Genomic DNA, 461373 nt, shown 5'->3' on the forward strand with positions numbered 1-461373 from the left:
CGAGGCGCGGCGCTTCTTCACCGTCGCCGGCCGCAGCTACCTGCTCCGGCCCCAGGACTGGGCGGACGCGGAAGCGCTCACGGCCGTCCTCACCCCCGGGCCGCGCGGCCCGGGCGCCCCCGAACAGGACGAACTCCAGGTGAAGGAGGCGGCGCCCGCCCCCGGGATGCTCGTCTACGTGGCGCTCGGCAAGGGAGCCGATCCACGGCTGGACCTGCTCCCCGACCCGCCCACCGGCGCCGACGGCCGCTGGCCCGCCCTCGCCTCAGGGGACTGCCGCGACACCCGTAACGTCGACTGGCTGGCCCTCTTCGACGAACCCGGGACACGGCCGTGGCGGGCCACCCTCGACGAGGGCGGGGTCGCGGTCTGGCGGGTGACCGTCGAGGACATCGCCGGCTGTCCATCGGGCGCCGGCTTTCCCGCCCGGGTGGCCGTCGAGGGAGTGGAAGCCGGCACGGGCCCGGAACGGCTGTTCCAGCCGCGGCCCTGGGACGAGCAGGCCGCCCGCGCCGCCAGGGTGACCGGCGACCTGCTGCGCGTCCAACGCCTGGACGACGCCGAACAGCCCCCGAGCGGGGCGCGCTTCGACGAGTTCTGGCAGGTCGGACCGGGCGACACGGTCCCGGTCCGGTCACTGGGCCGCCCCGGCCGCCAGGTGCGTACGGTCGCGGCCACGGCCGGCGCGGGCTTCCCGGTCCTGCTGGAGCGCTCCGGGCTGGTCTTCGAGGAGCAGCTCGTCGTCGGCCTCGCCGTGCGCGTCACGCAGGTCGGTCCGGTGTCCGCGCGGCCCGGCCAGGGCGTGACGCCCCTCGCGGACGCTGAACTGTGCGCCCGCCTCGGGACGACCGCACCCCCGGACACCGCCGTCGAGGGTGTCGTCGTCAAGCTGATACCGCTGCGCGACGACACGGTCGACTCCTACGACGTCTGGCTGCGCGCCCCGGGCGAGGAGCCGCGGCTGTGCGCACTGCCCGCCGCCTCCTTCCGGGCACCCGTCACCGACGTCGGCGCCACCTTCCTCGGCACGCGCACGCAGGACGGCTGGCAGTTCACCCCACGGCAGGTGCGGGGCACCCCGCTGCACCGGGTGCCGAAGGCCGCGGAGACACCCGGGGCGCCGTGGGAGTTCCAGGGGCTCGTCGGCCGTCCGGGCCAGCAGGAATCCGCCCTGTACGCCCGCCGGGACACCGGCGAGATCGTCATGGCCCCGCCCCCGGCCGAACGCCCCCGCCCGCGGATCACCGTACGAGCCGCCCTCGGCACACGCCCCGTCCGGGACCGCGACCTGTCGCTGGTGCTCGCGCGGATCGGCACCGCCCACGCGGTGGGCACCCTGCCCGCCGCCCTGGCCGGCAAGATCGTGGCGGCCGGCAAGGTCCCGATCACCGGGACGCACTTCGAGATCACCTCGGACGGCCCCCACCAGGACGCACCGGCCGACGAGCACCCGATCGGCCTCCACCGGTGCTTCGACATGGGCCCCGGCCCCCGCACCGCCGCGAAGACCGCCCCGAACCGGCCGCGCACCCGCAAGGAGCTCTGGCGCCAGGCCTACGACGACGGGGAACCCGCGACGGAGACGGGCTCCCTCGTGGGCAGGACGCTGGTCGTGGGCGACTGCCGGGTCCCGGTCCGCCGCGACGACGCCCCTTTCGTCCGGGCCGTCCGCTACTCCCGCAACGACGTCAGGGCCCGGATCGTCGTGGCGGACGGCGAACTCGTCGCCTCGACCAGCGAAGTGCCGCCGCTCGACGCCGTGGAGTTCGCCCGCCACCTCTCCGCGAAGCCGGGCCGCGTGTGCGAACTGCCGCGCAGGCTGCACTACGTGGGAACGTTCCGCAGGGGCGGGGAGACCCTGTGGCGCTTCGAGTGGGGGCGGGGCTACACGGTCGCGCTGCGCCGCGACGAACTCACCTGCGACGGGAAACCCTGCGGCGAGGCGTTCCCGCTGTTCCACGGCGACCAGTTGGTGCGCCTGAAGTACCGCGAGGAGGCCGGTTCCGGCCGGGTCACCGTGGACTTCCGGTCGGGGGACATCCAGGTCCAGGCCGGTACCCGGGTCGCGCAGGAGGCACAGGACGTCGGCTTCGTGCACCAGGTCACCGTCTTCGCCGACCCGGCCACCGGCGACGTACACATCAGACGGGTCCGGCTGACACCCCGCTTCGTCCCGCGCGCCGAAGAGCGGTACCAGGACGTGAACATCGCCGCCCACCTCTCCAGGTCCGACCGGGAGAAGGTGCTGCGGCTGCTGGGGGACAGCGCCCAGGCGACGGAACTGTGCGTGCTGGCCCGCTTCGACCACAAGCGGTACTTCGAGAACAACGGCAAGGTACGGACCTTCCACTACGTGGAACCGGAGTTCATCGGGGCGCACGACGCGACAGGACCCGCCAGGAACCGCCTCTTCATGGTCGCCGACGGCATCGCCCGCGACGCCGACGGCACGTATCTCACCCTGAAGCTGCCGGAGTCGGTGCGCCAGCCCGAGGGCACCGAACTGACGGTGCGCGTGTCCCCCAGCGACTTCTCCGTACGGCCCAACCTGCTGCCCCGCCTCCACGACGAGGTCGGCGGCGACGGCCAGGGCGAGGAGTCCGACCCGGCCCTCCGGTACCGGGGAGTCGTCTTCCTCGTCGAGGTCCTGAAGGGCGAGACGCCCGGCGTCTGGCGGGGCAGGCTCACCTCCGCGCCGGCCAGGGACGGGCGGACCCTCGTCAGCGCCGTACGACAGGCAGGGGGCTCGCTCCTAGCGGTGGTCGCCGACGAGCGGGGGCGGACGGTCGAGATCCTGCCCGGCGTCCTCTTCGAACTGCCCCACGAATCCCGGGAGTTCGCGAGCCGACAGGGGAAGGGGGCGCTGGTCAGGCTCTCTCCGCGTGGCGGGCTGGGGCTGTTCGTCGGCCTGGCACAGCGACCGGACCACGACTACCTGGACCCGGACCCGAAGAGGGGTGGCCGTGCCGCGCTCATCGAGGAATCCGCGAGCCGCGGCGACAGCCGTGCCGCGTTCCGGGTCAGAGGGCTGCCCGCGCTGTCCGTCGGCGTGCCCGACGCACTGGCGAGCCGCCTGCGCAGGACGCGGCTTCCGCAGACCGCCGTACTGCTGCGCAGCGGGGGCAAGGCCACGGCCGTACCGCCCGGCTCCCGCGCCCAGGTGCGGGCCGCGCGCGTCGACACGGGGAGCCGGGACAGCGCGGAGGCCGTCCTCAGGCCCCTGCCGCTCGGCGGTGCCAGGGCGCCGGAGGGACCCGTCCCCTGGTCCCGGCTCAGCTTCGCCGACGGCACCGCGGAGGACATCCGCGCACAGTGGGGGAGACGCCGGCCGGACGGGGCGGGCGGCACAGGCGCCGGCGCCGCCGAACGCTGGCGCGCGCCCGTCTTCTTCGACGACGACGGGACCGGTCGCTGGACCCTGCGCTACCGGTCCGAGCGGCTGCTGCGGAACTTCGCCCTGCCCGCGACCACGCTGACCGAGGTCCCGCGACCGCCCGGCCCCACCTGGTACACCGTGGCCGGACCGGCACGGCGCGGAGGGGGCGCCTACGGTCTGTGGCTCGAACTGAGCCCCGGCCGCGTCATCGAGGTCCACGGCCGGCTGGTCACGGGGCCGTCCGGGCACCCGCTGGCCGATCTTTCCTGGGACCGCTTCGGCCCGGGCGACCAGGTACGTCTGGAGGTGGTCCGGGGCGCGCTCGCCGCACCGCGCGGGCTGCGGCTGTCGGACTGGCGCCCGGGCCCCCGCGCCGCCTGGTCGGCCGGCCTGCGCGACAAGGTGTGGCTGCCCGTGCGGCCCGTGCCCGGCAGGAACGGCGTCGAACTGGGCATCGAGCACTTCCGCTGCCGCTACCCCGTCGTCGACCCCACGACCTGCCTCGCGCCCGGCGGCACCCTGCACCCTGCCCTGCCGGGAGCCACGGCGGTCGTCCTGGACAGCGCCACCAACACCCTCTCCGCCGCCCCCGCAACGGGCCCGGCGCCCGGCGACTGCGCCCTGCTCGGCCTCGACCCGCACGGCGACCTCACCCTCCTCGGCCTGCCGCACCGCCGCGTCGAGCTCAGCGCGGCCGAGGAAGGCTGGCCCGGCGGAGCCTGGCTGCGCGAACTGGTCGCCGGGCAGCCGGCGGCGCTGCTGGAACAGCTCGGCTGCCTGCCGGTGACCGTCGAGCAGTGGGACGAGGAGTCCGTCACCGTGTCCCGCCGGCACCAGCCGACCGGGACGCTGCCCGAGCGGGCGACGATGCTGTGCACCGGGCTCGCCGAGACCGGCGGCGACCTCGTGGTGCGCTGCGGGGGAGCACTGCATCTGCTGCCCCTGAGCGAGGTGGTGCCCGGGCTTCCGCGGGAGCTGGCCGCCGAGGCCGCCCGCTTCCTCAGCGGCCGTTCACCTCACGAGGCGCAGGAGGACCGGCCCGGCCGGCGCCTGTGGTGCCAGACGACGTCCCCCGGCGACCGCGGCCGGGCACCCGGCGCCGCTCCCGCCCTCCACGTCCGCCTGCCGCTCGCCCCGCTGTCCCCCCACGCCGACGAACTGCACGCCACACCGCGCGGGGTGCTGGTCGCACCGGACCGGCCCGACGGGCCGCCGCACGGTCTGCTGCTGGAGGCGGAACGCGACCGGCGCTGGCACTGGATGCCCACCGAGCGGGCGTCCTGGCTGCCCGACCCCACGGCCGGGGAGCTGCGCGCCGCCCTCGTCGACGGCGCACGGCCCCTGCGGGTCCGCCGGCTGGCCGACGACACGGTGTCGGTGCTGCACGTACGCGACGTGGAACGCGCGCGTCTCGCCCTGCGGCCGGGCACCCGGCTCCGGGTCGCCCCCGCCGGCGACCGGGAGCGGGCGGCGGGCGACCCGCGGCCGATGGTGGCGCGCGCCCTGCCCACCGGAGTCCTCGTGCAGTTGCGGGCCGCCCGCGAGAAAGGCGTACAGCAGGGACAGCCGCTGTGGTGCGAGGTGGAGCGGCTGGACACCGCGCAGGGCCGGGGCCACGTCGGCGTCGTGCCGGTCGGCAGCCGTCTGCACCGGGTGGACCTCCCTGTGCGCCTGGCCGAGGAGCTGGCCACGGTCGCGGCCGCCAAGCAGGCGGCACTGCTCCAGACCTGCGCCGCCGAGGACGTCGTCGCCGAGGCGTACCGGCTGCCGCGCGAGCCGGAGGCCCCGCTCTCGCCCGACGCACGACAGGCGCTGTGGCGCTGGCTGACCGAGCACGGCACGGCCGCCTACCACCTGACCCCCGACCCCGAGGCACCCGACCTGGATCTGGAGCTGACGGACGTCCTGGCCGTGACCCTCCTGCTGGAGCGGCACGGCCGCAGCAGCCCGCCGCACGCCAGGGGCGCGGTCCTGCTCGCGCACCACCTGGGGCTGCGGGCGACCCGCTCGCTCCACGTGGAGCCGCTGGTCCGGGCCTGGGCCTCGCGCGAACGTCTCCTCACCGACCCCCGCCTGGCGCGCCTGCGGTTCCCGCCCGAGCTGGACGACACCCGGCTGCACGCGGTCCGCTCCTACGGGAACGGGCTGCTGAGCCAGACCGACGGCAGCGGAGACGCCCACTCCGACGCGCCGCTGGCCCGTGCCGCACTCGCGGCGGTGGGTGACCTGCCGCCGGGCGAGGACCTGGCGGCGGGCGCCGACTGGCTCGCCCCGCTGGCCGCGCTTGGCCGGGCCCTGCACCCGCCGCAGGGCGAGGCCACGGCCCAGACCGCACTGGACGCCGGCCAGCGCGACCAGTTGCACACCTCGCTGCGCAACGCCCTGAACGTCCCGATCCCCCTGCTGGCCCACACCGGCACCGTCCCGGCCCCGCAACAAGAACTCGCCCGGCTGATCCTCGCGGAGGACATCACCTGACAGGGCCGACCCCCAACTGACTGAACGGCCACCGCCGTTCACTCGTACCCCTTGCCGAACGCCCGTCCACAGGCGTGGTCGGGGAGAGCGCCGGAAACGGAGTTGTACGTGCTTCAGCAGTCCACGGCCCGCCTCGTGCGCGGTGCCGCACTGGCCGGCAGTCTGGCCCTGCTTCCCTTCGCCACCGCGTGCAGCGGCGGCGGCGAGGACGACCGGGCCAGGAAGAGCACGCCGGCGCCCACCGCGGTGACCGCCGCTCCCGCGGCCGGGGTGGTGGCGCCGGCGAAGGTCGAGGTGATCGCCGGCCTGACGGGCTGCACGGCCAAGATCCGCATCGACGCGGACGAGTTGCGCCAGGGCGTCTGCCACACGGAGGCGGCCGACTACCTCATCACCACCTTCCCCGAGGAGCGGTACAAGGAGACGTGGCTCGAGTCCGCCGGCATCTACGGCGGCAAGTACCTCGTCGGCTCCCGCTGGGTCGTCAGCGCACAGCCGAAGCTGCTGGAGCGGTTCCGCCCCACACTGGGCGGCACCATTCAGCAACTCGGCTGAGATCATCCGCTCATGGACACGGGGACGCAGCAGCAGGACCGGATGATCGTCGTACCACCGGGCCGGGTCGCCCTCTCGGACCGGCGCACGCACCGCAGTTGGACGGTCGAGCTGACGGCCTACCGGCTCGCGGCCCACCCGGTCACCCGGGACCTGTACACACGGGTCACCGGCCGGCCCGCCGACGCCGGGAGAGACCGGCTGCCCGCCGAGGGCGTGTCCTGGTGGGACGCGGTGCACTTCTGCAACGCCCTGTCCCTGCGCGAGGGGTTGACCCCCGTGTACGACGTCCGGGCCGACGGCGAGGACACCGGCGAGGCCGTCACCTGGGACGCCGCGGCGGACGGATACCGGCTGCCGACCGAGGCCGAGTGGGAGCAGGCCTGCCGGGCCGGCACCGACGGACCGCGCTACGGGCCGCTCGACGACATCGCCTGGTACCGGGAGAACTCCGGGGACCGCATCCACGAGGTGGGCGGCCGGCTCCCCAACGCGTGGGGTCTGCACGACATGCTCGGCAACGTGTGGGAGTGGTGCTGGGACCTCTACGACCCCGAGGTCTACGGCACCTACCGGGTCCTGCGCGGCGGCGGCTGGTTCGACGAGCACTGGAGCTGCCGGGCCTCCGTACGGCGCCGCAGCCATCCGACGTTCCGGGTGGACGACGTCGGCTTCCGCCTCGCGCGCACCGCGGACTGACCCCGCAGACCGTCAGGGGCGCGGCCAGGGGCTGCCGCCGATGGCCTCGATGCCGTTGTTGAAGCGCCGCAGATAAGTGGCGAAGGCCGTTCTGTCGTCGTCCGACCAGTCCCGCATCACCTGGTCCAGGACGTCGACGATGCCCTCGCGTTCGGCGTCCAGCAGCCGGGCGCCCTCGTCGGTGATCCGGAACTTGCGGGCCATCCCGCCCTCCGGGTCCGGGATGCGCTCGACGAGGCCCGCGCGCATCGCCGCCGCGGTCTGCCGGTTGAGGGTGGAGGCGTCCAGACCGAAGGCGTCGCTGAGTTCCCCGATCGACATGGGCCCCTGGACCCGGATCCGGCTCAGCAGGATGTAGGAGCTGCGCTCCATGAGGCTGTTCTTGCGGCGCCCGCCCCGCTGGTTCATGAACGTGTGGCGGCTGAGCAGCATCTGCTCGTACTCGACCTCATGCGTCGGCGTCTCCATGGGGCCATCGTGGCACAGCCCTGTGCGCGTCCCACATCATATGCTTGATACATACGACATGTATGATGCATATCCTTCAGTGCTGATCCCCAGAGACAACCGAGGAGTCCACCCATGGACGCCCCCCAGCCCACGGCACGCCCAGGCGCCGTGATCGCCACGCTGGCCTTCGCCGGCACCACCGCGGCGATCATGCAGACCCTGGTCACGCCCCTCATCGCCGAGCTGCCGCGGATCCTGGACACCTCGTCCTCGAACGCGGCCTGGGTGATCACGGTCACCCTGCTGGTGGCGGCCGTGTGCGTGCCGGTCGTCGGCCGTCTCGGCGACCTGCTGGGCAAGCGCCGGATGCTGCTCGCCTGCTCCGTGCCGCTGATCGCCGGCTCGCTGGTGTGCGCGTTCGCCTCCGACGTCGTGACGATGATCGTGGGGCGCGGACTGCAGGGCATGGGGATGGGCATGGTGCCCCTCGGCATCGCGCTGCTGCGCGACGTCGTACCGGCCGAGAAGCTCAGCGGCTCCATCGCGCTGGTCAGCGCCTCCATGGGGATCGGCGGCGCCATCGGCCTGCCGCTGGCCGCCGCCGTCGCCCAGTACGCGAACTGGCGTGTGCTGTTCTGGGGCTCCGCCGCCCTGGCCGTCGTCGTCGCCGTCCTGATCTTCAAGCTCGTCCCGGACGCGCCCGCCCCCGCGAAGGGCCAGCGCTTCGACCTGCCCGGTGCGATCGGCCTCGGCGTCGGTCTGGTCGCGCTGCTCCTCGCGGTCTCCAAGGGCGCCGACTGGGGCTGGGGTTCGGCCACCACGCTCGGCCTGGCCGCCGTCGCCGCCGTGGCGCTGATCGGCTGGGGCGTGTGGGAGACCCGCACCACCGACCCGCTGATCGACCTGCGCACCACGGCCCGCCCCCGGGTGCTCCTCACCAACCTCGCCTCGGTCTTCATCGGCTTCGGCATGTACGCGAGCATGCTGGTGATGCCGCAACTGCTGCAGTTCCCGGAGGCCACCGGCTACGGCCTCGGCCAGTCGATGCTCGCCGCCGGACTGTGGATGGCGCCCGGTGGCCTGACGATGATGATCGTCTCCCCGCTCGGCGGAAAGCTCACCAACGCCCGCGGTCCGAAGTTCACGCTGGCCAGTGGCGCCCTGGTGCTGGCCGCCGGCTACTTCGCCTCCCTCGCCCTGATCGGCTCCGCCTGGGGCGTCATGCTGGTCACGATCATCACCAGCAGCGGCGTCGGCCTCGCCTACGGCGCCATGCCCGCCCTGATCATGAGCTCGGTGCCGCTGACGGAGACCGCCGCCGCCAACGCCTTCAACACCCTCATGCGCTCGCTCGGCACCTCGATCGGCGCCGCCGTCATCGGCGTGATCCTCGCCCAGATGACCACCACCATGGGCGGCCACGCCTTCGCCTCCGAGGACGGCTTCCGCACCGCACTCCTCGTCGGCGGCGTACTGGCCCTGGTCTCCGCGGCCATCGCCGCCGTCATCCCCGCCACCCGCACCGCGCCGCCCGGCGAGGGCGCGAACGACCCGGCCGACCCGGCAGTCGCCCCGGAGCAGGCCAAGGTCTGACCCGCCGCACCGCGGGCGAGGGAGGGGGAGCGGGGTACCGTCGGCCGCGAACTGTGACACATCCCCCCGGGAGTGCCACATTCGTGGAACTGGTACCCGGCTGCCCGTGGATGCGCCGACACCGTCCCACCGGCGAACCCGGGCCCGGCCCCGACCGTCACCGCCGCCCGGTCCACAGAAGCACTTCGCCGCGCTCACGTCAGGTCCAGCAGCCCCCGGCGTACCGCCTCCGACACCGCCGCCGCGCGGTTGTCCGCGCCCAGTTTGCGGTAGACGCGGACGAGGTGGGTCTTGATGGTGGCCTCGCTCAGGAACAGGGCCTCGGCGATGGACCGGTTGCTCAGCCCGTCGGCCAGCAGCCGCACCACCTCCACCTCCCGCCCGCTCAACTCCCGCTCGGCAGCGGGTGCTTGGGCGACCAGTTCGCCCACCACGTCCGCGCCGAGCCCGAGCGCCCCGGCGGCCACGCCGCGCACGGCCCGGAACAGCTCCTGCGGCGGACCCGCCTTCAGGACATAGCCTCGCGCCCCCGCCTCCAGCGCCCGCACGACATCGACCCGCCCCGAGTAACTCGTCAGCATCACCACGGGAATCCCCGGCGCCGCGACGCCCAGTCTGCGCACCGCCTCGATCCCGTCGACCCCGGCCCCGCCGCCGCCCGCGAACCGCAGGTCCATCAGCACCACGTCCGGGACCAGCGCGGCCCCGAGCCGCACGGCCTCCTCCGCGGTGCCCGCCTCGGCGACCACCTCCAGGTCCGGCTCACCCTCCAACAGCGCGCGCAGCCCGGCCCGTACGACGGCGTGGTCGTCCGCGAGCAGCAGACGCAACGGGGCACCGCTCACCCGGCGGCCACCGCACTCGGCGCTCCGGCCGGCCGGGCCGCCACCGAAGCCGCCACCGAAGCCGGAGCCGCTACCGGAGCCGACGACGTCGACGCGGGCACCGTGGCCCGCACGCACGTCCCCCGCCCCGGCGCGCCGCCGACCTCCAGCTCACCGCCGCACTCGCGCAGCCGTGCCCGGGCCGCCGGAATGCCGAGCCCGCGGCCCGGACCCGAAGCGGCGCCGCCCCGGCCCGCGTCGAACCCCGCGCCGTCGTCCCGCACTTCGAGCTCCACCCGGTCGGCGTGCCCGTGCAGGGTGACCAGGACGTTCACCGCGCGGGCGTGTTCGCGCACATTGGCCAGGGTGCTCTGGGCGACCCGGAACAGGGTCGCGGCCGTCCGGCCGTCCAGGGCGGGCCGGGGCGCGCCCAGCGCGCGGAACCGTACCCGGGCCGCCGCCCCCTCCGCCTCCGCCCGGGCGCACAGCAGCCGCAACGCGCCTTCCAGACCGGCCTCGTCCACGGCGGACGGCGTCAGGTCCCGGATGATCCTGCGGGTCTCCGCGAGGTTGGCGTGCAGCCCGTCGGCGACCGCCCGGACCCGGGTCCGCGCCACGCCCGGACGGGCGTCCCAGTCGCGGTCCGCCGCCTGCAACAGCATGACGCCGCCCGCGAGTTCCTGGGCCAGCGTGTCGTGCAGGTCCCGGGCGATCCGGGCCCGTTCCGCCAGCATTCCGGCCTCACGCTGCTGCCGGGCGAGCACGTCCCGGGTGCCCCGCAACTCCTCGACGAGCCGCAGCCGTTCGGCCGCGTCACGTTGCTGGGCGCGGTAGAGGGCCACCGTGCCCCACACCGCCGCCACCGGGATCAGCACGATCTCCGGGTCGAACTCCCCGGCACTGCGGGTGAGTTGACCCGCCAGCACGACGGTGAGCGCGGCCACCGCCACCCCGGCCGCCCGCCGGTCCAGCGCCCGCAGCGCCGCACAGGCCAGCGGCACCGCGCACCACACGTAGGCGGCGGTGAGCGACGCGGGAGCGAGGAGGACGAGAACGGTCCACAGCGCCAGCAGCGCCGCCACCCACACCGGCCGCGCCAGCCGCCCCAGCCGGTCCCCGGCCGCGAGCCCGCCCGCGTACACGAGCGCCAGCAGTCCGCTGACGGCCACGATGTCCCAGCACAGCTCGATCCTCACCTGCACGAGCCGCACGAGACCGGCGCCGACGACGAGGAGGAACGTCAGATGCGAGACATGGGCCAACGCCGACCGGCTCCCGCGGGCGGCCCTCGCAGAGGTGCCGGAGGCACCAGAGGTACGGACGGGAGCGCGGTCGGACACGGCAAATCCCCTTGGACGATGATCCGTTCGAACAGGGCGGCCGAGTCTATCCGTCAGCTGTAGGAGATGTGTGAGGACTGTTCAGGACGGCCGGCGCCGTCCGTCACGCCCCCGGGTGCAGCCCGAGCACACCCGGCGTCGGGTCGCCCTTCGCCTCGCCGAAGTACAGGGCGAACGTCTGCTTCAGACGCTCCACCTCGGCCCGGTCGGCCATGAAGCGGGGGAAGCCGTCGAGGTTCGCGTTCGGGTACTCCCAGATCGGCTTCAGGCCGGACGCGGGCGTGACGTCGGTACGGACCGACCAGCCGTTGAAGGAGTTCTGCTGACTGTCCTTCGACAACTGCCAGTTGAGGTAGAGCTTGGCGGCCGTGGTGTTCGCGGCCTGCTTCAGGATCGCCGCCCGCTGCCCCCATCCCATGAACGGGGCGCTGTCCGGGACGACCCACTTCACCGGTCCCGTGGCGAGCGGCGCCCCGGCGCCGGCGACGCCGATCGCGTACTGCCCGGACTGCACGGCGTCGCCGGGCGAGTTGCTGCCGCGCGCGAACCGGACGTCCTGCGCGGCCAGCCCGGCCACCCAGTCCCAGCCGTAGTGCTTGACGTACAGCGAGTACAGGAACAGGACGGCGTCGTCGTCGTTCGGGTACGACGACGCGATCCGCCCCTTCCACTTCGCGTCGAGCAGGTCCAGCGGGGTGCGCGGCGCGTCCGAACCCACCGCGTCCGGCCCGTACATGAAGCTGAACCCGATCGCCGCGACCGCGACCCACGCGCCCTGCGGGTCCTTGAACGCGTCGTAGACCTTCGAGAACCCGGCGGGCTTGTACGACAGCAGCCGGCCCTGCGCCTTCCAGCGGGTGAAGTCCTGCACGGTCTGCAACTGGACGACGTCGGGGACGAGGGTGCCGGTGGCGAGCTGGTTGTCGACACGGACGTCGTGGTACTTGCTGTAGTCGACGATCAGCGTCAGGTCGACGTCCGGGAAACGCTCGCGCCAGGCGGCCCTGACGCCGTCCTGCTGGGTCGGGGTGTCCCCGCCGGCGTAGACGACGAGCTTGCCCCCTTCCGCGACCGCGGCCCGGTACAGCTCGTCGAGCGACCTGGTCTCCTCGGCGCCGGAACCGGTCCGGCCGGCGGAGGCGGACGCGCCGGACGCGGAGGCGGGGGAGGCGGACGCCGGGGACGTGCCGAGGGCGCCGAGGCCGAGGGCGGCACCCGCCCCGGTCGCGAGGAGACGCCTTCTGCTGGGGAAGCTGGGCATGCTGGGGAGACCTCTCTGGACTCTCAGGGGGGAGTGGGGGGCGACCGGGCGCCACGGTCGGGGCCGAGTCTGCCGGTCCCGGCGGCCGGCCGGTGTCCTCCGGACGGAGCGGATGACGGACGTACGGTGGAATCCCCGTTCAACCGATCGGTTGAACGCCCCCTGCGCGCACCGCCGTTACGGCCGCAACGCCGCTACGGCCGGGCCAGCCGGCGCATCGTCAGCGCGAGGTGCAGCCGCAGCCGGCCCTGAGGCGTGCGCACCGGCCACCCCAGCAGATGCTCGGCGTGGGCCAGCCGGTCCTGGAGCGTGGAGTGGTGGACGTTCGCCTCGGCCGCCGCCGCCCGCAGACTCGGCGTGGCGGTGACGGCGTACAGGGTGGCGAGCAGCCAGGGGGCGTCCGCGGCGGCCGACTCGACCGCCTGGACGTCCGGCGGGGGTTCGGCGCCCGGCACGACGAGGTCGGCCAGCAGCGCGATGCCGCCGAGCTCTTCGGCGTACACGACCCGCGGTCCGGGGTCCTGCGCGGTGCCGTCCGCGGTGAAGCGCAGCGCGGTGCGGGCCGCGGCCCAGGAGTGGTGCAGGTCCGGCACCGGCACGGCGGGCCCGACACCGGCCCGGCCGGCGGGCACCGCCTCCCGGGCGTCCGCGGGCAGCACCCGGGGCCGGCCGCCGGGCGTGGCCAGGGCACGGGCCGGGGCGGCGGGGGCGAGGCCGAGACGGCGGGCCGCGTGGAGCCGGGCCGGTTCGGCGGCCGTGGCGTCGAGGAGGGTCTCGATCAGGGCGGGATCGTCGAGCGGGGCCCGGCCGTGCGTACGGTCGAGGACGAGGCGGGCCGCGCCGGCCGCCCGTTCCAGGATCACGGCGTCCACGACGCTGGGCGCCGCACCGGTGCGTTCCAGCCACAGCGCGGCGGCGCCGTCGGGCGTCAGAGCCGTGGACGGCCAGGCCGGGTCCGGCGGCAGGTCCGTGTCCCGGCGCATGCCGTCGGCCTCCACCCGGATCCGCACCCGCCGGTCGGCGTCGACGAGCCGCGCGGGTACCCCGGCCAGCACCGCCGCACCGCGCACCAGCGCCTCGACCCCGGCCCGCGACTCGGCCAGCCGGTCGAAATAGGCGATGACCCGGACCGCGGCCCCGGCGTCGGGGTCCAGCGCGGTCATCCGCCCGGCCAGCTCTTTCATACGACCATTCTGCGCCACGCGGCCACCGTCGAGGAGACCGCGGCCACGACGGTCGGCCCAAGGGCGGAGCCTTGGGCCGACCGGGCTGACGTGATCGTGCGATGTCGAGCGCCGCTGAGTCGTGGGGCCGCGAGCTGCTGAGCCGCCGCCCGCGGGGGTTACTCGGCGAGCAGCCTGCGCAGCCAGTCCAGGTGGGCCGCGCGGGCCGACCGGGACAGCGCGGTCTGCGGTGCGAAGCCGTCGAAGCCGTGGAAGCCGCCCGGCCAGACGTGCAGCTCGGCCACCCCGCCGGCCTGCCAGATCCGGGAGGCGTAGGCGACGACCTCGTCGCGGAACGTCTCGGCGGAGCCCACGTCGAGGAAGGCCGGGGGCAGCCCGGACAGGTCCTCGGCACGGGCGGGCGCCGCGTAGGGGGAGACGTCCGGGCCGCCGCGCCGCTCGCCGAGCACCGCGGTCCACCCGGTCTCGTTGGCCGTGCGGTCCCATATGCCGAGGCCCGCCATCTGGTGGCTGGAAGGCGTGTCGTTGCGGTCGTCCAGCATCGGGCACATCAGCATCTGGCCGAGCGGCCGCGGCCCCTGCCGGTCGCGCAGCAGCAGGGCGAGGGCGGCGCTCAGGCCGCCGCCGGCGCTGGCACCGGCGAGCACGACCCGCTCCGGGTCCGCGCCGAGCTCCTCGGCGTGCTCCACCGTCCACAGCAGACCGGCGTACACGTCCTCGATCGCCGCCGGATACGGGTGCTCGGGCGCCAGCCGGTACTCCACGGACACCACGATCATGTCCAGTTCCCGCGCCCAGTCGAGGACGGCGTCCACGCCGACCCGGTTGGTGCCGAGGACCATGCCGCCGCCGTGCATGTGGTAGACGACGGGACGCGGCCGGTCGGGGGCCGGCGAGGTGGGCCGGCAGATCAGCAGCGAGATCTCGGGGGCGCCCTCCGGCCCCGGCACCGTCCGCTCCTCGGCCTCGAAGGCGCCGCCCACGGTCAGGTCCAGTTGGGCGAGCAGCGCGATCCCCGGCCCCTGCCGGATGGCCGGGATGTCCTCGAGGCTCAGCCCCGGCTTGACCATCTCCCTGATCAGTTCCAGGGCGGCGTCGAGTTCGGGGTCGAAGGGCGGCGGCACGTGGGTCATGGGTTTCTCCTCATGCGGAACGCGGGACGCGAAACGCGGTTGCGCGGCGGCTCAGGCGGCCCATGATCGGCGCATCGACGGCCCGCCGGAGCACCGCCGTACGGCGGAACCTGCCCGCCATTCGGCGGGTGACGCCCGTCCCGGCGCTCGCATCTTGCCAATACATGACCTTTTGTTCACCTCTGAGGGGTGGAAAAGATCCGGCCACTGCGACAATGATTTTCACCCTCATACAGGCATCAGGAGTACCACCAGTGAACGTCTCGCTCTCCGTCTGGCTGCTGACCGTGGCGGCCTTGTGCGCGCTCGTCGCCGCCGACTTCTTCATCGGACGCAAACCGCACGACGTCTCGGTCAAGGAGGCGGGCACCTGGACGATCGTCTGGGTCGTGCTGGCCTGCCTGTTCGGACTCGGCCTGTTCTTCTACGGTGGCGGAAAGCCGACGGGCGAGTTCTTCGCCGGGTACATCACCGAGAAGTCGCTCAGCGTGGACAACCTCTTCGTGTTCGTCCTGATCATGGGCAAGTTCGCGGTGCCCACGCAGTACCAGCAGCGGGTGCTGATGGTGGGCGTGCTGGTGGCCCTCGTACTGCGCGCGGTGTTCATCGCCGCCGGCGCGGCGATCATCTCGACGTTCTCCTGGGTGTTCTACCTCTTCGGCGCCTTCCTGATCTGGACGGCGTGGAAGCTGATCCAGGACGCCAAGAAGGGCGCGCACGAGGAGGAGTTCGAGGAGAACAAGCTGCTGAAGGCGGTGGAGAAGCGGTTCGGCGTGGCCGACCGCTACCACGGCACGAAGCTGTGGATCGAGCAGAACGGCAAGCGGGTCATGACCCCGATGCTGGTCGTGATGCTCGCGATCGGCTCCACCGACGTACTGTTCGCCCTCGACTCGATCCCCGCCATCTACGGCCTGACCGAGGACCCGTACATCGTGTTCACGGCCAACGCGTTCGCCCTCATGGGCCTTCGGCAGTTGTACTTCCTCATCGGCGGCCTGCTGAAGAAGCTGGTCCACCTCAGCTACGGCCTGTCGATCATCCTCGGCTTCATCGGCGTCAAGCTGCTGCTGCACGCGCTGCACGAGTCCGGGGTGCACGTGCCGCAGATCAGCATCCCGTTCTCGCTCGGCTTCATCGTGCTCGTCCTCGCCGTCACGACCGTCACCAGCCTGCGGGCCTCCAAGCGGCAGGAGGAGACCGCGGCGCGGGACAGCTCCCCGGTGTGACGGCTCGACGGTGCTACGGCTCCGCAGTGCTGCGGGGCTCTACGGTGTGGGCGCCGCGTCCGCGCGCATCAGTACGCAGTCGAACTCGATCACCCGCCCCGTGGCAGCCTCGCGCGTCACGGGGTACATGCCGGTGATTCCGAACCCGGCCGCCTCGTACGTCGCGACGGCCTCGCCCATGCCGGGGCTGCCCTCGTAGAGCCGCAGCACGGCGACCTCGGACTGCATGCCCGTGAACTCCGCGATCCGCTCCCCGGCCCCGGCGAACACCTCCAGGTCATAGCCCTGGGTGTCCATCTTGAGGTAGGGGCGCGGATCGGTGAGGCCGTCCAGCGCCTCGTCCATGACGTCCGCCAGCCGGCGGACCCGGATCTCCTCGGTGTCGGCCTTCGCGAACCGGCTGTAGCGGCCCTTGCCGTAGTCGCTCGCCGGGAGCAGGGAGTTCATCGTCTGCCAGCCGATGTGGATCTCCGCGGTCGTCTCCTCGCGGCCCAGCCCGCACTGCACGACGTGCCAGTCGGGATCGTCCGCGGCGGCCCGCGCCAGCCGGGCGAACGTCTCGGACGTCGGCTCGAAGGAGACGATCCGGCCGCTGTAGCCGAGCCCGCGCAGCCGCTTGGCGTACTGGCCGGTGTTGGCGCCGACGTCGAAGACGCAGTTCACGCCGTAGAGCTCCAGCATCGCGGCCACGTGCTGGGTGCAGAGGTATTCGGCCGCCGCCAGTTGCAGTCTGCGCTCGTCCTGCCGGTCCGGGGAGTCCATGAGGAGCACGGAGCCGGTGTCGCCCAGCCGCACGGCGCGCCCCTGGACGACCTCGTCCCGCGCGCTGTCCCTGGTCCGCCTCAGCACCCAGGTGTCCTTGTCCGCGCGGGTCGCCCGGTAGGGCCCGTCGCGTCGGGAGACCACCGCCGTCCCCGGTCCGAGATCGGTCACCCGGACGCCGATACGGGGCATCAGGTCGAGCAGTCGTCGATAAAGGGTGCGCATCTCCCCACCCCTACCAGATGCGACCCGAAACGGTCTGCACGTCGCACGACATTCGCCCCCGGTCTCCACCTGGCCTCTCACCTTCGAGAGCACCGCGAGGGGGCCGGGAGCAACCGCTCCGGACCCCCTCGCGTGGACTACGGCACTCGGGCGGCCTCAGGCGGCCGCGACCTCGCCCGCGTGGCCGTGCAGGCGCGCCACGACCTCGGTGAGCTGGGCGGCGACCTCGGCGTCGTCGACCGGGTGGGTCTCGGCGAAGCGGGTCAGGGAGCCCGGGATGGAGAGCTTGAGGTCCTCGATGACCTTGCCGCCGGCGATGCCCACGGCCTTGCGGGCCTCGTCCTGCGCCCATACGCCGCCGAACTGGCCGAACGCGGTGCCGACCACGGCGACGGGCTTGCCGCCGAAGGCGCCGGCGCCGTAGGGGCGGGACAGCCAGTCGATGGCGTTCTTCAGGACGGCCGGGATGGTGCCGTTGTACTCGGGGGAGAACAGCAGGAAGGCGTCGGCGGTCTGGGCGGCCGCACGCAGCTTCGCGGCGGCTGCGGGGACGCTGCCCTCGACGTCGACGTCCTCGTTGTAGAAGGGGATCTCGGCCAGGCCCTCGAAGAGGTCGACCTCGGCGCCCTCGGGAGCGACCTTGACGGCCGCCTCGGCGAGCTGGCGGTTGGTCGAACCGGCGCGGAGGCTGCCGACGAGCGCGAGGATGCGGACAGACATGGGTACTCCCAGAGGCTGAAACATTGCCGTAACGGATCCGGACCGAGGTCCGTTTAATGTTCTAGCACCCTAACCGGACCGTGGTCCAGTTTCATTCCCAGTGCTTTACGCTGAGTTCATGTCCGCCGTTCTGCCACCCTGTCCGGAGCCCGAGGAGACCGCCGACAGGCCCGAGTTGCTGCAACTCGGTCCGGTCGGCGAGGAGCCGTGCCTGCGTGCCGACGCGGCCCGCAACCGGGCCAGGCTGCTGGACGCCGCCGCCCGGCTGATCGCCGAGCACGGCGCGGCCGGGGTCACGATGGAGGCGGTGGCGAGTGCCGCGAACGTGGGCAAGGGCACGGTGTTCCGCCGCTTCGGCGACCGCACCGGGCTGCTGACCGCGCTCCTGGACCACTCCGAGAAGCTGTTCCAGGCCGCGTTCCTGAGCGGCCCCGCGCCGCTGGGGCCGGGCGCGGAGCCCGTGGCGCGCCTGAGGGCCTTCGGTATCGCCATGCTGCGGCGCGCCGTCGACGAGCTCGACCTGCAGCTCGCGGCCGAGCCCGGACCGGAGCGCCGCTACTTCGTGCCCCCGCGCCGGGTCCACCACAGCCACCTGGTGCTGCTGCTGCGCCAGGCGGCGCCGGACGCGGACGCCGAACTGCTCGCCCACACGCTGATGGGGTACCTCAGTCCCGTCCTCGTCCACCACCTCACCCGGCAGTGCGGCATGCCGCGGGCGCGACTGGAGACCGGCTGGAGCGAACTGGTCGACCGGGTGACCGGCGGGGTGGCGACCGAAGCGGCGGCTGGGCTCGCGACCGAGGCGGCGGCTGGGGCGGCGACGGGCTGAGCCTGAATTCAGGGCTGAGCCGTGAAGAGCTCGACCACGGCCTGCGGCGCGTCCTCGGCGAACAGCGACACACCGTTGCGGGCGGACTCCGCCGCGGCTGCCGCGCTGCGCGGGAACAGCTTCTCCTCGTAGGCGGCCAGCGCGGCTTCGGGCTCGCCCGGGTGCGCGGCGAGGGCCAGGCCCAGTTCGGCGCCGTCCAGCATCGCGAGGTTGGCGCCCTCGCCCGCGAACGGTGACATCAGGTGGGCGGCGTCGCCCAGCAGCGTGATGCCGGGGACGCGCTCCCAGCGGTGACCGACCGGCAGGGCGTGGACCGGACGCGGCACCAGCGGCCCGTCGGCGTCCGCGATCAGCGCCCGCAGGCTCTTGTCCCAGTCCGCGAAGTGCCCCAGGACGTGACTCTTGGCCGCCTCGGTGCCGGCGGGGTCGACGCCGTCCGCCCAGTCCTCGGGAACCCGGAGAGCGACGTAGACGTGCAGGCTGCCGTCGGGCTCGCGGTGGGCGAGGACGCCCCGGCCGGCGCCGAGCGCGAAGAGGGACCCGCCGCCCACGACCCCGGCGCTCGCCGGATGCCGTACGTCCGCGTCCCGCAGGTCCGCCTCGACGAACGACACGCCCGTGTAGGCGGGCCGGGTGGCGGAGAGCAGCGGGCGGATCCGCGACCAGGCCCCGTCGGCGCCGACCAGCAGGTCCGTGGTGAAGGCGGAGCCGTCCTCGAGGGTCACCTCGTGCCGTCCGTCGCCCAACGCCCGCGCGCCGGTGACCTTGGCGCCCCAGCGGACCGTTCCGTCGGGCAGCGAGCCCAGCAGCAGGGCGCGCAGTGCGCCCCGGTCGACCTCGGGACGCCCGCCGTTCCCGTCGTCGTCCCGCTCGAAACGGACCACCGCGTCCTTGTCGAGGACCCGCGTGGCCTCACCGCCGGGCAGGATCAGCGCCCTGAACTCCTCGTACAGTCCGGCGGCGCGCAACGCCTCCTGGCCTGACTCCTCGTGCAGGTCGAGCATGCCGCCCTGGGCGCGGGCGGTGGGGGAGGCGTCCAGGTCGAAGACGGCCGACTCGACGCCGTGCACGCCTAACACCCGGGCGAGGCTGAGGCCGCCGAGTCCGGCGCCGACGATGGCTATGCGGTGATGCATGAGACTCCTTCGTTCCTACGTGTCTTCGTGTTCGTACCTACGTGTCTTCGTGCGTGTCTTCGTGTCGTCCTGCGTCACTCGGGTACGGGGGTCCGCTCGATGCCGCTGATCAGTGCCTGGAACCCCCAGGCGAGGCGGGCCTCCGGCGGGCCCGAGAGCAGCGGTCCGGTGAGGCCGGCGATGTGCGGGTGGGTCCGTGCCGAGGCCGCGCGCAGTGCGCCGCTGAGGGCGTCCCAGTCCTCCTGGGAGGCCTCGCCGGCGTGCTCGGCGGCCGTCGCGGTGGCGTGCTGGAGCAGCAGGTCCACGCCCCACGCGGCCTGCGCGGGCGCCACCCCGCCCTCGTCGAGCAGCGCCAGCAGGGTTTCGATCAGGTTCAGGTAGTGCGGGCCGCTGGGCCAGGCGGTGAGCGCCGAGCGGGCCAGGTCCGGGTGGTCGAGCAGCATCGCGGTGTACGCGGTGAGCACCCGCTCCAGCCGCTCGCGCCAGCTTCCCCCGGCCGGGGCCGGTCCGATCGTGCCCAGCAGCTCGTCGAGGACGGCCGCGTGCAGCTCCGCCGTGTTGCGGACGTACACGTACAGGGAGGCGGGGCCGGTGTCGAGCTCCTGGGCCAGGCGACGCATGGTCACCTTCCGCAGCCCTTCGGTGCGCAGCACCGCCACGGCGGCGGCCACGATGCCCTCCCTGGTCAGGGCGGGTTTGGCCGGGCGCTCACGGCGGCTGCGCGGGGTGTCGGGTCGTGCTGTCATGTCCCCAAGCTAGCGAACATGTTCGTCACGAACAAGTATGTCGCGAACATGTTCGTTGACGGTTCATCGGATTTGAACGTCCCCCGCCTGTCACGCCGCGCACAGCTTCTGCCAAGATGCCGTACGTCATGGTGCAGATACCGAACACGCCCGCGCCGACGAAGCCGCCGGCGCCGCGCCCCGTGCCCACGAGCGCCGACGTGGCCCGCCTGGCCGGCGTCTCGCGCGCGACCGTCTCCTACGTCCTGAACAACACCAACGCCGTACGCATCAGCGAGCCCACCCGCCGCCGCGTCCACGAGGCCGCCAAGGAACTCGGGTACGTGCCGCACGCGGCCGCCCGCACCCTGCGCGCCGGACACAGCCGCATGGTCCTGATGCCCGCCCTGCCCGTCCCGGCGGGGCCGCTCTACAGCCAGTTCGTGCACGACTTCCAGGGCGCCCTCAGCCGCCTCGACTACACCGTCGTCCAGTACGGCGCGAGCGGACTGCCCGCCGACGACGCCGCCCGCGCGTGGGCCGAGCTGCGGCCGGTCGCCGTGCTGATGCCCGGTCCCGGCCTCGGCCCGGCGGGGGTGGCGGTCCTCAAGCGCTCCGGCGCGCGGGCCGTGGTCACCCTCAGCTCCGAGCGGGTCGAGGGCGCCCACGCGCTGCTTCTGGACCAGACCGGCGTCGGGCGCAGCGCCGCCGGGCACCTGTACGAGCGCGGCCGGCGCCGGATCGGTGCGGTCGTCCCCGAGGAGAGCGGCATGGAGATGTTCGCAGCGCCCCGCCTCGCCGGCTCCCGTGAGGCCGTGCACGGCACCGACGCGACCGTCACCGAGCTGCCGCTCGCCTACACCGAGGAGGCAGCGGCGGCTCTCGCAGCCCGCTGGCGCGGCCTCGGCCTCGACGCCGTGTTCGCCTACAACGACGAGTACGCCATGCTGCTGATGCGCGCCCTGCAGGACGAGGGCTTACGCGTGCCCGAGGAGGTGGCCGTCATCGGCGCCGACGACCTCATGCTCGGCCGCCTGCTGCGGCCCAGACTCAGCACCGTCCGGATCGCGCTGCCCTCCGGCCGCGACCTCGCCTCACTGGTCGACCGCGCGGTCCGCAACCCCGCGGCGGCCCCCGAGTCGCACGAACTCTTCGAAGCCACGGTGGTGCACCGCGACTCCAGCTGACCCGCGCTCTTCCGGTGGCGGGATCTCCAGGTCTCCGAACGTCCAACTTCCCGGATCTCCAGGTCCGTCCCCGTATCGCCAAGTCCCCGACACCAAGTCCCCGAATGTCCAACTCCCGTGCCTGACACGGGACTTCGGCGACAAGTACCCGACGGGACACGGGTTTCGGACGCGGCACATGACTAGGATGTTGCACGCTCAACCAGATGGGGATGTGTTCGGCCATCGGAGCCAGGTCGCCCGGCTGCGCCCGATCACCGCATCCCGCCACGCCGCAGCCGAACCGGCGGCGAAAACACGGGACTTCGGACTTCCGCCGCCCGTGTGAGCCGTCAGTCCCGCGGGTCCACCGATCGGAGAGCCGTCATGCCCTTGCTCGACCCCCAGACCTGGCAGTCCCGCACCCTCTCGGGCCCCCGACACACCGTCACCGAGCCCGCCACCGGCGACGCGCTGGGCACGGTCGTCCTCGCGAGCGGTGCGGACATCGCGCCGGCCGCCGAGGCCGCCCGCGCCGCGCAGGCCGAGTGGGCGCGCCTGCCGCACTTCGTCCGCGCCGGAGTGCTCCGCAAGGCCGGTGACCTGTTCGCCGCGCACGCCGACGAACTGCGCGACTGGATCGTCCGCGAGTCCGGCTCCATCCCCGGCAAGGCCGACTTCGAACTGCACGTCGCCGCCCAGGAGTGCTACGAGGCCGCCGCCCTCGCCTCCCGCCCGGCCGGCCAGATCCTGCCCAGTGAGGCACCCCGGCTCTCCTACACCCGGCGCGTCCCCGTCGGCGTCGTGGGGGTCATCTCGCCGTTCAACGCCCCGCTGATCCTCTCCATCCGCTCCGTCGCCCCCGCCCTCGCGCTCGGCAACGCGGTCGTCCTCAAGCCGGACCCGCGCACGGCGGTGTGCGGCGGCCTGGCGCTGGCCGCGGTCTTCGCGGAGGCGGGCCTGCCCGAGGGCCTGCTGCACGTCCTGCCGGGCGGCGCCGAGACCGGCGCGGCCCTGGTCGCCGACCCGCGCGTGCCGGTGATCTCCTTCACCGGCTCCACCACGGCCGGCCGCGCCGTCGGCGAGGCCGCCGGACGCCACCTCAAGCGCGCCCACCTGGAACTCGGCGGCAACTCCGCCCTGATCGTGCTGGCCGACGCCGACCTGGACGCGGTGATCTCCACGGCCGCCTGGGGCTCCTTCTTCCACCAGGGCCAGATCTGCATGACCACCGGCCGCCACCTGGTGCACGCCTCCCTCTACGAGGAGTACGTCGAGCGGCTCGCGGCGAAGGCCGACGCCCTCGCCGTCGGCGACCCGCACCGCGCGCAGGTCCACCTCGGCCCGCTCATCGACGACGGCCAACTCGCCAAGGTGCACGGCCTGGTGGAGGCCAGCACGGCGGCCGGCGCGAAGCTCGCCGCGGGCGGCACGCACGAGAACCTCTTCTACCGGCCGACGGTCCTCGCGGGCGTCGACGACACCACCCCCGCCTACGCGGAGGAGGTCTTCGGCCCGGTGGCCCCGGTGCGCTCCTTCAGCACGGAGGACGAGGCGGCGGCCCTGGCCGCGCGCAGCTCCTACGGCCTCTCGCTCGGCATCGTCACCCGGGACACCACCCGCGGCCTCGACCTCGCCGAACGCATCCCGACCGGCATCGTCCACATCAACGACCAGACGGTGAACGACGAGGCCGTCGCCCCCTTCGGCGGACTCGCCGCCTCCGGCACCGGCGCCCGCTTCGGCGGCGAGGCCAACCTGGAGGCCTTCACCGACGTGCGCTGGACGACCGTCCGGGGCGACGTCGCACCGTACCCGTTCTAGGACCTACAGGACCTGGAGGACCTGGAGGACCCGTTCCAGGGCTACTCGCTCTTGGCCTGCTCCGCCTCGACCGACTTGCGGACCTCGTCCATGTCCAGCTTGCGCGCCTGTCCGATGACGTCCGTCAGGGCGGCCTCGGGCAGCGCGCCCGGCTGGGCGAACACGGCGACCCGGTCCCGGACGATCATCAGCGTCGGGATCGACTGGATACCGAAGGCCGCGGCCAGCTCCGGCTGCGCCTCGGTGTCCACCTTGCCGAACACCAGGTCGGGGTTGTCCTGCGCCGCCTTCTCGTACACCGGCGCGAACTGACGGCACGGCCCGCACCACGACGCCCAGAAGTCGATCAGGACGAAGTCGTTGTCCGTGACCGTCTGGTCGAAGTTCTCCTTGGTGAGCTCCACGGTGCTGCTCATGACCTGAATCCTTCTTCCCTTGTGGGTTCCCGGTGGGTTGCCGGTGGGTTCCCCGAGCGGGGGCGAACCGTCCGGACAACACGGCGGCCCGGACACGTATTCCGCGCCCCTACCCGTGTGGCCACCCCGCACACCACCCACCAGACTGACCCCATGACGGAAACGGAAAACATCGCGTACGACGTCGTGGTGCTCGGGGCCGGTCCCGTAGGGGAGAACGTCGCCGACCGCACCCGCGCGGCCGGTCTCACCACCGCGGTCGTCGAGAGCGAGCTCGTCGGCGGTGAGTGCTCGTACTGGGCCTGCATGCCCAGCAAGGCCCTGCTGCGCCCGGTCATCGCCCGCGCCGACGCCCGCCGCCTGCCCGGCCTGCGCCAGGCGGTGCAGGGCCCCCTGGACGCGGCGGCGATCTTCGCCCGCCGCAACTGGTACACCGGCGACTGGACGGACGACGGCCAGGTCGACTGGCTCAAGAGCATCGGCGCCGACTTCCACCGTGGCCACGGACGACTGACCGGCCCGCGCACGGTGACCGTGGGGGACCGGGTCCTCACCGCCCGCCACGCCGTGGTCGTCGCCACCGGCACCCGCGCCGTCCTCCCCGACCTGCCGGGCCTCGCCGAGGTGAAGCCCTGGACCAGCAGGGAGGCCACCAGCGCCCAGTCCGTGCCCGGCCGGCTCGTCGTGGTCGGCGGCGGAGTCGTCGCCACCGAGATGGCGACCGCCTTCCAGGCCCTCGGCGCGCAGGTCACCGTCCTCGTCCGCGGCAAGGGCCTGCTCGACCGGATGGAACCGTTCGCGGGCGAACTGGTCGCCGAGGCTCTCACCGAGGCCGGCGCGGACGTCCGCACGGGCACGTCGGTGACGTCGGTGACCCGCTCCGACGGCACCGTCGTGGTCGTCACCGACACCGGCGAGCGCATCGAGGCCGACGAGATCCTCTTCGCCGTCGGCCGCGCCCCGCGCACCGACGACATCGGCCTCGAGACGGTCGACCTGGCCCCCGGCTCCTGGTTCACCGTCGACGACAGCCTGCGCGTCACCGGCACCGACTGGCTGTACGCGGTCGGCGACGTCAACCACCGCGCCCTCCTCACCCACCAGGGCAAGTACCAGGCCCGGATCGCGGGCGCCGCCATCGCAGCCCGCGCCGCCGGCACCCCCCTGACCCGGACCGACCCGTGGAGCGCCCACGCCGCCACGGCCGACCACCAGTCCGTCCCCCAGGTCGTCTTCACCGACCCGGAGGCGGCCGCGGTCGGTCTCTCGCTCGCGGAGGCCGAACAGGCCGGGTACCGGGTACGGGCCGTCGACGTCGACATGTCGTCGGTGTCCGGCGCGGGCCTGTACGCCGAGGGCTACACGGGCCGCGCCCGGATGGTCGTCGACCTGGAGCAGGAGATCCTGCGCGGCGTCACCTTCGTCGGCCCGGGCGTCGGCGAACTGATCCACTCCGCGACCGTCGCCGTCGTAGGCCAGGTCCCGATCGCCCGCCTGTGGCACGCCGTCCCGTCCTACCCGACGATCAGCGAGGTGTGGCTGCGCCTGCTGGAGGCGTTCCGGGACAACTGACCCACGCACGCCGAACACCGAACCGATAACCGATCCACAGCGAACTGCCCTACGGCAGCTCGAAGTCGAGGGCCTCAGCCGCCAGCACCGGCGTCGGCTGCGCCCACCGCTCCAGCGCCGTCCGGCCGGCGGAGAGCGACCGCAGTTCGGCCCGGTCGAGGTAGAGCACGCCGTCGAGATGGTCCGTCTCGTGCTGGACGATACGGGCGGGCCACCCGGCGAACACCTCGTCCAGCGCGCGCCCGTGCTCGTCCTCACCGGTGAGCCGGACCTCGGCGTGCCGGGTCACCACAGCCTGGTAGCCCGGCACGCTCAGACAGCCCTCGAAGAAGGCGGCGGGGGCCGAACCGACCGGCTCGTACGACGGGTTGACCAGGACCCGGAACGGCTGGGGCACCCGGCCGCGGGCCACCCGCACCTCCTCCGGCACCGGCGCCGGATCCTCGATGACGGCGATCCGCAGCTCCACACCGACCTGCGGGGCGGCGAGGCCGACGCCGGGCGCCGCGCGCATGGTGACGCGCAGCGCCTCGACGAACCGGGCCAGCAGCGCGGGGCCGAGCTGGCCGTCGTAGCGCACGGTGCCCGCGCGCAGGACCGGGTCGCCGGCCGTGACGATGGGCAACGGGCCGCCGGGGGCGAGGAGTTCCTCGATCCGGTCGGCAAGGGGCGCGCGGGGACTGGGAGATGCCATCGGGCCAGGATGCCATGACCGGATCATGCGTGACGCAGGTCACTTGAAGTGCCGGGAACTCGGTGACGCCCCCATCCGACTACTGGTGCGTCCCGACTGGAACCCCCCAGCCCCTCCCGCCCGCCGACCCCGGAGAAGCCCGCCGATGTCCACCGCTCCCTCCACCTCCCCCACTCTCGGCTCCGCTCGAGCGGGGGGACCCCCATCGGACGAGGCCCCGCAAGCAGCAGCAGGCCCCGCGCCGAAGTCCCGCGGTCCGTGGGCCCCGCTGCGCCCGCTGGTCCTGCGCCTGCACTTCTACGCCGGTGTGTTCGTGGCGCCGTTCCTGCTGGTCGCGGCCGCCACCGGGTTCCTGTACGCCGGCGCTTTCCAGGCCGAGAAGCTTCTGTACTCGCACGAGCTGACCGTGCCGGTCGGCGACGCCGAGCTGCCGATCTCCGCGCAGGTGGACGCCGCCCGCAAGGCCCACCCCGAAGGCACGGTCTCGGCCGTGCGGCCCGCACCGGAGGACGACGCCACGACCCGGGTGATGCTGTCCGGGGTCAAGGGCGTGGCCGCCCCCCACACCCTGGCCGTGTTCGTCGACCCGTACACCGGCGAGGTGCGCGGCGCGCTGGAGCAGTACGGCTCGACCGGCTCGCTGCCGCTGCGCACCTGGATCGACGAGTTCCACCGCGACCTGCACCTCGGCGAGAACGGCCGCCTCTACAGCGAACTCGCCGCGAGCTGGCTGTGGGTGATCGCGGGCGGCGGCCTCGTGCTGTGGTTCTCCCGCCGCCGCGCGCTGCGCAAGGTGCGCGGCACGAAGGGGCGGCGCCGCACGCTCGGGCTGCACGGCACCGTCGGCGTGTGGGCCGCGGCCGGCTTCATCTTCCTGTCCGCGACCGGCCTGACCTGGTCGACGTACGCGGGCGCCAACATCGACGTGCTGCGCACCTCGCTCGGCCAGTCCACGCCGTCGGTCTCGGCGGCCGTCGGCGGCGGCGAGCACGCCGGTCACGACGCCGCCTCCGGCAGCGGCGGGGACGCCGAACACGGCGTCGGCCTCGACAAGATCCTGGCCGCCGCGCGCGACGAGGGGCTGGGCGACCCGGTCGAGATCGTCCCGCCCGCCGACGCCTCCTCCGCGTACGTCGTCAAGCAGGTGCAGCGGAGCTGGCCCGAGAAGCAGGACGCGGTCGCGGTCGACCCGGCCACCGGGGAGGTCGTCGACGTGCTGCGGTTCGCCGACCACCCGCTGCTCGCCAAGCTGACCCGCTGGGGCATCGACCTGCACACCGGCGTCCTGTTCGGCCTGGTCAACCAGATCGCGCTGATGCTCCTCACGCTCGCCCTGGTCCTGCTCATCGTGTGGGGTTACCGCATGTGGTGGCAGCGCGGCCGGGGCTCCGCTTTCGGGCGGCCGATCCCGCGCGGCGCGTGGGCGCAGGTCCCGCCGTACGTCCTCGTCCCGCTGCTGGCGGCGGTCGCCGTGGTCGGCTACTTCGTCCCGCTCCTCGGCATCCCGCTCGCCGGCTTCCTGGCCGTGGACGTCGTCCTCGGGGAGATCGCACACCGCCGGGAGCAGCGGACGGCCGCCTGAACTCCGGCACGAAGGCCCCGCCATCACCTTCAACGGTGAGAACGTCATCGTCGCCCAGGCGCTGCTCTGGCCGACACGGCCGTAGCGGCCTGGGGAGCAGCGCCCCAGACCGCCGAACCCGTCCGGGACTTCGCCGAGTGGGTTCAGGCCTGGATCAGGTCCCCCGGGCTGCTCGCCGGGGCCGCGGTGGCGGTGGTTCGGCGGCGGGCGATGACTCCGGAGAGCCAGTAGCCGACGATCATCACGGCGATGACGGCGATGGTCTCGCCGGTGCCCCACAGCCAGGTGGAGGTGCTGACCTCCTTGGGGGGCAGCTTGGGCAGTTCGTCCAGCGCGATCGAGGAGTGCTTGGCGACTTCGGCCTGGTAGGCCTGGTTGCGGGCCGAGCCGTGGAGGAAGGGGGCGACGAACAGGAGGGCCATCCCGAGCAGCGTCTCGACGGTGACCACGACCGGGAATTCGCGGACGAGGATGCTGCGCAGGGGGCGCTCGTCGCCGGCGGCACGCAGTGCGTCGACGCGCGGGTGCAGCCAGAACTGGTTGAAGACGCCGAGCAGGAGCAGCGCGCCGAAGATCAGGATCTTCACGCCGAGCACGCGCCCGTACATGGTCGTGAGCAGTTGGGAGGGGCCGTCGACGTGCTCCCAGTACAGGAACAGGCCGGACAGGGCGACAGCCGCGACGCAGCTCATCGCCGCGGCGGAGAAACGGCGTATCGCCGGTGACCAGAACGCGCCTCGATCGGCCGGAGCGACCGCGCCGGGCAGGGTGAGCAGCGCCAGACCCGCGAGTCCGCCGAGCCAGACCGCGCCGCCGAGCAGGTGCAGTATCCACATGAGGGTGTCGAAGATGGTGCGGCCCCAGTCCTCGGGGGCCTCGTCCGGGAACTTGGTGGTGCCGAGCGCGACCGCCCCCGCGGCCGTTCCGAGCGCCAGCAGCCATCTTCGGGCCGGACCGGCCGCCGCTCTTCGGGTGGCGAGGGGAGCGATGAGCGCGACGCCGACCAGTACGAAGGTCACTTCCAGCCCCGTCAGGCGGCCGGCGTTGCTTCCGTCGTACAGCGAGTTCCACGCCGCGCCGAAGTCGTAGCCGCCCTCCTCCGACGCGCCGTGAGCGAGATCGGTGAGCACCGCCGGCACGGCCAGGACCCCTGCCACGAACGCCGCACGGGACAGGCGCACCGTCACCGCGGTGAGCGTGTCCGATCCGATACGACGCGCGGCCGGACCCGCGGACACCAGCGCCAGGGCGGTCAGGCCGAGGAACCCCATGAGCGTCACCCAGGTCGACCAGGTCACGGCGCTGTCCTCGAACGGGCCGAGCGGGGTCGACGGCGCCGCGGCAAGCGAGAAGGCGCCGGACAATTGACTGGGCAGGGGCATGGTAAAACCATCCTTGACGTGCGAACGAATGCGGCGCGTTAGGTTAGGCAGTCCTAAGTCGCCGGGTCAACGAGATCGCCCCGGTCCGCCCGCTCCTCATCTCGCCGACGTACGCCGCCAGTCCTCCGCGACGGGAGGTGTTCGTCACCTCGTCACCGGCCTCGACCTGCGGTTTGATCAAGCGCTCCGCGATTCCCGCAGGACCGGCACTCGCGTCGAGCGCGCAGCGTCATTGACCATTCTTCAGGTAAAACACACCTAAACCTTTACTTGACCGGCCGGGCCTCAGCGCAGGTCAAGCGAGTGCGGGGACTCGACTCCGCCCGGGTCAGCGCACCCTTCCCCGTGGCTTCAGCGGCACGGACGGCAGTTCCGGTGCGCGCAGGGGGATCCCCGTCGTAGCCCTTCACCTCGCCGAAACGGCGGCCCGTCGTCCAGTCCTCACGAGCCTGCGTGATCTCCTCCTGGGACCGGCCGACGAAGTTCCACCACATAGTGAACTTCGTGATTGTTTCCGCAGGTCAGCGACCTCCGGGACGGCTGCCGGTCAGCAGACCGTCAGCATCGGTCGGAGGAGTTGGTTGACCGTGGCACAGGGTTCGTTGCCTAGCTCGGCAGTCGACGGATGAACTCCTGTCCGGCATAGCCGGAGTCCGCCCAGACGATCGTGATCTCCGGGTGCATCAGCCGCAGCCGGAACAGCGCTTCCGGAGTGCGTCGTCCGTCAGCGCGCGGCGGCCGGAGCGCCGCGGTCCACACCGGTCCAGGCCAGCGCGACCGCGCCGTCGAGCAGGGCCCGCTGGGCCGTCCCGCCCACGCAGTACGCGGCGAACTCGTGCTGATGGTTGGTGGCGGGCAGGGAGCCGATGCCGATGTAGGGGTGGATGGCCGGCACCACCTGCGAGACGTTGCCCATGTCGGTGGAGGCACGGTTCATCCGTGCGGCCTGGCCGGGCGGTGCGAACTCCCGCCCCAGGGCGAGGGCGTTCGCACGGTAGTGGCCGAGGGAGGTCTCGTCCGTGCGGAACTCCGCGTAGGGCTTGCTCTCCGGCTCGATCGCCAGGTCGCAGCCGGTGGCGAGGGCCCCCGCCTCGAAGACCCGCATGACGCGTGGCTCCAGCTCGGCCAGTTCGGCGAGCGTCTCGGCCCTGACGTACCAGCGTCCGGTCGACCGTTCCGGAATGGCGTTCGGAGCGTCCCCGGCGTGCGTCACCACCCCGTGCACGCGCACCGACGCGGGCAACTGCTGCCGCAGCAGCCCGATGGCGACCTGGGCCACGGTGAAGGCGTCGGCCGCGTTGATCCCGGTCTCCGGATAGGCGGCGGCGTGCGCGGACTTCCCGGTGTAGGAGATCTTCGAGTGGCTGACCGCGAACGGGCGGGCCTCGGCGACGTCGACCGGCGCCGGGTGCACCATCATCGCGAGGTCGACCCCGGCGAAGGCGCCTCGGTCGAGCAGCTCGATCTTGCCGCCGCCGCCCTCCTCCGCCGGGGTGCCGTAGACCTCCACGGTGAGGCCGGCGTCGTCGGCGACGGCGGCCAGGCCGAGCGCGGCGCCGACGGAGCTCGCCGCGATGAGGTTGTGCCCGCACGCGTGACCGAGGCCGGGCAGCGCGTCGTACTCGGCACACAACGCGATCCGGACGGGCCCGCTGCCGAACCGGGCGAGGAAGGCCGTGTCCAGGCCCAGGTACGACGAGGTGACGTCGAATCCGGCACGGTCCAGCAGTTCCGGCACCGCGGCGGCGGCCCGATGCTCCTCCCAGGCCGTCTCCGGGTCGGCGTGCAGCCGCTCGGAGAGCCCGATCAGTTCCTCGGCATGACGGTCGACCGCCTTCCTGGCGGCCTCTTTCATCGTGCCCATCACAGGTTCCCCGGGACGCCGTACGAAGGAGAGGTGGCGGGATCGAGCCCGCGGCGCACGTAGTCGTCCCGTTGGGGCAGCCAGACGTCGAGGAGATCGCCGAGCCTGTCCACGGGGTCCTCGGCCCAGTCCACCCGCAGGTCGGTCACCCGCCAGCCCACGTCCGCGACGACCGCCATGCCCGCGGAGTACACCGGTCCCTCCTCGCCGCCGGCCGCGACGGCGGCCTTCATCGCGGCGAGCAGCCTCTCCTCCAGCTCGCCCGTGGCAGCGGCGTACGCGTCGAGGAGGACGCCGGGGATGTGCTCGCCGGACAGCATGTTGCCGGCCGCCACCGCACCGTCCGCGGTGGCCGAGGCGTGCGTGCCCAGGGTCTGCGAACCGCTGTGGGCGAACCCGGGCCCGGAGCGGCCCAGCACGGTCAACTGGCGGTAGGCGATGGTCTTCTCGTTCCGCGCCGCGCCGATGACGTCGCCCAGAGCGCGCTGCGCGTCGCCGTGGTCCGCCAGCCCTTCCAGCAGGTGTGTGCCGAGGGTGGGATCGGTGATGTTCTGCGAGGTCGCCGCGCCGGCCCCGGGCCGCAGATGCACGACCCGGGCCGCGACCGCCGGACTCGAGGACGTGGCCGCGACGCCGAACCGCTCGCCGTCGCGGACCACCAGGGAGAACGTCATGCCCGGTCCTCCTCGGGGATCACGGCGACGGCGTCGATCTCGCACAGCCACTCCGGGCGCGCCAGGGCGGACACCACCAGGCCGGTCGAGATCGGGTGGACGCCCTTGGTCCAGCGGCCCACGGTGCGGTACACCGCCTCGCGGTAACGCGGGTCGATCAGGTAGATGGTCAGCTTGACCAGGTGCTCCATCCGGCTGCCCGCCTCTTCGAGCAGCATCTTGATGTTCGCCATGGCCTGCTCCGCCTGGGCCTCGGCGTCGCCGATGCCCACGGACTCGCTGGTACCGAGGTCCTGGCCGATCTGGCCCCGGACGTACACGGTGCCGCCCGCGACGACGGCCTGGCAGAGATCGTTGTCGAGGCTCTGCTCGGGATAGGTGTCGCGGGTGTTGAACGGCCGGATCCGGGTGTGCCCGCCGGCGACGATCGGGGGCTTCACCTCGCGGCCCTCGCTCGTGGAGGTCATCGTCCGCTCCTCAGTTCTTCCGGGTCGCCGACGGGGACGACGGGCTGGTCGGTGGTGCCGTGCGCGAGGTAGCCGCGTTGAGTCGCTATGTGGTCGGCGACGTACCGGGCGTCGTGCCAGACACCCCAGATGAACGTCGACCCGCGACGGGACAGCCAGGGCAGGCCCAGGAAGTAGACACCGGTCTCGGCGGACACCCCGCGGCGCTGGTTCGGCCGGCCCTTCTCGTCGAACGCGTCGACTTCCAGCCAGCTGTAGTCCGCGGCGAAGCCCGTCGCCCAGACGATCGAGGTGACGCCGGCCTCGGCCAGGTCGAGCTCCAGCCGGGGGCTGGTCACGCATTCCGGGGCCGGCCCGAGGACGTGTGCCTCCGGCTCCTCCGGGAGGTCGAGCCCGTTGCGCTCGACGTACGCGTCGGCGGCCCGCAGGAGCCCGAGGTACTTGTCGTCGCCGAGCGCGATGTTCGTGGCGAGGTCCGGCGCGAAGCGCAGTACGCCGTCACTGTGGGAAGCGGTCATGCCGACGAGCTCGATACCCGAGTCGGCCAGAGCGCGGAAGTCCACGGTATGGCCGCCGCGGGCGCCGCTGACCGCGATGGTGACGTGCTCGGCCCCCTGGGCGGGCGCCTGCGCGTCCCAGAGCCCGAGCACACCGAGCCACCAGCAGAAGTCACGTCCGCGGTACTCGCGGGGAGGACGGTCGTGCGGACCGACCGAGAGGAGGACCCGGCGGCCGGACCGGCACAGCTCGTCGGCGATCTGGACACCGGAGGAGCCCGCCCCGACCACGAGGACCGCGCCCTCGGGCAGCTGTTCCGGGTTGCGGTACCCGCTGGAGTGGATCTGCACGGGGACCGCACCGTCGGGGACGACGGGCGGAATCACGGGCCGCTGGAACGGTCCGGTCGCGGCCACGACGTAGCGCGCGTCGATGGAGCCCTCCGACGTCTCGACCCGGAAGCCCGGCCGGCCGGCGTGCCTGCGCACCGAGGTCACCTCGACGCCGCACCGGATCGGAGCACCGATCTTCTCGGCGTACGCGACGAAGTAGTCGGCGACCTGCTCCTTCGAAGCGAAAGCGTCGGGGGCGATGCCGGGGAACTCCATCCCCGGGAACCGGTCGTGCCAGGCGGGCCCGTTCGCGACCAGGGAGTCCCACCGCTCCGAGCGCCAGCGCTCGGCTATGCGGTGTCGCTCCAGGACGATGTGCGGTACGCCGTGGGCTCCCAGGTGCTCGCTCATCGCGACGCCTGCTTGGCCGGCCCCGACGACGACTACTTCGGTCTCTTCACTGGGCATGTCAGCCTCCCCTCAGGCGGCAGCTCATCTCGGTGTCACGTTGACCGTGCTGCCGCACGAGACATCCTCGGGCGCGGGTGAAATTCTGTCGAACAGATGTTTCTGTTATGGGTGATCTGATTTGTAGATGTGCCAGGCGGCAGCCACCGCAAGCACCCTTCGGGCGAGCAGGTAAGCGGGTCAGTCTTCTCGCGAACCGCTCGACACGACGGCCGGGCGGCCTGCCGCACCGTTGGTGGCGGCTGCCGACGAGGTCCGGTTGACGGTGTATCCCGCGACGCCGACGGCCAGCAGCAGGACGACCGAGCCGAGGGTGAACACCTCGAAGGTGGTGCGTGAGACGCCCCAGGTGCCCTGGAAGTCGTAGGAGATGCCGAGGAGGGGCTCCAGCGTGCCCGGGAACAGGGCCACCCAGGAGCCGAGCACGATCCAGGCGTAGACGAGCGCGGCGTACACCTTGAAGCCGGTGGTGCCGAACGGCACTCGGTAGGGACGGTCGACCTGGGGATGGCGCAGGCGCAGGACGAGCAGTGCCGGGACGACCGTGAGGTACGAGAGCAGGAGGGTGGTGATGGCGACGGTGAGGACGACGCCGAAGACGGCTGCGGCGTTGCCGTGGATGAGGGTCATGGAGGCGATCATGAAAACGGTCGCGGTGAGTCCGGAGAGCACGTTCATGCGGACCGGGGTGCTGAGCCGGGGGTGGAAGGCTCCGAGGGAGCGGCTGAAGAAGCCCCCGTCGGCGGCGGCCATGGCCTGCATGCGGTCGCTGACGATCATCCAGGCACTGCCCTGGGTGAGGAGCGCGAAGACGAACATCACGGCGGTGGCCGTCAGGAGCGGTCCGCTCCAACTGCCGTACACGTCGGTGTAGACGAGGTGGGCGGCGTCCATGAAGCCCCCGATGCCCGTGACCTTTCCGGGCGGGGCGGCGGCGAGGATCGCGAGCACCGGCAGCAGGTAGCAGCAGGCGGCGATCAGGGCCGAGACGCCGATGGAGAACGGCACGTCCCGCTGCGGGTCGTGCATCTCGTCGCCGGCCGCGTTCGGGGCCTCGAAGCCGACGTAGGCGAAGAGCAGGACCGGCACGAGAGCGAGGAAGCCGGCTGTGGTGGGGCTGAAGGAGGTCTGGTCGAGGCCGTGGAAGCCGTGCTCGTCGCCGTAGGCGAGGGCGGTGGCGGTGAACAGGGCGATCGCGAGGACCTTCACCGCGGCGCCGGCCGTGGTGATCCACTTTCCGCGGCGCAGCGAGATGACGGCGGTGAGGATGGCGGCCCAGATGAACAACAGCTTGAAGGTGTAGTCGGCGAAGGTGCCGGTGCCGAGGTGGAAGACGAAGCCGTCCCAGGTCTCGGCGGCGATGAAGACGAGGGAGCCGCCGAGCCAGATGGGGTTGGTGACCCAGTAGAAGAGGGTGGTCACGGCTGCCGGGCCCCGGCCGAGGGCGAGCTTCACCCAGACGTACGGGCCGCCTTCCTGGGGGAACGCGGCGCCGGTCTCGGCGAAGACGAGCGCGTACGGGACGAGGAACGCCACCGCGATGAGGGCGATCCAGGTGGCGGCCTGGCCGCCACCGGAGGCGATCTGCCCGATGGTGTCGAAGGAGATCACGGCGGCGACGCCCATCGCCACGATGTCGAAGCGGCGCAGACTGCGCCGCAGGTGCGGCACGGGGGCCGGGGAGGCGGGGACGGACACGAGGGTACCTCCGGGATGTGCTGGGCCGGGGCGGACGTCCTCAGCCGCGGATCTGTCCGGTGGGCGAGGTGCGCTCCAGGACGGAGCGGATGGCGGTGACGGTCTCCTTGGCCTCGGTCTCGGTCATGATCAGGGGCGGGGAGAGGACGAGGCTGTGTTCCGAGTCGCGGACGATGACGCCGGTCTCGCGGCGGATCACGTCGTGCGGCATGCGCGTGGGGTCGAGGGGGAGCGGTTCGCGGGTGCTGCGGTCGGCGACGAGTTCGACGGCGAGCATCATCCCGACGGAGCGGATCTCTCCGACGATGTCCAACTCGCCGAGCTGGGCGTCGAGTTCGCGGTGCAGGTAGGCGCCGATCTCGGTGGCCCGGCCGAGCAGGCCCTCGCGTTCGATGATGTCGAGGTTGGCCAGTGCCACGGCGGCCGCGACCGGGTGGCCGTTGTAGGTGTAGCCCATGGGGAAGCCGTGTTCGCGCAGCAGCTGTTCGGCGACGTGGTCGCCGACGAGGAGCGCGCCGAGCGGGATGTAGCCGGAGGTGATGCCCTTGGCGGTGACGATGATGTCGGGGCGGATGTCGAAGTGCTGGGCGGCGAACCACTCGCCGACCCGGCCGTACGCGGTGACGACCTCGTCGAAGACGAGCAGGATGCCGTGCCGGTCGAGGACCTCGCGCACCCGCGGCCAGTAGTCGGCCGGCGGGACGAGCATGCCGCCGACGCCCATGATGGGTTCACCGATCATCGCGGCGATGTTGGACGGGCCGATCTCGGCGATGCGCTCCTCGAGTTCGCGGATGAGGAAGTCGGTCGGGTCCTGGCCGTCGTAGAGCTCGGTGCGGTACGGCCAGGGCGGGGTCAGGTGGGAGACGTGCGGCATCATCGGCGCGAAGCCCTCGTGGTAGACGGGGAAGCCGGTGGCCGAGCCGCCGCCGTAGCCGATGCCGTGGTACGCCTTGTGACGGGCCAGGATCCAGGTGCGGGAGGCCTCCCCGCGCCGGTGGTGGTAGTAGCGGGCCATCTTGATGGCGGCCTCGTTGCCCTCGGACCCGCCGGAGGTGAAGTAGACGTGGCCGAGGCCCTCGGGGGCGATCTCGGTGAGCCGGGTGGCGAGCTCGATGGCGCGGTCGTTGGAGAACTCCCAGAAGCTGGTGAAGTACTCCAGCTTCCGCATCTGTTCGTGGGCGGCGCGGGCGACTTCCTCGCGGCCGTGGCCGATCTGGGCCAGCCAGAGCCCGCCCGTGGCGTCGAGGTAGCTGCGGCCGTCCGCGTCGGTGAGGCGGCAGCCGGAGCCCTCCGTCATGATGACGCGCTCTTCGGCGCTGCCGGGGAGGTAGGGGTGGATGATGCGGGCCCGGTCGGCGGCGGCCAGTTCGGCGGGGGAGAGGGTGATGCGGCTCATCGGGGGTCCCTTCTCGACGGTTGGTGAGGGATGGTGAGGGATGGTCGTGAGGTGGCGGCTCAGCCGTACGCGATCCAGGTCGTCTTCAGGCCGGTGTACTTGTCGAAGGAGTGCAGGGAGAGGTCGCGGCCGTATCCGGACTGCTTGAAGCCTCCGAACGGGATGACCGGGTCGAGCGCGTCGACGGTGTTGACCGAGACGGTTCCGGCGTGCAGGGCGTCGGCGAGACGGTGGGCACGGGCGAGGTCACGGGTCCACACGGAGGCGGCGAGCCCGTACGGGGAGTCGTTGGCGATGCGTACGGCGTCCGCCTCGTCGGTGAACGGCAGCACGGTCAGGACCGGGCCGAAGAGTTCCTCGCGGGCGAGCGGGGCGTCGGGCGTGAGGCCGGTGAGGACGGTGGGATTCACGTAGGCGCCGTCGAGGTCGGGGCGAGTGCCGCCGCAGACCACGCTCGCGCCGTGGCCGGTGACCGCCGAGGACACCGCGTCGGCCAGGCGTCGGGCCTGCCGCTCGTCGACGACGGGGCCGAGCCGGGTGGCCGGGTCGAGGGGGTCGCCGGGCCGCCACGCGGCGGCGTGCGCGGCGACCCGGGCGGTGAACTCCTCGGCGACAGAGGCCTGGACGAGCAGTCGGGTGTTGGCGGAGCAGACCTGTCCGGCGTTGTAGACGAAGCCCCAGGCGGCGCGCTCGGCGGCGGCCTCCAGGTCGGCGTCGGCGAAGACCAGGTTGGGGCTCTTGCCGCCGCACTCGGGCCACACCTGCTTGAGGTTGGACTCGGCGGCGTACGTGAGGAACAGCTTGCCGACCGCGGTGGAGCCGGTGAAGGCGAGGACGTCGACGTCCGGGTGGCGGCCGAGCGCCTGCCCCGCGCTCTCGCCGAGCCCGGGAACGACGTTGAGCACGCCGTCGGGAATCCCCGCCTCGGCGGCGAGGGCGGCCAGCCGCAGCGCGGACAGCGGCGACTGCTCGGCGGGCTTGAGGACGACGCTGTTGCCGGCCGCCAGCGCGGGTGCGAGCTTCCAGGCCGCCAGGTCGAGCGGGAAGTTCCACGGGACGACGGCGCCGATCACGCCGAGCGGGACGCGGCGCACCAGGGCGAGGTTGCCCGGGGCGGTGGGCGCGACCTCGTCGTACAGCTTGTCGATCGCCTCCGCGTGCCAGGCGAAGCAGGCCGCGGCCGACGGCACGTCGACGGTGAGCCCGTCGGTGATCGGCTTGCCCATGTCCAGGCTGTCGAGCAGGGCGAGGTGCTCGGCGTCGGCCGCGACCAGCTCGGCCAGGCGGAGCAGGCGGCGCTTGCGCTCGGTCGGGGCGAGGCGCGACCAGCGGCCGTCCTCGAACGCCGCACGGGCGGCACGTACCGCGCGGTCGACGTCGGTGGCCTGGCAGGAGGCGACCTCGGCGACCGGCTTGGCGGTGGCCGGGTCGACCGTGGTGAACGTGGCGCCGTCGGCGGCGTGGGTCCACTCGCCGTCGATGTACGCCCTGGTCTCGGGGCGCAGCCGGGCGGCCCTGCGTTGCCAGTCGGAGTGGGTGAGGTCGGTCATGAAGAACGGCTCCTGGGTCGGCCCCAGAGCGGGGCGCCGGTGCGGCCGTCGAGCGGCCGGCCAGAGTTCTTTGAATCGGAATTCAAACTATCTACGGCTGGACTGTCAATGGCTGTGGGCGAGAGAATGTGGATTCATTGACCTGGGAAACGGGGAATTAACACCGTGGCAAGACCGAAGAATCAAGGTGCCCGACGCGAGGCGCTCATCGAGGCGGCGGGCCGGGCGATCACGGAGCGGGGTCTGGCCGGGCTGCGGATCAAGGACATCGCGGCCGAGGCGGGCGTCTCCGTGGGATCGGTCCTGTACTACTACCCGGAGCTCGACGACCTCGTCTTCGAGGTGCACCAGGACGCGGTCGAACGGTACCTGACCGCGCGCCTGTCCCACTCCTCCGCCGACGCCGCCGTCGATCCCGCGGAGCGGCTGCGCAGGGCGATCGAGAGCGGACTGCCCCGCGACAGCGACGACGCCACCCACCGCCTGCTCTACGAACTGCACGGGCTCGCCGACCGCAGCCGGCAACACGCCGCACTGATGTCCTCGCTCTTCGCCCGGGAGGTCGCCCTGTACACGACGATCCTCGAAGTCGGGTGCGCGGAGGGTGCGTTCACGCCGTCCACGCCGGTTGCGGACATAGCCCGCGACCTGGTGATGCTGGAGGACGGCTACGGCCTGCACATCGTCGGCCGTAACCCGGCCGTGGACCACGACACGGCCAGCGACGCCCTGGCCGGCCTCGCCCGGACGCTCACCGGCTGCTCCCGCCTGTGAGCCGCTTCCGCTCGTGCGGGGGCGACGACGGTCACGCCGGTGGGGCGCTGCCCATCGCGGCGAACGTTGCGCAGTGGGCTGTGCCACCACGGCGCGAGCCCGACTTGGATCGGCAGAGCAGGGCTTTTGCTCAATGTGCATCTGTTGATCAGATGTAATCTGGGGGATGTGACAGCACCGGTCGGGTTCACCCTCGTTCAGTTGCGGTACTTCGTCGTCGCGGCGGAGTCCGGTTCCATGACGGCTGCGGCGGAGCGGCTGCACATCGCCCAGTCCGCGGTCTCCACGGCCGTGTCCAACCTGGAGCGCGACCTGCGGGTGCAGCTGTTCATCCGCCGCCGGGCCAAGGGGCTGACCCTGACGTCGGCCGGGGAGCGGATGCTCCACCAGGCGCGGGAACTGCTCGGCCATGCCCGTGAGGTGGCGGAGGAGGCACGCGGCACCGGCGCCTCGCTGACCGGCACGGTGAGCCTGGGATGCTTCATGACGCTGGCCCCGACCCTGCTGCCCCCGCTGTTCACCGTGTGTGCCGAGCGCCACCCGGACCTCGAGATCTCCGTACTGGAAGCCGAGGCCGAGGAACTCGCACGGGCCCTGCGGGACGGGCGGATCGACTTCGCCCTCACCTATGACCTCGGGTTCGACGGCGAGTTCGTCCGTGAGCCCCTCGCCTCCGCCCCGGCGTACGCGATCGTCCCGCCGGACCACCGCCTGGCCGGCCGTGGTGCCGTCGACCTCGCGGAGCTGGCCGACGAACCACTGGTGCTGCTGGACCTGCCGCACAGCCGCGACTACTTCCGTTCCCTTTTCGGTGCCACCGGAACCAGTCCCCACGTGCGCTACCGCACCCGCAGTTACGAGACCGTCCGCTCCCTGGTGGCTCAGGGGCACGGCTACTCGGTGCTCAACCAGCATCCCGCCACCGATCAGACCTACGCGGGCGGCGTGGTGGTCTGTCTGGACCTGTCCGACGACTACCCGTCTCTGGAGGTGGTGCTCGCCCGCCTCGACGGGGTCCGGCAGTCCGCGCGGGCGCGGGCGCTGATGGACGTCGTGCGCGAGGTGGTGGCGGGCAGCGGACACGGCTGATCCCGCGTGCGTCATGGGGTCGTGGGATCAGCCGCCGGCGCGGAGCAGCTCGGCTGCCCGCTCGGCCAGCATCAGGACGGCGACCACCGGGTTGACCGTGGTCAGGGACGGGAACGCCGATGCGTCGGCCACCCGCAGTCCGCTCGTCCCGCGTACCCGCAGCGACGGATCGAGCACCGCCTCATGGTCACCGTCGGCCCCCATCCGTGCCGTGCACGACACGTGGTAGACGGTGTGACTGGTGGCCCGGACCAGTGCGGAGATCTCCTCGTCGGTGACCACCTCAGGCCCCGGGAAGACCTCACGGCCCACCCACCGCGCCATGGGCGCGGTCGCCGCGATCCGGCGCGCGATCCGGATGCCCTCGACCAGCAGACGCTCGTCATGGCCCTCCGGGTCGGTGAAGTTCCGGTAGTCGATCAGGGGTGCTTCGGCAGGGTCGGCGGAGGCCAGCCGGACGGTGCCCCGACTGTGGGGCCGGGCGACGTTCGGCGTCATGGAGATGCTGTGGCGCGGGATGTCGCAGCCCAGCCGCTCGGCGTGGACCGCGTACGTCATCAAGGGGACGTGCATGAGGATCTGCGGCACGACGGCATCCGGATCGACCCGTGCCATGACACTCATGTCCCAGTCGGTGGCCCCGGTCCCGGGGATCGGCTCGGTGGCCTCCCACACGATCAGGCCCTCGGGATGGTCACTGAGATTGCGCCCCACGCCCGGCGAGTCCAGGACGACCGGGATTCCGAGCGCGCGCAGTTCCTCGGCCGGTCCGACGCCCGAGAGCAGGAGCAGTCGCGGGGTGTCGATCGCTCCCGCGCACAGAACGACCTCGTGCCGGGCCCGGACGGTGTGCGTCGAGCCGTCCGCGCGGCGTACCTCCACGCCGTACGCGCGCCGGTCCGGGGTGAACAGGACTCGCGTGACGCGGGTTTCGAGCAGCGTGCTCAGGTTCGGGCGATCGTCCATGACCGGGTGCAGGTAGTCCACGGAGGACGACGACCGCACCCCCGTCTCCGGGTAGTAGCCGATCTCCAGGAATCCCACGCCGTCCGCGTACGGCCGGTCGTTCCACCGCTCTCGAACCGGGATGTCGAGCGCCGTGGCGGCGGCCTTCACGACGTCTGCGAGATAGGGATTCCGATGTTCTTCGGCGACCGGGACGATGTGGGTGAGCAGCCGGTCGTAGTACGGGAACATCGTTGCCGCGTCCCAGCCGACGGCGCCCCGTTCGACCCAGTCGGAGAAGTCGGCGGCCGGCGGCCGTAGCGCGATCATGGTGTTGTGGGTGGAACAGCCGCCCAGGATCCGGGCCCGGGACTGGCGGATGTGCGAGTTGCCGCGCGGCTGGTGCACGCTGCGGTAGTCGAGGTCGTACTCGCCCTCCAGCATCTCGAACCAGCGGCGGATCTGGAGCGCCCGTGGCTCCTCGCGGTCGCTCGGCCCCCATTCGAGGAGGCCGACCGAGACACCCGGGTCCTCACTGAGGCGGGAGGCGATCACCGCACCGGCGGTTCCGCCGCCGACCACCACGTAGTCGAAGACGCTCTGTGCTGCCTCGCTCATGTCAGCCGGCCGTCTCGACGGCGGGTGTGGGGACGGCCGACACCGGCGCGGGGGTGCGGCGGGCGGAACGGCGGGCGAGGAAGTAGTAGGCGGGGCTGACGACGACCAGTCCGACGATCCAGGAGATGTCCACGCCGCCCAGGGCGTCGGCGACCGGACCGGTGTACATCGTGGTGGCCACGAACGGCACCTGGATCGCGGCGCCGAGCAGGTAACACGCCACCGCGACCACGTTGACCCGTCCGTAGATCCCGCCGTCGGCGCGGAAGAACGAGTCCACGTCGTACTTGCCGTGCTGCAGCAGGTAGTAGTCGACCAGGTTGACCGCGGTCCAGGGAACCAGGACGTACATCAGCAGCAGGATGAAGTTCTCGTAGTGTTCGAGGAAGTTGTCCTTGCCCGCGAGGGCCGTCACCAGAGACAGCAGGAACATCACGGTGGCGGTCACCGCACGGGCGACGCGCCCCGGCGACCAGTGCGGTACGAAGGTCTGGCCGACCGTGATGGTGGACAGGACGCCGCAGTAGAGGTTCATCGCGTTCGTGGCGGCGATGCCGACGGAGAAGACGACGACCACCAGAGTGCTCACCGAACCGGTGAGCGTGGTCAGGCCACCGATGACGTCGTCGCCGACCGCGGCGCCGATGACGGCGCCGAGCAGCATGGGCAGGATCGAGCCCAGTGAACAGCCCGCGTAGCTCGCCCAGAAGGCGGGACGGGAACCGGTGTCGGCCGGCATGTAGCGCGAGTAGTCCGACACATAGGGCGCGTAGGCGATCTGCCACAGGGCGCCGGCGGTGACCGTACCGAGGAAACCGGCCACCGTGGCGCTGCCGTGCGAGGAGAAGTCCTGCGGCAGTCCGTGCACGAAGACGACCCACACGAACGCCAGCAGCAGGGCCGCACCGGACAGCCATGTCATCACGCGGGTGTAGGAGTGGATCAGGTCGTGGCCGAAGATCGTCGCGATCACGCTGACGACGCCCACGAGCACGATGCCGCCGTCCACGTCGATGTGTATGTCGAGCGTGGCGAGCGACTGCCCGGCCAGGACCAGGTTCGAGGCGAAGAACCCGATGTACATGAAGATGACGAGCCCGATCACCAGCAGCGACCCGTACGAGCCGAACTGGCCGCGGGTCTGCACCATCTGCGGCACCCCGAGCTGCGGCCCCTGGGCCGAGTGCAGCGCCATGAGCACCGCGCCCAGCAGATTGCCGATGACGATACCGACGGCTGCCAGCCAGAAGGGCAGTCCGTACACGGTGGTGGCCAGTGCGCCGGTCACCACCGTCAGCACCATGATGTTGGAGCCGAACCAGATGGTGAACAGGTCACGGGCCTTGCCGTGCCGCTGATCCAGGGCGATCGGCTGGATGGTCTTGTCCTCGATGCGCTGAGGCGTCTCGGCCTTTGCCATGGGGGCTCTCCGCTCTTCCGTGGCGTGAAGTGCGGTAACTGTTGCCTGGCAGACTTCCTCTGTCCAATGCTCTTTTCTGTGGAAGTTCCTCTGTTTTCTGAATGCTTCGAGGTCAAGGGCGGATGGGTCGCACGGGTAACGCCGACGAAACGGCGAATTGACCCCTTGATGTCGAGATCGGCGGGGGCGTGTCTCACCGGGCTCGGGGCGGAAGTGAGTGGACGCGCGAGCACGAAGATGACTGGGCGGGCGCCGACTCCCGCTGTCGGTGCGCCGCGGTGATCCTGATCTCGGCCACCGTGCCGTCGCCCCGTAGAGTCAGCGGCCCCGGGCCTTCGTGGCGTACGGAGTCAAGACGGCCGAGCGCTGTCTCCCGCCTGTCCGGTCGGCCGACGGCGATCCCCTCGGTGACGGCCATGACGAGCAGGGTCTCGCCCGCGGCGCACACCATCTCCGCCCCCCGTGCGGCGGCGACGGTGACGATCCGCACATGTGCCGTCGCCCGGCCCCTGCGGGTCATCACATTCATATCGCGCACCGCGCCCGCCTCCAGCCGGCAGTCCGTCGCCGCGTCGCCGGAGAAGGCGAAGGGGCTCAACGGTCCGACCGGATGCGGAGTCCCGTCCACGGTCAGCACCATGCCATCGCCCTCGACCAGGGTGATCACGCGGTCGATCCCGGGAAAGGAAGAGAAGGAGCCTCCCGCGTCCACGTCCGCGACACTCACCCGCCAGTCGAAGCCGCCCTCGGGCTCCGCCGGGACCAGGGGCGCTTGCACGGCGCCCGACGCGACCTCCCGGGTCATACCGCCGCCGTTCTTCCACGGCATGCTGCGGTACTCCCTCCAGCGCAGAACATCTCCACCCATCCGACGCCACCTCACTCTTCCGTCGTCCGGCGGACCGCCATCACCGGCGAACCCGGGCCACCGCCACCGGGCCTCTCGGTCGTCGGGTCGTACGAGCGCGCCAGGCACGTGATCATCGAGTCCAGGGCAAGCCTACGTGCCGGCCCCCGAGCGAAACCATTGCCTGACCAGCAGGAATCAAACGATCATGTTCGGCTTAGAGTCGGCTTCCAAGACAGGCTGCGATGCCGGACAAGCCCCCGCCGGGAACTCGCCGGATTCTTCACCAACCCGGGTTGACGAAGCAGGCCCGCATTCGCCACGAACGCAAACACAAGCTGCAGTGGATGCGGTACGGATGATGTCGGCCACCGGCTGGGGGAAGGGATGCCGGTTCGGCTGCGTGGAGAGTGGTGTGGTGTCAGGTGGTCGGGCTGCCTGCGGCCCACACGCTCCACGCCATGTTCCAATCGCTGAGGCCGTTGTCCGAGGCCAGCATGGTCTTGTCCGCGGAGTTCTTGACGACCACGACGTCACCGATCATCGAGTGGTCGAAGAACCACGCGGCGGGCCGGCTGCCGTCGCCGCCGGCCCTGACATCCTTGAGGCCTACGCAGCCGTGGCTGGTGTTGACCTTGCCGAAGACCGAGTCGGCGCCCCAGTAGTTGCCGTGGATGAATGTGCCCGAGTCGGTCAGGCGCATGGCGTGCGGTACGGCCTTGATGTCGTACGAGGGCTTGCCGTCCTTCTCCGTGAGGCCGACGGTCGCACCGTTCATATGGATCTGCCTGAACTTCTCGGAGATCACCATCTGACCGTTGTACGTCGGGTGCTCGGGGCTGCCTGACGAGATCGGGATGGTCTTGATCGTCTTGCCGTCGCGGACGACGGTCATCTGCTTCGTCTTTGCGTCCACGGTGCTGATCTGGCTCCGGCCGATCTTGAACGTGACCGTCTTCTGGATGCCGTGGCGGTTGAGCGTGACGGTGACGGTGGAGCCGGGCTTCCAGTAATTCTCGGGGCGGAAATCCAGGCGGTGGTCGTTGAACCAGTGGCCGACGACCCGCTGTCCGCTGCTGGAGCTGACCTGGATCTCCGACTCCACAGCGGCCTTGTCGCTGATCGCCATGTCGAAGTTGACCGTCACCGGCATGCCCACGCCGACGGTCGAGCCGTCCTGAGGCGAGACGTGCCCGATGAAGTCGTCGGCCGGGGAGACCGTGGTGATTGTCGCGTCACCGGTGGCGGAGCGGCCCTTGGCGTCCTCGGCCTCTGCGGCAATCTGATACTTGGTGGCACGCTCCAGTCGGCCGTTCGGCTTCCAGGAGGTGCCGTCCGCGGACAGAGTGCCCGGGATCTCGGCACCGGTCGCGACGGCGGTCATGGTCACCTTGGCGAGCTTTCCATTACTGACGGTGACACCGACCGGGTCGTTGATCCCGACGTTGTAGGCACCTTGCCCGGGTGTGATCTCTATTCGGGCGTCGGAGGCTTCCTGGGTGCCCGCCTGATTTACCCGCGCCGGCGATTTCGGGTGGTTCCCGGCACCGTTGCCGCTGGCAGCGTTGCTTGTGCCGCCGAGAGCCGTGACCGCGAGTATGCCCCCGAGTGCGCCGGCCGTAGCCATCAGCCCGGTGCGTCGTCTATGGAACGTGATCAAACGCTTCTCCATGCCACTGGTCTTTGCATCCCTGTGCTGATCGCCGAAGGAGTGCAACCAGCTTTGAAACTACTTATAGACACGCCTATGTCCAGAAATGGGTAAATTGTGGCGAAGGCCACGCATTCTTGCTTGCCGATGTGCGACGGCGCGGGCCGGCTGCCCGCCTCCCGTGGTGCCCGCGGGCCAGGGGCCCGCCTGCCCGGCCCCTGGCCGGGTAGGGAGGCGCTGATGTTCAGCTCTGGGTGAGGGTGCGGTGGTCGGCGACGATCCACTCCCTGCCGCCGCCCTCGGGACGCAGAAGATCGCGCATGGCGGGACGCGCCGGGTGGTGGGGTCTTCCCACTCGCCGATGAACTGCACGATGCCCCGGCGGCCGTGGCCGCCTTCGTCGACGACTACAGCGCCCTCGTTCGGCCAGTCGGGCAGCTGGCGGTGGGAGACGGGCCGGTGTCACCTGACCGAACCCGCGTCAGGGTGCCCGTACACGTCGGCCCCGGCAGCGACCCTCCCCCGTGGGGCGTCGCCGGGGCCGACCGCTGCCCAGGCCCCGTACCCTCGGGTGCCCGGGAAGGAAAAGCAGGCTTGTTGTCATCCGGCAAGCGGCCGTAGTGAGCAGGGCCGTCCTTTCGGAGCGGTGCCCGGGTCGGTCGCCGACCCGGGCACCCGGTTCACGCCTCTACTCCATGAACTGGAAGGTCCACGCCTGGCGTTGGTTGCTGACCTCGAGTGGCCTCAGGGCGATGCGGGGCGGGAAGATCCGCAGCAGGCTGAGGTCCAGGGCCAGCTCCCGGCCGTCGACGGGGCCTCCGGGGACGACGACATGGAAGGTGTGCGGCTGCGCGCTCTGGTAGAGCGCCCACTCGCGCGGCTCGGGGTAGCCGACGACCGGCTTGTTCGTCTCCGGGTCACCGTCGAAGGACAGGTAGGTCTCGCTCCTGAGATTGCGGATCGTGCAGTTGCCGTTGCTGAGTACGTCCAGTTGCCATTCCTGCTCGCCGGGGTTGCCGGTGGGCGGCAGCAGCACAACGGGTGTCTTGGGCTCCGACGACCCTCCCTCCATCGTGAGCAGCTGCTCGCCGGGACGGGCGATCATGTAGACGCCGTTCGGTACAGGTGACAAGGCCGACTCCACTTCTGACGTGCGGTGCCCGCGCGGGGTGCCGCCGATTTTCTGGACCGACGCATCCCTTCCCCGTCAACCACGCGACAGAGGTCGGAAAAGCTCTGTGCCACCCTTCAGGAGTACAGCGGTTCGTCCCGGCGTTCGATCAACTCGTCGAAGGTGTTCTCTGGTGCCTTCAGCAGCGTGTCCGGTGGCCGTTGCTCCGCCGATCCCGTTGCGTGACAGGCGGCATGCCGATCCGGTGACTACTACGGTGCCTCTCCAACGCGGAAACGCAGGTCGATAGCTGCCGCTGGGGACACCTATCCCGCGTCGGCACACTCCGTCGGCGTGGTGCAGGGGCGGTGGCCGGTACGCGGACCGGGCTTCGGCCGGACGGCGTGGTTCCCGTGGCTGTTCATGACCGGGCAGGGCGTGGCCTACAGTGCCCACCGGACCGACTCCAACATCGTCGTACTGGTCCTGGGCCGGGGCGCGTTGCGGTCCACGGTTCGGCACCGCCAGCCGGGTGGCCCTGAGGCAGGAGCTGTACCGGTCACGAGGGAAGATGTCGGTTCCGGCAGTGCAGGTGCCACCGAGGCGAACACCGCCTGCCTGATGGCGGGCAAGAACATCACCCTGGACGAGATGGCCTGGCCACGAAAGATCAGATGGCGGATGCACGTCACTCGCCGGAATCGCATCCTTCCGGGTGATGACCCGATCCCGATCATCCGAGAGGACACCCATGTCGCCCAGCCCGTCCCGAGGCACGCGCCGAACCGTCTCCGGTCTCGCCACCGCCCTGCTGGCCCTGGCCGCCCCCCTGGCGGCCCCGGCCCTACCCGCGGCGGCGGCCGCAACCGGGCAGGTCAGTACGGTCACCTACACGGCGGCGGAGCGGGCCGCCGCTCTCTCGTACTGGACGCCCGCGCGCATGAAGCAGGTCAGCCGCGCCGTCGACCTGGGGCCGACCGGTCCGCTCAGCAAGCCCTGGACCGGCAAGGGCATCCCCAGCATCGGCCGGCTCTTCTTCGTCGATTCGAGGGGGCAGGACACCTGGTGCACGGCCAGCGCCGTCACCAGCGGCAACCGCTCAGTGATCATGACCGCGGCTCACTGCGCGCGCCTCGGCTCCTCGCCCGTCAACACCTACGGCGACATCGTCTTCGTCCCCGGCTATGCCAAGGGCAAGGCCCCGTACGGCCGCTACGCCGTCAAGGCGACCGTGACACCGCGCTCCTGGGCCGAGGACACCGTCAACGACATAGCCGCGATGGCCGTGGCCACCCCGGCGAACGGGAAGCGGCTCACCGACGCAGTGGGGGCGCAGAACATCGCCTTCGGCCGTCCGGCCGGTGAACGGGTCACCGCCTTCGGCTATCCGGCGACCACTCCCCAGCGGGGCGAGGAACTGCTGTACTGCGCCGGTACCTCTCGGCTCGCCCCCGAGGGCGAGCAGCGCGTTGCGTGCGACCTCGGCGGCGGCGCGAGCGGCGGTCCCTGGCTCGCCGGCTTCAACTCCGCCACCGGCAAGGGCACCGTGGTGTCGGTCAACAGCCACGGCGCGGGCGACGGCGGCACCCCGATGTACGGACCGACGCTCGGCAAGACCGCGCGGGCCGTCTACGACGCCGCCCAGCGCGGCTGAGCGACAGGGATCGGCCGGCCGGAGCGGCGGGCCGTCCGGGGCCCCGCCGGACGACTTCACCCGGGAAACGGGCACCCGCACCCTCGCCGTCCAGGAAGTCCTCGTCCGCAAGGCATACCGCGGCACCGCGGGCGCAGGACCTTCCCGCCTGCTGCACGACACGCTCCTCGCCGAGCGCGAACGTGGACGACGGAGGAGTTCGGCACTTCGCATGAGGGCGCGGTCGGTGTGCTTCCGGCTGACGGCACCGTTCCGCGCCACGTGTTCTTCGACATGGGCTCCGGTTCGGGCGGGCAGCCGGTCTCGCAGTGGAGCGTCCACGACGGCCAATTCACACACGTACCCCGCGCGGCCGCGCTGCGCGCGGTGCGTTCCTGCGGCTGGACCGGCACAGAGCACCGGCTGGACTGGGACGAGATCGGCGAACAGGAACTGGCCGAGGCGGGCTTGGACGCGGCGGACACATGCATGCAGGACTGGGACGGGCACACCGTGGAGGTGGAGCAGTCGGCCGTTCCGCTGCCGGAGACGTTCACCGCTCTACAGCATCCGAGGGTCCGCGCAACCAGAGATCATCGTTGCAGGGCAGGTGGTGAGATGCTCTCGAACTCCCTGGGCCGGAAGCCCGACTCCGCCCTGGTCAGCGCACCCTTCCCCGTGGCTTCAGCGGCACGGACGGCAGTTCCGGTGCGCGCAGGGGATCTCCGTCGTAGCCCTTCACCTCGCCGAAGCGGCGGCCCGTCATCCAGTCCTCACGAGCCTGCGTGATCTCCTCCTGGGACCGGCCCACGAAGTTCCACCACATGACCAGCTCCTCCTCGAACGGCTCGCCGCCGAGCAGCATCAGGCCCGCGTCGGACTCGGCCCGCAGGGGCAGTTCGGTGCGGCCGCAGCCGAGGTAGAGCATCGAGCCCGGCAGGACGGGCACCCCGTCCACGTGCACCTCGCCCGACATGGACAGCACGCCGTACTCGAAGTCGGGGACGAGCGGCAGCCGGACGTCCGCGCCGCGGGCGAGCGCGAGGTCGGCGCCCACGATCGGGGTGTACGTCGAACCGGGTGACGTCGAGCCGTCGAGGTCGCCGAGGAGCACGGTGGCCGTGAGGCCGGGGGCGGTGACGGTGGGCAGGCCGGCGTGGTGCTCGAACCGGGGGTCGGTGTGGCGGTGGGCGTCCGGCAGGGCCACCCAGAGCTGGGCGCCGTGCAGGTAGCGGGCGTGCGCCCGGGGGCTCTCCTCGGAGTGGCTGATCGCGCGCCCCGAGGTCATCAGCCCGAGTTCCCTGGGCCGGACGGTCTGCAGGCTGCCGGTCGAGTCGCGATGCAGCACCTCGCCCTCGTGCAGCCAGCTCACGGTCTGCAGGCCCATGTGCGGATGCGGCGGGACCTGCATGCCCGGCTCGTCGGCGATGTCGTCGGGGCCGTAGTGGTCGACGAAGGCCCAGGCGCCGATCATGCGCCGGCCGAGGTTCGGCAGCAGCCGGCGTACCTCGGTCGACTCGCCGAGCTTCACATGCCGGGGGCTCAGCAGCTCGCGGACGGGTTCGGCGACGACGAAGCCACGGCCGCCGCACACACTGGGCACGGGCGCGCGGTCAAGGTTGCTCATGCGGCACAACCTAGCGGTCAGGTGCGGAGTCGCGCACAAGGAACCGTGTCGCGTCAGGGCTTGTCCGCCTGTCCCAGGTACGCCGTCCGACGGTGCCGCCTCAGTCGCCTCGGTCGCTCTCAGTCGGTCAGGGTCTCGGCGAGTTCCGTGGTGGCCCGTACGAGTTCGGTGTCCGGCTCGGCGAGGAGCTGGCGCAGGACGTCGCGCTGGGCGTGTACGGCGTCGCGGGCCGCGCGCTCCCATCCCACGTAGTTGTCGGGGTGGTGGAGCAGCTTGGGGTACGCGGCGGCCGTCGTCTCCCACTGTCGGGTGTCGGCGATGCTCTTCAGCAGGCGCAGGATCTCCGCGCGGCAGGTGACCTGGGGGAGCCGGGCGAGTTCCCAGAGGAAGGGCACCGTCGCCGCCGTCGCCTCGTCCACGACGAAGCCGAACTGGCAGATTCTGCGGCGTAGTTGACGGAGTGCGGATTCGGCGGTGTCGGCGTCGCCCCGGGCGACGGTGGTCAGCAGGAACGGGATGGCCGCGGCGGACCCGGTGGAGTCCTTGATCTCGGGCCACGGCACGTGTCCCAGGTCCTCGAGCGGTGCGGTTCCATGCGTGGCAGTCATGTCAGATGTCAGCCGTCGGTCGGGGATCAGGGCTGGGAGCGGGTCGGCAGCATGGCCCAGACGGTCTTGCCCACGGGGGAGCGGCGGGTCCAGCCCCAGTGGTCCGAGAGGGCTTCGATGATGTGCAGTCCGCGGCCGTGCTCCAGGAGACTGTCCTCCGGGCGTGGGTAGACGGGCAGGCCGTCGCTCGGGTCGGTGACGGCGCACACCAGGTGGGAGCGGCGCAGGGTGAGCCGGAGCCGGACGGTGAACTCGCCCGCCGGGCACTGCGGCAGTCCGTGCAGGACCGCGTTGGCGGCCAGTTCCGTGACGACGGTGACCGCGTCGTCGCTGCGGTGGTCCAGGGACCAGCAGTCGAGGGTGTGGTGGGTGAAGTCCCGTGCCTGGGCGAATCCTTCCCGGCTGCCCGTGAGGTACAGGGCGGCGGTTCTGGGCGAGTCACGGACGGAGACGGACTCGTGGCTCCGGAACTGCGCAGGTGATGACACGGGCATCTCCCTCATCTCCCTGAGGCGACGTCAGGACGGGGGGCCGGAAGTGCGGTTGACGGCATGGTTATTATCCACGCTGACGAGGTTCTCGTGCAATTTCACGGGAAATTGCGCGTACGAGCGAGGAGAGTGCAGTGCCGTCAGTGCAGAACGGAGTGCGGGCGAGCTCGTTGGGCGTCCGCTGGATCAAGAGCAGTCACAGCAACGCCGAAGGCAACTGTGTGGAGGTCGCGGCCCTGGAAGGCGGAGGCGTCGCGATGCGCAACTCCCGTGACCCCGACGGGCCGGCGCTGGTCTACACGCCGGCCGAACTGGCCGCGTTCGTGGCCGGTGCGAAGGGCGGGGAGTTCGACCACCTGGCGTGAGACCGCGCGAGGGTCACGTGAAGCTCGCGCGAAGATCGTGTGAGGGTGCGGGATGGACTCGGTGGACGGGTTCATGGGGCGACTCGCCGTACTCGATGGGCCCAATTCCCCTGCCACGTGCGGTCGTAGGGCTTCGGATGCGATACTGAGGTCTGTCGTCTGCCGGTTTGTGGGGAGTCAGGATGTCTGCCGAGTCGTCTCGCATCTCCCGCCTCGAACCGTATCTGAACCGGGCCGAGCCCGCCCCGACCTTGCTGAAACTGCTGGTCGGTGTGCAGTTGGCGGGTATCCGGGAGGACGCCGGCTTCGCCCAGGACCAGGCCGCGCGTGCCATCGGGTTCAGCCCGGCGAAGCTGTCGCGCATCGAGGCGGGCAAGGGGCGCAAGCCGCCCGTCGAGGCGGACGTCCGCGCGCTCCTGTCGCTGTACGAGACCGGTGAGCACGAGGCCGCCGTACTGCTGAAGTTGCTGCAGCAGGCGGGCGAGCCCGGCTGGTGGCAGCGCTACGACAAGCGGCTGATGCCCGAGTGGTTCGACCGGCTGGTCGGTCTGCAGGAGGCGGCCATCGCGATCCGCACCTTCGAGATCCAGTACGTACCGGGCCTGTTCCAGACCTCCGCGTACGCGCGTGCCGTCGTGGAACGCGGGCTGCCGTCGGCGACGCCGCGGGAGGTCGAGCGCCGGGTGGAGCTGCGGACGCGGCGCACCGATCTGCTGCGCCGGCCGGACGCCCCGCGGGTGTGGGCGATTCTCGACGAGTCGGTGCTGCTGCGGGTGCTGGGCAGCCGCGAGGTGATGCGCGAGCAGCTCGCCCACCTCGTGGAGCTGGCCAGGCTGCCCCATGTCACCGTCCAGGTAGTGCCGTTGGACGTCACGCACGCCTCCGCGCCGGCCATACCGGTCACCTACCTGCGCTTCGGCGGCGCCGATCTGCCCGACGTCGTGTATCTCGAGCAGATCAGGAGCGCCACCTTCCTGGAGGACCAGGACGAGACGGAGGAGTACCGCGTGGTCCTGGACCGGCTGGCCGACGAGGCCCTCAACCCGCGTGAGTCACAGGCCCTGTTGGCGTCGATCGCGAAGCAGCGCTACGCCTGACAGGGCCGCGCCGCCTGACAGGGCTGCCCGGCAGGCCTGAGCCTCCCGGTCCTGCCCTAGCCGAGGCGGCCCACGCCGCCGAACTCGATCCATTCCTGGGTGAGTTGGCGGGGCGCGACCTCGGTGTCGGGGCGCCAGGTGGAGACCTCCAGCAGTCCCGGGTCGAGGATCTCCAGGCCCTCGAACAGGGCGGCGACGTCCTGCTCCTGGCGCACCCGGCCCCAGTGGCCCTGGGTGGCCTTGTCCATGAAGTCGGTGACGAACTCCCGGACCGCCGGGTCCTCGCTGACCAGCTGACACATCACCAGATAGCTGCCGGGGGCCAGTCGTTCGGCCACCCGGCGGACCACGGCCTGCGGTCCGTCGGTGTCGCTGTCGGGGATGCAGTGGAAGACCGAGTTGAACAGCACGGCCACCGGCTGCGAGAAGTCGATCAGGCGCTTGGTGTCCTCGTGGGTGAAGATGGCCTCCGTCTCCCGCAGGTCGGCGTGGATGACGGTGGTCCGCTCGTCCTGCTCCAGCAGGGCCCGGCCGTGTACGAGGACCATGGGGTCGTTGTCGACGTAGACGACGCGCGTGCTCGGGTCGATGCGCTGGGCGACCTGGTGGATGTTGTCCTGCGTGGGCAGGCCTGACCCGTGGTCCAGGAACTGCCGGATCCCGTACTCCTGGGTCAGGGTCTTCACGACCCGCTGCAGGAAGCGCCGGTTGTTGAGCGCGAGGGCGCGGGTGCTCGGGACGACCTTGTCGAGTTCCTCGCAGGCCGCGCGGTCGGCGGCGTAGTTGTCCCGGCCGCCCAGGTAGTGGTCGTACATGCGCGCGGCGGTCGGAACCGTGGCATCGATCGACGTGGACAGCTGTTTGCCAGGCTGCATCTCATCCCCCAGTTCCCGCCGTGCCACTGACTGGCGCGGCCGACAACACATCCTAGGGAAACGGCAATTGACGGCACCACCCCCTTGATCGACAGATCCCCTGAAGGTGTCCACGTGTGGAATGGCGAGGCCCGAGCGCTTGGACTGCTGGTCCAATGTCTGGACTAGTGGTCTAATGGCGTTTATGGAATCCCGGGAAACCGAGCGGGACGCGATCCTGCGTGCGCTCACCCCCGTCGTCGACGGGATCGCGGCCACCTTCGGGCCGGTGTGCGAGGCGGTGCTGCACGACTACCGGCGGCCGGAGAAGTCCGTCGTCGCCGTCGCCGGGGCGGTGACCGGGCGGACGGCCGGCGGGGCGATGAGCGAGATCGGCCTACGGGTCCTCGCCCGCGGCGACGACGCCGGCGACGAACTGAACTACCTCACCCGCACCGGCGCCGGAAAGCTCGTGAAGTCGTCCACGATGGTGCTGCGCGACTCCACGGGCGCCGTGTTCGGCGCGCTGTGCGTCAACGTGGACGTCACCGAGGTCGACCGGGTGCAGGGCCTGCTGGCCGCGCTCACCGGGACGGCGGCCGTGCGCACCGACCCGCCCGTGACCACCTTCGGCGACGACATCGACTCCGTCGTCGACGCCCTCCTCGACGCCCATCTGCTGCGCCAGGACCAGACCTGGGCCGGCCTCGACCGGCCGCGCCGCCTGGCGCTCTTCCGCGGCCTGGACGAACACGGGGTGTTCGCCGTACGCCGTGCCATCGAGCAGGTCGCCGCCCGCCTCGGCATCTCCCGCGCCTCCGCCTACAGCTACCTCTCCCAGGCCAGAGCCGCCCACGAGACGGCGGCGAACGGCACCGACGACACCCCCGAGGGAGCACACCCGTGACGACCGAACCCCCGCCGATCACCCTCGACGACGTACGCGACGCCGCCGCCCGGCTCAAGGGCGTCGCGCACCGCACACCCGTGCTGCGCTCGCGGACCCTCGACCGGATCGTCGGCGCCGAAGTCCTCCTGAAGTGCGAGAACTTCCAGCGCGTCGGCGCCTTCAAGTTCCGCGGCGCCTACAACGCGGCCTCCCGGCTGGCCCCCGAACAGCTCGCCCGGGGCATCGCCGCGTACTCCTCCGGCAACCACGCCCAGGCCGTCGCCCTGGCCGCGCGGGAACTCGGCACCACCGCCGTGATCGTCATGCCCGAGGACGCGCCCCGCTCCAAGCGGGCGGCGACAGAGGGCTACGGCGCCGAGATCGTGACGTACGACCGCTACACCGGCGACCGGGTGGCCATCGGCGAGGCGCTCGCCGCCGAGCGGGGCCTGGCACTGATCCCGCCCTACGAGCACCCGCACGTCATGGCGGGCCAGGGCACTGCGGCGCTCGAACTCCTGGAGGAGGCAGGGGAGTTGGACGCCCTGCTCGCGCCGGTCGGGGGCGGCGGGCTGATCGCCGGCAGCGCGACCGCACTCAAGGGGCTGCGGCCGGGCATACGTGTGATCGGCGTCGAACCGGATACCGGGGACGACACCAAGCGGTCGCTGGAGGCGGGCCGGCGGGTCGAGATCCCGGTGCCGCGCACCATCGCCGACGGCCAGGCCGCGCACACGCCCGGGGAGCTGACCTTCTCGGTGAACCGGCGGCTCGTGGACGGGATCGTCCTGGTCTCCGACGACGAGATCCGCGCGGCCATGCGGTTCGCCTTCGAACGTCTGAAGATCGTCGTGGAGCCCAGTGGCGCGACCCCGCTGGCCGCGCTCCTCGCCGGGCGGGCCGGTCGTCTGCCCCGGCGCGTCGGCGTGATCGTCTCCGGCGGCAACATCGACTCCGGCCGCTTCGCCGAGCTGTGCGGCGCCGCCGGCCGACCATGACCGTTCCGCCGATTGGCGGCTGTCGAAGGACGGGCGGACGATGGAGGAAGTGGGGCTCGGCCCCCGACCCGCGACGCCCAGAGCCGCCGGGGAGACCGGCCCCGGCCGTGGTGAGGCGCGGCCGGAAGGAGGGAGCGTCATGATGGAAGTGAAGACGCTCGACAAGCCCGATGAACGGCGCGATTTCCCCCGCGGCCACCTGGAGGCCGTGCACATGACCGGCCTCGACTTCGCCGTCGGGACCTTCGAACCCGGCTGGCGCTGGTCCGAGTCCGTGGCGCCGATCGCGGGAACCGCCAGCTGCCAGGTCCACCACAACGGCTACGTCGTCCAAGGACGCATGCACATCACCATGGACGAAGGCGGCGAGGGCGAACTCGGCCCGGGTGACGTCTTCGTGGTCCCGCCCGGGCACGACGCCTGGGTCGTGGGCGACGAACAGTGCGTGGTGTACGACTTCGCCGGTGCCATGGCCAAGGACTACGCGAAGGCGAAGTAGAAGAAGCAGAAGAAGCAGAGCAGTAGAGAAGCAGAGCCGGGCGGTACGGTTGGAGGCACCGCTAGACCGGGAGCAACCGGCCGACCAGGGCGCCGAGTTGGTGAGCGTTGCGGCATTCGTGCATCGCGACCAGCTCGGCGTACTCGGGTGCGGCCGAGTCGCCGGTCCCCCACTGGGGGCGGGGCTCGGGGTTCAACCAGTGGGTGTGGCGGGCCTGTTCGGCGATCTGCCGCAGCGCGGCCAGGTTCGGGTCGCTCATGTTCGTCCGGGCGTCGCCGAGCACGAAGACCGTGCTGCGCGGGCCGACCGCACCGCCGTAGCGCTGCACGAACTCGCCGAGGGCGACGCCGTAGTCACTGCTGCCGTGGTGGCCCGTCAGCCGCGCCTCGGCCTGGACGCGGGCGCCGAGGCCTTCCGGATCGGCGGCACCGTGCCGGAGCAGTCCCGTCACCTCGTCGATCCGGTTGACGAAGGCGAACACGCGCACCTTGCTGAACTGGTCGTGCAGCGCCTGCACCAGCAGCATCGTGAAGTCGGAGAAGCCGGACACCGAGCCCGACACATCGCACAGCAGCACCAGTTCGGGACGGACCGGGCGCCGGCGGCGCAGCACGGGCCGCATCGGGACACCGCCCGTCGAGAGGGAGCCGCGCAGGGTGCGCCGCAGGTCGATCGTGCCCCGCGAGGCCCGGCGGCGGCGCGCCGCCATCCGGGTGGCGAGCTTGCGGGCCAACGGCTGTACCGTCCGCCGCAGTTCGGCCAGCCGGTCCTGCCCCGCGTACAGGAAGTCGACCCGGTCGGCGGTCGGCGCCACCGCGCGCCGGGCGATCTCGTCCCGCCCCTGCCGCTCCGCCACCCTGCGTCGCGCCTCCCCGGCCACCAGGGCACGGAAGGCCTCGATGCGTCGCCGGATCTCGTCCTCGAGGAGCCGGTCGGCGAACCCGATGTCACCGCCCCGGGCCCGGAGTTCGTCCCGCACCCGTGCCAACAGCGTCTGCGGGCGCAGCCGTTCCAGGGTCTGGTACGACGACCAGCCGTCCGCGCCCGGTGAACTCCCGTACCCGCCCAGCCCGTCGACCGCCTCGATCGCCAGCCTGGACAGCATCGCCTCGTCGTCCGCGGCGAGTGCGGCGGCCAGCCGGTCACGCAGGTCGTCCCGGTCGCCGGGCTCGCCCTGGGGCGCGCCGACGCCGCGCGGGAAATACAGGTCGAAGACGGTGTCGAACACCCGGCGTTGGTCCGTCGAGTGCAGCAGCGTCGCGGCCAGTCCCTCGCGCAGCAGCCCGCGATCCGCGAACCCCAGCGCCGTGGCCGCCTCGGCGGCGTCCACGGTCTCGCCGGTGCCGACGCGGACGCCGTGCGCGCGCAGCGCGGCGACGAAGCCGACCAGACGGTCGGCGACGTCGGCGCTCACACGGCGTCCAGGTCGAGCTTCGCGCCGGCCTTGAGGATGTCGTCCTGGTGCTTGAGGATCACGCCCAGACTGGCCCGGACGACGGCCTCGTCGAGGGTCGTCGCGCCGAGCGCGAGCAGCGTGCGCGCCCAGTCGATGGTCTCGGCGACGGAGGGCGCCTTGCGCAGGTCCATCGCGCGCAGCGCGCCGACCACCCGGACCACCGAATCGGCCAGCGCCCCATCGATGCCCGGCACCTTCAGCCGGACGATCCGCCGCTCCAACTCCTCCTCGGGGAAGCCGATATGGAGGAACAGGCAGCGGCGGCGCAGTGCCTCCGACAGTTCCCGGCTCGCGTTGGAGGTGAGGACGACGAAGGGGCGGCGGGTCGCGGAGACCGTGCCCAGTTCCGGGACGGTGATCTGGAAGTCGCTGAGCACTTCGAGGAGCAGCCCCTCCACCTCGACGTCGGCCTTGTCGGTCTCGTCGATCAGCAGGACGGTCGGCTCGTCGCCCCGGATGGCGGTCAGCAGCGGGCGCGGCAGCAGGAACTCCTCGCTGAAGATGTCCGTGCGGGTCTCGTCCCACGTCTCGTCGCGGCCCGCGCTGATGCGCAGCAACTGCTTGGCGTGGTTCCACTCGTACAGCGCCCGGGACTCGTCCACACCCTCGTAGCACTGCAGCCGCACCAGCCGGGCCCCCGCCACCTCCGCGACCGCCTTGGCGAGCTCCGTCTTGCCGACCCCGGCCGGGCCCTCCACGAGGAGTGGCTTGCCCAGCCGGTCGGCGAGAAAGACGGTCGTGGCGACGGCGGGGGAGGCGAGATACCCGGTCTCCGCGAGCCGGGCGGAGACATCGTCGACGGACGTGAACAACGGGGCCTCCGGGTGGCCGGCGCGGGCGGCGAGCATGATCCGGTCACTATCTAAGCGCTTGTTCACCGGATTTGTCATCGGGGGACGCCAGAGACGACAGGGGCACCGGGTGACCTCAGCCGACCTCAGCCGACGAGGATCACCTCCAGTGTGCGCGGCCCGTGCACCCCCTCCACCCGGTCCAGCTCGATGTCGCTGGTCGCCGACGGACCGGAGATCCATGTCAACGGCCGCCGCGGATCCAGCCGTTCGAGCGCCTGCGGCACAGAGGACACGACCTGGTCGGGGACGCGTACCACGCAGATGTGGTGGTCGGGGACCAGGGTGATCCGGCGACGGCCCTGGTCGGGACCGCCGTCCAGGACGATCGTCCCGGTCTCGGCGACCGCGATCGCGCACGCCGTGACGACGCTGTCGACCCGGTCGAGCTCGTGCGCGGTGCTCTCACCCCGGTCCGGCACGCGCGTGACGTCCGTCTCCGCGAGCCACGACTCCTCCAGGCCGGGCGGCACGAGCACGGTCGCCGCCTTCCGGTCCGCGAGCAACCGGGCGACCATGGACGGCAGTTCACCTGCTCCGCACCGGTGCACGAGCGCCCGGTAGTCCGCCAGGTTCTCCGCCAGCAGCTCCACCGTCTCGGCGACGCTCCGGTCGCCGTGCTCCCGTAGGTAGTCGCGCGCGACGGCCTCCGCGTACGACGGGTCGTCCTGCGGTACGTCGGCCAGCGCGCGCCGCACCCGGCCCAGGATCCGTTCCCTGCTGCTCACTTCGCCCCGCCCTCTCCGATCGTGCCCCGCGTACGCTGCCACCAGTCGCGGAACGGCTCCGCGGGCACGGCCGGCAGATCCCGTGTACCGCTCCACGCCTTGCCCGGACCGGGCAGCGTACGAGGGTGGAAGCGGCGGGTGCGGGACGCCAGCCGCTGGCCGGTGCGCAGGACGCCGGGCCGGCCGAACGCCCAGCGCGCCGCCCGCATCGCGGCCCGCTCGGCGGCATGCCCCTTGGCCGGCTTCAGCACCACCTTGTTGCCCTCCCGCGTCACCGGCCCGCCCTCGACGATCCGTTCCCGCAGGTGCACCAGCACCTCCGGGATGTCGATGGCGACCGGGCAGACCTCGTAGCAGGCGCCGCACAGCGACGAGGCGTACGGGAGTGAGGCGTCGATCTCGCTCTGCGTGCCCCGGAGCTGGGGGCTGAGGATCGCGCCGATCGGCCCCGGGTACACCGAGCCGTAGGCGTGGCCGCCGGCCCGCTCGTACACCGGGCAGACGTTCAGACAGGCCGAGCAGCGGATGCAGCGCAGGGCCTGGCGGCCGACCTCGTCGGCGAGGGTGTCGGTGCGGCCGTTGTCCAGCAGGACGAGGTGGAAGGTCCGCGGACCGTCGCCGTCCGTCGTGCCGGTCCAGGTCGACGTGTACGGGTTCATGCGCTCGGCCGTGGAGGAGCGGGGCAGCGTCTGGAGGAAGACCTCCAGGTCCCGCCAGGTCGGCACGATCTTCTCGATGCCGACGACGGAGATCAGCGTCTCGGGGAGTGTGAGGCACATCCGCCCGTTGCCCTCGGACTCGACGACGACCAGGGTGCCGGTCTCGGCGACCATGAAGTTCGCACCGGAGATCCCGACCCTGGCCCGCAGGAACTTCTCGCGCAGGTGGAGGCGTGCGGCCTCGGCGAGTTCGGCGGGCGTGTCGGTGAGGCCCTCGGGCGCCGGACGCCCCCACTCGCTCATCTCCGCGCGGAAGATGTCCCGGATCTCACCCCGGTTGCGGTGGATGGCGGGGACCAGGATGTGCGACGGCCGGTCGTCGCCCAACTGCACGATGAGCTCGGCGAGATCGGTCTCGTAGGCCCGGATGCCCTCGGCCTCCAGCGCCTCGTTGAGCCCGATCTCCTGCGTGGCCATGGACTTGACCTTGACGACCTCCGACTCGCCGGTCTCCTTGACCAGCCGGGTCACGATCCGGTTCGCCTCGTCCGCGTCGGCGGCCCAGTGGACCGTGCCGCCCGCCGCCGTGACCGACTCCTCCAACTGGACCAGATACCGGTCGAGTTGACGGAGGGTGTGGTCCTTGATCCGCTTGCCGGCCTCCCGCAGCGCCGCCCAGTCGGACAGCTCGGCGACCGCCTTCGCGCGCTTGGCGCGGATGGTGTGCGTGGCGTGCCGCAGATTGCCGCGCAGGGTCGGGTTGCCGACCGCCTCGCGCGCGGCCTCCGGAAACGCCGGCATCCCGACGAACGTCCCGCTCACAGCGCAGGTTCCCCTTCCGTGCCCGCCAGGATCTCCGCGATGTGCACCGGCCGCATACCGGTCTTCAGCCGGGTCATGGTCCCCCCGATGTGCATCAGACAGGAGTTGTCGGCCGCGCACAGCACCTCGGCGCCCGTCGACTCCGCGTTGCGCACCTTGTCGGCGCCCATCGCCGCCGAGACGTCCGGGTTCTTCAGCGCGAAGGTCCCGCCGAAACCGCAGCACTCGTCGGCGCCGGGCAGTTCGACCAGCTCCAGCCCCTTCACCGCCTGCAGCAGCCGCCGGGGCCGCTCCCCGAGCCCGAGACTCCGCAGTCCGTGACACGTGGGGTGGTAGGTCACCGTGTGCGGGTAGTACGCGCCGACGTCCGTCACCCCGAGCACGTCGACCAGGAACTCGGTCAGCTCGTACGTCTTCGGGACCACCGGCGCCAGCGTGGCGGCGAGGGTGTTCCCGCGCCCCTCCGCCCGGGCCCGCTCGCCCATCCGCGGATACAGCTCCCGCACCATCGCCCCGCACGACCCGGAGGGCGTGACGATCGCCTCGTACTCCCCGAAGACATCGGAGAAATGCCGGGCGAGCGGCTCTGCCTCATGGCGGTAGCCGGTGTTGTAGTGGGCCTGCCCGCAGCAGGTCTGGGCCATCGGGAAGTCGACCTCGACGCCCAGCCTGGTCAGGAGTTTCACCACGGCGCGGCCGGTGTCCGGATAGAGCGTGTCGTTGACACAGGTCAGGAACAGTGCGACACGCATCGCGGCTCCTAGCGGTAGGTCATCGAATGAGTCATCGGATGAGTGCAGGGTAGTCCGGCACGGGGACGCGAGGGAGCCCCCGTCTCACAGCGCGGCGAGCCGGGCCTGCGCCGCGCGCCACCGCCCGGTGCCGCCCTGCGGCTCGTAGCGGGTCAGTGGCTGGGTACGGGCGAGCAGCCGGCGCACCGCGGTGAGGTCGCCGGCCGGCCCGTGCGTCCGGGCCTGGACGAGTACGTTGCCCAGTGCGGCAGCCTCCGTCGGACCGGCCACCACCGGCAACCCGCAGGCGTCGGCGGTGAGTTGGCACAGCAGCGCGTTGCGGGTGCCGCCGCCGACGACGTGCACGACGTCGACCGGGTGGTCGGCGAGCCGCTGGGCGTCCTCGATCGCCCGCCGGTGCGCGAGGGCGAGGGAGTCGAGGATGCAGCGCGTGAACTCGGCGGGAGACGCGGGCACCGGCTGCCCGGAGGCACGGCACGCGTCGGCGATCCGCTCCGGCATCCGCCCGGGGGCCAGGAACGCCGCGTCCCCCGCGTCCACGACCGACCGCAGCGCGGGCACGGCGGCCGCCGCCCGCAGTAACCCGCCCAACTCCGGGTCCCCCCAGGCCCGTACGCACTCCTGGAGCAGCCACAGCCCCATGATGTTGCGCAGGTAGCGGACCGTGCCGTCCAGCCCCAGTTCGTTGGTGAAGTTGGCGGCGCGGCTCTCCTCGGTGAGCACGGGCGCGGCCAGTTCCAGTCCGGCCAGGGACCAGGTGCCGGTGCAGATGTACGCGAACCGCTCCCCGGTGGCGGGGACGGCGGCCACGGCCGACGCCGTGTCGTGCGAGCCGACGGCCGTCACCGGCACGGGCCCGGTCAGCCCCGTCTCCGCCAGCACCTCGGCCCGCAGCAGTCCCGCCGGGTCGCCCGGCTGTCGCAGGGGTGCGAACAGGCTCAGGTCGATGCCGAGCCGGGCGGCGACGCCGTGGGACCAGTCGCGGGTGCGGGGATCGATGAGCTGGGTGGTGGAGGCGTTGGTGAGCTCGGTGCCCTGCTCGCCGGTCAGCCAGTACGTCAGCAGGTCGGGGATGAGCAACAGCCGCCGCGCCTGCGCCAGTTGGGTCGAGGAGGCAGCGGCCGTCAACTGGTACAGGGTGTTGAAGGGCGCGTACTGAAGACCCGTCGCCGCGTACAGCTCGGCGGCCGGGACGCTCGCCCACACCTTCTCCGCGACGCCCTCGGTCCGGGCGTCGCGGTAGTGGACGGGGTTGCCGAGCAGGGTCCCGTCGGCGTCCAGCAGGCCGTAGTCCACGGCCCAGCTGTCGATGCCGACGGAGTCCACCCGGCCGGCCGCCCGCAGCCCGTCCAGCACTCCCGCGTACAGGGACAGCACGTCCCAGCGCAGCCCCTCCGGAACCCGGACCGGCCGGTTGGGGAAACGGTGCGCCTCCGTCAGCTCCAGCGAGTCCGGGCCCACCCGGCCGACCATGACGCGCCCGCTGGACGCGCCGAGGTCGACAGCGGCGTACGGCCGCACGGCCGTCACCGGAGGAACGCGGCCGCCACACCCGCGTCGACGGGGACGTGCAGCCCGGTGGTGTGGGTCAACTCCCCACCCGTCAGCGCGAACACGGCGTTGGCGACGTGCTCGGGCAGCACCTCCCGCTTGAGGATGGTCCGTTGCGCGTAGAACTCCCCCAACTTCGCCTCCTCGACCCCGTACACGGCCGCGCGCTGAGCCCCCCACCCCCCGGCGAAGATGCCCGACCCACGCACCACACCGTCCGGGTTCACCCCGTTGACGCGAATCCCGTGCCCACCCAACTCGGCGGCCAGCAGCCGCACTTGATGAGCCTGGTCGGCCTTGGCGGCGGAGTAGGCGATGTTGTCGGGCCCGGCGAAGACGGCGTTCTTCGACGCGATGTAGACGATGTCCCCGCCCAGCTCCTGCGCGATCATCACCCGAGCCGCCTCACGCGAGACGAGGAACGACCCGCGGGCCATGATGTCGTGCTGGAGATCCCAGTCCTTGACCGAAGTCTCCAGCAGCGGCTTGGAGATGGAGATCCCGGCGTTGTTCACGACGAGGTCGACCCCGCCGAAGGCGAGCACGGCGGCCCGGAAGGCACCGGCGATCTGCTCCTCGGACGTCACGTCGACGGTGACGGCGACGGCCTTGTCGGCCCCGCCGAGCTCCTCCGCGACAACGGCGGCGTTCTCACCATCGAGGTCGGCGACGACGACACACGCCCCCTCGGCGACCAGCCGACGTGCGATCGCCTTCCCGATCCCGCTCCCGGCCCCCGTCACCAGGGCCACCCGGGTGGCCAGCGGCTTGGGCTTCGGCATCCGCCGGAGTTTGGCCTCCTCCAGCGCCCAGTACTCGATGCGGAACTTCTCCGACTCCTCGATCGGCGCGTACGAGGACACCGCCTCGGCGCCCCGCATCACGTTGATCGCGTTGACGTAGAACTCACCGGCCACCCGCGCGGTCTGCTTGTCCTTGCCGAAGGAGAACATCCCCACGCCCGGCACCAGCACGATGGCCGGGTCCGCGCCGCGCATCGCGGGGGAGTCGGGCTCGGCGTGCCGCCGGTAGTAGGCGGCGTACTCCGCACGGTAGGCGGCGTGCAGCTCCTTCAGCCGCGCGACGGACTCCTCCAACGGGCCGGTCGGCGGCAGGTCGAGGACCAGCGGCCGCACCTTGGTCCGCAGGAAGTGGTCCGGGCACGACGTACCGAGCGCGGCGAGCCGTGGGTGCTCGGCCCGCGCCAGGAAGTCGAGGACGACGTCGGAGTCGTCGAAGTGCCCGACCTGGGGCCGGTCTTGAGAGGCGAGGGCCCGTACGTACGGCGCGAGCGCGGCGGCCCGCGCCCGCCGCTCGTCCTCGGCCGGCGCCTCGTACCCCTCGATGACGGGACCGAAGGGCTCGGCGCGGCCCCTCTCCGTCAGGAACGCCTCCGCGGCCTCGATGATGTGCAGCGAGTTGCGCTCGCACTCTTCGGAGGTGTCGCCCCAGGCGGTGATCCCGTGCCCGCCGAGGACACACCCGACGGCCTGCGGGTTGGCGGCCTGCACGGCGGCGATGTCCAGCCCGAGCTGGAAGCCCGGCCGCCGCCAGGGCACCCACACCACACGGTCCCCGAAACACTCGGCGGTCAACTTCTCCCCGTCGGCCGCACAGGCGAGCGCGATCCCGGAGTCGGGGTGCAGATGATCCACGTGAGCGGCGTCGACCAGCCCGTGCATGGCGGTGTCGATCGACGGCGCCGCCCCACCCTTCCCGTGCAGGCAGTAGTCGAACGCGGCAACCATCTCGTCCTCGCGCTCGACCCCCGGGTACACCCCCTTGAGCGCGTGCAGCCGATCCAGCCGCAACACGGCGAGCCCGCCCTCGGTGAGTGTCCCGAGGTCCCCACCGGACCCCTTCACCCACATCAGTTCAACGTCCCCACCGGTCACGGGATCGGTGCCAGTGCCTTTGGCGGACGTGTTCCCACCGGCGTAGTTCGTGTTACGGGCATCAGCGCCGAGTCGGTGCGACCGGCCAAGGAGAGCAGCGGCTTCGGGATGGGTGGGCATGGAGATTCCTTACTTCTCGACCGAGGGGGAGCGCGTGTACCTAGGGGCGCGGGGCTGTATCAATGTGCGGCTCCGCCGCGTGGGCGCGACCAGCCACAACGGACCCGCACCCCGCAACGAAGCAGAGCCCGGCAGACGCTCACGCCCCCCAACCGGCCTGCTCCCCACCAACCCGCTCAGCAACGACCTTCTCGGCCCACCCAGACCTCCGGTACGCGGCAATGGGGTCACCCTCCACCCCCATCTCCTCCCGCACCTCGACAAGCAACGGCCGCACATCCGTGTTGTACGCGTCCATCACCACCGCATTCGCCTCCAGCACATCCCCGCAGACCTGAGCAGCAGCCAACGCCGCCCGATCGACGAGCAGCGCCTTCGCCGTCGCCTCCTGCACGTTCATCACGGACCGGATGATCGCCGGAATCTTCGCCTCGATGTTGTGGCACTGGTCGAGCATGAACGCCACCTCGGAGGTGAACCCACCCCCACGCACGACCTCGTACATGATCCGGAACAACTGGAACGGATCGGCCGCGCCCACCATCAGGTCGTCGTCGGCGTAGAAGCGCGAGTTGAAGTCGAAGCCCCCGAGCTTCCCCTCCCGCAGCAGCGTGGCGACGATGAACTCGATGTTCGTCCCGGGCGCGTGGTGCCCGGTGTCGACCACGACCTGCGCCTTCGGCCCCAGCTTCAGACAGTGCGCGTACGCCGTCCCCCAGTCCGGCACGTCCGTCGAGTAGAAGGCGGGCTCGAAGAACTTGTACTCGAGGAGCATCCGCTGCCCGTCCCCCAGCCGCGCGTACACCTCGGAGAGCCCCTCGGCCAGCCGGTCCTGCCGCGCGCGGAGGTCGTCCTGCCCGGGATAGTTCGTCCCGTCCGCGAACCACAGCTTCAGGTCGGCGGAGCCCGTCGCGTCCATGATGTCGACGCAGTCCAGCAGATGATCGAGAGCCTTGCGCCGTACCGCCGCCTCCGGGTGGCAGATGCTGCCCAGCTTGTAGGCGTCGTCCTGGAAGGTGTTGGAGTTGATCGCCCCGAGCTTCACGCCCCGGTTCTCGGCGTGTTTCGCGAGCGCGGAGTAGTCCTCCACCCTGTCCCACGGGATGTGCAGCGCCACGGTCGGGGCCACGCCGGTGAACGCGTGCACCTGCGCCGCGTCGTCCAGTTTCTCCTGCGGGGTGCGCGGCACGCCCTGCTGGGTGAACACCTTGAAGCGGGTCCCCGAGTTCCCGTACGCCCACGACGGCGTCTCGACGGCCTGGGTCTTCAGCGCGGCTTTCACCGCGGCGAGGTCGGTCACTTCGGGCTCCTGTGACATCGGTTGACATCGGTCCGGAAAACCATCCGGAGCAACTGCCGGACAGCTACCGGATGAAACGATTCAGAACGGGAAGCTATGAGGCCGCCGAAGCAGTGTCAACCCCTTCGTCCAGGCCTGTTGTCCGTGACCGCCGCGCGACCTTCGGCTATCGAAAACTTTTCGAGACCGACCCATTGACGTGACATGCCCCGCCTGCCTAACGTCCCGGCAACCCAGTTGAAACCTTTCACGACGTCGTGGCGGCCCCGACGGGCCCCGTTCGTGGACGTCGTCGAGGAGCCACCCATGACCCACCCGTCCGACCCGGGACCGGCCCCGGTGCTGGCGCTGAAGGACGTAGCCAAGTCCTTCGGGGCCGTGCGCGCCCTGCGGGGCGTCTCCCTGGAGCTGTTCCCCGGCGAGGTGCACGCCCTCGCCGGGGAGAACGGCGCGGGCAAGTCGACGCTCATCAAGACCCTCGCGGGCGTGCACCGACCCGACGCCGGCCGGGTGCTGCTCGACGGCGAGCCCGTCGTCTTCCACGGACCCGGCGACGCCCGCGACGCCGGCATCGCCGTGATCTACCAGGAGCCCACGCTCTTCCCCGACCTTTCGATCGCCGAGAACATCTTCATGGGACGCCAACCCCGGCGCACCCTGGGCCGGATCGACCACGAGGCCACCCGCGCCGCCACCGCCGCTCTGATGGAGCGCCTCGGCGTCGACCTCGACCCCGACCGCCCGGCGCGCGGACTGTCCATCGCCGACCAGCAGATCGTCGAGATCGCCAAGGCGCTCTCCTTCGACGCCCGCGTCCTGATCATGGACGAGCCGACCGCCGCCCTCACCGGCAGCGAGGTCGCCCGCCTCTTCGCGGTCGTACGCACCCTGCGCGAACAGGGCGCGGCCGTCCTCTTCATCTCCCACCGGCTGGAGGAGATCTTCCAGATCTGCCAGAGCGTGACGACCCTGCGCGACGGCGCGTTGATCGCCAGCGAGCCGATCGACGGCATGACCGAGGACGACCTGGTCCGCCGGATGGTCGGCCGAGACCTCGACGAGCTCTACCCCAAGCAGGACGTCACCCCTGGCGAAGTCGCCCTCAGCGTCCGCCGGTTGACCCGGGAGGGCGTCTTCACCGACGTCTCCTTCGAGGTCCGGCGCGGCGAGATCGTCGGCCTGGCCGGACTCGTCGGCGCCGGGCGCACGGAGGTGGCCCGGGCGGTGTTCGGCATCGACCGCTGGGACGGCGGCGAGGTCCGCGTCGACGGCCGTCCGCTCACCAACGGCGCCCCCTCCACCGCGATGGCCGCGGGCCTCGCCCTGGTCCCGGAGGACCGGCGCGCCCAGGGCCTGGTGATGGACATGAGCATCGAGCGCAACATCGGCCTGACCGGACTGCGTACGACGGTGAAGGCCGGCCTGATGGACCGCGGCGCCGAGCGCAGCCGCGCCCTCGACTGGGCGGTCAGGCTCCAGGTGAAGTACGCCCGGATCGCCGACACCGTCAACACGCTGTCCGGCGGCAACCAGCAGAAGGTCGTCCTCGCCAAGTGGCTGGCCACGGGGCCCAAGGTGCTCATCGTCGACGAGCCGACCCGTGGCATCGACGTCGGCACCAAGGCCGAAGTGCACCGGCTGCTCGGCGAGTTGGCCGCCGACGGGGTCGCCGTCCTGATGATCTCCTCCGACCTGCCCGAGATCCTCGGCATGGCCGACCGCGTGCTGGTGATGCACGAGGGGCGCCTGACGGCCGAGATCCCCCGCTCCGACGCCACCGAGGAAACCGTGATGGCCGCAGCCACCGGGAGGGCCGCCGCATGACGGTCACCACCTCCCACGAGGCCCCCGTCGCCGAGGCGCCGAAGTCCGGCGGCACCCGGCTGGTCGACCGCGTCTTCAGGATGCGCGAACTCGCCATCCTGGTCGTCCTCCTGGTGATGATCGCCGTCACCCAGGCCGGCAACAGCGAGTTCCTGTCCGAGCAGGGCATCAAGGACCTGCTGTTGAACGCGACGATCCTGGTGCTGGTCGCCACCGGCCAGTCCCTGGTGGTCATCACCCGCAACGTCGACCTGTCGGTCGGCTCCACCCTCGGCATCAGCGCCTTCGCCGCCGGCACGTATCTGCACGGCGGCGGCGACCCGGCGATCGCCATCGCGCTGGCCGCCCTGCTGGGCGTCGGCTGCGGGCTGCTCAACGGCCTGCTCGTCAGCCTCGGCCAGGTGCCCGCCCTGGTCGTCACCCTCGGCACGCTGTACATCATCCGGGGCATCGACTCCATCTGGGTCGGCTCCCGCCAGATCACCGCGGCCGATCTGCCCGCCTCCTTCGTCGACTTCGGATCCGGCGGCCTCTCGGCCGTGCCGTATCTCGCGCTCATCGCGCTCGCCGTGCTGATCGCCACCGCGTACTGCCTCAAGCACTTCGGCAGCGGGCGCGAGCTGTACGCGCTCGGCTCCAACCCGGAGGCCGCCCGCCTCGCCGGCATCCCGGTGCGCAAGCGGATCCTCGCCGCCTACACGTTCTGCGGCGGCCTCGCCGGACTCGCGGGCGCGCTGTACCTGGCCCGGTTCGGCAACGTCGACTCCAGCACGGGCAACGGCTACGAACTCACCGTCGTCAGCGCGGTCGTGGTGGGCGGCGTCGTCTTCACCGGCGGCTCCGGCAGCGTCTACGGGGCGGCCCTCGGCGCGCTGCTCCTCACCTCCGTCAACAGTGTCCTGCCCGCCCTCGGCGTCAGCTCGGTCTGGGTGCTCGCCATCAACGGCGTACTGCTCCTGCTGGCCATCGCGGTCGACCGGGTCGTCGCCGTGCGGGTGACGTCCGCGCTGAAGAAGACGTCGGCGTCCGCAGGGGCGGCCGTAGCGAAGGGGGAGGCTCGTGCCTGAGTCCCTGATCCGAGCGAACCGAGCGAGCCGGGTAAGCCGGGCGATGAGCCGAGTGAACCGGGCGAACCGGGCGGTTCGCTGGGACACCGTCGTCGGTGTCCTCCTGATGGTCCTGCTCCTGCTGTCCTTCTCCTTCGTGGACGGCTTCGGCAACGCCCTCAACCTGTCGTTCCTGATCGGCAACACGCTCCCGATCGCGCTGATCGCCCTGCCGATGACCCTGCTGGTGGTCTCCGGCGAGATCGACCTCTCGGTGGCCTCCACGGCCGGGCTGTCCGGCGCGGTGATGGGCGCGCTGTGGAACCAGGGCATGACGATCGAGACGATCATCCCCGTCTGTCTGCTGCTCGGTGTCGTCTGCGGGCTGGTCAACGGCCTGCTGGTGACCCGGCTCGGGCTGCCGTCCCTCGCCGTCACCATCGGCACCATGGCCGCCTACCGGGGCGTCGCGCAGATCGTGCTCGGCTCCGACGCGGTCACCGACTTCCCCACCCGGTACCTGGACTTCGCGGCCGGCCGCCTCGGGGACACCTTCCTTCCGCAGGCCTTCCTGCCCTTCGTCGTGCTGCTCGCGATCGCGGTGGTCGTGCTGCACGCCACGCCGTTCGGGCGCTCGCTGTTCGCGGTCGGTGCGAGCGAGGAGGCTGCGCGGTTCGCCGGTATCCGGGTCAAGCGACAGAAACTGATCCTGTTCACGGTGACCGGTCTCATGGCCTCGCTCACCGGTGTGTTCTGGGCCCTGCACTACGCCAGCGCTCGCTATGACAACGCCACCGGGCTTGAACTGTCCGTCGTGGCAGCGGTGTTGCTCGGCGGTATCGACTTCGACGGGGGCAAGGGGACGCTCGGTGGTGCGGTTGCCGGTGTCTTCTTGCTCGGGGCGTCGCAGAACGTGATGAGTCTGATGAACGTCTCCGCGCAGTCGCAGATCGTCGTGACCGGTGTGTTGCTGGTTGTTTCCGTGCTGGGGCCTCGGGTCGCGCGTCAGATTGCCGTAACGCGGGCGGCAAGCTCGGCCGGCTAGGCAGTTCGTCGTCTGCGGGTCCGCTGTGGCTGGTCGCGCAGTTCCCGCGCCCCTGAGGAAAGACCTTCACCTCCCCCCTCTCAAGAAGGACCGCCATGCGTAAGTCATCCCTCCGCCGGGCCTCTGTCGCCCTCGTTGCCGTCTGCTCCCTTGCTCTTGCGGCCACCGCGTGTGGTGGCACCACCAAGGAGGATGTGAAGAAGGAGAGCACCGGGTCGGCTGTTTCCTCCGGGAAGGCGGATCCGAATGCCGAACTGAAGAAGGGGCTCACCGTCGGGTTCCTGCCGAAGGCGGTCAACAACCCCTACTTCACCTCCTCCGACAAGGGTGGCGAGGCGGCGCTGAAGGAACTCGGCTCCAGCTACAAGGAGGTCGGGCCGTCCAGTGCCACCGACACCGCCGGGCAGGTCGGTTACGTCAACACGCTCACCCAGCAGCAGGTCGACGCGATCGCCGTGTCCGCGCAGGACCCGGGCGCCCTGTGCACCGCGCTCAAGCAGGCGATGAGCAACAAGATCAAGGTCGTCACCTACGACTCGGACACCAACCCCGGGTGCCGTAACGCGTTCGTCTCGCAGGCGTCCGCCGAGGATCTGGGCCGTACCGAGGTGCAGTTGCTCGCCGAACAGATCGGCTACAAGGGCGAGATCGCGATCCTGTCGGCCGCGCAGACCGCGACGAACCAGAACACCTGGATCGGCTTCATGAAGGACGAGTTGAAGGATCCCCAGTACAAGGACATCAAGCTCGTCAAGGTGGCGTACGGCAACGACGACGCCCAGCAGTCCTTCCAGCAGACCCAGGGCCTGCTTCAGGAGTACCCGAACCTGAAGGGGATCATCTCCCCGACCACGGTCGGCATCAAGGCGGCGGCCCAGTACCTGTCGGGCTCCAAGTACAAGGGCAAGGTCAAGCTGACCGGCCTCGGCACCCCGAACGACATGCGCACCTACGTCAAGAACGGCACCGTCGACGCCTTCGAGCTGTGGGACCCGGCGAAGCTCGGCGCGCTGGCCGCGCAGACGGCGGTGGCGCTGGTCTCGGGCCGGATCACGGGCAAGGAGGGCGAGACCTTCAAGGCCGGCACCACCACGTACACCATCGGCAAGGACGGTGTGATCAGCCTCGGCAAGCCGACCGTGTTCGACGCCAAGAACATCGACCAGTTCAACTTCTAGCGGTTCAACTTTCAGCAGTTCAACTTCTGGCAGTTGAACTTCCAGTATCCGGAGGGTCGTTGATGCAGCGCGTGTGCTTTCTGCTGAAGGTCAGGGCGGACCGTCTCGACGAGTACCGCGAGCGGCACGCCGCCGTGTGGCCGGAGATGCTCCAGGCGCTCTCGGCCACCGGCTGGCACAACTACTCGCTCTTCCTGAGCGAGGACGGCCTGCTGGTCGGCTACCTGGAGACCGAGGACTTCGCGGCCGCCCAGGCGGGGATGACGGCCGCCGACGTCAACGCTCGCTGGCAGGCGGAGATGGCGCCGTTCTTCGAGTCGCTGGACGGCGCCCGCCCCGACGAGGCCATGAAACCTCTTACCGAGGTCTTTCACCTGGCCTGACATACTCCGGTCCTCCCCGGTTCCGTACGACAATGGAGTTCCCCAGATGAGACGACGCACTCTGCTGGCCGGCGCCCTCCTCGGCACCGCCGCGTACCCCGTGCTCGCCACCGGCACCGCCAGCGCCGCCGACCCCGGCCCCTCGGTCACCCGCAAGGGGAGCACCCGCCTCGACGCGCAGGCCCTGTTCTTCGTGTCCTACGACGGCCTGGTCAACAACAACTCGTTCCAGAAGAGCGGCCTGCTGACCTACAAGGGCTACCAGTACGCCGCCTGGTACACCGCCGCCCGCAACGCGGTCGTCGCCCGCCGCGCCCTGGGCGCCACCACCTGGTCCACGGTCACCCTCACGCACCGGCTCAAGGTCAGCGACTCCCACAACGTGATCTCCATGGGCGTCTCCAGGACCGACGGCCGGCTCCACCTCAACATGGACTCGCACAGCGACGGCTTCTTCTACGTGAAGTCGGTTGCCGGACTGCTCGACAACCCGGCGTCCACCTCCTGGACGTCGGCCCGTTTCGGCGCCGTGCAGACCACCCTCGACGGCCTCGCGCTCACCACCCAGTTCACCTACCCGCAGTTCGTCCCCACCCCCGAGGGCAGGCTCCAGCTCAGCTACCGGGTCGGCATATCCGGCAACGGCCGCAACGCCCTCGCGGAGTACGACGGTTCGAAGTGGACCGCGCTCGGCGAGTGGTCCAGCTCCACCGGCACCTACACCAGCGAGCACGGCTCCTCGACCGTCCGCAACATGTACCTGCACGGCATCGACTACGACGTCAAGGGCCGCCTGCACTCCTTCTTCACCTGGCGTGAGCAGAACGGCGCCGTGATGTGCTCCGGCGGCGGCATCAGCAACCACGACACCGGCTACGTCTTCTCCGACGACCGCGGCCGGACCTGGCGCAACAGCGCGGGCGCCGTCGTCGGCACCACGGGCGGCTCCGACAAGGTCGCCGTCACCGACAGCGGGCTCGTCGTGGACGCGCTCAACGCCGACCACTCCCTGATGAACCAGGAGAGCCAGGCCACCGACTCCGCCGGCCTCCCGCACGCGATCATCAGCTACGTCCCCGGCCGCTTCGGCCAGTGCACCACCAACTACGTCAACGACCGCACCGCGGGCGGCCGCGCCTTCCACCTGCGCAAGAACTCCGCCGGGAGCTGGCAGAAGACGGAGATCCCGGTCGTCCTCGGCTCCAGCCAGCGCACCAAGCTCGTCCTGGACAAGTACGACAACGCGTACGCGATCTTCCCCTTCGGCCGGATCGCCGGCGCCTCCAAGGCCTCCGGCCACACGGACTGGACGGTGCTCTTCGACGGCAGCGGCCTCAACGCCTTCGGCGAGGTCGTCATCGACGAGCTGCGCGTCAAGGCGGACAACACGCTGTCGTTCATGTACCAGGAGAAGTCGAGCGGGACGACGCCGTCGGCGCTCCATGTCATCGACTTCGCACTGCCTGCATGACCTTGGCAACGACCTGGGCAGCGACCCGGACGGGGGTGCGGCGGCGTGGCGGTAATGTGAAGACCGTCCCGCCGTGCCCTGTTCACCTGGAGGTTCCCGCCTGATGGTCCAGTCGGTGGGTATCAAGGACGTCGCCCGTGCCGCCGGGGTCTCCGTCGGCACGGTGTCCAACGTCATCAACCGCCCGGACACCGTCGCCACCGAGACCCGGGCGCGCGTCCTCTCGGCGATAGACCGGCTCGGCTACGTCCGCAGCGAGTCCGCCCGCCAGTTGCGCGCGGGGCGCAGCCGGATCATGGGGCTGCTCGTCCTGGACATGGGCAACCCCTTCTTCGTGGACGTCGCCCGTGGCGCCGAGCGGGCCGCCCGGGACGCCGGGCTCGGCGTGATGGTCTGCAACAGCGCCGAGAGCGCCGGCGAGGAGGCCGAGTACCTGTCGCTCTTCGCCGAGCAGCGGGTGCGGGGCGTGCTGCTCACCCCGGCCGACGCGACCGGCCGCAACATCGCCTCCTTCCGCCGGCACGGCATCCCCTTCGTGCTCGTCGACCGGGTCTCCGAGGGCACCACCGAGTGCTCGGTGTCGGTGGACGACGTGGCGGGCGGCGCGCTCGCCGTACGGCACCTCGTCGACGCGGGGCACCGTTCCCTCGCGTACGTCAGCGGCCCGCCCGGCTTCACCCAGGTCCGCGACCGCCGTACCGGCGCCCTGAACGCGCTCGCCGAGGCGGGCCTCGGCCCCCAGCACCTGCGCGAGCTGCCCACCGAACGGCTGGACGTCGCCGCCGGACGGGACGCGGGCGCCCGCCTGCTCGGCCTCGCCGACCGCCCGACCGCCGTGTTCTGCGCCAACGACCTGCTCGCCCTCGGCGTCCTGCAGGCCATGTACGCGGCCGGCGTCGGCGTCCCCGACGACCTCGCCATCGTCGGCTACGACGACATCGAGTTCGCCGCCGCCGCGGCCGTCCCCCTCACCTCCGTGCGCCAGCCCGCCGTCACCATGGGCGCCCTGGCCGCGGAGATGCTGCTCGAGGAGACCGAGGACAGCGACGAGCGGGGAGCGAACGGCGGGCGGCACGAACACCGGCGGGTCGTGCTCCAGCCGGAGCTGGTGGTACGCCGCTCCAGCCTCTCGGCGCGCTGAAGCCGACCGAAAGCAGACCGAAGCGGACCGCGGCGGGCTGATCGCCCGTTCAGCAGGAGTTCATGATCCCCCGCGCTCCGGCACCGCCCGGACATGTGCTGAACTGGGACGCGGTCCGCACACCGATCGCCCCGGGAGTCCCTGTTGTCCGTCAGCTACCGCCAGCCCGGCGTCGTCCTCACCGACCGCCGCTTCACCGTGCCCCTCGACCACACCGACCCGGCCGGGGAGACGATCGGGCTCTACGCCCGCGAGGTCGTCGCGAGCGACAAGGCGGACCAGGACCTGCCCTGGCTGCTCTACCTCCAGGGCGGCCCCGGCTTCGGCGCCAACCGGTTCATCGGCAAGCCGGCCTGGCTCGGCCGCGCGCTGACCGAGTACCGGGTCCTCCTCCTCGACCAGCGCGGCACCGGCCACTCCACCCCGGCCAACCGCCAGACGCTCCCGCTGCGCGGCGGACCCGCCCAACAGGCCGACTACCTCGCGCACTTCCGCGCCGACTCCATCGTCCGCGACTGCGAGCTGGTCCGACCCGAGGTCACCGGCGGCGCCCCCTGGACCGTCCTCGGCCAGAGCTTCGGCGGCTTCTGCACGGTCAGCTACCTCTCCACCGCCCCCGAGGGCCTCGCCGCCGCCCTGATCACCGGCGGTCTGCCCGCCCTCGACGCGCACGCCGACGACGTCTACCGCGCCGCCTACCCGCGTATGGAACGCAAGGTCGCCGCGCACTACGCCCGCTACCCGCAGGACGTCGAACGCGCCCGCCGCATCGCCGACCACCTCCTGAACCACGAGGTGACGCTCCCCGGCGGCTACCGGCTCACCGCCGAGGCCTTCCAGACCGCCGGCATCCTCCTCGGCGGCAGCGAGGGCAGCCACCGCCTGCACCACCTCCTGGAGGAGGCCTTCGTCCCCACCCCGCAGGGCCCGGAACTGTCCGACGCCTTCCAGGAGGAGATCCAAGGCATCCTGTCCTACGCCGGACACCCCCTCTACGCCCTCGTCCACGAGGCCATCTACGGCCAGGACGCCCGCCCCACCGCCTGGGCCGCCGACCGGGTGCGCGCCGAGTTCCCGCAGTTCGACGCCGCGAATACGCTCGCCGGCGACGGACCGCTGCTGCTCACCGGCGAGACGATCCACCCCTGGATGTTCGACGCCGACCCCGCGCTGCGCCCGCTGCGCGAGACCGCCGAACTCCTCGCCGCCCGCACCGACTGGCCGCCGCTGTACGACCCCGCCCGCCTCGCCGCCAACGAGGTCCCGGTCGCCGCCGCGATCTACCACGACGACCTGTACGTCGACACCGCCCACTCCCTGTGCACCGCCCGCGCCGTCCGGGGCCTGCGCACCTGGGTCACCGACGAGTTCGAACACGACGGCGTCCGGGCCGGCGGCCCCCGCGTCCTGGACCGCCTCCTCGCCCTCACCCGCGACGAGGTGTGAGGCTTCCGTCACCGCTTTAGTCTTCAGGCATGACCGAGCCGACGATCCCCCAGCTCCAGCCCATGCCCGAGGACTGGCGGCGGGCCCTGGCCGTCGTGGCGCACCCGGACGACCTCGAGTACGGGTGCTCCGCGGCCGTCGCCGCCTGGACCGACGCCGGCCGCGAGGTCGCCTACGTGCTCGCGACCCGCGGCGAGGCGGGCATCGACACCCTCGCGCCCGCCGAGTGCGGCCCGCTGCGCGAGCGGGAGCAGCGGGCGAGCGCGGCCGTGGTGGGCGTGTCGACGGTCGAGTTCCTCGACCACCGGGACGGCGTCATCGAGTACGGGCTCGCCCTGCGCCGGGACATCGCCGCCGCGATCCGCCGGCACCGGCCCGAACTCGTGATCACCCTCAACCACCGCGACACCTGGGGCGGCGTCGCCTGGAACACCCCCGACCACGTCGCCGTCGGCCGCGCCACCCTCGACGCGGCCGGGGACGCCGGCAACCGCTGGATCTTCCCGGAACTCACCGAGCGGGGCCTGGAGCCCTGGAACGGGGTGCGGTGGGTCGCCGTGGCCGGATCCGCGACGCCCACGCACGCCGTGGACGCGTCGGCGGGACTGGAGCGGGCGGTGGGCTCGCTCCTCGAACACCGCACGTACATCGAGGCGTTGACCGACGAGGTGCCCGAGACGTACGCCCGGGGATTCCTGACCGGCGTCGCGAAGTCCGTGGGCGAGCGGTTCGGCGGCAGGCCGGCCGTGGCGTTCGAACTGTTCGGCCGGTAAGTCCTGCGCCGCAGGTCAGTAGGGTGGACGGCATGCAAGAGACGACGGCGGACCGGACCGTACTGCGCGGCGACTGCGGGAACTGCTTCGGCCTGTGCTGTGTGGCCCTGCCCTTCGCCCGCTCCGCGGACTTCGCGATCGACAAGCCCGCCGGGAAGGCGTGCCCCAACCTGGGCGAGGACCACCGCTGCGGCATCCACACGCGGCTGCGCCGGCAGGGTTTCACCGGCTGCACGGTCTACGACTGCTTCGGCGCCGGGCAGAAGGTCTCACAGGTCACCTTCGGCGGCCGGGACTGGCGTGCGGACGCTTCGGGCGAGCACGCCCGCCGTGTGTTCGCGGTGTTCCCGGTCGTCCGGCAGCTCCACGAACTCCTGTGGTACCTCACCGAGGCGCTCACCCTGCCCGTCGCCCGCCCGCTCCACGCCGACCTGCGCCGGGCTCTGGAGAAGACCGGGGAACTCACCCTGCTGACCCCGGACGAACTGGCCGCGCTCGACGTCCCGGCACACCGCCAGGATGTCAACGTACTGCTCCTGAAGACCAGCGAACTGGCCCGGGCCGGCATCCGCGGGCGCGGGAAGGAGCGCCGGGGCGCCGACCTGATGGGCGCCCGTCTCAAGGGCGCCGACCTGCGCGGCGCGAACCTGCGCGGCGCCTGTCTGATAGCCGCCGACCTCACCGGCGCGGATGTGCGCGGAGCGGACCTGATCGGGGCCGACCTGCGCGACACCGACCTGACGGACGCCGATCTGACCGGCGCGTTCTTCCTGACCCAGCCGCAACTGAACGCGGCCCGGGGGAGCGCGGGCACGAAGCTGCCGGAGTCACTCACCCGCCCCGCGCACTGGACAGCGGGGCTCTGAGGGCGACACCGTCTCGCTCTTTCGTCGAGCGTGGCCATGGTGGTTGGCGCGGGTGGTTGGCGCGACCGAAGATCTCCGATAGGTTAGGCAAGGCTTACCTAAGGAGGTTTTGGGATGGGTGACAGCCAAAGCTGGGCGGCCGTGCCGTCGGCCGCCGAGCGGGCCCGTTCGGTGCTCGCGGCCTCATGGTCCTGCGCGGTGACCGCGGACGGCGGGCGCGAGGAGTTCGTCGGCGCGCACACCGTCGACGACGACGGCCGGGTGATCCTGCGAGTGCCCGAGGACAGCGCCCTGCTGACGGCGGCGATCTGCGCACCGCGCGGCGAGCCGTCCGCCGTGCTGGAGTTCGCGGACGTGGCGCCCGTTCCCGTACGCAGCCGGATCCGCACCCGGCTCTGGCTCGCCGGCTGGTTCGCCCCCGAGGACGACCACCTCGCCTTCCACGCCACCCGGGTCGTGCTGAAACCGCCCACCGGCGCCGTCGTCGTCGACCTCGGCGACTTCGCCGCCGCCGCACCCGACCCGCTCGCCACCGCCGAGGCCCATCTGCTCACGCATCTCGCCGACGCCCACCCCGACGCCGTGGAGCGGCTCACCCGGCTCGTCCAGCACGACAGCCTGCACGGCGCCGTCCGCGTCCAGCCGCTCGCCGTCGACCGGCACGGGCTGACGCTGCGCATCGAGCGTGCCCGCGCCCACGGCGACGTACGCCTGCCGTTCCACGCGCCCGCCGACGACGTCGGCCAGCTCACCGAGCGTATGCACGTCCTGCTCACCCAGGCCGCCGCCTGCCCGCGCGCCCTACAGCGGCAGCGCGCAGACGGCGACGGGTGACGCGAACGGCTCGCCCGCGAGCCGCAGTGCACCGTGCGCGGCGTCCACCCGGAACACGCTGACCGTGCCGGAACGCTGGTTGGCGGCGAACAGCAGGCCGCCGTCCGGTGACAGGGCGATCTGCCGGGGGAAGTCCCCGTCCACGGGCACCGTGCCGAGCAGCCGCAGCCGGGCCCCGCCCGCCTCCACCGCGTAACGCGCGAGACCGTTGTCGCCGCGGTTGGCGAGGAAGGCGTACGCGCCGTCCGGCGTGACCGCCACCTGCGCCGGATAGTTGGTGCCCGCTGCGGAGTCCGCCCCCGAGGACTGCGGCTTCCCGATGGTCAGCCGGCCGCTCGACGGCTCGTACGCGCAGACCGTGACCGAGTCGTCGACCTCGTTCGCGAGGTAGGCGTACCGGCCGCCGGGATGGAACGTCAGGTGGCGCGGACCGGCGCCCGCCCGGGTGTGCGCCTGCGCGACCTCCGTGAGCGTCCCCGCCTTCTCGTCCAGGCGGTAGCTGTACACGGTGTCGGTGCCGAAGTCGACGGCGAGGACATGGCCGCCGTCCGGGGCGGTGATGAACTGGTGGGCGTGCGGCCCCTGTTGACCCTGCCGGGGCGCCGGACGGGTGTGCGTGAGCGAGTCGGTGCGTTCGCCGAGCGCCCCCGAGGCGTCGATCGGGTGCACGGCCACACCGCCCGAGCCGAAGTCGGCGCTGAGCAGCCACCGCCCGCCCGGATGGACCGACAGATGGCAGGTGTGCGCCCCGCCCGTGGCCCGGCTGCCCAGCACCTTCCGGTCGGACAGCCGTACGGCGGTCACGGCACCCGCCTCGCGTTCGTTCGCCGCGTACAGCGTTCGGCCGTCCGGGTGCACCGCGAGGTACGACGGGTCCGGGACGCCGGTGATCGTGCCCCGGCCGGTGATCCGCCCCGAGCCGGGGTCGTACGAGGCGACGCCGATGCCCTTCCCGCCGCCCTCGGCGGAGGTGTAGGTGCCCAGGTAGAGGGGGCGGGGGCGGGGGCGGTCGCGGTCGGGCGGGCTCGGCGAGGCGTCCGGACCGGACTCGGGCGTGGATCCCGGTGAGGACTCCGGCGCGGCGGACTGCGACGGCTGCCGGGGCGGCGCGGCCCGCGGGGATTCCGGGGCCTTCGGTGAGCCGCCGTCGCTGCCGCACCCGGCCAGGGTCGACGCCGCCGCCGCGCCGCCGAGCGCGCCGATCACGCCGACGAAACGGCGCCTGCTCCAGCCGGCACCGCCCGCCGCTTCCGTCCCACTGCCCATGCCCGCACCCCAGGTCGCCGTACACCACCGCCGTGACAGCCACCTTGACCCGGACCGGCCGTCGAACGCAAAAGCGGAACCCGGCGGGCGGCGGTGCGCGGCGGCTACCAGTCGCCGTCCTCCACCGGCTTGCCCGGCGCGTCCTTGAGGTGGTGCACCTGGCCTGGGGCGGGCTGCTGCCACGGGTCCAGGTCGGAGCCGAGCCACTCGCCGACCGGCTGCACGGCGGCCAGGGTGTCGGTGGGGGCGACGTCGTACGCGTCGTCGTCGTAGTAGTCGTACCAGGGCAGCCCGGCCTTGGTGTACGCGGCGCGGTCCACCGGGGACGGCGGGGGCTCCTCGCCGGTGATACGACGCCACTCCGGGGGCGTCACCAGGTGCACGAAGACCCGGGCGGCGGGCTCCCGCGCGTAGTCCGTGAGGGCGCGGACGTCCTGGTAGACCTCCTGCCGCATCGAACCGCCCACCCCCAGCCCCATCGCCGCGGCCGACCGGTTCCGGGGCGCGCTGCCCGGGGCGGGAGCCGCGGCGGCCATCATGGGGGCCGCGCCGGGCGGGGGCGCGGCGCCGTACCCGCCGCCGATCGGCCCCGGCGGCCTCGGGGCCGTACGGCGGCGCTCCGCCTCGCGCCACTCGGCGCGCTTCTCCTCGTTCAGCGGGAACGACTGCAACTGGACCCCGCCCCAGACCTCCTCCCCGGTGACCTGGCCCTCCACGGTCGCGCCCAGGCCCAGCGGCACCGCCACGAACTGGCGCACCGTGCCCCGGCCCGAGTTGATGCCGTCCAGCCAGGGCTGACGCGGCAGTGTGACGTAGTTCTGCGGGTCACGGGAGAGCCGGTCGCTCCACGGCCGGCCGGAGACCGCGCACACCTTGCCCGCCCCGACCTGCAACGCGGCCGGCTCCGTCGAGCCCGCGAAGCTCAGCCACATCGCCTCACGCAGGTACATCGGCAGCAGCACCCCGCCCCGCGCCAGCCACTCGGCGGGCACGGTGCCGGGGTGGTCGGCGACCCGGCGCACCGGGAACACGCCGAGGCCGGGCGGCAGGTCGTGCGTCCCCTTCTCCGGCAGCCGCAGCGTCCGCATGAACCGCACCACCACCCCACCCGGCAGCCTCAGCGTGTCCCCGTCGATCCGTACGGTGGTGTCGGCCATCGGCCCGCTCCCTCGCATCCCGCGCCGGCCCCGTCCCGGCGCTCCCTCAGGGGTAACGCCTGCCGATCCCCGTACGGTTCCGCCACAGCTGCTCCTGAACGCCCAGCCGCTCGCGCAGCCGGGTCAGACGAGGCATGCGTGCGCGCTGTTCCCGTGACACGCGGTCGAGGTCCTCCAGGAGACGGCTGGTGCGGTGCTCCGTGTCGAGCTCGTCGAGGATGCGGTTGACCTCGGTCAGCACCGCGCCGTGCAGGTGCCACTGGCGGGCGTCGTGCTGGAGCTGCTCCGTCAGCAGTTGGGCGAGCTTGTCGCGGGTGGCCGCGGCCTGCCGCAGTTCGGCGGTGAGCCGGGCCTCGGCGGCGTCCGCGTTGAGGCTGACACTCGTCGTGACCAGCACCGCGAAGCTGACCAACGCGTCGGCGATCTCCGACAGCAGCCGCTCCACGGTCTCACCGGTCCCGGGCGGGAACAGCGGCTGCGGCTCGCGCTCCCTGGCGAGGTCGGTGAGGGTCCGGGCGAGCACCCGCAGCACGACCGTGCAGATCTCCAGCGTGTCGAGGCCGGTGCGCAGCACCACCTTGTGCAGCAGCCCCTCGCGCACGCGCGGATTCAACCGCAGGCTGTCCTCGGCCTGCCGCAGGGCCGCGTCCACCTCGACGATGTCGTGGTCCAGCCGGCGCGCCTCGTGCAGCCGGGCGGCCGCCTGCTCGACCGGGGTACGGCCGGCCGCCTCCTCGCCGATGCGCAGCATGAGCTGCCGCAGCCGACGGGCCAGTCCCTCGATCGACGCGCCCGCCTCCTCCACCCACACCGGAGGCGGCAGCAGCAGATTGCAGCCCAGTCCGACGACCGCGCCGATCAGCGTCTCCACCACCCGCGCCCACGCCGTGTCCCCGACGGTGGTGACCCCGAGCACCAGCATGGCGCTGATCGCCACCTCCGGGACGTACTCGTCGACCCGCACCAGATGCCCCACGGCCAGCGAGGCCACGATCAGCAGCGAGAGGCTCCACCAGGTCAGACCCACCAGGAGGCTGAAGGCGATGGCGACGAGAACGCCGGCCACCACCGAGTTCACCCGGCGGATGCCGTTGGTGAGCGTGGCGTACAGGGTGACCTGGACGACCAGCAGCGCGGTCAGCGGCGCCGTGAGCGGCAGCGCCTCGGGGCTGAGGCGCAGCGCGATGACATAGGCGACCGTGGCCGCGGCGGAGGACCGCAAGGCCTGGACGACGACGGGTTCCCGGTAGCGCCGCACCAACCGCACGAGCGGCGCCGCGCGCTCACGTACATCTCGCATCCCCAGTCCACCCTCGTGGTCGTCCCCCCCGGTTGTCCGTACCCGGTGACGGCGGGTCGCCGCGCACGGACGCGTGAGGCTCGGATCATGACACGTCACCGGACCGGACCGGAACAGGCATCGGTATCGTCCTCACCCTGCTCGGCAAGGGGGGTCTTCGAAGGTGAGCGGTGCGCGGGCACGCCGGGTCCCCGGTGGGTGAGCTGCGGAAAGGTGACACTCCCGCACCGAAGTGTCACCTTTCCGTGCGGACCACCCCCCCGGGCACTGGAGTTGCTGGGCAGGCAGGCAGGCAGCGGCCCGGCGCGGTCATGGGCGGAGAGGCGTGCGACCGGACGCTGCCGACGCGGCCACCCACGACGTCCTGATCCACCTTCACCGGGTGACCGCGGGCGACTACCGGGTCCCGGTCGAGACCGACCTACTCCTCGCTGGCCGGCACCGGCGGCCACACCCCCGCCGCCAGTACCCCCAACGCGTAGGCGCGGGCGACCAGTTCCGTGCGGTTGGCCGCGTCCCAGCGGGCGGACAGGCGCCGCAGGTGGTAGGTCACGCCGTCCGTGGTGAGGCCGGTCTCGCGGGCGGCGCGGGCCGTGGTGGCGCCGCCGGCGAGCAGCGCGAGGATCCTTGCCTCGACCGGCGTGACCCGGACCGGGGGAGCCGCCTCCCGGGGCGCGCGTTCGCCGAGGACGCGCAGCATCACCAGCAGCGCGGGAGTCTCCTCGACGCTGTCGCTCACCGGGTCCGCCGTCAGCTCCCCGTACCGCTCCCCGCCGCCGGGCGCCTGCCAGCACACCGACACCTGGTAGCGGGAGCGGTGCCGCAGCCGCAGTGCCTCGGCGATCCGCTTCACCTGGGTCTCCTCCTGCGGCCGGAACAGCTCCAGCACCTCCCGCCCGCGCAGCCGCCCCGGGCTCGTCCCGCACTCGGCGGCCATCGCCGGATTGGCCAGCAGCACGGCGCCGTACACATCGCACACCGCCACCGGTACCGACACCCGGTCGAAGACCATCAGCGCACGGTTGCGCCACACCACGGCGTCCCGCTCCGCCCGCTCACCCATGGACGGGGTGCGCCGCCTGCCGGGCCGGCCGCAGTTCCGCGCCCTCGCCGAGACCAGTGAGGAACTCGTCCAGATCCAGGAACTCCTGCCAGACCGGGCGACCGCCGGCCCGTGACAACTCCGCCACCGCCACCGCCACCGCCACGGGCGGCGGGCGGAGCGCGGGATCCGGGGTCTCGTCCAGGGCGATGGACAGCACGGTCGGGGCGGTGGTCATCCGGCCAGCCTAGTAACCGGCGCGGACGGCCCGGCAACCCGCAGTCGCCCGCCCGGTGAACCGCCGAGGTCGGTCCGGTAGCCACCGCCGGGCGCCCCCGCAACCCCTCACGCACCTTTCCCACTGCACGAACGTGTAGTGCGACGGCACGGCCCCCGCACCCGGGTGGATCACGCTGGATCCCGGTACGTCCGTACGCCCCGTACAGCGAAAGGCAGTTGTCGCGCCATGTCCCCCACCGCGCCGTCCACCCCGGATGTTCTCCCCGTCGGCTCAGAGATCCCCGGCGCCTCCGGGATCCCCGTCGTCGACATCACCGTGACCGGCCCCGGCGGCGCCCCCGTCCAGCAGGCCATGGAGCTGATGCGGGAGCACGGGCCGGTGGTCGTGCGGCGGCTGCACGGGCGGGACACCCTGTTCGTCGCCGACCTGGACCTGGTCGCCGACCTCGCCGACGAGCGGCGGTTCGCCAAGCACGTCGGGCCCGCCCTGGAGAACGTCCGGGAGTTCGCCGCCGACGGCCTGTTCACCGCCTACAACGACGAGCCGAACTGGGCGAAGGCGCACGACATCCTCATGCCGGCCTTCGCGCTCGGCTCGATGCGCGCCTACCACCCCGTGATGCTGAAGGTGGCCCGCCGCCTCATCGGCGCCTGGGACGGCGCGGCCGGCGCCGGGCAGCCGGTGAACGTGCCCGACGACATGACCCGGATGACCCTCGACACCATCGGACTCGCCGGATTCGGCTACGACTTCGGGTCGTTCGAGCGGGACGAGCCGCACCCCTTCGTCGAGTCGATGGTCCGCTGCCTGGAGTGGAGCATGACCCGCCTGGCCCGCATCCCGGGCGGCGACTACACGGCCGCCGACGCCGCCTTCAAGGCCGACGCCGACTATCTCGCCCGGGTCGTCGACGACGTCATCGCCGCCCGCACCTCGGGCGCCGACGACGGTGCCGACAGTGGTGCCAACGCGGACGCGGACGCCGACGACCTCCTCGGGCTGATGCTCACCGCCGAGCACCCCGCCGACGGCACCACCCTCGACACCACCAACATCCGCAACCAGGTCATCACCTTCCTGATCGCGGGCCACGAGACCACCTCCGGCGCCATGTCGTTCGCGCTGCACTACCTCGCCAAGCACCCCACCGCGCTCCAGCTCGTCCAGCGCGAGGTCGACGCGTTGTGGGGCGACACCTCCGACCCCGATCCGACGTACGACGAGGTCGGCCGGCTGACCTACACCCGGCAGGTGCTCAACGAGGCGCTGCGGCTGTGGCCCACGGCCGCCGCGTTCAGCCGGCAGGCGCTCGAGGACACGGTGCTCGGCGGGCGGGTGCCGCTGAAGGCCGGGCAGTCCGTCGTCGTCCTCGCGCCGATGCTGCACCGCCAGCCCGTCTGGGGCGACAACCCCGAACTGTTCGACCCCTCCCGCTTCACGCCCGAAGCCGAGGCGGCCCGTTCCGTGCACGCCTTCAAGCCGTTCGGAACCGGTGAACGCGCCTGTATCGGACGGCAGTTCGCGCTGCACGAGGCGACGATGCTGCTGGCGATGCTCGTCCACCGCTACCGCCCGCACGACCACGCCGACTACCGGCTCGCGGTGAAGGAGACCCTCACCCTCAAGCCCGACGGCCTCACCCTCACGCTCACCCCGCGCACCCCCGCCGACCGGGTCCACCCCCAACTCCCGGGCGTGGCACGGACGGAGACCGCACCGACGGCCGACACCAGTGCCCTCCCCGCCCGGGTCCGCCCCGGGACCTCCGCCCTCTTCCTGCACGGCAGCAACTACGGCACCTGCCGCGAGTTCGCCGCCCAACTCGCCGACGAGGCCGGGGAGATCGGCTGCGAGACGCAGGTCGCGCCCCTGGACGCCTACGCCGGCGGCCTGCCCACCGACCGCCCGGTCGTCATCACCGCCGCCTCCTACAACGGCCGCCCCACCGACGACGCCACCGCCTTCGCCGCCCGGCTGGAGGAGACCCACGACCTCTCCGGGGTCACCTACGCCGTCCTGGGCGTCGGCGACCGCAACTGGGCCGCCACCTACCAGCACGTCCCGACCCGGCTCGACGACCGCCTCGCCGAACTCGGCGCAGCCCGCCTCACCGACCGCACCGCCGCCGACGCCTCCGGCGATCTCCCCGGCGCCGTACGGGAGTTCACCGCCCGCCTGCGCACCGCACTCCTGGAGCGCTACGGCGACCCCGACGCCGCTGCCACCGGGCCCGCCGACGAGCCCACGACCGCCTACCAGGTCCGCACCCTCACCGGCGGCCCGCTGGACGCCCTCGCCGCCCGGCACGGTCTCGTCCCGATGAAGGTCACCGAGGCGTACGACCTCACCGCCCCCGGCTACCGTCGCCGTAAGCGGTTCCTGCGCGTGGCCCTGCCCGAGGGCGTCACCTACCGCACGGCCGACCACCTCACCGTGCTCCCGGCGAACGACCCCGCTCTCGTCGACCGCGCGGCCACGGCCCTCGGCGTCGACCTCGACACCGTCCTGGACATCCGCGCCACCCGCCCGCGCCGCGACGGACTCACCGTCGACCGGCCCATGACGGTACGTCAACTCTTCACACATCACGTCGAGTTGCAGGAGCGTCCGAACGCCGGTCAGCTCGCGGCGCTGGCCGCCGCCAACCCCTGCCCGCCCGAACGCGCGGCCCTCGCCGCCTTCCCTGACGGCGACCCGCGCACCCTCGTCGAGGTGATCGAGGACTTCCCGGCGCTGCGCGGCGCGCTCGACTGGCCGCGACTCCTCGAACTCCTCACCCCGCTGCGCCCCCGCCACTACTCCCTCTCCTCCTCGCCCGCCGTCGACCCCGGCCACGCCGACCTGATGGTCTCCCTGCTGGAGGCGCCCGCCCGGTCGGGCAAGGGCGTCTACCGGGGCACCGGCTCCGGGCACCTCGCCCGGCTCGCGCCGGGCGACACCGTGTACGCCCGCGTCCAGCCCTGCCGCGAGGACTTCCGGATCGACGACCGCGCACCCGTGGTCATGGTGGCGGCCGGCACCGGCCTCGCCCCGTTCCGCGCCGCCGTCGCCGACCGCACGGCCGCCCTCGCCGCCGGCACCGAACTCGCGCCCGCCGTCTGCTACTTCGGCTGCGACGCCCCGGACGCCGACTTCCTGCACGCGGAGGAGCTGCGCGCCGCCGAGACCGCCGGAGCGGTCTCGCTCCGCCCGGTCTTCAGCGCGGCACCCGAGGACGGGATGCGGTTCGTCCAGCACCGCATCGCCGCCGAGGCCGACGAGGTCTGGCGACTGCTGGCCGACGGAGCCCGGGTGTACGTGTGCGGCGACGGCTCGCGGATGGCCCCCGGCGTGCGGGACGCGTTCCGTACCCTGTACCGGGACCGCACGCCCGGTGCCGACGACGCTGCCGCCGAGGCATGGCTCGGTGGTCTGATCGCGGACGGTCGCTACACCGAGGACGTGTACGCGGCCGGCTGACCGAGAAGGCCAGAGGGCCGAGAGGAAGGGGTGGGTGCACGATGACGGACTCCTGGGCGCGGGCCCGGAACGCGTGGGAGGCGGCGGGCATCCCGCCCGACCGCCTGGCCCACCTCGCACCGCTCGGCGGCGGTACGTACAACACCGTCGAGGAGCTCCGCCTCACGGACGGCAGCCGCTACGTAAAGTGGTCGCCCCGCAGCTCGAAGCGGCGCTGGACGAGATCGAGTGAGGCGGGCACCGGCCGCCAGGGCACCCCGCGCGCGGACACCGGCGGCCAGTCCGACCACCCCGTCCCGGACCAGCCGCCCGCCTGAGGAGCCGTAGAAGCAGTAGACCGCCGCTGACCTGCGGAAGTTCGCGGTGGGGCAGCGCGGGGCAGCACGGGGGAGTGACGCGGACTATCCCTGTGCGGGGAACGCGTTCACGCCCGTCAGCTCGGCGGACAGCTCCCACAGCCGCGCCGCCTGCTCCGGGTCCGTCGCCCAGGCCTCGACGCCGGAGCGCTGGTCGCCGTCCGTCGCGGGCTCGGCGATGTCGCAGTCCTCCAGGTAGACGCCGCCCATCCCGGCCAACTGCGGCGACGTCGCCGCCCACACCTGGGTGGCCGCGCCCTGCTCGGGGGTCTTGAAGCCCTCCGGGTTGAGCGGGTTGCCGTCCTCGTCGATCCAGCCGCGCTCCACCATCTCCGGCTTGGGGATATGCCGCTGGAGGGGCGTGAGGATGCCGCCGGGGTGCAGGGCGAAGACGCGTACGCCCCGGTCGCGGGCCAGCTTGTCCAGGTGGACGGCGAACAGCACGTTCGCGGTCTTGGCCTGCCCGTACGCCTCCCACTTGTCGTAGCTCCGCCGCCACTGGACGTCGTCCCAGCGCATCCCCGAGAAGAGGTGGGCCCGCGAGGAGACGGACACGATCCTGGCGCCGCCGGGCTCGATCGCCGGCCACAGCCGGTTGACGAGGGCGAAGTGGCCGAGGTGGTTCGTGGCGAACTGGGCCTCCCAGCCGGGGCCGACCCGGGTCTCCGGGCAGGCCATGATCCCGGCGCTGTCGATGACGAAATCGATGGTCCGGCCGGAGGCGAGGAACCGGTCGGCGAAGGCGCGCACGCTCTCCAGGTCGCCGAGGTCGAGCTCGTCCGTCTCGACGCCGTCGAGACCGGCGAGGTTCTCGCGGGCGGCCTCCGGGCGGCGCGCGGGGACGACGACGTGGGCGCCGGCCGTGGCCAGCGCGCGGGTCGTCTCCAGTCCGAGACCGGAGTACCCGCCGGTGACGAGGGCCAGCTTGCCGGTCAGGTCGATGCCCCGCAGGACCTCGTCGGCGGTGCTCGTGGCGCCGAAGCCCGTGCCGATCTTGTGCTGTGCGGTGAAGCCGCCGGCCGTGTCCGTGTTGGTGCTCTTGTTCTTGTCTGTGCTCGTGTCGCTCTGGTTCATGACGAGAACGCTACGAATTGGAGTGCTCTCGAAGTCAAGTGCGACACCGAGGACCGACCGCCGCTCAGCGGCTCGCCGTGCCTGCCACGCCCGCCGGCACCCGTCCCTCCCGCGTCCAGGCCAGCAGCTCGGCGAGCGGCCAGGTCGTCACGATCCGTTCCGCCGGCACCTCGCACTCCTCGGCCCGCGCGCAGCCCAGGATCTGCCAGTCCAACTGGCCGGGCGCGTGGGCGTCGGTGTCCACCGAGAACAACGCGCCCGCCGCCACGGCCCGGCGCAGCAGCCGGCGCGGCGGGTCGAGCCGCTCGGGCCGGCTGTTGATCTCCACGGCCGTACCGGACTCGGCGCACGCCGCGAACACCTCGTCCGCGTCGAACTCCGACTCCGGCCGCCCCCGCCCGCCCCGCAGCCGCCCGGTGCAGTGGCCGAGGATGTTCGCGTGGGGGTCGCGCACGGCGTTCACCAGGCGGCGCGTCATCGCACGGGACTCCATGCGCAGCTTGGAGTGCACGGACACGACGACCACGTCGAGCCGCTCCAGCAACTCAGGCTCCTGGTCCAGCGACCCGTCGTCGAGGATGTCGCACTCGATGCCGGTCAGCAGCCGGAACGGCGCCCAGGTCGCGTTGAGCTCCTCGACCTCCTCCAGTTGCCGGCGCAGGCGGTCGGGCGACAGCCCGCGGGCGACCGTCAGGCGCGGCGAGTGGTCGGTGAGCACGGTCCACTCGTGGTCGAGCGCGGCGGCCGCCCGGCCCATCTCGTCGATGGGGCTGCCGCCGTCCGACCAGTCGGAGTGGACATGGCAGTCCCCGCGCAGCAGCGCCCGCAGCCGGGACCCCGCGCCGTCGGTGAGCGGCCGTCCGGCCTCGCCCTCCAGTGTCTCCAGATAGGACGGCACCTGCCCGGCGAGCGCCTCGCGCACCACCTGGGCGGTCTTCGGACCGACGCCCTTCAGCGACTCCAGCGTCCCGGCGGCCGCCCGCTGCTCGACCTCCGCCGCGGGCAGCCGCGCCAGTACCCGGGAAGCGGTACGGAAGGCGCGCACCCGGTAGGTCGGCGCCAGGGACCGCTCCAGCAGGAAAGCGATCCGGTCCAGAGCATCGAGGGGATCCATCGCCACCTCCTGGCTCCAGGGTTCCCCACCCGTGCGCGGACCGCACGACGGAGGCGTATGTCGCGTTTTACCCTCTATGTCATGACCGAAATCGCGAGCCTTCGTATCTCCCACCCGCGGATCATGGTGCTCGGAGTGCAGCCGGCCCCGGCGCCGTTCCGCATCGTGGAAATCGACGGCCAAGTGGTCGGGGAGGCGCGGGCCGTCACCGACGTCCTCGAGATCGCCGCCGCGTTCGGCGTCACGGTCCATGACCTGGACGACCCGGACGTCGTGCGCTGGGTGGGCGGGGACAGGTACACCTGGGCGCCGCACTGACGACGGGCCCTGTCCTGTCCCCCGCCCGTCACAGGCGCCGCTCCCGCGCGTGCACCGCGCGGCTGACCCTGCGCCCCAGGAGCAGGTAACCGATCAGGGCGCCCGTGGTGTTGAGGATGACGTCGTCGATGTCGAAGGCGCGCCCGGTCACCAGCGCGCCCTGGGCGAACTCCACCAGCAGCATGACCGCCGCCGTCAGCAGCAGCACCCGCAGCACCCCGCGCGTCCGGGGTGCGACGACCGGCACGAGGATCCCGAAGGGCACGCCGAGCAGCAGGTTCCCGCCGATCTGTTTCACGGCGTCGCGCAGTGCGGGCTGGTCCAGGTAGGCCCGCAGCGAGTCGCCCGGACGCAGGTTGGTGTGCACCAGCGACACGGAGGCGGGCGACGGTTCCAGTGTGAGCCGGGCGAGCACGACGGCGAACGCCACCATGAAGGCGAAGGCGAACAGCATCGCCAGCAGCCGCAGCGGGAACGGCAACGGCCGCCGCTCGGCGCGCGACGACTTCTTCGCGCCGGCACTTTTGTCGCTCTTCGGTTTGGTCGGTGGGGTGGGCTCCTCGGGCTTTGCGGCGCGCGAGCGGAACAGGGTACGTGGACGTAAGGCGGCACGGGCCATGCGGTCCTCCGGGCTTCAACTTCCCTGTGTGGTGAGGAGATCAGGTGCCGTAGGCCACCTTCACCTCCTTGAAGCCGAGGGAGTGCAGCAGCCCCTGGAGCATGCCGGTGGTGTTGGACTCGGCGCGCGCGGTCAGTTCGCTCTCCTTCGCCGCCTCGCCGATGTGCCGGACCGCGAGCTTCTGCACGGCCTGTTCACCGTTGGGGTTGTCCGAGAAGAGGTCGCCGAGGCGGTCGAGGAGACCGCGCTGCTTGGAGACGGCGTAGGAGCGGTCGGGGTCGAGCGCCGGTGTGCCGAGCAGGGCGTGCGGGAGCCGGAGCGTGGCCGAGGTGCGGTCGGCGTTGACCGTCACGTCCTTGTCGCCGACCTTGCCGAGGTCGACGTAGGCGTCCACGGTGCCCGCCCCGACGTACAGGGTGCGGGTGCCGCGGATCGCGTCGGGGAGGTACTTGGCGTCCTTCTCCAGATCCACGACGACCTGGAAGTTGCCGGAGGCTGCGTCGTAGCGGCTCATGTCCTTGATGGACTTGAGCAGGGCTGGGCCCGAGCGGTCGTGGGTCTCGGTGCCGAAGAAGTCACGCAGTCCCGGCAGCAGGCTGAGCCGGATCCCGGCGAACATCACGACGAGCACGACCACGACGGCGGTGAGCACCTTGGCCCAGCCGGGCATCCGCTGGGGGATCCGCTTGGTGGGCTTGTCGGGCTTGATGGAAGTCGTCATGCGGACGGCCCTCCTTCCTGCTGACCGGATGCCCGCCAATACCCTTGTCAGACCGCCTTGTCGGCGACCTGTGACAGGAAGTTCCGCAGCGGTCACGGACGATCACCGGCCCGCCTCCACGCGTTCACGCGGACCCACCTCGTCCAGAACCCCACCCGACGTGCACCTTCACGCTCGCCCGGCGGCTACTGGAACCTGCCGGACGAGGGCGTCGGCCCCGGCCCGCTGGAGCGCCCGCAGGCCACGCAAGGCCGGTTCACCCGGTTGGCCGATCCGTGTCCGACGGGCTCAGGGGGTGCCGGGTGCTCCCGGGACTCCGTGGGTCACGGGGGCTCCGGGGCACTTCTGAAAGTGGGCGAAACGGGCGTGGTCCGTAGCATGAGAGCTCCGCGCCCCCAGCCGGACATGATCAGCGAGGAGCCGATCGTGCGAGACATCTCCGTGTTCAGCGGCAGTGCCCACCCCGAGCTGGCCGCCGAGGTCTGTGCCCACCTCGGCGTCCCCCTGAGCCCCACCCGCCTCAGCAGGTTCGCCAACGACTGCCTGGAGGTCCAGCTCCAGGCGAACTGCCGGGAGCGGGACGTCTTCCTGGTCCAGCCCCTCGTCCGGCCCGTGCAGGAGCACCTCGTCGAGCTGCTGCTGATGTGCGACGCGGCCCGCGGGGCGTCGGCGGGCCGGATCACCGTCGTCATGCCGCACTACTCCTACGCCCGCTCCGACAAGAAGGACGCGCCCCGGATCTCCCTGGGCGGACGCCTGGTCGCCGACCTGATGGCGGCGGCCGGCGTGCACCGCGTCCTCGCGATGACCCTGCACTCGCCCCAGGTGCACGGCTTCTTCTCGATGCCCGTCGACCACCTGCACGCACACCGGGAACTGGCCGCCCACTTCCGCCGCTACGACCTCACCCGCACCACCGTCGTCTCGCCGGACCTCGGCAACGCCAAGGAGGCCGCCGCCTTCGCCCGGATGATCGGCGCCCAGGTGGCGGCGGGCGCCAAGCAGCGGTACGCCGACGACCGGGTCAGCATCAGCGCCGTCATCGGCGAGGTCGCCGGGCGGGACGTGATCGTTCTCGACGACGAGATCGCCAAGGGCAGTACCGTCCTCGAACTCCTCGACCGGCTCAGGGAGTTGGAGCCGCGCTCGATACGCGTGGCGTGCACGCACGGCCTGTTCGCGGCCGGCGCTCTCAAGCGGCTCGACGAGCAGCCCGACGTGCTGGAGATCGTGTGCACCAACACTGTTCCGGTGCCCGTCGAGGAGCACACCGACAAGCTGCGGATCCTGTCCATCGCGCCCGCCCTCGCGGAGGCCGTGCGCCGCATCCACAACGGCGAGTCCGTCAGCGCGCTGTTCGACGGGGCGCGCGGCGAATGGAGTGAAGAGCGGGGAAGGCCGTGATGGAGGGCTGTGATGCAAGGTCGAGAGGGAAGCTCATAACGTGCCGGACGTGGCCTCGGGGCGGGCCAGGGCCGCGTCCAGGGTCGTGGCGGGCGGCAGCAGCCGCGTCAGCCCGGTGGTCCGCAGGATCCGCAGGGTGAGCGGATGGGCGCAGACGAGGTGCAGTCGCCCGCCGTGGCCGAGGACCCGGCCGTGCGCCCGGTACAGCAGCCGCAGCCCGGAGCAGTCGAAAAACTCGATCCGGGTCAGGTCGATCACGATCCGCGGGGCGTGACCGGCGGTCGCGTCGTCGAGGAGCGGGCCGATCTCCGTGGCCGCGACGATGTCGATCTCGCCGCGGAACTCCAGCACCGTGTACCCCCGGTCCTGGCGGACCTGCAGGTGCGGGGTGTCCGCCGTGGGTTTCTGCTGCACGACGTCATCGTCTCCAACCCGCTCCACCGGTCGGGAGCCTCCAACGGCCGGGGAGCACGCAGCAGTTCCCCGCCCGAGCAAGTTACCCCCGATCGAGTGAATTCCAGCATGTTCGATTGACATATGTCTTCGAAATGCAACCCGCGGTGTGCAGAGGGGGCGGCGGGAGCCTACGACAGCGCGTGCCACGCCTTGGAGAGGGCTGTGCGCAACTGCTCCGTCTGGTGTGGAGTGAGCTCCCGCACCATCCGCTGCTCCAGCTCCCGCACCGGCTCGGCATGCCGGTCGAGCAGCTCGCGCCCCTCCTCGGTGAGCAGGATCAGCAGCTCGCGCCTGTTGCGCGGATTGCGCACCCGGCGGATCAGGCCGCGCCGCTCCAGGGTGCGCACCAGGTCGGCGATGGACTGGGCGGTGACGAAGGAGTCCCGGGCCAGCTGCGCTGCCGAGAGGCCGTCGTGCCGCTCCAGTACGGTGAGGGCCGTGTACTGCAGTGCCGTGATCCCGGACGGTTTCACCAGTTCGTCCAGGTGGGATCGCGCGACCAGCTCCACCTGCTTCACCATGTAGAGCAGGGACGGTGGTGTCTTGTGAGACTGAGGTGCCGAAGCTGCTGCCTTGGTTGTGTGGATGCCGGCCATGGGCCCGAGCGTAGACCATTGACAGGAAACCTGTCTGTAATGAGACTGCGAACCAGCAGGAATCCTGTTGGTTTAAATCTTGGCGACGATGCTGAGGAGTGGTGATGACCACGTTCGAGATCGACCCCGGTCGACTGTTCATCGGGGGACAGTGGCGCGAGGCCGCGGACGGAGCGCGGACCGAGGTGGTCGACCCGTCCCGGGGCACGGTCGTCACCACCGTCGCGGAGGCGGGCGCCGCCGACGTGGACGCGGCGGTACAGGCCGCACGGGAGGCCTTCGACTCCGGGCAGTGGTCCGGCCTCAGCGGCCGTGAGCGCGGCAGGGTCCTGCTCCGGGTGGCGGAGCTGATCCGCGCGGAGGCCGACGAGATCGCCCGGCTGGAGAGCCTCGACGTCGGCAAGCCGATCACGCTGGCCCACGCGGTCGACGTCACCAACTCGGCCAACGACTACGAGTACTTCGCCACCCTCGCCTTCAGCCTGGAGGGCGCGAACCGCGACACTCCCATGAACGCGCTCGCCTACACCAGGCGCGGCCCGATCGGTGTGGTCGCCGCGATCACCCCGTTCAACTTCCCGCTGATCCTGGCCGGTTCGAAGATCGCCCCGGCCCTCGCCGCCGGCAACACGGTCGTCCACAAGCCCGCCGACGAGACCCCGCTCAGCGCCCTGTACATGGCGGGACTGTTCCAGCGCGCCGGTGTCCCCGACGGCGTCGTCAACGTCGTCACCGGCGCCGGTGCGGTCGTCGGCGAGGCGCTGCTGCGCCACCCGGGCGTCGACAAGATCGCCTTCACCGGCTCCACCGCGATCGGCCGGCACGCGGCGAGCATCGCGGGCGAGAACCTGAAGCCGGTCACCATGGAGCTCGGCGGCAACGCGGCGCACATCGTCTTCGAGGACGCCGACCTGGAGAAGGCCGTCGGCGCGGTCATCAAGGGCTTCGTCTTCAACTCCGGCCAGTTCTGCATGGGCGGCCCGCGCCTGCTGGTGGCCCGCCCGGTCTACAGCACCCTGCTCAACATCCTCGCCGACGCCGTCCCCGGCGTGCCCATCGGCGACCCGCGCGCCGTGGAGACCGTCGTCGGCCCGATGGCGGGGGAGAAGCACCTGCGCAAGGTCGAGGAGTACGTCGACCTCGCCCGCAAGGAGGGCGCCCGCATCGTCTGCGGCGGCGAGCGCCTCGACCTCGACGGCGGCTACTACTACAAGCCCACCGTCATCGCCGACCTCGCCAACGACTCCCGGGTCGTCCAGGAGGAGATCTTCGGCCCGGTCCTCACGGTCCAGCCCTTCGACACCGAGGACGAGGCCGTCGCCCTGGCCAACTCCACGCCGTATGGCCTGGCTTCGGGTGTCCAGACCGGCAACCTGGCCCGCGCCCACCGCGTCGCCGACCGCCTCCAGGCGGGCATCGTCTGGGTCAACGACTGGGCGATGCTCGATCCCGCCGTCCCCTTCGGCGGCGTCAAGGACTCCGGGTTCGGCCGCGAGTACGGCCCCGAGGCGCTCCACTCGTACACCAAGGTCAAGTCCGTCGTCATCTCGCTCGACTGAGCACGCCGGCAAGCAAGCCTGTGGCAACGCCTGCAGGAACACCTATGGGACCGCCTGTAGGAACACCTGTGGGAACACCTGTAGGAACAAAGGGAGTTCAACCGATGTCCACCACCACACGCGCCGCCGTCGTCGAGTCCGGCGGAGCCCCCTTCACCCTCTCCGACGTCGTCCTCGACGACCCCGCGCCGCACGAGGCGCTGGTCCGTCTGGTGGCGGCCGGGGTGTGTCACACCGACCTCGGCGTGGCGAGCGGCGGACTGCCGTTCCCGCTGCCCGGAGTTCTCGGCCACGAGGGCGCAGGCGTCGTGGAGGCGGTCGGTTCGGCCGTCACCGGGGTCGTCCCCGGCGATCACGTCGTGCTGTCCTTCACCTCCTGCGGCGACTGCCGCAACTGTCAGGGCGGCCACCCCGCCTACTGCGCGACCTGGCTGCCGCTGAACCTCCTCGGCGGCCGTCGCGCCGACGGCACCAGCACCATCAGCCGGGACGGCGAGGACCTCGGCGGCCACTTCTTCGGCCAGTCGTCCTTCGCCGAGCGGGCGTTGGTCGACGAGCGCAGCCTCGTCAAGGTCGACCCGGACGTACCGCTGGCGTCGATAGCCCCGCTGGGCTGCGGAGTCCAGACCGGTGTCGGCGCCGTCTGGAACGTGCTGAAGCCGGAGACCGGCAGCACGATCGTCGTCCTGGGCGCCGGAGCCGTCGGTCTGTCGGCCGTCATGGCGGCCGCGCTCAGCCCGGCCACCACGATCATCGCCGTCGACAGGGTCGCCGAACGCCTCGAACTGGCAAAGGAGTTGGGCGCCACCCACACCGTCGACGCCAGTCAGGCCGCCCTCGGTGACGCCATCGCGGTGATCACCGGCGGGCAGGGCGCCGACGGCATCGTGGAGACCACGGGCAACACGACCGTCCTGCGCCAGGGCGTCGACGCGCTCGCCGCCCGCGGCACCCTCGTCGTCGTGGGCGCACCGCCCTTCGGCAGCGAAGTCGCCCTGGACGTCAACGGGTTGCTGGGCGGCAAGCGGGTCGTCGGCCTCACCCTCGGCGACGTCGAGACGCAGAGTTTCATCCCGGCGCTCGTCAAGCTCGTCAAGGAAGGGCGGCTCCCGCTGGACCGCCTGATCGGCACGTATCCGTTCGCGGACATCGACCAGGCGGTGCGGGACATGAAGGCGGGCAAGACCATCAAGCCCGTTCTGACCTTCTGACGAACCGTCAGCGCTGCCGTCGGGGCCTGCTCTCCGGCGGTCCGGCCGGTGCCGCCGAGCCTGCACACCTCGGGCGGCACCGGCCCACGCCGTTCTCGCCGTGGGCCATGCCCTGACGCTGCAAGTGAGGTCCGGCTCAGCGGCTCGCGTGCAGCGTGACGAGTAACTGCCATACCTGGTCGGCGATTTCACCGGGCGTGCCGTCGAGATCGCCGTGCAGCCAGTCGGCCAGCACCCCGGCGAACGTGGCGGCGACGGCAGAGGCGATCAGGGGTGCGTCCGCCGCTCCGGCCCGCTGCCGCTCGCGCAGGCTGTAGGCCCGCAGGTCCCGGTGCAGCACCCGGCCGAGCGGCCCGCCGCCGCCCGGCGTCAGCAGGGCGCGGTACAGGGCGGTGTGCGGGGTCAGCGAGCCGAAGAACTCCGCCAGCGCGGCCGGCGCCCGCACCGGGTCCGGTCGCCCCGGTCGCCCCTGCCAGGCGTGCAGCGCCTCCACGGCCTCCCGGACGACGTCCGCGCAGGCGTCGACGGCGAGGGCCTCCAGGTCGGGGTAGTGCACGTAGAAGGTGGCCCGGCCCACGCCGGCCCGCCGCACCAGCGCGGCGACGCCGACCTCCTCCAACGGGCGCTCGGCGCACTCCTGGAGCAGCGCGGCGCGCAGCCTCGCCCGGGTGCGGGCCGCCCGCGGGTCCTCGGGCTCGCCGCGCGTCACTGCGCGATCAGGACGGCGGCCAGGGTGAGCGCGCCGGGCAGGGCCTGGGCGAACAGGATCTTGCGGTTCGCCGTGGCCGCGCCGTACACGCCCGCGACGATCACGCAGGACAGGAAGAACACCTGCGCCCGGAACCCGGTCGGGTCGGCCGCGACCAGCCCCCACACCAGGCCGGCCGCGAGGAAGCCGTTGTAGAGCCCCTGGTTGGCGGCCATCGCGGCGGTCCGCTTCGCCATCTCCGCGTCGAGGCCGTGGAAGGACATCCCCTGCTTCTTCTGCCACAGGAACATCTCCATCACCAGGATGTAGAGATGCAGCGCGGCCACGAGCACGACCAGTATGTTCGCCAGGATTTCCATGTTCTCCCTCAACTTCTTGGACGGGTGTCCACTATAGCGGGACACCTGTCCAAGAAGTCCAGTCGCCGTCTCCGGGCCACACTGGAGGTATGACGCCAGTACCCGCACGTACCGTGCAGCAGCGCAAGACCGATACTCTCCGTCGGCTGGAGCAGGACGTCGACGCGTGGGTCGCCACGGCCGCCGAGGACGGTCCGGTTCCCCACCTGGTTCCGCTGTCCTTCGTGTGGGACGGCGCGACCCTGCTCCTGGCCACCCCCGCCACCAGCCCCACCGGCCGCAACCTGCTGGCCACCGGGGTCGCGCGGGTCGGCGTCGGGCCGACGCGGGACGTCGTGATGATCGAGGGGACGGCCGCGGCCGTGCCGCCCGCCGAGCTGCCGGAGGAGGACGCCGAGATCTTCGCGGGCAAGACCGGCTTCGACCCGCGCGAACTGTCCGCGCCCTACCTGTACTTCCGCATCCTGCCGCGCCGGATCCAGGCCTGGCGTGAGGCCGACGAACTCCAGGGGCGGGAGCTGATGCGGGACGGGCAGTGGCTGGTGGCCGACTGAAACCGGGGTATCCGCAAGGTCCGGGGACGGGACGCGCTCGCCCCGGCCGGACCTCGCGGAGGAGAAGACGACATGGCATTGGTGAAAGCAGGCGTCGTGGTGCTCGACTGTGCCGAGCCCGAGAAACTCGCCGAGTTCTACAAGGGGCTGCTGGACGCCGAGGAGATCGACATGAGCGCCAACCGGGTGGAGATCCGGGGCGCCGACGGCACCCGCCTCGCCTTCCGGCGTGACGTGAACGCGACCCCGCCGAGCTGGCCGCGCCCCGAGAACGCGCTCCAGGCCCACCTGGACTTCCTGGTCGACGACCTCGACGAGGTGGAACGCCGGGTCGTGGGCCTGGGCGGCCGTCCCCTGGAGACCAAGGGCGCCCCCGGCCCGCAGGAGGAGCGGGGCTACGCCGACCCGTCCGGCCACTCCTTCACCCTCCGCCGCGAACCCTCAACGGCACCGAAACAGGGCTGAGGCCGAGGCGGGATTCCCAGGGGATCTCTCAGGGAGCTGCTCAGGGCCGTCCGCCCGGCGGAACCTCCTCGTCCGCGCGCACCGCGCCGGGCGGGGTCCCGTCGCCGAACGGCCGGCCGCCGAGTTCCTCGCGGTGGTGCGGGGCGCGCCAGCCGGCCAGGTCCGGGCCGAGGGGGACGATCCGGGTCGGGTTGATGCCGGTGTGCACCCGGTAGTAGTGCCGCTTGATGTGGTCGAAGTCGACCGTGTCACCGAAGCCCGGCGTCTGGAAGAGGTCCCGGACGTACGCCCACAGCACCTGGTTCTCCGTCACCTTCCAGCGGTTGCACTTGAAGTGGCCGTGATAGACGGCGTCGAAGCGCACCAGCGTGGTGAACAGCCGGATGTCCGCCTCGGTGATCGTGTCGCCGACCAGGTACCGCTGCCGGGCCAGCCGGGACGTCAGCAGCTCCAGCCGCCGGAAGACACCCGCACACGCCTCGTCGTACGCGCCCTGCTCGCTTGCGAAACCCGCCCGGTACACCCCGTTGTTGACGTCCTCGTACACCTCGGCCATGACCGTGTCGATCTCGTCGCGCCGCTCGTCCGGGTAGAGGTCGGGGGCGCCGGGGCGGTGCAGGGCCGTCCACTCGGTGGCGAGGTCGAGGGTGAGCCGCTGGTAGTCGTTGGTCACCAGCTCGCCGCTGGGCACGTCCACGACCGCCGGGACGCTGACCCCGCCGGGATGTCCGGCTTCCCGCTTGTCGTACGCCTCGCTGAGATACCGGATGCCGAGGACCGGATCGCGGCCGCCCGGGTCGAGGGTGAAGCGCCAGCTCCGGTCGTCCTGGATCGGGTCGGCGATCGCCATCGACAGCGCGTCCTCCAGCCCCAGGAGCCGCCGGGAGATCACCGCCCGGCTCGCCCAGGGACAGGCCCGGCTGACCACCAGACGGTAGCGGCCGGCCACCGCCGGCCAGCCGTCCCCGCCGTCCGCGGTGATCCGGTCGGTGAAGTGACTCCTGGACCGCTTGAACGCCGTGTGTCCGTACGCGCTGTTGCCGTCGCCCCCGCCGCTCATGGTTCCTCCCGCTGCTCGTGCGCATCCTGCCGCTCCTCATGACCGCGTTCCCAGATTTCGGCGGTCGGCACGGTGTACGGCGCGGTGGGACGCACAAGAAAGCCCCGCCGCGACGGGGGAGCGCGGCGGGGCCTGACTTTCGAGTGCCCGGTGCGCACCCGTTCATGCGCACCCGCGGCAGATTTTTCTACGGGATCCCCGGAGGGGTCTCGTCCGCTCAGTCGCCGGCGTCCGGCTCCACGACGAACACCGGGATCTCCCGGTCCGTCTTCTTCTGGTAGTCGGCGTACGTCGGGAACGCGGCGACCGCGCGCTCCCACCACTCGGCCTTCTCCGCGCCGGTGACCTCCCGGGCCGTCATGTCCTGCTTCCGCGGCCCGTCCTGGAGTTCCACCTGAGGATCGGCCTGGACGTTGTGGTACCAGACCGGATGCTTCGGCGCCCCGCCCAGGGAGGCGACCAGGGCGTACCGTCCGTCGTGTTCGACCCGCATGAGCGGCGTCTTGCGGATCTTCCCGCTCTTCGCGCCCCGGGTCGTCAGCAGGATGACCGGCAGTCCCGTGTCCATCAGCGTCGTCGCCTCGGTGCCGCCGGAGCGCTCGTACCGCTCCACCTGTTCGCGCACCCACTGCGTCGGGCTGGGTTCGTACTCGCCTTCCAAAGGCATGGCATCCGTCCCCTTGTTCCGTGTCGTGTCGCGTCGTGCCGACATGTCTTCACGTCGCCGTGCGTCGCCGTACCGTCCGCTCGTCGGCTCGTGCGTGGCGCGTCCGTCCGGCTCGCATTCTGCTTCAACACCGGTACCCGCGTCATTCATCCGTACCACGGGCACACCTCGCGCGCCTACGTGAGCATCCGTACGGCCAGCACCGTCATCACCGCGCTCGACACGAGCGCCGTCACCAGCCGGCCCCGGCGACCGGTCAGCGCCCGGCCCAGCAGAGCACCGCCCCCGGCGAGCAGCACCTGCCAGCTCGCGGACGCGGCGAAGGCGGCCGTCACGAACACGCCCTGTTCCAGGGGCCGTACGGAATCGGTGGCGCCGGAGCCGAGTACCAGCGCGGCGAAGTAGACCACGGTCGCCGGGTTCAGGAGGGTGATGCCGAGCAGGCTCAGGTAGGCCCGGGCCGGGCTCGGCGGGGGCGGCGCGGAACGGGTGGTGAGCCGGTGGGCGCGGTGCTCGCGGATCGCCGTCGCCGCGCCCCGTGCGGCCAGCGCCAGCAGGACCAGGGCCGAGGCCCAGCGCAGCGGCGTCAGCACCGGCCGCAGCGCGGCGGCGACGGCCGCGCCGCCGACCGCGGCGAGCAGGGCGTAGAGCCCGTCCGCGGTGGCGACGCCGAGCGCGGCGCACCCGCCGGTGCGCAGGGAGGTGCGGGCGGTGAGGGAGACGAGGTAGGTCGCGACCGCGCCGACGGGCACGGCGATGCCGTAGCCCGCGACCAGGCCCGCGACGAGCGCGGCCGTCACGGTCGCGCGGGATCGGGCCTCCGGTTCCGGCCGGGCTGCTGCTGGATCCGCGCCGGAAGGGTGGCGGCGGACGGCGGCGGCAGGTGGGCATCGCGTGGGGACATGGCCGGATCCTGCGGGTGGCGAGCCGCCGTCGGCAACTGGTTTTCCCGTGGTCGGCCCGCGTCTGCCGGCGGCCTCGGAACAGTGCATCGGAGCGAATGATTCCGGCCGGATCGCCCGATTCGTCGATCTGGCCGAACTGCGTGTCGTCCTATAGATGCCCAGGGCATCTAATGAAGATCGGCACGACGCACTCCTCGTCTGTGAGGTCACCCATGACTGACACAACCGGCACGGCAGAGATGACAGTGGCAGAGGCAGGGGCAGAGACGGCGGAGCCGGCGGGCGGGACGGACGCCGCGCACGGCTCGGCCTCCGTCGCCTTCCCGCAGGACCGCACCTGCCCCTACCAGCCGCCCACCGCCTACGACCCCGCGCGCGACTCCCGTCCGCTGGCCCGCGCCACCCTCTACGACGGCCGCACCGCCTGGCTGGTCACCGGGCACGACGTGGCCCGCTCGCTGCTCTCCGACCCCCGCCTGTCGACCGACCGCACCCGCCTCGGCTACCCGGCGACCGCGCCCCGCTTCAAGGCCCTGCTGGACCGCCGGGCCGCGCTGGTCAACGTCGACGACCCCGAACACCACGCCCAGCGCCGCCTGCTGGTCGCGAACTTCACCCTCAAACGCGCCACCGCCATGCGCCCGGCCATCCAGCGGATCGTCGACGAGCGGATCGACGCGATGCTCGCGCAGGGACCGCCCGCGGAGCTCGTGAACGCCTTCGCGCTGCCCGTGCCGTCCACGGTGATCTGCGAACTGCTCGGCGTCCCGTACGCCGACCACGAGTTCTTCGAGGAGCAGTCGCGACGGCTGCTGCGCAGCCGCCTGGCGGAGGACGTACGCGACGCGCGCGACCAACTCGGCGTCTATCTCGGCGAGTTGATCGACCGTAAGCTGGCGGATCCGGCCGGCGACGGCGTCCTCGACGCCCTGGCCGACGTCCAGGTGCGCGAGGGCACGGTGGACCGGGAGGAGGCGATCGCCCTGGCCGTGATCCTGCTGGTCGCCGGCCACGAGACGACCGCCAACATGATCTCCCTCGGCACCTACACCCTGCTCCAGCACCCCGAGCGGCTGGCCGAACTGCGCGCCGACCCGTCGCTGCTGCCGGCGGCCGTCGAGGAACTGATGCGGATGCTGTCCATCGCGGACGGGCTGCTGCGGCAGGCCACCGAGGACATCGAGGTGGCCGGGACGACGATCCGGGCCGGGGAGGGCGTCGTCTTCGCGACCTCGGTCATCAACCGCGACGAGACCGCCTACCCGGCTCCGGACAGCCTCGACTGGCACCGCTCCGCCCGCCACCACGTGGCGTTCGGCTTCGGCATCCACCAGTGCCTCGGCCAGAACCTGGCCCGCGCCGAGCTGGAGATCGCCCTCGGCTCGCTCCTCGAACGGCTCCCGGGCCTGCGCCTCGCCATTCCGGCCGACGAGGTCCGTTTCAAGCCCGGCGACACGATCCAGGGGATGCTGGACCTCCCCGTGACCTGGTAAGAGGCTCCGCCATGCGCATCGACATCGACACCCACGTCTGCATCGGCGCCGGCCAGTGCGCCCTGGCCGCCCCGAGTGTCTTCACCCAGGACGACGACGGCTTCAGCGCCCTCCTGCCCGGCCGGGAGGACGGCGGCGGCGACCCGATGATCCGGGAGGCCGCGCGGGCCTGTCCCGTAGGCGCCATCAAGGTGTCCGAAACAGCGGGCTGACCCCCGTCCCCGCCGTCCCAGGGACACCCGGTTGAGCAGGGTTCCCCGGTGACCGAACAGGACGAACAGCCGCCCTTCCTCTACGTCGTCGTCTGCGCCGCGGACGGGATCCCCCGCCCCCGGCGGTCAGCCGGTGCCGGAGGGACGACACCGCCCACACAGCGGCCGAGCGTCCGTGAACCTCAACCCAACCGGGTTGGAATCCCCCTCTGAAGGAGGCGGAGGATGTCAATACAACCTCCTCTACCGCGAGGAGGAGCGCGAGATGCTGCCCCTGTGCGCGGACCAGGGTGTCGGCGTCCTGCCGTGGAGCCTGCTGGCCCGCGGCCGCCTCACCCGCGACTGGGGCACCGAGACCGGCCGCAGCTCCACGGACGAGTTCGGCAACTCCCTCTATCAGGAGGGTGACCGCGCCGTCATCGAGGCCGTCACCCGCATCGCGGCCGACCGGGGCGTCCCCCGCGCGCAGGTGGCCCTCGCCTGGCTGCTGCACCAGCCCACGGTGACCGCCCCGATCATCGGAGCCGCGAAGCCCCACCACATCGAGGACGCGGTGGCGGCGACCGAACTGGAGCTGACCGACAAGGAGTTGGCGGAACTGGCGCGCCCCTGCGCTCCCCACCCGGTCGCCGGTCACTGAGGCACCCTCAAGGGGCGTGTACGGGCACGGGCGAGGCGGAATGCGGGCGGTATTCACCGTCCCGAAAGTCACCTTGAAAGGGCGGCGCAAGGGGTCGTCAAAAAGGACACCCATACCGTGACCACCCCAGAAGGCGATCCCGGATTGACGTTTCGTCAAAAACTATTCGGGCCCGTACACAAAGCACGAAACCGTGAGATCCCTTGTTCCTCCTGGTCCGGCTGTGCGAAGGTGTGCTTGTCGGCGCACGGACAAAATGTTCCCTTCGTGCGCACGAGACACCTCCCGAAGATGTCAGAGGTGCCGAACCCTGTGCTGGTTGACCCCGCTTCGTGGGCGGGGTCACATACCAGATGGTATGTACTTTATGCCGCACGTCCTCGGAAGGAATGCAGACCGTGAATGACGCAGGCCTGTCGAATTCCCCTTCGGCGCGCCGCTTCGACGCGACGGACGAACAGCTGAGCTCGGAGCTGAAGAAGTGGACGGGTGCGTCCCCCGCGCTGCACCCCGTCGGCGAGCTGCTGGACCGGCACTGGGAGGCCGCGTTCGCCTACGCACGGCTGTGCACCGACGGTGAGCGCGCCGCCGGCATGCTCACCACGGCTGCCTTCACCCGGCTGTTCGGCGAGACCCTGAGGCAGAACGGGCCGACGGCCGCGTGGCGCCCCCACCTGCTGGTCACCGTGCGCCGCGTCGCCGCCGAGTGGGACACCGACGGCCGCCGTGACCTGCTGCATCCCGCACTGCGCCCCGAGGGCGCGGACGCCGAGCGGGCGGGCGCCCTGCTGCTGCCGCCCGCGCACCGGCGCATGCTGTCCCGGGGGTTCCAGCGGCTGCCCGAGTCCGCCCGCTGCCTGCTGTGGCACACCGAGGTCGAGGCCGAGCCGCTGGCCATCCCGGCCGGTCTGCTGGGCCTGGACGAGGAGGGCGCCCGCGTCGAACTGCGCCGGGCCGGTGAGCGGCTGCGCGAGGAGTGCCTCCAGGTGCACCGCGAACTCGCCACCGACGACGAGTGCCACCGCTACCACCGGCTGCTGGACGTCACCTGCCGCCGCGGCGGCGTCGACCTCGACCCCGATCTGCGCCGCCACCTGGAGCAGTGCCGGCACTGCTCCCACACCGCCGACCAACTGCGGCAGTTCGAGGGACTCCTCGGCGCCGCCCTGGCCGAGGGCATCCTCGGCTGGGCCGCCGCGGCCTACGTGGAGGTCAGGGTGGCCGGCGACGACGGCGCCGACCCGGCCACGGAGCAGCTTCCGGCCTATACGGGCGAGGCCTTCACCGACGGGCACCCCGCCACCGAGCCGCCCGGCGCCGGCGGAACCGGCCGCAACCCGCTCGCCGGACTGCGGGCCGGCGCGTTCTCCCGGATCGGGGCGCGGGCCGACGCGCCCTCCCGCCCCGGCTCCGGGCCGGGCGCCGACTCCCGTCCGGGATCGCGCCGTTCGGTCCAGAAGGCGGCCCGCCGTGCCGCCCGCCGCCGTAACCTCACCGCCGCCGTCCTGACCGTGAGCGGGCTGGTGGTCCTGCCGCTCGTGGTGTGGGCCGCCATCGGCTCCGGGGGCGGAGGCCCGGCCGTGAACAACGAGTCGGCGAAGAGCCCGCTGCCCGGGACGGACACGGCGACCTCCGACTCGTCCGTGATCGGCGCCGGCGAGGATGCCCAGGGCATCCTGCGCGGCCGGCTGCACAACGCCGCCTCCGGGCTCTGCATCGCGGTCGTCGGCACCAAGCCCGTCAGCGGCGCCGAGACCGAACTCGCCGCCTGCTCCGCCGTGATCGGCCAGCAGTGGTCGTACGCACCGGACGGGCTGCTGCGCAGTGCCGCCAACGCCGATCTGTGCCTCGACTCCGGCCTCGGCTTCTCGGTCCGGCTGGCCCCCTGCGCGGGCGCCTCCCAGCCCGACCCCAAGAACGTCCGGTACGACTTCACGCTGCAGGGCACGCTCGTCCCGCGCTCGGACCAGAACCTCGCGCTGGCGCCCGCCGCCACCGACGGGTCGGGCGCCCTCGTCCTGAAGAACCGGGTGGACAGCGCCGCGCAGCGCTGGGTGATCGACACCTCGAAGCCCGACGCGCAGATGCAGTTCGTCAACTGGGGCGCAGACAGCACCCCCTCCGACAAACCCGCCCCGGCCGCCGCGCCCAAGGCCGCCAAGCCCTCGGCGTCCGCGTCCGCGCCGAAGCCGTCCGCGACCCCGACGGCCAAGCCGCCGGCGTTCCCCTCGCCGGGCCCGAACAGCACGTCCTGCGCGTACTACTACGGGTACTACTGCTCGCCGGGCAGCCAGCCGAGCCCGCCGCCCGGCGGCTACGGCGGTTACGGGTACGGCGGCACGTACGGGGGTTACGCTCCCGGCTACGCCGCCGGGCAGCCCTGACCGAAGCGGTCAGACGCCGATCACCTGGAGCGAGACCCACAGCGCCACGACGGCCGGGACCAGCGCGGCCGGCACCGAGAGCAGGCCGAGGCGGGTGAACTCCCCGACCTCGACCCGCTCCTCGCGCGCCTGCACCACGCGCCGCCACAGCAGCGTCGCCAGCGATCCGGCGTACGTCAGGTTCGGGCCGATGTTCACGCCGAGCAGCACCGCGAGCACCGCCCCGGTCCCGGCCGGGGCGGCGAGCGGCACCAGGACCAGCACCGCGGGCAGGTTGTTGATCAGGTTCGCCAGGACGGCGGCCAGCGCGGCGACGGCCAGCAGCGCGAGGAGGCCCGAGCCGTCGGGCAGGGCGTGGCGCAGCGCGCCGGCGAGCCCGTTGTCGACCACCGCGCGCACGACGATCCCGAGCGCCAGCACGAACGCCAGGAACCCCGGCGCGGCGGCCCGCACCACGGCCACCGGCGTCACCCGCCGCCGCACCAGCGACCGCCCGGCCATGACCAGCGCGCCCGCGCACGCGGCCCACGCCGGTTCGACGCCGACCGCGGAGGCCACCACGAACCCGGCGAGCGTGCAGGCGACGGTGACCAGCGCGAACAGCGGAAACTCGGGAGCCGGGCCGTCGTCGGGGGTGGGTTCGGCGGCCGGCAGGTCGTCGGCGAAGAAGCGCCGGAACACCAGGTACTCGGCGCCCACCGCGACCACCCAGGGCAGCGCCATCAGCGCGGCGAACCGGCTGAAGCTCAGCCCGCTCGCGGTGAACGCCAGCAGGTTGGTGAGGTTGGAGACCGGCAGCAGCAGCGAGGCCGTGTTCGACAGGTGCGCGCACGCGTAGACATGCGGTTTGGAGCGCACCCCCATCCGGGCGGCGGTGGCGAACACCACCGGCGTCAGCAGCACCACCGTCGCGTCCAGACTGAGCACGGCCGTCACCACCGAGGCCAGCACGAACACCGCGACCAGCAGCCGCCGGGGGCGGCCCGCGGCACGGCGCGCCATCCACGCCCCGCACGCCGTGAACAGTCCCTCGACGTCGCACAGGTGGGCCAGCACCAGCACCGCCGCGAGGAAGCCGACGACCGGCCCGAGCCGCTCGGCCTCCGCCAGCGCGTGCTCCGGCGAGAGCGCCCCGAGGACGACCGCCACGGCCGCGGCCGGCACGGCCACGACCGCCTCCGACCGCCCGGCGGGACGCAGCACGGCCCAGGTGAGAGCGGCGACGAGCAGGACGACGGACAGCGTTTCGGCGAGCGGGGCGTTCAGGGGGGATCTCCGGGAGCGGGGGGAGGGCGAGCGAGGGGAGGTGGCGCCCGCCCGATGAACTGGTCCGGGTGTCCGTCCATGCGACTGGCCCGGGATCCGTTCATGTAAACACGCGTGGGTGAAGCCCCCGCCAAGCGGCCCCGCAGGGCCGGCTCACTCCTCGTCGAACAGGTTCAGCTCCGCCCAGATCGTCTTGCCGTCGGGGGTGTGCCGGCTGCCCCAGCGCTGGGTGAGCTGGGCGACCAGGAGCAGGCCGCGGCCGCCCTCGTCCCAGGTCTTCGCCCGGCGCAGGTGCGGGGCGGTGTGGCTGTTGTCGGACACCTCGCAGATCAGCGTCGCCGCGTCATGGATCAGCCGCAGCCGGATCGGGTCGGAGCCGTACCGGATGGCGTTGGTGACCAGCTCGCTCACCACCAGCTCGGTCGTGAACGACGCGTCGCTCAGCTCCCAGTCGGAGAGCTGCCGCACCACCTGCCTGCGGATCGGCGCCACCAGCGACGGATCGGCGGGGATGTGCCAGGTCGCGACCTGGGCGGCGGACAGGCCCCGGGTGCGCGCCAGCAGCAGGGCAACGTCGTCGGCGGCGCCGCCGGGCGGCAGCAGGGCGTGCAGGATCTGGTCGCAGGCCTCGTCCAGGGAGTCCGCGTGCGCCGCCAGAGCCCGGTTCAGCAGCCGGTGACCGGCGTCCGCGTCCCGCTCGCGGGACTCCATCAGGCCGTCGGTGTAGAAGGCGAGCACACTGCCCTCGGCGAGCTCCAGCTCGGCCGACTCGAACGGCAGCCCGCCCACGCCCAGCGGCGGACCGGCGGGCAGCTCCACCCGGCGGGGCGCGCCGCCCGGCCGCAGCAGCACGGGCTGGGGATGCCCGGCCCGCGCCAGGGTGCAGCGCCGTGACACGGGGTCGTACACCGCGTACAGGCAGGTCGCCCCGACCTCGCCCGGGTTGCCCTCGCCGCCGGCCTCCTCGGACAGCCGGACGACCAGGTCGTCGAGGTGGGTGAGCAGCTCGTCCGGGGCGAGGTCGATGTCGGCGAGGGTGCGCACGGCGGTGCGCAGCCGGCCCATGGTGGCCGAGGCCTGGACGCCGTGCCCGACCACGTCCCCCACGACCATGGCGACCCGCATCCCGGACAGCGGGATCACGTCGAACCAGTCGCCGCCCACCCCGGCGCGGGCGGCCGGCAGATAGCGGGAGGCGGCGTCGACGGCGGCGGTGCGCGGCAGGGTGCGCGGGAGCAGGCTGCGCTGCAGGGCGAGGGCCGTATCGCGCTCGCGGGAGAACCGGCGGGCGTTGTCGATGCAGACGGCGGCCCGGGCGGTGATCTCCTCGGCCAGCAGCACGTCGTCCGGGGCGAACGGCTCGGGACGGCGGAACCGGGTGAGGACGGCGACGCCGAGCGTCACGCCCCGCGCCCGGATCGGCACGGACATCGTGGAGTGGATGCCGATCTCCCGCACCCGCGCGCCGCGTGCCGGGTCCCAGGTGAGCCACGCGTCCAGCCCGCCCCCGTCCACCGAGCCGACGATGGTGCGCCCCGCGACCAGCGAGTCGGCCTGCGGCGACCCGGCCGGGTAGTTCTGCGCCTCCCCGGGCTTGGCCACCGCCTCCGGGTTGCCCGGGTTGACCGAGTGGTGCGCGGCGCGCCGCAGGCTCAGCGGCGGGGCGAACCGGCTCGGGGGATCCCCGCCGTCCTGCGGGTCGAGCAGGTCGACGCTGACGAAGTCGGCGAGCGCGGGCACACAGACCTCCGCCAGCTCCTGGGCGGTGCGGCCGACGTCGAGGGTGGTGCCGATGCGCACACTCGCCTCGTTGACGAGTTGGAGCCGCTCGCGGGCGAGGTAGTTGTCGGTGATGTCGTGCGCGGCCAGGCACACGCCCCGCACCCGGCCGGCGGCGTCGGTGACCGGAGCCATCCTGGCCAGCCAGGCGTGCGCCCGGGCCTCGCCGCCGGTCTGCGCGTACATCTGCACGTCCTGCGGCCGGCCGGTGGTGAGCACGCGCAGCATGTGCTGTTCCAGTTCCGCGCTCTGCGGCCCGCCGCCGATCTCGGGGAGCCGCAGCCCCCGGATCCGCTCCTCGGGCAGGCCGATCACGTCACCCATCGCCTCGTTGACACGGCGCAGCCGCAGGCGTTCGTCGTAGACCGCCACCGCACAGGGCGACTGGATCAGCGCCGCCGTGGCGAGAGCGGCGTCGGGGGAGCCGGGGCATCCGTCGGTCAGCGGGGCTACGACGAGCCAGTGCCCCGGGCTTCCGTTCCGGGACGGAGCACGGTGCGCGAGCAGCCACAGCCGTACCGGACGGCCGTCGCGGTGGCGCAAAGTGACCGTTCCGTGCCAGCGGGGGCCGGTGAACAGGGGCGTTGCGTCAGCGAGCAGGTCGGTGGCGGGCCGGCCCACGACGTCGGCCGGGGACCAGCCGAGGAGGGTCCGGGCGCCCTCGTTCCACCCGACGAGCGTGCCGGTGTCGTCGACCACGGCCCGGGCTGTCGCGGCCTCGTCGAACGGGTACTCCGGGCTCATCTCGGCACTCCATCGCGGGCACTCACAGTGAACGGACGCGTCGCTTCCGTGCCAGCCTAATGCGTCCGGCTCGCGCGCGGACGGGAACCCCCATGGCCCGGAAAGACAGCGTTGTCGCGCCGGGGTCAAGAGGTGGAACCGGCCTAAGTCGTACACCGGGTGCGGAGAGCCCGTGGGGCGGGAGGGCCGGGGGAGGACCCCGTCCGGGCCCTTGACGGGCACGTGTGGCCCGTCATCAGATTCTGTTTGTTAACGATCAGTTGTGAGTACTTCTGGTTCCTGATGAGGGAGAGCCGACCATGACGGTCACTCGCAGATCGATCCTTCTCGCCTCCGCGGCCGCACCGGCCGCCGGAGCGCTCCTCGGCATCCCGGCCGCGCACGCGGCCAGCGCCGCCGCGAGCGCCACCGGCCGCCGTACGGTCGCGCTGCGCGACGGCTGGCGCTTCGCGCTGGTCAACCCGGGCGGCCTCACCGACCCGACCGGGCAGTACGCGGACGCCGCCGCCCCCGGCTACGACGACTCGGCCTGGCGCGAGGTCGCGGTCCCGCACGACTGGAGCATCGAGCAGACCCCCACCACGCAGCACGGCACGACCAGCGGCACCGGCTTCTTCCCCGGCGGCCTGGGCTGGTACCGCCTCGCCTTCACCCTGCCGCCCGCGCACGCCGGCCGGCGGATCTCGGTCGAGTTCGACGGCGTCTACATGGACTCGTACGTCTACTGCAACGGCACCGAGGTCGGCCGCCACCCCTACGGCTACACCGGCTTCGCCTTCGACCTCACCGACCTGCTGCACACCGACGGGACCACCGAGAACGTCATCGCGGTGAAGGTGCAGAACCGGCTGCCCAGCAGCCGCTGGTACTCCGGCAGCGGCATCTACCGCGAGGCCCGCCTGGTCGTCACCGACCCGGTGCACGTGGCCCGCTGGGGCACGTACGTCACCACTCCCGAGATCACCGACGAACGGGCCGTCGTCCGGGTCGCGTCCACCGTGCTGAACGCGTCCGGCGCGGGCGCGGACGTCGAGGTCGTCTCGCGGATCCTCGCCCCGAACGGCCGCACGGTCGCCCGTACGTCCTCCACGGTCGCCGTCGCCGACCGGGCCACGGAGACCCACGAGCTCACCGTGGCCGATCCGCAGCGCTGGGACTTCACGGCCCCGCACCGCTACACCCTGGAGACCGAACTGCGCGTCGGGGGCCGGGTCACCGACGCCTTCCGCACGCCGTTCGGCATCCGCACCTTCCGCTTCGACCCCGACGAGGGCTTTCACCTCAACGGCGTCCACGCCAAGATCAAGGGCGTCGACCTCCACCACGACCTGGGCGCCCTCGGGGCGGCGGTGAGCGTCGACGCGATCCGCCGACAGATGACGATCATGAAGTCGATGGGCGTCAACGCCTTCCGCACCTCCCACAACCCGCCGTCCCCGGAGATGATCGGGGTCTGCGAGGAGCTGGGCATCGTGATGCTGGTGGAGGCCTTCGACTGCTGGAAGACCGGCAAGAGCCGGTACGACTACGGGCGGTTCTTCGACGAGTGGTGCGAGAAGGACGCCACCGAGATGGTGCTCGCGGCCCGCAACTCGCCCGCCGTCCTGCTGTGGTCCATCGGCAACGAGATCACCGACTCCACCGCCACCGCCGGCCTCGCCATGGCGGACCGCATCATCACCGCGATCAGGGCGGTGGACGACACCCGGCCGCTCATCATCGGCTCGGACAAGTACCGCAACCCGCCCGCCAAGGGCTCCGCCGCCGACCTGATGCTCGCCAAGCTGGACGGCCTCGGCCTGAACTACAACACCGCCAAGTCGGTGGACGTCCTGCACGCGACCTACCCGCACCTGTTCCTCTTCGAGTCCGAGTCGTCGTCGGAGACCTCGACCCGCGGCACGTACCAGGAGCCCGAGCACCTCAACACGGGCGAGAACCACACGCCGGGCAGGCGGTCCACCTCGTCCTACGACAACAACCTGTCCTCCTGGACGATGAGCGGCGAGTACGGGCACAAGAAGGACCGCGACCGGAAGTGGTTCGCCGGGCAGTTCCTGTGGTCCGGCATCGACTACATCGGCGAGCCCACGCCGTACAACGTCTTCCCGGTGAAGGCGTCCTTCTTCGGCGCCGTCGACACGGCCGGTTTCCCGAAGGACATGTACCACCTCTTCCGCAGCCAGTGGGTCGACGAGCCGATGGTCCATCTGCTGCCGACGACCTGGAACCACCAGGCGGGCGACACGGTCGAGGTGTGGGCGTACGCCAACGTCGACACGGTGGAGCTGTACCTCAACGGAAAGTCCCTGGGCGTGCGGAGGTTCGACACGAAGAAGACCGTCGACGGCCGCGTCTACCTGGAGACCACCGAGGCCACCGGCGACGACAAGACCTTCACCACCGGCCCCTACCCCGGCAGTTACACCAGCCCCAATGGCAGCGCGGGCAAACTGCACCTGACGTGGAAGGTGCCGTACGCGCCGGGTGAGTTGAAGGCGGTGGCCCGCCGGGGCGGCCGGACGGTCGCCACCGACATCCTGCGCACGGCCGGTCCCGCGCACGCCGTACGTCTCACCGTGGACCGCAAGTCCCTTGCGGCGGACGGGCGTTCACTGGTCTTCGTCACCGCCGACGTGGTCGACGCGCGCGGCACCGTCGTGCCCGACGCCGAGCACCTCATCTCCTTCGAGGTGACCGGCGGCACCCTTGCCGGCCTCGACAACGGGCGCGAGGAGAGCGCCGAGCGCTACCAGGCCAGTACGCGCACCGCCTTCCACGGCAAGGCCCTCGCCATCGTGCGCTCCGGCACCGAGGCGGGCGTTCTCAAGGTGACCGCGCGCGTGGACGGCCTGCGCGAGGGCACGGCGACCGTGCGCACCACGCACGCCCGCTCGGCGGCGACCACCCCGGCCGCCGTTTTCGCCCCCGAGCCCCCGGCGCCCGTGAACTACCCGTGCGCGGACGCCAGTTACTCCGGCCGCCCGGACACCCTGCCCGCCGCCCTGCTGGACGGCGACCCGGCCACCGGCTGGTCCAACGCCTTCGCCAAGGCGGCCACCGCCCTGCTGCCCGCCTTCGGCGGAGCCCGGCCGGGGGACTGGGTGTCGGTGGACTACGGGCGCACCCGGGACTTCGACCGGGCGGAGGTGTCCTTCACGGTCGACGCCACGCACAGCCTGCCCGCGTCCGTCGAGGCCGAGGTCTGGGACGGCGAGCGGTACCTGCCGGTCACCGGGGCGGCCGTCGCCTGGGCCACCGCCTCGGACACGCCGACGGCCCTCACCTTCGACCCCGTCCGCGGCTCCAAGCTGCGGCTGAAGCTGACCAGCGGCGCACCCGGCACGGCCCAAGGGGCGTTCCGCATCACCAGGTTGGAATCCTGACCGGCTGACCGGCTGACCGGCTGACCGGCTGAGCGGTGTGGAGGCTGTGGGTCATGTGGTGCTCGGGCGGTCGGTACCGACCGCCCGAGCACCGCCTCCCGGCAGTGCCTGCCTCTTCCCGGCCGTGCCTCAGCCCGCGTCGGCCGCCTCGAACGTCACCTTCGCCGTGTCCACCGTGCCCGCGCTGCGGCCGGGTGCGCTCTGCCCGGACCAGTACAGGTTGGTGTGGGCTATCACCTGCTCGGGAGCGGGAGCGCCGTACGCGGTGAGGTCCTCCGTGGTGTGCGCGTCGGCGACCAGCGTCACGTCGTACCCCCGCACCAAGGCGCCGTGCAGTGTCGAGCGGATGCACGCGTCGGTCTGCGCCCCCGTGACGAGGACCCGGCCCACCCCGCGCTCGGCGAGCACCGTCTCCAACTCGGTGTTCTCGAAGGAGTCCTGGTAGGTCTTGTGGACGAGGGGCTCGGAGTCGAGGCGGACCAGCTCCGCGACGTACTCCCAGTTCTCGCTGCCGCGTTCCAGGTCGTTGTCGGAGTGCTGCACCCAGATCACCGGCACGTCCTGCGCGCGGGCCGCGTCGATCAGGGTGTCGATGTTCGCGATCACCTCGTCGCGCCGGGGCGCGCCCGCCACCACGCCCTTCTGGACGTCGATGACGAGCAGGGCGGTGCGGTGCCGGTCGGGCAGGGTCGTCATACATGCCTCCTGTGTTGCCGCGGGATCCTGAGAGTCCAGGGACGACCCACACTAGAACCCACCACTGACATTGATACTCGTAGGCGGGTTCCGGTGGTCGTGGCTCTGCCACTGACTGACAACGGCCCCGACGCCGTCTCGCCCCCGTCTCCTCCGGAACTCGACCGCATCTCGTCCATACCGTTGACGGGGTGTCATGACTCCAACAAGCATGTCCTGCGACCCCTCCCTGGGAGCGCTCCCATACGCACCTCGTGGGAAGCGTCCCGCACCTCCCCGAGGAGCCCGGACGTGAAACGACGCAGAACCGCCCTGTTGTCACTCGCGGCCCTGCTGGGCGCAGCGCTCACCGCGCTGCCCGTGCAGCAGGCCGGCGCCGACGAGGTCGAGCAGGTCAGGAACGGCGGCTTCGACGCGACCGCCGACCCGTGGTGGACCAGCAACGTCACCGCCGGTCTCGCCGACGGCCGGCTGTGCGCGGACGTACCGGGCGGCACCGTCAACCGCTGGGACTCCGCCGTCGGCCAGAACGCGATCACCCTGGTGAAGGGGTCGTCGTACCGGTTCTCGTTCAGCGCCTCCTCGGTGCCCGAGGGGCATGTGGTGCGGGCGGTCGTGGGCCTCGGGGTGTCCCCGTACGACACCTGGTACGAGGCGAGCCCGGTGCTGGGCGGGTCGGGTGAGGCGGGCGGGCCGGGGGAGGCTGGGGAGTCGTACTCCTACACGTTCACCTCGCCGGTCGACAGTACTCAGGGGCAGGTCGCCTTCCAGGTCGGCGGGAGTGCCGAGCCGTGGCGGTTCTGCCTGGACGACGTGTCGCTGCTGGGCGGGGTGCCGCCGGAGGTGTACGAGCCGGACACCGGGCCGCGTGTGCGCGTCAACCAGGTCGCCTATCTGCCCGCCGGGCCGAAGAACGCCACGCTGGTCACCGACGCCACCGCGAAGCTGCCCTGGCAGTTGAAGAACGGTGCCGGGGCGACGGTCGCGCACGGCTGGAGCGTGCCGCGCGGCCTCGACGTCTCCTCCGGGCAGCACGTCCACTCCATCGACTTCGGCGCGTACCGCAAGCGCGGCACCGGCTTCACGCTGGTCGCCGACGGCGAGACCAGCCGCCCCTTCGACATAGGCACCGCCGCCTACGACCGGTTGCGCCTGGACGCGGTGAAGTACTACTACACGCAGCGCAGCGGCATCGCGATCCGCGACGACCTGCGCCCCGGCTACGCCAGGGCGGCCGGACATGTCGGCGTGGCCCCCAACCGGGGTGACTCCGCCGTCCCCTGCCGGCCCGGGGTGTGCGACTACACCCTCGACGTCACCGGTGGCTGGTACGACGCCGGCGACCACGGCAAGTACGTCGTCAACGGCGGCATCGCCACCTGGGAGCTGCTGAGCACCTACGAGCGCTCCCTCCACGCCCGCACCGGCGACCCGACCGTGCTCGGCGACGGCACGCTCGCCCTCCCCGAGAGCGGCAACAAGGTGCCGGACGTCCTCGACGAGGCCCGCTGGGAGCTCGACTTCCTGCTGAAGATGCAGGTGCCGGACGGGCAGCCGCTCGCCGGCATGGCCCACCACAAGATCCACGACGCGCAGTGGACGGGCCTGCCGCTGCTGCCGGGCGACGACCCGCAGCAGCGCGAACTGCACCCGCCGACCACCACCGCGACCCTCAACCTGGCCGCGACGGCCGCCCAGGCCGCCCGCCTGTACCGGCCCTACGACAAGGCGTTCGCGGCGAAGGCGCTGACGGCCGCGCGCAGGGCCTGGGCGGCGGCCCTCGCGCATCCGGCCGTGTACGCCGACCCGAACGACGGCAACGGCGGCGGCGCCTACAACGACGACGACGCGACCGACGAGTTCTACTGGGCGGCGGCCGAGCTGTATCTCACCACGGGGGAGAAGCAGTTCGCCGACCACGTCCTCAACTCCCCGGCGCACACGGCCGACCTGTTCGTGCCCAACGGCTTCGACTGGTCCCGCACGGCCGCCGCGGGCCGCCTCGACCTCGCGACCGTCCCGAACAAGCTCCCCGGCCGTGACAAGGTGCGCGGGTCGGTGGTGCGGGGCGCCGACAAGTACCTCGCCACGCTGGCCGCCCAGCCGTACGGCATGCCCTACGCCCCCGACGGCAACCGCTACGACTGGGGCTCCAGCCACCAGGTCCTCAACAACGCCGTGGTCATCGCCACCGCCTACGACCTCACGGGGGCCTCGAAGTACCGTGACGCGGCCGTCCAGAGCATGGACTACGTTCTCGGCCGCAACGCGCTCAACCTCTCGTACGTCACCGGCTACGGCGAGGTCAACTCACATAATCAGCACAGCCGTTGGTACGCGCGCGAGCTCGACCCGAGCCTCCCGGGCCCGCCCGACGGGACCCTCGCGGGCGGCGCGAACTCGAGCATCCAGGACCCCTACGCGCAGGGCAAGCTCCAGGGCTGCGTGGGCCAGTTCTGCTACATCGACGACATCCAGTCCTGGTCGACGAACGAGACCGCGATCAACTGGAACGCGGCCCTGGCCCGGATGGCGTCCTTCGTGGCGGATCAGGGATAGGCCCGGTCGGGTCCGGTCCGGTCGGGAACGTGCACGGGCGGACACCCTCCGGTACCGCGCGGTCATCAGGGTGACCTGGGGATATTTACGAGTAAGTACCCGCGCGGTACCGTGAAGGGCATGCCAGCCCTCAATGTGGAATTCAGCGATCGCGAGCTGGAGGACCTGCGACAGATCGCCAAGGAACGCGGTACGTCGATGAAGGCACTCGTGCGGGAGGCGGCCGCGGCCGACATCGCGCGGCACCGGGCGCTCCAGGAAGGCGCGGCGGCCTTCCGCAGGTTCTTCGCGTCCCACGCCGACGAGTTCGCCGCCGCCTTCCCCGACGACGAACGTTCCGTCCAGGGCGAGGGGCGGGTCGCCTGACCGATGACAGCCGTCATCCACATCGACGTGCCCTGGCTGCTCCAGCGCCACGAAGAGGTGCTGCCCGAGCAGCCCACCATCAACGACTTCTCGGCGCTGGTCGCCGCCGTCGCCCGGCACCGGGTCGACCCGCCCAAGCTCGGCGTGGACTCCGACCCCGCCTGGCGGGCCGCCGCGCTGCTGCACACGCTCACCCTGCTCAAGCCCCTGCCCTCGGCCAACGCCCGCTTCGCCTGCGCGACGGCGGTGTCGTACATGTACACCAGCGGCGTCGGCATGGATCCGCCGTACGGCGCGCTCGTCGACCTCGCCCGGGACCTGATCGACGGCAAGACCGACGTCTACGGCGCGGCGGACCGGCTGCGGTCCTGGCAGATATAGCCGGACACAGGCGGTTGCGGGCGGGTGTGGGGGGAAGTGTTCGGGGCCGCCGGCCGAGGGCGGGAGGAACACGGCCGGCGGCCGTTTCGCGCAGGAGTGCCGCCGTCCTGCGCGGGGCCTCCGAGGAGGTGGCCGGTTCCAGCCAACTACGCGGGCCGGTGCGGCGGGAGCGTGCGCGGCACCCCGCTGCGTGCGCGTGTTTCACACGGGGCGCAAGGGCGTATTTCGACTTTCCTTCAACAACGGGCCGCTTCGGCCACCGCCTTGTTGCGCGCGACTAAGTTGTGCAATGGTGAACTACTTGTGTGGGGGTCATGGCCGGGTCCCCCGCGTTCGTCGGCGGAGGCGAATTCGCGCTCCCTGCCGCACCGGACAGGTACGTACCAAAGGAACTCGCCCAGTGCCCAGCGCTCAGCCTCCTCTTCCGTCCTACCCTCCGCCGGGAGGGGGCCCCGCAGAATCCGACGAGTCCCTCGCCGCCGGGATACGTGGCGGCGCGGACACCGAGGTCGCCCAGTCCACCGCGCTGCTGATCGCCCGGCACTGGCGGCCGGTGCACGAGTACGCGGTCATCTGCCTCGCCTCCTCCGGAAGCGTCGCCTCCATGCTCACCGCGGCCGCCTTCCACCAGGTCCTCGACCGGCTCAAGCTGGGCGAGGCGGGCACCGCGCTGCGGCCCCGGCTCCTGGTGACCGTGCGGGACATGGCCCATCTGTGGTCCTGCGACGAGGAGCTGTCCGGCGTCCTGCCGGTGCTGCGCAAGCCCGCCGGGGCCCGGGGGATGCGGGCCGCGAAGTCCATGACGCCGGAGAACCGGGTGCTGGCGGAACGCTCGTTCCAGGGCCTGCCCGCCGTCGCCCGCTGCATCCTGTGGCACGTGGAGGTGGAGGCCGAGCAGATCGGCGTCGTCGCAGGGCTGCTCGACATGCACGTCGACGACGTGTCCGCCGCCCTCGAACAGTCCCGGGACAAGCTCCGCGAGGGCGTCGTCCGCGCCCACCGGGACCTCGCGCCGAACAAGGACTGCGGTTTCTACAACCGGCTCCTCGACGGCCCCATCCGCCGCGGCGGCGACCTGCTGCCGGACGTGCGCCAGCACCTGGACGCCTGCCGTTACTGCCGCTCCGCCGCCGAACAGCTTGGCCACTTCGAGAGCGGCCTCGGCGTACTCCTCGCCGAGGCGGTGCTCGGCTGGGGCGCCCGCCGCTACCACGACACCCGCCCCGGCCGCACCGGTCAGCAGACCGTACGTCTCAAGGGCTCCGCCCGGCACCGCGGCGGTGGCGGCACGCGCGGGAGGCGCGGCAACCTGCTCTCGCGCATCCCCTCGCCCCGGCGACGGGAGTCCGGGGCGATGCGGTCGCCGCGCGCGCTGTTCACCGGCGTCGGCCTGGCCTCCGCGGGCCTGCTGACCACGCTGCTCGCGGCCGGCATGTGGTCCGACGACGGCGCCAACCCGGCCGCCTCCAGCAGCGGCAGCGTCCCCGGCACCGACTCGCAGGCGGTCACCGCCTCGCCCACGGCCCCGGGCACCGCCCGACTGCCCAGCACGCCCCAGCAGACCAGGCTGCGCAACGCCGCCGCCGACCTGTGCCTGGACGTCCGGGGCGAGGTCAGGGCGGGCGCCTCCGTCGAACTCGCGGACTGCTCGTCCGAGAGCACGCAGCAGTGGTCGTACGGCAACGACGGGGAGGTGCGCAGCGTGGCCCAGCCCGGTCTGTGCGTGGACTCCCACGCGGACGCCGGCGTGGTCATCCTCGGCACGTGCGTGGACGCCGACGACGCGCGGGGCGACGACGTCCGCTACGACCTCACCGTCCAGGGCGAGTTGCTGCCCCGCTGGGACGACACGCTCGCCCTCGCGCCGGCCGGCGAGCAGGCGGGCGCCGACGTCGTCGTCAAGGTCCGCGACCATTCCCCGGCCCAGCGCTGGCTGACCGACGTCGCCAACGCCACCCCCGGCTCCCTCGCGGTCACCGGCACGGACGCACCCCCGTCGGCCCAGCCGGTCGGCCTGCAGGGCGGGACGGCCTGAGCACAGCCCCTCGCGAGGGGCTGCCCGGTGTGGCCGCCCGCGCGGCACCCGTCGGCAGCCCCCGTCAGGGCTGTCCGGCGTCGTCCATCGCCTCGGCCCCTGCTCTATCGGCGTGCTGGACGCCGACGACGGGATGTAATCCCGGTGAGGTGGATCTCGTACGGGAAGTCCGCCCGGTGCTTGGCCATCCGTCCGTGCCGCCTCTCGTCGTCCCGTGGTCGAGCGTGCGTGGCAGGGCGACCATACCGGCGGGCAGGTGTGGGGCCGGAGGGCGAGTCATTCCTCCTCTGCGTCGTGAGCGGACGTGTCCGCCGCCTCCTCCGTGTCCGGGTCCGCGTCCGGTCCCTGGGCCCTCACGCGCTGTACGTGTTCCAGGGAGTCCCGCAGCTCGGTGAGCCAGTCGTCGGTGTGGCGCTGGACCAGGCGGACGCACCAGGCGAGCGCGTCGCTGCGGCTGCGGGCCACGCCCGCGGCGATCAGCGTGTCGAGGACCTGGCGCTCGGGCTGCCGCAGCCGGGTCATGACCGGCGCGGCCACGTGGGTGAACAGGGCGCGCTCCCCGTCGCACACCACACCCCACGACACCTTCCGCCGGAACTCGTGCTCGGCGTCGCGGGCCACGGCCATCCGGGTCTCGCGGGTGCGCTCCCGGAACTCCTGGATCCGGGCGGTGACGGCCGCCTCCCGCTCGGCGGCCGGGGCGTTCTCGGCCAGCCGGGGCGCGGGGACGCGGCCGATCACGGTGATCTCCTCGCGATCGAGGGTCACCTCGGTCAGCTCCTCGAAGAGGTCGTCGGGCAGCCGGCCCGCGAACCAGCCCCTCAGCTTCTCTCTCTGCTCGGTCGTAATCATGTAATCACCATTACTCCGCAGGTGCGTGAACACAAGGGGTCCCGGAGGAGTCCGCCGAGAGCGGAACAGGGAACGGGCGAGGGGCGGGTGAAGGCGGGGTGAGGGCGGGAGCGGAATGTTTCAGGCCTATTAAGGAAGCTATGAAAACCGGTCATCGAACGGGTCGAAGGGATCAAGAAGCGCTTGCTTTCGGCGTTGAAACGTTCGAATTCTGTTACTTCACGCCACTGCTTGAATACGAAAGGTTACTGAAACCTGTGGGGTCGATGTGAAATCCGGCGGCGGACTCGGCAGACTCGCGCTCGCCGCGTTCGGCACCGACCGAGTCGGACCGGCACCCCCCTTATCGAGCGGAAGGATGCACACAATGCGGAACACCGCGCGCTGGGCAGCGACCCTCGGCCTCACGGCCGCCACCGTCTGCGGAACCCTCACCGGGTCCGCGCTCGCCGCCCCGGCCGCAGCGCCCACGTCCCTCTACGCCCCGTCGGCACTCGTGCTGACGTTGGGCCACGGAGACCGCGCCGCGACCGTCGACGTGGCCAGGGCCGTCACCCTGAACTGCGCGCCGACCCCCTCCGGCACCCACCCCGCCGCCGCCCTCGCCTGCGCCGAACTGCGCGCCACCGACGGTGACTTCGAGGCCCTGGCGGGCCCGGGTGGCGCCACGTGCACCAAGCAGTACGACCCGGTGGTCGTCACCGTCGACGGCGTATGGCGGGGCAAGCGCGTCTCCTTCGAGCGCGCCTTCGCCAACGAGTGCGTGAGGAACGCTGCCGCGAGCAGCCTCTTCGCGTTCTGAGACCGGGATCGCGTGGCCCCCGTGGACACCGACAGAGGCTCGTGAAGTGGGGAGAGCGAGCCTCTGACACGGGACCTGCGCGATCCCGCACCCGGAGGCCGGACGGGCGGAGTGGGGCCCCCGGCCGGCCTCCGGGCACACCGCGTTGGAGGAAGCCGACGCTGCCGGTCAGCGTTGCGCGAGGCGCAGGGGGAGCGGCCCCGCAGACGCGTCCTCGTCGGAGAGCCGGGCGACCTCCGCCCACCAGGACGGGCCGTCCTCGAGGCGGCGCAGCATGATGCCCTCGCGGATCGCCCAAGGGCAGACGGTGACCGTGTCCAGCCCGGTCAGCTTCATCGCCGTGTGCCCGATCACCGCGCCGGCCAGGCTCTGCCCGGCGCGCGGCGCGGAGATGCCGGGCAGCCGGGCGCGTTCGGCGGCGGGCAGCGCCGCCAGGGTGTCGACGGCCTCGCGCAGGTCACGGCGGCGCAGGGTGCGGTCCATGAAGGGGCCGTGCCGTCCGGGCGGCGCCCCGCACAGCCGGCCGAGCTGCTGGAAGGTGCGGGAGGTGGCCACCGCCGTACGCGGGCCCTCCCAGCGGATCCGGGCGGCCACGTCCCTGAGCTGGTGGCGGATCCTGCGCCGCGCCGCGCGGACGAGCTCCGGGGGCGGCGGGTCGTGGTCCGCGAAGAAGTCGTGGGTGAGGCGGCCCGCCCCGAGGGGCAGTGAGGCCACGAAGTCCGGCAGCCGGCCCCGGCCGAAGGCCACTTCGAAGGAACCGCCCCCGATGTCCAGCAGGGCGAGCGGTCCCGACCGCCAGCCCATCCAGCGGCGGGCGCCGAGGAACGTCAGCTCGGCCTCCACTTCACCCGGCAGGGTGCACAGCGCGACGCCCGTCCGCGCCCGGACGGTGCGCAGCACCTCGCTCCGGTTGGGGGCGGCGCGCACCACGGCGGTCGCGAACGCCGACGGGCCCGGCGCACCCCACCGGTCCGCGGTCCGGGAGGCCGCGGCGACCGCGCGGACGAGCCGTTCCAGGGCCTCGTCCGGAACGGGGTCACCGGGCCGGACCTGCTCGGACAGCCGCAGCCGCCACTTCTCCGTATGCACCGGTAACGGGACCCCGCCCGCCGCGTCCGCCACCACCAGCCGCACGGTGTTCGACCCCACGTCCAGCACGCTGATTCTCATGGACCGCGAGTACCCGGGCGTAAACCTGGGGGTGCGTCACAGAGGACATGGGGAACCACTCCAGGGACGTGAAGGCATCCGTGCCGCTTCGCGGCGGCCCTGCGGGTCGCGGCCACCCAGATGTGCACCGCCCCGGTGCCGGGGCTGTGGGCGGGCCTCCCCGAGCGGCCGTGAGCCGTGAGCGCTGAGCCCTGAGCCCGAATCCGAACCTGCCTCGTATGTGAAAGGACCTGATCCGCCATGTCGACCGACCCGACCGGCACGTTTCTCGCCCTGGACGACGGCCGCCCCGCCGTCCGCTTCACCCGCGTCTACGGCCATCCGGCCGACCGGGTCTGGCAACTCGTCACCGACCCGGCGGAACTGGTCCACTGGTTCCCGTCCCGCCTCGAGATCGAGCTGCGTCCCGGTGGCACGATCCGGTTCAGCGGTGACCCGAACATGCCCGAGTCGACCGGCCGGGTGCTCGCCGTGGACGCGCTCCGCCACCTGTCCTTCGCGTGGGGCGGCGACGAACTCCGCTTCGACCTGGAAGCGGTCGACGACGACCGCACCCGCTTCACCCTGACCGACGTCCTGGAGGCCACCGACACGGCCGCCCGCAACGCCGCCGGCTGGGAGGTGTGCCTGGCCGCCCTCGACACCAGGGCCGGAGAACACGAGGACGCGGGGCCGGGGGACACCGTGCACTGGGAGACGTACTACCGGGCTTACGTCGAGGCCGGTTTCCCCTCCGGCGCACCCGTCCCCGGCATCGGTACCGGGGACGGCTCCGGAACCGGTTCCGGAGACTAGGCCAACTGCCGCCGCACCAGCTCGTGGAGCCGGCCGCCCGTGTCCGCGAGGAGCTGGGCGGGCGGCCCCTGCTGGGCCACCTTGCCGTTCTCCATCACGACGACCCGGTCCGCGTCCATCACCGTCGACAGGCGGTGCGCGATGACGACCCGGGTGGCGTTGAGCTTGCGGGTGCTCTCGATGACCGTGCGCTGCGTCTCGTTGTCGAGGGCGCTGGTCGCCTCGTCGAAGAACAGGATGCGCGGCCTTCGGATCAGCGCCTGGGCGATCATCAGCCGCTGGCGCTGCCCGCCCGACACCGACCCGCTGCCCGAGACGATCGTGTGCAGGCCCATCGGCATGCGCTTGATGTCCTCCGCGAGCCCCGCCAGCTCGGCGGCCGCCATCGCCTCCTCGGGCGTGTAGGCCCCGGTGCCGCAGATGACGTCCAGCAGGGAGCCGGTGAACGGCTGGGCGTGCTGGAGCACCACCCCGCACTGCCGGCGCACGGCCGACTGGTCGAGGGCCGCCAGATCCTGGCCGTCGTACAGCACACTGCCCGAGACCGGTTTGTCGAAGCCGATGAGGAGCCTCAGGAGCGTCGACTTGCCGCAGCCGCTCGGGCCGACGATCGCCACGAACTCGCCCGGCCGCACCTCGAAGGAGACGTCGTCGAGGACGAGGGGGCCGTCGTCGGAGTAGCGGAAGGACAGGCGGCGGGCTTCGAGCGCGCCGGTCAGCGGGCCCGGGCGGGTGTTCGCCGTGCGGACCTCGGGCGTCGCCTCCAGCACCGGCCGGATCTCCTCGAACAGCGGCAGCGCGGCCACCGCCGACACGAACGCGCCGGTCAGCGAGGTGACCGCGGTGAGCAGCATCGTCATCGACGTGTTGAAGGTGAGGAAGTCCGCCGCCGACAGCGCGCCCCGGGCCGGACCGGCCAGCAGCATGAACATCAGCAGCGAGCACAGCGGCAGGTACACCGAGCCCAGCACCGTGCTGAGGTTCTTGATCCGGCCGAGGCGCTGCTGGAGTTCACGGCTGCGCGCGAACTGCGCCGCCCAGGCCGCGTACGCGTAGTTCTCGGCCGCCGCCACCCGCAGCTTCGGCAGCCCGCGCAGGGTCTGGAACGCCTGGTTGTTGAGCTTGTTGGAGAGCACGACCAGCCGCCGCTGCCAGCGCACCTGCCACAGTCCGAGCGCCAGGAACACCGACGCGATGACGACCAGCATGCCGATCGCCGCCAGCGCCATCGGCACGCTGTACCAGAGCAGCAGCCCCAGATTCATCGCGCCGACGGTGACGGACTGCGCGACCGACGGGCCGAGTCCCGCGAGCAGCCGGCGGATCGCGCTGATGCCCATGGCGGCACTCGCCAGCTCGCCTGTGGAGCGCTCCGCGAAGAACTTCGTCGGCAGGCGCAACAGCCGGTCCCAGACGGCCGGTTGGAGCGTCGCCTCTATCCGGCCCTCCAGGCGCAGGATGGTCATGTTCTGCAGCAGCATGAACGCCGCCGCGACCACGCCGGCGACCATCACGGCCAGACACATCTGCCCGATCAGCCCCTGCTGGGCCTTCGGCACGAACTCGCCGAGCACCTTGCCGGTCGCGATCGGCACCAGCGCCCCGATCACCACCGTCACCAGCCCGCTGAGCAGCAGGTTCGTCAGGTCCCCGCCGGTGCCCCGCATGCTGAACCGCAGCAGGGCGAGCGGGCCCAACCTCCGTTCCGGCAGCGGGCGGTAGAACATGACGGCCCGCGGTTCGAACTCCTCCGCGTTGGCCTTCTCGACCGGTGTCTCCCGCCCGGTCCCGGGATGTACGCAGACGTAACCGCCGCGCCGCCACAGCAGGGCGACCGGCGCCCCGGACAGGGCCCGGTGGCCGACCAGCGGGCCCACGTCGTCACGCCACCAGCGGCCGTCGAGGCGGACGGCCCGGGCGCGCACCCGGGAGGCGAGGGCGACCCGCTCGACCGGGTCCAGCCGGTCGCTGTCGGCGCCCATCTGTGAGGGTTCGGCGAGGGTGATCCCGACGGCCTGGGCGACCAGTTTGCAGGCGGCGAAGGTGGCGTCGGCGTCGGCGGACGTCGTGCGCTGCCCCGACTTCTTGCCGATCGACGCCAGCAGCGTCCGGTCGGCCTGGGCGCGGACCGCCTCACCGGCCTTGATCCCGGCGGCGGTGCGCGTCTCGTGGGTGCGTTCGAGCTGCTCGATCCAGCGGTCAAGCGTGGTCAGCAGCCGGTACTGCTGGTCGACCATGCTCTGCCACACCGCCGGGTCCATCAGCAGGTCGGCGGCCGCCTCCGCGCCGTACAGCGAGCCGTACTGCACACTGCCCGGCGGCACCTGCATCCAGAACACGTCGTCGTCCTCCCCCATGCTCGAATTCGCTCGCACGGGGGCACCCCCATCCTCCGCCGCCCGCTCGGTGGCCATCGGCGCCTGGAACAGGATGGACAGACCACGGCCGACGCCCAGGGCGAGCGCGTACTCAAGGGGGCTCGAAGTCGGCGGCACGTACTGGGGGTTGCCGTACTCGTCGTAGGACCAGGTCTGGGTGCTCGACGGCTGGTGCAGCTCGCGCAGGCCGATGCGGTGCATCACGCAGTCGCGCAACGGGCGTGCGACGAGGGTGTGTTGGGGGCCCGAGACCGGGCCCAGCAGCAGCGCGCCCGCCTCCAGACGGCCCAAGTGGTGCCAGTGGCCCTGCTGTTCGGCGCCCACCGCGAACAGGTCGAGCGCGCCCGCCGCGACCAGCCACAGCACCTGCGGCCCTTCCAGGTCGAGGCGGCTGAAGCCCGCGCAGTCGATCCGCGAGCCCGACTGCCCCAGTGCGGCGAGGACGACGTCGCCCTCGAGTACGGCCGTCATCTCATCGCTCCCTGACCAGCGCCGCGTACGAGCCGCCGCGCGCCACCAGTTCCTCGTGCCGTCCGCGCTCCACGACCGTGCCGTGCTGGAGCACGACGATCTCGTCGCTGTCGCGCACCGTGCTGAGCCGGTGGGCGATCACCACGCACGCGCAGCCGCGCCGGCGCAGGCTGTCCATCACCGTCTGCTCGGTCTCCGCGTCCAGCGCGCTGGTCACCTCGTCTAGCACCAGGATGCTGGGCCGGCGCACCAACGCCCTCGCGATCTCCAGGCGTTGACGCTGCCCGCCGGAGAAGTTGCGGCCGTCCTGCTCGACCCTGCTGTGGATGCCGCCGGGCCGCCGCACGACGACGTCGTACAGCGCCGCGTCCCGCAGTGCGTCGACGACGGCGTCGTCCGGGATCGACGGGTCCCACAGCGCGACGTTGTCGCGGACCGAGCCCTCGAACAGGAACACCTCCTGGTCGACGAAGGAGACCGAGGAGGCCAGCGCCCCGCGCGGAATGTCCTCCAGGCGTTGCCCGTCGATACGGATCGCGCCCTCCCAGGGCGTGTACAGGCCCGAGATCAGCCGGGACACCGTCGACTTGCCGCTGCCCGAGCCGCCGACCAGCGCCACCTGCTGTCCCGGGCCGACGGTCAGGTCGAAGCCGGTCAGCAGCGGCTTGTCCAGCGGGCTGTAGCCGAAGGTGATGTTCTCCAGCTCGACGTGACCCTGCAGCCGGCGCGTGGAGTCGCCGCCGGAGCGGCGGTCGTAGAGCGGATCGGCGCGGAAGTTCTCCACGTCCTTCAGCCGGGCCACGTCCGCCGCGAAGTCCTGGATCCGCCCGGCGACGCCGTTCAGCCGGGTCAGCGGGGCCGTGAACCGGGTGACCAGTGCCTGGAAGGCGACCAGCAGGCCCACCGAGATATGGCCCTCGATCGCCCGCATGCCGCCGATCCACAGGATCAGCGCGCTGTTGAGCGAGGCGAGCGTCGGCGCGACCACACCCAGCCAGGCGCTCGGCACACCCAGCCGCTGCTGCTCCTCCAGCGTGGTGGCGTGCTGCCCCGCCCACTTGCGGAAGTAGCCGTCCTCGCCGCCGGTCGCCTTCATCGTCTCGATCAACTGCAGCCCGGTGTATGCCGTGTTGGTCAGCCGCGCGTTGTCCGCGCGCAGCTTCGCCGTCCGGGTCGCCCGCATCCGGATGACGATCCGCATCGCGACGATGTTGAGCAGGGCCACACCGATGCCGACGTACGTCAACTGCGGGTCGTACGTGTAGAGGAGGACCGCGTAGAGGACGACGACCACCGCGTCCACGCCCGCCGACGCGAGGTCACGGGCGAGGGTCTCGGCGACCGCGTCGTTGGACTGGAGGCGCTGGACGAGGTCGGCCGGGCTGCGCTGCGAGAAGAAGGTCACCGGCAGTCGCAGCAGATGGCGCAGGAAGCGGGCGCTGGAGAGGGTCGAGGAGATGATCCGGCCGTGGTGCAGGTTGGCCTGCTGGAGCCAGGTGAGGGCGACCGTGAGCGCCACGCACGTGCCCATCGACGCGAACAGCACGGTCAGCAGGGAGGTCTGACCGCCGATCAGGAACATGTCGATGTAGGTCCGGCTGAGCGCGGGCACCGCCGCGCCCACCAGCACCAGCAGCAGGCTCGCCAGCACCGCCGCCGGCATGGTGCCCGCGGTGCCGCGCAGCCGGGCGGGCATCGCGCCCAGCACCCCCGGTTTGCGCCCGCCCCGCTCGAAGTCCTCGCCCGGCTCCACCACCAGCACGACACCGGTGAAGCTGCCGTCGAAGTCCTCCATCGGCACGAAACGCCGGCCCTTGCCGGGGTCGTTGACGAACACGCCCCGGCGGCCGAAGCGCCGGCCCAGCCCCTCGTAGACGACGTAGTGGTTGAACTCCCAGAACAGGATCGCGGGGGACTTCACCTGGGCGAGGGCGGCCAGGTCCATCTGCATGCCCTTGGCCGTCAGGCCGTAACCGCGGGCCGCCTTCAGGAGGTTGCTGGCGCGCGAGCCGTCGCGGGAGACACCGCACGCGATGCGCAGCTCCTCCAGCGGGATGTGCCGGCCGTAGTGCCCGAGGACCATCGCGAGCGAGGCGGCCCCGCACTCCACGGCCTCCATCTGGAGCACGGTGGGCGTGCGCACGGTCTTCACCCGGCTCTTGGGGACCGTGCGCCGGGGCGGCGGCGCGGCGGCACGCCGACGGCCGCGGGTCTGCTCGGCGGCGGTCACGGGAGCAGCCAATCGACGGGACGCTGCTCGGCCAGCCGGATCGAGCCCGTGGCCATGGTCATGGAGGCGAGCGCGTACGGCGGCCCGTCGGCGGACGACCACTTGTAGCCGCTCTTCGTCGCCGAGGACGTGTCGAGGCGGACCAGGACCGCCACCGGGCGGCCCTCCTTCGTGAACTGCTCGCCCAACTGGCTGTCGCCGAGGAACGCGGCGATCTGCTGCGCCGACTGGGCCGTACGGTCCACCGACTTCACCTCGCCGCGCAGCACGCCGTACTTCTGGGACGGCACGGTCTGCACGGTCAGGTCGACGGCGGCGCCCGCCGACACGGAGGCCGCGTTCTCCGCCGGGACGTACACGGTGGCGTACAGCGGGTCGTCGGCGTCGGCGACCTTCTCCACGGCGGCGACGTTCGCGCCGGTGGCGATGATCTGCCCGATGGTGGCGGCGAGCGCGGTGATCCGGCCTGCGGCGACCGTGCGCACCACGGCGTCGCCCTCGGCCGTGCGCACCTTCAGCACGGGGGAGCCGGCCGGCAGCCGTTGCCCCTCCTTCGCGAGGACCGCGGTGACCTGGCCCGCGGCGGGGCTCTGCAGGATGTAGCTGCCCTCGCCGTGGGTGAGGACGGCGGGCGCGTTCACCGTGGACGTGACCGAGCCGGTCACCGCCCACACGGACGCCGCCGCCATGACGACCACGGTCACGGACAGCACCAGCCAGCCCTGCGGGCGCGCGAAACGCACCGGCAGGTCGAGTTCCTCCGGTGACTGGAGCTTGGCGAGGGCCTGTTGGCGGAACTGCACGGGACTTCCCTCGGGAGGTTCAGGGCACCGATGAGTCCCGGAGCCGGGTGCCGGCTCCGGGACTCATCGGTGTCACAAGGGCGCGATCAGAGACCGGCGACCAGGTTGGTGACCGGGGCGGTGCTCAGGCCGGTGACACCCTCGACCGTGCCGACGGCCGTGTTGACCAGGCCGGAGACCGGGGCGATGCCGTCCACCAGGCCGGTGACGGTGCCGAGGGCGTTCAGGGACAGACCGCCGGAGACGTTGTCCAGCTCGGCGTCGGAGATCTCGACGGTCTCAACCTGGGGGGTGGAGTTCATGGGGGAACTTCCCTTCACATGGATATCTCAATAAGGGGGAGCGGCCCCTCTGGGGACAGATGACGGCCGCGGCCGCCGGTGCCGCACTCCCGTTTCCGGAAGCGGTTCGGCCCCTGCGGTGCGATGGATCAAAGCAGCTCCGCGGCCGGCGCAGCCAGTCAATCCCCCATCCCACCTGGGAACTTGCGTCACGGGAACGTAAAGCGGTGCAGGTGCGCCCACGCCTTGTCGGCGACTCCTTCACAGCTCGCCCGGGATTCGCTCGGATGAGCGTCCTGCGCCCTCGCGGCGAATCCGACACTCCCGCCCCAATGGCATGGCCGACGCGGACGAGTTGTGCGGAAATCTCGTCCACGGTGACCTGCTTGGGCATTCGATGTGCAGATTCCCTGAAGCCGGGATTCCGCCCTCCGATCTCAACGGATCGTCGCCGACCGACCACGAACGGCTACGGCCAACTGTGGGCGGCTACGAACGGTGTCGATCCGGAATCGTTCGGCGGGCTTCGTCGGTACCGACCGGATCAGGACAACCGAACCGGCCATCGAACGCCGGAACCAAGTCGACTGCCGCCCCGTCGGCGTCGGTCCGTGGGCCCCCCGGGTGTCCGACGGGGCGAACGCGGTGGCGGTGCTCGGGGCCGTCACCCTCGCCCGCCCCGAGAGCCCCTCGCCCTCCCGGGCCAACCCCTGTGACCAGCGGGCACGCGGGATCGCGCGGTCCTCGCCCGGGGTCTCGGCGGCCAGGTCCAGGGCCAGCGGCCAGGGGCGAAGTCGCCGGAAGGGATCTTGTCGGCTTCGGCGGTCGTCATCGCCATATGGGCGGTTGCTCCCCGGTGCTCCCCGGGCGGTGAAGTCGGGGCCAGGTCATGGCCGATTCAGGGTTTAGCAAAGGAAGTTGGCAAACGCGATTGAACGCACCTCGAGACCCCTGCGTACTCATGGCCAACCAGGCGCCGCTGTACGGAGCTGCCGGACCCCGGCAGCCAGACCCCGTCCCCCCAGGAGGTCGAGTTTTTTGAGTCACAAGCGAGTTACGAAGCGCAAGGCCATCATCGCGGCTGGCGGTGTGGCCGCGCTCGGAGCGGCGGCCATCCTGCTTCCCCAGGCCAACGCCTCCCAGGACGGCGGCTCCAACAACGCCGCCACGGTGAAGACCCTGAAGTCGGGCGACGCCTCGGACCTCGCCTCCCAGCTCGCCGAGCTGCTCGGTGACGCCTTCGCCGGTTCGTACTACGACTCCGACGACAAGCAGTTGGTCATCAACGTCGTGAACGTCTCCGGCGACGAGAACAACGTCGTCGTGCAGGCGGAGAAGGCGGGCGCCAAGGTCCGCGAGGTCGAGAACAGCACGGCCGAGCTCGAGGCGGCCGCGAAGACGCTCAAGACCAAGGCGACCATCCCGGGCACCTCCTGGGCCGTCGACCCCAAGACGAACAAGATCCTCGTCACCGCCGACTCCACGGTCACCGGCGCCAAGTGGGACCAGATCGACTCGACGGTGAAGACCCTCGGCTCGGGCATGGCCACGATCAAGAAGTCGGCCGGCACCCTCAAGCCCCTCGTCTCCGGCGGCGACGCGATATTCGGCGGCGACGCGCGCTGCTCCCTCGGCTTCAACGTGACCGCCGGCGACGGCTCCCCGGCCTTCCTGACGGCCGGTCACTGCGGCGTCGCGGCCAAGGAGTGGGCCGACTCCGAGACCGGCCAGCCCATCGCCACGGTCGACCAGGCGACCTTCCCGGGTGACGGCGACTTCGCGCTTGTGAAGTACGACGACCCGAACACGCAGGCGCCCAGCGAGGTCAACACCGGTCAGCAGACCGTCGCGATCTCCCAGGCCGCCGACGCGACGGTCGGCACGCAGGTCTTCCGGATGGGCAGCACCACCGGTCTCAACGACGGTCAGGTTCTCGGCCTCGACGCCACCGTGAACTACCCCGAGGGCACGGTCACGGGCCTCATCCAGACGGACGTCTGCGCCGAGCCCGGCGACAGCGGCGGCTCGCTCTTCACCCAGGACGGCCAGGCGATCGGCCTGACCTCGGGCGGCAGCGGCGACTGCACCGTCGGCGGCGAGACCTTCTTCCAGCCGGTGACCACCGCCCTGGCTGCGGTCGGCGCGACGCTCGGCGACGGCGGCGGTGTCGGCGCCGGTGACGCGGTCGGCGGCGACGAGGCCGGAGCGGGCGACCAGGCGGCGAACGGCGGTCAGGCGGCTGACGGCGGTCAGGCTGCCGATGGCGGCCAGGCGGCCGATGGCGGCCAGGACCAGAACGGCAACGGCGGCGAGGAGCAGGGCGCCAACGCCGGCCAGGGCGAGGCTGTCAACGGTGGCCAGGAGCAGAACCAGAACGGCAACGGCGGCGAGGAGCAGGCTGCCAACGCCGGCCAGGGCGAGGCCGTCAACGGCGGTCAGAACCAGAACGGCAACGGCCAGGAGGACGGCTCGGGGCTGAACGAGTCGCACTGACTCCGCACCGACCGACTCGGCGCTGACTCGCACCGCAGTAAGTGACTGACAGCGCACCACGCACCACGTGAAAGGTCCGACCCTCCGGCGGGGGTCGGACCTTTCACGTGTCCGGCGACGGCGACACCCCGTCAGCCGTCGCCCCCGTCAGCCGTCGTCCCCGCGCGCAGCAACAGCAGCGCCACGTCGTCGATGCGCTCCTCCGCCGCCGCGTAGTGCCCCACCAGCTCGTCGGCCAGCTCCTCCAGCGGCCGGTCCCCGGCCTCGCCGAGCCGTCGCCCCAGGTCCGCGATCGCGTCCTCGATGTCCACTCCCGGCGTCTCGATCAGCCCGTCCGTGTAGAGGGCGAGGACACAGCCGGGGGTGAGCTCGACCTCCGTCGTCGGATACGTCGCCGAGGCGTCGATGCCCAGCAGCGGGCCGCCCGCGAGGTCCAGGACGCGCACCCGGCCGTCCGCCCGGCGCAGCAGCGGCGGGGGATGCCCGGCCCGGGCCATGACCGCCCGCCCGTGGACCGGGTCCAGCCGCAGGTACAGACAGCTGGCGAACAGTTCGGAGCCGAGGTCGATCAGCAGCCGGTTGGTGCTGCGCATGACCTCCGCGGGCTCCTGCCCGACCGTCGTGTACGCGCGGACGGCGGTGCGGATCTGCCCCATCAGCCCGGCCGCGGTCACGTTGTGCCCCTGCACGTCCCCGATCACGGCCGCCGCGAGCGGCGGCGAGGGCACCAGGTCGTAGAAGTCCCCGCCGATCTCCATGCCCCGGGTGGCGGGCAGATAGCGGGCGGTCGCCTCGATGCCGGGCAGCGACGGCAGCGAGGGCGGCAGCAGCGCCGCCTGCAGCCCGTGCGCCAACTGGTGTTTGACGTCGTACAGCAGGGCCCGGTCCAGGGCCTGCGCGATCAGCCCGGCCAGGCTGGTCAGCACCGCGCGCTCGTGCGTGGAGAAGCGTTGGGGTTCGGAGTAGGCCAGCACGCAGGCGCCCACCGGGCGGCCGGAGGCGATGAGCGGCAGATAGGCCCAGGCGCCGAAGCCGTCCGGGGTGGACTGCCGGGCCGGATACAGGTGCTCCAACTGCTGCCGGGAGTCGAAGAACGCCGGGACGCCGTGCGCGACGGCCCGCGCGCCCGGGCTCGGGGCCGACAGCGGCATCCCGTCGAACTGCTCCACGGTGCGCGGGTCGGGATACCCGTGCTGCCCGAGCACGTGCAGCCGGCCGGCCCGCGCACCGAGCAGCACCAGGGCCTGACTGCCCACCGCCGGCGCGATCTCGTCCGCGACCAGCCCCACCACGTCCTGCACGCTCACCGTCTCGGTGAGCGCCCCGGCCAGGCTCAGCGCCTGCGACATGGACACGAGCCGGGTCGGCGCGTCCCCGGCCCGGGCCTCGGACGGGCTCATCTCCGACACCGCCCGGGCCCGGCTGATCCGCACACTGAGGCCCGTGGTGCTCGGATACAGCCGGAACGACAGCCACTCGGCGGGCGGGCGCAGCGCCACGAACGAGGTGGCGTTCTGACTGATCAGCGCGGCCCGGTAGCGCTCCTCGTAGACGGGATCGTTGAGCCACGGCACGGCCGCCCACAGCTGCGAGCCCAGCAGCACGCTCACGGGTACGTCGAGCAGCTCGGACGCGGCGGCGTTGGCGAAGCCCACCCGCCCGCTGAGGTCCAGCGAGCACATCCCGTACGGCAGCCGGGCCACCATCCGGGCCGCCTCCAGCGTGCCGAGCGTGTCGGAGACACCGCCCAGCGGCCCCGTGTCCAGCAGATCGGACTCGGCCCGTACCGAACGGTTCTGCGCGGCGGCCCGCTCCAGCCGCAGCCCGAGCCGCTCGCAGGCCGTCGTCAGCTCCCGGTGCTCCCGGTCGGACAGCTCCGGCGGGTGCGAGCCGGGCCAGGTGACGAAGACCGCGCCGTACACCCGGGACTCGGTCGCCACCGGCAGCGCGGCCAGCGCGAAGGGATACGGCAGGACGACGGCGATCCGCGGATAGCGGCGGGCCATCTCCTCCTCGCCGCCCACCCACACCAGCCGCCGCTCGCGCACCGCCTCGGCGACCGGGATCGGCGCGTTCAGCCCCACCCGCTCCCAGGGCGCCGCGAACGACCGGGGCAGCCCGGCCATCACCGCCATCTCCAGCACCGGACCGTCGGCCGGACGCAGGTAGACGGCACCGGAGTGCGCCCCGACGGCGTCCATCATCGACGTCAGCGCAAGCGAGAGCAGCGGCCGGTCGACCGGCGCCCATGCGGCCGCCGGTGCCTGCCCGGACGTCTGCTCGGGCACGGCGACCACCTCCCAAGGGCGGGTCTACGGATCACCCCGTGGCGCGGGGTTCACCGGCTCGGACTCACCGGCATCGGACTCACCGGCCCATCGGACTCACCGGCCCATCGGGGCGCACCGGTATGGACCGGACGCCGCGGCTCCGGTTCGGGCCGATGGTCAGTGAGTCCGGCCGCGCGAGTCCCAGGCTCCAAATCTGCCCTCTGGCGGCGCGACGCGCACGGCGAGCGGTGCGCCCACCCGAAAGCCGCCGTGTACCCCGTCGGGTCATCCGCCATGCCCCCTCCCCGCCCCCTCGGCCGAAGCGCGCGACGGCGTACGAGCGCCCCGCGTGCGCCCCCGCGCACCCTGATGGCCGGATCTTCGCGCTCAGAAACGGTCCCGGAGCCCAACAATGGGCACGCGCTCAAGACCACGAACCGGCGTACGGCGGGGTGAAGGGACGGCAGTGATCCGGGTACTTCTGGTGCACGACACGTGTCTGGTCAGATCGGTCCTCGCACAGTGGCTGGACCGGGAACCCGACCTGAGAGTGGACGACGTGCCGTGGCGCAGCGCGGCCGGCCGCGTCGGGACGGCGCGTCCGGACGTGTGCGCGGCGGATCTCGACTGCTCCGACACGTACGGCATCCCGCCCCTGGGCGACCTGTGCCCGCGCGGCGGACCGGCATCGCCGCGGCTGCTCGTCCTTGCCGGTGCGAACAGACCGGGTCTGCTGAAACGGGCCCTGGAGGCGGGCGCGCTCGGCTACGTCGACAAGGCCGGCAAGCCGGAACAACTGCTGCACGGCATCCGCAAGGTCGCCCAGGGGGAACGTTTCGTCAGTGAGTCGCTGGGCTTCGGCTTCCTCAAGGCCGCCGAGATGCCGCTGACCCGCCGGGAGCTCAGCGTGTTAACCCTCGCCGCCGAGGGAGCCTCCATCGCGGAGATCGCCGGGAGCCTGCACCTGTCCCACGGGACCGTGCGCAACTACATGGCGGCGATCACCCGCAAGACCGGCGCCCGCAACCGCGTCGACGCCATCCGCATCTCGCAGGGCCAGGGCTGGCTGTGAGCCGTCCCCGGCTTCACAGCCCTCACAGGCTTCACAGCCCTCACAGCCCTCACAGCCCTCACAGGCTTCACCGGCCTCACCGACCGCCCAGGTCTCCCCGGCCGCCCAGCCGCCGACGAGATCGCGATAGAGGGGCGAGCGCCGCACCACGTCGTCGTGCGTCCCGTAGGTCGTGCGGGGCCCGTCCATGACCAGCACCCGGCCGGCGCGCCGGGCCGAGCTGATGCGGTGGGCCACCACGACCAGGGTGCCGCCCGGCCGCGCCGCGAAGGCCCGTTCGGCGCGCGCCTCCGCCTCCGGGTCCAGGTGGCAGGTCGCCTCGTCGAGGAGGGCGAGCGGGGCGGACGACAGGTACGCGCGCGTGAGCGCGATCAACTGGCGCTCACCGGCCGACAGCGCCGCCGGGTCCACCGCCGCCCCGGGTCCGCCCAGCACGTGGAGCAGCGGGGCCAGCCCGACCGCCTCGGCCGCGGCGAGCAGCTCCTCCTCGGGGACGGGGTCCGGCCGCAGGTGCGCGAGGTTCTCGCCGAGGGTGCCGTCGAACACGTACGCCTCCTGCGGGATGAGCACGCGCTGCGCGGCGGCGGCGTCTCCCGGCACCGGCCGGCCGCAGATCCGTATCTCCCCGCGCCCCGGCACCAGCAGTCCGGCGACCAGCCCGGTCAGCGTCGACTTCCCGACCCCGCTCGGGCCCACGACGGCCAGGTGGCCCCCGACGGGCAGGACGAGCGTGAGGTCGTCGACGACGGGCGCGGAGGCGGGACCGTAGGCGAAGGTGAGAGCGGCCAGGGAGAGGGCGGGGGGCGCGGGCCCGAACAGCTCGACCGGCGCGGGGCTTGTCCGTGGTGCCGGTGTCCCGTCCGGGCCGTCGGCCGGAAGGCGCCCTGGCTCGCCCGCGTCACCCTTCTGACCCGCCTCGCCCGCCTCACCCGTGTCGCCCCTCTCGTCCTGCGGCGCAAGTCGTCGTAGGACGACCGCCAGGCGGGAGCCGCTGGTGCCCAGGCCGTGGATGAGGGCGGTCAGGGCCGGGAGGAGGGACTGGGTGACATAGGCGAAGGCGCCGACCAGGGCGCCGGGGGTGACGCCGTGGGCCAGGAGCCAGGGGGCGCCGGCCAGGAGCAGGACCAGCGGCAGGTGGCCGCCCAGCGCGAGGCACGCCACGCGGGCCACGCCCCAGTGGGCCAGCGCGCGGGCCGCCCGCAGCTCGGCGTCGACGAGGACGCCGGTGTCCGCGGCGACCCGGTCCTCCGCGCCGGCCGCCGTGACGTCCCGCAGCCCCGCGCAGACGGCGCCCAGGCTCTCCGCCAGAGCCTCGTCGGCGGCGAGGAACGCCTTCTGCCGTCGCGCCAGCGGACGCAGCGTCACCGCGAACAGGACCACCCCGGCGGCCAGCGGCGGGGCGACGACCAGGAGCAGCGGCGGGGCGAGCGAGCCCAGGCCGACCAGCGCGCCGACGGACGTGAACACGAACGAGCGCGAGACCATCACCAGGCCCGCGAAGGTGTCCCGGGCGATCTCCACCTGCTGGGTGAGCCCGGACAGCGCCCCGCCGTCCGCCTCCCGCACGCCCCGCTCCACCACCCGGGTGGCGAGCCGGTCCCGGAGCGGTTCCACCAGCGCGGCGACCGCCCCGTACACCCGTCCGGTCCCGTACGCCCCCACGAGCACCCCGAGTCCGGCCACCGCGAGCCACCCGAGCCCCACCCCGGCCCGTCCGGCGAGGAACCCGTCGTCCAGCGCCCGCGCCAGGGCGTATCCGAGCAGGAAGCTCTGCCCGGTCTCCAGCACCGACCAGCCCGCGAGCCGCACGAGGACCCACCGGCGGTCCCGCAGATAGCGCACCCCACGCCCCCGAAGCCCGCCCCGCCGACTACTCATACCCTCGCTCCGAAGACCGCTCGGTACTCCGCGATCCGCCACAGCTCCCGGTGCGTCCCCACCGCCCGTACGCGCCCTCCGTCCAGCCAGGCCACGGTGTCGGCGCGGGCGGCTGTCGTGGCGCGGTGGGCGACCAGCAGCCGGGTGCCGGGCGCGGGGCCGCCGAGGACGGCCTCGGTGATCTGGTGTTCCGTCACCGTGTCGAGGCTGGAGGGGGCGTCGTCGAGGACGAGGAGCCGGCCGCCGTGGGCGAACGCGCGGGCCAGACCCAGGCGTTGGGCCTCGCCGCCGGAGTGCGGGGCGTGCGCGCAGGGGGTGGCGTAGCCGTCCGGGAGGCGGCGGACGAAGTCGTCCGCGCGGGCCGTGCGGGCGGCCTCGCGGACCCGGGCGGGGGAGGGACGGAAGGCGGCGGGACCCAGGGCGATCGTGTCCTCGATGGTCGTGCCCAGCAGGGCGGGGCGGTCGAAGGCCTGGGCGATCGCCGCGCGCAGCTCGGCCCGGGAGAGGGCGGGCAGCGGGACGCCGTCCAGCAGCACCTGCCCGGCGTCCGGGTCGGCGAGCCGGCCCGCCAGCGCGGCCAGCAGCGACTTGCCCGCGCCCGAGCGGCCCACCAGGGCCAGCGTCGTCCCGCCCGGTACGACCAGGTCGACGCCGTCCAGCACCGCGCGGTCACCGCGCCGGGCGGTCACGCCGCGCAGCTCCAGCCGGCCCGGGCCGTCGGGCGGGAGACGCCGGTCACCGTGGGCGGGAGCGGGTTCCGTGCGGATCTCGCCCAGGCGGGTGGCCGCCGTCCGGGACCGGACCAGTCCGGAGAGCTGTCCGACCAGCATGCCGACGCCGGTGGCGAGGACCGCGTAGCGCGAGGCGGCGAGGACGTCGCCCGGCGACAGCCGGTGCCGGGTGAGCAGCAGGCCCGCCACGGCGACGACCCCGAGCTGGAGCAGCGGCGCCACCGCGACCGCCTGCGCGGCGGCCCGGCCCTGGACCCGCCACATGCGCAGGCCCGCCCGGGACAGCTCGGGCAGCGGCCGCAGGATTCGCGCCGTGTCACGGTCGGCCGTCCCGGCCGCGCGGATCGTGCGGGCGCCGCCGATCGCCTGGGCGAGTGCGGCGGCGATGCGCCCCTGCGCCCGCTGGTAGTGCGCCACGCACGCCGAGGTGTCCCGGGCGAGGGTACGCAGCAGCACGGTCAGGGCCGGGGCACCGGTCAGCAGGACGACCGCGAGCCACGGGTCGATCAGGGCCAGCGCCACCACCGCGCCGGCCGGTCCGGCGAGCGCGGCCAGGAGCGCGGCGCGGGCGCCCGGCGCCGTGCCGGCCTGGGCGGCGTTGCCGACGACCCGTGCGACGAGGTCGCCGGCGCCGAAGCGGGCCGTGGCCCGTGGTCCGACGGCCAGGACGTGGCCGGTGATCCGGCGGCGCAGAAAGGCGGTGGTCCGGGCGTCGAGGGTGCCGGCGAGCACGGTCTCGCAGGCGTCGAGCAGGGTCAGCAGCAGCACGAGGGCCGCGCAGTACAGCACCCAGCGGGTCGCCGGGGCGTGGGCGAGCAGCAGGTCCAGGGCCCGGCCGAGGGCGGCGGGCAGCAGCAGTCCGGCACCCGTCCCCGCCACGCCCACCAGACACAGGGCCACGCAGCGTGAGCGGCTGTGCCGGGTGGCGGCGCCGAGCAGTTCACCGGTCGTCCGGTCCATCGGCATCCTGCTCCCGCACTTCCTCGGAGAGGCCGGACCCCGGGCGGCCCCGCTCCCCCCTGAGGAGCGGACCGCCCGGAGCGTTCAGCACGGCGTACGCGTCGTCCGTGTCACATGCGACGCGTCGTACGCCTCGTGCTCGTCAGATGCAGACCAGGTGCAGATCAGAGACAGAGCAGAACGCTCGCCGCGCTGATGCAGGAGAGCAGGCTGACGGTGCTGTTGCCGCCGCCGCCCCCGGTGTGCTCGTCGGATTCCATCGTCTGCAGGTCGAGCAGGGCCATGGTGTGTCCTTTCGTCGGTTTTCCGTGTCGTCCCGTGGGGACGGGGTTGCGTCACGACTCCGTCAGTGGTGGCGGAGCCGCGTCATGAGGGCCGCACGTGCGGCGGCGGGAGGAACGGCAGGTGCGCGGTGGCGCCCGTGCCGTCCGGGTCGAGGGCGGCGGCGAGGGCGAGCAGACAGCCCGCCGTGCCGGTGCCGAGGTCCATGGACAGCCGCATCATCTGGTGCCCGGGGAAGGCGAGTTGGCCCTGATAGGGCATAGCGAACCAGCCCAGAGCGGCGATCTGTTCGGCGAGCCGGGCCCGTGTCGCGCCCGGTGCGGTGGTGCGGGCGAGGTGCAGGATCATCCCGGCGCGGCCCTGGAAGAGGCCGGGCTGCGCGTAGAAGCGGGAGGTGGCGGCGGTCAGGATGCCGGCCCTGGCCCGCTCGAACTCCCCTCCGGGGTCCGGGACTTGGGCCAGGTGGTCGTCGAGCACCGCCCCGACCCCCACGCTCCCGTCGCCGAGATACGGCAGGGTCCGCCACCCCTCGTCGACCTCCACCGAACCCCCCTCGCGCTCCACGCAGGCCGCCAGGTCCCGGCGCAGCGCGACCCCCGCCGCCTCCAACAGCCGCCGGTCGCCGCTCTGTTCGTACTGCCTGAGCAGGAACAGCGCGGGCCCGCTCGCACCCCGCAGCAGCCCGGCCCGCCGCCGGGGCGCGTCCGGCACCGGTTCGGCGAGCCGGCGTACGACGATGTCGGCGGCCTCGGCGGCCCGCTCGCGCAGCTCCGGCTCGCCGGTCCTGCGCGCCAGTTCGCCGAGGACGAGCCCCAGTCCGGCCAGGCCCCCGTGCAGGTCGGAGGAGAGGTGCTGCCATCGCTCGCGCAGGATGCCGTCGACCAGGTCCAGCGCCCGCTGCCGGTGCCCCAGCAGGTCCAGGACGTGGGCGACGCCCGCGAGGCCGTCGTACAGTCCGAGCGGGGTGCCCGTCGGGGCCGGGGCGGTGTGGTCGAGGAGCCAGCGCTCGCCCTCGTCGTAGCGCTCGGCGCCGGTCGCCGCCAGCGCGTACAGCACGCCGGCCGCGCCGTGCGCCAGGCCGAGGCCGCCGCCGTCGGAGAACTGGGCGACGTCCCCGGGGAAGAGCCGGTCGTCGCGCTCGGGGCTCGCCGACGCGAGGATCGCCTTGACCATCGAGTCCCGGCTGTGCGGCCAGTCCCCGGGCTCCACCCGGAAGGCGGGCGCCGACGGGACGCGCGGAGCCCGCACCGGCGCGCTGCCGGCGGCGTCGCGGGTGATCTCCGCGACCGCCTCGTCCAGGAACTCCCGCGGCACGTCCGGGAACTGCTGCCCGATCACCTCGGCCAGATGGGCCGCCTTGCCCCGGTCGACCACGAACAGGGTGGTCACGGGCAGGAACAGGGCCAGCCGTAAGCACGCCAGCGCGTAGCGGTCGACGTCGATGCCCCGGCGGTCGGGCGGCGCGAAGAAACCGGGGTGCGCGACGACCTGGCGGCCGTTCTCCTCGGCCGGGGCCGCCGCCTCGAAGTCGATCAGGTACACCGACTCCTCGTCGGGCGCGACCATGATGTTGAAGACATGCAGGTCGTTGAAGACGATCCCGCACGCGTGCACCTTCTCCACCGCCCGCTCCACCGCCCGGTGGACGCGCACCGCCCACGCCGTGTACGCGGCGACGGCCCCCGGGTCGGGGTCGGCGCGGAGCAGCGGGTGCCGTTCGGCGAAGAACGAGTTGAGCGGGCGTCCCGCCACGAAGTCCATGACGAGGAAGCGGTGGTCGCCGAGCATGAACCAGTCGCGCACCTCGGGCACCACCCCGGTCCCCGCCACCGCCTCCAGCGCCCGCTTCTCCCGCTCCAGCCGGGCGATCGCGTCCGCCCCGTCGGAGGCCAGCCCCGCGTGCGGCCGCCCCTCCTTGAGGACCACCTCGCGCCCGTCCCGGGTGTCGGTGCCCGCGTACACCCCGCCGCCGTTGGAGAAGTGCAGCGCCTTCTCGATGCGGTACGGCAGCTCGCCCACGGTCGTCGTGTTGCGGGCCGTGAGGTGCGGCTCCAGGAACGGGGGCAGCGTCACCCACTCCGGGACCTGGAAGGAGGGCGCCCGCCGGTCCGGCACCAGGGTGCCCGTGCCGTCCTGCACCGCCGGCACGAGGGAGCCGCGGTCGTCGACGACGTACCGGCGCGCGAACGCGCCGTGGCGGACGTAGAGCGGGCCGTCGGACCAGCGCAGGTCGGTGAGGATGTAGGGCCCCTCGAAGCCCTCCAGCAGGGCGCCCAGTTCGCGCAGCACCGTGTGCAGGTGCTCGTCGTCGGACGGGTAGACGGTGACGAACTTGCCGCTGGTGTCGCGGCCCGCGTACTTGGTGTTGCGCAGGTGCAGCAGGTGCGGGCCCGGCACGAACTTGAACGGGACGCGGTGCGCGACGCAGTAGTCCCACACGATCGCCGCGATCCGGTCCGCGTTCGCCCGGGTGGCAGAGGCGTGGATCTTCCAGCCCTGGGCCGGACCCGGCGCCGGGGACCCGTCCGCGGCGAGCGGCGTCAGCGTCAGCCAGTCACCGGTCCGCGCCGACTCCCAGCCCTCGGGGACCGGCCGGCGCGCCGTGTCGAACAGCGGCGCGCTCCCGCCCGTGCCCATCCGGTCGGGCGTCTCGTAGAAGTGCGCGTCCGCCAGCGCGTACACCTCGTACCGCTTGTCCATGTGTCCCCCTCCTTGGCCCGGCCAAGAGACTCCCAAGCGGGCGAGGGGCGCGGACAGTCACGCCTGTCACGAGATCACTGTGCGGAACGCACGCGTAAAGACATGTTCGGCCCCTTTCGAGCACCGGCCTGCACGGCCCCTACATGATCTCCATGTGATCTCCATCCACCCCCTCTTCATCCCCTCTTCCATCCCCGAGTGACGCCTGCGCGTCGCCGTCACTTCCCGCGGGCCGTGACCCGTCCGAGCGCCCGGTACATGGCGCGGCGCAGCCCGTGGGCCAGGTGCCGGGCGCCGCCGGGCTGGGGCGCCGGCACCACGAGGACGCCGTCCGGCGCGATGTGCAGGGCGAAGGGCAGCGGGTGGAAGCGCGCCCCGTCCGTGTCCGGGGTGAGGCACACCGTCGTCAGCCAGGTCCGGCCCGCCGGTTCGGTGTCCGGCAGGGCGGCCTCCAGCCGCCCGCCCGGCGACAGCGTCCCGAAGACCTCGCGCAGGTCGCCGGACCTGTCCCCGGTCAGCCGCAGCAGCACGGCGGTGGCCTCGGGCACGTAGAGGGGCAGGACCACGCGGAGGCGGTCCTCGGCGACGGTGACGTCCCCGGCCGACACCCGGCCCAGGCCGAGCCGCTTGCTCGCGTGGCCGACGTCCAGCGCGAGACTCGCGTGCCGGTCGGTCCAGTACGGCAGTACCACCCGGCCGGCGACGACCCCGGCGGGCGGGGCGGGGCGGCCGTGGTGGCGGGGCGCCGGGCCCAGCCGCAGTTCCTTCGTCCAGCCGCCCAGGCCCACCCGGACCCACACGTCCCACAGGCCCTCGCCCGGCGGGCCGCCGCTCACCGCGGTGGCGGGATCCACGGTGGCCGTCGCCCGCAGCACGAGCCGTACCCGGCTGCCGTCGCCGGCCGGCACGGTCTCCCGGACCACCTCCGCCGGCTGGAAGTACTGCGCGGAGCTGGTCCGCTCCCGCAGCAGCAGGTCGGGCACGGTCCGGTCGAACCGGTCCACGGTGTCCGCGCCCAGCCAGCGCACCGCCTCGGCCATGTCCTGCGGCGGCCACCGCGGGGAGCCCCCGGCGGACGGGAACGTCATCGGCCCGCCGTCGTGCGTGAGTTCGGCGGCGAAGGCGATCCGCAGCACGCCGTCCTGCCATACGACGCCCTCCGGGTCGACGGCGAGCCCGACGCCCGCCTCCCACTCGGCGAACGCGACGACGTCGTCGTAACGCCCGTCGGCGACCAGCGCGGCGACGACCCGCTGGGAGGGCTGCAACGGAGCCGCCACCCCCGGCCCGAACCGCTCGACGACGACCCCGTGGATCTCCTCGAAGAGCTCCCTGCGGTAGTCCTCGGGCAGGTCGAGGAAGCGCCGGCCGCGCAGCCGCTCGACCATCTCCACGCGCAGCCAGCGCCGGAACAGCCCGTCGCGCAGCGGCCCCGGCCCGGTGTACCGCTCGACGACGTCGAGGGCCTCCCGGAGGTTCTTGAAGTAACCCGCGGGCTCGAACCGCCGGAAGCTGATGTTCGAGGCGTCGTCCCGCCGGACGTGGTAGTAGCAGACGTAGTCGGAGAGCACCGAGACATTGCCGGCCCGCAGATAGGCCTCGGTGACGAAGACGTGGTCCTCCAGCCGGCGCCGCCCCTCGGGGAAGCGCAGGCCGATGCGGTCCAGGAACGCCCGGCGGACCATCTTGTGCGGGGTGAGGCTGTCGATGAGGGGCGCGTTCGCGACGCCGGCGCGCGGGCGGTTCGCGCGAAACAGCTCCACCGGCACCGCGCGCCCCTTGCCGGCCATCTTGCCCACGACGACGTCCGCGTCGTTCGCGATCCCGTAGGCGTACATCCGCTCCAGCGCTTCGTCGCCGAGGTGGTCGTCGTCGTCGACGAACATGACGTACTCACCGCGGGAGGCGTCGATGCCGACGTTGCGGGGCTTGCCCGCCCAGCCGGAGTTCTCCTGGTGGATGACACGGACCCGGGGGTCCTCGGCGGCGAGCGCGTCCAGGCGGGCCGGGGTGGCGTCGGTGGAGCCGTCGTCGACGAAGATCACCTCGTACGCGTCCGGCGGCATCGACTGCCGCAGCAGCGAGGCGACGCAGTCCTCGATGAAGGGACCGGGGTTGTGGACGGGGACGATGACGCTGACCTTGACCGGCATCGGGCTCCTGGCCCCCTTGCTGGATCTCGCGGGATCGCGCTGGATCTTGCTGGACCGCCGGCCGTGCGCGCGGCGACCGGCACGTGTGGGCCGATGCTAACCCCGCCGTCGACGCCCCACCTGTCCCGGTTCGCCCGAGTCGGTGATTTCGTACGATGACGTCGTGCGCCTCCTGCTGATGTCCGACACCCACCTCCCCAAGCGTGCCAGGGCGCTCCCCGCCCCGCTGCTCGACGAGCTGCCGCACGCGGACGTGGTCATCCACGCCGGGGACTGGGTCGACGCGGCCACCCTCGACCTGCTGGAGAGCCGCAGCCGCCGGCTCGTCGGCGTGTACGGCAACAACGACGGGCCCGGACTGCGCGCCCGCCTGCCCGAGGTGGCGTACGCCGACCTGGGCGGACTGCGGTTCGGTGTCGTCCACGAGACGGGCCCCGCCCAGGGCCGCGAGGCCCGCTGCGCCGCCCGTTTCCCCGACCTGGACGTCCTGGTCTTCGGCCACAGCCACATCCCCTGGGACACCACGGCCCCCGGCGGCCCACGCCTGCTCAACCCGGGCTCCCCGACCGACCGGCGCCGCCAGCCGCACTGCACCTACCTGACCGCCACCGCGTCCGACGGCCGCCTCACGGACGTCGTCCTGCACCGGCTGCCGCCCCGCTGACACGGCGGCGCGTGAGGAGCGCGTGGAGGGGGCCGTGAGGAGGAGGGCAGAGAACCGGGCCGCTTCCGGCCGACACGGTCGGACGCGGCCCGGAACTTGCGAGTGTGCTTTGCCTCAACGGGCCTCCTTCCTTCGTGAGACGAAGGGGAGGACATGCATGCCTGTCCGTTATGGGCGCCTACCCCTCTGGGCGTGTCCCACACCTCCTCACGCGGTGGACTCCCGCTGTCGCTGGTGGATCGCCCCCGCCGTCGCCGTCAGCGGAGCGCCGCTGCCGCCCCACCGCAGCGCGACGATCTCGGCGGCCACCGACACGGCCACCTCCTCGGGCGTACGGGCCCCCAGGTCCAGCCCGACCGGTGAGCGCAGCCGGGCCAGCTCACGGTCGGTGAGCCCGGCCTCGACCAGCCGTGCACGGCGTTCGTCATGGGTACGGCGGCTGCCCATCGCCCCGATGTAGGCGGCCGGCCGGCGCAGCGCCACCTCCAGCAGCGGCACGTCGAACTTCGGGTCGTGGGTCAGCACGCAGATCACGGTGCGCCCGTCGCTGTCCGTGCCGCGCAGGTACCGGTGCGGCCAGTCCACGACCACCTCCACGCCCGGCGGGAACCGCTTCGCCGTGGCGAAGAGCGGGCGGGCGTCGCACACCGTGACCCGGTAGCCGAGGAAGTCGCCGATCCGGGCCACGGCGGCCGCGTAGTCGATCGCGCCGAACACCAGCATGCGCGGCGGCGGCGCGAAGGAGTGCAGGAACACCGGGACGGCGTCCTCGCGCCGCTGCCCGCGCGGCCCGTAGTGCCGTACGCCCGTGACGCCGAGGGCGAGCTCACCGCGCGCGTCGGCGGTGACCGCCGCGTCCAGACCGGCCGTGCCCAGCGTGCCCGAGGTCCGGTCCGGCCAGACCGCGAGGGCCGCCCCGCGCGGCGCCGGGCCGTCGGTGACCGTGGCCACCGTCACCGGCTCGCCCGCGGCGACCGACCGGGCGACCGCCCCGAACGACGGGTCGAGGCCGGGCGTGACCGGGCGCACGAGCACCGTGATCTCGCCGCCGCAGGTCAGGCCGACGGCGAAGGCGTCCTCGGCGCTGTACCCGAAGGTCGCGATCCGGGCCGCCTTGTCGGCCATGACCTCCCGGGCCAGCTCGAACACCGCGCCCTCCACACACCCCCCGGACACACTGCCCACGACCTCGTCGCCGGGGCCCACCGCCATCGCCGCACCCGGGTCACGCGGCGCACTGCGGCTGACGGCGACCACGGTGGCCAGCCCGAACGGCACACCGGCCGCGTACCACCTGTCCAGCACCGGCAGAATCTCGCGCATGTTCGAACGCTAATCCGTTACCGCCCGGCCCGCCCCCGAAGACCCGCTGTCGAGCACCCTGCGCACCGAACCGCGAGGAGTGCCTGTTCAGCGGGACGGGACTGGTGGCCAACTGGTCCGGCAGATAACGAACTTACTCGTGGGTCAGAAGGTATTGACGGTGTCCGGAAAGCATCGGACTGTAGTGCACATGACGAAGATTCGGGCACGTCTGCTCGCTGTCCTGGTGGCCCTTTGCGGCCTCTGTGGCTTCCTGACGGTGGCGGGCTCCCCGACCGCCACCGCAGCCCCCACGCTCCCCGGTTCCCTCTCCTTCGACGGCACGCCGCTCACGGTGTCGCGCGGCCGTTTCGTCGACGGCAACGGCCGCGAGGTCGTGCTGCGCGGCTACAACGTCTCCGGTGAGACCAAACTGGCCGAGAATAAGGGCCTGCCCTTCGCCTCGGTCGCCGACGCCAAGAAGTCGGCGGCGGCCCTGCGCGCCCTCGGCGGCGGCAACTCCGTCCGCTTCCTGCTCTCCTGGGCCTACGCCGAACCGGTGCGCGGCCAGGTCGACACCACCTACCTGGCCGCCGTCACCGACCAGATCCGCGCCTTCCTCGACGCCGGGATCCGGGTCTACCCCGACTTCCACCAGGACCTCTACTCCCGCCACCTGTTCAACACGGGAAGCTGGTACACCGGCGACGGCGCCCCCAAGTGGGCGGTGGACCTGGGCGGTTACCCCAGCGAGTCCTGCGGCATCTGCTTCCTCTGGGGCCAGAACATCACCCAGAACAACGCCGTCAAGGCCGGCCAGTACGACTTCTGGCACAACGCCCACGGCATCCAGGACAACTTCCTCGCCACCGCCCAGCAGACGATGGCCTACGTCAAACAGCACCTGACCGACGAGGAGTTCGCGGGCGTCGTCGGCTTCGACCCCTACAACGAGCCGTACGCCGGCACCTACACCTCCGGTGAGACCAGCCGCACCTGGGAACGCGACCTGCTGTGGCCCTTCTACGTGAAGTTCCGGGCCCGGATGGACGCGGCCGGCTGGCAGGACAAGCCCGCCTTCGTCGAGCCGAACATGTTTTGGAACGGCACCGTCTCCAAGCAGGAGGGCGGCCTCCTCGACGTCGGCGCGCTCGGCTCCCGCTACGTCTTCAACACCCACTTCTACGACCAGAAGGCCATCTCCGGGGTCCTCATGTGGGGCAAGGCCGAGAACGGCCAGTACGTCAGCGACTTCGGCACGGTCCGTGACCGCGCGGCGGCGACCGGGACGGCGGCGATCGTCAGCGAGTTCGGTCACCCGCTGTCCGGCATGGTCTCCGACAAGGCGCCGACCGTCCTGAAGGGGATGTACCAGGCCCTCGACTCCCGCGTGAAGGGCGTCAGTTGGTGGAACACCCCCGCCGCCTCCGGTCCGGTCCTGTCCGGTTCGCAGTGGCAGTGGGACATCTACAACGGCCGTCACCACGAGCTGATGAACGGCAACCCCGACAAGGTGATCACCACCGCCGACGCCTGGAACGACGAGGACCTCTCCGCCGTACGCCTCGACGACAGCGGCACGGTGACACTCCGTCAGACCTCCCGTCTGCTCGACCGGATCTACCCGAGCGCCACCTCCGGCACGACCGTCGCCTTCACCTACGAGGACCGCTCCCGCGACGGCTCCACCACCCTTACCTGGAACCCGGTCCCCAGCTCCCTGCCCAACACGGCCCAGCTCGTCGGCTCCGGCCAGTACTCGCTGCTGGTGTGGCGCTCGAACGGCGGCACGGCACCCACCGAACTGCACCTGCCCGCCTCCTTCCCGACCGCCACCACCACGGTCGTCTCCGACCTCGGCACGGTGTACGGCCCGCCCGCGTACACGACCACCACGAAGATCGCCGCCGCCACCGAACCGGGCGGCACAGGCAGCCGACGCCTCCTGCTCAGCACCACCGACTCGGGCACCCTGCACTACGCCCTGGTCACCAACGGAGCCTTGGCCCCCACCACGGCACTGCTGACCGCGGCCCGCACGGAACTCTCGGCCTGGGTGGCCCAGAAGATGGGGTGACGCCCGCCGCCTGACCCTCCCCTTGCGTCAGGGCCGAGGCTCGACCTCGACGGAAGGGGAGGTGGACGACGTCCTCCGTGAGACAGGCAGCGGCCTTCGCCGGAGTGACCGTGCGCACGACACCCGCTCCGCCCAGGCCGCCGCACGGTACACGGCGGCGGAGGACGGAGCGGGTGTCGTGCTCAAGGCGGCTGAGTCACCGGCTCGTTGAGGGAGCGTCAGCTGCCCGTGCCCGTGCCCGTCCAGTCGGCGGCGACGCGGCCCAGCCGGACCCGCTGCGGGTGGTCGCCCACCGGCACCGACACGACCTTCCGCCCGGTGGCGAAGTCGATCGCCGTGACCTGGTCGGCGCCGCTCTCGGAGATGACGCAGGCCTTGCCGTCGCCGCTGACCGTGGCCCAGTAGGGCTTGGAGGCGGTGACCAGCGGGCCTTCCTGGAGGGTGGCACGGTCGACGACCGTCGCGTAGTCGTCCATCGTGCCCGCGACGCACAGCTTGCTGCCGTCGGGGCTCATCGAAATGCCGTGGTGGCGCGAGTCGTTGACGTACGTGGTGCGGTCGTCACTGGTCGCCGGGTTCTTCGGCAGGGTCTTCGTCCGGGTGATGCGGTCCGTGGCGAGGTCGTACTCGAAGAAGCCGTTGAAGAACGAGACCTGGAAGTACAGCTTGGACTCGTCCGGTGAGAAGACCGCCGGGCGCACCGCGTCCGAGTAGTCCGTGAGGCCGATCGCGTCCAGCCGCTGCCGCATGTCGATGACCTTGACCTGCTGGTACGTGGTCGCGTCGACGACGGTGATGCGCCGGTCGCCCTTCGTGAAGTCCTGCCACGGGGCGTCCTGTGAGGTGTTCACGTCGCCGATCGACATGTTGTAGATGTACTTGCCGTCCTTGGTGAAGATGTTCTCGTGCGGCTTGTCGCCGGTCTTGAACGAGCCCAACTGCCTGCCGGTGCCGATGTCCAGGACGTGCACCGTGTTCGAGATCGACGCGGAGACCGCGACCCGGGTGCCGTCGGGCGAGACGGCCATGTGGTCGGAGCGGTAACCGGACACCGGGAAACGCCAGTTGATGTTCCCGGTGGCCAGGTTGATCGAGACGACGTCGGCGAAGCTGGGCCGGGAGACGACCACCGAGGCACCGTCCGGCGTGGTGTACATGTCGTCGACGAACTGGTCGTGGCCTTCGCCGACACCGTTGCGGATGGCCTGGAAGTAGATCCACTTGATCGGGTTGGCGTTGATCTCCGCCATCCGGGCGTCCTTGTCGGGGATCACGTTGATCCGGCCGACCTTGGCGAAGTCACCGCTGGACCTGATGACGTCCGCGGTGCCCTCCCAGTTGTTGCCGACGAAGAGCACCTCGCGCAGGGCGGCGGCGTTCGAGGCATCCGACACGGAGGCGGAGGCGGCGGTCACGGAAGCGGTGACGGTCAGGACGAGGGCGGCGGCCATGGAGCAAAGGTGCCTGGATCTGAAGGCGGGCATGACTGGTCTCTCCTCTGGGGCGACGGACGTGCGGGACAGGTCGGAGCGGCCCGCTCGAATCTGAACACCGTTGCGTTCAGAATGACTTACTGGAAAGTAAGGAAGGGGAGCCCTTCGCCACAAGAGCCCGTACACGACAAAATCGGCGGCGGGGGAGCACAGTGCGACGAGGGAGGGTCAGTGGCGGGCAGGTTAAGGGCGCCGACCGGCCGGTACGGCGGCAAGACCGCCGAGCAGCGGAAGGCCGAGCGGCGCGGGAGGTTTCTCGACGCGGCGCTGCGGCTGTTCGGGGGCACGCCCGGCTACCGCGGCACCACGGTCGCGTCGCTCAGCGAGGCGGCCGGACTGTCGACCCGCCAGTTCTACGAGGAGTTCCGCACCCTCGAGGACGTCCTGGCGGCGCTGCACCTCCAGGTCAACGACCGGGCCGAGGAGGCGGTCGAGGCCGCCGTCGCCGTCGCCGTCGCGTGGAACCTGCCGCTCGCCGAGCGCGTCACCGCGATCTTCCGCGCCTACGCCGGCGACGTCACGGCCGATCCGTGCCGCATCCGGATCACCTTCGTCGAGATCGTCGGCGTCAGCCCCCGGCTGGAGGAACAGCGCCTGGCCCGCCGCGCCCACTGGGTCGACCTCATCTGCGCCGAGGCGACGTCGGCCGCCGCCCGGGGCGAGGCGGCCCCCCGCGACTACCGCCTCGCGGCGGCGGCCTTCATCGGCAGCGTCAACGGCCTCCTCCACGACTGGAGCGCCGGATGGGTGGACGCGACCCTCGACGAGGTGGTCGACGAACTGGTCCGCCAGTTGCTGGGGATACTCCGCCCACAGGGGTGGCTGCCCGAGGCCGCCTAAGGCCTGCCGTGCACACTCCCGTCGGGCCGGTCGGACGACAGTCGTGCCACCGCCTCCACCACCTGCTCCACCCCGTTCTCCCGGCGCACACCGGCACCCAACTCCCGTGCCCGCTCGCGGTGTTCGGGCTCGCGGGTGGCCTGGACGAGCGCGGCGGTCAGGGTGTCGGCGGTGAGGTGGCGCAGCGGGAGCGATCTCGGGGCCACGCCGAGGTCGACCAGGCGGTCGGCCCAGAACCCCTCGTCGAACTGGATCGGGACCGGCACGGCGGGCACGCCGGCCCGGACACCGGCCGCCGTGGTGCCCGCGCCGCAGTGGTGGACCACCGCCGCCGTCTCCGGGAAGAGCAGCGAGTGCGGTACGTCGTCGACGGTCAGCATGTCGTCACCGTCGGCCGCGAGGCCCGCCCAGCCGCGCTGGATCACCCCGCGCAGCCCCGCCCGCCGCAGGGCCCGCACGATGTCGGCGCTGAGCCGCCGCGGGTCGGGCACCGTCGCGCTGCCCAGCCCGACGAAGACCGGCGGCGCCCCGGCGTCGAGGAACTCCCGTACCGCTGCCGGGAGTCGGGTCTCGCGGTCGTACGGCCACCAGTACCCGGTGACGTCCAGCTCCGCGCGCCAGTCCCGGGGCCTGGGCACCACCAGCGGGCTGAAGCCGTGCAGGACCGGCCAGCCGCGCCGTTCCCGCGCCCGTAGCCCGGCGGCGGGACGGCGTACGGCGGGCAGCCCCAGCCGGGCCCGTACGGTCGGCAGGACGGGGGCGAAGATCTGCTCGAAGGCCACCCCGACACCGTGTCCGGCGAGCCGGTTGCCGACCGCTCCCCACGAACCGCCGCCCAGCAACGGCGGCGCGAACTCCCTTGTGGGGGCGACTGGTTGGAGATAGAGGCCGAGGCTCGGCAGGGACAGGCCCTCGGCGATGGCGTGCCCCAGCGGCGCCACCGAGGCGGACAGCAGCAGGACGTCGCTCGCCTGGGCGGCGGTCAGGAGGTCGTCGGTCATCCGACCGACCAGCGCCCGCGCCATCCGTGCCACCCTCAGCAGCTTGCCCGGCCCGGTGGTGCTGCGGTGCAGCCCCTGTCCCCGCTCGGACTCCAGCTCGGCCCGCGGATCGAGCGGCAACGCGTGGAAGCCCACCCCGGAGCCCGCCACCAGCGGCGCGAACCGCGCATGCGTCACCAGGGTGACCTCGTGTCCCGCGCGCACGAGAGCGGCGCCCAGTCCTGTGAAGGGGGCGACGTCGCCCCGGGATCCCGCCGTCATGATCGCCACTCGCACGACGGACAGTATGGCGGCGCGGAGCCTGTCCGTGGGTGAACGACCGTACGAAAGCGGCCACTTCAGTGCGCGCACCGACGGCGAGCGCGTGCCGCGCGCAGCGCGGCCCGGAGCAGAGCGGCGGACACGCGTCTGCCTGCCGTGAAAGCCGGCGAGGGCAGCCGGGAGGGGGCCGGCCGCGACCGTCCCGCCCGCACCGAGAAGGTCCAGGTCAGCCGGGAGGTGACCCGGACCCCGGCGGTCTGCCTCCCTACTCGTCCCATGCCTGGATCAGGGTCTGATCGACGATCTTGCCGTCCCGCAGGGTGATCATCGACTCGGCGAGTACGCGCACGCCGTCCGTGTACCGGCAGGACTCGCTGTAGGCGGCGCGATCGCCCTGGACGATGCATTCCTCCAGCTTGTGGGTCATGTCCCGGCTGTAGACGTCCTCCAGCATCCGGCCGATCTCGTCCCGGCCGTGCAGGACCTTGGGTTGGCTGGGCTGGGTGTTGTGGTCGATGACGCGCAGTTCCGCGTCGTCGGCGTAGAGCGACAGCAGTGCCGTCGCGGTGTTTCCTTCTACGCCTCTGCGCAGGGTCTCGGTGTCGAATGCGGAGCCTGCCGCGGTGCCCATGGTGACCTCCTCCGAGGGCCGCGGCCGAGGGAAGGTCGGGCCGCCGGGCCCTCACCTTCGAGACTCCTCCGCCACGCCGGGCTCGGCAAGCGCAGCGTGCCCGCTCCGCCTGTCGGATGAACGCCGCCGCCCTACCCGTGTCCGGGAGGCCGTCCGTGGCGTTGCTGAGGGCATGATCTCCACTCGACGCATCGCCGCCATCGCCGCTCTCGCCGCCGGGGTCACGGGCCTCGCGGCACCGATGGCGAGCGCGGCCGAAGCCCCGGCCGCCGGCCGGATCAACCCGATGACCGCGCTGGACTCGCTCGCCGAGAACCAGATTCCGGCGGAGCACCGGGCCGACCTCCCGCCGGTCTCCCGGCAACTGGGCGAGCTCAACAAGGTGAGCCAGCTCGACAAGCTGAACGAGCTGCACCAGGTCACCGACCTCGCCGCCCCCGTCACCGGGCTGCTGCCCGCGATCCAGGGCTGAGCGTCGCACCTCGCCCGTTTCTCCCGTCGTGGGGGCCGTCCGGAGTCCGGACGGCCCCCACACGCGTTCAGCCCTCGCTGCCGGCAGGGGCCGCGTCCAGGAAGTGGAAGCCGGGTCGCGGGTGCATCAGGAAGTCGTGGTGGGAGATGTTCCACGCGTACGCCCCCGCCAGCGAGAACGCCACCCGGTCACCCGCCCGCAGCCCCGGCGCCGGGACCCGCCGGGCGAGCGTGTCCTTGGGCGTGCACAGTTGCCCGGCGAGCGTGACCTCCGCCCCGCGCGCGGCGGGCCGTGGCCACGGGTGCGGCCAGTGCTCCACCGGCAGTACGGCGCACGGCTGGTCGTGCCCCTTCGTCGCCGGGGTCCGCAGGTGGTGCGTACCGCCCCGGACGACCGCGAACTCCTCTCCGTGGCTCTCCTTCACGTCCAGCACCTCGGTGACGTACCAGCCGCAGTACACGGTCAGGGCCCGCCCCGGCTCGATGCGCAGCGTGAGCCCCGGGTGGGCCTCGGCGAGCCGTGCGAGGCCCACCCCGTACGCCGTCCAGTCGAAGCGGCGGTCCGGCGCGGCGTAGTCGACGGTCATGCCGCCGCCCACGTTCACCTCCGCGAGCGGCACCCCGAGTCCGGTGGCCCAGCCCACGATCGCCTCGGCCACCGCGAGTTGCTCCGCGGCTTCCAGCCCGCTCGCCAAGTGGGCGTGCACACCGCGCAGTTCGAGCTGCGGGTACGCCCCGTCGGCCAGCGCGCGGATCATCGCGGCGGCGCGGTCGGGGTCCATGCCGAAGGGCGTCGGACGGCCGCCCATCGCGAGCGAGCTGCCCGCCAACGACCCGCCCGCCACCGGCAGGTTGACGCGCGGCAGCACCGCGACGCGCCGCCCGGAGGCGTGCTCGCGCGCCAGTGCGGCCAGCACGCGCAGCTCCGACTCGCTCTCCACGTGGAAGCGCTCGACGCCCGCTTCGAGGGCATCCGTGATCTCCTGCGGGGTCTTGCCGGGACCGCCGAAGGCGAGCGGCCTGCCCGGCACCGCCTCGGCGACATGGGCGAGTTCACCGCCCGAGGAGACCTCGTAGCCGTCGACGTACGGACGAAGCGCGGCCAGGATCTCCGGTTCGGGGTTGGCCTTGGCCGCGTAGTACAGCTCGACCCGCTCGGGCAACGCGGCCCGGACGGTGCCTGCGTGAGCCCGCAGCGCCGCCAAGTCGTAGACGTACGAGGGGAGTTCGGAGACGGGCAGGGAGAGGGCGAGGTCGTGTACCGCCGGGGTCATCGGGTGGTGCTCCTTGTCGTGTCGCGCAGGACGTCCTCGGCGAGCGGGGACGGCAGCCGTACGTAGCCCGCCTCGCGGTCGGCCTTGCGCTCCCAGCGGGTCAGCAGGTTGGCCTTCGCGGGCAGCGGCACCCCGGCGAGCAGCGCGGCCAGCCGGGGCGGGCAGCCGTACCGGTCCGCGTGGCCCTGGAGGACGGCCCGGACGCGCGCCCACAACTCGGCCTCGATGCGCGGGTGCAGGTCGGCGAGGGCCGCGAGCAGCTCGGCCACGTGGTTGACCAGCAGGCAGTACACCACCCGGTCCCAGCCGCGCTGCGCGTCGTAGGTCATCGGCTCCGCGACCTCGCGCGGCAGCGCGGCGAGGGTGTCCCGGTGGTGCTCGGGGAGCAGCTTGGTGCCCTCCAGGTCGCGGAAGAGGACCTGGGCGGGCATGCCGTCGCCGTCCACGCAGACCAGCACGTTCTGCAGGTGCGGCTCCAGGACCAGGCCGTGGTCGAAGTAGGCGGCCAGGACCGGCGGGACGAGCAGGTCGAGATACGCCGACCACCAGGCGAGCGCCGTGTCCTGGCTGGTGTCGGGCAGCAGGCGGGAGACCTGGGCGGCGCCGGTCGGGTACTCGTCGGCGACGGCGGCGGCCAGCAGGGGAGTGGTGCCGGAGGCGAGCCTGCGGGGCAGTCCCTCGCGGACGATGACGCCGAAGCCCTCCAGCAGGTCGCGGTCCGGTGCGCCGTCCGCGCCGGGCAGGGCGAGGCTGCGGTAGGCGGGCTCGCGCAGCACCGCGCTGCCCGGGAAGCGCTCGGCGAGGTCGGCGAGGGCGGGGGCCAGTGCGCGGGTGAGCGCGACCGCGCCGGACAGCTCGTAAGTGCTGTTCTTGCGCAGGCAGTTGGTGATCCGCACGTTCAGGCTGAACTTGAGGAACGTCTCGCCGTCGTACAGCGTCCGTACGGAGGCGGTGGCCGTGAACGGGCGGCCGCCCGGACCCAGGTCGAGGACGCCACCGCTCTCCAACGCGGCCCGCAGCAAGGGGTGTTCGCGCAGTGTCTCGTACTGCCAGGGGTGTGCGGGCAGGAGCCGGTAGCCGTCCGGGACGTCCGGGCCGAGGTCGTCGAGCGCGGCCGTCGCCCAGGGCTGCGCGCTCTCCTCGGCGACGAGGTCCGCGCGCACGGCCAGGTACCGCAGAGGGAAGGCGGCGCCCACCTCCGGCGCGTACGCCGACCAGGCGCGCGGATTACCGGTGCGGGCCTTGGGGGTGGGGTGGAAGCGGTGCCCGAAGAGCAGGGACTGCTCGGATTCCAGGTAGGCGGACAGGCGGCCCTCGGGCGCGTGACCCTCGCGGGACGCGGCGGCCAGCGTGGTGGTCACCGCCTCGTGGCTGGAGGCGATCTGCTCCAGGAACTCCTCGTTGCGCACCCCCGTGCGCAGCGACAGTTCGTCGTGCACGTACGCGGCCAGGCGCCGCCAGTCCACCTCCGACCAGCCGCCCTCGTCGCCCTGCTCGGCGACCGCCCCGGTGAAGCGGTGCGCGCCGAGCAGTGACGTGCGGCGCAGCGCGACGCGCAGCAGGACCCCTCGGCGGGGCAGCCGCAGCAGGAGGCTCCCGTCGTCGACGACCGTCTGGTGCTCGGGGCCGGACACCTCGCGCAGGAGGCAGTTGAGGAGGGTGTGCGCCACCGCCTCGTCGGCGGAGGGCAGGCCGGCGGGGGCGGCGGTGCTGCCGGGGGAGTCGGTCAGGGAGGGCATCAACGGCTCCAGCGGGTGCGCAGGGTCGGTGCGGTGAGGAGGGTCGCGAGGGCGGTGACGGCGGCGGCGGCGCCGCCGGTCAGCACGGGTGCGGCGGGTCCGAAGCGGGCGCTGCCCGCGGCCGCGGCCACGCCGGCGGCGACCGCGCCGGCCTTGGAGAAGAACTCGATCGAGCCGAACAGTCCGCCGGGCGCCCGGCCCCGGGCGCAGTCGGCGGCCAGCACCGACAGGGACACCAGGCCCAGCGTGAGCCCCGCGCCGAGCAGTAGCCGTACGGCGATCAGCGCGGGCAGCGAGGCGGCGACGCCGTGTCCGGCGAGGCCGAGGGCAACACAGGTGAACCCGAGCACGACCCCGGCCCGGGGCCGGTCCCGGAACGCGGAGTGCACGGCCAGCGCCGACACCAGGTACACCAGGTGCGGCAGCGCGAACAGTACGCCGGACAGGGTCGGAGAGGTTCCCGGCAGCCGGTCGTCGACGAGGGCGATCAGGTAGGGGAAGGAGATGACGGTGGAGAACACGAAGGCGAACTCCAGGACGTACAGGGCCCGCAGGGAGACCGTGGGCGGGGCCTCCGGGGCCGACTGCTCGGTCCGGTGCCGTGCCGCGCGGGCCGGTGCCGGCTCGGGCAGGGCCGCCAGCAGCAGCGCGGCCGTGAGCGGCAGGACGGCGAGCAGGGCGTACTGGCGGTGCGGCGACAGCCAGCCGGACAGCGAGCCGACCAGGATAGGCGCGGCGACCAGCGCCGCCCGGGCGCTGCCCTGCATCAGGGTGAGCGCCCGGGAGAGGGCCGGCCCCCGCAGGGCCGAGCCGAGATAGCCGTTGGACGCGGCGAACGTGCCGCCCAGGATCCCCTGGAGCGTCAGCGCCAGCGTGAACGTGAGCAACGAGTCCGCCCAGCCCGCCAGCAGAAACGACACCGCGAGCCCCAACTGCGCGCGCAGCAGCAGCCGTTTGCGTCCGTAGCGGTCGGCGAGCCGTCCCCACAGCGGGGCGCCGAGCGCACCGAACACGGTCGGCACGATGTACAGCACCCCCGCCCAGCGGGCACCGCGGTCGCCCAACTCCGGGAGGATCTGGGTGAGATACGGCGGCAGGCCCAGCGCCGCGAACGAGGCCACGAAGTAGCAGCCGGCCACCGCGAACACCTGCGGCCGCCCGAACCCCTGCTCCGTCTCCTGCTCCGGCTTTCGCAGCGTCCCGGCGCTCACCGTGAACCCCCGTCGTCCAGCAGGTAGTTGGGGCCGGTGGTGTAGTGCTTGTTGACGTCGGCGGCGCCCGAGCGCTCCTTGGTCAGCAGGGTCCCGGCCGTGACCATCGCCTTCACCGGCAGCCGTGGCGCGTCCAGCACCCGCTCCCGCAGCACCTCGCCCGGCTCGCCGCCCAGCAGTCCGACGGCTTCCGCGAGCCGGTCGCGGACCATGGCCAGCAGCGCGGGCAGCGGGGCGCGGCCGTGGCGCGCGAGAGCGAACGCGGGGGCCGCCGCGCACAGATGGAGGGTGATGGTGGTGAACACGTCGGCGACCGGGCCGAGGCCGGCGGTGAAGGTCCGGGGGTCGTCGAAGCCCCAGGGGTGCCCGGGCAGGACGGACTCCAGCCGGCCGGCGTCGATGCGCGGGCCGTCGTTGTCCTTGAGCAGCAGGCGCGGACCGCCGGACCCGAGGATCAGCGACACGTTCTGCTGGTGCGACTCCAGCGCGACCCCGTAGCCGAACAGGGTGGTCTGCCAGTCGAAGAGCAGCGTCAGACAGGCGTCCAGCAGGGCGAGCGGGTCGCCGTCGTGGAAGCGGTCGGCGAGGTGGTCGATCACCAGCCCGCCGCCGGGCGCCTCGGCGAGCAGCGCGGCCAGCGGGACGACAGCGTTGTCGTCCAGGCCGGCCGGGTAACGGCGGCAGAGCACCGCGAGGAGTTCGTGCCCGGCGTGCGCGTACGTCGTCTCGTCGGCGTGCAGGATCGTGTCCCGGAACCGGGGCTCCCGGTCGATCACCGCCTCCAGCAGCCGCTGGCCCGCCGCCCCGTCCACCAGGGTGCCCGGCTTGATGGACCGCTTGTTGCGCAGGCCCAACGTGGCGGTGGCCAGGGGCAGTTTGAGGTGCAGGGAGGGATCGTCGGCCACCGCGACGGTGCGCATCGACAGGGTGGGGACGACGTCCAGATGAGCCCGCTCGGCGAGGACGGCCCGGCCCTCCAGACCGGCCGCCCGCAGGGCCTCGTCGAGCGGCGCGCCGACCGTCAGGGGGTGCACGGGCAGGGCGAGATGGGTGCCTTGCAGCTCCGGCAGACCGAGCGCCTCGGGCGTGGGCCAGGAGTCCGGGAACCGGCCCGTGACGGCCTCCCGCGGCACGGCCAGCCAGCGCAGCGCGAAACGAGGGTGGAACTCCGGTGCGTAGGACCGCAGTTGCTCTTCCGTGAGCCCCGAGCGACCGCGTGCCGTCGGATAGACGGGGTGGTCGAGACGGGCGGCCAGCGTGTCGAGGGCGACACCGCCGGTGAGCCCGGTCCAGTGCGCAGGGTCGGCGCCGTACCGCGCGGCGAGCCCGCCGAGGACGTCGGCCCGGGTCGCCGCGTGCAGGCGCAGCGTCTCCAGCGTCTGACGGCACTCCTCGGCGAACGCGTCGAAGCCGCCCCGGTCCGCCGGCTCGGCCAGCGCCCGCAACGCGGCGAGCACGGCGACGTACGAGGTCAGCGGGGTGCCGTCGGACTCGCGGACCAGGAGCGGCAGCCGCGCCTCGTACACGCACTGGAAGCCGTCCTCGGCGACCGGGAGCAGCAGGGCGCCGGCGTCGTCCGGCACGGGCAGCCGCAGCCACGCGCCGTCCGGGCGGTGGACGAGCGTGCCGCGGGTGCGCAGGCCGACGACGTCCTCGCGCAGCAGGGCGCTCAGGACCCGGGTGAGCAGCTCCGCCTCGCAGTCGAGGGCCGGGGCGGAGGCGGGTGCGGGGGCCGGGGCCGTCACGGCTTGATCTCCCAGCGCCGGTCCGCCAGGAAGTCCGTCGCGACGCGGTCGACCGTGGCCTGGTCGGTGCCGACGGCGCGCAGGACGCCGAGGTAGTCGCGGTTGGTCTGGTACAGCTCGTGCCGCTCGCCGGTCGGGCGCAGCGGACGATACGTCAAGTGGACGCCCTCGACGGTGAGTTCGGCGGCGTCGGGAGCGGCGGTGAGCGTGCCGGCCCGGTCCGCGCAGGGGTAGTCCAGGCGGGCGGCGCCGTCGCGGCGGGCGCCGAGGTCCGCGGGGAGGGTCTCGCCCAGGTGGACGCGGAGGATGTGCTCGAAGAGCGGGATGTCCAGCAGCCGGGCGAGCAGCAGGTCGCACTGGTCGCCGATGGCCCGGTAGTTGACCTCGATGATCCGGGCCCGGCCCTCGTGCACCACGAACTCGGTGTGGCAGGCCCCGAACCCGACGCCCAGTGCGTCCAGTTGGGCCAGCACCTGGTCGGCGACCGGCTCCGGATGCGCCGGGACGAAGGTGAGGCGCTCCTCGATGAAGTACGGGGGCGGCGACAGTTCGGTGTGGAAGCCGCCCAGGACGTGCCGGGTTTCGCCGTCACCGAGGGTCTCCAGGGTGTACAGCTCGCCGGGGAGGTACTCCTCGACGACCAGGGCGACGCCCGGCCGCCGCTCGAATATCTCCTTGGACCGCGTCACCAGATCCTCCGGCCCGTCCACGAGGACGACGTCCTCGCTGGCCACACCCTCGCGCGGCTTGACGACGCAGGGGTAGGGGGCGTTCTGCGGGGCCACCGACTCGGTGATCTCGGCCGACCACACCGTGTCCACGCCGGTGACGGCGAGGCGGCGGCGCGTCTCGGCCTTGTCCTTGCAGCGCAGGGCGGCCCGCCAGTCCTTGCCGGGCAGGTCGAAGTAGCCGGCGGCCAGCGCGGCCTGGGTCTGGAGGTGGTCGCTGTTGGTGAAGACGCCGTCCGGGCGGTGATGCGCGGAGATCCGCGAGACGACGGCGCGGAAGTCGCGTACGTCGCACTCCAGGACATCGATGTCCGGGTAGGTGCGGCGGTGCGCCTCGGGCTGGTCGGTGAGGACGGTCACGTCCAGGCCCAGGCGGGCGGCGGCGGGCAGGAAACCCTCGGTGACGGAGTCGGTCGGGTTGAGGGCGAGCAGGTACAGGCGCATGACTGTGCGACAACTTCCGCTAGCGGGTGGGGGGCGGGGGCGGACCGCCGCGGATCCGTTCATCCGCGGAAACGATCCGCCCTGGAAGACGGCGGCCGTTACTTCGCCGGGAGCGGCACGCCCGCGGCCTTCGCCACGTCCTTGAGCATCTCCCCGGCGGCCTGGACGCCGATGCCGGACATCCACGTCTCGTCCGGCACCTCGAAGACCTTGCCGTTCTTCACCGCCGGCAGGTCCTTCCACACCGGGTTGGAGACGACCTGCTTCTTCTGGGTCTTGTCCTCGGCGTCGGCGGAGGTCACGAAGATCAGGTCGGCGTCGGCCTGGTCGATCTGCTCGGGGCTGACGTCCTTCATGGTGACCGTGGGGTCGGTGGAGACCTGTGTGGCGGGACGCTTCAGGCCGATGTCGTTCAGGACGACACCGCTGTAGGAGTTGGTCTGGTACAGCCGCGTCGGACCGGCGATGAAGCGGACCACGGACGCGGTCGGCATGGCGTTGCCGTCCTTCGCCTTGATGGCCGCACCGAGCGCCTTGGCCTGCGTCTCGTACGCCGTGACCTTGGCCGCGGCCTCCTTCTCCAGGCCCAGCGCCTCGGCGTGGACCTTCAGGTTGTCCTTCCAGACACCGCCGGTGGTCTCGGTGAAGACGGTCGGCGCGATGGCGCTGAGCTTGTCGTAGACCTTCTCGTGCCGGACCTTGGAGGACAGGATCAGGTCGGGCTTCAGCGAGGCGATCTTCTCCAGGTTGGGCTCCAGGAGCGGGCCGACGTCCTCCGTCCCGCTCAACTCGCCCTTCAGGTACGTCGGGAAGCCGCCCCCGGTCTTGAAGTGCGGGGCGACCGCGCCCACCGGGTCGATGCCGAGCAGGGTGACGTCGTCCAGCTCGCCGGTGTCGAGGACGACGACCCGCTTCGGCTGGGCGGGGATCTTCACGTCGCCCATCGCGGTCTTCACGGTGCGCGGGAAACCGGCGGCGGCGGAGGCGGCGGCCGGCTCGGCGTCGGCCTTCTTGCCGGAGGAGTCGTCACCGCAGGCGGCGAGCAGGGTCGTACCGAGGACGACGGCGAGCGGTACGGCCACCAGACGGCCGATTCCGCGCAGGGGAGAGCGCTTGAACATGAAGGTCTTTCTCCTTGGGCCCCGGGGACCGGGGCGTGGGTTCACGCGGAAGCGGCGGAATGCCGTACCGCGCTGCTCTTCGGGACGACCAGCGGGGTGCCGGTCTCCGGGTCGGGGACGACCCGGCAGTCCACCTCGAACACGGACCTGACCAGCTCCGCGTCGAGAACGTCGGCGGGCGGGCCGGCGGCGGCGAGACGGCCGTCCTTGAGGACCACCATGTGGTCCGCGTAGCGGGCGGCCTGGCCGAGGTCGTGCAGCACCATGACGACGGTGCGGCCGGACTCGGCGTGCAGGGCGGCGACCAGGTCGAGGACGTCGAGCTGATGGCGCAGGTCCAGGAAGGTGGTCGGCTCGTCGAGCAGCAGCAGCTCGGTGTCCTGGGCCAACGCCAGCGCGATCCAGGCGCGTTGACGCTGGCCACCGGAGAGCCGGTCCACCGGCTGGTCGCGCAGCGGCGCGGTGCCGGTGCGCTCCAGGGCCTCGTCCACGGCCCGTTGGTCGGCGGCCGACCAGGGGCTCAGCAGCCGCTGGTGCGGGTAGCGGCCGAGCCGGACGAGCGCCTCGACCGTGATCGCCTCCGGCGTGACCGGCTGCTGCGGCAGCAGGCCCATACGGCGGGCCAGCGTGCGGGCGGACATGCCGTGGATGTCCGCGCCGTCCAGCGTGACCGTGCCGGCGGCGGGCGCGAGGAGCCGGCTCAGACCCCTCAACAGGGTGGACTTCCCACAGGCGTTGGGGCCGACGATGGCGGTCACCGCGCCGCCGGGCAGCGTCAGGTCGAGCCCGTCGACGACGAGCCGGTCGCCGTAGCGCAGGTCGAGGCCCCGCGTGGTGAGTTGGTTGTGGGTCATCCGTGACTCCTTTGGACGGGCGAGCTCTGACGCAGCATCAGCACCAGGAGCCAGGGCGCGCCGAGCGTGGCGGTGACCGCGCCGACCGGGAGGCCCTCGACCGGCAGCAGGTGCTGGACCACCAGGTCGGAGGCGAGGAGCAGCACCGCGCCGGTGAGACCGGCCAGCGCCAGGGAGACGGCCGTCGGCGGCCCGGTGAGGAACCGCACGACGTGCGGCACGGCGAGCGCCACGAACGTCACCGGCCCCGCGAGCGCCGCGGCCAGCGAGGCCAGGACGACCGCGACGACCAGGAGCCGGAGCCGGGCGGTGGAGGTGCGCAGCCCGAGGGCGCCCGCCGAGTCGTCCCCGAGGTCCAGGACGGCCAGACCCCGGTGCAGGACGAACGCGGCGGCCAGCGCGAGCAGCATCGCGGCGCCCGCTCCCCACACCTCCGTCCAGGTCCGCCCGTACACCGAACCGGTCGTCCACTGCAGGGCGGAGCCGGCGAGTTCGGCGGGGAAGCGCACGATCATCAGGTTCACGGCGGCGGCCAGCGCGGCCTGCACCGCGAGTCCGGTCAGCACCAGCCGGGTGACCGCGAGCCCGGAGCGCCAGCCGAACACCCCGAGCAGCAGCGCGGCGAGCAGGCCGCCGGACAGCGCCCCGAGCGGGATCAGCGTCTGAGTGGCGCCCGCGGCGATCAGCGCCACCGCGCCCAGCGACGCCCCGCCGGTCACGCCCATCACGTCGGGCGAGGCCAGCGGGTTGCGGAACAGCCGTTGCAGGACGCACCCGGCCACCCCCAGCCCGGCCCCGGCGACCATGGCCGCCACCGCACGCGGCGCGCGGAACTGCTGGACCACCAGCACGTCCCCCGAGTCCCCGAGCCCGACCAGCGCGCGCAGCGCCGTCCCGGCCGGGATGCTCATCTCACCCGTCGTCAGGGAGACGGTGAGCAGCGCGCACAGGGCGGCGAGGCCGACCACCGCGAACAGCAGGACCCGGCGGCGGACGCGGCCCCGGGCGGTGGCCGCCTTGGGGACGGAGAGAAGCGACGCGGCGGTCATCGGGCCACCTTCCGGGCGAGCAGCGCCAGCAGCGGGGCGCCGAGGAACGCGGTCACGATGCCGACCTCCAGTTCGGACGGCCGGATCACCAGCCGGCCCAGGATGTCGGCCGACAGGAGCAGCAGCGGTCCCGCGATCAGACAGCCGGGCACCAGCAGCCGGTGGTCGCCGCCGAGCAGGGGCCGTACGAGGTGGGGGGCGGCCAGTCCGATGAAGGCGACCGGTCCGGCCACGGCGACCGCCGAACCGGCGAGCAGGACGACCGCGATGCCGCCCGCCAGCCGGATCCGGGTCACCGGCACGCCGAGCGCCTGCGCCGAATCGTCCCCCAGGGCAAGGGTGTTGAGCGCGGGGGAGACGGCCAGGGCGAGGAGCAGCCCGAGGACGAGGGTCGGCAGCACCGGCCACAGCACGTCGAGGGGACGCTCCGCGAGGGACCCGGCGAGCCAGAACCGCGCCTCGTCCAGCGTGCGCTGGTTGAGCAGCATCACCGCCGACGTCCAGGAGAACAGCACGAGTTGGAGCACGGTGCCGCCGAGAGCCAGGCGTACGGGGTCGATGTCCCCGGCGCGCCGGGAGAGCGCCTGCGCGAAGAGGGCGGCGACCGCGGCGCCGGCGAAGGCGAACCACACGTACTCGACGGGGCTGTCGAGCTTCAGCGCGTAGATCGCGACCACGACCGCGAAGCCGGCGCCCGCGTTGATCCCGAGCGTGGTGGGGGAGGCGAGCGGGTTGCGCGTGACGCCCTGGGCGACGGCCCCGGCGACGCCCAGCGCGGCGCCCACGGCGAGTCCGATGACCGTCCGCGGCAGCCGCAGGCCGGTCACCACGAGCGCCTCTCTCCCGTGGGCGTCGCCGAACAACGCGCCGGCCACGGTGGACAGGGGCACCGAACGGGCGCCGAGCGCGAGGCTCAACGCGGTGCACAGCACCAGGGCACCGATGCCGGTGAGGAAGAGGGAGACGTGCCGCAGGGCACGGGAGGGCACACCCGTGGGCAGCGCGTCCTGTCGGGTCGCAGTCACAAGGCGTGAGCTTAGGTTAGGCTTGGTTTAGTTTTCAACCGGCTGTGCGGCGCATGTGATCTTCGCATCAAAAGGGTCGCGATGCGGAAACGCGTGTGATCATTTCCGTGAAACCGTCGACTAAGGTAAGCCTTACTTGATCTCTTCGTAGGGGAGTGCCGATGCCCGTGACCCTGGAGACCCGTGCCCTCGGTGACGTGTACCGGCGGCTGACCGGCCTCTGCGACGTCCTGGACGTCGACGTGACGGACAGCAGGGCAGGCGTCACCGCCCTGGATCTGACGAAGGACCAGAAGACCCTGGACGCCTTCGTCGACGCCGAGGCCGACCGCATCCGCGACCGCCACGGCGTCGCCGTACCCCGGCATGTGGCCGCCTCGCGCGCCCTGCACGACTACGCCTGGTCCGTCGCCCTGCTGACCAGCGGGCCCTGGTACCTGGAGCGCACGGTGCCCCGGATCCGGCTCGAGGACATCGGGCTCGACCTCGGCTCGGGCGCCTGCACGATCACGCCCCGCACGGACCTCGCGTGCCTGGCCGGGGCACCGCAGGCCGGTCGGCCCGGGGTCCGCACGGTCCCGGACGAGGAGGCGCTGCGCGCGGAGTTGAGGTCCGCCGTCGCCGACCACATGGCCCCCCTCCTGGCCGCGCTCGGCCCGGTCGCGCGGCGCGGGTCGCGCGCCCTGTGGGGCATGGTGGGCGACGACCTCGTCTCCGGCCTGTGGTATCTGGGCCGGGTCCTCGGCGGCGAGGAGGAAGGGATGCGCGCGGCCACCGACGTGCTCCCGGACGGCCTGTCGCCGTACCCGGCGGGCGCAGGCTTCCGGCTCCTCACGGACGAACACGGCCGACGGCACCCCACGCGCACCCGCACCGGCTGCTGCATGTTCTACGCCGTCAAGCCGGCGGAATCCTGCCTGACCTGCCCCCGCACGGCCGACGCCGAACGCCTGCGACGGCTCGCCTAGCACCTGCCCCGGTCATGCGCACCTGCGGACCCCGACCCGCCGGTTCACTCGACCGTCGCGAGGAACTGGGTCGCCGCCAGCTCCGCGTAGAGCGGGTCGCCCGCCACGAGCTCACGGTGCGTACCCACCGCGCGGACCCGGCCCGCGTCCATGACGACGATCCGGTCGGCCATCGTGACCGTCGACAACCGGTGCGCGACGACGAGGACGGTGGTCGTGCGGGCGACGTCCGCGACGGTGTCGCGCAGCGCCGCCTCGTTCACCGCGTCCAGTTGGGAGGTCGCCTCGTCGAGCAGGAGGAGGCGCGGACGACGCAGCAGGGCGCGGGCGATGGCCACGCGCTGCCGCTCACCGCCGGACAGTTTCGTACCCCGGTGTCCGACCAGCGTGTCCAGCCCCTGCGGCAGCCGTTCGACCAGACCGTCGAGGCGGGTCGTCTTGAGCACGCGCCGCACCGCGCTGTCGTCCGCGTCCGCGTTCCCCAGCAGCAGGTTGTCGTGCAGTGAGCCCGACAGCACGGGCGCGTCCTGCTCCACGTAGCCGATGGAGGACCGCAGATGGGACAGCTCCCAGTCGTCGAGGTCGCGGCCGTCCAGGGTGATCGTGCCGGACTCCGGGTCGTAGAACCGCTCGATCAGCGAGAACACCGTGGTCTTGCCCGCGCCCGACGGTCCGACGAACGCGGTCATGCCCCGGGCCGGCACGGCGAACGTCACCCCGTGGTGGACGTACGGCAGATCGTCGGCGTACCGGAAACGGACGTCGGTGAAGGCGAGCGAGGCCGGTTCGGAGGCGGGGGAGGGCAGCGGTGCGGGACGGGACGCCGGCTCGGCGGGCAGGTGCAGGGCCTCCTGGATGCGGCTCAGGGCGGCGGAACCCGTCTGGTACTGGGTGATCGCGCCGACGACCTGCTGGATCGGCGACATCAGATAGAAGACGTACAGCAGGAACGCCACCAGCGTGCCGACCTCGATCGCGCCCGTCGCGACCCGCGCCCCGCCCACCGCGAGGACGGTGATGAAGGCGGTCTGCATCGCCAGACCGGCCGTGTTGCCCGCGACCGCCGCCCACTTGGCGGCGCTCACGCTCTGCCGCCAGGACTCCTCGGCCGCCGTGTGCAGCGTCGTCTCCTCACGGTGCTCGGCGCCCGACGCCTTCACCGTGCGCAGCGCGCCCAGCACCCTCTCCAGCGAGGCCCCCATCACCCCGACCGCGTCCTGCGCGCGCCGGCTCGCCCGGTTGATGCGCGGCACGATCACCCCGAGGACGGTCCCCGCGCACAGGATCACGGCCAGCGTGACCCCCAGCAGCACCGGGTCCACCAAGCCCATCATCACGATCGTGGCGACGAGCGTCAGACCGCCGGTGCCGAGGCCCACCAGCGAGTCGGTGGTCACCTCGCGCAGCAGCGTCGTGTCGGAGGTGATGCGGGCCATCAGGTCACCGGGCTCGCTGCGGTCCACGGCCGGGATCCGCAGCCGCAGCAGATACGAGGACAGCGCCCGGCGGGCACCGAGCACCACCGACTCCGCCGTACGCCGCAGCACGTACGAACCCAGCGCGCCCAGCGCCGAGTTGGCGACGACCAGAGCCGTCAACGCCAGCAACGCGCCGGTTATCGCCCGGTCGTGGCCCAGGTCGTCGATCAACCCCCGTGCCACCAGCGGCAGAAGCAGCCCGGTCGCGCCGGTGACGAGCGAGAGCGCCGCACCCGCCAGCAGGGCCCGGCGGTGCGGCCGCACGTAGTCGAGCAACAGCCGCCACGGGGGCCGGCCGCCGGCTGTCTCTGCGATGGTCACGGGGCTCCTCGGGGGTGGGGCGGTCGGCGAATGTAACAGAACGGTGGATTCCGTTACATTCGGTGACCGGGAGTCGGAGCCCTCAGGCTACTTCGCCGGCCCGTTCGGCGATCGGCGGTACGGAGGGTGCGAATGAGGAGAAAACGGGGGAGACGGTGTGGGGTTCTCCGAGGTGAGCGTGCGCTCCGGCCGGCCGCCGACAAGTGATCTCCTGCCCTTACTGATCAGTTGCGATTAGGGTCGAGGGGGACGGGGGAGTCGCAGAGGAAGGGTGAAACACCATGCCGCAGGAAGTACGCGGTGTCATCGCACCGGGCAAGGACGAGCCGGTACGGGTCGAGACGATCGTGATCCCCGACCCCGGCCCCGGAGAAGCCGTGGTGCAGATCCAGGCCTGCGGGGTCTGTCACACCGACCTGCACTACAAGCAGGGCGGCATCAACGACGACTTCCCGTTCCTGCTCGGCCACGAGGCGGCGGGCGTGGTGGAGTCGGTGGGCGAGGGCGTCACGGACGTCGCGCCCGGCGACTTCGTCATCCTGAACTGGCGCGCGGTGTGCGGGCAGTGCCGGGCCTGTCTGCGGGGCAAGCCCTGGTACTGCTTCGACACGCACAACGCCAAGCAGAAGATGACGCTCGCCTCGACCGGCCAGGAGCTCTCCCCGGCTCTCGGCATCGGCGCGTTCGCCGAGAAGACGCTGGTGGCGGCCGGGCAGTGCACGAAGGTCGACGCGTCCGTGTCGGCGGCCGTGGCCGGGCTGCTGGGCTGTGGCGTGATGGCGGGCATCGGCGCCGCGATCAACACCGGCAACGTCGGCCGCGGCGACACGGTCGCCGTCATCGGCTGCGGCGGGGTCGGCGACGCGGCGATCGCGGGGTCGAACCTGGCGGGCGCGGCGAAGATCATCGCCGTGGACATCGACGACAGCAAGCTGGCCACGGCCCGGAAGATGGGCGCCACGCACACCGTCAACTCCCGCGAGACCGACGCGGTCGAGGCGATCCGTGAGCTGACCGGCGGCTTCGGCGCCGACGTCGTCATCGAGGCGGTCGGCCGCCCGGAGACCTACCGGCAGGCGTTCTACGCCCGCGACCTCGCCGGCACGGTCGTCCTGGTCGGCGTACCGACCCCGGAGATGAAGCTCGAACTGCCCCTCCTGGACGTCTTCGGACGCGGCGGGTCCCTGAAGTCGTCCTGGTACGGCGACTGCCTGCCCTCCCGCGACTTCCCCATGCTGATCGACCTGCACGTGCAGGGCCGCCTGGACCTCGGCGCGTTCGTGACCGAGACCATCCAACTCGACGAGATCGAGAAGGCGTTCGAGCGGATGCACCACGGAGACGTGCTGCGTTCGGTGGTGGTGCTGTGATGACCGCGCGCATCGAACACCTCGTCACCTCCGGTCAGTTCAGCCTCGACGGCGGCACCTGGGACGTCGACAACAACGTGTGGATCGTCGGCGACGACCACGAGGCCGTCGTCATCGACGCCGCGCACGACGCCGACGCCATCCTCGCCGCCGTGGGCGACCGCAGACTGACGGCCATCGTCTGCACCCACGCCCACAACGACCACGTCTCCGCAGCGCCGGCCCTCGCCGACGCGACCGGCGCGAAAATCTGGCTGCACCCGGACGACCTGCCGTTGTGGAAGCTCACCCACCCGGGCCGCGAACCCGACGCCCACCTGGCCGACGGGCAGGTCATCGAGGTCGCCGGCACCGACCTGACCGTCCTGCACACCCCCGGGCACGCGCCCGGCGCGGTCTGCCTGTACGACCCCGGGCTCGGCGTGCTCTTCACCGGCGACACCCTTTTCCACGGCGGCCCCGGCGCCACCGGCCGCTCCTACTCCCACTTCCCGACGATCATCACGTCCATCAAGGACCGGCTGCTCGCCCTCCCGCCCGAGACGAAGGTGCTGACCGGCCACGGCGACGCGACGACCATCGGCGCGGAGGCACCCCACCTGGAGGAATGGATCGCCCGCGGCCACTGACCGGACCCGGGAACCCGGGACGCCCGCCGAAAACGCGGGCACCCCGGCGGAGCGGCTGCGCCCGGCCGGGTGAGAGCCGCCGAAAGGCGACAGGAGATGTCCGGCTTTCCGGGGACCCTCGTAGCGACACCACTCGCACGAGGCAGGGAGGCCGGACATGTCAGGGCCGCTGGAGGACAAGGTCGCACTGGTCGCAGGGGCGACCCGGGGCGCGGGGCGCGGGATCGCCGTGGAGCTGGGGGCGGCCGGCGCCACCGTCTACGTGACGGGACGCACCACCCGCGACCGGCGCTCCGAGTACGACCGACCCGAGACGATCGAGGACACCGCCGACCTGGTCACCGAGGCGGGCGGTCACGGCATCGCCGTCCCCACCGACCACCTCGACCCCGCGCAGGTCCGCGCCCTCGTCGACCGCATCGCCGGCGAACACGGTCGCCTCGACATCCTGGTCAACGACATCTGGGGCGGCGAGAAGCTCTTCGAGTGGGACGCCACGGTCTGGGAGCACGACCTCGACAACGGTCTGCGGATGCTCCGGCTCGGCGTCGAGACCCATGCCGTCACCAGCCACCACGCCCTCCCGCTGCTCCTGCGCAACCCGGGCGGCCTGGTCGTCGAGATGACCGACGGGACCGCCGAGTACAACCGCGACACCTACCGCGTGAACTTCTTCTACGACCTCGCCAAGGCGTCCGTCCTGCGCATGGCCTTCGCCCTCGGCCACGAACTCGGCCCGCGCGGCGCCACCGCCGTCGCGCTCACCCCCGGCTGGCTGCGCTCGGAGCTGATGCTCGACCAGTTCGGGGTACGCGAGGACAACTGGCGCGACGCCCTCGTCCGCGTCCCCCACTTCGCCATCTCCGAGACACCCCGCTACGTCGGCCGCGCCGTCGCCGCCCTCGCCGCCGACCCCGACGTCGCCCGCCACAACGGACGGTCCCTCTCCAGCGGCGGCCTCGCCCCGGTGTACGGCTTCACCGACCTCGACGGCAGCCGCCCGGACGCCTGGCGCTACCTCGTCGAGGTCCAGGACGCGGGAAAGCCGGCGGACACGACGGGCTACCGCTGAGCGAGGGCTCCTCAACACGCCTATAAGGCCAGCCCTGTTGACACGGTAGAGACGGCAGGCACGGTAGAGGGACTTAACGACACCTGAAGCTGTTTTCGCTTGTCCTGCCCGGCGGCCGTCGGGCAGCCCACCCCCAGCCCGGCCGCACCGCCGCCGCGCGCCTGGCCCGCTGCCAGAAGCAGATGGCCCGCCGCCGCACCCCGAAGGGCAAGGGGGCCACCAAGGGATACCGGCGCGCGGCGGCCCAGGCCGCGAAGATCCACAGAAGATCGCCCGGCAACGCCAGGACACCGCCGGCAAGTGGGCCAAGACCGTCGTCCGCGTCTTCGACCAGCTCGCGGTGGAGGACTTCCGCCCCACGTTCCCGGCGAAGTCCACGATGGCCCGCAAGGCCGCGGACGCCGCGGTCGGCGCGACCAGGACCGCGCTGACCGAGATGGCCCGCAAGCACGGCCGCATCGTGCACCTCGTGCACCCGGCCCACACCACGATGGACTGTTCCGGGTGCGGAGCGAGAACCAAGCACGCACGGCCCCTTTCCGAACGAACCTACGCGTGCACCGCGTGCGGAACGGTGTCCCCCGGAGACATGAACTCCGCCCGCGTGATGCTCGTCCGGGCTGGTCTCAACCCGGCTGGCGCTGATGGCGGAAGACCTCTGGAAGCGCCGTTTTCCCGAGGCAGCCTGAGCCAGGAATCCCCTCCCTTCTTCAGGGAGGGGAGGATGTCAGTGTTTCGTCACAGGTTGGGCGGGACTACAACCAGGACCCCCGTACAGCGGTCAAGGTTGACGAGATCGCCGTAATCGTGCCAGGGAGAGGGCAGCAGTCATGGGGGACATACGCAGACGAGGGGCCGTCGTGCTCGGGGTCACCGGCCTTGTCGCGCCGCTGACACTCGCGTTGGGCGCGGCGCCGGCGCAGGCCGCGAGCTGTACGACGCAGGCCGGGCCGTACCAGAAGCAGGTGGAGAAGTTCCTCGGCCGGCCCGTCGACGGCAGGCAGTCGACCGCCGACTGCAAGGCCGTCCAGGCCTTCCAGAACAAGCACGGCATCACGCCGAACATCGGCTACGCCGGGCCTGTCACCTGGGGTGTGATGGACCTCATGAACAAGCAGAAGGCGGTGGGCAACAAGCCCAACAAGGCCGGCGCCTGCCCGACCAACAAGGGCCGCATCGCCTGCGTCAACCTCACCCTCCAGCTCAGCTGGATCCAGGACGGCAGCAGGCTCGTCTACGGGCCCGTCCCGGTCCGCACCGGCCGTGACGGGTACGAGACCCGCACCGGTCTGAAGAAGATCTACTGGCGGCACATCAACCACGTCTCGACGATCTACAACGTGCCCATGCCCTACAGCCAGTTCTTCGACGGCGGCCAGGCCTTCCACTCGGTCGGTCTCAGCATGTGGAACCCGCCGGGTTCGCACGGCTGCGTCAACATGACCTCCACGACCGCCAAGAAGTACTGGTCGCTGCTGAAGAACGGCGACGACGTCTTCGTCTACGGCCGCAAGCCGGGCACCTGACGGCACCCGTCCAGTGGGGGCCACGGAGGGATGAACCGGGCCATGGGGTTGACAGATCGACGTGATCAGTAACACGTCTGATATGTCCGGTTCGTTCGTGATGACTCACGTGGCCTTCACCTGGGACGCCGTAAGATTCACACCATGTCCACCACTGTTGAATCCCTCTCCGAGCGATCAGCCGCGGAGGTCAACGAGGAGATCCGGGCCCTGTGGCTCCGGTCGGGCGGGACACTGAGTGTCGAGCAGCGCGAGGAATATCGGCGGCTCGTCCTGGAGTGGGCCGCCGCGCCCCAGCCGGTCGAAGCGGCCTGACGGCTCCCGAGACCGCCGAACCTCCCCTACCGAAGCGGGCACCCTGACCGGGTGCCCTTTTCGCTGTCCTGAGCTTGCTGTCCGCTGCCCGCTGTCCGGGGCCCGCTGCCCGGGGGCGGGTCCTAGCCCCACGTCGCCGAGTAGTGCCGCTGGTAGGCCTTGCGGTCCTGTTCGGCGCGGATGTACCGGGCCGCGACGAAGGCGACCATGCTGCCCGCGATGACCAGCAGACCGGGGCCGATGTTCCGGGGGTCGGTGAGCCGGGAGGCGAGCGTCACACCGGCGCCGGTGCCCGTCACCGGGGTGGTCGAGCCCGGCCCGGCAGCGCCCGGGGAGAGCGCCGCCTGGCCCGAGGAGGCGGTCGGCTGGGGGGCGTTGGACGCCGTGGGATCGGTGCCCTGCTTGTTGGCGTCGGACGGCGCGGCCACGATCAGCGTCACGCCGAGCTGGGCCAGCGCCTTCGTCACCGGCTGGAAGAACGTCGTACCGCCCGTCTTGCAGTCGCCGCTGCCGCCCGAGGTGACACCGAGGGCGACGCCCTCGGAGAACATCGGGCCGCCGCTGTCGCCGGGCTCGGCGCACACGGTCGTCTCGATGAGCCCGCCGACCGTGCCCTCCGGGTAGTTCACCGTCGCGTCCAGGCCGGTGACCTCGCCGTCGCGCAGGCCGGTGGTGCTGCCGCTGCGGAACACCCGCTGGCCGACGGCCGCGTCACCCGTGCCGGTGATCCGCACCCCGTTGCCGTTGCCGATCGCCACCACGTCGGCGCCGGTGCCCGCCTTGCCGCTCGTGTACTGCACCAGCGAGAAGTCACTGCCGGGGAAGTTGGAGTTGACCGTCTGGCCGATCTGCTGCTTGGCCTGGTTGTCCGCGAACCAGGTAGACCCGGTGGGCCCGCAGTGCCCGGCGGTGAGGATGAAGTCGTTCGATCCGTTGGTCACGTTGAAGCCGGCCGAACAGCGTCCGCTCGTCGACAGGATCGGCTGCGCGCCGTTGACCCGGGTGGTGAACTTCCCGGTGGTGCGCTCCATGCGCACGAAGCTGCCGATGCCGGTGGCGGTCTTCGTCAACTGCGACCAGTCGGAGGCCGACACGGTGCTGTCCGCCTGCACGACCACCTGGTTCGTCCGGTAGTCCATCACCCATGCCGTGCCGGGCACCGTGGGCGCCGAACGCAGCGTCGCCGCAGCCGACTTGAGCTCGTTCATGCTGTGCGAGACGACCTTCGCCTCGGCGCCCGCCGACCGGACGGCGTCGGCCGTCTGCGCGTCGGTGACCGCCACGACCGGGTGTCCGTCCGCGTTGAGCCAGGTGCCCGCCGTGCGCGCGGTGCCGAGCTTCGCGACGAGAGCCGTCCCCGGATTGGTGACGACGTTCTTCGCCGTACTGCGTGGCCCCGCCGACGTGGCAGGTGGTTCGCTCGCCATGGCCGCCTGCGTGACCATGACCCCTCCCAGGAGGAGTCCGCCGACGGCCGCCAGCCGCGTCACTCGCCGGACGGTCCGTCGTCGTACGTGCCTCATGCATGGCTCCCGAAACCCGAACGCGCGGCCTCAACACCGCGGGGCCCTCCGGTCATCGAGCGCCCTCACCGTCCATACGTGCCGCGGCCCGGCAGCGTTCAGCCCGGAAGTGATCACATCTGGCGGAGAGTCCGGCCCGGCGCGGTCGAGTTGTCGCGTTCGCATGATCCCAGGTCACGCCACGGCCCCCTATCTTGTGCCCCATGACGCGCATCCCGCACGAGACGCCCCGCGAACCGAACCCCTTGCAGGCCCTCACCCTCGACCTGCTCCGCCGCCGTACGAGCATGAAATGGCGTACCCACCCGGCCGACGTGCTGCCGCTGTGGGTCGCGGAGATGGACGTACCCCTCGCCGAGCCGGTCGTCCGCGCGGTGACGGACGCCCTCGCGCTCGGCGACACCGGCTATCCGGCCGGTACGGCCTACGCCGAGGCGCTGGCCGGGTTCGCCGCCGAACGGTGGGGGTGGGACGGGCTCGCCGTCGAGCGGACGGCGATCGTGCCCGACGTGATGCTGGGCGTCGTCGAGATGCTGAAGCTGGTGACCGGGCCCGGTGACGCGGTGGTCGTCAACCCGCCCGTGTACCCGCCGTTCTTCCTGTTCGTCGAGCACATGGACCGGCGGATCGTCGAGGCGCCGCTCGACGCCGGCGGACGGCTCGACCTCGACGTGCTGGAGGAGGCGTACCGGCGGGCGGTCGCGGGAGGCGGGCGCGCGGCGCACCTGCTGTGCAGCCCGCACAACCCCACCGGCACCGTGCACACGGCCCAGGAGCTGTCGGCGGTCGCCGCGCTCGCCGGGCGGTACGGCGTCCGGGTGGTCGCCGACGAGATCCACGCCCCGCTCGCCGCCCCCGGCGTCGACTTCGTGCCCTACCTCGCCGTCCCCGGCGCGGAGAGCGGCCTGTCGCTCATGTCGGCGTCCAAGGCGTGGAACCTGGCCGGGCTCAAGGCGGCCCTGGCCGTCGCGGGTCCTGCGGCAGGCGCGGACCTGGCCCTGTTGCCCGAGGAGGTGAGCCACGGGCCGAGTCACGTCGGCGTCCTCGCCCACACCGCCGCCCTGCGCGAGGGCACGGTCTGGCTGGACGCCCTGCTGGCCGGCCTGGACGACAACCGGCGCCTGCTCGCCGCCCTCCTGGCCGAGCATCTCCCCGGCGTCGGGTACCGGCCGGGCGAGGCGACCTACCTCGCCTGGCTCGACTGCCGGGCGCTGGGCCTCGGTGACGATCCGGCCTCGGTCTTCCTGGAGCGCGGCCGGGTGGCCCTCAGCTCCGGGCCGGACTTCGGCACGGGCGGCTCCGGGCACGTCCGTCTGAATCTGGCCACCTCGCCGGAGATCCTCACCGAGGGCGTACGACGGATGGCGGCGGCCATGTCTTGACATGGGGTGGAGACGATTCGTAGCTTGGGCGCTTCGATTTAGATTCGTGAAACATGTTCATGGATGTGACTGGAGGTGGTGGTCGGGGTATGAGCGCCGACACCCGTATCCGCGAACTGATCGTCACGCCCATCGTGTTCTCCGACCCGCCGCTGCTCAACTCCAACGGCGTCCACGAGCCGCTCGCCCTGCGCGTGATTCTCCAACTCGTGCTGGAGGACGGCACGGTGGGGCTCGGTGAGTCGACGGGCGGCGCGGTGCGGCTGGAACGACTTGAGACCGCCGCGCGGACCGTCGTAGGACTCGACGTCTTCGACGCCACCGCCGTCTCCGCCGCGATCGACGCGGCCCTGCTGCCGACCGTGCCCGGCTCCCACGAGCGCGGCTGGACCGTCTCGGCCGTCGAGGTCGCCTGCCTGGACGCCCAGGGCAAGCTGCTGGAGCGGCCCGTCTGCGACCTGCTCGGCGGGCGGGTGCGCGACTCCGTTCCGTACGCCGCCTAAGTCTTCTACAAGTGGGCCGAACACCCCGCCCTCGACGGCCGCCCGGCCATCGGCGACGACTGGCCCGAGGCCCTCGACCCGGCCGGGATCGTCGAGCAGGCCCGGCTGATGCAGGAGCGGTACGGGTTCCGCTCGTTCAAGCTCAAGGGCGGCGTCTTCCCGCCGGACGACGAGATCGCCGCGATCAGGGCGCTCGCGGAGGCCTTCCCCGGCCAGCCCCTGCGACTGGACCCCAACACGGCGTGGTCGGTGCGTACGTCGACGTACGTGGCCCGTCAACTCGACGGCGTACTCGAGTACCTGGAGGACCCGACCGCGACCGTCGAGGGCATGGCGGCGGTCGCGAAGGAGTCGCCGCTGCCGCTGGCCACCAACATGTGCGTGGTCGCCTGGGAGCACCTGAGGCCGGCGATCGGGCAGCAGGCGATCCAGGTGCTCCTCACCGACCACCACTACTGGGGCGGACTGCGCCGCACCCGTGAACTGGCCGCCGTCTGCGAGGCGTTCGGGATCGCCCTGTCCATGCACTCCAACTCGCACCTGGGCATCAGCCTCGCCGCCATGACCCATGTCGCCGCGGCCATCCCGAACCTCGACCACTCCTGCGACACGCACTACCCGTGGAACAGCGCCGACGACGTGATCGTCCCCGGCGTCCTGGAGGTGACGGACGGCGCGGTGAAGGTGCCGACCGGGCCGGGCCTCGGAGTCGAGCTGGACCACGACGCCCTCGACCGGCTGCACCGCCGCTACCTCGACTCGGGCATGCGCCGCCGCGACGACACCGGGTACATGCGGCGGATCCAGCCCGACTACGAGCTGCGGCTCCCGAGGTGGTGACCCGCGCGGCTGCCTACACTGCGGGCATGGATGACGCGGGTATGGACGACGCGGGTTTGGGTGACAAGGCGGTCGATCGGCTGGCGGCGGGCAAGTACCTGCTGATCACCAGCTATCGGAAGAACGGAACCGGGGTCGCCACCCCTGTGTGGGTGGTGCGCGACGGGGCCGCGCTCGGGGTCTGGTCGGCCGTCGAGTCGTGGAAGGTGAAGCGGATCCGGGCCCGCGGCGACGTCCTCGTCGGCCCCTGCGACGTGCGGGGCAGGCCGACGGGCGAGCAGATCCCGGCCACTGCCGAGATCTGCGACGCCGAGACCACCGCCCGCTACCGCACGCTGCTCGCCCGCAAGTACGGCATCGCCGGCCGCCTCAGCCTGCTCGGCAGCCGGCTGAGGCGGGGCCTGGACGGGACCGTCGGGATCCGCATCACCCTCTGAGGCCTCTGAGTACGCGGAAGGGGGGCATGGACCGTGTGGTCCATGCCCCCCTTCCTGTCCTGCGTGCTACGGCGCGTCCAGGACCGTCCCCGTCAGGATCGGCTGGTCCGGTAGCGGCTCGGCGTGGTCGTCGGTCAGCGCGAGGCGTATCGACTCGGTCGGCTCCGTCACCTGGTCCGGCACCGTCGGCACGGTGAAGTCGATGCCGGTGGTGCCGGCCGGCACGTTCATCCAGACCCACAGGCCGGCCTGGGACAGCGGGCGCTCCGGGTCGGGCACCTCACGGGCGGAGTCCATCAGCCATTGCGGGTCCACGTCCTTGGTGGACAGTTCGGCGCCCTCGGTGACCGGGAGCACCAGGACCGGCTGCCAGAAGTCCACGTCGGCGGACTCGGACAGGGAGATCCGCCAGCTCAGCGCCCCGCCCTCGGTCACGCGGTCGGTGACGGGGGTCAGCGTGATCTTCGGCGCGGGGTCGTCGTTCTGCGCCGTGACGCCGCCCTTGTAGGAGCCGACGACCGCGCCGCGCACAGCCTTCACGAGGACGTTCTGCTCCTCGTCGTAGCCGAAGCGGGTGTCGCCCTTCACGTCGATCGGTACGTCGATCGGGGTGCGGCCGGGCCGGACCGGGACGACCTTCTCCGTGGCGTCGCCGGTCTCCGGGTCGACGACGTAGAAGCGGGCTGTGCCCTTGCCGCGGCCGGACACCTGGACGGGGACGTGGTAGGTGCGGGTGCCGGAGTCGCCCTCCTTGACCGTGATCCGGCCGATGTCGACGCGCGGCAGCGCCGCCGCCCGCACCGCCGGCGTGCCGGGGGCCCAGCCCCAGGCGTCCATGACCCATGCCTGCCCGGACCCCGAACGCGGGGTCAGTTCAAGGGACTTGACGTGCTTGAGGTCGAGCCGGGCGTGGGTGGCGGCGGTCAGCGGGACCCGCAGTTCGCGGGCCCAGTAGGAGGCGGTGCGCTTGGAGCCCGGCAGCCCGTCGACGGTGACCCGGCCGAGCTTGGCGCGGCGGCCGGCGGAGTCGGTGACGGACACGTCCAGCTTGGTGCCGGTGGTGTTCGGCGGTACGAACACGCGCAGTGCCAGGCTCTGGGCGCCGGAGAGGGAGACGGGAGCGGTGGAGGTGATCTTCGCCGGGGCGCCCGGCGCGGACCAGTTCAGCGCGACCGCGCTCTTGCCGGAGTCCTTCTCCAGGTCCCACCAGCCGAAGTGCGGGGACCTTCCCTCGGCGGTGTCGGCCAGACACGCCTTGGCCGGGTCGGGGTCCGCCCAGCACACCCGGCCGCCGGTCACCCGCACTCCGCCGTCGGGCAGGAAACCGCCCGTGCGACGGGCGCCGACCGCATGCGCGAGGACGCGGGCAGGGTCGGCGGAGGGAGCACGCCGTCCGGTGCCGTCGAGCAGCGGGCGCACCCGGTCGTCGCCGCCCACGAACAGCCGGGCCGCGGCGGCGATGTAGGTGGCGCCGGCCTGGTGCTGCTGGTCGGCGGTCAGCCGGGTCGCCGTGCCCACGGAGCACACCGGGTCGGGATGCTCCGGCTCCTCGGAGAAGTCGTCGAAGGAGGGCGCCACGGACTTGCCCGGCGTCCACTCGGTGTTGAAGAAGTTGTGGTTGGCGCCGACCACGTAGACCGCGCTGTGCAGGGCGCTGCCGTTGCTGATGCCGCGGGTGCCGTCGAGGTACGTCTCTCCCTCGAGGTCGGCGACGTCGCCGTCGCAGCCGGGCAGGATGGTCGTGGACGGGACGTCGGCGACCGGATTCTGGCCGAAGATCGTCGGTCCGACGAGGACGGTGCCACGGATCTTCCAGCGGACCGGGCCGTGGTAGCCGTCCTCGGCTGCGGGCGCCGGGTAAAGGCTGTCCAGCGCCGCGCGGTTGACGCCCTCGCCGCCGCGCGAGTGGCCGACCAGCAGGACGCGGGAGAGGTCGGCCTTCGCCGCGTCGGGCACCGCGGCCGGGGCGGTGGCCGGATGGGCGGCCCAGTCGGCCCACTTGGCGAGGTGCTGCCGCACCAGCGAGGAACGGGCCTGCGCGCCGCCGTCCGGGACGTCCCCGTCCTGGCCGTTGATGCCGTTCGCCGAGATCGACACCGTCACATAGCCCTGCGAGGCCAGGAGTTGCTGGTCCTTGAGGTAGCCCTTGTAGCTCGGGATCGACTTCATACCGGCGGGGCAGGGCCAGGAGATGTCGGGCTCGTCGCTGCCCGGCGTGTAGCAGGTGGTGTGCCGGCCGTGCAGGAACAGCGCGAGCGGCCGCTTGCCGGTAGCACCCTTGGGTGCGACGACCACGGCCTGCATCTCGACCGGCTGGGCGAAGCCCGGCAACTTCACCGGGTCGAGGTCGTACTCGCCGCTGACCGTGCGGTACGCGCCCGGCTTGCCGGGGTCAACGGAGTTGGCGGGCGCCGGAGCCGGGGGCTGCTGGGCGGTGAGTGAACGCCGCTTGCCTGTGGCCGAGTTGTCGGCGGGAGCGTCCAAACGGCGGCCGCCCGCCTGCACTTGCAGATCCTTCAGGGGGGTGTCGCCGACCTTGTCGAGGGAGAGCCGGAACGTGCGGCCGTCCTTCCCCGCCTTCGGTACGCCGAGCAGCCGGTCGCCCGCGTGGAACTCCACGCGGGCGTCGCCGACGGGAACGGGCGTGGGCGACCGCCACACCAGCTCACGCGCGTCGCCATCCCCGCCGACCTGCCACCCCTGCGGCAGTCCGCTGTCGGTGGAGGCGGTCAACGGCCTTTTCTCGGAAGGTTGTTGGGCTTGTGCCAGTCCCGGTGTTCCCGCCAGGGCCGCGAGTGCGGCCACGGCGGTGACACCTATGCGCCGGGCACGGATCAAGGGTCCACTCCTCAACAGTCGGAGCGCGGGAGCCCCCTCCGTACCGGGAGCCCCTCACGTCCCGAAGGAAGCCGAACGGAACCTTTGGGTTGCCTGTGCCGGCGGACTCTGCCCGGGCAGGACAAGAAACCGGCCAGCCGGAGTGCCCGGGCCGCCCCGAGGAAAGGCCACCTGAATGAGCCCAACTCCCCGCCTCCGCAGGGCAGTCGTCGGCACCGGACACCGCGCCCAGACCTTCACCCGGGATCTCGCCGTCCGCCCCGGCCACCGCGTCGTCGCCCTCTGCGATCCCAGCCCCACCCGGATGGCCTTCCGCAACCGGCTGCTGGCCGCGGCAGGCGCCGCCCGCCACCGAACGCGACGTCGCGCTCGCCCTCGCCGTGGGGCTCGCCGCGAACCAGTGCTTCGGGACGGGGCGGCCGGTGCGCATCGGAGACCTGTTGCCGGGACTCGGCCCGGTCACCCGACCGTCGTCCTAGTGCCAGGCCCGGTACGGCTCGTCGAGCAGTTGGAAGACCGGCTCGCCCCGCACCGGGTCCTTGACCGTGGACAGCCGGACGCGGTCGCCGCTGTGGATCCCGATGAGCGGGCCGGTGACCCGGCCCCGGACGACGAACCCCTCGGCCATCTCGACCAGGGACACGTTGCGCGCGGCGGGGGTGTTGCGGTGCACCACCGTGGCGTGGCGGATCGTGCCGGTGCCCTCGCTGCGCTCCGTGCGCAGGTCGCTGCCCTGGCACACCGGGCACAGCAGCCGGTGGTACATGGCGGTGCCGCACCAGGTGCAGCGCTGGAAGAGGATCGTGTCGCCGTCGGCGGTCGCGCGGTCGAGGACGCCCGCCGCGGAGCCGGCGGCCTGCCGAACGGCGTTTCCTGTGAGGTGGTACACGCGGGTCAACTCCCTGCACTCGGCCGGAATCCACGTGCGCGGTTCGCCGTGCCACCGTGCACGCCCACACGGTATGACACTGAGTGCCAGGCGTAAAGGTACTGCGTACCCTTATCTCGACCCTTATCTCGACCCTTATTTCGTACCGTTGTTCCGTACCCCTATCCCGGCGGGCTCCGGTCCCGGCCGAGCGCGGTCTCGATCTCCTGCACCACCCGCCACAGGGGCGCTCCGCGACGGGAGACGACCACGACGACGTCCTCCGGCAGCTCGTCGGCGGGAGGCGCTGGAGCTCTCGGTACTGCGGGGCCCGCCGGCGTTGTCGGGGCTGTCGGGGCCGTGCCGAACGCCGACTGGACGTACCCCAGCGCGTGGTCGACGGTCGCGCTCGCGTCGCCCTCGCCGTCCGAACGCAGCCAGGAACGCAGCGCGTTGTTGTGGGCGGCGACTACCGCGGCCGCGATCACCTCGGCGTGGAGGTTGCCGTCGGGCCGGCCGGTGAAGCGGCCCCGGAGATACTCGGCGAGGGCGCGCTCGTAGCGCCACACCACCGACAGTTCGTACGCGCGCAGCCCGGGCACCCGCTTGGTGAGCCGGTAGCGCTGCACGGAGAAGGAGGGGTTCTCCGCGTACATCAGCAGCACCAGCCGGGCGGCGTCACAGACGCGCCGCACCGGCTCCGCGCCCTCGTCGCTCACGGCGAGGAAGGCGGTCATGTCGGCCAGGCACCGCTCGTGGTCGGGGAAGACCACGTCCTCCTTGGAGGGGAAGTAGCGGAAGAAGGACCGTCGGCCGACCCCCGCGAGCGCCACGATCTCGTCGACGGTGGTCTGCTCGTACCCCCGCTCCAGGAACAGCCGGAAGGCCGCCGCGACCAGGGCGTCCCGCATGGGCGGCTTGGCCTCCGCCGCCTTTTGAGTGGCGCTCATGGTCGGGAACGTAACATCCGAGCGGCACCGATGGCACTCAGTTCCCTCCAGACGGGGAACCGAGTGCCCGGCACGGGGTGCCGTGCCGGCGTCAGATCCGCTCCGCCGCCTCCACCACGTTGGTCAGCAGCATCGCCCGGGTCATCGGCCCCACCCCGCCGATCGGCGGCGCGAAGGAACCGGCGACGTCGCTCACGTCCGGGTGGACGTCGCCGAGGATGCCCTCGACCGTGCGCGTCAGGCCCACGGACAGCACCGTCGCGCCGGGCTTGATCCAGTCAGGCCTGACCATGTGCGCCACGCCCGCCGCGGCCACCACCACGTCCGCCTCGCGGGCGTGCGCCGCCGTGTCCTGGGTGGCCTCGTGGCACAGGGTCACCGTGGCGTGCTCGGTGCTGCGGGTCAGCATCAGGCCCAGCGGCCGGCCCACGGTGACCCCGCAGCCGATGACGCAGAACTGCTGGCCGGTGATCGCCACGTGGTTGCGGCGCAGCAGGTCGATGATGCCGCGCGGGGTGCAGGGCAGCGGGCCCGGGATGCCGAGGACCAGGCGGCCCAGGTTGGTCGGGTGGAGCCCGTCGGCGTCCTTGACCGGGTCGATCAGCTCCAGCACGGCATGGGTGTCGATCTGGGCGGGGAGCGGGAGCTGCACGATGAAGCCGGTGCACGCCGGGTCGGCGTTGAGCCGCAGCACGGCGGCCTCCACATCGGCCTGCGAGGCGTCGGCGGGCAGCTCCACCCGGATCGAGGCGATGCCGACCTGCGCGCAGTCGCGGTGCTTGCCGCCCACGTAGGAACGGCTGCCCGCGTCGTCGCCGACGAGGATCGTGCCCAGCCCCGGAGTGATGCCGCGCTCCTTCAACGCCTCGACGCGGAGGGCGAGTTCGTTCTTGATGTCGGCCGCGGCTGCCTTGCCGTCGAGAAGTGTTGCGGTGGTCACGGGAGTCGACGAGCCCTTCAGGAGAAAACGACGGTCCTGTCATCGTACGACCCTCTCGTCCACCACCGCCCAGGAGTCCCGCCCCCTCCCCGCCCCCTCCCCGCGCCCCGCCTGCCGCGACCGTCCCGCCCCGCGGCCGTCCCGCCCCGCGGCCGTCCCGCCCCGGGGGCGTCGCCGCCCCTCTGACGTAGCCTTTCCGCACCCCGCCACCCCGCCACCCCGCACCGCGCCATCCCACCCCCGCACCCGCACCCGCCCCCGCACGACAGCCGCCAGGAGACCCGTATGCCCGCCGCCCGCCCCCGTCTCCTCTATGTCACGGACCTGGCCTACCAGGCCCGCGGCCGCCGGTACTGCGACGAGGACGTCTTCCTCACCTCCCGGCTGCGCGCGGACTTCGACCTGGCCCTGTGCCACCCGAAGGACGCCGCCGCCCTGATGCACGCCTTCGACGGCGTCGTCGTCCGCAACAGCGGCCCGGTGCTGGGCTACCTGAAGGAGTACGAGGCCTTCCGGGAGCGCGCGCTGCGCGACGGCGTACGCGTCTACAACCCGCTCACCGGCCGCGCCGACATGGCGGGCAAGCAGTACCTCCTCGACCTGAGCGCCGAGGGGTTCCCCGTCATCCCCACCGTCGACCGCGCCGAGGATCTGCACCTCCTGCCCGGGTCCGACCGGTACGTGGTCAAGCCCAAACTCGGCGCCGACTCCATAGGCCTGCGGATCGTCACGCCCGACGCCCTCCCCGCCCTGGCCGACGGCTCGGTCCTGCTCCAGCCGTGCGTCGACTTCGCCTACGAGGTCTCCTTCGTCTACGTCGACCACGACTTCCAGTACGCCGTGTACGCCCCGGACCCCGACCGCCGCTGGCAGCTTCAGCCGTACGTACCCGCCGTACGGGACCTGGAGTTCGCCCGTCGTTTCGTCGACTGGAACGGTCTCGCGCACGGCATCCAGCGCGTCGACGCCTGCCGCGCCCCCGACGGCGAACTGCTGCTGGTGGAGCTGGAGGACCTCAACCCGTATCTGTCCCTGGACGCGCTCGACGAGGCCGGGCGGGACGCCTTCGTCGCCGCGACGACCCGCTCCCTGCACCGCTTGCTGGCCCACTGAACGCCTACTGAACGCGCCTGGCGACCGCGCCACTGAACCCGGCGGCCCGATCGCCCGTATCTCTCCTGGGGGACCCACGGGAGGGAGACGAGCGTGCCGACACCGGACGAATCCGGACAACCGCACGACCGCACGGTTCTGGAGCCCATCCGGGTCCTGCGACCGCGCAACACCGACGCCCTCGCGGAGCTGTTCCGCGAGATGGCCGAACTGACCCAGGACACCGACTCCTACGAGGCGATATCCCTGCCGGTCGAGCGGGCGGCGGAAGGGGTGCAGACGGAGGAGCTCCCGCCGGTGGGCCCACGCCCGCCCACCACGCCGTCGCCACGCGGCGGCCGGGACTGGGCGAGCGAGCGCCCCCGCCCCGCATCTCCCGCATCCCCCGCATCCATGCCCGGCAGGGCCACCAGCAGGAGCACGAGCAGGGCCGGCGCCAGAGGCGCGGCCCGCGGCCGCGCCCGCGCCGACTCCGGTGCCGGCCGGCGACGTGCCGCGATCACGATCGGCGTGTGCGCGGCGGCGCTCGTCGGCTTCGCCTGCGCGCTCCTGCTGCCCGGCCGTGGCGGCCAGCAGGCCGCCGCACAGACACCCGCGCCGACCGCCACCCCGACCGCGACCTCCGCGGCGTCCGCCGACCCCGACGGAGCCGGCACCCTCCGGGAGGGGGACAGCGGCCCCGAGGTGACCGACCTCCAGAAGCGCCTGCTGCGCATCCCGGACGTGTACGCCAAGGGACCCACCGACGGCCGCTACGACACCGTGCTCACCGAGGCCGTGGCCCGCTTCCAGCTCTGGTACGGCATCCGCGGCGACGAGAGCGGCGTCTACGGCGACGACACCCGCCGCGATCTCGAGTCCCGTACCGCCTCAGGCACGCAATGACCGGGGACGGGCGGCACCGCGACGGCTGAGGGCCGCTACCCCTCGGCGTCGCGCGGCAGCGGCACCCGGATGTCGAGCACGCACACGTCGTCGCGCCCCTCGGGCTCCAGCATCGCGCCGAGCAGCCGGTCCAGCGAGGCCCGCCCGGCCGCGCCGGGGTGGGCGGCGGCCCCGGCGAGCCGTTCCAGGCCCTGGTCGATGCTCTCCGCGGGCCGTTCGACGAGGCCGTCGGTGTAGAGGAGGAGGCGGTCGCCGGGTTCCAGGCGGATCTCCGCCTCCTCGTAGCGAGGTGTGTCGGTCGCGCCGAGCAGCACCCCGAAGGGGCGATCGAGGCAGCGTGCCGCACCGCCGCGCACCAGCAGCGGCGGCGGATGACCGGCCTGCGCCCACTTCAGCCGCCGTTCGCCCGGGCTGTAGCGGGCCAGGACCATGGTCGCCGAGCCGTGCGGGTCGCGGGAGTGCAGCAGCAGCGCGTTGAGCCGGGTGAGCGCCCCGGTCAGCGACGAACCCGTGATGACCATGCCCTTGGCGGTGAACCGCAGCAGGGCCATCGACGCGACGGCGCCGATGCCGTGACCGGCGACGTCGCCCACCACGAACAGGGCGTCGCCGTCGGGCAGTTCGATGGCGCTGAACCAGTCGCCGCCGACACTGAGGCCCGACTGCGCGGGCAGGTAGGCGATGTCGACGCGCAGCCCGGCCAGCCGGACGGGCCGCTTCGGCAGCGGCAGCAGCGCGTCCTGCAACCGGGCCGCGACCGTGCGCTCGGCCTGGAGCACCCCGTGCTGGGTGAGGATCGCCCGCTCGCTGGCGACGAGCGCGAGTTCGGCGCTGCGCTGCGCGGTCAGGTCCTGTACGAAGCCGTGCACCTCGACGGGTGCGCCGTCGACGTCCGCCACCGCCTCGGCGACCACCCGCAGATGCCGGACGCCGTCCCCGGTGACGATCCGGAACGGCACGTCGCACGGCCGCCCGCGGCGCACCAGCTCCCCGACGGCACGCACCAGCACGGGCACGTCCTCGGGCAGGGCGAGGCGGGGGAACCGGGCGAGCGGGACGACGCCCTGTGCGGGATCCCGCTCGAAGATGCTGAAGACCTGGGTGGACCAGTTCGTCTCGCCGGTGACCAGGTTCCAGGTCGCCCAGCCGAGGTTGCCCAGCCGCTGCACGTCCGCCAGCCGCTGTTCCTGCCGGTCGGACGGGTCGTGCCGGACCCAGCTCACGACCAGCCCGTCGCCCAGCCGCGCCGCCCGCGCCGAGTACGTGGACAGCTCGCTGACCCCGGCCACCACCTGCTGCCGGGCGTACGGCTCGCCCTCGTACGGCCCTTCGCCGGCCAGCGCGTCCAGGCAGCCCTGCCAGAGCGGCTCGTCGGCGATCTCCGGCCGGCACTCCAGGAGCCGCAGACCGACCAGTTCGCGCCCGCTGCGGCCCACGGTGTCGGAGGTCAGGCCGGTCGCGGCGTCGATGCGGAAGTCCTCGACGCCGCCCGACGGGGAACGCAGCGGGGCGAGCAGCACGGCGGCGACCGGCAGCCGGTCGAACACCGTCTGCACGGCGTCCGCGGCCGCGCCCGCCGCGGGCGTCTGCCGGGCGCCGAACGTGCGCAGCGGGCCCGCGCACAACCGGGCCACGGCCAGCAGCCGGTCACGGACCCGGGGCGGGAAGACGCCCTCGCGGCGGCGCAGGATGCCGAGCGCGACGTCGGCCGTGTCCCCGGTGACCACGGGCAGCCAGGCGCGCGACCCCCACCGCTCGGGCGGGTCCCCGATCAGCAGGTACCGCTTCCCGTCCGCGCGGGGGTCCTCCAGCCAGCGCGGCTGTCCGGCGTCCAGGACGTCCAGCGCGGCGATCCCGCCGAGCGGCGGCACCCGGCTCCACTGGGAGGTCAGCGTGTCGTCGATGCCGGCGTGCCCGACGAGTTCCAGTCCGCCGGCGGGCAGCCGCGCGTAGATCATCACGGCGTCGGCGCCCATGTCCGGGGCGAGCCGGTCGAGCAGGCACCGGGCCAGCTCGTGCGGGGTGCCGACGCGGACGAGGGCCCGGCCCAGGCCGCCGAGTACGTCGGCGTCGCTCTCCCCGGCGGCCGGCGCGGGCACGGTCGCCCACACGGACACGTCGGCCGGAGTCTGCTCCGGCTCGGTGCGGGGGGCTGGGGCGAGGGCGCCGAGGATGATCCAGCACTCCTCCAGCAGCGTGCGCCGCGCGGTCTCCGCCCGCCGCTGCACCACCTCCTGCGCGGTGTCCGGCGAGCAGCCGAGCTGGGCCATCACCGCGCCCTTGGCGCGCTCCACCACGGCCGAGGTGGCCGCGAGATCCTGGAGCCGGTCCAACTCCGCGCGCTGGCGCGCCACGACCCGGGTCAGCGCCGCCAGGTCGGGCACACCGCCGGGCACGCCGCCGGACTGTGCGGGCAGGGCGGGTTCGCTCGTCACGCCTTGAGCATGGCACACGGACGCGGAATCGATCGGGGTCTTGCGGCAACGCCCCGGCCAGGCCCGATGCCCGTCGGGGCGACGGAACGGATCGTCCCGTTCAGCGCCCGGAGCTCTGCTCCACGAGGGCCTGGGTGACCGCGCGGACGCTGCGGGCGATGTGCTGCAACTGCATGACCTCGGCCGCGTACATCTTGATCGTGTGCTCGATGACCGACTCCGGCAGGCCGAGCCGGGGCAGGTCGGCGCGGGCGGTCTGCAGAGCGGTGCGGGCCACCCGGACCTCGTTCTGGACCTGGATCTGCGCATGGCGGGCGAGCAGTACCGGGTGGCGCAGCAGCGCGGGGTAGCTCGCGTAGCGCGCGGGCACCAGCTCGCGCAGCCACTTGGCCGCCGAGCGCTCCCAGTCGTAGCTGCCGGGCGTCTTTACCTGGCACGGCCAGTCCGAGCTGATGCGAGTCTTCGTGAGAGTCATGATCGTCGCTTCCGGGTGTGTGGCGTCGTTGCCAGTGGTCCGACGAGCAGTATTTATATATGCCGACCTCTTGGCAAGGTGTATGAAAAAATTCATGCGCTGAATCTTCACAATGATCCGCCGGCTGTTTTCGGGGGGAGGGGGTGTCTGCTTCGTGGGAGGCGGGGGTCGGTGGGGAGGGCGGGGAGCGGTCACTCGCGCAGGAAGAACTGGTGCTGCTCGGCGATCTGCTCGTACTCCTCCAGCCGGGCCTGGGTGCGCTCGGGACCCGCGTCGATCATGGCCTGGAGCAGCGCCGACGCCATCACCCCGGGGGCCGCGTAGGAGTCGAAGACCAGACGGGAGCCGGTGCCGATGGCGAAGGTCGCGTCGGCCTCGTCGGCCATCGGTCCCAGCGCCAGGTCGGTGATCAGCGCGACCTTGAGACCGGCGCTGCGCGCGACCCGTACGGCGGTGAGGGTCTCCTGCGCGTGCCGGGGCATCGAGAACGCCAGCACCCAGGTGCCGCCGGCCTCCCGGGACTGGAGCAGCGCGTCGTAGGCGACGCTGCCGCCCTGGGTCACCAGCCGGACGTCCGGGTGGACCCGGCGGGCGGCGTAGGCGAAGTACTCGGCGAGCGAGGCGGAGATCCGCAGGCCCACGATGGTCAGCGGCGTCGACTGCGACAGCTTGCGGCCGACGTCGATGACCTGGTCCGGGTCGGCGAAGTCGCGCCGCAGGTTCTCCAGGTTCTCGATCTCGGCGTCGACCGCGGCCTGCAGCTCGTTGCTCCGGTTCACCTCGGCCGCCGCAGGACCGCCGGCCAGGGCGCCCAGCGTGATCGACTGGAGGCTCTCCCGCAGCGCGGGATACCCGCTGAAGCCGACCGCCGCGGCGAACCGGGTCACCGAGGGCTGGCTCACCCCGACGCGGTCCGCGAGGTCGGTGATCGACAGGAACGCCGCCTCGTTGATGTGCTCGATCAGATACTGGGCGATGCGCCGTTGGCCAGGGGACAGATGGGGGCCGTCGAAGAGCGCCCGGAGCCGGGTGGTCGGGGACACCTCCGTCTCCGGACCGGTTCTGCCCGAGGTGATCGCGGACGCCTGTGCACGTGCCTGTTGTGGCGATGGCACCTGTGCGCCTCCTTTGTCTTCCACGAAACTCAACATAACTCAGGGCTTCCGGCGGTCAGGGAGGGCGAACACGCCCGTCCCTGACCGGTGACCGCGGCTCATCGCCGGTACAGGGTGATCGAGTGTCCGACCTCGTCGACCGTTCGGCTGGAGCGCAGCAGTAACGCCAGCCGGCCCTTCGCCTTGGCGACGGCGGAGTCCGACACGGCCAGCAGTCCGTGCACCTGACGCGCGGGCACCCGGCGCGGATCGGCGGCCCTGATGCCGTAGTAGCCGGGCACCCCGCTGCCCTTGTACACGAGCCACGCCCGCTGGCCCCGGTAGCGGCTGTGCAGCCGGTCGGCCAGCCGCCCCAGGTCCTGGCCCCAGTCCACGTTGGAGTCGTGCAGCCGCAGATGGGTCTTCGCCGGGCCGCCGAACGCCTCGTTGGAGTACGGCAGGTAGTAGGGGAACGTCCGCAGCGAGCTGACGGCGACGAACGCCACCAGCAGCGCCGCCGCCACCCGGGTCCACCGCAGGCGCACGGTCAGGACACAACCGGCGGCCACGGCCAGGAACATCGGCAGGAAGACGGCGTACCGGGTGCCCAGGTCCCGGGACCCGGTCATGGCCGAGGCCAGCAGGACGGCGGCCGGGACGAGCACGTACGGCGCCGCGGGCCGCAGCCGGCGCACCGCGATCATCGCGACCGCCCCGGCCGTCCACAGGGCGAGCATGCCGAGCGGGGTCTTCACGACCAGCGCGACCGGCAGGTAGTACCACCGCGAGCCGGAGTACACGTGCCCGAACAGGAAGCCCTGCCACGTCTCGTTCTCCAGACCGAACTGGATCCGCATGCCGTCCCGGTAGGCCTCCGGGAAGGGCATCAGGTGGACGAGGAGCCCGCGCAGGCCGTGCACCACGGGCACATGGGTCGACCGCGGATCCCAGCGCAGCAGCGGATCGACCGTCAGATAGGTGAGCCAGACGACGCCCACGGCGGCCACCGCCACAACTGCCGCCGCCGACAAGGCCTTTCGGAGGTCGCGGGGCCGCAGGGTCCACATCGACAGCGCCGCCAGGACCATCAGCACGGGGACCGCGGGCAGCGTGCTCATCTTCGTGGCGAGGCCCGCGCCCAGCGCGGCCCCCGCGAGCGGCAGGCACAGGCGCGGCCTGCCGAGGCGGGCCCGCCACAGCAGCCACACCGACGTCAGCAGGAAGCCCGCCGCCGGGACGTCCAGCGTCGCCAGCGAGCCGTGCGCGACGACGTCGGGGGAGAAGGCGTACAGGGCGAGCGCCGTCAGCGCGGGGGCGAGGCCGGCCAGGTCACGGGCGAAGGCGAACACCACCAGGCCGAACAGCAGCGTCAGCACGATCACCGGCAGCCTGGCCCACAGCATCAGCCGCCAGGGATCGTTGCCGGACTCGTACAACAGGTGCCGGCCCGCCGCCTGGGCGTCGGTGAACGAGGCGTCGACGTGCGGGTGGGCGAAGACCACGCCGACGGCGACGACGAGCTTGCCGAGCGGCGGGTGCTCCGGGTTGTAGCGCACCCGGTGCTCGTGCAGGTAGTCCGCCGCCGTGGCGACGTACACCGGCTCGTCGATGGTCGGCGTCTGCCGCAGCGCGGACGTGACCATCGCGACGGCCATCTGCGCGAGCAGGGCGACCACCAGGAGCGGCACGAGCCGTCGTCGACGGGCCGACGCCGAGGACCGGGCCTGCCCCGTGTCGGAGGTGGGCCCGGGCTCCAGGGTCGTGTGCAGTTCGCGCGCCATCATCCGCCCTGCGGTGACGCCGGCCGGGCGGTGGCGGGAGCGATCCGGAGCAGCCTCATGGGCCTACTCTGCATCAGCTCCCGCCCCTGCGGGCGTTACCGCTTCAGGAGTCGTACCGACAGACCGTCCGCCGTGTACACGGGTACGGCCCGCAGACGGTCGGAGTTCAGTTCAATACGGTCGAACTGACCGCGCAGCGCCGACGCGTCGATCACCGGGACGGTCGTCCCCGCGGCCGGCGGCTGCTCGGAGTCCAGGCGCAGCGACAGCACCGAGCCCTTCTCCAGCCGGACCCGCCCGGACACGGTGAGGACCGCGCCGTGGTGTCCACGCACCGTCAGATCCAGCACCGCGCCGGACCCCTGGGCCCACGCGCCGCGTACCCGCACCGGCGCGCCCGCGCGCAGCGTGCCGCCGGTCAGCCGCACATCGCCCTGGCCCAGCGCGTTCGCGTGCCCGGCGACGAGCACGCCCGCCTCCAGCACGGTGCCGCCGTGGTAGCGGTTGTGCCCGGTCAGGGTCAGCGTGCCGGAGCCGCGCTTGGTCAGACCGCCGTCGCCCTCGATGTCGTTGCGCCAGGCGTCGGCCGCCTGGAAGCCGCCCTTGGACGCGTCCAGGGTGACCGTGACGTCGGAGTCGAAGGAGCCGTAACCGTCCGCCGCCGCGAACAGGTTGAGCCGGCCCCACTGCTCGAAGCCGTCCAGCAGCACGTACCCGGAGGGCAGCGCGGTCGTGCGCAGCACCTCGCGGCGCTGGGCCGCCGTGAGGTACGGCTGCCGGGTCTCCAGCAGCACCTCGGCGCCCTTGGGCACGGTGAGCGGGTTCTTGCGGCCCTCCTGGTCGAGGATGTACGTCAGCCTGGGCTCGACGGCGCGGGCGTTGGCCTCCCGGTCGGCGTACCTGTCGGAGGCGTCGGAGTGCGCGTGGGCGAACAGGGTGTCGGCCGTGGCGCCGGTCTTCTGGGTGAAGTAGGCCACGGCCTGGGCGCGGGCGGCCGCCTTCAGCTCGGCGTTGGCCGGGTCGGCGAGCGTGGCGGCGGCGAGGGCGGTGGCCATGATGCGGCCGCCGAGGACGTCGACCGGGGAGTGCATGCCGGCGACGATCCGGGTGTGGCTCAGCTCCAGGGCGCGGGTCACCAGCTCCTGGAACCGCTCGGGCACCGCGTACGCGAGCGCCAGCGAGGCCAGGTGGAAGGCGTTGGTGTGACCGCTGGGGAAGCCGCCGTCGTCCGTGGCCGAGGTGCCGCGCTGCCGCAGCAGTTGCGGGACGACGACCACCTTCGACTCGTAGACCGGGTAGCCGAGCGCGTCGGTCTTCCCGGTGGGGACGACCTGGCTGTTCTCGTTCATGCGCCACGGACGCGGGTACTGGAAGGCGGCCTTGCCCGGGTTGCCGGAGGCGAACGGGCCGCGCACGGTGTCGACGAGCGTCGCGACCTGGCCGAGGTCGGAGGTGTGCGAGCCGGCGCCGATCGCGGAGCCGGCGGGCGCGTCGGCGGGCACGGCGTCGTTGATCGTGGTCGCGGGCGTGGCGTCCGGCGCGCTCGTGATCGACGTGACCGCCTTGGCGCCGGTCTTGTACAGGTCCGCCAGGGGACCCAGGCCGCCGATCATCGCGTAGCTCTGGTGCTGGCGGTCGTAGACGAACGCCTCCCTGCCCTGCGCCTGGGTGCGGGAGCGGGTGACGTCGACGCAGTAGCGCACGTTGGCGCGCAGTATGTCGGGCCGCAGCGGGGTGCCGGTGTTCCACGCCGGGCCGGTCTTCCACACCTTCGCGAAGCCGCCGAGGACCCGCACCACGGCGTTGGTCTCGGGCGTGAGGTTCGCCGTGAGGTTCGTCCTGTAGTCGTCGACGAACGTGAGCGGGCCCGCGGCGGCCTTCGCGTCGGCCGCGCCCAGCCAGGAGACCAGTGTCGGGGCGGCGACCAGGGCCGCCGAGCCGCCGAAGGAGACCTTCAGGAAACGCCTTCTGTTGACGGCCGTGGGGGAGCTGAGCCCGGCGGATGACGGCATGGGTGGTGCCTCTCTGGAGTTCTTCGGCCGTGGGGCCGGCGGGAAGAGGTGCGATCACGTGCGGCTCGAGGTTCCGGTGACGACCGGTGAGCCGGATGACGCTTCTGAGCGAAGATCTACGGCCGGGCTGTGTCTCTTCTGCGATGGCCCGGCAACCGGAACATGTCCTGCGGGTGAATGTGCGATCGGCACCTCACGGACATGCCGGTGAACGTGCGACCGGCCCCTCACGGAACCGAACGCGCCACCTCCGGCGCGCCCTTGACCGGCGGCCACGACGGCCACCCCCTTACGCGCGCGTAAGGGGGTGCGAAGGGGGAGTGTCCTGCACGGATCGGATCCTCTTTCGTCGGCGCGCTGAAGCCTGCGACGGCGGGCGAGACCGTGACCACGGGAAACGTGACTCGGTGGACTAGGGAAGCCCCGGGACGGGCCTCTGGCGAAGCACGGCAGGCGAGTACCGTGAAGTTCGTTAGGAAGTTAACTAACGAAGTACAGTGCGTCAAGAGTCATCGCGCACCCGACCATTCGGCGGGCGAGCGCCCCTGTACCCGTGTGGGGGAATCTGTGGAACTCGACGTGGCTGCGGCCCCCCGCCTGACCGAGAGCGCGAACACCGTCTTCACCGTGCTGGCCCGCGCGGGCAGCGCGACCCGGCCGCAGCTCGCGAGCCTGGCGGGGCTGTCCAAGCCGACGGTGTCCTCCGCCGTGGCGGAACTGGAGGGCGCCCGGCTCGCCGCGCACTCCGGCACCGCCTCCAGCGGCACCGGCCGCTCCGCCGCCGTCTACTGCCTCGGGCCGGCCGCCGGCGCCGTACTGGCCGTCGACCTCGGCCCCGCCCTCACCCGGGTCCGGGGCTGCGCCCTGGACGGCGCCCCGCTCGCCGAGGCCACCGCCTCCCGCGAGGACGCCGCCGACGCCGTACGCGAGGCGCTCGCCGCGCTGCCCGCCGGTGTCCCGCTGCGCTCCGTCGTCGTCGCCGTCGGTGACGTCGCCGCGCGGGACCGGCGGGGCAGCGGGATGCGCCCCGCCACCGCCAAGGCGGGGCCGGTCTTCGACGCCATGGCCGTCGCCCTGCCGCCGGGCGTCCCCGTCCACCTGGAGAACAACGTCAACTGCGCCGCGCTCGCGGAACTGCACGAGGGCGCCGCGCGCGGCCGTCACACCTTCGGCTACCTGCGCATCGGCGTGGGCATCGGCCTCGGCATCGTCGTCGGGGGGCAGGTGCTGCGCGGCTCGAACGGCGCCGCCGGAGAGCTGGCCCGGCTGCCCTACCCCTGGGACGACGGCCGCGAGCCGCGCCAGGAGGCGCTGGAGGAGTACATCGGCGCCCGCTCCCTGCTGCGCCGGGCCGGTGCGGCCTGGCAGGCCGCGGACGGCCCGTGCCCCCGCACCACCGAACGGCTCTTCGCCCTCGCCGGGGAGGGCAGGGCCGCCGCCCGCGCCGTCGTAGGCCGGCACGCCGCGGACATCGGCCGGCTCGCCGCCGCCGTCACCGCCGTACTGGACCCGGGCCTGATCGTGCTCGGCGGCAGCACCGGCGCGGATCCGCAGCTCCTGCCCGGTGTGCGGGCCGAACTGGCCCGGCTGAGCTGGCCCACCGAGGTGGTCAGCAGCACCGTCGGCGATTACGGCACTGTTACGGGCGCCGCACGGCTCGCGGTCGCCAGGGGAGTCCAAACCGTGACCCAGACCGCGCGGGCTGAGGATTGACGGCCTCCGACTTGGTCTGCCAATGTCCGGACAAGCGCTTTCTAAGTCGGTCGGGACGCCGGCTCGGGAGGAGCGTCCCGCCCGTGCACGAAGATGTACGGCAGCCACGCGAGGGCGTGCTCGCACGGTGACGGCCCGGAGGCCGGGGACCGCACCCGCAGGGACGACGCGGCCGGGCGAGGCCGCGCCCCCGGAAGGCGCACATCCGAGAACAATGCACCCGTGCCGCAGCGACCGGCCCGGAAATCCGTCACGCACCTCAGGGAGGACCCGGTGGGTCACCAGATCTCGCGCAGAACCCTCTTCCGCACCGCCGGCGGACTGGCCGCCGCCGGCGCGCTCGGCAGCGCGCTCAGCGCCTGCGCCGGCGGGACCGGCGCCGGCAGCACCAGCAGCAAGCTGACCATGACCTGGTGGGGCAGCGACGAGCGCCACGCGGCGTACAAGAAGGCGCTGGCCGCCTTCCAGGAGAAGAACCCGAAGATCGAGATCCTGGAGACGTACTCCGGCTACGACGGGTACTTCGACAAGTTCAACACCAACATCGCCGGCGGCAGCGCCCCCGACCTGCTCCAGATGGACCGTGCGCTGGTCGCCCAGTACGCCCGCAAGGGCGTCCTCACGCCCCTCGACTCCTACGTCGGCAAGTCCCTGGACCTCACCGGCTTCTCCAAGGAACTGCTCGCGGCCGGCACCGTCGACGGCAAGCTGTACGGCGTCCCGTCCGGCATCGGCATCAGCCAGCTCACGGCCAACCGCAGCGGTCTGGAGAAGCTGGGGCTGACCTTCCCGGACCGCGAGTGGACCTGGGCCGATCTGAAGAACCTCTCCGTCGACATCCACAAGAAGAGCGGCGGAAAGATCCACGGCGTCGACGACGGCGGCGGCGGCACCCTGAACGCCTTCGAGATCTTCGCCCGCGAGCACGGCCAGGACCTGTTCACCACGGACGGCAAGAAGCTCGGCTTCACCCCGGAGACCCTCCAGGCATGGTGGGAGTACTGGGCCGAGATGCGCAAGATCAACGCCGCCCCGGCGCCGGCGGTCACCTCCGCCGCGCACAACGACCTCACCAAGAACGCCGTGGTCCTCGGGAAGGCCCTGTTCACCTTCGACTCCGGCGTCTACGGCGCGGGCGGTTCCATCACGGACGCCACCCTCGACTTCCTGCCCACCCCGCAGGGCGACTGGTCCGGCGCGCGCGAGGGCAACTACGTCAACGGCGGTGTGCTGCTCAGCGCCACCAAGGCGAGCAAGCGGGTCGCGGACTCCGTGAAGATCATGTCGTTCATCGCCCAGGATCAGACGGCCATCAAGGACATGATGCTGCAGCGCGGCATCCCGCCGACCGAGAAGGCCCGCTCCGTGATCGCCGGAGCGCTGGACGCCACGGACAAGCGGAACATGGACGTCGCCGACTACCTCTCCAAGCGGGTCACGAAGGCCACGAACGACCTGCCCACTCCGGCGGCCCCGCCGCAGGGCGCCGACCAGATCTGGAACCTGCTGTTCCAGTCCAACCTCGCCATCGCCTTCGGCAAGAAGTCCATCAAGGCGCAGCTCGGCGAGTTCTTCGACCAGGCGGCAGGCATTCTGTCCGCGTAAGGCGCGGAGCACGTAGAGACACCGGGAGAGGGTCAGGAAGATGAGCATGACCACCGCGAAGACCGACGAGGTCGCGAAGGGGACGCCGGCCCCGGCGACCCCGTCCGACCAGCGGGAGCGCGACCGTATGCGGCGCCGCCTCGCCCGACGGCGGGGCGGCGGCTGGTGGCCGTACGTCTTCCTGGCCCCCTGGTTCGTCGGCCTGTTCGGCCTGACGATCTACCCGATGCTCGACTCGCTGTACCTGTCGTTCACCGACTTCGACCTGCTGACGCCCGCGCAGTGGGTCGGCACCAAGAACTACGAGCGGATGTTCACCGCCGACCCGGTCTTCTGGGACACGGTGCACGCCACGCTCCTGTACGTCGCCGTCTCCGTCCCGCTGAAGCTCGCGCTGGCGCTCGGCGTGGCGATGCTGCTCAACCGGGACCTGAAGGGCATCGGCCTCTACCGGGCCGCCTTCTACCTGCCCTCGCTGCTCGGCGGGGCGGTGGCCGTCGCCATCGTGTGGCGCCAGGTCTTCGGCGGCGACGGTCTGTTCAACGACTTCCTCGGCTGGTTCGGCATCGAGGGCCAGGACTGGATCTCCAGCCCAGACACCGCGATCTACACCCTGATCCTGCTGGCCGTCTGGCAGTTCGGCACCCCGATGGTCATCTTCCTCGCCGGCCTGAAGCAACTGCCCAGGGACGTGTACGAGGCGGCCGAGATCGACGGCGCCGGGCCGGTCACCCGCTTCTTCCGGATCACCCTGCCGCTGCTGACGCCGATCGTCTTCTTCAACGTCGTGCTGCAGATCATCGACGCGTTCAAGACGTTCACGCCCGCCTTCGTCGTCAGCAACGGCACCGGCGGACCGCTCAACTCGACGATGCTGTACTCCCTCTACCTGTACAAGAAGGGCTTCGCCGACCTCCAGATGGGATACGCCTCGGCCATGGCCTGGGTGCTGTTCCTGGTCATCGCGGGCTTCACGGCGGTCAACTTCATCGCCAGCCGTTACTGGGTCCACTACGACGACTGACGACCGACGTCCGACGATCGACGACTGACGACTGACGACTGACGACTGACGACTGACGATCGACGACTGACGACTGACGACCGAAGTCCGAGCGAGGAGTCCTTCCCACCATGTCCGCCATCACCCCGAACGCGTCGCCGTTGCGGAAGCTCCGCTCGGCCACCGGCGCCCGCCGCATCTTCCTCCACACCCTGCTCATCGGCGTGGCGGTCGTCATGCTCTACCCGCTGCTGTGGATGCTCAGCAGCTCGATCAAGCCCGACACGGAGATCTTCACCCACCCCGGGCTGATCCCGAACAAGCTCAACCCGCAGAACTACGCCGACGGCTGGAGCGGCTCCGGCAACTCCTTCTCGCTGTACATCACCAACTCGCTGATCGTCACGATCGGCGCGGTGATCGGCAACGTGATCTCCTGCTCGCTGGCCGCCTACGCCTTCGCGCGCTTCGAGTTCCGGGGCAAGAAGATCTGGTTCGGCCTGATGCTCGGCACGCTGATGCTGCCCACGCAGGCCGTCCTCATCCCGCAGTACACGATCTTCTACAACCTGACCTGGATCAACACCTATCTGCCGCTGATCGTGCCGAAGTTCCTCGCGGTGGACGCCTTCTTCATCTTCCTGATGGTCCAGTTCATCCGCTCCATCCCGCGCGAGCTCGACCACGCGGCCATGATGGACGGCGCCAACCCCTGGCAGATCTACTGGAAGATCATCCTGCCGCTGATGAAGCCGGCCCTGGTCACCACCACCATCTTCACCTTCATCTGGACGTACGACGACTTCCTGCACCAGCTCGTCTACCTCCAGCAGAACGACAAGTTCACCGTCCCCCTCGGCCTGACCCTCTTCATGGACCAGACCAGCGGCTCCTCCTACGGCCCGATGTTCGCCATGTCGACACTCGCCCTCCTGCCGACGCTGATCTGCTTCCTCATCTTCCAGAAGAGGCTGGTCGAAGGCCTGGCGACGTCCGGCATGAAGGGCTGATCCCGGGTGCACCTCCTCCACCAGCGCGGCCCGCTGCACGACCTGCCCGACACCCCGCAGGCGTACGACGCCGTCCTCGCCGACGTCACCGAGCAGGCCCTGCGGCGGCTGACGCCGGACGGAAACCTCGAACACCCCGACTGCGTCGACGACATCGGCGACACCTCCCTCGGCATCACCTCCCTGCTGGCCCTGGCCTGGCAGCGCGCCAAGGACCCGCGCCTGCCGGACGCGGTGCGCCGCAGCCTCGCCTTCCACCTGCGGGAGCGGGTCTACCGGGACGACAACCCCGGCTACCCCAACCTGCGGGTACGCGACTCGGGCCTGCCGTACGCCCGTTACACCCTGGCGCCCGGCGCCCACCCGATCGGCGACTGGCCGAGCACGGTGTGGGCGCTGCTCCAGGCGGTGAACGTCCTCGACGCGGCGGACGGTCTGGTCGACGACGGCCCGCGCACCGAACTGCTGGACGTGGCGCGCGGCTACTGGAGCTGGCTGACCGAGGCGACCTTCTTCAACCCGCAGGAGGCCGGCAACCAGGCGATCGGCTGCGTCGTGGGCGGCCTGATGCTCGCCCGGCACCTGCCCGCCGCCGACGGAGCCCGGGTGCGCGCCCGCGCACTGGCGCTGTACGCCGACGAGATCCGCGCCCACCGGGTCCGCGACCGGGGCGCCCTGCTGCCCCCCGAGCACGGCGGCGCCTACGACAACAACTACGGCCCGATCTCCCTCTCCTTCCTCGCCCAGGCCCACCGCATCAGCGGGGAACCCGTCTTCGCCGAGGACGGCGACGCCCTCGCCCGCTACATCGACGCCCGCCTCACCGGCGGCGGCTTCGACAACGGCGGCCCCCGCTACAGCGAGCAGCACTCGGCCTTCGAGTCGGTCCTCGGCCTGCGCTACTTCGGCGCCCGCATCGGCTCCGACCTGGGCCGCTACCGGGGCGACAGCCGCTGGGCCCGGCACGCGGTGAAGGCGGACGGCGAGGTCGACGGACACTTCGCGTGGATGCTCGTCTGGCAGACCCAGGACACCACGCCCTGGCACCGCGAGCCGTCCCCGGCCGCCGCCCGCCACCAACTGCGGGCCGGCACGGTCTCGGTGGCCTTCGACGACCGGATGACCCCGGCGGTGATCGAGGCGGCCGGCACCTACTACCTGCCCGCCGCAGTCCACCGCCAGCACGGCTTCGGCCCCGTCACCGACGGCTTCCTGCTGTGCCGCCCCATGGGCGAGGTCCGGGTGCGCGACGCCCGCGCCGACGGCCTGACCGCCAAGCTGGTCACCAAGCCGGTCGTCGGCCGCGACCACGTCCTGCGCCGCGTCCGCTCCCTGTACGTCACCGACGGCACCACCCTGTGGACGACCGTCGCCGTGGAACGCCTCCCGGGCACGCCGTACCTGCTGGCCGGCCTGCCGTACGCCGAGGACGACGGCGACCGGGTCCGGCGTACGGCGCACGCGGCCGTCTCCTCGGCGGGCGCCCTGCGCCTCACGCACCCGGCCGCGCAGGGCGCCGAGCACTTCGACGCCCGCGCCGAACTCACCCAGGAACAGGCCGCGTTCGCCCTCGCCGCCGACCCGCGCGGCTACGGCGACCCCGACGAGGGCTGGCGCCACCTGGTCAGCTCGACGGCCCTGGAGGCGGACCCGGTCCCGGACGCGCCGAAGGACCTGCACGTGTTCGCGGTGCGGTACGGCACCGAGGAGCCGCTCACCGTGTCGGTGGAGCGGGGCACGGCGGGACTGACCGTGCGGACGGACGCGTTCACGGCCGTCCTCGGCGGCGAAGACGCCCACGGCGAACCGGAGTTGGCGCTGCGCGCGGCAGGCCGCTGACGGTCACCCCGGGCGGACCACCAGGTCCGCCCGGTCCCGCGTGGCCGCCACCAGTTCGGCGTTGCGCTGGTCGGTGCGCAGGACCCACGCCACCGCCTCCTCGTGCGTCTTGCCGAACTCCTCGTGCCGGGCGACCAGTCGACGGACGCGCTCGTCCTCCTCCAACTCGCAGAACCACACCGCGTCCAGCGCGGCCCGCACCCGCGTCCACGCGCCCGTGCCCAGCAGGAGGTAGTTGCCCTCCGTCACGATCAGCCGGGCCGTCGGCGGCACCGGCAGCGCGCCGGCGATCGGCTGCTCCAGGACCCGTTCGAAGCCAGGCGCGTACACGACGCCGTCGCCGTCGCTCTCCTCGCGCAGCCGCCGCAGCAGGGCCGCGTACCCGGCCGCGTCGAACGTGTCGGGCGCGCCCTTGCGGCCCCGGCGGCCGAGCCGGTCCAGTTCGACGTCGGCGAGATGGAAACCGTCCATCGGGACGTGCGCGACCCAGGGCTCCCCGGCGCCGTTCAACTCCCGCACCAGGCGCTCGGCGAGGGTCGTCTTGCCCGCGCCGGGGCTGCCGGCGATACCGAGGAGCGCGCGCCGGCGGCCGTCCCCGGCGAGGGAACGGGCCCGTTCGAGCAGGTCGTCGAAAGTGAGCACACGGACGAGTGTCGCAGTCTCCTCGAAGGAGACCCGCAAGGAGAGAAGGACGCCCGTACCCGACCTCACGGTTTCCCTTCTCATGGTCAAGATCTGCCGGACCCTTTACTGCACATGATGTGCAGGTGCTGGAGGATGGCATGAGGTCGCCGCCCGTGGCGTCCGCCCTCCGGAACCGACGAAAGACCTCCCCGATGACGACGGCGACGACCGCCCCGCACCGCGTCCGTACCTCCCTGACGCGGCAGGAGTGGACCCGCCTCGGCGGGATGGCCGCGTTCATCCTCGCGCTGCACGTGATCGGCTGGTTCACCCTCGTCGCGATCGTCGCGCCCGAGCACCACACCGTGGGCGAGAAGTCCTTCGGCATCGGCATCGGCGTCACCGCCTACACCCTCGGCATGCGGCACGCCTTCGACGCCGACCACATCGCCGCCATCGACAACACCACCCGCAAGCTGATGGGCGAGGGGCAGCGGCCGCTGTCGGTCGGGTTCTGGTTCTCGCTCGGCCACTCCAGCGTCGTCTTCGCCCTGGCGTTCCTGCTGTCCGTCGGCGTCAAGGCGCTGGCCGGCCCGGTCAGCGAGGACGGCTCGCGGCTGCACGACGTCACCGGCCTGATCGGCACGACCGTCTCCGGCACCTTCCTCTACGTCATCGCCGCCCTCAACCTCGTCGTCCTCGGCGGCATCTGGAAGGTGTTCCGCCGGATGCGGTCCGGCGAGTTCGACGAAGCCGCGCTGGAGGAGCAGCTGAACAGCCGCGGGCTGATGAACCGGCTGCTCGGCCGGGTCACGAAGGCCGTCTCCAAGTCGTGGCACATGTACCCGCTGGGGCTGCTGTTCGGCCTCGGGTTCGACACCGCGACCGAGGTGGCCCTGCTCGTCCTCGCCGGCTCCGGCGCGGCCTCCGGGCTGCCCTGGTACGCGATCCTGTGCCTGCCGGTCCTCTTCGCGGCCGGCATGTCGCTGCTCGACACCATCGACGGCTCGTTCATGAACTTCGCCTACGGCTGGGCCTTCTCGCAGCCGGTGCGCAAGGTCTACTACAACCTCACCGTCACCGGCCTGTCCGTGGCCGTCGCCCTGGTCATCGGCACCGTCGAACTCCTCGGCCTGCTGGCGGACCGACTCGGCCTGCACGGCCCGTTCTGGGACCGGATCGCCGGTATCGACCTCAACACCCTGGGCTTCGTCGTCGTCGGCCTGTTCTTCGCCGCGTGGGCCATCGCCCTGGTGGTGTGGAAGGTGTGCCGGGTCGAGGAGAAGTGGACGACGGGCACGGCGACGGCACTGACGGAGACCGGCCTCACCCCGACCGAGGCGGAATCCCGGACGACTTGACGCGTGGGTGCCCCGCGGGGTCCGACGCTGTTGGCGAATCCACGGGCGGCCGGGTACCAGTTCCGCGAATGTGACGCCCCGGGTAGGAAGTGTCACATTCGCGGCCGACAGGACCCCGGGTCTCCGGCACGGGCTCACCGTGGCCCGGATCGCCCAGGCGGAATGCGCCAACAGCATCCGGGGTCCGTGGGTGCCCCGCGGGGTCAGTCGCCGATGCGGTCCAGTTCGCGCAGGCGGTTGGTGGCGTCGAGGGCGGCGACCTTGTACGACTCCGCCAGCGTCGGGTAGTTGAACACCGCGTTGACCAGGTAGTCGACGGTGCCGCCACAGCCCATCACCGACTGGCCGATGTGGATCAGCTCGGTCGCTCCGGTGCCGAAGCAGTGCACGCCGAGCAGCGTCCGGTCCCGGGGCGAGACCAGCAGCTTCAGCATGCCGTGCGCGTCGCCGATGATCTGCCCGCGCGCCAGTTCGCGATAGCGGGCGACGCCCACCTCGAACGGCACCCGCTCCTCGGTGAGCTGGTCCTCCGTCCGCCCCACGAAACTGATCTCCGGGATGGTGTAGATGCCGATCGGCTGGAGGTCGTGCATCTGCCCGACGGGCTCGCCGCAGGCGTGGTACGCGGCTGCCCGGCCCTGCTCCATCGCGGTCGCGGCGAGCGCCGGGAAACCGATGACGTCGCCGACGGCGTAGATGTGCCCGGCCGGCGTGCGGTAGTGCCGGTCCGCCGCCAACCCGGCCTTGTCCAGGTCGAGTTCGTCGGTCAGGCCCTGTCGGCCCGCCGAGTACATGACCGCGTCCGCCGGGATCTTCTTGCCGCTCTCCAGCACGGTCAGGGTGCCGCGCGGATGCCGTTCCACGGCGGCGACGGTCTCCCCGAACCGGAAGGCCACCGCCAGGTCCCGCAGGTGGTACCTGAGCGACTCGATGACCTCGACGTCGCACATGTCGAGCATCCCGGCCCGCTTCTCCACCACGGTGACCTTGCTGCCGAGCGCGGCGAACATACTGGCGTATTCCATACCTATGACACCCGCGCCGACGATCACCATCGACTGCGGCACCCGCTCGATCGTCAGCACGTTGTCGGAGTCGAGGATGGTCCGCCCGTCGAACTCCACGCTGTCCGGCCGGGCCGGCCGCGTCCCGGTGGCGATCACGATGTGCTCGGCGCTGATCAGCCGCTCCTGCCCGGTGACCTCCCGCAGGGCGATCGTGTGGTCGTCGACGAACCGGCCGGTGCCGGCGAACAGGGTGACGTGGTTGCGGGTCAACTGGCTGCGGATGACGTCGATCTCCCGCCCGACGACATGCTCGGTCCGGGCCGTCAGGTCGGCGACGGTGATGTTCTCCTTGAGCCGGTAGCTCTGTCCGTACAGGTCGCGCTGGGTGAGACCGGTGAGGTAGAGCACCGCCTCGCGCAGCGTCTTGGAGGGAATGGTGCCGGTGTGGAGGGAGACCCCGCCGACCATGTCGGGGCGGTCGACCACGGCCACGCGGCGGCCCAGTTTGGCCGCCGCGATGGCAGCCTTCTGACCGCCGGGACCTGATCCGAGGACGAGCATGTCGAAGTCGGGCACCCTCCGCAGTCTGGCAGTGCGAGGCGCTGCCGCGAAAGGGTGTGGTCAGGGCAGCAGTTTCTCGATCGCGCCGGGGCCCTCCTCGGCGAGCTTGCGGCGGGCCCACTCGAGGTTGCGGGGAGTGACGGGAAGGACGGCACGGATGGGACCGACGGCCGCGACGGACAGACTTGCCCGCAGGCTGCGCCACCCGCCAACCCCAGCCCGAATCGGCGGGCCTGGCGTGCTGTCAGCGCCTCGGACGCCAGTCGGCGTCCTGTGCCGGTGAGTTCGTAGAAGCGACGTGCGGGCCGACCGGGGTGAGGGCCGGTCTCTTCGTGGCTGGTGACCCATCCGCGCTCAGCGAGTCGGTCCAGGATGGGGTAGACGGTACCGGGGCCGAGGTCGGCCTCGCGGCAGATGCCGAGGCTCCGAGCCGGGCGTCATCCGTCCAGGAAGCCGAGCTCTGTGTCTGCCCGGCAGTGTGAGCAGGCGGCCACGCCGCTGGCGGGCCACCGCAGCAGAAGGCCTGACCGAGGTCGTGTCGTACTCTCCCAGGGTGATTGAGACCATCGTGCTGGATGTCGGCGAGACGATCACCCGGGAGGACCGTTACTGGGCTTCCTGGGCCGACTGGCTCGGCGTCCCACACCACACCATGTCGGCTCTTGTCGGCGCTGTCGTCGCCCAAGGCCAGGACAACGCTGAAGCCCTCAGGCTCCTGCGGCCGAACATCGACATCGCGGCGGAGTACCACGCTCGCGAGGCTGCCGGCCGCGGTGAGCAGCTCGACGCCGGCGACCTCTATGACGATGTGCGCCCGGCCCTGTCTGCACTGCGCCGGCTTGGCGTGCGAGTGATCATCGCGGGCAATCAGACTGTGAGAGCCGGGGAGCTGTTGCGAGGCCTGGACCTTCCCGCTGATCTCATCGTCACCTCCGCTGACTGGGGGGTGGCCAAGCCCGCTCCGGAGTTCTTTCGACGCGTGCTGGAGGTGGCCCAGGCTGATCCACACGCAACGCTGTACGTCGGCGACCACCCCGCCAACGACGTCTTCCCCGCGAAAGCGGCCGGGCTGAGGGTGGCGCACCTGCGCCGTGGCCCGTGGGGACACCTGTGGGCCGATGATCCCGACGTCACTGAGACGGCGGACTGGCGCGTGGACGACCTCACCCAGCTCATCGCTCTCGTTGGCCGCTGACTGGTGCCAACCGGCCCCACGAACCCCAAGGTTGGTGGGGCCGTCGCCGTGCACGGCGGCGTCTGCGCGCGAGTACGGTTCGGAGTGGACGCACCGAACCTGGAGCCAGTATGCCCGCACACACCCGAGGCGGTGTAGGTGCACGCATCGCCTACTACCGCAGCGTCATGCGCCCCAAGCTGACACAGCAGCAACTGGCCGTCGCCGCATGTCTGTCCGTGGGCGCCATCCGCAAGATCGAGCAGGGCGAGCGCCGGCCTGGCGACGCCACCTTGGAAGCCATCGCGGCAGCGCTCGGTGTGGACCCCTCCCGCCTGCGGTCCGACCGCGACCCCGCACACACGCCGGTCCACGAAAGTCTCCCCGCGCTGTCCGCAGCCCTCGCGGCCTATGACATCCCCGAAGACATCGCCGTCCGGCCCGCGCACGAGCTGCGCCTTGCCGTCGAGGCAGCCGCCCAATGGAGGCTGGCCGCCCAGTACACGCGTATCGTCCGCCAGCTCCCCGTCCTTCTCGGCGAACTCGCCTGCGCCTTCCACCAAGCCCCCGCCCATGGGCGGGCCGAGCTGGCCAAGCTCATGGTGAGCGCGTACCGGTCCGCCGACGCCGTCGCCTACAAGTTCGGAGCCAGAGACCTGTCCGCACGCTTGATCGACCTCATGCGATGGATCGCCCCCGAAGCCGAAGACCCGCTCCTGGCCGCATCCGTCGCGTACGTGCGTACCGAGACGTTCTTCGCCGCGCGAGCCCACGCCCCTGGTCTGCGCGCCCTTGAGCAGGCCATCGACGCCGCGCCTTCGCGGTCCGTGAGGACGCTGCAACCCTCCGACGCCTCAAGCGCGCCGATTCGGAGTCGTTGACCAACTTCGCCGAGTGGTGCTCCGCCACCTGACCTCACTGCCCCAGCTACCCCTCACAGGGGTACTTGTGGCGTTGCTGCACCCCCACCATCTGTTGCACGCGTAGGACTCAGCAGATGGGAGCGGGGATGCCCGACGCGCCTCCGCTCACACCGCAAGTCGTCCAGAGCGACGTGAGCGTCATCCGACTGCATGGGATGGCCTGCTTCGACTGCGGAGCAGTCAACAGACGTCTGCGCGCGGCAGGACAGGTCGTTTTGCGCGGCTGTTCGCTGTCTGGCTCATGCGCACATGCGGATGCCGGCAAGGGGCAGCAGCGCGGACCGCGTCGGGGGCGGCCGGTAAGACCCCGCGGGCCGCGGTAACGGCCCCGGGGAATGGCCAACGCAGCGTAGGAGCGCCGACATGACGAACCGTACAACCCGAGCCCTGGCTGAGACAGGGCTCGTCCTGGCACCTCCGCCCGACATCGCGACGATGCGGGAGACCGTGGGGATCCTGCTGGACCCCGACGCCGTCGCCCTGGGCCTGGCCGGCGCCGAGCTGGGCAAGCTGACGCGGGTCGTGCGCGGGCACCTGGAGCTGCTCGTCCCCGAGGTCGAGCGGGCGGCCGGGAAGCTGGAGCAGGAGGGTGTCCTGCGCTACTGCGCGCTCGAGGACATGCACGCGTGGTGCCGTCAGACGAAGGACGTGCCGCTGCCGCACTCCACGGGCATCCTGCTCGTGCCCCGCTGCCGCTGCTCCTGCCACCGCGCCGGGGGCTGCTCGTGAAGGCGGTCACCGGTCTCCTTCTGTACGTGGCGGCCGTGACTGCCCCGGTCCTCGCCCTGGTGCTGGCGCGGACACCGTCCTGACGCACCCCCATGGCGGCCGTCTCGGGTCAGGGCCGCACCCCGAAACCCCACCGCGGCGAGGACCGCGAGCCTCGTGCGCGGCGGGTTCGCCCGCCTCGTCGGAGGTCCCGGGAGGACTCGATGCTGTTGGCGCATCCACGGGGGGTACCAGTTCCGCGAATGTGACACTTGAGGGGGGATGTGTCACATTCGCGGCCGACAGCATCCCTGGTCCCCGGCACGGACTCACGTGGTCCGGGTCGCCCGGACGGAATTCGCCTCAGCGTCGGACTCCGGCGGGGCGGGCACCACAAGCCTCGGGCTACGGCAGCAGTTTCTCGATCGCGCCGGGGCCCTCCTCGGCGAGCTTGCGGCGGGCCCACTCGAGGTTGCGGGGGGTGAGGTCCCGGCCGGTGACGAGGACCATGTCCTCCGGTGACACCTCTGTGCCGGTGCGGGTGTGGAGCAGGTGGTCCGGGGTGGCGCGGTCCGGGGACGGCCGGGACGCGCCGGGCTGTGACGTCGACATGGGCTGGCTCCTCGGGTCCGGTGGCGGCTACGGCCCGCTGCGCACATCGGGGCTCACAACGGGTCCACTAACACCATTCATCCTGGGCGCGCACCCTGCATCCGGAAGGGGCCGGGCGCGGGCCGGGCGCGGGACGGGCGCCGTGTCCGGAAGGGGCCGCGCACCGGCCGCCGGCCGAGATGCCGGAGTGATCAGGCGGGCGTCTAATGGGCTGTATCGGGGCGTCCGAACCGCTCACGCGGCACACGCGCGGCAGGGAAGGCGCAGCTCATGGAACCCACCAGTGCGGGCGAACCACGACCCGGGGGACTGCGAAGGCTCGGCGCCTGGTGCGCCCGCCACTTCGTGATCGTCATCGTCGCCTGGCTGGTGGCGCTGGTCGCCCTCCAGGTGCTCAACCACTCCTACGGCGGGACCTACGAGGACAACTTCTCGCTGCCGGGCGTGCAGTCCCAGAAGGGGCTGGACGTGCTGAAGAAGCACGATCCGCAGGCCGGCGGCTACGGCAGCCAGATCGTGCTGCACGACGACAAGCAGGCGCTGACCGCGCTGAGCTCGCAGATGTCCACCACCGTCGGTGACCTGCAGAAACTGCCCCATGTGCTGTCCGTCCAGAACCCGCTGTCGCAGACCGCGTCCAAGGTCGGACCCGTCTCCACCGACGGGAAGACCGGTTACATCACGGTCCGCTTCGACGTCCAGCCCTCCACCCTCGGCGACGGCTACCTGGACGGCGTCGACCACGCCGTCCAGCCGCTGCGGGCGGCCGGCGCCGACGTCGAGTACGGCGGACCGCTCGGCGAACTGGCCCGGCCCGCCGCGGACGACCGGATCAGCGAACTCATCGGCTTCGCGGTCGCCATCGTCGTCCTGCTCGTCGGCTTCGGCAGTGTCATCGCCGCCGGACTGCCCCTGCTGACCGCGCTGATCAGCGTCATCGGCGGACTCGCCTGCCTCGGTCTGCTCGCCGCCGCCTTCACCTTCGCGACCGTCTCACCGACCCTCGCGACGATGATCGGCCTGGGCGTCGGCATCGACTACGCCCTGTTCCTGATCACCCGTCACCGGCAGAGCCTCATGGACGGCGCGGATCCGGTGCGGGCCGCCGGGCACGCCACCGCCACCAGCGGGCGCGCCGTCCTCGTCTCCGGCACCACCGTGATCATCGCCCTGGCCGGCCTCTACGCGTCCGGGGTGTCCTTCATCGGCAAACTCGGCGTCGCCGCCGCCGTCACCGTGGTCACCGCGGTCCTCGGCGCGCTCACCCTCGTCCCGGCCTTCCTCGGGCTCATCGGCCGCCGGATGGACCGCTACCACGTGCGCAAGCCCGTCGCCGAGACCGACGCCGCCCCGGGCGCCGTCCCGCACGGCACCTGGCACCGCTACGCACAGCGCGTCGAACACCGGCCCTGGTGGTATCTGGGCGCGGGCGTCGCCGTCATCGCGGTCCTCGCCATCCCCGTCTTCTCGATCCAGCTCGGCCACATCGGCGACGGCGCCGACCCGAAGTCCTTCACCGACCGGCGCGCCTACGACCTGATGACCGACGCCTTCGGCCCCGGCTCCAACGGCCCCCTCACCGTCGTCATCGACCAGACCTCCGTCCCCGCCGACCAGCGCTCCGACCTCTCCGCCCAGGCCCAGAAGACCCTGAACGCGGTGTCCGGCGCGTCCACGGTCACCGCGCTGACGCCCACCCAGGACGGCGACGTCCTGCTCGCCACCGTCTACTCGAAGCAGTCCCCGCAGAGCGCCACCACCACCGACCTGACCAACCGTCTCGTCGACGACACCCTCCCCGACGCGGTGTCCGGCACCGACGCGCACGGATACGTCACCGGCACCACGGCCGCGCAGGTCGACTTCCGGGACATCGTCGCGAGCCGGCTGCCCCTGATCATCGGGGTCGTCGTCGCCCTGGCCTTCCTGATCATCCTCGCCGTCTTCCGCGGCCTCCTCGTCGCGGTCAAGGCCGCCGTCCTCAACGTCCTGTCGATCACGGCCTCCTACGGTGTCGTCGTCGCCGTCTTCCAGTGGGGCTGGGGCGGCCCCGCGCTGGGCGTGGCGGGCAAGGTGCCCATCGAGAGCTATGTGCCGATGATGATGTTCGCGATCATCTTCGGGCTGAGCATGGACTACGAGATCTTCCTGCTCTCCCGCGTCCACGAGGCCTGGCTGCGCACCGGCGACGCCAAGGCCTCAGTCGCCCACGCGCTGGAGATCACCGCCCGGGTCATCACCTGCGCCGCCCTGATCATGGTGAGCGTGTTCGCGGCGTTCATCATCAGCGACAACATCGTCGTCAAGATGCTGGGCCTGGGCCTCGCGGTGAGCGTGCTGATCGACGCGACCGTCGTCCGCCTGCTCATGGTGCCCGCCGTGATGACGCTGCTGGGAAAGCAAGCCTGGTGGACGCCGCACTGGCTGGACCGGATGCTGCCGCACATCGACACGGAGGGGGAGCCGGACTCCCTCAGCGCGTCTGCGGAGGATGCGGATGGTGCGGATGGTGCGGAGGGGCCGGCGCGAGGACGAGCATCGTGACGTCGTCGCGGACGGCCGGGCAGTGGCGCAGGACGTCCGTCCACACGCGGTCGGCCGTCGTCGCCAGGTCGCCGTCGGAGCCGGCGTCGGCGGCGAGCGCGGGCAGCCGGTCGAGGAGGGGGTAGAAGTCGCCGGAGGCGTCCCTGGCCTCCGAGACGCCGTCGGAGGCCAGGAAGAGGCGGTCGCCGGGGCGCAGCGGCAGGACGTGGGCGGTGAGCGGGGCGCCCTCCAGGAGGCCGAGCCCCAGGGGCGTCCACGGGACGACGTCCACCTCGGTGGCCGTGCCGTCGCGCAGCAGCACCGGCGGCGGATGCCCGCACACGACGATGCGGACGGCGTCCGCGCCCGGGGTGAACTCCAGCAGGACGGCCGTCGCGAACAGCTCGGCGTGCGCGTCCCGCGCCGAGTCCACCACCAGCCGCCGGTCGAGACGGGCGGCCACCGCCTCCAGGGCCGGCTGGTCGAGCACCGCCTCCCGGAACGCGCCCAGCAGCGAGGCCACCGTCGCCACCGCCGCCAGCCCGTGCCCCTGCACATCGCCCAGCACCGCCCGCACCCCGTGGGCGCTCGTGCGTACGTCGAAGAAGTCGCCGCCGACCAGTGTCCCGGCCTGCGCCGCCCGGTACAGACCCGCGCAGCGCACCGGGCCGACCCGCTCGGGCACCGGCGGCACCAGGGCGTTCTGGGCGGCCTCGGCGATCGTGCGCTCGAGGTCGAGCTGTACGTCCCGGCGGCTGCGCACGAACGACACGAACACGCTGAGCACGGCGACGAAAACCGTCGTCAACAGGTCGGCCTCGCCCGGCTGGTCGAGCCGGAACGCGGGCACGTTCAGCATCACGACCACGGCCGCGCCGAGCACTCCGGTCGCCACGGGACCGTACGACAGCACGGCGAGCGGCGGGATGGCGCCCAGCAGGAAGCCGATGGCGAGCGGCTTGCTGCTGATCTGGGTGGCCACGCACACGCCCGCGATCAGCGCCAGCGGCAGCGCCCGCACCCAGCGGGGCGGCGGCGCGCCCCGCAGCCAGCCCCGCCGCTCGCCCTCCGGTCGTCTCACATGCCCACGCTCCACCCCGGTACCGGCCGCCGCACGCCGAAAAACCGTTGGACGTGATCGCCGGCCACTCCCTATCGTGTGACCGCACGCCCGGAAACCCACGGAAGGAGGCGAGCGCCATGCGATCCACCGTCATCCCGCGCTCCCACCCCGTGACCCCGGCGTGCCACGTCTGACGTTCGTCCGACGCCCGGGAGCGCATCACGCCGTATGCGACCCGGAGGAATCCGTGACCGATCTGGTCATCCGCGCTCTCGACGAGAGCGACGTCCAACTCTTCGACACCCTGCCCGACCCGCTGCGCGCCGCCGAGGCGTTCGGCAGAGTCACCTACCGCCCGGACTGGAAGCGCGTCGCCCTGCGCGACGGCCGGGTCGTCGCCCGCGCCGTCTGGTGGGGCGGACCCGACGACACCGAACCCCTCGTCGTCGAGTGGTTCGACTTCGCCGACGGCGAGGAGGAGGCCGCCGCCGAACTCCTGCGCACCGCGCCCTGGCAGGTCGGCCTGGACCTGGTGATGCCCGGCGGCTGGCGCGAGGATCCCGTCATGCGGGCCGCCGCGGAGGCCCGGCACGCCGCGGCCCGCGCGGCCGGCCAGACCCCGCTGGTGGAACGCTTCGTCTACCGTTGGACCCCGGAGTGCGGGCTTCCCGAACGCCCCGGACGCCTGCGGTTCGCCCCCGAACCCGACGACGCCGTCTTCTTCGACGCCCTGCGCCGCATCCACTCCGACACCCTCGACGCCCACGCCCGCAAGGCCGTCAAGGAGGGCGGCCTCGACCAGGCCGCTCAGGAGGAGCTGGACTTCTTCCGCTGGTGCCCGTCCCCACGCGAGTGGTGGCAGATAGCCCGCACCCCCGAAGGCGAACTGGCCGGCCTGCACATCCCGGCCCACAACCCCTCAGGCCCCTGCGTCGGCTTCATCGGCGTCCTGCCGCAGCACCGGGGCCACGGCTACGCCTACGACCTCCTCGCCGAATGCACCCACTACCTGGCCGCCCACGGCGCCGAGTTCATCGCCGCCGCCACCGACCAGGGCAACTTCCCCATGGCGGCCCACTTCACGAAGGCCGGCTACCCGATCGTCCGGGAACGGGTGAACTTCGAACTCGGCTGACGACCGACGGTCACGCCTCGCCGACAGCCCCGCCCTCCAACAGGGCCTCCGCGTCGGCCAGTAGTTCGGTGACGCGGAGGCCGAAGGCGGCGTCGCAGGGGTGTGGGGGGCCGCCCTCGGCCGCGGTGAGGAGGGCGTCCGCTGCGTGGGTGAAGGCGGTGGCCGCGTCCGCGCCGGACTGGGGGAGCTGGGTCACCCCTGCCGTGCCGCGGAGTTCCAGGGTCGCGCCCGTCGCCGCAGGCGGGGCCGTCAGGCTGAGTGTCATGGTGCTGGACGCGCCGGTGACATGGTCCAGGACCACGTGGACCGTGTCGCCGGGGCCGTGGGCCGCCGCCGTCACCCGGCGGACGTCGCCGAGGACCGGCAGCAGCACGGACAGCGCGTGCGGACCGACGTCCCACAGGGCGCCCTTCTCCCCGCGCCAGGGCGTGGCGAACGGGTGGTCGCTCTCACCGTGGAAGACGTTCCCCAGCCACTGGGCGTGTCCCGTGAACCACCCTGCGGTGGCCGCCTGTTCGGCGATCCAGGCACCGGCCTCGGGCACGAACCGGGTCGTGAAGAAGACGACGGAGGCGACCCCCGCCTCCTCGGCCGCCCGCACCACGGCCCGCCCGCCCGCCGGCGTCGTGGCGACGGGCTTGTCGAGCAGCAGATGACAGCCCGCCCCGGCGGCCCGCACCGCGAGCTGTGCCTGGACGTCCGGCGGCAGGGCGACGGCCACCGCGTCCACGTCCGCGAACAGGGCGTCGACGTCGTCGTAGGCCCGGGTCCCGTGCCGGTCGGCCAGTTCCTTCGCGGCCTCCGGGCGCCGCCCCCACACGCCGACGAAGTCCAGCGCGTCGTGCGCCGCGAGGACGGGCGCGTGCATCATCTGGGCCCAAGGCCCGGTACCGAGCAGACCGATGCGCATACCGCTGACTCTCCCTGACACGCTGACGTGGCGAACTCTTCCCGACCCGGGCGAGCCTCGCACACGGACCGCGCGGAGAACACCCCCGAAGTCAGGGGCGGGCCGGGGCGGCGAAGCCCGTGAGCAGGGCGTCCGCATGGGCGAGGCCGCTCTCCGCGGAGATCTCCCGCACCGTCTGCGCGGACCGGATCGTGGCGAACGTGACGCGACCGGCGTCGAGCAGATACCCGTACACGGCGGGCCTCGGCAGGCTGTTGTACGACCAGTGCGCCGAGAAGTAGTACCCGCCCGTGTCGTGCAGCACGACGACATCCCCCTCGGCGAGCGCGGGCAGCGGCCGGTCGTGCGCCACCACGTCCCCGGCGAAGCAGAGCGGCCCGGCGACGTCCTGCCGCACGAGCGGCGTCCGCTTGGGCGTGCCGTCCGGGCCGAACGCGGACACCCGCAGCGGCCAGGCCTGCGGCATGAAGACGGTACGGGTGGCGACCTGGCCGCCGGCGTGGGTGAGGGCGACCCGCCGTCCGCCGGCGTCCTTGACGTACTCGACGACCGCCGCCGTGAAGCCGTTCTTGGCGATCAGGGAGCGCCCGAACTCGGTGACCACCTGGTAGCGGCCGTCCAGCAGCGCCGGCTCCGCCGCCGTCAGCGCGGCGACGTACTCGGCGTACGTGGGCGTGACCGTGTCGTCGGCGAAGTTCACCGGCAGCCCGCCGCCCAGGTCGAGGCTGGTCACCTGGCGGCGGCCGACGTACGCGTTGATCTCCTCGGCGAGCCGGTGCGTCGCCGCGAGGCCCTCCGCGATCAGGGACAGCGGGCAGCCCTGGGAGCCGACGTGCGCGTGCAGCCGGGTCAGCCAGTGCCGCCGCGAGAACGCCTCGACGACCCGGGCGCGGGCCCCGGGGTCGCGCAGCGCCACCCCGAACTTGGAGTGCGCGGTCGCCGTGCTCATCGCGCCGATGGACCCGCCGCCGACCTGCGGGTTGACCCGCAGCCCGAGCACGGACGCGCAGTCCTCGGGCCGCAGCGCGTCGATCCGGTCGAGCTCGTCGAGGTTGTCCGCGTTGAGCGCGACCCCCAGGGCGAGGGCCTCGCGGATCTCCTGCCGGGTCTTGGCCGGCGAGTCCAGCACGATGCGCGCCGGCGCGAACCCCGCGTCCAGCGCCAGCCGCAGTTCCCCGGGGCTCGCCACCTCGCAGCCCATTCCGGCGTCGGCCAGCAGCCGCAGCACGGGCACCAGCGAACAGGCCTTGGCGGCGAAGGTGTGCAGGACGTCCGGCACCCGCGCGAACGCCTCGTGCAGCCCGGCGACGCTGTCGCGCACACCCTGGACGTCGACGAAGCCGGCCAGCGGCCGGCCCTCCCCGACCAGCCCGTCCGCGACGGCCTGCCGGACGGTGAGCGCGAGGTTCTCGGTGGGGAGCGACACGTCTGTTCTCCTTCGCTGCGGGACGGCAGAAGCGGCGGTACCTCTCCAGAGTCACCCGTGCGGGGTGCGCCCGTCTTCGGCGGCCCGCACAAAGACAACCGGAACCTTCGTGTCCACGCACAAGGGTTCACACGTCAGGCGTCGCCATCCGCACCGCGAGAGTCAGCAGCAGCCGGGTGTCGGGATCGTCCAGGTCCACGCCGTACCGCTCCCGGACCCGGCCCAGCCGGTAACGGAGCGTGTTGGCGTGCACGACCAGCCGGCGGGCCGCCTCCGGGACGTCGCCCCCGGCGTCGAGGTACGCGGGTTCACCGGTCCGACAATAGTTCGCGGCACCCGCACCGGCCCGCACCACGATTCAGCTCCCACGCTGCTGAATGCGTTCGGATTCTTCCATTGGACCCACGGCCGACGGCCGGGTGAGGGTGGAGTGCGTCCGGTGCGACGCGCCGCGATTACCTTCCGAGGCACCGGACTTCCCCGCTCCCGCACCACCTTCGAGCCCGCACCACCTTCGAGAGAGGTCACGCGCACATGGAGACCCGCCGTATCGGGGACGTGGACGTCAGCGCGATCGGCCTGGGCGCCATGCCCATGTCGATCGAAGGGCGGCCGGACGAGGCACGCTCCCTCGCCACCCTGCACGCCGCGCTGGACGCGGGCGTGACGCTGATCGACACCGCGGACGCCTACCACCTGCACGCCGACGACGTCGGCCACAACGAGACCCTGATCGCCAAGGCCCTCGCCGGCCACGACCGGGGCGCGGACGTCCTGGTCGCCACCAAGGGCGGCCATCTGCGCCCCGGCGACGGCAGTTGGACCCAGGACGGCAGCCCCGGGCACCTCAGGGCGGCCTGTGAGGCGTCGCTGCGCCGGCTCGGCGTCGAGGCGATCGGCCTGTACCAGTTCCACCGCCCCGACCCGCGCATCCCCTACGCGGACTCCGTCGGCGCGGTGCGGGAACTGCTGGACGAGGGCAAGATCCGCGCGGCCGGCATCTCCAACGCCGACCCCGAGCAGATCAGGCAGGCCGACGACATCCTCGGCGGCCGACTGGTCGCCGTGCAGAACCAGTTCTCCCCGGCCTTCCGCTCCAGCGAGCCCGAACTGCGGCTGTGCGACGAGCTCGGCATCGCGTTCCTGCCGTGGAGCCCGCTCGGCGGCATCTCCCGCGCCCGCGAACTGGGCTCCTCCTACGCGCCGTTCGCCCACGTCGCCGAGGCCCACGGGGTGAGCCCGCAACGCGTGTGCCTGGCCTGGATGCTGGCCAAGTCGCCGGTCGTCGTACCGATCCCGGGCGCGAGCCGCCCGGAGACGATCCTCGACTCCCTCGCCGCGACGGACCTCGTCCTCACGCCCGAAGAACTCGCGGAACTGGACGCCGCCGTCTGACGGACGGGGCGGGGCGGGACGGGCCTGGACGAGAGTCTCCCGGACCAGACCCGGTCAAATGCGGGTAGGTCGCGTCACGGTGCGTGGCCGGATCATGACCCCTGGTGGGTGACATGCCCGGCCGGCATGCATGATTCGCGCCCGTCCGGGCACACGCAGCGCAAACAGAGAGAGGGGCGCTCGTGATCGTTCCGGACCCGAAGGTCGCCAGGACGTTGCTGACCCGGTACGCGACGCTGAAGATCGCTCATGCGGAGTGGGAAAGGCCGCAGACGGCGCGTGAACTGCGGGACGTGACCTACACCTTGTGCGTGCTGATGGGCACGGCCGACGTCCGGGAGGCGGTGGCCGCGGCGGACGCCTTGCTCGACTCCGCGGCGTCGCCGCCCGCGAAGGACGGCGCGAAGGACGGGGAGAGCGGACTGTCGCTGGCCGTCTGACGTCCGAGGACGACGGCTCGCAGCGGGATCCGGCGCGGCGGTGCTCCTTCGAGCGCCGCCGCGTCCGCGTGCCTCACGAGGCGGCGGAGCCGCACGCGTCGGCGTGCCGGGCGCCGTGCTCCGGGGGTGTCCCGGCCAGCCACTCGGCGATGGTCCGGGCGATCGGCTGGCCGGTGTCCACCTCGACGAAGCCGAACTGCCCCGACTGGTTGCACTCCAGGAACCACCAGGTGCCATCCGCGTCCTCCGCGAAGTCGAAGGCGCCGTACGTCAGTTCGGCCTCCCGCAGATACGTCCGGACGGCCTCGCCGAGGCGCGGCGGGACGTCGACGGGGCGCCACGGTGTGGTGGACGGCGCGAAGCGTACGTCCACCACGTCGGGGTCGCCGCCGGGGGCCGTCTCCTTGCGGGCGGCCAGGATCCGGTCGCCGACCGCGGTCAGCCGTATGTCGGCCCGCTTGGCCACCCGGCGCTGCAGCAGCGTCGGACCGTAGGCGACGGCGGCGAAGTCGGCGCCCGGCGGGACCCGGGTGGTGGGCACCGCACGCGGCGGATCCTGCGGATGCGCCCCGGACACCGGCTTGACCACCAGATCCGGGTAGCGGTCCGCGAACTCGCGCGCCGCCTGCGGGAACGTCGTGATGAGCGTGGCCGGCACGGGCAGCCCGCTGCGCTGCGCGAGCCGTAGCTGCCAGGGCTTGTGCCGGGCGCGCAGGGACGCGTCCGGATGGTTCATCCAGCGCGCCTCGGTGCCGCGGAGCATGCCGTACAGCGCCTGCGAGGCCTCCTCCGTGAGCCACGCGGACGGTTCGGGCGCCCGGGCCGCCGTGGCGCCGGGCCGCCGTATCCACACCGACCGCAGCCCGTCGAGGCTCACCAGCCGCCCGGCGGACGACAGATGGCCCCGAAAGGCACCGTGCACGTACTCGCCGGAGAGCGCGACGGAATGGGTGAGGTCGGCCGGATCGAACCGGACGACCGGGACGCCGGCGGCGTTCAGATGGACGACCACCATGTCCGCCGTGACGTCCTCTTCGCAGGTCAGGATGAGCACCGTCATCTTCGTCGGCCCGGGTTCAGTCGTCGAAGTGGGTCTTGGAGCCCGCCGTCGAGGTCGTCGTCGCGAGTTCTCTCAGGAGGGCGTGGTCACGAGCGGCGATCCGGCCGTCGAAGAGTACGTTCAACTGCAGTCCGGGGTCATAGGCGTACGGAATGGCGAACTCCAACTCGGCCGCAGGGCGTGCGTAGTTGAGCGTGAACGGTTTCATCGTCTCTCCCTCGTCGGTACTGCCTCGATCAAGCGGTGCCGCTGTGCGACGTCACTCGGGCCCGCTGCGGTGATGCTGGATGGGTGTGACCTTCAGTCACTTATACGAATCGAACGGGTGGTTGGTTTCCCTACTCTCCGTGATCGTCGGGGAGTTGGGAGACCAACAGGGCGCGGAGCAGGGCAGATCGGGCCGAGCGGGTGTGAAAACGTCTTCCGGAGCGGTCAGTCGGGGACGTGCTCAGAGGGGCGATCGGGGGCGTGACCGGGTTCCTGGCCGAGGTCCTGGCCGGGCGCACGGCGCAGGGAGCGCAGGGCCAGCAGGAGGACGCCGATGTCGTCGAGGTAGACGGGATCCGGCAGTACGTCGGCCGGGAGCACGAAGTACAGGACCGCGCCCCAGAACACCCAGCGCGGGCCGGTGGGGAGCCCCGCCCGCGTCAGGCCCCGGCGGGCCCGGACCAGACGCACCAGCACCGCCGCGGCCACGGCGAACAGGGCCACGGCCAGCGCGGCCGCGACGACGACGAGCGTGGTTGGCACATCCACGGGCCCTCCCATAGGTCGATTTCCCCGCTTTCGGACTCCGAATGCCCGGTTCCGGCGGGATTACCGCATCGGGACACACCTCACACGGGTGCCGCGTCCGAGTGGCGGAGTGTGCCGGACGGCCCTGGTAATGACAGGGTCACGTCGCGTGTCGCTGGGAGGGGCACCTGCTCCGTCCCGTGGCTCGCCGCCCCGACGGCCGCGGCCGCCGTCCTGACGGCGCTCCTCGCGCTCCTCGTGAGCCTGCTGGGCACCCGACGGCCGGCCCGCCACGGCACCGCCCGAGCGGGCGGCGGCGCGGTAGCAGGAGCGCGGTAGCCGACCGGCACCAGGCTGGCGGGCCTCCAACAGGCCCGTCAGCCCCCGTCTCCCCGTCGGTCCCGGTCGGCCCCGGTCAGCCCCGGTCGGTCCCGGTGGTGTCGTCGTCGTCCTGCTTCGGCGGTTCGACCGGAGCGGGGGAATCCGTCGTCGTAGCCGTCGTAGCCGTCGTAGCCGTCGTCGACAGTGGCCGCAGGCTCTTGGTCGACTCCTTGAAGCGTTCCAGGGTCCGGCCCAGTTGCCGGAAGGGGGAGCCGCTCTTCCTGGCCGACGCCTGTCGCGGTTCACCGGCCAGGGCGGCGGCCTCGCGAGCCGCGGCCAGGGCCTCATGGGCGTGTTCGGCGGCCTCCCGGTACAGCTCCCGGGACTCCGTCATCGCCTCCAGCGCCTCCTTGTACATCGCCACGAGCTTGCGTTCGCGCGCGAGTTCCTCCTCAAGGGTGAGCAACTGCCACTGCTCCCGCAGCACGGTGAGCGCGGCGTCGCCGCCCTCCGGCAGCGGCCTGGGCAGGGCGGCGAAGCGCAGTACCGGGTCCAGCACCTCGGTGGGACGCGTGCCGTCCAGGAACACGCTGCGCACCGTGAAGTCGGCGGCGTCGTAGTCGGCGGGAGCGGGAACGCCGGGCAGCACCAGCGCACCGCCGCGCGGCACCTCCACCCCGGACTCCTTCAGGGCCCAGTTCACGGTACGCAACTGGTGCGGGGCCGCCCGGTGCTCGATCACCCGGTGGTGCAGGCCGGGCGGCAGCAGCGGGACCAGCGACCGGCGGCCCTCCTCGTCGGGCGTCATGGCCTCGTGGACGACGACGTGGATGCTCCACGTGTCCCGCAGGGCGCCCCGGAGCGTGCGCCGCAGCTCCTTCTCGTCCGCCGGGAGCGGGTTGGTGTCGAGGAACCGCTCACCGGTGACGGTCTCGTGCCCCCACAGGGAGTCCGCCTCCCAGGGCCAGAACATGGCGGCGGGCGACGGCCACCGCAGGTCCCACGGCTGCTCCGCCTCCGCCGTCAGCGTCCACTCCTGGCCCCGGCCCGACCACTCGGCGAGCGTGAGCCGGGCGCGGACGGTGACCTCCTCCGCCACCGGCCACCGCGCTTCGAAGGCCGTCTCCCCGACAGGGGTGTCGGCGTCGGGCAGCTCGACGAAGTCCTGGACGGTCTCGGCGTCCTTGAGTGCCTGGAGGTTCTTGCGCAGGACATCCGGCGCGGCGGGGCCGGTGTGGCGGCCACGGGCCTGCCACACCGTGGAGGGAGACGTGGGCGGAACGGTCGCGGCGATGTGCGTGAGTCCATTCGTGAGGGCGGGCGGCGGGGCGGACGACGAGGCGAAGGCGTACGAAGGCGTACGAAGCCCAGTATTGCGCGCCGTGGGATGCGGGCGATCAAGCGGGTCGGTGGCGCGGGTGCCAGGAGACACCCCGTCGAGACGCGCCTTCCCCTCCAGAGCACATGCCATGCGTCCGGATACGTCCCGATCCATACATGGGGGTGGGCATCGACTGGACGCCGACTGGAACTATGGTCGTGTGGGTGATCGGCGAGTGGAAGGAACCGACGAGATCATGCGTGTCACTGTGGCCCGTGGCCTGACGGAGGCGTTCGGATGAACGGCGCCGACGACTCCGTACTGCTGCGTACCGAGGGGCGCGCCGCGTACCTCACCCTCAACCGTCCCAGGGCGCTCAACGCCCTCACCCACACCATGGTCCGCCGTATCGACGAGGCCCTGACGGTCTGGGAGGACGACCCGGCCGTCGAGACCGTCGTCCTCACCGGCGCGGGGGAGCGGGGCCTGTGCGCGGGCGGAGACATCCGCGCCATCCACGACGACGCCCGCGACGGCGACGGCACGGCGTCCGCCGCCTTCTGGCGCGACGAGTACCGGCTCAACGCCCGTATCGCCCGCTACCCGAAGCCGTACGTGGCCGTCATGGACGGCATCGTGATGGGCGGCGGCGTCGGCGTCTCCGCGCACGCCGGCGTCCGGATCGCCACCGAGCGGTCGCGGATCGCCATGCCGGAGACCGGCATCGGCTTCGTGCCGGACGTCGGCGGCACCTACCTGCTGGCCCTCGCACCCGGCGAACTCGGCACCCACCTCGCGCTGACCGGCGCCCCGGCCGGCGCGGCCGACGCCCTGCTGTGCGGCCTCGCCGACCACTTCGTACCGTCCGAGTCCCTGGCACCGCTGGTCGCGGACCTCGCGCACAAGCCGGTACGAGTGGCTGTCGACCGGTACGTACGGCCGGCCCCGCCCGGTGCGCTCGCCGCGGCTCGGCCCTGGATCGACGCCTGCTACGGCGCGGACACCGTCGAGGAGATCGTCGGGCGTCTTCTCGACCACGGCGACAGCGAGGCCAAGGAGGCCGCCGAGACCGTGCTCGCCAAGTCGCCCACCTCCCTCAAGGTCACCCTCGCCGCGGTCCGCCGGGCGCGGCGGCTCGGCCCGCTGGAGAACGTGCTGGACCAGGAGTACCGCGTCTCCTGCCGGGCGCTGACCGCCCCCGACCTGGTGGAGGGCATCCGCGCCCAGGTCATCGACAAGGACCGCGACCCGCGCTGGTCACCGGCCACCCTCGCCGAGGTCACCGACGCGGACGTGGCACGCTTCTTCACCCCCCTCGGCGACCGCGAACTCGGCCTCGCCGGACCCGGCAGCACGCAGGAGGCGCCCGGGTAGCACCGCGGGGGCGACCGACCGCTACGCGCCGCCGGTCTCGCCGGCCCCGACGCCCGTGCCGGAGTCCCCGAACGCGCCCAGGATGCGTTCGGCGGCCAGGGTGGCCGTCAACTCGCCGTCCCTGACCTGCTGTTCGAGGGCGGGGGCGAGGGATCGTACCGTCGGGTCGGTGCGCAGGCGGTCGAGGAGTTCGTCACGGACCATCGACCAGGTCCAGTCGACCTGCTGGTCACGGCGTTTGGCGGCGAGGCGGCCGGTGGAGTCCAGCAGGGCGCGGTGCTGTTCGAGGCGCTCCCACACGGTGTCCAGGCCGGTCGACTCCCGCGCGCTGCAACTCAGCACCGGCGGCGCCCAGGCCGCGTCCTTGCCGTGCATCAGCCGCAGGGCGCCCGCCAGTTCGCGTGCGGCGGTGCGGGCGTCGCGCTCGTGCGGGCCGTCGGCCTTGTTGACGGCGATCACGTCGGCCAGCTCCAGGACGCCCTTCTTGATGCCCTGCAACTGATCGCCGGTGCGGGCGAGGGTGAGCAGCAGGAAGGAGTCGACCATGTTCGCCACCGCCGTCTCCGACTGCCCGACGCCGACCGTCTCCACCAGCACCACGTCGTAACCCGCCGCTTCCATCACGACGATCGACTCGCGGGTCGCCTTCGCCACCCCGCCGAGCGTGCCCGCCGTGGGGGAGGGGCGGACGAAGGCCGCCGGGTCGACGGCCAGGCGCTCCATCCGCGTCTTGTCGCCCAGGATCGACCCGCCCGTGCGGCTCGACGACGGGTCGACGGCGAGCACCGCGACCCGGAACCCGAGCGAGGTGAGCAGCGTGCCGAACGCGTCGATGAACGTCGACTTGCCCACACCGGGTACACCGCTGATGCCGATCCGCCGCGCCTTCCCGCTGTGCGGCAGCAGACCGGTCAGCAACTCCTGTGCCAGCGCCCGGTGCTGGGGCCTCGTCGACTCGACGAGCGTGATGGCGCGGGCCACCAGCGCCCGCTTCCCGTCGAGTACGCCCTTCACATACGTGTCGAGGTCGATCGCCATGGGGCTCAGAGGTCGTGGCCGAGGTCGGTGGCCAGGCGCTCGACCAGGTCGTAGGCCGCGTCCGGGATCACCGTCCCGGGCGGGAAGACGGCCGCCGCGCCCATCTCCAGCAGGGTGGGCACGTCCTGCGGCGGGATCACCCCGCCGACCACGATCATGATGTCCTCGCGTCCCTCCGCGGCGAGCTGCTCGCGCAGCGCCGGGACGAGCGTGAGGTGCCCGGCGGCCAGCGAGGAGACGCCGACGATGTGGACGTCGGCCTCGACGGCCTGGCGGGCGACCTCGGCCGGGGTCTGGAAGAGGGGGCCGACGTCGACGTCGAAGCCGAGGTCGGCGAAGGCGGTGGCGATCACCTTCTGGCCGCGGTCGTGGCCGTCCTGGCCCATCTTGGCGACCAGGATGCGCGGGCGGCGGCCCTCGGCCTCCGCGAACGCGGACACCAGGGAACGGGTGCGCTCCACGTTCGGGGACTCGCCTGCTTCGTTGCGGTACACGCCGGAGATCGTACGGATCTGGCTCGAGTGCCGCCCGTACACCGTCTCCAGGGCGTCGGAGATCTCCCCCACGGTGGCCTTCGCGCGGGCGGCGTTCACCGCGAGTTCCAGCAGGTTGCCCTCGCCCCCGGCGGCCCGGGTGAGCGCGTCCAGCGAGTCCTGGCACGCCTGCTCGTCGCGCTCCGCGCGCAGCCGCCGCAACTTCTCGATCTGCTGGGTGCGTACGGAGGAGTTGTCGACCTTGAGGACGTCGATCTGCTCGTCGGTCTCGACGCGGTACTTGTTCACGCCGATCACCGGCTGACGGCCCGAGTCGATACGGGCCTGGGTGCGGGCCGCGGCCTCCTCGATGCGCAGCTTGGGGATGCCCGCGTCGATGGCCTTGGCCATGCCGCCCGCCGCCTCGACCTCCTCGATGTGCTGCCAGGCCCGCCGGGCCAGGTCGTACGTCAGCTTCTCGACGTAGGCGCTGCCGCCCCACGGGTCGATGACCCGCGTCGTGCCGGACTCCTGCTGGATCAGCAACTGGGTGTTGCGGGCGATACGGGCGGAGAAGTCGGTCGGCAGCGCGAGCGCCTCGTCGAGGGCGTTGGTGTGCAGCGACTGGGTGTGCCCCTGGGTGGCGGCCATCGCCTCCACACAGGTGCGGGTCACGTTGTTGAACACGTCCTGCGCGGTCAGCGACCAACCCGAGGTCTGCGAATGGGTGCGCAGGGACAGCGACTTGGAGTTCTTCGGGTCGAACTGCCGCACCAGCTTCGCCCACAGCAGCCGGGCCGCCCGCAACTTGGCGACCTCCATGAAGAAGTTCATGCCGATCGCCCAGAAGAACGACAGCCGGGGCGCGAACGCGTCCACGTCCAGGCCCGCTTCGCGGCCCGCCCGGATGTACTCCACGCCGTCGGCGAGGGTGTACGCCAGCTCCAGGTCGGCCGTCGCGCCCGCCTCCTGGATGTGGTACCCGGAGATCGAGATGGAGTTGTAGCGCGGCATCCGCTGCGAGGTGAAGGCGAAGATGTCGGAGATGATCCGCATCGACGGCTTCGGCGGATAGATGTAGGTGTTGCGGACCATGAACTCTTTGAGGATGTCGTTCTGGATGGTCCCGGCCAACTTCTCCGGCGGAACGCCCTGTTCCTCCGCCGCCACGATGTAGAGCGCCAGGACGGGCAGCACCGCGCCGTTCATCGTCATCGACACGGTCATCTTGTCGAGCGGGATGCCGTCGAAGAGCTGCCGCATGTCGAGGATCGAGTCGATCGCCACGCCCGCCATGCCGACGTCACCGGTCACCCGCGGGTGGTCGCTGTCGTAGCCGCGGTGCGTGGGCAGGTCGAAGGCGACCGACAGACCCTTCTGACCGGCGGCGAGGTTGCGGCGGTAGAAGGCGTTGGACTCCTCGGCGGTGGAGAAGCCCGCGTACTGGCGGATCGTCCACGGCTGGTTGACGTACATCGTCGGGTACGGGCCGCGCAGATACGGGGCGGTCCCCGGGTAGGTGTCCAGGAAGTCGAGGCCCTCCAGGTCCTGCCCGGTGTACAGGGCCTTGACCGGGATGCCCTCGGGGGTCTCCCACAGGCGGTCGCCGCCGCCCGTCGCGTGCTTGAGCGCCGTACGCCATTCGTCGGCGCCGCCGTCGGCGGTCGGGGACCCCAGGTCGATGCCGGAGAAGTCGGGGATTCCCATCAGGACACTCCCATGCGGTCGAGGGCGGCGGACAGCACGGCGACGGCGTCACAGCCCGCGAAGACGTACGAGTCGACATCCGGGTACTGCCCGGGACGGCCGGCGAGGAACACGTGCGCGGCGCCCGCGGACCTCAGCCGCTCCGCCTCCGCCTGCGCCTGTTCCTCGTACAGCGCGTCGCTGGAGCACAGGCAGGCCTCCGTGGCGCCGCTCTCCTCGAACGTGCCCGTGGTGACGGGTTCGAGGCCGCCCGCCTGGAACAGGTTCGACGCGAAGGTCGCCCGCCCGGTGTGGGCGGCGGCCGGTCCGATCGTGGCCAGGAAGACGCGCGGCCGGGCGCCGGTCGCGGCGAGGTGGGCGTCGGAGCGGGCGCGCAGCGCCTCGAACGCCTCGTCGCGCCGCACCCGCGGCAGCCCGCCGGACGGCGCCGCGGGCGCGGGCCGGCGCTCCACCGGACGCTCGGCGAGGAACGGGAACTCGCTGACTCCGGTGACGGGTTCGCGCCGCTTGGCCAGCTTGCCGCTGCGGGCCTGCCAGGTCTCGGCGAGCTCCTGCCCGAGGCGCTGCGACCGCAGGGCGGCGGCCTGGCCGCCGAGCCCCTCGATCCGCTGGAAGAACTCCCAGCCCGCGTGGGCGAGTTCGTCGGTGAGCCGCTCCACGTACCAGGAGCCGCCCGCCGGGTCGATCACCCGGGACAGATGCGACTCCTCGATGAGGATCGTCGAGGTGTTACGGGCGATACGGCGGGCGAACGCGTCCGGCAGGCCGAGCGCGTCGTCGAAGGGCAGCACGGTGACCGATTCGGCCCCGCCCGCACCGGCGGCCAGGGTGGCGATCGTGGTCCGCAGCATGTTCACCCACGGGTCGCGGCGCGACATCATCACCGGCGAGGTCACCGCGTGCTGGAGCTGCGCCCCGGCCGCCGGTGCCCCGCAGACCTCCGCGACCCTCGCCCACAGCCGGCGCGCGGCGCGCAGCTTGGCGATCGTCAGGAACTGGTCGGCGGTCGCCGCGTACCGGAACTCCACCTGCCCGAAGGCCTGTTCGGCGCTGAGCCCGGCCTCCGTCAGCTCCCTCAGATACGCGACGGCGGTCGCCAGCGAGCAGCCCAGCTCCTGCGCCGCCGAGCCGCCGGCCTCGTGGTACGGCAGCGCGTCCACGGTCAGCGCCCGCAGCCCCGGGTACTCCTCGGCGCACCGCCGCGCGAGAGAGGCGACGGCCGCGAACTCGTACCCCTGCCCGGTACGGGCCTCGTGGCCCAGCGGGTCCCCGCCCAGACTGCCGCGCGCCGCCTCCTTGGCGACGCCCCGCTCCGCGTACAGCCGCAGCAACTCCTCCGCGGCGGGTTCGAGGTCCGGCCCGGCGTCGAGGACGACCGGCGCCAGGTCGAGATAGACGCCGTCCAGGACCCGGCCCAGCGACGGCACCGGGATGGCGCCCTCTCCGACGACCAGCCACAGGGAGGTGACGCCGTTCTCCAGGTCCGCGAGCACCGCGTCGCGGTCGGCCGCGGCGTGCCGCTGCCGCACGTCCCAGCCGCCTACGGTGTTCCCCTCGGCGCGTCCGCCGCGCACGAACGGCGCGAAACCGGGAAAGCCTGCGTCGGGCGCGGCATCTTGCGCCGTGTACAGGGGACGGGTGCGCAGCCCGTCCTCCAGCGTTGTGGACAGGGCTTCCTCGGCCGCGGCGCTCTCGACGTCCTTGCCCGACTTGCGCAGCACGCCTGCAACGAGGCCTTGCCACTGCTCGTGGGTCACATCAGGGAACGCGGCGGCCAGCTCGAGCCCGTCGTCGGGCATGACCGTCATGATCGGATGCTAGGCCAGAGTCACGAAGGAGCAGCAGGGGGCACGGCTGTGACCTTGCCCTCTCCTTCACTGTGACCTTGTCCTCTCAGCTCTTTTATGCGTCGGTCGACCGCCTCCGGGCGGGGGCTCCGAGGAATTCGATGAGCGCCGTGTTCACCTCGTCCGGGCGTTCCTGCTGGGTCCAGTGACCGCAGCCGGACAGCTTGAGGGGCTTGCGCCAGAGGCTGGGCATGAGGTCGGGGAGGGTCTCGATGAGTTCGGGGGTGCCGGGGAAGGCGGGGACGGCGTCGAGTTCGCCGTAGATGTACAGGGCGGGCGGGGTGACGACGGCGCCGTGCCAGGGGGCGGTGAGTTCCCAGTTGCGGTCGAGGTTGCGGTACCAGTTGAGGGCCCCGGTGAAGCCCTGGGAGAAGCTCTCGGTGAGCGTGTCGAGATCGTCCTCGGTGAACCACTCGGGCAGCACCTCGGGGTCCTGCATGGCCGCGAGCCAGCCCTGCGCCGGGTCGACCAGCGGCTGCTTCTTCTCGGCGGCGTCGGGGGCGTCGCCGGAGAAGGCGTAGAAGAACTTCCGGAGGGCGGTGCGGGGGTCCTTCCCGAACTCGGCGTCGGCGACGCCGGGGCGGTTGAAGTAGTTCCAGTAGAAGCGGCCGTCGAACCTCTCGTCCATGGCGGGCAGCGGAGGCCGCGTCCCCCGGAAGGGGGGCGGCACGCTCAGGCCGGCCACGCCGAGCACCATGTCCGGTCGCAGCAGCGCGGTGTGCCAGGCGACCGGCGCGCCCCAGTCGTGCCCGACGACGTACGCCTTCTCCTCGCCCAGGGCGTGGATCAGTCCGACGACGTCGCCGACCAGGTGGAGGATGGAGTACGCGTCGACGTCGTCGGGACGGTCGCTGCGGCCGTATCCACGCTGGTCGGGGGCGACCACGCGGAAGCCCGCATCGGCCAGCGGGCCGAACTGGTGGTGCCAGGAGTGCCACGACTCGGGGAAGCCGTGCAGGAGCACTACCAGCGGGCCGTCGCCCTGTTCGGCGATGTGCAGCCGAACGCCGTTCACGTCAACCATTCGATGCTCAACCATGTGCACAAGCGTAAATGGCGTGATCTTCACATGCCCTCGCGGCCCGGCTCCCCTTCGCGACCGCAAGCGACAAGCACCTGGTGAACAAGGCCCCGCAATCCAGGGTCACTTGTCGGCGCTGCTGCGCTCTTTCTCGTTGGCGAGTTCCAGGAGGGTGCCGAGTGCCCTGAGGCCGCGTGTCATGTCGATGCTGTTGTCGTACTGCCAGAGCAGTTGAAGGCCGTCCACCGCGGCGATCAGGAGTTGGGCGAGGTCGCCGGGGTCTATCCCTGCGGGGAGTTCGCCGCGCTCCTGCAGGTGGCTCAGGGAGTCCCGGCCGAGGTCTCGGCTCTGGTCGTAGCGCTCCCGGAAGTACGCGTGAGCCGGGTGGTCGGGGGCCGCGGCGTCTGCCGCGAGGTTCGTATACAGCGTCACCAGCCCCGGAACCGCGCCGTTGCGATCGACCAGACCGGCGAGGCGCTCGATCATCGCGTCTGCCGTGTCGGGAAGCCGGTCCATCTCGTAGGCGTCCGCATCGAGCTCGTCGCGCCGGCGCAGCACCTCGACGAGCAGCTGCTCCTTGGTGCCGAAGTGGTGGACGAGTCCGGTGATGCTCAGGTTGGACGCCTCGGCGAGTTCGCGGAGGGTGGCTCCGCCGAAGCCGTGTTCGGCGATCACTTTGAGGGCGGTGGCGAGGATCTCCTCGCGCTTCGCCAGCCCCTTGGGGTACGAGCGGCGGGTCATGCCCCGAGATTACTCGACGACGAGATCTTGCGGGCAGAAACCGTAACGCTTACTGTTTTGTTTCCGGCCATCGAGGGAGCCGTTTCCCGATCAGTCATGTGCCGAGCACCAGAAGGAACTTCTTTCGTTCAGCGACGAGCGATTTTGGGGTAACTCATGGCAACACCTTCCTTCACTCACGTGCCCGGAAGCGATCCGTCACCCACCGAGCCCGACTCGACCGCCCAGGTACTCGAACCGACCGAACCCGGTACCTCCCCGAAGTACCTTCGTGGTCGCGCGCTTCGACGCTATGCGCTGTGGTACGGACTGGCGCTCGCCGCATTCTCGAGCATCTGGGGAGGAGTCGGCGCACTGCTGCTCCCCAATCAGGTCCAATCCCTGGAGTTCGCGAAGTTCTTCACGGGCGGCGATGCCGGCGTAGACCTTCAGAAGCTCACGGCACTCAAGAACGCCATCGCCGCCGGAACGGCGTCAGCGACGCCCGAGCAGAGTCGTCTGCTGGGGATCCTGACCGATTTCGACGCCAGTCGGGCGGAATCCCTGGCGTTTGTCACCTCCATCGGTTTGATCGCGACGATGGTCGCGCAACCGCTGATCGGTGTCTTCTCCGACCGGACCCGAACCCGACTCGGCCGGCGTGCCCCATGGATTCTGCTCGGCGCACTCCTCGGTGCCGCATTCCTCGTCGCGGTCCGCTTCGCTCCGACCGTGGCCGTCCTCGTCGTGTTGTGGGCCATCGCGTCGGTGGCACTGAACGCCGCGGTCTCCCCCATGGGGGCGACTCTCGCCGACCGCATTCTGGACGATCAGCGTGGCGGAGTGTCGGCGATCGGCGGCTTCGGGTCGTTCCTGGGAGGCGTGCTGGGGAGCGTCGGCGCGGGCGCCGCCCTCTCGACACTCGGTCTGAACAGCTACTTCGTCTTCGCCGGACTGGTCGCGGTGTGCGCCGTGCTCTTCGTGACGCGGGTGAAGGACCGCTCCTCGCTCGATCTTCATGTACCGAAATTCGAGTGGAAGTCGTTCCTGCTCGGCTTCACCTACGCGGTACGCACCCGGGACTACTTCTGGGTCTGGACGGCTCGCGTACTGCTCACCTTCGGATACGGAGTCTCAGGGGCCCTCGGCCTGTACATGCTCCAGAGTTATGTGAAGCCCGCCCTCAGCGTGGCGGAAGCCACGAAACTCGTCCCGCTGCTCGCCTTGAGCGCATTGCCCGCCACGGTGCTCGCCATTCTCGTCGCCGGCCCGCTCTCCGACCGGTTGAAGCGCCGGAAGTCCTTCGTCTTCGCCGCGTCCGTACTCATGGCGGCGGCCATGGCAATTCCCCTGATCTCCGCGACGGTTGCCGCATTGTTCGTCCAGGCCATCGTCGCCGGATTCGCCTTCGGAATCTATATTCCGATCGATCAGGCATTGGTCATCGACGTATTGCCGGACCCGAACGCCGCCGGGCGTGACCTGGGGGTGGCGGCCCTCGCCATCAATCTGGGCCAGGCTCTCGGACCGGCCCTCGCCGGAACGGTCGTGTCGATCACCGGCGGATACACATTCGTCTGGGTGGTCGCGTTCGGATTGGTCGCGCTCGCAGCGCTCGCCATACTTCCCGTCCGAAGACGCTGATCTCCTGTCACTCTCCCACACCGCCAAACCGATCCGCCGATCACCGATTCGCCCTAGGGGAACCGTGCCCGAAATCGCCTCCGCCCTCGATGACCTTGACGACCTCGATTCCCTCGATGCCGTCGACTCTCTCGACGAACTGACTCTGGAACAGAAAGCCGGACTCGGCAGCGGGGCGGACTTCTGGACCACCAAGGCGGTCGACGGCATCCCGTCGATCCTCATGACGGACGGACCCCACGGGCTGCGCAAGCAGGAGGGCGCCACCGACCACCTCGCGCTCTCGGGAAGCCTCCCGGCGACCTGCTTCCCGCCGGCGGTGGCCCTGAGCCAGACCTGGGACCCCACCCTGGCGTTCCGCGTGGGCGAGGCGCTCGGCCGCGAATGCCAGGCAGCGGGGATCCAGCTTCTGCTGGGGCCGGGCGTGAACATCAAGCGTGACCCCCGAGGAGGGCGGAACTTCGAGTACTTCTCCGAGGACCCGCTCGTCTCGGGCGTCCTCGGCTCCGCATGGGTGTCCGGTCTGCAGAGCACGGGCGTGGGCGCGTCGCTCAAGCACTTCGCCGCCAACAACCAGGAGACCGACCGGATGCGGGTGAGCGCCGACATCGATCCGCGCCCGCTGCGTGAGATCTACCTCCGCGCGTTCCAGAAGGTGGTCGAGGAGGCGCAGCCGTGGACGGTGATGTGCTCCTACAACCGCGTCAACGGCGTGCACGCCTCCCAGAACCGGTGGCTGCTCACGGAGGTGCTGCGCGAGCAGTGGGGGTTCGAGGGGCTGGTGGTCTCCGACTGGGGCGCCGTGGCCGATCGGCCGGCGGCGGTCGCGGCCGGACTCGACCTCCAGATGCCCGGCAACGACGGCTTCGACGACGCCAAGGTGGTCGCCGCGGTGCGCGACGGCAGTCTCGACCCCGCCGTCGTCACGGAGGCGGCCGCCCGCGTCGCCCGCGTGGCCCGCAAGGCCACGGAGGCGCGCCGCCCGGACACCGCGTGGGACGCGGCGGACCACCATGACCTCGCCCGCGAGGTCGCCTCACGGGCGATCGTGCTGCTCCGCGACGACCAGGGGATCCTTCCCCTCGGCCCCGCCCAACACCTGGCCGTCATCGGCGAGTTCGCCGCCCGGCCGCGCTACCAGGGCGGGGGCAGCTCGCATGTGAACGCGATCCGGGTCGACGTGGCCCTCGACGAGATCCGCGCCCGTGCCGCTCACGCCGAGGTGTCCTACTCCGCGGGTTTCCCGTCCGACGGGCAGTCCGGCAAGCAGACGGCGGCGGATCCGGCGGCGCTGCGGGCGGACGCGGTGCGGGCGGCGGCGGAGGCGGACGTGGCCGTCGTCTTCCTGGGCCTGTTCGACAGCCAGGAGACCGAGGGCGCCGACCGCGCCGACATCGACCTGCCGGCCGATCAGCTCGACCTGCTCGAAGCGGTGGTCGCCGTCCAGCCGCGCACCGTCGTGGTGCTCTCGCACGGCGGCGTCGTGCGGCTCGCGCGCGTCGTCGCCGGGCCGTCGGCCATTCTCGACGGCGCGCTGCTCGGCCAGGCCGGCGGCAGTGCGCTCGCGGACGTCCTGTTCGGCGTCGTCAACCCTTCCGGACGCCTCACGGAGACCGTCCCCGACCGGCTCCAGGACGCGCCGTCCTTCACGAACTTCCCCGGCGAGCGGATGCACGTGCGCTACGGCGAGGGAATCCTCGTCGGCTACCGCTGGTACGACGCACGCTCGATCGACGTCACGTTCCCGTTCGGGCACGGCCTGTCCTACACGACCTTCGCGCACGAGTCGCTCACGCTCGACGCGGACGACGACACCGTCACCGTCCGCGTCACCGTCCGCAACACCGGTAAGCGGGCGGGCCGCGAGATCGTCCAGCTCTACGCGTCGCGGGACGGTTCCGCGGTCGTCCGCGCGCCGCAGTGGCTGGTGGGGTTCGGGGCCGTCGACCTCGCACCGGGACAGTCCGGTGAGGTCGAAGTCGCCGTGCCCAGGCGGGAGTTCGAGTACTGGGACGAGGAACTTCAGCGCTGGCTCGTCGAGGGCGGCGAGTACCGCGTCGCGGTGGGCGCGTCGAGCCGGGACATCCGTCTCTCCGGCACCGTCGAACTCCAGGGGGAGACCGCGCGATACCGGCTGGGACCGGACTCGTCGATCGGAGAGGTCCTGCGGGACCCCATCGCCGGTCCCGCCTTCCAGGAGGTCTTCGCGGCGATGTTCGAGCAGTTCTCGGGCGCCGAGGAGACCGACTACGGACCGATGCTGGATTCGCTGCCCTTCGGCCGCTTCCTCAGCACGACGGGCTCGGCGCTCCCCGCGGGCATGGTGGACGACGTCCTCGCCCGCGCCAACGCCGCCAACGGCTTCTAGGGAGCGGGGATGACGAGAATGGCGTCCCGCGCGCACCGCAGCGCCGTGCGCACGGTCGACAGGACGGTCAAGGGGCGGGGCGGCGAGATACCGATCCGTGAGTACCTTCCGCAGGACGCACGAGACGGCGCCGTGCCACTGCTGTGGATCCACGGCGGCGGATGGATGAACGGCGGTCTCGACCAGAAGGAGTCGCACGCGGTCGCGAAGGCGATCGCCGGCACCGGTCGGCCCGTTCGCACGGTCGACTACCGTCTGGCGCCCGCACTCCGCTGGCGTGAGATCGGCGGGTCCTCGCGCCTCGTGCTCCAACCGTCCGAGAACCGCTACCCCGCCGCGCCGGACGACGTGCTCTCCGTCATCGTCGACTGGGCGGCGTCGGGGGCCGGCCGGCTGTTCGTCGGCGGGGCGAGTGCCGGGGCCAATCTCGCCGTGACGGCGGCCGTCGCCCTCCGGCAGGAGACCGGCGTACAGCCGTGCGGGCTCGCGCTCGTGTACGGCGGGTTCCATGCCACGTTGCCCCCGATCCCCGAGTCGGTGAGCTCGCGGCTGACCGGAATCGCCGGGAAGATCGCCTTCACACCGGCGTCCTACGACCGGATGACGCTCAACTACGTCGGTGACGAGGGCCTGTTCCCGCGAGCGTTCCCCACGGGAGCCGACCTCGCGGGACTTCCGGCGACGCTCGTGATGGACGCTGACCGGGACAGCCTTCGCGCCTCGGGCGCCCGGTTCGCGTCCGAGCTGCGGGCGGCCGGCTCCGCGGTCGACTACGCGATCGTCGAGAACACCTGGCACGGATTCCTCAGCCACCCCCACGGCCGCGGCTTCCGCCGGGGCACCCGGGCGATGAGCCAGTGGCTCGACGCCCACGACCTGTCGACGTGACAGACAGACAAGTCCGAAAGGGAGAGCATGAGCCGCATTTCACCCGATTTCCTCTGGGGTGCATCCACCGCTCCGCACCAGATCGAGGGCAACAACGTCAACAGTGACTGGTGGGCACGTGAGCAGGTCACTCCCGGCATGGCGCTCAGCGGGGACGCGATCGACAGCTACCACCGCTACGGCGAGGACATGCGACTGCTGGCCGACGCCGGTCTGAACGCCTACCGCTTCGGCATCGAGTGGGCGCGCATCGAACCGATCCCCGGCCACTTCTCGAAGGCGGAACTCGCGCACTACCGCCGCATGATCGACACGGCGATCGGGCTGGGTCTCACACCGGTCGTGACGCTGCAGCACTTCTCCACCCCGAAGTGGTTCGCCGACGAGGGCTCCTGGATGGTCGAGAGCGCGATCGACCGCTTCGCGAGCTACGTCACCACCGCGACGTCCGTCCTCGAAGGCGTCGAGTGGGTCTGCACCATCAACGAGCCGAACATGCTGGCGATGATGGGCTCGATGATCAAGGCCGCCGAGGCGGGCGAGGGCGACTGGCAGAGCCCGACGATCGAAGGCGACGTACAGATGGTGCTGCCTCCGCCCGACCCGGAGGTCGGACGCCGTCTCGCGCGGGCCCACGACGCGGCACGCGAGATCCTCAAGGAGCGGACCGACGCCAAGGTCGGCTGGACGGTCGCCAACCAGGCGCTCACCGCGAAGCCGGAGCACGAGGCGAGGCTCGTCGAGGAGCGCTACGTCCGGGAGGATCTGTACCTGGAGGCCGCCAGGGGGGACGACTTCATCGGAGTCCAGGCCTATTCCACCCAGGAGGTCGACGAGAACGGCCCCGTGCCGCACGCGCCGCACCCCGACAACACCCTCGTCGGCACCGCGTACCGGCCGGACTCCCTGGGGATGGCGGTGCGCCACGCGTGGAAGGTCACCGACGGCGTCCCGGTTCTCGTCACCGAGAACGGCATCGCCACCGACGACGACACCCGCCGTATCGCCTACACGAGCGAGGCCCTGCACCACCTCACCGCCGCCATGGACGACGGCGTCGACGTCCGCGGCTACCTGCACTGGACCGCGCTCGACAACTACGAGTGGGGCCACTGGGAGCCGACGTTCGGACTCATCGCGGTCGACCGGGACACCTTCGAGCGGCAGCCGAAGCCGAGCCTGGCCTGGCTCGGCGGCGTCGCACGGTCGGGAGAGGTGGCGACGTCATGACGACGGAACACGACAGCGGATACGGGCTGAGCGCCGAAGCCCAGGCATGGACGGCGATGGTGAAGGCGCGCCCGCCGTTTCCCGCGCCCGAACCGGACGACATCGAGGCGTGGCGTGTCATCGTCGCGGCCACCGCGGCACCGGAGTACGCCGACGCCATCGGGCTGGCCACCACGGGCGCCGTCGACACGGGCCTTCCGGTCGAGATCCACACCGTCGACCTGCCGAACACCGTCGTGCACGTCGGCACCCCGGAGGGTCTCGCCCCCGACGACCGGCGCGTCCTGCTCAGCGTGCACGGCGGAGGGTTCACGACCGGAGGCGGCGCGGCGAATCGTGCGGCGACGGGATTCGTCGCGGGCGCCTACGGAGTCACCGTGTGGAGCGTCGACTACCACATGCCGCCCGACCACCCCTTCCCCGCGGCCCTGGACGACTGCCTCGACGCCTACCGGGCCCTCCTGGAGAGCCACGACCCGGCCTCCATCGCGGTCAGCGGACTGTCCGCCGGCGGAAACCTCACCGCCGCCCTGCTCCTGCGACTCCAGGAGGAGGGACTGCCGATGCCCTGCGCGGCCGTCCTGAACTCGCCCTGCGTCGACCTCACCCTCTCCGGCGACACCATGGTCAACGACCCTTCCGGCGAGGGCCCCGGGCTCACGAACAACGTGAAGCTGTACACGGGCGGCCACGACCCCACGGATCCCGGTCTCTCGCCGCTCTTCGGGAAGATCGGCGACGACTGGCCGCCCACGATCCTGTTCAGCGGCACCCGCGACTTCCTGCTCTCGGACACCGCCCGCATGCACCGGAAGCTGCTGGCGGCCGGTGTCCGGGCCGAACTGCACGTCTTCGAGGCGGCGCCGCACGGGATGTTCGGCGGCAGCGCCCCGGAGGACCGTCTCCTCGTCGCCGAGGCCCGACGGTTCCTCGAGGCGGCGTGGAACGAGCGATGACACGCCCTGTTCCGGAGGAGACTCCGATGACCGGGTGTTCGCGCAGCTCACAGGCATGATCTCCGGGTCCGGGTCGGCACATGGTCAGCACGCGGCACGGCCGTGTCCCGCGTTGCCGGCTCTCGGTCTGCGGCCGGGGCTCGTCGCGAACACGGCCCCGGCTCCGGCGCGCACCGTGGGCCCGGTCGCCGGGGCCTCACCGGCCCACACGTGCATGCGGACGGCCCGTGCCGCGCTCCTCGTCGGGCGTCCGGCCGGCTGACCGCCGTGCCGGACCGAGACCTGGACTGCCGGGCCGGCTTCCCGCACCGGGGGCAGGAGCGGGCGGACCGGGTGGGAGCCAACCGCGGCCATCGCCCACCGCATCCACTTCGACGTGCAGCGAGACCGCTGGTACCTGACGGCCTCCTGGCAGATCCCGGTGACCCGCACCGTTCCCCTGGCCGCCGCCCTCGCGCACGGCGTGATCGGCGTCGACATGAACGCCGACCACCTCGCCGCCCGGCGCCTCGACCCCCACGGCACCCCGACCGGCCACCCGCGCCGCTTCGCCCAGGTCCGCCACGCCCTGACCCGGCTGCTGCACTGGGCCAAGGCCTGCGGCGTCCAAGCGATCGCCGTCGAAGACCTCGACTTCACCGTGAGTGCGGGCATCGGACCGTCCAGGCCCGCCCGGAGATCTCTGGGCGTGAGGAAACCCGCCCCCGCATTCCCGGACCGCAGACACGATCCGCCGGCGCCGGACGCGGAGCGAACGCGGGCAACCAGAACGCCCAACACCGTTCGGGGCGCTCGGCTGAGCATCAATCCTGGCAACAGGACTCACACCCGCTCAGTCCATAGGAACGGTTGTCCGCAGGTACGACCCACTTTGGAAGGTTCCCGCGAGCGGGGAGGCGGGCTCAGACTGCTCGCCATCCCTCAGCCCCGGCCAGCCAGGTGCGGGGCGCGCCGCTGAGCAGGAGACGAGACACGACCCCGGGTGCCCGCTCGTCCCCGAGCGGGCACCCGGTCCGCCGCCGTGGATCCGCAGGCACCCCACATCAAGAAGCACCTCACGTCAAGAAAGGGACACCATGTTCAGGACTGCGTTCACCGAGACGTTCGGCATCGAGCACCCGGTCGTCTGCGGCGGGATGACCGCGGTCGGGAAGGCCGAGCTGATCTCGGCGGTCGCGAATGCCGGTGCGCTCGGTTTCCTCACGGCACTCACCCAGCCGACACCGGAGGATCTCGCCAAGGAGATCGCCCGTACCCAGGAGATGACCGACAAGCCGTTCGGCGTCAACCTCACCATCCTGCCCACCATCAACCCGGTTCCCTACGACGAGTACCGCGAGGCGATCATCGAGGGCGGAGTCAAGATCGTCGAGACGGCCGGAAGCAACCCCGCGCCGCATCTGCCCGCTTTCAAGGCCGCCGGGGTGAAGGTGATCCACAAGGCCGTGGCCGTGCGCCACGCGATCAAGGCCGAGCAGCTGGGTGTCGACGCGGTGAGCATCGACGGCTTCGAGTGCGCCGGCCACCCGGGGGAGGACGACGTCCCCGGCCTGATACTCATCCCCGCCGCCGCACGCCGGTTGACCGTCCCGGTCATCGCGTCGGGAGGCTTCGCCACGGGGGCCGGTCTGGTCGCGGCGCTCGCGCTGGGCGCGTCCGCCGTGAACATGGGAACCCGTTTCGTGGCCACGACCGAGGCGCCCGTACACGAGAACGTGAAACGGCAGATCGTCGCCAACGACGAGAGGTCCACCCAGATCGTGTTCCGGGAGTTCCGCAATTCCGCCCGGGTCGCCCGCAACAGCGTTTCCGAGGAGATCGTCGAGATCTCCCGACGCCCCGGCGCGACGTTCGGGGACATCGCCCACCTGGCGTCGGGGCAGCGGGGGCGGGCGGAGGTGCTGGGCAAGGGGGACATGGACGGCGGACTGTGGTGGGCGAGCCAGGCGCAGGGCCTCGTCGACGAGGTCGCGAGCTGCGCCGACGTCATCGACCGGATCATGGCCGACGCGCGCGACCTGGTCACCCGGCGGCTGCCGGATCTCGTCGTGTGAGGGGGAGGGGCGATGCCGGCGGCCGGTGTCACGGACCGGGCAAGGGGGTCCGGACGCGGTCTCGCCGCATGCGCGGGCCCGCGGGCGCTTACCGGATCAGGCCGCTCTCGCGGGCGACGAGGATGGCGTGTACGCGGTTGCGGGCGTGGAGCTTGCGCATGGCGGTCTTGACTCCAGCGTGCCCGTGCAGGGCTGGACCCGCCCGCCGAACGCCAGGTCCACCCGGCCGATCCTGCGGAAGGCCGCCGGCCGACGGGCGAGGAGGACCGCCTCGATCGGAGTTTTCGGCGCACGCACGGCGGTCATGGCGCACCTCCTCGTGCCGTCCGTCCTCGAGGCTAGGCCAGTACGGGTATGTCCGGCAATGCCCTACCCACCAAATCGGGTGTCCCGTGCCGGACCCACCTTCGGAGGTTCCCGGACGGCCTGTGCCCGAGGTCAGATGCGTCCTCGACCACGCGTGCGGAGCCCGCCGGCAACGCCGTCCACCTCTTGACCGTCCCCGAGTCCGGCTCCGTCACCGGCCAGGGCGTCGTCGCGGGCGGCGGCCCGGTCATCCGACCCGGGCAGGCCCGGGACCGTCCGCATCACCCGCGTCACGGAGGAAGAGAACATGCCGGGATCCGTCATCATCGGCGGGGCGAGAACCCCCGTCGGAAAGCTGCTCGGCGCGCTCTGCGGACTGCCCGCTCCTCAACTGGGCGCCGCCGCCGTCGCAGCGGCGGTCCAACGCGCCGGCATCGCCGCCGACCAGGTGGACGCCGTCATCATGGGAACCGTCGTCCAGGCAGGCGCGGGGCCCAATCCGGCCCGCCAGGCCGCCTACGCCGCAGGACTGCCGCTGCACGTGCCCGCCACGACCGTCAACAAGCTCTGCCTCTCCGGACTGCACGCGGTGGCCCTCGCCGATCTCCTCGTCACCGCGGGACAGCACGACGTGGTCGTGGCAGGCGGGATGGAGTCGATGAGCCTGGCCCCACACCTCCTCCCCGGCACCCGCCGAGGCTTCAGGTACGGCACGACGGCCATGACGGACGCGCTCGACGCCGACGCCCTGGTCTGCGCCTTCGACGGCATTCCCATGGGCGCGGCCACCGAGCGGTACCAGGCCGCACTCGGCATCTCCCGCCAGGAACAGGACGCCTTCGCGGCCCGCTCGCACCGGCTGGCCGCCGAGGCCGCCGTCGCGGGCCGACTGGCCGAGGAGATCGTCCCGGTGGTGGTGCCGGGCAGGGGCGGCGACGTCACCGTCCGCACCGACGAGGGGGTGCGTCCCGACACCACCGCGGAGTCCCTCGCGCGACTGCGCCCGGCCTTCTCCCCGGACGGAACCATCACCGCCGGCTCCTCCTCCCAGCTGTCCGACGGGGCCTGCGCCCTCGTCGTCACCAGCCGCGAGCACGCCGAGCGGCTCGGGGTGGAGCCACTGGCCGAGATCGGCGCGTACGGCACCGTCGCGGGCCCGGGACCGTCGCTGCTCCCGCAGCCGGCGAACGCGGTCCGCGACGCGCTGAGCCGGTCCGGCGGCCTCGCACCCGCCGACCTCGACCTGCTGGAGATCAACGAGGCCTTCGCGAGCATCGCGGTGCAGTCGGTGCGCGATCTCGGCGTCGACCCCGACCGGGTCAACGTCAACGGCGGCGCCATCGCCCTCGGCCATCCCGTCGGGATGAGCGGGGCGCGGCTGATCCTGTCGCTCGCCCTCGAACTCCGCCGCCGCGGCGGCGGCACGGGAGTGGCGGCCCTGTGCGGGGGCGGCGGCCAGGGAGACGCGCTGCTGCTGCGGGCCACCTCATGAGCGCGGCGCACCCGTCGGCCCGCCCCTGAGTGCGAGGCCGGTGGCCGTCAGCGGATCAGGCCGCTCTCGCGGGCGACGAGGATGGCTTGTACGCGGTTGCGGGCGTGGAGCTTGCGCATCGCGGTCTTGAGGTACGACTTGACCGTGTTGGGCAGCAGGCCGAGCGCCTGGGCGATCTCGCGGTTGCCGAGTCCCTCGGCGACCTTCTGGAGTACGTCGATCTCCCGGGGCCTGAGCATGGCGGGTACCGCCAGGGTGGAGAGGCCGGCTGCGGGGGTGAACCGACGGTGGACGGCCTCGACCCTCGCGCGCAGCGCGTCGTCCTCGATCTGCCCGGCCAGTTCCGCCAACTCCCGGGCGATGTCCCGCAGATCGGCCTGGCTCAGCGCCGGCGGGTCCGGGGCGACGGCCTGGGTCCGCATCAGGGCGAGCCGGCGGCGTACTTCGTCGTCGACGGCGATGTCCCGCTCCAGACGGCGGACCAGCGGGGTGAAGCTGTCGAACCAGCGGTCGCCGAGACCCACCTGGGCCCGGGTGGCGAGGTAGACGACGAGGCGCGGCACCCGGTCCACCACGATCGGGAGGACGGCGATGGTCTCGAGCGCCTCGGGCCGGACGGCGTGGTCGTAGATGTGGGAGATGCCTTCCGCCGAGAGGTAGCTGCTCACGGACACGGGGCGGGCCAGCATGAGGGCTTTCCCGCCGAGTCCGGCGCCGGCGCGGACCCTGAGGCCGGCGGCGGAGCGGGTGCGGGCTCCGCACAGTTCGGTGATCTCCAACGCGCCCGCCCCGGGCAGGACCCGCCCGCCGAGCGCCATGTCCATGCGGCTGTGGGTGCGGAAATCGGCGAGCGAGCGGGCGAGGAGCCGTGTCTCGATGGGCTGCTGCGGCGTGAGCGGCACGGTCATGGCGCACCTCCTTGTGTCGTCCGATCGTGAGGCTAGGCGTGGGTCCGCGTGTCCGGCAATGGTCTACCCACCAAGGTGGGTGCCTCCCTTCCGACCCACCTTCGGAGGTTCCGGCCGGTCCGGGCACGGGGTGAGATTCGTCCTCGACCGTGCGTCCGGAGTCCGGGCCCGGCGTGGACGAGGCGGGCGGGCGCCAGGAGATCCGCGGGATCCGGCCGCGCCCCGCCGCCCAGTCCGCCGTCCGTACCTGTCTGAGAACCCACGGTGGCGCCCGATACGGCGACTCCCCCACCCTCGTGAGCGAAGGAATGGATATGAGCTGGACGATTGAGCGGCGCGGTCGTGTCGCCGTCGTGACGATGACCACCAATCCGGTCAACGCGCAGAACCGCGCCTTCTTCGCCGACCTGCATGAGGCGTTCGACCGCCTGGAGCGCGATCACGCGGAGTGTCCCGTGGTGCTGACCGGCACGGGGGCGCGGTTCTCGGCGGGCCTGGACCTGGGAGAGCACTTCCCGCTGTTCGCCGGTGACGAGGCGGATGTGGCCTCGTGGTTCCAGGACTACCGGGCGACGAACATGCGGCTGTTCACGTATCCGCGTCCGACCGTGGCGGCGGTGAACGGGCATGCGTTCGCCGGGGGACTGATCACGGCGGCGGTCTGTGACTACCGGGTGTCGGTGGCGGAGGGGGCGCGGTTCGGGCTCAACGAGGTGCCGATCGGGATTCCGATGCCGGCCGTGTACGTGCGCATGCTCGCCTACGCCTGGGGCGATCCGGTGGCGGCCCGTACCTGTCTGCTGGGGGAGATCTTCGGTCCGGCCCAGGCGCATGCGCTGGGGATGGTGCATGAGCTGGTGGCCGACGACGAGCTGGTGGAGCGGGCGGTGGCGGTGGCCGGGCTGACGCCGGAGGACTGCCTCGAGCAGTACGCCTTCACCAAACGGGCCTGTCAGGCGGGCGCGCTGCGGGACATCGCCGAGCTGTCCGACCCACTGGACAAGGAGTTGCCCGCCGGCATGACGAGTGAGCGGGCGCGGCACGCGCACCGGCGCTACTGGCAGCAGCTCAAGGGCAGTCCCGCGCCCTGGTGAGACGTGCGACGGAGACGAAGGCGAGGCACCCCGCCGAGCCGAGGGGGCGTCATGAGCCAGGCACCCGTCACCTCGGCTCGGCGGACACGGAGGCGGCGACATGCCGAGGCCAAGGAGAACGAGTATGGACACCGAGCTGAGTCACGCGACGGGCTCCACCGAGAAGCCGCTGCTGGACACGACGATCGGCGACGACTTCGACCGGATCGTCGCGCTGTTTCCCGGACGCGAGGCCCTCGTCGACGTGCCGACCGGGAGACGGTGGACCTACGCCGAGCTCCGCGCCGACGTCGACGCGCTGGCGCTGGCCCTGCTCGAGGCGGGGATCGCCCGCGGCGACCGGGTCGGGATCTGGGCTCCGAACTGCGCGGAGTGGGTGATGGTGCAGTACGCCACCGCGAAGACGGGCGTCGTCCTGGTGAACATCAACCCCGCGTACCGGTCCCATGAGCTGGCGTACGCCCTCGACCAGTCCGGGATCCGGCTGCTGTTCGCCGTCCCGTCGTTCAAGACCGCCGACTACGCGGCGATGGTCGAGGAGGTCGCGCCGAGGTGCCCGAGCCTGGAGCGCGCGGTGTACCTGGGCGGCGAGGAGTGGGCGGAGCTGCTGCATCGCGGCCGGGCGGCGTCACCGGACCGGCTCGCCGAGGCGCAGGGCGGGCTCTCTCCCGACGACCCGATCAACATCCAGTACACCTCCGGAACAACCGGGTTCCCGAAGGGCGCGACGCTCTCACACCGCAACATCCTCAACAACGGTTACTTCGTGGGCGAGTTGCTCGGCTACAGCCAGGAGGACCGGATCTGTGTCCCGGTGCCCTTCTACCACTGCTTCGGCATGGTCCTGGGCAACCTCGCGGCCACCTCGCACGGAGCCTGCGTCGTCATCCCGGCCCCCGTCTTCGACCCGGTCGCCACGCTCGCGGCCTGCGCCGCGGAACGGTGCACGTCCCTGTACGGCGTGCCCACGATGTTCATCGCGCTGCTGAACGTGCCGGACTTCGCGTCGTACGACCTGTCGTCGGTGCGTACCGGGGTGATGGCGGGGTCGCCGTGCCCGGTGGAAGTGATGAAGCAGGTCACCAAGTGGGCGCCCGAGATGGCGATCTGCTACGGAATGACCGAGACCTCCCCGACGTCGACGCAGACCACGGCCGACGACTCCCTGGACCGGAGGGTCTCCACCGTCGGGCGGGCGCACCCGCACGTCGAGGTGAAGATCGTCTCCCTGGAGACCGGGGAGACGGTGCCGCGCGGGCAGTCCGGCGAACTGTGCACCCGCGGGTACTCGGTGATGCTCGGCTACTGGGGCGAGCCGGAGAAGACCGCCGAGGCCGTCGACGCCGGCGGCTGGATGCACACCGGCGACCTCGGGGTGATGGACGAGGACGGCTACCTCGCCATCACGGGGCGCATCAAGGACCTGGTCATCCGCGGCGGGGAGAACATCTACCCACGGGAGATAGAGGAGTTTCTCTACACCCACCCCGACGTTCTCGACGCCCAGGTGATCGGAGTGCCCGACGAGAAGTACGGCGAGGAGCTGATGGCCTGGATACGGCTGCGGGAGGGCGCGGCACCGCTCGACGCCGCCGCCGTCCGGGAGTTCTGCTCCGGCAGGCTCGCCCACTACAAGATCCCGCGGTACGTGCACTGCGTCGACGCGTTCCCCATGACCGTCACGGGCAAGATCCGCAAGGTCGAGATGCGGCAGAGGGCACGGGAGATCGTCGGGCAGCCGTCCGGGACGGTCGTCCGGCCCGTGTGACGCGGCGACGCCCGGATCAGTGCCGCTTGCGGTCCCAGGGGACGACCCGCAGCAGGATCTGCAGATCCACGGCCCGGGGCGGCTCCCGCCAGCCCGGGCCGAGGACCGCGTCGAGGATGCCGAGGCGCTGGTACAGCGTGTTGACGTGCACGCCGAGCAGTTTCGCGGTCGGCGCGGCGCGCCTGCCCTGGTCGAGATACGTCTTCAGGGTGGCCAGCAGGGGCATGCCGCGCCGCTCCTGTTCTCGGGCCACGTCGCCGAGCAACGCGTCGAACTGCGCCGACAGTTCGGCTCGGCCGGTCGGGTGCAGGAGCACCCGGTACACGCCGAGCCGGTGAGCGGTGGTGGCCGTGCCGGGCTGGTCGAGCGTCAGGAGCGCGTTCACCGTCTGGATCGCCTCGTGATAGCAGCGCGCCAGCTCCATCGGGGTCGAGGTGGGACCGGCGATGCCCACCGTCGCCGTCTGCGCGCCGTGCTTGTCCCAGGCCGCGGCGAGGGACGCGGCATCGTCGGTGGGCACCACCGCGAGGAGCCTCGGTCCGTCGGCGGCGATCACCGTGCCGATCGGCAACGGCAGCGAACCCAGGTCTCTCCTGGCCGGTGGGGTGTCGCCGCAGGGCAGGGCGACCAGCACACAGTGCGAACGTGACGGTTCGAGGCCGGCGACGCGCATGCGCCGGCGCAGTTCGTCCGGATCGGTGGCAGGGCGGTTCAGCAGATCGACGAGCATGGCGTCGCGGGTCAGGCGGGTCGCCTCGGCGACGGCTCGTTCGCTGACCACGGCCAGTGCGAGAGCGGGGAGAGCCCGCTCCAGCAGGAGCTGGTCGTCGTCCTCGCAGTCACCGACGAGCACGACGGCTCCCACCACGCCCTGATCCGTACGCACCGCCGTGATCTGCACCGACTCGCCGTCCCTCGTGGCGAGTTCGACCCGGTGCGGTCCGTCGGCGGCGGCGTCGAAAAGCGACTCGAGGGCGTCGCGGACCTGCGGTACCCGCTCCACGAGCTCCGGCCCGATGCCGGCTCGCCCGTCGATGAACCGCAGTTCGCCGGTGGTCACCCCCGCCATCTCGCGCACCAGCTCCGCCACGCCTCCGCCGTGCAGGACGACGTCGGTCAGCCGGCGGTCCCAGTTCAGGGCACGCTCCAGTTGCTCGTTGGCCGCGGCCAGCTGTGCGGTCGACGCCTCGTAGCGTTCCAGCGCGGTGGCGTTGTCGATGGCCAGCGCGGCATGCGCGGCGAGCGCCGAGAGCAGGGAGACCTCGCTGTCGGAGAAGTGGCGCTCCTGGCGCTTGCAGGCGAACAGAGCGCCCAGCGCCCGGCCGCGGAGCATGAGCGGCACCCCGAGCAGCGCCCGGATCCGCTCGGCGCCGGCCACCGCGTCGTGGGGTGCGTGGGGAAACGAATCGTCGCTGAGGTAGTCCTCGGTCCAGAACGGTTCGCGTCGCGTGATCACGATTTCGAACATGCCGGAGCTGGGTGACAGGCGCTGACCCCGAAGTTGCGGGGTCAGCGCCCCCGTCACCGCCTCGACGACGGCATGGTCCGCGTGGAGCAGCGCCAGGTACGTCAGGTCGACGCCCAGGAGCCGACGGGCCTGCGTGGTGATCTCCTGCAGCACCGCGTCCGGGCGGCGCATGCTGGTCAACTGGGCGACGATGTCATTGAGGGCGGCCAGTTCGGAAGCCTGCCGACGCCGTTGATCGAGCAGCGTGCCGATCCGGAACGCAAGGCCCGCCTCCCGTTCGACCCGCGACGCGTCCGAGCCCTGCTGGAGCAGCTCGTCGCGATGGCGGGCCATACGACCGGCCGACGCGTCGGCCAGCAGCAGATCGAGCCATGACGTGCTCACCACCGACCTCCTTGCCGGGTCCGTCTTCCGGAAGGCGCCGAAGACGGTATGTCGAAACCGCACACTGTCCTCGCCGGATGTGGTGAGGTCTGCACATACTGCCCGGGCGCCGCCGAAAATACCTTCGAAGTATGAGCGAAACAGTGAGCGCGCCGGTTGCTCCGGTCGAGCAGCGCGGCCAGGCCAACATCATCAAGCCGGGCATCGGCCTGCCCGCTCCCGCCGAGAACCTCTCGTCCGCGGAGGAGCGCCTCCTGCGGAAGCGGGAGCTCGCGGCCACTTTCCGGCTCTTCGGCAAGTTCGGGTTCGGCGAGGGGATCGCGGGCCACGTCACGGTGCGTGACCCCGAGTACCCGGACCACTTCTGGGTCAACCCGTTCGTCATGAGCTTCCACCACATCAAAGTCTCCGACCTGCTGCTCGTCGATCAGAAGGGCGAGGTCGTCGAGGGCCGGGGGCAGGTGAACCTGGCCGGCTTCTACATCCACTCCGAGGTGCACGAGGCCCGACCGGACGTGGTGGCCGCCGCGCACGCGCATTCGCTCCACGGCAAGGCCTTCGCCTCTCTCGGCATCCCGCTGGACCCCATCACCCAGGACGCCGCCGCCTTCTACCGCGACCACGCGGTCTACGACTACTACGGGGGGCCGGCCGGCTTCCGGGAGGAGGGGCAGCGCATCGCCGCGGCCCTGGGCGAGCACAAGGCGGCGATCCTCCAGAACCACGGCCTGATCACCGTCGGCCACAGCGTGAGCGAGGCGGCCTGGTGGTTCATCACGATGGAGCGCTCCTGCCAGGCCCAGCTCCTCGCGATGGCGGCCGGCAAGCCCATCTCCATCGACCACGAGACCGCCGAGTTCGCACAGCGCGAGGTCGGCACCCCCTACGCGGGCTGGCTCAGCTTCCGGCCGCTGTGGGAGCAGATCATCCGGGAGCAGCCGGACCTGTTCGACTAGGAACCGGTCCAGAACCTGACCCCGGGTTCATCGGCCGCCGACCCGTTCGGCCGGGTAGATCCTTGCTGGAAAGACGCCGATACGGGGAGATGTTTGCCGGTAGGCCGGGGCTGCGCAGGGCAGATCGGCAACACTTTGCGCGGCGCGGCGCATAAAATCAGCCCCCAGCAGAGTTGCCGCCCCAAAAGCCGCGACAGGATCCGCGCCCGGTGCAGACACCCTGCGAGATCGACGTTCCCGCTGACGAAGGCTGTCCGGACCGGGCCCGGGACTCGGGCTCGTACTCACCCTCACCCGCCGGCCTTTTCGGGACAAGCGGTATTCGCCCGCACCCTGCCTGAGGACCCACTGAACGGCGACCAGGAAGACGACATGAACCCACTCGCGAGTCAGCGACCCGTAGCGGTCATCGGCGCGGGCGCGATCGGCCTCTCGTTGGCCTCCGCGCTCGCCCGAACAGGGCGGCCCGTCACCGTCTGCGGCGGGCGTGAGCCCGTTCACCACATCGAGGTCACCGAGGACGGCGTTGCGGAGACCTGGCCGGTCCGGCACGTGAGCGACCCGGCCGACATCGCGGGGTACACCGCCGCGATCGTCGCCGTGAAGGCGCACCAGACCGCGGCGGTGGCGGACTGGCTGCGCGCACTCGCGCACCCGGACGCGACGGTGCTCGTCGCGCAGAACGGCGTCGAGCAGCGCGAACGCGTCCTGCCCTACGTCGGACCCGCCCACGTCGTGCCCGGCGTCGTCTACCTGAACTGCGAGCGCACCTCACCCGGGCGCGTGATCCTCCGGCGGGCCGGCGCGCTCGACGTGGCCGTGCCGGACGACCCGGCCGGCGTCGCCCTCGCCGACGAGCTGAACACCGGCAGGATGCGCACGGCGGTCGAGCCCGACCTGAAGACGGTGGCGTGGACGAAACTGCTCACGAACATCACCGCCAACGCCCTGACCGCCCTGACCGGCCGGCGCGCCGACATGATGCGGGATCCCGAGATCGAGCGCATCGCCCGGAACATCATGGCCGAGGCCGTGCAGGTGGGCCGGGCCGACGGTGCGGCGCTCACCGAGGCGCACGTCGACCGTGCCGTGCACTGGCTCCAGCACGTCCCTCCGGGCAGCACCACATCGATGCGGGAAGACCGTCTCGCCGGTCGGCCTCTCGAACACGACGCTCTCACCGGAGCCGTGGTACGTGCCGCCGAACGGCACGGCATCGACGTTCCGACGAACCGGTTCGTCCTCGCGCTCCTGTCCGCCATCGAGCCGACCGGGGTGGCGGCATGAACGGCATACGGATCTCGCGACGCGCCCAGGCCGTGGCCCCGTTCTACGCGATGGAGTTCGGCAAGCAGGCCGCCGCGCTGGAGGCCCAAGGGCACCACGTCGTCAAACTCAGCATCGGCGAGCCGGACTTCGGCGCGCCCCCGGCCGTCCTGGACGCGATGCGCGAGGTCATGGACGGCAGGCCCATGACCTACACCGCGGCCCTCGGACTCCCGGCGCTGCGGCAGGCCATCGCGGACTTCTACCGCGACCGGCACGACGTCGAGGTCGACCCGTCCCGGATCGTCGTGACGGCGGGCGCCTCGGCCGCGCTCGTGCTGGCCACCGCCGCCCTCGTCGACCCAGGCGACGAGGTGCTCATCTCGGACCCGTCCTACCCGTGCAACCGGCAGATCGTCGAGAGCTTCGGCGCCCGGGTCTCGCTCGTTCCGACGACCGCCGGGACCCGCTTCCAGCTCGACACCGCCTCGGTGCGCTCGCACTGGACGGACGCGACGCGCGGCGTCATGGTCGCCAGTCCGTCGAACCCGACCGGCACCTCGGTCCCCACCGACGAGCTGGCGGCGATCTGCGACCTCGCCCGCGAACGCGGCGCGTGGCGCATCGTCGACGAGATCTACCTCGACCTCAGCGACCACGACGACCGGGGCAGGCCGCCGCGCAGCGCGCTGTCGTTCGACCCCGACGCCGTCGTCATCAACAGCTTCTCGAAGTACTTCGGCATGACCGGCTGGCGGCTCGGCTGGTGCGTCGTCCCCGAGGCCCTCGTACCGGCGATGGAGCGCCTGGCCCAGAACTACTTCCTCTGCGCCTCCGCCCCCGCCCAGCACGCCGCCCTGGCCTGCTTCACCCCCGAGTCCCTCGCGGTCTGCGAAGCCCGCCGCACCGAACTCGCCGAACGGCGCGCGCTCGTCCTCGACGGCCTGGACCGGATCGGCCTGCCGGTCCCCGTCCCGCCCGACGGCGCGTTCTACATCTACTTCGACGTCAGCGACACCGGACTCACCTCATGGCAGTTCTGCGAACGCGCGCTCCAGGAGGCACACGTCGCCGTCACCCCGGGCAGGGACTTCGGCGTCCACACCGCGGACACCCACGTCCGGCTCTCCTACGCCGCGTCGGCCGACAACTTGCGCGAGGGCATCGACCGGCTCGGGAAGTTCCTGGCCACGTTGCAGTGAACCGAGCGGTCGAGGGTGGTCGACCGGCCGTTCGCCCGTCTCCGGCCGCTCCGGACGGGAGGCGACGACGGGTGGCCCGGTCACAGCCCGCCGCCCTCCGCTTCCGCCCGCCCGCGCCGCACGCCGGCACCGCGTCGCCGTCCGCCACCCCGTTCGGGGCCCGCGCCGCCGCCAGACGAGGGCGCGCTGAACCCGCCGGGGACGAGGCGCGGCGGGCCCACGGTCGGCGTCGTCGGCCCGGACGGAGCCGGACGGCCGTGGGTCTCCCGGCCCGGACCGGTGCCCGGGACCGCCCGTGCGTCCGCCGCTGTACCCGTCTCCGTCTCCCGGTCCGGTACGCGCGGTGGCGGCGGAGCCGCACGGCTCAGCACGCGGGTGTGGGTCATCAACGGGGCGCAGGCGGAGCAGACTTCGCTGAGTGCCCAGACCTGGCCGACCGACGGGTCGTGCCGCAGGACGAGGACGACCGCGCCCGCGCAGGCGACCCGGACGCCCTCGTGCAGCGCGCACCGCTCACGGCGGCAGGAGCAGGCCGCGTCGTGATGCACCGCCGCGGCTCTGGCGTGCGCGCCCGCGTGGGCCACGGCGAAGCGGCGCAGGGCCGCGATGTCACGGGAGCGCGCCGGCATCGAGCACGTCGAGGAGCAGGTGACCGACGCCGTGCGGTCCCGGTGTCCGACCACGCGGATCGTCCAGGAGCGGCCCGGACGGCGGGCCGAGGGGGCGTCAGGGTACATAAGAGCCAAAGCACATGTCCTTCGTGGGGAGGAGCAGGGGAAGGCGAGGGGAGGTGACGGGAGGGTTTCGGGGAGCGACGCGAGGGCGGGGAGCGGTCCGCGGGGTGATTCCGGCTCGGACCGCCGGAAGTGACCTCGTTCACAGCATGCCCGCGGCTTCGCGGACCATTCGCGCTGTGCCCCCTCTGGCGGACAGGCCGCCTGTTGCACAGGCTGTCAGTCCGTACGCCTAAGCTCCCTCCATGAACACAGGGGGACCCCACAGACGGGTCGTCGACGGCCGCTTCGAACTGGTCGAGCGCCTCGGCGGCGGAGGCATGGGCCTGGTGTGGCGGGCCCGCGACCTGGCCCTGCACCGGGACGTGGCCGTGAAGGAGGTCCGGCCCCCGGACCCGGACCTGGCCGAGTACGACCCCGAGGGCGCCCGCACGCTGCGCGAGCGCGTCCTGCGGGAGGCCCGCGCGCTGGCCCGGGTGCACCACCCCAACGTCGTCACCATCCACCACATCGTCGACGGCGGCGAGCGCACCTACCCGTGGATCGTGATGCAGCTGGTCGAGGGCGGCTCCCTCCAGGACCGGCTCCAGCAGGGCGTGATGACGCCCGCAGAGGCCGCCCGGCTGGGCCGTGAGGTGCTGTCCGCGCTGCGCGCCACGCACGCCGTCGGCATCGAGCACCGCGACGTGAAACCCGCCAACGTCCTGCTGCGCCCCGACGGACGGCCCGTGCTCACCGACTTCGGCATCGCCGCCGTCCGCGAGTCCACCGCCCTGACCGCCACCGGCGCCGTCATCGGCTCGCCCGACTTCATGGCGCCGGAACGGGTCAGCGGCAAGGAGGGCGGTCCCGCCGCCGACCTCTGGTCACTGGCGATGCTGCTGTACGTCGCCGTGGAGGGCCACCATCCGCTGCGCAGGTCGAGCACGCTCGCCACCCTGGCCGCCGTACTCGGCGAGGACGTGCCCGCACCGCGCCGGGCCGGACCGCTGACCGGCGTCCTCACGGCGCTGCTCGTCCGGGACCCGCAGGCCCGCCCCGACGCGGCGGAGGTCGACCGGATGCTCGCGACCGTGACCGGGGAGGCGCCGGGTCCGTCCGTGCCGGAGGACGCCGCGCCCCCGGCCGGGCCGGCTCAGCAGGCCTGGGCGACCTCCTACCCGCTCGCCCCGCCCCCAGCCGCAGTCACCCCCGAAACCGCACCGCCAGCCGTCACGATCGCCCCGCAGCAGGCCGGTGCCCCGGCCCGGGGTCCCGGCATCCGCGTGCGGGCCGTCACCGGAGTCGTCGTCACCATGGCGCTGACGGGCGTCCTGGTGTGGACGCTGGTTCCGCAGACGAAGAAGGACGACACCGGCGGCGGTACGACCACGCCGAGCCCGTCCGTGTCGCAGAGCGCCCGGCGGGCGTCCTCCGGAGGCTCGTCCGGCACCGCCGCCACCGAGACCGACCTGCTCAGCGGCGACGGCCTCAAGACGGCGGTGGCGAAGCTGACCGCGGCCATGGGCGGGACGAAGGTCACCAGCCTCGTGGTGTACGGGGAGTACGCCATCGCCGACGCGCCCGTCAAGGGCCACCCGAAGCTCTACGACCGGTACGTCTACCGGGGCGGGGACGTGGCGGTGAAGGACGGGCCGGGCGGCACCGTGATGAGCGGCGCGGTCCCCGTCGACCTGGATCTCTACGACTGGGACGCCGTGCCCGCGCTGCTCACCAGGGCCGACGAGACCCTCGGCGTGCCCACGCCCACGAGCCGCTACCTGACGATCAACGCGGCCTCCACCGTCTTCCACAGCGACCCGTCGATGAGCGTCTACCTCTCCGACGACTACGGCAGCGCCTACCTCCAGGCCGACGTGCACGGCCAGGTGATCAAGAGCTACCCACGCGACGACGGCTGAGCCGCCCTCGCCCTCGCCGGACGGGACCTCCTCGCGGCCCGCTGGACGGACCCGTCTGTTCTCAGTGCGGGAACGCCCGGGGCTGCCGCAGCACGGGAAGGCCGTCCCGGAACTCCTCGATGCGGGTGCTGATCTGGCGCATCAGGACGGTGTCCGCCAGCCGGTCCAGGTAGAGGTTGCGGCGGGCCAGCCCCACGGCGTCGACGCAGAAGTACAGCGCCATGAGCGGGTTCACGAACAGCTTGCCGTCGCGCGTCCGCTCGGTGAAGCGCACGTCGCCGAAGTCGCCGCGCACGGCGGCGGCGACCGAGCCGTTCACGATGCTCGGACGGCCGGGGGTGGATGCCTGGGCATGGGCGACCGCGTCCAGGTAGAGGGCGCCCTCCGGGCTGTCGCGGGGGAGCGAGAACGCGCCCAGGTAGGCGCCCTCGCGGTCCAGCGCGGCCAGGTTCTCCAGGACCAGGGCGTGGTTGACGCCGTGATGGGCGTCCACGCCGAAGCCCAGGCAGGCCACCAGCCGGTGCGGGACCTCGTCGAGGGCGTGCACGGCGGCCAGGCTGGCCATGTCCTCCTCGGGCGTGCCGAGGCCGTGCTCGTCGCCGCGCAGCAGGATGTCCGTGCCGCCGTCGACCAGGACGACGGCGTCGATCCCGCCCAGGTGCTCCAGGAGGGAACGGTAGGCGTCCCGCAGCGGCTTCACGCCGGTCTGGGGGAAGGCGTACACCGTCGCGGGCATGTCATGCCGGTCCAGCCAGGTGGCCAGGGTGTGCTCGGGGAAGTAGTCGCCGCGGGCCGGGGTGTCCGGGCGCACCGCCGCCAGGTCCGGCTGCACCCAGACCTCGGAGGGCAGGCCGTACAGGTCGGCGAAGGAGAGGTTGGCGAGGTGGACCTCCTTGCCCGCCGACCGCAGGGCGAGCGCGAGTGGCAGGCCCGCGTACACGTCGAAACCGCCGCCCGCACCAACGACGAGCACCCGGTGCGCGTCGCGCAGCCGGGTGAAGAGGGGAGGTTCATGGAGGGAGAACACCCCGGGACGCTAGCAGGCACCGATCGAGCGAGACCCCAACGGCCCGTCCCCGCCCGCCTTTTCGAAGCCCGCCTTTGCGAACAGGCCCGGCCGGGGCCCGGCCTCGGAACAACGCGGTCGGGGCTCGGAGAGCGTTCGCTCCGAGCCCCTCGACGGTGTTTACGCGCCGCTCTCCCGCAGCATGTCCTCGCGTTCGACGAGCTTCACGCGTGCGCGGCCCTGCGGCTCGCCGAGCGCCTTCTCGGCGGCGTCCAGCTTGTACCAGCCCTCCCAGGTGGTGAAGCGGACCTCGCGCTCGGCGAGGAACGCGTCCACCGCCGCAGGGTCGGGCGAGACGGGCGTGTGCAGACGGCCGCCCGCGTGGTCGGCCAGCAGGTTCGACACCGTCTCGTTGGCGTCGCCCTTGGTGTGGCCGATGAGGCCGACCGGGCCGCGCCGGATCCAGCCCGTGACGTACGTGGACTGGAGGTGCGTGCCGGACTCCTCGATGACCCGGCCGCCCTCGTCCGGGACCGTGCCCGAGTCGAGGTCCCAGGGCAGCTTCGGCAGCTTCTCGGAGAGGTAGCCGACGGCGCGGTAGATCGCCGTGACGTCCCAGTCCTTGAACTCGCCGGTGCCCTTGACGTTGCCCGTGCCGTCGAGGGCGGTGCGCTCGGTGCGCAGGCCGACGACCTTGCCGTCCTCGCCGAGGATCTCCGACGGGGACTCGAAGAAGTGCAGGAACAGCTTGTGCGGGCGGTCCCCGACGTCGCGGATCGCCCAGTTCTCCAGCGTCTTGGCGACCATGTCGGCCTGCTTGTTGCCGCGCCGGGTCGCGATGGAGCCGTCGTCGTAGTCGATGTCCTCCGGGTCGACGATGACCTCGATGTTCGGGGAGTGGTCCAGCTCCCGCAGCTCCATCGGGGAGAACTTCGCCTGCGCCGGGCCACGGCGGCCGAAGACGTGGACCTCCAGCGCCTTGTTGGCCTTCAGGCCCTCGTGGACGTTCGCCGGGATCTCCGTGGGCAGCAGCTCGTCCGCCGTCTTGGCCAGGACGCGGGCCACGTCGAGAGCGACGTTGCCGACGCCCAGGACCGCGACCTTCTCGGCCTCCAGGGGCCAGGTACGCGGCACGTCCGGGTGGCCGTCGTACCAGGAGACGAAGTCCGCGGCGCCGTAGGAGCCGTCCAGCTCGACGCCCGGGAGCGACAGCTCGCGGTCGGCCGTCGCGCCGGTGGAGAAGATCACCGCGTCGTAGAAGGCACGCAGGTCGTCCAGGCTGATGTCGGTCGGGTAGTCGACGTTGCCGAAGAGACGGATCTGCGGCTTGTCGAGAACCTGGTGCAGGGCCGTGATGATGCCCTTGATGCGCGGGTGGTCCGGGGCGACGCCGTAACGGATCAGGCCGAACGGGGCCGGCATGCGCTCGAAGAGGTCGATGGAAACACCAGGGTCGGCGGCCACATCGGACTTGAGCAGCGCGTCGGCGGCGTAGATCCCGGCGGGGCCGGCTCCGACAATGGCTACCCGCAGAGGGCGGGGCATGATCAGGTTCCCTTCGAGTGGCGACAGATCGACTCGGGGGAAGCCTAAACTGAGGCAAGCCTAACCCGGTACGCGGGTCCGGTCTATGAGCTCATAAACATCACTTATGAGTCAAGCGGGGGTCGCCCGGAGGGTGGGTTCGGAGGTCAACTCGCCTCATGGCAGCGGCTGTTCCGCCCAGATGGCCTTGCCCTTGGGGGTGTAGCGGGTGCCCCAGCGGTCGGTGAGCTGGGCCACCAGGAACAGTCCGCGCCCGCCCTCGTCGGTCATGGCCGCGTACCGCAGGTGCGGTGAGGTGCTGCTGCTGTCGGAGACCTCGCAGATCAGGGTCCGGTCGCGCAGCAGGCGGACGCCCACGGGCGCGCCGCCGTAGCGGATCGCGTTGGTGACCAGTTCGCTCAGGATCAGCTCCGTCGTGAACGACAGGTCCTCCAGGTCCCAGCGCGCCAGCTGCCGGGCCACCGCCGCCCGCACCTCGCCCACCGCCGCCGGGTCGACGGGCACGTCCCACTCGGCGACCCGGTCGGCGTCCAGCGCCCGGGTGCGCGCCACGATCAGCGCGATGTCGTCGTTCGGGCGGGCCGGCAGCATGGCGTCCAGGACGCCCTGGCAGGTCTCCTCCGGCGAGCCGTCGGCACCCTGTTCCAGGGCGGTGCGCAGCAGTTCCAGACCGGTGTCGATGTCCCGTTCCCGGTCCTCCACCAGCCCGTCGGTGTACAGCACCAGCGAGCTGCCCTCGGCGAGCTCCAGCTCGACCGTCTCGAACGGCAGCCCGCCCAGCCCCAGCGGCAGCCCGGCGGGCACCTCGGGGTACTCGACCCGGCCGTCGGGATGGACCAGCGCCGGCGGCGGATGCCCGGCGCGGGCGACCGTGCAGCGCCGGGACACCGGATCGTAGATGGCGTACAGACACGTCGCCCCGGAGACGGGCGCGTTGGCGCCGTCCGCCGCCTCGTCCTGGTCGATGCGGGCCACCAACTCGTCGAGCAGCCCCAGGAGTTCCTCGGGCCCTAGGTCCAGGGCGGAGAAGTTGTGGACGGCGGTGCGCAGCCGGCCCATGGTGGCCGCCGCGTGCAGCCCGTGACCCACCACGTCGCCGACGACGAGCGCGACCCGGGCCCCGGACAGCGGCAGCACGTCGAACCAGTCGCCGCCCACGCCCGCCTGGGCGGGCAGGTAGCGGTAGGCGATGTCCAGGGCGTTCTGCTCGGGCAGGCTGCGCGGCAGCAGACTCCGTTGCAGCGTGACGGCCATGCCGTGCTCGCGGGTGAAGCGGCGCGCGTTGTCGATGGAGATCGCGGCCCGCGCCACCAGCTCCTCCGCGAGCACCACCTCGTCCGGGTCGAAGGGATCCGGCCGCTCCGAACGCCAGAAACTGACCACGCCCAGGATCAGGGCGCCGGCCCGCACCGGCACGGTGATCAGCGAGTGGATGCCGAACTCCACGACCTGCTCGGTCCGTTCGAGATCCTGCGCCCGCCAGCCCGGGGACCGGGAGAGGCGGGCCTCCAGGACGGCCCGCCGGCCGCCGAGACTGCGGGCCTGCGGGGCGGAGTCCACGAACCGGATCCGCTCGCCCACGGCGTACAGCGGCGCGCCCTTGCGGATCGCGCTCAGCGCCGTGCGCCGCAGCGCGCCCCGCGCCTCCGGCTCCTCGCCGGCCAGGACGGCGTCGTACAGGTCGACGGTCGCGAAGTCCGCGAACCTCGGCACGGCCAGCTCGGTCAGCTCCTCCGCCGTCCGGGCCACGTCCAGGCTCGTGCCGATGCCCACCCCGGCCGCGTACAGCATGTCGAGGCGCTCGCGAGCCGCCTCCGCCCTGCCGGACAGGGCGCGCAGCTCCGTGGAGTCGCGCAGCGTGGCGACGCTGCCGGCCGGGCCGCCCGCCAGGTCGGTGGGCCGCTGGTTGATCGCCAGCAGCCGGTCCCCGACGAGGTGCACCTCGTCCGTGACCATCCGCCCGGAGGCCAGCAGCTCGGCGGTGTCCGCGTCCAGCCCCAGATCGAGGACCTGCCGGCGTTCGGCGTCCGGAGGCAGGTCGAGCAGGCGCTGCGCCTCGTCGTTGGCGAGCAGCAGATCGCCGTCGCCGCCGACGATGATCACGCCTTCCCGCACGGAGTGCAGCACCGCGTCGTGGTGCTCGTACATGCGGGTCATCTCGCGCGGGCCCAGGCCGTGCGTCTGGCGCAGCAGGCGGCGGCTGACCAGCGCGGTGCTCGCGGTGGCCAGGATGAGGGCGACGCCGGCGCTGCCGAGGACCAGAGGCAACTGGCGGTCGGCGTTGCCGCCGACGTGCGCGGTGGTGATGCCGGACGACACCAGCCCGACCACGCTCCCGTCGGGCGCCTTCACCGGTACGACGGCCTGGACCAGCCGGCCGATGGTCCCGTCGACGACCTCGACCACGATGCCGCCGTCCAGCGCCGGCTGGATGGTCCCGACGAACTTCTTGCCGATGCGGTCCGGCTTGGGGTGGGTGTAGCGGATGCCGTCGGTGTTCATGACGACGAGGAAGTCCATGTCCGCGGCCTTGCGGGCGGCCTCGGCGCGGGGCTGGAGCACGGCCGTCGGATTCGGGCTGTCCAGCGCCGCGACGAGGCCCGGCGAGTTGGCGAAGGTCTCCGCGACGGCGACGGAGCGGTTACGGGCCTCCTGCGTGGTGTCGTGCCGCACCTGGAGCAGCAGCGCCACCACGGCGGCCACTACCAGCAGCAGCACGATGACCACCTGCAGGAGGAACACCTGCGCGGCGAGACTGCGCCCGCCCATCGCGGACTCGGGTGTGCGCCGGATCCCCGGGCCCCGGGGACGACGGGCCGGCCGGGCATCCGAGCGCCCCAGGAGTCGGACCATGTGCCATGTCTACACTGCCCGGCCCCGTGAGGCGAGAGGCATCACAGAGGGTCACGGGCCGCGCCGTTCACCCGTGCCCCGGCGGACTCCCGTCGCCGTCGCGCCGTGTGGCCAGCAGCAGGGCCATGTCGTCGGGCCGGTCCAGGGCCTGCCGGGCCGTCGCGGTGAGCCGGTCCGTGACCTCCGCGAGGGAACGGCCGACGCGGCCGTCGGCTCCGGCCAGGACCGTGCGCAGCGCCGCGATGCCCTCGTCGATGTCGTGGCCCGGCCGCTCGACCAGCCCGTCCGTGTACAGGGCGAGGATCGCGCCCGGCTCCAGCCGCAGTTCCGTCACCGGGTAGTGGGTAGTGGGCGCGCGGGTCCACCCCGAGGACCACACCGCCGGGCAGCTCCACGACCTCGGTTCGCCCGTCGGGGTGGCGCAGCAGCGGCGGCAGATGCCCGGCGCGGGCCGCCCGGGCCAGACCGGTGGCCGGATCCAGCCGGACGTAGCAGCAGCTCGCGAACTGACCCGGGTCCAGATCGATGAGGAGATGGTTCGTGCCGCCCATGACCTCCTCCGGGGGCCGGTCGCCGAGCGCGAACGCCCGCACCGCGCTGCGCAGTTGCCCCATGGTGGCCGCCGCCTGCACCCCGTGCCCCTGGACGTCCCCGATGACCAGGGCCAGCCCGTCCCCGGCCTCCACGACGTCGTACCAGTCGCCGCCCACGTCCATGCCCTTCGTGCCCGGCAGATAGCGGCCGGCGGTCTCCACGCGCGCGGCGGCGGTCCGGACGGCTTCCGCTCGTCCCCCGCGCTCCCAGTCATCGGCCCTACCTCGTCCGTGCGCCGCCGCTTGGTCGACACAGCAAGAATGCGCCACACCTGGCCGGATGTGCATCCGCACACGGTCCGCCCGGCCGCCGACGCCGGTGGCCGGGCGGCCGGTCAGGCGGCGGTGGGGCGCAGGGTGCTCTTGGCGAGCTCGTACGCCGGGAGCATCGCCTCGTGCTCCCCGGTGTCCAGGCCGCCGAGGTGCAGCACGACGGGGCCCGCGGAGGTGCTGACGGCGAGCGCGCTCTCCTTCTTGCTCTCCTCCATCAGCTTGCTCGTGGTGATGTACTCGACCTCCGCGCCGGTGACGCCGCCCGTCTCGAACGTGCGGTACGTCGCCCCGCTCGCCTCCTGCTCGGCGGCCACGAACTTCTCCAGCACGGCGCGGGGGTCGCTGTCGCCCGGCTCACCGGTCCACACCCGCAGGTACCCGATCTTCCCCGCGGGCTTGGCGTCGATCTCGCAGGCCATGGTGACCGGGCCCTGCCGCAGGAACGCGTCGGCGAGTTCGGCCAGGTCGCCGGTGGCGGCGCTCGCCTCCGCGGCGTCGACGGCCTCGGCCTTCCAGAACTCGGCGATGTCGAAGGTGACGGGCAGCTCGCAGGCGGACCCGGAGGCCCCCACGGACCCGCCGCGCTGCGCGGCCTTCGCGGTCGGCTTGGCGGACGCTCCCGGCTTCCCCGACGCCCCCGACACGGCGTCCGAACTCCCGCCCCCGGCCGCGCACCCCGTCACCAGCGCCGTCAGCAGCCCTGTCACCAGAGCCGTCACCAGGGTCGTCCTTTTGAGCCTCCGTCCCACGTGTCCCACGTTCCCCACCCCGAAGTGCACCGCTGTGTCTCCTCTCGCCGCCGGCCGGATGCCGGCGGAGCACTGTAACGGAGGGCGCCCCGGCCGCTCTCTCGCGCGGACGAGTGACGTGCCGTCACATTCGCCGCCCGGGTGGGAAGCCATAGCGGCATGAGCACGACCGCGCTGATCGTCACGGGCCGGCGCCCCACCGCTTCCTCCGCTCACAAGGGGCACACCACATGGCCGAGTTGACCCGCCGTAGACTTCTGGGCTCCGCCACGGGCGCGCTGGGCGCCGCCGCGGCCCTCTCCCTCCTTCCGCCGAGCGTCCAGAAGGCCGTCGCGGCCGAACCGCCCCGCCGCGGCTCGCTCGCCGAGATCGAACACGTCGTGCTGCTCATGCAGGAGAATCGTTCGTTCGACCACTACTTCGGCACCCTGTCCGGCGTACGCGGCTTCGCCGACCCCGAGGCGCTCACCCTCGACACCGGGCGGTCCGTGTTCCACCAGCCCGACGCCGAGAACCCGAAGGGCTACCTGCTCCCCTTCCACCTGGACACCCGCACCTCCAGCGCCCAGGCCATCCCGTCCACCAGCCACGCCTGGTCGGTGCAGCACGAGGCGTGGAACGGCGGCCGGATGGACAAGTGGCTGCCGGCCCACCGCAAGGCCGACGGCGCCGACGGCCCCTACGTCATGGGCTACTACACGCGCGAGGACATCCCGTTCCAGTTCGCGCTGGCCGAGACCTTCACCGTCTGCGACCACTACTTCTGCTCGGTCCTCGGCCCGACCTGGCCCAACCGCCTGATGTGGATGACCGGCACCGTCGACCCCGACGGCGGCCGGGGCGGCCCCGTCGTCCGCAACTTCGCGCCGACGCCGTTCGCCTGGACGACGTACGCCGAACGGCTCCAGGCGGCCGGCGTCGACTGGAGGGTGTACCAGCAGGAGGACGACTACGGCTGCAACCTGCTGGAGCAGTTCGCCGCGTTCAAGAACGCGCGACCGGGCTCCGAGCTGTACGAGCGGGGCGTACGGGCGCAGCCGGAGGGCACGTTCGAGGACGACGCCCGGGGCGACCGGCTGCCGACCGTGTCCTGGCTGGTGCCGCCGGGCCCCCAGTCGGAGCACCCGGACTACCTGCCGGCGGCCGGCGCGGCCTTCGTCGCCTCGAAGATCGAGGCCATCGCGGCCAACCCGGAGGTCTGGCGCAAGACCGCGTTCATCCTCAACTACGACGAGAACGACGGCCTGTTCGACCATGTGCCGCCGCCGACCCCGCCCGCCGGGACGCCCGGCGAGTTCGTCGGCGGGCTGCCGGTCGGCGGCGGCTTCCGGGTTCCCGCGATCATCGTCTCGCCCTGGACCGTGGGCGGCTGGGTGGCCTCGGAGCGCTTCGACCACACGTCGGCCCTGCGCCTGCTGGAGCGGGTCACCGGCGTCGTGGAGCCCAACATCAGCGCCTGGCGGCGCGGCACCTTCGGCGACTTCACCTCCGCCTTCCGCTTCGAGGACGCCCGCCCGCTCGCACCGGTGCTGCCCGACGACACGGCGGAGCAGTTGCTGAAGGCGCAGGAGGAGGTCGCCACCCTGCCCAGGCCCACGCTGCCGGGCGCCGAGCAGACCTTCCCCTACCAGGAGACGAGCCGCCGCCCCCAGCGCTGACCCGGCCGGGCCCGCCCCACCTCAGCGGTACGCGACGCCGTCCGGCGGTTCTGCGCGCGTAGACAGCGGGCTGCCCCGCGGAAGGAAGAACAGGGCGCAGATGCGCAGCGGCTCCGGCTCCCGGTTCTCCGCCCGGTGCACGCCCTGCGGCCCCACCGGCTCGACGATGCACCCGCCGGCGGGCGTCACGCACTCCGACCCGTCCGCCAGGGTCCGGGTCAGGACGCCCGCCGTCACCACGGCGACGACCCGCCCCTCGTGGTAGTGCCAGGGCAGCGAGCCGCCCGGCGGGACCTCGTAGTCCGCCACCACCACCCGGGTGTCCTCCGGCACGGCCAGCGCGAGCCGCTCGGTGAGCAGGCCGTCGGCGAGCAGGGCCGGTACGGGTTCGACGCGACGTAACCTTGCCGATGTCATGTTCCGCTGGTCAGTGCGTTCCACAGACGTGACATTAGCCCACTTGAGTTACAGGGGCGTGACCGGGTGTCATGGAGTGCCCCGGTGAAATGTGAGATAGACGGCTTGCGAACGGAGTGATCCTCGCGGACCGTCTTTGCGTCTTCCAGGGCGTGACTCGTACGAAGACATCGTGCGACGAGTGTGTGGGGGGAGACCTTGAGCATCCTGCGTCCGGAAGTGGAGCGGCCTCGCGACAGCGCCGCGGAGGGCGAGCCCCGGGACAGCCGTGCCGGGAGTGAGAGACGCGGCCGGTCCGGGGACAGGCCGCGCGGCGGCATACGCGCGGCACTCGCCCGCGCGGCCAGGTTCGTCGGCCGGACACTGCGAGGCGAGTGGTACGGCATCGTCGTCGACCCGGTACGGCAACTGCGCCGGCGCGGCCCGGCCGCACTGCTGCTGGCGTTCGTGGCCTGCGCGGGCGTGATCTTCTTCCACGCCATCGCCCAGCACCCCACCGGCGCGACGGCGGTACGGATCGTCGGTGGGGTCCAGGGCGACCTGCCCCTGTGGCTGGCCCTGCTGCGCACCCCCGTCTCCCTGTACGTCCCGGCCCTCGACCTGCCGGTGTGGGCCGGCATCACCCAGTTGTTCCTCGCCTTCGCGCTGGCCGAACTGTCCCTCGGCCGGCGCAGGACCCTGCTGATCGCCTACGCGTCGACGCTGGCCGGCACGCTCACGGTGCGGGTGATGACGGCGCTGGGGCCGGGCTGGTGGGGCATCGGACTGCCGCCCGAGGTCGGGCAGGTGCTCGACACCGGCCCCTCAGCGGCGGTCGTCGGGCTGTTCACGTACCTCTCGGTCGTCCGCCACGCGCCCATCGTGTTCACGCTCACCGGCGGCTCGATGGTGCTCGAGTCGATCGCCAAGCCCAACCTCGCCGGCCGCGAGCACCTGATCGCGGTGGCCGCCGCCCTCGTCCTCGGCCTGCTCCACGAGCGGTCCCGCCGCCGACGCGAGGCTCTGTCCCGACCCGCGGATGCGCAAGTCCTGACCGCCCGCCCCTCAACATCCGTACCGGAGTGAGGCGTTCTCCGCTGCGGAGTCCAAAGGTCCAGCCCTGGGAGTTCTTCGACGACCAGGACCTGGCACGGACCGTCGCCCGCACCCACGCCGCCGTCGAACTCGCCCATGAGAAGTCGGCGGACGCCACCCCCGTCGAACGTGCCCTGATCGGCGCGCTGCGCGCCCGCTACCCGCAGACGCGCCCCGCGAAGGACTGCGCGGTGTGGAACGAGCCCTACGCCGACGCCATGCGCGCCGTCCACGAACTGGCCCCCGACGATCTCGACGTCGCCGCCCTGTACGCCGACGCCCTGATGAACCTCACCCCCTGGCAACTATGGGACCTGCGCACGGGCGAGCCCGCCGAAGGCGCCCGCACGACGGAGGCGAAGACGGTGCTCGACCGCGCGCTCGCCGACGCCGCCGCGGCCGGGCACCCGGGCGTCCTGCACCTCTACATTCACCTCATGGAGATGTCGCCCACCCCGGAGGCCGCCCTCCGGGTCGCCGACCGGCTGCGCGGCCTGGTGCCCGACGCCGGCCATCTCCTGCACATGCCCTCGCACCTGGACGTGCTGTGCGGCGACTACCGCCGCGTCGTCACGGACAACACGGCCGCGATCGCCGCCGACGAGAAGTACCGGGCGCGCTCCGGGGCGATGAACTTCTACACGCTGTACCGGTCGCACGACTACCACTTCAAGATCTACGGAGCGATGTTCCTCGGCCGGTTCCGGACCGCCCTGGAGACCGCGGAACGCCTGGAGGCCTCCATCCCGGAGGAACTGCTGCCTGTGCCGAGCCCGCCCATGGCCGACTGGCTGGAGGCGTTCCTCGGCATGCGTTTCCACGTGCTGATCCGCTTCGGCCGCTGGCAGGACATCCTCGACGTGCCGCCGCCCGCCGACCCGGTCCTGTACAGCGCGACCACCGCGCTGCGCCACTACGCCCGGGGCGTCGCCCTCTCCGCCACCGGCCGGGTCCCGCAGGCCGAGGCCGAACGCGCCCTGTTCCACGCGGCGGCCGACCGCGTCCCGGAGACCCGCCTGCTGTTCAACAACACCTGCCGGGACGTCCTCGCCATCGCGTCCGCCATGCTCGACGGCGAACTGGAGTACCGCAAGGGCCACCACGACCTCGCCTTCGCCGCCCTGGAGCGGTCCGTCGAACTGGACGACAACCTCCCCTACGACGAGCCCTGGGGCTGGATGCAGCCCACCCGGCACGCCTACGGCGCCCTGCTGCTGGAACAGGGCCGGATCGCGGAGGCCGAGGCGGTCTACCGCGCCGACCTCGGACTCGACGACACGCTGCCCCGTCCCTCCCAGCACCCCGACAACTCTGGTCCCTGCACGGCTTTCACGAGTGCCTGGTCCGGCTGGGCAAGAAGGCCGAGGCGCGGATCGTGGCCCAGCAGCTGAAGTTCGCCGCCGCCCTGGCCGACGTACCCGTACAGGCGTCCTGCTTCTGCCGCCTCGACACCGCCGTCGGCACGAGCACAGGCACAAGCACCGCCACCGGGTCCGTGGTCGTGCCCGGGTGTTGCGGCATGGACAATTGATCGAGATCGGTGGCTGTCGACGCACGGCAAGGGGCCTCGGAGCATGGCGGGCGCACGATGAACGAGACACGCAGAACGAAAGCGAAATGGGCGCTGCCGCACCTCGGCGCGGCGCAGCAGGACGCCGTCGCCCGCGCGCGGGGCTGGGCCCAGGTGGCGCTGGTCCTGGTGACCGCCTGTGTCGCGGTGGTGATGGTGGGCGCGTCGTCCGGCGGCTGGCTGATCCTGCTCACCGGATTCGCCCTCCTCGCGCTGGCCGGCGCGGGCGTGTGGTGGATGCTGGCGCACCGGGGCGGAGCCCGCCTGCTCGGCGGCCTGTTGGCGGTCGCCGCGCCCGTGGGCGTGCTGGTGCTGTACGCCCTGTCCGGTCTGTGGCCGGTGGCGGTGGGCGCGGTCGCCCTGTGGGCGGGGGCCCTGGCCTCGGCCCGCGCCTCCCTGCGCAGCGTGCGCCGCCCCAAGGGCACGCACGGCCGCAAGACCCCGCCGCCCCGCCGGCCGGTCCTGATCATGAACGTGCGCTCGGGCGGCGGGAAGGTCGAGAAGCACGACCTCGTCGCGCGCGCCGAGGCGCTCGGCGCCCGGGTGGTCCTGCTCGGCACCGACGACACCTACATCGATCCCGCAGTGGAGGCCCGCCGGGCCGTCGCCGAGGGCGCGGACCTGCTCGGCGTCGCGGGCGGCGACGGCACCCAGGCCCTGGTGGCCGCCGTGGCCGCCGAGCACGACGTGCCCTTCCTGGTCGTCGCGGCCGGCACCCGCAACCACTTCGCCATGGACCTCGGCCTCGACCGCGCCGACCCGGTGCGCAGCCTCGACGCCCTCACCAACGGCGTCGAACTCCGCGTCGACCTCGGCGACGTCAGCGGACGGCCCTTCGTGAACACCGTCTCCTTCGGGGCGTACGCGGAGATAGTGCAGAACCCCGACTACCGCGACGCCAAGGCCGCCACCGCCCTCGACCACCTGCCCGAGCTGCTGCAGGGCGAATCCGGCCCCACCCTGGACGTCCGTACGGACGACACCCACGTCCACGCCCCGCAGGCCCTGCTGGTCAGCAACAACGCCTACGCCCGCGCCGACCCGCTCGGCGGCGGCCGTCGCCCCCGGCTGGACGCCGGACTGCTCGGCGTGATCGGCGTCCGGGTGGACGGCCCGGCCCAGGCCGCCGAACTCGCCCTGCTCGGCGAGCGCGCGGGGAGCATCACCTCGGTGACCTCCCGGCGCGTCGTCGTCGAGGCCGACCGGGAGCGCATCGCGGTGGCCGTCGACGGCGAGGCGCTCGAACTGGCCACCCCCGTCGTGTGCACGGTACGGCCCGCCGCGCTGCGGGTCCGGGTGCCCCGGCACCGCCCGGGGGCCGCCTACGCGCCCCCCACGGTCGACTGGCGGCGCATCGTCCGCCTCGCGCTCGGCCGTCCCGACCCCCGCACGATCAAGGAGGCCTACGATGTCTGACCGCCGACCGAAGCTCCCCGCCCTGGCGCTGGTCAGTGACCTCGCCACCATGGACCAGGCCCTGTACGAGACGGTCACCGTGACGAGGACGCCCACCCTGGACACCGCGCTGCGCCGGCTGTCGGCTGCCGCCGACCACTCCAAGCTGTCCTTCGCCATCGCCGCGGCGCTCGCCCTGCGCGGCGGCCGTTCGCGCCGGGCCGCCGCCCTCGGAGTCGCGGCCATCGGCGTCGCCTCGGCGACCGCCAACCTGCTCGGCAAGCAACTCGTACGCCGGCCGCGCCCCTACCGCGCCGAGGACTCGCCGTTCCCGGGCCGGCACGTGCCGATGCCGCACTCCGCGTCGTTCCCGTCCGGGCACACCGCCTCGGCTGTCGCCTTCGCCGCCGCCGTCGGCCCGGCCCTGCCGGTCTCCGCCGTCCCGCTGGGCCTGCTGGCCTGCGCGGTGGGCTACTCGCGGGTGCACACCGGCGTGCACTACCCGGGCGACGTCGTGGCCGGCGCGCTGCTCGGCACGGGCTCGGCGGCGCTGGTCCTGGCCCTCGCCGCCCGCAACGAGGCCTGAAGGCCCTGCTGCTCGTAACTACTCCTCGTCCTCCCTGCCGCAGCAGAGGAAGACGTGGGGCTCGGGCGCGGCTTCGGGATGGTCGGGGGTGAACAGCGCGTTCTCCTCGGCCAGTACGGTCAGTCCGGCGCCGGTCACCACGTCGACGAGCGCCTCGCCGGTGAAGCTGGTCACCCGTACGGGCTGCCCCATGAACACGGCGTCGACCCCCTCCACGTCCAGCGGCACGGTGGCGAGCACGAGACTGCCGCCGGGCCGCAGCGCCCGTGCCAGCCGCCCGATCAGGGCGCTCTGCTGCGCACGCTCCATCTGGAGCAGCGAGAAGAACACGCAGGCCGCGTCCAACGAGCCTTCCTCCAGCGGGAGTTCACGCACGTCGACGCGGCGGAACGTCGCCTGCGGCACCTGGCGCGCGGCGAGGCCGACCATCACGGGGGAGACGTCGACGCCCAGCACCTCGTGGCCCGCCCGTGCCAGGGTCTCGGCCGTGGGCCGTCCCGTGCCGCTGCCGACGTCCAGCACCTGACTGCCCGGCGCGAGCCGGCCCAGCAGCCACTCCAGGGAGCGGCGGTGCGCCTCCGAGTGCGCGAACGCCTTCTCGTAGGCGGCTCCCAGCGCGTCGAACACCCGCGCCGCACGCCGCCCGTCGTCCTCGCCTGCCACGTCGGCCTCCTCGTGGTGATGATGCGCAGGGTCCGTGTTGCCAATCCGTGCCCACCGGTCCGTGCCACTGAGCGGAATCGTATTTTCCGCTACCGGAAGTAACATGATCCACTTTCTCCTGACGTGGGCCCTACCGGTGAGTAGTCGAGGCCCTCGGTAACCGTCGTTCCGTTCGGAGGACCCCCATGCTCTCTCCCGAGGATGCCCTGCAAGAGGGCCGCAACGCCTACGAGGAGCACGTCCGCACGTGCCGTCAGTGTCACGTCGACAGGTCGCCGTGCGCCGTCTCCAAACACCTTCTGCGCATCTACAACAACGCCAGAAGAGCGCAGGCACGCGCGAACACCACGATGCACTGACGTACCGAGAGCGCCGGCGACCCGGCCGGCGCGGTCCCGGCCCCTTACGCGGGGCGGACGGCGCCGCGCAGCGCGCCCTCCCCGAACGGGAGGATCGCCTCCTCGCGGATGTACGTGCCCGGACCCGGAGCGTGGATCATCATGCCGTTGCCGGTGCACAGGCCGGTGTGGCTGAGGTCGTCGAAGAAGAAGACGAGGTCGCCGGGGCGGAGGTCGGCCAGGCTGATCCGGGTGAAGTCCTTCGCCTGGTCGATGGCGGCCCGCGGGAGTGTCACCCCGGCGGCCCTCCAGGCGGCCTGCGTGAGGCTGGAGCAGTCGTAGGACTCCGGTCCCGTCGCTCCCCACACGCACGGCCGGCCGATCTGGGCCCGGGCGAAGGCGAGGGCCTTGTCCGCCTTCCCCAGGTAGGCGGTCCCGGTCGCGCTGACCGTGACGTCGGTGGGAGCGGCGACCGGGGGCACGGGCGGCACGGGCATCGGCATGGGCATGGGATCGGTGAGCGGGTCCGGGAGCGGGGTTGCCGGAGCCGCGAGGCTGCCGGGAGCGGCCTGGTAGCCGGAACCGGCGGTCAGGATGTCCGACGCGGCTGCCATGACGCCGAGTCCGGACGTCTGATAGCCCGGAACGGGAGCGCCCGTGAAGCCGGACTCCGGTCCCGTGGCGGGCGGTTCGGCCATCGCGTAGCCCGACGGGGGTGTGGGGACGCGGAATTCGGCCGTCTGATAGCCGGGCGTGGCCGTGAGGGGATCGACGCCCGGTGCCGTGAAGCCGGACTCCGGTGCCGTTGCGCCGAGGCCGGGCAGCGGGAAGCTGAACGGCGGTGCGGTGACGCCGAGTTCCGCCCCCGGGTAGTCGGGTGTGGGCGCGGAGAAGGGGACTTCGGGTGTCGCGAAGCCCGACGCCGGTGCGGCGAAGCCGAGTTCACCGGTCGTGAGGAACCCGTCGGTGCCGGTCGGTGATGCCGTGCCGGTAGCGGCGGCGGACGGCTGTCCCGCCCACGCGGCCGCGATCTCCGCCCGGAACGCCTGCTGCTCCGCGGTGTCCCAGGGCTGTTCAACCGGTTGCTGGACCGCCTGCTGCACCGGCCGCGACTGAGCCGACGGCGTCGCGGCGGGCTGTGTCCCGACAGCGGGCAGGGAGGACGTGGGCACGGACGCCGCCGCGGGCAGGGACGGCGCGGGCTGGGCGAGGGCGCGGGCCAGCACCTCCCGGGCCGTGACGAGCTTCCGCCCGATCTGCTCCTTGGTGTTCTTGAGCGAGGCCTGCCGGTCCGTGGGAGCGGCGGAGGCGGAGGCGGCCGCGGAGTCGGGGGAGGCGGCAGGGGCGGGGACGGCGGGCAGCAGGGCCTTGGGCTCGTCCCGGCGCGGTTCGGGCGCGGCGGGCAGTGCGGCGACGGCGGCGCGCGAGGTCAGCTCCGGAACCCGTCGGGCGGCCGCCTCCAGCTCCCGCACCACGGCGCTGTCCCCGGAGCGCTCCGGCGCACTCGCCGGACGCGCGGCGCGGGACGGACGGGCGGGCTGACGATCGGCCGGCAGTACGGCGGGAGTGATCGGCCCCATCCGGTCGCGCGCGACGTCGAACCACTGCCGGGTCACCGCGTCGAGCGACGGGTCGGCCGACCCCCGGCCGCCGCTGGCGACGGAGCCTGCTGTCCGGCGTGTACGGCCCGACATGGCACGTGTCACGTTGTAGGTGCCGGTGTCGCTCTCGGCACGGTCGTAGAGCGAGCTGACCCGCTGTTGGATCTCCGCCCGGCTCGGCTCGTCGGTGCTGCTGCCTGGGGAGCGCGGGCTGCGATCCGTCGCCATGGAAGACGTACTCCTTCCGTGCTCCGCCTGCCAGTCGGCCCAGCGGAATCCGGGCGACCCCTGTTGCGGGTGCCCCAAGCCCTCTGCCCTGACGGGCAGTCGTACGGCCTGACGCCAAGTAAACCAACTTGTGTGACTGGAGTGAAGATTGAAGTGTTAAATGTCCGATACGTATTCGTGACCTTCGTCTCTCACCGACGTCCCGGGCTCGATCCGGCAGGTGTTGCCGCGCCGCCTGGCGAGCCGGGCTGTCCAACCGTCCAGGATCTCTCTACGGTTGATCCGACTGCCCAGCGGGGCTGGGGACGAGTGAAGGGGGCTGTGTGGAAGCCGAGTTGGCGGCACTCGCTGCGTCAGGGGCGACGACACTGGTCGGGCTGATGGTGTCGGAGTCGTGGGAGCGCGCGAAGAGCGGACTGGCCCGGTACTTCGGGCAACGCGCTTCGGGTGCCGCCGCCGAGGAAGAACTCCAGGCAGCGAGCGAGGAGCTGGACAGCGCCCGGGCGGCTGGTGACGTGGAGACCCAGGCGGATGTCCAGGCCCGGTGGCGGCAGCGGCTGGAAACGATGTTCGAGGCGGACCCTCGTGCCGCCGGGGAACTCGCACAGTTACTGTCCGAGCTGGCGCCGGACGCGTCACGCACCTTCGTGAATCTGGTCAGTGGAGGAGTGAACTACGGTCCGGCCTTCCAGGGCTCGCACATCCACGGCGGCATCACGTTCAACGTCCAGCCGGCTCCCGCGCCCGCGCACGTGCCGGGACGTGCGATCAGGCCCGATCAGGTGCCCGCCGTGACAGTCCCGTTCAGCAACAGGACGGCCGAACTCGCGATCCTGGACAAGGCACTCGGCGCACCCGGCGCGCGGGCGGGCGGCTCCGGAGCCGTCGACGTCGGGGTGCTGGACGGGCTACCAGGGGTCGGCAAGACGACCATGGCCTGGCAGTGGGCGGCAAAGGCCCGGGGGCTCTTCCCGGACGGACAGCTGTACGTGGATTTCGCGGCCCTGCGCGACCGGTCCGCGCCGGTGACCGCCGCCGGCGCGGACGTCTCCGAGGCCCTGGCCATGTGCCTGAGGTCGCTGACGGGAAGCGACGACGGCATCCCGAGCTCACTCGCGGAGCGGACCAACCTGTTCCGGTCGCGCTCGGCCGACCTGCGCATCCTGCTCGTCCTGGACGACGTGAACCAGCCCGCACAGGTTCGCGCGCTGATCCCCAAGGGGCCGGGCAGCGCGGTGCTGGTCACGAGCCAGGGCCGGCTGGGTGAGCTGGCCCTGGACGGCGCCCGGCTCATCTCCGTCAAGCCGCTGGACGCACACGGAGGGCTGACGCTGCTGAAGGACCGGTGCGGCGCGGAAGCCGTCGAGGCCGAACCGGAGGCCGCGGAGCGTCTGGTGGAGCTGTGCGGCGGTCTCCCGGTGGCCCTGCAGATCGCCGCGGCGCGACTGGGCACCGAGGACGCTGTGAGCATGACGGCACTGGCCGCCGAACTGGACGACGAGGCCGGACGACTGGCCGGGATGACACTGGAAGGCGAGGAGTTCTCGGTGTCCGCTGTTCTGGGTACCTCCTACCGGCTGCTGCCGCCGGACGCCGCCCGGCTCTACCGTCTGCTGGGATGGCTGCCGGTCGGCGTCTTCGACGCCGCCGTGGCCGCGGTCGCCGCGGACACCGACACGAGGAGCGCGAAACGCCTGCTGGGTCTGCTGGCCAAGGCGAGCCTGGTGGAGGACACGGGCGACCGCCGCTACCGCATGCACGATCTGGTCCGTCTGCATGCGCGGGAGCGCGCGGCGCAGGAGGAGCCGGACACCGAGCAGACGGCACTGACGCAGCGCGTGGGCACGCACTATCTCGTCCTCACGGCTTTCGCCGACCGGGCGCTGCGGCGGGACCGGCTGCGGATCGCCGAACTGTCCGCGCTGCTGCGGGAAGCCGACGACCCCTTCGCCGCCGCGGGCGGCCCGCCTCCGCTGGAGTGGCTGGACACCGAGCGGCCCGCCATCCTGGCGGTCCTGCGTACGGCGGTCCGACAGGGGCTGTCCATCCTGGCCTGGCAACTGGCCGAGGCGTTCACGGTGTTGTTCCTGTACCGCCGTTACCTCGGGGCGTGGAAGGAGTCGCTGGAACTCGGCGCCGAGGCCGCTGCCGCAGCCGCGGCGTCGGCGGACACGGCGGGGGAGATCGAGGAGGCCACGGCGGCCGAGGCGCGCCTGCGCAGCCTGCTGTCACGCCCCTTGCTGGACCTCGGCGAGAACGACCGCGCGGGAGCGGAACTGGCCACGGCCGTCGCCCTGGCCGAGACGTCCGGTCACCTCGTCCTGCGGGCCTCCGTACAGGAGTTCCTCGGCCGGTACCGGGATCTGTTCGAGCCGTCCAGCGCCGTCGAGGCGTACCAGCTCTCCCTCGAACTGAACGAACAGGCCGGGGAAGCCCGTGGCGCGGCCATCGCCGCCTACTTCCTCGGGTGCGCGCTGGACGCCCGCGGCGATCACGCGGAGGCCTTGGTCACGCTGAGCCGGGCGCGGCAGGACCTGGAGACCCGCGCGGAGCCCGACCGGCGGATGGCGGCCCGGGCGAGGGCCGCGATCGGCGTCGTACGCGGTCACCTCGGCGAGACCGAGGAAGCGATGCGAGAGCTGCGTGAGGCGGCCCGGGCTCTGCGCGAGGAGGCGGCGACGCACTACGAGGCGCAGGCCTTGGTACAGCTCGCCGACATCGCGGAGGGGAAGGGAGACAGCGAGAACCTGGACCTCGACCTGGACCTGGACTTGGATCTGGTGCGCGGGTGCCTGAGCCGCGCCGTCGAGATCCACGAGGCGGCCGGCAGCGGCCTGGCGGAGGGGCTGCGGCGGCGGTTGGCGGACCTGGGGTAGTCGGCCGTACGACGGACGGCTACCCGGTCGGCAGGCCGGGACGAGGGCAAGGACGAGGACGAAGGCGCAGGACGACGTCCTCGTCCCGCGTGTCGCCGATCCGCAGCGTCACCCGGGTGTCGTCCAGCGGACGACCCGCGCGCAGACACGCGTACACGACCGCTGCCGGCAGGCCCGGATCCAGTGCCGGGCCGGTGGCCGCAGCCTCCACGATCCTGCCGTCCCTGAGCCCGACCAGACAGCAGCCCCCACGCACGGCCGACACCGCGAGAAGGCTTCCGGGCAGCCGGGCGAGGGTGTCCTCGATCCAGCGCAGGGCCCCGACCGAGGTGGACGCGGGCTGGCGCCGGACGATTACGGAGGCGCTTTCGGTCAGCCGGTGGTCGCGCTCGTCGTCCGCGCAGGCCAGATGGGTGAAGGCGACACCGGAGTCCGGGCGGGTTTCGTCGTACACGGCGACGGCCGCCGGAGCGCGGCGCACGGCGACGGCCGGCTCCTCACCGTTCTCGCCGTCCTCGGCGATGTGCGTGGTCACCTGCCACGCGGTGACCGGCGAGGCGGGCGGATCCGGCACCGGCAGCACCAGGGGAGCCGGGGGCGGGGAGGACGGTTCCGGGAGCTTCAGCAGGCGGTAGAGAGAGGTGCGGAGCCGGGCGAGAGCGTGTCCGGGCTCGGCGAAGGCAAGCGCGGCGACGGCGGCGTAACGCTCGGCCGTGTGCTCGCGCGCGACGTCCTCCACCTGCTGGAGCAGATCCCCGCGAGGGTCGAGGCGGGGCGCTACGGCCGCCATGTCGTGGACGGCCGTCCCGGGCACCGCGTCGCCGCCGAACGCGGCCAGCAGCACGGGCGTACCGGCCGCCGCGCCGTACAGCGTCACCGAGCCGTGGTCGCCGACGAGGACGTCCGCCGCGACGAGCGCGGGCCGCCAGGCATGGACCGTCGGCATCAGCAGCAGTCCCGCGTCCAGGGCCGAGGCCAGCAGGGTGCGGATCTGCCATGCCCCGTGGGCCGACCACACGTTGGGGTGGATGATCGCGCCGACCCGGTACTCGTCGCAGGGGAGGTGTGCCAGCAGACGCGGGAGGAGGTCCGGGTGGCGTCCCAGGAGGGAGGTGGGACCCCAGGTGGAACTGACCATGACCAGGCGCTGGTTCTCCGCGACGCCCAGTGCCTCGCGATACGCCTCCCGGCGTGGCCGGCTGGCGACCAACTCGTCGAAGCAGGGGTCGCCGACCAGCAGCGTGTGCCCGGCCGCCTTCGGGTGCGCGGCGAGCAACTGCTCTTCCTGCGCCGGATGCGAGACCGCCAGCCAGGCCCGCCCGCTCTCCAGCAGGGAGTCCGGCACGACACCGGAGAGCCGCTCGCGTGAACTCCGGGAATCCGGCACGAACTTCTGGAAGCCGATGCCGTGCGGCAGCACCAGCACCGGACAGTCGCCTTCCGGTACGTCGACGTTCTCACTGGCGGAGAGGATGAGATCGGGGCCGGGGGAGAGGTGCCCCAACTGCTCCCAGGGCATGACCCGGCACCCGGCGGCCTGGAGGAGTTCGGCGACGCCGCCGCTGAAGGCGGACGTGGGGTCGTACGCGAAGACGACGGTCACACGGCTGTCACCGCGCAGGAGCGAGGGCAGCGTCTCGAGGACCCGTACGGTGGAGGTGACCGTGCGGGCGGTGACAACGAGGGTGCGTTCGCCGTGGAAGGTGCTCCAACGGTGGGCGTCATGTCCCACGGGCACGCGAAGCGGCCGGCTACCGAACAAGGCACCCGCCTCTAACAAACCCGCACCCCAAGCCGATCATCGGGCGGCTCGCGGCTCGCGGCTCGCGGCTCGCGGCTCGCGGCTCGCGGCTCGCGGCTCGCGGCTCGCGGCTCGCGGCTCGCGGCTCGCGGCTCGCGGCTCGCGGCTCGCGGCTCGCGGCTCGCGGCGATGGTGCTTTTATCGCAATTCAATCCGGTTGGCAATCTCTCGGGCGGTTTGTCGGCAGGTGGAAGGGTGCGTGAACTCGTACACGGTAACGAATCGCGCCGTCCGCCCCAGCAGAACCGTCGGTACCGGCCGCATCCCGTCCACAAGCCCGCCCTCTCTTCCTCCTCCCCGGCCTCAGGACACCACAGCCACCTCGCGGGACGGGACCCAGCGCAGGTGGACGGTCTGGTCGGCGTCGTCCACGCGTAGGAGCGCGAGACGGGGGCGTACGGCGTCCGTGCGGGAGGTCGGGGGCTTGCGGCTGCCTGCCCTGAACTGGACCGGCCATTCCGCGCCGGGGCCCCGGTACTCCTGGTCGGCCGCCGCGTGGAGCGTCCAGTGCGGGTCGTGGAGGTGGGTACGTCCTACGGCGCACAGGTCGGCGCGGCCTGCCAGGAGGAGGGAGTTGACGTCGTCGTACGAGGCGATCGCGCCCACCGCGATGACCGCGGTACCCGTCGCGGCGGCGACCTCGTGGCGGATCCGGTCCGCGAACGGCGTCTGGTACGAGCGGCCGTATGCGGGGCGTTCGTCCTTGGTGACCTGGCCCGACGAGACGTCGATGGCGTCGGCCCCGTGCGCGATGAACGCGCGGGCGATCTCCACCGCGTCGTGCTCGGTGTTGCCGTCCGGCACCCAGTCGGTGGCGGAAATGCGCACGATCATCGGGCGCCCGTCCGGCCAGGCGGCGCGGACGGCGTCGAAGACCTCCAGCGGGAAGCGGAGCCGGTTCTCCAGTGGGCCGCCGTACTCGTCCGCGCGGTGGTTGGCGACCGGGGAGAGGAAGGAGGACAGCAAGTAGCCGTGTGCGCAGTGGAGTTCGAGGAGGTCGAAGTCCGCATCGGCACCCCGTCGGGCGGCGGCGACGAAGTCCGCGGTCATCCGGTCCATGTCGGCGCGGGTGACCTCGCGGGGGACGGCGGAAGCGGGGCCGTACGGCAGTGGAGAGGGGCCGGTGATCTCCCAGTTGCCGTCCGGCAGCGGGTCGTCCATGCCCTCCCACATCAGGCGGGTCGAGCCCTTGCGGCCCGAGTGGCCGAGCTGGAAGCCGATGCGGGCGGTGCTCCGCTCGTGGACGTAGGAGACGATCCGCTGCCAGGAGTCGCGCTGCTCGTCGTTCCACAGGCCCGTGCAGCCGGGGGTGATGCGGGCCTCGGGCGAGACGCAGACCATCTCGGTCATCACCAGGCCGGCGCCGCCCATGGCCTTGGAGCCGAGGTGGACGAGGTGGAAGTCGCCGGGGACGCCGTCGACCGCCGAGTACATGTCCATCGGGGAGACGATCACCCGGTTCTTCAGCTCCAGTTGACCGAGGCGGTACGGCTGGAACATCGCCGGGGCGATCTCGTCGAGGCCCTGGGACGCGGCGAAGGCGGCGTCGACCCGGTCGGCGAACTCGGTGTCGCGGGTGCGGAGGTTGTCGTAGGTGATGCGGCGCGAGCGGGTGAGCAGGTTGAAGCAGAACTGGGTCGGTTCCTGGTGGACGTACATGCCGATGTTCTCGAACCACTCCAGCGAGGCCTGCGCCGCCCGCTGGGTGGACTCGACGACGGGGCGCCGCTCGGTCTCGTAGGCGATCAACGCCCGTTCGGCGTCCGGGTGTTCGTGCAGGCAGGCGGCGAGGGCGAGGGCGTCCTCCATGGCCAGCTTGGTGCCCGACCCGATCGAGAAGTGCGCCGTGTGCGCGGCGTCCCCGATGAGGACGAGGTTGCCGTCGTGCCAGCGCTCGTTGCGCACGGTCGTGAAGTTCAGCCACTTGGAGTTGTTGGCGAACACCTGGTGGCCGTGGAGTTCGTCGGCGAAGAGTTCGCGGACGCGTGCGACGGCCTGCTCGTCGGAGACGCCCGGCGCGAAGTCGGTCCCCTCGGTGGCGTCGAAGCCGGCCCGCCGCCAGACGTCCTCGTGCATCTCGACGATGAACGTGGAGCCGGACTCGGAGTAGGGGTAGCCGTGCACCTGCATGACCCCCCACTCCGTCTGCCTGACGAAGAACTGGAAGGCCTCGAATACCCGGTCCGTGCCGAGCCACATGTACTTGCTGTGCCGGCGGTCCAAGGACGGGCGGAAGACGTCCGAATGGGCCGCCCGGACCTGGGAGTTGAGGCCGTCGGCGCCCACCACCAGGTCATGCGACGCGCGCAGGCGCCCGGTGTCCGGGGCGACGGTCGAGAAGTGCAGGGCGACGCCGAGGTCGCGGCAGCGCTCCTGGAGGAGGCGGAGCAGGTCCTTGCGGCTCATGGCGGCGAAGCCCTGACCGCCGACGGTGTGGCTCTCGCCCCGGTAGTGGATGTCGATGTCGGTCCAGCGGGCGAAGCGCCGGGCCATGGCCTCGGCGATGGCGGTGTCGGCGTTCTCGATGCCGCCGAGGGTCTCGTCGGAGAAGACGACACCGAAGCCGAACGTGTCGTCGGGGGCGTTGCGTTCCCACACGGTGATCTCGTGGGCGGGGTCGAGCTGTTTCATCAGGGCTGCGAAGTACAGCCCGCCGGGACCACCGCCGATGATGGCGATTTTCAAGGGAGTTCCTCTCACCGCTACTTCCACTGCCACTGCTGCTGCCACTGCTGCTGTCATTGCTCGGCGACGGCCTCGGTGGCCTGTTCGTCCTTGACGGCCTGCTCGGCCTCGATGATCCTGCGGAGTGCGAAACGCTGAAGTTTGCCGCTGGTGTTGCGCGGCAGGGCGGCGTGGAAGCGCACCTCGCGCGGGTACTTGTAGGGGGCCAGGACCTGCTTGACGTGGTCCTGGATCTCCTTCGCCTTGGCCGCGTCCCCCGGCACCCCGTCGCGCAGGACGACGAACGCGCACACGATCGAGCCGCGCTCGGGGTCGGGGCGGGCGACGACGGCGGACTCGGCGACGTCCGGGTGGGTGTCGATGGCGGCCTCGACCTCGGGGCCGCCGATGTTGTACCCGGAGGAGACGATCATGCCGTCGCTGCGGGCGTGGTAGTGGAAGTAGCCGTCCTCGTCCCGGTGGAATATGTCGCCGGTGACGTTCCAGCCCGCGACCACGTAGTCGCGCTGTCGTGCGTCGTCGAGGTAGCGGCAGCCGACCGGGCCGATGACGCCGAGTCTGCCCGGCTCTCCGGGGCCGAGTTCCGTGCCGTCGGGGTCGAGGACGGCGGCGCGGTAGCCGGGGACCGCCTTTCCCGTGGCGCCGGGCCGGATGGCGTCGCCGGCGGCGGAGATGAAGATGTGCAGCAGCTCGGTGGCGCCGATGCCGTCGACGACCTTGAGGCCGATGCGCTCGTGCACTTCCTCCCAGGTGGAGCGGGGGATGTGCTCGCCCGCCGAGACGCCGACCCGCAGTCCGGCCAACTGCCCTGCCTTACCGTCGCGCAGGATCGCCCGGTAGGCGGTGGGCGCCGTCGCCAGGACCGTGACGCCGTGCCGCTGGACGATCTCCGCGAGCTGCGGCGGCGTGGCTGACTCGGTGAGCAGGGCGCAGGCGCCGGCCCGCAGCGGGAAGACGACCAGCATGCCGAGGCCGAAGGTGAAGGCCAGGGGCGCGGTGCAGGCGACCAGGTCGTCGGCGGCCAGGCCTAAGGCGTGGCGGCCGAAGGTGTTGTCGATGGACAGGATGTCCCGGTGGAAGTGCATGGTGATCTTCGGGACGCCGGTGCTTCCGGAGGTGGGCCCGAGGAGCGCCACGTCATCGGCGGCCGTGTCGATGTCTGTGAACTCGCCGGACTTGGCGGAGGCCCTGGCGACGAGATCCGCCGGGCCGGTGCCGCCGTACTCGACCACCGTCAGTCCGGGCAGCACGGTGTCGCGGACGGTGCGGACGTCGTCGGTGAACCGGTGGTCGACGAGGGCGACGGACGGGCGGGTGCGTTCGGCGATGGGCGTGAGTTCCCGGGCACGCAGGGCGGCCATGGTGGTCACCACGACCCCGCCGGCCTTGAGGATGCCGAGCCAACTCGCCACGGCCCAGGGGTTGTTGGGTGCGCGCAGCAGCACGCGCTGGCCGGGTACCAGGCCCAGATCCTCGGTGAGCACCTGGGCGATCTGGTTGGCGCGGGTGAGTAGTTCGCCGTACGTCCACACCTCGCCGGCGGGGGTGCGCAGGGCGGTGCGGTCGGGGCCGTACAGCGAGACGGGGGTGTCGATGAGTTCGGTCGCCGCGTTGAGCCGGGCCGGGTAGCGCAGTTCCGGTGTGGTGAACTCGATCGTCGGCCACAGGTGCGCGGGCGGAAGGTGGTCGCGCGTGAAGGTGTCGACGTGTACCGACGGCGAGAGGGAGAGCGGAAGAGTCAACGGAAGTGTCCTTCCGGGAGCCCGCCGGGAAGAGCGGCGGATCAGGTGGGGCGGATCATGCCCTCCTGGACGACGGTGGCCAGGTGACGGTGATCGCGCGTGAAGAAGCGGCCCGAGCCCAGCCCGCGCCCCGCGTCGGCGGCCACGGCTTCCTGGACGTAGAGGAGCCAGTCGCCCACCGGCCCCGGACGGTGGAACCACATGGCGTGGTCGAGGCTCGCGGTGACGAGCCCGGGCCTGGCCCAGGGCAGGTCGAGGACCCGGAGGACGGGTTCGAGGATCGTGTAGTCGCAGACGTATGCCAGGGCGGCCAGGTCCCGTTGGGCGTCGGTCAGTCCCTCGACCGGACGGAGTGTGTCGAACGGCCTGAGCCAGACCGCCTGGTGGGGGAGTCGCTCCCCGTCGACGGTCAGGTAGACCGGGCCGGGGACGTGCCGCATGTCGAAGCCGCGCCCGCCGGACCAGTAGGCCTTGGTCTGCTCGGTCATCGTGCCGCCGCCGCGTTCCGCGAGGTACTCCGCCGTGCTGGTCAGGCTCTCCGGTTCGGGCACGTCCTCGGTGAACGCGGGCTGGAAGCTCGAACCGGCCTCGCCCGCCGCGAAGTTGGCGAGGCAGACGTACAGCGGCTTGCCGTTCTGGTAGCCGCGCACCTGCCGTGTGCTGTAGCCGCGGCCGTCGCGCAGCACCTCCACCTCGTAGCGGACCTCGGCCCCGATGTCGGCGGGGCGCAGGAAGTAACTGTGCATCGAGTGCATCGACTTGCCGTCCGTCACCGACCGCATGGCCGCCGCCGCGGCCTGGGCGACCAGGTCGCCGCCGTAGGCCTTGGGCCAGGGGCAGGGCTGGGTCACGGCGGTGAAGGCGAGGTCGAAGTGCTCGGGCCGGGTGGGCTTCAGGGTGACGGCGGCGGTGAAGACGGCCGAGGTCGCGGGCGTCCCGGTCATCGGCGTCCCGGTCATCGGCGGTCCAGCCAGTCGCGCAGGTCCGCGTCGGTGACGTCGGGCAGGTTGACGACGATGTTCTCCGGCGTCCGGGTGGTCATCCAGGTCAGCGGCTTGGTCCGGGAGAGGTTGCACTCCACGTGCGGCATGAAGGGCGGCACGAAGACCCAGTCGCCCTCCTCCATGTCGACGTAGTCCTCGAACCTCTCGCCGAAGTAGATGCGGGCCCGGCCGGACAGGACGTAGCCGCCGGTCTCGGCCTCGCCGTGATGGTGGGTCACCGAGCGGTAGCCGGGTTCGTTGCTGACCTTGCCGAACCACAGGCGGGTGGCCGGGGTGTGCTGGATGCTCACGCCCGAGACACGGACGGCGCCGCCCGAGTCGGCCGTGTTCGCGCTCTCCAGGCCGCCGCGCGTGACGACCGGGGCGACGACGCCGCTGGGCAGGCGGTACATCGAGTTGTCGCCCTCCAAGCGGTACCTGCTGAGGTCGGGCTCCATGGGTTCGGCTCCGTTCGGTCGGCGAGGGACTCGGTCGGGGAGGCACCAGGATCCTGTGTCTCGTATTTTTCACGGTCGTCAATTAAAGTCAATACGACTGGCCCGATCGTGGGACCGGACAGAACGCGACGAACGATCCGGAGGCCGCATGACCACCGTCCCCGTGAACCCGAGCGCCCTGCCGAAACCGAGCGGCTACTCGCACGGCACACTCGCCGGAAACACGCTCCACCTGGGCGGACAGACCGCCCTCGACGCCGACATGAAGATCGTTCCGGGCGGCATCGTCGAGCAGTTCCGGCAGGCGTTCGGCAACGTGCTCGCCACGCTCCGCGAGGCCGGCGGCGAGCCCGAGGACCTGGTCAGCGTCACGATCTACCTCACCGACATCCCCGACTACCAGGCGCACGGCAAGGAGATCGGCAAGGTCTGGCGCGAGCTCGCCGGGCCCGTCTACCCGGCCATGGCCGGCATCGGCTGCACCGCACTGTGGCAGCCCGAGGCCATGATCGAGATCCTGGGTGTGGCCGTGATCCCGGAGCACCGGCTCACGGTCCCGCGGCCGTAGGGAGGGCAGGGGCGATCGCCGGGCGGACGCTCTCGCCGCTCGCCTCATCCGCGAGGGGGTGCGCCCGGGCGATCATGTGGGCCTCTTCGTCCGCCGCTCGATCCCCATGGTCGTAGGCCTGCTCGGCATTCTGAAGGCCGGCGCGGCCTGTGTCCCACAGGACGTGGGTCTGGCGCCCCCGGCTCAGCTCCGCCACGTCGTCGGCACCGCCGGGACCCGAGTCAGCCTCACCCTGGAGGAGTACGCGGACCGCGTGCCCGTGCGGGGGTGTTGTCGTGACGCGGCACCCGCATGCCGGCGGCCGATGACCCCGGTGGACGTGATGAGAAGGCCGGCCTCGGACACCCCCAGGGCCGTCGCCACCGACGCGCGTACCTCGCGGGCGTCGCTCTCGCCCTGGCTGCCTGTCGCGACGTTCGCGTTGCAGGCCGGCACTACTGCGTCCCGGGCACTGAGGACCACGCTCGGGCCCGCGAACCGGGGCCGGGTGAAGACCGCGCTCACCGCGCTCGGCACGGCGGAGCACACGACTGTGAAGTCGTCACGGCCGTCGTCCCCGAGGCCCACCGGAGCGGTGTGCACCCCGAATCCCCGGGGTTCGTGGTGCGGAATCCCTGTCGTCATCGGTCGTCTCCGGGGATGCGGGGATGCGGGGGTGCGGTGGACCGGCCGCGGGCCTTTCCGTGATCGCGGAACATAACCGGAAATCCACGACGGTACAGGCCCCGGCCCGGCCGCGGTCAGCCGCGCGGAGCGAACTCCACTACATCCCCGGCCCGTTCACCGCCCAGGAGCTGGCCGTTGCGGTCGGTGCGGATGTAGACACGGTGCAGCCATCGGTCCTTGCCGTCCCACCGCGGCAGGAAGGGTGTCCGCGCGTGCGTGGTACGGAAGTTGTCGATGATCAGGACGTCGCCGGGGACGAGATACACCGCTTCGGTCACCTCGTCGAGCGCCTTGGAGAGCCCGGCCAGGGCGTGGACGTCCCGGGGATCGCGCGGCGCGAGCAACTCCCGGTCGTACGCGAGGAAGGGATCCGACGGGTCGCCGTACAGCGGTTTGACCGTGGCGATGGCACCGGGGTCCTCCGCCCCGCCCCTGAAGGCGACGTCGACGCAGCACGGTACCGGCTGTTCGAAAAGGTGGCGCGCGGCGGGTTCGGGCATCAGGGGAACGGCCTTGCGGATGGAGCCGACCAGTGTCGCGGCCTTGCGCTCGTGATCGGCCCGGGAGCACGCGAGCATCACGTAGTTCGGCTGCAGCACGTGGTACGCCATCTCCGTGTGGAACTCCAGCAGTGTCTCCGAGGTCTCGGAGGACAGATGGTGGGCTCCGGGCGAGGGGTACACGTCGTGGTACACGGTGCCGGCGCGCAGTTCCCGGTAGCCGGTGTGCAGTCCGAGGCGGCGTCCGGTCACGGCGAGCGCCGCCTCCAGGTTCAGCAGCGGACGGTCCAGCGGTGCCGGGGTGGTCTCCGGGGTGCGCGGCAGTTCGTCGTCCGGTTCGACCGGCAGATTGCGCAGCAGCAGGTAGCCGTCCGTGTTGCCCCGGGAGCGGAAGTCGTCCAGCGCGGCCGCCAGGGGACCCGGGAGTGCGGCCGCGATCCGATGGGCCGTGTCGAGGAAGGCGTACAGATCACGGCGTGGTGTCCGCGGCAGTCGGGTGAAGAGCCGGAGCAGCTCCGGGGAGAACTCCGAGCAGTCGATGTGAGTCATGCGCTTTCCCCTTCTCGCGCTTTGCGCGCTGTGGCCCGTGCGTACTGGTGGAGAAGCTCGGCGCCGATCTCGGTGGCCAGGATGGACGTGATGCCGGCCGGGTCGTAGAGCGGCGAGACCTCCATGACGTCGAAGCCAACTGGCCTGAGGTCGCCGACATGACGCAGGAAGGAGAGGATCTCCCGGGAGCTCGGCCCGCCCGGTGCCGGTGTTCCGGTGCCGGGGGCGAACGCCGGGTCGACCACGTCGATGTCCACCGAGACATAGACCGGACTGTCGCCGATGGATTCCTTCGCCATCCGGGCGATACCGGCCGCGCCCGTCTCGGTGAACTCGTCGGAGGTGACGATGCGCACTCCGTGGCCGCGTGCGTAGTCGAGCGAGTCGGGCCGGGGGTTGTGACCGCGGATCCCGATCTGGAGCATCCGCTGCGGGTCGACGAGTTTCTCCTCGATGGCGTGTCTGAACGGGGTGCCGTGGTGGTATTCGCCGCCGTAGAAGGCGGGGTTGGTGTCGGAGTGGGCGTCCAGGTGCAGGACGGCCACGGGTCCGTGGCGCCGCGCGACCGCGCGCAGGGCGGCGAGGGTCAGTGAGTGGTCGCCGCCGAGCATGAGGAAGGCGTCGTTGTCGTCGAGGAGTTCGCCGAGCCGCCGCCCGGCGGTCTCCATCGCGATGTGCATGTTGAACGGCGTGAGGTCGATGTCGCCGGCGTCGACGCAGGAGATCCGGTCGAACGTGCCGGGCCCTCGGTCGATGCCCATGCCGTGGATGAGCCCCGACTCGTTGCGGATGGCCCGCGGGCCGAACCGGGCTCCGGGGCGGTAGCTCGTCCCGCCGTCGTACGGTGCTCCGACGACCACCACGTCACGGCCGCGCGGCGCCGGATCGTGGGGCAGTCGCATGAAGGTGGGGATCTGCGCGTAGCGGGGTGAGACGGTGGTGTCGACGCGTTCCACGGGGGGCTCGCTCCTTTCCCTGGTCATCGGATCGCCTTCGAACGCACCAGATCGCCCACCCGCTCGGCATGCGCGGCCACGTCGACCGTGCCGGGGTGTGCTCCGGCAGCCACGACCTGGTCGAACAACTGCTTGACGTACATCCGTTTGGCGTCGTGCAGGCGTTCATGCGGCACGCCGTGGTCCGCCAGCATCCGGCTGAAGGCGGAGGTGACGCCGGCCCCCTCGTGGACGCCGAGCTTGGGCCGCAGGACGGTCTCGCGCGGCAGGATGTCGCCCATGGCCGCGCGCAGAACCCACTTGTCCTGCCCGTAACGGCTCTTCAGACCTGCCTCCAGCGGAACCAGGACGTCGAGCACGTCACGGTCCCAGTAGGGGTGCGTGGTCCAGTGCCCCGCGACCGCCGAGAGCGTCGGGGTCATCTCGTTGAGACCGTCGAAGGTCGCCATGTCCCGGGCGATGGCGTCGTCCAGGGGCGCCGGACGCCCTTCGCGGTGCATGCCGCCCAGCGGGATGTCCGCACCGTAGCCGGTGAGGATGCGCCTGCCCGCGCCGCCGACGCGGAGGTAGAGCGCGGTCAGTGGCAGCAGGTACTCGATGATGTCGGGGTCGAGCGACTCCGCCGCCCACACCGTGTGGGGCAGGGTGGCGAGCAGCTCGTCCGTGGTGATCGTGATGTCCTGGTGGACGGATCCGATGTGTTCCGCGACCGTGTGCGCCTGCGTGAACTCGTTCGCCTCGGGAGTGCCCATCGACACGGTGTCGATCTTGTTGCCGAGTGCGCGGGCCGCGAGGGCCGCGACGCTGGACGAGTCCAGGCCGCCCGAGATGACCACGAGTGGCGTGGTCGTGTCCAGCCGGTTGCGCACGGCCCGTTCAAGAGCGACCCGTACGGCGTCCACCGCCTCGTCCTCGGGCAGGATCCGGCGCGAACAAGGCGGCTGCCAGATGCGGTTCGCGACACAGGCACCCGTGCCGAGGCTGAAGTCCAGTACGGTGCCGGCCTCCACCTGATGGACACCGGGCAGGCCTCGCACGGACCGGGCGCCCGTGACGGGCCGGCCGAGGAAAGGGGTCCGCAGTGCCTTCGCCTCGGTGGCGGCGAGCAGCCGGCCGGCCGTGATCTTCACGTACAACGGCACCGAACCGGCGTGGTCGGTGGCGAGCACGGCCCGGCCGTCGGCCACCACGAGGGCGGCGAAGCGGCCGTTCAGGAGCCGGAAGGCATGGACGTCGTACCGCTCGAAGAGTGCCGCCACCACAGCCGCGTCCTCGGCCGACGGCGACCCTTCGGGCAGCAGGGACGACAGCTCGTCCCGGTTGTAGAGCTCCCCTGCGAGCAGCACCGTCAGGCCGTCGAGGTGGGCGAGCGCACCGTCCGGGGCTCCGGAGTGCAGCAGCCGTACCAGCAGCGGCTGTGCGGCGGTGCCGTCGCGCAGGTCCGTCACGGTTGCACGGGCGGCGAAGGGGTTCGCGGGGAGCCGACCGGTCCCGTCCTCCTCCACCAGCGCGAGGAAGCCGGTCGCCGGGGGAAGTGTCCGGGCCACCATCAGATGCTCAGCGCTTCGAAGCCGCCGGCGCTGAAGTCGTAGTTCACCGGGACCTCGATGAGGAAGGGACGGCCGAGACCGGCTCCCTTGCGCAACGCGGCCAGCAGTTCCTCCCGGGAGCCGGCCCGCACCGCCTCCACACCGTTGGCGCGGGCGAGTTCGGTGAAGTCCACCCCGGTGAACTTGACGGCCGGGCCGTACGAACGCCGGTGGCCGATGTTCTGGTAGAGCTCGATCAGCCCGTTGGTGTCGTTGTTGACCACGACCGTGACGATGGGCAGGTTGAGCCGGGCGATCGTCTCCAGGTCAGCGCTGTTGGAGTGGAAACCGCCGTCTCCCGCGACGAGGAAGGTCGGCTGTCCCGGGCGGGCCAGCTGCGCGCCCATCGCCGCGGGCAGGCCGTAGCCGAAGCTGGAGCAGCCCGCCGAGGTCAGGAATCCGAAGGGCTGGTCGGCACGGGCGAAGAGCACTCCGTAGTGCCGGAAGAAGCCGATGTCGGAGACGATGGTTCCCTCGCCGGCCCCGGTGTTCTCGTCCATGACGGTGTTCATGCAGTCGATGACCTGCTGGACGCGCATGCCGTCGGAGTACTCCTCGGGGTCGGAGAGGAACTCCGCGATCCGGGTCCGCAGCGGGGCGATGTCGTGCGGCTGCTTGGGCGCCACGTCCGAGGTGAGCGCGTCGAGATGCGTCACGAACGTCCGTACGTCGGTGACGACGTCGACGTCCGGCCGGTAGACCCGGGGCACCGGATTGGCGACCGGCGCGACGCGGACCGTCGTCTTGCCGGCCCCGCGCTGCCACATGGACGGCCGCAGGTCCTCCGCGTAGTCGTAGCCCAGGGTCAGGATCAGGTCGGCGGGGGCGAAGAGGGTGTCCAGTGCCGGGAACGAGAGGATGCCGTCCATGTAGCCGGTGACCGCACCGTAGTTGAGGTCGTGGTCCTGGGGCAGGACGCCCTTGGCTATGTAGGTGGTGATCACGGGCAGCCGGAGCCGCTCGGCCAGCGCCCGGACGGCGCCTACCGCGCCCGAACGGATGGCCGAGGCACCCACCACGAGCACCGGATGCTCGGCGGACGCAAGCAGTTCGGCGGCCTGCTCCGCCCTCTCCTTCCAGTCGTCGCTCACGGTGGCCAGGGGCCGGGCCGGGGTCCTGGCCTCGCTGCCTGCGCCGGCGCCGGCCGCGCTGCCCAGGAGGTCCACCGGGATGGAGAGGAAACTCGGTCCGACCGGCTCGGTCATCGCGGCGGTCACCGCCGAGTCGACCAGGTCCGTGATGTCGTCGGGCCGTTGCAACTCGGTCGCGTACTTCGTCATCGGCCGCATCACCGACACGGAGTCGAGGCACTGGTGGGTGTCGTTGGGGAAGATGTCGTAGGACTCGGACTGCGCGGCCAGCGCGATGACCGGGGAGCGGTCCAGAACCGAGGTGGCGACACCGGTCGTCAGATTGGTCATGCCCGGGCCGAGCGTGGCCCAGCAGGCCTGCGGCCTTCCGCTGATACGCGCCAGTACGTCCGCGGCGACCGCGGCGGTGAACTCGTGCCGGGTCAGCACGAACTCGATCCCGTCCACCTCGTCGAAGAGGATCGACGCGGCCTCCCGGCCGACCACCCCGAACACCTTGCGCACGCCGTGCTCGTGCAGTCGTCGCAGGAGGGCGTGGGCAGTGGTGGAGGTGGAACTCGGCAGGGTCGGAACACGCGACATGAAGCACTCCTTTTGCCTGCGGGCTGTGGGGGACGCGCCGCCCGGGCCGTCGTGGGCGGAACGCCACGGCGCCACGGGACGAACCCGGGGCGGCGTCACGCCCACCACGGTCCACGGGTGACTTGCACAGGCATGGACGAACCGCTGGCACGTGTCCGCACGAAGCCGGGCGCCTGTTGCCGGCCGACGTCAAAAGATCGTCCAACAGGCTGCAAGGACTCGCTGAGAGCATCCTGTCGACCTGCCGGACGGACAGAGGAGTTCCCAGGTGCCCTCCCCCCGAACTGACACAGCCCCCCGAACCGACACAGCCCCCCTCACCCAGGCCGAGCACGACCGGCTGGTGGTCGCCGACCGCCACGTCATGCACACGATGGTGCGGGGGGACGACCCCCGCAGGATCGTGGTCGTCCGGGCCGAGGGGTGCCGGCTGTGGGACACGAAGGGCCGCCGCTATCTGGACGCCACCGCGGGGCTCGCGCTGTCCCAGGTCGGCCACGGCCGACGGGAGCTCGGCGAGGTGGCCGCGGCTCAGATGGCGAAGCTGGAGTACTTCCACACCCGGTGGGGCTTCACCAACGACCGCGCCATCGAGCTGGCGGACCGGCTGGTGGAACTGGCACCCGAGGGGCTGAACAATGTGCACTTCACCAGCGGCGGTGCCGAGGGCAATGAGATCGCGCTGCGGCTGGCCCGGTTCTACCGGTACCGCACCGGCCAGCCGGACCGGACCTGGATCCTCGCCCTCGACAAGGGCTTCCACGGCATCACCTACGGCGCCAGCAGCATGTCCGGGAGCGCGGAGGCGCACACCGGTTTCGGGCCCATGCTCCCGCACGTCCGTTTCCTCACCACGCCGGACACCGTCCACGGCACGGCGTTCGGCGGGGCCGGCGTCACCGATTTCTGCCTGCGCGAACTGCGGGAGACCATCGAGGAGATCGGGCCGGAACGCATCACCGCCATGATCGGCGAGCCGGTCCTCGGACCCGGCGGAATGATCGTCCCACCCGACGACTACTGGCCCCGGGTGGCCGAGTTGCTGCGTTCCTACGGAATCCTGCTGATCTCCGACGAGATCGTGACCGCCTACGGCCGCCTCGGCCACTGGTTCGCCGCCGAACGCACCGGCGTGAAACCAGACATCCTGGTCACCGCCAAGGGCATCACCTCGGGGTACATGCCGCACGGCGCGGTACTGGTGGACGACGCGATCGCCGAGGCGGTCGCCGACGGAAACGGGTTCCCGGTCGACTTCAGCTACAGCGGGCACCCCACCGCCTGTGCCGTGGCGCTCGCCAACCTCGACATCATCGCCAAGGAGAACCTGCTCGGCAACGCCGTCGAGGTCGGCGCCCACCTCGGTGACGGGCTGCGCGAGCTGCTGGAGCTGCCGGTGGTCGGCGGGGTGCGCCAGATCGGGCTGATGGTCTGTGTCGAGCTGACGGCCGAGGAAGGGACGCTGGCGCCGCTGCCGCACGGCACCACCGCTCTCGTCGACGAACTGCGGGACAAACACGGTCTGCTGGTACGCGGTATGAGCAGCGGGCTGATGATGGTGCCCCCGCTGGTGCTGACCCGCGAGGAGGCCGACGAGGCGGTCGACGCGCTGCGTGAGGTACTCGGCCGGATGACGCCGGACGGCCTGCTCCGATAGCAGCCCTCACACCCTGTTCAGGTGCGTTCCCGCCTCCGAGGGCGGGAACGCCGCCGTGGCGTGCGCCGACCGGATGCCCGAGCCGCTCCAGCCCGGCCGGGACTCCTCTCGTCGTCGGCGCCACGGCGTCGCACGGCCCGCGACAAGCCGAGGTGCGGGCGCCACCCGGCTGGTCCCGCGGGCCGCGGCCACGGCCCCGCGTCCCTACACCGGGTGCCGCACGGCCGGCACCGGAGCGACACTGTCGTCCCGCAACAGCGTGGCGAACGGCCATTGCTCCCTCACGTACACGTTCTCGCCGAAGGCCTCGATGTTCTGGGCCGCGGCGGCGCAGGTCCGCTGGGCGTGCATCGGCCGGTGCGCGTACGACTGCGCCTCCGCCAGCAGCCCCAGGTGCAGCGAACGCCGGATGTAGGAGCGCGACCTCAGGGCGCTCAGTTCCGCGTTCTGCATCCGGCGCAGTCCCTGGTCGTGACGGCCCTGGTGCACCTCCGCCCAGCCCAGCAGGGCGGAGTGCATGCTCTGCCAGAAGCCGAGTCCGCAGCGGGCGGCCAGATCGAGGCCCACCGACGCCGCGTGGCCCGCGTGGTTCACATCGCCGTCCAGGATCGCGAGGAGCGCGTCGGCGTACAGCGCGAAACCCCGGTACCACGGACGCCGATAAGGTGAGGTCTCCGTGATGGTGAGGAACTCGGCACGGATGCGCTGCGATTCGTCAGGATTGCCCAGGAGCCGGTGGGTGAGCGCCAGGTACACCCTGCCGTCCACATGGCAGTCGCGTACACGCCAGTCCCCCTTCTCGTCTCCCGACGTCACGGGTGCAAGGCTGTCGGCCAGCTCCACACTCTTCAGCAACGACCCCAGCGCGAGGCTCAACTCGCCTCTGATGTGCAGCACGACGCCGTTGACGTAGGCTGCCGCCGCCTCGTCCGCGAGTCCGTCGCCCGCCACGCTGATCTCACGGACGAGACGGGCGATCCGGTCGGCCTCGGCGAGGTCCCCGACCGTCAGCGCGGCCAGTGCCTGAGTGTGGAGCAGGTCCGTGGGACGTGTGCTGTCGAGGTATTCCTCCAACTGCCTCGCCTTGCCGACGAGTTGGCCGATGCCCCGGGATCCGTGTCCTTCCAGCAGGCTCACCATGCGGATCTGGTGCCGGCGCAGCGACAGCTCCAGCTTGGTGTGCGCCATGGAGGGGGGAAGCGCGGTCACTACGTCGACCGCCAGGCACACATAGCGCGACGCTCTCGTGTAGAGCAGATGCGTGTACGCCTCCCGCGCAAGGGAGAGCAGAGGTGCGAGCCCCTGTTCCGAGCCCAGTACCAGGGCGGCTCGGAGCCAGTGCTCCCGGATCGCCCGTGTGGCCTCCTCGTCCGCCGCCTCCTGCTGCGACAGGCGATGTCCGAACTCCTGGTGCCACCGGGCCCGTACCGCAGCCGGAAGACTGTCATATACGACGTCCCGCAGCAGGCCGTGGGTGAAGCACACGGTGACATCGTCCAGCCCGCCCTGCGCCGCGGTTCGCAGCAGACCGGTCCGCAGCGCGGTGTGGACGATGTCACTGTGCTCGCCCATGGCACCGACGACGTCGACCAGCACCTGCCGGGACACCTGGCCGCCGGCGACGGCGACGGCCGCCAGCACCGTGCGCTCTTCCCTGGAACACTCGGTGAACCACTCGTGCAGTACCTCCGTCACCTTCAGCGGGACGGGATACGTCGTGACAGTGGCGTCCAGTTCGGCGGGCGCCGCGTCGACGAGTGAGGCGATGAGGTAAGGGCTCCCGTCGCAGGCCGCCCGCAGTGCCTGGACGACCTGCCGCGCGGACGGTTTTCCGCGGGCGGTGAGCATGCCGTCGACTTCGTCGTCGGACAGCCCGGCGAGATGCAGCACATCGGCGTTGTCCTCCTGGAAGAGGCGCGCGGCCTCTCTGCGCAGCATCGGGTCGTCACGCAACCGGGACTCGCGCAGGGTCGCGACGAGGAACAGCGGGACGTCGCGTACCGCTCTGGTCACCTGGGTCAGCAGTTCCAGTGAGCCGACGTCGGCGAAGTGCAGATCCTCCAGCACGAGTACCGTCGGACGGCGGCCGAGCGCGGTGCTCAGTACCCGGCAGACGCGGTCGCTCAACTGGAAGGGCTCGGCGCAGAGCGTCCCCTCGTCGACCGACGAGCCGTCCGAAGGGGAACCGGTCCGCACCATGTCCTCGAACTGTGCTGCGGCCTCGGGAAGTTGGCGGAGCAGTTGCTCCCACACCCAGTACGGCGGCGAGGGCCGGCCGGCCACACCGTGGCCGCGGCTCACCCGGACGTCGCCGAGGTCTCGCATGGCCTCGCGCACCAGCCGCTTCTTTCCCACCCCCGGTTCGCCCACCACGAGCATCGTGCGGCCGGCACCACTCAGCGCGACGGCACAGCTCGCGCGGATCCGTCGCAGTTCGGCGCGCCGCCCTATGAACATGTCCATGAGGTATTCAGGTGAGTGAGGAGCGCTCACACCCTCCCGCATCCCAGGCGGCGTGAACGCGGCCGCACCGTGCGCCGACTCGAGTCGAGGCAGGTCGTGACGCAGGACGCTCTGGTGCAGTTTCTTGAGCTCCATGCTGGCATCGACGCCGAGTTCTTCGGCCAGATGTGCCCGGATCGTGGCGAACGTGACCAGGGCCTCGGCCGGCCGACCCGAGTGGTACTGCGCCTGCATCAGGAGCTGTGCCAGGCGCTCCTTGTCCGGTGTGCGCCGCAATTCCTCCGTGAGGGCGATGATCACATCGTCATAGGAGCCGAGCATCAGGAGCGCTTCGGACCATTTCTCCAGGGCCAGTACGCGCAGGCCCTCTAATCGGGCCACCTCCCGCTGGGCGAAGCCGTAGTCCGTGAGATCGCCCAGCGGGGTGCCCTTCCACAGGGAGAACGCCTCACTGGCGGCTGAGCCGGCCGCCTTCGGATCACCCTGATCGACGAACCGGCGGCACTGCGCCACCTTGGTCTCGAAGAGATGTACATCGGTGGCCGCCGGGTCGGTGTGCAGCGTATATCCATGCAGTTGTCCGGAGATCGAGGCGAACCGTCCGTCGGCGACGCCCCGCAGGACCCTGCGCAGCCGCGAGATGTAGGACTGGAGAGTGGCGACGGCGTGGCGCGGTGGCGAGTCGCCCCACAGGCAGCTCAGTACCTCCGAGACCGACACGACGCTGCCGGCCCGGGTCGCCAGGAGCGCCAGCAGGCAACGCTGTCTGGGCGGCCCCAGGTGGACAGGCTTTCCATCGGCGAGCAGGGTGAATTCGCCGAGCATCGTGAAGCGAACATCACCGGCAGGCTCTTCGCTCAGCATTAAGGCACCATTTCAAGTCGAAGTGTTCATCGGCAGTGATACCTACCGATCCTTCTACGGAAATGTTCTTCACCCCCTGCCAATAAGTCTAAACAGCAAGAGCATGAGGGACGCCGCCCCAGGCGGCCATCGGCATGGGTGTCATCTCGCTGACCAGTGCAGACCCGTCGAAGGTAATAGTTCTTCCCGATTTGTTTTCCCTTCTGATGCCCGGATCATTACCGTTTCACTTGCGCCCGAATTCAGCCAGTCCCCGCACCATGGCCGACGACATGCGGTCCATCGAAATTTTCGGCGGAGGTAGAGTCCAATGACGTTGAAGATGGGTACTGCATGCGCTTCAGATCGATCGGGTGTGGGTCACCTCGGCGAAGGCGTGGATCGTAAAGGTGGCAACGTTGCCCAGCCCACCGGGATCCCCCATGTCGTCGGCTGCCCGACCTCACCTCACACCACCGGACGACATCCACACACGGAAGTCGCGCAGCTCCGATGCGAGCCCGAGGTCCCGCAGGATGCGACGGAAGTGACAGGACGGACAGGACGGACAAAGCAAACAAGGCGGACGGGCTGGACGGGCTGGACGGGACGGACGGGGTGGACGGGCTCCAGCGCACCGGCGCTGAGCTGCAACGGCCCGATGACCTCGTCGGCGCCTGCGGCATGCGCCGCGGCGGGCACCGAGGCGTCCCCTTCCGCGGTGGCCTGGCCGAGGGTGAGGTTCTCCCGCGCCGACAGACGCCGGTTCGCGTAGGACGCGGTAAGACGGCGACACGCTCCCAGGTGGCATGCGCGTCCAGGCCCCTGGTGTCGGTGCCGTTCCAGGTGATCATTGAGGGGAGATCATCGGTCACCGAGCCGCCTGGTGGTGCGTCAGCACCGGCAGGGCCCGCACCAACGCGGTCGTGTGCCGCGGATGCATGCGCTCCTTGGTCAGGAGAGAACTGGTTGCAGGGCAGTAGTCGCCGGAGCCGCTCTTCGATAGCGTACCGACCAGACGGTACGAATGGGTGTGCCCCACGCGCCGTCGTGTGCTCGATGAACAGCGACGTTTCATCCGCCACAGGACGGAGAGCCCCCCATGACGCAGGAGCCCCTCATGACGCAGAACACGGACCGCGACAGTCTGGCCCTCGCGCGCCAGACCTGGAGAACTCTCGAGCCCTACCACGGGGCTGTGTACTTCTCGCCCGAAGCCGCAGGCCAGTACGCCGAGTTGGGCGTGGACGCCAGGACGGGGTACTTCGCGTCCCGCTCCGCCGCGCTCGGCGCCGCTCCGGCGGATCTGGTCATCGCCACGTTCTACAACTTCAATCCCCAACTGGTGCGCCGAGCCATACCCGCGGCATGGGAAGCCGCCACGCCGCAGCGGTTCGCCGCCGCCCGGCTCACCGGGATCGATGCCACGCTCCGCCGCATCCTCGGCGCGGACGTCTCCTCACCGGCGCTGGCCCGCGCGGCGGAATTGGCCCGTGCCGCGGCTGAAGTGACCGTGCGCCATCCACAAGGCCGCCCCCTCTTCGCCGCACACGCCGCACTGCCGTGGCCGAGCGCGCCCCACCTCGTGCTCTGGCACGCGCAGACTCTGCTGCGGGAGTTCCGTGGCGACGGTCACGTGGCGGCACTACTGACTGCCGGACTGAACGGGCTCGAGGCTCTCGTCACGCACGCCGCCACAGGCGACATCGACGCAGGGGTGCTGCGCGACTCGCGGGGATGGACGCCGGAGGAGTGGGGACAGGCCGTGCAGAACCTGCGTGAGCGTGGATGGCTCGACGACGGACCCCACCTGGCCTTGACCGAGGACGGTACGCGGCGCAGGGCGGAGATCGAGCACACCACCGACAGGCTGGCCGCCCTCCCTTTCATCACGCTCGGTCCTGCCGCCTGCGCCGAACTTCGTTCGCTGGTGAGGCCGTTCAGCCTTGCGGTGGCCAAGGAGCTCCTGCCGTGGGCAGTCGCCCGCCTCAGCGAAGAGAGCGCATGAGAGAAGAGAGCGAGGTCGGGAATCCTCGACGGCGGGTCCATCCCGACGACCCCCGAAGCAGCCGAGGTGCCTGCGGCACTGCCCCGGCGCACATCGCCTGGCCTGTGGAGTTGAGGCGCCCCTCGACCGGCACAGGCTTCTCACCTGACTGAGCTGAGTAGCTGCGGTGCTTTTCCGGACTACGGAGCTGTCAGAGGCATGCGCGGCGATCCCGACATGCTGGTGATGAGTGATGGTGCCCGCGTGGTGGCCGGACGGCCGACGAAGCCGAAGATCAGTGCGGCGACAGCCAACCTGCAACGCGGCGATGTTGTGATCGTCGAACGTGTCGACGATGACGAGTCTGGCGATTGGTATGTGCAGGTGTTGATGCGCGAGGACAACACCTTCCAGTCGGAGCACCGGGACGGAGCTCCAGCCGAGCACCACCAAACCCGAGCCGTCTCGCGCGAGACGGCTGTCGCGGCCGTGCTCGGCTGGGTAAGAGGTGAGCCCGACTGGAAGCGGGGGTCGTTTCGCGGCGTGTTGGGGAGTCACTGCCCGGATCTCGGCTTGATCAATCACCGTCGCGGTTCGCCATGGCTTCCAGGGCGAGGCAGGTCGGTGTCTGGCCGGTCCACAGTGTGCCTGCGGTGCCGGCCTCGACCTGCTCGGCGTACAGGCGAGCCTTGGATGCGATCACCGTGAGGTTCTCCGTCATCTGGGCCAGTTCGGCCCGCACGCGGGTCTCATGGGTGCGCAGGAGTTCAAGGCGTTGCTGTTCGTTGCCCGGACCGGCGGCGACCAGCTCGGCGTAGCGCCGGATGTCGGTCAGCGGCATGCCGCAGGCGCGGAAGCGGTTGCAGAGTTGGAGCCATTCGACGTCGAAGGCGGAGTAGCGGCGCCGCCCACCGCTGCTGCGTGCCACCGAGCCCAGCAGCAGTCCCTGTTTCTCGTAGTAGCGCAGGGTGTGGATGCCCAGCCCGGTGCGCTCGCTGACCTCGCCGATCGTGAGGCTGTCATCGCTCATGATCGCCCCCCTTCTTGACCTAGACCGAGGTCTAGATCGTAGCGTCGTCGACGTACCTCGACGAACGAACCTGGAGCATGCGTAATGTCTCTTTCCCTCGACCCCGAGCTGGCCGCCGTGTTCGCCGCCAGTGCCGGTGACACCCCGGCCGAGCCGCTCAAGCCCGGTGACTGGAAGACCTGGCGGGACAGCGTTGCCGCTGTCTACCCGGTCCTGACCGCCGGTCTGGACCGGCCCGAGGTCGGGCATCAGGTGTTCACCGCGGCCACCTGGGACGGGGCGTGGATCGATCTGCACTGGTTCACCCCGCCCGGCGTCACCGGCCCGACCGCGGCCGTCGTCCACGCCCACGGGGGTGCCCTGGTCGCCGGCGAGGTGGCGCACTTCGCACCGTTCATCGCCCAGTACGTCGCTGCCGCTGGGGTGCCGTTCCTGTCGGTGGAGTACCGGCTGGCCCTGGAGGTGACCGGCTCGACTCTCACCGACGACGTATACACGGGGCTGGCCTGGCTGATCGAGCACGCGGACGAGCTGGGCGTGGACGCGGCCCGGATCGCGGTGATGGGCGAGAGCGCGGGCGCCACCCTGGCGGTGACCACGGCGATCCGCGCCCGCCAGGACGGCATCGGTCTGGCCCGGCAGATCCTCGTCTACCCCATGCTCGACAACAGCGACACCCCGCTCGCCCCGCACCTGCACGCCTTCTCCGCCGACCTACACACCCTCAAGAACACCGCCTGGCAGCTCGTGCTCGGCGCCGCCCACGCCGGCGACGCGCCCGCGACGATCGTCCCCGCCCGCCTTCAGGACCACTCCGGCCTGCCCCCGGCCTACCTTGAGGTCGGCGAGCTCGACGCCTTCCGGGACGAGACCGTTGCCTACGCCCGGCGGCTGTGGTCAGCCGGCGTCAGTGCCGAACTGCATGTCCTGCCCGGCCTGAGCCACGGCTGGGACCACCTCGCCCCCGGCATCTCCGTGCACGCCGCGGTCCACGCCCGCCGCGTCACCCTTCTGAAGTCCCTGTGAACAGCGACCAGCAAGGAAAGACCATGAGCACCCAGGACCTGCGCAAGCTCTACCTGAGGGTCAGCCGAGATACGGCCGAAAGGGATAGCAAAGCCTCTTGGTGTCCGTTTGGGGCTGTTCGTTAGGGGATCCCCCACCGAACAACCGTGATCTTGGAACGGCGGGATGGGCGACCTGCGGTGAAGGCGTCTCATTTAGGGCGTCCTGTGATCTGTACGGTGAAAGGGGGCTATCCGTACACTCGTGGCGTGAACGAATCCATCGGGTATGCCCGCTGCAGTCTTGACGAACAGGACCTCACTGCGCAGCGAGGCATCCTGCTCGGACTTGGCGTCGCTGAGGACCGCATCTACCTCGACCACGGGCTCACCGGCACCAACCGCGACCGCCCCGGCCTCGACCAGGCGCTCGCCGCCGTCCGCGCCGGGGATACCCTCGTCGTCCCCAAGCTCGATCGGCTCGCCCGCTCGGTGCCCGACGCCCGCAACATCGGCGACTCCCTCATCACCCGCGGCGTCACGCTGGCGCTGGGCGGCACCCTCTACGACCCGGCCGACCCGATGGGCAAGATGTTCTTCAACATCCTGGCCACCTTCGCCGAGTTCGAGGTGGATCTCCTGCGGATGAGGACCCGCGAGGGCATAGCCGTCGCACGCTCCAAGGGGAAGCTCAAGGGCAAGCAGCCCAAGCTGACGGCCCGGCAGCAGGCCCACCTTGTCAAAGAACACCGCAGCGGCGAGCACACGATCGCCGACCTCGCCGAGTTGTTCTCCGTGAGCCGGGCGACGGTGTACCGGGTCCTGGAACGCGCCGGGAACACTGACCGGTAGAAAACCGCCGTGACGGCAGCTAGTGCAGTCGCGGTCCGGGACTCGGAGCCTCATCGCCTAAAGTCCAAGGCCGTGAAGTTACGGCTTCGGAGGCGCTGACAAGTACGCGCTGATCTGCGGTGACTCAGGACGTGAGAAGCGGAGCCCCGGTAGAACTGGCAGTCGACCAAGACAGCCGTTCACAGCACCGGAGGCTCCGCTGTCCGATCAGTGTGTCATCACGCGTGAAATCACGGTAGCCAAGGGCTTGTTCGCCCCCGGGCACCTGGGGGAACTCACCCGGATCGTCCCGTTCGATATGGTCGATGCGGCCCTCACCGAGACCGGCGCCGTCCAGCAGCGAATGCGGAAGATCCCCGCCCGGGTGGTGGTCTACCTGCTGCTGGCCGCCGCCCTGTTCGAGGACTGCGGCTACCTGGCCGTCTGGCGCAAACTCACCGCCGGTCTGGAGGCGATACCGGTCGCGAGGATCACCGGCACGGCGCTCTGGGGCGCCCGGGCCCGTCTCGGTGTCCGCCCCATGCGGGCCCTGTTCGACCTGTTGCGCGGGCCGGCCACGGCGATCCGTACCGTCGGCGCCCGTTTCAAGGGGCTGCTGACCGTCGCGATCGACGGCACCTACCTCGACGTCCCCGACAGCCCGCCGCACCGGGCCCGTCTGGGCAAGAGCACCAACCAGTACGCGACCTCCGGCTACCCGCAGATCTGCCTGACCGCGCTGGTGGCCTGCGGCACCCGCGCGGTCCTGGACGCCGCCTTCGGCTCCCGGTCCAGCGGCGAGACCGTCTACGGCAAGCGGCTGATGCGCTCGCTGCACGACGGCATGATCGTGTTACTGGACCGGGGCTTCTCCGGCAATACGTTCCTGGCCGCCGTCGCCGCCACCGAGGCCGCCTTCCTCGCCCGCGTCTCGGCCGCCCGCAGACCGCCGGTCCTGGCCCGCTTCGACGACGGCTCCCACCTCTCCCGCTTCGGCGGCATCGAGGTCCGCATCATCGAGTGCGAGATCACCATCACCACCAGCCAGGGCCGCCGGACCGGCCTCTACCGACTGGCCACCAACCTCCTCGACCACCACCGATACCCCGCATCCGACCTGGTCAGCCTGTATCACGAGCGGTGGGAAGTGGAGATGTGTCAACCACAGTGCACTCATATATGCGGGTTGGCGGCGTGAACCTGGTTGTCTCGCTCTGCTTCGGGTGGGTCGGTCCAGCGTAGGCGGGTGTAGTAGCCGTGGGGGCGGTTGCGTCGTTCGCGGAGTTCGGCGAGATCGTCGGGGTCGGCTTTGATGATCCACCGCCTGGGCGGTTCGGCTTGTCGGCGTGAGGTGACCCAGTCGCGTTGAATCCAGGTGTAGAGAGTGATGGCGGGCATGTCCAGGGCGCGGGCGAGGTCCGCGAGCCACCATTCGTGTTCGCCGGGGGCGTCAGGACTGGTGGGGGCCTGGTCCGGTTGTGGGGTGGTGGTGTGGCAGCCGAGGCGTCGCAGCAGGTTGCCGATGCCGGCCGGGCCGAAGTGCTCGTTGCGTTTGGGAGGGCGGAAGCCCTCGGCGTCGACCTGGCGGGCGATCTGCGTGGGAGTCCTGCCGGCCGCGTGCAGGGCCCTCAGCCGCTCGACCAGCTGGGGGTAGTAGCTGAGCTGGTCCAGTCGGGCGACCGGGCGCACGGATTCGCCGCTGCTGGTGCGGCCGCCGGCCCAGGTGATGGTGACCGTGACGCGTTCGCTGGTGCCCAGCACGGTGAGCGTGATGTCCTCGACGAGCGCGCGGACGATCTGTTTGCGGTCCTTGTCCGTCGTGGTGGGAGCCGTCCACAAGCCCGGGATGTCCTGGGCGAGGGTGGCAATGGTGTGGCGCTCGGCATCGGTGAGGATGCGCGGGCGGGCGGCGAGGACGCGGTCGTGCTCCTCGGTCAAATGCTGCTGATCGGCCAGGGCCTGTTCCCAGTCCTTCTCCAACTGCCGTACCACCAGGCGGTTCTCCGGTTCGGCCAGGCGGTAGCAGCGGCGGGCCCGGTCCACGGTGATCGCGGCGCGTTCCAGGCGCTGGGCCCAGATCTGTTCCAGGGCGGCCCGGTCGGCCTGCACCTGCTCGGCCGCCCGCAGCGAGACCTCTATCGCGGCCGGCGCCAGGGCCTGGAGCACGGCGGCGGTCACGAAAGCGTCGATGCAGGCCCCGGACAGGGACTGGCAGGGTGCGGCGGCGCCGTAGTCGCCGGCCAGGCGCGCGCAGCGGTACTCGGGCACCGTTCCCCTCTCGCGCACGTGGTAGCCCACCGCCATCCTGCGTCCGCACAGACCGCACCGGGCCAGGCCCGACAGCAGCGCGGAGCCGGCCCGGGGCGAGCCGCGGGCGTCGGAGCGCGAGGCATTGGCGGCCAACTGGGCCAGGTTGGCCCGGTAGTGGTCCTCGGTGATGTAGGCGGGCAGGATCCCGGGGATGAAAACCAGCCAGTCGTCCTCGGCCCGCACCACCCGTCCGGTGCTCGGCCTGCCCGGCTGCTGGCGGCGGGCCTCGACCCGCCGCCGCCCGTAAGCGTAGATTCCCGCGTAGACGGGGCTGTGCAGCATGCACTGCAACGTCATCCGGTTCGGGCGGCGCCACTCCAGCTCGCCCTTGTCCGGACCGCCCCGCAGCCGGACCCCCAGCTCGACGCCGTGGTCGACCAGCCAGCGCAGCACCGCGTGCAAGGTGGTGAGCTCGGCGAACTTGGCGAAGACCAGCCGCACCACCGTCTGGACCTGCTCGTCCGGGTCGAGCACGGCCTCGCCCGAGGGACGGCGCAGGTAGCCGATCGGCAGCGGCACGGCCAGCTCGCCGCGGCGGGCCTTGTTCAACCGCCCGGCCTGCATCCGCTGCTTGATCAGGTGGAGTTCCGCCTCCGCCAGCGTCCCCTTGAGACCCAGCAGCAACCTGTCGTTGTACTCGCCGGGGTCGTAGACGCCATCGGTGTCGGCCAGCAACGCCCCGGAGATCGCGCACAACTCCATGAGCTGGTACCAGTCCCGGCCCGCGCGGGCCAGCCGCGACATCTCGATGCCCAGCACCAGGCCGACGTGGTCCATCCCGATCTCGGTGACCAGCCGCTGGAACCCGGTGCGGGCCACCGCGCTGGAACCGGACTTGCCCAGGTCCTCATCGATGACCATGACCCGATCGGCCGACCAGCCCAGCGCGACCGCCCGGTCCACCAGGGCGTACTGCAGCCGGGTCGACTCCTGATGGTCCAGAACCTGCTGCCGGGAGGACTGCCGAATGTAGATCACCGCGAGTCTGGCGATCGCCCGGTCCGTCACCTTGCTCCGCGAGACCTGCTCCCACGGCATCAACGCCGTCATGACAGCACCGCCTCACCGCTCGCGCCAGTCGCCGGCGGGATCGCGGCCAGCCTCCGGGCCGCCAGCACCACCAGCCACCGCACCGCCACCTGGCGATTCACCTGCGGCAGCAGCGTCCACGTCTCCTCGCCCGGCACCTGCCGGGCCTGGCTCTGGGGCAGCCGCCCCCTGCGTCGTCCACGACGACTCGCCTTCCATCCCACGAACTCGGGCCCGCAGCCGTTCGACCAGCTCGACCAGCCGCAACAGACCCTCACGTGCGATTATCGGCGCTTCACCCTCCTGATGGCTATTCATAAGTGCAGTGTGCTTGGGTGATTGAATCCGCCTACTTCGCGATCAAGAAAACGATGCTGGGCCGCCGGGTCCTGCGCTCCAAGACCTGGGCCGGCATCACCCAGGAGGTCTACGCCCTGCTGAGCGCTTACCAGGTCCTGCGGATCGCGATCGCCGACGCCACCGGGACCACACCCGCAGCCGACCCGGACAGAGCCAGCTTCAGCGTCGCGCTCCGATGCGCCCGCGACCAGATCATCCAGGCCGCGGGCATCATCGCCGACACCGTGATCGACCTCGTCGGAACGATCGGACGGGCCGTCCTGGACCAGCTCATGCCCGCCCGCCGCCTCCGCATCAGCCCCCGCGCAGTGAAACGACCTCTGTCCCGATACGCACACAAAAGCCTCAAGGTCGACCGACGCACCTACAAAGCCACCCTCAGCATCAACATCTTGACGCCGACGATCAGCCCGTAACTTCACGGCCTTGGCCTAAAGTCAGCGATATCCGTTGTTTTGCGGCAGATGATACATCTACCCCTGTTGTGGAGGCTGGCCCGTTCGCCGGGGCCATACGGGGGCGGTTGGTCTTGATGACGGTCGCCTTCGCGTACACCACGGGCGGGAGCCTAGCGGCGGCAGTATGTGCCGGACACGGACCGGTCGCCGGCCCGTCCAGTCCCGCCTCGGCCGCCCATGTCTGGGGTGGCGGAGCCGAGAAAACGCCGAATAGCTGCCGGCCAGGGGCAATTCAGCCCTGCGATGCTGGGCATCCCCGCCCCAGTGGTCTCGACCGTGCCACCGGGGCGGCTCCGTCTGCTGTCGGCTCAGCTCTCCGGTGCGGCCTCGGCGAGGATTCGGTAGACGGAGGCGACGGATGGGTGCTCGCGCTTGTTCTTGCCGGTGGGGATGACGAGCTTGTTCGCGATGGCGGGGACGGGGACTTCCTGGTCGCGCAGGGCGCGGTCGTAGGCGGCCATGTCGTCGTCGATGACCTTGGGCTTGCCGCCGTGGCGGCCGCGGCCGGGGCGGAAGCTCGGGTTGTTCACGAGTCGCGATGACGTCGTGCTCTACCGTGCTGCTAGAGATCGCTTCCCATCTTCATGAAGATCGCTTCCCGTTCTGCGGCAGATTGCAAGCAGACAGGGTGAAGTGTTGACGCTCGAGGTCGGATTCGACAATCCGGACAGCGAGCTCGTCACCCTCGCGGACAATGACCAGGATGCTCGGCAGGCTCATCACCGAACTCGGCATTGCGCACGAAGGCCTCGTCGCCGTCAGCGATGAAGGGGGCAAGCCCCACCGGTCGGCTCACCCATGGAGGAAACTCCCATCGATCTCCGCGACCCGGGCCGCGCCGGCCAGGGCCATGGCCGTCGACAGCTGCGTGCGGTACGAATCCAGCAGCGCGGCCACCCCGTCGGCGCCGTCGAGCGCGAGCGCCCACAGCACCGGCCGTCCTACCAGGACGGCACGGGCGCCGAGCGCCAGGGCTATCAGCACATCAGTGCCGGTCCGGATGCCGCCGTCCACCATGACAGGGACGGCGTCACCGACGGCCCGGGCGACTGCCGGGAGGGCGTCGGCCGTGGCCACGGCGCGGTCGAGCTGACGGCCCCCGTGGTTGGAGACGATGACCCCGGCCGCGCCCGCCGCCACACACGCCTGCGCGTCGTCCGCGCGCAGCACGCCCTTGACGAGCACCGGAAGACCGGAGAGTCGACCCAGTTCGCCGATCGCGTCGAGGCCGAGGACTGGGTCCTGCTCCCAGCCCGGGAGCCGGGTGCCGAGCCCGACCGACCGGCACAGCTCGTCGTCCTGGGGGAGGGGCAGCGGGAGCCCGGCCGTGGCCTTCGGCGGAACGTACGGCGCATCGACCGCCAGGACCAGGGCCCGGGCACCGGCCGCGGTGGCCCGTTCGACCTGCTGGCGGGTGATGTCCCGATCGCGCAGGCAGTAGACCTGGTACCACCAGGGACCGGCAGCCGCCGCGACGTCCTCCGGGTACCGGGTGGCCCGGGAGGAGAGCACCATCAGCGAGCTGGCCGCTGCGATGCCCGCGGCCGTCGCCACCTCGCCCTCGTCGTGCGCCATCCGGTGGAAAGCGGTCGGCGCGGCCAGTACCGGCGAGGCGAGCCGGCTGCCCAGCAGTTCCACAGACGTGTCCACGGCGGACACGTCCCGCAGGACTCGCGGGGCGATCCGCCGGGCCCGCCAGGTACCGACGGCCTCCGCCGTACTGATCTGCTCGTCGGAGCCGGCCGCGTAAAAGTCGTAGGCCGCGGCGGGCAGGACGGTACGCGCCCCTTCTGTAGCCCGATCACCGCCGAGACCCGCTGGTAGGCCGGAAGGCCGGCCGGGCTCGTCGTCATGTCAGGCCCAGGCTTCCGCCCCGGAACCGGTGTCGGCACCGCCGGACACCCGGACGACGAAGTCCAGCCCTGCCACGGCCTCCTGGGCCCGCGCGACGGCCCCGGCCGCGTTCGGGCCTCGAGCCCGGACGAAGGCGGCCCGGGACTCGGAACTGTCCAGGTCCCCCAGCACATCGCCCGCGTCCAGGAGGGCCTCGGCGGTCACGACGCCCGGCAGCCCGGCGGAGTCAGCCAGACCGTTGATCGCCATGAGCGTGCCGCGTGCCTGCGGTACCGCGAACCAGATCGCCTCGGGGCGCCGGTCCACGGCCGGGTCCGTGAGGGTCTTGCGGATGTCGGCGAGCACCGACTGGCCCAGGGTCTGGCGGACCACGCAGTCAACCAGGTCCACGCCGGTGACATCCTCGACGAGGTACGGGATCTCGTCCCCAGCGAGCCGCACGTGGGTCTCGATGACGCGCGGCCCGGCGGCGGTCAGCACGACCTCGGTGTGGGTGACGCCGTAACCGATGCCAAGGCCGTCGAGCAGCCGGCGTACGTAGTCGTGGACCGACTCGGTCTGATCCGGGGAGAGTTCGGCGGGTACGACGTGGCCAAGCTCGACGAAGCTGACCGGGTCGGAGAACTTGCGGGTGACCGCGAGGATCTCGTGCTCACCGTCCTCGGAGAAGGCCTCGACGCTGAACTGGGGGCCCTCGTGGAAGCGTTCCACGAGTACGCCGGCGTCCGGGATCACCTCGAAGTCGCGGGAGGCGCGCGCGAAGGCCGAGTCGGCCTCCTCTGCGCTCCGCACCACGGAGACGCCAAAGCTTGCGGCGCCCTGGGTGGGCTTCACCACGCAGGGCGTCCCGTGCTCGGCGAGGAAGGACCGCAGTTCGGCGGCGTCCGCGACCCGCGCCACGGGTGTCTCGTCGACCCCGATCTCCGCGAGCCGGCGGCGCATCGCGTGCTTGTCGTGCACGTACGTGATGGTCTGCGGGGTGTGGCAGGGCAGGCCCAGGGCCTCGGCCACCGCCGCGGCGCGGTCCTGGTCGCGCTCTCCGAAGCTGCCGACCCGGGTGAAGGGGTGATGGGCGTGCACCGCCGCGGCCAGCGCGATCCACTCCTCTTCGGGCGCCTCGCGGCGCAGGGCGAGTACCCGGTCGTGCTGACCGGGCTTGCGGATCTTGGGGAGGAAGTCCATGCGGCACAGGATGGTGGTGGCCACGTCAGGGCCTCCGGCTTCGCGGATCAGGCCGGGAATCTCCCGGCCGCCGCCGACGATGAGCACGTGTTCGGTCATCTTGTCACCTCGGTGGGTGTAGGGGCGGAGGGGACGGCGGACACCGGTCCCGGCTCGGTACGCGGGCCGCCGGTGGCCCGTACGGCCAGCGCGGCCAGCGCGAAGAGCACGGCCAGTAGCGCCCAGCCGATGCTGCCCAGCGGTAGCATCACGGCGGTCATCAGCACCGGGCCCACGATCTGCTGGCCCGTCACGCCGAGGCTGAAGGCAGCGAGGTATCGGGCGCGGGCGGCCGTGGGGACCATCTCGTAGGAGAGGTTCCAGACCGCCACGGAGTGCAGGTTCTCGCCGACGGTCAGCAGGACCACCGCGAGTACGGCGAAGGCGACGGCCGGCCATACGGAGACGTGTTCCGCGCCCACGAAGGCGCCGCAGGACAGCAGCAGGGGCAGCAGCGCGGCCCAGATGAGCTTGAGGGCGCGGGCGGTGGTTTCGGCGAACTTCGCGACGTAGACCTGCAGCAGCACGGTGAGCACGGTGTTGATCGCGAGCAGCACCGAGACGCCCGAGGCGGGCGCGGTGGTGGCGGTGGTCAGCCACAACGGCAGCAGGACGAACAGGACCGAGTCGTGGAGGGACAGTACGCCGTTGGAGACGGTGAACAGCATGAAGCGCAGGTCCCGGAAGGGGCTGCGGATGTGTGTCGGCGCCGGGTCCGCGGCTGCCTTCGCCGGCTCCGCCTTCCGGTCGGTGACCGCCGTCTTCCGCCGCAGTCGTTCCACGACCACGGCGATGACGAAGAAGGTGAGGGAGTTGCCGAGGAACAGCGCGGCGAACGCCGCCCGGTGCTCGGTCGCCAGTACCGCGCCGGCCAGCAGGAAGCCGACCGTCAGCCCGATGTTGCGCACCGAGCGGATCGAGGCCATCGTCCGGGTCTGGTTCCCGCCGCCCTCGATGAGCCCGACCACGACCTGCTGCAGCGGCGAACAGCCCCGGTCCAGTGCGGTCAGCAAGCAGGTCAGGATCGCGTACGGCCAGAAGCTGTCGACCAGCGCGAAGCCGGCGTAGCCGATGCCGCGGGCCGCGAGCAGCGCCACGTAGACCTTGGTGGGGCCGGTGCGGTCGGCCAGCCGGCCGAGCGGCACCGGGCTGAGCAGCCCGACGATGCCCGCGACGGAGAGCACCATGCCGACTTGGGCGGCCGGCAGGCCGACCACGGTGACGAAGTACAGCGTCGAGGCGGCGAGGAACATGCCGGAGCCGATGGAGTCGACTGCGGCGCCCGCGGCCAGTTTCCGTCCGGCGGAGGTCTTGGGCAGGATCGCGAGGAGGAAGCGCGTGAGGCTGCCGCTCTGGGTCTGCGCCCCGGTCCCGGTCTCGCTCATGCGGCGCTTCCCTGCCCGGCGGGCCCGGCCGATCTGATCCAGCCGACGAGTTCGCCGGTGCGCTGGACGTGGATGTCCGTGGCCGCCTCCGGAGGGGGCTGCCGCAGCCAGTTCCAGGTGTAACGGCGGGTCGCGTTGGTGCACAGCGGCCCTTCCTCCCCTGAGAGGGCGGCCGCCTCAGCGAGCAGGGCGGCGGCCAGCTGGAGGCGGCCGATGCGGTCGACCAGGACCCAGCCGCCCGCGGCAGTGAACGCGGGATCCGCGTCCACCCATTCGTCGCGCGTGGCGCCGAGCCCGCGCAGTGCCTCGTCCGCGATGTCCCACGCGGCGGCCGCCCGGCCGTCCAGGCGCGGTCCCAGCGCCGTGCGCAGCCGGGCGCACACCTCGTCGTAGTACGCGGCGTCGGCCAGGGACGTGATCAGGTGTGTGACCAGCCGGTGTGCGGAGTCGACGGGCTGCCCTTCGCGCACCGGCGGCGTGGCCTCGGCCGCCATGGCGGCCGACCGGCTGCGTACGACGTCTTCCTGAACCGCCCAGCGGACACAGCCGTGCATCACGTCGTCGATGTCGTCGATGTCGTCGGCGCCGTCCGGGGAGGCCGGCCCGGTGACACGGAGCCAGGCCCGGGCGGCAGCCAGGTCGATCAGCCGGTCGCACACCTCCTCGCTCAGCGACACGTGACCGGGGCGACCGTCGGGTACGGGGGGCAGGCCGGCGGCGGCTGCCTCCAGCCGTGCCACTGCCGCCTGCACCGCCGTGCGTTCCTGCCCGGCCGGGGAGTCGCTCCCGGTGGTCATACGCGCTCCAGCCAGCGCGCGTACGTCTCGTCGCGGCCTCGGACGACCTCTTGGAACAGGTCGCGCAGCTGCTTGGTGACCGGGCCGACACCGCCCGCGCCGACCGGCCGCTCGTCCACGGAGGCCACCGGGACGATCTCCGCGGCGGTGCCGGTGAGGAAGGCCTCGTTCGCGATGTAGACCTCGCTGCGGGGGATGCTGCGCTCGGTGACCTCAAGGCCGAGGTCGCGGGCGAAGGTGATGACGCTGTCGCGGGTGATGCCGGGCAGGATGCCGTCGCTGACGGGCGGGGTGATCAGGGCGCCGTTGCGGACGAGGAACAGGTTGGCGGCCGAGGCCTCCGCGATGTGGCCGTTCGCGGTCAGCATCAGCGCGTCGTCGTAGCCGGCGCGCTGCGCACCGACCTTGGCCAGCGCACTGTTGACATAGGCGCCGGTGGCCTTGGCCAGCGGGGGGACCGTCTGGTTCGAGTTGCGCTGCCAGTTGCTGACGATCAGGCGGCAGCCCTCGTTCTCCGCCTTGTCGCCGAGGTACGAGCCCCAGGGCCAGACGGCTATGGACATGCGGACCGCGTCGAGCTGCGGGGCCACACCCATCTCCCCGTATCCGAGGTAGGCGATGGGCCGGATGTAGCAGGAGTCCTGGCCGTTGACGCGGCACAGCTCGCGGACCGCCTCGACGAGCTCCTCGTCGGTCCAGGGGAGTTCCATGAGGTAGACGTGGGCCGAATCGCGCAGCCGGGTGATGTGCTCGCGCAGGCGGAACACGGCGGACCCGGTGTCGGTGGCGTAGGCACGGATGCCCTCGTAGACACCCCATCCGTAGTGCAGGCTCGGCGTGAGCACGTGCACCTGGGCGTCGTCCCAGGGGACCAGGTCGCCGTCCATCCAGATGAAGGGAGTGGGGGTCAGTGGCATGTCGACTCAGTCTCCTTGTGCGGTGGTGCTGTTCGGGCCAAGGCTGCGCAGCCGGCTGTCCTCGCCGGTGCTCTGCAGGCGGACGGTCTCGGTGAGGGTCTCGTGGCCTGCGCCGGCGAAGCGGAACCAGCCGTGGCGCCGTTCGAGGTCGCAGCCGCGAAGCTTCTTCGCCTCGTAGGCGGCGAGGCCATACCAGATGTTGCGGATTCCGTTGGCCAGGCACCAGCGGACGGTGTCGTAGTAGGTGAGGACGAAGTAGACGCCCTTGGCCCGGTCGTCGTCGAAGCCGGCGGTCCGCCCGTACAGCGCATCGCCCGACCGGAGGTAGAGGAGGAAGCCGAGGGTCTCGCCGTCGCGTTCGGCGCTGACCACGAGGATGCTGTCGCCGACGGTCTCCCGGATGGCGTCGAAGTCCCGCTGCACGCGCGGGCGGCCACCGGGCAGCCCGTACTTGGCGCGCAGCCCCACCTGCAGGTCGACGATCGAGTCCGTCAACGCGTCGGGGCCTTCGCGGATCACGGTCCGGAAGCCGTCCTGCGCGTACAGGCGCAGCTCTCGGTTGGTGCGGATGCGCTTCTTGCTGACCAGGCCGGCCAGATACGTGTCCCAGTCCGCGGCGGTGAGCCGCATGACGGACTCGGCGCCGAGCACGGCCGGGGTGTGGCCCAGTGCCTCGGCGGCCGGGCCGATGACCTCGGCCTGTTCGTCCGTGACGTACAGCAGGGCGCTGCTGCGGCAGCCGAGGGCGCGGGCCGCGTCGTCGAGCAGGCGGGGCAGCTCGGCGAGGACGGCCCGCTGCTGGGCTGCGGTGCGTCCGGTGGCGTGGACGATGCCGTGGTGGGAGCCGAAGACGGACAGGGCGACCGAGGGGTACTGGTCGCGGCGTGCGTCCGGGAGGGCGGCGGCGAGCTGTTCCCAGCGGGCCCGTTCGTGTTCCGGCAGCCGCTCGGGGGCGCCGAAGGCACCGAGGTCGCCGACCATCTTGGGGGCGTCGTAGAAGAGCAGTCCGCCGCCGTCGCGGGTCACCAGCAGGGGGGCCAGGGCCACAAGCGCGCCCTCCTCGTGGACGCCGAGGTAACGGGTCTCGTGGAGGTCGGTGCGTTCGGTGAACCGCCACCAGCGGTCGTCCTCCCAGATGACCGGGGGCCGGTCCAGCGCCGGGAAGTCCGTGGCGGTGGGTCGGGTCGCGGGGCCGAGGACCTCGGCGGTCAGGGAACTCACAGGGTTTCCTGCGGCGCGAGGGCCCAGCCGAAGGCGGCCTCGGCCTCGGCCTCGCTCTTGGCCACCAGGGCGAGGAGCTCCCCGGCGGTCCGGGCGGTCACCAGCCAGGTGGCGATGAAGTCGCCGGACTTGCGGGCCCGGTAGCGGTCGCCGCCCCAGTCCTCGCCCTCCTCGGCGAGGACGGTGAAGTCCTGGGCGTCGGTGGGTGGTTCGTGCGGGGTCCGGGTGATCCGCCCGTTCCTCGGCGGCAGCCCGAAGTTCGCGACGAGCGGCGCCGACCGGGCGTGGTCCCGGACCGCGTCCAGATCCACGGGCAGCCCGCACTCGATCCTGGCCCACAGATGCCTCGGGTCGAGGCCGAGTACGGCCTCCAGCATGGCCGGGATCGGGGTGCCGCCGACTCGGCCCGCGACCTCGCAGAGCACAACCTCGTCCGCGCCTGTCACAAAGAACTCCGCGTGGACGAAAAGCGAGGGCGCGGGGGGCAACGCGGCGACGAGCCGCCAGGTCTCCGCCACCAGCCGGGCGTGCAGCGGGTCGTCCGCCTCCAGCATCCAGCTTCCGTTGCCGGAGTCGGTCCAGTGCGACAGACAGCCGCCGTCGGTGTACACGGACGGGATGGAGACCACCGGTTCACCGCCGACGTGCAGGGCGTCGACATGGCAGAACCGGCCGGCCACGAACTCCTCCACCTCGTGGTCCCCGGAGCGGATCCGGCCTGCCACGGACGGGAGATCCGCAGACGTTTCGAGGATGGCCACGCCGGTGGAGCCGGAGCCGCCGCGCGGCTTGACCACGACCGGGCCGGGGTGGGCCGCCATGAAGGCGAGTACGTCGGCCTCGGAGGCGAGGGGTGTGAAGGCCGGCACCCGTACCCCGCCGGCCGCGGCGAGCTCCTTCATGCGGACCTTGTCCCGGTACGCGCGGGCGCTCTCGGGGCGCTGGCCCGGCAGGCCGAGCTCCTCCCGCAACCGCGCGGCGCGCTCCACGTCGACCTCGGCCAGCGCCAGGACGCGGGTGACCTCGTGCCGGTCGCACAGGCGGCGCGCTGCCGCGTGTACGGACGCGTCGTCGAAGTAGTCGGCGACGCGCTCGGCATCGAGGAAGCCGGGGCCAGGGTCGACCCCGGCCCCGGTGACCGCGAGTAGCCGGCCCGCCTCCTCGCCGAGCCATTCGGCGAAGGGAAGCCCGGCGTTGCGCGGGCTGAGCAGGACCAGGATCATGCGCCGGCCTCGATTCCGTGGAGGGCGGCGAGTTCCGCGAACGCGCGTGCGGTGTGCGGGTCGAGCGGGATGCCGTGGGTTGCCCGTTCCTCGGCGGTACGCCGCTGGGGGTCGCCGGGCACCTGGACGGGCAGCGTCGCGTCGGCGCCAGGCCGGGACTGCCGGGTTGTGGTCACCAGGTCGCTGAAGCTGGCGGCGAAGCTCTCCGCACCGGCGAAGGCGGCCGGGTCGAGGCAGATCAGGAAGTGGCCGACCTGGCGGCTGCGGCCGGGCGCGGATGCGCCGATGTGCTCCAGGTGCCAGTCCGCGGGCGAGCCGGTGAGGACGGCGCCGAGGAGCGTGGCGACCATGGCGAGGCCCTGGCCCTTGTAGCCGCCGAGCGGGGACAGGGCGTACGCGTCCTGCGGGTCGGTGGTGAGGCGTCCGTCGGCGTCGGTGGCCCAGCCGTGGTCGAGGGCGCGACCGTGCTTGCGCCGCTCCTTGATCTCGCCGAAGCAGACCTGGCTGGTGGCCATGTCGAGGGCGAACTCGTCGCCGTCGGCGGCGGCGGCGAAGCTGAGTGGATTGGTGCCGTAGAGCGGCTGCGTGCCCGAGAAGGGGGCGACGCGGGGGGCCGCGGAGGTGGTGACGATGCCGACCAGGCCCTGGGCGGCGAGGTGGCGGCTGTAGACGGACGCGGCGCCGAAGTGGTTGGAGTTGCGGACGCCGACTGCGGCCACTCCGTGCTTGCGGGCCCGTTCTGCGGCGATCCGCGCGGCGGCGAGGCCAGCGACCACGCCGAGGGCGCCGCCGGCATCGAGCATCACGGCCGCGCCGGAGTCCCGTACGGCGGTGATGTCGGGCTGCGCGGTGGCGATCTTCTCCTGGAGTTCGGTGAGGTACTGCGGGAGCAGCCGCAGGCCGTGGGTGTCGATGCCGCGCAGGGAGGTGTCGGTCAGTGCGGCGGCCACGTCGCGGGCGTCACCCTCGGGGACGTCCGCAGCGCGGAGGGCGGCCACGGCGACGGCAGTAGCGGTGGCCGCCGCGAGCCGCGCGGGCGTCTCACTCGGTACGGAGGCCTTGGGTTCAGGCGCGGTGCTCGTGCTCGTCATGCGGGTTCGCCTTCCAGACCAAGAGGGTGTCAGTGTCGCCGTCGTGGGGCGTGAATCCGGCGGCGCGGGCGGCGGCCGTGGCGGCCTGTCGCGCGTGCATCCAGACCGTGCGGGCCCCGTCGGCCACGGCCCGGGTGACGGCCGTGCGCAGCAGGGCGGTGAGTTCCGTGTCGCTCGCCCCGCCGGCCGTCGACAGCTCGGCCAGCTGCCGGACGTGCTCGGAGGGTGCGCCGCCGGGCAGGGGCCGGCGGCGTACGCGGACCGAGGCGACCTCGGTGCCTTCGCGGCACGCGGATAGCTGCCCGCCGTCCCAGTCCGGCAGCCCGCCTGCGGTGGGCCGTACGGTGAACGCCGGACCGGTGAAGTCCGGGACGAACCCGGTGCCGGGGGCGTCAGGAAGGGTGATCCGGCCGTGGTCGTCGAGCAGGACCCCGGCGCCGGTGTCCACCGCGAGCAGGGCGATGGAATCGGTGTCGAGGTGGTCGACGTACGAGCCGAGGTGGGCCGTGGCCGAGACTCCGGCGCTCGATTCCGGCATGCAGCCGAGCATGGTGGCGAGGCCTGCGGCGCGCGCCCGGCGCAGCATCCGCAGCACCGGGGTGATACCCCCTGCCTTCATGAGCTTGAGGTTGACGCCGTCGAACGCGTCCGCGCAGGCGTCGAGGTCGTCCGGACCGGTGATGCTCTCGTCGGCAAACACCGGTATCGGGGAGGCCTCTTTGAGTGTGCGGGCTTCGTCCCAGTGTTCGCGGGGGAAGGGCTGCTCCAGCAGTTCCACGCCGAGCCCGGCCATGGCGTCGAGCGCGGCGAGCGTGCCGGGCAAATCCCAGCCGCAGTTGCCGTCCACGTAGAACGGGGCGTCGGTGTGTTCCCGCAGCGCCTTGAGGATGTGCAGGTCGCCGGGTGCCGCGAGCTTGACCTTGTACGCGGGCCAGCCCGGCCGTTCCAGCAGCTTGCGCACCATGGTGGCGGGCTCGTCGAGCCCGATGCTGTAGCTGGAGTGCAGGGCGCCGGGCGCGACTCCGCCGAGGTGCCGCCACAGCGGTACGCTGGCCAGCCGTGCCGCCAGGTCGTGCGCGGCGACGTCAAGGGCCGCCAGCGTGAAGGGGGAGCCCGCGAGTGGTTGGGCCAGTACAGCCCAGTTGCCCTCGGGATCGTCGGCTGGGAGGGCATGCAGGGTGCCCGCTACCCGGCGCAGGTCGTCGTGCATGGCCGTGAGAGCGGAGTTGTAGCGGTCGGTCATGAAGGCCGAGGCCTCGCCGAAGCCGGAGACGCCGGCGGCAGTGAGTTCGATCAGTAGGCCCGGCTGCTCGGGAATGGCCTCCCGGGCGCTGCGCCAGACGTCGTGGTCGGTGAGTCTGATCTCGTGGACGTCGAGTTTCATGCGCCGAACTCCGGGAACGGCGGGAACGAAGCCCCAGAGGTGGAGAGCGGCTTGAGCTCGTCGTACCACTGAGCCTGCTCGTCGTAGGCGGCGAAGAACGGGCGGCCCACCCACTCGGGCCGGCGGGCCTGGAGGAAGCTGAGGACGAAGGCGTTCTCGCCGCCGACCTGCGCGGTGCCGTGGATCATCACCTTGCCGGGGCCGGCCGACATGACCGGGCCTCGGGCGGTGCGGGCAAGGCCGGAGACACCGCGGATGGCCTCGGTGTAGATCTCCAGCGCCCGAACGAGCGGCAGCCCGAAGTAGTTGCGCGCTCCGGTGTCCCGCTCGACGAACATGTAGTAGGGGACGATGCCCAGGTCGACCTGCATCTGCCACATGCGGGACCAGGCGGCCGCGTCGTCGTTGACGTGCGCCACCAGGGGCGCCTGGGCGCGGATCACGGCGCCGGTGGCGCGGATCCGTGCGATCGCCTCGCGTACCGCGTTGGTCTCCAGCTCCCGTGGGTGCGAGAAGTGGGCCATGACGGCCACGTGACGGCCGGCGGCGACGGCACGCTCGAAGAGTCGCATCAAGTCGTCCGCATCAGGTCCGGTGGTGAACCGGGCCGGCCAGTAGGACAGCGCCTTGGTGCCGAACCGCAGGGTGCGGACGGAGTTCACCGTCTCCTCCAACAGCGGCTCGACCCAGCGGCGCACGACATCGGTGCGCATGATCATCGGATCGCCACCCGTGAAGAGCACGTCGGTGACCTCGGGGTGCCCGGCGAGATAGCCGGTCAGGTCCGCGGGGTCGCGCAGTGCCTGGCGCAGCTCGGCCTGGTTGACGAACTGGGCCCAGCGGAAGCAGTAGCCACAGTACGAGTGGCAGGTCTGGCCCTGGGAGGGGAAGACCAGCACGGTCTCGGCGTACTTGTGCTGGAGTCCGTCGAGCCGGCGGCCATCCAGCATGGGGACGTTGGCCTCCAGCTGGTCGCCCGGGTGCGGGTTGAGCTCCCGCTGGGCAGCGGCCGCGGCCCGGCGGAGCTCCTCACGCGGAGCTCCGCTGTCCAGCAGGGCGGCCATCCGGTCGAAGACGGGCGCGGGGAGCATGTCGCGGTGCGGGAAGGTCAGCCGGAAGATCGGGTCGTCCGGCGCGGTCGACCAGTCGATCAGCTCGTCGGCCACGTACTCGTTGACCTTGAACGGCAGCACGCTGCCGACCACACGCAGGTCACGCACGTACTCGCCAGGCATGCCACGGTCCTGCGCAAGCTGAGCGAGACGCTCGTTCGCGTAGTGTTTCACCGGGATGTCTCGATTCTGCCTCAGCGGGCCACGTAGGACTTGGACCAGTCGAACTCGACGAGCTCCTGGACGCCCATCCGCTCGATGAGGGTGTGCAGTCCCGTGTAGTCGCGCACCAGCCGCTTGCGGCTGCTCTCGGCCTGGCAGTCCGCGAGCATCTCGTGGCCGCCATCGACACCGGCGAGGTCCATGATCCGGCGCCAGGTCGTGTAGTCCGTGGCGACGAACGCCTCGAGGCCCTCGAAAAGCATGTCGCGGAAGAAACGCTGCTTTTCCTCGTCGAGCTTGTCGTGCACCATTTCGGCCAGCACCGCGGAGATTGACGCGTGGCAGTACTCGTCACGGTTGTGCAGTTTGGCGGTACTGCTGTTGACCGGCTGGATATCAGGGTCGTCGGCCAGCAGGTCCAGGTAGGCGTTGATCGATATCTCCGACACCGTCGCGAAGGCGAGGGTGGTCAGCGACTTCTGCCACCGTTGGCTCACGCCCTCGCGCAGCCTCAGGTGCTCGCGCGCGGTGTGCGAGATGGGCAGGTCGTTGTCGGGCATCGCCCTGCCGCGCCGGCGCCGGGTGACGGCGCTGGCGTTGAGGTGCATGAGCGTGTGGTACTGCTCGTCAACCATCGCCTGGGCGAGCGAGATGTTGAGCGCTTCGTCCTGGACCATGGGGTACTCGCCCTCCATGACCAGAGCAAACGCCGGATTGGCCACCTTCTGCTCGGCCATGATCGTGTGGCGGTTGTACGCGATCCAGGCCCAGCTCAGGAGCTCGGACTTCTTCGCGGGGTCGAGCGACTGGTAGGTGGGATGGTCATGGAAGGGCAAGATGCCCTCCGGGTAGTCGGGCCGGTCGAGCTCGAAGAGCTCGTCGAGATCCGGCTCGTCGCGCTTCACGGTGGCCCGACGGTGCCAGTTGCCGACGAGCCGGCGGATGACGGCACTTTCGACCTGGTCGTCGGGGTTGTGCCTGGGCACGCCTTCGGGGAGCCCCTTCAGTTCCTCCGGCAGGCCGGTGGGGAACTCCTCGTCGGCAAGTAGGGCGTTCTGGGCGTCGGTCATGGTTCAGCCTTACGAGATCGGTGTTCCGGTTGTACGGCGCGGGCCGCATCTGCGTCGCGCGCGTGAGCGCAGGCCGCGAACGCGTGGTGCGAGCGACGCGGCATGGGCGGCTCAGCGCTGGGCCGCGACCCAGTAGCGGGTGAGGTGGCGCTTCGCATCGCGGTACGCGGAGCGGGCGTGCACCATGCGCTGGTTGTCCCAGACGAGGATTGAGTCCTCGGGGATGAGCACGGAGACCTTGTGCTCCCGGAAGAACGTCTCGGCCTGCTCGGCCAAGTGGATGCCGAAGCTGCCCAGGGGCAGCTCCGCGGGGTCGACGGACTCGTCGACCGGTGGGTCGTACTGCCCGGTGGTCAGCAGGTTGTAGCTGAAGCGGAGGATCTCCCGGCCGCTTTCGGTGCGCTCCACGACGGGGCGCCGCACGCCCTCGGTGCCGACGCCACCGGTGTTGTGGCCGAGCCACTCGATCTCGCGCTTGTACAGGGCGGCACGGTCCTGATCGCCCAGAGAGGCCACGAACTGCCTCATGTCGGCCAGCTCGGTGTGGCCACTGCCGCAGGTGGCCTGGACCCGGCAGTGCAAGGCCAGGTAGCTGGGCGTCGGGTTCCAGCCCGGCGCCTCGGTGTGGACGAGAATGGTGTTGACGCTCTTGGAATAGCGTCGCTCCTCGAAGCCCGGCGCAGCCTTGACCTGGTAGCGCAGCGAGCCGTCGTACTGCGGGACGAGCTCACCGAAGGCACTCAGAGCCTCGGCAGCCTCTTCGTCCGTTTCGATCCCTTTGAGTAAGGTGTGACCCTGCTGTGCAAGTTCTAAAGCGTGAAGATCAAGAGTGGCAAATATGGCGAACTCCCCCAAAAGTCAACCGATTTGAGTCAGGCGGCAATCAGGTTGTGATCGCAATTCGGCTGACTCCGGGGTTGATCTTCAAGGAGGGGTGGCGGGCATCGCAAATGTTTCGGAGGTGAGATGAATCACCGGTCCCCAATGTGACCGATGGCCGTAGATGTGAGGTTCCCGACTTGTATTGGCCGTGGCGGAGCGCGGTCGGGTTGGCCGCTCGTAGCGTTCGGTAGGACGCTGGCTGGATGGCTCGTCAGGTTCCTGCCGCCTCTCGGGGGCTGGCTCGCTCGGGGTGTGCCGCGGGCCCGGTGTCCGGCCACGGCCTGACTCAACAGAGGCGTGTCCCGGCAGCGGTTCCGGAAGTCGGCGTGTCGGCCGTGGACGTCCTGTCGTCCGGCCGTGAGGAACGAACTGCCGTAATATTGCCCGGTGTTGCCCCGCTCAAGTCCACTCACACCGCTACCGCCGTCGATCCTGTCTCGAATCAGCAGGCCGGTTCGCTGAGGATCGAGGCGAACCTCGCGGACTGCCGGCGTCTGTTGACCTGGGGGCGCCGCTGGCCGCAGCGCAGTTGGGTGGTGGAGAACGCCAGCGGGCTCGGCCGCCACCTGGCCCAGTGGCTCGTCGCCCGCGGCGAGAGCGTCGTCGACGTTCCGGCCCCGGCGACCAGTCGCGTCCGTCGGCTCACCCGTGCCGGCGGCCGCAAGAACGACCGGATCGACGCTGCCGCCGGGGCCACGGCCCACATCCACGGAGACGGGCGTGAGGTGGACGTGGACGACCACATCACAGCCCTGACCCTGCTCGACGAAGGACGCGTCAACCTCACCCAGGCCCGGGTCCGCACCGTCAATCAGCTGCACGCTGTGCTGCGCGATCTGCTGCCCGGCGGTGCTCCGCCTCAGCTGTCAGCGGACCAGGCCGCCGCGTTGTTGCGCACGGTCCGCCCCGCCGGCGACGTCGAGAAGGTCCGCGAGGACCTCGCCCGCGACCTGGTCACGGAGATCCGGGCGCTGGACAAGCGGCTGGCGGGGAACGCCGTACGCATGGAGGAACCGGTCGAGTACTCGGGCAGCACGCTGATGAACACGCCCGGCGTCGGGCCAGTGCTGGCGGCACGGCTCGTCGGCCGCGTCGAACGCGCCAGCCGGTTCGCCACCGCTGCGGCGTTCGCGAACCACACCGGCGTCGCCCCGGTCGAGATCGCCAGCGCGGACAAGGCCCGCCACTGGCTCTCGCGCTCCGGCGACCGCCGGCTCAACTCCGTCCTCCACACCATCGCCGTCACTCAGATCAGGATGCCGAACGCCTCAGGACACGCCTACCACCAGCGGAAACTCTCCGAAGGAAAGACATCCCGGGAAGCCAAGCGCTGCCTGAAGCGCCGTCTCGCCGACCACGTACGGCGCGTCATGATCGCCGACGAACGCAGGTCCAAACATCCGCCACCTCAAGCAACTTGACAAGACACAGAGGCACACCCCGAGATGCGAAGGATGCTGACAGCGGGTCAGATGGGGCTCACGACGGCAGTTCTCACAGATGGGACACCATGGAGCAGGCGACGCTGGCAGATCTTGATCACGCCCACAGGAGTCCGGATACCATGCACTGCATGACAGATATCGGTATCCGGCCTGCCGTCGCGAACGACATCCCCGCCATCGTGGCCATGCTGGCCGACGACACGCTGGGGGCCACTCGGGAGTCTCCCGACGACTTGCGCCCATACCTCACCGCATACGAGCGGTTGCAAAGTGACCCCAACCAGTTCCTCACAGTGGCTGTGCGTGGCGACATGATTGTCGGCACACTCCAGCTGACCGTCATTCCCGGTCTGTCCCGTCGTGGCAGCACTCGGTCGGTCATCGAGGGCGTGCGCGTGCACAGCTCGGAGCGCGGCCAGGGGCTCGGTCAGCAGCTGATCGAGTGGGCGATCGAGGAGTCCCGCCGCCAGGATTGCCAGCTGGTGCAGCTGACCTCCGATGCGGCTCGCCCGGATGCCCACCACTTCTACGAGCGGCTCGGCTTTGTCGGATCGCACATCGGCTTCAAGTTCCAGCTCTGATTCCAGGTGGTATTCTAGCTGAGACTCCCCTCTGACTCGCATGGCCGGGCGGCAGCGGTCCGGCGTCTACGCACCCCGGTTTCGACCCGTACATGGGGGTAGGTGCCTGACCTTCGCCCCGTATATGGACATCTGGGTCCTATATAGCCAAGTTGGGGAGTATCAGGATCTCGGCCTGGCGGATCGGCGCTCCAATTCGTGGACGCGGCGAACTTCTCCAAATACTTCCTGCAGCACAGCGGGACCACAACAACAGGCTTCCGCGAATCCGAACACCGTGGATGAACCCGCAGGGCAGCACGATCCCGGCCGACACTCTGCAGATAAGTCGTCGGTGAGATCACGCACCTTCCTCGACGTGGCCCTCGTCAGTGGAGACAGCCGAGAACGTCCTGGACTCCTGCGACGGGGCCCGACACACTCCGGCTGCACGTCCATGGCGGCGGACAGCACCGGTGGTACCGGCACATGCCCGGACTCCCGCTGCTCAGACCCCCTGAGCCGTATCCAAGGCTCTGGGTGACACATCCCTACCCCCTGCGGCAGCGCCGGGCCGAACTGCTGCCACGGCGAGCGGGGGCGCTCAGGCTGCGGCCGGCTCTGCCTCCTCCGTCTCGAAATCGACGTCCAGGTGCGGGTCGAACGCGTCCGGGCGTACGGTCAGCTCCGTGGTGGCATAGGTACCGAAGCGCATGATGTGGTCGGTCAGGTACGGGCTGATCGCGGCCAGGTCCTCACCGGTGATCTGCCAGCCCTCGGCCTGGAGCTCGCGGACCACGTTCATCAGGTCCAAGGTCGTATGGAAGATCACGCAGTTGGCCAGCAAGGACGTCAGCTTCACGGCCTTCTCCTGCTCAACCGGGTCATTCTCGGCGATCACCCCGCCGTTGCAGAACGCCAGCCAGTCGGTGAAGTTGTTGAAGGACTCCACCTTGTTGGTGGCCGCCGTCACTCGGCGGCGAAGCGACGGGTCCGAGATGAACCGCAGCAACTGCACCGTGGCGACCGCCCGGCCCACCTCGCGGAAGGCCCGGTAGATCTGGTTGCGGTGGGAGTTGCTGCCCAGGCGCCGCAGCAGCAGCGGCGAGGCCAGGGTGCCCTCCCGGATCGCGATCGAGACCCGCATGAGATCGCGCCAGTGCGTCTCGATCAGCCGCCAGTCGATGACGTTGCGGCCACCCTGGTCGAACAGGACATCGATGTGCCGGTAGCGGGCGCTGGCCGAGGGCCGGTAGAAGGTGCGGTCCTTCCAGTTCCGTATCCTCGGCATCAGCTCAAACCCCATCAAATGAGCCAAACAGAAGACCGGGAGCGACTGCCCTTGCGTATCGGCGTGGATCGTGTCCGGCTTCATTTCGGAGGCGTTCTTCAGCAGCCCGTCGATGATGTAGACGGCCTCCCACGCGCCACAGGGCACGAATCTGGAGAAGAGTGCGATGTACTGATCCGATATGTGGTGGTATGCGATTCCGCCGAATCCTCCATACCGGATCGAGGACTCGGCGAGCAGGTTGTCGATGAAGGTGTCCATCTGCGTGCCGTCGGCTGCCACGCTCGTCCCGTCGCCCCACGCCTTGACCAGGTCCAGACGCATGAACGCGTTCACCACGTCGGTGATCGCCTCGTTGATCCTGTCGACACTCAGGTGCCGGTTCGTGATCGCGCTCAGCTCGTGCGCGGACACCCCGGCAATGTGCCGCGCGGCCTCGGTGAACGTCATGTTGATGCCGCCCACGAACGTGGTCAGCACGTACCGGCCGAACGGGTCCTTCAGCTTCGGGTCGCTGCCGGAGGCCGGGCCGAACCGGCGCCACCACTCCACCCAGTACGCCGTGCGGGACAGGATGCCCAGCAGGGTGCGCTCCGGCATCCGCGCCTTGACCTCGGCCTCCAGCGCCTCCGCCATCGCACTGACGCCCTTGGCGCGCTGTTTGCGCAGCGCCGGCACCCCGTTCTCGTCGATGACCAGGTCCGCGTTGTCCGGATAGCCGGAATCCACCTCCGCCGCGGTGGTCTCCAGCCGCCCGCGCAGGGCCGCGGTGAACTCCCCGGCCGTGGAGGGCAGCCCGGTCTCCTCGCATAACTGCTCCAGCTTGGGCCCGTACTCCTCCCACTTGGGCAGTTGCTCAAGCCAGTTGGCGAAGGTGTCCGAGCTGGTGATGGCCACATCGCCGGTCCGCAGATGCTCGGCCAGGTAGGTGAAGACCAGCGTCTCGAAGCGTCGGCGGTCCAGCAGGCCGGGCCTCTTGCGGTCCCGTACGGCCCGCTGCCAGTTCTGTGAGGCGAAGCCGAGGTCCAGCGGCTGGCCCTCGTGCAGTTCCGAGATGTACTCGCGGGATGCGCTCTGGTGGGCCCGCGCGTGCGCCAGGGCGTCCAGCACCCGGCGGTCCTCACTAACCGCCTCGAACTCCAAGGTGCCCACCAGGTCGAACATCGGCGCCCGGTCCCGCTTGTAGAAGCGGGCGACGAGCACCTCGTGGTTGTTGCCGTGGTGGGCGGCCACCGCCTCGATGTCGGCGAACTCCGCCGCGAACGACCCGGACGTCTGCACCGCCTTCTGCGCCAGCGCCAGCGCGGCGGCCCGCTTCGCGGCCAGGGCCCGCGCCGCCCTGCGGCGGGCCTTCTTCCCAGCTGCGAACGGCGCCGGTGCCCCGTCCGGACCGCGCGGCATGAGGTCGGCGGGGTCGATCCGCTCCAGCACCGTCCGGTAGGTGCCGATCATCCGCTCCACCAGCGCCTGCTGCTGCTTGCGGATCTCCTCCAGCTCGTCCTTCGCGTTCTTCAGTTTGGTCGCCACCCGCTTGCAGAACATCTCCGCCAGGTCGTCCCGGGCCCGCCGCCGGGCCGTGTGCACCAGGCAGGCCAGCAGCGCGATGAGCTTGCCCGTCTCGTAGTCCCGCAGCTCCGCTGCGTCCAGCGCACCGGCCTCGGCCGCGAAGTCGGCAATCTTCCCCGGCGCGATCCCCTTCAGCCACGTATCGGTGTCCCCGAGCTCGTCCACCCACTGAAGCTGCTTGTGCTGCTCCTTCAGATGGCTCCAGCTCGGTCGCTTAGCGGGCTTCTTCAGCCGGTTCAGCCCGCTCTTGCGGTCCAGCCCGCCCACCTCCAGCAGCCCCTGCACGCGGGCCCGGTCCTCCAGCGTCATCCGGGACCGGACGTTGGCGAAGATGTCCTCGTTGACCTCCCGGCGGACCCGGGCGGCCATCTCGTTGAGGGTGCGGAACGCCGGCAGCTCGCAGGTCGCTCTGACCAGCTCTTCCAGCGCGACGTTGATCAGGTCCGGCGGGTTGTTCTTCACCAGCGCCGCCCGCCGGATCGCCTCCTCGGCGAGCTGACGGGCCCGCTCCTGGTCGTAGGAGATACCCTGCCGCTCACGCACCAACTTGCGGTGCAGCTTGGCGGTGTTGGCCGACTCATAGTGCGGCCCGGTGCCCTCGGCGAGCTCCAGCGCGCCGCGCACATGCTCCACCACCGTCTCGGGCACCTCGTCCGCCTTCGGGAAGTAGCCCAGCTTCTGATAGCACTTCAGCGCCAGGGCCAGAGCGAGCAGATGCTCATCGGAACGGGTCCGCTCCCGGACCCAAGCCGTTTCCTCGGGCTTGAGGGTGAAGAAGACATGCATCTCCCGCGCCGACATCAGCCGCTTGAAGCGCGGATACGCGGTCCGTTCTATCGAGGTCACGCCGCCGGTCCCCGCCCCTCGGTACGAAAACGATCACTTCTTCGCGGGACCGTACCAGGATGATTACCAGCCGATACGGCGACCCTGGGGAGCCTCGTACGCACCGGCCGCACAGCCTCTACGCTCGACATCCGTGACCGACAGCAGCAAGCAGCCCCGCCGTGACGGAAACCTCAGCAACGAGCAGGTGGCCCTCCTGGTCGAGCAGTTCACCGGCCAGACCAACCGCATCGCGGACATCACCGCAATGCTCATCAACCCTGAGTATTCAGCGGAATAGGTCGATCTGGCTGATCGACAGCGAAAGGTGCCGCCTGAGCTGGAACGATGTGAGTGTCGAGTCCATAGCGTTCAAGAGATCAGGGGCACCTTTCTGATGACGCACACGACCGGGTGGGACCGCCGGCTGTCCGTGGCTGCCGATGGGAAGGGGCTGATCGGGCATGTGGGGGCGGTGTTGCTGCGGAAGCTGGCGGACCGTACGGGACTGACGGTCGCGCTGGCGGGAGTGCTGCCCTCGGCGGGTGGCCACGGCTGGCGCGATCGGGGTGCGGTACTGGTGCAGCTCGCCGTGGCGATCGTGCTGGGGGCACGGAACATGACCGGGGCCGAGGCCCTGCAGGCCCACCACCAGAGCCTGTTCGGGCCGGCGATGTCGGACTCCACGACGCGGCGCACGCTTGCCGACCTGGACGGGCGCCTTTCCGTACTTGCCCGGGCGCGGGCGCACGAGCGCCGCCACGTGCGGACGCTGCTCACGCTGCGGCCGGGTGGCTTTCCCCGGCTGACCATCGCCGGGAAAGTGCTGCACCGGTGGATCGTGATCGACATGGACGCCACGATCATCACGGCCGCGTCGAAGAAGGATGGAGCCTCGGCGACCTGGAAGAGTTACGGCTTTCACCCGCTGGCCGCCTGGTGTGCGAACACCGGCGAGTGCCTGGCCATGCGGCTGCGCACCGGCAGCGCCAGCTCGAACGCGGTGGCCGACCACCTGAAGGTGCTCAGCGAGGCGCTGGCCCAGACCCCGGGCGCCTCCACGGAGAAGATCCTGGTGCGCGTGGACGGCGCCGGGGCCGCCCACGGCCTGCACGAGAACCTGCCTCGATCTGAACACCTGGCGCCGCACCGTCCGCTTCACCAGCGGCTGGACGATCACGGACGAGGATGAGCAGGCCATCGCCCGCCTGCCCAAGAGCGCCTGGCAGACCTCGATCAACCAGGACGGAGCGTCCAGGAGGGCTACCACGTCGCGGAGTTGACCGACTTGAGCACACGCCACGGCTGGATCACGGGCATGCGGGTGATCGTCCGCCGGGTCAAGCCGTCCGGCCGGCAGATGAAGGACCTCACCGCGTTCGAAAAGGAGAGGGGGCTGGAAGTACTCGATCATCGCGACGAACCCCTCCAAGATGACCCGCATCCGCGGCTCGCACCAGATCCAGTGGCTGGACGCCCTGTACAGCCACCATGCCGTCGTCGAAGACCGCGTATACCACCTGCCCGCCCGGCTCAGCCGCCATGCCCGCCGTCGTTGGCTGCGGATCGAACACTCCTGGTCCTGGGCCAGCGCGTTCACCACCGCATGGCGGCGCCTCACCGACCTTCCGGCCATCACCTGACGAGTCGGCCCCACCCCGCCGAAGAACAGGAAGGAGCCGACCAGCACCACTCCGGGAGACGTGAAACCCCGGCGCAGCCGCAGCGACACGCGAAAATCCCGCCCGATACCAGACGGGACGAACCGACCGCCTCACCGGACAGCCATCACCGCTGACGAATCGAGGTCAAGTACGCCCAGGTCGGCGGCAAGGACTGGGAGACCTACGAACGCCTCCTGGACCACCTCGCCCGCGAGGGCATGAAGCTCATCCAGTACGGCCGCGGCCCGCTCCAACCGGACCTGGAGAAAGCCGCCCGCGTACAGATCGAGCGGACCGTCAGGACCACCGCCCGCCAGGGCGGCATGCGCGAACACCTCCACCAGCGCACCGCCGTCTCGCTCTTGGCCACCGTGTGGTTCGCAGGCCAGCACCACCTCGCCGAAGCCGACGACTGGCCCGACACGCTGCCCGCCATAGTTCTCGGCGCGATCCGTCAGGCCCCGGCCATCAACGACGACCCGACCATGCGCAACCTCCGCGACACCGGCGGACCCCACCGATAGCCGCACACAAAGGCGCCGGTCACCCACGCAAGATCGCGCTGCTATCCCTTTCGGCCGTATCTCGGCTGACCCTGTACCTCGACTACATCGAGGCCATCAACGCCCGTGAGTTCCACCGGATGGCCGAGTTCGCCCACGACAACCTCGTGTTCAACGGTGGGCCGGTGTCGCGGGACGACTACGTCGCCACGATGCAGCAGCACATGGACGCCGTGGACAACTTCGTCTGGCGCCTCGACGACCTCATCATCGAGGGTGACCGGGCGGCAGCCCGGCTCACCGACACCGGCACCCCGGTCAAGCCGTGGCTCGGACTGGAGCCCACCGGCCAGAGCGTCACCTTCACCGAATACGCCTTCTACCACTTCCGCGACGGACGCTTCGAGCACATGTGGTACCTCCTCGACGCCCAGACCATCCAGCAGCAACTGACTACCCCGCAGGCAGCAGCCTGAGCCGCCAGGACCTCCAGGTCGTCGACGGTGAGCCGGACGGGCTCCGCAGGGTTGTCGGGCTGGGTGAGGAACCCGGAGACGTGCAGCAGGTCGCCGGACTACGCGATCCGGGGACTGCTGGTGGTGCAGGACCAGACCACGTCGTCCACGGCGTCGTCTTCCCCGTCAACTTCTTGTGTTCAGGCCCCGACCTCTGTGATCACCAGCGTGCCCGGCATCGGATACATGCTCGGCGCGGAGTTCATCGCCGCGACCCGCGGCGATATGTCTGCCTTCGGCAGTCCGGATCGGCTCGCCGGAGTCGCCGGCCTGACCCCAGTCCCCCGGGACTCAGGCAGGGTCCGACTGCAGTTTTGTGGAGTGACAGCAGCCGACGCCAGCCTACGGGCGAGGCGTCGGCTCTCCCTGCGGTCAGGCGCAGCCTCAGCGTCGTGCTGTCAGGCCGTATCCGTAGGGGAAGAGGGGGTCGTAGTTCTTGTCGCCGATGTTGATCGGTTCCTGGGCTTCGCTGCGGGGCCAGGTGACAGAGAGTTTCCCGGTGAAGGGGCGCTTGCCGAAGAGGACGTCGGCGACTCCGGCGCCTTCGCTGCCGGGGAGCCAGGACATCACGAAGGCGTCCGTCTTGGGCAGTTGATCGGTGACGATCTGGGGGCGGCCGGCCACGTCGACGACGACGCAGGTCTTGATGGCGGAGCAGACGCGGTCGATGTTCGCCTTGTCGGTGGCGGAGAGGTTCAGGGTGTGGCCGCCGACGCCCACGTCACCGACGCCTTCGGCGTAGGGGGTCTCGCCGATGACGACGACGCCGACGTCGTAGCCGTCGGTGGAGGCGCCGGCGTCGGCGCTGTAGGTGACGTTCTTCGCGTTCTGCTGGATGCCCTGGAGGAGGGTGGTGCCGGGGAAGGCGGTGTTACCGGACTGGCCCTGCCAGGAGACGGTCCAGCCGCCGGCCTGGTTGCCCAGGTCGTTGGCGTTGGTGCCGGCGACGTAGATGTGCTGGGAGGGCTTGAGCGGCAGTGCCTTGTTGTCGTTCTTCAGCAGCACCTGGGATTCGGCGACCGCGCGGCGGGCCACGGCGCGGTGGGCGGGCGAGCCGATGGTGTCGATGTTGGTGCGGTCGGTGTAGGGGTGCTCAAACAGTCCGAGTTCGAACTTGGCGCGCAGGATGCGGGAGACCGCGTCGTCGATCCGGGACGTCTTGACGCGTCCGGCCTGCACCTCTGCGGTCAGTGCCTGGATGAACTGGGGGGCGTTGTTCGGCTGCATGAACATGTCCATGCCCGCGTTGACGGAGGTGCGGACCTGGGCGGCGAAGTCGCCGGGGAGTTCGGTGATGGCGTCCCAGTCGCTGATGAGGAACCCGTCGAAGCCGATCTTCTTCTTCAGGACGTCGGTGAGCAGTTCCTTGCTCGCGCTCATCTTCACCGGCTTGCTGCCGGGTACGTCGGTCCACTGGACCGAGGAGTACGAGGGCATGATGCTGCCGACGCCGTGCACCTGGACGGCCGTCACGTAGGGCGCGAGGTCGACTTTCGCGAAGCGCCTGTGGCTGGTGATCGTGACGCCGCGGTCGATGGTGTAGTCGTTGGTGGTCGACGTCCCGTACGTGGTGTCGCCGTCGCCGGCGTAGTGCTTGACGGTCGCCAGCACGTGGTCGGGCCGGGCGAGGTCCTTGGTGCTGCTGCCCTGGAGGCCCTCGACGGCGACGGTCATCTGCTGGACGAGTTTCGGGTCCTCGCCGAAGCTCTCGTAGGTGCGCCCCCAGCGGTCGTCACGAGTGACGCAGACACAGGGTGCGAAGACCCACTGCGGACCGGTGGCGCGTGTCTCCATGGCGGTGATGCGGGCCTCTTCGCGGACCAGCGCCGGGTCGCGGGTGGCGCCCATGCCGATGTTGTGCGGGAAGATCGTGGCGCCGACCAGGTTGCCGTGGCCGTGCACGGAGTCGACGCCGTACAGCAGTGGGATGTGCAGCCGGGTGGCGAGTGCGTGGGACTGGTAGCCGTCGACCATGTCCGCCCACGCCTCAGGGGTGTTGGGGGCGGGGGCCGAGCCGCCGCCGGACAGCAGTGAGCCCAGATTGAGGTTCGTGATCTGGGTCTGGTCGTCGTTGACCGACCACCGCTCGGCCTGGGTCATCTGGCCGATCTTCTCCGCGAGGGTCATCCGGCCCAGCAGATCGGCGACCCGCTGCTTCACCGGCAGCCTGGGGTTGAGGTACGGCTGCGTCCCGCTGTAGGCGGTGGCCGCGGCGCCGGGCTCGGCCACGGCCGACGCGGCCGGGATCGCCGTGACGACCAGGGCGGCCGCGGCCAGCAGCATGCCTGCCCTGCGCCGGCCGGCGGCGCGGGTTCGCGCCGGGGCGCCGCCTGCGGAGTGATGAAGTCTCACGTCGATGCTCCTTGGACGTGGCCGCCTCATGTCGGTGCGGCCGGAGGTGCGGTACCGGACTGGTGTGCGGGCTGGTGCGCCGCAGCCTCGCTGCGTCTGCGGGGCGACAACGCCGCGGACCACGGCTCCTTCCGGTCAGAACGCGCTTGGCGTCCGGCTGCCGCGGTCCGTCGCGGAATCCGGAGAGGGGGCAACGTCTCGACTCCGTTGGGGGTCCCTCCCCAGCCGGTGTCGTCAACATATGTAGGCGGAATTGTTCTAGACACGTCAAGACGCGGGACTGTGTTTATTTGCCGAAGGGATGGCCTTGGCGTTCTCACGTGCGGGAACGCATCACAGCATGCTGCGCGAATCTTCAGGTGGCGGAGGAGCAAAACCGGCCGGGCGCCTGTCGACCGGTTCGTGCACCACGAGTTTGTCTGCACCAAGTGAAGGCGGCGGATGTGCTGTCATTCGCCCGGTGACGGTGCGTTCGCGATGGCGAGGGCTATCGCGCCGGTCCTGAGCACGACCGACCCGTCGTCCAGCACCTACACCCCGACGTTCGTCGGCAACGGCTACCTGTCCGCGCGGGTGCCGGCCGCCGGTGCGGGATACAGCAGTACACCGATCGTCACCCAGTCCGAGCTGGCGGGCTTCTATGCCCGGTCCGGGTCTGCGGGCGAGCAGCGCGCGAGTCTGCCGTCGTGGACGACCCTCGGCTTCGGCGACGGCACGAACGGCGGCAGCTACGGGGTGCCGGGCACCTGGTCCTGCCCGTTCGACGAGATCTGCCCGGCCGCCTACGGCCGGATCACGAGCTGCCCGGGGACAGCGCCAGGCAGAGTGCCTCCTTCCCGGTCAGGGCGCGTCACGCCTACCGGATCACGAAGTACGTGGGCGTCGCCTCCAGCGTCGACACCGACCGTTCGCTGCCCGCCGCCACCCCGCAGCAGGCCGCGAAGGCGACGGCGAAGGCCGCCGCTGCGGCCGGCTACGCGCAGGCGGTCAGCCGCAACAACCGCGCCTGGGCCGGCCTGTGGTCGTCGGACATCGCCGTCCCCGGCGACACCGCGACGACCGCGCGGATCCGCGCTGCGATGTTCTACCTGCTGGAGAGTCTGCGTCGCGCGGTTGCTGATGGCTCTCCGCGAAGCCGGCGCCCAGGACATCGCGCTTCCCCGCTGCGGTGAGTGCGGCCGCGGACGCCCCTACGTGGGCAGCCGCACCGGCGGCAGGTCGGGATGCTCGCCCTGCTTCGACAAGCCAGCCGTCTGCGCGGGCTGCCGCCAGCAGCGGCGCGTCGTCAGCCGGGACCGCAACGGCGACCCTCGTTGCGCTTCCCGGCGGCCGCCCAGGACACCCCCTCGGCGATGACCGGATCGGCCAGCGTCTCCGTAAGATCGGGATCCGACCCCGGCAGGACCGCTCCACCGCACTCTTCACCCTCGCCGCCGAACTGCCCGCCGCCATCCTCGCCCGGGTACTCGGCATCCACATCCAAGTCGCCGTCCAATGGCAGAAGGCATCAGCCGGCGACTGGGCCTCTTACGCCGCCGATGTCAGCCGCCGTGTCCCGGAGAACCAATGAAGCTACCCATCACCATCCACCAAGCACGGCTCGGATCCACGGAGTTCAAGGTCATCCGACCCGCCCGGCCCCTGGTCCACGCAGTGCTCATAGACCATGATCGGCACCTGGACACCTACCTCGATCAGGACGCCGCCCAGCGAATCGGTGGGCTATGGAAGCTCGCTGCCTCTTCACCGCGTTCGCTGGTCCACCTGCCGATGCGTGGGAACCGTGGCCCCTCCCGCGAGCTGCCAGAAGACGGCACACGGCAGCTTGATCTCGTACTGCTGCACCACTCGCTCCAGTTCGCACCCTCACGCTGGAAGGAAATACGAGGACGGCTCGGCCCAGGGCGTCCGCAGACCGTGACGCTGCCCGGCCCAGGGCACACCGACGAAGCCGTGATTGATCACGAGGCACGGCACTACCAGGAGAACCGGGATCTGTTTCACCAGCATCTCCATGCCGAGACCCTGTTCATGACCGGCAGCGCGAAGGTGTTCAGGGACACCGCCCGGCACTTCTTCGACGTCGCCCGAAACGGTCCCGGATACGTCCCCGTCCATCCGAGCTACCCGCACTTCTGCACCGAGCTCCACTCCAACGACGGCATTCTCGGCGACGCGCGCGAGATCCACATCGAGTACTGCGACCAGTGGGGCTCATGAGCCCGACCGACAGGACCCCGCCGACCATGACGTTCAACGATCACCTCCAGCATCTCGTCGAGAGGGCCCTCGCATCCTTCCCGGCCGCCGATGCCGGCGACATCTACGCTGTCTCCTTCCTCATCGGCAACGAGGACGACGACCCGCGTCAGCCGACCTTGACGATCGGCTACAACACGGAAACTATCAAGGAAGGCCGCGACGCCTGGCGCGGGGACGCCTGCTGCGGCCCGATCCCGACCGCGACCTCATCAGCGCCCATGGACGACTCGTGCGGCTGCCAGCCCGGCTGCGGCTGCTGACGGCCGAACCGCCGTCCTGTTTGTGCCGCGCCGCTGACCTGGTGATATGCGCTGCGGCTCGGCGCGGGATACTGATCGGCATGCGCATCGACTTCGATCCCCAGGCCGTGGGCGCCAGAGCGTTCTACCGGCTGCTGACCGCGGTGGTGGTGCCCAGGCCGATCGCCTGGGTCTCCACGGTCTCGGCGGCAGACCCGTTGAGTGCGAACCTCGCCCCGCACTCCTTCTTCACCGTCGCCTGTACCGACCCGCCGATCGTCCAGTTCACCTCTGTCGGCCGCAAGGACACGCTGCGTAATGTCGAGGCCACCGGTGAGTTCGTCGTCAACTTCGCGTCCGAGGCGCTCTTCGAGCAGATCAACGCGAGCGCCGTCGACTTTCCCGCGCACGAGGGCGAGTTCGATGCCGTGGGCATCGAGCGGGAGCCGTCGCTGCGCGTGAAGCCGCCACGCGTCGCCGCCTCGCCCGTGGCGCTGGAGTGCCGACTGCACTCGACCCTGGGCATCGGCAACTCCACGCTCGTCCTCGGCGAGGTCGTGCATGCCGCCGTACGGGAGGACGTCATCGTCGACGGTCACCCCGACATCCGGCGCCTGCGGCCCCTGGCCCGTCTGGGCGGCGACGAGTGGAGCACGGTCGGCGAGGTTCACGACCTGGCCCGCATCGCCTACCGCGACTGGCCGCCGTCCTGACCGCCGTGCTGACCCTGCCGAACGTATCCTCGATCCATGACGACTCGCCTCATGACGTTGCGTGACAGCACTGACGCCGACGGTTCCTGGCGTTCGCTGTGGTCGAAGAACTCGGCGCTGTCGATCGGCTCGGTCGACTCGTTCCTCTCCATCGGCTCCGTGGGCAGCGCCATGTCCGTCGCCTCGGTCGGCAGCTTCCTGTCCGCGGGGTCCGTCGGCTCCGCCGTCTCCTTCGTCTCCGTGGGCTCCTGGCTCAGCGCGGGTTCGGCCCTGTCCGCTCAGTCCACCGGCTCGGTGCTGTCGTGGCGCTCCCGGGGCGGGGTCGTCGCCGGGGTGGCGACGGTCGCCGGGCTGGCGGTGCTCTACACCTGGACGTCGGGCCGCCGCCGCTGACCGGTCGCCGCCAACAGCCGCCGATACAGCGCGGGATGACTCTGCGGACCGGACCCGGACCAGCCCGGACCCGGACCAGCCCGGACCAGCCCGGACCGGTCCCCGCCTGGGCGAGGTTACGGGCGGCTACCTGAAGAGTCCTCAGCACGCTGAGTACGAGCTCGGCGGGAGCACCGCCAGGGCCATCAGCCGGGGTCAACTCCCGTTCCCGGACCGCGAAGTCGTCGATCCCGCGCGGAAACGCCCCCACTCCCACCAGCGTGTAGCCCCCCGCTGCGTCCACCGTGCCTACTCCCCGCCCACCGGTATGCGGACCGCGTCCTGAGCCTTCGTCGGGCGGCCGTTGTCAGTGGTCGCCAGTAAGTTCGTCGGTGTCGCGTCGATCCGGTGCGACGACCCCCCTGTGCTGCGCCGTTTCGGCGTGCGGAGCCTTGTGCTGCAAAGGAGATGGTGTGTTGTCGGACTGGGAGAGCGCGAGTACGGCCCGGGTGCTGCCGCCCGCGCGACCGCGAAAGCTGGCCAAGGTCCCCTTCGTCGAACTGGCCGACGGACGCCTGCAGGGCGTGGTCTCCAGCGGCTCGGACATCGAGCGGGTGTACGTCTCGTCGGTCGCCGCCGGTACGTACGCCTTCGCGTGCAGCACCAACAACAACCGGCCCTGCGGCGGCGCGCGCGGCTCGTTCTGCAACCACATCCGCGCCCTGATCACCGAGAGCGTCCTGCAGTACGGCGCCGACCGCGTCGCCCGCTACCTGCGCGTCGAGCCTGCGGGCGGCGAGGCGGACGCCGCTGCCCTCACCGCCGCGATGACCGGCACCCACCCGGCGCAGGCGGACGGCAAGGGGGCCGCCGCGTCCGTCTTCAGCCGGTTCCTGCGCCACCTGGCCTACCTGGAACCGGCCCCGGTCACCGTCCCGTTGCCGGAGCTGCACTGGTTCCCGCCGACGCGGGCGACGGCCTCGTCCGGGACGTCCCAGGCCCAGGAGGACACCGGCCGGTTCACCGCGCCCGTGGAGGGGCTGGACGAGGCACTGGCGGCGGTCGACGCCTTCGACCGGACCCTGGTCGCAGGCCTGCTGCGGTCCCGGCCCGACCGGGTGGGCGACCTCACCGAGCTCGCCCGCGCCGTCGCCGGCAGCCCGCTGGCCGCGCGGGTCGCCGAGGCCGCAGAGAAGGCCGCGGCCGGAGCCGCGAGCGAGGACTACTTCGTCGCCCTCGCCGCCGCCCGCACCGCCCTCCTCGGCGCCGTCCACGACGCGCTCACGGCAGGCATCGACGAGGTGACGGGCCGCACGCGGGAGGAGCACGCACCGGCGACTCCGGCCGCACGACCGGCGGTGAACCTGCTGGCAGCCGCCCGCACCTGGCTGTCGGACCTCGCACGCGCCGGCTGGCAGGGCATCGACCACGACCTGGCCGGCGGAGCCGCACCGATCGTCTCCGCGATGCTGCCGCACCCCGAACTGCGCCGCCTGGCCACCCTGCTGGACGGTTTCGCCGCCGAACTCGCCGCCTCCTGCCCCGGCGCGGCCCTGGAGCGGATCCCGGCCCGTCGCTGGGGCGACCTGTGGTCCCGCGCCCTGCTGCTGACCCGGCCCGGCGCCGCCGAGTCGCCCATCGTCGGCACCGCCACCGGCCGTCTGCTGCCGCTCGGCGTCGACCTCCACGAACACGCCACCGCCGCACAGGCCCAGGTCCACGCGGTGTTCGAACCCGCCGACGGCACCGCGCCCCGCCTGGTCCGGGCCGGCGTCTCGGTGCCGAAGCCGGACACCGTCGTCGAGGCCGGCGTCTGGCAGCTACTGCGGCCGCACCTGTCGCTGCTCGCCGCCCTCGGCGAAGGCCTGGCCATGGAGCTCGACGCCATGCCCCTCACCGACGAGGGCGACCTGATCTGGGACGACACGCGAGCCCGCAAGGGCGACCCCGCCGACGCCCTGACCACCGCACGGGTCCTGCTGCCGACCGCCACCGCCCTGCCCACCGCGCCCCTGGACCGCCACCCCGCGCGCATCGCCGAGCCGGTGTTCCTGGAGGGCTACGCGAGGAGCCAGGACGGCGACACCCTCACCTTCGACGTCGCCGGACGGCCCCTCCTCGTCGACACCGACCGCATCCCGACCGCGAGCCCGCTCACCCCCGAGGCGGTCGCCGCCTCCAGCGCGTGCATCGGCCTCCTCCGCTGGGACGGCGGCGGGTTCCGGCTCCAGCCGCTCGCCGTCGAGACCACCGTGCGCAGGAAGACGGTCGTCCTCCACGCGGGCGCGTGGGCCGGCGGCACCACAGACAAGGCCGGCGTCCGGGCCGAGAAGGCGGCCACCGACGCCGTGACCGTCCTGCGCGAGCGGGCGGGGAGGCTGCTGCGGAAATGAGCGACCACATGCTTGAGGCAGTCCCCGACGACAACCGCCGACAGGTCCTCTACTGGCGGCTGCTGGCCCGCCTCTTCGACCCCGAGGAGCAGCCCGGCCTGGAATCGGCGAGCCTCGCCGTCGTCGAGGACATCGGCCTGCCGCCCGCCCTGCTGGACCCGCAGACCGCCGTCGACTCCATCGTGCAACGCCACCCCGAACTGGCGGCGGAATTAGAGGGGTTGATGGTCCCCGAGACCAAGACCGACACCGACAGTCCGGCTGACGATGACGATGACGATGACGGCGACGCGCGGGATCGTGCGGCGGAGGTGCGACGCGCGGCGCTCGTGTCCAAGGTGCTGCTGAACGTCTTCGCCACCGGCTCCGGAGCCGTCGGCGCCGGGCAGTTGGCCCGCTGGCAGAGCGACGCCGGCTGGCTGGAGCGCGCGCTCGGCTGCCGGCCGGGTGAGCTGCGCGGCGGTCGGGGCCCGACCGCCGACGCCGGCGGACCCGGCCCCGCCATCGGCCCGGAACTCGGCGCCATCGAGGCGGACCTCGTCCGGCGCATGCACCTGCGCGAAGTGCTCGCCGACCCCGAGCTCGCCGCACGGCTCACCCCGAGCATGTCGCTCATCGAACAGCTGCTGCGCGACAAGAACAACCTCTCCGGTGTCGCCCTGGCCAACGCCAAGGCCCTGATCCGCCGTTTCGTCGACGAGGTCGCCGAAGTGCTGCGCACCCAGGTGGAGAAGGCCACGGTCGGCGCGATCGACCGCTCGATCCCGCCCAAGCGCGTGTACCGCAACCTCGACCTCGACCGGACCATCTGGAAGAACCTCACCAACTACAGCCCCGAAGAGGAACGCCTCTACGTCGACCGCCTCTACTACCGCCACACCGCCCGCAGGACGACACCGCAGCGGCTGATCGTGGTCGTGGACCAGTCGGGCTCGATGGTCGACTCCATGGTCAACTGCACCATCCTGGCCTCGATCTTCGCCGGCCTGCCGAAGGTGGACGTCCACCTGATCGCGTACGACACCCGCGCGATCGACCTCACCCCCTGGGTGAACGAGCCGTTCGAGGTGCTGCTGCGCACCAAGCTGGGCGGGGGCAACGACGGTCCGGTCGCCATGGCCATGGCCCGGCCGAAGATCGCCGAGCCCAAGAACACCGCGATGGTGTGGATCTCGGACTTCTACGAGTTCGGCCGATCGCAGCCGTTGTTCGAGGGCATCGAGGAAGTCCACCGCTCCGGCGTGAAGTTCATCCCGGTCGGCTCGGTGACCAGCTCCGGGCGGCAGGAGGTCAACCCCTGGTTCCGGGAGCGGTTCAAGACCCTCGGCACACCGGTGATCTCCGGTCACATCAACAAGCTCGTCCACGAACTCAAGACGTTCCTCACCTGAGACCTCTCGCTCGCCCACCCGAGGCACCCCCGTCACGAGCCCCTGAGACCCTCCTTACCAGCACCTTTACGAGAAAGGCCCCGCCATGTCCGACCTCCTGCGCGCCCCCGCCGAGTTCAAGTACGCCGAGGAACTCGACTGGCTGGAGTCCGTCGACGACAACCCCAAGCCCTTCTCCTGGCGGCTGTCCCCGAAGATGGTCCGCCTGTTCATCCTCGGTTCCGAGCGCGCCGACGGACTCGACCGGGAGATCGCCCCGAAGTGGTTCGGCGACCGCAGCTTCGTCGAGCGCTCCATCGTCACCCTCGCCTCCGACCGAGGCCTGCTGCTCATCGGCGACCCCGGCACCGGCAAGAGCTGGCTCGCCGAGCTGCTGTCGGCCGCGATCTCCCGCAACTCCACGCTGGTCGTGCAGGGCACGGCGGGCACCACCGAGGACCACATCAAGTACTCGTGGAACGTCTCGATGGTCATCGCCAAGGGCCAGTCGCGCGAGTCGATGATCCCCTCGCCGATCATGACCGCGATGGAGTCCGGCGCGATCGGCCGCTTCGAGGAACTCACCCGCTCCACCAGCGACGTCCAGGACGCGCTGATCTCGATCCTGTCCGAGAAGTACATCTCGGTCCCGGAGCTGGGCAGCGACCAGGACAGCGACAACATCGTGTTCGCCAAGCCCGGCTTCTCCGTCATCGCCACCGCCAACAGCCGCGACCGGGGCGTCAACGACCTCTCCTCGGCGCTCAAGCGCCGTTTCAACTTCGTCCGCATCCCGGTGGTGACGAACAAGAAGAGCGAGGCGGAGATCGTCCGCTTCCGCACCGAGGAACTGCTGCGCCGCCACCAGATCGAGCTGGACGTCCCGCCCACCCTGCTGGACGTGCTGCTGCAGAGCTTCGCCGACCTGCGCGCCTCCTCGGCAGCCGCCGGCAGCGACGACGAGAAACTGGAGTCCGCCCTGTCCACCGCCGAACAGATCGGCGTCCTCGAGGACGCCATCCTGCACGGCACCTTCTTCGGCGAGCGCGCCCTGACCGCCCACGCCCTCGCCTCCTCCCTCGTCGGCTCCCTGGCCCGGCGCGAGCCCGAGGACCTCGCCATCCTCAACAAGTACCTGCACGGCGTCGTCGAGCCGCGCAGCAAGGAAGAAGGCGGATCCTGGCCGGAGTTCCTCCAGGGCGGCCGCGACGCGATCGCGAACCTGTCATGAGCGGCGGCACCTTCGAGGCACTGCGCGGCCAACTGCACGAGGCGGCAACGGCGTTCGCCGACGGACCCGGAGCCCTGGAGGGCATCCTGCGCGGCATCGTCGACGACGTCGAACGCGCGGTGCGCGAGCCGCTGGAGATCTTCCCGGTCTGCCACCACTCGCCGGCCTCGGCGATCGCCATGGCCCGCCGGCTGCGCGAGAAGCAGCCCAAGGTGGTCTACCTGGAGCTGTGCGAGGACATGGCCCCCCTCCTCACCGAGCTGCGCAACTGCCGCCTCCCGGTGGCGGTCCAGGCGTTCGCGTCCGAGATCGAGGGCTTCCCCGCCGACTGGGCGCCGCTCTCGGTGGTCGCCCCGGTCACCGAGGCCTCCGCCGAATACCAGGCCGTCGCCTACGCGCTCGACACCCCGGGCGTCGAACTGGTCCTCGTCGACCGCTCCTCGGACCACGTCTTCCAGTGGGACGCCCGGCCCGCCGACGAATCCGGCCCCGACGCACCGCAAGCGGAAGAGGACAGCGCCCTGCACGGCGACGCCGTCGGCGTGGAGATCGGCGACCTGCGCCCGCGCTTCGCCGAACTGGAGGAGCACCTCCTGCGCCACGGGCGGGTGCGGCACTGGTCGGAGTGGTGGCACCAGTACGTCGAACTGCCCCTCGGCGACAGCGACCACGACACCTACCGCCAGGTCATGCTGCTCATCGGCAGCCTCTTCCGCCGCCTCGCCCCCGGCGACCCCGGGAAGGCACGGGTCGACGAGGACCGCGAGCGGTACATGTGGACGAGGATGCGCGCGCACCTGGCCGCCACCGGCACCGACCCCGCCGACTGCCTCTACGTCTGCGGCGCCTTCCACGCGGCCAGCCGCGTCGCGGAGTTCGGCGTGCACGGCAGCGACACCTTCACCATCAGCCCGCCGAGCCCCACCAAGTGGCGGCACGGCCTCATCCCGTCCAGCCACGCGGCGATCGAGGCGCAGTTCGGCCTCGCCGCGGGCTCGGTGTCCATCGCCGCGACGGAGTGGGCGAAGAACGTCAAGCGCACCGGCGTCCGGCCGTACCGCCTGGAAGGCCAGGCCGGCACGAAGAAGACGACGAAGGCGAAGAAGGAGCCGAACAAGGGGCCGGAGAAGGAGCCGAACAAGGCCCTCCCGGCGAACTCCGCTCCCACGGCCCACGCTTCCGCGATCCCCGCCTCCACCGCCCCGCCCGCCGACCGGCTCACGGGCTTCCTGCAGCGCCCGCCCGCCCTCGACGCCCTGGACGAGGCCGAACTGCTCGGCTGGTCGGTGGACATCGTGCGGGCCGCGCGGCGCAGCGGCTACCTCGCGTCCACCGCCGACGCCATCGCCGTCTTCGAGACGTCGATCCTGCTGGCCGGCATGCGCGACCGCGCCAAGCCGACGCCGTACGACTTCCAGGACGCGGCCGTCACCTGCATCGAGAAGGACGCCGTACCGGGCCGGCGGGACGTGGGCCGGCTGGTCGAGATCATGATGGGCGGTGACCGCGTCGGCCGGGTCGGCTACGACGCGCTGCCGCCGCTGGCCCGTGACGTGCACGACCGGCTCGCCCCGCTGAACCTGCGGCTCCAGCAGAGCGGCGTGCAGCGCGCCCTGCTCGACATCGCCTCCCGGCCGGAGCTGGAGCGCTGCTCCGACCTGCTGTGGATGCTGCGCCGCCTGCTGCCCACCGGCGCTGCCCGGCCCATCATGGGCGAACGGCGCCTCGGCGAGCGCCCCATCCAGGAGTCCTGGGACCTCGCCCTGGGCACCCATCAGCGGGCCCTCATCGAACTCGGCTACGAGGGCGTCAGCATCGAGCAGGTCCTCGAACAGCGGCTGCGGCGTGCCGCGTACGCCCCCCAGGCCACGGCCGCCCAGGTCCTGGAGGCCGTCGAGGACGCCACGCTCCTGCTGCGCAGCCGCCGTCTCGCCGACGAACTCGGCACCCGGGCCCTGGAGGTCCTGGCGAGCGAACGCAGCGTCGACGGCGCGCCGGAGGTGCTGCGCCGTGTCCGCCGCCTGCTGGCCTACTACCGCACCGCCGAACCGGTGCTCCCGCCCTGGATCGAGTCGTTCGTCAAGACCGGCTACGCGCACTACTGCACCCTGCTGCCGACGGCGTTCACCGACGACGACGCGACCGTCCGCCAGGTCGCCGCGATGCTGGGCTTCCTGTTCGGCATGGAGAGCCTCGCCCTGTCCCTCGGCTGCGACCGCGCCCAGCTCGAACTGGCCCTCGCCCAGTCCCACCCCACCGAGCCCTCCCGCACCGCACTGCTGTGGGCGGCGCAGACCCACCTGGGCACCCTGGCGCGGACGGCGCTGCGGGCACGCTGCGACGAACTGCTCGGCAACCCGTTGGTGGTGCCCGCCTATCCCCGCTACCTCAGCGGGTTCGTGCACGCCCTGGAACCGGTGCCGGGCCTGGCCGACTTCGTCGTCGAGGCCGTGTCGAACGCGTTCGCCCGGCTCCCGGACCCGGTGCTGCTGCCCTGGCTGCCGACCCTCATCACCACCCTGCGCGCGAGCGGCACCGAGCTGGCCCCGCTGCTGATCCGCGAGGCCGGCCGCGTCTTCCCCGCCCGGCTCACGGAGCTGGACACCTGGGTTCCGCCGTGGCGGCTCCCGCAGGAACCGCCCCGTGCGCACCCGGAGTCGGCGGCGGGCACCGGAAGCGGCCTCCCACTCCTGGCCGCCCACCCCGCGACCTGCGACGCGCTGGCGGACCTGCTGGGCTACGACGGGACGTGGCAGACACACGACGTCACGTCGTCCGGATCATCCGGAGCGGCCCTCCTCGCCCGGCATCCGCAGACCGCGACGACGCTGGAGGCACTGCTGCTGTCCGTCAACTGACCGGCAGAGCCGCCACCAGGGCACGGATGGCGGCCACCTCCAACGCCGGGTTGGCGGCGGCGTGTTGGACCAGCTCCTCGTCGTCGAGGAGCTGTGCCAGCCGGGCGGGCGGAAGGTTCGGGTGGCGGGCGAAGGCGGCCCGGACGGTCGGCTCGGGGTCCCGGGTGAGCCGTTCCACGGTCACCGACGCGGTCCCGGGGTCGCGGGCGGCCAGGACCCGGACGGCGGGATCCTCGTCGTCGGCGTGGACGGCCAGCCCGTCGGTGGGGAAGTTCGGCCGGGTGACGAGGCGTGCGCGCTCGGGGCCGGTGTACTCCAGGAAGCCGCGCAGCAGGAGGGCCGCCGGGGCGTCCGGATGGTTCTGGGCCAGCAGCACGCGGACGCCGAGGTCGTCGTCGGCCGTCAGCCGGGTCACGAGGTCCGGCGGCAGGGTGTGCTCCCGCGCCGCCTCCCGGCGCAGCATCGGGTGTCCGGAGAGCGCGTCCCGGCGGACGGCCTCGGGGTCCCGCGGGACCAGCCACTCGCGGTAGTAGTAGGGCTCGTCCAGGGGGACTTCGTAGTCGATCGCGGCCCGTTCCTCCTCGGTCCACGCGGGGTGGACGGACACGGACAGCCGCACCTTCGGATCGGGATCGGCCGCGAGGAGGCGGCGCTCGGCGTCGTCGAGGTCCGGGTGGCGGGCGACCACGCGGCGTACGTCGGGGTCGGGATCCGAGACCAGCGCGCGGCGTTCGACGGGGCCGAGGTCCGCGCGGCGCGAGATCTCCCACCGGACCTCCGGGTCCGGATCGGCGGCGAGGAGGACCACGACATCAGCGGGGAGACTGGGGTTGGCCGCGATCATCGACCGGTCCCCGGGACCGGCCGGAGCGGTGAGGACGCCGTCCACGACGGCTCGGCTGAGAGCGTCGTGAAGCAGGGCGCCCGTTCGGCCGTGGCAGGAGTGGGCGGGCAGAACGCTCTCCACCCACGCCGGATCCTCGTGGCGCAGTTGGTTCTCCGCCCGTTCCCGGACCTCGTCGTCGGGGTCCGCGAGCAGCGCGGCCCGGGTCTCCGCGGGCAACCACCCCCACGTGCCGACTCCCCAGAGGCGGACCTTCGCGTCCGGATGCGTCGCCAGGGAGTGGCGCAGCCCGAGGGAGAACTGCTGGAAGAAGGCCCCGCCCAGGCTTTCGTTGTCGTACGTGTTCATCATGTGGACGACGGTCTCGTCGGGCAGCGGTGAGACCTTGTCGTCGGCGAACTGGAACCCGTGGGCGAGGGTGGCGCGGACCCGCCAGTCGAGGTCGTCCACCAGCCGTGCGCGTACGGCCGGTTCGACGAGGCGGTTCCTGGCGAGGTAGGCCCGGGTGGCGGGGTCGGGATGCCCGATCACGGCGTCGACGACCACCTCGGGCAGCACCCGGTCCCGGCACAGCACCATCCGCGCCGCGAGCGGCCCGTCCGCGAGCAACCGCAGCAGGACGTCCAGGGGAGCGGACGGATTGAGCGCCAGTCCGGCGAGGCGGCGGGTGGGCAGATCGGCGTCCTGCCAGATCTGCTCGGCTGTCGGCATGCGGTCTCCCACCACGACGTTCCGCTGTGTCGTTCCTCTACGGCGAACAGGCCCCCGGCGGCAGCTGGGGGACCCATGACCTTAACCCGTCGTGTCTAGCCCCCGGCGGGCTGGTCCGGCTGGTAGGCGCGCAGCAGCCGGTCGTATTCCGCCTGGGTGACCGGCAGGACCGTGCCGTGGCGGGGTCTGGACGGCAGGTCGTAGTCGGTGGACGGGGTCCAGGTGCCGGAGGCGAGGTCCGTCGTCTCGAACGGGAGGTAGCCGCGGCCGCCGAACTCGTCCAGGAACGCGTACCACTTGTCCTCGGTGTTGGACTTGAACACCAGCGGCCCCTCGGCCGCGTTCATCGCGCCCTTGCCGATGCCCTCGGCGACCGGGTCCCAGGAGAGGTCGAGCAGCGAGTCGCTCCGCTCCTCGAAGACGAACTTGCTGTTGGGCGTCGAGGAGCTGTTGTCGCGCTCGTCCTTGGAGAGGCGGAAGTACGTGCCGTCGTGCTGGATCACCGTGGAGTCGATGACCGAGTAGCCGCGGTCGATCCACACCTTGGGCTCGCTGAACGTGTAGAAGTCGCGGGTGGTGGCGTACATCATCCGGTTGTGGGTGTCGCCGGAGTGCGCCTCGTCGGCGTACAGCTTGGACGCCCAGAAGACCACGTACTCACCGAGGTCGCTGTCGTAATAGGCCTCCGGCGCCCAGGTGTTGCCCGCGCTGTCGGGGGAGACCCGCACCAGGCGCTGGTCCGTCCAGTGGACGAGGTCGGTGGACTCCCACACCATGACGGACTTGCTGCCGCGGCGCTGGGCGGCGTCCCAGTCGCCGTTGCCGTAGATCCTGAGGTCGGTGGCGATCTGGTAGAACTTGTCGCCCTCGGGGGAGCGGATGATGAACGGGTCGCGCAGGCCCCGCTCGCCGAGCGTGGACGTCAGGACGGGCTTGCCGTCGTTCAACTCCCGCCACTTCAACGGGTCGTTGCCCTTGCTCAGCGCGGCGTAGAGCTGCTCGCCGTCCGAGGTGCCCTCGCCGGTGAAGTAGCTGAAGAGGTAGCCCTTGAGGGCTTCCTTCGCGGGGAGTTCGGGGATCTTCGCGGTGAACACGCGGGTCGCCCTCGCCGCGCCCTTGGTGACGGTCGCGGTGAGGGCGACCGTGGTGGCGCCGGTGCCGTGCGCGGGGCGGTGGACCACGCCGTCGGCGGCGAGGACGTCGTCTCGTGCGGAGGTCCAGGTGACGGCTGTGCCGTACGAACCGGTCGCCGGGAGGGTGAGGTTGCCGCGTACGTCGTCGACGTTGTGTATCTGGAGGGCCTCGGCTGCTCGCCGGGTCGCGGTCGCGTCGTCGAAGGCGGCGAGGACCGTGACGTCGAAGGACCTGGTGGCGGTGACCGTGCCCTTCTTCAGGGTCGCCGTGAGCGTGGCGTGGCCGTCCGGTTCGCCCGCGGCGGGACGGGTCACCGCGCCGCCGTCCGACACCACGCCGGTGTCGTCGCTGGCCCAGGTGATCGTGGAGCCGCCGTCCGTGCCGGTCCTCGGCAGCTCCAGGTCGGCGGTGACGGCGTCGGTGTCACCGAGGTCCAGTGCCGCCTTGTCGTCGGCGACGCCCTGCGTGGCCACGGGAAGGGCGAGCCGCTCCACGTCGGAGGCGGCCAGCGCGCGGTCGTACACGCGGAAGTCGCGCAGGTCGCCCTTGAAGAGCTTGTCGCCCGAATAGACCGACTTGCCGATGTGGTTGGCGGTGGTGACGCCGGAACCGATGGCGCCGGGCGTGATGGTGACCGACGTGTTGCGGGCGACCTCGACGCCGTCCTCGTACAGCACACCGGTGGTGCCGGACTGCGTGTAGGTGAGGTGTTTCCACACCGCGCGGGCGAGGTTGTGCGCGTCGGCGGGCCTGGTGGTCTGCTCCGTCGACCAGTTGCCGGTGGCGATCGAGGTGCGCAGGGAGTTGCCCGTGGCGAACAGGTAGCCGTCGCCGTTGCTGCCGCTGGAGTTGCCGAAGCCGTAGAGGAAGTACGGCGTCGACTGTCCGGCGTCGATCCGCACGTCCATGGCGACGCTGATCGCGTCCATGCCCCGCATGACGTCGTCCGGCACCTTGATGTAGGTGTCGGAGCCGTTGAAGGCGACGCCCTGGCCGGTGGACGACCACCCGGCGGTGCCGACGACCGCGCCGTCGCGGCCGTGGCCGGACGCGTCGGACACCGTGCCGCCGGACGGGGCGTCGAGCTTGTACCAGAGGGCCAGACCGTCCGACACGTCGGCGACCTCGGCCGCCTGTACGGGAGTTGTGGCACCGGTGAGCCCCATGAGCAGTGACCCGGCGGTCAGCGCGGCCAGTTGCCCCGCTCCTCGTCTCACTCGGACGCGGAAGCGTTTTCTGTGCGTCATAGGGGATCGCCGTTTCAGCCGTGTGACGTGATGTTGCGAGAGTGTCAAACGCTGGGCATGGTCGCGTCAAGGCGTCTCGAACGATGTCCGGCAGGTCGAACGTGATGTCCCGAGAGATGAAGGACTCTGTTCAGCCCCAGCTCAGCCCCTCGTCAGCCACGAGGTCAGCGCCCACCACCAGTGCAGCCCGTCCAGCGGGCCGGAATCGCCGTCGGTGAGGGACGTGGAGGTGATCTGGCGGAGTCGGCCCAGCCGGTAGCGGACGGTGTTCGGGTGGGTGAAGAGGGCGGCGGCCGTCTGGTCCAGGCGGCGACCGTTGTCGAGGAACGCCAGTGCGGTGAGCGCGAGTTGGCGGTGGAAGTCGTTCGACGGATCGAGCTCGCCGAGCAGTCGGCCGCTCAACAGCGAACCCAGCAACGGCTGTTCGGACAGGGCGAGCCGGGCCGCGAAGTCCGTGACGTCGTACAGGCCGCGCAGCCCCTGCTCCCGGCCGAGGGCGACCGCGCGCACGCACAGCCGGTACAGCGCGGGCAGTTCGGGCAGGGCGGCGGCCGGGGCGATCACGACGAGGGCGTCCGGGGCGAGTTCGTCGGCGCCCGGCGGTCGCGGGCACACGCCGGCCAGGTGTCCGTCGGCCAGCGCCGTGACCACGTGCGCCGAGCGCAGCGCCCGATCGAGAAGTTCAAGAACAAGGGCGAGGACTTCGTCGTCGCCACCACGCTCACCGGCCTCGTCGCCGGCATGAACAAGCTGACCGGGGACAACCTCATCCAGCTCGCCGACCTCAAGCGGCAGATCGAGGCCCGCGACCGGGAGATCGACAACCCGTACAGCAAGGACGCGCAGGTCATGGGCATCCGCAACGCCCTGAGCTACACGGGTGACTCGCTCAGCCGGACGGCCGCCATCCACCGGATCCTCGACTCGAGCGCCGGGCCGCTGATCGCCGTACGCGTCAACGTCCTCACCCGCAAGACCCTCGGCGGCCTCCAGACCGACCTCTCCGGCCGGGTCCTGGACGCGGCCGGGAACCCCGTGCCCGGTCTGTACGCGGCCGGGGAGGTCGCCGGGTTCGGCGGCGGCGGGATCCACGGCTACCGCTCCCTGGAGGGCACCTTCCTCGGCGGCTGCCTGTTCTCCGGACGCCAGGCCGGCCGGGCGGCAGCGGCGGCCACCGCGACCTGAGAACCCTTCCGCCACACGGTCCAATCGAGCGAGACATGCGGTGAGTGGCCTGGCTCACATGGCCAACCGGGCCGCTCACCGACACCATGGGTCCCGTCACCGGCAGGCTGAAGGGGTCCCAGGATGTTCCGCAAGGTGCTGGTCGCCAACCGTGGTGAGATCGCGATCCGGGCGTTTCGCGCCGGCTATGAGCTGGGCGCGCGCACGGTCGCCGTCTTCCCGCACGAGGACCGCAACTCACTGCACCGGCTGAAGGCCGACGAGGCCTACGAGATCGGCGAGCCCGGGCACCCGGTGCGCGCCTACCTCTCCGTCGAGGAGATCGTCGGTGCCGCCCGCCGGGCGGGCGCCGACGCCGTCTACCCGGGCTACGGCTTCCTCTCCGAGAACCCCGAACTGGCCCGCGCCTGCGAGGAGGCCGGCATCACGTTCGTCGGCCCCGACGCCCGGACCCTCGAACTGACCGGCAACAAGGCGAGCGCGGTCGCCGCGGCCCGCGCGGCGGGCGTCCCCGTCCTCGGCTCGTCCGCGCCCTCCAACGACGTCGACGAACTCGTCCGGGCCGCCGAGGAGGTCGGCTTCCCGCTGTTCGTGAAGGCGGTCGCGGGCGGCGGCGGACGCGGCATGCGCCGCGTCGAGGACCCCGCCGTCCTGCGCGAGTCCATCGAGGCGGCCTCCCGCGAGGCGGCGTCCGCGTTCGGCGACGCCACCGTCTTCCTGGAGAAGGCCGTCGTCGACCCCCGCCACATCGAGGTGCAGATCCTCGCCGACGGCGCGGGCAACGTCATCCACCTCTTCGAGCGCGACTGCTCGGTCCAGCGCCGGCACCAGAAGGTCATCGAGCTGGCCCCCGCCCCCAACCTGGACCCGGAGCTGCGCGACCGGATGTGCGCCGACGCGGTCCGCTTCGCCCGGCAGATCGGCTACCGCAACGCGGGCACCGTCGAGTTCCTCCTCGACCCGGCCGGCAACCACGTCTTCATCGAGATGAACCCGCGCATCCAGGTCGAGCACACGGTGACCGAGGAGGTCACCGACGTCGACCTCGTCCAGGCCCAACTGCGCATCGCCGCCGGGGAGACCCTCGCCGACCTCGGCCTGTCGCAGGAGACGGTCACCCTGCACGGCGCGGCCCTCCAGTGCCGGATCACCACCGAGGACCCCGCCAACGGCTTCCGCCCCGACACCGGCCGCATCAGCGCCTACCGCTCCCCGGGCGGCTCCGGCATCCGCCTCGACGGCGGCACCACCCACGCGGGTACGGAGATCAGCGCGCACTTCGACTCCATGCTGGTCAAGCTCACCTGCCGGGGCCGGGACTTCCCGACCGCGATCGGCCGCGCCCGGCGCGCCGTGGCCGAGTTCCGCATCCGCGGCGTGGCCACCAACATCCCGTTCCTGCAGGCCGTCCTCGACGACGCCGACTTCCAGGCCGGACGCGTCACCACGTCGTTCATCGAGCGGCGCCCGCACCTGCTCACCGCCCGCTCCTCGGCCGACCGCGGCACCAAGCTGCTCACCTACCTCGCCGACGTCACGGTCAACAAGCCGCACGGCGAGCGCCCCGACCTGATCGACCCCACCGCCAAGCTGCCCCGGACGCCCGACACCGAGCCGCCCGCCGGCTCACGGCAGCGGCTGGTCCACCTCGGGCCCGAGGGCTTCGCCCGCTGGCTGCGCGAGTCGCCGACCATCGGCGTCACCGACACCACCTTCCGCGACGCCCATCAGTCCCTGCTCGCCACCCGCGTCCGCACCAAGGACCTCCTCGCCTCGGCCCCGCTCGTCGCCCGCACCCTGCCCGGGCTGCTCTCCCTGGAGTGCTGGGGCGGCGCCACCTACGACGTCGCCCTGCGCTTCCTCGCCGAGGACCCCTGGGAGCGGCTGGCCGCTCTGCGCGAGGCCGTCCCCAACATCTGCCTCCAGATGCTGCTGCGCGGCCGCAACACCGTCGGCTACACCCCGTACCCGACCGAGGTGACCGACGCCTTCGTGCAGGAGGCCGCCGCCACCGGCATCGACATCTTCCGCATCTTCGACGCCCTCAACGACGTCGGCCAGATGCGCCCCGCCATCGACGCCGTCCGCGAGACCGGTACGGCGATCGCCGAGGTCGCCCTCTGCTACACCTCCGACCTGTCGGACCCGAGCGAGCGCCTCTACACCCTCGACTACTACCTCCGCCTGGCCGAGCAGATCGTCGAGGCCGGCGCCCACGTCCTGGCCGTCAAGGACATGGCAGGCCTGCTGCGCGCCCCGGCCGCCGCCAAGCTGGTGTCGGCGCTGCGCCGCGAGTTCGACCTCCCCGTCCATCTGCACACCCACGACACCGCCGGCGGGCAGCTCGCCACCTACCTGGCCGCGATCCAGGCCGGCGCGGACGCCGTGGACGGCGCGGTGGCCTCCATGGCCGGTACGACGTCCCAGCCCTCGCTGTCGGCGATCGTCGCCGCCACCGACCACTCCGAGCGGCCCACCGGCCTCGACCTCCAGGCCGTCGGCGACCTGGAGCCGTACTGGGAGGGCGTCCGCAGGATCTACGCCCCCTTCGAGGCGGGCCTCGCCTCCCCGACCGGCCGCGTCTACCACCACGAGATCCCCGGCGGGCAGCTCTCCAACCTGCGCACCCAGGCCGTCGCGCTCGGCCTCGGCGACCGCTTCGAGGACATCGAGGCGATGTACGCCGCCGCCGACCGCATCCTCGGCCACCTGGTGAAGGTCACCCCGTCGTCCAAGGTCGTCGGCGACCTCGCCCTGCACCTGGTCGGCGCCGGAGTGGACCCGCGGGACTTCGAGGCGACGCCCGACCGGTACGACATTCCCGACTCCGTCATCGGCTTCCTGCGCGGCGAGCTCGGCACCCCGCCCGGCGGCTGGCCCGAGCCGTTCCGCAGCAAGGCGCTCCAGGGCCGCGCCGCCGCCAAGCCCGTACCGGAGCTGACCACCGAGGAGCGCGAGGGCCTGGAGAAGACCCGCCGCACCACCCTCAACCGGCTGCTCTTCCCCGGCCCGACCCGCGACTTCGAGACCCACCGCCAGGCCTACGGCGACACCAGCGTCCTCGACAGCAAGGACTTCTTCTACGGCCTGCGCCCGGGCAAGGAGTACGCCGTCGACCTCGAGCCGGGCGTCCGCCTCCTGATCGAACTGCAGGCCGTCGGCGAGGCCGACGAGCGCGGCATGCGCACCGTCATGTCGTCCCTGAACGGCCAACTGCGGCCCATCCAGGTCCGCGACCAGGCGGCCGCCTCCGACATCCCGGTGACCGAGAAGGCCGACCGCGCCAACCCCGGCCATGTCGCCGCGCCGTTCGCGGGCGTGGTGACGCTGGCGGTCGCCGAGGGCGACGAGGTGGCGGTCGGCGCGACGGTCGCCACCATCGAGGCGATGAAGATGGAGGCCACGATCACCGCCCCGAAGGCCGGCACGGTGTCGCGGCTGGCCATCAACCGGATCCAGCAGGTCGAGGGCGGTGACCTGCTGGTCGAGGTCCGCTGAGGTCACGGGCCGCGGGCGGTCACTCGCCCGCGGACACGTACCGGTCGCCCAGGCAGACCGGGCCGGTGGCCAGGTCTGCCCTCGAGGGCAGCAGGTCTGCCCCCGCGTCCGGTGACGTCGGCGAGGCGACGGGCTACCGTCCGCCCGTGAGCAACAGCACCTTCCCGGAACGGCTTGTGACGGACCGTCCGGAGTTCTCCGCGTGAACGACGAGCACGCCGTCGAGACCCGCCCCGCCGACGCACCGGCGCCCCCGCCCCGCCCGCAGCCCCCCGCGCCACGCCCCCGCCGACGCGGCCCGGGCCCCTTCACCCTGCTGGTGCTGCCGGGCCTGCTGACCGTGTCGGTGGTGGCCGGGTTCCTCGTCCTGACCGGCGGCTTCCCCTCGGGCTGGACGCCCGGCGACAGCCCCGAACAAGCCGCCGCGGGCGGCGTCGACGACACGTACGGCCCCTGGCTGCGCAAGGCCGCCGAAGCCTGCACGGTCGTCACCCCGTCCCTCCTCGCCGCCCAGATCGACCAGCTGACCGGCTGGCGCAACGACAGCGCCACGACGTCGGACGAACAGGGCATCGCCGCGTTCACCGGCGCCGAGTGGCGGTCCTGGGGCAAGGACGACGACGGCGACGGCAGCTCCTCGCCCCGCGATCAGGCCGACGCCATCATGGCGCTGGGCCGGCAGGACTGCTCCCTCGCCGGGAAGATCACGGACCTCAGGACCGAAGGGACCGTCTCCGGCGACCTCGTGGACCTCACCCTCGCCGCGTACGCGGTCGGCACGGACGCGGTGGCCGAGGCCGGGCGGGTGCCCGCCGGCGCGCAGACCTACCTCACCGAGGTGAAGGCCCTGTTCACGCGGTACGAGGAGTTCGACCGGGAGGACTTCAGCGGCGGCGGGCAGGCGAACGCGATCCTGGCACCGCCCGTCACCACCTTGACGATCACCTCCCCGTACGGATCACGCCGACACCCCCTGACCGGCGTCACCAAACTGCACACCGGCGTGGACTTCGGCGCCCCGCAGGGAGCCCAGGTCTCCGCGGCCCGCGACGGCCGGGTCGTGTTCGCGGCCATGACCAAGGCGTACGGCAACCGCGTCGTCGTCGACCACGGCGGCATCGACGGCAAGCGCCTGGAGACGACGTACAGCCATCTGTCGGCCATCGAGGTCACCGTCGGACAGACCGTGCGGACCGGAACCCCGCTCGGACGCGTCGGCTCCACCGGCCTGTCCACCGGCCCCCACCTGCACTTCGAGGTGATCTACGACGGCTCCTACACCGACCCGCAGCCCTGGCTGGCACTGAACGGCTGAACGGCTACACCTGAACGGCTTAGTGGCGCAGGAGGCAGGACATGCGGCCCAGGGTCCGGCGGAGCGGGACCGGACGCAACGCGATTGCATCGTGCCCGGGTCGCGCACGATGCAGCCATGAGCCCTGTATGCGCCCCCGCACGCCTGGGCAGAATCCGTTCTGCCATCGATCATGCGGGTGAGTGCGCGACACGGTGCTCCCCACGGAAATCCAGGGAAGGCAGGTCGGTTGTCGTGGAGTTGCGTCTTCCCTCCTCCATATCCGAGGCACAGCGGTGTCTGGCCGAGGGAGCGGTACCGGTCGGCGGCGCCACGCTGGTGTGGGCCGGCTGGCAGTGCGACGGCTTCCCCGAGCAGGCCGTGTCGCTGCGCGACCTGCCGGAGGCCAACACCGTCGGCGCCGAGGAACTCGGCGGGGCCGTGCTGCTGCACCGGGTCGACGCGACCGTGCCCGAGGTGCTGCACCGGGCGGCCTCCGGCGTCGGCACGGGCGCGGTGCGCCGGGCGGCCACGGTCGGCGGCAACATCGTCGGCAGCACCCTGCGCTGCCTGCTCCCGGCCGCCCTCGTCCTCGAGGCCAAGGCCGTCGTCCTGGATCCCGAGGGCGTGTTCGAGACCGACCTGACCGAGCTGCTGGCCAAGCGGCACGTGCTGCTCGCCCTGCGCTGGCGCACCCCCCTGGCCAGCGGCTATCGCAAGCTGGAGGGGGAGACGGGCGGTCCGCCGCCCCTCGTCGTCGCCGCCGCGGTGCACGCCGACGGCGACACCCCCGGCCACCTGCGCGTGGCGGTGCGCGACGGCTACGAGGTGCTCAGCGAGACCACGCCGTACGACGCCGACGCGGACACCGGCATCGAGCGGGTCCTCGATGCCCTGGCGGACACGGACCTGGGCGCCCTTCCCGCCACGGTCCGGGACGCGGTCCGCGCCGAGGTCACCGACGTGCTGGCCCGCGCCGCCGGCGCCTGAAGTCCGCCCGCGTCACTCGCCGGATCACGTCTCCCGCAAGGGCGTGTACACCTCCGCCGTCAGCCCGAACGTCCAGGCGACGCCCGCCCGTGCCGTGCGGCTCGTCGGCGGCCAGACCGGTGCGTCACGGCGTGCCCGTCTCGTCGCGGTGGACGGGACGGGCTGCGGATTCCGCCAGACAGCGGTCGTAGCCGTAGTACTCCGGCATGACCCGGCTCTGCCGACGCCCCCCGACGCCCTCGCCGACGACTGCGAACCGAGGCCCCGCCGAGGGGCGTTGTCAGTGGCTGTTGGTAGAACTGCGAACACATCACGGACCGCACACTTTTTCTCCCCAGGAGCAGCCGCATGAGCATCGGCCACCACCTCGACGCGTTGTACGGGCTGCCCGCGCAGACCTTCCCCGGCCCCGGCGACGCGCCCCGCCCGGTCGAACCGGACACGCTCGCCTGGCGGGTCGGCAGCGATGTCTACGACGCCGGTGAGGCCTGGACGGCGGCGTTCGCCCGCTTCTGCGACACCGTCGACACCACCCGCGTGAAGGCCCTGATCGTGGGCGCCTGGGAAGAGGCGTACGAGGAGAACTCCGCCGCCGTCATCGAGGCGCTGGTGGCCGCCCGGGACCGCTTCCCGGCCCTGCGGGCCCTGTTCCTGGGCGACATGGCGGGGGACGAGTGCGAGATCTCCTGGATCAACCAGACCGACGTCACCCCCCTCCTGGCCGCGTTCCCCGACCTGGAGGAGTTCGGTGTGCGCGGCGGATCCGGGCTGGGCTTCTCCGCCCTGACCCACGGCGCGCTGCGCAGCCTCGTCATCGAGACGGGCGGGCTGTCCGCGGAGGTCGTGCGCGGCGTCGGCGGCAGCGACCTGCCCGCGCTGGTCCACCTCGACCTGTGGCTCGGCACCCCCGAATACGGCGGCGACAGCGAGGTCGCCGACCTGGCGCCGATCCTGTCCGGCGCCCGGCTGCCGAGCCTGCGCCACCTGGCCCTGCGCAACAGCGAGATGCAGGACGCCGTGGTCGGCGCGGTCGCCTTCGCGCCCGTGGTGGCCCGGCTGGAGGTGCTGGACCTCTCCATGGGCGTCCTGACCGACGAGGGCGCCGCCGCCCTGCTCGGCGGCCAGCCGCTCACCCACCTCAAGAAGCTCGACCTGCACCACCACTACCTCAGCGAGCCCGTCAAGGAGCGCGTCCGCCAGACCCTGGAGGCCGCCGGCGTCGAGGTGGACCTCGACCGCGGCCACGTGGAGGGGGACGTGGAGGACGACGGCACGGTGTGGCGCTACGTCGCCGTGGGGGAGTGAGGGTGACACCCGGCGCCACGGGGCCGCGCTTCGCGGTGGTCGGCAACCCCGAGAACCGTCGGGTCGCCCTCTTCGAGGACGCGGTCCGCGCGGCCGGCCTGCCCGCCCCGCGCGTCGTCCCCTGGACGGACGTCCTGCGGGCCCAGGGGGCCGACTTCGCGGCCGACGAGATCGTCCGGATCGACTCGCCCGGCGAGAACCCCGAGGTCGACCGGCTGCTGCGCGGCGCCCAGGACCCCACCCGGGTCGAGGGCTCGGCCCGCTGGTACGCAGGCTTGCGCACCGCGGTGCGCGGACTGCGCGGCGGCGTCCGGCTCGACGACCCGGACGACCTGGCCGTGCTGTTCGACAAACGGCTCTGCCACGCAGTCCTCGACGCGGCGGGCGTCCCGGTGCCCGCCTCACCCACCTCGGGCCCGCAGGGCGTCCGGGTACGCGGGTGGGACGACGTACGGGCGCTGATGCGCGAGCACCGGCTGCCCCGGCTCTTCGTGAAACCGGCGCACGGATCGTCCGCGTCGGGCGTCCTCGCCGTCGAGTCGGGCGGCGGCGACCGCATCAGAGCCACCACCTCCGTCGAACTCACCGCCGACGGCGGCCTGTACAACTCCCTCAAGGTGCGCCGCTACGAACGCGAGCAGGACATCGCGGCCATCGTCGACGCGCTCGCCCCGGACGGACTGCACCTGGAACGCTGGCTGCCGAAGGCCTCCCAGGACGGCCGGGCCACCGACCTCAGGGTCGTCGTGGTGGCCGGCCGCGCCACCCACGCGGTGGTCCGCACCAGCCGGACGCCCCTGACCAACCTCCACCTCGGCGGCCGGCGCGGCGACCTGAACGCCGCCCGCGAGGCCGTCGAGGCGGCGGGGGCCCGCTGGGCCGACGTGCTGGGCGTGTGCGAGCAGGCGGCGGCCTGCTTCCCGCGCACCCTGTGCGTCGGCGTCGACCTGCTGCCGGCCGTCGGCTGGCGCAGAGCCGCCGTCGGCGAGGTCAACGCCTTCGGCGACCTGCTGCCCCGCCTCACCGGCCTGCCCGGCAGCGGGGCGGAGGGCCTCGACACGTACGCCACGCAGGTGGCCGCCGTCCTGCGCGACCTCGCCTCGCCCAGCACAGAAGCCCAGTACAGAAGCTCAGCACAGAGCAGGAACAGGAACAGGAACACCCCATGCCTGAGCCGGACATGACCGAGGTGGTCGGCAGCCACGACCTGCTCCTCGTCACCCTCGACACCCTGCGCCACGACGTCGCCGTCGAGCTGGCGGAAGCGGGCCGCATCCCGAACCTGGCCCGCCACCTCCCTGGCGGCCGATGGGAGGAGCGGCACGCCCCGGGCAGCTTCACCTACGCCGCCCACCAGGCGATCTTCGCCGGCTTCCTGCCCACCCCGGCGGCGCCCGGCCCGCATCCGCGCCTGTTCGCGGCGAGCTTCGCGGGCAGTGAGACCACCGCCGACGGGACCTACGTCTACGACACCCCGGACCTCGTCTCCGGTCTGGCCAAGGACGGCTACCACACCGTGTGCATCGGGGGAGTGGGCTTCTTCAACAAGCAGGGCCCGCTGGGGTCGGTGCTGCCCGGCCTCTTCCACGAGTCCCACTGGACACCGGAGTTCGGCGTCACCTCACCCCACTCCTTCGAGAACCAGATCGCCCGCGCCGAGCAGATCGTCCGCCGACTCCCGCACGATCAAAGGCTGTTCCTCTTCGTCAACGTGTCCGCACTGCACCAGCCGAACTGGTTCCACCTGCCCGGCGCGACCCGCGAGGCAGGCGACAGCCGCGCGACGCACGCCGCCGCGCTGGAGTACGTCGACCGGCACATCGGCCGACTGTTCGCCGCCGCGAGCAGCAGACGCCGCTGCTTCGCGATCGTCTGCTCCGACCACGGCACCGCCTACGGCGACGACGGCTACACCGGCCACCGCCTCGGCCACGAGTCCGTGTGGACCGTGCCGTACGCCCACTTCTTCCTGGACCCCGCCGAGGCCGCCGTATGACCACCGCCCAGCTCACCAGCCCCTACCAGCACTACGTCTACGCCTACCCGCACAAGACGGCCTACCGCCCACTCCCCGAACGCCCGTCCCTGAAGGCCCTCTGGGCGGCCGAACCCAAGGACGCCCTCTCCCTCTACCTGCACATACCGTTCTGCGAGGTCCGCTGCGGCTTCTGCAACCTCTTCACCCGCATCGGCGCTCCCGACGGCCTGACCGGCGCCTACCTGGACGCCCTGGACCGTCAGGCCACCGCCGTACGCGAAGCCCTCGGGGCCGGCGCGGACGAGGTCCGGTTCGCCACGGCCGCGTTCGGCGGCGGCACCCCCACCTTCCTCACCGCCGCCGAGCTGGAGCGGCTCTGCGACATAGCCGAGCACCGCATGGGCGCCGACCTGCGCGCCGTCCCGCTCTCCGTCGAGGCCTCTCCCGCCACCGCCACGGCCGACCGGCTCACCGTCCTCGCCGAGCGCGGCACCACCCGGCTCAGCCTGGGCATCCAGAGCTTCGTCGACGCCGAGGCGCGGGCCGCCGTACGCCCACAGCGCCGCGCGGACGTCGAGGCGGCCCTCGGCCGCATCCGCGACACCGCCATCCCGGTCCTGAACATCGACCTCATCTACGGCATCGACGGCCAGACCGAGCAGACCTGGCTCCACTCCCTGGACGCGGCCCTCGCCTGGCGCCCCGAGGAGCTCTACCTCTACCCCCTCTACGTCCGCCCCCTCACCGGCCTGGGCAGACGAGGCACCGACTCCGACCCGGCCTGGGACGAGCAGAGGCTGCGGCTGTACCGCGCGGGCCGCGACCACCTCCTCGCGCACGGCTACACCCAGCAGTCCATGCGCATGTTCCGCCGCACCGACGCCCCGCCCCAGGGCGCCGACGACTACGCCTGCCAGACCCACGGCATGATCGGCCTCGGCTGCGGCGCCCGCTCCTACACGGCCGCGCTGCACTACTCCTTCGACTACGCCGTCGGCATGCACCAGATCCGGGGCATCATCGACGACTACGTCACCAAGGACGACTTCGCCCACGCCGAGTTCGGCCACCCCATGGAAGACCACGACGAGCCGCGCCGCCGTCACCTCCTTCAGTCGCTCCTCCAGGCCGAGGGACTCCAAGTGGCCGACTACCGGGCCCGTTTCGGCGGTACGCCCGCCGACGACTTCGGCCCGGAGCTCGGACGCTTCGCCGACCGCGGCTGGTTGACCGACGCCGACCCGACGACCCTCCGGCTCACCCCCGAGGGCCTCGCCCACTCCGACGCCATCGGCCCCGAACTGTTCTCCCCGGCCGTCCGCGCCGCCATGGCCGACTACGAGCGGAAGTGAGGCGGCCGTCATGGACCTGACCCTTCTCTACCGCGGCCCGCTCGCTTCCTGCGACTACGACTGCCCCTACTGCCCGTTCGCCAAGCGCCGCGACTCCACCGACCGACTCCGCGCCGACCGCGCCGCGTTGGAGCGTTTCGCGGAGTGGGCGGCGGCCCAGGCCGACGACCGGCTGTCGCTCCTGTTCACCCCGTGGGGCGAGGGCCTGGTCCGCTCCTGGTACCGGCGCGCCCTCGCCGACCTCTCCCGCCTCCCGCACATCCGCCGGGTCGCCGTCCAGACCAACCTCAGCTGCCGCACCGACTGGCTCGCCGAGGCCGATCCCGACACCCTGGCCCTGTGGTGCACGTACCACCCGGGCCAGACGCCCTACGACCGCTTCCTCGCCAAGTGCCGTGACCTGACCGATCGCGGGATCCGCTTCAGCGTCGGGATCGTCGGCCTCGCCGAGCACCTGGAGGCGGCCCGCCGGCTCCGCGCCGACCTGCCCGACCACGTCTACGTGTGGGTCAACGCGGCCGAGGGGCACACGTACACCGATGCGGAGGCCGACGTGTGGACCGCCCTCGACCCGCTCTTCCCGTACAGCCGCCACCCGCACACCAGCGGCGGCCTGCCCTGCCGCACCGGCGAGTCCGTGATCTCGGTCGACGGCGAGGGCACGGTCCGCCGCTGTCACTTCGTCCGCGCGGAACTCGGCAACCTTTACGACGGCTCGTACCGGGCCGCCCTGCGCCCGCGCCCCTGCCCGCTCGCCGTCTGCGACTGCCACATCGGCTACGTCCACCTCGAGACGCTCCCGCTGTACGACGTCTTCGCGGGCGGCGTCCTCGAACGCATCCCGGCAACGGCCCCCGCCCACACCCCTGTGCCCGCCCTCGCACAGCACTCCGCCCGCATCACGACGATCGCGATGCGGGCGGAGACCAGCGAGTAGGCACTCGGGACACGCGTGCTACGGGGTCACGTCCGTGACCCTCCAGCGCTGGTTGGCATTGGAGTTGGCCAGCCACGTCGTGACGGCCGCGCCCTCGTTGGTCGCCTGGCCGCCGACTTCGAGGAGGCGCCCGGTGGCCGCGTTGACCAGGGTCCACGTCCCGTCACCGGTGGTCGACATGGTCCACTCGGTGGCCGGGTCCTGCTTGCCGGTGTCCGGTTCGATCACCGGCACGTTGTCGCGGACGGCGAGGCGCTTGCCCTCGGCCGGGTTGGCGAAGACGTAGCGCTGGCGGGCGCCCTTCTCGCCGTGCCGGGCGTCCAACTGCCACTCCTGCGCGACGGTGCCGTTGGCCGAGCCGAGGACCAGGTTCGTGCCGCCCGCCGAGACGGTCACCGCCTTGCCGCTCTGCACGCCGGTCAGCGTGTACGAGTGGCCCTTGCTGAACAGGCCCGCGTTCTTCGCGACACCCGAGACGCCCTTGACGGCGAAGGAGGTCACGGACTGGGCCGGCACGGTGTACGTGGCCTTGCCGTCCACGACCTTGACCGGGGCCTGCTGCTTGAGCTTGCCGTCGGCGCTGGTCACGGTCGGCGTGACGGTCGCGTTGCCCTTGACGGTGCGGAACTTGCCCAGGTCGATGGTGACCGTACGGGCCGCGGTGGTGGAGTTGACGTGGACGAGAGAGGCGCCCTTGCCGTCCGCGGTCACGGCGGCGGCGCTGGAGGTGTCGTCCACCTTGATCAGCTTGTCGCCGGGCTTGATGAAGTGCGTGAAGTTGCGCGCGGTGTCGAACTTGGTGTTCGTGAAGATCGGGCAGGACTGGAGCGTGTCCGCCTTGGCGCAGCTGAACGGGAGCTGGATGGAACCCCAGTTGCCGCCCTTGGCGGTCTCGCCGCCCGGCTTCATGTTGTCGTAGTCCTCGACCGGCTGCCAGAACACCCAGGCGGTGGGCTCCAGTTCGCGCAGGTCGTTCACCATCTGCTGGGCGAGCCCGAGGCCCGGCCGCATGTCGGTGAAGCTCTGCCCGTCGCCCCAGTCGCCCTCGACCTCGCTCATCCACAGCGGCTTGCCGGCGGCCTTGGCGAGGTCGCGCACGGTGGTGCGCTGCCCGGTGCCGTAGGTGTGGACGTTCATCTGGTCGACGAGGTCCCTGGACGCCTGCGAGTACGCGTTCCAGTTCGTCGCGAAGAGCGACGGGTTGGTCTCGTCCATCGCCGATATCCCGGCCTTGACCTTGGCCTTCTTCAGCGCGGGCGCCAGCGCGGCAAGCACCCTCTGCTGGAGCTCGGGGCCGATGTGGGCGCCCTCCTGGCGGCCGCCGACGGGCTGGCCGTCCGCGCCCAACTGGGTGCCCCAGTAGCCGGTGTTGGGCTCGTTGAAGGGGTCGATCGTGTCGACCTTGATGCCCTCGGCCTTCTCCAGCCGCTTCGTCGCCCCCGCGAGGTAGGCGGCGAAGTCGTCGACCGAGTCGGCCTTCAACTGGTCGGCGTTGGCGTCGAAGCCGCCGGACACGTACCCGCTGTTCGTCATGAACCACGGCGGGGAGTTGCTGAACGTCTCCCAGTGGGTGATGTCCTTCTTGATGTGGTCCACCCACCAGCGCTGGGTGGCGTCGGCGTCCTTGTTCCAGTCGGCCGGGTCGTCCGCGCTCCACCAGTCGGTGTCCTCGCGGGTGGTGCCCGCAGGAGCCTTCCACCAGCCCTCGACCGCCCCGCCGGCCCGCAGATAGTCCTTCACGTCCGGCGCGTTGCCGCCGCCGATGTTGTAGCGGGCGATGTTCAGCGCGAGACCGTCGTCGCCGAAGAGCAGCTTGGCGAGCTTCTCGCGGACCGCCGGGGGATAGTCGCCGGTGGCGTTGGCGAACCAGACCAGGCTGGTGCCCCAGCCCTCGAACTTCTCCTGCTGGTACGACGGGTCCGGCGTCACGGTGACGGCGGCCTCGGCGTGCGCCTGCACGGGGACGCTGAGCAGGGCGGCCCCGCTGGCCAGCGCGGTGAGTGCCGCGGCCCCGAGGGACCGTCTGCTACGGATACGGCGTGCCATCTGTGCTCCCAACTGCGGTGCGGTCGCTGTGGTGGGCCCCTCCCGCCACGCGGGCAGGAGGGGATGGCCCCCGGCCCGGCTGCGCGCCGGGCCGAGGAGTCATGGGGTGCGGGTCGTGCGTGGGTTCAGCTGCCGGGCTGTCGCAGTACGGCGACCTCGCGCGGCCCGAGGACGAGGGCGCCGGGGGCGCCGTCCGCGCCGCCGATCAGCACCTCGCCGTCCAGTCCCGGCACCGGCACCGCGCTGTCGGTCCGGTTGACCAGGAACAGGAACCGGCCCTCGGCGCCGCGCCGGACGGTCAGCTCGACCAACCCCTGTGCGCTCGACGGCAGTTCACTGCTGACACCGGTCGGCTCCAGCAGCCGCGGCAGCAGCGAGCGCAGCCCGTCCACGCCGAGCCGGGTGGAGACGTACGAGGCCGAACCGCCGCCCGTCGGCCGCCGGGTGACGGCGGGACGTCCGGCGTGCACCCCGGTGCGGTAGTGCGCCAGGACGTCGGTGTCGGCGTCGGTGACGGTGATCCGGTCGGTCCACAGGCTGCCCGAGGTGGCGTCGTCCAGCTCCACACTCTCCCCGGCGAGCAGCGGACCGAACTCCTCGATGCGGATGCCGAGCAGGTCGCGCAGCGCGCCCGGGTAACCGCCGAGCCAGACATGGTCGTTCTCGTCGACGATGCCGGAGAAGTACGTGGTGACGAGGTGGCCGCCCTGCTCGGCGTAGCGCGTCAGCTCCTTGGCCAGCTCGGCCGGCACGACGTGCAGCACGGGCGCGACGAGCACCTGGTGGCGGGATAGGTCGGCGCGGGTGGTGACGAGGTCGGCGCGGATGCCGAGGGCGAGGAGCGCCGAGTACCAGTCGAGCGCCTCCTGCCGGTAGTCCAGCAGGGCGGTGGGGTGGGAGTCCTGCTCGCTGGCCCACCACGACTGCCAGTCGTAGAGGATGCCGACGGCCGCCGGCTCCCGCTCCGAACCCGCCACCGGGGCGAGGGACTTGAGCTTGGCGCCGAGGTCGGCCACGGCGCGGAAGAGGTCGCTGTCCTGGCCGGCGTGCGGGACCATCGCCGAGTGGTACTTCTCGGCGCCGGCCGCCGACTGCCGCCACTGGAAGAAGCACACCGCGTCCGCGCCGTGCGCCACGTGCAGCAGCGAGTCACGGGCCAGGTCGCCGGGCCGCTTCGCCACGTTGACGTGCTGCCAGTTGACGGCGCTGGTGGACTGCTCCATCAGGAACCACGGCCGGCCGCTCGCGATGCCGCTGACGAGGTTCGCCGAGAACGACAGCTCGTCGCGGTCCTGCGGGCCGGGGTGCACGTAGTGGTCGTTGGAGACGAAGTCGATCTCGCCCGCCCAGTCCGGGTAGTTCATGCCCTTGGTGCCGCCCATCACCATGAAGTTGGTGGTGACCGGGACACCGGGCGTGATCTCCCGCAGGATCTCGCGCTCCGCGACGAGGTGGTCCTTCAGCGCGTCCGACGAGAACCGCTTGAAGTCCAGCTGCTGGGTGGGGTTCGGGTGCGAGGCGGCCAGCCGCGGCGGCAGGATCTGCTCCCAGTCGCTGTAGCGCTGCGACCAGAACGCCGTGCCCCAGGCGTGGTTGAGGGCGTCGAGGCTGCCGTAGCGGGCGCGCAGCCAGACGCGGAAGGCGCGGGCCGCGTCGTCCGAGTAGTCGTAGATGTTGTGGCAGCCCAGCTCGTTGGAGACATGCCAGGCGACCAGGGCCGGATGGTCCTGGTAGCGGCCGGCGATCTCCCGGACCAGCCGCAGGGCGTGCTCGCGGAAGACGGGCGAGGTGGGCCGCCAGTGCTGGCGGGCGCCCGGCCAGAGCGTCTCACCGTTCGCCGTGACCGGCAGGATCTCCGGGTGGGCGGTGCTGAGCCAGGGCGGCGGGGAGGCGGTGGCGGTGGCCAGGTCGACGCCGATGCCGCCCGCGTGCAGCAGGTCCATGATCTCGTCGAGCCAGCCGAAGTCCCAGGTGTCCGGGCCCGGTTGGATCCGGGCCCAGGAGAAGATCCCCACGGAGACGACGGTGACGCCGGCCTCGCGCATCAGCCGGACGTCCTCCTCCCACACGTCCCGGGGCCACTGCTCGGGGTTGTAGTCGGCGCCGTAGGCCAGACGCGGAGCGGGGTCACCGTCCGCCCCGCGCAGCATGCGGGACTGGAGGGTGGAGATCATGGCGGTCCTTCCGAAGGTGGTGCACGGGGGCGGCGCGGCCCGGGAGCCGCGCCGCCCGGCGTTTTACTGCGTACCGATCACTGCGTACCGACTGCTCGCCGATGGCCCGCCGACTGCCTCTCGGGCTGTCTACCGGCTGTCTCCCGGCTGCTGTTCGGCTACTTCTCGATGGTGAAGCCCTGCTCCTCGCCGTACTTGACCGAGGCCTCCTGCCAGGTCTTCAGACCGTCCGCGAGCTTGGTGCCCGAGACGTAGGCCTTGCCGACGGTGTCGTTGAAGATCGAGTTGGCGTACTGCTGGAAGGGCAGGTACGACCAGTCCGAGGCGACGTTCGCGGCCGACTCGGCGAAGATCTTGTTGGCCTCCTGGCCACCGAAGTAGTCGAACTTGGTGTTCTGGAACTCGGTGGACTTCAGCTCCGCGGTGGTCGCCGGGAAGGCGCCCTGCTTGACGCGGGTCTGCACACCGTCACCGGCGTTCGCGTACTCGACGAAGGCGTAGGCGAGTTCCTTGTTCTCGGCCAGCGCGGGCACGGTCAGCGAGCTGCCGCCGTTCTCCGCGCTCGCCTTGTCGCCCTTGGTCCAGGCCGGCATCGGGGCCGCGCGCCAGTCACCCTTGGCGCCGGGCACGCCGGACGCGAAGTTGGCGGGCATCCAGGCGCCGCTGGCCAGGGTGGCGATGGTGCCGTCGCCGAGGCCCTTGTACCAGTCGTCGGTCCAGCCGTTGATCGGCGAGACGAGCTTCTCGTCGAGCAGCTTCTGCCAGGTGTCCGTGTACTTCTTGGCGCCCGCGTCCGCGAAGTCGATCTTCACCTTGGTGCCGTCGACCTTGTACGGACGCGAACCGGCCTGCCACAGCATGCTGGTGGTGAAGCCCGCGTCGCCGGCGTCGTTGGCGATGTAGACCTTCGGGTCGGCCTTGTGCAGCTTGCGGGCCGCGTCGACGTACTCGTCCCACGTGGTCGGGACGGCGATCTTGTACTTGTCGAAGACCTTCTTGTTGTAGAACAGCGCCATCGGGCCGGAGTCCATCGGCAGGCCGTACACCTTGTCACCGTCGCTCACGGCGTTCCACGGACCCGGCGTGTACTTGGACGCCAGCTTGTCGGCGCCGTACGGGGCGAGGTTCGTCAGACCCTTGGTGAGGGAGTACTGGCCCAGCGCGAAGTACTCGACCTGCGCGACGTCGGGCACGCCCTTGCCGGCGGAGATGGCGTTCGACAGAGCGGTGTAGTGCTTGTCGCCGGACCGCTCGCTGACCAGGTTGATCTTGACCTTGGGGTACTTCTTCTCGAAGTCGGCGGCGACCGTCTTGAGCGTGGGCTCCCAGGACCAGACCGTGACCGAGCCGCCCTTCTTCAGGGCAGCCTGGACGTCAGAGGCGGAGACCGCCTTCGTGTCGGAGCTGTCGTCCGAGCTGCCGCAGGCGGTGGCGCCCAGGGCGAGCGTGGAGAGGAGGGCCATGCCGCGCAGCAGGCGGCCGGTCTTTCTGCGCATGGAGGTGCTTCCACTTCTTCGTGGGTGGGACAGGTGAGGGTGGGGGTCGCACAAAAGCGGGGCTGAACGTGGGGCTTGGGGGCGGCCCGGGGGCCGCGGGGTCACTCCTTGACGCTGCCGGCGGCCAGACCCGACTGCCAGTACTTCTGGAGCAGCAGGAACGCGGCGATCAGCGGCAGGATGGTGAGCAGCGAACCGGTGATCACCAGGTTGAAGATCACGTCACCGCCGATGGTCTCCGCCTGGGAGTTCCACGCGCTCAGGCCCAGGGTCAGGGGGTACCAGTCCGAGTTCTTGAGCATGATCAGCGGCAGGAAGTAGTTGTTCCAGGTGGCGACCGTGGTGAACAGCAGCACGGTCACGATGCCGGGGGAGAGCAGCGGCAGGGCGACGGTGAAGAAGGTCCGCGCCTCGCCGGCCCCGTCGATGCGGGCGGCCTCGAGGAGTTCGGTGGGGATGGCCTCGGTGGCGAAGACCCACATCAGGTAGAGGCCGAACGGCGAGACCAGCGACGGGATGATCACCGCCCAGGGGGTGTCGGTCAGGCCCATCTTGCTGAACATCAGGAAGGTGGGCACCGCCAGCGCCGTACCCGGGACGGCCACCGCGCCGATGACGACGGCGAAGATGCCCTTCTTGCCGGGGAAGTCGAACTTCGCCAGCGCGTAACCGCCCAGCACCGCGAGGAGGGTCGCGCCGCCGGCGCCGAGCACCACGTACATCAGGGTGTTCAGCAGCCAGCGCGTGAACACGCCGTCGTCGTAGGTGAACGTGTCACGGATGTTGTCCCACAGGGCGAAGTCGTGGGCGAACCACAGCCCGTTCGAATCGGCCAGGCCCGCCTGGGTCTTGGTGGCGTTGATGAGCAGCCAGACCAGCGGCACCACGGTGTAGACGACGACCAGGGTGGCCAGCACGGTCAGCAGCACGCTGCGCTTGGGACGCCCGGCGCTGTGCTTGCGGCCGGCGGTGCGCAGCCGGGGCGCGGACCTGCCCGGGCCGGCGGGCTCGGCGGGTGCGGGCGGGGAGGCGGTGGTGAGAGGGGTGCTCATCGGGTCACGCTCCCTTGCGCATGCCGCGCAGCTGCACGACGTAGGCGATCACCATGGTGATCAGGCCCATGATGATGGCCACCGTCGCGGAGTAGTTGTGCTGCTGGCCGTTGAAGGACAGCGAGTACGTGTAGAAGTTCGGGGTGAAGTCGGTCGTGATGGCGTTGCGTGCCAACGGCCGCAGGATGTTCGGCTCGTTGAAGAGCTGGAAGCTGCCGATGATGGAGAAGATCGTCGCGATGACGAGGGCGCCGCGGATCGCGGGCAGCTTGATCGCGGTGATGACGCGGACCTGTCCGGCGCCGTCGATCTCCGCCGCCTCGTACAGCGAGTGCGGGATGACGCGCAGCGCCGAGTAGAAGATCAGCATGTTGTAGCCGACGAACTCCCAGGTGACGATGTTGCCGATCGACGCCAGCACCAGGTCGGGCGAGAGCGGGTTGGGCAGCGTGACGCCGAACGCCTCGTTGATGTCGCCGACCAGGCCGTACTCCGTGCCGTACATGAAGCCCCACATCAGGGTGGCGACGACGGCGGGCACCGCGTACGGCAGGAAGATCGTGATGCGGAAGAAGCTCTTGCCGTAGAGCCGTCCGCTGTCCAGCGCGAGGGCCGCCAGCAGGGCGATGCCGAGCATGATCGGCACCTGGACCGCGAGGAACAGCGACACCCGGCCGAGGGAAGCCCAGAACTGGTCGTCCTTGATCGCCTGGGAGTAGTTGTCCAGGCCGACGAACTGGTTTCCGCCGATGAGCTGGTCGCGGAAGAGGCTCAGGTAGATCGAATACACGATCGGGGCCAGGAAGACCAGGGCGAACACGGCCACGAAGGGACCGATGAAACCCCACCCCGTCCAGGAGCGGCGATCCCGTTTCGCCGGAGGAGGTGCCGGCCGCGGCTCGGCGGCCACCGGCGGTTGCAGCGTCGTCATGTCGTTCCTCGCTCGTCCAGTCCTGGAGCCGGCGGCGTTGCGCGGAGATGTCCGGACGCCCGCCGCCACCATGATGTTTGCGTAAACATCAGCCACGCAAGGGGCTCGATGAGCTGTTATGTTTACGTAAACATCTGATGGCGGCATGTCTACACTGCGCCGATAACGAAGGTCAAGGGTCCTCTGAGGAGACCGTCGGGGAGACTGTGACACCCGGGCCGACAGAGAGGTGGCACACCGAGTGGACATGGCTGAAAGAACACCCGCGAAGGTGCCGAGACGCCCCCGGGGCCCCCGGACCACGGCCTCCATGGCGGACGTCGCACGGCTCGCCGGGGTGTCCTCGCAGACCGTCTCCCGGGTCTCCAACGGTTACGCGGGTGTGAACGAGGAGACCCGGCGGCAGGTGCTCGCGGCCATGAAGGAACTCGGCTACCGGCCCAACAGCGCCGCGCGCGCGCTCAAGCGCGGGGAGTTCCGCACCATCGGCGTCATCACGTTCACGCTGTCCACGACAGGCAACGTGCGCACCCTGGAGGCGATCGCCACGTCGGCGGCCGCCGAGGGGTACGCGGTGACGCTGCTGCCGGTGGCCGTCCCCACCACCGACGAGGTGCGCGGTGCGTTCTCCCGGCTGGAGGAACTGGCCGTCGACGCGGTGATCGTCATCATGGAGGTGCACCTGCTGGACGCGGCGACCGTCAAACTGCCGCCGCACGTCCAGGTCGTGGTCGTGGACTCCGACGCCGGCGACCACTACACGGTCGTCGACACCGACCAGGCCGGCGGCACCCGCACCGCCGTCCAGCATCTCCTCGACCTCGGGCATCGCACCGTCTGGCACCTGGGCGGCCCCGAGGGCTCGTTCGCCGCGCAGCGCCGCGCCGACGCCTGGCGGGCCGCCCTCACCGAGGCGGGCCGCACCGCGCCGCCCCTCGTCAGGGGCGACTGGTCGGCGGACTCCGGCTACCGGGCCGGCCTCGAACTCGCCGCCCGCGAGGAGTGCACGGCCGTCTTCGCCGCCAACGACCAGATGGCCCTGGGCCTGCTGCGCGCCCTGCACGAACGCGGACGCCGGGTGCCGGAGGACGTCAGCGTCATCGGCTTCGACGACATCCCCGAGGCCAGCTCCTTCCTGCCCCCGCTCACCACCCTGCACCAGGACTTCGCCGAGGTCGGCCGCCTCTGCGTCCAGGCGGTGCTGAACACGATGCGCCCGGACGGCTCGGAGCACGGCACGACGCTCGTGCCGACGCGGCTGGTGGTACGGGACAGCACGGCGCCGCCGCCCGTGCCTCCGGCGGTTCGCTAGGGGGTTGCTGGGGAGCTTGGCCGCGATGTCGCCCGGGGTGGGTTGGGGCACGTTCGGGGTTCGCCCCAGCGCATGGGTGCGGGCGAGCGTGGGCCGCGCCGCACGGGTCCGCTGCCGACTACGGCTTCAGGCGCCCGCACAAGGGACGTTCTGCTGCTTCAGGTCCCCCACGGCATCGGCGCGGGCGAGTGTGGGCCGCCGTCCGAGCCCGGCGCCGTCGATCGCGGCTTCAGGTGGCCGTGCCGGGAGCGTTCCGCTCCTTCGGGTGTTCGCCCACTGCGCGGGCCGCTGTCCGCCAGGCCACCGTGACGGCCAGCCGGGCCGCCCTCGTGCCGCTCTCCGTCTCCGCGGGCAGGCGCAGCGGTGCGCCCAGGTGGACGTGGCAGTGGGGGCGCCGGACCGGGGCCGTCAGCGTGCCCGCCAGTTGCTTCGCGGCCGACCCCGACGCGATCCGCCGGGCGCCCGCGTGGCCCACCGGCACGACCAGCGCGCCGGTCGCCTGCGCCAGGCGGGCGAGGCCGGTGCGGAACGGCTCCGGCGCGCTGGGCGCCGCGTCCCGGCGGCGCGGCAGCCCGCCCTCGCCGTAGAGGAGCACGTGCCGGCCGCCGGCCAGCGCCTCGGCGGCGGCGTCGAGGGCCAGCGCCGCGTGGGCCGTCCGGCGGTGGACCGGTATGTGCCCCTCGCGGGTCAGCGCCCTGCCCAGCAGCGGGATGCGCCACAGCCCCGCGGTGGCCATGACCACCGGCTCCAGTTCGAACCGCCGCAGCGCGGTCATGACGACGGCGGGGTCGGCCATGGAGTCGTGGTTCGCCACGAAGATGGTCCCCGCGGGCAGACGCAGCTTGATCTCACTGGTGACGGTGAGCCGCCCGAAGAACGGCGTCAGGGCGATGACGGCACGGCTGAACACGAGGGAGCCTCCGGTAAGGGCGGGTCGGAGCCCCAGTGTCGTCGCGCGGGGACGACCCGCGCCTGAGTACGGCTACTCAGATCCCGGCGTGATCGGCACCCGGTCGCGGGCATCGGCGGCGGCTGATCGGTGCCCGGCCGCAGGCGGCGCTGAATCCACCGGGCCGAATCCACCGTGCCGCTGGACCCGCCGGGCCGCCGGACCCACCGGCCGGTAACCGGCCCGTACTCGCGGACAACCGCTCCCACAAGGGAAGATGGGACCGTAGGTCAATGGTCAACCGACGTGGAGGAGCGGGCACATGCAGCACGAGCGAGCGGGCCAGGCGGCCGGCCCCGAGGATCTCGTCGACGTCGCCCGGCTGGTCACCGCGTACTACGCGCTGCACCCCGACCCGGCCGACCCGGGACAGCGCGTGGCGTTCGGCACCTCGGGACACCGGGGCTCGTCGCTGAACACGGCGTTCAACGAGGACCACATCGCCGCGACCAGCCAGGCCATCTGCGAGTACCGCGCGGCCCAGGGCACCGACGGCCCCCTCTTCCTCGGCGCCGACAGCCACGCCCTGTCCGAGCCCGCCCAGGTCACCGCTCTGGAGGTGTTCGCCGCCAACGGCGTGACGGTCCTCGTCGACAGCGCCGACGGCTACACGCCCACGCCCGCCGTCTCGCACGCGATCCTCACCCACAACCGGGGCCGCACCGCCGCCCTCGCCGACGGAGTGGTGGTCACCCCGTCGCACAACCCGCCCGCCGACGGCGGCTTCAAGTACAACCCGCCGAGCGGCGGCCCCGCCGGCTCCGACGCCACGTCCTGGATCCAGGACCGCGCCAACGAGATCATCGCGGCCGGAATGAAGGACGTCCGGCGCGTCCCCTACACCCAGGCCCTCGCCGCGCCCACGACCGGCCGCTACGACTTCCTCGGCACGTACGTCGCCGACCTCCCGAGCGTCCTCGACCTGGACGCGATCCGCGCCGCCGGCGTCCGTATCGGCGCCGACCCGCTGGGCGGGGCGTCGGTCGCCTACTGGGGCCGGATCGCCGAACAGCACCGCCTCGACCTCACGGTGGTCAACCCGCTCACCGACCCCACCTGGCGTTTCATGACGCTCGACTGGGACGGCAAGATCCGCATGGACTGCTCGTCGCCGTACGCGATGGCCTCGCTGATCGGGCAGCGCGACCGGTTCGACATCGCCACCGGCAACGACGCCGACGCCGACCGGCACGGCATCGTCACCCCGGACGCGGGCCTGATGAACCCCAACCACTACCTGGCCGCCGCCATCGCCTACCTCTACGCGCACCGCGAGCAGTGGCCCGCCGCGGCGGGCATCGGCAAGACGCTGGTGTCGTCCTCGATGATCGACCGGGTCGCCGCCGACCTCGGCCGCCGGCTGGTCGAGGTGCCCGTCGGGTTCAAGTGGTTCGTGGACGGGCTGGTCGACGGCTCGCTCGGCTTCGGCGGCGAGGAGTCGGCCGGCGCGTCCTTCCTGCGTCGCGACGGCTCCGTCTGGACCACCGACAAGGACGGCATCATCCTCGCGCTGCTCGCCTCCGAGATCACGGCCGTCACCGGGAAGACCCCGTCGCAGCACTACACCGCCCTGACGGAGCGGTTCGGCGCGCCGGCCTACGCCCGTATCGACGCCCCCGCGAGCCGGGCGGAGAAGGCGCTGCTCGCCAAGCTCTCGCCCGCGCAGGTCACCGCCGACACGCTGGCGGGGGAGGCGGTCACCGGCGTGCTCACCGAGGCCCCGGGCAACGGCGCGGCCATCGGCGGCATCAAGGTGACCACCGCCAACGCCTGGTTCGCGGCCCGCCCGTCGGGCACCGAGGACGTCTACAAGATCTACGCCGAGTCGTTCCTCGGCCCCGACCACCTCGGCCGCGTCCAGGAGGAGGCCAAGGACGTGGTCGACGCGGCACTGGGCGACTGAGGCCAAGCCGGCCAGGCGCCGGTCAGGAGGCGGACGGCGTGGTGCGTGGCCGGTGGCGCGTACCGCGTCCCGCCGGGTGCGGTGCCGTGCCCACGGAGACCAGCGAGTACGAAACGGTCTCGATCCGGGGCGCGGCTCGGGCCGGGGGAGCGGTGCGGCAATCATGGGGCCATGCAGCGGCCCGTCCCCCCGAGCACGCCCGAATGGTTCACGGTCGACGACTCGACGCTGAACGTCGCGCTCGTGTACCCGATGCAGGGGCCCGCCGGGGTGTTCGGCCCCACCTGCGAGACCTGCGCCCGGCTGGCCGCCGAGGAGGTCAACAAGGCGGGCGGCGTGCTGGGCAAGGAGCTGCGGCTCCTGGAGGTCGACGGGGGCGCCGAACCGCGGCAGGTCGCGGAGGACGTGGAGGCCCTGGTGGCCACGGGCGTCGTACAGGGGGTCACGGGCTGGCACATCTCCTCGGTGCGGCAGGCGATGGCCCCGCGCATCGCCCACCGGGTGCCGTACGTCTACACCGCGCTCTACGAGGGCGGCGAGCGCACCGACGGCGTCTACCTCACCAGCGAGACCCCCGCCTCGCAACTGCTGCCCGCCATCATCGCGCACGAGCGCCTGAGCATCGCGAACATGGTCCGCGCCCCCAAACCCAAACCCGACACCGAGAATCCCGGCGCGTTCCTCCCGAATGGAGCCGCCGCGAAGGCCGGCCTGAATAAGAGCATCCACGACGCGGGTTGGGGGGTGTTCCTGGGCATCCTCGCGCACAAGGCTGAAAGCGCCGGTCGCAAGCTGATCCCGGTGGACCCCCGCAACACCTCCCGCACCTGCCCCGCCTGCGGGCACGTGTCCGGCGAGAACCGCACCACACAAGAGAAGTTCGAGTGCACCCAGTGCGGTCACACCGCCAACGCCGATCAGGTCGGCGCACTCAACGTCGCTGTCAGGGCCGGGCTGGTCCTTCCCGACGTGGCCTAGCCGCCGACAGGAGAAGCCCCCCGGATTTATCCGGGGGGAGGAGTCACGGACTTCCACGGGCAGTACGCCGACCGCTTCGGCGTGAGCGCCCCGACGCCGGGGAGCCTCGGCGAATTCTGCCACGAGGGCGTCCTGTTGCTCGCGGCGCTCATCGAACGGGCCCGCACCCTCGACGTGTCCGCCATCGGCGCCGCCGCCGTCTCCTACGAGGGTCCGCGCGGCCTGCTGAGGCTGGACGGCCGGCACGTGCGCCAGCGCATCCACCTGGCCCGCGCGGACGGGCTCGACTTCAACGTCCTCGCTCAACTGCGCGCTCCGCACGCGTTGTTGTGACGTCTCCTCGTGCCGTGACGCCCCCTCCGTCCTCCAGCACCCCGGCCAGCCGGTCCAGCCGCTCCAGCAGGCCCGCCGGCCGTCCGCCCCGCTCCTCGCCCTCGTCCTCTTCCAGGAGCAGCGGCTCCAACTCGGCCCAGTCGGCCCGTACTTCGCGGAGCAGTCGCTGCCGACGATGCATGCCCCGAGGGGTGAGGCAGGCCAGGACGCGGCGCCGGTCCGCGGGGTCGACGCGGCGGAACACCAGGTTCTGGTCGACGAGTTGGTCGATCAGCTTGGTGGCGCTCGGGGCAGGCAGGAAGGCGTGGTCGGCGACGGCCGTCATGTGGTGACCCTGCCCGTCCGACAGCAGGTCCAGGACCCGCCACGCCTCCACCGAGCAGTCGAACTCGTCCAGCACGGACTGGAGTCGGCGGACGGCGAGGCGCTCGGCCCGGGTCAGCAGACGGAGCAGTTCCAGGGGCCGCCTCGCCATCGCAACTCCTCCGCTCGAAGTCCTGGTCCCCCGTGCGGGGTTGGCGGGAGCCTACCGGAAAGGCGAAAAGATCCTTTCCTCGGGAAGTAACAATGCCCGCGATATTACTTTCGTCAGAAACTGTTCTTCAATTGCGCGGAAACGCGGGGGAAACAGTTTCCTCGCAGGCTGGGCGCGCTTCTTCCGTTCCTCTCCCCAGAGTCCTTCAGCGTCCTCAGTGTCCTTCCGCTCTCTTCGCACCGCCCCTCGGGGCATGGAGGTTTCCTATGTCCGGGCTCAGCATCAGCAGACGAGGCCTGTTGGCCGGCATCTCGGCCGTCGGCGCCTCCGCCGCGCTCAGCGCCTGTGGCGCCAAGACCGGTGACAGCGCCTCGACGGACGGGGCCGGAGCCTCCGCCGACACCTCCGGCAGCACGGTCAAGGTGGGTCTGCTGAACTCTCTGTCGGGCACCATGGCCATCAGCGAAGTCACCGTCCACAACGCCCTGTTGCTCGCCATCAAGGAGATCAACGCGGCCGGCGGTGTGCTCGGCAAGAAGCTCAAGGCCGTCAGCCAGGACGGCGCCTCCGACTGGCCCACCTTCGCCGAGAAGGCCGAGGCGCTCATCAAGGACGACAAGGTCGCGGCCACCTTCGGCTGCTGGACCTCGGCCAGCCGCAAGGCCGTCAAGCCGGTCTTCGAGCGGTACAAGTCGCCGCTGTTCTACCCCGTGCAGTACGAGGGCCTGGAGGAGTCGCCGTACATCTTCTACATCGGCGCGACCACCAACCAGCAGATCGTCCCGGCCCTCGACTATCTCAAGAAGCAGGGGCTGACCAAGCTCTATCTGGTCGGCAGCGACTACGTCTTCCCGCGCACCGCCAACAAAATCATCAAGGCGTACGCGAAGGCCAAGGGCATGACGGTGGTCGGCGAGGACTACGCGCCGCTCGGCTCCACGGAGTTCGGCACCATCGTCAACAAGGTCAAGGACTCCGGCGCGGACGCCGTGTTCAACACCCTCAACGGCGACAGCAACGTGGCCTTCTTCAAGGAGTACAAGTCCTCCGGGCTCACCGCCAAGAGCATGCCGGTGCTGTCGGTCTCCATCGCCGAGGAGGAGGTGAAGAGCATCGGCACCCAGTACCTCCAGGACCAGTTGACCGCCTGGAACTACTACGAGACCACGCCCGGCGCGGCCAACACCAAGTTCGTGGCGGCCTACCAGGCCGAGTACGGCAAGGACAAGCCGACGAGCGACCCGATGGAGGCCGCCTACATCTCCGTCCACCTCTGGAAGGCGATGGTTGAGAAGGCGGGTTCGTTCGACGTCGCCAAGATCAAGGCGGCCTCGGACGGCATAACCTTCGACGCCCCCGAGGGCAAGGTCACCGTCGACGGCGCGAGCCAGCACGTCTACAAGACGGCCCGGATCGGCAAGGTCGGTGCGGACGGTCTGATCACCGAGGTCTGGAACTCGGGCAGCCCGATCAAGCCGGACCCGTACCTCAAGGGCTACGACTGGGCCGCCGGCCTGTCCTGATCCCCGGCCCCTCCCGGTGGGACCCGGCCCCGACCACGGGGCCGGGTCACGCCCATGGCATGCCCGCACTCCCGTCCCCGACCAGGAGCCGCTTCATGACGGTCATCCTCAACCAGTCCTTCACCGGCATCAGCATCGGCGCCGTCCTCCTGCTCATCGCGCTCGGCCTGACCCTGACCTTCGGTCAGATGGGCGTGATCAACATGGCGCACGGCGAGTTCATCATGACCGGCGCCTACACCACGTACGTCCTGCAGAAGTCGATCAGCAGCGCCGGCGTCTCCCTGCTGGTCGCCCTGCCCGTGGCCTTCCTGGTCGCCGGCGCCATGGGAGCGCTCCTGGAGTGGCTGCTCATCCGGCGCCTGTACACCCGCCCGCTGGACACCCTGCTGGTCACCTGGGGCGTCTCCCTGATGCTCCAGCAGCTCGCCCGGGACGTCTTCGGCGCCCCCAACGTCCAGACCCACGCCCCCGACCTGCTCACCGGCAACATCTCCATAGGCGGCGGCGTCACCTTCGCCAACAGCCGCCTGTTCATCCTCGGCCTCGCCCTGCTCTGCGTCCTGGCCCTCACGCTCATCCTGCGGCTCACCCCGCTGGGCCGCCGGATCCGGGCCGTCGTGCAGAACCGCGACCTCGCCGAGGTGTCCGGCATCGCCACCGGACGCGTCGACCGCATGACCTTCTTCATCGGCTCGGGCCTCGCGGGCGTGGCCGGCGTCGCCCTCACCCTCGTCGGACCGATCGGCCCGACCATGGGCACCAACTACATCGTCGACGCCTTCCTGGTCGTCGTCGTGGGCGGCATCGGACAGCTCAAGGGCAGCGTGATCACCGCGTTCGCCCTCGGCGTGCTGCAGTCGGTCCTCGAGTACTCGACGACGCTCAGCGTCGCGAAGGTCATCGTGCTCGTGGCGATCGTCGCCTTCCTCCAGTGGCGACCCCAGGGCCTGTACACACTGCGCACCCGGAGCCTGGCATGACGACAACGACCCCCACGGCGACCCCTGTTCCGCTGCTGGAACGCCTCCGCGTACCCGGCGCCTTCGTCCTCGGCGCCGCACTCCTCCTCGGCGTCGCCCCGTTCGCCCTCTCCGACTTCCGGCTCTCCCTCCTCGCGAAGTACCTCTGCTACGCGATCGTCGCCGTCGGCGTCAGCCTCGCCTGGGGCCGGGGCGGGCTCATGGTGCTCGGCCAGGGCGTCTTCTTCGGCCTCGGCGGCTACGCCATGGCCATGCACCTCAAGCTCGCCGACGCCGCCGCCACCGGCGAGACGCTCCCCGACTTCATGCAGCTCTACGGCACCGGCGACGCCCTGCCCTGGTGGTGGAAGCCGTTCGCGAACCCGGGGTTCGCGCTCGCCATGACCGTGCTGCTGCCCATGGCGGTCGCCGCGGTGCTCGGCTTCTTCGTCTTCCAACGCCGGGTCAAGGGCGCCTACTTCGCGATCCTCAGCCAGGCCCTGGCCGCCGCCCTGTCCATCTGGCTGATCGGCCAGCAGGCCACCACCGGCGGCACCAACGGCCTCACCGACATCCAGGGCTTCTTCGGCTACTCGCTGGACGACCCCGTCAACCAGCGGATGGTGTACTTCGTCATCGCCGCCGTCCTGCTCCTGCTGATGGCCGCCGCACGCCAGTTGTTCGTCAGCCGCTACGGCGAACTCCTCATCGCCGTACGGGACTCCGAGGAGCGGGTGCGCTTCCTCGGCTACAACCCGGCCAACGTCAAACTCGTCGCGTACGTCGTCGCGGCCGGCATGGCGGGTCTGGCCGGCGCCCTCTTCGTGCCGGCCGTCGGGATCATCTCGCCGGCGCTGATCGGGATCGTGCCGTCCATCGGCTTCGTCATCGGCGCGGCGGTCGGCGGCCGGGCCTCGCTGGTGGGCGCGGTGCTCGGCGCGATCGCCGTGGCCTGGGCGCAGAGCACGCTCTCCGACGCCTTCCCCGCCGCGTGGACGTACCTCCAGGGGCTGCTGTTCGTCCTGGCGGTCGGCTTCCTGCCCGGCGGCCTCGCCTCCCTCGGGGCCCTGCGAGGACGCCGTACCCGTACCGCCAGCCGTACCGCCACCACTCGCACGACGGGAGAGACAGCATGAGCGGCGAGGGACTGACCGTCCGCGATCTGCGGGTGACGTTCGACGGGTTCACCGCCGTCGACGGCGTCGACCTGGACATCCGCCCCGGCGACCTGCGCTTCCTCATCGGCCCGAACGGCGCGGGCAAGACCACCCTCGTCGACGCGGTCACCGGCCTGGTGAAGGCCACCGGCTCGGTCCGCTTCGGCGACCAGGACCTGCTGGGCCAGCCGGTGCAGAAGATCGCCCGGCTGGGGATCGGCCGGACCTTCCAGACGGCGACGGTCTTCGAGGAGCTGACCGTCCTGCAGAACCTGGACATCGCCGCCGGCGCGGGCCGCGGGGTGTGGACCATGCTGCGGCGCCGCAAGGACGTGCCCGAGCCGGTCGGTAAGGCCCTGGAGACCATCGGCCTGACCGGCCTGCGCGACCGCCCCGCCGGGGCGCTGGCCCACGGGCAGAAGCAGTGGCTGGAGATCGGCATGCTGCTGGTCCAGGACGTCAAGCTGCTCCTCCTCGACGAGCCGGTCGCCGGCATGAGCCACGACGAACGCGAGGCCACCGGCGAGCTGTTGCAGCGGGTGAGCGCGGACCACACGGTCGTCGTCATCGAGCACGACATGGACTTCATGCGCTCCTTCGCCCGCAGCGTCAGCGTCCTGCACGCCGGCAAGGTCCTCAGCGAGGGCTCCGTCGCCGAGGTCCAGGCCGACGCCGAGGTCCAGGAGGTCTACCTCGGCCGCGTCTGCGAACCCGAGCCCACCCCCGCAGCTGTCGCCGAGGAGGCGTGACGTGACGTCCATGCTGGAGATCAACAACGTCCGGGCGGGCTACGACCGCACCACCGTCCTGCACGGGGTGACCGTGACGGTGCCGAAGGACGGCGTCGCGGCCGTCCTGGGCCACAACGGCGCCGGCAAGAGCACCCTGCTGCGCGCGGCCATGGGCCTGATCAGGCCGACCGGCGGGACCGTCCGGCTCGACGGCGAGGACATCACCCGCCTCGCCCCGCACCAGCGCGTCGCGCGCGGGATGGCGTACGTCCCGCAGGGCCAGCAGTCCTTCCCGCACCTCACGACAGCGGAAAACCTCCAGCTCGTCGCCGACGGCCGCCCCGAAGGGCGGGAGGCGATCGCCGAGGCGCTGGACCTGTTCCCCGTCCTGCGCGAGCTGTCCGGGCGGCGCGCCGGTCTGCTCTCCGGCGGGCAGCGCCAGCAGCTCGCCATCGCCCGGGCCCTGGTCACCCGGCCGCGGCTGCTCCTGCTCGACGAACCGACCGAGGGCATCCAGCCCTCCGTCGTCGCCGAGATCGAGGAGACGATCCTGGCCCTCGCCCGGCGCGGCGGACTCTCCGTCCTCCTCGTCGAACAGCACGTCGGCTTCGCCATGCGCGCCGCCCGGCACTACCACGTCCTGGAGGCGGGCCGCGTGACCTCCTCCGGCGAGGGCGGCACGGACGCCGAGCAGACGGTACGGGCGGCACTCAGCGTGTAGTCGGACGTTCGGACGTTCGGACGTTCGGGCAGCCGGGCAGTGGGGTCGGGCGGGAGCCGACCCCTGATGCTCCCAGCCCTGGGCCGCTATCATCCTCTAAAGGTAAAATGTGAGGTTTGCCCGCTGGGGCGGCCCTCCCGACGAGCTGCCGTCCCGCCGGAGTGATCAATGTCCCGCAAGCGCCCCACGGACGACGGCGACGAGCTGCTGGCCAGGCTCGGTTCGCTGACCGCCCAGGCGCGCGAGCGCGCGGAGCTGCAACGCTCCCGCGTCGAGCTGGCCCTCGCCCTCCAGCGCGGCATGCTGCCCAGGGACCTGCCCGTGGCCCCCGGATTCCGCCTGGCCGTGAAGTACGCGCCCGCCTGCCACGGCCTCAACGTGGGCGGCGACTGGTACGACGCCTTCACGATGCCGGACGGGCGCATCGGCCTGTCCATCGGCGACGTCCAGGGCCACAACATAGAGGCGACCGCGTTCATGGGGCAGGTCCGGGTCGGCCTGCGCGCCCTCGCCTCCGTCACCGGCGAGCCCGGCGAGCTCCTCGCCCGGACCAACGAGCTGCTCCTCTCCCTCGGCAGCGATCTCTTCGCCACCTGCACCTTCATGCGGCTCGACCCCGCCACCGGGTTCCTGGAGAGCGCCCGGGCCGGGCACGTCCCGTGCGTGTGGGCCACGGCGGACGGCAAGTCCGGTGTCGCCGAGGACGAGGGCGGACCGCCCCTCGGGGTCCAGGGCGGCATGGACTACCCGGTCACCCGGTACCGGCTCACCAAGGGCGGAGTGTTCGTGCTGCTCACGGACGGTGTGGTGGAGGGACCGACGCTGAGCGTCGAGGAGGGCCTCGACCAGGTCGTACGGCTCGCGGGCGTCGCCGCCGTCGCGGGCATGGACGCGGGCCCGCTCGCCGCCGCGGTGATCAAGGGCGCGGAGCGCGTCGGCCACGAGGACGACGCCGCCGTGCTCGTGGTGCGGCACGACGGACTGGTGGGCCCGGAGGTCCCCCGGGTTCAGCCATAGGGCCGGACCCGGCGTCTCTCGCCTCGCCGACGCCGCCGCGCCGGTGTCTGATGGCTGCTGTGGTGGGTACCCCGGATCTGCGCCGACCAGCCGTCTTCGCCGTCGAGACGCTGGCTGTCGCCCTCTGCTACTACGCGGCGGGGCGGCTGGGACTCATGCGGGAGCTCGTCGTCGAGGGCGCCGTCTTCACCCCCATCTGGCCGCCCACGGGCGTGGCGGTGGCCTGCCTGCTGATCTTCGGTCTCCGCTCCTGGGTCGGCATCGCCCTCGGAGCCCTCCTCGTGATCATGTTCCTGACCCCGCTACGGCCCGTGGTGATCGGCAACCTGGTGGGCAACACCGCCGCCCCCGTCTGCGCGTACCTCATGCTCCGCAGGGTGGGCTTCCGCACCGACCTCGCCCGTTTACGGGACGGCCTCGCCCTGGTCTTCCTGGGCGCCCTCACCGCCATGCTGCTCAGCTCGACGATCGGCGTCGGTCTGCTGGTGCTCACCGACCGGCTCGCCGAGCACAGCTTCTGGCCCGTCTGGCTGGCCTGGTGGGTCGGCGACGCGATGGGCGTGCTGATCGTGACCCCGGTCCTGCTCGTCCTGCACACGGTGCGCAAACCCCTGCGCCTGTCCCACCTGGCCCGCTGGAAAGAGGCCTCGGGGCTGGCCCTGATCGCCTGCGCCCTCGTCCCGCTGGCCACGCACAGCCCCGTCAGCCTGCTGTTCCTCGTCTATCCGCTGCTGATCTGGGCGGCGCTGCGGTTCCAGCTCGCCGGCAGCATGCTGTGCGCCCTCTTCACGTCGGTCATGGCCACGATCGCGGCGACGGACGAGGTCGGCCCCTTCGAGAGCCTCACCCGCGTCGAAGTGATGATCAAGCTCCAGGCCTTCAACGGGACGATGGCCCTCACCGCGCTGCTGCTCTCCGCGGTGATCGCCGAGCAGCGCAACACCAGACGCTCCGTGGAACGCGCCTGCCAGGAACTGGTCGAGGTCCTGGAACACCTCACCGCGGGCGAGACCCCACCCGGCCGGCCGACGAAGGAGACGGAGCGCTGAGCAGCTCCGGCCGGTCACCGGGCGAGGGCCTCGTACCGGTCCGCCAGGGCGTGGAAGGCCTCCTTCGGTTCCCCAGGGCGGGCCGCACCCGATGCGATCGATCCTGGGATGCGCCGAACCCGCGATGTCGGTGCCGGTAGCGTGGCCGGCGTGATGGTGGGCGCCCGGGAGACCCGGTTGATCGTGTTGCGCGGCAACAGCGCCTCGGGCAAGTCGTCGGTGGCGGCCGGCCTGCGGGACAGCTTCGGCCGCGGTCTGGCCCTGGTCGGTCAGGACAACCTCCGCCGGGTCGTGCTGCGCGAGCACGACCGGCCCGGCGCGGCGAACATCGGCCTGATCGACGCCGTCGCCCGTTACTCCCTGGACGCCGGATATCACGTCGTCCTCGAGGGCATCCTGTACGCCGACCGCTACGCCGCCATGCTCGCCCGACTGCGCACGGACCACCGCGGCCCGACCCACGGCTACTACCTCCACGTGCCGTTCGCCGAAACCCTCGTACGCCACGCCGGCAAGCCGATCGCCCACGAGGTCGGCGAGGCGGACCTGCGCGACTGGTACAAGGATCTGGATCTGCTGCCGGGTGCCGTCGAGACCGTCATCGGCGCCGACAGCACCCTCACCCAGACCGTCGACCGCATCATGCGCGACACGGGCCTGGACCGCCTTCCCGCCCGGGAGCACTGACACATACCGTCAGTACTGCCCCCGTCAGTACTCGGCCTCAAGCGCTCGCGTACGGACGCCGCCCCCGCCATACCAGGCCCGGTCGCCGTTACGGCTTGATGCCGACGCCCGTCCAGAGGCTGACCTCGGCGTCCGTGGCCTCGACCGGGCCGTCCGGGCGCCAGCGGTGGCCGACCGTGACGCCGGGGGCGAGGAGGTCCAGCCCGTCGAAGAAGCGGGCGACGTCGTTCTGCGAGCGGAACTGCACCGGCGTGCCGGCGCCCGTGTAGATGTCGGTGACCTTCTGCCAGGTGGCCGGGTCGAAGTCGGGCGTGCAGTGGCTCAGGGCCAGCGCGCTGCCCGAGGGGAGCACGGCCAGCAGCCGGCCGACGATGCCGTACGGGTCCTGGGCGTCGGTGACGAAGTGCATGAGGGCGTTGAGCGACAGGGCCACCGGCTGGTCCAGGTCCAGGATCTCGGCCAGCGCGGGCGCGTTCAGCAGCGTGCCGGGGTCGTTGACGTCCGCCTCGACGTAGGTCGTGCGGCCCTGGGCGGTGCTGCGCATCAGGCGCTCGGCGTACTTCAGGACGAGCGGGTCGTTGTCGGCGTAGACCACCCGCGCCTCGGGGACCACGGACTGGGCGACCTGGTGCAGGTTCGGCTCGGTGGGGATGCCGGTGCCGATGTCCAGCCACTGGCGGATGCCGTGCTCGCGTGCGAGGACCCGGGTGGCCCGGTGCATGAAGGCGCGGTTCTCGCGGGCGCACGTGAAGATGCCCGGGTAGGCCGCCGCGACGGTCTCGGCCGCCTTCTTGTCGACCTCGAAGTGGTCCTTGCCGCCGAGGTAGTAGTCGTACATGCGGGCGGAGTGCGGCCTGCTGGTGTCGATGTCCCGCGCGGCGTTCGAGGTGGTCATGCTGTGCCTTTCGGTGTGTCCGTGGGGGGTGTTCGGCCAGATCGGGCCGGAGGCGGCCGGATCCCGCCCGTACGAGTCCGGTCGCGCCGGCGGGTCTCGTACGGCTCGAGGGTCTCGCGGGTTCAGCCGGCGGCGAGGTGGTCGGCGAGGCCCCGTTTGACGCCCGCGACGAACGCGGCGATCTCCTCGGGGGTGTAGATCAGCGCCGGACCGGCGGGATCGGTCGACTGCCGCATCGCCACACGGCCGTCGGCGAGCTGCTTTGTCTGCACGCACTGGCCCCCGTTGGGGCCGCTCCACGGGGACTCCCAGCCCTGCTCGCCCAGGTCGGCGGCGGGCATCCCGTTGTAGACGTGGTGCAGGTGCTGCGCACGCTGAAGATGCTGGGCGTGGCGGACGTGGTGGACAGGGCTGTCGATGTCGTGGCTGCCGTCCGTGCCGGTCATGTGTACTCCTTGCGCATACGGTTCAGGAGTGACCTGCTGTCCGTGTCCGAGGTCAGCAGGGACATGCGGTTGTGCGCCTCCAGATGCGCCGAGACGTCGGAGCGCTGGTCCAGGTACACGGCACCGGAGAGGATCTCGGTGTAGACGATGTCGGGCAACTCCGGTTGCTCGAACCGGAAGTAGGTGAAGGGGGCGCACGCACCGACATGGGCGCCGGCCGTGAAAGGCACGACGTCGACGCTCACATGCGCCAGCTCCGAGACCTCAAGCAGCCGGTCGATCTGCTCCCGCATCACCTCGGGGCCGCCCACCACCCGGTGCAGTACGGCCTCCTCCATCACCACCCACAGCGTGGGCGCCTCGGCCCTGCCCAGCAGGCTCTGGCGGCGCAGCCGCAGGTCCACGCGCCGCCGCAGATCCTCGTCGTGGTCGTTGGGGAAACCCCCGCCGAGGACTCCGCGCGCGTACCGGGGAGTCTGCAACAGCCCCGTGACGTAGTGGGGTTCGTAGGTGCGCAGCGTCCTGGCCGCCGTCTCCAGGCTGACGTAGGCGCTGAACCAGTTCGGCAGCACATCGCGGTACGGGTGCCACCAGCCGGGCTCGTTGGCCCGCTCGGCCAGGGCGACGAACTCCTCGATCTCCTGCCGGCCGGCCCCGTACAGCGCCAGCAGGATCTCCACGTAGAGCGGCTTGAGCCCGACCTCCGCCTTCTCCAGCCGGCGGATGGTCAGGGACTTCACCCGCAGGGCCCTGGCCGCCTCCTCCAGCGACACGCCCGCGTTCAGCCGCCGCTCCTGCAACCGCCGGCCGAGGATCATGCGCAGCACGGTGGGCGCACTGGTACCGCCCGTGCCCGAACGGCCTTCGCTCACGCCCACCTCCTGAAGGACTGTCACCGTCTCAAGTCTGACAGCGACTTGATGAAGCGACCAGACCGATACCGCCTGGATGAAATTATCAGGCACTTGGTTGCAGCTTGAACTTGGGTGCGAGCATGATTACTTGTGTGAACCGCGCCAGCCGAACACGAGCGTTCCCCCGTCAAGCTCCGCCATCCCCAGAGGAGTTGGACGAGCCGGGTGTTCACGGCGCAGAGCGGCCCGTCCGGAACACCCCCTCCTCGTGGGCCCCTTACTCACCTTCCCCGGCCTCTGGCTGCTCCCGCCCCCCACGGAAGGCGACCACCGTGTCCCCCCACGCGACCTCGTTCCCCCAGCCCTTAGACACCTGGAGCCCCGACCGGACGCACTGGCTCGAACTCCCGGCCCACCGCTCCAGCGTCTCGCTGGCCCGTCGCTCCATGAGCGCACGGCTGGACGCGTGGCGGCTGCCGGACGAGCTGTGCGCGGACGCCGTCCTGCTCGTGTCGGAGCTGGCCACCAACGCCGTACGGCACACGCTAGGCACCCGGTTCCTGTGCGGGGTCGGGCTCGTCACGGACGGGTGTCTGCGCCTGGAGGTGCACGACCACGACCGCACCGGCCGTGGCCTGCCCCGCTGCGAGCCCGGACCGGACGACGAGGGCGGCCGCGGACTGCTCCTGGTGCAGCAGCTCGCCGAGGCCTGGGGGGTCGACCGGTCCAGACTCACGGGCGGCAACGCGGTGTGGGTGACCCTGAGGGCCTGAACAACGGCCTGAGGGTGGAGTGCGCGGGTGGAGTGCGCGGTGCGGGCGGTGGCCGAACTCAGCAGCCGGCGGGCGTCAGTTCGGCCAGCAGCAGGGTGCGGTCGTCGGCTCCGGCCGCGCCCGAAGGGTCGTGCAGCAGCCGGCGGCACAGGGACGGCAGCGCGTCGTGGCCGTCGCCGTCCACGGACTCGACGGCGGCGGCCGCGTCCAGCGTGCGCGCGAGGCGGGTGATTTCCTGGTCGATGTCGGCGTCGCGGGACTCGACCAGACCGTCGCTGTAGAGCACCAGCAGCGCCGGATCCGGCACGGACAGCACGGTCTCCTGGTAGCCGCCGGTGCCGAGCCCGAGGGGCAGTCCCGCCCCGGTCAGCGTGACCGGGGCCGTCCGGCCGTCCGGGCCGCGCAGCAGCGGCGGCGGATGGCCCGCGCCCACCAGGGTGCAGGTGCGCAGCCGGGCGTCCCACTCGGCGTAGATGCAGGTCGCGAGGGAGACTCCGGGGGAGTCCCCGGCGAGCGTGTCGAGCCGTCCTATGAGGTCGGCCGCGGGGATGTCCAGCCCCGCCAACGTCCGTACGGCGGTGCGCAGTTGGATCATCGCGACGGCGGACTCCGGGCCGTGCCCCATGGCGTCCCCGACGATCAGACTGACCCGGTCACCCGGCCGTTTCAGCACGTCGAACCAGTCCCCGCCGACGAGGTTGCCCTGCCCGGCGGGCAGACAGCCGTGCGCGGTGCGGCATCCCCCGAACTCCTGGGCCGTACCGGGCGGCAGACTGTTGCGGATGGCCAGCGCGGTGCGCCGCTCACGCTCGTAACGTCGCCCGTTGTCCAGGGCGACGGCGGCCCGCGCGGCCAGCGCCGCAACGGCCGCCACGTCCGCGGGCGTGAATGGTCCCCGGCTGGCCCCGCGCGTGCAGGTGACGAAGCCGATCGCCACGTCCCGCAGCCGCAGCGGGACGACGAGGTAGGACGCCACGCGCAGCAGGTCCCCGAGGCGCGCGTCGTCGTCGCCGTACCCGTCTCCGGAGGCGATGAGCCGCTCCGAGGAGTGCGGGTCCACCGCGTCGAGCACCTGCGCCTGCCCGGTGGCGAGCGCACGGGCGTGGGGCGTCTCCCGGGGGAAGACGATCACCTCGCCGACCGGCAGCACGCCCTCCCAGTCCTCGAACGCGTCCGGCCCGACGCGCAGCGCGATGCGGCGCGCCTCGATGCGGGGCGGGTCGGCGCAGACATGCGCGTTCTCCTCGACGCGCCAGCGCTCCAGCAGGTACACGGAGGCCGCTTCGCAGAATCCGGGGGTCAGCGCGTGCACGACATGGCTGCCGGTCATCCGCAGGTCGAGTTCCGAGCCGATGACGTCGGCCGCGGGGGAGAACGCCGACCGGCGGGGCGAGGACAGCACGGCGGACGCGTCGTCGGTGCGGCTGTGCGGTTCGTTCCGCAGGGTCGTGCCTTTCCGGTGGGGGTTCGGCCGCGCGGCGGGGGACAAAGGATCACCGTGCGCCGTCGTCAACTATATGATGGCGCGTCAAGTTACCGGGTGGGGAGGGAAGTTACGCGGACCGGTTGCCGGGCAGCCGGATCGCGACCGCAGGAACACAGGAATGAAGAGGATGGACCGGATGCATCGGACGGACAAGGCCGGCCTGGCGACCAAAGCGTCAACCACAGCGCCGACCACGGCCTCCCACCCGGGCCGCCGCGCGGTACTGGGCCTCGGCGCCGGAGCGGCACTGGCGGCCGCCCTGCCGGGCGTGGCGCACGCCTCGACCCCCGGCGAGCCCGAGGCGTCGGGAATCCCGGGGCGGTTGAGCGACCTGGAGCGGGAGCACTCCGCGCGTCTGGGGATCTTCGCCCACGACACCGGCTCGGGGCGGACGGTGGCGTACCGCGCGGACGAGTGTTTCCCCCTCTGCTCGGTCTTCAAGACGCTCGCGGTGTCGGCGGTCCTACGGGATCTCGACCAGGCCGGTGAGTACCTCGCCGAGCGGATCCACTACACCAAGGACTACGTCACGGCCTCGGGGTACGCGCCGATCACGGGCACGGACGAGCACGTCGCGGGCGGCATGACCGTCGAGGAGCTGTGCGCCGCCGCCGTCTCGCACAGCGACAACGGGGCGGCGAACCTCCTGATGCGGGAGTTGGGCGGGCCGACCGCGGTCACCCGGTTCGCGCGCTCGCTCGGGGACGCGACGACCCGCCTCGACCGGTGGGAGCCCGAGCTCAACTCGGCGGAACCGTGGCGGACGACCGACCTCACCAGCCCGCGCGCGATCGGACGGACCTTCGCACGGCTCGTGCTCGGCCGGGCCCTGCCGCCCGCGGACCGGACCCGCCTGACCGGATGGCTGATCGCCAACACCACCAACACCGAGCGGTTCCGCGCCGGCCTGCCCGCCGACTGGGTACTCGCCGACAAGACCGGGGGCGGACAGGCGTACGGGGTCGCCAACGACGTGGGCATCGTCTGGCCTCCCGGCCGGCCGCCCCTGGTCCTGGCCGTCCTGTCGACCAAACACGCTCCCGAAGGCCCCTCGGACAACCCGCTGGTGGCGAGGGCGGCCGAGTTGGTTGCGGCAGAACTGACCTGACGGGGCCTTGCCTGACCTGGCGGGAGGCGACCGGCGGGCCTCGGCCGCCTTCCGCGCGCGGGGCGCGCTCGCGTTCCTCAGGCTCAGACGTCGGTGACGTTCGCCGTGACCAGTCTGAGGAGCTGCTTGGCCAGGGCGTCCTGCTCGGGGGCGAGTCCCATGGCGTCGCCGATCGCGAGGGGGATCGTGCCGGCCCGCTCGCGGAGCTGCGCCCCGGCGTCGGTGAGGCGCAGGGCCACGGAGCGCTCGTCGTCGGGGCGGCGCTCGCGGCGCAGCAGGCCGTTCGCCTCCAGGCGCTTGAGCAGGGGGGAGAGGGTGCTGGATTCCAGTTGGAGCGCGGTGCCCAGTTCGCGTACGGAGATGGAGTCCTGCTCCCACAGCACCAGCATGACGAGGTACTGCGGGTAGGTCAGGCCCAGCTCGTCCAGCAGCGGCCGGTAGCGGGCGGTCACGGCTCGGGAGGCGGCGTACAGGGCGAAGCAGAGCTGGTCGTCCAGGAGCAGCGACCGGTCGGTCGGTTCGGCGGCTCGGTCCACGGTACGGCTCCTGGTTCCTGCGCTGGTCATGGGAGTCCACCACCCTATCGTTCGAGTCCTCTCGATTCTATCGCTCACAAATCGATCGGATCCTAAGGAGTCGTGCATCAATTAGTTGTGCACGACTCAATCGAGCGCTACTGTTATTGGCGTGCCGCCGTTCCTGACGAGGACTACCGTCGGAACCTGCCCGCGGTACCCGAACCGAGGAGCTCGCCATGACCGACACCACCTCCGTCACCCGCCCCGTCCTCGAGCCCGCAGCCCAGGCCTTCGCCGAGGCCACGGCGAACCCGCCGTTCCTCTTCGACCTGCCGCCGGCGGAGGGGCGTAAGGCGGTGGACGAGGTGCAGTCGGGCGAGATCGTCCTGCCGGCGGTGGACGAGGAGTGGGTCACCGTCGAGGGCGGTCCGGCGCGGAGTGTCCGCGCGCGGATCGTGAGGCCGGCGGGTGCGGAGGGCGTCCTGCCGGTGGTCCTGTACATCCACGGTGCGGGCTGGGTGTTCGGCAACGCGCACACGCATGACCGTCTGGTGCGTGAACTGGCTGTCGGTGTGGGGGCCGCGGTGGTGTTCCCGGAGTACGACCTGTCGCCCGAGGCGCGTTACCCGGTGGCGATCGAGCAGAACTTCGCGGTGGCCCGGTGGATCGTGGAGGAGGGCGCGTCCAAGGGGCTGGACGCCGCCCGTATCGCGGTCGCCGGTGACTCGGTCGGCGGCAACATGACCGCCGCGCTGACCCTGATGGCCAAGGAGCGCGGCGGGGTGCCGCTGGTGCAGCAGGTGCTGTTCTACCCGGTGACCGACGCCGCCTTCGACACACCGTCCTATCACCAGTTCGCCACGGGCTACTTCCTGCGCCGCGACGGCATGCAGTGGTTCTGGGACCAGTACACGACCGACGAGACCGAGCGCGCCCAGATCACCGCGTCCCCGCTGCGCGCCACCGCCGAGCAACTCACCGGCCTGCCGCCGGCGCTGGTCATCACGGGCGAGGCGGACGTCCTGCGCGACGAGGGCGAGGCGTACGCCGACAAGCTGCGCGCGGCCGGAGTCCCCGTCACCGCCGTCCGCTTCCAGGGCATCATCCACGACTTCGTGATGCTCAACGCCCTGCGCGAGACCCACGCCGCCGAAGCCGCCATCACCCTCGCCGTCACCACCCTGCGCACGGCGTTCACCACGACCTGACACAGGTCAGGGCGGCGCGGCGTTCCGTGCCTTGCCCCTGCCGTGTGTCTGGCGCAGGCTGGTCGTATGGGTGAGCGGGACGGCCCCACGCTCATCACCTCCGTGCAGCGGGCCTTCCGGCTGCTGGAGGCGGTGAGCGCCCACGAGAACGGCGCGCCGGCGAAACTGCTGGCACGCGAGACCGGGCTGCCCCTGGCCACCGCCTACCACCTGCTGCGGACCCTCGTCCACGACGGCTACCTGCGGAAACTGCCGGACGGCGGGTTCGTGCTGGGGGACAAGGTGCAGTCGCTGCACACCGAGGGCCGGGCGCAGGCGCTGCTCAGCCGGGTCCGCCCCACGCTCGCCGCGCTCCGCGACGAGTTCGCGACCGCCGCCTACCTCACCTTCTACGAGGAGGGCGAGATCAGGGTCGCCGAGATCGTCGACGGCCCCCGTGCGCCCCGCGTCGACCTGTGGGTCGGGTTCGAGGACGCGGGGCACGCGACCGCCCTCGGCAAGTCCGTGCTGCGGGAACTGGACGACGAGGCCCGCAGGGACTACCTCTCCCGGCATCACCTCGCCGACCTCACCCCGAGGACCATCACCAGCGCCCCCGAACTGCTGCGGCGACTGGACGCCTCACCCGTCGCCCCGGCCGTCACCGACCTGGAGGAGTACGCCCTCGGCACGGTCTGTGTCGCCGTACCCGTCTACAGCGGCGACACCCTCGGCTCGCTCGGCGTCTCCCTGCCGGCGGACCGGCTGCCCAGGCTCGAGGAGATCCTCACCCGGCTGATCCCGACCGCGAGCCGCGTGACCAGGGGCCTTTCGCTCACCACCTGATCGTTCACTATCTGAAAATCTGCTTCTTGTGAGTACCGGGCCGATCCCGTTCCCTAGATGAAACGGACATTTCGGTAGTGGGCGGCGTGCAGGTCGTCCCGGCGCACAGGTGAGGACTGCGGACCAAGCATGAGTCAGGCCCGGAACCACCGGAACCATGGCGGCGACCACAGCCCGACGCGGCTGTCCAGATTCGGACACCGAGTCGCAGGCCCTCTTCTGCCGCTCCTGCCCGTCCTGATCGTCTTCGTCGTCGTGCTCGTCGATCTGGTCGGTGGGGCGGGGATGATCTGGCTGCCCCTGCTGGCGGCCGGGCCCGCGCTGGCCGCCACCACCAACGGACCGCGCGGTGTCCTCTGCGTCGGCCTCCTCGCCGCGGCCCTCGGCGTGACGCTCGGCGCCCGGGACGGAGCTCCCGGCCACGCGCTGACGGCCGTACTGGCCGCCCTGATCGCCGTCACCCTGGCGAGTGCCCTGGCCGGCGAGCTGCGCACGCGCCGCGAGCGGGTCCTCGCGGCCGTCCGGTCGGTCGCCGAGGCCGCCCAGCACGCGCTGCTCAGGCCGGTGCCGGCCACGGTCGGCCCGTTCGAGGTGGCCGTCCGCTACAGCGCCGCCGCCGCGGAGGCCCGGATCGGCGGGGACCTCTACGCGCTGGTGCCCACCCCGTACGGCGTACGGCTGATCGTCGGCGACGTGCGCGGCAAGGGGCTGCCGGCCGTGGGGACCGCCGCGCTCGTGCTCGGTGTCTTCCGCGAGGCCGCCTACGACGAACCCGACCTCCTCGCCGTCGTCGACCGCATCGAGCGCAGCCTCGCACGCAACCTCGGCGCCGACGACTTCGTCACCGCCGTGGTCGCCGGACATCCGCGGCCCGGCGAACTGGAAGTGGTGAACTGCGGCCACGCGCCGCCCCTGCTCATCGGCGCGTCCGGCACCGTCACGGCGGTGGAGGCCACGCACCCGGCGCCGCCCCTCGGCCTGCGCGCCCTGACCGACCAGACCCCCAGCCTCCAGGTGCTGCCCTTCGCCGACGGAGACCAACTGCTGCTCTACACGGACGGCGTCATCGAGGCCCGTGACCGCGACCGCGAGTTCTACCCGCTCGTCGAAGGCCTGGCCCGCCACCTCTCCGACGAACCGGCCCGCACGCTCGACGCGATCCACGAGGAACTGCTCGCGCATGTCGGCGGCCGGCTGCACGACGACGCGGCGCTGCTCCTGATCCGCAAGCCCGCCGTCACCAGCCCCGCCGACACTGGCCCCGCTGTCACCAGCCCTGCCGTTCCCGGCCCGGGCCTACCCCAACAGGTGCTGTCCGGAGGACTGTTGGGGGACCAGGCTGTGTGAGTGCTGTGACGGGTGTTGCACACTGTGCCCATGACACGCATGCGGAAGATCGCCGCAGCGCTGCTGGCCTCGTCAGCCGTGCTGCTCGCGATACCCCCCACCGCCTCGGCGACCTCCGTCCCGCAGGGAACCCTCGTCAGGGAGAGCTTCGACCGGCTCCCGCTCGGTCCGGTCACCGCCGGCCGCGGCTGGACCACCGACACCGCCAACGGTTCGCTCACCGTCGAACCCAGCACCACCGGCCACGGCCGCGAACTGCGGCTCCGTACCGAAGGCAACGGCCGCGCCTTCCTCGTCCTCTCCGACCTCGACCGCGCGCCCGCCGGCAACAGCTTCTGGGCCCGGCTGCGGCTGCGCGTGGACCGGTTCCCCACGGCCCCCGACTGGGCGCACTGGACCATCGCCGAGGCCTCCGGCTCCGACACCCCCACGCTGGTACGCCCGTTGGGCGGCCAGTACGCCCCCACCTCGCAGGCCAACTTCTGGGGCGTCGGCTCCGATCTGGGCCCCACCGGCGACTGGACCGCGTGGCAGACCTCCGCCCCCGCCACCGCCGGCACCTGGAACTGCGTCGAATTCCACCTCGACGCGACCGACAACCGCGTCACCGTCTACCAGGACGGCGTGGAGCGGCCCGAGCTGACGGTCTCCACGAAGGACCACGGCGGCACGGCCGACGACTTCGTCTTCCCGCGCTTCGACAAGCTGAAGCTGGGCTGGCAGCTCTACCAGTCGGGTCCCACGCCCTCCTCCTACGACGTCCGCATGGACGACGTGGCGCTGAGCACCCGGCGCGTGGGCGGGTGTGCCGCATGACGCGGGGACTTTCACGCAGAGCGCTGCTGGGCGGCACGGTCGGCGGGCTCGCCCTCGCCTCCGCCCTGACCGGCCCGGCCGCCACGGCCGCCGCCGCTGCCACCAGGGCCGCCGGAGCCGGGAATCGGCGGGGAGCCGTCGGCCCGGAGCCGTACGTTCCCGTGGCGGTGGGCGCGGGAGGAGGTCCGGCCGGGACGGACCGGGTCCATGTCCTCAAGATCGGCCCCGACACCGCGCAGACGGTCCTGGTGCTGGTCCCCGGCATGTTCGGGGCCGCCGGCGACTTCCGGCTGATGGCCCGGGACCTCGTCGCGGCCGTGCCCGGCGTGCAGGTGTGGGCCTTCGACCGGCGTGAGGAGAACCTCGCCGACCGCTCCGGTTTCGCCACGCCGGACCCGGCCGGGTACTACCTGGACGGCCACTACCGCTCACAGGACCCGGCCGCCTCCGCCTACGCGGCGGGCTGGGGCCTGACCCGCACCCTGGACGACCTGGACACGGTCGTACGGACCGCCGCCTGCGGCGGCCGTCGCCGGGTCGTGCTCGGCGGGCACTCCTGGGGCGCCACCACCGCGATGACCTACGCGGCCTGGGACTTCGACGGCCGTCCCGGATACCGGGGCCTCTCGGCCCTCGTCCTGGTCGACGGCGGAGTGCGCGGCGCGTTCAAGGGGACAGGCCAGCCGGTGAGCGACTCGCCCGAGGAGGTGCGGGAGCGGCTCGCGGCGATCGACGGCGGAGCCGTCTTCGACATGACCCTGAGCGGCGTCGGACTGGGCTCCCGGGCGGAGAGCACCCAGATCTGGTACCAGCTCGCGGGCTGGTACGCGCACCACGACCCGGCCGGCCGCTCCGTCCTGCAGCCGAGGCTGCCCGACGCCCTGCGACCGCCGTCCCCGGTCACCAACGCCGGCCTGCTGGGCACCCTCGTGGACGTCGGATTCGGCTGGCCGAACGACATCAGCGTGCACTCGGGACGCCTCGCCGACGCCGACGCCGGCGGGGTGCGCGGCTGGGTCGACACCGGCATCACCCCCATGAGCCGGGTCGCGGCGGCCTACGCGGGCGGCCCGCAGCCGGCCGTGTGGGAGTGGTACTGGCCGTCCCGGCTGTCGGTGGACCTCGACGTCGCCGACCCCTACGCGGACACCGGCCTGGCCCGCTCACTCGGTCTGCGGCTGTGGCACGCCGGGGCCCTGGACACTCCGCTGTACGCCTTCCAGACGAGCTACGCCAAGGGCGCCATCGCCTCGGGCGCCCGCGACGTAGTCGCCAACTCCCGTATTCCCTACGGCACCTACGCGACGGACGACGGGATGACCCACCTCGACCCGTTGTTCGCGGACACCCCGCACAACACCCTGACCCGCACCCTCGCACCGTTCCTCACCGCACTGCGCTGACGGGCGACCGCACGCAGGCACCACACATCGGCGGGGCGTCACACCGACGCCCCGCCGATGTCTGCTGTCCGGGCGTGGCGGCACTGCTCGACCGCCTTCGTCGAATATCAGGAAACCTGAGAAAGAAGTACGCCTGTCCGGCCGGTGCCGTCAAGGCCGTCACGGCATCTCTTTCCGCGCGAAGCGGGCGTCCGACACATCTCGGCAACGCTCTTGTCATCCGGCGTCGGCGTGTGCATCATCGTGGGCATCATCAGGGTTCCTGATATCGGGCTCGCCGCCCGGCCCTACCGGGACGCGAAGGAACCCGCCACCGCTCTCCGCTGCCGGCTCCGGCATCCCCCAACGGCTTCAGTCGCCCCCTCCGGCTTCCCCATCCGCTCCATCGCCCTCAGTTCCGCTCTTTCGACGTGCCGGGAGGCATTCATGAGCGCACCCATGAACACACCCACGAACGGCAATTTGTCCCGAAGATCCGTTCTCAAGGGGGCGGCCGGAACCGCCGGCCTGTTCTCCGCGGGCGGTCTGCTGACCGCCTGCGGCGGCATCAAGGCGTCCTCGGCGCAGACCGACTCGGTGATCCGGATCGGCTATGTCTCGCCCAACACGGGCCCGGCCGCGGGCTTCGGCGAGCCGAACCCGTACCTGCTGAGGAAGCTGCGCACCGCCTTCAAAGACGGGTTGAAGATCGGTGGCAAGAAGTACTCGGTCGTGATCGCCGACCGCGACAGCCAGTCGAATCCGCAGACCGCCGCGCAGGTCGCGACCGATCTGATCAACGGCAAGAAGATCGACCTCATGCTCGTCACCTCCACGCCGGAGACGGTCAACCCCGTCGCCGACGCGTGCGAGGCGGCCAAGGTCCCGTGTCTGTCGACCGCCGTGCCCTGGGAAGCCTGGTACTTCGGCCGCGGCGCCACCCCCGAGAAGCCGTTCACGTACACGTACCACTTCTTCCTGGGCGTCGCGGAGATCCATGCCGCGTACACCTCCCTGTGGACGAAGGGCGGGGTGGAGACCAACAAGCGGGTCGGCGTCATGTGGCCCAACGACCCCGACGGCAAGGCGATCCGGCAGGGGCTCGGGCCGCAGCTGACGAAGAGCGGGTTCAAGATCGTCGACCCGGGGGCGTACGAGGACGGGACGAACGACTTCTCGGCGCAGATCGCGGCGTTCAAGGAGGCGGACGCGGAGATCTTCAACGCCTTCCCGCTGCCGCCCGACTTCACCACGTTCTGGAAGCAGGCCCGTCAGCAGGGCTACCGGCCGCGTATCGCGAGCATCGCGAAGACCGGTCTCCTCCCCTCCCAGATCCAGGCGCTCGGCACGCTCGGACACGGCCTCAGCGCCGGCTTCTGGTGGTCGCCCAAGTTCCCGTACACCTCCACCCTCACCGGCCAGACCGCGCAGCAACTGGCCGACGACTACGAGCAGTCGACGCACCAGCAGTGGAACCAGGTCATCGGGTCCAACATGGCGCTCTTCGAGGTCGCCGTCCACGCGCTGAAGGCGACCTCCGACCCCAAGGACCGGGCGGAACTGGCCGCGGCCCTCGGCAAGGCCAAGCTCACCACCGTCGCCGGGCCGCTGGACTTCACGTCCGGGCCGGTGAAGAACGTGTCCACGGAGCCGGTGGTCATGGGGCAGTGGCGCAAGGCCGGGTCCAGCAGCAGCTTCGACGTCGAACCGGTCATCGTCGACAACGGCGCCTTCCCCGCCATCCCCCTCGGAGGCGAACTTGAGCCCCTCCGCTGAGCCGCTGACCGTCGGGGCAAGGGTGGCCGCCTCCGCCCCGCCGGTGCTGACGGCGAACGGCGTTCACCGGCGCTTCGGCAGCCTGGTCGTCCTCGAAGGCATCGACATCACCCTCTCCCCCGGCGAGGCCCTGGGCATCGTCGGACCGAACGGTGCCGGAAAGACGACCCTGCTCGACATCCTCTCCGGCGCCCAGACCCCCTCCGAGGGCAGCGTCTCCTTCCAGGGGCAGGACGTGACCCGCTGGACGGTCGACCGCCGCTGCCGCGGCGGCATCGGGCGCTCCCACCAGGTGCCGCGCCCCTTCACCGGCATGACGGCCTACGAGAACGTGCTGGTCGCCTCGGTGCACGGCGGTCTGCGCCGGCGCCGGGCCGGGCAACAGCACGCGCTCGGCGTACTGGAGCGCTGCGGCATGCTCGGCCAGGCCAACCGGCCCGCCGCAGCGCTCACCCTGCTGGAGCGCAAGCGGCTGGAGATGGCGCGGGCGCTGGCGACCGATCCGAAGGTACTGCTGCTGGACGAGATCGCCGGTGGCCTCACCGACGCCGAGACGGACGAACTGATCGCCACCATCGGGCAGTTGCGTGCCGACGGCATCGCCATCGTCTGGATCGAGCACGTCATCCACGCGCTCCTGCGGGTGATCGACCGGCTGGTCTGTCTCGCGCAGGGCCGGGTCCTGGCCGAGGGCGAACCGGACGCCGTCATGTCCGATCCCCGAGTCGTCGAGGCCTATCTCGGGAGTGCGGCATGAGTCTGCTGTCGGTCGAGCATCTCGAAGTACGGCACGGTCTGCTGCGCGCCGTCCGCGACGTGTCCTTCGACGTAGCCGAGGGCGAGGTCGTGGCGGTGGTCGGGGCCAACGGCGCCGGAAAGTCCACCCTGCTGCGGGCCGTCGCCGGAGCACATCGGCCGGCCGAGGGCCGTATCCGCCTGGACGGCGCGGATGTGACGGCCCGGCCGGCCCACGACCGTGTCGCGGCCGGGACAGCGCTGGTCCCGGAGGGACGGCGGCTCTTCGCCGACCTCACCGTCGAGGAGAACCTGCTCGTCGCGTCCCGGGTACGCCGCCGCGGACCGTGGGACCTCGCCACCGTCGTGGCCGCCTTCCCGCTGCTCGACGGGCTGCTGAAGCGGCGCGCCGGCAACCTCTCGGGCGGCGAGCAGCAGGCCGTGGCCATCGGCAGGGCGCTGATGACCAACCCCCGGCTGCTGCTGCTCGACGAGGTCTCGCTGGGCCTCGCGCCCATCGTGGTCGACGCCCTCTACGACTCGCTCGGCACGATCCTGTCCGGCGGGACGACGGTGCTGCTGGTGGAGCAGGACCTCGGCCGCGCCCTGGGAGTGGCCCGGCGCGTGCTGTGCATGCTCGAAGGCCGCGTCGTCCTGGACGAACCCGCCGACGACGTCACCCGCGAACAGGTCGTCGAGGCGTACTTCGGACTGAGCCGCGCCACGGCCGCGACCGTGCAGGAGGAGCCGGCATGAACTGGATCAACGCCGTCGTGCAGGGCGTCATGCTCGGCGGCCTCTACGCGCTCTTCGCCTGCGGCCTCTCCCTGATGTTCGGCGTCATGCGGACCGTCAACCTGAGCCACGGCGACCTCGCGGTCCTCGGCGCGTTCCTCGTCGCGGTCCTCGCCGCCGCCTTCGGCATCAGCCCGTTCTTCGCGGTACTGGCGGTCCTGCCCGTGATGGGCCTGGCCGGAGTGGTGCTGCAGCGGGCCATCCTCAGCAAGGCGCTGCGCACCGGAGAGATGTCGTCGATGCTCGCCACCTTCGGTCTCGCCATCGTGCTGCAGAACGTACTGCTGGAGATCTTCAGCGCCGACAGCCGCTCCCTGGACGTCGGTTCACTGTCCACGGCCGGCCTCCAGCTCGGGTCGTCGGTGAGCATCCCGTACCTCGGCCTGCTCACCGTGGCGGTCGCGGTCGCGCTGCTCGGCGGACTCCAACTGATGCTGGCCCGTACCGGAATCGGCCGCGCGATCCGCGCCACCGCCGCCGACGCGGACACCGCCGAACTGGTCGGGATCGACAGCCGCCGGGTCTACGCCTGGGCCGCCGCCATCGCCGTCGCCACCGCCGGTCTGGCGGGAGCGTTCTTCGCGATGCGGTCCTCGTTCAGCTCCTCCACGGGGCCGACCCAACTGCTGTTCGCCTTCGAGGTCGTCGTGATCGGAGGGCTCGGTTCGCTCTGGGGCACGCTCGCCGGGGGCATGGTCCTCGGCGTCGCCCAGACGGTCGGCGCGCAGGTGGATCCACGCTTCTCCATCGTCGCCGGACACGCCGTGTTCCTCGCGGTCCTGGCCTTCCGTCCGCAGGGACTGCTCGGCATGACAAGGAGCCGCACATGACCACCGCATCGCCGGTGCGCCCCGCCACCGCGACCATCCACCGGTGGACCCCCGTCTCCCGTACGGCGACGGGCGCCCTGGCCGCCCTGCTGGTCGTCCTGGGCTTCGCGCCCTTCGTCTTCGGGCCCGACGTGACCGCGAAGCTGACCACCCTGTACATCCTCGTCGTCATCGCGGCCATGTGGAACGCGCTGGCCGGCTACGGCGGTCTGGTCTCCGTCGGCCAGCAGGGCTTCATCGGCCTCGGCGCGTACGGGGTCTTCCTCCTCGTCGACCGGGGCGTCAGCCCCTTCGTCGCGGTCGTCCTGGCGGCCCTGCTCGCGGGTGCCGTCGCCGTACCCACCTCCCTGCTCGCGTTCCGGCTCACCGGTGGGCAGTTCGCCATCGGCATGTGGGCGATCGCGGAGTTCTTCCGGCTGGTCGTGGTGAACACGCCTTCGCTGGGCGGCGGCTCCGGCCGCTCGCTCACCGATCTGTCGGCCACCGATCCGGCGGTGCGGCAGGCCCAGGTGTACTGGCTCGCCCTGGCGGTGATGAGCGTGCTGCTGCTGGCCGTGTTCGTCCTGCTGCGCAGCAGTCTTGGGGCCTCGCTGGAGGCGATCCGCGACGACCCGGTGGGCGCGGCGTCCGTCGGGGTACGGGTCACCTCGGCGAAACGGCTTGTCTTCGTTCTCGCGGCGGTGGGCTGCGCCGCGGCCGGGGGGCTCACCCTCGCGAACACCCTGCGGGTGCAGCCGGACTCCATCTTCGGGGTCAACTGGTCCGCGTACATGATCTTCATGGTGGTCATCGGCGGCCTCGGCACCTTCGAGGGGCCGATCATCGGGGCGATCGTGTTCTTCGTGGTCCAGGACTGGTTCGGGGACAACGGAGGCACCTGGTACCTGATCGGGCTCGGCGCCCTCGCCATCGGGATGACGCTGTGGATGCCCCACGGGCTGTGGGGTACCGTGGCACGCCGACGTGACCTGGAACTACTACCTGTCGGCTATCGGGTGCGGACACCGGTCGTCTGACCTCCCCGACGACCGAGCAAGAGGTGCGCACGATGACGGCGGAGGCAGCCGACCGGGATCCGGGCACGGGCCCCGAGGGGCACAAGGGCCCGCTGACGATCTATCTCGTCAAGCAACTCGAACTGGCCATCCGCTCCTTCATGGACGAGGCACTGCGGCCGTACGGGCTCACGACCGTCCAGTACACGGCTCTGACCGTGCTGCGGCACCGGGGCGGGCTCTCCTCCGCGCAGTTGGCCCGCCGCTCCTTCGTCAGACCCCAGTCGATGCACGAGATCGTGCGCTCGCTGGAGGAGCGTGGGCTGATCGAGCGCGCCCACGCCCCGGGCAACCGGCGGATCATGAAGGCCCGGTTGACCCGGGAGGGCCAGGAACTGCTGGCGGCCTGCGAGCCGGCGGTGCAGAAGCTGGAGGACCGGTTACTGCTCGACATGCCGGAGAAACGGCGGTCCGCGTTCCGCCAGGGACTGGAGGACGGCCTCGCCTCCCTGACGGAACGCCACCACGGCTGACGATCCGGATCGACGGATCGACGGTCATTCCCCCGACGGCGCGGTCAGGGTGACGCCGAGGGCCACCGGGGTGCCGAAGTTCGGTGTGCCGTCGGCGTTCCAGGTGAACTTCTGCGCCCTGGTCGTGCGGTTCATGTCGCAGCCGCCGCCCGCGGAGTTGTTGGCGTGGTAGACGATCCAGTCCTCGGTCCCGTCGGGCGACTTGAAGAACCCGTTGTGCCCGGGGCCGTACACGCCGTTGGCGTTGGACCGCTGGAACACCGGGTTCGCCGACTTGACCCATGACGAGGAGTTGAGCGGGTCGCCCCCGTTGTACGTCAGCATCCCCAACTTGTAGTCGGGCGTGGAGCAGTGGCTCGCCGAGTACACGATGAACGTCTTGCCGCCCCGCTGGAGCACCTCGGCGCCCTCGTTCACCGCGCCGCCCACCGTCTCCCAGTTGTAGGTCGGCGTGGACAGCACCCGGCGGGTGCCGCTCGCCGTCCACGGGTTCGACAGCGGCCGGATGAACATGGGCTGCGAGCCGTTGTAGAACGTGCCGAGCAGATACAACTGGCCGTTGAGCTGCAGGATGCCCGGGTCCAGCTCCCATGTGTTGTCCTGCGTCGGGTCGAGCAGGTCGGCCTTGAAGCTGTAGGGCCCCATGGGGTCGAGCCCGGCGCTCTCCAGCACGTGGATCCGCTGGGTGCCCAGGTCGTACGGCTCCCGGCCGGCCGTGTAGTAGAAGTACCAGCGCTTGCCGCCCGGCCCGTCGAGCAGATGGAACTCCGGCGCCCACATCGTGCCCGCGCCGTTGGGCCGGGTGAGGTTGAAGATCACCTGGTCGGTGGCCGTGGCGAGCCCCGCGAGGGTGCTCGCCTTGCGCATGGTGACCGTCGAGTTCCAGGTGGTCGTGGCCAGGTAGTAGTACCCGTCGTAGTACGTCAGCCAGGGGTCCGGCCCGTGCTGGGACAGCGGGTTGGTGAACGTGCGCGGGCTCGTGCCGCCACCGCCGGTGAAGGCGGGCAACCGCCACACCCTGCCGTTCGCGGCGGCACACGGCAGTTGCACCAGGTTCGTGTTCGACGCCGATGAACCGCCGCTCGGCGCGACGCACTTGCCCGAGCTCACGGAGACCAGGTTGAACGTCCTGTCGGTGCCGCCGGCCGACACGGCGACCAGCCGCCACTGCTGGTTCGTCTCGCCGTGGCAGGGCCACTGGATGATCGCCGCGTTGTCCGCCGTGGACGCGCCGTAGACGTCCACGCACTGACCGGACTGGGTGGTGATCGTGTACGTGTCACTCGTGCCGGAGAGCAGGGTGTAGCCGAAGTTCTGGTTCGCGCCCGACGAGCAGGCGAAGGCGCGCAGTTGGGTCCCCTCGGTCGACGAACTCCCGGGCAGGTCGAGGCAGTTGCCGCCGTTCTGGTTGACTCCGGTCGAGGTGAACGCGACGGCGGCGGACGCGGGCGGCGCCACGAGGAAGGCGACCGCCACGGTGAACAGGGCGATGAGCGCGGACAGGCATCGGGAACGGGTCACGGTCCGTACACCTTTGCTTCGAGGAGGCCGACGGAGTTGGTGCCGTTGCCGGTGAGCAGCACCCGTAGCCGGGTGGTGCTCGTGGCGGTGAAGGTGACGGCGTTGTACTGGTTCTTGACCAGGGGATAGCCGCTCGCGCCGGGCACGTCGACGTAGGCGCTGCCGTTCCAGTACTGGAGTTTCCAGGAGGCCGGCATGTCGATGCCGTCGTCGTCGTCGAAGAAGTACACCTCGGCCTTGTTGAGGGTCTGCGCCGTAGGCCAGGTCAGCTCGGCCCACTGCTGGCCGGTCTCCGGCCAGGTGCCCCAGCGCGGGTTGACCGTGTCGTTGGACGACGGCGGGTCGATCCCGTCGTTGACCGCGGCGACGCTCTCCCAGGAGGAGGTGTACGACGCGGACGGCGTCGCCGACGCGGCGAGGTTGGCCGGTGGCGCGGGCGGCTGGACACCGCCCCGGTTGAACGCCTTGACCTCGGTGAGGCCCGTCTTGGCCCCGGAGGCGTTGGTGGCCAGGATCCGTACGCGCTGGGCGGTGATCGCGGGGAACTGCACCAGGTTGTAGTTGGCCCGCGCTGCCGCCGGGCTCTTGGACTGTCCCGGCACGTTCACCCAGGAACTGCCGTCGTAGTACTGGATGGTGTAGGCGGACGGCGCCCGGTAGGCGGTGCTCGCCGGACGGCTGTCCTTGAAGTACAGACGCACCTCGTTCAGCGTGCGGGCGGCGCCGAAGTTCAGCTCGTACCAGTCCTGGCTGTTGGGGGACCCGCCCGCGCCCCAGAACGGCTCGTTCGTGGGATACCCGTCGACCGCGCCGGCGGTCGTGCTGCCGGATCCGGTGTACGACGCCGAAGTCGTCGCCCCGGCGGCCAGGTTGGTGGGGGTGCCGGTCAGGTCGACGCCGGCCTTGGCGAGCATGTCGACCATCCGGGGGCTGCTCTGCACGACCTGGTTGGGAGCCTGGAGGCCGGGGACGGCCGTGTGGTAGCCGACCGTGCCGCTCGTGGTCACGTCCCCGGTCGCCGGGTCCCAGGTGAACGGCACCAGCGAGTTGACGGTCGCCGCCCGGCTGCCGTTGACGTAGATCGAGTAGCCCTCCGGGACGCCCGGGTAGCGCACCACGCCGTCGGCCGGGTCGTCCCAGACGATGGTCAGGTCGGCGTTGCGGTAGCGCAGGTTGTTGACGGTGAAGTGGTCCCAGCCGATGTTGATCGGGGAGAGCTCGACCTTCGCGTCGTTGCGGGGCCGCAGACCGGCGACGTCCTCGACGACCGTCCAGTTGCTGCTGCCCAGGATGTTGTGGTGGATCCAGGACCGGTAGTCGATGTTGCTGCCGTTCCAGTCGGCCCAGAACTCGTTGGCGTCGGGCCACTGGGTGTTGCCGCCGACGTACTGCGCCCAGGTGTTCCAGTAGAGGAGCTTCTTGTAGTCGTTCGCGGTCATCCAGGAGTTGGGGTAGTTGCGCAACACCGAGGAGTAGAGCCGGAACTGAACGGTCGAGTTGATGGTGGAGAAGTTGTTGGAGCCGGGGTTCCCGGCGTCGGCCGCCGCCTTCTTGTCGGCCTGGTTGGCCGTGTAGAAGGGGAAGACCGGGTACTGGGCCGGGTCGTCGAACAGGCGCAGGGCCTGCTTGTACGTCGCGGTGTTGGGGACGGCCCCGACCGAGAACGGGTAGTAGTTGTTGATCTCCTTCCAGGGCACCCACTCGTTGGTCGACTTCAGCCGGTGCTCGAACAACTGCCGGCTGGGGTTCCACAGCACGTTGACGATGGCGTCCTTGATCTGCGTCGCCAGTGTGCGCATCTCGGTCGCCTTGGCCGTGTTGCCGACCGCCTCGTACGCCTGGGCGGCGGCGAGCGCCCCGCTGTACTGGTAGGCGGACTCGGCGCGGTCCATGTTGCCGGGCTTCCAGTGGAAGGACACCGCGTCGGCGTCGTTGCCCGTCAGCGCGCCCCAGTCGTACTCGATGAGCTTGTTGTTGTCGTGGTCGTAGTAGGCGAGTTGACCCTTGACGTCACCTTCGGCGTAGTGGGCGAGGTTGCCCGCGATCGCCGGCTGCCCGCCATGGATCTGGTAGCTCCGCCAGGCCGCCTCGGCGATGTACTGGGTGTAGCTGTTCGACCAGTTCTCCGGGTCACCGGGGTTGTCGAGGAACCGCCCGCCCTTGGAGACCTGGCCGACGCTCAGCCAGTCGCCGTACGCGTAGGCCGGGTTGCGCAGGTATTTGAGGTCGTCGATGTGCATCGGCTGGGTGAGCGCGATCGCGTTGTTGTAGCCGAGGACGCCCTCGGTCGACGTCGGGAACTGGAAGGTCTGCCCGGGGATGTCGGCGTCCAGGTTGTTGAAGCGCATCAGCCACCAGCGGTAGTAGATGTTCTTCTTGATCGCGCCTTCGGGTACGTCGATGTAGGGCACGTTCTGCGCCCACCACAGGTTGTAGGCCTTCACGTGCGTCGCGAAGGCGGTCGCGTTCGAGTAGCCCGCGTAGGCGTTGTACTCGGTGAGCGACTCGGGGATCTCGTCGGTGACGAAGCCCATCACCACCTTGGCGGTCACCGTGGCGCCGGCGGCGACGGTGACGGACCGGTTGAGGCCGCCGCTCGAGACCGTGAATCCGTCGCCGGTGAACCTCGGCCGGATGGTGGTGAGGTTGTTGTAGACGTTCACCTGCCCGGTCAGTTCGCTGCCGGTGCCCGAGGTGGCGTACGGCGAGGTCGCCCGCAACTGCAACGTGGTGGAGGCGCTGCCGTTGTTCTTGATCGACAGGTTGGTCACGGCCACGTTGTTCTCGGTGACGAACTTGGTCTGGGTGACCGCGACCGAGCCGCTGGAATGCACGCTCTTCCAGTAACTGGGCGCCTGCCAGCGTTGGTTGACCTGCTCGGTGAAGGTGCCCGGGGTGATCGCGACGGTGTAGGCGTTGTTGTCGCTGATGCTCTCCCAGTAGGCGACCTTGCCGGCGAACCCGAGCCGGGAGGGGTCGTGCTCCTTCATGAACAGCGCGCGCCCACGGCTCATCAGCCAGGGCCCGGAGGGATCGTCGCCGGAACGGGCGAGCAGACGGTCCATCCAGAAGTCGGTTCCCGAACTCTCGGAGTCGTAGATGCTCCGCATCATGTCGCCCGGTGTGTAGGCGACGGGCGGGGCCGGGATCGCGGGTCCGCCGAAGCTGGGGAACCCGATCGTCTGCGCGGCGGCGGCCGGGTTCACGGAACAGACGGAACAGAGGATGAGCACGAGGGCGACGAGGAGGCGCTTCATGGGGGTGCTCCCTCTCCGGTTGACGGCAAGCGGGCAGTGTCATGCGGGGGTGTCATGCGCCTGACATGCGTGGCTACGAGGAAAGTGCGAGGAACCTTCGAGGAAACTCACCTAAAAGGTTTTCGCAACGTAGGAGCGACCTGATGAAGTGTCAAGAGAGAGCGCTGAGGCCGGAGTTCGCCGACCGCGACGCTCGGGACGGCGCGGCTCAGGACAGCGGGGCCGTCGATCCCCTGATGATCACGCGGCAGCGCACGGTCTCGATCCCCGAGCGCCGTGCCCCGCCGATCGCGGTGAACAGGGCGTGAGCCGCCGCCCGGCCGACCTGCTCGAGGTTCATGTCGACGCTGGTCAGCGGCGGGCGCGAGGAGGCGGTCAGGACCTGCCAGTTGTCGAAGCCCATGACCGCCACGTCCTCCGGAACCCGGTGCCCGCGCTCGCGCAGGACGTCCATCACGCCCCGGGCGATCTGGTCGCTTCCGCACAGCACGGCGTCGACGTCCGGGTGCCGGTCGAGCAGCAGCGCGGTGGCCGCCCGCCCCCAGCCCTCCGACCAGGCCCCGAACCGCGGTTCGCCGACCGGGGTGAGACCGGCCTCGGCGAGCGCGGCGCGGGCGCCCTCGGCCCGGTCGTGCGCCGCGGCGTACCCGGGGTCGCCGGTGATGTGCGCGATCCGGGTACGGCCGCAGGCCAGCAGGTGCTCGACCGCGATCCGGCCGGCGTCGACGCTGTCGGGGACGATGGACAGATCCGCCGGATCGTCCGACGGGGCGTACGCGTAGACGACGGGGACGGGCAGCTCGCGGCCCAGCGACGGGCGCGGGTCGGTCCGGCTGCCGACCACGATGAGACCGTCGACCCGGCGGCCCAGCAGCGCGCGCACATGGTGCTGCTCGCGGATCGCGTCGCCGCGGGCGTCGCACAGGAACACCGCGACCTCGCCCGCCCCGAAGGCGTCCTCGGCGCCCATGAGGATCGGGATGCTGAACCGGCCCTCCAGGTCACTGGTGAGCAGACCGACGGTCCCAGACCGCCCGACGAGCAGCCCGCGGGCGAGCTGGTTCGGCCGGAAGGCCAGCCGCTCGGCGGCCTCGATCACCCGCTGCCGGGTCTCGGCGCGCACCTGGCTGCGGCCGTTCAGGGCCTTGGACGCGGTCGCGATGGACACGCCGGCCAGCCGGGCGACGTCGCTGAGCGTGGTGGGCTGCGAACGAGAGGGGCCGACGGCCGGTGTCATGGATGTTCTCCTGTCGCGCGTCGCGTGCGTAAACCGTACGCGAGATGTTTCGGCCCGGGCGGGTCCAGGACGTTTTCACAGGTTTCGGCGACGCCCGTACCGCAGCCCGTACAACCGCTCCCTGCAAGGGGATTGACGGGCAGTCAGCCGAGTCCCTAGTTTTCAGAAAGCCTTTTCGGCTCCTTTTCGTTCTTCCGTTCTTCCGTCGCAGAACCCACACTCAGGGGAATCGTCATGGGGAGCACGACCGGACCACGTGGACCCATCCGCCGGCTCGCCACCGGTGTCGTCGCGCTCCTAGCCGCCGCGAGCCTGGTCACGGCCTGCGGGTCGGGGGACGGCGGCTCGGACGGCGGGGGCGGTGGCAAGACGGCGGACGCCAAGGGCGCCGACGACGGCAGCACGCTGACGATGTGGACGCGCGCCGCGACCCGGCCGCAGAGCGAGGCACTGGTCAAGGCCTACAACGCGCACCACAAGAACAAGATCGAGCTGACCGTCGTCCCGACCGACGACTACCAGGCCAAGGTCGGCGCCGCCGCCGGGTCCAAGGACCTGCCCGACCTGTTCGCCTCCGACGTGGTGTTCGTGCCGAACTACACCACCAGCGGGCTCTTCGCCGACCTCACCCAGCGCATCGACGCCCTGCCCTTCGCCGACAAGCTGGCCCAGTCGCACATCAAGGCCGGCACGTACGAGGGCAAGAAGTACGTCGTCCCGCACACCCTCGACCTGTCGGTGCTCTTCTACAACAAGGAGCTCTACCGGCGGGCGAAACTCGACCCCGCGAAGCCGCCCGCCACCCTGGCCGACTGGGACCGGCAGGCGCGGGCCGTGGACGCCCTGGGCGGCGGTGTCGACGGCACCTTCTTCGGCGGCAACTGCGGCGGCTGCGGCGTCTTCACCTGGTGGCCGTCCATCTGGGCCGGGGGCGCGGACGTGCTCAACCAGGAGGGAACCGAGGCCGAGCTCGACTCCGCCACCGCGAAGAAGGTCTACGACACCTACCGGGGATGGGTGAAGGACGACATCGTCGCCCCCGGCGCCCGCGACGAGACGGGTACGACCTGGACCGGCGTCTTCCCGAAGGGCAAGGTCGGCGTCATGCCCATGCCGTCGACCACCCTGGGCCTGATGCCCAAGAACCTGGACCTCGGCGTCGCGCCCATCCCCGGACCCGACGGCGGCAAGTCCACCTTCGTCGGCGGCGACGCCATCGGCATCGCCGCGACCAGCAAGAAGGCCGACCAGGCCTGGAACTTCCTCGCCTGGACCCTGGGCGACGACGCCCAGGTGAACGTGGTCGCCGCCCACAAGGACGTCGTGGCGCGCACCGACCTCGCGTCCAACAAGTACTCCGCCGCCGACCCGCGCCTGGTCATGATCAACCAGCTCGTGGCGGACGGCCGTACCCCGTACGCGCTGAAGTTCGGCCAGACCTTCAACGACCCCAACGGCCCCTGGCTGTCCCTGATGCGCGACGCCGTCTTCGGCGACGGGTCGTCCGTCGACAAGGACAACAAGGCCGTCACCGCCTCACTGGCCGACTGAACGACAGGGCACGACGCGACGGCGGCACGGCACGGCACGGCACGGCACGACGCGTCACGCCACGGAGCTGAACCGGACCGACCCCGGCACGACCCCTCCCACCGCACCCGGCAGAGGAGAGCCATGCAGGTGAAGGCGCCCGACCGCGCGACCGCCGAGCACCGGACCCGGACGCGGACCCGGACTCCGGCAGTGCGCCAGGCCCGCCGCCCCCGTGGGTCCGTGCCCCGCTGGCGCTCCCGCACGGTGCAGGGCCTCGGGTACGCCGCCCCCACGGCCGTGTTCGTCGCCGTCTTCTTCCTGCTGCCCCTCCTCCTCGTCGGGCAGATGTCACTCAGCGACTGGCCGCTCCTCGCGGGCGACAAGGGCGCCAACGCCCCCGAGAACTACACCGACGTCACCGACAGCCCCCTGTTCTGGCCCGCCGTCCGCTTCACGCTCCTCTACACCGTGATCGTCACGGTCGTCCTCCTGGGCCTCGCGCTCCTCCTGGCCCTGCTCGTGCAGGAGTCCCGCCCCGGCGCCGGTTTCTTCCGTACGGTCTACTTCCTGCCCGGAGCCCTGGGCCTGGCCTCCGCCTCCCTCCTCTTCTGGGGCCTGTACAGCCCCACCACCGGCCCGCTCAGCAGCGCCCTGGAGAAACTCGGCCTGGTCGACGACCCGGTGTCCTTCCTCGGCACACCGAACTCCGCGCTGCTGTCGACGGTGTTCCTCGTCGTGTGGAAGTTCGCCGGTTTCTACATGCTGATCCTGCTCGTCGGCCTCCAGCGCATCCCGCACGAGGTGTACGAGGCGGCACGGATGGACGGCGCGAGCCGCGGCCAGATCTTCCGCTCCATCACCCTCCCGCTGCTGCGTCCGTCCCTCGCCCTGTCCCTCCTCCTCTGCGTCACCGGATCGCTGCTCGCCTTCGACCAGTTCTTCGTCCTCACCAAGGGCGGACCGGACAACAGCACCGTCACCGTCGTGCAGTTGATCTACCGCGAGGCGTTCCAGCGGCTGAACCTCGGCACCGCGGCAGCCCTGTCGATCGTCGTGCTGGCCGCGTTGCTCCTGCTCAACGCCGCGCAGTTCCGCGGTCTGCGCCGCGCCGACGAGTCCTGACCCGCTCGCGAAACACGACCCGCTCGCGAAAGGAGACACCGGTGCTCACCCGAGCCCTCGGCCGGACGCCCTACTACGTCGTCGCCGGCGGACTGGCCGTCATCTTCCTCTTCCCCCTGCTGTGGAACGCCTGGGCCTCGGTCAGCGCACAACCGGGCACGGCGCAGGAGTCCGGCTACGGCCTGGGCAACTACCGCACGCTGCTCGACTACGACGCCGGCCTGTGGCGCTACCTCGGCAACAGCACCGTCGTCGCCGCGCTCACCGTCGCGCTGACCCTCGGAGTCTCCCTGCTCGGCGGCTACGCCTTCGCCCGCTTCGACTTCCCCGGCAAGAACCTGCTGTTCCTGCTGACGCTGGCCATCCTCATGGTCCCGTACGCCACCCTCCTCATCCCGCTCTACGTGCTGCTCGGCCGGCTCCATCTGCAGAACTCGCTGCTGGGGCTGAGCCTGGTGCTGGCGATGTTCCAACTGCCGTTCGCCACCTTCATGATGCGGATCTCCTTCGAGTCGGTGCCGCGCGAACTGGAGGAGTCGGCGCTCGTCGACGGGTGCGGGACGGCGGGCGCGCTGCGCCGGATCCTCCTTCCGGCGGTGCGGCCGGGGCTGATCACCGTGGGGCTCTTCGCGTTCCTCGCCGCCTGGAACGACTTCATCGCGCCGCTGATCCTCATCTCCGACAGCGAGAAGGCGCCTCTGCCGCTGGCCGTCGCGAACCTGCGGCAGCAGAGCATGGGCGCCGTCGACTACGGCGCCACCGAGGCCGGGGTGGTGGTCCTCGCCGTGCCCTGCCTCCTGCTCTTCCTGCTGCTGCAACGGCACTACGTGCGGGGCTTCATGGCGGGCGCGCTCAAGGGCTGAAGCAGCAACGTCATCACCTTCGACAAGAGCAACCTGACGGAAAACCGAGAGGACGAACCGAAGGCATGAACTGGTGAGGGAGAACATGACGCGGTCATCCGTCCTGCCGGTGGCGCCGACCCGGGGACGGCTGCGGCCGCTCGGTCTCGACGAGGTCCGCATCACCGGAGGCTTCTGGGCCCGGCGCCGACAGGTCAACGCGACCGCGACACTCGACCACTGCCGCGACTGGATGGAACGCGTCGGCTGGATCGGCAACTTCCGGGCCGCGGCGCAGGGCCGGATCCACCGGGACCGGCGGGGCCGCGAGTTCGCCGACTCCGACGTCTACAAGCTGCTCGAAGCGATGGCCTGGGAGGCCGGCGACCGCACCGGCACCGCCCTCGACGCGCAGATCGCCGCACTCACCGAGACCATCGCCCCCGCCCAGGAACCCGACGGCTACCTCAACACCGCCTTCGGCCGCCCCGGCCAGCAGCCCCGCTACAGCGACCTCGAATGGGGCCACGAGCTGTACTGCTACGGGCACTTGATCCAGGCGGGCGTGGCCCAGACCCGTGCCCGGGGCGAGGGCGAGCTGGCGAAGATCGCCCGGCGGGCCGCCGACCACGTGTGCGCCGCCTTCGGCCCCGGCGGCATCGAACGCGTCTGCGGCCACCCGGAGATCGAGACGGCTCTGGTCGAACTGGCCAGGGCGACGGGGGAGCAGCGCTACCTCGACCAGGCCGCGCTGTTCGTCGACCGGCGCGGCCACGGCACCCTCGCCGACCCCGAGTTCGGCCGCGCCTACTACCAGGACGACCTGCCCGTCCGACAGGCCACGGTGCTGCGCGGCCACGCCGTCCGCGCCCTCTACCTCGCGGCCGGCGCCGTCGACGTGGCCGTGGAGACCGGCGACGACGAACTGCTCGCCGCGGTCGTACGGCAGTGGGAGACGACGGTCGCCCGCCGCACCTATCTGACCGGCGGCATGGGCTCGCACCACCGGGACGAGTCCTTCGGCGACGACTTCGTCCTGCCGCCGGACCGCGCCTACTCGGAGACCTGCGCCGGCGTCGCCTCCGTGATGCTGAGCTGGCGGCTGCTGCTCGCCACCGGCGAGCCGCGCTTCGCCGACCTCGCCGAGCGGACCCTGTTCAACGTCGTCGCGACCTCGCCGTCCGACGACGGCCGGGCCTTCTTCTACGCCAACACCCTGCACCGGCGCCGCCGCGGCACCGTGCCGCCCGTGGACACCGACAGCCCGCGCGCCGAGTCGAGCCTGCGCGCCCCCTGGTTCGCGGTGTCCTGCTGCCCGACCAACGTCGCCCGCACCCTGGCCCTGCTTCCCGCGTACCTGGCGACGGCGGACGACCACGGCATCCAACTGCACCAGTACGCCGACGCGGAGATCACCAGCTCCGGCATCGCCCTGCGGGTGCGGACCGACTACCCGTCGGACGGAAGCGTGACCGTGCGCGTCGACCAGTCGCCCTCGGACCACCCGTGGACCCTGTCGCTGCGCGTCCCCGCCTGGACCGAGGGCGCCACGGCCCGGCTGGCCGACCCGGACGGCGTACGCCGCGCCGTCGCCCCGGGCACGGCCACGATCACCCGCCTCTTCCGCCCCGGTGACGAGATACGCCTCGAACTGCCCATGGCACCGCGCTGGATCGTGCCCGACCCGCGCATCGACGCCGTACGCGGCACCCTCGCCGTCCAGCGCGGCCCGCTCGTGTACTGCGCCGAGTCCGTGGACCTGCCGGACGGACAGGACACCAAAACGCACACCGACACCGGCACCGACACCGGCACCGGCACCGGCACCGGCACCGGCACCGACACCGACACCGACACCGACGTCGACGTCGACGTCGACGTCGTGCGAGTGGATCCGTCCGTCGAGCCGCAGGACGGGCCGGACGGCACCGTCGTGGTCCCCGGCGAACTCGCCGCCGTACAGGGCGAATCGCCCGCAGCCTCATGGCCGTACCAGCCGCTCGACCAGTCCCCCGAGGCCACCGCCGAGCCCACGGGCATCGTCCTCGTCCCGTACCACTCCTGGGCGAACCGTGGCCCCTCGACGATGCGCGTATGGCTGCCGACGACGACCCAACCGCCCACCGAGCAAAGGCCACCATCACCGCAACCGTGACCGCCCCCCCATGATCGGAGTCCGAGCATGTCCCAACCCCCCACTCGCCGCCGTCTGTTGAGGCTGGCCGCCGGGACCGGGGCCGCCGTCCCGTTCCTGCACGCCGCCCCGGCACAGGCCCGTGCCGCCTCCGTCGCCACCTCGGCACCCCTCGCGCCCGCGGCGGCTTCCGCGGCCGTCCCGCCGACGTGGGTGGTGCAGCCCTTCTCACTCGGCCAAGTGACCCTCGGCGACGGTGTCTTCCGTCGTAAGCGTGACCTGATGCTGGAGTACGCCAGGGCCTATCCCGCCGACCGGATCCTGGCCGTGTTCCGGGCCAACGCCGGCCTCGACACGCGTGGTGCCCGGCCGCCGGGCGGCTGGGAGACCTCCGACGGCAACCTGCGCGGTCACTACGGCGGTCACTTCCTCACCCTCGTCTCCCAGGCGTACGCCGACACGCGTGAGGCGGCGCTGAAGACCAAGCTCGACTACCTGGTGGCCGCGCTCGGCGAGTGCCAGCAGGCGCTGGCCGCGCACGGCTCGCCGAGACCGAGCCACCCCGGCTACCTGGCGGCGTACCCGGAGACGCAGTTCATCCTGCTGGAGAGCTACACGACCTACCCCACCATCTGGGCGCCCTACTACACCTGCCACAAGATCATGCGGGGTCTCCTGGACGCGTACACCCTGGCCGGGAACACTCAGGCGCTCGCCATCGCCTCGACGATGGGCGACTGGGTGCACAGCCGTCTCGGCCGGTTGCCGAAGGCGCAGTTGGAGCGCATGTGGTCGATCTACATCGCCGGTGAGTACGGCGGGATGAACGAGGTGCTGGCGGACCTGTACGCGCTCACCGGACGCGCGGAGCACCTCGCCGCCGCCCGCTGTTTCGACAACACCGCGCTGCTGGACGCCTGCGCCGACGACCGGGACATCCTGGAGGGCAGGCACGCCAACCAGCACATCCCCCAATTCACGGGCTACGTGCGGCTGTTCGACCACACGGGGGAGGAGGAGTACGCGGCGGCGGCCCGCAACTTCTGGGGCATGGTCGCCGGCCCCCGGACGTACAGCCTGGGCGGCACCGGCCAGGGCGAGATGTTCCGGGCCCGGGGCGCCATCGCGGCCACCCTGGGCGACAACAACGCCGAGACCTGCGCCACGTACAACATGCTCAAACTGAGCCGGCAGTTGTTCTTCCACGAGCCGGACCCCGGCTACATGGACTACTACGAGCGGGGCCTGACGAACCACATCCTGGCCTCCCGCCGGGACGCCTCCAGCGTGGACAGCCCGGAGGTCACCTACTTCGTCGGCATGGGTCCGGGGGTGGTGCGCGAGTACGACAACACCGGCACCTGCTGCGGCGGCACGGGCACGGAGAACCACACCAAGTACCAGGACTCGGTCTACTTCCGCTCCGCCGCCGGCGACGCCCTGTACGTCAACCTCTACCTCGCCTCCACCCTGCGGTGGCCGGAGCGCGGGCTCGTCGTCGAGCAGACGAGCGCCTACCCGGCCGAGGGCGTCCGCACCCTGACGTTCCGGGAGGGCGGCGGCGCGCTCGACCTGAAGCTGCGGGTTCCGTCCTGGGCCACGGCGGGGTTCACCGTCACCGTCAACGGGGTCCGGCAGACGGTCCAGGCGGTGCCCGGCAGCTACCTCACCCTCAGCAGAACCTGGCAGCGCGGCGACCGGGTCACGGTCTCCGCCCCCTACCGCCTGCGCATCGAACGGGCCCTGGACGACACGGCCGTCCAGTCCCTGTTCTACGGGCCGGTGCTGCTGGTGGCGCGGAGCCAGGCGACCGGCTTCCGGCAGTTCTCCTTCTACAAGGACTTCACGCTGCGCGGCGACCTGGCCGACGCGGTCCGCCCCGAAGGCCGCCCCCTGCACTTCACCACGCACGGCCTGACCCTGGCCCCGTTCCACCTCGCGGACGACACCCGCTACCACGCCTACTTCAGGCGCGCGGAGCCGGTCGTCGTGTTCGGTACGACCGACTCGGGCGTACCGAACCGTGCCCGCGGCGACGGCCTGACCTTCCTCGACGTCCTCTGGGAGCAGGCGCCGTTCACGACCTCGGCCCGCTTCGTGGCGGCGGTGCGCGTCCTCGCCGACACCTGGCTCTCCGGGGGCCTGTTCACGCAGGCCGAACGGGACCGCGTGGTCGCGGCGGCGGTCGGCGCGAACCTGCGGCGCTGATCCCGGGAGACGCACGTCACACCCGCCCGGCTCGCCGGCCCGTCACATCCCGCCGACGCCTTCCGTCAGTGCTGTGTAAGCGTCGACACGGCAAGGAGATCACCATGGACGCGCGTCTCAACCTCTACGGCAGCCCCCTCGGCGTCACCCTCGTGAAGTACTTCGGCTCGGCGGGCAAGGCCGTCGCGGACTCGGCGCTGCCGCCCGCGACCCGGGATCTGGTGCTGCTGCGGGCGAGCCAGATCAACGGCTGCGGCTTCTGCACCGACATGCACACCAAGGACGCCGCACACGCGGGGGAGACCTCGGTGCGCCTCAACCTGGTCGCGGCCTGGCGCGAGGCCACCGTGTTCACCGACGCCGAGCGGGCCGCCCTGGAGCTGACGGAACAGGGCACCCGCATCGCCGACGCGGCCGGCGGCGTCCCCGACGAGGTCTGGGCGAACGCCGCCAAGCACTACGACGACGAGCAGCTCACCGCCCTCGTGGCACTCATCGCGATCATCAACGCCTACAACCGCCTGAACGTCATCGTCCGGCAGCCCGCCGGCGACTACCGGCCCGGCCAGTTCGCCTGAGGCCTCGACTTCACGCGACGTGTACGCGAACCCGTGCGAACTTTAGGATTCAAGCGCTAGGCTCGTCGCCAGTTCGAGTGGTCGAGGAAGCCCACACGCCGCGCCGCTCGGCATCCCCCACATGTACAGGAGACGCGCGTGCGCGACGGCGACGTAGTGGTGATCGGCGGAGGCTATGCGGGCGTCCGGCTGGCCAAACGACTGGACGAGGCGGCGCGGGTCACGCTGGTGGACCGCAAGGAGGTCTTCTTCCACCGCGTAGCCTCCCTCCGCGCCGGCGTGCGCCCGGACTGGTCGGTCACCCCCTTCATCCCGTACGACCGACTGCTGCGCGACGGCCGGGTGGTCGTGGGCAAGGCGGTCCGCATCGACACCACCGCACGGCAGGTCGTCCTCGCGACGGGGGAGCGACTCCCCTACGACGTGGTGGTGATCGCCACCGGCGCCGACTACCCCGAACCGGCACGCTTCGCCGGCACCACCACCGAAGAGACGATCAAGTCGTTAGCCGGTCACCAGAGCCGGGTCGCCGCCGCCGAGCACGTCCTCGTCGTCGGCGGCGGTCCCTCCGGCGTCGAGCTCAGCGCGGAGATACGCCTCGCCCGGCCGGACGCCCGCGTCACCCTCGCCCACGCGGGGAAGGCGCTGCTGCACTCCACCGGCAGCGAGCGGGCCGGGCGCAAGGCGCTGGCCTGGCTGGAGGCCCACGACGTCGACGTCCGACTTGACACGTTCATGACACCCGGTAACGACTTCGACACCTACCGCGACGCACGCGGCAACGTCATCGAGGCGGACCTGTCCTTCTGGGCGACGGGCACCACGCCCAACACGCTCTGGCTGCGCCTGGCCGGACACGGCGACTGGCTGAACGCCGCCGGGCACGTCAGGGTCGACCGGCGGCTCAGGGTCGGCGGGCGGCCGGACGTGTTCGCGGTCGGCGACGTGAACGACGCCACCGAACTCAAGATCACCCCCACCGCACTCGCCCAGGCCGACCTCGCCGCCCACAACATCCGCCTCCGGCTGCAGAATCCCGGCAGGCATCGCAAGGAGCCCCTCCTCTACCGGCCGACCCAGCGCACCCCGGTCATCGTGCCCTTCGGCTCGGCCGACGGACTGACCGTGCTGCCCGTGCCGGGCGGCGAGAGCGCCGTGCTCGGCGGCCGCACCACGGCCTTGGCCAAGGCGAAGACCCTGATGACGCCGTACATGAGACGCCAACTCGGTTACACCGCAACCTGATCCAGGCGCGACCCGGCCCGTGCGCCGCGCTGCCGAGGTGGCCGAAACGGCGCGCAGGGCTGTCGCGAGCGCTCTCAACTCCCCTGCACCGAAAGAAAGTTGGCCTAGGTTGGTGCACTGATCATCAACGTACCCGTGCAGGAGGCCTTGCTGTGTCCGACTCCACCCCCCAGACCGCCGAGAGCGCCGGAACAACACCCGGCCGGATCGACACGTCCAAGCCGCACTCGGCCCGGTTCTGGAACTACTTCGTCGGCGGCAAGGACAACTACGAGGTCGACCGGGAGATAGGCGACCACATCAAGGAGATCTTCCCCGGCCTGGTCGACGTCGCGGTCACCAGCCGGCACTTCCTGGGGCGCGCGGTGCGCCATCTGGCCGGCGAGGTGGGCATCCGTCAGTTCCTGGACGTCGGCACCGGTCTGCCCACCGCCGACAACACCCACGAAGTGGCCCAGCGCGTCGCCCCGGACGCCCGGATCGTCTACGTCGACAACGACCCCGTCGTCCTCGCCCATGCGAACGCCCTCCTGACGAGCACGCCGGAAGGCAGGACCGCCTATCTGGACGCGAACCTCTACGACCCGGAAGCCGTACTGAAAGCCGCCGAGGGCACCCTCGACTTCTCCCGGCCGGTCGCCCTGATGATCCTCAACACGCTGGGCCACGTCGCCGACTACGAGCAGGGGCGCGACCTGGTCCGGCGACTCATGGCGGGGCTGCCCTCCGGAAGCCACCTGGTGATCAGCGACAGCACGGCCACCAGCGAGGGCATGATCGCCGCGTCGAACGCGTACAACGCGAGCGGCGCCGTGCCCTACTACGTGCGCGGCGTCGACGAGATCGGCGGCTTCTTCGACGGGCTGGAACTGGTGGAACCGGGGATCGTCCAGGTGACGAAGTGGCGCCCGAACCCCGAGGATCCGGCCAACTTCACCGCCACCGTCGACGCCTACGGCGGCGTGGGCCGCAAGCCGTAGCCGCAGTCGCCGCCGGGCCCCGGATCACCGGGGCCCGATCCTGGTGCCCCCGCACCCCGGCCCGGATACTGGGCGCATGGGATTCGCCGTCTTCATGACCTTGCCCGGGCTCGTCATCCTCCTCACCGCCGTGGCCTTCGCCGACCAGTTGTTCCTCCGCGTCGGCCGGGCCGGACTGCTGCCCTGGCGCAACAGCGCCCGACAGGGCCAGATATCGGCGACCGGCTTCGAGCAACTCCACGCGACGTTCTCCCCGGGCAAACAGAGCGAACTCAAGGAACGCCAGTCCGCCCTGCTGATGCGCGACGACGAGGAAGACGGCGCACCGCCCCACCGGACGACGGTGGACCTGGAGGGCGGCATCGCGGTCATCCGGCTGCCTCGGACCGGGCGGTAGCGGGGCCGAGGCAGACCAGTGCGGCGTCCCCTCGCTCCGTCACGAGCCGCTGCTCTGTATCAGGGGAAGGGAGTCGAGGTATTCGGGCGGGAGGTCGAACGCGTCGGTGAGAGTGGTGAGGTGGGGGTGGAGGCTGTGGGTGAGGGCGTCGATGGCGGCGGGGAACTGGCGGACGTCGTCGGGGGTGATGTGGTTGTCGGCGAGGAGGGTGCCGGTGTGGGGGGTGAGTTGGGTGAGGAGGTAGAGGGTGGTGAGTTCGGTGAGGAGTCGGTGCGTGGGCTGATGGCTGGTGCGGGCGAGGGTCGCCAGCAGGGCGTCGGCCGCACGGACGATGGTGTGGGCGCGGGCCCTCTGGAGAGCGGGCGTGGACGCCGTGTTCCAGCGGGCCTGGGGGTCGCGGGAGGGGCCGTTGCGGAGGGCGTCGCGGGCCTGGGTGTGGAAGGCGTGCTCGGTGTGGGCCAGGAGGTCGCGGAGGTGGCGGGGGCTGGTGAGGTCGGGCGGGCCGGGGTCGGCGAGGGGCGCGGCCGGTGGGTGGTGGAGGAGTTCGGCGGCCGCCTTGGTGCTGATGAGGAGGTTGTCGCCCTCGGCGGTGATGGTCCCTTCGACGTACTCGGGAAACCCGGCGAGCAGGTTGGCGGGCAGCAGACCCTGCGCACCGCAGCGTTCCCGCGCTTCGAGGGTGATCGAGCGGGCCTGCCAGGTGATCCAGGCCTTGGTGAGGGCGATGAGGCGTTCGACGTCGTCGCGGTCGTCGGCGGTGTGGCGGCTCCACTCGGTGGTGAGGGAGCGGTGGAGCACGGTCATGGCATAGGTCGTGGCGACGGCCTCGAGGAGCCTGCTGTGGTGGGTGCGATGGGTGTTGACGGGGACGCGCTGACCGGGCCGGGATCCGCTGACATGGCGCTGGTCGCCGTACCGGACGGCGATCGCGAGAGCGGCCCGTGACGCGCCGATCGCCGCCGCGCTCATGCAGAGTTTGCCGGCGGTGACCCGGGCGATGGACGTCAGGAAGCGCTTACGGCGGTTGCCGAGGACGCTGGTGAGGGTGTTGTCGGGGTTCAGCCGCCCGTGCTCGCCCTGGAGGAGCGCCCGACGGGGGAGGGGGAGACGGTCGAACGAGGTGAGGCAGTGGTCGACGGGGGCGTTCGGGCGGAGCGGGAGAGGCGTGACGCTGATGTGCGGCAAGGGCCCGTCGTGGTCGGTGAGAGGCGTCAGGAAGAGGAAGACGCCCTGATCGCGGCCGTCGATGAGGAGCCGGGCGGCGACGACGGCGGACTTGGGGCCGCCGAGGGTGCTGGTGTTGGGCATGAACTTGGCCGCGCCGGGGTGGGGCGTGTGGAGGACGAAGCCGCCGGTCTCGGGGTCGAGGTGGGCGGTGGTCTCCAGCGCGGGGGCGTCGTTGCCGTGGTCGACCTCGGTGCACAGGAAGGTGCCGATGCGTCGGAGCGAGGTGAACTCGGTGAGGTCTCTCGGGGCGTTGTCGTCGTGGTCGAGGAGACTGCCGAGGAACAGGTTGTAGTGGATGCTGGCCACGGTGGTCAGCCCGCCGCCCCCGTCGACGATCGCGGCCCATTCGTGCAGGCCGGTGAGGAGGGCAGGGTCGGTGGCGAGGGACTCGGGGTCGTCGAGGGCGCCGTTGACCAGGCGCAACCGGGCGTAAGCCTGGGCGGCACGCTGCTCGGGGCTCAGGTCGGGCTGATGACGGAAGGTGCCCCGGCCGATCAGCCGACGCCATGGCGCGTGGACCCGTTCCCGCTCACCGTCCTGGTCGAACAGCAGCCGCGTCAGTTCGCGGGCGGTCACGGCGTCGGCCCGCACCGAGTCGTCGGGCGGCGGACCGGGAGTGGCCGGGTCCGGCCGGGACGACTGGCCCGGTACGTGATCGGCCCGCTGCGCCCCCCTGGGGCGCTCTCCGCTGTGGAATGCCAGAAGGGCCATGACCCTCTCCCCCCGTTGTCGCAGATCCGGAAGCTGGAAGTCTGGATGTGCAGTGAGCCAGAAGATACGGACCTTCCGGTTTTCTTATCAAGTCAGAAATCGGCAAACCACGGTCGCGCCGCTGGCGGGTTTTGAGGGGTCCCTGTGCCACGAGAGCAGGGACGATGCGCCCGGTGCGGCCGGTGGCCGGGAGGAAGACGGGAGGTGGCAGGGGAACTCCATCCGGTATTCCGGGCTCTGCCGCTCGTGAGTGCCGACGGAAACGCCGGGAGGGCGGCGGGCGGCCAGGTGGGGGCGGTGGTGCCCGGGAGGTGGCAGGAGACAGACCTCCCGGTATATTTTCCGGAGCCGGAATCACGGGGAGCTACCTCGGAGGTGGGGGCGTGGCGCTGCAGGAACGGGCCGTACGGACGAGGCGGGCAGTCCTCGTCGCGGCCGCGGCGGTGTTCGCGGAAGTCGGATACGAGGCGGCGACGATCGCGGAGATCCTGTCCCGGGCCGGGGTGACCAAGGGGGCCCTCTACTTCCATTTCTCCTCCAAGGAGGAGCTCGCGCAGGCGGTGCTGGCCAGTCAGCTGGAGGCCGTTCCGCCCGTGCCGGTAAGGGAGTTGCTGCTCCAGCAGGGACTGGACGAGGCGTTCGTGCTGGCCCATCTGCTGTCCGTGGGCGATCCGCTGGTCCAGGGAAGCATCCGGCTGACGGTGGACCAAGGCGTGCCCAGCGACAAGCTGGACCGGCGGCTGCCGATGAGCGGGTGGATCGCGCACAACGCCGACGTGCTGGGACGGGCGAAGGCGAAGGGCGAACTGCTCCCGCATGTCGACGTGGCCGCCGCCGCCCGCATGTTCGTGGGGGCGTTCACGGGCGTGCAGGTGCTGTCCAAGATCATGACGGGTCACGCGGATCTGCCGGAGCGGGTGGCGGACCTCCAGCGGCACCTGATGGCCGGCGTCGCGGTGCCGGCGGTGCTGCTGCAACTCGACACGGCCGCGGACCGGGGGGCCAGGGTCTACGAGGAGGCCATGAAGGCCAGTTGGGGAGAGGACGAGACACAAGCGGCCGGGTGACCGCCGCACGGGCGGGACCGGTCGTCGCGTGGCGGACCGGCGTCCTGCGGTGGCCGGCGTCCTGTGGTGGTGAGGCGGTGGTTGGGTGCGGGGCGGCCGGGGGAGTGGTGTGGGGTGAACGGTCGTTCGGGACGTCGTCGTGCGTTCCCGGCGGGAGGGCGGGGAGAAGCCCCTCTCTCCCGGGCGAGCGCACAGGCCGATGTGTGTAGGACGAACTCGGGGAGTACGACGATGGATACGACTGCCTGCCCTTACACCCTGGACGTGACGGGGCGCGATCTCGCCGCGGAGGCGGCGATGCTGCGAGCTCAAGGACCGGCTGTCCAGGTGGAGTTGCCGGGCGGTGTGGTGGCCTGGGCGGTGGTGCGGCAGCAGTACGTGGAGCGGCTGCTGACCGATTCCCGGGTGTCGAAGGACGCGCGCCGCCACTGGCCCGAGTTCATCGAGGGGAGAATCACCGAGGAGTGGCCGCTGTATCCGTGGGTGGCGAACGAGAACATGCTGTTCGCCTACGGTGCCTCGCACACCCGGCTGCGCCGCCTGGTGGCGGGGGCGTTCACCGCGCGGCGCTCGGAGGCGATGCGGCCGCGGGTAGCGCAACTCGCGGGCGAACTCGTCGACGGGCTGGCCGACGGGCTCGCGGCGGCCGACCCGGGTGCGCCGATCGACCTGCGCGCCACGTACGCCGAGCTGCTGCCCATGCGCGTGATCTGTGAACTCTTCGGGGTGGCGCAGGGCGAGGCCACCGACGCCCTGTGCGCGGCGCTGCACAAGGTGTTCGGTACGACGATCAGCGGGCAGGAGATCGAGGCGGCACGGCTGGAGGCCTTCGCCTTGCTGTCGGAGCTGGTGAAGGCCAAACGGGCCGAACCCGGCGACGATCTGACGTCGTTGCTGATCGAGGCACGCGACCAGGACGACCGGCTCAGCGAGGAAGAACTGCTGGGCACCCTCTTCCTCATGATCGCCGGGGGGCAGGACACCACCGCCGCCCTGATCACCAACGCGGTCGGGGCGCTGCTGCGGTGGCCCGAGCAGTTGGAGCACGTGCGGGCGGGCCGGGCGACCTGGCACGACGTGGCAGCCGAGGCGATGCGGGTGCACACCCCCGGGGCGTACTCGCCGATGCGGTTCGCCGTCGAGGACATCGACCTGGACGGCGTGCTGATCCGCAAGGGCGAGGCCATCCTCGTCTCCTTCGCCGCAGGCGGCCGGGACCCCGAGCGCTACGGACCGCACGCCGACCGGTTCGACGTACTGCGCACGGACCGCGACAGCCTCGGCTTCGGCCACGGACCGCACCGCTGCATGGGAGCCCCGCTCGCCGGGGTGGAGGCGGAGAGCGCCTTCGCCGCGCTCTTCGAACGCTTCCCCCGGATGGAACTCGCCTGCGAGCCGACGGAACTCCAGCCGCTGCCCAGCTTCCTGATGAACAGCTACCGCTCGCTGCCCGTGCTGCTCGCCCCCGCACACGTCTGACCAGGTGACCAGGGGGACGTGTCTCCCCTCCCGTCCCCCTCCCCCGCCGGAGAGGATTTCGGCCCTCGCCCCTGGCGTTGCTGGGCGTCGGCCGCGCCAAAGATACCGAACGCGCGGTTTACCGCAGGGTGTTCCTGGTGGGATGCTCTCCACGTTTCGGCGGGGCGCGGGGCGTGGCCTCGCGTGGTCCGTCCAGGCCGGGTGGGGGAGGAAACCACGATGGTCAGACAGGCACGGGCGGTGCGCACACGCCAGTCCCTCGTCCGTGCGGCGGCCGAGGTGTTCGCCGCCGAGGGCTACGCCAGGGCGTCCCTGCCCGCCATCAGCGCACGGGCCGGTGTGAGCACCGGGGCCCTGCACTTCCACTTCGCCAGCAAGGACGACCTCGCCGGTGCGGTGGAGAGGGCGGCGGCGGACTCCGTGGAGGAACTGGCGGAGGGCTGCCGCAGCGGGGCGGACACGCTGCTCCAGTCACTCGTGCACATGGCGAGCAGCCTGCTGCTGGCGGTGGTCGCCGATCCCGTGATCAGGGCGGGCTTCCGGCTGAGTGGCGACCCGTCCCGCAAGAACGGGGTGCAGATACTGCGCTGGTGGCAGGTGTGGGTGCACGATCTCGTCGTACAGGCGCAGCGCGAGGGGGAGCTCGCGCAGGACGTCTCGGTCGACGCGGCGACTACCGTGATCGTGGCCGCGACGGCCGGATTCGAGGTGCTGGGCGCGGCGGACCGCGAGTGGCTCTCGGTGGAGCGCATGACGCAGTTATGGACCTTCGTCCTGCCGAGACTGGCGGCCGAGCCGATCCCCGACCCGGCGTTGCTCCTGTCGGAGATCCGCACGGCGGCCGTGGACGAACAGGCGGAATAAGAACGCCGTAACACCCGAACGCCGGTAGGTCGCTAGGCCGGTGAACGGTCAGCCGATGTTGCCTGGGCGCCCGTGCACCGCTTCCCCTTGTCGCCGTTGTTCCCCTTGGGTGATTTCGATGCCTGTGTGTGGCGCGGGCGCTCGTCCTGCCGTACCCGGAGGTCACCGGCGCCCGGCCGTCCGCTCATCTGCCGCCGGGCGGTGCGCAACCGGCGGAATCCACACGGCGTAGATCACGGAGTGGCTCCGGGATCCGTCTGGGCTGGCCGTCGTCGAGCAGAGCTCGCAGCAGCTCCTCGTCCTCGGGGCCGAGACCGGAGACGAAGCGGGCCAGGACCGTTCCGCGGTTCGCGTCCTTGTCCAGCTCGGCGTGCATGCGACGGGCCGTCAGACCGGGCGGGTCCTGGGCCGGGGCGTAGGCATAGCCACGGCCCGCGAAGACGCGGGTGACCGTGCCCTTGGCATGCAGACGCGTCAGGATCGTCGTCACCGTCGTGCGAGCCAGGCCCCCGCCCAGCGCACCCTGCACCGCGACCGGAGTGAGGGGCGCGTCTGCGGCCCAGAGCGCGGCCAGGACACTCGCTTCCAGCTCACCCGCGGGCCGACGCTCCGCCCGCCCGCCGCCCGACCGCTCTCCGGGTCCCTCTGCCATGGAAACGCTCCTCGGCGCTCTTTTCGTCTTCGTCTGCGAAGCAGTAAACCGTCTACGGGGTTGTAGTCACCATGACTGTAGCCCGCACGGTGGCCGGTGCGATATTCGCCGTCTTGCCCGGAGACGCCTCGACGGCGTACACCCGGATCGCCGGCGGCGGTCCGCTCCGGCGGGATCGCCTCGGCCAGGGCGAACCGGCCCTCGACCGGGCACTCCAGCAGGCGGCGCGCCAGGGGTCCTAGCGGCACGTCAGGGTTCCTGGCGGAGGCGTCGCACAACCGCGATGCGTGTCGCGTCGGCTTCGTCCCGGACCCGTGCGGTCCGGTGGGCAGGAGAAGACCGGCGGCGGGTCGTTGCTCCGGCTCGCGGACACGCTCACGATCGAGCCGGGGCGTGTCCGGTGGGCAGGAGAGGACCGGCGGCGGGTCGTTGCTCCGGCTCGCGGACACGCTCACGATCGAGCCGGGGCGGCCGCCCGGCGCAGTCGCGGATGAATTCGGTTGCGGCGGGGCGGCGAGCCCGGTGAGGTTGCTCCATGGACGGTGCCATGGAGCAGGCGCGACGGACGGGCACGGGCAGCGACCGTACGGGCACGACGTCACCGCCGGCTTCATGGCGCAGGGTGGCGGTGCTCGTGGCCCTGATGCTGGCCGCGTTCACCTTCAACACGGCGGAGAACCTGCCGGTCGGCCTGCTGGAGCTCATCTCCGAGAGCCTGCGGGTGTCGGTGCCGGCGGTCGGTCTCCTGCTCACCGGTTACGGCGTGACCGTGGCCGTCGCGTCTCTGCCGCTCGCCCACCTCACGCGGGCCGCGCCCCGGCGCCATGTCCTCACGGGAGTGCTGGCCGCGCTCGTCGCGTCCAGTCTGATGGCGGCGCTGGCCACGTCGTACGGCCTGCTCCTCGCGGCGCGGTTGCTGACCGCGCTCGCCCAGGCGCTGTTCTGGGCCGTCATGGGGCCGGTCGCGGTGGGCCTGTTCGCGCCCGAGGTCCGAGGGCGCGTGGTCGGGGCGCTGTCCGTCGCCGGTTCGCTCGCCCTCGTACTCGGCGCTCCCGCCGGGACCTGGCTGGGCCAGCAGAGCGACTGGCGGGTGCCCGTCGCCGTACTGGCGGCCCTGGGACTCCTCTCGCTGGTGACGGTCGCCGTACTGCTCCCGACCTCACGTCCGGACGAAGAGCGCGCCGCCTACGGAACCAGCCCCGACCCCCGCCGGTTCGGAACCGTGCTGGCGGCCGGGGCCCTGTCCGCCGCCGGGGCGTTCGCGGGATACACCTACATGGTGACCTTCCTGGTCGACGTCAGCGGCTTCGCCCGCAGCACCATCAGTGCCCTGTTCGTGGCCTTCGGCGTCGCGTGTGTGGCCGGGGTGACCATCACCGGGGCACTGCTGGACCGCCATCCGCAGTCCGCGCTGACCGCTGCCGTGGTCACCCAGGCGGCAGGCATGCTCGGCCTGTACGCGGCCGGAACCGACCCCGTGGCGGCGGTGGGGTTCCTGGTACTGATGGGCGGTGCGGTCGGGCCGGTGTTCATGACCACCCAGAACGAGATGCTGCGTTGCGCACCGGGCCGCACGGACATGGCCCTCGCGGCCAACTCCGGTCTGTACAACGCCGGCATCGCGGCCGGCGCCGCGCTCGGCGGACTGATCCTGGCCCTCGCCGACGTCCGGAGCACCTTCCTCGCCGGCGGCCTGCTGACCGCCGGCGCCTACGCCGTACTGCTCGGCGGGCGACTGCTGCCCGGACGACGAGGCCGAACTGCCCGTGGCGGTGGCTTGAGGGCTGAGGGGGCTCCGGACTCCCAGGTACGCGGTTCCTGAGAACGGCGTGGCCGACCCGAACACACGGCAGCACGGCCCGTGATGAGGCCCGGGTTGTCGCCCGTTCCTCACCCGGCCCGGTCGGCATCACGGGACGTCGAGCGGAAGATCCCGGTGGAAGACGGCCATGGCCCGGCCGGGGCCGTTGTAGTCGTCGACGATCTTCACGTCGAAGCCGAGGCTGCGATGGAAGGCGACCGAGCCGGTGTTCTCGATCGACGTGATCGCCTTCAACTGCCGTGCACCACCATGACGTTCGGCTGCCGCGGCGAACGCCGCGTACAGCCGCCGGCCGAGACCGGTGCCACGGGCGTCGTTCCGGGTGGCGATCAGATGCACGTACCCGATGCCCTCCGGGGTGACGAACCCGAAGACGTAGCCACGGATCCCGTCCTCGGCTCGGGCCACCAGACAGGTCGGACCGAACTCCTGCACCAGCGCCAGAAGATGCAACGCCCGAAGATCGCGTTCGCCCCAGTAGCGGGGGTGATCGGTGAGGACCTGGTGGAAGTCGGCCACCTGGGCCGGTGCGATGTGTACGCCCACGATGACGATCATGCCAGGTCTGCACCGTCGGACGGCCGGAGCACGGGTAGGGGCCGGGGTGAGCCCGGGCCCCTTGCCGGTGTTCCGTTGTGGACGCTGCCTGGTTGTCGGTGTTGTCGAGGCCGTCCGTGAAGAGCGGCGCGGGCGGGGCGGTGATCACGACCTTGTTCGAGTACTCGGTCAGCAGCGGATCGGTGACCGAGGCCGGGGCGTCGGTCTCCACCACCACGCGGTCCTGCACTCCGTCACGGGATTTTATGCGGGTTTACGGCATGGGCGGTTGGTTCTCCGCCCACCAGCCCGCGATCTGGGCCCGGGAGCGGAAGCCGAGCTTGGCCCGGATGTTCTCGACATGGCCGTCCACCGTGCGCTGGGAGAGGACGAGCGCCGCGGCGATCTGACGGTTGCTCATGCCCTTGGCCACCAGCGCGGCCACGTCCCGCTCACGTCGGGTCAGCGGGCTCGGGGTGGTGACCGGGGCAGCCGGTTCGGGGCGGGTGCCGGTGCCGGTGCCGGGGTCGGTGTTCAGGGCGAAGTCGATGGCCTGGCCGGGGCTGTCGTGGCTGCCACCGACCACGAGCGCCCGCTCGTACGCTGCCGGGCCCAGCGCCTGTGCGACCGACTGCTCGCAGAGCACGTGGTACTCGGACAACCGGGGGCCGAACGCGGAGATGCTGGTGCCGATGTTCTGCCACAGGCAGCGCACGGCTCCCAGCAGCCGTCCCGCCCGCTCGTAGTCGCCGCTGGAGGCGGTCGCCCAGGCGAGCACCTCCAGCATCAGCGAGGTGGCGATGTGGTCGTTGAAGCCGCGCTCGATCTCGAGCCCGGCCCGGGTCAGCGCCATGCTGGCCTCCAGGTCGCCGCGCGCCCAGGCGTCGTAGCCGAGTGCCCACAGCGCGTGCGTACGGCCCCATCTGTCCCCGTGCGCCGCCGCTATGACGACCGCTCGCTCGCCGGTCTCCGCCGCGCGCGGGTCCCCGATGTGGGTCTGGGCGGCGGCCAACTGGAACAGCACGAAGACCACTGAGGCTTCGTCGGCGCCCGCCGGGTGCGTGGCGATCACGCGCTGGAACAGGGACACGGCCTCCTCGATCCGCCCCCGGAACAACGCCGATGTGCCGCGGAAGCCGGTGACGTACGCGATCACCTCCGGATCGTCCACCTGCTCGCCCAGTTCCCCGGCTTCGTCCAGCCGCTCGTCGGCCGTCGAATGATCGCCTTGGAGCAGCGCCACCCAGGCGGCGACCCACAGCGCCCGGGCCCGGGCCACGGTGGGCTCCGGGGCGGCCGTGAGCGCCCGGTCGAGCCAGCGGCGCCCCTCGCCGAGGAAACCGCCCGCACACCAGTGGAAGCGCAGCGCCGTCGCCAGCGCGAGCGTGACCTGCGGGTCGGCGCCGCAGTCCAGTGCCGCCAGCAGATTGGCGTGCTCGGCGCGCAGACGCTTCAGGGCGTCCTCCTGGCCGGGGCCGTACCAGTGATCGGCGCTGCGCTGCGCGAGGGCGACGTAGAAGTCGCGCTGCCGGCGCAGCAGGTGCGTTTCCTCGCCGGACTCGGTGAGCCGTTCCCGGCCGTACTGGCGGATGGTCTCCAGCAGCCGGTAGCGGGGAAGGCCCTCGTACTCGGTGGTCAGGACCACGGACTGGGTGACCAGCCGGTCGAGGAGGTCCAGCACCTCGTGCCGGGGGACGCCTTCTCCGGCGCAGATGTCTTCGGCCGCGTCCAGGCTGAAACTTCCGGTGAAGACCGACAGCCGGTTCCACAGCAGCCGCTCGGCGGGGCCGCACAGCTCGTAACTCCAGTCGATCAGCGCGCGCAGCGTGCGCTGGTGCGGCCGCGCGGTCCGGCTGCCCCCGGTGAGCAGCGTGAAGCGGTCCTCCAGCCGGTCCACCGTCTGTTCGACGGTGAGCGTACGCAGCCGGGAGGCAGCCAGCTCGATGGCCAGGGGCAGCCCGTCCAGACCGTCGCACAGCCGGACGACCGCGTTCCAGTTCGCGTCGGTGATCCGGAACCCGGGCCGCAGGGCGGTGGCCCGGTCCCGCAGGAGTTCCACCGCCTCGTCCGGCACCGACAGGGGCGCCACGGTGATGACGTGCTCACCCGCGATGCCCAGCGTCTGGCGGCTCGTCGCCAGAATGTGCAGCTCGGGGCCGGCCGACAGCAGCGTCCCCGCCAGTTCGGCGCAGGCCTCGATCAGGTGCTCGCAGTTGTCCAGCAGGATCAGCGCCCGGCGCCCGGCGAGATGCGCCGCGAGCTGGTCCAGGGTGGGCCTGACGCCCAGATCCATGATCCCCACGGCGGTCGCGGCCGCGCTCGCCACCGACGACGGGTCCCGCACCGATGCCAGGTCGACCAGCCACGTCCCGTCCGGGAAGGCTTTCCTGGACGCGGCGGCCGCTTCGAGCGCCAGCCGCGTCTTGCCCACGCCGCCGACCCCGGTGAGCGTCAGCAGCCGTGCCGAGCCGAGGACGCGGCGGACCTCGGCGATGTCGTGCCGCCTGCCCACGAACGTGGTGAAGGCCGCGGGAAGGTTCCCCGTCTCCGGAATCAGGCTGGTCACGTTCCCCCTCACCTCCCACTGCCGCACCGGACCGGGCCGCTCGTGGTTCCGGAAACCTACCCAAAGATGCGTGAACCGGTCTACCAGTGTCCAGCGTAACGTTTCACCTCACTCGCGGGGACGGCCGAGGGGCCGGTCCGCACGGCCCCGCACAGAGAGCGAGGTGGCCGATGTCACCGTGGTGCCGGCCCGGGATCATCCGTACGACCAGCGTCCCTGCCGGCATCCCGACCTGGCCGATCGCCCTGTGAGGCCCGGCGCGCGTGGCCAGGACGACCAGGTGCGGCGGCTCGGCGACCTCGCCGCCTGGTTGCCCTGGGCAACGCAGCCCGCTGACGCACTGTTGCGCAAGGAGCACGCCCGGTTGTCGGTGCCGAGCGGTTTCCGCGGCCTTGGATCGTCGCCACCCGGTGCCGGGTACGCCGGCCGGCCAGGCCCCCGCCGCCCGCCCGACTGGACGGGGCCGGGCACTGTGGCTACGTGAGCGGGCGCACCGCGGCCTCGGTCAGGGTGGTCGCGGTTCGTACGGCGCTGTTGATGGCCGCGTCGGGGTCGAGGCCGCACTGATCGGTGAGGGTGAAGAGCGCATCGGCGCTGACGACCACCGCGAGGTCCCGCTTGAGCTGGGCGAACGCTTCCGGATCGGTCGCCCCGAGGGTGCGTTCGAGGGGCCGGAGTGCGTGGTCGATCAGTCCGAAACGGATTCCGGGGCGCGCGCTCGCGGCCCCGGGCCGGGTGACGGTGGCGGCGATCATCGCGCGGACCGAGCCCTGCCGCGCGAGTACGCCGCGGAGCAGGAACTCGCAGGCGAAGGCGATGCGTTCGACGGGGTCGGCGGAGTCCGCGACCGGCCCGAGTGCCTCGGCCGGGGGCGGCCAGACGCCGGCCAGGGCCTCGCTGATCAGTGACGGCAGGTCGGGGAAGTACCGGTAGGCGGTGGCCTCGGAGACCAGGGCCGCACGGGCGATCGCCGGCATGGTCACCTCGGCTCCGGTGCCGATGAGTTCCCGGGCGGCGGCCACGATCGCCGTCCGCGTGCGCTGCTTCTGGTTGGTGCGGCCCGTTCCCGCCTGCGCCGTCATCGCCGGACTCCACCCTTCCGTTCTTCTGCTCTGTCCTTCTGCCGATCCACTCACATCCTAGCATTTACCTCTCGTTATGAGAGTTCACTTGCATTACGGAACCTCGCTTCCGTACTCTCCTGAGAGTCAGCTCTCACGAAGGACTGCAGGAGGAACGATGGGCAAGGTTTCCGTGGTCGGCCCGGGCGACGGCGAGACGATCCAGCTCGGCCCCACGCAAATGCGGATCCTCGAGGACGGCAGTACCACCGGGCACCGCCTCGGCATCGGCGAGATCACCATCGCCCCGCACACGCAGGGTCCGCCGCAGCACCGCCACGCCGAGCACGACGAGGGCTTCTACGTCGTCTCCGGCACCATCCACTTCACCATCGGGGAGACGACCCACGTGGCCCCGGCCGGCACGCTCGCCATGATTCCGCCCGGCGCCCCGCACACCTTCGCCAACCTCGGCGACACGCCCGCGGTGATGCTCAACACCTTCACGCCCGACCTGTACGTGCAGTACTTCCGCGACCTGCGGAACATGATCGCGGGCGGTCGGGAACTGACCCCCGAGTCGACCGTCGAGGTCATGAGCCGCTACGCCACGGTCCCCGCGACCGACTTCGCGTGACGGCACCCCGACTCGCCCGGGCTCACCCCGACTCTCCCCTTGATCCAGCTTGACTCCAGCTCGATACAGCCCGTTTGAGGAGCACCGAATGACTCGCAGCACTCACACCCTCACGCTCGCCCAGGGCACCGTCGACGTCGCCGTCGACCTCTACGGGCAGGAAGGCCACTCCGGACAGGCCGGCCACCCCTTCCTGCTCCTGCACGGTGGCGGCGGCCCGCAGACCGTCACCCCGTTCGCCGGGTTCCTCGCCGCGCAGCGGCCGGCCAGGGTGTTCGCCCCCGTCCACCCCGGCTTCGACGGCACCGACCGCCCCGAGTGGCTGACCGACGTCACGACCCTCGCCCAGGTCTACGCGGAGCTGCTCGACGCGCTCGACCTGCGGGACGTCGCCGTCGTCGGCAACTCGATCGGCGGCTGGACCGCCGCCGAACTGGCGGCTCTGGGCAGTGACCGGATCAGCAGCGTCACCCTCGTCAACGCCGTCGGCCTCTCCGTCGCCGGCCACCCGATAGCCGAGACCTTCTCCCTGACGCCCGTCGAACTCTCCCGCCTCTCCTTCCACGACCCCTCGAAGTTCCGCTTCGACCCCGGCAAGCTGACCGACGCGCAACGCGCCGTCATGGCAGCCAACCGGGCCACCCTGCAGGTCTATTCGGGCCCGCACGACATGGCCGACCCCACCCTGACCGAGCGCCTCGCCAAGGTCGCCCACCCGACCCTGGTCGCGTGGGGCGCGAGCGACCAGGTCGTGGACGCCGACTACGGACGCGCCTACGCACAGGCCATCCCCGGCGCGGAGTTCCTGCTGCTGGAGGGCACCGGTCACATGCCCCAGGCCGAGACGCCCGAGCAACTCCTCCCGGTGCTCTGGGACTTCGCCGACGCCCACGCCACCGACCTGCCGCAGCACTGATGAGCACAAGGGCGGCCGATGTCCCAACCCGACCGCAGCAGACCCTCGTTGATCCTCGCCGTCTGCTGTATGAGCGTGCTGCTGGTCAGCCTCGACACCACCATCCTCAATGTCGCCCTGCCGTCGATACAGGAGGACCTGCACAGCTCCGTGTCGGGCCTGCAGTGGACGCTCGACGCTTACACCATCGTGCTGGCCTCGCTGCTCATCCTGGCCGGCTCCACGGCCGACCGGGTCGGGCGGCGGCGCGTCTTCCTCCTCGGGCTCGCGCTGTTCACCGGCGGATCGGCGCTGTGCAGTCTGGCGCCCTCGCTGTACCGGCTGATCGTCTTCCGCATGGCGCAGGCGGTGGGCGGCTGCATGCTCACCCCGGTCGCCATGGCCGTCATCGCCGACGCCTTCCCGCAGCCGAGGGAGCGGGCACGGGCCATCGGCGTGTGGGGCGGGGTGGTGGGCGTCAGCATGGCGGCCGGGCCGATCCTCGGCGGCGTCCTGGTCCAGACGGCCGGGTGGCGGTCGGTGTTCTGGCTGAACGTGCCGATCGGCCTGGCCGCGCTGCCGCTCGCCGCCCTCTTCGTCCCGGAGTCCCGCGCGCCACGGCCCCGCAGGGTGGACCCGGTCGGCCAACTCCTCGTGATCACCGCGCTCGGCACGCTGACGTACGCCATCATCGAGGCGCCGGGCCGGGGTTGGACCTCACCCGTCATCGTGGCCTGTCTGATCACCGCGGCGGGCGCGTCCGCCGCCTTCGTCCCCTACGAGACGAGACGCGACCAACCGCTGATCGAACCGCGCCTCTTCCGCAGCGCGCCCTTCAGCGTTCCGCAGACCGGCCCGGCCCGCGACACTGCACGCGGTGGTCTACGAGGAACCCCATCTGTCGCAGGGACTCGGCCCGCTGCGCCCGGTCGTCGAGGCACTGCTGCGCAAGTCCCCCGAAGAGCGCCCCTCGGCGGCCGGCGCGCGTTCCGCGCTGCGGCGCGTCGTGGCGGGGGAGGCGGACGCCGGGCCACTGCCGTCCCCGACCGAGCGCGTGCCGAGGCCGTCGGCCGCGTGGACCGACGCGGACACCGTGACCAGCGGCCAACAGCGACCCGTCCCGGCCGCCTGGGAGTCCGTGCCGACGACGGCCCGGCACACCACGTCACTCACGCCCCCGCCGCCCGGGCAGCCGCCCCGCCCGAAGAGCACCAAGCGGCGGCTGTGGTGGGCGCTGGCCGGTACGGCGGTGCTGGCGGCGGGCGTCGCCGGCGGTCTGTTCCTCACCGGGGTGCTGCCGTTGAAGGAGAAGGCGAAGAAGGCGAAGACGGCGACCGTCAGCAAGGTCGTCGAGTCGACGACCGGCTGGCAGGCGGTGACCGGAGTCTCCGTGCGGAAGGGCGACCGGGTCACCGTGCGGTTCGTATCCGGCGAGTGGACGGTCGACCACCGCAGCAAACCCATGACCGGGCCGGCCGGCTACGACGCGGCCACGGACCGGTCGCTGGACGGGGCGAAGGACTGCAAGATCAAGCCCGCGGCGCCGTTCGGCACCCTGCTGGCACGCCTCACCGGAGGGCAGGACGCCGCCGTCCGCGCCGTCGGGCAGAAGCTGACCTTCCAGGCGGCCGGGAAGGGCACCCTGCAACTGGCCATCAACGACGCCTCCGAGAGCTGCGTCCAGGACAACGAGGGCGCACTGACCGTGCAGGTGAGCGTCACCCACCAGCCCTGACGCCGACGCGGGGCCGACGCGCCGCCGTGTGTCACAGCATGAGCGCGCCGGTCACCGCCGCCGCGATCCCGGTGACCAGCAGGATGACCACCGTAGCGACGGCCCACGCGTTGGCACGGCGGTCGGCCGCGCGGTCGGGCGTGTAGGCGGTGAGGTCGGAGGGCGCGTAGTGGAGGGTTAGGTCGCGGCCGAGGGACCGGCCCGGCTCGGGGATGCCCTCGCGGGAGAGGACGGTGACGTCGACGCCCTCGCGGGTGGTGAAGGTGACGACCGGGGTGTGGCTGACGATCTCGTCGCCCTCCCCGTCGGTGTGGACGTCCTTGGTGACCGCCACGACACGCGCCGGGACGGCGACGGCCGAGGCCAGCAGGGCGTCGCGGGCGCGCGCCGTGCGGATGTCGGGGCTGATCGCCGCGGCAACGGTGAACAGGGAACCGAAGCCGAGCAGCGCCCACGGCCAGCCTCCGACGACGCTCGCGTGGATCGCCAGCCCGACCAGGAGCAGCGCGACCGAGCAGTTCGGGACGACCCGGCCGTGCCGCTCGTCCATGTCCAGCACGATGCGGTACCGGTGCGGCTGCCCGCGTGGGTAGCGCACGTCGACCTCCCGGCCCACCCAGGCTTCCTCGATCGCGTCGCCGTGTTCTCCGTCGTTCGGCAGGACGAACTCCTCACCGGTCAGGGGGGTTTGGAACGCGACCGTCACCGGTATCCCGGGCCGCTTGGAGGCGCCGTGCGCCGGCTGCCCCACCGCCACGATCCGCGCCTTCACCCAGACCGCACGCTGGGCCCGCGTCAACCCGGCCAGCGCGAGCCCGTAGCCGAGCAGCGCCACCCCCGACGGCAGCACCCACCACAGCCCCAGCACCTCGTACACGCTCATCTCAGGCACGCTCATCTCAGGGCTGCCGTCGCTCGGCCACGCTGCGCGCCAGCACGTCCGCCAGGGCTCGCAGGCCGGGGAGCCGGTGTTCGTCGTACGGCATGGTGTGGCGTCTGCCGGGGGACCTGACGGCGATCGTCAGCCTGCGGAACCGGCCGGAACCGAACTCGATCCGGGGCTCCTCCCAGATGTGGTAGCGGGCGGCGTCGACGTAGCCGAACACCTCCAGCACCCGGCCGTCGAAGGAGAGCAGCACGGAATCGGACGTCGGAGCCTCGTACGGCGGTGTCGGCGTCACGGGGCCACGCCGTCCCCGGCGTAGAGGTAGCCGCCGGGCCGGGCGGGGTCGGCGACCAGCAGGACCTGGTCGCCGACGCGGGGGATCCGCAGCTTCGAGACGATGGTCTGGAGGGCGACCCGCTCGGCGGTCCCGGACGGCTGGAGGACCAGATCCACGACCGGGTCGTGGTTGACCAGCCGGCCGGTGTCGCTGATCGACACGACGGCGGCGGGCGTGGTCGGCGCCCCCGCGGCGAGCAACTGCTGTACGTCGAGGCCCGAGTTGTACGCGCCGATCGACTGCTGGACCCTGCCGTAGTCCTCGGCGTCGAGGAACGCGCGCGTGGCACGGCCGTAGAAACCCTTGCCGCCCGCCACCTGCCCGGCGATCTCGGCGGCCCGCTCCTCGCGGCTCTTGCGCTTTCCGAAGATTCCCATGGCGGGGACGCTAGACGGCCGACGACGTCTACCGATCCCAGGTTTGTCCGCCGGTCTCAGGTTCTCCGGCGAGCGCGGATTCGTTCGCCGATCCCAGGCCCGTGCGCCCTTTCGCCGTCGGCGTACCCTCCTGGCATGCCATCCCCTAGCCGGCCGACCGGCGAGCGCCGACCGCGCGCCATGGTCATCGACCACGCCTGGCGTGGCCTCGGGCCGGGGCTGGAATCGCTGAGCGGCCCCGGCGGGGCGCCGTTGACCAGGACGGTCAAGCTGATCGTGCTGCCGCTGATCGTCAGGCCGACGCTGCGTCCCGAACTCGCGGCGGACTTCCTCGGACCGGTGCAGGCCGCGTGTCTCGACGGGCTGATCCGGGAGTCGGGTACGCGTCTCGCGGTGACGGCACAGTGGTTCACGCTGCTCAAGAAGGCCCGCCGGGCACTGGGCGTCGTCGCGGGCAACCCGCAGGACCTGTACTTCCAGCGCTGCTTCGAACTGGCCACCGAGCACGGAGCGCCCCCGGCCGGTGCGGACGCGGACGCGATCGCCAGGAACGTCGTCGAGGACGTGGCGGACACGACCGGCGGACGCACCGTGGAAGCGCTGAAGGACTACCTGGCCGACCTCGTCCAAGGCACCCGGATCGACGGCGAGTTGGCCACAGCCTGGGACAGCCGGACCACGGCCACGGCCGCCGACGCGGTCGCGGTGGTCGCCCTGGCGGGCGAGGCCCTCGAAGCCTGCGGCACGCCGGACCGGGCGAGGAACGCACCGCAGTACGCGTCCCTCGTCGAGGCGGGACACGGAAGCCTGTTCGGCCGCGCCTTGTGGGCGCACGCCGGCGGCGTCTGGGGCCGCGACGACGTGCCGGCGCATCTGGGGCTGACCGTACGGCAGGTGCCGCCGCGCCCGGAGGTCGGCCGGGGCGCGTCGACGGCCACGCTTCCCGCGCCGCTGGACCGCACGCTCTACGAGCGGCTCTTCGTCGTCCTTCAGTCGTCGGCCCGGCGCGAGGAACTGCCGACGGTACCGGAACTCGTCGCACGGGAGACCGGCCGCAGTTGCGCTCCGCTCGGCCTGCGCGACGAGAGCCTGCGCGTCGCCGTCGTCCTCGGCGGCCGGCTCGCGGTCGGCCTCGATCCGCTGGGCACCGGGGGAGGCGTACCGGAGCGGACGGCGGCGCACCGGGCCGTCAACAGCCGCTGGCGGCACGAGGCTTCGGTCCTGCGCGCCCGCAGGATGACCGTGTCCCCCAGCCCCGACCCGGACGGCGGCGTCCTGGACGCCCTCGCCCAGGATCTCCGTACCCCGTGGGCCGCCTACATGCGACGGCTGTGGGTGCGGCTGCACGGGCGGGACGTCCGCGACGCCCCCCTCGGGGACCTCGCGGAGGCCTGGTCGCTGCTGGACGGGGTCGCACGCTCGGTGATGATGGACCACCGCGCCAGGGTCCGTTCGGCGCTGCGCACCCTGTCGACGGCCCCCGCGCGGGCCGCCGGGACGAGGAGCGCTTGATGGCGCGGACGCAGGTGGACGTCCATGTCGCGCGGGGCGAGGACGGCACGATCCGGATCGCCGCGGCTCCCGACTCCGGCGGCGCCGGGTTCTACGGCGATGTGGACGCCGTGGGCCCCGAGTTCACCTGGGCCGTCCTCGACGTCGCGGGCGCCGTCCTGACCTGGCCCGTCCTCGACGCCCCCGGCCCGCCGTCGGCGGAGATCCACGACGCGGGACGAGCTCAGCAGTGGCTGTGGGCGCTCTACGGCGAGCGCGTCGCCGCCGCCGTGCATGACGTCCATGACGTTCACGATGTCCACGGCAGTGCGGCGGGGGAGCCGGCGGCCGGTGTGCGGGTGTCGGCGGAGGTGACCGGCCTCGCGGGCAGCGCCGCCCGGCTCGGGCTCGGGCACTGGGCGGCCAGGTGGTGGCCGACGTCGTACACGGACGGGATACCGGCGCTCGAACCGGACCTGCACGGTCTGGAGTTGGCCGCGCTCACCCACCGGTGCCAGCAGTTGTTCGACGCCGGTGATGGCGACGGTGCCGGCGACGGCGATCAGCCCGACGACTGCGCGGCCGAACTGATCGAGGAGCACCAGGCCGCCCTTGATCCGCTCGTCCAGTGGTGGCGCGCGGCGGCCCAACCGGCGGACGCGGCACGCCACTTGGAGAGCGTCCTGCGGCTGATCGACGACGCGGCGGACAGCGCCGGACTGGACGGTCCGGCCCTGCGCCACCTCCGGTCGTCCCTGGAACTGGGGTTGGGGCTGGAGTTGGAGCAGGGGATGGAGCAGGGGCGTCCGGTCGGTGTGCCGGTCGACCCCGGCGCGCTCTTCGCTCGGCACGACGGCTACGCACTCGCGGCGGGCGAACCCCTCGTCGCGGGCGGCCGGTTGATCGCCCGAGGCACGGGGACCAACGACTGGCGCCGCTACCCGCCCGGCTTCGTCGACGCCGCCGAGGACGCGGTGTCCTGGACGGCTCGCGCACTCGGCGCACGACGGCAGATCGAGATCGAGGCCGTCGCGCACATCGCGGCACCGACCGCCGGTGCGCCCCTCGTCGCGGAGTTCCGTGTGAACGGCGGCCACCCGAACCGGGTGCCCCTCGCCAGACGGGACGACGTGTGGACCGGCCGGGCGGACCTGGACCTCGGCTCGGACCTGGGCTTGGGCTTGGACGTGGGCTCGGACCTGGGCTTGTCGGGTATCGAGGTCGGTGTCCTGCTGCCCGGCTTCGACCCGGGCCGCGACGGCCGTGAGGGCGGTGTGGGCGGTGTGGGCGATCAGGGTGGTGTGAGCGGTGCGGACGAAGGCCGTGTCGGCCGTGACGCGGTCCGTGCCCTGGTCCGGCGGCGGCTGACCGCCGCGGCACAGCCCCAGGCGTACGACGCGCCGCCGCACGACGCCTCCCTGGGACCGTTCCTCGCCGAGACCGCCGCCGCCACCACGGACGAGGACTACTGACAGATGCCGGAAGAGGAGATGGAGTTGCCGCAGTTGTACGGAGACCCCTTCGACAGCGGCTTCGCCCTGGCCGAACAGCACCAACTGGCGGCAGATCTCACGGCCGCGTGCGCCGTCTACGAGGAGATGCTCGCCCTGGCCGAGTCTCTCGAGGACTCGCCCGACGTGCGGTTCCTGCGGGCGCACCTGTTGTCCGACCTCGCGAGCGTCCGGCTCAACGCCACGGACCTGCCCGCAGCGGAGGACGCCGTCGAGCGGTCCCGCGTCCTGCTCGACGGCATCGCGTCGGCGCCGATGGGGCCGAAGGGCCGTCAACTGTGGCTGGAAACCCTGCTGAAGACGCAGATCGCCAGAACCGACGTGCTGCGCAGGACCGGACGCCTGGACGAGGCGCTGGCCTGCCTCGACGAAGCGGCGGTCGCGCTGCCCGAGTTCGACGACCCCGACGGACTGCGCTCGGCCGAACTCGGCCTGAACCGGGTGCATCTGCTGATGGAGCGGGGCGAGTGGGGAACGGCCGAGGAGCATGCCTCGCTGCTGCTGTCCACCACTCCGGCGACCGCGGTGGAGGCCGTCCCGAAGCTGCTGACCGCCCTCGGCGTGATCTGCGGCGAGACCGGGCGGTACGACCCGGCCGAGGACTACTTCGCCCGCGCGGAGGACGCCTTCCGGGCGATGGGTGACACCGGCGAGCAGCACGCGCTGCTCGCGCACCGGGCGGACCTCGCGATGGACCGGGGTGACTTCGACCGTGCGGAACGGCTGTTCGACGAGGCGTCCGATTTCTTCGAGCGGCAACGGCGGTTCGGCGAGCTGGCGGTCTGTGAACAGGCCCGCAGCTTTCTCGCCGGCCGGCGCGGCGACCTCACCGGCGCGGGCGACCTGATGGCGACGAGCCTGGCCCGGTTCGAACGCCTCGGCGCTTCGATCGCCGCCGCCGACACCATGCTGCTGGGCGCCCAACAGGCGTACGACCGGGGCGACATCACCGAGATGAAGCGGCTGGCCCAGGAAGCCCGTGACGTGTACCAGGCGCGGGAGATGAACGAGCGGTGCGCGCAGGTCGACCTCATGCTCGCGAGAACCCTCGAGGACAACCTGAACCGGACGGACCACGGCGACCACGAGTCCAAGTCCATCGGCACCGCGATCTCCCTCGCGCTGCCCGCAGCCCTGGCCCTGGAGGCGGCGCGCTACGACTTCGTCACCGCCCACGCGCGCAGTCAGTGGCTGCGACTGGCCGACGACGCCATGCGGTTGGTGTTCCGTCTCGCCGTACGCCGACAGGATCAGGGGCTGCTCTTCGAACTGGTGGAACACCGCAGTGCGGGCGCCTCCCTGGCCCTGGCCCGTACGCCGCCCGCCAGGTCGGTCGAAGACCCGGCGTCGGTCTTCCCGAGCGCGGCCATGAAGGCGTACCGGCAGGTCGACGGCCCGGTGACGCTCGGCGGTGTGGCGGCGGACGCCGCCGCCTCCGCAGGCCTGCGCGTCGCGCCGCCGCCGAGGGTGCGGATGGCGTCGGAAGCGGGCCGGGTCGCGCTTCAGGAGTACATCGCGGCGGCCGAGTTCCGCTATCGCCGACGGATCGTGGACGACGACGAGACGCCGTTCTGGAACACCGACGACCTGACGAGCCGCCCGGTGGTCCAGGTCCGACTGGCCGACGCCGGCGACCTGTTCATGACCTGGACGTGGGCCGGCGGGGCCCAGGGCTTCGGCACCGGCCGCGGGGCCGGCGACGAGGTCGACGCGGCGGTGCGTGCGCTGGCCGCCGCGCTGCCCGGGGCGGGCGGGGGAGCGGAGGGGATGGGGCGCGCGTTCGAGTCGGGGGCGATGGCCGGGCACCGGAGCGAGCGGCGGCTCGCGCGGCTGCTGGCCGAGGCGATGTGGCCGGAGGGGCTGACGGCGCAGATACGCCAGGTGTCGGCACGCGCGGGCCGGCCGCTCGTGCGGATCCAGCCGTCTCCCCGGGTCGCCCAGATCCCCTGGGAACTGCTCGCCGTCGACGACGCGACCGACGTACGCCTCATCGACCTGGCGGACGTCGTGACCACCGCACCGGCGTCACTGCGACGACAGCAACCCGCCGCGAGTCCGCCACCGGACACGGACACTCACACGGACGCCGACGCCCGCGCCGATGCCGCAACCGACGCGGTCGTTCTCGTCCTCGACCCCCGGGTCCCCGGATTCCGGGCCGACTCCCCGCTCGGCTCCGTCCTGGGGCCGCCCGGCTCGGACCCGGAGCTGCTGTCGTTCGTCCGGAGCCGTCTCGACGCGGGCGACGCCGTACCGTCCGTCGCCACCCCGGCGGAGGCGTTGCGCCGTACCGACCTGGACCGGGAGTGGCTCAGCGGCGTACTCCGCAAGGGGGCCCGCCGGATCCTGTACGTCGGGCACGTCAGCGGCGCGCCGGTCGAGGGCGGGCAGAGCGAGGACGGCACGCTCCACCTGTGCTGCGGCCCCGCGGCCGCCGGCCTGGCCGAACCGCTGCGCAGCCATCGGCCGCTGTCCGCCAAGGACCTCCTGCTGGGCACGCTTCCCCTGCGTGCCGACGGAGAGCCGGGCGCGCGGATCTGGCCCGCGCCGCCGCGTGTCGCCCTCATCGGCTGCGAGAGCGGCGGCGATCTGCGGTTCGCCGAGTCGTTCGGCCTGGCGACGGCGATGCTCCACAACGGTGCCGAGCTGGTCACCGCCACCCGCTGGACGCTGCCGACCAGCTTCGCCTTCCACCGACTGGCCGACCTGCCCGAGACCGTACGCCCACTCACCGAGGCGATCATCGCCGTCGACACCGCCCACGAGGACCACGACCCCGTGAGCCGGCTCGCCCGCTGGCAGCGCGAACAACTCGACCGCTGGCGCGCCGACGGCCGGATCGAACACTCACCCCTGCTGTGGGCGGCCATGACCTGCATCGTCGTATGACGGCCAGGCGATCCGCCGGGAGCCCCAGAAGGGGCGGGGCTCCACGCGGCACCCGCCGCCCCTGCCGGACACTACCCTTGGGCGATGCGCACCCCCTCGTCACTGTTGCGGGCCTTTCGGCCCCAAGTCCAAGAGAATCTCTACGACTTCTACGAAGAGATGCGGAGCGCCGACGACCTCTTCTGGGACCGCAGCCTGGGTGCGTGGATCGCGACCGGGCACGCGGTGGTCAGCAGCGCCGCCGGTGATCCGGGGCTGTCCTCGGTGCGCTATCCCGACGTCGAGGCCCCCGGCGCCGTCCCCGAGGAACTGCGGCCGCTGGCCCGGGTCCTGAGCCGGCAGATGCTCTACAGCGACGCCCCCGACCACGCCCGGCTGCGGGCTCTGATCAGCAAGGCATTCACCCCCAGGGCAGTGGCGACCCTCCGCACCCGGATCGTCGAAGCCGTCGACCGGATCGTCACCCGCGCGGCGCCGACCGGACGGATGGACGTCGTCGCGGACCTGGCCCGCCCCCTGCCCCTCACCATCATCTGCGACCTCCTCGACGTACCGGAGCGGGACCGGCCCGCCGTCGCCGCCTGGTCCGAGCCGGTCGCCGAGGCCATCGGCAACTCCCGGCTCGACGCCGAAGGCAGCCGCGCGGCCTCGCAGAGCATGACGGACATGCTCGCCTACCTCCGCGAACTCCTCACCCGGCACGACACCCCGCCGGCCCCCCACACCCTGCGCGCGATGGTGACCGCACAGGCCGGGAACACCGACCAGGACCTCGACGAACTCCTCGCCAACTGCGCCCTGTTGCTGATCGCCGGCCACGAGACGACCACCCACTTCATCGGCAACGCCACCCTCGCCCTGCTCCGCCACCCGCAGGCCGCCGACCAACTGCGCCGCCGGCCCGACCTGATGCCCGCCGCGGTCGAGGAACTCCTGCGCTACGACGCCCCGGTGCAACTGATGCTGCGCAGGGCCCGCCGTGACCTGGACCTGGCGGGCCGCACCATCGCCGAAGGGCAGACGGTGCTCCTGGTGTGCGGCGCCGCCAACCGGGATCCCGCCGCGTTCCCCGATCCCCACGTGCTGGACTTCGGGAGGCCCGGCGGACGGCACATGTCGTTCGGGCACGGTCCGCACTTCTGCCTCGGCGCGGCGCTGGCCCGGATGGAAGGCGCGATCGTCCTGGAAGCACTCCTCGCCCGGCTCCCCGGCCTGCGGCTCGACGGCACCGAGCCGCCGCGGTGGCAGCGCAGCCTCAACTTCCGCGGCCTCACCCGCCTGGACGTCGCCTTCACCCCGCCGACGGCCTGAGCAACTTGTTAGACACCGTTGCCCAGTTGGTCCGCCAGGCACGCCAAGTGCAGGGCCATGGCGGACCGGTGGTCGCGCAGCGGGCGGCCGGTGAGCTGCTCGATCTTGTTCATCCGGTAGACGACGGTGTTGCGGTGGATGTGACCGAGCGACCCTGGGAAGGGTCTCTTGTCGCACTTGGGTTATGCGTATAACGTCAACCTATGTCGATGTGTCCATCACCGTACGGAGAGGAGGCCCCCACATGATCATGAGTGGTGGGAGCCGCCATCTGTGGATCTTCGGTGATCACTCGTATCTCAGCCAGTTCTACGGCTGACAGGTCGGTTCGACTCCAGGGCACACGTGTGCCCACCTCTCCGACCTCTCAGCCAAGGAATCCCGTCATGTCGACAACCCTCCCCGTCCGCTGCACGATCTCCCACGACGACACCCAGTGGGCCGCCCGTCACATGCCGCTGCTCGCGGCCACCATGCAGACCCACTCGGCCGCGTTCGCGGGACGGCGTGTCGGGATCTGTCTGCACATCGAGCCGAAGACCGCTGTCCTGGTGTCCTTCCTGGCTCAGGCGGGCGCGCAGGTCACCCTGACCGGTTCCCCCGGCACCACGCAGGAGGACACCGCGGACGCGCTGCGCGCCGCCGGCGTCACCGTCATCGGTCACCGCTCGGACGACCTCGACCGGCACCGCGGGAACATCGCGCGGGTACTGGACTCCCGGCCGGACCTCATCCTGGACAACGGCGCCGACCTGATCGAGGCCGTGATGGCTCAGGGCGGTCTTCCCGGCCTCGTCGGGGCCACCGAGGAGACCACCACCGGCGGCCTGCGTATCCGGTCCTGGAGTTCCCCGCCGCCTTTCCCCGTGGTCGTCATCAACGACAGCCGGCTCAAGCTGCTCGTCGAGAACGAGTTCGGTGTCGGCCAGAGCGTCGTCCAGGGCTTCTTGAACGCCACCAACCTCATGCTGCCCGGCGCGCACGCGACCGTCGTCGGCTACGGTCCCTGCGGGCGGGGGGTCGCCGACACGCTCGCCCGTCTCGGCGCCCGGGTCGCGGTGGCGGACGTCGACCCCTACCGCGCTCTGGAGGCGGTGATGGCGGGCCACCAGGTCGGTGAGCTGAGTGATCTGCTGCCCCGGACCCAGTTGCTCTTCCTGGCCACCGGCCACCCAGGAGTGATCGGCGCGGCCGAGCTGGACGTGTTGCGGGACGGTGCGGTGATCGCCGGGGTCGGACACATGCCGTGGGAGCTGGACACGGCCGCGCTGGCCGAGCGCACGCGCTCCGTGCGCCGATCCGGCGCCAGCGGGCAGGAACGTGCCGTCCACCGCCTCGACGGCGGTCGTGAACTGGTCGTGCTCGCCGACACCAAGATGATCAACCTCACGGCAGCCAAGGGCAATCCGATCCAGGCGATGGACCTCGGACTCACCCTCCAGGCCCGCAGCCTCGCCGCGCTCGCCACAGCCGGGGATCAGCCCCTCGGCCCGGGCGCGCAATCCGTACCCGAGCCCATCGACCGGAGCGTCGCCACCGACCTGGTGTCCCTGCTGACCCGTATCTGAAGAGACCGGCCGGGTACGGCGATGACGTCCCGCTGACAGGCCCGCGCAGGCCAGGCCAGGCCCTGCCCGCGCGGGCCTGGCTCGGTGACAGCTCACTGGATCTGATCAACTGGCTGAAGGTCGGACCGGCCCCTCGGCGACAGCCACACCGCCCCCCGGCGACGCGATCCGTTTCCTCGCTTTCAGTGCGAACGGGGACTCCATGTATGCCGACGGTGGTGCTCATGTCCCCGTCCAGAAATACGCCGTCGCCCCTTCGGAAGTCGTCACCCAACTCGGTGCCCGTGCCGGAACTCCGCTGACACTTCCGAATGGCACACCCACCTCCCCGGCGTGTCCCACCGGCGCCTCTGCGTTCTCTCCGGTATCGGCACGGATGCCAGTTCTGGAAACTGATCCCGGTCCGCTCTCCGGATCGCCGCCCAGGAATACGACGCCCCCGGAGCTCGGCTGGACCCTCCCTCACACGCAAGGGAAACAGATCGCCAACTATGCACCATTTGTCGGTTTCGTGGGCTCATCCTTGAGTTGTTTACCCCTCCGATCTGGGTTGATGAACAACTCTGACCCCCTGAGAGTGGTCAGCGACCCGCACCCGCCCTCCCGGTTTCGAGCGCCGGCGGATCGCGGTCATGTATGAGGTGTCAGCGCTCGAAATGAAGCGCCATCCGAATTTCAGGAGCGTTGGGCCTGAATTCGGGTGGTGCCATTCGTCGTTTCCCGAAAAGGCCCTTCCCGACGGTGACCGGAATTCAACGTATTGACTTCACATTTCCTCTGTTGACGTTTCAAGATCCGCTCCTCAATAGTGGTGCCAAGTCCGACGGGCCGTCCGTCGGCACCTACCCCCATGTGGAGTGATCGATGGAATTCGCTGCCCGCAAGGACGGCTCCACCAAGCGCTTCTCCCGGACGGCCGGGGCCGTCGCGGCTCTCACGTTGGGAGCCTCGCTGATGGCGGCCCCCCAGTCGGCGTTCGCCGCCGACAGCCCCACCACCAAGGAACTCCTGGACGCCTGCGGCTGGGCCGACTTCTGCCAGTTCCACCCGCAGAGCTACTGGACGTACACCGGCCCGAACCACCAGGTCGGCAGCACCGCTTTCAACTGCGCGAGCCAGACCAACGACCACAGGGTCGACTGGCAGGACACGACCGGTTCCACCAACTCGGTCGGCGTCTCGATCACCGCGACCGCCTCGTTCTGGAAGACCTACGAGGTCTCCGTCCAGGCCAGCTACGGCCACTCCTGGGAGGTCTCGCACACCGACACCGAGAGCAACACGATCCACATCCCCGCCGGGTACAAGGGCTGGATCGAGCGCGGCACCTCAAAGCAGCAGGCCAAGGGCTGGTACGAGCTCCACTTCGGCAAGCGCTACTACGGCCACTACATCTGGTACGTCTACGACTACCAGTCGTCCGGATACAACACGGACCGCCCCGGCGGCGGCTACGTGAACTTCAAGGACGCGAAGATGTCGCAGACCGAGCGCAACCAGCACTGCTGAGCCACCCCACCCCCCACCCCCACCCCCCACCGCACAGCAGGCGGCCCCGTTCGGCTCCGGCCGCGCGGGGCCGCCCGCCCCACCGCGAAGTGTGATGTTCCGTGCCTCCAGGAATTGGTCTGCGGCTTCGTATCACCGCTGCCACCGTCTGTTCCCTGCTGCTCCTCACCGGCTGCGCGGTCGGCGGCGGCGACAACCCGAACAGCGGGTACGCGGACCGTGAGGGACCGACCGTGATCGGCGCCGACGGCTCCGCGGAGAGCCGTGTCGTCGCGGCGCTCTACAGCGAACTCCTCACTGACGCCGGGGCGAAGGTGCGGATGGCGACCACCCGCTACGCGACGCCCGTCGACACGGCCAAGGCCGTGGTTGAAGGCAAGCTCGGCCTGGCCCCCTCGTACGAGAGCACCCTGTTGCGTGCGCTGCCCGGCGGCCAGACCATGCCCGGCAACATGGCGGCGACGCTGAGCATGGCCCTGCCGCCCGGGATCGTCGCGCTGCCCCCGGCCGCGGCGCAGCGCGGGCTCGTCCTCGCGGTCACCCAGGCCACCTCCCGACGACTCGGCGGACCGCGCAGCCTCGCCGACCTGAAGAAGTCCGGCGTCCGCCTCACCCTCGGCGGCTCCGCCTCCGGCGACACGGGCGCTCCGTCCGTCTCGGCGCTGGCGAAGGCCTACGGCGTCACCCTCGCCGCGGCCCCCACGTCGAGCGCCGCCGATGTGCTGGTGCTGCGCAGTACCGACCCCGCGATCACCCGGGGCGGCCTGGTCGTCCTGGCCGACCCCAAGGAAGTCGTACCGCCCGAGCACGTCTTTCCGCTCGCCGGCGCCCCCTACGCGGACGTGACCGCCAGAAAAACCCTGGCGCGCGTCAACTCTCTGCTGACCACGGAGCAACTGGCCGTACTGGCCGCGTCCGTCAGCAGTGGTGAGGCTCCGACCAAGGCAGCCACGACCTGGCTGCGGTCCAAAGGCCTGCTCGGCTGACTGATCCCCCACGGTATGTCGTTCCGATGTGCCAGTACATGAAAGAACGGTGCCAGTGCCATGAACAACCTTCGACGCAAAGTGACCATAGCCGCCCTTACCGCGAGCGCCGTCCTCGGCGGTCTGGCGCTCCCCGCGACGGCCAGCGCCGACGGGCAACCGGCCGTGCAGATCATGGTCTGCAACGACACCTCCGCCCGCATGGAATTCTGGGTCAAGGGCTACAACCAGTTCGGCGACTGGGACGACTCGCCGGTGTGGACGGCCAACTCCGCCACCTGCGCCACGGGCTGGAACTTCTGGTGGAAGAAGAACGCGTCGGTGGAGCTCCACTACAAGATCGGCAACGGCGCATGGACCTGGAAGGCGGTGTACATCCCGCGGACGAACGACTCGCGGGCGATGATCCGTGTGCCGTAGGCCCGGCCGACGCCGGCCCATGGCGGCAGGCTCCGGACGGGCATGAGGCGGTGGCTGAGGGGCATGACGTTCCCTCGGCCGCCGCCTCATGCCGTGCGGCGGCAGTCCGGCGGCGGTCCGGCGCCTCCCGCGTGGACCACTCCATGGAACGCTGGACGGCCGCCCGGGTCCGGCGCCGGACCCAGAGCCTGGTCGTCGCCGCTCACCTTGGTCCTGGTCGGGGCACTGGCCGCGTGCCGGCTCGCCTGGCAGCAGAACCGCGCGGCCGACCGGTAACGCACCCGTGCCGCCGCCCTCGCCGACCAGGCCCGGCGGACCGACCCCCGCACCGGCATGCTCCTCGGCGTCGCCGCCCGGCAGCCCGCCCCGCTCCCCGAAAGCCGCGCGCCCCTTCGGAAGCCGTCGCCCAACTCTGTGCCATGCCGGAACTACCCTGGCCGCTTCCGAATGGCGCACCTACGTCCCCGACGTGCCCTACCAGCGTCTTTGTGCCGCGCCCCTGGGAGCCGCTTCCGGCCCGACCTTCTGACCCGGCGATTTGATTTCCCCGGTGCAGCGATGGCGGAAGTCACGAAGCCGCCCCGAAATGTGGATAGTTTCGTATGTAATGTCCGAATTTGTCGCAGCGTGCTGGAGTTGTTCACCCCTCTGACCTGCATTGAATAACAACTCTGTGCGCCGGAGAGTTGCATCTCAGAGGCCGCCGCAGAACGCGCCCTTCGTCCACAAGTTCCCGTGTCGTCACCGGCATGTTCTTGAAGGAGTGTGTATTCCCCGATGCGTAAAAGAATTTCGCGTACAACGGTAAGGCGCGCCGTCGTGGCAGGGGCTGTGAGCCTCGCCTCGGTGCTGGGCCTCGTGTCGCCGGCGCATGCCGACACCAACATCAGAGGCACGGAGGGGTGGAACACCGACAAGATGCTGATGTCCCTCTGCAACGGTAGGACCGACTACAGCTGGTACACGATCAACGTGGACACCGGCCAGGTCCAGTGGGACTACGCGAAGGGCGGCCTCCGGGGCGGCGCGAGCGAGAACAAGCTGTGGCACCCCAAGGAGCGCTTCGAGGGCTGGTGCACCTACCCGCAGGCGTCCAGCTGGACCTGGACCGGTAATGAGACGAAGGTCAGCGACACCCTGGTCAACTGCAGTTCGGGCTCGCAGCTGAGCCAGGCCATGCAGGTGAACGGCACCACGACCACCACCACGTCCAACAGCGTCGGCGGCCAGTTCGGCGTCGAGTGGAACGTCATCGAGAAGGTCCTGGGCCTCCAGGCCGCCGTCAACTACAGCCACACCTGGTCCTACGCCAACGCCAAGGGCTGGTCCACGACCACGACCCTCACGGTGCCCCAGCGGCGGGTGGGCTGGCTCACGATGCGCCCGGAGATGCGCACGGTGCGCAGCAACCCGGTCTTCCACATCAAGAAGTACACCTATGAAAACGCCCAAGGCATCAAGATCAACATCAAGACCTACCGAGGCCGTGGTTACGCGGACATCAAGTCCCAGGGCGCCTTCTACGACGCCAAGGCCAACATCCTCGACAGCAATGGCAAGCCGAAGGGCCAGTACGTCGCCCGTGACCGCGCGGTGAACGGCTCCGACCACTGCTAGCAGGTGCGGTGCTGGCCGACGGCCGGCCGGCCCCGCACGGCGCTTCAGCCCCTCAAGGCCCGCCCCTCCGGGAACGGGCCTTGAGGTGTGTACGGCCGCGTCGAACCCGGACGAGCCGGGTCGGCGCCGTCAGCTCGTCGGGCATGTCCGCAGTCGAACCACTCGCGGCACTCGCGAAGGACGATCCGTGTGCCGCAGGCCCGGCCGGCGTCGGCCCGTGGCGGCAGGTCCCGGATGGGTGTGAGGCGGCGGCCGAGGGGGATGGTGTTCCCTCGGCCGCCGCCTCATGCCGTGGGTCGGCGGTCCGGCGCCCCGTGCCGCGATCGCCGGTTCCGCGGATGCAGTGCACAGCGTGTGGGCCGACGACCGGCAGCGGAAGCCGCGTGCCGACGAGCCCGACGGCACCCGTATTCCGCCATCCCCTGGCCGACGGGCCGGTCACCGCTCTCGCCTGGGGTCCCGGCGCCCCGACGCTGCGCTACCTGACGGGAAGCACGGCCGGCTCTCTCGACCTCGCGGCTCCTCTGACGTCCTGGTGGCGCGACCTGCCGCCGGACCAGGAGACGCTCAGTCCGGACGGCCGCCTGCCGGCCACCGCGCAGCGGTCCGGGGGCGGCTACCGTCGCTCTCTCGGAAGTCGTCGCCCAGCTCTGCGCCCGTGCCGGAACATCTCTGACCGCCTCCGAATGGCACACGTACCTCCCCGACGTGCCTTACCGGCGCCTCTGCGCCGCGCCCCTGGGAGCCGCTTCCGGCCCGACCTCCTGACCCGGCGATTTGATTTGCCCGGTTGATTTACTCGGTTGATTTACTCGGCGGACGGTGGCGGATTCGTGGGTTCCGGGTGCGTCGTATTCATGGGCGGTGTTCCGGACAGTCGTATCGCCCGTACGCGGCCCATATATGGCCTGTGCTAGAAGGCGACCGGTGCAGCGGTGGCGGATGCCCCGAAGCCGCCCCAAAACGTGGGTGGTTTGGCGCGCTATGTCCGATTTGTTGCATCATCCTGGAGTTGTTTGCCCCTCTGACCTGCATTGAATAACAACTCTGTGCGCCGGAGAGTTGCATCTCAGAGGCCGCAGCAGAACGCGCCCTTCGTCCACAAGTTCCCGTGTCGTCACCGGCATGTTCTTGAAGGAGTGTGTATTCCCCGATGCGTAAAAGAATTTCGCGTACAACGGTAAGGCGCGCCGTCGTGGCAGGGGCCGTGAGCCTCGCCTCGGTGCTGGGTCTCGTGTCGCCGGCGCATGCCGACACCAACATCAGAGGCACGGAGGGGTGGAACACCGACAAGATGCTGATGTCCCTCTGCAACGGTAGGACCGACTACAGCTGGTACACGATCAACGTGGACACCGGCCAGGTCCAGTGGGACTACGCGAAGGGCGGCCTCCGGGGCGGCGCGAGCGAGAACAAGCTGTGGCACCCCAAGGAGCGCTTCGAGGGCTGGTGCACCTACCCGCAGGCGTCCAGCTGGACCTGGACCGGTAATGAGACGAAGGTCAGCGACACCCTGGTCAACTGCAGTTCGGGCTCGCAGCTGAGCCAGGCCATGCAGACGAACGGCACCACGACCACCACCACGGCCAACAGCGTCGGCGGCCAGTTCGGCGTCGAGTGGAACGTCATCGAGAAGGTCCTGGGCCTCCAGGCCGCCGTCAAGTACGAGCACACCTGGTCCTACGCCAACGCCAAGGGCTGGTCCACGACCACGACCCTCACGGTGCCCCAGCGGCGGGTGGGCTGGCTCACGATGCGCCCGGAGATGCGCACGGTGCGCAGCAACCCGGTCTTCCACATCAAGAAGTACACCTATGAAAACGCCCAAGGCATCAAGATCAACGTCAACTCCTACCGAGGCCGTGGTTACGCGGACATCAAGTCCCAGGGCGCCTTCTACGACGCCAAGGCCAACATCCTCGACAGCAATGGCAAGCCGAAGGGCCAGTACGTCGCCCGTGACCGCGCGGTGAACGGCTCCGACCACTGCTAGCAGGTGCGGTGCCGGCCGACGGCCGGCCGGCCCCGCACGGCGCTTCAGCCCCTCAAGGCCCGCCCCTCCGGGAACGGGCCTTGAGGTGTGTACGGCCGCGTCGAACCCGAGGGCAGTCGTGATGATCACGACGTCAGGCACGGGAAGACGGTCACCATCGCGTGCGGCGAGCCGTCGGTGTCGTGCAGGGGACTGCCTGGCGGCGGGCCTCGTCGTCGGCCGCGAGCCGTGTGCCGCTACCCGTGCGCCGAATGCTGGCGAGCCGGGCCGGTGCCGTCATCTCGGAGTTGTTTGCCCATCTGACCTGCATTGAAAAACAACTCTGTGCGCTGGAAAGTCGCGTCTCAGAGGCCGCCGCAGAACGCGCCCTTCGTCCACAAGCTCCCGTGTCGTCGCCGACATGTTCTTGAAGGAGTGTGTATTCCCCGATGCGTAAAAGAATTTCGCGTACAACGGTAAGGCGCGCCGTCGTGGCAGGGGCCGTGAGCCTCGCCTCGGTGCTGGGCCTCGTGTCGCCGGCGCATGCCGCCACCAACCTCAGAGGCCAGGAGCCGTTCAACACCGACAAGCTGATCATGAGCCTCTGCACCGGTTCGACCGCGCGGTCCTGGTGGTTCATCAACGTGGACACCGGCCAGCTCACCAGGGACACCCTGCGCGGCAACTACCAGGCCCTACTGCCGCACCCCAAGGAGCGCTTCCAGGGCTGGTGCAGCTACCCGCAGGCGTCCAGCTGGACCTGGACCGGTAATGAGACGAAGGTCAGCGACACCCTGGTCAACTGCAGTTGGGGCTCGCAGCTGAGCCAGGCCATGCAGACGAACGGCACCACGACCTCCACCACGACCAACAGTGTCGGCGGCCAGTTCGGCGTCGAGTGGAACGTCATCAAGGACGTCCTGGGCCTCCAGGCCGCGGCCACCTACAGCCACACCTGGTCCTACGCGGACGCCAAGGGCTGGTCCACGACCACGACCCTCACCGTGCCCCAGAGGCGGGCGGGCTGGATGACCCTGCGCCCGGAGATGCGCACGGTGCGCAGCAACCCGGTCTTCCACGTCGAGAAGTACACCTATGGCACCACCAACGGCGGCACGTGGTCCGTCAAGACCTGGCGAGACCGTGGTTACGCGGACATCAAGTCCCAGGGCGCCTTCTATGACGCCAAGGCCAATGTCGTCGACAGCTCTGGCAAGCCGCGGGGCCAGTACGTCGCCCGTGACCGCGCGGTGAACAGCTCCGACCGCTGCTAGCAGGTGCGGTGCCGGCCGACGGCCGGGCGGCACCGCACGGCGTTTCAGCATCTCAAGGCCCGCTCCTCCGGGAGCGGGCCTTGAGGTGTGTATGGCCCGGATCCCCGACGACCTGGCCGTCATGGGCTTCGACGGACTCTCGCTCGGGGAACTCGTGGAGCCCGCCCCGACTACCGGAGCCGGTGTGATGCGAACGCGTGTGCCTGTGATCGCTGGTTGGCAAGGCCCGGAGGGGGAGAACCCGGCTACTGGCGGAGTGGGTCCCGCACCATCGTGGCGAAGACCGGCGAGTCGTCGAAGGGCTGCTGGCGGCCGATCTGCTTGTACCCCCAGGACTCATAAACGGCCTTGAGGCGCCCGTCGGAGAGAGCAGGATTGACCAGCAGGGTGACGCGCCGTTCCTGTCGCTGGGAGAGCAGTTCCTCGTGGAGGGCCCGGGCCGCGCCTTGGCCCTGGGCTCCCCGCCACGGTCTGCGGACGAGGATCTCGTTGAGGGCGAGGGTTCGCTCGCCGTCCTCGTTCACGTACTCGTCGGGGAGCGGTTCCTGTTCCGCGGACCACCACGCGGTGTTCTCGCCGAGCGGTACGGCGAAGACGTACCCGATCGGTTCCTCGCCGCGATACCCGACGACGGCCTCCCAGCCGGGGCGGGAGGAGTAGGCCGTCAGCCGTTCGTCGAACCGGTCGCGCCGGTAGAACGGCCGATCCATCAGACCGAACTCCCCACGCACCTCCACGTGGATGTCGAGGATGAGCTGCCGCACGAGGGCTACGTCGCCGGTCCTGCTATAGGTGATCGTGCCGTTCATGCGGCTGCCCTCCGGTGGTCGAGCCACGCGGTGGTTTCGGCGCTGCGTGGTGCCACGGTCGTGAGTCGGGTGGTGAAGTCGTTGAGGAGCATGCTCACTCGGCCGTTACCGGCCATCGCGGCGGGGACGTTCCGAGCTGCGGCAACGGCCGGCTCGATATCGCCCTGGCCGAGCTGGGCCAGGGCCAGGTTGGCGTACGTCAGGCCGCGGTTTCGCTCGAAGTCGGGCCGTAGGGCGGCGAGGCATCGGTGGGCGTGGCGCTCCGCGTCCTCCCACTTTCGGAGCCGCAGGTAGGCGAAGGTGGCCAGGCTGTCCAGCTCGGCCTGGTCGTAGAAGGCCATCCACGGCGGTCGGTGCGTCCCCTGGTTGGCACGGTCGTAGCAGGCCTGTGCGAGACCGATCGCGCGGAGGGCGCTGCGCTCGTCTCCCATGTCGGCGTGGAAGGTCGCGAGTCGTGCCATGGCCAGGGACGCGTACGCCGGGTCGCTGCGGGTAATGGATGTGGCCCGGGCTGCCTCGCCTGCGGCGATGGCGTCGGCGGGGCGGCCGAGGTGGCGGTACATGATCCCGGCGTGGCCCCATACCCGGAAGAGGACGTGCCGGTTGTTGGCCAGACCGGCGAGAGTGACGGCCTGGTTGAGGTACGGCTCTGCCTCGGTGAGGCGGCGTCCGTCGATCGCTGCCCACATGGCGCTCGCCGTGAACGCGGCCGCGACGCCGTACAGCTCTGACCGGATACGGCTGGACGCGGTGTGGGCGTTCTGCAGGCCCACTGTCTCCTCGGCCAGCGAGGCCGCGTGCCGTTGGAGGTCCTGCGTCCCCCCGTACTTGTTGTCCATGCTGACCACGGCCGCCAGCTTGGCGTTCATCCGGTCCACGTCGCCAGATCCCAGGCGGCGTTGCATGGCCGAAGGCGGCGTCAGTGACGCTCCGACGGCGGTGGCTGCGGCAAGGAAGGTGCGGCGATACAAGGGGTCGTCCTCGGTCGCTGGGGAAGGGCTTGGGGTCTTACTCCACCGGGGAGCAAAGCCTAACTCTGCGGCTGGGAGACCCGTGGCCTTCTCAAGCGCTGTCCTCAACAGGCTGTTGGGTGACCGGTGTTCGCCGCTGAGCAGCTTGAAGACGTGCCTCTCATGGACTGTTCCGCAACGGCCCGTCAGGCTCTCAATTTCTGTGTTGACCAGGGAGTCCCTCATGCCACACCCGAGCAGAGATGCCGGATCAAACCAGCCCCCTCGCCAGCGGCATCGTGACCACCCTGCGGACCGCGTGCACGGACACGCCCAGCGCCGCAGAAGGCGCGGTTCGGTGAACTCGGCCGGATCCCTCGTCCACCCGCTGCGCGGAGCAGACCGGGAGCGCCGGGCAGAGGCGGAGCGATGGCTGCTCCGCGCGGCCGAGTGTGCCTACGAGGCCGCGTGCGAGTGGGCGGAGCAGGGAGTCACGTTGCTGACCACCGGAGTCGTGTGGGACGTCGTACGGGCGCCGTACCGCCTCCTGGACCCCGCCTTCGACTGCCGCACTGGCTCGGACGCGCTCCGCCGGCGGCTGACGCGGGCTGGGGTGTCCGGCGCGGTGTTCTGCGACAGCTACCGTCCGGCCCTGTACTTCCTGGTGCCGCCGGACACGGATCGAAAGTGGCCGAACACGCTGGCCGCAGCCGGGGTGCAGTGCTTCGGAGGCTCCCGGCCCTACGTCCACCACGTGGGAGTGCCGAGCCTCGGCCGCGCCCTGCCGCCCGGCCCGTACTGGCTGCTGTCTCCGGACAACGGTGGCATCCGGCACGTCGACCCGGAGCACCTGTACCGCAGCCTGTGCGCGTACCACGACGCCCAGCTCGCCGATGGGACGAAGCCGGGCGCTTCCTGACCGGTGCCGGCCGCGCGCTGCTCCCGTCAGTCGCGCGCGTGGTCGGCACCCCCCAACCATCCGCCACATCATCACGGAGAGACGCCATGACCTCACCCCTCACCCAGTCCGTCGTGCCAGGCGTGCAGATCGATGCCGAGCGGATCCGCGAAACGTGCGTGAGGGTCATTTGGGAGCCTTTGCCGCCGTCGGACGAGGAGCGCACTCGCCTCGTCGGCCATCTGCGCGGGCACATTCAGCTCCTGCTGCCCGAGGTCGTGGTGCGGTTGCCGAACCTGCGCGGCAAGTGGCCGAAGACTGCCGACTACGTCATCTCCCGTGCCCGGGCCGCCCTGGACACGGATATCGCGCAGTTGCGGAGCACCTGCCGTATGCAGTCCATGGCGACTTGGTGCCACTCACTCCTCATCCTGCACGAGCAGCCTGTAGCCGACGCGCCGTCCCCGGCCGAGCGCTGACCACGTGCAGGACGGACTCCCGGCGCGGAGCGGTGGCCGCGACCGGGAGTCAGCGGCGCGACGGGACGGCACTCATCGCGGTGTGGACGAGCCAGCCCGCCGCCGCACCGACCGCGTACCAGAGCAGGTCCGGCGGATTGAAGGTGGAGCCGAGCACGAGGCGGCCGACGGCGCTGCGCCGGGACAGCTCCGCAGGCACGTCGCTGAGCTGAAGGAACTCGACCGCCCAACTGAGGGCCAGCGCGCTCGCGGCGGCCGTCAGGGGCGTCGCCCGTGGTGCCACCAGAACGACGAGGGTCAGAAGCAGGACGGTGTACAGCGCGTCCCCGCCGTACTTGGCCACGCTCCCCGCGGCCACCGCCCGCAGTCCCAGCCCCACGCCGACGGTCACCACCGCGGCCCCGGCCGCCACCAGCCGGATCCGTGTGGCGGGCTGGGCGGCGCGGTCTTGGGGCGGGGAGATGAGGGGCACGGGGACATACTGCCGGACGGGACGGACGTCCGGTGATCGTCTTTCCCTTACACAGTATGGGTGAATGAGCCGACTGTTCCGTTCGGGGCCGCTGGTGAGTCCTTACGGTCTCTGAGTGGATCAGGGGGCTGAAGGGGAGGCCCCGCGGGAGGGGGGACCGGTTTGAAAGGCGCACCTGATGGTGGGGTTGGGGAAGTCGCCGGACGTGCTCAGGGTTCGGGCCTGGGGTGCGGTGGGCGTGGCATGTCTCGTGGGAACGGCGCTGACCTTCGGCGGGCCGTGGGCGGCCGGGGGTGCGGCGGCGCGGATGGCGGCTTTCGGGCCGTCCGTCGGCTGCTGGGGGTTGGCGGCCTCGCTGATCCTCCGGGCGTGGGGGACGAGCGGACGGGTGCGGACGCGTCTGCTGCTCCTGGGGACTTCGGCGGCGGCCGGGGGTGTGTACCGGGGGGCGGCCAACGTGCTTTCGGCTCACCCTCCTGTCTCGGGATGGGACGCGCCCCCGCTGCTCGGACCGGTGGTGGTCACCGGCGTGACGCTGGCGGTCGGCCTCGGGATGGCCGGTCTGGTGGTCGCGGCCGACGCCGGTACGGGCCGGCACGTGGTGCTGCGGCGGGTGCTGGACGGGATCGTCGCGTCCGGGGCCGTGTTCCTGACGGGATGGGTGCTGCTGAGGGGGCCGGTGACGGCTGAGGGCTGGCGGCCGGGGACGGGGATGATCGGTGTCCTGTGGACCGCGGAGGTCGTGTTCCTCGGTTTCCTGTTCGCCCTGCGCCGACTCGTACGCAGCGATCAGCGAGCCACGTTGTGGGTCGGGATCGGCGGGCTGTCCCTCACGCTGGTCGGCGACACCCTGCGCCTGTGGACGGCCGGCCCGCACGGCCCCGAGGCGATGGCGTCCTGTCCGCTGGCCGACGCCTGCGACACCGCGGGACTGCTGGTGGTCGCCGTCGGCCCCTGGGTGCCCGGCGGGACGAGCATCCTGGGCACTGCTCGGCCGGCGTTGAGATGGGGGACGGAGGGTGCGGCGGCGTTCGTTCCCCTGACGGTCTGCACGGTCACGGCGCTGGGATACGTACTGTCTCCGCCGGCCCGTGACCCGGTGCCGCTGCTGATCGGCGGGACGGCACTGCTGAGCCTCTGGGCCCGCCAGACGTTCCTGCCGAGCGAGAAACCCGGAAACGATGGACTCCGAGTGGAACCGGAGCGGGAGGTGAGGCGTTCTCGTCGGTGAGCGAACCGGGTCGGGTCGGGTCGGCCCGGCCGCCCGCCGACGAGAGGGACGGGGCCGACGTGGCGAGTGACAAGGCGCGGAAACTGTTCGAGGCGCTCGACCTCGACGAGAACGGGACCCTGACCCGCGAAGAGGTGATCACCGCCCTGCGGACGAGGGGCCCGTCCCTCGCCGCGTCGGGGGACCTGCCGTTCTGGGGTGTGGTGGACGCCGACGCCTCCTCCGCGCTCTTCGACGCCGCCGGCCAGAACGGGGACTCGGTACTGACCCTGGAGGAGTTCGCGGCGGTGGTGGACCGCCGATTCGGCTGGCGCTGAGAAACAGGCCGGCGTTGACGATCAGGCCGGTGCCGAGAACAGGTCAGCGTACGGACGCACAGCGATCCGCCGGGTCAGCGCCGCCCACGCAGCTTGCCGATCAGTTGCTGGAGCTGACTCCGACGGCGAGGGTCGGCGGCGGCGCGGCGGGCCTGCTCCATGGCGCGCTGCCCCTGCGGACTCCGGCTGAACTGCTTGAGCTTCTCCAGCATCCCTGGCATGACTGCCCTCCTGATCGGTCGATGACGAGGCCGGTACGGAAGGCCTGTGTACAGTCTCGCCTACCCAGGCCTCGCCGCATCACCCCTGCCCGGCCCCCGACTGCGGAGCACGTGCGTGATGAGCCGGGCGAGCAGACGGGTGCGGGGGAGCGTCTGGGCGACCTCGACGTACTCGGTGTCCGCGTGCGCGCCGCTCCCCACGGCGCCCAGGCCGTCCAGCGTCGGACAGCCCATCGCCGCGGTGAAGTTGCCGTCCGAGGCGCCGCCGACGGCGTTCCCCCGCAGCGGCTCCTGGCCCAGTTCCACGGCGAGCCGGGAGGCGAGGGCGAACAGTTCGGCGGAGGACTCCGGTTCCATGGGCGGTCGTCGGCTGCCGCCCAGCACCTCCAGCAGGGCTCCCGGCGTACGAGCGGTGAGCCCCCGCATGAACTCGTCGATCAAGGCCTGCGCCGCCCGGGTCGGCACGCGCACGTCCACCGACACCCGGGCCAGCGCGGGCACCGTGTTGCACGCGGGGCACGGCGGGCTGCTGCACATGGGCGCGTTCGCCACCGCCGACATCTCGCTGGTGCCCACCGCCCTGCGGGCGCTCCAGCACGACAGGCCGGACGTCGACGTCGTCGCGGTCGAGGGCTCGACCGGCACGCTGATGGCGCGTCTCGCGGACGGGGCGCTGGACCTCGCCGTCGTCAGCGACTACCCGTCCGGTCTGCCGTCGGCAGAGGGAGTCACGACGGCCGTGCTGTGCGAGGACGAGTAGCTCGTCGCACTCCCGCGCGGACACCGCCTGGCCGTAAGCGTGTTGGCAGCAGACACGGAAGCACCGACGACGCCGCCAACTTCCGCTGCTCCGGCAAGTGACGCACGCCCATCGACCGAGTCCTCACCTGGCCGACCGCGACAGGACGCCGGGTCAGGCCAGGCCGGGTCAGGCCGAGTTGGCCGGGACAGGGGCGATGTTCGCGTGGTTGGTGAGGAGGGGAGGCCACCCCGGGCGTGGCGCAGCGGGAGCCGAGCGGACGCGTGGGGGCCAGTGCTCTGGGGACAGGATGCCGAGGGTGTAGGCGCGGGCCACCAGGGCGGAGCGGTTGGGGGCCTTCAGGGTGCGGAGCATGTTGCTGATGTGGTACTCGACGCCGCGACTGCTGAGGCCGAGCCGGGAGGCCAGCTGTTGCGTGGACAGGCCGGAGGCCAGCCCTTCGAGGATGTGCGCGGGAATCTCGGTGAGTGCCACGGGCGCCGGAAGCGGCATCCTCGGGTTTCCGTTGACCGCGTCCCGGAAGACGACCGCGGCCGCCGTGCAGTGGGTGCACTGGAGGTGAACGGCCGATACGAGGCTCGCACAGGTGACGAGGCAGTCGACGGTCTCGCCCTTCCCGTCCACCATGGTCAGCGGAACGCTGAAGGCGAGCGGTCTGCCCCGGAGAAGCTGGGCGAAACGGTCCCGCAGACAAGCCCGGCCCGCCTCGTGGAAGAACTGGGGGAAGGATGCGCCGAGGGCGGTGTCGCAGGTGTGGCCGAAGTTCTCGCGGAACACGTCGTCCGCCACCGTGACGCGGCACTCGTCGTCGACGTGGACCAGACCCAGCAAGTCGGAGCTGTCTTCCGCGGCGGTGGGCATCGGACGTATCGGTGTCGGTGCCGCGCCATGACTCGGGAGGGTGGCGGAGGGCCTGCCGTGGGGGGTGGTAGGCAAGGGGGCTTCACTTTCGGGGGGACGGAGGGCGCTCCTTCTTCCGTGACCGGGTGAAAGGTGAAAGACGGGGCGCCGGTTCACGGAAGCCGCTCGGGAGAGCCGCCCCGGCCGGGAAGCGGCACTGGCCGAACCGTGATGGGTGAGGGGGTGCGGGGGGTCGAAGAACGGCGCCAGTCCGGAACATGGCCCCGTTCAGCCGGTGTTGTGGGCCAGTTTGCCTTGTCCGAGCGGTCATCGGGAAAGGTCGTCCGCCGAGGCCCGGTGATCTTGATCATATGTTTCCTGCGCCGTGGCCGAAAACAGGCGTGAGCCCCTCCGGTCGGACCGGAGGGGCTCGGCGCCCACTCGTGTCAGTACCTCGATGTGCGGTGGGAGGGTACGGGAATCACCAGGTCACCGGCAGGGTCTCCGGGCCGCGGACGAGCTTCACCTTCGAGAACTCGATCTGCTCCGGAGGGATCGCGCACTCCAGGGCCGGGAATCGCTCCAGCAGGGTGCCGAGCGCCACCTGGAGCTCCAGCCGGGCCAGTTGGGCGCCGACGCAGTGGTGCGGGCCGTAGCCGAAGATGAGATGCGGGTTGTGCTCCCGGTGGAAGTCCAGCTCCTCGGGGCGGTCGAAGACCTCCGGGTCCCGGTTCGCGGTGTGCAGTTCCGCGAGTATCGCCTCGCCCTTGCGGACGACGACGCCGCTGAGTTCGACGTCCTCGGTGGCGATCCGTACGAAGCCGCCGTGCAGGCCGAGCGGCACCATGCGCAGCAGCTCCTCCACGGCGGAGGGCACGAGGGCCGGGTCGGCGCGCAGCTCCGCGAGGTGCGCGGGGTGCTGGAACAGGGTGGCGGCGAAGTTGGCGATCTGGTTCGCGGTGGTCTCGAACCCGCCCAGCAGCAGTGCGAGTCCGAAGTCGACGAGCTCCGCCTCGGTGAGCCGGTCCCCGTCGTCACGGGCCTGCACGAGGGTGCCGAGCACGTCGTCGGTCGGCTCGCGCCGGCGCTCGGCGACCAGCGCGCTCACATACGAGTGCAGGCTGATGAAGGCCGACTGGATCTCCTCACCGGACGCCATGCCGAAGATGGTGTCGGACCAGCGGCGGAACTCGGAGTGGTCGGGCGCCGGCACGCCGAGCATCTCGCAGATGACGCTGATGGGCAGCGGCCGGGCCAGCGCCTGCACCAGGTCCGCGGGCTTGCCCTGTGCCTCCATCGCGTCCAGCAGCCCGTGCGTGATCTCGGTGACCCGGGGCCGCAGCCGCTCGATGTGCCGTGCCGTGAAGGCCTTGGCGACCAGTTTGCGAAGCCTGGTGTGCTCCGGCGGGTCCATGCTCAGGATGGAGGTGTCCTGGCTGACCACGGGGGTCACCCGTGGCACGTCCGCTCCCACGGTCGCCGCCCTGCTGAAGCGGGTGTCGGACAGTACGGTCTTGACGTCGCCGTAGCGTGTCACCAGCCAGGCGTCACCGCCGTAGGCCATCCGGATCCGGGCCAGCGGCTGTTCGCGCTGGAGTGTGGCGTACAGCGGCGGAAAGACCAGACCGTCGGGTTCGCCGAACGGCAGGGAATGGGATGTGCTGGACGTTTCCATGGCTCTGATCTCCTTGGCGTGCTTCGAAAGGACGGGTGTTCAGAAAGTGACGGGGAGGCTGCGGACACCCCGGACCAGCAGTCCGGGAATCCATTCGTGCTTCTCGGGGTCGCCGTCCAGGGCCAGCCCGGGAGCGCGCTCCAGCAGCGACCGGAGGGCGATACGGGCCTCCAGCCGGGCGAGCGGGGCGCCCAGGCAGTGGTGGATGCCGTGGCCGAACGAGAGGTGGCCCCCGGCCGGGCGGTGGATGTCGAAGCGGTCGGGGTCGGCGAACCGCCGCTCGTCCCGGTTGACGGCGGGCAGGGAGATCTTCACCAGCGACCCGGCTTCGATGGTGACGGGGCCGACCTCGATCGCCTCGACGGCGACCCGGAACGTGGTCGCCTCGACGGGTCCCTCGTAGCGCATCACCTCGTCGACCGCGTTGTCCAGGAGCGAGAAGTCGGCCCGCAGCTCCGCCAGTTGACCCGGGTTCAGCAGCAGGGTCCGTACCGCGTTGCTGATCAGATGGGCCGTGGTCTCGAAACCGGCGAGGATCAACAGGAAGACCAGGGAGATCAGTTCACCGGGGGTGAGCCGGTCGTCCTGCTCCGCCGGGGGGTCGAGCAGCGCGCTGATCAGGTCGTCGCCCGGGGCCCGGCCCTTCTCGGCGACCAACTCCGCGATGTACGCCCCGAGTTCGGCGAAGGCCGTGGCCATCGCGCTCTCACTGTCCGGTGCCGTCATGCTCGCCGTCCACGCGCGGAACCTGTCGCGGTCCGCGGCGGGCACGCCGAGCAGCTCGCAGATGACGACGGCCGGCAGCGGCAGCGCGAACGCGTCCACGAGGTCGCCGCGCCCGGCCGGCAGCATCGCGTCGAGCAGCTCGTCCGCGATCCGCTGGACGCCCGCCCGCATCTCCTCGGCGCGCGCGGCGGTGAACTCCCGCTCGACCAGCGCCCGCAGCCGGGTGTGGTCGGGCGGGTCCATGGTGAGCAGATGACGGGCGACGGCGTCGTCCGAACTCGGCGCTCCGGCCTTGGCGGGGTCCTTGCTCAGCCGGGGGTCCGCGAGGGCGGCCCGCGCCTCCTCGTGGCCCACGATCAGCCACTGCTCCCCGAGTTCCGCACTGCGGACCCGGTGCACCGGACCCCGCGCACGGAGCCCGGAATAGAACGGATAGGGATCGGAGACGAATCCCTCGCCCTGGCGGTCGAGATCGATCACCGACTCGTCCGCCGATGCGTTGGCCGACGTGTTCGCCGACTCGTTCAGGGAGTCACTCATGAATGTCCTGTCCAAGGGAGGATGAAGATACGGAAGGCCGGGTGAGAAGGGGCGGGAGGCCCGCCGCCCGGTGCTCCTGCGCGGTGAGCGGCGGAGCGGTGAGCGGCGGCAGATGGGCGCCGCCGGCCAGGACCGCGCGGACGTCGGGGGCCTGGAGCCGGTCCGGGGGGCCCGCCAGCGTGCTCACCTCAAGGGCGGCGGCGCTCACCAGCGGGTCGTTGACCGTGAACGTGCCGACCAGGTCGGCGGCTCGCTGATGCTCCTCGGCGTACCGCCCCAGCCGGGGGTCCTGGGTGTCGCTGCGGCAGTCCGGGTAGCGGATGTCCTGCGAGGTGGCCAGCGACCAGGGCGTGTCCACCACCGCGCCCAGCGTCCGCTGCACCGCCTGGGCCAGTCCCGGCGCGAGGCCGTGCCCGTCCAGTGCCCGGTCCAGCTCCCGGGCGCTGAGCGCCGCGGAGCTGATGCCGTGGCCGTAGACCGGGTTGAACGCGGCCAGTGCGTCGCCCAGGACCACCAGCCCCTCCGGCCACCGCGCGAGCCGGTCGTAGAACAGGCGACGGTTGGCGGTGCTGCGGGAGGAGTGCACCGGGGTGAGCGGTTCCAGGCCGGCCACGAGGTCGGCGATCAGGGGGTGCCGCAGGGTCCGCAGGAAGGCGTCGAAGCCTTCCGGCGTAACCGGGGGTTCGGAGCCCCGGGTGCCGGAGAGGGTGACCATCCAGCGGCCCTCCTCGATGGGCAGCAGCATGCCGTTGCGGCCCGGGACCCCGGCCCGGTGGTCGGCGTACAGACTGACCAGCGGGAACGCGCCCACCCCCGCGGGCGCCCGGTAGACGCGGGTGGCGTAGGCCATCCCGGCGTCGATGACGTCCTCGCGCACCGGCGGCAGGCCCAGCTCGGTGAGCCAGCGCTTCAACGGTGAGCCCCGCCCGGTCGCGTCGACCACCAGGTCGGCCTCCACCACGGCCGGTGCACCGCCCCGCTGCCGGGGCCGCACCGTCACCCCGGTGATCCGCCCGGCGTCACCGCACAGACCGACCAGGTCGGTCTCCTCCCGCACGGTGATCCGGGACTCGCGCAGCGCCGCCTCCCGGATCAGCCAGTCCAGCAGCGAACGGCTGGCGGCGATCATGGACTGAGTGGCCGGGAACCGGTGCTGCCAGCCGTACGCCGTCAACGAGACCATCTGCTCGGGCAGCGAGATCCGGTGCGCACCGGCCGCAAGCAGCGCCTCGACGGTGCCGGGCAGCAGCGACTCGACGACCTGCCCGCCGCCGGACCACAGCACATGGGAGTGACGGGCCTGCGGCACGCCCCGGCGCTGCTCGGGCCCCTGCGGCAGCCGGTCCCGGTCGAACACGGTCACCCGGTCGACATGGCGGGCGAGCACGGTGGCGGCGAGCATCCCGGCGCTTCCGGCGCCGAGCACGACGGCGCTGGTGGCGGCCGTGGGAGAGGGAGAGTCGGACACGGTTGTTCTCATTTCTCCGATACGCCGGGGAACGGGTCGTCGGGCGAGCCGAGCGAGTTGGGCGAGGTGGACAAGGGGCGCGCGGGTGCGTCGAGCATCGCGAACAGCTCGTCGTCGGACGCGGAGTCGAGATACTCGGTGAAATCGGTGCCGGTGACAGTGCTGGTGACGGTGGGTTCCGCCTCCGTGAGCGCGCCGCCGACGGCGTCCGGCAGGGCCCGCAGCCGGTGCGCCACCTCGTGCCGGGTCGCCTCGTCCAGGTCGGCCGCCGTCAGGAGGGCGGTCAGCCGCTCCAGTTCGGCCAGCACCTCGACGCCGGTGGGCACCGGACCCGCCAGCAGGTCGTCGGCCAGATGCCGGGCCACGGCGAGCGGCGTCGGCCGGTCGAACAGGAGCGTCGGCGGCAGCCGCAGCCCGGTGAGCGCGCCCAGCCGGTTGCGGATCTCCACGGCCGTCAGCGAGTCCAGGCCCAGATCCTTGAACGCCCGCTCCGACTCGACCAGCCGCGCCGACTCGTAGCCCAGTACGGCCGCCACCTGAGCCCGCACCAGATCGAGCACGGCCGTGTGCCGGTCACCGGAGGACATTCTCTCCAGCCGGGCCCGCAGGACGTCCGGATCGTCCGTGGCTCCCGTCTCCCGCGTCGGAGCGGACTCCGGCGCCTGCGTGCGCGGCCGGGGTGCGGGCAGCAACTCCCGCAGCAGCGGCGGCAGTTCACCCGCGTCGGCCGGACGCGCCGCGCCGTTCAGCCGCAGGGGCACGAGAACCGGCGCGCTGGTGGCGAGGGCCGTGTCGAACAGGGCGAGCCCGCTCGCGGCGGACATCGGGGCGAGCCCGAGCCCGGCCATCCTCCGCAGATCCACCGCGGACAGCGTCCCGGTCAGCTCACTCGCCTGCTCCCACAGCCCCCACGCCAGCGAGGTCGCGGGCAGCCCCGCCGCGTGCCGGCGGGCGGCCAGCGCGTCGAGGGCCGCGTTGGCGGCGGCGTAACCGCCCTGCCCGGCGGAGCCGAGCACCCCCGCCGCCGACGAGAACAGCACGAACGCGGCCGGGGGCCGCTCCCGGGTCAGCTCGTGCAGGTTCAGCGCGCCCTCGAACTTCGTCCGCAGGACGGTGTCCAGCCGCTCCGGCGTGAGCTCGGTGACCGGCGCGTCGTCCAGCACCGCGGCGGTGTGCACCACACCGGTGAGCGGCCGGTCCGCCGGAATCCGCGCGAGCACCCCGGCGAGGGCGGCACGGTCGGCCACGTCACCGCGCTCCACCACCGTCTCCGCGCCCAGCGCGGTCAGTTCGGCGACCAGCGCGTGCGCGCCGGGCGCGTCCGTGCCGCGCCGCGAGAGCAGCACCAGCCGCCGCACCCCGTACCGCTTCGCCAGGTGCCGGGCCAGCAGCCCGCCGAGCGTGCCGGTCCCGCCGGTGATCAGCACCGTTCCGGCGCCGAAGCCGACAGGGTCGGCCGGATCGGGGGTAGCGGCTGGTGCCGGTGCGGGACGGAGCCTGGGCGCGTACACGGCACCCGCGCGCAGGGCGAGTTGGGGTTCCGTGGGGTGACTGGCGGCGAGCCGCGCCACCCGCGCCCCAGCCGTCGCAGCGGGGGCGTCGAGGTCCACCAGCGTGATACGGCCTGGGTGTTCGGTCTGGGCCGAACGCACCAGACCCCACGCGGCGGCGGCCGCCGGGTCGGGCGCGGGGTCGCCGGGAGCGGCCGCGACCGCGCCCCGGGTGACCAGCACCAGCCGGGCGCCGTCCGGCCGTTCGCCGGCCAGCCAGCCCCGCACCAGAGCCAGCGCCCGACGCACGGCCTCCCGAGGCTCCCCGGCCGCCGGCAGCACCGCCACGGCGGTCACGGCCTCGGCGGTCCCGGGCAGCGCCGCGATCCCGGACGGGTCGTCGGGTACCGCGATCCAGGGCACCTCGGGCCGGTCCGCCGCCCCGTCCTCCGGCTTCACCGGCAGCCATTCCATCCGCAACAGCACGTCGGAGCCGTCGCCCTGAGCCGGGCGCAGTTGGTCCGCCGGAATCGGCCGGGTCACCATCGACTCGGCGCTGAACACCGGCGAACCCTCGGTGTCGACCGCCGTCAGCGACACCGTGTCCGGACCCGCCGGGGCCAGCCGCAGCCGTAGAGCCCGCGCTCCGACCGCGTGCAGGGTCACCCCGGACCAGGCGAACGGCAGCCGCACGGGGGCGGGATCGCCGCCCAGCAGATCGAGAAGGGTGGGTTGGGTGGCCGCGTCCAGCAGGACGGGGTGCAGCCCGAAACCACCGACCGAACCAGGAGAACCCGCGTCGGACGAGTCGGACGCATCGGGCGCATCGGGCGCGAGGGCCACCTCAGCGAACAGCTCCTCGCCCCGCCGCCACATCGTCCGTACCCGTCGGAACGCCGGCCCGTAGTCGTACCCGAGGCCGGCCAACCCCTCGTAGAAACCGGTCGACGTCACCGGCTCGGCGCCCACCGGCGGCCATGGAGCGAGCGCGCCATCCACGGCCGGGGCGTCGCCCGGCGCGAGGGGCGCGAGCACGCCGTCCGCGTACGTCGTCCAGGGACCGGCGGCGTCCTCGTCGGGCCGGCCGTGCACCCGCAGCTCGCGGTGGCTGTCGGGGCCGGCCGCGCCCACGGTCAACTGGATGCGGACCGCGCCCCGTTCCGGCAGGGCCAGCGGGGTGCGCAGGGTGAGTTCGGCGAGCCGTGCGCAGCCGACGCGGGCGCCGGCGGTCAGCGCCAGCTCGACCAGGACCGCTCCGGGCACCAGCACGGTCCCGCCCACCCGGTGGTCGGCGAGCCAGGGCTGAGTGCGCAGCGAGAGCCGCCCGGTCAGGAGCAGCCCGCCGGTGTCCGCCACCGAGACCTCGGCGCCGAGCAGCGGATGCCCGGCCGTGTCCAGCCCGAGCTGCCCGGCGTCACCCGTCGGCACCGGAGTCCCGGGCCAGTACCGGGTGCGCTCGAAGGCGTAGGTCGGCAACGACACGGAACGGGCGTCCGCCCCCGCGAAGGCGGGCCGCCAGTCGACCGGCACCCCGTGCGCGTACGCCGCGCCCACCGAGGTCAGGAAGCGCTCCCGGCCGCCTTCACCGCGCCGCAGCGTGCCGACCACGGGGCTGCCGACGGCCTCCTCGACGTGCACCGCCAGCACGGGGTGCGGGCTGACCTCGACGAAGACCCCGTGCTCGACAGTGGCCGCCACGGTCTCCACGGCGTGCTGGAAGCCGACGGGCCGACGGAGGTTGCGGTACCAGTAACGGGCGTCCGCCTCAGGCCCGTCGAGCCACACCCCGTCCACCGTGGAGAACCACGGGATCCGCGCCGTCACCGGTGCCACATCGGACAGGAGCCGGGCGAGCTCGTCCTCGACGGTCTCGACGTGCGAGGTGTGGGAGGCGTAGTCGACGGGGATACGGCGGGCGCGTACGCCGCCTGTCTCACACTCCGTCAGAAGGTCGTCCAGAGCGGCGGGTTCACCCGCCACGACCACCCCACCGGGCCCGTTGACGGCGGCGATCTCGATCCGCCCGGCCCAGCGCGCGATCCGCTGGGTGGCCTCGGCCGCGGGAAGAGCCACTGACGTCATGCCGCCCTTGCCCGCGAGGTTGCGGGCGATGACCTGGGAGCGGAGGGCGACGATGCGGGCGCCGTCGTGGAGGGTGAGGGCTCCTGCGACGCAGGCGGCGGCGATCTCGCCCTGGGAGTGGCCGATGACGGCGGTGGGTTCGACGCCGTAGGAGCGCCAGAGTGCGGCGAGGGAGATCATGACGGCCCAGAGGGCGGGTTGTACGACGTCGACCTGTTCGAGTGCTTCGGGGTCGGCGAGGGCGTCGTGGAGGGACCAGTCGGTGAACTCGGCCAGTGCTTCGGAGCATTGGGTCATGGAGTGGGCGAACACCGGCTCGGTGTCGAGGAGTTCGAGGGCCATCCCGGCCCACTGGGAACCCTGCCCCGGGAAGACGAACACCGCTCCCGCCCCTGGCTTCGCCCGGCCCTGGGGGACGGTGGCCGCGGTGCCCTCGGCGAGGGCGTCGAGGGCGGCGGTGAATCCCGCGCGGTCGTGTGCGACGAGCACCGCGCGGTGTTGCAGCGCGGCGCGGCCCGTGGCGAGCGTCCAGCCGACGTCGGCCGGCGTGGAATCCGGCGTGGAATCCGGGACGGCGTTCGGGGTGGTGTCCGGGATCGCGGCGAGTCGCGCGGCGAGCCGGGCGGCCTGGGCGCGCAGCGCGCGCGGGGTACGGGCCGACAGCGGCCAGGGCAGCGGACCGGACACCACGGGCACGTCCACGCTCATGTCCATGGTCACGGACTTTTCCGGCTCGGGCAGCATGCCCAGGCCCGGGCCGGAATCGGCGGTCAGGCCCGGATCCGCGTCCGGCTCCGGTGCCGCTTCGAGGATCACATGCGCGTTCGTACCGCTGATGCCGAAGGACGAGACACCCGCCCGGCGCGGCCGGTCCGCGTCCGGCCACTCGGTGGGCTCCGTCACCAGCCGTACCGCGCCCGCCGTCCAGTCCACGTGCGGCGTCGGCCGGTCCACGTGCAGGGTCGGCGGCAGCATGCCGTGCCGCAGGCTCAGGACGGTCTTGATGACCCCGGTGACGCCCGCTGCCGCCTGGGTGTGGCCGATGTTGGACTTCAACGCGCCGAGCAGCAGCGGGCGTTCGGCCGGTCGGTCCTGGCCGTAGGTGGCGAGGATGGCTTGGGCCTCGATGGGGTCGCCGAGGGTCGTGCCCGTCCCGTGTGCCTCGACGGCGTCGACGTCGGCCGCAGACAGGCCGGCGTCGGCGAGGGCGGCGCGGATCACGCGCTGCTGGGAGGGCCCGTTGGGGGCGGCGAGGCCGTTGGAGGCGCCGTCCTGGTTGACCGCCGAGCCGCGCAGCACCGCGAGCACCCGGTGCCCGGCCCGCCGCGCCGCCGACAGCCGCTCCACCAGCACCACCCCGGCGCCCTCGGCCATGCCGAAGCCGTCGGCCGCGGCCGCGAACGGCTTGCAGCGACCGTCGGGGGAGATGCCCCGCTGCTGCGAGAACCCGGCGAAGACGGCCGCGTGCGCGATCACCTGGACCCCGCCGACGACGGCGAGTTCGCACTCACCGGAGCGCAGCGCCCCCGCCGCCAGGTGCAGGGCGACCAGCGAGGAGGAGCAGGCCGTGTCGACGGAGACCGCGGGGCCCTCGAAGCCGTACGTGTACGACAGCCGGCCCGAGATCACGCTGACCGCGCCACCGGTGACGGCGTGCCCCTCCAGACCTTCGGGCAGCGGCACGGCGGCCGTGCCGTACCCGTTGCCCTGGGCGCCGACGTAGACCCCGGTGCGGCTGCCGCGCAGGGCCTCCGGGTCGATGCCCGCGTACTCGAACGCCTCCCAGGACGTCTCCAGCAGCAGCCGCTGCTGCGGGTCCATCGCGAGCGCCTCGCGCGGGGAGATCCCGAAGAACCCGGCGTCGAAGTCGGCCATGCCGTCCAGGAAGCCGCCCGTGCCCACGTAACTCGTGCCTGGCCGGCTCCCGGCCGGGTCGATCAGCCGCTCCAGGTCCCAGCCCCGGTCCTCGGGAAACGCGCCGATCGCGTCCGTGCCGCCGACCAGCAGCTCCCACAGGTCGTCCGGGCCCGCGACCCCGCCGGGCAGCCGGCACGCCATGCCGACGATCACCACCGGATCGTCCTCGGTGTCCGGGGAAGCCGGGGCCGGACGTTCCGCTGCGGCGTGGGCGGCGGGCGCGCCGCCGCCGAGGAGCGCGGTGCGCAGATGGGCGGCGAGCGCCGCCGGGGTCGGGTGGTCGTACACCAGGGTGGCGGGCAGCGCCAGACCGGTGGCGACGCTGAGGGAGTTGCGGAACTCGACGGAGGTCAGTGAATCGAAGCCGAGATCCTTGAAGGCCCGCCCCGCCTCGACCGCCGCCGCCCCACCGTGACCGAGCACGGCGGCGGCCTGCCCGCGCACGAACTCCCGCACCATACGGTCCTGTTCGGCTCCTTCGCGCAGCGCCGCGAGCCGCTGCGCGAACGACGGCCCGGCCGGCTCCCGGCCGGGCACACCGGCCCCTTCGGCGGCGGGCCGGGCGCGGCGCAGCTCCGGCAGCGCGGCGAGCAGGGCGCGGGTGCGGCCGGCGATGGTGGACTGGCCGGGGTTGTCCCAGTCGAAGTCGCCCAGCAGCAGGAAGGTCTCGTCGTGGTCCAGGGACTGCTGGAGCGCGGCCAGGGCCAGTTCGGGGGCGATGGTGCGTCCGCCCCGGCGGCGCAGCAGCCCGTCCACGGTGTCGTGGGCGGCCATGCCGTCGCCCGCCCAGTGCGCCCAGGCCACGGACAGTGCGGGCGTACCGTCGGCCCGCAGGGCACGGGCGTAGGCGTCGAGTCGGGCGTTGCCGGGAGCGTAGTTGCCCATGCCCGCCATGCCGAGCGTGCCCGCGATCGAGGAGAACAGCACGAAGGCGGACAGCTCCAGATGATGGGTGACCCGGTGGAGATTCTCCGCGCCGGCCGCCTTCACCCGCAGCACCGCGTCCATGTGCGCGGGCGTCACCTCGTCCAGTACGGCGTCGGCGAGCACGGCGGCGGTGTGGAAGACGGCGGTCAGCGGCAGCTCGGCGGGCACCGTGGCGACCAGCTCCGCGAGGGCCTCCTCGTCGGCGACGTCGCAGGCCACGACGGTCACCCGGCTACCCAGGGCGACGAGTTCGGTGGCCAGCTCGGCGGCCCCCTCGGCCTCCGGACCCCGGCGGCCGGTGAGCAGCAGATGCGGTGCGCCGCTTCGGGCGAGCCAGCGCGCGGTGTGCGCGCCGAGACCCCCGGTGCCGCCCGTCACCAGCACGGTCCCCGCCGGCCGCCAGCGGCGCGGCGCCGCGGCGTCGCCCAGCGGCGCGTGCGCGAGCCGCCGCGCGTACAACCCGGTGGCGCGTACGGCGAGTTCGTCCTCGGCGTCGGACGCCAGCGCGGCGGCCAGCCTGCCCCGGGTCCGCGCGTCCCACTCGGCGGGCAGGTCCAGCACCCCGCCCCAGCCCCGGCCGCGTTCGGCGGCGACCACCGGGCCGAGCCCCCACACCATGGCCTGCTCCGGACCGGTCACCGGCTCGGCCCGCCCCACCGACACCGCACCCCGGGTGGCGCACCACAGCGGTGCCGCCGTACCGGTGTCACCGAGCGCCTGCACGAGTGCCACGTTTGCGGCCGCACCCGCGGGCACCCGGTCGTACCCGGGGTGCCGTTCCCCGTCCAGCGCGAGCAGCGAGACCACACCCGTGAGCGCGCCCGCCTCCCCGATCCGCGCGGCCAGTTCCGCACGCTCGGCGACCGGACCGGCCGGCACCAACGGCACGACGGACGCGCCGTGTTCGGTCAGCGCCCGCTCGACGGCGGCCCGCGCCGCGTGCCCGGCACCACCGGCGGGGACCACGAGCAGCCAGGTGCCGCCGAGCGCGACGGCGGACCGCTCGGGCAACGGCTCCCAGTCGATCAGATAACGCCAGGAGTCGAGCGTCGCGCGCTCCACTCCGCGCCGCCGCCAGACCGACAGCGCGGGCAGCAGCGCCCCGAGCGTCTCCCGCTGACCGGGCGCGGTCAGCTCCAACGTGCCCGCCAGAGAGGTCAGATCCCCCTGCTCCACGGCGTCCCAGAAGCCCGCGTCCACCGCCGTGTCGACAGCCGCAGCGACCGCCGAGCCGACGGTCCGGGAGGCGGTCGGCTCCGGCCAGTAGCGCCGCCGCTGGAACGGGTACGTGGGCAAGGACACGACCGGCGTCCCGGCGGCTCCCGAACGCGCCAGCACGGCCGACCAGTCGGGCCGTACTCCGTGCGCGTACAGCAGGGACAGGGCGGCCAGCAGCCGGGCGCGCCCGCCCTCGCCGCGCCGGAGCGTACCGGCCGCCAGCACCTCGGACCGCCCCACGGCCTCGGCGGTGGACTGGAGACCGACGGTGAGCACCGGGTGCGGGCTCACCTCCAGGAAGACGCGGTGCCCCGCCTCCATCAGGGCCGCGGCGGTCTCCCGGAAGGCGACGGGGGCGCGGAGGTTGCGGTACCAGTAGCCGGCGTCGAAACGCACGTCGTGGCGGCTCCCGGCATCCGCGCCGACGGTGGACTCGAAGCCGACGGTGGAGCCGAAGTCGACAGTGGAGTGGAACGGCACGGCCGCCGCGCGCGGGGTCACCTCGGCGAGCGCGGTGAGCAACTCCGCCTCGATGCTTTCCACTTGGGCGGAGTGCGAGGCGTAGTCCACCGGGATCCGCTTGGCGCGCACCTCCTCGGCCGTCAGCTCCGCCAGCAGCGCGTCCAGGGCCTCAGGATCGCCCGAAACCACCACATGGGCAGGCCCGTTGACGGCGGCGATCTCGATCCGCCCGGCCCAGCGCGCGATCCGCTCGGCCACCTCGGTCTTCGGTAGCGGTACGGACGTCATGCCGCCCTTGCCCGCGAGTTCGGTGCGGATGAGCTTGCTGCGGAGGGCGACGATGCGGGCGCCGTCGTGGAGGGTGAGGGCTCCTGCGACGCAGGCGGCGGCGATCTCGCCCTGGGAGTGGCCGATGACGGCGGTGGGTTCGACGCCGTAGGAGCGCCAGAGTGCGGCGAGGGAGATCATGACGGCCCAGAGGGCGGGTTGTACGACGTCGACTTGTTCGAGTGCTTCGGGGTCGGCGAGGGCGTCGTGGAGGGACCAGTCGGTGAACTCGGCCAGTGCTTCGGAGCATTGGGTCATGGAGTGGGCGAACACCGGTTCGGTGTCGAGGAGTTCGAGGGCCATCCCGGTCCACTGGGAACCCTGCCCCGGGAAGACGAACACCGGCCGGACCGCGCTCTCCGACACCCCGTCGGCCGGCCCCCGCACCACCTCGGCGGCCGGCAACTCCTCGGCCAGCGCCCGCAGTCCGGCCCGCAGCGCCTGCGCGCCCTCGGCGACCACGGCCGCGCGGTGCGTCAGTGGCGCGCGGGTGGTGGCGAGCGCGAGCGCCAGCCCGCCGCAGGCCTCGGTCCCGGCGTCACCGAGCCGGACCAGCAGCCGCCGGGCCTGGTCCCGCAGCGCCTCGGGAGAACGCGCCGACAGGACGTACGGCAGCGGCCCGGCAGGCCCGGCATGCCCGGTCGGCGTGTCGACGTCCGTTTCCCCAGCCGGAGTCGTGGTCGCGGGTGCGGTCGCGGGTGGCTCCTCCAGGACGAGGTGCGCGTTCGTGCCGCTGACGCCGAACGAGGAGACGGCGGCCCGGCGCGGCCGGTCCTCCGTGCGCGGCCACGGCACCGGCTCCGAGGCCAGCCGTACCGTATCGGCCGACCAGTCGATGTACGGGGACGGTTCGTTCGCGTGCAGCGTGCGCGGCAGCACTTCGTGGCCCAGCGCCAGCACCATCTTGATGACCCCGGTGACACCCGCTGCCGCCTGGGTGTGGCCGATGTTGGACTTCAACGCGCCGAGCAGCAGCGGGCGTTCGGCCGGTCGGTCCTGGCCGTAGGTGGCGAGGATGGCTTGGGCCTCGATGGGGTCGCCGAGGGTCGTGCCCGTCCCGTGTGCCTCGACGGCGTCGACGTCGGCCGCAGACAGGCCGGCGTCGGCGAGTGCGGCGCGGATGACGCGCTGCTGGGAGGGCCCGTTCGGGGCGGTGAGGCCGTTGGAGGCGCCGTCCTGGTTGACCGCCGAGCCGCGCAGCACCGCGAGCACCCGGTGCCCGGCCCGCCGCGCCGCCGACAGCCGCTCCAGCAGCACGAGTCCGGCGCCCTCGGCGAGCCCGAAGCCGTCGGCCGAGGCGGAGAACGCCTTGCAGCGGCCGTCCGGGGAGAGCGCGCCCTGCCGGGAGAACTCCTCGAACATGCCGAGCCCCGACATGACGGTCACCCCGCCCGCCACCGCGAGGTCGCAGTCACCCGCCCGCAGCGCCCGCAGCGCCAGATGCAGCGCCACCAGGGAGGAGGAGCAGGCGGTGTCCACGGTGACGGCGGGGCCCTCGAAGCCGTACACATAGGCGAGGCGCCCCGAGATCACACTGCCGGTGTTGCCGGTGAACACATACCCGCCGACCCCGGACCCCTCGTCGAGACGGGGGCCGTAGTCCATGGTCATGGCCCCGACGAACACCCCGGTACGGCTGCCCCGCAGCGGCTGCGGGTCGATGCCCGCGTGCTCGAACGCCTCCCAGGACGTCTCCAGGAGCAGCCGCTGCTGCGGGTCCATCGCGAGCGCCTCGCGCGGGGAGATCCCGAAGAACCCGGCGTCGAACTCGGCCGCGTCGCGCAGGAATCCCGCCTCGCCCTGGTGGATCCGGCCACCGGCGTCGCCGGGCCGGTACTCCCCGGTGAGGTCCCAGCCCCGGTCCGCGGGGAAGGCGGAGACGGCGTCGGCGCCCGTCTCCAGGATCCGCCACAGGTCGTCGGGGCCGCCGATCCCGCCGGGCAGCCGGCAGCCGAGCCCGACCACGACCACCGGATCGTCCGGGTCGTCGTCCGGGTTGTTCGGGTTGTCCAGGGCGTTCGAGTCCACGTCGGTCCTGCCCGGCGCCTCGTCATCGGCTGTGTCGTCCGTGTCGGCCGTCGGTCCGGCGGGAGGCTCGTCCAGCAGCACGGTCCGCAGATGGGCGGCGAGTGCGGCCGGGGTCGGGTGGTCGAAAGCGAGTGTCACCGGGAGCGTGGCGCCGAGGGCCGCGCACAGCCGATTGCGCAGCAGCAGCGCGCTCGCCGAGTCCAGCCCCCATTCCCCGAACGTCTGCTCCGGGCGCGGCGAGCCCGGGCCGCCGCTGTCCACGGCGAGCGCCGTCTGCGCACACACCAGGTCGGACAGCAGGGCGAGTTGCTCGGCCTCGGTCAGCCCGGCGAGCCGGTCCGCGCCCGGCGACTCATGGTGTCCGGCGGGCACCTCCGCAGACCCTGCGGACGGCGCGGCGAACACCTCCGCCAGCGGTACGAGGGGCTGCGGCCGTCGCCCGTACAGCGCCGCCCAGTCTGGGGCGACGCCGTCGACGTACAACTCGCCCAGCGTGCGCAGCACGCGCTCCGGCCCGGCGTCGGCGCGGCGCACCGAACCCCGGGTGACGGCGGACGCGCCGGCTGCCTCGATGGTGGACTGCATGGCGGAGGTCAGCACCGGGTGCGGGCTGACCTCCAGAAGCACCCGGGCGCCCTCGGCCAGCACGGCGCGCGTGCCCTGCTCGAACAGGACGGTTCCGCGCAGATTCCGGCACCAGTACTCGACGTCCAGCGGCTCGTCCGGAGCCAGCAGCCGCCCCTGCGACGCGGAGCAGAACGGCAGCCGGGCCGTGCGCGGCCGGATCTGGGCGAGCTCGGCCCGCATCCGGGGCAGGATCCGCTCGATGTGCGAGGAGTGCGCGGCCAGACCCACCGCGATCACCCTGGCCTGCACTCCGTCCGCCACCAGCTCACGGCGCAGGGCGTGGATCGCGTCGCCGTCACCGGACACGGTGACCGATGCGGGGCCGTTGAGCCCGGCCACGTCCAGACCCGCGAACCGCGCCTCCCGCAGCCGGGGCAACACCTCGTCGGCGGACCCCAGCACCGACAGCATCTCGCCCTGCCCGAGCAGTTCGGCCTGCGCCTGGCTCCAGCGCGCGATCACCCGGGCCCCGTCGTCCAGCGTGAGCGCGTCGGCCACCACCGCCGCGACCACCTCGCCCATGCTGTGCCCGAGAACGGCGGCGGGCTCGACGCCGTACGACCGCCACAGCTCGGCGAGCGACACCATCACCGCCCACAGCGCGGGCTGCGCCACCTCCGGGCGATCCAGCAGTGCGGGGTCCGGGACCCCGAGCAGGGTCTCGGCGAGCGTCAGGCCCTCTACGTAGGGCTCCAGCGCCTGGACGCACTCGTCCATGCGGGCCCGGAAGACGGGCGACCCCGCGCACAGGTCCACGGCCATGCCCGACCACTGCGGCCCCTGACCGGGGAACACGAAGACCGGCCCGCCGTTTCCGAGGAGGGGGCCGTCCTCGCCGAGGAGGGGGCCGCCATCGAGCGCGGATCCGCCCGCCGTCACCGGATCGCCTTCGGTCACCCCCGCGCTGCCCCGCCCCTCCGCCAGATCGGCGAGCCGGGCCAGGAAGCCGTCCCGCCCGTCCGCGACCAGCGCCGCCCGGTACGCGGCCTCCGGCGCGCCGCCGGGCGGGGCGAAGTGAGCGAGGGTGAGCGCGACGTCGACGGGCCGCCACTCCGGCAGCGCCATGAGCCGCTCCCGCAGCACGCCGGAGCGGGACCGCAAGGACGCGGCGCTGTCGGCGGACAGCACCCACAGCAGCGGGTCGGGATTCGGTGCGGCGTCGGGCCTGCTGGTCATGGTCTACCTCGTTGTTCTGTGACATGCGGGGGGCGGGAGTCGGAGGCTGGGAGAGGGCCGCGGCGGTGGCCTGGGAGACGGCGGCACTCAGCGGCCCGGGTGCGCGCCCCCGCTCTCCGTCAGCCACTCCTCCATGGCGGACACGGTGGCCTCGGCGTGCTGCTCCACGATCGTGAAGTGGTTGCCGGCGACCTCCCGCACGGAGTGCTCCAGCCGCCAGACGACCTTCAGCATCACCTCGTCGCCGTCGGCCATGACCATGGGTTCGGTGGCCCGGACCAGCAGGGTGGGGGTCCGCTCCAGCGGAGTGGGCCGCCAGGCGGCGAGCAGCCGGTGATAACCCCCCATCGC

Annotated in this window: 367 protein-coding genes and 19 pseudogenes (2 of these 386 cut by a window edge); 195 read left to right on the forward strand and 191 right to left on the reverse strand. The window is 71.7% G+C overall.

Going from position 1 to position 461373, the window contains the following annotated elements:
• The 3 genes from OG352_RS37120 to OG352_RS37130 form a co-directional block, all read left to right on the forward strand.
• A protein-coding gene (locus OG352_RS37120) for a hypothetical protein (protein WP_329222966.1) crosses the window boundary here: on the forward strand, positions 1-5854 show its 3' portion. The gene continues 3746 nt to the left of window position 1, outside the view; only the last 5854 of its 9600 coding nucleotides appear in the window; its start codon lies off the left edge, out of view; its stop codon occupies positions 5852-5854.
• 108 nt (positions 5855-5962) lie between these two features.
• Complete coding sequence (locus OG352_RS37125) at positions 5963-6409, forward strand: hypothetical protein (protein WP_329222967.1); 447 nt, start codon at positions 5963-5965, stop codon at positions 6407-6409.
• Positions 6410-6421: 12 nt separating this feature from the next.
• Positions 6422-7108 (forward strand): formylglycine-generating enzyme family protein, encoded by a 687-nt coding sequence (locus OG352_RS37130; RefSeq protein WP_329222969.1) that lies wholly within the window; start codon positions 6422-6424, stop codon positions 7106-7108.
• Positions 7109-7120: 12 nt separating this feature from the next.
• Here OG352_RS37130 and OG352_RS37135 read toward each other — a convergent pair whose 3' ends face one another.
• Entirely contained in the window at positions 7121-7576 is a 456-nt protein-coding gene (locus OG352_RS37135; protein ID WP_329222971.1) for a MarR family winged helix-turn-helix transcriptional regulator, read from the reverse strand.
• Positions 7577-7690: 114 nt separating this feature from the next.
• Here OG352_RS37135 and OG352_RS37140 point away from each other — a divergent pair, with 114 nt between their 5' ends.
• Complete coding sequence (locus OG352_RS37140) at positions 7691-9151, forward strand: MFS transporter (protein ID WP_329222973.1); 1461 nt, start codon at positions 7691-7693, stop codon at positions 9149-9151.
• Positions 9152-9345: 194 nt separating this feature from the next.
• Here the strand turns inward: OG352_RS37140 and OG352_RS37145 are convergent, their stop codons facing one another.
• The 5 genes from OG352_RS37145 to OG352_RS37165 form a co-directional block, all read right to left on the reverse strand.
• Entirely contained in the window at positions 9346-9996 is a 651-nt protein-coding gene (locus tag OG352_RS37145) for a response regulator transcription factor (protein ID WP_329222975.1), read from the reverse strand.
• Complete coding sequence (locus tag OG352_RS37150; RefSeq protein ID WP_329222977.1) at positions 9993-11315, reverse strand: sensor histidine kinase; 1323 nt, start codon at positions 11313-11315, stop codon at positions 9993-9995. Before OG352_RS37150 ends, OG352_RS37145 begins: the two co-directional genes overlap by 4 nt.
• A 103-nt stretch (positions 11316-11418) precedes the next feature.
• Positions 11419-12576: an ABC transporter substrate-binding protein gene (locus tag OG352_RS37155; protein WP_329222979.1), complete on the reverse strand. Its 1158-nt coding sequence runs from the start codon at positions 12574-12576 to the stop codon at positions 11419-11421.
• 194 nt (positions 12577-12770) lie between these two features.
• The gene (locus OG352_RS37160) at positions 12771-13760 is read right to left on the reverse strand and encodes a helix-turn-helix domain-containing protein (RefSeq protein ID WP_329222980.1); all 990 of its coding nucleotides are present in this window, start codon (positions 13758-13760) and stop codon (positions 12771-12773) included.
• 158 nt (positions 13761-13918) lie between these two features.
• Positions 13919-14893, reverse strand: coding sequence for an alpha/beta hydrolase (locus tag OG352_RS37165; protein ID WP_329222982.1), 975 nt, complete (start codon positions 14891-14893; stop codon positions 13919-13921).
• Positions 14894-15147: 254 nt separating this feature from the next.
• Between OG352_RS37165 and OG352_RS37170 the strand changes: the two genes are divergently transcribed.
• Positions 15148-16122, forward strand: a complete 975-nt coding sequence (locus OG352_RS37170) for a TerC family protein (protein ID WP_329222983.1) — start codon at positions 15148-15150, stop codon at positions 16120-16122.
• Between the two features lie 39 nt (positions 16123-16161).
• On the opposite strand, the gene OG352_RS37175 is transcribed toward OG352_RS37170, so the two are convergent.
• Entirely contained in the window at positions 16162-17109 is a 948-nt protein-coding gene (locus tag OG352_RS37175) for an FkbM family methyltransferase (RefSeq protein WP_329222985.1), read from the reverse strand.
• Positions 17110-17265: 156 nt separating this feature from the next.
• On the reverse strand, positions 17266-17829 hold the full coding sequence (locus tag OG352_RS37180; protein ID WP_329222986.1) for an NAD(P)H-dependent oxidoreductase: 564 nt from the start codon (positions 17827-17829) through the stop codon (positions 17266-17268).
• 118 nt (positions 17830-17947) lie between these two features.
• Here OG352_RS37180 and OG352_RS37185 point away from each other — a divergent pair, with 118 nt between their 5' ends.
• A complete protein-coding gene (locus OG352_RS37185; RefSeq protein ID WP_329222988.1) occupies positions 17948-18658 on the forward strand; it encodes a TetR/AcrR family transcriptional regulator in 711 nt (236 codons plus the stop codon).
• A gap of 8 nt (positions 18659-18666) precedes the next feature.
• Here OG352_RS37185 and OG352_RS37190 read toward each other — a convergent pair whose 3' ends face one another.
• Positions 18667-19794 (reverse strand): FAD-dependent oxidoreductase, encoded by a 1128-nt coding sequence (locus OG352_RS37190; RefSeq protein ID WP_329222990.1) that lies wholly within the window; start codon positions 19792-19794, stop codon positions 18667-18669.
• Between the two features lie 74 nt (positions 19795-19868).
• Entirely contained in the window at positions 19869-20540 is a 672-nt protein-coding gene (locus OG352_RS37195; RefSeq protein ID WP_329222991.1) for a TetR/AcrR family transcriptional regulator, read from the reverse strand.
• Between the two features lie 116 nt (positions 20541-20656).
• Between OG352_RS37195 and OG352_RS37200 the strand changes: the two genes are divergently transcribed.
• On the forward strand, positions 20657-21706 hold the full coding sequence (locus OG352_RS37200) for a LacI family DNA-binding transcriptional regulator (protein WP_329222992.1): 1050 nt from the start codon (positions 20657-20659) through the stop codon (positions 21704-21706).
• 366 nt (positions 21707-22072) lie between these two features.
• The gene (locus tag OG352_RS37210; RefSeq protein ID WP_329222993.1) at positions 22073-23509 is read left to right on the forward strand and encodes an aldehyde dehydrogenase family protein; all 1437 of its coding nucleotides are present in this window, start codon (positions 22073-22075) and stop codon (positions 23507-23509) included.
• Positions 23510-23550: 41 nt separating this feature from the next.
• On the opposite strand, the gene trxA is transcribed toward OG352_RS37210, so the two are convergent.
• A complete protein-coding gene (trxA, locus tag OG352_RS37215) occupies positions 23551-23925 on the reverse strand; it encodes a thioredoxin (protein WP_329222994.1) in 375 nt (124 codons plus the stop codon).
• A 153-nt stretch (positions 23926-24078) separates the two neighbouring features.
• Here trxA and OG352_RS37220 point away from each other — a divergent pair, with 153 nt between their 5' ends.
• Entirely contained in the window at positions 24079-25497 is a 1419-nt protein-coding gene (locus OG352_RS37220; RefSeq protein WP_329222995.1) for a dihydrolipoyl dehydrogenase family protein, read from the forward strand.
• Between the two features lie 49 nt (positions 25498-25546).
• Here OG352_RS37220 and OG352_RS37225 read toward each other — a convergent pair whose 3' ends face one another.
• Positions 25547-26191, reverse strand: a complete 645-nt coding sequence (locus OG352_RS37225; RefSeq protein ID WP_329222997.1) for a peptide deformylase — start codon at positions 26189-26191, stop codon at positions 25547-25549.
• A 145-nt stretch (positions 26192-26336) separates the two neighbouring features.
• Here OG352_RS37225 and OG352_RS37230 point away from each other — a divergent pair, with 145 nt between their 5' ends.
• Complete coding sequence (locus tag OG352_RS37230) at positions 26337-27773, forward strand: PepSY-associated TM helix domain-containing protein (RefSeq protein WP_329222999.1); 1437 nt, start codon at positions 26337-26339, stop codon at positions 27771-27773.
• A 143-nt stretch (positions 27774-27916) separates the two neighbouring features.
• Here OG352_RS37230 and OG352_RS37235 read toward each other — a convergent pair whose 3' ends face one another.
• From OG352_RS37235 to OG352_RS37275, 9 genes and pseudogenes are all read right to left on the reverse strand, one after another.
• A complete protein-coding gene (locus tag OG352_RS37235) occupies positions 27917-29155 on the reverse strand; it encodes a copper resistance D family protein (RefSeq protein ID WP_329223001.1) in 1239 nt (412 codons plus the stop codon).
• Between the two features lie 328 nt (positions 29156-29483).
• Positions 29484-29658 (reverse strand): annotated as a pseudogene (locus OG352_RS37240) (pirin-like C-terminal cupin domain-containing protein); the annotation flags it as partial.
• 221 nt (positions 29659-29879) lie between these two features.
• Positions 29880-31019, reverse strand: coding sequence for a M20 family metallopeptidase (locus OG352_RS37245; RefSeq protein ID WP_329223003.1), 1140 nt, complete (start codon positions 31017-31019; stop codon positions 29880-29882).
• Complete coding sequence (locus OG352_RS37250) at positions 31019-31693, reverse strand: DUF1028 domain-containing protein (protein ID WP_329223005.1); 675 nt, start codon at positions 31691-31693, stop codon at positions 31019-31021. The genes OG352_RS37245 and OG352_RS37250 overlap by 1 nt, the downstream gene beginning before the upstream one ends.
• The gene (locus tag OG352_RS37255) at positions 31690-32160 is read right to left on the reverse strand and encodes a RidA family protein (protein ID WP_329223007.1); all 471 of its coding nucleotides are present in this window, start codon (positions 32158-32160) and stop codon (positions 31690-31692) included. Before OG352_RS37255 ends, OG352_RS37250 begins: the two co-directional genes overlap by 4 nt.
• Positions 32157-33458, reverse strand: coding sequence for a flavin-containing monooxygenase (locus tag OG352_RS37260; protein ID WP_329223009.1), 1302 nt, complete (start codon positions 33456-33458; stop codon positions 32157-32159). Before OG352_RS37260 ends, OG352_RS37255 begins: the two co-directional genes overlap by 4 nt.
• Before the next feature lie 180 nt (positions 33459-33638).
• Positions 33639-35156, reverse strand: coding sequence for an APC family permease (locus OG352_RS37265; protein ID WP_329223010.1), 1518 nt, complete (start codon positions 35154-35156; stop codon positions 33639-33641).
• A gap of 40 nt (positions 35157-35196) precedes the next feature.
• A complete protein-coding gene (locus tag OG352_RS37270; protein WP_329223012.1) occupies positions 35197-36555 on the reverse strand; it encodes an aminotransferase family protein in 1359 nt (452 codons plus the stop codon).
• Positions 36556-36614: 59 nt separating this feature from the next.
• On the reverse strand, positions 36615-38105 hold the full coding sequence (locus OG352_RS37275; protein ID WP_329223014.1) for an aldehyde dehydrogenase family protein: 1491 nt from the start codon (positions 38103-38105) through the stop codon (positions 36615-36617).
• 165 nt (positions 38106-38270) lie between these two features.
• Here OG352_RS37275 and OG352_RS37280 point away from each other — a divergent pair, with 165 nt between their 5' ends.
• Together OG352_RS37280 and OG352_RS37285 are read left to right on the forward strand one after the other, a co-directional pair.
• Positions 38271-38879 (forward strand): TetR/AcrR family transcriptional regulator, encoded by a 609-nt coding sequence (locus OG352_RS37280; protein ID WP_329223015.1) that lies wholly within the window; start codon positions 38271-38273, stop codon positions 38877-38879.
• 168 nt (positions 38880-39047) lie between these two features.
• Entirely contained in the window at positions 39048-39968 is a 921-nt protein-coding gene (locus OG352_RS37285; protein WP_329223017.1) for a LysR family transcriptional regulator, read from the forward strand.
• Positions 39969-39995: 27 nt separating this feature from the next.
• Here OG352_RS37285 and OG352_RS37290 read toward each other — a convergent pair whose 3' ends face one another.
• The 5 genes from OG352_RS37290 to OG352_RS37310 all read right to left on the reverse strand — a co-directional run bounded on the left by OG352_RS37290 (position 39996) and on the right by OG352_RS37310 (position 46581).
• Entirely contained in the window at positions 39996-41531 is a 1536-nt protein-coding gene (locus OG352_RS37290; RefSeq protein WP_329223019.1) for a GMC family oxidoreductase, read from the reverse strand.
• Position 41532: 1 nt separating this feature from the next.
• Positions 41533-42951, reverse strand: a complete 1419-nt coding sequence (locus OG352_RS37295) for a purine-cytosine permease family protein (RefSeq protein ID WP_329223020.1) — start codon at positions 42949-42951, stop codon at positions 41533-41535.
• Between the two features lie 193 nt (positions 42952-43144).
• Complete coding sequence (locus OG352_RS37300) at positions 43145-43819, reverse strand: HutD/Ves family protein (RefSeq protein ID WP_329223021.1); 675 nt, start codon at positions 43817-43819, stop codon at positions 43145-43147.
• Positions 43820-44219: 400 nt separating this feature from the next.
• Positions 44220-45470 carry a L,D-transpeptidase gene (locus OG352_RS37305; protein ID WP_329223023.1) on the reverse strand — a complete coding sequence of 417 codons (1251 nt, stop codon included), beginning with the start codon at positions 45468-45470 and terminating at the stop codon, positions 44220-44222.
• A gap of 667 nt (positions 45471-46137) precedes the next feature.
• Positions 46138-46581 carry an RICIN domain-containing protein gene (locus OG352_RS37310; protein ID WP_329223024.1) on the reverse strand — a complete coding sequence of 148 codons (444 nt, stop codon included), beginning with the start codon at positions 46579-46581 and terminating at the stop codon, positions 46138-46140.
• A 730-nt stretch (positions 46582-47311) separates the two neighbouring features.
• Here OG352_RS37310 and OG352_RS37315 point away from each other — a divergent pair.
• The gene (locus OG352_RS37315; RefSeq protein WP_329223026.1) at positions 47312-48214 is read left to right on the forward strand and encodes a trypsin-like serine peptidase; all 903 of its coding nucleotides are present in this window, start codon (positions 47312-47314) and stop codon (positions 48212-48214) included.
• A gap of 640 nt (positions 48215-48854) precedes the next feature.
• Here OG352_RS37315 and OG352_RS37320 read toward each other — a convergent pair.
• The 3 genes from OG352_RS37320 to OG352_RS37330 form a co-directional block, all read right to left on the reverse strand.
• Positions 48855-49820, reverse strand: coding sequence for a pirin family protein (locus tag OG352_RS37320; protein ID WP_329223027.1), 966 nt, complete (start codon positions 49818-49820; stop codon positions 48855-48857).
• A 119-nt stretch (positions 49821-49939) separates the two neighbouring features.
• Positions 49940-50428, reverse strand: coding sequence for a hypothetical protein (locus tag OG352_RS37325; RefSeq protein ID WP_329223029.1), 489 nt, complete (start codon positions 50426-50428; stop codon positions 49940-49942).
• Positions 50429-50454: 26 nt separating this feature from the next.
• On the reverse strand, positions 50455-50922 hold the full coding sequence (locus OG352_RS37330; RefSeq protein ID WP_443072441.1) for an ATP-binding protein: 468 nt from the start codon (positions 50920-50922) through the stop codon (positions 50455-50457).
• Between the two features lie 131 nt (positions 50923-51053).
• Between OG352_RS37330 and OG352_RS37335 the strand changes: the two genes are divergently transcribed.
• Together OG352_RS37335 and OG352_RS37340 are read left to right on the forward strand one after the other, a co-directional pair.
• Complete coding sequence (locus OG352_RS37335; RefSeq protein ID WP_093770766.1) at positions 51054-51284, forward strand: DUF397 domain-containing protein; 231 nt, start codon at positions 51054-51056, stop codon at positions 51282-51284.
• 182 nt (positions 51285-51466) lie between these two features.
• Positions 51467-52381, forward strand: coding sequence for a helix-turn-helix domain-containing protein (locus OG352_RS37340; protein WP_329223033.1), 915 nt, complete (start codon positions 51467-51469; stop codon positions 52379-52381).
• A gap of 56 nt (positions 52382-52437) precedes the next feature.
• On the opposite strand, the gene OG352_RS37345 is transcribed toward OG352_RS37340, so the two are convergent.
• The gene (locus tag OG352_RS37345; RefSeq protein WP_329223035.1) at positions 52438-53256 is read right to left on the reverse strand and encodes an SAM-dependent methyltransferase; all 819 of its coding nucleotides are present in this window, start codon (positions 53254-53256) and stop codon (positions 52438-52440) included.
• Between the two features lie 184 nt (positions 53257-53440).
• Between OG352_RS37345 and OG352_RS37350 the strand changes: the two genes are divergently transcribed.
• From OG352_RS37350 to OG352_RS37360, 3 genes are all read left to right on the forward strand, one after another.
• Positions 53441-54142, forward strand: a complete 702-nt coding sequence (locus tag OG352_RS37350; protein WP_329223037.1) for a helix-turn-helix transcriptional regulator — start codon at positions 53441-53443, stop codon at positions 54140-54142.
• A complete protein-coding gene (locus OG352_RS37355) occupies positions 54139-55122 on the forward strand; it encodes a pyridoxal-phosphate dependent enzyme (RefSeq protein ID WP_329223038.1) in 984 nt (327 codons plus the stop codon). Before OG352_RS37350 ends, OG352_RS37355 begins: the two co-directional genes overlap by 4 nt.
• Positions 55123-55261: 139 nt before the next feature.
• Positions 55262-55621 (forward strand): cupin domain-containing protein, encoded by a 360-nt coding sequence (locus OG352_RS37360; RefSeq protein WP_329223040.1) that lies wholly within the window; start codon positions 55262-55264, stop codon positions 55619-55621.
• A 61-nt stretch (positions 55622-55682) separates the two neighbouring features.
• Here the strand turns inward: OG352_RS37360 and OG352_RS37365 are convergent, their stop codons facing one another.
• The 8 genes from OG352_RS37365 to rhaI all read right to left on the reverse strand — a co-directional run bounded on the left by OG352_RS37365 (position 55683) and on the right by rhaI (position 65755).
• The gene (locus OG352_RS37365; RefSeq protein ID WP_329223041.1) at positions 55683-57035 is read right to left on the reverse strand and encodes a VWA domain-containing protein; all 1353 of its coding nucleotides are present in this window, start codon (positions 57033-57035) and stop codon (positions 55683-55685) included.
• Positions 57032-57889 (reverse strand): AAA family ATPase, encoded by an 858-nt coding sequence (locus OG352_RS37370; RefSeq protein WP_329224121.1) that lies wholly within the window; start codon positions 57887-57889, stop codon positions 57032-57034. Before OG352_RS37370 ends, OG352_RS37365 begins: the two co-directional genes overlap by 4 nt.
• A 125-nt stretch (positions 57890-58014) precedes the next feature.
• Positions 58015-58656, reverse strand: a complete 642-nt coding sequence (locus OG352_RS37375; RefSeq protein WP_329223043.1) for a LutC/YkgG family protein — start codon at positions 58654-58656, stop codon at positions 58015-58017.
• On the reverse strand, positions 58653-60137 hold the full coding sequence (locus OG352_RS37380) for a LutB/LldF family L-lactate oxidation iron-sulfur protein (protein ID WP_329223045.1): 1485 nt from the start codon (positions 60135-60137) through the stop codon (positions 58653-58655). Before OG352_RS37380 ends, OG352_RS37375 begins: the two co-directional genes overlap by 4 nt.
• Entirely contained in the window at positions 60134-60889 is a 756-nt protein-coding gene (locus OG352_RS37385; RefSeq protein ID WP_329223046.1) for a (Fe-S)-binding protein, read from the reverse strand. The genes OG352_RS37380 and OG352_RS37385 overlap by 4 nt, the downstream gene beginning before the upstream one ends.
• 84 nt (positions 60890-60973) lie before the next feature.
• Positions 60974-62410, reverse strand: a complete 1437-nt coding sequence (locus OG352_RS37390) for a rhamnulokinase (RefSeq protein ID WP_329224122.1) — start codon at positions 62408-62410, stop codon at positions 60974-60976.
• 5 nt (positions 62411-62415) lie between these two features.
• Entirely contained in the window at positions 62416-64455 is a 2040-nt protein-coding gene (locus tag OG352_RS37395; RefSeq protein WP_329223047.1) for a bifunctional aldolase/short-chain dehydrogenase, read from the reverse strand.
• Between the two features lie 139 nt (positions 64456-64594).
• Complete coding sequence (rhaI, locus tag OG352_RS37400; RefSeq protein WP_329223049.1) at positions 64595-65755, reverse strand: L-rhamnose isomerase; 1161 nt, start codon at positions 65753-65755, stop codon at positions 64595-64597.
• Positions 65756-66061: 306 nt separating this feature from the next.
• Between rhaI and OG352_RS37405 the strand changes: the two genes are divergently transcribed.
• From OG352_RS37405 to OG352_RS37455, 11 genes are all read left to right on the forward strand, one after another.
• Positions 66062-67579 carry a sugar ABC transporter ATP-binding protein gene (locus OG352_RS37405; RefSeq protein ID WP_329223051.1) on the forward strand — a complete coding sequence of 506 codons (1518 nt, stop codon included), beginning with the start codon at positions 66062-66064 and terminating at the stop codon, positions 67577-67579.
• Positions 67576-68646: an ABC transporter permease gene (locus tag OG352_RS37410; RefSeq protein WP_329223052.1), complete on the forward strand. Its 1071-nt coding sequence runs from the start codon at positions 67576-67578 to the stop codon at positions 68644-68646. Before OG352_RS37405 ends, OG352_RS37410 begins: the two co-directional genes overlap by 4 nt.
• A 43-nt stretch (positions 68647-68689) precedes the next feature.
• The gene (locus OG352_RS37415; RefSeq protein ID WP_329223053.1) at positions 68690-69670 is read left to right on the forward strand and encodes an ABC transporter permease; all 981 of its coding nucleotides are present in this window, start codon (positions 68690-68692) and stop codon (positions 69668-69670) included.
• 95 nt (positions 69671-69765) lie between these two features.
• On the forward strand, positions 69766-70848 hold the full coding sequence (rhaS, locus tag OG352_RS37420) for a rhamnose ABC transporter substrate-binding protein (RefSeq protein WP_329223054.1): 1083 nt from the start codon (positions 69766-69768) through the stop codon (positions 70846-70848).
• Positions 70849-70910: 62 nt separating this feature from the next.
• The gene (locus OG352_RS37425; RefSeq protein ID WP_329223055.1) at positions 70911-71231 is read left to right on the forward strand and encodes an L-rhamnose mutarotase; all 321 of its coding nucleotides are present in this window, start codon (positions 70911-70913) and stop codon (positions 71229-71231) included.
• A gap of 46 nt (positions 71232-71277) precedes the next feature.
• On the forward strand, positions 71278-72702 hold the full coding sequence (locus OG352_RS37430; protein ID WP_329223057.1) for a BNR repeat-containing protein: 1425 nt from the start codon (positions 71278-71280) through the stop codon (positions 72700-72702).
• 103 nt (positions 72703-72805) lie between these two features.
• Complete coding sequence (locus tag OG352_RS37435) at positions 72806-73843, forward strand: LacI family DNA-binding transcriptional regulator (RefSeq protein ID WP_329223059.1); 1038 nt, start codon at positions 72806-72808, stop codon at positions 73841-73843.
• Positions 73844-73987: 144 nt separating this feature from the next.
• Positions 73988-75289 carry an alpha/beta fold hydrolase gene (locus tag OG352_RS37440; protein ID WP_329223061.1) on the forward strand — a complete coding sequence of 434 codons (1302 nt, stop codon included), beginning with the start codon at positions 73988-73990 and terminating at the stop codon, positions 75287-75289.
• 29 nt (positions 75290-75318) lie between these two features.
• Positions 75319-76062, forward strand: coding sequence for a PIG-L deacetylase family protein (locus OG352_RS37445; RefSeq protein ID WP_329223063.1), 744 nt, complete (start codon positions 75319-75321; stop codon positions 76060-76062).
• A gap of 32 nt (positions 76063-76094) precedes the next feature.
• Entirely contained in the window at positions 76095-76928 is an 834-nt protein-coding gene (locus tag OG352_RS37450) for a pentapeptide repeat-containing protein (RefSeq protein WP_329223066.1), read from the forward strand.
• A gap of 114 nt (positions 76929-77042) precedes the next feature.
• The gene (locus tag OG352_RS37455) at positions 77043-77762 is read left to right on the forward strand and encodes a DUF2470 domain-containing protein (protein ID WP_329223067.1); all 720 of its coding nucleotides are present in this window, start codon (positions 77043-77045) and stop codon (positions 77760-77762) included.
• Here OG352_RS37455 and OG352_RS37460 read toward each other — a convergent pair.
• The 5 genes from OG352_RS37460 to OG352_RS37480 form a co-directional block, all read right to left on the reverse strand.
• Positions 77730-79028, reverse strand: coding sequence for a lactonase family protein (locus OG352_RS37460; RefSeq protein ID WP_329223069.1), 1299 nt, complete (start codon positions 79026-79028; stop codon positions 77730-77732). The two genes, OG352_RS37455 and OG352_RS37460, sit on opposite strands and share 33 nt — an antisense overlap.
• A gap of 104 nt (positions 79029-79132) precedes the next feature.
• Entirely contained in the window at positions 79133-80185 is a 1053-nt protein-coding gene (locus OG352_RS37465) for a hypothetical protein (RefSeq protein ID WP_329223071.1), read from the reverse strand.
• A 46-nt stretch (positions 80186-80231) separates the two neighbouring features.
• Complete coding sequence (locus OG352_RS37470) at positions 80232-81485, reverse strand: FUSC family protein (RefSeq protein WP_329223073.1); 1254 nt, start codon at positions 81483-81485, stop codon at positions 80232-80234.
• Positions 81486-81906: 421 nt separating this feature from the next.
• Complete coding sequence (locus OG352_RS37475; RefSeq protein WP_329223074.1) at positions 81907-82548, reverse strand: PAS domain-containing protein; 642 nt, start codon at positions 82546-82548, stop codon at positions 81907-81909.
• Positions 82541-82765 carry a hypothetical protein gene (locus OG352_RS37480; protein ID WP_329223077.1) on the reverse strand — a complete coding sequence of 75 codons (225 nt, stop codon included), beginning with the start codon at positions 82763-82765 and terminating at the stop codon, positions 82541-82543. The genes OG352_RS37475 and OG352_RS37480 overlap by 8 nt, the downstream gene beginning before the upstream one ends.
• Before the next feature lie 228 nt (positions 82766-82993).
• On the opposite strand from OG352_RS37480, the gene OG352_RS37485 reads away from it, so the two are divergent.
• Both OG352_RS37485 and OG352_RS37490 read left to right on the forward strand, forming a co-directional pair.
• Positions 82994-86227: a cytochrome P450 gene (locus OG352_RS37485; protein ID WP_329223078.1), complete on the forward strand. Its 3234-nt coding sequence runs from the start codon at positions 82994-82996 to the stop codon at positions 86225-86227.
• Between the two features lie 41 nt (positions 86228-86268).
• Positions 86269-86412: pseudogene (locus tag OG352_RS37490) on the forward strand (aminoglycoside phosphotransferase family protein); the annotation flags it as partial.
• Positions 86413-86628: 216 nt separating this feature from the next.
• Here OG352_RS37490 and OG352_RS37495 read toward each other — a convergent pair.
• Positions 86629-87657: an SDR family NAD(P)-dependent oxidoreductase gene (locus OG352_RS37495; RefSeq protein ID WP_329223080.1), complete on the reverse strand. Its 1029-nt coding sequence runs from the start codon at positions 87655-87657 to the stop codon at positions 86629-86631.
• A gap of 64 nt (positions 87658-87721) precedes the next feature.
• Entirely contained in the window at positions 87722-88771 is a 1050-nt protein-coding gene (locus OG352_RS37500) for a PHP domain-containing protein (protein ID WP_329223082.1), read from the reverse strand.
• 81 nt (positions 88772-88852) lie between these two features.
• Here OG352_RS37500 and OG352_RS37505 point away from each other — a divergent pair, with 81 nt between their 5' ends.
• Positions 88853-89089, forward strand: a complete 237-nt coding sequence (locus tag OG352_RS37505) for a hypothetical protein (protein WP_329223083.1) — start codon at positions 88853-88855, stop codon at positions 89087-89089.
• 28 nt (positions 89090-89117) lie between these two features.
• Here the strand turns inward: OG352_RS37505 and OG352_RS37510 are convergent, their stop codons facing one another.
• The gene (locus OG352_RS37510) at positions 89118-89708 is read right to left on the reverse strand and encodes a VanZ family protein (protein WP_329223085.1); all 591 of its coding nucleotides are present in this window, start codon (positions 89706-89708) and stop codon (positions 89118-89120) included.
• Positions 89709-89748: 40 nt separating this feature from the next.
• Positions 89749-90429 (reverse strand): DUF4230 domain-containing protein, encoded by a 681-nt coding sequence (locus OG352_RS37515; RefSeq protein ID WP_329223087.1) that lies wholly within the window; start codon positions 90427-90429, stop codon positions 89749-89751.
• Between the two features lie 426 nt (positions 90430-90855).
• Between OG352_RS37515 and OG352_RS37520 the strand changes: the two genes are divergently transcribed.
• Positions 90856-91833, forward strand: coding sequence for a ribose-phosphate diphosphokinase (locus OG352_RS37520; RefSeq protein ID WP_329223089.1), 978 nt, complete (start codon positions 90856-90858; stop codon positions 91831-91833).
• 33 nt (positions 91834-91866) lie between these two features.
• Here OG352_RS37520 and OG352_RS37525 read toward each other — a convergent pair whose 3' ends face one another.
• Both OG352_RS37525 and OG352_RS37530 read right to left on the reverse strand, forming a co-directional pair.
• Complete coding sequence (locus OG352_RS37525; RefSeq protein WP_329223090.1) at positions 91867-92247, reverse strand: anti-sigma factor antagonist; 381 nt, start codon at positions 92245-92247, stop codon at positions 91867-91869.
• Between the two features lie 170 nt (positions 92248-92417).
• Positions 92418-92810 (reverse strand): MarR family winged helix-turn-helix transcriptional regulator, encoded by a 393-nt coding sequence (locus OG352_RS37530; RefSeq protein WP_329223092.1) that lies wholly within the window; start codon positions 92808-92810, stop codon positions 92418-92420.
• 179 nt (positions 92811-92989) lie between these two features.
• Here OG352_RS37530 and OG352_RS37535 point away from each other — a divergent pair, with 179 nt between their 5' ends.
• Together OG352_RS37535 and OG352_RS37540 are read left to right on the forward strand one after the other, a co-directional pair.
• Positions 92990-94444, forward strand: coding sequence for an aldehyde dehydrogenase family protein (locus OG352_RS37535; RefSeq protein ID WP_329223093.1), 1455 nt, complete (start codon positions 92990-92992; stop codon positions 94442-94444).
• Positions 94445-94548: 104 nt separating this feature from the next.
• A complete protein-coding gene (locus OG352_RS37540) occupies positions 94549-95655 on the forward strand; it encodes an NAD(P)-dependent alcohol dehydrogenase (protein ID WP_329223095.1) in 1107 nt (368 codons plus the stop codon).
• 136 nt (positions 95656-95791) lie between these two features.
• On the opposite strand, the gene OG352_RS37545 is transcribed toward OG352_RS37540, so the two are convergent.
• Both OG352_RS37545 and OG352_RS37550 read right to left on the reverse strand, forming a co-directional pair.
• Positions 95792-96364, reverse strand: a complete 573-nt coding sequence (locus tag OG352_RS37545; protein WP_329223096.1) for a TetR/AcrR family transcriptional regulator — start codon at positions 96362-96364, stop codon at positions 95792-95794.
• Entirely contained in the window at positions 96361-96723 is a 363-nt protein-coding gene (locus tag OG352_RS37550; RefSeq protein ID WP_329223097.1) for a DUF1304 domain-containing protein, read from the reverse strand. The genes OG352_RS37545 and OG352_RS37550 overlap by 4 nt, the downstream gene beginning before the upstream one ends.
• A gap of 89 nt (positions 96724-96812) precedes the next feature.
• Between OG352_RS37550 and OG352_RS37555 the strand changes: the two genes are divergently transcribed.
• Both OG352_RS37555 and OG352_RS37560 read left to right on the forward strand, forming a co-directional pair.
• Positions 96813-97277 (forward strand): pyridoxamine 5'-phosphate oxidase family protein, encoded by a 465-nt coding sequence (locus tag OG352_RS37555; protein ID WP_329223098.1) that lies wholly within the window; start codon positions 96813-96815, stop codon positions 97275-97277.
• A gap of 72 nt (positions 97278-97349) precedes the next feature.
• The gene (locus tag OG352_RS37560) at positions 97350-97742 is read left to right on the forward strand and encodes a VOC family protein (protein WP_329223100.1); all 393 of its coding nucleotides are present in this window, start codon (positions 97350-97352) and stop codon (positions 97740-97742) included.
• A 40-nt stretch (positions 97743-97782) separates the two neighbouring features.
• Here OG352_RS37560 and OG352_RS37565 read toward each other — a convergent pair whose 3' ends face one another.
• The 3 genes from OG352_RS37565 to OG352_RS37575 all read right to left on the reverse strand — a co-directional run bounded on the left by OG352_RS37565 (position 97783) and on the right by OG352_RS37575 (position 100269).
• A complete protein-coding gene (locus tag OG352_RS37565) occupies positions 97783-98802 on the reverse strand; it encodes a glutathione S-transferase family protein (protein WP_329223101.1) in 1020 nt (339 codons plus the stop codon).
• A gap of 217 nt (positions 98803-99019) precedes the next feature.
• Positions 99020-99469, reverse strand: a complete 450-nt coding sequence (locus tag OG352_RS37570) for a nitroreductase family deazaflavin-dependent oxidoreductase (RefSeq protein WP_329223102.1) — start codon at positions 99467-99469, stop codon at positions 99020-99022.
• Positions 99470-99645: 176 nt separating this feature from the next.
• Positions 99646-100269 carry a LysE family transporter gene (locus tag OG352_RS37575; RefSeq protein ID WP_329223103.1) on the reverse strand — a complete coding sequence of 208 codons (624 nt, stop codon included), beginning with the start codon at positions 100267-100269 and terminating at the stop codon, positions 99646-99648.
• Between the two features lie 317 nt (positions 100270-100586).
• On the opposite strand from OG352_RS37575, the gene OG352_RS37580 reads away from it, so the two are divergent.
• From OG352_RS37580 to OG352_RS37595, 4 genes and pseudogenes are all read left to right on the forward strand, one after another.
• Positions 100587-101867, forward strand: coding sequence for a cytochrome P450 (locus OG352_RS37580; protein WP_329223104.1), 1281 nt, complete (start codon positions 100587-100589; stop codon positions 101865-101867).
• Positions 101868-101878: 11 nt separating this feature from the next.
• A complete protein-coding gene (locus OG352_RS37585; protein WP_329223105.1) occupies positions 101879-102079 on the forward strand; it encodes a ferredoxin in 201 nt (66 codons plus the stop codon).
• A 232-nt stretch (positions 102080-102311) separates the two neighbouring features.
• Positions 102312-102719, forward strand: a pseudogene (locus tag OG352_RS37590) (aldo/keto reductase); the annotation flags it as partial.
• Between the two features lie 389 nt (positions 102720-103108).
• Positions 103109-105103: an RICIN domain-containing protein gene (locus OG352_RS37595; RefSeq protein ID WP_329223106.1), complete on the forward strand. Its 1995-nt coding sequence runs from the start codon at positions 103109-103111 to the stop codon at positions 105101-105103.
• 9 nt (positions 105104-105112) lie between these two features.
• Here the strand turns inward: OG352_RS37595 and OG352_RS37600 are convergent, their stop codons facing one another.
• The gene (locus tag OG352_RS37600) at positions 105113-106369 is read right to left on the reverse strand and encodes an SLC13 family permease (protein WP_329224124.1); all 1257 of its coding nucleotides are present in this window, start codon (positions 106367-106369) and stop codon (positions 105113-105115) included.
• A gap of 153 nt (positions 106370-106522) precedes the next feature.
• Positions 106523-108892: a SpoIIE family protein phosphatase gene (locus OG352_RS37605; protein ID WP_329223107.1), complete on the reverse strand. Its 2370-nt coding sequence runs from the start codon at positions 108890-108892 to the stop codon at positions 106523-106525.
• A 299-nt stretch (positions 108893-109191) separates the two neighbouring features.
• On the opposite strand from OG352_RS37605, the gene OG352_RS37610 reads away from it, so the two are divergent.
• On the forward strand, positions 109192-112278 hold the full coding sequence (locus OG352_RS37610) for a glycoside hydrolase family 2 TIM barrel-domain containing protein (protein ID WP_329223108.1): 3087 nt from the start codon (positions 109192-109194) through the stop codon (positions 112276-112278).
• Positions 112279-112407: 129 nt separating this feature from the next.
• On the opposite strand, the gene OG352_RS37615 is transcribed toward OG352_RS37610, so the two are convergent.
• Complete coding sequence (locus OG352_RS37615) at positions 112408-112974, reverse strand: cysteine hydrolase family protein (protein ID WP_329223109.1); 567 nt, start codon at positions 112972-112974, stop codon at positions 112408-112410.
• Between the two features lie 291 nt (positions 112975-113265).
• Between OG352_RS37615 and OG352_RS37620 the strand changes: the two genes are divergently transcribed.
• The 4 genes from OG352_RS37620 (at position 113266) to OG352_RS37635 (ending at position 118315) form a co-directional block, all read left to right on the forward strand.
• The gene (locus OG352_RS37620) at positions 113266-115533 is read left to right on the forward strand and encodes a glycoside hydrolase family 9 protein (protein WP_329223110.1); all 2268 of its coding nucleotides are present in this window, start codon (positions 113266-113268) and stop codon (positions 115531-115533) included.
• Positions 115534-115653: 120 nt separating this feature from the next.
• Complete coding sequence (locus OG352_RS37625; protein ID WP_329223111.1) at positions 115654-115899, forward strand: hypothetical protein; 246 nt, start codon at positions 115654-115656, stop codon at positions 115897-115899.
• A gap of 3 nt (positions 115900-115902) precedes the next feature.
• A complete protein-coding gene (locus OG352_RS37630; protein ID WP_329223113.1) occupies positions 115903-116280 on the forward strand; it encodes a toxin Doc in 378 nt (125 codons plus the stop codon).
• Between the two features lie 400 nt (positions 116281-116680).
• Positions 116681-118315, forward strand: coding sequence for an RICIN domain-containing protein (locus OG352_RS37635; RefSeq protein WP_329223114.1), 1635 nt, complete (start codon positions 116681-116683; stop codon positions 118313-118315).
• 276 nt (positions 118316-118591) lie between these two features.
• On the opposite strand, the gene OG352_RS37640 is transcribed toward OG352_RS37635, so the two are convergent.
• On the reverse strand, positions 118592-119167 hold the full coding sequence (locus OG352_RS37640; RefSeq protein WP_329223115.1) for a hypothetical protein: 576 nt from the start codon (positions 119165-119167) through the stop codon (positions 118592-118594).
• A 367-nt stretch (positions 119168-119534) separates the two neighbouring features.
• On the opposite strand from OG352_RS37640, the gene OG352_RS37645 reads away from it, so the two are divergent.
• Positions 119535-119969 carry a subtilase-type protease inhibitor gene (locus OG352_RS37645; RefSeq protein ID WP_329223116.1) on the forward strand — a complete coding sequence of 145 codons (435 nt, stop codon included), beginning with the start codon at positions 119535-119537 and terminating at the stop codon, positions 119967-119969.
• A gap of 168 nt (positions 119970-120137) precedes the next feature.
• Here the strand turns inward: OG352_RS37645 and OG352_RS37650 are convergent, their stop codons facing one another.
• Complete coding sequence (locus tag OG352_RS37650; protein WP_329223118.1) at positions 120138-121139, reverse strand: Ppx/GppA phosphatase family protein; 1002 nt, start codon at positions 121137-121139, stop codon at positions 120138-120140.
• A 240-nt stretch (positions 121140-121379) separates the two neighbouring features.
• On the opposite strand from OG352_RS37650, the gene OG352_RS37655 reads away from it, so the two are divergent.
• Positions 121380-121934 carry an SRPBCC family protein gene (locus OG352_RS37655; RefSeq protein WP_329223120.1) on the forward strand — a complete coding sequence of 185 codons (555 nt, stop codon included), beginning with the start codon at positions 121380-121382 and terminating at the stop codon, positions 121932-121934.
• On the opposite strand, the gene OG352_RS37660 is transcribed toward OG352_RS37655, so the two are convergent.
• From OG352_RS37660 to OG352_RS37675, 4 genes are all read right to left on the reverse strand, one after another.
• Complete coding sequence (locus OG352_RS37660; RefSeq protein ID WP_329223122.1) at positions 121931-124783, reverse strand: NHLP bacteriocin export ABC transporter permease/ATPase subunit; 2853 nt, start codon at positions 124781-124783, stop codon at positions 121931-121933. The two genes, OG352_RS37655 and OG352_RS37660, sit on opposite strands and share 4 nt — an antisense overlap.
• Position 124784: 1 nt before the next feature.
• On the reverse strand, positions 124785-127013 hold the full coding sequence (locus OG352_RS37665; protein WP_329223124.1) for an NHLP family bacteriocin export ABC transporter peptidase/permease/ATPase subunit: 2229 nt from the start codon (positions 127011-127013) through the stop codon (positions 124785-124787).
• Positions 127010-127816: an HlyD family efflux transporter periplasmic adaptor subunit gene (locus tag OG352_RS37670; RefSeq protein WP_329223125.1), complete on the reverse strand. Its 807-nt coding sequence runs from the start codon at positions 127814-127816 to the stop codon at positions 127010-127012. The genes OG352_RS37665 and OG352_RS37670 overlap by 4 nt, the downstream gene beginning before the upstream one ends.
• An 86-nt stretch (positions 127817-127902) precedes the next feature.
• The gene (locus OG352_RS37675; RefSeq protein ID WP_329223127.1) at positions 127903-128118 is read right to left on the reverse strand and encodes a type A2 lantipeptide; all 216 of its coding nucleotides are present in this window, start codon (positions 128116-128118) and stop codon (positions 127903-127905) included.
• 1017 nt (positions 128119-129135) lie between these two features.
• Between OG352_RS37675 and OG352_RS37680 the strand changes: the two genes are divergently transcribed.
• Positions 129136-130590, forward strand: coding sequence for a S1 family peptidase (locus OG352_RS37680; RefSeq protein WP_329223129.1), 1455 nt, complete (start codon positions 129136-129138; stop codon positions 130588-130590).
• Between the two features lie 131 nt (positions 130591-130721).
• Here OG352_RS37680 and OG352_RS37685 read toward each other — a convergent pair whose 3' ends face one another.
• Positions 130722-132878, reverse strand: coding sequence for a SpoIIE family protein phosphatase (locus OG352_RS37685; RefSeq protein WP_443072444.1), 2157 nt, complete (start codon positions 132876-132878; stop codon positions 130722-130724).
• Between the two features lie 394 nt (positions 132879-133272).
• Here OG352_RS37685 and OG352_RS37690 point away from each other — a divergent pair.
• A pseudogene (locus tag OG352_RS37690) lies at positions 133273-133848 on the forward strand (LuxR C-terminal-related transcriptional regulator); the annotation flags it as partial.
• Here the strand turns inward: OG352_RS37690 and OG352_RS37695 are convergent.
• From OG352_RS37695 to OG352_RS37715, 5 genes are all read right to left on the reverse strand, one after another.
• The gene (locus OG352_RS37695) at positions 133771-135810 is read right to left on the reverse strand and encodes an ABC transporter ATP-binding protein (protein WP_329223133.1); all 2040 of its coding nucleotides are present in this window, start codon (positions 135808-135810) and stop codon (positions 133771-133773) included. The pseudogene OG352_RS37690 and the gene OG352_RS37695 overlap by 78 nt on opposite strands.
• Positions 135807-137507, reverse strand: a complete 1701-nt coding sequence (locus OG352_RS37700; protein WP_329223135.1) for an ABC transporter ATP-binding protein — start codon at positions 137505-137507, stop codon at positions 135807-135809. The genes OG352_RS37695 and OG352_RS37700 overlap by 4 nt, the downstream gene beginning before the upstream one ends.
• A 158-nt stretch (positions 137508-137665) precedes the next feature.
• Complete coding sequence (locus OG352_RS37705) at positions 137666-137785, reverse strand: SapB/AmfS family lanthipeptide (protein ID WP_329223137.1); 120 nt, start codon at positions 137783-137785, stop codon at positions 137666-137668.
• Between the two features lie 82 nt (positions 137786-137867).
• Positions 137868-140483 (reverse strand): class III lanthionine synthetase LanKC, encoded by a 2616-nt coding sequence (gene lanKC / locus OG352_RS37710; RefSeq protein WP_329223139.1) that lies wholly within the window; start codon positions 140481-140483, stop codon positions 137868-137870.
• A gap of 218 nt (positions 140484-140701) precedes the next feature.
• Complete coding sequence (locus OG352_RS37715) at positions 140702-142636, reverse strand: glycosyltransferase family 2 protein (protein WP_329223140.1); 1935 nt, start codon at positions 142634-142636, stop codon at positions 140702-140704.
• A gap of 163 nt (positions 142637-142799) precedes the next feature.
• On the opposite strand from OG352_RS37715, the gene OG352_RS37720 reads away from it, so the two are divergent.
• Positions 142800-143300, forward strand: coding sequence for a metallophosphoesterase family protein (locus OG352_RS37720; protein WP_329223142.1), 501 nt, complete (start codon positions 142800-142802; stop codon positions 143298-143300).
• 207 nt (positions 143301-143507) lie between these two features.
• On the opposite strand, the gene OG352_RS37725 is transcribed toward OG352_RS37720, so the two are convergent.
• Positions 143508-144623: an XdhC/CoxI family protein gene (locus OG352_RS37725; protein ID WP_329223143.1), complete on the reverse strand. Its 1116-nt coding sequence runs from the start codon at positions 144621-144623 to the stop codon at positions 143508-143510.
• A 190-nt stretch (positions 144624-144813) separates the two neighbouring features.
• On the opposite strand from OG352_RS37725, the gene OG352_RS37730 reads away from it, so the two are divergent.
• Positions 144814-146679: a cellulase family glycosylhydrolase gene (locus OG352_RS37730; RefSeq protein ID WP_329223145.1), complete on the forward strand. Its 1866-nt coding sequence runs from the start codon at positions 144814-144816 to the stop codon at positions 146677-146679.
• Positions 146680-146897: 218 nt separating this feature from the next.
• Here OG352_RS37730 and OG352_RS37735 read toward each other — a convergent pair whose 3' ends face one another.
• Positions 146898-148163 carry a YncE family protein gene (locus OG352_RS37735; protein ID WP_329223147.1) on the reverse strand — a complete coding sequence of 422 codons (1266 nt, stop codon included), beginning with the start codon at positions 148161-148163 and terminating at the stop codon, positions 146898-146900.
• Between the two features lie 180 nt (positions 148164-148343).
• Here OG352_RS37735 and OG352_RS37740 point away from each other — a divergent pair, with 180 nt between their 5' ends.
• On the forward strand, positions 148344-149012 hold the full coding sequence (locus OG352_RS37740; RefSeq protein ID WP_329223148.1) for a TetR/AcrR family transcriptional regulator: 669 nt from the start codon (positions 148344-148346) through the stop codon (positions 149010-149012).
• On the opposite strand, the gene OG352_RS37745 is transcribed toward OG352_RS37740, so the two are convergent.
• The gene (locus OG352_RS37745; protein ID WP_329224126.1) at positions 149009-150274 is read right to left on the reverse strand and encodes a glycosyltransferase; all 1266 of its coding nucleotides are present in this window, start codon (positions 150272-150274) and stop codon (positions 149009-149011) included. The two genes, OG352_RS37740 and OG352_RS37745, sit on opposite strands and share 4 nt — an antisense overlap.
• Before the next feature lie 265 nt (positions 150275-150539).
• Positions 150540-150905 (reverse strand): nuclear transport factor 2 family protein, encoded by a 366-nt coding sequence (locus tag OG352_RS37750; protein WP_329223150.1) that lies wholly within the window; start codon positions 150903-150905, stop codon positions 150540-150542.
• Positions 150906-151077: 172 nt separating this feature from the next.
• Here OG352_RS37750 and OG352_RS37755 point away from each other — a divergent pair, with 172 nt between their 5' ends.
• On the forward strand, positions 151078-151377 hold the full coding sequence (locus OG352_RS37755; protein WP_329223152.1) for a hypothetical protein: 300 nt from the start codon (positions 151078-151080) through the stop codon (positions 151375-151377).
• A 67-nt stretch (positions 151378-151444) separates the two neighbouring features.
• On the opposite strand, the gene OG352_RS37760 is transcribed toward OG352_RS37755, so the two are convergent.
• The 9 genes from OG352_RS37760 to OG352_RS37800 all read right to left on the reverse strand — a co-directional run bounded on the left by OG352_RS37760 (position 151445) and on the right by OG352_RS37800 (position 162530).
• Positions 151445-152650 carry a type III PLP-dependent enzyme gene (locus OG352_RS37760; protein WP_329223154.1) on the reverse strand — a complete coding sequence of 402 codons (1206 nt, stop codon included), beginning with the start codon at positions 152648-152650 and terminating at the stop codon, positions 151445-151447.
• On the reverse strand, positions 152647-154389 hold the full coding sequence (locus OG352_RS37765; RefSeq protein ID WP_329223156.1) for an IucA/IucC family protein: 1743 nt from the start codon (positions 154387-154389) through the stop codon (positions 152647-152649). Before OG352_RS37765 ends, OG352_RS37760 begins: the two co-directional genes overlap by 4 nt.
• Positions 154389-155600 (reverse strand): MFS transporter, encoded by a 1212-nt coding sequence (locus tag OG352_RS37770; protein WP_329223157.1) that lies wholly within the window; start codon positions 155598-155600, stop codon positions 154389-154391. Before OG352_RS37770 ends, OG352_RS37765 begins: the two co-directional genes overlap by 1 nt.
• A complete protein-coding gene (locus OG352_RS37775; protein ID WP_329223158.1) occupies positions 155597-157345 on the reverse strand; it encodes an IucA/IucC family siderophore biosynthesis protein in 1749 nt (582 codons plus the stop codon). Before OG352_RS37775 ends, OG352_RS37770 begins: the two co-directional genes overlap by 4 nt.
• Complete coding sequence (locus tag OG352_RS37780) at positions 157342-158517, reverse strand: ATP-grasp domain-containing protein (RefSeq protein ID WP_329223159.1); 1176 nt, start codon at positions 158515-158517, stop codon at positions 157342-157344. The genes OG352_RS37775 and OG352_RS37780 overlap by 4 nt, the downstream gene beginning before the upstream one ends.
• A 98-nt stretch (positions 158518-158615) precedes the next feature.
• The gene (locus OG352_RS37785; protein ID WP_329223160.1) at positions 158616-159638 is read right to left on the reverse strand and encodes an ABC transporter substrate-binding protein; all 1023 of its coding nucleotides are present in this window, start codon (positions 159636-159638) and stop codon (positions 158616-158618) included.
• Between the two features lie 41 nt (positions 159639-159679).
• Entirely contained in the window at positions 159680-160492 is an 813-nt protein-coding gene (locus OG352_RS37790) for an ABC transporter ATP-binding protein (protein WP_329223162.1), read from the reverse strand.
• Entirely contained in the window at positions 160489-161541 is a 1053-nt protein-coding gene (locus tag OG352_RS37795; RefSeq protein WP_329223163.1) for a FecCD family ABC transporter permease, read from the reverse strand. Before OG352_RS37795 ends, OG352_RS37790 begins: the two co-directional genes overlap by 4 nt.
• Positions 161538-162530, reverse strand: coding sequence for a FecCD family ABC transporter permease (locus tag OG352_RS37800; RefSeq protein ID WP_329224128.1), 993 nt, complete (start codon positions 162528-162530; stop codon positions 161538-161540). The genes OG352_RS37795 and OG352_RS37800 overlap by 4 nt, the downstream gene beginning before the upstream one ends.
• A gap of 197 nt (positions 162531-162727) precedes the next feature.
• On the opposite strand from OG352_RS37800, the gene OG352_RS37805 reads away from it, so the two are divergent.
• Complete coding sequence (locus tag OG352_RS37805) at positions 162728-163534, forward strand: (2Fe-2S)-binding protein (protein WP_329223165.1); 807 nt, start codon at positions 162728-162730, stop codon at positions 163532-163534.
• A 44-nt stretch (positions 163535-163578) separates the two neighbouring features.
• On the opposite strand, the gene OG352_RS37810 is transcribed toward OG352_RS37805, so the two are convergent.
• Positions 163579-165333, reverse strand: coding sequence for an ABC transporter ATP-binding protein (locus tag OG352_RS37810; RefSeq protein ID WP_329223166.1), 1755 nt, complete (start codon positions 165331-165333; stop codon positions 163579-163581).
• Between the two features lie 281 nt (positions 165334-165614).
• On the opposite strand from OG352_RS37810, the gene OG352_RS37815 reads away from it, so the two are divergent.
• The 6 genes and pseudogenes from OG352_RS37815 (at position 165615) to OG352_RS37840 (ending at position 170245) form a co-directional block, all read left to right on the forward strand.
• Complete coding sequence (locus tag OG352_RS37815) at positions 165615-166703, forward strand: S-(hydroxymethyl)mycothiol dehydrogenase (RefSeq protein WP_329223168.1); 1089 nt, start codon at positions 165615-165617, stop codon at positions 166701-166703.
• Positions 166703-167332, forward strand: a complete 630-nt coding sequence (locus tag OG352_RS37820; protein WP_329223170.1) for an MBL fold metallo-hydrolase — start codon at positions 166703-166705, stop codon at positions 167330-167332. The genes OG352_RS37815 and OG352_RS37820 overlap by 1 nt, the downstream gene beginning before the upstream one ends.
• A 157-nt stretch (positions 167333-167489) precedes the next feature.
• Positions 167490-168404, forward strand: coding sequence for an SDR family oxidoreductase (locus OG352_RS37825; RefSeq protein WP_329223172.1), 915 nt, complete (start codon positions 167490-167492; stop codon positions 168402-168404).
• A gap of 128 nt (positions 168405-168532) precedes the next feature.
• A pseudogene (locus tag OG352_RS37830) lies at positions 168533-169071 on the forward strand (RNA-guided endonuclease TnpB family protein); the annotation flags it as partial.
• A 163-nt stretch (positions 169072-169234) separates the two neighbouring features.
• Positions 169235-169930 carry a L,D-transpeptidase family protein gene (locus tag OG352_RS37835; protein ID WP_329223174.1) on the forward strand — a complete coding sequence of 232 codons (696 nt, stop codon included), beginning with the start codon at positions 169235-169237 and terminating at the stop codon, positions 169928-169930.
• A 144-nt stretch (positions 169931-170074) separates the two neighbouring features.
• Complete coding sequence (locus tag OG352_RS37840) at positions 170075-170245, forward strand: hypothetical protein (RefSeq protein ID WP_093770941.1); 171 nt, start codon at positions 170075-170077, stop codon at positions 170243-170245.
• 122 nt (positions 170246-170367) lie between these two features.
• Here the strand turns inward: OG352_RS37840 and OG352_RS37845 are convergent, their stop codons facing one another.
• Positions 170368-171735 (reverse strand): S1 family peptidase, encoded by a 1368-nt coding sequence (locus OG352_RS37845; RefSeq protein ID WP_443072446.1) that lies wholly within the window; start codon positions 171733-171735, stop codon positions 170368-170370.
• Between the two features lie 236 nt (positions 171736-171971).
• Here OG352_RS37845 and OG352_RS37850 point away from each other — a divergent pair, with 236 nt between their 5' ends.
• The 3 genes and pseudogenes from OG352_RS37850 to OG352_RS37860 all read left to right on the forward strand — a co-directional run bounded on the left by OG352_RS37850 (position 171972) and on the right by OG352_RS37860 (position 174930).
• The gene (locus OG352_RS37850) at positions 171972-173150 is read left to right on the forward strand and encodes a MalY/PatB family protein (protein ID WP_329223178.1); all 1179 of its coding nucleotides are present in this window, start codon (positions 171972-171974) and stop codon (positions 173148-173150) included.
• Positions 173151-173239: 89 nt separating this feature from the next.
• Positions 173240-174493: pseudogene (locus OG352_RS37855) on the forward strand (glucarate dehydratase family protein).
• 26 nt (positions 174494-174519) lie between these two features.
• On the forward strand, positions 174520-174930 hold the full coding sequence (locus OG352_RS37860) for a PPOX class F420-dependent oxidoreductase (protein ID WP_443072447.1): 411 nt from the start codon (positions 174520-174522) through the stop codon (positions 174928-174930).
• Between the two features lie 66 nt (positions 174931-174996).
• Here OG352_RS37860 and OG352_RS37865 read toward each other — a convergent pair whose 3' ends face one another.
• From OG352_RS37865 to OG352_RS37880, 4 genes are all read right to left on the reverse strand, one after another.
• On the reverse strand, positions 174997-177768 hold the full coding sequence (locus OG352_RS37865; protein WP_329223179.1) for an alpha/beta hydrolase family protein: 2772 nt from the start codon (positions 177766-177768) through the stop codon (positions 174997-174999).
• 475 nt (positions 177769-178243) lie between these two features.
• Positions 178244-178657 carry a Zn-ribbon domain-containing OB-fold protein gene (locus OG352_RS37870; RefSeq protein ID WP_329223180.1) on the reverse strand — a complete coding sequence of 138 codons (414 nt, stop codon included), beginning with the start codon at positions 178655-178657 and terminating at the stop codon, positions 178244-178246.
• Between the two features lie 161 nt (positions 178658-178818).
• Positions 178819-179547 carry a TetR family transcriptional regulator gene (locus tag OG352_RS37875; protein WP_329224132.1) on the reverse strand — a complete coding sequence of 243 codons (729 nt, stop codon included), beginning with the start codon at positions 179545-179547 and terminating at the stop codon, positions 178819-178821.
• A gap of 130 nt (positions 179548-179677) precedes the next feature.
• Positions 179678-180526, reverse strand: a complete 849-nt coding sequence (locus OG352_RS37880) for a bifunctional methylenetetrahydrofolate dehydrogenase/methenyltetrahydrofolate cyclohydrolase (RefSeq protein WP_329223181.1) — start codon at positions 180524-180526, stop codon at positions 179678-179680.
• Positions 180527-180811: 285 nt separating this feature from the next.
• Here OG352_RS37880 and OG352_RS37885 point away from each other — a divergent pair, with 285 nt between their 5' ends.
• Both OG352_RS37885 and OG352_RS37890 read left to right on the forward strand, forming a co-directional pair.
• On the forward strand, positions 180812-181639 hold the full coding sequence (locus tag OG352_RS37885; protein ID WP_329223183.1) for a hypothetical protein: 828 nt from the start codon (positions 180812-180814) through the stop codon (positions 181637-181639).
• Positions 181640-181732: 93 nt separating this feature from the next.
• Entirely contained in the window at positions 181733-182524 is a 792-nt protein-coding gene (locus OG352_RS37890; RefSeq protein WP_329223184.1) for a peptidoglycan-binding domain-containing protein, read from the forward strand.
• Between the two features lie 35 nt (positions 182525-182559).
• Here the strand turns inward: OG352_RS37890 and OG352_RS37895 are convergent, their stop codons facing one another.
• The 5 genes from OG352_RS37895 to OG352_RS37915 all read right to left on the reverse strand — a co-directional run bounded on the left by OG352_RS37895 (position 182560) and on the right by OG352_RS37915 (position 190321).
• On the reverse strand, positions 182560-184959 hold the full coding sequence (locus tag OG352_RS37895) for a SpoIIE family protein phosphatase (protein WP_329223186.1): 2400 nt from the start codon (positions 184957-184959) through the stop codon (positions 182560-182562).
• 100 nt (positions 184960-185059) lie between these two features.
• Positions 185060-185434 (reverse strand): hypothetical protein, encoded by a 375-nt coding sequence (locus OG352_RS37900; RefSeq protein ID WP_329223188.1) that lies wholly within the window; start codon positions 185432-185434, stop codon positions 185060-185062.
• A 191-nt stretch (positions 185435-185625) separates the two neighbouring features.
• Positions 185626-186549 (reverse strand): MurR/RpiR family transcriptional regulator, encoded by a 924-nt coding sequence (locus OG352_RS37905; protein ID WP_329223190.1) that lies wholly within the window; start codon positions 186547-186549, stop codon positions 185626-185628.
• Between the two features lie 98 nt (positions 186550-186647).
• Positions 186648-188312, reverse strand: coding sequence for a phospholipid carrier-dependent glycosyltransferase (locus tag OG352_RS37910; protein ID WP_329223192.1), 1665 nt, complete (start codon positions 188310-188312; stop codon positions 186648-186650).
• 92 nt (positions 188313-188404) lie between these two features.
• The gene (locus tag OG352_RS37915) at positions 188405-190321 is read right to left on the reverse strand and encodes a phosphatase PAP2 family protein (RefSeq protein WP_329223195.1); all 1917 of its coding nucleotides are present in this window, start codon (positions 190319-190321) and stop codon (positions 188405-188407) included.
• A gap of 579 nt (positions 190322-190900) precedes the next feature.
• Here OG352_RS37915 and OG352_RS37920 point away from each other — a divergent pair.
• The 5 genes from OG352_RS37920 to OG352_RS37940 all read left to right on the forward strand — a co-directional run bounded on the left by OG352_RS37920 (position 190901) and on the right by OG352_RS37940 (position 197491).
• Positions 190901-192034: an ROK family protein gene (locus tag OG352_RS37920; RefSeq protein WP_329223196.1), complete on the forward strand. Its 1134-nt coding sequence runs from the start codon at positions 190901-190903 to the stop codon at positions 192032-192034.
• A 273-nt stretch (positions 192035-192307) separates the two neighbouring features.
• Positions 192308-193639, forward strand: a complete 1332-nt coding sequence (locus OG352_RS37925) for an ABC transporter substrate-binding protein (RefSeq protein ID WP_329223198.1) — start codon at positions 192308-192310, stop codon at positions 193637-193639.
• 46 nt (positions 193640-193685) lie between these two features.
• Positions 193686-194663, forward strand: a complete 978-nt coding sequence (locus tag OG352_RS37930; RefSeq protein WP_329223199.1) for a carbohydrate ABC transporter permease — start codon at positions 193686-193688, stop codon at positions 194661-194663.
• A 110-nt stretch (positions 194664-194773) separates the two neighbouring features.
• A complete protein-coding gene (locus OG352_RS37935) occupies positions 194774-195652 on the forward strand; it encodes a carbohydrate ABC transporter permease (protein ID WP_329223200.1) in 879 nt (292 codons plus the stop codon).
• A 6-nt stretch (positions 195653-195658) separates the two neighbouring features.
• Complete coding sequence (locus OG352_RS37940; RefSeq protein ID WP_329223202.1) at positions 195659-197491, forward strand: hypothetical protein; 1833 nt, start codon at positions 195659-195661, stop codon at positions 197489-197491.
• A 3-nt stretch (positions 197492-197494) separates the two neighbouring features.
• Here the strand turns inward: OG352_RS37940 and OG352_RS37945 are convergent, their stop codons facing one another.
• Complete coding sequence (locus OG352_RS37945; protein WP_329223204.1) at positions 197495-198133, reverse strand: nucleoside/nucleotide kinase family protein; 639 nt, start codon at positions 198131-198133, stop codon at positions 197495-197497.
• A gap of 194 nt (positions 198134-198327) precedes the next feature.
• Here OG352_RS37945 and OG352_RS37950 point away from each other — a divergent pair, with 194 nt between their 5' ends.
• Positions 198328-199476, forward strand: coding sequence for a HoxN/HupN/NixA family nickel/cobalt transporter (locus OG352_RS37950; RefSeq protein ID WP_329223206.1), 1149 nt, complete (start codon positions 198328-198330; stop codon positions 199474-199476).
• Between the two features lie 203 nt (positions 199477-199679).
• On the opposite strand, the gene sthA is transcribed toward OG352_RS37950, so the two are convergent.
• Entirely contained in the window at positions 199680-201059 is a 1380-nt protein-coding gene (sthA, locus tag OG352_RS37955; protein WP_329223208.1) for a Si-specific NAD(P)(+) transhydrogenase, read from the reverse strand.
• Positions 201060-201316: 257 nt separating this feature from the next.
• A pseudogene (locus OG352_RS37960) lies at positions 201317-201460 on the reverse strand (PadR family transcriptional regulator); the annotation flags it as partial.
• 137 nt (positions 201461-201597) lie between these two features.
• Here OG352_RS37960 and OG352_RS37965 point away from each other — a divergent pair.
• From OG352_RS37965 to OG352_RS37975, 3 genes are all read left to right on the forward strand, one after another.
• Positions 201598-202239, forward strand: a complete 642-nt coding sequence (locus OG352_RS37965; protein ID WP_329223210.1) for an HAD family hydrolase — start codon at positions 201598-201600, stop codon at positions 202237-202239.
• Between the two features lie 110 nt (positions 202240-202349).
• Positions 202350-203099: a helix-turn-helix domain-containing protein gene (locus OG352_RS37970; protein WP_329223212.1), complete on the forward strand. Its 750-nt coding sequence runs from the start codon at positions 202350-202352 to the stop codon at positions 203097-203099.
• A gap of 405 nt (positions 203100-203504) precedes the next feature.
• Positions 203505-203870: a DUF6415 family natural product biosynthesis protein gene (locus tag OG352_RS37975; protein ID WP_329223213.1), complete on the forward strand. Its 366-nt coding sequence runs from the start codon at positions 203505-203507 to the stop codon at positions 203868-203870.
• 384 nt (positions 203871-204254) lie between these two features.
• On the opposite strand, the gene OG352_RS37980 is transcribed toward OG352_RS37975, so the two are convergent.
• Entirely contained in the window at positions 204255-204461 is a 207-nt protein-coding gene (locus OG352_RS37980) for a hypothetical protein (RefSeq protein WP_329223214.1), read from the reverse strand.
• A gap of 270 nt (positions 204462-204731) precedes the next feature.
• Between OG352_RS37980 and OG352_RS37985 the strand changes: the two genes are divergently transcribed.
• Positions 204732-207005: an MMPL family transporter gene (locus OG352_RS37985; RefSeq protein WP_329223215.1), complete on the forward strand. Its 2274-nt coding sequence runs from the start codon at positions 204732-204734 to the stop codon at positions 207003-207005.
• On the opposite strand, the gene OG352_RS37990 is transcribed toward OG352_RS37985, so the two are convergent.
• On the reverse strand, positions 206935-208065 hold the full coding sequence (locus tag OG352_RS37990; protein WP_329223217.1) for a PP2C family protein-serine/threonine phosphatase: 1131 nt from the start codon (positions 208063-208065) through the stop codon (positions 206935-206937). The two genes, OG352_RS37985 and OG352_RS37990, sit on opposite strands and share 71 nt — an antisense overlap.
• A 229-nt stretch (positions 208066-208294) precedes the next feature.
• Between OG352_RS37990 and OG352_RS37995 the strand changes: the two genes are divergently transcribed.
• Positions 208295-209182 carry a GNAT family N-acetyltransferase gene (locus OG352_RS37995; protein WP_329223218.1) on the forward strand — a complete coding sequence of 296 codons (888 nt, stop codon included), beginning with the start codon at positions 208295-208297 and terminating at the stop codon, positions 209180-209182.
• A 10-nt stretch (positions 209183-209192) separates the two neighbouring features.
• On the opposite strand, the gene OG352_RS38000 is transcribed toward OG352_RS37995, so the two are convergent.
• The 3 genes from OG352_RS38000 to OG352_RS38010 form a co-directional block, all read right to left on the reverse strand.
• Entirely contained in the window at positions 209193-210092 is a 900-nt protein-coding gene (locus tag OG352_RS38000; RefSeq protein ID WP_329223220.1) for a Gfo/Idh/MocA family protein, read from the reverse strand.
• A 91-nt stretch (positions 210093-210183) separates the two neighbouring features.
• Positions 210184-211518, reverse strand: coding sequence for a diaminopimelate decarboxylase (locus tag OG352_RS38005; protein ID WP_329223221.1), 1335 nt, complete (start codon positions 211516-211518; stop codon positions 210184-210186).
• 127 nt (positions 211519-211645) lie between these two features.
• Complete coding sequence (locus tag OG352_RS38010; RefSeq protein WP_443072449.1) at positions 211646-211873, reverse strand: helix-turn-helix domain-containing protein; 228 nt, start codon at positions 211871-211873, stop codon at positions 211646-211648.
• Between the two features lie 179 nt (positions 211874-212052).
• Between OG352_RS38010 and OG352_RS38015 the strand changes: the two genes are divergently transcribed.
• The gene (locus tag OG352_RS38015) at positions 212053-212913 is read left to right on the forward strand and encodes an aldo/keto reductase (protein ID WP_329223222.1); all 861 of its coding nucleotides are present in this window, start codon (positions 212053-212055) and stop codon (positions 212911-212913) included.
• Positions 212914-213095: 182 nt separating this feature from the next.
• Positions 213096-213353, forward strand: coding sequence for a DUF5133 domain-containing protein (locus tag OG352_RS38020; RefSeq protein WP_329223224.1), 258 nt, complete (start codon positions 213096-213098; stop codon positions 213351-213353).
• A gap of 73 nt (positions 213354-213426) precedes the next feature.
• Here the strand turns inward: OG352_RS38020 and tgmB are convergent, their stop codons facing one another.
• The 4 genes from tgmB to OG352_RS38040 form a co-directional block, all read right to left on the reverse strand.
• On the reverse strand, positions 213427-214413 hold the full coding sequence (gene tgmB / locus OG352_RS38025) for an ATP-grasp ribosomal peptide maturase (RefSeq protein ID WP_329223226.1): 987 nt from the start codon (positions 214411-214413) through the stop codon (positions 213427-213429).
• A 16-nt stretch (positions 214414-214429) separates the two neighbouring features.
• Positions 214430-214621 (reverse strand): putative ATP-grasp-modified RiPP, encoded by a 192-nt coding sequence (tgmA, locus tag OG352_RS38030; protein ID WP_329223228.1) that lies wholly within the window; start codon positions 214619-214621, stop codon positions 214430-214432.
• Between the two features lie 224 nt (positions 214622-214845).
• Complete coding sequence (locus OG352_RS38035; RefSeq protein ID WP_329223230.1) at positions 214846-215169, reverse strand: YkvA family protein; 324 nt, start codon at positions 215167-215169, stop codon at positions 214846-214848.
• Positions 215170-215563: 394 nt separating this feature from the next.
• A complete protein-coding gene (locus tag OG352_RS38040; protein WP_329224134.1) occupies positions 215564-216727 on the reverse strand; it encodes a hypothetical protein in 1164 nt (387 codons plus the stop codon).
• A gap of 360 nt (positions 216728-217087) precedes the next feature.
• Between OG352_RS38040 and OG352_RS38045 the strand changes: the two genes are divergently transcribed.
• On the forward strand, positions 217088-218164 hold the full coding sequence (locus OG352_RS38045; RefSeq protein ID WP_329223231.1) for an enoyl-CoA hydratase/isomerase family protein: 1077 nt from the start codon (positions 217088-217090) through the stop codon (positions 218162-218164).
• Between the two features lie 21 nt (positions 218165-218185).
• Here the strand turns inward: OG352_RS38045 and meaB are convergent, their stop codons facing one another.
• The 5 genes from meaB to OG352_RS38070 form a co-directional block, all read right to left on the reverse strand.
• Entirely contained in the window at positions 218186-219202 is a 1017-nt protein-coding gene (gene meaB / locus OG352_RS38050) for a methylmalonyl Co-A mutase-associated GTPase MeaB (protein WP_329223233.1), read from the reverse strand.
• A 5-nt stretch (positions 219203-219207) separates the two neighbouring features.
• On the reverse strand, positions 219208-221382 hold the full coding sequence (gene scpA, locus OG352_RS38055; RefSeq protein WP_329223235.1) for a methylmalonyl-CoA mutase: 2175 nt from the start codon (positions 221380-221382) through the stop codon (positions 219208-219210).
• Complete coding sequence (locus tag OG352_RS38060) at positions 221382-223190, reverse strand: methylmalonyl-CoA mutase subunit beta (protein ID WP_329223236.1); 1809 nt, start codon at positions 223188-223190, stop codon at positions 221382-221384. Before OG352_RS38060 ends, scpA begins: the two co-directional genes overlap by 1 nt.
• A 94-nt stretch (positions 223191-223284) precedes the next feature.
• Entirely contained in the window at positions 223285-224268 is a 984-nt protein-coding gene (locus OG352_RS38065) for an alpha/beta fold hydrolase (protein WP_329223237.1), read from the reverse strand.
• Positions 224269-224373: 105 nt separating this feature from the next.
• Positions 224374-224991 carry a TetR/AcrR family transcriptional regulator gene (locus tag OG352_RS38070; RefSeq protein WP_329223239.1) on the reverse strand — a complete coding sequence of 206 codons (618 nt, stop codon included), beginning with the start codon at positions 224989-224991 and terminating at the stop codon, positions 224374-224376.
• A gap of 180 nt (positions 224992-225171) precedes the next feature.
• Here OG352_RS38070 and OG352_RS38075 point away from each other — a divergent pair, with 180 nt between their 5' ends.
• The 7 genes and pseudogenes from OG352_RS38075 (at position 225172) to OG352_RS38105 (ending at position 234110) form a co-directional block, all read left to right on the forward strand.
• Positions 225172-226614 carry an MFS transporter gene (locus OG352_RS38075; protein WP_329223240.1) on the forward strand — a complete coding sequence of 481 codons (1443 nt, stop codon included), beginning with the start codon at positions 225172-225174 and terminating at the stop codon, positions 226612-226614.
• A gap of 64 nt (positions 226615-226678) precedes the next feature.
• A complete protein-coding gene (locus OG352_RS38080) occupies positions 226679-228982 on the forward strand; it encodes a glycoside hydrolase family 3 C-terminal domain-containing protein (RefSeq protein WP_329223242.1) in 2304 nt (767 codons plus the stop codon).
• Positions 228983-228991: 9 nt separating this feature from the next.
• Positions 228992-229870 carry an alpha/beta hydrolase fold domain-containing protein gene (locus OG352_RS38085; RefSeq protein ID WP_329223243.1) on the forward strand — a complete coding sequence of 293 codons (879 nt, stop codon included), beginning with the start codon at positions 228992-228994 and terminating at the stop codon, positions 229868-229870.
• Between the two features lie 27 nt (positions 229871-229897).
• On the forward strand, positions 229898-231100 hold the full coding sequence (locus OG352_RS38090; RefSeq protein ID WP_329223245.1) for a family 1 glycosylhydrolase: 1203 nt from the start codon (positions 229898-229900) through the stop codon (positions 231098-231100).
• Positions 231097-232056 carry an alpha/beta hydrolase gene (locus tag OG352_RS38095; RefSeq protein ID WP_329223247.1) on the forward strand — a complete coding sequence of 320 codons (960 nt, stop codon included), beginning with the start codon at positions 231097-231099 and terminating at the stop codon, positions 232054-232056. The genes OG352_RS38090 and OG352_RS38095 overlap by 4 nt, the downstream gene beginning before the upstream one ends.
• Before the next feature lie 291 nt (positions 232057-232347).
• Positions 232348-232899 (forward strand): annotated as a pseudogene (locus OG352_RS38100) (hypothetical protein); the annotation flags it as partial.
• A 182-nt stretch (positions 232900-233081) separates the two neighbouring features.
• Positions 233082-234110, forward strand: coding sequence for an NAD(P)H-dependent flavin oxidoreductase (locus OG352_RS38105; protein WP_329224136.1), 1029 nt, complete (start codon positions 233082-233084; stop codon positions 234108-234110).
• A 438-nt stretch (positions 234111-234548) separates the two neighbouring features.
• Here OG352_RS38105 and OG352_RS38110 read toward each other — a convergent pair whose 3' ends face one another.
• Positions 234549-234725: a hypothetical protein gene (locus tag OG352_RS38110; RefSeq protein ID WP_329223248.1), complete on the reverse strand. Its 177-nt coding sequence runs from the start codon at positions 234723-234725 to the stop codon at positions 234549-234551.
• Between OG352_RS38110 and OG352_RS38115 the strand changes: the two genes are divergently transcribed.
• Entirely contained in the window at positions 234724-235908 is a 1185-nt protein-coding gene (locus OG352_RS38115) for an acetyl-CoA C-acetyltransferase (RefSeq protein ID WP_329223250.1), read from the forward strand. The two genes, OG352_RS38110 and OG352_RS38115, sit on opposite strands and share 2 nt — an antisense overlap.
• Before the next feature lie 47 nt (positions 235909-235955).
• On the opposite strand, the gene OG352_RS38120 is transcribed toward OG352_RS38115, so the two are convergent.
• The gene (locus tag OG352_RS38120) at positions 235956-236816 is read right to left on the reverse strand and encodes a helix-turn-helix transcriptional regulator (RefSeq protein ID WP_329223252.1); all 861 of its coding nucleotides are present in this window, start codon (positions 236814-236816) and stop codon (positions 235956-235958) included.
• Positions 236817-237130: 314 nt separating this feature from the next.
• Between OG352_RS38120 and OG352_RS38125 the strand changes: the two genes are divergently transcribed.
• Positions 237131-237910: an enoyl-CoA hydratase/isomerase family protein gene (locus OG352_RS38125; protein WP_329223253.1), complete on the forward strand. Its 780-nt coding sequence runs from the start codon at positions 237131-237133 to the stop codon at positions 237908-237910.
• Positions 237911-238034: 124 nt separating this feature from the next.
• Positions 238035-239678, forward strand: a complete 1644-nt coding sequence (locus tag OG352_RS38130; RefSeq protein ID WP_329223255.1) for an AMP-binding protein — start codon at positions 238035-238037, stop codon at positions 239676-239678.
• A 16-nt stretch (positions 239679-239694) separates the two neighbouring features.
• On the opposite strand, the gene OG352_RS38135 is transcribed toward OG352_RS38130, so the two are convergent.
• Complete coding sequence (locus tag OG352_RS38135; RefSeq protein ID WP_329223257.1) at positions 239695-241530, reverse strand: helix-turn-helix domain-containing protein; 1836 nt, start codon at positions 241528-241530, stop codon at positions 239695-239697.
• A gap of 131 nt (positions 241531-241661) precedes the next feature.
• On the opposite strand from OG352_RS38135, the gene OG352_RS38140 reads away from it, so the two are divergent.
• The 3 genes from OG352_RS38140 to OG352_RS38150 all read left to right on the forward strand — a co-directional run bounded on the left by OG352_RS38140 (position 241662) and on the right by OG352_RS38150 (position 244954).
• Complete coding sequence (locus OG352_RS38140; RefSeq protein WP_329223259.1) at positions 241662-242486, forward strand: class II aldolase/adducin family protein; 825 nt, start codon at positions 241662-241664, stop codon at positions 242484-242486.
• A 372-nt stretch (positions 242487-242858) separates the two neighbouring features.
• Positions 242859-243773: a 2-dehydropantoate 2-reductase gene (locus OG352_RS38145; protein WP_329223260.1), complete on the forward strand. Its 915-nt coding sequence runs from the start codon at positions 242859-242861 to the stop codon at positions 243771-243773.
• A gap of 5 nt (positions 243774-243778) precedes the next feature.
• Positions 243779-244954, forward strand: a complete 1176-nt coding sequence (locus OG352_RS38150; protein ID WP_443072528.1) for a pyridoxal phosphate-dependent aminotransferase — start codon at positions 243779-243781, stop codon at positions 244952-244954.
• Positions 244955-245034: 80 nt separating this feature from the next.
• Here OG352_RS38150 and OG352_RS38155 read toward each other — a convergent pair whose 3' ends face one another.
• Positions 245035-245691, reverse strand: coding sequence for a hypothetical protein (locus tag OG352_RS38155; protein WP_329224138.1), 657 nt, complete (start codon positions 245689-245691; stop codon positions 245035-245037).
• Between the two features lie 242 nt (positions 245692-245933).
• On the opposite strand from OG352_RS38155, the gene OG352_RS38160 reads away from it, so the two are divergent.
• On the forward strand, positions 245934-247589 hold the full coding sequence (locus tag OG352_RS38160; protein ID WP_329223262.1) for a protein kinase domain-containing protein: 1656 nt from the start codon (positions 245934-245936) through the stop codon (positions 247587-247589).
• A 61-nt stretch (positions 247590-247650) separates the two neighbouring features.
• Here OG352_RS38160 and OG352_RS38165 read toward each other — a convergent pair whose 3' ends face one another.
• The 5 genes and pseudogenes from OG352_RS38165 to OG352_RS38185 all read right to left on the reverse strand — a co-directional run bounded on the left by OG352_RS38165 (position 247651) and on the right by OG352_RS38185 (position 254578).
• The gene (locus OG352_RS38165) at positions 247651-248616 is read right to left on the reverse strand and encodes a DUF1152 domain-containing protein (protein WP_329223263.1); all 966 of its coding nucleotides are present in this window, start codon (positions 248614-248616) and stop codon (positions 247651-247653) included.
• 159 nt (positions 248617-248775) lie between these two features.
• A complete protein-coding gene (locus OG352_RS38170; protein ID WP_329223264.1) occupies positions 248776-250140 on the reverse strand; it encodes an FAD-dependent oxidoreductase in 1365 nt (454 codons plus the stop codon).
• Between the two features lie 156 nt (positions 250141-250296).
• Positions 250297-252909 carry a SpoIIE family protein phosphatase gene (locus tag OG352_RS38175; protein WP_329223265.1) on the reverse strand — a complete coding sequence of 871 codons (2613 nt, stop codon included), beginning with the start codon at positions 252907-252909 and terminating at the stop codon, positions 250297-250299.
• Between the two features lie 151 nt (positions 252910-253060).
• A pseudogene (locus OG352_RS38180) lies at positions 253061-253751 on the reverse strand (PP2C family protein-serine/threonine phosphatase); the annotation flags it as partial.
• A gap of 170 nt (positions 253752-253921) precedes the next feature.
• On the reverse strand, positions 253922-254578 hold the full coding sequence (locus OG352_RS38185; RefSeq protein WP_329223267.1) for a lipoprotein: 657 nt from the start codon (positions 254576-254578) through the stop codon (positions 253922-253924).
• Between the two features lie 260 nt (positions 254579-254838).
• On the opposite strand from OG352_RS38185, the gene OG352_RS38190 reads away from it, so the two are divergent.
• Complete coding sequence (locus tag OG352_RS38190; protein WP_329223269.1) at positions 254839-256266, forward strand: alkaline phosphatase family protein; 1428 nt, start codon at positions 254839-254841, stop codon at positions 256264-256266.
• Between the two features lie 21 nt (positions 256267-256287).
• Here the strand turns inward: OG352_RS38190 and OG352_RS38195 are convergent, their stop codons facing one another.
• Positions 256288-256683, reverse strand: coding sequence for a cupin domain-containing protein (locus OG352_RS38195; protein WP_329223270.1), 396 nt, complete (start codon positions 256681-256683; stop codon positions 256288-256290).
• A gap of 318 nt (positions 256684-257001) precedes the next feature.
• Here OG352_RS38195 and OG352_RS38200 point away from each other — a divergent pair, with 318 nt between their 5' ends.
• The 4 genes and pseudogenes from OG352_RS38200 (at position 257002) to OG352_RS38215 (ending at position 261308) form a co-directional block, all read left to right on the forward strand.
• On the forward strand, positions 257002-257748 hold the full coding sequence (locus OG352_RS38200; protein ID WP_329224140.1) for a hypothetical protein: 747 nt from the start codon (positions 257002-257004) through the stop codon (positions 257746-257748).
• Between the two features lie 29 nt (positions 257749-257777).
• Positions 257778-259288: pseudogene (locus OG352_RS38205) on the forward strand (tetratricopeptide repeat protein); the annotation flags it as partial.
• 57 nt (positions 259289-259345) lie between these two features.
• A complete protein-coding gene (locus OG352_RS38210; RefSeq protein ID WP_329223272.1) occupies positions 259346-260743 on the forward strand; it encodes a diacylglycerol/lipid kinase family protein in 1398 nt (465 codons plus the stop codon).
• The gene (locus OG352_RS38215; RefSeq protein ID WP_329223274.1) at positions 260736-261308 is read left to right on the forward strand and encodes a phosphatase PAP2 family protein; all 573 of its coding nucleotides are present in this window, start codon (positions 260736-260738) and stop codon (positions 261306-261308) included. Before OG352_RS38210 ends, OG352_RS38215 begins: the two co-directional genes overlap by 8 nt.
• A gap of 18 nt (positions 261309-261326) precedes the next feature.
• Here the strand turns inward: OG352_RS38215 and OG352_RS38220 are convergent, their stop codons facing one another.
• Positions 261327-261971: a class I SAM-dependent methyltransferase gene (locus OG352_RS38220; protein ID WP_329223276.1), complete on the reverse strand. Its 645-nt coding sequence runs from the start codon at positions 261969-261971 to the stop codon at positions 261327-261329.
• A gap of 185 nt (positions 261972-262156) precedes the next feature.
• Here OG352_RS38220 and OG352_RS38225 point away from each other — a divergent pair, with 185 nt between their 5' ends.
• Positions 262157-262330, forward strand: a complete 174-nt coding sequence (locus OG352_RS38225; RefSeq protein ID WP_329223277.1) for a hypothetical protein — start codon at positions 262157-262159, stop codon at positions 262328-262330.
• Between the two features lie 44 nt (positions 262331-262374).
• Here OG352_RS38225 and OG352_RS38230 read toward each other — a convergent pair whose 3' ends face one another.
• Entirely contained in the window at positions 262375-264138 is a 1764-nt protein-coding gene (locus OG352_RS38230; protein WP_329223279.1) for an NlpC/P60 family protein, read from the reverse strand.
• Between the two features lie 323 nt (positions 264139-264461).
• Between OG352_RS38230 and OG352_RS38235 the strand changes: the two genes are divergently transcribed.
• Entirely contained in the window at positions 264462-267014 is a 2553-nt protein-coding gene (locus tag OG352_RS38235; protein WP_329223281.1) for an NB-ARC domain-containing protein, read from the forward strand.
• A gap of 19 nt (positions 267015-267033) precedes the next feature.
• Here the strand turns inward: OG352_RS38235 and OG352_RS38240 are convergent, their stop codons facing one another.
• The 5 genes from OG352_RS38240 to OG352_RS38260 form a co-directional block, all read right to left on the reverse strand.
• Positions 267034-268752, reverse strand: a complete 1719-nt coding sequence (locus OG352_RS38240) for a hypothetical protein (RefSeq protein ID WP_329223283.1) — start codon at positions 268750-268752, stop codon at positions 267034-267036.
• Positions 268753-269118: 366 nt separating this feature from the next.
• Complete coding sequence (locus OG352_RS38245; protein WP_329223285.1) at positions 269119-271500, reverse strand: bifunctional salicylyl-CoA 5-hydroxylase/oxidoreductase; 2382 nt, start codon at positions 271498-271500, stop codon at positions 269119-269121.
• Positions 271501-271553: 53 nt separating this feature from the next.
• Entirely contained in the window at positions 271554-273242 is a 1689-nt protein-coding gene (locus tag OG352_RS38250) for an AMP-binding protein (protein ID WP_329223287.1), read from the reverse strand.
• Positions 273243-273283: 41 nt separating this feature from the next.
• On the reverse strand, positions 273284-274201 hold the full coding sequence (locus OG352_RS38255; RefSeq protein WP_443072451.1) for an acyl-CoA thioesterase: 918 nt from the start codon (positions 274199-274201) through the stop codon (positions 273284-273286).
• Positions 274198-274683 carry a cupin domain-containing protein gene (locus OG352_RS38260; protein WP_329223289.1) on the reverse strand — a complete coding sequence of 162 codons (486 nt, stop codon included), beginning with the start codon at positions 274681-274683 and terminating at the stop codon, positions 274198-274200. The genes OG352_RS38255 and OG352_RS38260 overlap by 4 nt, the downstream gene beginning before the upstream one ends.
• A gap of 148 nt (positions 274684-274831) precedes the next feature.
• Here OG352_RS38260 and OG352_RS38265 point away from each other — a divergent pair, with 148 nt between their 5' ends.
• Positions 274832-275251, forward strand: a complete 420-nt coding sequence (locus tag OG352_RS38265) for a RidA family protein (RefSeq protein WP_329223290.1) — start codon at positions 274832-274834, stop codon at positions 275249-275251.
• Between the two features lie 4 nt (positions 275252-275255).
• A pseudogene (locus OG352_RS38270) lies at positions 275256-275513 on the forward strand (AMP-binding protein); the annotation flags it as partial.
• Here the strand turns inward: OG352_RS38270 and OG352_RS38275 are convergent.
• From OG352_RS38275 to OG352_RS38295, 5 genes and pseudogenes are all read right to left on the reverse strand, one after another.
• A pseudogene (locus OG352_RS38275) lies at positions 275510-275875 on the reverse strand (bifunctional ornithine acetyltransferase/N-acetylglutamate synthase); the annotation flags it as partial. The pseudogenes OG352_RS38270 and OG352_RS38275 overlap by 4 nt on opposite strands.
• A gap of 116 nt (positions 275876-275991) precedes the next feature.
• Positions 275992-276966: a clavaminate synthase Cs1 gene (gene cs1, locus OG352_RS38280; RefSeq protein ID WP_329223292.1), complete on the reverse strand. Its 975-nt coding sequence runs from the start codon at positions 276964-276966 to the stop codon at positions 275992-275994.
• Positions 276963-277922 carry an agmatinase gene (gene speB, locus OG352_RS38285; RefSeq protein WP_329223293.1) on the reverse strand — a complete coding sequence of 320 codons (960 nt, stop codon included), beginning with the start codon at positions 277920-277922 and terminating at the stop codon, positions 276963-276965. The genes cs1 and speB overlap by 4 nt, the downstream gene beginning before the upstream one ends.
• 23 nt (positions 277923-277945) lie before the next feature.
• Positions 277946-279472, reverse strand: coding sequence for an asparagine synthase-related protein (locus tag OG352_RS38290; protein WP_329223295.1), 1527 nt, complete (start codon positions 279470-279472; stop codon positions 277946-277948).
• Positions 279472-281184 (reverse strand): thiamine pyrophosphate-binding protein, encoded by a 1713-nt coding sequence (locus tag OG352_RS38295; protein WP_329223297.1) that lies wholly within the window; start codon positions 281182-281184, stop codon positions 279472-279474. The genes OG352_RS38290 and OG352_RS38295 overlap by 1 nt, the downstream gene beginning before the upstream one ends.
• A 268-nt stretch (positions 281185-281452) precedes the next feature.
• Between OG352_RS38295 and OG352_RS38300 the strand changes: the two genes are divergently transcribed.
• Positions 281453-282841, forward strand: coding sequence for an aminotransferase family protein (locus OG352_RS38300; protein ID WP_329223298.1), 1389 nt, complete (start codon positions 281453-281455; stop codon positions 282839-282841).
• 204 nt (positions 282842-283045) lie between these two features.
• On the opposite strand, the gene OG352_RS38305 is transcribed toward OG352_RS38300, so the two are convergent.
• A complete protein-coding gene (locus OG352_RS38305; RefSeq protein WP_329223300.1) occupies positions 283046-286168 on the reverse strand; it encodes a BTAD domain-containing putative transcriptional regulator in 3123 nt (1040 codons plus the stop codon).
• Between the two features lie 1099 nt (positions 286169-287267).
• Here OG352_RS38305 and OG352_RS38310 point away from each other — a divergent pair.
• The gene (locus tag OG352_RS38310) at positions 287268-288155 is read left to right on the forward strand and encodes an SCO6745 family protein (protein WP_329223301.1); all 888 of its coding nucleotides are present in this window, start codon (positions 287268-287270) and stop codon (positions 288153-288155) included.
• Between the two features lie 556 nt (positions 288156-288711).
• On the opposite strand, the gene OG352_RS38315 is transcribed toward OG352_RS38310, so the two are convergent.
• A complete protein-coding gene (locus tag OG352_RS38315; RefSeq protein WP_329223303.1) occupies positions 288712-289164 on the reverse strand; it encodes a MerR family transcriptional regulator in 453 nt (150 codons plus the stop codon).
• An 84-nt stretch (positions 289165-289248) separates the two neighbouring features.
• Between OG352_RS38315 and OG352_RS38320 the strand changes: the two genes are divergently transcribed.
• From OG352_RS38320 to OG352_RS38330, 3 genes are all read left to right on the forward strand, one after another.
• Positions 289249-290190: an alpha/beta hydrolase gene (locus OG352_RS38320; protein WP_329223304.1), complete on the forward strand. Its 942-nt coding sequence runs from the start codon at positions 289249-289251 to the stop codon at positions 290188-290190.
• A gap of 248 nt (positions 290191-290438) precedes the next feature.
• The gene (locus OG352_RS38325) at positions 290439-291020 is read left to right on the forward strand and encodes a recombinase family protein (protein WP_329223305.1); all 582 of its coding nucleotides are present in this window, start codon (positions 290439-290441) and stop codon (positions 291018-291020) included.
• Positions 291021-291267: 247 nt separating this feature from the next.
• Positions 291268-292197 (forward strand): IS4 family transposase, encoded by a 930-nt coding sequence (locus OG352_RS38330; protein WP_329218851.1) that lies wholly within the window; start codon positions 291268-291270, stop codon positions 292195-292197.
• Here OG352_RS38330 and OG352_RS38335 read toward each other — a convergent pair.
• Positions 292173-294359 (reverse strand): recombinase family protein, encoded by a 2187-nt coding sequence (locus tag OG352_RS38335; protein WP_329218853.1) that lies wholly within the window; start codon positions 294357-294359, stop codon positions 292173-292175. The two genes, OG352_RS38330 and OG352_RS38335, sit on opposite strands and share 25 nt — an antisense overlap.
• On the reverse strand, positions 294356-294616 hold the full coding sequence (locus OG352_RS38340) for a hypothetical protein (RefSeq protein WP_329218855.1): 261 nt from the start codon (positions 294614-294616) through the stop codon (positions 294356-294358). Before OG352_RS38340 ends, OG352_RS38335 begins: the two co-directional genes overlap by 4 nt.
• A gap of 57 nt (positions 294617-294673) precedes the next feature.
• On the opposite strand from OG352_RS38340, the gene OG352_RS38345 reads away from it, so the two are divergent.
• Complete coding sequence (locus tag OG352_RS38345) at positions 294674-295114, forward strand: hypothetical protein (protein WP_329218857.1); 441 nt, start codon at positions 294674-294676, stop codon at positions 295112-295114.
• Between the two features lie 350 nt (positions 295115-295464).
• Here OG352_RS38345 and OG352_RS38350 read toward each other — a convergent pair whose 3' ends face one another.
• The 13 genes from OG352_RS38350 to OG352_RS38410 form a co-directional block, all read right to left on the reverse strand.
• Positions 295465-295686 (reverse strand): hypothetical protein, encoded by a 222-nt coding sequence (locus OG352_RS38350; RefSeq protein ID WP_329223307.1) that lies wholly within the window; start codon positions 295684-295686, stop codon positions 295465-295467.
• A gap of 262 nt (positions 295687-295948) precedes the next feature.
• Positions 295949-296929: an alpha-hydroxy acid oxidase gene (locus tag OG352_RS38355; RefSeq protein ID WP_329224144.1), complete on the reverse strand. Its 981-nt coding sequence runs from the start codon at positions 296927-296929 to the stop codon at positions 295949-295951.
• 81 nt (positions 296930-297010) lie between these two features.
• Positions 297011-298291: an ATP-grasp domain-containing protein gene (locus OG352_RS38360; protein ID WP_329223308.1), complete on the reverse strand. Its 1281-nt coding sequence runs from the start codon at positions 298289-298291 to the stop codon at positions 297011-297013.
• Positions 298288-299616 carry an MFS transporter gene (locus OG352_RS38365; protein ID WP_329223310.1) on the reverse strand — a complete coding sequence of 443 codons (1329 nt, stop codon included), beginning with the start codon at positions 299614-299616 and terminating at the stop codon, positions 298288-298290. Before OG352_RS38365 ends, OG352_RS38360 begins: the two co-directional genes overlap by 4 nt.
• Positions 299613-300413, reverse strand: coding sequence for a hypothetical protein (locus OG352_RS38370; protein ID WP_329223312.1), 801 nt, complete (start codon positions 300411-300413; stop codon positions 299613-299615). The genes OG352_RS38365 and OG352_RS38370 overlap by 4 nt, the downstream gene beginning before the upstream one ends.
• Positions 300410-301330 (reverse strand): branched-chain amino acid transaminase, encoded by a 921-nt coding sequence (locus OG352_RS38375; RefSeq protein WP_329223313.1) that lies wholly within the window; start codon positions 301328-301330, stop codon positions 300410-300412. Before OG352_RS38375 ends, OG352_RS38370 begins: the two co-directional genes overlap by 4 nt.
• Positions 301331-301336: 6 nt before the next feature.
• Entirely contained in the window at positions 301337-302551 is a 1215-nt protein-coding gene (locus OG352_RS38380) for a GNAT family N-acetyltransferase (protein ID WP_329223315.1), read from the reverse strand.
• On the reverse strand, positions 302548-303774 hold the full coding sequence (locus tag OG352_RS38385) for an ATP-grasp domain-containing protein (protein ID WP_329223316.1): 1227 nt from the start codon (positions 303772-303774) through the stop codon (positions 302548-302550). The genes OG352_RS38380 and OG352_RS38385 overlap by 4 nt, the downstream gene beginning before the upstream one ends.
• Positions 303771-304865, reverse strand: coding sequence for an Ldh family oxidoreductase (locus OG352_RS38390; RefSeq protein ID WP_329223317.1), 1095 nt, complete (start codon positions 304863-304865; stop codon positions 303771-303773). Before OG352_RS38390 ends, OG352_RS38385 begins: the two co-directional genes overlap by 4 nt.
• Positions 304840-306249 (reverse strand): mandelate racemase/muconate lactonizing enzyme family protein, encoded by a 1410-nt coding sequence (locus tag OG352_RS38395; protein WP_329223319.1) that lies wholly within the window; start codon positions 306247-306249, stop codon positions 304840-304842. Before OG352_RS38395 ends, OG352_RS38390 begins: the two co-directional genes overlap by 26 nt.
• Positions 306246-307484: a KamA family radical SAM protein gene (locus OG352_RS38400; protein WP_329223320.1), complete on the reverse strand. Its 1239-nt coding sequence runs from the start codon at positions 307482-307484 to the stop codon at positions 306246-306248. Before OG352_RS38400 ends, OG352_RS38395 begins: the two co-directional genes overlap by 4 nt.
• A 71-nt stretch (positions 307485-307555) precedes the next feature.
• The gene (locus tag OG352_RS38405) at positions 307556-308593 is read right to left on the reverse strand and encodes an AurF N-oxygenase family protein (protein ID WP_329223322.1); all 1038 of its coding nucleotides are present in this window, start codon (positions 308591-308593) and stop codon (positions 307556-307558) included.
• 111 nt (positions 308594-308704) lie between these two features.
• On the reverse strand, positions 308705-309448 hold the full coding sequence (locus OG352_RS38410; RefSeq protein WP_329223323.1) for a TauD/TfdA family dioxygenase: 744 nt from the start codon (positions 309446-309448) through the stop codon (positions 308705-308707).
• A gap of 353 nt (positions 309449-309801) precedes the next feature.
• Here OG352_RS38410 and OG352_RS38415 point away from each other — a divergent pair, with 353 nt between their 5' ends.
• Both OG352_RS38415 and OG352_RS38420 read left to right on the forward strand, forming a co-directional pair.
• Positions 309802-310896 carry an IS110 family transposase gene (locus OG352_RS38415; protein ID WP_329223324.1) on the forward strand — a complete coding sequence of 365 codons (1095 nt, stop codon included), beginning with the start codon at positions 309802-309804 and terminating at the stop codon, positions 310894-310896.
• 152 nt (positions 310897-311048) lie between these two features.
• Entirely contained in the window at positions 311049-311501 is a 453-nt protein-coding gene (locus OG352_RS38420) for a GNAT family N-acetyltransferase (protein WP_329223326.1), read from the forward strand.
• Between the two features lie 583 nt (positions 311502-312084).
• Here OG352_RS38420 and OG352_RS38425 read toward each other — a convergent pair.
• Positions 312085-315183: a Tn3 family transposase gene (locus OG352_RS38425; protein WP_329223327.1), complete on the reverse strand. Its 3099-nt coding sequence runs from the start codon at positions 315181-315183 to the stop codon at positions 312085-312087.
• A gap of 133 nt (positions 315184-315316) precedes the next feature.
• On the opposite strand from OG352_RS38425, the gene OG352_RS38430 reads away from it, so the two are divergent.
• The 6 genes and pseudogenes from OG352_RS38430 to OG352_RS38455 all read left to right on the forward strand — a co-directional run.
• On the forward strand, positions 315317-315463 hold the full coding sequence (locus OG352_RS38430) for a hypothetical protein (protein ID WP_329223329.1): 147 nt from the start codon (positions 315317-315319) through the stop codon (positions 315461-315463).
• Between the two features lie 96 nt (positions 315464-315559).
• Positions 315560-316354 carry a transposase gene (locus OG352_RS38435; protein ID WP_329223330.1) on the forward strand — a complete coding sequence of 265 codons (795 nt, stop codon included), beginning with the start codon at positions 315560-315562 and terminating at the stop codon, positions 316352-316354.
• Between the two features lie 241 nt (positions 316355-316595).
• On the forward strand, positions 316596-316805 hold the full coding sequence (locus OG352_RS38440) for a hypothetical protein (RefSeq protein WP_329223331.1): 210 nt from the start codon (positions 316596-316598) through the stop codon (positions 316803-316805).
• A gap of 239 nt (positions 316806-317044) precedes the next feature.
• The gene (locus OG352_RS38445; protein ID WP_329223333.1) at positions 317045-317350 is read left to right on the forward strand and encodes a hypothetical protein; all 306 of its coding nucleotides are present in this window, start codon (positions 317045-317047) and stop codon (positions 317348-317350) included.
• Positions 317351-317421: 71 nt separating this feature from the next.
• Positions 317422-317805 carry an ester cyclase gene (locus OG352_RS38450; RefSeq protein ID WP_329224146.1) on the forward strand — a complete coding sequence of 128 codons (384 nt, stop codon included), beginning with the start codon at positions 317422-317424 and terminating at the stop codon, positions 317803-317805.
• Between the two features lie 195 nt (positions 317806-318000).
• Positions 318001-318147: pseudogene (locus OG352_RS38455) on the forward strand (transposase); the annotation flags it as partial.
• 81 nt (positions 318148-318228) lie between these two features.
• Here OG352_RS38455 and OG352_RS38460 read toward each other — a convergent pair.
• Positions 318229-320196, reverse strand: coding sequence for a glycoside hydrolase family 3 protein (locus tag OG352_RS38460; RefSeq protein ID WP_443072455.1), 1968 nt, complete (start codon positions 320194-320196; stop codon positions 318229-318231).
• 686 nt (positions 320197-320882) lie between these two features.
• Here OG352_RS38460 and OG352_RS38465 point away from each other — a divergent pair.
• Positions 320883-321368 (forward strand): hypothetical protein, encoded by a 486-nt coding sequence (locus tag OG352_RS38465; protein ID WP_329223335.1) that lies wholly within the window; start codon positions 320883-320885, stop codon positions 321366-321368.
• A 113-nt stretch (positions 321369-321481) separates the two neighbouring features.
• Here the strand turns inward: OG352_RS38465 and OG352_RS38470 are convergent, their stop codons facing one another.
• Entirely contained in the window at positions 321482-321691 is a 210-nt protein-coding gene (locus OG352_RS38470) for a hypothetical protein (protein WP_329223336.1), read from the reverse strand.
• 71 nt (positions 321692-321762) lie between these two features.
• On the opposite strand from OG352_RS38470, the gene OG352_RS38475 reads away from it, so the two are divergent.
• The 9 genes and pseudogenes from OG352_RS38475 to OG352_RS38515 all read left to right on the forward strand — a co-directional run bounded on the left by OG352_RS38475 (position 321763) and on the right by OG352_RS38515 (position 331634).
• Positions 321763-322416 carry a hypothetical protein gene (locus OG352_RS38475; RefSeq protein ID WP_329223338.1) on the forward strand — a complete coding sequence of 218 codons (654 nt, stop codon included), beginning with the start codon at positions 321763-321765 and terminating at the stop codon, positions 322414-322416.
• Between the two features lie 26 nt (positions 322417-322442).
• Positions 322443-322718: a hypothetical protein gene (locus OG352_RS38480; RefSeq protein ID WP_329223340.1), complete on the forward strand. Its 276-nt coding sequence runs from the start codon at positions 322443-322445 to the stop codon at positions 322716-322718.
• 80 nt (positions 322719-322798) lie between these two features.
• Complete coding sequence (locus OG352_RS38485; RefSeq protein ID WP_329223342.1) at positions 322799-323410, forward strand: flavin reductase family protein; 612 nt, start codon at positions 322799-322801, stop codon at positions 323408-323410.
• A gap of 36 nt (positions 323411-323446) precedes the next feature.
• Positions 323447-323803, forward strand: coding sequence for a hypothetical protein (locus tag OG352_RS38490; RefSeq protein ID WP_329223344.1), 357 nt, complete (start codon positions 323447-323449; stop codon positions 323801-323803).
• Between the two features lie 455 nt (positions 323804-324258).
• Positions 324259-324762, forward strand: a pseudogene (locus OG352_RS38495) (hypothetical protein); the annotation flags it as partial.
• Positions 324763-324813: 51 nt separating this feature from the next.
• On the forward strand, positions 324814-326175 hold the full coding sequence (locus tag OG352_RS38500) for a hypothetical protein (protein WP_329224148.1): 1362 nt from the start codon (positions 324814-324816) through the stop codon (positions 326173-326175).
• Between the two features lie 8 nt (positions 326176-326183).
• Positions 326184-327566, forward strand: a complete 1383-nt coding sequence (locus tag OG352_RS38505; protein WP_329223346.1) for a VWA domain-containing protein — start codon at positions 326184-326186, stop codon at positions 327564-327566.
• Positions 327567-327651: 85 nt separating this feature from the next.
• Positions 327652-328776 carry an ATP-binding protein gene (locus OG352_RS38510; protein ID WP_329223348.1) on the forward strand — a complete coding sequence of 375 codons (1125 nt, stop codon included), beginning with the start codon at positions 327652-327654 and terminating at the stop codon, positions 328774-328776.
• Positions 328773-331634, forward strand: a complete 2862-nt coding sequence (locus tag OG352_RS38515; RefSeq protein WP_329223350.1) for a hypothetical protein — start codon at positions 328773-328775, stop codon at positions 331632-331634. Before OG352_RS38510 ends, OG352_RS38515 begins: the two co-directional genes overlap by 4 nt.
• On the opposite strand, the gene OG352_RS38520 is transcribed toward OG352_RS38515, so the two are convergent.
• From OG352_RS38520 to OG352_RS38530, 3 genes are all read right to left on the reverse strand, one after another.
• Complete coding sequence (locus OG352_RS38520; RefSeq protein WP_329223352.1) at positions 331627-333189, reverse strand: hypothetical protein; 1563 nt, start codon at positions 333187-333189, stop codon at positions 331627-331629. The genes OG352_RS38515 and OG352_RS38520 overlap by 8 nt on opposite strands.
• A 95-nt stretch (positions 333190-333284) precedes the next feature.
• Positions 333285-335570 carry an immunoglobulin-like domain-containing protein gene (locus tag OG352_RS38525; protein WP_443072458.1) on the reverse strand — a complete coding sequence of 762 codons (2286 nt, stop codon included), beginning with the start codon at positions 335568-335570 and terminating at the stop codon, positions 333285-333287.
• Between the two features lie 141 nt (positions 335571-335711).
• Positions 335712-336134 (reverse strand): helix-turn-helix domain-containing protein, encoded by a 423-nt coding sequence (locus OG352_RS38530; RefSeq protein ID WP_329223354.1) that lies wholly within the window; start codon positions 336132-336134, stop codon positions 335712-335714.
• Here OG352_RS38530 and OG352_RS38535 point away from each other — a divergent pair.
• The 4 genes from OG352_RS38535 (at position 336051) to OG352_RS38550 (ending at position 342537) form a co-directional block, all read left to right on the forward strand.
• Positions 336051-336755 carry an FAD-binding protein gene (locus OG352_RS38535; protein ID WP_329224149.1) on the forward strand — a complete coding sequence of 235 codons (705 nt, stop codon included), beginning with the start codon at positions 336051-336053 and terminating at the stop codon, positions 336753-336755. The genes OG352_RS38530 and OG352_RS38535 overlap by 84 nt on opposite strands.
• 123 nt (positions 336756-336878) lie before the next feature.
• Positions 336879-340253, forward strand: a complete 3375-nt coding sequence (locus tag OG352_RS38540; RefSeq protein WP_329223356.1) for a pyruvate carboxylase — start codon at positions 336879-336881, stop codon at positions 340251-340253.
• Between the two features lie 202 nt (positions 340254-340455).
• Entirely contained in the window at positions 340456-341568 is a 1113-nt protein-coding gene (locus OG352_RS38545) for a M23 family metallopeptidase (RefSeq protein ID WP_329223358.1), read from the forward strand.
• A gap of 234 nt (positions 341569-341802) precedes the next feature.
• The gene (locus OG352_RS38550) at positions 341803-342537 is read left to right on the forward strand and encodes an FAD binding domain-containing protein (RefSeq protein ID WP_329223360.1); all 735 of its coding nucleotides are present in this window, start codon (positions 341803-341805) and stop codon (positions 342535-342537) included.
• 24 nt (positions 342538-342561) lie between these two features.
• On the opposite strand, the pseudogene OG352_RS38555 reads toward OG352_RS38550, so the two are convergent.
• Positions 342562-342751, reverse strand: a pseudogene (locus OG352_RS38555) (DUF6745 domain-containing protein); the annotation flags it as partial.
• A gap of 134 nt (positions 342752-342885) precedes the next feature.
• Between OG352_RS38555 and OG352_RS38560 the strand changes: the two are divergent.
• The 5 genes from OG352_RS38560 to OG352_RS38580 are packed head-to-tail and all read left to right on the forward strand — an operon-like array spanning position 342886 to position 348109.
• Positions 342886-343842 carry an STM4015 family protein gene (locus OG352_RS38560; RefSeq protein WP_329223362.1) on the forward strand — a complete coding sequence of 319 codons (957 nt, stop codon included), beginning with the start codon at positions 342886-342888 and terminating at the stop codon, positions 343840-343842.
• 2 nt (positions 343843-343844) lie between these two features.
• On the forward strand, positions 343845-345026 hold the full coding sequence (locus OG352_RS38565) for an STM4014 family protein (RefSeq protein WP_443072459.1): 1182 nt from the start codon (positions 343845-343847) through the stop codon (positions 345024-345026).
• On the forward strand, positions 345023-345838 hold the full coding sequence (locus OG352_RS38570) for an STM4013/SEN3800 family hydrolase (RefSeq protein ID WP_329224151.1): 816 nt from the start codon (positions 345023-345025) through the stop codon (positions 345836-345838). The genes OG352_RS38565 and OG352_RS38570 overlap by 4 nt, the downstream gene beginning before the upstream one ends.
• Positions 345835-347172 carry an STM4012 family radical SAM protein gene (locus OG352_RS38575; RefSeq protein WP_329223366.1) on the forward strand — a complete coding sequence of 446 codons (1338 nt, stop codon included), beginning with the start codon at positions 345835-345837 and terminating at the stop codon, positions 347170-347172. Before OG352_RS38570 ends, OG352_RS38575 begins: the two co-directional genes overlap by 4 nt.
• Before the next feature lie 10 nt (positions 347173-347182).
• On the forward strand, positions 347183-348109 hold the full coding sequence (locus tag OG352_RS38580; protein WP_329223368.1) for an STM4011 family radical SAM protein: 927 nt from the start codon (positions 347183-347185) through the stop codon (positions 348107-348109).
• A gap of 18 nt (positions 348110-348127) precedes the next feature.
• On the opposite strand, the gene OG352_RS38585 is transcribed toward OG352_RS38580, so the two are convergent.
• From OG352_RS38585 to OG352_RS38605, 5 genes are all read right to left on the reverse strand, one after another.
• The gene (locus OG352_RS38585; RefSeq protein WP_329223370.1) at positions 348128-350155 is read right to left on the reverse strand and encodes a glycoside hydrolase; all 2028 of its coding nucleotides are present in this window, start codon (positions 350153-350155) and stop codon (positions 348128-348130) included.
• 125 nt (positions 350156-350280) lie between these two features.
• Complete coding sequence (locus OG352_RS38590; protein WP_329223371.1) at positions 350281-352329, reverse strand: beta-galactosidase; 2049 nt, start codon at positions 352327-352329, stop codon at positions 350281-350283.
• A 158-nt stretch (positions 352330-352487) separates the two neighbouring features.
• On the reverse strand, positions 352488-353825 hold the full coding sequence (locus tag OG352_RS38595; RefSeq protein ID WP_329223372.1) for an ABC transporter substrate-binding protein: 1338 nt from the start codon (positions 353823-353825) through the stop codon (positions 352488-352490).
• A gap of 101 nt (positions 353826-353926) precedes the next feature.
• Positions 353927-354877 (reverse strand): carbohydrate ABC transporter permease, encoded by a 951-nt coding sequence (locus tag OG352_RS38600; protein ID WP_329223374.1) that lies wholly within the window; start codon positions 354875-354877, stop codon positions 353927-353929.
• Between the two features lie 4 nt (positions 354878-354881).
• Positions 354882-355808: a carbohydrate ABC transporter permease gene (locus OG352_RS38605; RefSeq protein WP_329223375.1), complete on the reverse strand. Its 927-nt coding sequence runs from the start codon at positions 355806-355808 to the stop codon at positions 354882-354884.
• Between the two features lie 310 nt (positions 355809-356118).
• Here OG352_RS38605 and OG352_RS38610 point away from each other — a divergent pair, with 310 nt between their 5' ends.
• Positions 356119-357120: a LacI family DNA-binding transcriptional regulator gene (locus OG352_RS38610; RefSeq protein WP_443072460.1), complete on the forward strand. Its 1002-nt coding sequence runs from the start codon at positions 356119-356121 to the stop codon at positions 357118-357120.
• Between the two features lie 229 nt (positions 357121-357349).
• Here the strand turns inward: OG352_RS38610 and OG352_RS38615 are convergent, their stop codons facing one another.
• Positions 357350-358030: a lysophospholipid acyltransferase family protein gene (locus OG352_RS38615; protein ID WP_329223379.1), complete on the reverse strand. Its 681-nt coding sequence runs from the start codon at positions 358028-358030 to the stop codon at positions 357350-357352.
• Between the two features lie 301 nt (positions 358031-358331).
• Between OG352_RS38615 and pgm the strand changes: the two genes are divergently transcribed.
• The 3 genes and pseudogenes from pgm to OG352_RS38630 form a co-directional block, all read left to right on the forward strand.
• Complete coding sequence (gene pgm / locus OG352_RS38620) at positions 358332-359972, forward strand: phosphoglucomutase (alpha-D-glucose-1,6-bisphosphate-dependent) (protein WP_329223380.1); 1641 nt, start codon at positions 358332-358334, stop codon at positions 359970-359972.
• A 171-nt stretch (positions 359973-360143) separates the two neighbouring features.
• Positions 360144-360950, forward strand: a complete 807-nt coding sequence (locus tag OG352_RS38625) for an ABC transporter substrate-binding protein (protein ID WP_329223381.1) — start codon at positions 360144-360146, stop codon at positions 360948-360950.
• Between the two features lie 45 nt (positions 360951-360995).
• A pseudogene (locus OG352_RS38630) lies at positions 360996-361283 on the forward strand (hypothetical protein); the annotation flags it as partial.
• On the opposite strand, the gene OG352_RS38635 reads toward OG352_RS38630, so the two are convergent.
• On the reverse strand, positions 361240-361758 hold the full coding sequence (locus OG352_RS38635) for a MarR family winged helix-turn-helix transcriptional regulator (protein ID WP_329223382.1): 519 nt from the start codon (positions 361756-361758) through the stop codon (positions 361240-361242). The pseudogene OG352_RS38630 and the gene OG352_RS38635 overlap by 44 nt on opposite strands.
• A 266-nt stretch (positions 361759-362024) precedes the next feature.
• On the opposite strand from OG352_RS38635, the gene urtA reads away from it, so the two are divergent.
• The 8 genes from urtA to OG352_RS38675 all read left to right on the forward strand — a co-directional run bounded on the left by urtA (position 362025) and on the right by OG352_RS38675 (position 369605).
• On the forward strand, positions 362025-363281 hold the full coding sequence (gene urtA / locus OG352_RS38640) for an urea ABC transporter substrate-binding protein (RefSeq protein ID WP_329223384.1): 1257 nt from the start codon (positions 362025-362027) through the stop codon (positions 363279-363281).
• Positions 363282-363376: 95 nt separating this feature from the next.
• On the forward strand, positions 363377-364264 hold the full coding sequence (gene urtB / locus OG352_RS38645; RefSeq protein ID WP_329223385.1) for an urea ABC transporter permease subunit UrtB: 888 nt from the start codon (positions 363377-363379) through the stop codon (positions 364262-364264).
• Positions 364261-365379 (forward strand): urea ABC transporter permease subunit UrtC, encoded by a 1119-nt coding sequence (gene urtC, locus OG352_RS38650; RefSeq protein WP_329223386.1) that lies wholly within the window; start codon positions 364261-364263, stop codon positions 365377-365379. Before urtB ends, urtC begins: the two co-directional genes overlap by 4 nt.
• Positions 365376-366149, forward strand: a complete 774-nt coding sequence (gene urtD / locus OG352_RS38655) for an urea ABC transporter ATP-binding protein UrtD (RefSeq protein WP_329223387.1) — start codon at positions 365376-365378, stop codon at positions 366147-366149. The genes urtC and urtD overlap by 4 nt, the downstream gene beginning before the upstream one ends.
• A gap of 10 nt (positions 366150-366159) precedes the next feature.
• A complete protein-coding gene (urtE, locus tag OG352_RS38660; RefSeq protein WP_329224152.1) occupies positions 366160-366852 on the forward strand; it encodes an urea ABC transporter ATP-binding subunit UrtE in 693 nt (230 codons plus the stop codon).
• Positions 366853-367020: 168 nt separating this feature from the next.
• Positions 367021-367869 carry a PP2C family protein-serine/threonine phosphatase gene (locus tag OG352_RS38665; protein ID WP_329223388.1) on the forward strand — a complete coding sequence of 283 codons (849 nt, stop codon included), beginning with the start codon at positions 367021-367023 and terminating at the stop codon, positions 367867-367869.
• Positions 367870-367919: 50 nt separating this feature from the next.
• Positions 367920-368918, forward strand: coding sequence for an MASE1 domain-containing protein (locus OG352_RS38670; protein WP_329223389.1), 999 nt, complete (start codon positions 367920-367922; stop codon positions 368916-368918).
• A gap of 153 nt (positions 368919-369071) precedes the next feature.
• Entirely contained in the window at positions 369072-369605 is a 534-nt protein-coding gene (locus tag OG352_RS38675; protein WP_329224154.1) for a kinase, read from the forward strand.
• 88 nt (positions 369606-369693) lie between these two features.
• On the opposite strand, the gene OG352_RS38680 is transcribed toward OG352_RS38675, so the two are convergent.
• From OG352_RS38680 to OG352_RS38690, 3 genes are all read right to left on the reverse strand, one after another.
• Positions 369694-370500 (reverse strand): SAM-dependent methyltransferase, encoded by an 807-nt coding sequence (locus OG352_RS38680; RefSeq protein WP_329223390.1) that lies wholly within the window; start codon positions 370498-370500, stop codon positions 369694-369696.
• A 122-nt stretch (positions 370501-370622) separates the two neighbouring features.
• Positions 370623-370841 carry a DUF397 domain-containing protein gene (locus OG352_RS38685; RefSeq protein WP_319676931.1) on the reverse strand — a complete coding sequence of 73 codons (219 nt, stop codon included), beginning with the start codon at positions 370839-370841 and terminating at the stop codon, positions 370623-370625.
• A 101-nt stretch (positions 370842-370942) separates the two neighbouring features.
• A complete protein-coding gene (locus OG352_RS38690; RefSeq protein ID WP_329223391.1) occupies positions 370943-371818 on the reverse strand; it encodes a helix-turn-helix domain-containing protein in 876 nt (291 codons plus the stop codon).
• Between the two features lie 314 nt (positions 371819-372132).
• Here OG352_RS38690 and OG352_RS38695 point away from each other — a divergent pair, with 314 nt between their 5' ends.
• Complete coding sequence (locus OG352_RS38695; RefSeq protein WP_329223393.1) at positions 372133-372573, forward strand: ATP-binding protein; 441 nt, start codon at positions 372133-372135, stop codon at positions 372571-372573.
• 58 nt (positions 372574-372631) lie between these two features.
• Here OG352_RS38695 and OG352_RS38700 read toward each other — a convergent pair whose 3' ends face one another.
• Complete coding sequence (locus OG352_RS38700; protein ID WP_443072530.1) at positions 372632-373903, reverse strand: PP2C family protein-serine/threonine phosphatase; 1272 nt, start codon at positions 373901-373903, stop codon at positions 372632-372634.
• Positions 373904-374195: 292 nt separating this feature from the next.
• Here OG352_RS38700 and bla point away from each other — a divergent pair, with 292 nt between their 5' ends.
• The gene (bla, locus tag OG352_RS38705) at positions 374196-375167 is read left to right on the forward strand and encodes a class A beta-lactamase (protein WP_329224158.1); all 972 of its coding nucleotides are present in this window, start codon (positions 374196-374198) and stop codon (positions 375165-375167) included.
• A gap of 83 nt (positions 375168-375250) precedes the next feature.
• On the opposite strand, the gene OG352_RS38710 is transcribed toward bla, so the two are convergent.
• Positions 375251-375733, reverse strand: a complete 483-nt coding sequence (locus OG352_RS38710; RefSeq protein ID WP_329223397.1) for a MarR family winged helix-turn-helix transcriptional regulator — start codon at positions 375731-375733, stop codon at positions 375251-375253.
• 188 nt (positions 375734-375921) lie between these two features.
• On the opposite strand from OG352_RS38710, the gene OG352_RS38715 reads away from it, so the two are divergent.
• From OG352_RS38715 to OG352_RS38765, 11 genes are all read left to right on the forward strand, one after another.
• The gene (locus tag OG352_RS38715) at positions 375922-376893 is read left to right on the forward strand and encodes an alpha/beta hydrolase (protein ID WP_329223398.1); all 972 of its coding nucleotides are present in this window, start codon (positions 375922-375924) and stop codon (positions 376891-376893) included.
• Between the two features lie 66 nt (positions 376894-376959).
• Positions 376960-377718 carry an IclR family transcriptional regulator gene (locus tag OG352_RS38720; RefSeq protein WP_329223400.1) on the forward strand — a complete coding sequence of 253 codons (759 nt, stop codon included), beginning with the start codon at positions 376960-376962 and terminating at the stop codon, positions 377716-377718.
• Positions 377719-377847: 129 nt separating this feature from the next.
• The gene (locus tag OG352_RS38725; RefSeq protein WP_329223401.1) at positions 377848-379065 is read left to right on the forward strand and encodes a PP2C family protein-serine/threonine phosphatase; all 1218 of its coding nucleotides are present in this window, start codon (positions 377848-377850) and stop codon (positions 379063-379065) included.
• A 30-nt stretch (positions 379066-379095) separates the two neighbouring features.
• Entirely contained in the window at positions 379096-379881 is a 786-nt protein-coding gene (locus OG352_RS38730) for a hypothetical protein (protein ID WP_329223403.1), read from the forward strand.
• Positions 379878-381284, forward strand: a complete 1407-nt coding sequence (locus OG352_RS38735; protein WP_329223405.1) for an alpha/beta hydrolase — start codon at positions 379878-379880, stop codon at positions 381282-381284. Before OG352_RS38730 ends, OG352_RS38735 begins: the two co-directional genes overlap by 4 nt.
• A 426-nt stretch (positions 381285-381710) precedes the next feature.
• Positions 381711-383039, forward strand: coding sequence for an ABC transporter substrate-binding protein (locus tag OG352_RS38740; RefSeq protein WP_329223406.1), 1329 nt, complete (start codon positions 381711-381713; stop codon positions 383037-383039).
• Positions 383023-383796, forward strand: a complete 774-nt coding sequence (locus tag OG352_RS38745; RefSeq protein WP_329223407.1) for an ABC transporter ATP-binding protein — start codon at positions 383023-383025, stop codon at positions 383794-383796. Before OG352_RS38740 ends, OG352_RS38745 begins: the two co-directional genes overlap by 17 nt.
• Complete coding sequence (locus tag OG352_RS38750) at positions 383793-384530, forward strand: ABC transporter ATP-binding protein (protein ID WP_329223409.1); 738 nt, start codon at positions 383793-383795, stop codon at positions 384528-384530. Before OG352_RS38745 ends, OG352_RS38750 begins: the two co-directional genes overlap by 4 nt.
• Positions 384527-385399 (forward strand): branched-chain amino acid ABC transporter permease, encoded by an 873-nt coding sequence (locus OG352_RS38755; RefSeq protein ID WP_329223411.1) that lies wholly within the window; start codon positions 384527-384529, stop codon positions 385397-385399. The genes OG352_RS38750 and OG352_RS38755 overlap by 4 nt, the downstream gene beginning before the upstream one ends.
• The gene (locus tag OG352_RS38760) at positions 385396-386415 is read left to right on the forward strand and encodes a branched-chain amino acid ABC transporter permease (RefSeq protein ID WP_329223413.1); all 1020 of its coding nucleotides are present in this window, start codon (positions 385396-385398) and stop codon (positions 386413-386415) included. Before OG352_RS38755 ends, OG352_RS38760 begins: the two co-directional genes overlap by 4 nt.
• A 32-nt stretch (positions 386416-386447) precedes the next feature.
• Positions 386448-386927, forward strand: a complete 480-nt coding sequence (locus OG352_RS38765) for a MarR family winged helix-turn-helix transcriptional regulator (protein WP_329223414.1) — start codon at positions 386448-386450, stop codon at positions 386925-386927.
• 24 nt (positions 386928-386951) lie between these two features.
• Here OG352_RS38765 and OG352_RS38770 read toward each other — a convergent pair whose 3' ends face one another.
• From OG352_RS38770 to OG352_RS38780, 3 genes are all read right to left on the reverse strand, one after another.
• A complete protein-coding gene (locus OG352_RS38770; RefSeq protein ID WP_329223416.1) occupies positions 386952-388448 on the reverse strand; it encodes a family 43 glycosylhydrolase in 1497 nt (498 codons plus the stop codon).
• On the reverse strand, positions 388445-391705 hold the full coding sequence (locus tag OG352_RS38775) for a discoidin domain-containing protein (RefSeq protein WP_329223418.1): 3261 nt from the start codon (positions 391703-391705) through the stop codon (positions 388445-388447). The genes OG352_RS38770 and OG352_RS38775 overlap by 4 nt, the downstream gene beginning before the upstream one ends.
• A gap of 208 nt (positions 391706-391913) precedes the next feature.
• Positions 391914-392942, reverse strand: a complete 1029-nt coding sequence (locus tag OG352_RS38780) for a LacI family DNA-binding transcriptional regulator (RefSeq protein WP_329223420.1) — start codon at positions 392940-392942, stop codon at positions 391914-391916.
• Positions 392943-393176: 234 nt separating this feature from the next.
• Between OG352_RS38780 and OG352_RS38785 the strand changes: the two genes are divergently transcribed.
• The 9 genes from OG352_RS38785 to OG352_RS38825 all read left to right on the forward strand — a co-directional run bounded on the left by OG352_RS38785 (position 393177) and on the right by OG352_RS38825 (position 403981).
• Positions 393177-394493 (forward strand): ABC transporter substrate-binding protein, encoded by a 1317-nt coding sequence (locus OG352_RS38785; RefSeq protein WP_329223421.1) that lies wholly within the window; start codon positions 393177-393179, stop codon positions 394491-394493.
• Between the two features lie 123 nt (positions 394494-394616).
• On the forward strand, positions 394617-395597 hold the full coding sequence (locus tag OG352_RS38790; protein ID WP_329223422.1) for a carbohydrate ABC transporter permease: 981 nt from the start codon (positions 394617-394619) through the stop codon (positions 395595-395597).
• Between the two features lie 41 nt (positions 395598-395638).
• Entirely contained in the window at positions 395639-396460 is an 822-nt protein-coding gene (locus OG352_RS38795; protein WP_329223423.1) for a carbohydrate ABC transporter permease, read from the forward strand.
• Positions 396461-396545: 85 nt separating this feature from the next.
• Positions 396546-398594 (forward strand): glycoside hydrolase family 127 protein, encoded by a 2049-nt coding sequence (locus OG352_RS38800; RefSeq protein ID WP_329223424.1) that lies wholly within the window; start codon positions 396546-396548, stop codon positions 398592-398594.
• Between the two features lie 27 nt (positions 398595-398621).
• On the forward strand, positions 398622-400781 hold the full coding sequence (locus OG352_RS38805) for a beta-L-arabinofuranosidase domain-containing protein (RefSeq protein ID WP_329223425.1): 2160 nt from the start codon (positions 398622-398624) through the stop codon (positions 400779-400781).
• A gap of 104 nt (positions 400782-400885) precedes the next feature.
• Complete coding sequence (locus OG352_RS38810) at positions 400886-401359, forward strand: carboxymuconolactone decarboxylase family protein (RefSeq protein WP_329223426.1); 474 nt, start codon at positions 400886-400888, stop codon at positions 401357-401359.
• 138 nt (positions 401360-401497) lie between these two features.
• Positions 401498-402604 carry an NAD(P)/FAD-dependent oxidoreductase gene (locus tag OG352_RS38815; RefSeq protein WP_329223427.1) on the forward strand — a complete coding sequence of 369 codons (1107 nt, stop codon included), beginning with the start codon at positions 401498-401500 and terminating at the stop codon, positions 402602-402604.
• Positions 402605-402756: 152 nt separating this feature from the next.
• Entirely contained in the window at positions 402757-403584 is an 828-nt protein-coding gene (locus OG352_RS38820; protein WP_329223429.1) for an SAM-dependent methyltransferase, read from the forward strand.
• A gap of 76 nt (positions 403585-403660) precedes the next feature.
• A complete protein-coding gene (locus tag OG352_RS38825) occupies positions 403661-403981 on the forward strand; it encodes a DUF6191 domain-containing protein (protein ID WP_329223430.1) in 321 nt (106 codons plus the stop codon).
• Positions 403982-404020: 39 nt separating this feature from the next.
• Here OG352_RS38825 and OG352_RS38830 read toward each other — a convergent pair whose 3' ends face one another.
• Positions 404021-405919: an acyl-CoA dehydrogenase family protein gene (locus OG352_RS38830; protein ID WP_329223432.1), complete on the reverse strand. Its 1899-nt coding sequence runs from the start codon at positions 405917-405919 to the stop codon at positions 404021-404023.
• Between the two features lie 383 nt (positions 405920-406302).
• Here OG352_RS38830 and OG352_RS38835 point away from each other — a divergent pair, with 383 nt between their 5' ends.
• The 3 genes from OG352_RS38835 to OG352_RS38845 all read left to right on the forward strand — a co-directional run bounded on the left by OG352_RS38835 (position 406303) and on the right by OG352_RS38845 (position 409329).
• Entirely contained in the window at positions 406303-406986 is a 684-nt protein-coding gene (locus OG352_RS38835) for a ScbR family autoregulator-binding transcription factor (RefSeq protein ID WP_329223434.1), read from the forward strand.
• Between the two features lie 231 nt (positions 406987-407217).
• Positions 407218-408465, forward strand: a complete 1248-nt coding sequence (locus OG352_RS38840; protein ID WP_329223435.1) for a cytochrome P450 family protein — start codon at positions 407218-407220, stop codon at positions 408463-408465.
• A gap of 219 nt (positions 408466-408684) precedes the next feature.
• On the forward strand, positions 408685-409329 hold the full coding sequence (locus OG352_RS38845) for a ScbR family autoregulator-binding transcription factor (protein WP_329223437.1): 645 nt from the start codon (positions 408685-408687) through the stop codon (positions 409327-409329).
• A gap of 184 nt (positions 409330-409513) precedes the next feature.
• Here OG352_RS38845 and OG352_RS38850 read toward each other — a convergent pair whose 3' ends face one another.
• On the reverse strand, positions 409514-409981 hold the full coding sequence (locus OG352_RS38850) for a BlaI/MecI/CopY family transcriptional regulator (protein ID WP_329223438.1): 468 nt from the start codon (positions 409979-409981) through the stop codon (positions 409514-409516).
• 71 nt (positions 409982-410052) lie between these two features.
• Between OG352_RS38850 and OG352_RS38855 the strand changes: the two genes are divergently transcribed.
• Together OG352_RS38855 and OG352_RS38860 are read left to right on the forward strand one after the other, a co-directional pair.
• Positions 410053-410223, forward strand: coding sequence for a hypothetical protein (locus tag OG352_RS38855; protein WP_329223440.1), 171 nt, complete (start codon positions 410053-410055; stop codon positions 410221-410223).
• A gap of 401 nt (positions 410224-410624) precedes the next feature.
• Positions 410625-411803: an MFS transporter gene (locus OG352_RS38860; RefSeq protein ID WP_329224160.1), complete on the forward strand. Its 1179-nt coding sequence runs from the start codon at positions 410625-410627 to the stop codon at positions 411801-411803.
• An 87-nt stretch (positions 411804-411890) separates the two neighbouring features.
• On the opposite strand, the gene OG352_RS38865 is transcribed toward OG352_RS38860, so the two are convergent.
• From OG352_RS38865 to OG352_RS38880, 3 genes are all read right to left on the reverse strand, one after another.
• Positions 411891-412361, reverse strand: coding sequence for a GNAT family N-acetyltransferase (locus OG352_RS38865; RefSeq protein ID WP_329223441.1), 471 nt, complete (start codon positions 412359-412361; stop codon positions 411891-411893).
• A gap of 253 nt (positions 412362-412614) precedes the next feature.
• Positions 412615-414906, reverse strand: a complete 2292-nt coding sequence (locus tag OG352_RS38870) for a LuxR C-terminal-related transcriptional regulator (RefSeq protein ID WP_329223443.1) — start codon at positions 414904-414906, stop codon at positions 412615-412617.
• Between the two features lie 476 nt (positions 414907-415382).
• On the reverse strand, positions 415383-415988 hold the full coding sequence (locus tag OG352_RS38880; protein ID WP_329223444.1) for a TetR/AcrR family transcriptional regulator: 606 nt from the start codon (positions 415986-415988) through the stop codon (positions 415383-415385).
• Positions 415989-416145: 157 nt separating this feature from the next.
• Here OG352_RS38880 and OG352_RS38885 point away from each other — a divergent pair, with 157 nt between their 5' ends.
• The 4 genes and pseudogenes from OG352_RS38885 to OG352_RS38900 all read left to right on the forward strand — a co-directional run bounded on the left by OG352_RS38885 (position 416146) and on the right by OG352_RS38900 (position 419234).
• A complete protein-coding gene (locus OG352_RS38885) occupies positions 416146-416604 on the forward strand; it encodes a cupin domain-containing protein (RefSeq protein WP_329223445.1) in 459 nt (152 codons plus the stop codon).
• A gap of 88 nt (positions 416605-416692) precedes the next feature.
• Entirely contained in the window at positions 416693-417520 is an 828-nt protein-coding gene (locus OG352_RS38890) for an alpha/beta fold hydrolase (RefSeq protein WP_329223446.1), read from the forward strand.
• Positions 417521-417538: 18 nt separating this feature from the next.
• Positions 417539-418339: pseudogene (locus OG352_RS38895) on the forward strand (MFS transporter); the annotation flags it as partial.
• A gap of 37 nt (positions 418340-418376) precedes the next feature.
• A complete protein-coding gene (locus OG352_RS38900) occupies positions 418377-419234 on the forward strand; it encodes a hypothetical protein (RefSeq protein WP_329223449.1) in 858 nt (285 codons plus the stop codon).
• Positions 419235-419265: 31 nt separating this feature from the next.
• On the opposite strand, the gene OG352_RS38905 is transcribed toward OG352_RS38900, so the two are convergent.
• The 3 genes from OG352_RS38905 to OG352_RS38915 are packed head-to-tail and all read right to left on the reverse strand — an operon-like array spanning position 419266 to position 420834.
• Complete coding sequence (locus OG352_RS38905) at positions 419266-420117, reverse strand: DUF3592 domain-containing protein (RefSeq protein ID WP_329223450.1); 852 nt, start codon at positions 420115-420117, stop codon at positions 419266-419268.
• Positions 420118-420133: 16 nt separating this feature from the next.
• A complete protein-coding gene (locus tag OG352_RS38910; protein WP_329223452.1) occupies positions 420134-420415 on the reverse strand; it encodes a hypothetical protein in 282 nt (93 codons plus the stop codon).
• Complete coding sequence (locus OG352_RS38915) at positions 420412-420834, reverse strand: hypothetical protein (protein WP_329223453.1); 423 nt, start codon at positions 420832-420834, stop codon at positions 420412-420414. Before OG352_RS38915 ends, OG352_RS38910 begins: the two co-directional genes overlap by 4 nt.
• Before the next feature lie 135 nt (positions 420835-420969).
• Here OG352_RS38915 and OG352_RS38920 point away from each other — a divergent pair, with 135 nt between their 5' ends.
• The 4 genes from OG352_RS38920 to OG352_RS38935 all read left to right on the forward strand — a co-directional run bounded on the left by OG352_RS38920 (position 420970) and on the right by OG352_RS38935 (position 428036).
• Positions 420970-422346: a hypothetical protein gene (locus OG352_RS38920; protein WP_329223455.1), complete on the forward strand. Its 1377-nt coding sequence runs from the start codon at positions 420970-420972 to the stop codon at positions 422344-422346.
• Positions 422346-423797: a hypothetical protein gene (locus OG352_RS38925; protein ID WP_329223457.1), complete on the forward strand. Its 1452-nt coding sequence runs from the start codon at positions 422346-422348 to the stop codon at positions 423795-423797. Before OG352_RS38920 ends, OG352_RS38925 begins: the two co-directional genes overlap by 1 nt.
• Before the next feature lie 3 nt (positions 423798-423800).
• Positions 423801-426725 carry a hypothetical protein gene (locus tag OG352_RS38930; RefSeq protein WP_329223459.1) on the forward strand — a complete coding sequence of 975 codons (2925 nt, stop codon included), beginning with the start codon at positions 423801-423803 and terminating at the stop codon, positions 426723-426725.
• A gap of 84 nt (positions 426726-426809) precedes the next feature.
• Positions 426810-428036 carry a cytochrome P450 gene (locus tag OG352_RS38935; protein WP_329223461.1) on the forward strand — a complete coding sequence of 409 codons (1227 nt, stop codon included), beginning with the start codon at positions 426810-426812 and terminating at the stop codon, positions 428034-428036.
• A gap of 8 nt (positions 428037-428044) precedes the next feature.
• Here OG352_RS38935 and OG352_RS38940 read toward each other — a convergent pair whose 3' ends face one another.
• Positions 428045-428176: a helix-turn-helix domain-containing protein gene (locus OG352_RS38940; RefSeq protein ID WP_329224161.1), complete on the reverse strand. Its 132-nt coding sequence runs from the start codon at positions 428174-428176 to the stop codon at positions 428045-428047.
• 246 nt (positions 428177-428422) lie between these two features.
• Here OG352_RS38940 and OG352_RS38945 point away from each other — a divergent pair, with 246 nt between their 5' ends.
• From OG352_RS38945 to OG352_RS38975, 7 genes are all read left to right on the forward strand, one after another.
• Positions 428423-429604 (forward strand): adenosylhomocysteinase, encoded by a 1182-nt coding sequence (locus tag OG352_RS38945; protein WP_329223463.1) that lies wholly within the window; start codon positions 428423-428425, stop codon positions 429602-429604.
• 864 nt (positions 429605-430468) lie between these two features.
• Complete coding sequence (locus OG352_RS38950; RefSeq protein WP_329223465.1) at positions 430469-431113, forward strand: hypothetical protein; 645 nt, start codon at positions 430469-430471, stop codon at positions 431111-431113.
• Positions 431114-431214: 101 nt separating this feature from the next.
• Positions 431215-432099, forward strand: a complete 885-nt coding sequence (locus OG352_RS38955) for a glycine betaine ABC transporter substrate-binding protein (protein WP_329223466.1) — start codon at positions 431215-431217, stop codon at positions 432097-432099.
• Between the two features lie 60 nt (positions 432100-432159).
• Positions 432160-432519, forward strand: a complete 360-nt coding sequence (locus OG352_RS38960) for a hypothetical protein (protein WP_329223467.1) — start codon at positions 432160-432162, stop codon at positions 432517-432519.
• A gap of 819 nt (positions 432520-433338) precedes the next feature.
• Positions 433339-434136 (forward strand): hypothetical protein, encoded by a 798-nt coding sequence (locus tag OG352_RS38965; protein ID WP_329223468.1) that lies wholly within the window; start codon positions 433339-433341, stop codon positions 434134-434136.
• Positions 434137-435331: 1195 nt separating this feature from the next.
• A complete protein-coding gene (locus tag OG352_RS38970; protein ID WP_329223469.1) occupies positions 435332-436129 on the forward strand; it encodes a hypothetical protein in 798 nt (265 codons plus the stop codon).
• 470 nt (positions 436130-436599) lie between these two features.
• Positions 436600-437382 carry a hypothetical protein gene (locus OG352_RS38975; protein ID WP_329223470.1) on the forward strand — a complete coding sequence of 261 codons (783 nt, stop codon included), beginning with the start codon at positions 436600-436602 and terminating at the stop codon, positions 437380-437382.
• A 245-nt stretch (positions 437383-437627) separates the two neighbouring features.
• Here OG352_RS38975 and OG352_RS38980 read toward each other — a convergent pair whose 3' ends face one another.
• Positions 437628-438191 (reverse strand): N-acetyltransferase, encoded by a 564-nt coding sequence (locus tag OG352_RS38980; RefSeq protein ID WP_329223471.1) that lies wholly within the window; start codon positions 438189-438191, stop codon positions 437628-437630.
• Positions 438188-439069, reverse strand: a complete 882-nt coding sequence (locus OG352_RS38985) for a Tat pathway signal protein (protein ID WP_329223473.1) — start codon at positions 439067-439069, stop codon at positions 438188-438190. Before OG352_RS38985 ends, OG352_RS38980 begins: the two co-directional genes overlap by 4 nt.
• 430 nt (positions 439070-439499) lie before the next feature.
• On the opposite strand from OG352_RS38985, the gene OG352_RS38990 reads away from it, so the two are divergent.
• Together OG352_RS38990 and OG352_RS38995 are read left to right on the forward strand one after the other, a co-directional pair.
• The gene (locus tag OG352_RS38990) at positions 439500-440060 is read left to right on the forward strand and encodes a hypothetical protein (protein ID WP_329223474.1); all 561 of its coding nucleotides are present in this window, start codon (positions 439500-439502) and stop codon (positions 440058-440060) included.
• A gap of 86 nt (positions 440061-440146) precedes the next feature.
• Entirely contained in the window at positions 440147-440518 is a 372-nt protein-coding gene (locus tag OG352_RS38995; protein ID WP_329223475.1) for a DUF6415 family natural product biosynthesis protein, read from the forward strand.
• A gap of 49 nt (positions 440519-440567) precedes the next feature.
• Here the strand turns inward: OG352_RS38995 and OG352_RS39000 are convergent, their stop codons facing one another.
• On the reverse strand, positions 440568-440990 hold the full coding sequence (locus OG352_RS39000) for a ribosomal maturation YjgA family protein (protein WP_443072462.1): 423 nt from the start codon (positions 440988-440990) through the stop codon (positions 440568-440570).
• Between the two features lie 238 nt (positions 440991-441228).
• Between OG352_RS39000 and OG352_RS39005 the strand changes: the two genes are divergently transcribed.
• Together OG352_RS39005 and OG352_RS39010 are read left to right on the forward strand one after the other, a co-directional pair.
• Complete coding sequence (locus OG352_RS39005; RefSeq protein ID WP_329223477.1) at positions 441229-442221, forward strand: hypothetical protein; 993 nt, start codon at positions 441229-441231, stop codon at positions 442219-442221.
• A 59-nt stretch (positions 442222-442280) separates the two neighbouring features.
• Complete coding sequence (locus tag OG352_RS39010) at positions 442281-442538, forward strand: EF-hand domain-containing protein (protein ID WP_329224166.1); 258 nt, start codon at positions 442281-442283, stop codon at positions 442536-442538.
• A 74-nt stretch (positions 442539-442612) separates the two neighbouring features.
• Here OG352_RS39010 and OG352_RS39015 read toward each other — a convergent pair whose 3' ends face one another.
• Both OG352_RS39015 and OG352_RS39020 read right to left on the reverse strand, forming a co-directional pair.
• Positions 442613-442759: a hypothetical protein gene (locus OG352_RS39015; RefSeq protein WP_329223478.1), complete on the reverse strand. Its 147-nt coding sequence runs from the start codon at positions 442757-442759 to the stop codon at positions 442613-442615.
• A gap of 60 nt (positions 442760-442819) precedes the next feature.
• A complete protein-coding gene (locus OG352_RS39020) occupies positions 442820-443200 on the reverse strand; it encodes a M20/M25/M40 family metallo-hydrolase (protein ID WP_329223479.1) in 381 nt (126 codons plus the stop codon).
• 58 nt (positions 443201-443258) lie between these two features.
• Here OG352_RS39020 and OG352_RS39025 point away from each other — a divergent pair.
• Positions 443259-443516: pseudogene (locus tag OG352_RS39025) on the forward strand (LysR substrate-binding domain-containing protein); the annotation flags it as partial.
• Positions 443517-443687: 171 nt separating this feature from the next.
• Here the strand turns inward: OG352_RS39025 and OG352_RS39030 are convergent.
• The 6 genes and pseudogenes from OG352_RS39030 to OG352_RS39055 form a co-directional block, all read right to left on the reverse strand.
• Positions 443688-444380: a helix-turn-helix transcriptional regulator gene (locus OG352_RS39030; RefSeq protein ID WP_329223480.1), complete on the reverse strand. Its 693-nt coding sequence runs from the start codon at positions 444378-444380 to the stop codon at positions 443688-443690.
• Positions 444381-444840: 460 nt separating this feature from the next.
• Positions 444841-446034: a cytochrome P450 gene (locus OG352_RS39035; protein ID WP_329223482.1), complete on the reverse strand. Its 1194-nt coding sequence runs from the start codon at positions 446032-446034 to the stop codon at positions 444841-444843.
• Between the two features lie 39 nt (positions 446035-446073).
• Complete coding sequence (locus OG352_RS39040) at positions 446074-447300, reverse strand: cytochrome P450 family protein (RefSeq protein ID WP_329223484.1); 1227 nt, start codon at positions 447298-447300, stop codon at positions 446074-446076.
• On the reverse strand, positions 447293-448768 hold the full coding sequence (locus OG352_RS39045) for an NAD(P)/FAD-dependent oxidoreductase (protein ID WP_329223485.1): 1476 nt from the start codon (positions 448766-448768) through the stop codon (positions 447293-447295). Before OG352_RS39045 ends, OG352_RS39040 begins: the two co-directional genes overlap by 8 nt.
• 8 nt (positions 448769-448776) lie before the next feature.
• Positions 448777-461022: a type I polyketide synthase gene (locus tag OG352_RS39050; protein WP_329223486.1), complete on the reverse strand. Its 12246-nt coding sequence runs from the start codon at positions 461020-461022 to the stop codon at positions 448777-448779.
• Between the two features lie 135 nt (positions 461023-461157).
• Positions 461158-461373: pseudogene (locus OG352_RS39055) on the reverse strand (SDR family NAD(P)-dependent oxidoreductase); its annotated part runs 8283 nt beyond the window's last position; the annotation flags it as partial.

This window comes from Streptomyces sp. NBC_01485, from assembly GCF_036227125.1.
GTDB lineage: Bacteria > Actinomycetota > Actinomycetes > Streptomycetales > Streptomycetaceae > Streptomyces.

Bases quoted from the DNA above. Each gene is read 5' to 3' on its own strand.
- OG352_RS37130 (WP_329222969.1), top strand. From the start codon at position 6,422: ATGGACACGGGGACGCAGCAGCAGGACCGGATGATCGTCGTACCACCG.
- OG352_RS37135 (WP_329222971.1), bottom strand. From the start codon at position 7,576: ATGGAGACGCCGACGCATGAGGTCGAGTACGAGCAGATGCTGCTCAGC.
- OG352_RS37140 (WP_329222973.1), top strand. From the start codon at position 7,691: ATGGACGCCCCCCAGCCCACGGCACGCCCAGGCGCCGTGATCGCCACG.
- OG352_RS37155 (WP_329222979.1), bottom strand. From the start codon at position 12,576: ATGCCCAGCTTCCCCAGCAGAAGGCGTCTCCTCGCGACCGGGGCGGGT.
- OG352_RS37160 (WP_329222980.1), bottom strand. From the start codon at position 13,760: ATGAAAGAGCTGGCCGGGCGGATGACCGCGCTGGACCCCGACGCCGGG.
- OG352_RS37165 (WP_329222982.1), bottom strand. From the start codon at position 14,893: ATGACCCACGTGCCGCCGCCCTTCGACCCCGAACTCGACGCCGCCCTG.
- OG352_RS37175 (WP_329222985.1), bottom strand. From the start codon at position 17,109: ATGCGCACCCTTTATCGACGACTGCTCGACCTGATGCCCCGTATCGGC.
- OG352_RS37180 (WP_329222986.1), bottom strand. From the start codon at position 17,829: ATGTCTGTCCGCATCCTCGCGCTCGTCGGCAGCCTCCGCGCCGGTTCG.
- OG352_RS37185 (WP_329222988.1), top strand. From the start codon at position 17,948: ATGTCCGCCGTTCTGCCACCCTGTCCGGAGCCCGAGGAGACCGCCGAC.
- OG352_RS37190 (WP_329222990.1), bottom strand. From the start codon at position 19,794: ATGCATCACCGCATAGCCATCGTCGGCGCCGGACTCGGCGGCCTCAGC.
- OG352_RS37195 (WP_329222991.1), bottom strand. From the start codon at position 20,540: ATGACAGCACGACCCGACACCCCGCGCAGCCGCCGTGAGCGCCCGGCC.
- OG352_RS37200 (WP_329222992.1), top strand. From the start codon at position 20,657: ATGCCGTACGTCATGGTGCAGATACCGAACACGCCCGCGCCGACGAAG.
- OG352_RS37210 (WP_329222993.1), top strand. From the start codon at position 22,073: ATGCCCTTGCTCGACCCCCAGACCTGGCAGTCCCGCACCCTCTCGGGC.
- trxA (WP_329222994.1), bottom strand. From the start codon at position 23,925: ATGAGCAGCACCGTGGAGCTCACCAAGGAGAACTTCGACCAGACGGTC.
- OG352_RS37220 (WP_329222995.1), top strand. From the start codon at position 24,079: ATGACGGAAACGGAAAACATCGCGTACGACGTCGTGGTGCTCGGGGCC.
- OG352_RS37225 (WP_329222997.1), bottom strand. From the start codon at position 26,191: ATGGCATCTCCCAGTCCCCGCGCGCCCCTTGCCGACCGGATCGAGGAA.
- OG352_RS37230 (WP_329222999.1), top strand. From the start codon at position 26,337: ATGTCCACCGCTCCCTCCACCTCCCCCACTCTCGGCTCCGCTCGAGCG.
- OG352_RS37235 (WP_329223001.1), bottom strand. From the start codon at position 29,155: ATGCCCCTGCCCAGTCAATTGTCCGGCGCCTTCTCGCTTGCCGCGGCG.
- OG352_RS37245 (WP_329223003.1), bottom strand. From the start codon at position 31,019: ATGGGCACGATGAAAGAGGCCGCCAGGAAGGCGGTCGACCGTCATGCC.
- OG352_RS37250 (WP_329223005.1), bottom strand. From the start codon at position 31,693: ATGACGTTCTCCCTGGTGGTCCGCGACGGCGAGCGGTTCGGCGTCGCG.
- OG352_RS37255 (WP_329223007.1), bottom strand. From the start codon at position 32,160: ATGACCTCCACGAGCGAGGGCCGCGAGGTGAAGCCCCCGATCGTCGCC.
- OG352_RS37260 (WP_329223009.1), bottom strand. From the start codon at position 33,458: ATGCCCAGTGAAGAGACCGAAGTAGTCGTCGTCGGGGCCGGCCAAGCA.
- OG352_RS37270 (WP_329223012.1), bottom strand. From the start codon at position 36,555: ATGAGCCGCATCACCCTCTCCCCCGCCGAACTGGCCGCCGCCGACCGG.
- OG352_RS37275 (WP_329223014.1), bottom strand. From the start codon at position 38,105: ATGACCGACCTCACCCACTCCGACTGGCAACGCAGGGCCGCCCGGCTG.
- OG352_RS37290 (WP_329223019.1), bottom strand. From the start codon at position 41,531: ATGAGCGAGGCAGCACAGAGCGTCTTCGACTACGTGGTGGTCGGCGGC.
- OG352_RS37295 (WP_329223020.1), bottom strand. From the start codon at position 42,951: ATGGCAAAGGCCGAGACGCCTCAGCGCATCGAGGACAAGACCATCCAG.
- OG352_RS37300 (WP_329223021.1), bottom strand. From the start codon at position 43,819: ATGGGTGGAGATGTTCTGCGCTGGAGGGAGTACCGCAGCATGCCGTGG.
- OG352_RS37305 (WP_329223023.1), bottom strand. From the start codon at position 45,470: ATGGAGAAGCGTTTGATCACGTTCCATAGACGACGCACCGGGCTGATG.
- OG352_RS37315 (WP_329223026.1), top strand. From the start codon at position 47,312: ATGTCGCCCAGCCCGTCCCGAGGCACGCGCCGAACCGTCTCCGGTCTC.
- OG352_RS37320 (WP_329223027.1), bottom strand. From the start codon at position 49,820: ATGAGCAACCTTGACCGCGCGCCCGTGCCCAGTGTGTGCGGCGGCCGT.
- OG352_RS37325 (WP_329223029.1), bottom strand. From the start codon at position 50,428: ATGACTGCCACGCATGGAACCGCACCGCTCGAGGACCTGGGACACGTG.
- OG352_RS37330 (WP_443072441.1), bottom strand. From the start codon at position 50,922: ATGCCCGTGTCATCACCTGCGCAGTTCCGGAGCCACGAGTCCGTCTCC.
- OG352_RS37340 (WP_329223033.1), top strand. From the start codon at position 51,467: ATGTCTGCCGAGTCGTCTCGCATCTCCCGCCTCGAACCGTATCTGAAC.
- OG352_RS37345 (WP_329223035.1), bottom strand. From the start codon at position 53,256: ATGCAGCCTGGCAAACAGCTGTCCACGTCGATCGATGCCACGGTTCCG.
- OG352_RS37350 (WP_329223037.1), top strand. From the start codon at position 53,441: ATGGAATCCCGGGAAACCGAGCGGGACGCGATCCTGCGTGCGCTCACC.
- OG352_RS37360 (WP_329223040.1), top strand. From the start codon at position 55,262: ATGATGGAAGTGAAGACGCTCGACAAGCCCGATGAACGGCGCGATTTC.
- OG352_RS37385 (WP_329223046.1), bottom strand. From the start codon at position 60,889: ATGCGTGTCGCACTGTTCCTGACCTGTGTCAACGACACGCTCTATCCG.
- OG352_RS37395 (WP_329223047.1), bottom strand. From the start codon at position 64,455: ATGCCCACCCATCCCGAAGCCGCTGCTCTCCTTGGCCGGTCGCACCGA.
- OG352_RS37405 (WP_329223051.1), top strand. From the start codon at position 66,062: ATGACCCACCCGTCCGACCCGGGACCGGCCCCGGTGCTGGCGCTGAAG.
- OG352_RS37410 (WP_329223052.1), top strand. From the start codon at position 67,576: ATGACGGTCACCACCTCCCACGAGGCCCCCGTCGCCGAGGCGCCGAAG.
- OG352_RS37415 (WP_329223053.1), top strand. From the start codon at position 68,690: ATGAGCCGAGTGAACCGGGCGAACCGGGCGGTTCGCTGGGACACCGTC.
- rhaS (WP_329223054.1), top strand. From the start codon at position 69,766: ATGCGTAAGTCATCCCTCCGCCGGGCCTCTGTCGCCCTCGTTGCCGTC.
- OG352_RS37425 (WP_329223055.1), top strand. From the start codon at position 70,911: ATGCAGCGCGTGTGCTTTCTGCTGAAGGTCAGGGCGGACCGTCTCGAC.
- OG352_RS37430 (WP_329223057.1), top strand. From the start codon at position 71,278: ATGAGACGACGCACTCTGCTGGCCGGCGCCCTCCTCGGCACCGCCGCG.
- OG352_RS37435 (WP_329223059.1), top strand. From the start codon at position 72,806: ATGGTCCAGTCGGTGGGTATCAAGGACGTCGCCCGTGCCGCCGGGGTC.
- OG352_RS37445 (WP_329223063.1), top strand. From the start codon at position 75,319: ATGACCGAGCCGACGATCCCCCAGCTCCAGCCCATGCCCGAGGACTGG.
- OG352_RS37450 (WP_329223066.1), top strand. From the start codon at position 76,095: ATGCAAGAGACGACGGCGGACCGGACCGTACTGCGCGGCGACTGCGGG.
- OG352_RS37455 (WP_329223067.1), top strand. From the start codon at position 77,043: ATGGGTGACAGCCAAAGCTGGGCGGCCGTGCCGTCGGCCGCCGAGCGG.
- OG352_RS37460 (WP_329223069.1), bottom strand. From the start codon at position 79,028: ATGGGCAGTGGGACGGAAGCGGCGGGCGGTGCCGGCTGGAGCAGGCGC.
- OG352_RS37465 (WP_329223071.1), bottom strand. From the start codon at position 80,185: ATGGCCGACACCACCGTACGGATCGACGGGGACACGCTGAGGCTGCCG.
- OG352_RS37470 (WP_329223073.1), bottom strand. From the start codon at position 81,485: ATGCGAGATGTACGTGAGCGCGCGGCGCCGCTCGTGCGGTTGGTGCGG.
- OG352_RS37475 (WP_329223074.1), bottom strand. From the start codon at position 82,548: ATGGGTGAGCGGGCGGAGCGGGACGCCGTGGTGTGGCGCAACCGTGCG.
- OG352_RS37480 (WP_329223077.1), bottom strand. From the start codon at position 82,765: ATGACCACCGCCCCGACCGTGCTGTCCATCGCCCTGGACGAGACCCCG.
- OG352_RS37485 (WP_329223078.1), top strand. From the start codon at position 82,994: ATGTCCCCCACCGCGCCGTCCACCCCGGATGTTCTCCCCGTCGGCTCA.
- OG352_RS37495 (WP_329223080.1), bottom strand. From the start codon at position 87,657: ATGAACCAGAGCGACACGAGCACAGACAAGAACAAGAGCACCAACACG.
- OG352_RS37500 (WP_329223082.1), bottom strand. From the start codon at position 88,771: ATGGATCCCCTCGATGCTCTGGACCGGATCGCTTTCCTGCTGGAGCGG.
- OG352_RS37505 (WP_329223083.1), top strand. From the start codon at position 88,853: ATGACCGAAATCGCGAGCCTTCGTATCTCCCACCCGCGGATCATGGTG.
- OG352_RS37510 (WP_329223085.1), bottom strand. From the start codon at position 89,708: ATGGCCCGTGCCGCCTTACGTCCACGTACCCTGTTCCGCTCGCGCGCC.
- OG352_RS37515 (WP_329223087.1), bottom strand. From the start codon at position 90,429: ATGACGACTTCCATCAAGCCCGACAAGCCCACCAAGCGGATCCCCCAG.
- OG352_RS37530 (WP_329223092.1), bottom strand. From the start codon at position 92,810: ATGGTGAAGCAGGTGGAGCTGGTCGCGCGATCCCACCTGGACGAACTG.
- OG352_RS37535 (WP_329223093.1), top strand. From the start codon at position 92,990: ATGACCACGTTCGAGATCGACCCCGGTCGACTGTTCATCGGGGGACAG.
- OG352_RS37540 (WP_329223095.1), top strand. From the start codon at position 94,549: ATGTCCACCACCACACGCGCCGCCGTCGTCGAGTCCGGCGGAGCCCCC.
- OG352_RS37550 (WP_329223097.1), bottom strand. From the start codon at position 96,723: ATGGAAATCCTGGCGAACATACTGGTCGTGCTCGTGGCCGCGCTGCAT.
- OG352_RS37555 (WP_329223098.1), top strand. From the start codon at position 96,813: ATGACGCCAGTACCCGCACGTACCGTGCAGCAGCGCAAGACCGATACT.
- OG352_RS37560 (WP_329223100.1), top strand. From the start codon at position 97,350: ATGGCATTGGTGAAAGCAGGCGTCGTGGTGCTCGACTGTGCCGAGCCC.
- OG352_RS37565 (WP_329223101.1), bottom strand. From the start codon at position 98,802: ATGAGCGGCGGGGGCGACGGCAACAGCGCGTACGGACACACGGCGTTC.
- OG352_RS37570 (WP_329223102.1), bottom strand. From the start codon at position 99,469: ATGCCTTTGGAAGGCGAGTACGAACCCAGCCCGACGCAGTGGGTGCGC.
- OG352_RS37580 (WP_329223104.1), top strand. From the start codon at position 100,587: ATGACTGACACAACCGGCACGGCAGAGATGACAGTGGCAGAGGCAGGG.
- OG352_RS37585 (WP_329223105.1), top strand. From the start codon at position 101,879: ATGCGCATCGACATCGACACCCACGTCTGCATCGGCGCCGGCCAGTGC.
- OG352_RS37595 (WP_329223106.1), top strand. From the start codon at position 103,109: ATGCAGACCGTGAATGACGCAGGCCTGTCGAATTCCCCTTCGGCGCGC.
- OG352_RS37605 (WP_329223107.1), bottom strand. From the start codon at position 108,892: ATGAGCCCGGAGTACCCGTTCGACGAGGCCGCGACAGCCCGGGCCGTG.
- OG352_RS37610 (WP_329223108.1), top strand. From the start codon at position 109,192: ATGACGGTCACTCGCAGATCGATCCTTCTCGCCTCCGCGGCCGCACCG.
- OG352_RS37615 (WP_329223109.1), bottom strand. From the start codon at position 112,974: ATGACGACCCTGCCCGACCGGCACCGCACCGCCCTGCTCGTCATCGAC.
- OG352_RS37625 (WP_329223111.1), top strand. From the start codon at position 115,654: ATGCCAGCCCTCAATGTGGAATTCAGCGATCGCGAGCTGGAGGACCTG.
- OG352_RS37630 (WP_329223113.1), top strand. From the start codon at position 115,903: ATGACAGCCGTCATCCACATCGACGTGCCCTGGCTGCTCCAGCGCCAC.
- OG352_RS37640 (WP_329223115.1), bottom strand. From the start codon at position 119,167: ATGATTACGACCGAGCAGAGAGAGAAGCTGAGGGGCTGGTTCGCGGGC.
- OG352_RS37645 (WP_329223116.1), top strand. From the start codon at position 119,535: ATGCGGAACACCGCGCGCTGGGCAGCGACCCTCGGCCTCACGGCCGCC.
- OG352_RS37650 (WP_329223118.1), bottom strand. From the start codon at position 121,139: ATGAGAATCAGCGTGCTGGACGTGGGGTCGAACACCGTGCGGCTGGTG.
- OG352_RS37655 (WP_329223120.1), top strand. From the start codon at position 121,380: ATGTCGACCGACCCGACCGGCACGTTTCTCGCCCTGGACGACGGCCGC.
- OG352_RS37660 (WP_329223122.1), bottom strand. From the start codon at position 124,783: ATGACGGCCGTACTCGAGGGCGACGTCGTCCTCGCCGCACTGGGGCAG.
- OG352_RS37675 (WP_329223127.1), bottom strand. From the start codon at position 128,118: ATGAACTCCACCCCCCAGGTTGAGACCGTCGAGATCTCCGACGCCGAG.
- OG352_RS37695 (WP_329223133.1), bottom strand. From the start codon at position 135,810: ATGAGTAGTCGGCGGGGCGGGCTTCGGGGGCGTGGGGTGCGCTATCTG.
- OG352_RS37700 (WP_329223135.1), bottom strand. From the start codon at position 137,507: ATGCCGATGGACCGGACGACCGGTGAACTGCTCGGCGCCGCCACCCGG.
- OG352_RS37705 (WP_329223137.1), bottom strand. From the start codon at position 137,785: ATGGCCCTGCTCGACCTGCAGACGATGGAATCCGACGAGCACACCGGG.
- lanKC (WP_329223139.1), bottom strand. From the start codon at position 140,483: ATGGACAAGCGGTACGAGGTGTACGCGCTGGCGGACGCGCACTTCTAC.
- OG352_RS37715 (WP_329223140.1), bottom strand. From the start codon at position 142,636: ATGCCGGTCAAGGTCAGCGTCATCGTCCCCGTCCACAACCCCGGTCCC.
- OG352_RS37725 (WP_329223143.1), bottom strand. From the start codon at position 144,623: ATGCGCGAGATTCTGCCGGTGCTGGACAGGTGGTACGCGGCCGGTGTG.
- OG352_RS37730 (WP_329223145.1), top strand. From the start codon at position 144,814: ATGACGAAGATTCGGGCACGTCTGCTCGCTGTCCTGGTGGCCCTTTGC.
- OG352_RS37735 (WP_329223147.1), bottom strand. From the start codon at position 148,163: ATGCCCGCCTTCAGATCCAGGCACCTTTGCTCCATGGCCGCCGCCCTC.
- OG352_RS37745 (WP_329224126.1), bottom strand. From the start codon at position 150,274: ATGACGGCGGGATCCCGGGGCGACGTCGCCCCCTTCACAGGACTGGGC.
- OG352_RS37750 (WP_329223150.1), bottom strand. From the start codon at position 150,905: ATGGGCACCGCGGCAGGCTCCGCATTCGACACCGAGACCCTGCGCAGA.
- OG352_RS37755 (WP_329223152.1), top strand. From the start codon at position 151,078: ATGATCTCCACTCGACGCATCGCCGCCATCGCCGCTCTCGCCGCCGGG.
- OG352_RS37760 (WP_329223154.1), bottom strand. From the start codon at position 152,650: ATGACCCCGGCGGTACACGACCTCGCCCTCTCCCTGCCCGTCTCCGAA.
- OG352_RS37765 (WP_329223156.1), bottom strand. From the start codon at position 154,389: ATGCCCTCCCTGACCGACTCCCCCGGCAGCACCGCCGCCCCCGCCGGC.
- OG352_RS37780 (WP_329223159.1), bottom strand. From the start codon at position 158,517: ATGCGCCTGTACCTGCTCGCCCTCAACCCGACCGACTCCGTCACCGAG.
- OG352_RS37785 (WP_329223160.1), bottom strand. From the start codon at position 159,638: ATGTTCAAGCGCTCTCCCCTGCGCGGAATCGGCCGTCTGGTGGCCGTA.
- OG352_RS37790 (WP_329223162.1), bottom strand. From the start codon at position 160,492: ATGACCCACAACCAACTCACCACGCGGGGCCTCGACCTGCGCTACGGC.
- OG352_RS37795 (WP_329223163.1), bottom strand. From the start codon at position 161,541: ATGACCGCCGCGTCGCTTCTCTCCGTCCCCAAGGCGGCCACCGCCCGG.
- OG352_RS37805 (WP_329223165.1), top strand. From the start codon at position 162,728: ATGCCCGTGACCCTGGAGACCCGTGCCCTCGGTGACGTGTACCGGCGG.
- OG352_RS37815 (WP_329223168.1), top strand. From the start codon at position 165,615: ATGCCGCAGGAAGTACGCGGTGTCATCGCACCGGGCAAGGACGAGCCG.
- OG352_RS37820 (WP_329223170.1), top strand. From the start codon at position 166,703: ATGACCGCGCGCATCGAACACCTCGTCACCTCCGGTCAGTTCAGCCTC.
- OG352_RS37825 (WP_329223172.1), top strand. From the start codon at position 167,490: ATGTCAGGGCCGCTGGAGGACAAGGTCGCACTGGTCGCAGGGGCGACC.
- OG352_RS37835 (WP_329223174.1), top strand. From the start codon at position 169,235: ATGGGGGACATACGCAGACGAGGGGCCGTCGTGCTCGGGGTCACCGGC.
- OG352_RS37840 (WP_093770941.1), top strand. From the start codon at position 170,075: ATGTCCACCACTGTTGAATCCCTCTCCGAGCGATCAGCCGCGGAGGTC.
- OG352_RS37850 (WP_329223178.1), top strand. From the start codon at position 171,972: ATGACGCGCATCCCGCACGAGACGCCCCGCGAACCGAACCCCTTGCAG.
- OG352_RS37860 (WP_443072447.1), top strand. From the start codon at position 174,520: ATGGATGACGCGGGTATGGACGACGCGGGTTTGGGTGACAAGGCGGTC.
- OG352_RS37875 (WP_329224132.1), bottom strand. From the start codon at position 179,547: ATGCGGGACGCCCTGGTCGCGGCGGCCTTCCGGCTGTTCCTGGAGCGG.
- OG352_RS37885 (WP_329223183.1), top strand. From the start codon at position 180,812: ATGCCCGCCGCCCGCCCCCGTCTCCTCTATGTCACGGACCTGGCCTAC.
- OG352_RS37900 (WP_329223188.1), bottom strand. From the start codon at position 185,434: ATGACTCTCACGAAGACTCGCATCAGCTCGGACTGGCCGTGCCAGGTA.
- OG352_RS37910 (WP_329223192.1), bottom strand. From the start codon at position 188,312: ATGATGGCGCGCGAACTGCACACGACCCTGGAGCCCGGGCCCACCTCC.
- OG352_RS37915 (WP_329223195.1), bottom strand. From the start codon at position 190,321: ATGCCGTCATCCGCCGGGCTCAGCTCCCCCACGGCCGTCAACAGAAGG.
- OG352_RS37930 (WP_329223199.1), top strand. From the start codon at position 193,686: ATGACCACCGCGAAGACCGACGAGGTCGCGAAGGGGACGCCGGCCCCG.
- OG352_RS37935 (WP_329223200.1), top strand. From the start codon at position 194,774: ATGTCCGCCATCACCCCGAACGCGTCGCCGTTGCGGAAGCTCCGCTCG.
- OG352_RS37950 (WP_329223206.1), top strand. From the start codon at position 198,328: ATGACGACGGCGACGACCGCCCCGCACCGCGTCCGTACCTCCCTGACG.
- OG352_RS37970 (WP_329223212.1), top strand. From the start codon at position 202,350: ATGCCCGCACACACCCGAGGCGGTGTAGGTGCACGCATCGCCTACTAC.
- OG352_RS37975 (WP_329223213.1), top strand. From the start codon at position 203,505: ATGACGAACCGTACAACCCGAGCCCTGGCTGAGACAGGGCTCGTCCTG.
- OG352_RS37980 (WP_329223214.1), bottom strand. From the start codon at position 204,461: ATGTCGACGTCACAGCCCGGCGCGTCCCGGCCGTCCCCGGACCGCGCC.
- OG352_RS37985 (WP_329223215.1), top strand. From the start codon at position 204,732: ATGGAACCCACCAGTGCGGGCGAACCACGACCCGGGGGACTGCGAAGG.
- OG352_RS38000 (WP_329223220.1), bottom strand. From the start codon at position 210,092: ATGCGCATCGGTCTGCTCGGTACCGGGCCTTGGGCCCAGATGATGCAC.
- OG352_RS38015 (WP_329223222.1), top strand. From the start codon at position 212,053: ATGGAGACCCGCCGTATCGGGGACGTGGACGTCAGCGCGATCGGCCTG.
- tgmB (WP_329223226.1), bottom strand. From the start codon at position 214,413: ATGACGGTGCTCATCCTGACCTGCGAAGAGGACGTCACGGCGGACATG.
- tgmA (WP_329223228.1), bottom strand. From the start codon at position 214,621: ATGAAACCGTTCACGCTCAACTACGCACGCCCTGCGGCCGAGTTGGAG.
- OG352_RS38045 (WP_329223231.1), top strand. From the start codon at position 217,088: ATGAACGGCGCCGACGACTCCGTACTGCTGCGTACCGAGGGGCGCGCC.
- meaB (WP_329223233.1), bottom strand. From the start codon at position 219,202: ATGGCGATCGACCTCGACACGTATGTGAAGGGCGTACTCGACGGGAAG.
- scpA (WP_329223235.1), bottom strand. From the start codon at position 221,382: ATGGGAATCCCCGACTTCTCCGGCATCGACCTGGGGTCCCCGACCGCC.
- OG352_RS38060 (WP_329223236.1), bottom strand. From the start codon at position 223,190: ATGACGGTCATGCCCGACGACGGGCTCGAGCTGGCCGCCGCGTTCCCT.
- OG352_RS38065 (WP_329223237.1), bottom strand. From the start codon at position 224,268: ATGGTTGAGCATCGAATGGTTGACGTGAACGGCGTTCGGCTGCACATC.
- OG352_RS38070 (WP_329223239.1), bottom strand. From the start codon at position 224,991: ATGACCCGCCGCTCGTACCCCAAGGGGCTGGCGAAGCGCGAGGAGATC.
- OG352_RS38085 (WP_329223243.1), top strand. From the start codon at position 228,992: ATGACGAGAATGGCGTCCCGCGCGCACCGCAGCGCCGTGCGCACGGTC.
- OG352_RS38090 (WP_329223245.1), top strand. From the start codon at position 229,898: ATGAGCCGCATTTCACCCGATTTCCTCTGGGGTGCATCCACCGCTCCG.
- OG352_RS38095 (WP_329223247.1), top strand. From the start codon at position 231,097: ATGACGACGGAACACGACAGCGGATACGGGCTGAGCGCCGAAGCCCAG.
- OG352_RS38115 (WP_329223250.1), top strand. From the start codon at position 234,724: ATGCCGGGATCCGTCATCATCGGCGGGGCGAGAACCCCCGTCGGAAAG.
- OG352_RS38110 (WP_329223248.1), bottom strand. From the start codon at position 234,725: ATGTTCTCTTCCTCCGTGACGCGGGTGATGCGGACGGTCCCGGGCCTG.
- OG352_RS38120 (WP_329223252.1), bottom strand. From the start codon at position 236,816: ATGACCGTGCCGCTCACGCCGCAGCAGCCCATCGAGACACGGCTCCTC.
- OG352_RS38125 (WP_329223253.1), top strand. From the start codon at position 237,131: ATGAGCTGGACGATTGAGCGGCGCGGTCGTGTCGCCGTCGTGACGATG.
- OG352_RS38130 (WP_329223255.1), top strand. From the start codon at position 238,035: ATGGACACCGAGCTGAGTCACGCGACGGGCTCCACCGAGAAGCCGCTG.
- OG352_RS38140 (WP_329223259.1), top strand. From the start codon at position 241,662: ATGAGCGAAACAGTGAGCGCGCCGGTTGCTCCGGTCGAGCAGCGCGGC.
- OG352_RS38145 (WP_329223260.1), top strand. From the start codon at position 242,859: ATGAACCCACTCGCGAGTCAGCGACCCGTAGCGGTCATCGGCGCGGGC.
- OG352_RS38155 (WP_329224138.1), bottom strand. From the start codon at position 245,691: ATGTACCCTGACGCCCCCTCGGCCCGCCGTCCGGGCCGCTCCTGGACG.
- OG352_RS38160 (WP_329223262.1), top strand. From the start codon at position 245,934: ATGAACACAGGGGGACCCCACAGACGGGTCGTCGACGGCCGCTTCGAA.
- OG352_RS38170 (WP_329223264.1), bottom strand. From the start codon at position 250,140: ATGCCCCGCCCTCTGCGGGTAGCCATTGTCGGAGCCGGCCCCGCCGGG.
- OG352_RS38175 (WP_329223265.1), bottom strand. From the start codon at position 252,909: ATGGGCGGGCGCAGTCTCGCCGCGCAGGTGTTCCTCCTGCAGGTGGTC.
- OG352_RS38190 (WP_329223269.1), top strand. From the start codon at position 254,839: ATGGCCGAGTTGACCCGCCGTAGACTTCTGGGCTCCGCCACGGGCGCG.
- OG352_RS38195 (WP_329223270.1), bottom strand. From the start codon at position 256,683: ATGACATCGGCAAGGTTACGTCGCGTCGAACCCGTACCGGCCCTGCTC.
- OG352_RS38210 (WP_329223272.1), top strand. From the start codon at position 259,346: ATGAACGAGACACGCAGAACGAAAGCGAAATGGGCGCTGCCGCACCTC.
- OG352_RS38215 (WP_329223274.1), top strand. From the start codon at position 260,736: ATGTCTGACCGCCGACCGAAGCTCCCCGCCCTGGCGCTGGTCAGTGAC.
- OG352_RS38225 (WP_329223277.1), top strand. From the start codon at position 262,157: ATGCTCTCTCCCGAGGATGCCCTGCAAGAGGGCCGCAACGCCTACGAG.
- OG352_RS38230 (WP_329223279.1), bottom strand. From the start codon at position 264,138: ATGGCGACGGATCGCAGCCCGCGCTCCCCAGGCAGCAGCACCGACGAG.
- OG352_RS38255 (WP_443072451.1), bottom strand. From the start codon at position 274,201: ATGACCGGGACGCCGATGACCGGGACGCCCGCGACCTCGGCCGTCTTC.
- OG352_RS38260 (WP_329223289.1), bottom strand. From the start codon at position 274,683: ATGGAGCCCGACCTCAGCAGGTACCGCTTGGAGGGCGACAACTCGATG.
- OG352_RS38265 (WP_329223290.1), top strand. From the start codon at position 274,832: ATGACCACCGTCCCCGTGAACCCGAGCGCCCTGCCGAAACCGAGCGGC.
- cs1 (WP_329223292.1), bottom strand. From the start codon at position 276,966: ATGACTCACATCGACTGCTCGGAGTTCTCCCCGGAGCTGCTCCGGCTC.
- OG352_RS38290 (WP_329223295.1), bottom strand. From the start codon at position 279,472: ATGGTGGCCCGGACACTTCCCCCGGCGACCGGCTTCCTCGCGCTGGTG.
- OG352_RS38295 (WP_329223297.1), bottom strand. From the start codon at position 281,184: ATGTCGCGTGTTCCGACCCTGCCGAGTTCCACCTCCACCACTGCCCAC.
- OG352_RS38305 (WP_329223300.1), bottom strand. From the start codon at position 286,168: ATGCTGAGCGAAGAGCCTGCCGGTGATGTTCGCTTCACGATGCTCGGC.
- OG352_RS38310 (WP_329223301.1), top strand. From the start codon at position 287,268: ATGACGCAGAACACGGACCGCGACAGTCTGGCCCTCGCGCGCCAGACC.
- OG352_RS38315 (WP_329223303.1), bottom strand. From the start codon at position 289,164: ATGAGCGATGACAGCCTCACGATCGGCGAGGTCAGCGAGCGCACCGGG.
- OG352_RS38320 (WP_329223304.1), top strand. From the start codon at position 289,249: ATGTCTCTTTCCCTCGACCCCGAGCTGGCCGCCGTGTTCGCCGCCAGT.
- OG352_RS38335 (WP_329218853.1), bottom strand. From the start codon at position 294,359: ATGACGGCGTTGATGCCGTGGGAGCAGGTCTCGCGGAGCAAGGTGACG.
- OG352_RS38360 (WP_329223308.1), bottom strand. From the start codon at position 298,291: ATGACCGAACACGTGCTCATCGTCGGCGGCGGCCGGGAGATTCCCGGC.
- OG352_RS38365 (WP_329223310.1), bottom strand. From the start codon at position 299,616: ATGAGCGAGACCGGGACCGGGGCGCAGACCCAGAGCGGCAGCCTCACG.
- OG352_RS38370 (WP_329223312.1), bottom strand. From the start codon at position 300,413: ATGACCACCGGGAGCGACTCCCCGGCCGGGCAGGAACGCACGGCGGTG.
- OG352_RS38375 (WP_329223313.1), bottom strand. From the start codon at position 301,330: ATGCCACTGACCCCCACTCCCTTCATCTGGATGGACGGCGACCTGGTC.
- OG352_RS38385 (WP_329223316.1), bottom strand. From the start codon at position 303,774: ATGATCCTGGTCCTGCTCAGCCCGCGCAACGCCGGGCTTCCCTTCGCC.
- OG352_RS38390 (WP_329223317.1), bottom strand. From the start codon at position 304,865: ATGACGAGCACGAGCACCGCGCCTGAACCCAAGGCCTCCGTACCGAGT.
- OG352_RS38395 (WP_329223319.1), bottom strand. From the start codon at position 306,249: ATGAAACTCGACGTCCACGAGATCAGACTCACCGACCACGACGTCTGG.
- OG352_RS38400 (WP_329223320.1), bottom strand. From the start codon at position 307,484: ATGCCTGGCGAGTACGTGCGTGACCTGCGTGTGGTCGGCAGCGTGCTG.
- OG352_RS38405 (WP_329223322.1), bottom strand. From the start codon at position 308,593: ATGACCGACGCCCAGAACGCCCTACTTGCCGACGAGGAGTTCCCCACC.
- OG352_RS38420 (WP_329223326.1), top strand. From the start codon at position 311,049: ATGACAGATATCGGTATCCGGCCTGCCGTCGCGAACGACATCCCCGCC.
- OG352_RS38435 (WP_329223330.1), top strand. From the start codon at position 315,560: ATGACGCACACGACCGGGTGGGACCGCCGGCTGTCCGTGGCTGCCGAT.
- OG352_RS38440 (WP_329223331.1), top strand. From the start codon at position 316,596: ATGACCCGCATCCGCGGCTCGCACCAGATCCAGTGGCTGGACGCCCTG.
- OG352_RS38445 (WP_329223333.1), top strand. From the start codon at position 317,045: ATGAAGCTCATCCAGTACGGCCGCGGCCCGCTCCAACCGGACCTGGAG.
- OG352_RS38475 (WP_329223338.1), top strand. From the start codon at position 321,763: ATGAAGCTACCCATCACCATCCACCAAGCACGGCTCGGATCCACGGAG.
- OG352_RS38480 (WP_329223340.1), top strand. From the start codon at position 322,443: ATGACGTTCAACGATCACCTCCAGCATCTCGTCGAGAGGGCCCTCGCA.
- OG352_RS38485 (WP_329223342.1), top strand. From the start codon at position 322,799: ATGCGCATCGACTTCGATCCCCAGGCCGTGGGCGCCAGAGCGTTCTAC.
- OG352_RS38490 (WP_329223344.1), top strand. From the start codon at position 323,447: ATGACGACTCGCCTCATGACGTTGCGTGACAGCACTGACGCCGACGGT.
- OG352_RS38505 (WP_329223346.1), top strand. From the start codon at position 326,184: ATGCTTGAGGCAGTCCCCGACGACAACCGCCGACAGGTCCTCTACTGG.
- OG352_RS38510 (WP_329223348.1), top strand. From the start codon at position 327,652: ATGTCCGACCTCCTGCGCGCCCCCGCCGAGTTCAAGTACGCCGAGGAA.
- OG352_RS38515 (WP_329223350.1), top strand. From the start codon at position 328,773: ATGAGCGGCGGCACCTTCGAGGCACTGCGCGGCCAACTGCACGAGGCG.
- OG352_RS38520 (WP_329223352.1), bottom strand. From the start codon at position 333,189: ATGCCGACAGCCGAGCAGATCTGGCAGGACGCCGATCTGCCCACCCGC.
- OG352_RS38525 (WP_443072458.1), bottom strand. From the start codon at position 335,570: ATGACGCACAGAAAACGCTTCCGCGTCCGAGTGAGACGAGGAGCGGGG.
- OG352_RS38540 (WP_329223356.1), top strand. From the start codon at position 336,879: ATGTTCCGCAAGGTGCTGGTCGCCAACCGTGGTGAGATCGCGATCCGG.
- OG352_RS38560 (WP_329223362.1), top strand. From the start codon at position 342,886: ATGAGCATCGGCCACCACCTCGACGCGTTGTACGGGCTGCCCGCGCAG.
- OG352_RS38570 (WP_329224151.1), top strand. From the start codon at position 345,023: ATGACCGAGGTGGTCGGCAGCCACGACCTGCTCCTCGTCACCCTCGAC.
- OG352_RS38575 (WP_329223366.1), top strand. From the start codon at position 345,835: ATGACCACCGCCCAGCTCACCAGCCCCTACCAGCACTACGTCTACGCC.
- OG352_RS38580 (WP_329223368.1), top strand. From the start codon at position 347,183: ATGGACCTGACCCTTCTCTACCGCGGCCCGCTCGCTTCCTGCGACTAC.
- OG352_RS38585 (WP_329223370.1), bottom strand. From the start codon at position 350,155: ATGGCACGCCGTATCCGTAGCAGACGGTCCCTCGGGGCCGCGGCACTC.
- OG352_RS38590 (WP_329223371.1), bottom strand. From the start codon at position 352,329: ATGATCTCCACCCTCCAGTCCCGCATGCTGCGCGGGGCGGACGGTGAC.
- OG352_RS38595 (WP_329223372.1), bottom strand. From the start codon at position 353,825: ATGCGCAGAAAGACCGGCCGCCTGCTGCGCGGCATGGCCCTCCTCTCC.
- OG352_RS38600 (WP_329223374.1), bottom strand. From the start codon at position 354,877: ATGAGCACCCCTCTCACCACCGCCTCCCCGCCCGCACCCGCCGAGCCC.
- OG352_RS38605 (WP_329223375.1), bottom strand. From the start codon at position 355,808: ATGACGACGCTGCAACCGCCGGTGGCCGCCGAGCCGCGGCCGGCACCT.
- OG352_RS38610 (WP_443072460.1), top strand. From the start codon at position 356,119: ATGGCGGACGTCGCACGGCTCGCCGGGGTGTCCTCGCAGACCGTCTCC.
- pgm (WP_329223380.1), top strand. From the start codon at position 358,332: ATGCAGCACGAGCGAGCGGGCCAGGCGGCCGGCCCCGAGGATCTCGTC.
- OG352_RS38625 (WP_329223381.1), top strand. From the start codon at position 360,144: ATGCAGCGGCCCGTCCCCCCGAGCACGCCCGAATGGTTCACGGTCGAC.
- OG352_RS38635 (WP_329223382.1), bottom strand. From the start codon at position 361,758: ATGGCGAGGCGGCCCCTGGAACTGCTCCGTCTGCTGACCCGGGCCGAG.
- urtA (WP_329223384.1), top strand. From the start codon at position 362,025: ATGTCCGGGCTCAGCATCAGCAGACGAGGCCTGTTGGCCGGCATCTCG.
- urtB (WP_329223385.1), top strand. From the start codon at position 363,377: ATGACGGTCATCCTCAACCAGTCCTTCACCGGCATCAGCATCGGCGCC.
- urtC (WP_329223386.1), top strand. From the start codon at position 364,261: ATGACGACAACGACCCCCACGGCGACCCCTGTTCCGCTGCTGGAACGC.
- urtD (WP_329223387.1), top strand. From the start codon at position 365,376: ATGAGCGGCGAGGGACTGACCGTCCGCGATCTGCGGGTGACGTTCGAC.
- urtE (WP_329224152.1), top strand. From the start codon at position 366,160: ATGCTGGAGATCAACAACGTCCGGGCGGGCTACGACCGCACCACCGTC.
- OG352_RS38665 (WP_329223388.1), top strand. From the start codon at position 367,021: ATGTCCCGCAAGCGCCCCACGGACGACGGCGACGAGCTGCTGGCCAGG.
- OG352_RS38670 (WP_329223389.1), top strand. From the start codon at position 367,920: ATGGCTGCTGTGGTGGGTACCCCGGATCTGCGCCGACCAGCCGTCTTC.
- OG352_RS38675 (WP_329224154.1), top strand. From the start codon at position 369,072: ATGGTGGGCGCCCGGGAGACCCGGTTGATCGTGTTGCGCGGCAACAGC.
- OG352_RS38680 (WP_329223390.1), bottom strand. From the start codon at position 370,500: ATGACCACCTCGAACGCCGCGCGGGACATCGACACCAGCAGGCCGCAC.
- OG352_RS38685 (WP_319676931.1), bottom strand. From the start codon at position 370,841: ATGCCCGCCGCCGACCTGGGCGAGCAGGGCTGGGAGTCCCCGTGGAGC.
- OG352_RS38700 (WP_443072530.1), bottom strand. From the start codon at position 373,903: ATGACCGGCAGCCATGTCGTGCACGCGCTGACCCCCGGATTCTGCGAA.
- bla (WP_329224158.1), top strand. From the start codon at position 374,196: ATGCATCGGACGGACAAGGCCGGCCTGGCGACCAAAGCGTCAACCACA.
- OG352_RS38710 (WP_329223397.1), bottom strand. From the start codon at position 375,733: ATGACCAGCGCAGGAACCAGGAGCCGTACCGTGGACCGAGCCGCCGAA.
- OG352_RS38715 (WP_329223398.1), top strand. From the start codon at position 375,922: ATGACCGACACCACCTCCGTCACCCGCCCCGTCCTCGAGCCCGCAGCC.
- OG352_RS38720 (WP_329223400.1), top strand. From the start codon at position 376,960: ATGGGTGAGCGGGACGGCCCCACGCTCATCACCTCCGTGCAGCGGGCC.
- OG352_RS38725 (WP_329223401.1), top strand. From the start codon at position 377,848: ATGAGTCAGGCCCGGAACCACCGGAACCATGGCGGCGACCACAGCCCG.
- OG352_RS38730 (WP_329223403.1), top strand. From the start codon at position 379,096: ATGACACGCATGCGGAAGATCGCCGCAGCGCTGCTGGCCTCGTCAGCC.
- OG352_RS38735 (WP_329223405.1), top strand. From the start codon at position 379,878: ATGACGCGGGGACTTTCACGCAGAGCGCTGCTGGGCGGCACGGTCGGC.
- OG352_RS38740 (WP_329223406.1), top strand. From the start codon at position 381,711: ATGAGCGCACCCATGAACACACCCACGAACGGCAATTTGTCCCGAAGA.
- OG352_RS38750 (WP_329223409.1), top strand. From the start codon at position 383,793: ATGAGTCTGCTGTCGGTCGAGCATCTCGAAGTACGGCACGGTCTGCTG.
- OG352_RS38755 (WP_329223411.1), top strand. From the start codon at position 384,527: ATGAACTGGATCAACGCCGTCGTGCAGGGCGTCATGCTCGGCGGCCTC.
- OG352_RS38760 (WP_329223413.1), top strand. From the start codon at position 385,396: ATGACCACCGCATCGCCGGTGCGCCCCGCCACCGCGACCATCCACCGG.
- OG352_RS38765 (WP_329223414.1), top strand. From the start codon at position 386,448: ATGACGGCGGAGGCAGCCGACCGGGATCCGGGCACGGGCCCCGAGGGG.
- OG352_RS38775 (WP_329223418.1), bottom strand. From the start codon at position 391,705: ATGAAGCGCCTCCTCGTCGCCCTCGTGCTCATCCTCTGTTCCGTCTGT.
- OG352_RS38780 (WP_329223420.1), bottom strand. From the start codon at position 392,942: ATGACACCGGCCGTCGGCCCCTCTCGTTCGCAGCCCACCACGCTCAGC.
- OG352_RS38785 (WP_329223421.1), top strand. From the start codon at position 393,177: ATGGGGAGCACGACCGGACCACGTGGACCCATCCGCCGGCTCGCCACC.
- OG352_RS38790 (WP_329223422.1), top strand. From the start codon at position 394,617: ATGCAGGTGAAGGCGCCCGACCGCGCGACCGCCGAGCACCGGACCCGG.
- OG352_RS38800 (WP_329223424.1), top strand. From the start codon at position 396,546: ATGACGCGGTCATCCGTCCTGCCGGTGGCGCCGACCCGGGGACGGCTG.
- OG352_RS38805 (WP_329223425.1), top strand. From the start codon at position 398,622: ATGTCCCAACCCCCCACTCGCCGCCGTCTGTTGAGGCTGGCCGCCGGG.
- OG352_RS38810 (WP_329223426.1), top strand. From the start codon at position 400,886: ATGGACGCGCGTCTCAACCTCTACGGCAGCCCCCTCGGCGTCACCCTC.
- OG352_RS38825 (WP_329223430.1), top strand. From the start codon at position 403,661: ATGGGATTCGCCGTCTTCATGACCTTGCCCGGGCTCGTCATCCTCCTC.
- OG352_RS38830 (WP_329223432.1), bottom strand. From the start codon at position 405,919: ATGGCCCTTCTGGCATTCCACAGCGGAGAGCGCCCCAGGGGGGCGCAG.
- OG352_RS38840 (WP_329223435.1), top strand. From the start codon at position 407,218: ATGGATACGACTGCCTGCCCTTACACCCTGGACGTGACGGGGCGCGAT.
- OG352_RS38845 (WP_329223437.1), top strand. From the start codon at position 408,685: ATGGTCAGACAGGCACGGGCGGTGCGCACACGCCAGTCCCTCGTCCGT.
- OG352_RS38850 (WP_329223438.1), bottom strand. From the start codon at position 409,981: ATGGCAGAGGGACCCGGAGAGCGGTCGGGCGGCGGGCGGGCGGAGCGT.
- OG352_RS38855 (WP_329223440.1), top strand. From the start codon at position 410,053: ATGACTGTAGCCCGCACGGTGGCCGGTGCGATATTCGCCGTCTTGCCC.
- OG352_RS38860 (WP_329224160.1), top strand. From the start codon at position 410,625: ATGCTGGCCGCGTTCACCTTCAACACGGCGGAGAACCTGCCGGTCGGC.
- OG352_RS38865 (WP_329223441.1), bottom strand. From the start codon at position 412,361: ATGATCGTCATCGTGGGCGTACACATCGCACCGGCCCAGGTGGCCGAC.
- OG352_RS38880 (WP_329223444.1), bottom strand. From the start codon at position 415,988: ATGACGGCGCAGGCGGGAACGGGCCGCACCAACCAGAAGCAGCGCACG.
- OG352_RS38885 (WP_329223445.1), top strand. From the start codon at position 416,146: ATGGGCAAGGTTTCCGTGGTCGGCCCGGGCGACGGCGAGACGATCCAG.
- OG352_RS38890 (WP_329223446.1), top strand. From the start codon at position 416,693: ATGACTCGCAGCACTCACACCCTCACGCTCGCCCAGGGCACCGTCGAC.
- OG352_RS38905 (WP_329223450.1), bottom strand. From the start codon at position 420,117: ATGAGCGTGTACGAGGTGCTGGGGCTGTGGTGGGTGCTGCCGTCGGGG.
- OG352_RS38915 (WP_329223453.1), bottom strand. From the start codon at position 420,834: ATGGGAATCTTCGGAAAGCGCAAGAGCCGCGAGGAGCGGGCCGCCGAG.
- OG352_RS38920 (WP_329223455.1), top strand. From the start codon at position 420,970: ATGCCATCCCCTAGCCGGCCGACCGGCGAGCGCCGACCGCGCGCCATG.
- OG352_RS38925 (WP_329223457.1), top strand. From the start codon at position 422,346: ATGGCGCGGACGCAGGTGGACGTCCATGTCGCGCGGGGCGAGGACGGC.
- OG352_RS38930 (WP_329223459.1), top strand. From the start codon at position 423,801: ATGCCGGAAGAGGAGATGGAGTTGCCGCAGTTGTACGGAGACCCCTTC.
- OG352_RS38935 (WP_329223461.1), top strand. From the start codon at position 426,810: ATGCGCACCCCCTCGTCACTGTTGCGGGCCTTTCGGCCCCAAGTCCAA.
- OG352_RS38945 (WP_329223463.1), top strand. From the start codon at position 428,423: ATGTCGACAACCCTCCCCGTCCGCTGCACGATCTCCCACGACGACACC.
- OG352_RS38950 (WP_329223465.1), top strand. From the start codon at position 430,469: ATGGAATTCGCTGCCCGCAAGGACGGCTCCACCAAGCGCTTCTCCCGG.
- OG352_RS38960 (WP_329223467.1), top strand. From the start codon at position 432,160: ATGAACAACCTTCGACGCAAAGTGACCATAGCCGCCCTTACCGCGAGC.
- OG352_RS38980 (WP_329223471.1), bottom strand. From the start codon at position 438,191: ATGAACGGCACGATCACCTATAGCAGGACCGGCGACGTAGCCCTCGTG.
- OG352_RS38995 (WP_329223475.1), top strand. From the start codon at position 440,147: ATGACCTCACCCCTCACCCAGTCCGTCGTGCCAGGCGTGCAGATCGAT.
- OG352_RS39015 (WP_329223478.1), bottom strand. From the start codon at position 442,759: ATGCCAGGGATGCTGGAGAAGCTCAAGCAGTTCAGCCGGAGTCCGCAG.
- OG352_RS39030 (WP_329223480.1), bottom strand. From the start codon at position 444,380: ATGCCCACCGCCGCGGAAGACAGCTCCGACTTGCTGGGTCTGGTCCAC.
- OG352_RS39035 (WP_329223482.1), bottom strand. From the start codon at position 446,034: ATGGAAACGTCCAGCACATCCCATTCCCTGCCGTTCGGCGAACCCGAC.
- OG352_RS39040 (WP_329223484.1), bottom strand. From the start codon at position 447,300: ATGAGTGACTCCCTGAACGAGTCGGCGAACACGTCGGCCAACGCATCG.
- OG352_RS39050 (WP_329223486.1), bottom strand. From the start codon at position 461,022: ATGACCAGCAGGCCCGACGCCGCACCGAATCCCGACCCGCTGCTGTGG.